Annotated in this window: 356 protein-coding genes, 5 tRNA genes, 3 rRNA genes, 1 other RNA gene, 2 pseudogenes and 2 riboswitches; of the genes and pseudogenes, 135 read left to right on the top strand and 232 right to left on the bottom strand. The window is 70.7% G+C overall.

The window, feature by feature from the left end; genetic code table 11:
* Positions 1–2,905: EAL domain-containing protein (locus QFW81_RS12790; RefSeq protein ID WP_280579255.1), on the bottom strand; the 2,905-nt coding region annotated here is incomplete at its 3' end.
* Positions 2,906–2,993: 88 nt separating this feature from the next.
* On the opposite strand from QFW81_RS12790, the gene QFW81_RS12785 reads away from it, so the two are divergent.
* From QFW81_RS12785 to QFW81_RS12770, 4 genes are read left to right on the top strand one after another with little or no spacing between them, the layout of a single operon-like run.
* Positions 2,994–3,674: an RNA polymerase sigma factor gene (locus tag QFW81_RS12785; RefSeq protein ID WP_280579254.1), complete on the top strand. Its 681-nt coding sequence runs from the start codon at positions 2,994–2,996 to the stop codon at positions 3,672–3,674.
* Positions 3,671–4,717, top strand: a complete 1,047-nt coding sequence (locus tag QFW81_RS12780; RefSeq protein ID WP_280579253.1) for a hypothetical protein — start codon at positions 3,671–3,673, stop codon at positions 4,715–4,717. The genes QFW81_RS12785 and QFW81_RS12780 overlap by 4 nt, the downstream gene beginning before the upstream one ends.
* Entirely contained in the window at positions 4,714–5,304 is a 591-nt protein-coding gene (locus tag QFW81_RS12775; RefSeq protein WP_280579252.1) for an IMPACT family protein, read from the top strand. Before QFW81_RS12780 ends, QFW81_RS12775 begins: the two co-directional genes overlap by 4 nt.
* Entirely contained in the window at positions 5,304–7,103 is a 1,800-nt protein-coding gene (locus tag QFW81_RS12770) for an ABC transporter transmembrane domain-containing protein (RefSeq protein ID WP_280579251.1), read from the top strand. The genes QFW81_RS12775 and QFW81_RS12770 overlap by 1 nt, the downstream gene beginning before the upstream one ends.
* A 9-nt stretch (positions 7,104–7,112) precedes the next feature.
* Here QFW81_RS12770 and QFW81_RS12765 read toward each other — a convergent pair whose 3' ends face one another.
* Positions 7,113–7,946: an AraC family transcriptional regulator gene (locus QFW81_RS12765; protein ID WP_280579250.1), complete on the bottom strand. Its 834-nt coding sequence runs from the start codon at positions 7,944–7,946 to the stop codon at positions 7,113–7,115.
* 116 nt (positions 7,947–8,062) lie between these two features.
* Here QFW81_RS12765 and QFW81_RS12760 point away from each other — a divergent pair, with 116 nt between their 5' ends.
* Positions 8,063–9,019 carry an alpha/beta fold hydrolase gene (locus QFW81_RS12760; RefSeq protein WP_280579249.1) on the top strand — a complete coding sequence of 319 codons (957 nt, stop codon included), beginning with the start codon at positions 8,063–8,065 and terminating at the stop codon, positions 9,017–9,019.
* Positions 9,020–9,108: 89 nt separating this feature from the next.
* Here QFW81_RS12760 and QFW81_RS12755 read toward each other — a convergent pair whose 3' ends face one another.
* A complete protein-coding gene (locus tag QFW81_RS12755; protein WP_280579247.1) occupies positions 9,109–9,939 on the bottom strand; it encodes a helix-turn-helix domain-containing protein in 831 nt (276 codons plus the stop codon).
* Between the two features lie 137 nt (positions 9,940–10,076).
* Between QFW81_RS12755 and QFW81_RS12750 the strand changes: the two genes are divergently transcribed.
* Positions 10,077–10,853, top strand: a complete 777-nt coding sequence (locus tag QFW81_RS12750) for an isocitrate lyase/PEP mutase family protein (RefSeq protein ID WP_280579245.1) — start codon at positions 10,077–10,079, stop codon at positions 10,851–10,853.
* Positions 10,854–10,857: 4 nt separating this feature from the next.
* Here QFW81_RS12750 and QFW81_RS12745 read toward each other — a convergent pair.
* A pseudogene (locus QFW81_RS12745) lies at positions 10,858–11,115 on the bottom strand (LysR substrate-binding domain-containing protein); the annotation flags it as partial.
* A gap of 95 nt (positions 11,116–11,210) precedes the next feature.
* On the opposite strand from QFW81_RS12745, the gene QFW81_RS12740 reads away from it, so the two are divergent.
* Positions 11,211–11,360, top strand: coding sequence for a hypothetical protein (locus QFW81_RS12740; protein WP_280579244.1), 150 nt, complete (start codon positions 11,211–11,213; stop codon positions 11,358–11,360).
* 24 nt (positions 11,361–11,384) lie between these two features.
* On the opposite strand, the gene QFW81_RS12735 is transcribed toward QFW81_RS12740, so the two are convergent.
* The 10 genes from QFW81_RS12735 to QFW81_RS12690 form a co-directional block, all read right to left on the bottom strand.
* Positions 11,385–13,010: an acyl-CoA dehydrogenase family protein gene (locus tag QFW81_RS12735; protein WP_280579243.1), complete on the bottom strand. Its 1,626-nt coding sequence runs from the start codon at positions 13,008–13,010 to the stop codon at positions 11,385–11,387.
* Positions 13,007–14,260, bottom strand: coding sequence for an FAD-dependent oxidoreductase (locus QFW81_RS12730; RefSeq protein ID WP_280579240.1), 1,254 nt, complete (start codon positions 14,258–14,260; stop codon positions 13,007–13,009). The genes QFW81_RS12735 and QFW81_RS12730 overlap by 4 nt, the downstream gene beginning before the upstream one ends.
* Before the next feature lie 69 nt (positions 14,261–14,329).
* The gene (locus QFW81_RS12725; protein ID WP_280579239.1) at positions 14,330–14,536 is read right to left on the bottom strand and encodes a cold-shock protein; all 207 of its coding nucleotides are present in this window, start codon (positions 14,534–14,536) and stop codon (positions 14,330–14,332) included.
* 98 nt (positions 14,537–14,634) lie between these two features.
* Positions 14,635–15,393, bottom strand: coding sequence for an S-methyl-5'-thioinosine phosphorylase (locus QFW81_RS12720; RefSeq protein WP_280579237.1), 759 nt, complete (start codon positions 15,391–15,393; stop codon positions 14,635–14,637).
* 63 nt (positions 15,394–15,456) lie between these two features.
* Positions 15,457–16,017 carry a hypoxanthine-guanine phosphoribosyltransferase gene (locus QFW81_RS12715; RefSeq protein ID WP_280579236.1) on the bottom strand — a complete coding sequence of 187 codons (561 nt, stop codon included), beginning with the start codon at positions 16,015–16,017 and terminating at the stop codon, positions 15,457–15,459.
* Entirely contained in the window at positions 16,014–17,021 is a 1,008-nt protein-coding gene (nagZ, locus tag QFW81_RS12710) for a beta-N-acetylhexosaminidase (RefSeq protein ID WP_280579235.1), read from the bottom strand. The genes QFW81_RS12715 and nagZ overlap by 4 nt, the downstream gene beginning before the upstream one ends.
* Positions 17,022–17,220: 199 nt before the next feature.
* Positions 17,221–17,724 (bottom strand): CYTH domain-containing protein, encoded by a 504-nt coding sequence (locus tag QFW81_RS12705; protein ID WP_280579233.1) that lies wholly within the window; start codon positions 17,722–17,724, stop codon positions 17,221–17,223.
* 198 nt (positions 17,725–17,922) lie between these two features.
* Positions 17,923–19,254 (bottom strand): 23S rRNA (uracil(1939)-C(5))-methyltransferase RlmD, encoded by a 1,332-nt coding sequence (gene rlmD / locus QFW81_RS12700; RefSeq protein WP_280579232.1) that lies wholly within the window; start codon positions 19,252–19,254, stop codon positions 17,923–17,925.
* 250 nt (positions 19,255–19,504) lie between these two features.
* Positions 19,505–20,110 carry a YdbL family probable chaperone protein gene (locus tag QFW81_RS12695; protein WP_280579230.1) on the bottom strand — a complete coding sequence of 202 codons (606 nt, stop codon included), beginning with the start codon at positions 20,108–20,110 and terminating at the stop codon, positions 19,505–19,507.
* Positions 20,111–20,166: 56 nt separating this feature from the next.
* Complete coding sequence (locus QFW81_RS12690; RefSeq protein WP_280579229.1) at positions 20,167–22,182, bottom strand: hypothetical protein; 2,016 nt, start codon at positions 22,180–22,182, stop codon at positions 20,167–20,169.
* A 34-nt stretch (positions 22,183–22,216) separates the two neighbouring features.
* On the opposite strand from QFW81_RS12690, the gene QFW81_RS12685 reads away from it, so the two are divergent.
* Entirely contained in the window at positions 22,217–22,933 is a 717-nt protein-coding gene (locus tag QFW81_RS12685; RefSeq protein ID WP_280579228.1) for a response regulator, read from the top strand.
* On the opposite strand, the gene recO is transcribed toward QFW81_RS12685, so the two are convergent.
* From recO to rpoE, 10 genes are all read right to left on the bottom strand, one after another.
* Positions 22,909–23,667, bottom strand: a complete 759-nt coding sequence (recO, locus tag QFW81_RS12680; protein WP_280579226.1) for a DNA repair protein RecO — start codon at positions 23,665–23,667, stop codon at positions 22,909–22,911. The genes QFW81_RS12685 and recO overlap by 25 nt on opposite strands.
* Position 23,668: 1 nt before the next feature.
* Entirely contained in the window at positions 23,669–24,100 is a 432-nt protein-coding gene (locus QFW81_RS12675) for a GFA family protein (RefSeq protein WP_280579224.1), read from the bottom strand.
* A gap of 25 nt (positions 24,101–24,125) precedes the next feature.
* The gene (era, locus tag QFW81_RS12670; protein ID WP_280579222.1) at positions 24,126–25,049 is read right to left on the bottom strand and encodes a GTPase Era; all 924 of its coding nucleotides are present in this window, start codon (positions 25,047–25,049) and stop codon (positions 24,126–24,128) included.
* 47 nt (positions 25,050–25,096) lie between these two features.
* Entirely contained in the window at positions 25,097–25,774 is a 678-nt protein-coding gene (gene rnc / locus QFW81_RS12665) for a ribonuclease III (protein ID WP_280579220.1), read from the bottom strand.
* Complete coding sequence (locus tag QFW81_RS12660) at positions 25,758–26,147, bottom strand: DUF4845 domain-containing protein (RefSeq protein WP_280579219.1); 390 nt, start codon at positions 26,145–26,147, stop codon at positions 25,758–25,760. Before QFW81_RS12660 ends, rnc begins: the two co-directional genes overlap by 17 nt.
* 63 nt (positions 26,148–26,210) lie before the next feature.
* Complete coding sequence (lepB, locus tag QFW81_RS12655) at positions 26,211–27,005, bottom strand: signal peptidase I (RefSeq protein ID WP_280579443.1); 795 nt, start codon at positions 27,003–27,005, stop codon at positions 26,211–26,213.
* 16 nt (positions 27,006–27,021) lie between these two features.
* Positions 27,022–28,815 carry a translation elongation factor 4 gene (lepA, locus tag QFW81_RS12650; protein WP_280579441.1) on the bottom strand — a complete coding sequence of 598 codons (1,794 nt, stop codon included), beginning with the start codon at positions 28,813–28,815 and terminating at the stop codon, positions 27,022–27,024.
* A 212-nt stretch (positions 28,816–29,027) separates the two neighbouring features.
* On the bottom strand, positions 29,028–30,575 hold the full coding sequence (locus QFW81_RS12645) for a Do family serine endopeptidase (RefSeq protein ID WP_425604037.1): 1,548 nt from the start codon (positions 30,573–30,575) through the stop codon (positions 29,028–29,030).
* Positions 30,576–30,693: 118 nt separating this feature from the next.
* Positions 30,694–31,674 (bottom strand): RseA family anti-sigma factor, encoded by a 981-nt coding sequence (locus QFW81_RS12640; RefSeq protein ID WP_280579218.1) that lies wholly within the window; start codon positions 31,672–31,674, stop codon positions 30,694–30,696.
* Positions 31,671–32,285: an RNA polymerase sigma factor RpoE gene (gene rpoE, locus QFW81_RS12635; protein WP_280579217.1), complete on the bottom strand. Its 615-nt coding sequence runs from the start codon at positions 32,283–32,285 to the stop codon at positions 31,671–31,673. Before rpoE ends, QFW81_RS12640 begins: the two co-directional genes overlap by 4 nt.
* Positions 32,286–32,512: 227 nt before the next feature.
* Here rpoE and QFW81_RS12630 point away from each other — a divergent pair, with 227 nt between their 5' ends.
* Positions 32,513–34,588, top strand: a complete 2,076-nt coding sequence (locus tag QFW81_RS12630; RefSeq protein WP_280579216.1) for a 3-hydroxyacyl-CoA dehydrogenase NAD-binding domain-containing protein — start codon at positions 32,513–32,515, stop codon at positions 34,586–34,588.
* A 52-nt stretch (positions 34,589–34,640) separates the two neighbouring features.
* On the opposite strand, the gene QFW81_RS12625 is transcribed toward QFW81_RS12630, so the two are convergent.
* The 14 genes from QFW81_RS12625 to QFW81_RS12560 form a co-directional block, all read right to left on the bottom strand.
* Positions 34,641–36,341: a tetratricopeptide repeat protein gene (locus QFW81_RS12625; RefSeq protein ID WP_280579213.1), complete on the bottom strand. Its 1,701-nt coding sequence runs from the start codon at positions 36,339–36,341 to the stop codon at positions 34,641–34,643.
* A gap of 336 nt (positions 36,342–36,677) precedes the next feature.
* A complete protein-coding gene (locus QFW81_RS12620; RefSeq protein ID WP_280579210.1) occupies positions 36,678–37,742 on the bottom strand; it encodes a DUF4380 domain-containing protein in 1,065 nt (354 codons plus the stop codon).
* Positions 37,742–38,101, bottom strand: coding sequence for a PilZ domain-containing protein (locus QFW81_RS12615; protein ID WP_280579209.1), 360 nt, complete (start codon positions 38,099–38,101; stop codon positions 37,742–37,744). The genes QFW81_RS12620 and QFW81_RS12615 overlap by 1 nt, the downstream gene beginning before the upstream one ends.
* Positions 38,098–39,048, bottom strand: coding sequence for a DNA polymerase III subunit delta' (locus tag QFW81_RS12610; protein WP_280579207.1), 951 nt, complete (start codon positions 39,046–39,048; stop codon positions 38,098–38,100). Before QFW81_RS12610 ends, QFW81_RS12615 begins: the two co-directional genes overlap by 4 nt.
* Positions 39,045–39,752 carry a dTMP kinase gene (gene tmk / locus QFW81_RS12605; protein WP_280579205.1) on the bottom strand — a complete coding sequence of 236 codons (708 nt, stop codon included), beginning with the start codon at positions 39,750–39,752 and terminating at the stop codon, positions 39,045–39,047. The genes QFW81_RS12610 and tmk overlap by 4 nt, the downstream gene beginning before the upstream one ends.
* Positions 39,749–40,804: an endolytic transglycosylase MltG gene (gene mltG / locus QFW81_RS12600; protein ID WP_280579203.1), complete on the bottom strand. Its 1,056-nt coding sequence runs from the start codon at positions 40,802–40,804 to the stop codon at positions 39,749–39,751. Before mltG ends, tmk begins: the two co-directional genes overlap by 4 nt.
* 63 nt (positions 40,805–40,867) lie before the next feature.
* Complete coding sequence (locus QFW81_RS12595; RefSeq protein ID WP_280579201.1) at positions 40,868–42,217, bottom strand: aminodeoxychorismate synthase component I; 1,350 nt, start codon at positions 42,215–42,217, stop codon at positions 40,868–40,870.
* A 198-nt stretch (positions 42,218–42,415) separates the two neighbouring features.
* Positions 42,416–43,654, bottom strand: a complete 1,239-nt coding sequence (gene fabF / locus QFW81_RS12590) for a beta-ketoacyl-ACP synthase II (RefSeq protein WP_280579199.1) — start codon at positions 43,652–43,654, stop codon at positions 42,416–42,418.
* 179 nt (positions 43,655–43,833) lie between these two features.
* Complete coding sequence (gene acpP, locus QFW81_RS12585) at positions 43,834–44,073, bottom strand: acyl carrier protein (protein ID WP_146387575.1); 240 nt, start codon at positions 44,071–44,073, stop codon at positions 43,834–43,836.
* A 189-nt stretch (positions 44,074–44,262) separates the two neighbouring features.
* Complete coding sequence (fabG, locus tag QFW81_RS12580; protein ID WP_280579197.1) at positions 44,263–45,006, bottom strand: 3-oxoacyl-ACP reductase FabG; 744 nt, start codon at positions 45,004–45,006, stop codon at positions 44,263–44,265.
* A 40-nt stretch (positions 45,007–45,046) separates the two neighbouring features.
* Positions 45,047–45,994 (bottom strand): ACP S-malonyltransferase, encoded by a 948-nt coding sequence (gene fabD, locus QFW81_RS12575; protein ID WP_280579196.1) that lies wholly within the window; start codon positions 45,992–45,994, stop codon positions 45,047–45,049.
* Between the two features lie 115 nt (positions 45,995–46,109).
* Positions 46,110–47,093, bottom strand: coding sequence for a beta-ketoacyl-ACP synthase III (locus QFW81_RS12570; protein ID WP_280579195.1), 984 nt, complete (start codon positions 47,091–47,093; stop codon positions 46,110–46,112).
* Positions 47,094–47,206: 113 nt separating this feature from the next.
* Positions 47,207–47,401 (bottom strand): 50S ribosomal protein L32, encoded by a 195-nt coding sequence (gene rpmF / locus QFW81_RS12565; RefSeq protein WP_149102163.1) that lies wholly within the window; start codon positions 47,399–47,401, stop codon positions 47,207–47,209.
* A 76-nt stretch (positions 47,402–47,477) separates the two neighbouring features.
* Positions 47,478–47,987 carry a YceD family protein gene (locus tag QFW81_RS12560; RefSeq protein WP_280579192.1) on the bottom strand — a complete coding sequence of 170 codons (510 nt, stop codon included), beginning with the start codon at positions 47,985–47,987 and terminating at the stop codon, positions 47,478–47,480.
* Between the two features lie 134 nt (positions 47,988–48,121).
* Between QFW81_RS12560 and QFW81_RS12555 the strand changes: the two genes are divergently transcribed.
* Complete coding sequence (locus tag QFW81_RS12555) at positions 48,122–48,481, top strand: death domain-containing protein (RefSeq protein ID WP_280579190.1); 360 nt, start codon at positions 48,122–48,124, stop codon at positions 48,479–48,481.
* 14 nt (positions 48,482–48,495) lie between these two features.
* A complete protein-coding gene (locus tag QFW81_RS12550) occupies positions 48,496–49,071 on the top strand; it encodes a Maf family protein (RefSeq protein WP_280579438.1) in 576 nt (191 codons plus the stop codon).
* Here the strand turns inward: QFW81_RS12550 and QFW81_RS12545 are convergent.
* Positions 49,061–50,941: a glycosyltransferase family 39 protein gene (locus QFW81_RS12545; protein ID WP_280579189.1), complete on the bottom strand. Its 1,881-nt coding sequence runs from the start codon at positions 50,939–50,941 to the stop codon at positions 49,061–49,063. The two genes, QFW81_RS12550 and QFW81_RS12545, sit on opposite strands and share 11 nt — an antisense overlap.
* A 76-nt stretch (positions 50,942–51,017) precedes the next feature.
* Between QFW81_RS12545 and QFW81_RS12540 the strand changes: the two genes are divergently transcribed.
* From QFW81_RS12540 to QFW81_RS12525, 4 genes are all read left to right on the top strand, one after another.
* Positions 51,018–51,944: an AAA family ATPase gene (locus QFW81_RS12540; RefSeq protein ID WP_280579437.1), complete on the top strand. Its 927-nt coding sequence runs from the start codon at positions 51,018–51,020 to the stop codon at positions 51,942–51,944.
* 111 nt (positions 51,945–52,055) lie between these two features.
* Positions 52,056–53,033, top strand: a complete 978-nt coding sequence (locus QFW81_RS12535; RefSeq protein WP_425604036.1) for a DUF58 domain-containing protein — start codon at positions 52,056–52,058, stop codon at positions 53,031–53,033.
* Complete coding sequence (locus QFW81_RS12530; protein WP_280579187.1) at positions 53,020–54,993, top strand: transglutaminase TgpA family protein; 1,974 nt, start codon at positions 53,020–53,022, stop codon at positions 54,991–54,993. Before QFW81_RS12535 ends, QFW81_RS12530 begins: the two co-directional genes overlap by 14 nt.
* Positions 54,990–55,475, top strand: coding sequence for a Slp family lipoprotein (locus QFW81_RS12525; RefSeq protein ID WP_280579185.1), 486 nt, complete (start codon positions 54,990–54,992; stop codon positions 55,473–55,475). Before QFW81_RS12530 ends, QFW81_RS12525 begins: the two co-directional genes overlap by 4 nt.
* A gap of 138 nt (positions 55,476–55,613) precedes the next feature.
* Here the strand turns inward: QFW81_RS12525 and QFW81_RS12520 are convergent, their stop codons facing one another.
* From QFW81_RS12520 to dnaX, 4 genes are all read right to left on the bottom strand, one after another.
* Complete coding sequence (locus tag QFW81_RS12520) at positions 55,614–55,964, bottom strand: histidine triad nucleotide-binding protein (RefSeq protein WP_280579183.1); 351 nt, start codon at positions 55,962–55,964, stop codon at positions 55,614–55,616.
* Positions 55,965–56,100: 136 nt separating this feature from the next.
* Positions 56,101–56,694, bottom strand: a complete 594-nt coding sequence (gene recR, locus QFW81_RS12515; RefSeq protein WP_280579181.1) for a recombination mediator RecR — start codon at positions 56,692–56,694, stop codon at positions 56,101–56,103.
* Between the two features lie 91 nt (positions 56,695–56,785).
* On the bottom strand, positions 56,786–57,106 hold the full coding sequence (locus QFW81_RS12510) for a YbaB/EbfC family nucleoid-associated protein (RefSeq protein WP_280579180.1): 321 nt from the start codon (positions 57,104–57,106) through the stop codon (positions 56,786–56,788).
* 6 nt (positions 57,107–57,112) lie between these two features.
* Positions 57,113–58,915: a DNA polymerase III subunit gamma/tau gene (gene dnaX, locus QFW81_RS12505; protein WP_280579178.1), complete on the bottom strand. Its 1,803-nt coding sequence runs from the start codon at positions 58,913–58,915 to the stop codon at positions 57,113–57,115.
* A gap of 162 nt (positions 58,916–59,077) precedes the next feature.
* On the opposite strand from dnaX, the gene QFW81_RS12500 reads away from it, so the two are divergent.
* Together QFW81_RS12500 and ffs are read left to right on the top strand one after the other, a co-directional pair.
* Positions 59,078–59,170: transfer RNA gene (locus QFW81_RS12500), tRNA-Ser, on the top strand.
* Positions 59,171–59,223: 53 nt separating this feature from the next.
* Positions 59,224–59,320, top strand: an RNA gene (ffs, locus tag QFW81_RS12495) — signal recognition particle sRNA small type.
* 119 nt (positions 59,321–59,439) lie between these two features.
* Here the strand turns inward: ffs and QFW81_RS12490 are convergent.
* From QFW81_RS12490 to QFW81_RS12450, 9 genes are all read right to left on the bottom strand, one after another.
* Entirely contained in the window at positions 59,440–60,000 is a 561-nt protein-coding gene (locus QFW81_RS12490) for a hypothetical protein (protein ID WP_280579177.1), read from the bottom strand.
* 31 nt (positions 60,001–60,031) lie between these two features.
* The gene (locus tag QFW81_RS12485; RefSeq protein WP_280579176.1) at positions 60,032–61,039 is read right to left on the bottom strand and encodes a Vgb family protein; all 1,008 of its coding nucleotides are present in this window, start codon (positions 61,037–61,039) and stop codon (positions 60,032–60,034) included.
* Between the two features lie 96 nt (positions 61,040–61,135).
* A complete protein-coding gene (locus QFW81_RS12480) occupies positions 61,136–61,612 on the bottom strand; it encodes a molybdenum cofactor biosynthesis protein MoaE (RefSeq protein ID WP_280579175.1) in 477 nt (158 codons plus the stop codon).
* Positions 61,609–61,854, bottom strand: coding sequence for a MoaD/ThiS family protein (locus QFW81_RS12475; RefSeq protein ID WP_280579435.1), 246 nt, complete (start codon positions 61,852–61,854; stop codon positions 61,609–61,611). The genes QFW81_RS12480 and QFW81_RS12475 overlap by 4 nt, the downstream gene beginning before the upstream one ends.
* A complete protein-coding gene (gene moaC / locus QFW81_RS12470) occupies positions 61,851–62,339 on the bottom strand; it encodes a cyclic pyranopterin monophosphate synthase MoaC (RefSeq protein WP_280579174.1) in 489 nt (162 codons plus the stop codon). The genes QFW81_RS12475 and moaC overlap by 4 nt, the downstream gene beginning before the upstream one ends.
* Entirely contained in the window at positions 62,336–62,722 is a 387-nt protein-coding gene (locus QFW81_RS12465) for a nuclear transport factor 2 family protein (protein ID WP_280579172.1), read from the bottom strand. Before QFW81_RS12465 ends, moaC begins: the two co-directional genes overlap by 4 nt.
* A gap of 10 nt (positions 62,723–62,732) precedes the next feature.
* Entirely contained in the window at positions 62,733–63,755 is a 1,023-nt protein-coding gene (gene moaA / locus QFW81_RS12460) for a GTP 3',8-cyclase MoaA (protein ID WP_280579171.1), read from the bottom strand.
* On the bottom strand, positions 63,752–64,510 hold the full coding sequence (locus QFW81_RS12455; RefSeq protein ID WP_280579170.1) for an MBL fold metallo-hydrolase: 759 nt from the start codon (positions 64,508–64,510) through the stop codon (positions 63,752–63,754). Before QFW81_RS12455 ends, moaA begins: the two co-directional genes overlap by 4 nt.
* 62 nt (positions 64,511–64,572) lie before the next feature.
* On the bottom strand, positions 64,573–65,331 hold the full coding sequence (locus QFW81_RS12450; RefSeq protein WP_280579169.1) for a 3-deoxy-D-manno-octulosonic acid kinase: 759 nt from the start codon (positions 65,329–65,331) through the stop codon (positions 64,573–64,575).
* 19 nt (positions 65,332–65,350) lie between these two features.
* Here QFW81_RS12450 and QFW81_RS12445 point away from each other — a divergent pair, with 19 nt between their 5' ends.
* Entirely contained in the window at positions 65,351–66,403 is a 1,053-nt protein-coding gene (locus tag QFW81_RS12445) for a glycosyltransferase family 9 protein (RefSeq protein ID WP_280579167.1), read from the top strand.
* A gap of 30 nt (positions 66,404–66,433) precedes the next feature.
* Here the strand turns inward: QFW81_RS12445 and QFW81_RS12440 are convergent, their stop codons facing one another.
* Positions 66,434–66,841 carry a DUF6165 family protein gene (locus QFW81_RS12440; RefSeq protein WP_280579166.1) on the bottom strand — a complete coding sequence of 136 codons (408 nt, stop codon included), beginning with the start codon at positions 66,839–66,841 and terminating at the stop codon, positions 66,434–66,436.
* 123 nt (positions 66,842–66,964) lie between these two features.
* Between QFW81_RS12440 and QFW81_RS12435 the strand changes: the two genes are divergently transcribed.
* Positions 66,965–67,055 (top strand) — tRNA-Ser (locus QFW81_RS12435).
* A 260-nt stretch (positions 67,056–67,315) separates the two neighbouring features.
* On the opposite strand, the gene QFW81_RS12430 is transcribed toward QFW81_RS12435, so the two are convergent.
* The 4 genes from QFW81_RS12430 to xerD form a co-directional block, all read right to left on the bottom strand.
* Positions 67,316–68,743: a PQQ-dependent sugar dehydrogenase gene (locus QFW81_RS12430; protein ID WP_280579165.1), complete on the bottom strand. Its 1,428-nt coding sequence runs from the start codon at positions 68,741–68,743 to the stop codon at positions 67,316–67,318.
* Positions 68,740–69,165: a DUF2231 domain-containing protein gene (locus QFW81_RS12425; protein WP_280579164.1), complete on the bottom strand. Its 426-nt coding sequence runs from the start codon at positions 69,163–69,165 to the stop codon at positions 68,740–68,742. Before QFW81_RS12425 ends, QFW81_RS12430 begins: the two co-directional genes overlap by 4 nt.
* Before the next feature lie 521 nt (positions 69,166–69,686).
* Positions 69,687–72,125, bottom strand: a complete 2,439-nt coding sequence (locus QFW81_RS12420) for a glycoside hydrolase family 9 protein (protein ID WP_280579162.1) — start codon at positions 72,123–72,125, stop codon at positions 69,687–69,689.
* 248 nt (positions 72,126–72,373) lie between these two features.
* Positions 72,374–73,327, bottom strand: a complete 954-nt coding sequence (gene xerD, locus QFW81_RS12415) for a site-specific tyrosine recombinase XerD (protein ID WP_280579160.1) — start codon at positions 73,325–73,327, stop codon at positions 72,374–72,376.
* Between the two features lie 43 nt (positions 73,328–73,370).
* Here xerD and QFW81_RS12410 point away from each other — a divergent pair, with 43 nt between their 5' ends.
* Positions 73,371–73,856, top strand: coding sequence for an RDD family protein (locus QFW81_RS12410; RefSeq protein WP_280579158.1), 486 nt, complete (start codon positions 73,371–73,373; stop codon positions 73,854–73,856).
* 554 nt (positions 73,857–74,410) lie between these two features.
* On the opposite strand, the gene lptG is transcribed toward QFW81_RS12410, so the two are convergent.
* Both lptG and lptF read right to left on the bottom strand, forming a co-directional pair.
* On the bottom strand, positions 74,411–75,520 hold the full coding sequence (gene lptG / locus QFW81_RS12405) for an LPS export ABC transporter permease LptG (RefSeq protein WP_280579156.1): 1,110 nt from the start codon (positions 75,518–75,520) through the stop codon (positions 74,411–74,413).
* A gap of 13 nt (positions 75,521–75,533) precedes the next feature.
* Entirely contained in the window at positions 75,534–76,616 is a 1,083-nt protein-coding gene (gene lptF, locus QFW81_RS12400) for an LPS export ABC transporter permease LptF (protein WP_280579154.1), read from the bottom strand.
* A 137-nt stretch (positions 76,617–76,753) separates the two neighbouring features.
* Here lptF and QFW81_RS12395 point away from each other — a divergent pair, with 137 nt between their 5' ends.
* From QFW81_RS12395 to QFW81_RS12385, 3 genes are all read left to right on the top strand, one after another.
* Entirely contained in the window at positions 76,754–78,241 is a 1,488-nt protein-coding gene (locus QFW81_RS12395; RefSeq protein WP_280579152.1) for a leucyl aminopeptidase, read from the top strand.
* Positions 78,242–78,302: 61 nt separating this feature from the next.
* Positions 78,303–78,728, top strand: a complete 426-nt coding sequence (locus QFW81_RS12390; protein WP_280579149.1) for a DNA polymerase III subunit chi — start codon at positions 78,303–78,305, stop codon at positions 78,726–78,728.
* A gap of 153 nt (positions 78,729–78,881) precedes the next feature.
* Positions 78,882–81,869 (top strand): valine--tRNA ligase, encoded by a 2,988-nt coding sequence (locus QFW81_RS12385; RefSeq protein ID WP_280579146.1) that lies wholly within the window; start codon positions 78,882–78,884, stop codon positions 81,867–81,869.
* A 93-nt stretch (positions 81,870–81,962) separates the two neighbouring features.
* Here the strand turns inward: QFW81_RS12385 and rimI are convergent, their stop codons facing one another.
* The 3 genes from rimI to pssA are packed head-to-tail and all read right to left on the bottom strand — an operon-like array spanning position 81,963 to position 83,550.
* Positions 81,963–82,466 (bottom strand): ribosomal protein S18-alanine N-acetyltransferase, encoded by a 504-nt coding sequence (gene rimI, locus QFW81_RS12380; protein WP_425604035.1) that lies wholly within the window; start codon positions 82,464–82,466, stop codon positions 81,963–81,965.
* On the bottom strand, positions 82,463–82,780 hold the full coding sequence (locus tag QFW81_RS12375; RefSeq protein WP_280579144.1) for a hypothetical protein: 318 nt from the start codon (positions 82,778–82,780) through the stop codon (positions 82,463–82,465). Before QFW81_RS12375 ends, rimI begins: the two co-directional genes overlap by 4 nt.
* Positions 82,777–83,550 (bottom strand): CDP-diacylglycerol--serine O-phosphatidyltransferase, encoded by a 774-nt coding sequence (pssA, locus tag QFW81_RS12370; RefSeq protein WP_280579142.1) that lies wholly within the window; start codon positions 83,548–83,550, stop codon positions 82,777–82,779. The genes QFW81_RS12375 and pssA overlap by 4 nt, the downstream gene beginning before the upstream one ends.
* Before the next feature lie 156 nt (positions 83,551–83,706).
* Between pssA and QFW81_RS12365 the strand changes: the two genes are divergently transcribed.
* The 4 genes from QFW81_RS12365 (at position 83,707) to QFW81_RS12350 (ending at position 86,699) form a co-directional block, all read left to right on the top strand.
* On the top strand, positions 83,707–84,096 hold the full coding sequence (locus QFW81_RS12365) for a DUF4124 domain-containing protein (protein ID WP_280579140.1): 390 nt from the start codon (positions 83,707–83,709) through the stop codon (positions 84,094–84,096).
* Positions 84,097–84,103: 7 nt separating this feature from the next.
* Positions 84,104–84,406 carry a DUF4124 domain-containing protein gene (locus tag QFW81_RS12360; RefSeq protein ID WP_280579137.1) on the top strand — a complete coding sequence of 101 codons (303 nt, stop codon included), beginning with the start codon at positions 84,104–84,106 and terminating at the stop codon, positions 84,404–84,406.
* 64 nt (positions 84,407–84,470) lie between these two features.
* Positions 84,471–86,174: a proline--tRNA ligase gene (locus QFW81_RS12355; RefSeq protein WP_280579135.1), complete on the top strand. Its 1,704-nt coding sequence runs from the start codon at positions 84,471–84,473 to the stop codon at positions 86,172–86,174.
* 150 nt (positions 86,175–86,324) lie between these two features.
* Entirely contained in the window at positions 86,325–86,699 is a 375-nt protein-coding gene (locus tag QFW81_RS12350; protein WP_280579134.1) for an H-NS histone family protein, read from the top strand.
* A gap of 177 nt (positions 86,700–86,876) precedes the next feature.
* On the opposite strand, the gene QFW81_RS12345 is transcribed toward QFW81_RS12350, so the two are convergent.
* Entirely contained in the window at positions 86,877–88,136 is a 1,260-nt protein-coding gene (locus QFW81_RS12345; RefSeq protein WP_280579133.1) for a threonine/serine exporter family protein, read from the bottom strand.
* A gap of 80 nt (positions 88,137–88,216) precedes the next feature.
* Here QFW81_RS12345 and QFW81_RS12340 point away from each other — a divergent pair, with 80 nt between their 5' ends.
* The 4 genes from QFW81_RS12340 to QFW81_RS12325 all read left to right on the top strand — a co-directional run bounded on the left by QFW81_RS12340 (position 88,217) and on the right by QFW81_RS12325 (position 91,849).
* On the top strand, positions 88,217–89,335 hold the full coding sequence (locus tag QFW81_RS12340; protein ID WP_280579132.1) for an ABC transporter permease: 1,119 nt from the start codon (positions 88,217–88,219) through the stop codon (positions 89,333–89,335).
* Between the two features lie 139 nt (positions 89,336–89,474).
* A complete protein-coding gene (locus QFW81_RS12335) occupies positions 89,475–90,248 on the top strand; it encodes an ABC transporter ATP-binding protein (protein ID WP_280579430.1) in 774 nt (257 codons plus the stop codon).
* Between the two features lie 3 nt (positions 90,249–90,251).
* Entirely contained in the window at positions 90,252–91,175 is a 924-nt protein-coding gene (locus QFW81_RS12330) for an MlaD family protein (protein ID WP_280579130.1), read from the top strand.
* Positions 91,172–91,849 (top strand): ABC-type transport auxiliary lipoprotein family protein, encoded by a 678-nt coding sequence (locus QFW81_RS12325; RefSeq protein ID WP_280579129.1) that lies wholly within the window; start codon positions 91,172–91,174, stop codon positions 91,847–91,849. Before QFW81_RS12330 ends, QFW81_RS12325 begins: the two co-directional genes overlap by 4 nt.
* Positions 91,850–92,008: 159 nt before the next feature.
* On the opposite strand, the gene QFW81_RS12320 is transcribed toward QFW81_RS12325, so the two are convergent.
* The 3 genes from QFW81_RS12320 to QFW81_RS12310 form a co-directional block, all read right to left on the bottom strand.
* A complete protein-coding gene (locus QFW81_RS12320) occupies positions 92,009–92,596 on the bottom strand; it encodes an alpha-ketoglutarate-dependent dioxygenase AlkB family protein (RefSeq protein ID WP_280579128.1) in 588 nt (195 codons plus the stop codon).
* Positions 92,597–92,614: 18 nt separating this feature from the next.
* Positions 92,615–93,745, bottom strand: coding sequence for a PilT/PilU family type 4a pilus ATPase (locus QFW81_RS12315; protein ID WP_280579127.1), 1,131 nt, complete (start codon positions 93,743–93,745; stop codon positions 92,615–92,617).
* 149 nt (positions 93,746–93,894) lie between these two features.
* Positions 93,895–94,932: a type IV pilus twitching motility protein PilT gene (locus QFW81_RS12310; protein WP_280579125.1), complete on the bottom strand. Its 1,038-nt coding sequence runs from the start codon at positions 94,930–94,932 to the stop codon at positions 93,895–93,897.
* A gap of 385 nt (positions 94,933–95,317) precedes the next feature.
* Here QFW81_RS12310 and proC point away from each other — a divergent pair, with 385 nt between their 5' ends.
* Both proC and QFW81_RS12300 read left to right on the top strand, forming a co-directional pair.
* Complete coding sequence (gene proC, locus QFW81_RS12305) at positions 95,318–96,163, top strand: pyrroline-5-carboxylate reductase (protein WP_280579124.1); 846 nt, start codon at positions 95,318–95,320, stop codon at positions 96,161–96,163.
* On the top strand, positions 96,156–96,668 hold the full coding sequence (locus tag QFW81_RS12300) for a DUF4426 domain-containing protein (RefSeq protein ID WP_280579122.1): 513 nt from the start codon (positions 96,156–96,158) through the stop codon (positions 96,666–96,668). Before proC ends, QFW81_RS12300 begins: the two co-directional genes overlap by 8 nt.
* Here the strand turns inward: QFW81_RS12300 and QFW81_RS12295 are convergent.
* Genes QFW81_RS12295 through pdxH form a run of 3 tightly spaced genes read right to left on the bottom strand, consistent with a single transcriptional unit; the run spans position 96,634 to position 98,500 of the window.
* Positions 96,634–97,437 carry a cobalamin-binding protein gene (locus tag QFW81_RS12295; RefSeq protein ID WP_280579121.1) on the bottom strand — a complete coding sequence of 268 codons (804 nt, stop codon included), beginning with the start codon at positions 97,435–97,437 and terminating at the stop codon, positions 96,634–96,636. The two genes, QFW81_RS12300 and QFW81_RS12295, sit on opposite strands and share 35 nt — an antisense overlap.
* Entirely contained in the window at positions 97,434–97,880 is a 447-nt protein-coding gene (locus tag QFW81_RS12290; RefSeq protein ID WP_280579428.1) for a GNAT family N-acetyltransferase, read from the bottom strand. The genes QFW81_RS12295 and QFW81_RS12290 overlap by 4 nt, the downstream gene beginning before the upstream one ends.
* Positions 97,881–97,897: 17 nt before the next feature.
* Positions 97,898–98,500, bottom strand: a complete 603-nt coding sequence (gene pdxH / locus QFW81_RS12285) for a pyridoxamine 5'-phosphate oxidase (protein ID WP_280579120.1) — start codon at positions 98,498–98,500, stop codon at positions 97,898–97,900.
* Between the two features lie 17 nt (positions 98,501–98,517).
* Here pdxH and QFW81_RS12280 point away from each other — a divergent pair, with 17 nt between their 5' ends.
* Positions 98,518–99,345 carry a kinase gene (locus QFW81_RS12280; RefSeq protein WP_280579119.1) on the top strand — a complete coding sequence of 276 codons (828 nt, stop codon included), beginning with the start codon at positions 98,518–98,520 and terminating at the stop codon, positions 99,343–99,345.
* A 54-nt stretch (positions 99,346–99,399) separates the two neighbouring features.
* On the opposite strand, the gene QFW81_RS12275 is transcribed toward QFW81_RS12280, so the two are convergent.
* Positions 99,400–99,603 carry a dodecin family protein gene (locus tag QFW81_RS12275; RefSeq protein ID WP_280579117.1) on the bottom strand — a complete coding sequence of 68 codons (204 nt, stop codon included), beginning with the start codon at positions 99,601–99,603 and terminating at the stop codon, positions 99,400–99,402.
* Between the two features lie 103 nt (positions 99,604–99,706).
* Here QFW81_RS12275 and QFW81_RS12270 point away from each other — a divergent pair, with 103 nt between their 5' ends.
* The 4 genes from QFW81_RS12270 (at position 99,707) to hemE (ending at position 102,931) form a co-directional block, all read left to right on the top strand.
* Positions 99,707–100,264 carry a shikimate kinase gene (locus tag QFW81_RS12270; RefSeq protein ID WP_280579113.1) on the top strand — a complete coding sequence of 186 codons (558 nt, stop codon included), beginning with the start codon at positions 99,707–99,709 and terminating at the stop codon, positions 100,262–100,264.
* A complete protein-coding gene (gene aroB / locus QFW81_RS12265; protein ID WP_280579111.1) occupies positions 100,261–101,349 on the top strand; it encodes a 3-dehydroquinate synthase in 1,089 nt (362 codons plus the stop codon). Before QFW81_RS12270 ends, aroB begins: the two co-directional genes overlap by 4 nt.
* 69 nt (positions 101,350–101,418) lie before the next feature.
* A complete protein-coding gene (locus QFW81_RS12260; protein ID WP_280579110.1) occupies positions 101,419–101,673 on the top strand; it encodes a WGR domain-containing protein in 255 nt (84 codons plus the stop codon).
* 160 nt (positions 101,674–101,833) lie between these two features.
* Positions 101,834–102,931, top strand: a complete 1,098-nt coding sequence (gene hemE / locus QFW81_RS12255; RefSeq protein WP_280579108.1) for a uroporphyrinogen decarboxylase — start codon at positions 101,834–101,836, stop codon at positions 102,929–102,931.
* A 63-nt stretch (positions 102,932–102,994) separates the two neighbouring features.
* On the opposite strand, the gene QFW81_RS12250 is transcribed toward hemE, so the two are convergent.
* Entirely contained in the window at positions 102,995–106,579 is a 3,585-nt protein-coding gene (locus QFW81_RS12250) for a sensor histidine kinase (RefSeq protein ID WP_280579107.1), read from the bottom strand.
* Positions 106,580–106,707: 128 nt separating this feature from the next.
* On the opposite strand from QFW81_RS12250, the gene QFW81_RS12245 reads away from it, so the two are divergent.
* From QFW81_RS12245 to QFW81_RS12235, 3 genes are read left to right on the top strand one after another with little or no spacing between them, the layout of a single operon-like run.
* Entirely contained in the window at positions 106,708–107,505 is a 798-nt protein-coding gene (locus tag QFW81_RS12245) for a YceI family protein (RefSeq protein ID WP_425604034.1), read from the top strand.
* Positions 107,502–108,092, top strand: coding sequence for a cytochrome b (locus QFW81_RS12240; protein WP_280579105.1), 591 nt, complete (start codon positions 107,502–107,504; stop codon positions 108,090–108,092). The genes QFW81_RS12245 and QFW81_RS12240 overlap by 4 nt, the downstream gene beginning before the upstream one ends.
* Entirely contained in the window at positions 108,082–108,654 is a 573-nt protein-coding gene (locus tag QFW81_RS12235; protein ID WP_280579103.1) for a YceI family protein, read from the top strand. Before QFW81_RS12240 ends, QFW81_RS12235 begins: the two co-directional genes overlap by 11 nt.
* Positions 108,655–108,813: 159 nt before the next feature.
* On the opposite strand, the gene QFW81_RS12230 is transcribed toward QFW81_RS12235, so the two are convergent.
* Together QFW81_RS12230 and QFW81_RS12225 are read right to left on the bottom strand one after the other, a co-directional pair.
* Positions 108,814–109,257: a hypothetical protein gene (locus QFW81_RS12230; RefSeq protein WP_280579099.1), complete on the bottom strand. Its 444-nt coding sequence runs from the start codon at positions 109,255–109,257 to the stop codon at positions 108,814–108,816.
* 44 nt (positions 109,258–109,301) lie between these two features.
* Positions 109,302–109,529 carry a glutaredoxin family protein gene (locus tag QFW81_RS12225; RefSeq protein WP_280579098.1) on the bottom strand — a complete coding sequence of 76 codons (228 nt, stop codon included), beginning with the start codon at positions 109,527–109,529 and terminating at the stop codon, positions 109,302–109,304.
* 137 nt (positions 109,530–109,666) lie between these two features.
* On the opposite strand from QFW81_RS12225, the gene QFW81_RS12220 reads away from it, so the two are divergent.
* Positions 109,667–111,049, top strand: a complete 1,383-nt coding sequence (locus tag QFW81_RS12220; RefSeq protein WP_280579096.1) for an L-serine ammonia-lyase — start codon at positions 109,667–109,669, stop codon at positions 111,047–111,049.
* Positions 111,050–111,178: 129 nt separating this feature from the next.
* Positions 111,179–112,186, top strand: a complete 1,008-nt coding sequence (locus QFW81_RS12215; RefSeq protein ID WP_280579095.1) for an alpha/beta fold hydrolase — start codon at positions 111,179–111,181, stop codon at positions 112,184–112,186.
* Between the two features lie 48 nt (positions 112,187–112,234).
* On the opposite strand, the gene QFW81_RS12210 is transcribed toward QFW81_RS12215, so the two are convergent.
* The 3 genes from QFW81_RS12210 to metX are packed head-to-tail and all read right to left on the bottom strand — an operon-like array spanning position 112,235 to position 115,601.
* Complete coding sequence (locus QFW81_RS12210; protein ID WP_280579093.1) at positions 112,235–113,320, bottom strand: homoserine dehydrogenase; 1,086 nt, start codon at positions 113,318–113,320, stop codon at positions 112,235–112,237.
* Positions 113,317–114,558, bottom strand: a complete 1,242-nt coding sequence (locus QFW81_RS12205; protein ID WP_280579092.1) for an O-succinylhomoserine (thiol)-lyase — start codon at positions 114,556–114,558, stop codon at positions 113,317–113,319. The genes QFW81_RS12210 and QFW81_RS12205 overlap by 4 nt, the downstream gene beginning before the upstream one ends.
* Positions 114,555–115,601, bottom strand: coding sequence for a homoserine O-succinyltransferase MetX (gene metX / locus QFW81_RS12200; RefSeq protein WP_280579091.1), 1,047 nt, complete (start codon positions 115,599–115,601; stop codon positions 114,555–114,557). Before metX ends, QFW81_RS12205 begins: the two co-directional genes overlap by 4 nt.
* Before the next feature lie 98 nt (positions 115,602–115,699).
* Positions 115,700–115,827: riboswitch (SAM riboswitch) on the bottom strand.
* Positions 115,828–115,935: 108 nt separating this feature from the next.
* On the opposite strand from metX, the gene QFW81_RS12195 reads away from it, so the two are divergent.
* From QFW81_RS12195 to QFW81_RS12175, 5 genes are all read left to right on the top strand, one after another.
* The gene (locus QFW81_RS12195) at positions 115,936–117,033 is read left to right on the top strand and encodes a phytase (RefSeq protein WP_280579090.1); all 1,098 of its coding nucleotides are present in this window, start codon (positions 115,936–115,938) and stop codon (positions 117,031–117,033) included.
* On the top strand, positions 117,030–117,938 hold the full coding sequence (locus QFW81_RS12190) for a peptidoglycan DD-metalloendopeptidase family protein (protein WP_280579089.1): 909 nt from the start codon (positions 117,030–117,032) through the stop codon (positions 117,936–117,938). Before QFW81_RS12195 ends, QFW81_RS12190 begins: the two co-directional genes overlap by 4 nt.
* Positions 117,939–118,023: 85 nt before the next feature.
* Complete coding sequence (locus QFW81_RS12185) at positions 118,024–119,628, top strand: peptide chain release factor 3 (protein WP_280579088.1); 1,605 nt, start codon at positions 118,024–118,026, stop codon at positions 119,626–119,628.
* A 97-nt stretch (positions 119,629–119,725) separates the two neighbouring features.
* Positions 119,726–120,367, top strand: a complete 642-nt coding sequence (trhA, locus tag QFW81_RS12180; protein ID WP_280579425.1) for a PAQR family membrane homeostasis protein TrhA — start codon at positions 119,726–119,728, stop codon at positions 120,365–120,367.
* A gap of 80 nt (positions 120,368–120,447) precedes the next feature.
* Entirely contained in the window at positions 120,448–122,412 is a 1,965-nt protein-coding gene (locus QFW81_RS12175; protein ID WP_425604033.1) for an AsmA family protein, read from the top strand.
* Positions 122,413–122,558: 146 nt separating this feature from the next.
* Here QFW81_RS12175 and QFW81_RS12170 read toward each other — a convergent pair whose 3' ends face one another.
* The 3 genes from QFW81_RS12170 to mtgA all read right to left on the bottom strand — a co-directional run bounded on the left by QFW81_RS12170 (position 122,559) and on the right by mtgA (position 124,878).
* Positions 122,559–122,987, bottom strand: coding sequence for a CBS domain-containing protein (locus tag QFW81_RS12170; RefSeq protein WP_280579086.1), 429 nt, complete (start codon positions 122,985–122,987; stop codon positions 122,559–122,561).
* Positions 122,947–123,975: a glycosyltransferase family 2 protein gene (locus QFW81_RS12165; protein ID WP_280579084.1), complete on the bottom strand. Its 1,029-nt coding sequence runs from the start codon at positions 123,973–123,975 to the stop codon at positions 122,947–122,949. Before QFW81_RS12165 ends, QFW81_RS12170 begins: the two co-directional genes overlap by 41 nt.
* 138 nt (positions 123,976–124,113) lie before the next feature.
* On the bottom strand, positions 124,114–124,878 hold the full coding sequence (gene mtgA, locus QFW81_RS12160; protein ID WP_280579082.1) for a monofunctional biosynthetic peptidoglycan transglycosylase: 765 nt from the start codon (positions 124,876–124,878) through the stop codon (positions 124,114–124,116).
* Between the two features lie 82 nt (positions 124,879–124,960).
* On the opposite strand from mtgA, the gene hslO reads away from it, so the two are divergent.
* From hslO to QFW81_RS12145, 3 genes are all read left to right on the top strand, one after another.
* Positions 124,961–125,872, top strand: a complete 912-nt coding sequence (hslO, locus tag QFW81_RS12155; protein ID WP_425604032.1) for an Hsp33 family molecular chaperone HslO — start codon at positions 124,961–124,963, stop codon at positions 125,870–125,872.
* 145 nt (positions 125,873–126,017) lie between these two features.
* Entirely contained in the window at positions 126,018–126,836 is an 819-nt protein-coding gene (locus tag QFW81_RS12150; protein ID WP_425604041.1) for an XOO1806 family protein, read from the top strand.
* 185 nt (positions 126,837–127,021) lie between these two features.
* The gene (locus tag QFW81_RS12145; protein ID WP_280579077.1) at positions 127,022–129,889 is read left to right on the top strand and encodes a TonB-dependent receptor domain-containing protein; all 2,868 of its coding nucleotides are present in this window, start codon (positions 127,022–127,024) and stop codon (positions 129,887–129,889) included.
* Positions 129,890–130,147: 258 nt separating this feature from the next.
* On the opposite strand, the gene QFW81_RS12140 is transcribed toward QFW81_RS12145, so the two are convergent.
* The 3 genes from QFW81_RS12140 to QFW81_RS12130 all read right to left on the bottom strand — a co-directional run bounded on the left by QFW81_RS12140 (position 130,148) and on the right by QFW81_RS12130 (position 133,349).
* On the bottom strand, positions 130,148–131,611 hold the full coding sequence (locus QFW81_RS12140; protein WP_280579073.1) for a 2OG-Fe(II) oxygenase: 1,464 nt from the start codon (positions 131,609–131,611) through the stop codon (positions 130,148–130,150).
* Positions 131,612–131,869: 258 nt separating this feature from the next.
* Positions 131,870–132,607, bottom strand: a complete 738-nt coding sequence (locus QFW81_RS12135; protein ID WP_280579070.1) for a helix-turn-helix domain-containing protein — start codon at positions 132,605–132,607, stop codon at positions 131,870–131,872.
* A 100-nt stretch (positions 132,608–132,707) separates the two neighbouring features.
* Entirely contained in the window at positions 132,708–133,349 is a 642-nt protein-coding gene (locus QFW81_RS12130; protein WP_280579067.1) for a TetR/AcrR family transcriptional regulator, read from the bottom strand.
* A 159-nt stretch (positions 133,350–133,508) separates the two neighbouring features.
* Here QFW81_RS12130 and QFW81_RS12125 point away from each other — a divergent pair, with 159 nt between their 5' ends.
* The 3 genes from QFW81_RS12125 to QFW81_RS12115 all read left to right on the top strand — a co-directional run bounded on the left by QFW81_RS12125 (position 133,509) and on the right by QFW81_RS12115 (position 136,973).
* A complete protein-coding gene (locus QFW81_RS12125) occupies positions 133,509–135,986 on the top strand; it encodes an acyl-CoA dehydrogenase (RefSeq protein WP_280579062.1) in 2,478 nt (825 codons plus the stop codon).
* A gap of 76 nt (positions 135,987–136,062) precedes the next feature.
* On the top strand, positions 136,063–136,539 hold the full coding sequence (locus QFW81_RS12120; RefSeq protein WP_280579059.1) for a hotdog fold domain-containing protein: 477 nt from the start codon (positions 136,063–136,065) through the stop codon (positions 136,537–136,539).
* A 56-nt stretch (positions 136,540–136,595) separates the two neighbouring features.
* Entirely contained in the window at positions 136,596–136,973 is a 378-nt protein-coding gene (locus QFW81_RS12115; protein WP_280579056.1) for a hypothetical protein, read from the top strand.
* 172 nt (positions 136,974–137,145) lie between these two features.
* Here the strand turns inward: QFW81_RS12115 and QFW81_RS12110 are convergent, their stop codons facing one another.
* Together QFW81_RS12110 and QFW81_RS12105 are read right to left on the bottom strand one after the other, a co-directional pair.
* On the bottom strand, positions 137,146–138,525 hold the full coding sequence (locus QFW81_RS12110; protein ID WP_280579053.1) for an NTP/NDP exchange transporter: 1,380 nt from the start codon (positions 138,523–138,525) through the stop codon (positions 137,146–137,148).
* A 279-nt stretch (positions 138,526–138,804) separates the two neighbouring features.
* A complete protein-coding gene (locus QFW81_RS12105) occupies positions 138,805–139,695 on the bottom strand; it encodes a DMT family transporter (RefSeq protein WP_280579052.1) in 891 nt (296 codons plus the stop codon).
* Between the two features lie 402 nt (positions 139,696–140,097).
* On the opposite strand from QFW81_RS12105, the gene QFW81_RS12100 reads away from it, so the two are divergent.
* The gene (locus tag QFW81_RS12100; RefSeq protein WP_425604031.1) at positions 140,098–148,833 is read left to right on the top strand and encodes a GH36-type glycosyl hydrolase domain-containing protein; all 8,736 of its coding nucleotides are present in this window, start codon (positions 140,098–140,100) and stop codon (positions 148,831–148,833) included.
* A gap of 155 nt (positions 148,834–148,988) precedes the next feature.
* Here QFW81_RS12100 and QFW81_RS12095 read toward each other — a convergent pair whose 3' ends face one another.
* Together QFW81_RS12095 and QFW81_RS12090 are read right to left on the bottom strand one after the other, a co-directional pair.
* Positions 148,989–150,878, bottom strand: a complete 1,890-nt coding sequence (locus tag QFW81_RS12095) for a M48 family metallopeptidase (protein ID WP_280579051.1) — start codon at positions 150,876–150,878, stop codon at positions 148,989–148,991.
* Positions 150,879–151,057: 179 nt separating this feature from the next.
* Positions 151,058–151,660: a LemA family protein gene (locus QFW81_RS12090; protein ID WP_280579050.1), complete on the bottom strand. Its 603-nt coding sequence runs from the start codon at positions 151,658–151,660 to the stop codon at positions 151,058–151,060.
* 85 nt (positions 151,661–151,745) lie between these two features.
* On the opposite strand from QFW81_RS12090, the gene QFW81_RS12085 reads away from it, so the two are divergent.
* The gene (locus QFW81_RS12085; RefSeq protein WP_331488082.1) at positions 151,746–153,140 is read left to right on the top strand and encodes a serine hydrolase domain-containing protein; all 1,395 of its coding nucleotides are present in this window, start codon (positions 151,746–151,748) and stop codon (positions 153,138–153,140) included.
* A 239-nt stretch (positions 153,141–153,379) separates the two neighbouring features.
* Here QFW81_RS12085 and QFW81_RS12080 read toward each other — a convergent pair whose 3' ends face one another.
* The 6 genes from QFW81_RS12080 to QFW81_RS12055 form a co-directional block, all read right to left on the bottom strand.
* Positions 153,380–153,838, bottom strand: a complete 459-nt coding sequence (locus QFW81_RS12080; RefSeq protein WP_280579449.1) for a hypothetical protein — start codon at positions 153,836–153,838, stop codon at positions 153,380–153,382.
* Positions 153,839–154,717: 879 nt separating this feature from the next.
* Complete coding sequence (gene gcvH / locus QFW81_RS12075) at positions 154,718–155,113, bottom strand: glycine cleavage system protein GcvH (RefSeq protein WP_280579048.1); 396 nt, start codon at positions 155,111–155,113, stop codon at positions 154,718–154,720.
* A gap of 95 nt (positions 155,114–155,208) precedes the next feature.
* Positions 155,209–156,303, bottom strand: coding sequence for a glycine cleavage system aminomethyltransferase GcvT (gene gcvT / locus QFW81_RS12070; protein ID WP_280579046.1), 1,095 nt, complete (start codon positions 156,301–156,303; stop codon positions 155,209–155,211).
* A 70-nt stretch (positions 156,304–156,373) separates the two neighbouring features.
* On the bottom strand, positions 156,374–157,315 hold the full coding sequence (locus QFW81_RS12065; protein ID WP_280579045.1) for a cation diffusion facilitator family transporter: 942 nt from the start codon (positions 157,313–157,315) through the stop codon (positions 156,374–156,376).
* 148 nt (positions 157,316–157,463) lie between these two features.
* Positions 157,464–157,904, bottom strand: coding sequence for an NfeD family protein (locus QFW81_RS12060; protein WP_280579422.1), 441 nt, complete (start codon positions 157,902–157,904; stop codon positions 157,464–157,466).
* Positions 157,905–157,913: 9 nt separating this feature from the next.
* Positions 157,914–158,894 (bottom strand): SPFH domain-containing protein, encoded by a 981-nt coding sequence (locus tag QFW81_RS12055; protein WP_280579044.1) that lies wholly within the window; start codon positions 158,892–158,894, stop codon positions 157,914–157,916.
* 111 nt (positions 158,895–159,005) lie between these two features.
* On the opposite strand from QFW81_RS12055, the gene QFW81_RS12050 reads away from it, so the two are divergent.
* The 3 genes from QFW81_RS12050 to QFW81_RS12040 are packed head-to-tail and all read left to right on the top strand — an operon-like array spanning position 159,006 to position 161,455.
* Entirely contained in the window at positions 159,006–159,599 is a 594-nt protein-coding gene (locus QFW81_RS12050) for an RNA polymerase sigma factor (protein WP_280579043.1), read from the top strand.
* Entirely contained in the window at positions 159,592–160,182 is a 591-nt protein-coding gene (locus tag QFW81_RS12045) for a hypothetical protein (RefSeq protein WP_280579041.1), read from the top strand. Before QFW81_RS12050 ends, QFW81_RS12045 begins: the two co-directional genes overlap by 8 nt.
* Before the next feature lie 25 nt (positions 160,183–160,207).
* Complete coding sequence (locus QFW81_RS12040; RefSeq protein WP_280579040.1) at positions 160,208–161,455, top strand: PDZ domain-containing protein; 1,248 nt, start codon at positions 160,208–160,210, stop codon at positions 161,453–161,455.
* Between the two features lie 19 nt (positions 161,456–161,474).
* On the opposite strand, the gene QFW81_RS12035 is transcribed toward QFW81_RS12040, so the two are convergent.
* The 5 genes from QFW81_RS12035 to QFW81_RS12015 form a co-directional block, all read right to left on the bottom strand.
* Positions 161,475–162,419, bottom strand: coding sequence for a DUF6607 family protein (locus QFW81_RS12035; protein WP_280579038.1), 945 nt, complete (start codon positions 162,417–162,419; stop codon positions 161,475–161,477).
* Positions 162,416–163,075, bottom strand: a complete 660-nt coding sequence (locus tag QFW81_RS12030) for a Hemin transport protein (protein ID WP_280579036.1) — start codon at positions 163,073–163,075, stop codon at positions 162,416–162,418. The genes QFW81_RS12035 and QFW81_RS12030 overlap by 4 nt, the downstream gene beginning before the upstream one ends.
* Positions 163,076–163,079: 4 nt before the next feature.
* A complete protein-coding gene (locus tag QFW81_RS12025; RefSeq protein ID WP_280579032.1) occupies positions 163,080–165,320 on the bottom strand; it encodes a TonB-dependent hemoglobin/transferrin/lactoferrin family receptor in 2,241 nt (746 codons plus the stop codon).
* A 126-nt stretch (positions 165,321–165,446) separates the two neighbouring features.
* Positions 165,447–165,644, bottom strand: coding sequence for a hemin uptake protein HemP (locus QFW81_RS12020; protein WP_280579421.1), 198 nt, complete (start codon positions 165,642–165,644; stop codon positions 165,447–165,449).
* A gap of 91 nt (positions 165,645–165,735) precedes the next feature.
* Complete coding sequence (locus QFW81_RS12015; RefSeq protein WP_280579030.1) at positions 165,736–166,698, bottom strand: aldo/keto reductase; 963 nt, start codon at positions 166,696–166,698, stop codon at positions 165,736–165,738.
* Positions 166,699–166,805: 107 nt separating this feature from the next.
* Between QFW81_RS12015 and QFW81_RS12010 the strand changes: the two genes are divergently transcribed.
* From QFW81_RS12010 to QFW81_RS11975, 8 genes are all read left to right on the top strand, one after another.
* Positions 166,806–167,933 carry a GGDEF domain-containing protein gene (locus tag QFW81_RS12010; RefSeq protein WP_280579028.1) on the top strand — a complete coding sequence of 376 codons (1,128 nt, stop codon included), beginning with the start codon at positions 166,806–166,808 and terminating at the stop codon, positions 167,931–167,933.
* Between the two features lie 117 nt (positions 167,934–168,050).
* Positions 168,051–169,349 carry a NupC/NupG family nucleoside CNT transporter gene (locus tag QFW81_RS12005; protein WP_280579026.1) on the top strand — a complete coding sequence of 433 codons (1,299 nt, stop codon included), beginning with the start codon at positions 168,051–168,053 and terminating at the stop codon, positions 169,347–169,349.
* A gap of 15 nt (positions 169,350–169,364) precedes the next feature.
* Positions 169,365–170,372, top strand: a complete 1,008-nt coding sequence (locus QFW81_RS12000; RefSeq protein WP_280579024.1) for a ribokinase — start codon at positions 169,365–169,367, stop codon at positions 170,370–170,372.
* A gap of 102 nt (positions 170,373–170,474) precedes the next feature.
* A complete protein-coding gene (locus tag QFW81_RS11995; RefSeq protein ID WP_280579021.1) occupies positions 170,475–171,188 on the top strand; it encodes a DUF4893 domain-containing protein in 714 nt (237 codons plus the stop codon).
* Positions 171,189–171,235: 47 nt separating this feature from the next.
* Positions 171,236–172,234 (top strand): tRNA dihydrouridine synthase DusB, encoded by a 999-nt coding sequence (dusB, locus tag QFW81_RS11990; RefSeq protein WP_280579019.1) that lies wholly within the window; start codon positions 171,236–171,238, stop codon positions 172,232–172,234.
* Between the two features lie 91 nt (positions 172,235–172,325).
* The gene (locus QFW81_RS11985; RefSeq protein WP_280579018.1) at positions 172,326–172,964 is read left to right on the top strand and encodes a CDP-alcohol phosphatidyltransferase family protein; all 639 of its coding nucleotides are present in this window, start codon (positions 172,326–172,328) and stop codon (positions 172,962–172,964) included.
* Positions 172,961–173,572, top strand: coding sequence for a lysophospholipid acyltransferase family protein (locus tag QFW81_RS11980; protein WP_280579017.1), 612 nt, complete (start codon positions 172,961–172,963; stop codon positions 173,570–173,572). The genes QFW81_RS11985 and QFW81_RS11980 overlap by 4 nt, the downstream gene beginning before the upstream one ends.
* On the top strand, positions 173,569–174,510 hold the full coding sequence (locus QFW81_RS11975; protein WP_280579016.1) for a phosphatidate cytidylyltransferase: 942 nt from the start codon (positions 173,569–173,571) through the stop codon (positions 174,508–174,510). The genes QFW81_RS11980 and QFW81_RS11975 overlap by 4 nt, the downstream gene beginning before the upstream one ends.
* 151 nt (positions 174,511–174,661) lie before the next feature.
* Here the strand turns inward: QFW81_RS11975 and QFW81_RS11970 are convergent, their stop codons facing one another.
* The 3 genes from QFW81_RS11970 to olsF form a co-directional block, all read right to left on the bottom strand.
* Positions 174,662–175,696, bottom strand: coding sequence for a metal-dependent hydrolase (locus tag QFW81_RS11970; protein WP_280579014.1), 1,035 nt, complete (start codon positions 175,694–175,696; stop codon positions 174,662–174,664).
* A 341-nt stretch (positions 175,697–176,037) separates the two neighbouring features.
* Positions 176,038–176,850 carry a UDP-2,3-diacylglucosamine diphosphatase gene (locus QFW81_RS11965; protein WP_280579013.1) on the bottom strand — a complete coding sequence of 271 codons (813 nt, stop codon included), beginning with the start codon at positions 176,848–176,850 and terminating at the stop codon, positions 176,038–176,040.
* The gene (gene olsF, locus QFW81_RS11960; RefSeq protein WP_280579010.1) at positions 176,847–178,553 is read right to left on the bottom strand and encodes a bifunctional ornithine lipid synthase OlsF; all 1,707 of its coding nucleotides are present in this window, start codon (positions 178,551–178,553) and stop codon (positions 176,847–176,849) included. The genes QFW81_RS11965 and olsF overlap by 4 nt, the downstream gene beginning before the upstream one ends.
* Positions 178,554–178,860: 307 nt before the next feature.
* Between olsF and metK the strand changes: the two genes are divergently transcribed.
* On the top strand, positions 178,861–180,072 hold the full coding sequence (gene metK, locus QFW81_RS11955) for a methionine adenosyltransferase (RefSeq protein WP_280579008.1): 1,212 nt from the start codon (positions 178,861–178,863) through the stop codon (positions 180,070–180,072).
* 214 nt (positions 180,073–180,286) lie between these two features.
* On the opposite strand, the gene QFW81_RS11950 is transcribed toward metK, so the two are convergent.
* The 7 genes from QFW81_RS11950 to QFW81_RS11920 form a co-directional block, all read right to left on the bottom strand.
* Positions 180,287–181,078, bottom strand: a complete 792-nt coding sequence (locus QFW81_RS11950) for an SDR family NAD(P)-dependent oxidoreductase (RefSeq protein ID WP_280579007.1) — start codon at positions 181,076–181,078, stop codon at positions 180,287–180,289.
* Positions 181,079–181,249: 171 nt separating this feature from the next.
* Positions 181,250–182,146: an SDR family NAD(P)-dependent oxidoreductase gene (locus tag QFW81_RS11945; RefSeq protein ID WP_280579005.1), complete on the bottom strand. Its 897-nt coding sequence runs from the start codon at positions 182,144–182,146 to the stop codon at positions 181,250–181,252.
* 51 nt (positions 182,147–182,197) lie between these two features.
* Entirely contained in the window at positions 182,198–182,833 is a 636-nt protein-coding gene (locus QFW81_RS11940) for a TetR/AcrR family transcriptional regulator (RefSeq protein WP_280579004.1), read from the bottom strand.
* A gap of 159 nt (positions 182,834–182,992) precedes the next feature.
* Positions 182,993–184,603, bottom strand: coding sequence for an AMP-binding protein (locus tag QFW81_RS11935; RefSeq protein ID WP_280579003.1), 1,611 nt, complete (start codon positions 184,601–184,603; stop codon positions 182,993–182,995).
* Positions 184,594–186,228, bottom strand: coding sequence for a carboxylesterase/lipase family protein (locus tag QFW81_RS11930; protein WP_280579002.1), 1,635 nt, complete (start codon positions 186,226–186,228; stop codon positions 184,594–184,596). The genes QFW81_RS11935 and QFW81_RS11930 overlap by 10 nt, the downstream gene beginning before the upstream one ends.
* Positions 186,225–187,553 (bottom strand): spinster family MFS transporter, encoded by a 1,329-nt coding sequence (locus tag QFW81_RS11925; RefSeq protein ID WP_280579001.1) that lies wholly within the window; start codon positions 187,551–187,553, stop codon positions 186,225–186,227. The genes QFW81_RS11930 and QFW81_RS11925 overlap by 4 nt, the downstream gene beginning before the upstream one ends.
* The gene (locus QFW81_RS11920) at positions 187,553–189,847 is read right to left on the bottom strand and encodes a TonB-dependent receptor (RefSeq protein ID WP_280578999.1); all 2,295 of its coding nucleotides are present in this window, start codon (positions 189,845–189,847) and stop codon (positions 187,553–187,555) included. Before QFW81_RS11920 ends, QFW81_RS11925 begins: the two co-directional genes overlap by 1 nt.
* A 478-nt stretch (positions 189,848–190,325) precedes the next feature.
* Here QFW81_RS11920 and QFW81_RS11915 point away from each other — a divergent pair, with 478 nt between their 5' ends.
* From QFW81_RS11915 to QFW81_RS11895, 5 genes are all read left to right on the top strand, one after another.
* Complete coding sequence (locus QFW81_RS11915; protein WP_280578998.1) at positions 190,326–191,738, top strand: circularly permuted type 2 ATP-grasp protein; 1,413 nt, start codon at positions 190,326–190,328, stop codon at positions 191,736–191,738.
* Positions 191,738–192,724 (top strand): alpha-E domain-containing protein, encoded by a 987-nt coding sequence (locus QFW81_RS11910; RefSeq protein ID WP_280578996.1) that lies wholly within the window; start codon positions 191,738–191,740, stop codon positions 192,722–192,724. The genes QFW81_RS11915 and QFW81_RS11910 overlap by 1 nt, the downstream gene beginning before the upstream one ends.
* Positions 192,725–192,898: 174 nt before the next feature.
* A riboswitch (S-adenosyl-L-homocysteine riboswitch) is annotated at positions 192,899–192,976 on the top strand.
* A 27-nt stretch (positions 192,977–193,003) separates the two neighbouring features.
* Positions 193,004–194,464 (top strand): adenosylhomocysteinase, encoded by a 1,461-nt coding sequence (ahcY, locus tag QFW81_RS11905; protein WP_280578992.1) that lies wholly within the window; start codon positions 193,004–193,006, stop codon positions 194,462–194,464.
* 130 nt (positions 194,465–194,594) lie between these two features.
* The gene (locus tag QFW81_RS11900; RefSeq protein ID WP_280578990.1) at positions 194,595–195,206 is read left to right on the top strand and encodes a DNA-3-methyladenine glycosylase I; all 612 of its coding nucleotides are present in this window, start codon (positions 194,595–194,597) and stop codon (positions 195,204–195,206) included.
* 218 nt (positions 195,207–195,424) lie between these two features.
* Complete coding sequence (locus QFW81_RS11895) at positions 195,425–196,408, top strand: alpha/beta hydrolase (RefSeq protein WP_280578988.1); 984 nt, start codon at positions 195,425–195,427, stop codon at positions 196,406–196,408.
* Between the two features lie 112 nt (positions 196,409–196,520).
* On the opposite strand, the gene QFW81_RS11890 is transcribed toward QFW81_RS11895, so the two are convergent.
* From QFW81_RS11890 to QFW81_RS11875, 4 genes are all read right to left on the bottom strand, one after another.
* Positions 196,521–196,832 carry an NrsF family protein gene (locus QFW81_RS11890; protein WP_280578987.1) on the bottom strand — a complete coding sequence of 104 codons (312 nt, stop codon included), beginning with the start codon at positions 196,830–196,832 and terminating at the stop codon, positions 196,521–196,523.
* Positions 196,832–197,149: an NrsF family protein gene (locus QFW81_RS11885; protein ID WP_280578986.1), complete on the bottom strand. Its 318-nt coding sequence runs from the start codon at positions 197,147–197,149 to the stop codon at positions 196,832–196,834. Before QFW81_RS11885 ends, QFW81_RS11890 begins: the two co-directional genes overlap by 1 nt.
* 15 nt (positions 197,150–197,164) lie before the next feature.
* On the bottom strand, positions 197,165–197,638 hold the full coding sequence (locus QFW81_RS11880) for a DoxX family protein (RefSeq protein WP_280578985.1): 474 nt from the start codon (positions 197,636–197,638) through the stop codon (positions 197,165–197,167).
* Positions 197,639–197,664: 26 nt separating this feature from the next.
* Positions 197,665–197,946 carry a BufA1 family periplasmic bufferin-type metallophore gene (locus QFW81_RS11875; RefSeq protein ID WP_280578984.1) on the bottom strand — a complete coding sequence of 94 codons (282 nt, stop codon included), beginning with the start codon at positions 197,944–197,946 and terminating at the stop codon, positions 197,665–197,667.
* A 190-nt stretch (positions 197,947–198,136) separates the two neighbouring features.
* Here QFW81_RS11875 and bufA2 point away from each other — a divergent pair, with 190 nt between their 5' ends.
* The 4 genes from bufA2 (at position 198,137) to QFW81_RS11855 (ending at position 200,812) form a co-directional block, all read left to right on the top strand.
* Positions 198,137–198,424 (top strand): BufA2 family periplasmic bufferin-type metallophore, encoded by a 288-nt coding sequence (gene bufA2, locus QFW81_RS11870; protein WP_280578983.1) that lies wholly within the window; start codon positions 198,137–198,139, stop codon positions 198,422–198,424.
* A 101-nt stretch (positions 198,425–198,525) separates the two neighbouring features.
* Positions 198,526–199,326 carry an MNIO family bufferin maturase gene (gene bufB, locus QFW81_RS11865; RefSeq protein WP_486624488.1) on the top strand — a complete coding sequence of 267 codons (801 nt, stop codon included), beginning with the start codon at positions 198,526–198,528 and terminating at the stop codon, positions 199,324–199,326.
* Positions 199,323–200,123: a DNA-binding domain-containing protein gene (locus QFW81_RS11860; RefSeq protein WP_280578982.1), complete on the top strand. Its 801-nt coding sequence runs from the start codon at positions 199,323–199,325 to the stop codon at positions 200,121–200,123. The genes bufB and QFW81_RS11860 overlap by 4 nt, the downstream gene beginning before the upstream one ends.
* A 164-nt stretch (positions 200,124–200,287) precedes the next feature.
* Positions 200,288–200,812 carry a sigma-70 family RNA polymerase sigma factor gene (locus tag QFW81_RS11855; RefSeq protein ID WP_280578981.1) on the top strand — a complete coding sequence of 175 codons (525 nt, stop codon included), beginning with the start codon at positions 200,288–200,290 and terminating at the stop codon, positions 200,810–200,812.
* Positions 200,813–200,836: 24 nt separating this feature from the next.
* On the opposite strand, the gene QFW81_RS11850 is transcribed toward QFW81_RS11855, so the two are convergent.
* A complete protein-coding gene (locus QFW81_RS11850; protein WP_280578980.1) occupies positions 200,837–201,394 on the bottom strand; it encodes a DUF3228 family protein in 558 nt (185 codons plus the stop codon).
* Between the two features lie 262 nt (positions 201,395–201,656).
* Here QFW81_RS11850 and metF point away from each other — a divergent pair, with 262 nt between their 5' ends.
* The gene (metF, locus tag QFW81_RS11845; protein ID WP_280578979.1) at positions 201,657–202,481 is read left to right on the top strand and encodes a methylenetetrahydrofolate reductase [NAD(P)H]; all 825 of its coding nucleotides are present in this window, start codon (positions 201,657–201,659) and stop codon (positions 202,479–202,481) included.
* A gap of 76 nt (positions 202,482–202,557) precedes the next feature.
* Here metF and QFW81_RS11840 read toward each other — a convergent pair whose 3' ends face one another.
* Positions 202,558–203,673 carry a GGDEF domain-containing protein gene (locus tag QFW81_RS11840; protein WP_280578978.1) on the bottom strand — a complete coding sequence of 372 codons (1,116 nt, stop codon included), beginning with the start codon at positions 203,671–203,673 and terminating at the stop codon, positions 202,558–202,560.
* A gap of 178 nt (positions 203,674–203,851) precedes the next feature.
* Here QFW81_RS11840 and QFW81_RS11835 point away from each other — a divergent pair, with 178 nt between their 5' ends.
* Both QFW81_RS11835 and QFW81_RS11830 read left to right on the top strand, forming a co-directional pair.
* Positions 203,852–204,523 carry a hypothetical protein gene (locus QFW81_RS11835; RefSeq protein ID WP_280578977.1) on the top strand — a complete coding sequence of 224 codons (672 nt, stop codon included), beginning with the start codon at positions 203,852–203,854 and terminating at the stop codon, positions 204,521–204,523.
* Between the two features lie 96 nt (positions 204,524–204,619).
* Entirely contained in the window at positions 204,620–205,531 is a 912-nt protein-coding gene (locus tag QFW81_RS11830; RefSeq protein WP_280578976.1) for a branched-chain amino acid transaminase, read from the top strand.
* 22 nt (positions 205,532–205,553) lie between these two features.
* On the opposite strand, the gene QFW81_RS11825 is transcribed toward QFW81_RS11830, so the two are convergent.
* The 6 genes from QFW81_RS11825 to QFW81_RS11800 form a co-directional block, all read right to left on the bottom strand.
* The gene (locus tag QFW81_RS11825) at positions 205,554–206,321 is read right to left on the bottom strand and encodes a protein-L-isoaspartate(D-aspartate) O-methyltransferase (protein ID WP_280578975.1); all 768 of its coding nucleotides are present in this window, start codon (positions 206,319–206,321) and stop codon (positions 205,554–205,556) included.
* A 367-nt stretch (positions 206,322–206,688) separates the two neighbouring features.
* Positions 206,689–208,038 (bottom strand): sensor histidine kinase, encoded by a 1,350-nt coding sequence (locus QFW81_RS11820; protein ID WP_280578974.1) that lies wholly within the window; start codon positions 208,036–208,038, stop codon positions 206,689–206,691.
* Positions 208,025–208,708: a response regulator transcription factor gene (locus tag QFW81_RS11815; protein WP_280578973.1), complete on the bottom strand. Its 684-nt coding sequence runs from the start codon at positions 208,706–208,708 to the stop codon at positions 208,025–208,027. The genes QFW81_RS11820 and QFW81_RS11815 overlap by 14 nt, the downstream gene beginning before the upstream one ends.
* A gap of 248 nt (positions 208,709–208,956) precedes the next feature.
* Complete coding sequence (rimK, locus tag QFW81_RS11810; RefSeq protein ID WP_280578972.1) at positions 208,957–209,913, bottom strand: 30S ribosomal protein S6--L-glutamate ligase; 957 nt, start codon at positions 209,911–209,913, stop codon at positions 208,957–208,959.
* Between the two features lie 60 nt (positions 209,914–209,973).
* A tRNA-Gly gene (locus tag QFW81_RS11805) sits at positions 209,974–210,047 on the bottom strand.
* A gap of 88 nt (positions 210,048–210,135) precedes the next feature.
* Entirely contained in the window at positions 210,136–211,983 is a 1,848-nt protein-coding gene (locus QFW81_RS11800) for an autotransporter domain-containing protein (RefSeq protein ID WP_280578971.1), read from the bottom strand.
* A gap of 154 nt (positions 211,984–212,137) precedes the next feature.
* Here QFW81_RS11800 and thiS point away from each other — a divergent pair, with 154 nt between their 5' ends.
* The 4 genes from thiS (at position 212,138) to QFW81_RS11780 (ending at position 216,167) form a co-directional block, all read left to right on the top strand.
* Positions 212,138–212,338 carry a sulfur carrier protein ThiS gene (thiS, locus tag QFW81_RS11795; RefSeq protein ID WP_280578970.1) on the top strand — a complete coding sequence of 67 codons (201 nt, stop codon included), beginning with the start codon at positions 212,138–212,140 and terminating at the stop codon, positions 212,336–212,338.
* A 205-nt stretch (positions 212,339–212,543) separates the two neighbouring features.
* Positions 212,544–213,341, top strand: a complete 798-nt coding sequence (locus QFW81_RS11790; RefSeq protein WP_280578969.1) for a thiazole synthase — start codon at positions 212,544–212,546, stop codon at positions 213,339–213,341.
* Positions 213,342–213,466: 125 nt separating this feature from the next.
* A complete protein-coding gene (trmB, locus tag QFW81_RS11785; protein WP_280578968.1) occupies positions 213,467–214,222 on the top strand; it encodes a tRNA (guanosine(46)-N7)-methyltransferase TrmB in 756 nt (251 codons plus the stop codon).
* 106 nt (positions 214,223–214,328) lie between these two features.
* Positions 214,329–216,167 (top strand): SLC13 family permease, encoded by a 1,839-nt coding sequence (locus QFW81_RS11780; RefSeq protein WP_280578967.1) that lies wholly within the window; start codon positions 214,329–214,331, stop codon positions 216,165–216,167.
* Positions 216,168–216,199: 32 nt separating this feature from the next.
* On the opposite strand, the gene QFW81_RS11775 is transcribed toward QFW81_RS11780, so the two are convergent.
* A complete protein-coding gene (locus tag QFW81_RS11775) occupies positions 216,200–216,544 on the bottom strand; it encodes a Rieske (2Fe-2S) protein (protein WP_280578966.1) in 345 nt (114 codons plus the stop codon).
* Between the two features lie 83 nt (positions 216,545–216,627).
* Between QFW81_RS11775 and QFW81_RS11770 the strand changes: the two genes are divergently transcribed.
* The 5 genes from QFW81_RS11770 to QFW81_RS11750 all read left to right on the top strand — a co-directional run bounded on the left by QFW81_RS11770 (position 216,628) and on the right by QFW81_RS11750 (position 221,860).
* Positions 216,628–216,921: a hypothetical protein gene (locus tag QFW81_RS11770; protein WP_280578965.1), complete on the top strand. Its 294-nt coding sequence runs from the start codon at positions 216,628–216,630 to the stop codon at positions 216,919–216,921.
* A 6-nt stretch (positions 216,922–216,927) separates the two neighbouring features.
* On the top strand, positions 216,928–217,644 hold the full coding sequence (locus tag QFW81_RS11765) for a fumarylacetoacetate hydrolase family protein (RefSeq protein WP_280578964.1): 717 nt from the start codon (positions 216,928–216,930) through the stop codon (positions 217,642–217,644).
* A 48-nt stretch (positions 217,645–217,692) separates the two neighbouring features.
* A complete protein-coding gene (mscL, locus tag QFW81_RS11760; RefSeq protein ID WP_280578963.1) occupies positions 217,693–218,106 on the top strand; it encodes a large-conductance mechanosensitive channel protein MscL in 414 nt (137 codons plus the stop codon).
* A 76-nt stretch (positions 218,107–218,182) separates the two neighbouring features.
* Positions 218,183–219,583, top strand: coding sequence for a M28 family peptidase (locus QFW81_RS11755; protein ID WP_280578962.1), 1,401 nt, complete (start codon positions 218,183–218,185; stop codon positions 219,581–219,583).
* 285 nt (positions 219,584–219,868) lie between these two features.
* Complete coding sequence (locus tag QFW81_RS11750; RefSeq protein ID WP_280578961.1) at positions 219,869–221,860, top strand: glycoside hydrolase family 97 protein; 1,992 nt, start codon at positions 219,869–219,871, stop codon at positions 221,858–221,860.
* Between the two features lie 45 nt (positions 221,861–221,905).
* Here QFW81_RS11750 and QFW81_RS11745 read toward each other — a convergent pair whose 3' ends face one another.
* From QFW81_RS11745 to pyk, 7 genes are all read right to left on the bottom strand, one after another.
* Positions 221,906–222,760, bottom strand: coding sequence for a TrmH family RNA methyltransferase (locus tag QFW81_RS11745; RefSeq protein ID WP_331488081.1), 855 nt, complete (start codon positions 222,758–222,760; stop codon positions 221,906–221,908).
* Position 222,761: 1 nt separating this feature from the next.
* Entirely contained in the window at positions 222,762–224,195 is a 1,434-nt protein-coding gene (locus tag QFW81_RS11740) for an alanine/glycine:cation symporter family protein (RefSeq protein WP_280578960.1), read from the bottom strand.
* Positions 224,196–224,365: 170 nt separating this feature from the next.
* Positions 224,366–224,923 (bottom strand): GNAT family N-acetyltransferase, encoded by a 558-nt coding sequence (locus tag QFW81_RS11735; RefSeq protein ID WP_280578959.1) that lies wholly within the window; start codon positions 224,921–224,923, stop codon positions 224,366–224,368.
* Positions 224,924–224,993: 70 nt separating this feature from the next.
* Positions 224,994–228,128 carry an efflux RND transporter permease subunit gene (locus tag QFW81_RS11730; protein ID WP_280578958.1) on the bottom strand — a complete coding sequence of 1,045 codons (3,135 nt, stop codon included), beginning with the start codon at positions 228,126–228,128 and terminating at the stop codon, positions 224,994–224,996.
* A 6-nt stretch (positions 228,129–228,134) separates the two neighbouring features.
* Positions 228,135–229,280, bottom strand: a complete 1,146-nt coding sequence (locus tag QFW81_RS11725; RefSeq protein ID WP_280578957.1) for an efflux RND transporter periplasmic adaptor subunit — start codon at positions 229,278–229,280, stop codon at positions 228,135–228,137.
* A 271-nt stretch (positions 229,281–229,551) separates the two neighbouring features.
* Positions 229,552–230,562, bottom strand: coding sequence for a class I fructose-bisphosphate aldolase (locus QFW81_RS11720; protein ID WP_280578956.1), 1,011 nt, complete (start codon positions 230,560–230,562; stop codon positions 229,552–229,554).
* A gap of 127 nt (positions 230,563–230,689) precedes the next feature.
* Complete coding sequence (gene pyk, locus QFW81_RS11715; RefSeq protein WP_280578955.1) at positions 230,690–232,156, bottom strand: pyruvate kinase; 1,467 nt, start codon at positions 232,154–232,156, stop codon at positions 230,690–230,692.
* Between the two features lie 89 nt (positions 232,157–232,245).
* Here pyk and QFW81_RS11710 point away from each other — a divergent pair, with 89 nt between their 5' ends.
* Positions 232,246–232,833, top strand: a complete 588-nt coding sequence (locus QFW81_RS11710; protein WP_280578954.1) for a GNAT family N-acetyltransferase — start codon at positions 232,246–232,248, stop codon at positions 232,831–232,833.
* Between the two features lie 28 nt (positions 232,834–232,861).
* Here the strand turns inward: QFW81_RS11710 and QFW81_RS11705 are convergent, their stop codons facing one another.
* From QFW81_RS11705 to gap, 6 genes are all read right to left on the bottom strand, one after another.
* Positions 232,862–235,144, bottom strand: coding sequence for a tetratricopeptide repeat protein (locus tag QFW81_RS11705; RefSeq protein WP_280578953.1), 2,283 nt, complete (start codon positions 235,142–235,144; stop codon positions 232,862–232,864).
* Positions 235,141–237,174, bottom strand: a complete 2,034-nt coding sequence (locus QFW81_RS11700; RefSeq protein ID WP_280578952.1) for a DUF3857 domain-containing transglutaminase family protein — start codon at positions 237,172–237,174, stop codon at positions 235,141–235,143. Before QFW81_RS11700 ends, QFW81_RS11705 begins: the two co-directional genes overlap by 4 nt.
* Before the next feature lie 82 nt (positions 237,175–237,256).
* Positions 237,257–238,429, bottom strand: coding sequence for a phosphoglycerate kinase (locus tag QFW81_RS11695; protein WP_280578951.1), 1,173 nt, complete (start codon positions 238,427–238,429; stop codon positions 237,257–237,259).
* Positions 238,430–238,514: 85 nt separating this feature from the next.
* A complete protein-coding gene (locus tag QFW81_RS11690; RefSeq protein ID WP_280578950.1) occupies positions 238,515–239,858 on the bottom strand; it encodes a DUF3999 domain-containing protein in 1,344 nt (447 codons plus the stop codon).
* On the bottom strand, positions 239,855–242,665 hold the full coding sequence (locus QFW81_RS11685; protein WP_280578949.1) for a DUF2339 domain-containing protein: 2,811 nt from the start codon (positions 242,663–242,665) through the stop codon (positions 239,855–239,857). The genes QFW81_RS11690 and QFW81_RS11685 overlap by 4 nt, the downstream gene beginning before the upstream one ends.
* Positions 242,666–242,785: 120 nt before the next feature.
* Positions 242,786–243,787: a type I glyceraldehyde-3-phosphate dehydrogenase gene (gap, locus tag QFW81_RS11680; protein ID WP_280578948.1), complete on the bottom strand. Its 1,002-nt coding sequence runs from the start codon at positions 243,785–243,787 to the stop codon at positions 242,786–242,788.
* Positions 243,788–243,961: 174 nt separating this feature from the next.
* Between gap and QFW81_RS11675 the strand changes: the two genes are divergently transcribed.
* Positions 243,962–244,600 (top strand): OmpW/AlkL family protein, encoded by a 639-nt coding sequence (locus QFW81_RS11675; protein WP_280578947.1) that lies wholly within the window; start codon positions 243,962–243,964, stop codon positions 244,598–244,600.
* A gap of 565 nt (positions 244,601–245,165) precedes the next feature.
* The gene (locus QFW81_RS11670) at positions 245,166–246,011 is read left to right on the top strand and encodes a S1/P1 nuclease (RefSeq protein ID WP_280578946.1); all 846 of its coding nucleotides are present in this window, start codon (positions 245,166–245,168) and stop codon (positions 246,009–246,011) included.
* Positions 246,012–246,313: 302 nt separating this feature from the next.
* Here QFW81_RS11670 and QFW81_RS11665 read toward each other — a convergent pair whose 3' ends face one another.
* The 11 genes from QFW81_RS11665 to QFW81_RS11615 form a co-directional block, all read right to left on the bottom strand.
* Complete coding sequence (locus QFW81_RS11665) at positions 246,314–247,309, bottom strand: TrbL/VirB6 family protein (protein WP_280578945.1); 996 nt, start codon at positions 247,307–247,309, stop codon at positions 246,314–246,316.
* A 61-nt stretch (positions 247,310–247,370) separates the two neighbouring features.
* On the bottom strand, positions 247,371–248,159 hold the full coding sequence (locus QFW81_RS11660; RefSeq protein ID WP_280578944.1) for a hypothetical protein: 789 nt from the start codon (positions 248,157–248,159) through the stop codon (positions 247,371–247,373).
* Between the two features lie 56 nt (positions 248,160–248,215).
* Positions 248,216–250,750 carry a VirB4 family type IV secretion/conjugal transfer ATPase gene (locus QFW81_RS11655; RefSeq protein ID WP_280579418.1) on the bottom strand — a complete coding sequence of 845 codons (2,535 nt, stop codon included), beginning with the start codon at positions 250,748–250,750 and terminating at the stop codon, positions 248,216–248,218.
* A 7-nt stretch (positions 250,751–250,757) separates the two neighbouring features.
* Complete coding sequence (locus tag QFW81_RS11650) at positions 250,758–251,072, bottom strand: VirB3 family type IV secretion system protein (RefSeq protein WP_280578943.1); 315 nt, start codon at positions 251,070–251,072, stop codon at positions 250,758–250,760.
* Positions 251,065–251,460 (bottom strand): TrbC/VirB2 family protein, encoded by a 396-nt coding sequence (locus tag QFW81_RS11645; RefSeq protein WP_280578942.1) that lies wholly within the window; start codon positions 251,458–251,460, stop codon positions 251,065–251,067. Before QFW81_RS11645 ends, QFW81_RS11650 begins: the two co-directional genes overlap by 8 nt.
* A 59-nt stretch (positions 251,461–251,519) precedes the next feature.
* Positions 251,520–252,371 (bottom strand): lytic transglycosylase domain-containing protein, encoded by an 852-nt coding sequence (locus tag QFW81_RS11640; RefSeq protein WP_331488083.1) that lies wholly within the window; start codon positions 252,369–252,371, stop codon positions 251,520–251,522.
* Positions 252,372–252,444: 73 nt separating this feature from the next.
* Complete coding sequence (virB11, locus tag QFW81_RS11635) at positions 252,445–253,488, bottom strand: P-type DNA transfer ATPase VirB11 (RefSeq protein ID WP_280578941.1); 1,044 nt, start codon at positions 253,486–253,488, stop codon at positions 252,445–252,447.
* Between the two features lie 14 nt (positions 253,489–253,502).
* Positions 253,503–254,525 carry a TrbI/VirB10 family protein gene (locus QFW81_RS11630; protein ID WP_280578940.1) on the bottom strand — a complete coding sequence of 341 codons (1,023 nt, stop codon included), beginning with the start codon at positions 254,523–254,525 and terminating at the stop codon, positions 253,503–253,505.
* Positions 254,526–254,710: 185 nt separating this feature from the next.
* A complete protein-coding gene (locus QFW81_RS11625) occupies positions 254,711–255,478 on the bottom strand; it encodes a TrbG/VirB9 family P-type conjugative transfer protein (RefSeq protein ID WP_425604029.1) in 768 nt (255 codons plus the stop codon).
* Entirely contained in the window at positions 255,475–256,362 is an 888-nt protein-coding gene (locus tag QFW81_RS11620; RefSeq protein ID WP_280578939.1) for a VirB8 family type IV secretion system protein, read from the bottom strand. Before QFW81_RS11620 ends, QFW81_RS11625 begins: the two co-directional genes overlap by 4 nt.
* Before the next feature lie 30 nt (positions 256,363–256,392).
* Positions 256,393–256,800, bottom strand: coding sequence for a hypothetical protein (locus QFW81_RS11615; RefSeq protein WP_280578938.1), 408 nt, complete (start codon positions 256,798–256,800; stop codon positions 256,393–256,395).
* Positions 256,801–257,464: 664 nt separating this feature from the next.
* Here QFW81_RS11615 and QFW81_RS11610 point away from each other — a divergent pair.
* On the top strand, positions 257,465–259,519 hold the full coding sequence (locus QFW81_RS11610) for a sodium-translocating pyrophosphatase (protein ID WP_280578937.1): 2,055 nt from the start codon (positions 257,465–257,467) through the stop codon (positions 259,517–259,519).
* A 147-nt stretch (positions 259,520–259,666) separates the two neighbouring features.
* Positions 259,667–260,383: a murein L,D-transpeptidase catalytic domain family protein gene (locus QFW81_RS11605; RefSeq protein WP_280578936.1), complete on the top strand. Its 717-nt coding sequence runs from the start codon at positions 259,667–259,669 to the stop codon at positions 260,381–260,383.
* Positions 260,384–260,403: 20 nt separating this feature from the next.
* Here the strand turns inward: QFW81_RS11605 and QFW81_RS11600 are convergent, their stop codons facing one another.
* Both QFW81_RS11600 and QFW81_RS11595 read right to left on the bottom strand, forming a co-directional pair.
* Positions 260,404–260,949 carry a hypothetical protein gene (locus tag QFW81_RS11600; protein WP_280578935.1) on the bottom strand — a complete coding sequence of 182 codons (546 nt, stop codon included), beginning with the start codon at positions 260,947–260,949 and terminating at the stop codon, positions 260,404–260,406.
* 290 nt (positions 260,950–261,239) lie between these two features.
* Positions 261,240–262,820: a M91 family zinc metallopeptidase gene (locus QFW81_RS11595; protein ID WP_280578934.1), complete on the bottom strand. Its 1,581-nt coding sequence runs from the start codon at positions 262,818–262,820 to the stop codon at positions 261,240–261,242.
* A 190-nt stretch (positions 262,821–263,010) separates the two neighbouring features.
* Here QFW81_RS11595 and ppa point away from each other — a divergent pair, with 190 nt between their 5' ends.
* Positions 263,011–263,553 (top strand): inorganic diphosphatase, encoded by a 543-nt coding sequence (ppa, locus tag QFW81_RS11590; protein WP_280578933.1) that lies wholly within the window; start codon positions 263,011–263,013, stop codon positions 263,551–263,553.
* A 61-nt stretch (positions 263,554–263,614) separates the two neighbouring features.
* Here ppa and QFW81_RS11585 read toward each other — a convergent pair whose 3' ends face one another.
* The 13 genes from QFW81_RS11585 to QFW81_RS11525 all read right to left on the bottom strand — a co-directional run bounded on the left by QFW81_RS11585 (position 263,615) and on the right by QFW81_RS11525 (position 279,122).
* A complete protein-coding gene (locus tag QFW81_RS11585) occupies positions 263,615–265,801 on the bottom strand; it encodes a carboxy terminal-processing peptidase (protein ID WP_280578932.1) in 2,187 nt (728 codons plus the stop codon).
* Between the two features lie 209 nt (positions 265,802–266,010).
* Positions 266,011–267,018, bottom strand: coding sequence for a lipoyl synthase (gene lipA, locus QFW81_RS11580; protein ID WP_280578931.1), 1,008 nt, complete (start codon positions 267,016–267,018; stop codon positions 266,011–266,013).
* Positions 267,019–267,024: 6 nt separating this feature from the next.
* Positions 267,025–267,756, bottom strand: a complete 732-nt coding sequence (lipB, locus tag QFW81_RS11575) for a lipoyl(octanoyl) transferase LipB (protein ID WP_425604028.1) — start codon at positions 267,754–267,756, stop codon at positions 267,025–267,027.
* 28 nt (positions 267,757–267,784) lie between these two features.
* Positions 267,785–268,063, bottom strand: a complete 279-nt coding sequence (locus QFW81_RS11570) for a DUF493 family protein (RefSeq protein ID WP_280578929.1) — start codon at positions 268,061–268,063, stop codon at positions 267,785–267,787.
* Positions 268,064–268,169: 106 nt separating this feature from the next.
* A complete protein-coding gene (locus tag QFW81_RS11565; protein ID WP_280578928.1) occupies positions 268,170–269,132 on the bottom strand; it encodes a CsgG/HfaB family protein in 963 nt (320 codons plus the stop codon).
* Between the two features lie 146 nt (positions 269,133–269,278).
* A complete protein-coding gene (locus QFW81_RS11560; RefSeq protein WP_280578927.1) occupies positions 269,279–270,505 on the bottom strand; it encodes a D-alanyl-D-alanine carboxypeptidase family protein in 1,227 nt (408 codons plus the stop codon).
* Positions 270,506–270,594: 89 nt separating this feature from the next.
* Positions 270,595–271,902, bottom strand: coding sequence for a septal ring lytic transglycosylase RlpA family protein (locus QFW81_RS11555; RefSeq protein ID WP_280578926.1), 1,308 nt, complete (start codon positions 271,900–271,902; stop codon positions 270,595–270,597).
* A complete protein-coding gene (gene mltB / locus QFW81_RS11550) occupies positions 271,899–273,035 on the bottom strand; it encodes a lytic murein transglycosylase B (RefSeq protein ID WP_280578925.1) in 1,137 nt (378 codons plus the stop codon). The genes QFW81_RS11555 and mltB overlap by 4 nt, the downstream gene beginning before the upstream one ends.
* Positions 273,036–273,131: 96 nt before the next feature.
* Positions 273,132–274,262 (bottom strand): rod shape-determining protein RodA, encoded by a 1,131-nt coding sequence (gene rodA / locus QFW81_RS11545; RefSeq protein ID WP_280578924.1) that lies wholly within the window; start codon positions 274,260–274,262, stop codon positions 273,132–273,134.
* Positions 274,259–276,331 carry a penicillin-binding protein 2 gene (gene mrdA, locus QFW81_RS11540; protein ID WP_425604027.1) on the bottom strand — a complete coding sequence of 691 codons (2,073 nt, stop codon included), beginning with the start codon at positions 276,329–276,331 and terminating at the stop codon, positions 274,259–274,261. The genes rodA and mrdA overlap by 4 nt, the downstream gene beginning before the upstream one ends.
* Positions 276,331–276,813: a rod shape-determining protein MreD gene (gene mreD, locus QFW81_RS11535; RefSeq protein ID WP_280578923.1), complete on the bottom strand. Its 483-nt coding sequence runs from the start codon at positions 276,811–276,813 to the stop codon at positions 276,331–276,333. Before mreD ends, mrdA begins: the two co-directional genes overlap by 1 nt.
* The gene (gene mreC, locus QFW81_RS11530) at positions 276,810–277,850 is read right to left on the bottom strand and encodes a rod shape-determining protein MreC (protein ID WP_280578922.1); all 1,041 of its coding nucleotides are present in this window, start codon (positions 277,848–277,850) and stop codon (positions 276,810–276,812) included. Before mreC ends, mreD begins: the two co-directional genes overlap by 4 nt.
* Positions 277,851–278,078: 228 nt before the next feature.
* The gene (locus tag QFW81_RS11525) at positions 278,079–279,122 is read right to left on the bottom strand and encodes a rod shape-determining protein (RefSeq protein WP_280578921.1); all 1,044 of its coding nucleotides are present in this window, start codon (positions 279,120–279,122) and stop codon (positions 278,079–278,081) included.
* A 199-nt stretch (positions 279,123–279,321) separates the two neighbouring features.
* On the opposite strand from QFW81_RS11525, the gene QFW81_RS11520 reads away from it, so the two are divergent.
* Complete coding sequence (locus QFW81_RS11520; RefSeq protein ID WP_280578920.1) at positions 279,322–280,254, top strand: carbohydrate kinase family protein; 933 nt, start codon at positions 279,322–279,324, stop codon at positions 280,252–280,254.
* Positions 280,255–280,363: 109 nt separating this feature from the next.
* On the opposite strand, the gene QFW81_RS11515 is transcribed toward QFW81_RS11520, so the two are convergent.
* The 5 genes from QFW81_RS11515 to QFW81_RS11495 form a co-directional block, all read right to left on the bottom strand.
* Positions 280,364–281,095, bottom strand: a complete 732-nt coding sequence (locus tag QFW81_RS11515; protein ID WP_280579415.1) for a hypothetical protein — start codon at positions 281,093–281,095, stop codon at positions 280,364–280,366.
* Positions 281,096–281,410: 315 nt separating this feature from the next.
* Positions 281,411–282,391 (bottom strand): peptidoglycan-binding protein, encoded by a 981-nt coding sequence (locus tag QFW81_RS11510; RefSeq protein ID WP_280578919.1) that lies wholly within the window; start codon positions 282,389–282,391, stop codon positions 281,411–281,413.
* A gap of 390 nt (positions 282,392–282,781) precedes the next feature.
* Positions 282,782–284,845, bottom strand: a complete 2,064-nt coding sequence (locus QFW81_RS11505; RefSeq protein ID WP_425604026.1) for a M1 family metallopeptidase — start codon at positions 284,843–284,845, stop codon at positions 282,782–282,784.
* Positions 284,846–284,918: 73 nt separating this feature from the next.
* The gene (gene ubiE, locus QFW81_RS11500; RefSeq protein ID WP_280578918.1) at positions 284,919–285,677 is read right to left on the bottom strand and encodes a bifunctional demethylmenaquinone methyltransferase/2-methoxy-6-polyprenyl-1,4-benzoquinol methylase UbiE; all 759 of its coding nucleotides are present in this window, start codon (positions 285,675–285,677) and stop codon (positions 284,919–284,921) included.
* Between the two features lie 151 nt (positions 285,678–285,828).
* Complete coding sequence (locus tag QFW81_RS11495) at positions 285,829–287,277, bottom strand: metallopeptidase domain-containing protein (protein WP_280578917.1); 1,449 nt, start codon at positions 287,275–287,277, stop codon at positions 285,829–285,831.
* Positions 287,278–287,415: 138 nt separating this feature from the next.
* Between QFW81_RS11495 and QFW81_RS11490 the strand changes: the two genes are divergently transcribed.
* Together QFW81_RS11490 and QFW81_RS11485 are read left to right on the top strand one after the other, a co-directional pair.
* Complete coding sequence (locus QFW81_RS11490) at positions 287,416–287,868, top strand: nucleoside deaminase (RefSeq protein WP_280578916.1); 453 nt, start codon at positions 287,416–287,418, stop codon at positions 287,866–287,868.
* Between the two features lie 10 nt (positions 287,869–287,878).
* Entirely contained in the window at positions 287,879–288,706 is an 828-nt protein-coding gene (locus tag QFW81_RS11485; protein WP_280578915.1) for a D-hexose-6-phosphate mutarotase, read from the top strand.
* A 94-nt stretch (positions 288,707–288,800) separates the two neighbouring features.
* On the opposite strand, the gene QFW81_RS11480 is transcribed toward QFW81_RS11485, so the two are convergent.
* The 16 genes from QFW81_RS11480 to QFW81_RS11405 all read right to left on the bottom strand — a co-directional run bounded on the left by QFW81_RS11480 (position 288,801) and on the right by QFW81_RS11405 (position 305,362).
* Positions 288,801–289,238, bottom strand: coding sequence for a hypothetical protein (locus QFW81_RS11480; protein ID WP_280578914.1), 438 nt, complete (start codon positions 289,236–289,238; stop codon positions 288,801–288,803).
* 206 nt (positions 289,239–289,444) lie between these two features.
* Positions 289,445–290,803, bottom strand: coding sequence for an ATP-dependent protease ATPase subunit HslU (gene hslU / locus QFW81_RS11475; RefSeq protein ID WP_280579412.1), 1,359 nt, complete (start codon positions 290,801–290,803; stop codon positions 289,445–289,447).
* 162 nt (positions 290,804–290,965) lie between these two features.
* Positions 290,966–291,517, bottom strand: a complete 552-nt coding sequence (gene hslV, locus QFW81_RS11470; RefSeq protein ID WP_280578913.1) for an ATP-dependent protease subunit HslV — start codon at positions 291,515–291,517, stop codon at positions 290,966–290,968.
* Between the two features lie 71 nt (positions 291,518–291,588).
* On the bottom strand, positions 291,589–292,056 hold the full coding sequence (locus tag QFW81_RS11465) for a DUF1203 domain-containing protein (RefSeq protein WP_280578912.1): 468 nt from the start codon (positions 292,054–292,056) through the stop codon (positions 291,589–291,591).
* Between the two features lie 117 nt (positions 292,057–292,173).
* A complete protein-coding gene (gene xerC / locus QFW81_RS11460) occupies positions 292,174–293,049 on the bottom strand; it encodes a tyrosine recombinase XerC (protein WP_280578911.1) in 876 nt (291 codons plus the stop codon).
* Between the two features lie 85 nt (positions 293,050–293,134).
* The gene (locus QFW81_RS11455) at positions 293,135–293,815 is read right to left on the bottom strand and encodes a DUF484 family protein (RefSeq protein WP_280578910.1); all 681 of its coding nucleotides are present in this window, start codon (positions 293,813–293,815) and stop codon (positions 293,135–293,137) included.
* Positions 293,803–294,618 carry a diaminopimelate epimerase gene (gene dapF / locus QFW81_RS11450; RefSeq protein WP_280579411.1) on the bottom strand — a complete coding sequence of 272 codons (816 nt, stop codon included), beginning with the start codon at positions 294,616–294,618 and terminating at the stop codon, positions 293,803–293,805. Before dapF ends, QFW81_RS11455 begins: the two co-directional genes overlap by 13 nt.
* A gap of 70 nt (positions 294,619–294,688) precedes the next feature.
* The gene (gene lptM / locus QFW81_RS11445; RefSeq protein WP_280578909.1) at positions 294,689–295,018 is read right to left on the bottom strand and encodes an LPS translocon maturation chaperone LptM; all 330 of its coding nucleotides are present in this window, start codon (positions 295,016–295,018) and stop codon (positions 294,689–294,691) included.
* A gap of 54 nt (positions 295,019–295,072) precedes the next feature.
* The gene (locus tag QFW81_RS11440; RefSeq protein WP_280578908.1) at positions 295,073–295,489 is read right to left on the bottom strand and encodes a YbaN family protein; all 417 of its coding nucleotides are present in this window, start codon (positions 295,487–295,489) and stop codon (positions 295,073–295,075) included.
* Positions 295,490–295,651: 162 nt separating this feature from the next.
* Complete coding sequence (locus QFW81_RS11435; protein ID WP_280578907.1) at positions 295,652–297,811, bottom strand: S9 family peptidase; 2,160 nt, start codon at positions 297,809–297,811, stop codon at positions 295,652–295,654.
* Between the two features lie 45 nt (positions 297,812–297,856).
* Positions 297,857–299,989: a prolyl oligopeptidase family serine peptidase gene (locus QFW81_RS11430; protein ID WP_425604025.1), complete on the bottom strand. Its 2,133-nt coding sequence runs from the start codon at positions 299,987–299,989 to the stop codon at positions 297,857–297,859.
* Positions 299,990–300,226: 237 nt separating this feature from the next.
* Positions 300,227–300,339, bottom strand: a 5S ribosomal RNA gene (rrf, locus tag QFW81_RS11425).
* A 146-nt stretch (positions 300,340–300,485) separates the two neighbouring features.
* Positions 300,486–303,349: ribosomal RNA gene (locus QFW81_RS11420) — 23S ribosomal RNA — on the bottom strand.
* Positions 303,350–303,585: 236 nt separating this feature from the next.
* Positions 303,586–303,661: transfer RNA gene (locus tag QFW81_RS11415), tRNA-Ala, on the bottom strand.
* Between the two features lie 3 nt (positions 303,662–303,664).
* Positions 303,665–303,741, bottom strand: a tRNA-Ile gene (locus QFW81_RS11410).
* Between the two features lie 76 nt (positions 303,742–303,817).
* A 16S ribosomal RNA gene (locus QFW81_RS11405) occupies positions 303,818–305,362 on the bottom strand.
* The 16S, 23S and 5S rRNA genes sit together here with 2 tRNA genes alongside, the layout of an rRNA operon.
* A gap of 561 nt (positions 305,363–305,923) precedes the next feature.
* Between QFW81_RS11405 and QFW81_RS11400 the strand changes: the two genes are divergently transcribed.
* On the top strand, positions 305,924–306,376 hold the full coding sequence (locus QFW81_RS11400; protein ID WP_280578905.1) for a DUF192 domain-containing protein: 453 nt from the start codon (positions 305,924–305,926) through the stop codon (positions 306,374–306,376).
* 16 nt (positions 306,377–306,392) lie between these two features.
* Positions 306,393–307,274, top strand: a complete 882-nt coding sequence (locus QFW81_RS11395; protein ID WP_425604040.1) for a SirB1 family protein — start codon at positions 306,393–306,395, stop codon at positions 307,272–307,274.
* A 25-nt stretch (positions 307,275–307,299) separates the two neighbouring features.
* Here QFW81_RS11395 and QFW81_RS11390 read toward each other — a convergent pair whose 3' ends face one another.
* Positions 307,300–307,518, bottom strand: coding sequence for a rubredoxin (locus tag QFW81_RS11390; protein ID WP_280578904.1), 219 nt, complete (start codon positions 307,516–307,518; stop codon positions 307,300–307,302).
* Between QFW81_RS11390 and thiE the strand changes: the two genes are divergently transcribed.
* From thiE to QFW81_RS11375, 3 genes are all read left to right on the top strand, one after another.
* On the top strand, positions 307,512–308,195 hold the full coding sequence (thiE, locus tag QFW81_RS11385) for a thiamine phosphate synthase (RefSeq protein ID WP_280578903.1): 684 nt from the start codon (positions 307,512–307,514) through the stop codon (positions 308,193–308,195). The two genes, QFW81_RS11390 and thiE, sit on opposite strands and share 7 nt — an antisense overlap.
* 73 nt (positions 308,196–308,268) lie before the next feature.
* Positions 308,269–309,573: a glutamate-1-semialdehyde 2,1-aminomutase gene (gene hemL / locus QFW81_RS11380; RefSeq protein WP_280578902.1), complete on the top strand. Its 1,305-nt coding sequence runs from the start codon at positions 308,269–308,271 to the stop codon at positions 309,571–309,573.
* Positions 309,557–310,447 carry an ion transporter gene (locus QFW81_RS11375; RefSeq protein WP_280578901.1) on the top strand — a complete coding sequence of 297 codons (891 nt, stop codon included), beginning with the start codon at positions 309,557–309,559 and terminating at the stop codon, positions 310,445–310,447. The genes hemL and QFW81_RS11375 overlap by 17 nt, the downstream gene beginning before the upstream one ends.
* Positions 310,448–310,480: 33 nt before the next feature.
* Here the strand turns inward: QFW81_RS11375 and QFW81_RS11370 are convergent, their stop codons facing one another.
* From QFW81_RS11370 to QFW81_RS11355, 4 genes are all read right to left on the bottom strand, one after another.
* On the bottom strand, positions 310,481–311,698 hold the full coding sequence (locus QFW81_RS11370) for an acetylornithine transaminase (protein ID WP_280578900.1): 1,218 nt from the start codon (positions 311,696–311,698) through the stop codon (positions 310,481–310,483).
* 76 nt (positions 311,699–311,774) lie between these two features.
* Positions 311,775–312,212, bottom strand: coding sequence for a VOC family protein (locus tag QFW81_RS11365; protein WP_280578899.1), 438 nt, complete (start codon positions 312,210–312,212; stop codon positions 311,775–311,777).
* Between the two features lie 168 nt (positions 312,213–312,380).
* Entirely contained in the window at positions 312,381–313,199 is an 819-nt protein-coding gene (locus QFW81_RS11360) for an SDR family oxidoreductase (RefSeq protein ID WP_280578898.1), read from the bottom strand.
* Positions 313,200–313,295: 96 nt separating this feature from the next.
* Positions 313,296–313,955, bottom strand: a complete 660-nt coding sequence (locus tag QFW81_RS11355) for a protein kinase family protein (RefSeq protein WP_280578897.1) — start codon at positions 313,953–313,955, stop codon at positions 313,296–313,298.
* A gap of 47 nt (positions 313,956–314,002) precedes the next feature.
* On the opposite strand from QFW81_RS11355, the gene QFW81_RS11350 reads away from it, so the two are divergent.
* On the top strand, positions 314,003–316,012 hold the full coding sequence (locus tag QFW81_RS11350; RefSeq protein ID WP_280578896.1) for a bifunctional DedA family/phosphatase PAP2 family protein: 2,010 nt from the start codon (positions 314,003–314,005) through the stop codon (positions 316,010–316,012).
* Here QFW81_RS11350 and QFW81_RS11345 read toward each other — a convergent pair.
* The 3 genes from QFW81_RS11345 to QFW81_RS11335 all read right to left on the bottom strand — a co-directional run bounded on the left by QFW81_RS11345 (position 315,995) and on the right by QFW81_RS11335 (position 318,851).
* The gene (locus QFW81_RS11345) at positions 315,995–316,567 is read right to left on the bottom strand and encodes an LON peptidase substrate-binding domain-containing protein (protein WP_280578895.1); all 573 of its coding nucleotides are present in this window, start codon (positions 316,565–316,567) and stop codon (positions 315,995–315,997) included. The two genes, QFW81_RS11350 and QFW81_RS11345, sit on opposite strands and share 18 nt — an antisense overlap.
* Positions 316,568–316,772: 205 nt before the next feature.
* Positions 316,773–318,167: a UDP-N-acetylmuramate:L-alanyl-gamma-D-glutamyl-meso-diaminopimelate ligase gene (gene mpl, locus QFW81_RS11340; protein ID WP_425604039.1), complete on the bottom strand. Its 1,395-nt coding sequence runs from the start codon at positions 318,165–318,167 to the stop codon at positions 316,773–316,775.
* Positions 318,168–318,272: 105 nt separating this feature from the next.
* A complete protein-coding gene (locus tag QFW81_RS11335) occupies positions 318,273–318,851 on the bottom strand; it encodes an adenylate kinase (protein ID WP_280578893.1) in 579 nt (192 codons plus the stop codon).
* A 127-nt stretch (positions 318,852–318,978) separates the two neighbouring features.
* On the opposite strand from QFW81_RS11335, the gene QFW81_RS11330 reads away from it, so the two are divergent.
* On the top strand, positions 318,979–320,235 hold the full coding sequence (locus QFW81_RS11330) for a 6-phosphofructokinase (protein ID WP_280578892.1): 1,257 nt from the start codon (positions 318,979–318,981) through the stop codon (positions 320,233–320,235).
* Positions 320,236–320,498: 263 nt separating this feature from the next.
* Here the strand turns inward: QFW81_RS11330 and ilvD are convergent, their stop codons facing one another.
* Entirely contained in the window at positions 320,499–322,340 is a 1,842-nt protein-coding gene (gene ilvD, locus QFW81_RS11325) for a dihydroxy-acid dehydratase (RefSeq protein ID WP_280578891.1), read from the bottom strand.
* A 360-nt stretch (positions 322,341–322,700) separates the two neighbouring features.
* On the opposite strand from ilvD, the gene ilvC reads away from it, so the two are divergent.
* From ilvC to leuB, 7 genes are all read left to right on the top strand, one after another.
* Complete coding sequence (gene ilvC / locus QFW81_RS11320) at positions 322,701–323,693, top strand: ketol-acid reductoisomerase (protein ID WP_280578890.1); 993 nt, start codon at positions 322,701–322,703, stop codon at positions 323,691–323,693.
* A complete protein-coding gene (gene ilvG / locus QFW81_RS11315; RefSeq protein ID WP_280578889.1) occupies positions 323,693–325,462 on the top strand; it encodes an acetolactate synthase 2 catalytic subunit in 1,770 nt (589 codons plus the stop codon). The genes ilvC and ilvG overlap by 1 nt, the downstream gene beginning before the upstream one ends.
* The gene (locus tag QFW81_RS11310; RefSeq protein ID WP_280578888.1) at positions 325,446–325,682 is read left to right on the top strand and encodes an ACT domain-containing protein; all 237 of its coding nucleotides are present in this window, start codon (positions 325,446–325,448) and stop codon (positions 325,680–325,682) included. Before ilvG ends, QFW81_RS11310 begins: the two co-directional genes overlap by 17 nt.
* A 56-nt stretch (positions 325,683–325,738) precedes the next feature.
* Entirely contained in the window at positions 325,739–326,683 is a 945-nt protein-coding gene (locus tag QFW81_RS11305; RefSeq protein ID WP_280578887.1) for an aminotransferase class IV, read from the top strand.
* On the top strand, positions 326,683–327,798 hold the full coding sequence (locus QFW81_RS11300) for a threonine dehydratase (protein ID WP_280578886.1): 1,116 nt from the start codon (positions 326,683–326,685) through the stop codon (positions 327,796–327,798). Before QFW81_RS11305 ends, QFW81_RS11300 begins: the two co-directional genes overlap by 1 nt.
* Positions 327,795–329,345 (top strand): 2-isopropylmalate synthase, encoded by a 1,551-nt coding sequence (locus QFW81_RS11295; protein ID WP_280578885.1) that lies wholly within the window; start codon positions 327,795–327,797, stop codon positions 329,343–329,345. Before QFW81_RS11300 ends, QFW81_RS11295 begins: the two co-directional genes overlap by 4 nt.
* Before the next feature lie 117 nt (positions 329,346–329,462).
* Positions 329,463–330,521 (top strand): 3-isopropylmalate dehydrogenase, encoded by a 1,059-nt coding sequence (leuB, locus tag QFW81_RS11290; RefSeq protein ID WP_280578884.1) that lies wholly within the window; start codon positions 329,463–329,465, stop codon positions 330,519–330,521.
* Between the two features lie 114 nt (positions 330,522–330,635).
* Here leuB and leuD read toward each other — a convergent pair whose 3' ends face one another.
* Positions 330,636–331,283, bottom strand: a complete 648-nt coding sequence (gene leuD / locus QFW81_RS11285; protein ID WP_280578883.1) for a 3-isopropylmalate dehydratase small subunit — start codon at positions 331,281–331,283, stop codon at positions 330,636–330,638.
* A gap of 13 nt (positions 331,284–331,296) precedes the next feature.
* Complete coding sequence (gene leuC / locus QFW81_RS11280) at positions 331,297–332,724, bottom strand: 3-isopropylmalate dehydratase large subunit (protein ID WP_280578882.1); 1,428 nt, start codon at positions 332,722–332,724, stop codon at positions 331,297–331,299.
* A gap of 128 nt (positions 332,725–332,852) precedes the next feature.
* Between leuC and QFW81_RS11275 the strand changes: the two genes are divergently transcribed.
* Positions 332,853–333,722, top strand: a complete 870-nt coding sequence (locus tag QFW81_RS11275) for a LysR family transcriptional regulator (protein ID WP_280578881.1) — start codon at positions 332,853–332,855, stop codon at positions 333,720–333,722.
* Between the two features lie 12 nt (positions 333,723–333,734).
* On the opposite strand, the gene QFW81_RS11270 is transcribed toward QFW81_RS11275, so the two are convergent.
* Positions 333,735–337,013: an efflux RND transporter permease subunit gene (locus QFW81_RS11270; protein ID WP_280578880.1), complete on the bottom strand. Its 3,279-nt coding sequence runs from the start codon at positions 337,011–337,013 to the stop codon at positions 333,735–333,737.
* 56 nt (positions 337,014–337,069) lie between these two features.
* A complete protein-coding gene (locus QFW81_RS11265; RefSeq protein WP_280578879.1) occupies positions 337,070–338,188 on the bottom strand; it encodes an efflux RND transporter periplasmic adaptor subunit in 1,119 nt (372 codons plus the stop codon).
* A gap of 90 nt (positions 338,189–338,278) precedes the next feature.
* Between QFW81_RS11265 and QFW81_RS11260 the strand changes: the two genes are divergently transcribed.
* The 3 genes from QFW81_RS11260 (at position 338,279) to QFW81_RS11250 (ending at position 341,113) form a co-directional block, all read left to right on the top strand.
* Positions 338,279–338,956 carry a TetR/AcrR family transcriptional regulator gene (locus QFW81_RS11260; RefSeq protein ID WP_280578878.1) on the top strand — a complete coding sequence of 226 codons (678 nt, stop codon included), beginning with the start codon at positions 338,279–338,281 and terminating at the stop codon, positions 338,954–338,956.
* Between the two features lie 136 nt (positions 338,957–339,092).
* Positions 339,093–339,746, top strand: a complete 654-nt coding sequence (locus tag QFW81_RS11255; protein ID WP_280578877.1) for a protein-L-isoaspartate O-methyltransferase family protein — start codon at positions 339,093–339,095, stop codon at positions 339,744–339,746.
* Between the two features lie 32 nt (positions 339,747–339,778).
* The gene (locus QFW81_RS11250; RefSeq protein ID WP_280578876.1) at positions 339,779–341,113 is read left to right on the top strand and encodes a TolC family outer membrane protein; all 1,335 of its coding nucleotides are present in this window, start codon (positions 339,779–339,781) and stop codon (positions 341,111–341,113) included.
* A gap of 30 nt (positions 341,114–341,143) precedes the next feature.
* Here QFW81_RS11250 and waaA read toward each other — a convergent pair whose 3' ends face one another.
* Positions 341,144–342,445, bottom strand: a complete 1,302-nt coding sequence (gene waaA / locus QFW81_RS11245; protein ID WP_280578875.1) for a lipid IV(A) 3-deoxy-D-manno-octulosonic acid transferase — start codon at positions 342,443–342,445, stop codon at positions 341,144–341,146.
* An 83-nt stretch (positions 342,446–342,528) separates the two neighbouring features.
* On the opposite strand from waaA, the gene lpxL reads away from it, so the two are divergent.
* Positions 342,529–343,452 (top strand): LpxL/LpxP family Kdo(2)-lipid IV(A) lauroyl/palmitoleoyl acyltransferase, encoded by a 924-nt coding sequence (lpxL, locus tag QFW81_RS11240; RefSeq protein ID WP_280578874.1) that lies wholly within the window; start codon positions 342,529–342,531, stop codon positions 343,450–343,452.
* 119 nt (positions 343,453–343,571) lie between these two features.
* Here the strand turns inward: lpxL and QFW81_RS11235 are convergent, their stop codons facing one another.
* The 6 genes from QFW81_RS11235 to QFW81_RS11210 form a co-directional block, all read right to left on the bottom strand.
* Positions 343,572–344,927 carry an O-antigen ligase family protein gene (locus QFW81_RS11235; RefSeq protein WP_280578873.1) on the bottom strand — a complete coding sequence of 452 codons (1,356 nt, stop codon included), beginning with the start codon at positions 344,925–344,927 and terminating at the stop codon, positions 343,572–343,574.
* The gene (locus QFW81_RS11230) at positions 344,890–346,023 is read right to left on the bottom strand and encodes a glycosyltransferase (protein WP_280578872.1); all 1,134 of its coding nucleotides are present in this window, start codon (positions 346,021–346,023) and stop codon (positions 344,890–344,892) included. Before QFW81_RS11230 ends, QFW81_RS11235 begins: the two co-directional genes overlap by 38 nt.
* 18 nt (positions 346,024–346,041) lie before the next feature.
* The gene (locus QFW81_RS11225) at positions 346,042–346,242 is read right to left on the bottom strand and encodes a zinc-finger domain-containing protein (RefSeq protein WP_280578871.1); all 201 of its coding nucleotides are present in this window, start codon (positions 346,240–346,242) and stop codon (positions 346,042–346,044) included.
* Positions 346,243–346,311: 69 nt separating this feature from the next.
* Positions 346,312–347,022 carry a pirin family protein gene (locus QFW81_RS11220; protein ID WP_280578870.1) on the bottom strand — a complete coding sequence of 237 codons (711 nt, stop codon included), beginning with the start codon at positions 347,020–347,022 and terminating at the stop codon, positions 346,312–346,314.
* A gap of 9 nt (positions 347,023–347,031) precedes the next feature.
* A complete protein-coding gene (locus tag QFW81_RS11215; protein WP_280578869.1) occupies positions 347,032–347,751 on the bottom strand; it encodes a YceI family protein in 720 nt (239 codons plus the stop codon).
* Between the two features lie 213 nt (positions 347,752–347,964).
* Positions 347,965–348,555, bottom strand: a complete 591-nt coding sequence (locus QFW81_RS11210; RefSeq protein ID WP_280578868.1) for a malonic semialdehyde reductase — start codon at positions 348,553–348,555, stop codon at positions 347,965–347,967.
* 93 nt (positions 348,556–348,648) lie between these two features.
* Between QFW81_RS11210 and QFW81_RS11205 the strand changes: the two genes are divergently transcribed.
* Positions 348,649–349,626 carry a mitochondrial fission ELM1 family protein gene (locus QFW81_RS11205; RefSeq protein ID WP_280578867.1) on the top strand — a complete coding sequence of 326 codons (978 nt, stop codon included), beginning with the start codon at positions 348,649–348,651 and terminating at the stop codon, positions 349,624–349,626.
* Between the two features lie 234 nt (positions 349,627–349,860).
* On the opposite strand, the gene QFW81_RS11200 is transcribed toward QFW81_RS11205, so the two are convergent.
* Positions 349,861–350,190 (bottom strand): EF-hand domain-containing protein, encoded by a 330-nt coding sequence (locus tag QFW81_RS11200; protein ID WP_280578866.1) that lies wholly within the window; start codon positions 350,188–350,190, stop codon positions 349,861–349,863.
* A 327-nt stretch (positions 350,191–350,517) separates the two neighbouring features.
* Complete coding sequence (locus QFW81_RS11195) at positions 350,518–351,726, bottom strand: DesA family fatty acid desaturase (protein WP_280578865.1); 1,209 nt, start codon at positions 351,724–351,726, stop codon at positions 350,518–350,520.
* Positions 351,727–351,835: 109 nt separating this feature from the next.
* Here QFW81_RS11195 and QFW81_RS11190 point away from each other — a divergent pair, with 109 nt between their 5' ends.
* From QFW81_RS11190 to QFW81_RS11175, 4 genes are all read left to right on the top strand, one after another.
* A complete protein-coding gene (locus tag QFW81_RS11190) occupies positions 351,836–352,669 on the top strand; it encodes an ABC transporter ATP-binding protein (protein WP_280578864.1) in 834 nt (277 codons plus the stop codon).
* Complete coding sequence (gene mutM / locus QFW81_RS11185; RefSeq protein WP_280578863.1) at positions 352,662–353,489, top strand: bifunctional DNA-formamidopyrimidine glycosylase/DNA-(apurinic or apyrimidinic site) lyase; 828 nt, start codon at positions 352,662–352,664, stop codon at positions 353,487–353,489. The genes QFW81_RS11190 and mutM overlap by 8 nt, the downstream gene beginning before the upstream one ends.
* Positions 353,490–353,577: 88 nt before the next feature.
* On the top strand, positions 353,578–354,141 hold the full coding sequence (locus tag QFW81_RS11180) for an ECF-type sigma factor (protein WP_280578862.1): 564 nt from the start codon (positions 353,578–353,580) through the stop codon (positions 354,139–354,141).
* Positions 354,142–354,346: 205 nt separating this feature from the next.
* The gene (locus QFW81_RS11175; RefSeq protein WP_280578861.1) at positions 354,347–357,226 is read left to right on the top strand and encodes a serine/threonine-protein kinase; all 2,880 of its coding nucleotides are present in this window, start codon (positions 354,347–354,349) and stop codon (positions 357,224–357,226) included.
* Here QFW81_RS11175 and QFW81_RS11170 read toward each other — a convergent pair.
* Positions 357,162–357,785 carry a thymidine kinase gene (locus tag QFW81_RS11170; protein WP_280578860.1) on the bottom strand — a complete coding sequence of 208 codons (624 nt, stop codon included), beginning with the start codon at positions 357,783–357,785 and terminating at the stop codon, positions 357,162–357,164. The two genes, QFW81_RS11175 and QFW81_RS11170, sit on opposite strands and share 65 nt — an antisense overlap.
* A 91-nt stretch (positions 357,786–357,876) precedes the next feature.
* Between QFW81_RS11170 and QFW81_RS11165 the strand changes: the two genes are divergently transcribed.
* Positions 357,877–359,850: a UvrD-helicase domain-containing protein gene (locus QFW81_RS11165; protein ID WP_280578859.1), complete on the top strand. Its 1,974-nt coding sequence runs from the start codon at positions 357,877–357,879 to the stop codon at positions 359,848–359,850.
* 27 nt (positions 359,851–359,877) lie between these two features.
* Here QFW81_RS11165 and QFW81_RS11160 read toward each other — a convergent pair whose 3' ends face one another.
* On the bottom strand, positions 359,878–360,531 hold the full coding sequence (locus QFW81_RS11160) for a YceH family protein (protein WP_280578858.1): 654 nt from the start codon (positions 360,529–360,531) through the stop codon (positions 359,878–359,880).
* Positions 360,532–360,646: 115 nt separating this feature from the next.
* Between QFW81_RS11160 and QFW81_RS11155 the strand changes: the two genes are divergently transcribed.
* Together QFW81_RS11155 and QFW81_RS11150 are read left to right on the top strand one after the other, a co-directional pair.
* On the top strand, positions 360,647–361,570 hold the full coding sequence (locus tag QFW81_RS11155; RefSeq protein ID WP_280578857.1) for a 5'-nucleotidase, lipoprotein e(P4) family: 924 nt from the start codon (positions 360,647–360,649) through the stop codon (positions 361,568–361,570).
* A gap of 239 nt (positions 361,571–361,809) precedes the next feature.
* The gene (locus tag QFW81_RS11150) at positions 361,810–363,402 is read left to right on the top strand and encodes a hypothetical protein (protein ID WP_280578856.1); all 1,593 of its coding nucleotides are present in this window, start codon (positions 361,810–361,812) and stop codon (positions 363,400–363,402) included.
* A 28-nt stretch (positions 363,403–363,430) separates the two neighbouring features.
* On the opposite strand, the gene QFW81_RS11145 is transcribed toward QFW81_RS11150, so the two are convergent.
* From QFW81_RS11145 to QFW81_RS11065, 17 genes are all read right to left on the bottom strand, one after another.
* A complete protein-coding gene (locus QFW81_RS11145) occupies positions 363,431–363,922 on the bottom strand; it encodes a hypothetical protein (protein ID WP_280578855.1) in 492 nt (163 codons plus the stop codon).
* A 110-nt stretch (positions 363,923–364,032) separates the two neighbouring features.
* Positions 364,033–364,392 carry a hypothetical protein gene (locus tag QFW81_RS11140; RefSeq protein ID WP_280578854.1) on the bottom strand — a complete coding sequence of 120 codons (360 nt, stop codon included), beginning with the start codon at positions 364,390–364,392 and terminating at the stop codon, positions 364,033–364,035.
* A 76-nt stretch (positions 364,393–364,468) separates the two neighbouring features.
* Positions 364,469–364,810, bottom strand: coding sequence for a hypothetical protein (locus tag QFW81_RS11135; RefSeq protein ID WP_280578853.1), 342 nt, complete (start codon positions 364,808–364,810; stop codon positions 364,469–364,471).
* A gap of 63 nt (positions 364,811–364,873) precedes the next feature.
* Entirely contained in the window at positions 364,874–365,443 is a 570-nt protein-coding gene (locus QFW81_RS11130; RefSeq protein WP_280578852.1) for a hypothetical protein, read from the bottom strand.
* 145 nt (positions 365,444–365,588) lie between these two features.
* A complete protein-coding gene (locus tag QFW81_RS11125; RefSeq protein WP_280578851.1) occupies positions 365,589–366,035 on the bottom strand; it encodes a hypothetical protein in 447 nt (148 codons plus the stop codon).
* 89 nt (positions 366,036–366,124) lie between these two features.
* A complete protein-coding gene (locus QFW81_RS11120; RefSeq protein ID WP_280578850.1) occupies positions 366,125–366,334 on the bottom strand; it encodes a hypothetical protein in 210 nt (69 codons plus the stop codon).
* A 128-nt stretch (positions 366,335–366,462) separates the two neighbouring features.
* Entirely contained in the window at positions 366,463–367,182 is a 720-nt protein-coding gene (locus QFW81_RS11115) for a hypothetical protein (RefSeq protein ID WP_280578849.1), read from the bottom strand.
* 1 nt (position 367,183) lies between these two features.
* Positions 367,184–367,696 (bottom strand): hypothetical protein, encoded by a 513-nt coding sequence (locus QFW81_RS11110; protein WP_280578848.1) that lies wholly within the window; start codon positions 367,694–367,696, stop codon positions 367,184–367,186.
* The gene (locus QFW81_RS11105) at positions 367,693–369,051 is read right to left on the bottom strand and encodes a FliI/YscN family ATPase (RefSeq protein ID WP_280578847.1); all 1,359 of its coding nucleotides are present in this window, start codon (positions 369,049–369,051) and stop codon (positions 367,693–367,695) included. The genes QFW81_RS11110 and QFW81_RS11105 overlap by 4 nt, the downstream gene beginning before the upstream one ends.
* Positions 369,048–369,734 carry a FliH/SctL family protein gene (locus QFW81_RS11100; RefSeq protein ID WP_280578846.1) on the bottom strand — a complete coding sequence of 229 codons (687 nt, stop codon included), beginning with the start codon at positions 369,732–369,734 and terminating at the stop codon, positions 369,048–369,050. Before QFW81_RS11100 ends, QFW81_RS11105 begins: the two co-directional genes overlap by 4 nt.
* On the bottom strand, positions 369,724–370,359 hold the full coding sequence (locus QFW81_RS11095; protein WP_280578845.1) for a hypothetical protein: 636 nt from the start codon (positions 370,357–370,359) through the stop codon (positions 369,724–369,726). Before QFW81_RS11095 ends, QFW81_RS11100 begins: the two co-directional genes overlap by 11 nt.
* 4 nt (positions 370,360–370,363) lie before the next feature.
* Complete coding sequence (gene sctJ / locus QFW81_RS11090) at positions 370,364–371,164, bottom strand: type III secretion system inner membrane ring lipoprotein SctJ (protein ID WP_280578844.1); 801 nt, start codon at positions 371,162–371,164, stop codon at positions 370,364–370,366.
* Positions 371,165–371,184: 20 nt separating this feature from the next.
* Positions 371,185–371,598 (bottom strand): hypothetical protein, encoded by a 414-nt coding sequence (locus tag QFW81_RS11085; RefSeq protein WP_280578843.1) that lies wholly within the window; start codon positions 371,596–371,598, stop codon positions 371,185–371,187.
* A 97-nt stretch (positions 371,599–371,695) separates the two neighbouring features.
* Positions 371,696–372,031, bottom strand: coding sequence for a hypothetical protein (locus QFW81_RS11080; protein WP_280578842.1), 336 nt, complete (start codon positions 372,029–372,031; stop codon positions 371,696–371,698).
* 133 nt (positions 372,032–372,164) lie between these two features.
* The gene (locus QFW81_RS11075) at positions 372,165–373,439 is read right to left on the bottom strand and encodes an FHA domain-containing protein (protein ID WP_280578841.1); all 1,275 of its coding nucleotides are present in this window, start codon (positions 373,437–373,439) and stop codon (positions 372,165–372,167) included.
* 65 nt (positions 373,440–373,504) lie between these two features.
* The gene (locus QFW81_RS11070; protein ID WP_280578840.1) at positions 373,505–375,562 is read right to left on the bottom strand and encodes an FHIPEP family type III secretion protein; all 2,058 of its coding nucleotides are present in this window, start codon (positions 375,560–375,562) and stop codon (positions 373,505–373,507) included.
* Positions 375,563–375,747: 185 nt separating this feature from the next.
* Positions 375,748–376,236: a flagellar biosynthetic protein FliO gene (locus tag QFW81_RS11065; RefSeq protein WP_280578839.1), complete on the bottom strand. Its 489-nt coding sequence runs from the start codon at positions 376,234–376,236 to the stop codon at positions 375,748–375,750.
* An 84-nt stretch (positions 376,237–376,320) separates the two neighbouring features.
* On the opposite strand from QFW81_RS11065, the gene QFW81_RS11060 reads away from it, so the two are divergent.
* Genes QFW81_RS11060 through sctT form a run of 6 tightly spaced genes read left to right on the top strand, consistent with a single transcriptional unit; the run spans position 376,321 to position 381,239 of the window.
* Positions 376,321–377,400: a sensor histidine kinase gene (locus tag QFW81_RS11060; RefSeq protein WP_280578838.1), complete on the top strand. Its 1,080-nt coding sequence runs from the start codon at positions 376,321–376,323 to the stop codon at positions 377,398–377,400.
* A gap of 3 nt (positions 377,401–377,403) precedes the next feature.
* Positions 377,404–378,000, top strand: coding sequence for a response regulator transcription factor (locus QFW81_RS11055; protein ID WP_280578837.1), 597 nt, complete (start codon positions 377,404–377,406; stop codon positions 377,998–378,000).
* Positions 377,993–379,117 carry a type III secretion system cytoplasmic ring protein SctQ gene (gene sctQ, locus QFW81_RS11050; RefSeq protein ID WP_280578836.1) on the top strand — a complete coding sequence of 375 codons (1,125 nt, stop codon included), beginning with the start codon at positions 377,993–377,995 and terminating at the stop codon, positions 379,115–379,117. Before QFW81_RS11055 ends, sctQ begins: the two co-directional genes overlap by 8 nt.
* Before the next feature lie 46 nt (positions 379,118–379,163).
* Positions 379,164–380,183: an EscR/YscR/HrcR family type III secretion system export apparatus protein gene (locus tag QFW81_RS11045; protein ID WP_280578835.1), complete on the top strand. Its 1,020-nt coding sequence runs from the start codon at positions 379,164–379,166 to the stop codon at positions 380,181–380,183.
* Position 380,184: 1 nt separating this feature from the next.
* Positions 380,185–380,451 (top strand): type III secretion system export apparatus subunit SctS, encoded by a 267-nt coding sequence (gene sctS, locus QFW81_RS11040; RefSeq protein ID WP_280578834.1) that lies wholly within the window; start codon positions 380,185–380,187, stop codon positions 380,449–380,451.
* Entirely contained in the window at positions 380,451–381,239 is a 789-nt protein-coding gene (gene sctT, locus QFW81_RS11035; protein ID WP_280578833.1) for a type III secretion system export apparatus subunit SctT, read from the top strand. Before sctS ends, sctT begins: the two co-directional genes overlap by 1 nt.
* 109 nt (positions 381,240–381,348) lie before the next feature.
* On the opposite strand, the gene mdoH is transcribed toward sctT, so the two are convergent.
* The 10 genes from mdoH to QFW81_RS10985 form a co-directional block, all read right to left on the bottom strand.
* Positions 381,349–383,280, bottom strand: coding sequence for a glucans biosynthesis glucosyltransferase MdoH (mdoH, locus tag QFW81_RS11030; RefSeq protein ID WP_425604024.1), 1,932 nt, complete (start codon positions 383,278–383,280; stop codon positions 381,349–381,351).
* A complete protein-coding gene (locus QFW81_RS11025) occupies positions 383,268–384,770 on the bottom strand; it encodes an OpgD/OpgG family glucan biosynthesis protein (RefSeq protein WP_280578831.1) in 1,503 nt (500 codons plus the stop codon). Before QFW81_RS11025 ends, mdoH begins: the two co-directional genes overlap by 13 nt.
* 117 nt (positions 384,771–384,887) lie before the next feature.
* The gene (locus tag QFW81_RS11020; RefSeq protein ID WP_280578830.1) at positions 384,888–386,930 is read right to left on the bottom strand and encodes a M3 family metallopeptidase; all 2,043 of its coding nucleotides are present in this window, start codon (positions 386,928–386,930) and stop codon (positions 384,888–384,890) included.
* A gap of 132 nt (positions 386,931–387,062) precedes the next feature.
* Entirely contained in the window at positions 387,063–388,658 is a 1,596-nt protein-coding gene (locus QFW81_RS11015; protein WP_280578829.1) for a serine hydrolase, read from the bottom strand.
* A gap of 19 nt (positions 388,659–388,677) precedes the next feature.
* Positions 388,678–389,793: a YkvI family membrane protein gene (locus QFW81_RS11010; protein WP_280578828.1), complete on the bottom strand. Its 1,116-nt coding sequence runs from the start codon at positions 389,791–389,793 to the stop codon at positions 388,678–388,680.
* Between the two features lie 18 nt (positions 389,794–389,811).
* Positions 389,812–390,852, bottom strand: coding sequence for an N-acetyltransferase DgcN family protein (locus QFW81_RS11005; RefSeq protein WP_280578827.1), 1,041 nt, complete (start codon positions 390,850–390,852; stop codon positions 389,812–389,814).
* Positions 390,853–390,907: 55 nt separating this feature from the next.
* Positions 390,908–393,241 (bottom strand): TonB-dependent receptor, encoded by a 2,334-nt coding sequence (locus QFW81_RS11000; RefSeq protein ID WP_280578826.1) that lies wholly within the window; start codon positions 393,239–393,241, stop codon positions 390,908–390,910.
* Positions 393,242–393,397: 156 nt separating this feature from the next.
* The gene (locus tag QFW81_RS10995; protein ID WP_280578825.1) at positions 393,398–394,546 is read right to left on the bottom strand and encodes a DUF819 family protein; all 1,149 of its coding nucleotides are present in this window, start codon (positions 394,544–394,546) and stop codon (positions 393,398–393,400) included.
* Entirely contained in the window at positions 394,543–395,559 is a 1,017-nt protein-coding gene (locus QFW81_RS10990; RefSeq protein ID WP_280578824.1) for a dipeptide epimerase, read from the bottom strand. The genes QFW81_RS10995 and QFW81_RS10990 overlap by 4 nt, the downstream gene beginning before the upstream one ends.
* A 70-nt stretch (positions 395,560–395,629) precedes the next feature.
* Positions 395,630–397,642, bottom strand: a complete 2,013-nt coding sequence (locus QFW81_RS10985) for a serine hydrolase (RefSeq protein WP_280578823.1) — start codon at positions 397,640–397,642, stop codon at positions 395,630–395,632.
* Positions 397,643–397,916: 274 nt separating this feature from the next.
* Between QFW81_RS10985 and QFW81_RS10980 the strand changes: the two genes are divergently transcribed.
* The 4 genes and pseudogenes from QFW81_RS10980 to QFW81_RS10965 all read left to right on the top strand — a co-directional run.
* A complete protein-coding gene (locus tag QFW81_RS10980; protein ID WP_280578822.1) occupies positions 397,917–398,654 on the top strand; it encodes a helix-turn-helix domain-containing protein in 738 nt (245 codons plus the stop codon).
* A gap of 108 nt (positions 398,655–398,762) precedes the next feature.
* On the top strand, positions 398,763–399,926 hold the full coding sequence (locus QFW81_RS10975) for a zinc-dependent alcohol dehydrogenase (protein WP_280578821.1): 1,164 nt from the start codon (positions 398,763–398,765) through the stop codon (positions 399,924–399,926).
* A gap of 118 nt (positions 399,927–400,044) precedes the next feature.
* Positions 400,045–400,806, top strand: coding sequence for a DUF72 domain-containing protein (locus QFW81_RS10970; protein WP_280578820.1), 762 nt, complete (start codon positions 400,045–400,047; stop codon positions 400,804–400,806).
* Positions 400,799–401,350: pseudogene (locus QFW81_RS10965) on the top strand (DNA-formamidopyrimidine glycosylase family protein); the annotation flags it as partial. The gene QFW81_RS10970 and the pseudogene QFW81_RS10965, both read left to right, overlap by 8 nt.
* A gap of 29 nt (positions 401,351–401,379) precedes the next feature.
* Here QFW81_RS10965 and QFW81_RS10960 read toward each other — a convergent pair.
* Positions 401,380–401,961: IS3 family transposase (locus tag QFW81_RS10960; RefSeq protein WP_280578603.1), on the bottom strand; the 582-nt coding region annotated here is incomplete at its 5' end.

Raw genomic sequence — 401,961 nt, 5'->3', positions numbered from 1 at the left:
GGGCGGGACTGCGCGCGGCCTTGCCGCGCGCTTCCTTCGGCGGCGCAGGACGTCCGAACAGGTATCCCTGGCCGTAGGCGCAGCCGAGCTCGGTCAGCAGCTGGCGCTGGTGTTCGGTTTCGACCCCCTCGCCGATGGTGTCGATGCCGAGGGTGACGGCCAGGGCGAGGATGGCGCGCACCAGCGCCAGGCTCTCGGCATGGGTCTCGCCGGACAGGCCGGCGATGAAGCTCTGGTCGATCTTCAGCGCCTGGATCGGGAACCGGTGCAGGTACGACAGCGCCGAGAAGCCGGTACCGAAGTCGTCGAGCAGCGCGAGCACGCCCTCGGCCCGCAGCGTGCCCAGGATGCGCGCGGCGCGTGGGGCGTCGTCGAGCAGGGCGCCTTCCGTGATCTCGATCCGCAGCCGGTGCGGGTCCACCCGCGACTCGCCGATGATGCGCAGCAGCCGCTCGGCGAAATCGTCGGCATGGAAGTGCCGGGGCGAGACGTTGATCGACACGTAGCCTTCCGGGTGCCGTCCCATCCACGCCACCACGCGCTGGTACAGCAGCCAGTCGACCTGTTCGATCAGGCCGCTGTCCTCGCACACGCGCAGGAACTCCGACGGCGGCAGCGCGCCGTGCAGTTCGTGCTTCCAGCGCAGCAGCGCCTCGTGTCCAACCACGACGCCGTCGGACAGGCGCACGATCGGCTGGAAATGCGGCTCGAAGGCCTCGCGCTGGATCGCGCGGCGCAGGTCGGCCTCGAGGTCGAGTAGCCGCATCGCCTCGGCGCGCATCTCCTCGTCGAAACGCTCGCTGCGGTCGCGTCCGCGCGCCTTGGCGCGGTACATGGCCGCGTCGGCGTCGCGCAGGAGTTCGTCGGCGTGGCGGTAGCGCGGCTGCCACAGCGCGATGCCGATGCTGGCAGAGGGGAACAGTTCGCGGCCGGCCACCCACATCGAGCGGCCGAGTTTCTTGAGGATCCGCGTCGCCGTGGCCTCGGCCGCGTCGGCATCGTCGACCGATTCGAGCACGATCGCGAACTCGTCGCCGCCCAGCCGCGCGACCATGTCCTCCATCGCGATCGCGCCGCGGATGCGGCGGCCGACCTCGATCAGCATCGCGTCGCCCGCCGCGTGACCCATCGAATCGTTGATCAGCTTGAAGCGATCCAGGTCGAGGAACAGCACCGCGAACGGCAGTCGCCCGGGCTCGTACATCTGCAGCATCATGCTGTCGAGGCGGTCGAGCAGGAATACGCGGTTGGGCAGGCCGGTGAGGTGGTCGTGGCGCGCCTGGTGGGTCAGGCGCTGCTGCGCACGCACGCGTTCGCCGATCTGCGCGCGCAGTTCGCGGTTGGCCTGCTCCAGCTCGCGCGTGCGCGCCTCGACCCGGAACTCGAGTTCCGCATGCGTGGCCTTGAGCGATTCCTGCGCGCGCTTGCGCGCCAGTGCGCCGTCGACGTGGTGGCCGACGAAGGTCAGCAGTTCCTGGTCTGACGGCGTGAAACCGATGTCGGCGCTGTAGCTCTGCACCGCGATCACGCCGATCGGCGTGCCTTCGCGCGACAGCGGCACGCCCAGCCAGCAGTGCGCGAGCGAACCGTGGCCGCGCATCTGGCCCGCGTTCTCCAGCTGCGCCATGCCGTAGCGGTCCACCAGCAGTGCCTGGCCGGTGCGGATCACATACTCGGTGAGCCCGCGGCCGAGCCGGCGCGGGCGCCGCACCGGGTCGCGCTCGTCCACCGAGTACGGGAACTCGAGCCGGATGCCGTCGTCGCTGAGCAGTGCGATGTAGAAGTTGCGGGCGTCCAGCAATTCGTCGATCACGCCGTGGACCTCGGCGTAGAAGCGCTCGATGCTGCCGGCGGTGATCGACAGCTCGCTGATGCGGAACAGGGCGCGCTGCAGGCGTTCGGCACGCTCGCGCTCGACGATCTCCGCCTCCAGCACCCAGTTGGCGTGCTGCAGTTCGCGCGTGCGTTCGTCCACCCGGCGTTCCAGGTCTTCCTGCGCGCTCTTGCGGTCGAGCGCGGTGAGGATGTGCTGGGCCACGAATTCCAGCAGCGCGCGGTCCTCGTGGGTGTAGCGCTGCGGCCGGTCGTAGCTCTGGACCACGATCGCGCCGCTGACGTAACCGTCGCGGCGCATCGGCACGCCCAGCCAGTCGGCGCTGTCGGGGCCGTGCGCCGGATCCTTGTCGACACCGAGCGAGCGGCGGATCTGCGCCGACGGCCCGAGCATCGGCTGGCCGTGGCGCAGCATCGCCACGGTCAGGCTGTTGGGCATGTCCGCCAGCGGGATCTCCTCGTCCGGATCGGCACGCCAGGGATCGCGCTCGTCGACGAAGTACAGGAAGCGCACCGTTTCGCGCACGTCGTCGTAGCGCACGATGTAGAAATTCTCGGCCGGCATCAGGGTGCCGACGATCGCGTGGATGCGCGCCAGCATCTCCTGCATGTCGAGGCTGGCGCCGGACAGGTCAGCGATCTCGTACAGCGCCTGGCGCAGCCGCTCGGACTTGCGCAGCCCCTCGATCCGCGTTTGCGCACGGGCGCTGGCGAAGGTGGCGTCGATGGTGCTGCGCGCCAGCGTGAGCCAGCCCTTGCGCAGGGCCGCGGGCAAGGCGCGGCCGGGCTGCGCGACCAGCGCGACGCGGGTGGCATCCACCGTCCATGTGTCGCGCATGTCGGTGGCACCCGCGGCCGGGGACTCACCCGCGAGCAGTGTGTCGACGGCGGCAGCATGGGCGGCGGTGGCGGTGGCGCTGCGGGAACGGCCGGGGCCCAGCAGCGGATCGCTCCAGCCCACGGCCACGCTGGCGCCTGCCGGCAGCGTGCGCGCCAACAGCGTCGCCAGCTCCGCCAGCCCTGCATGCGCTTCGGGACCGGGCGCGCTCGCCTCGACGGCAGGGACATTCACGGGTGCGACACCTCCAATGAGGAAGCATAACGGGAGAAGGCGGCCGCACCGGCAACCCCACTCGCGCCTGCCGACCGTTCGAGCCCACATGTCGACCGCGATCGCCCGCTGGCCGGCCGACAGCACGCCCTGGCGCGCCGCCGGCTCCGGCTTCACTCCGTCCGGGGCAGGGCTTACCCTGCTGCCGGTGAACGAGGCCGCCCCCGCCATCGCCCCGGACCCCGCCGACGAAACCCTGATGCTGGCCTGGGCGGGCGGCGACGTGGCCGCGTTCGAGATCCTCTACGCACGCCACCGCCTGCGCCTGTACCGCTACCTGGTGCGCCAGCTGCGCGATGGCGCACTGGCCGACGAGCTGTTCCAGGACGTGTGGCAGAAGGTGATCGCCGCGCGCGCGGGCTGGACGCCGGACGCGACCTTCGCCACCTGGCTGTACCGGATCGCGCACAACCGCCTGGCCGACCATTGGCGCGCGCTGCAGCATCGCCCCCCGGCGCCGGCAGACGCGGACGAGCGCACCGCGCGGATGCCGGACCCGGAGACGCCGGAGCGGCAGCTGTCGGACTTCGAACAGCGCCGCCAGCTGCAGCTGGCGCTGGACGAACTGCCGCCCGAGCAGCGCGAGGTGATCGCGCTGCGGCTGGAGCAGGAACTGACGCTGGAGGAAATCGGCGAGGTGACCGGAGTCGGCCGCGAGACGGTGAAATCGCGCCTGCGCTACGCGATGGACAAGCTGCGATCCCGCCTGGGGCCGGAGATGGCGCCATGAGCAGGCACGGACCGGACCCGCTGGACGCGCAGGAGCGCGCGCTGGCCCGGCGCCTGGCGCAGCTGGACGCGAACGCCGCGCCCTCGCCCGCCCTGGACCAGGCGATCCTGGCCGCTGCGCGTGCCGAAGATGGCGCTGCGCGCGGGGACGCGCGCCGCCGCCCGGTGGCGCCGAGGCGCCGCCCGCGCGGCTGGCCGATGGGCCTGGGCATCGCCGCTTCGCTGGCGGTGGCGGTCGGGGTGGCGTGGCAACTGAGGCCGCAGCCCGATACGCAGGTCCTCACCACGGCATCGGAGTCCGCGCCGGTGCCGGCGGCGATCCTGTCCGAACCCCGCGCACGGCGCGCCGAGAGCGCGCCCGCAGCGCCCGTGGACAGTTCATCCGACCTCGAACCCGCGACCGAGGCCGCGACCGAAGTGGCGCCGGCCGCCGATCCGCCGCCGACGGCGACGACGCCGGATCCCGACGCCAGCGCCGAACTCGTCTCCGCGGCCGCAGCCACCGATGCCCTTGCCGCCGAGGCCGAACGCGAGCAGGCCGAGTTCCAGCAGGCGGCACGCGAACGGCGTGCCCGGCAGGCCGCTGCGGCGGCCGCCGAGGAGGCGGGCGCCGGCATGATGCTCGACAGGATCCCGCCGCCCCCGCCGCCGCCTGCACCGACCGCCCCGGCGCCCGCGGAACGGGGATTCGTGCCCGCACCACCGCAGGCCGCCGCCGCGCAGCGTGCGGAGTCCGATCCGCGGCCGCTCACGCAGCAGCAGCGTGCCGCGCGCGCGTCCGCCGAGCGCCTGGACGAGATCGTGGTGACCGGATCGCGGGTGGGTCCGCCGTCCGCCGTCGACGCGCATGCCGACCAGCCGCTGGACGACCGGCCGCCGGCGTCGGCCGATTCTCCGGCCGTGCGCGAGGCCTGGCTGCAGCGCGTGCGCGAACTGCGCGACGCCGGGGAGGTCGATGCCGCGCGCGCCAGCCTGCGCGAATTCGTGCGCCGGCATCCGCAGACGGCCGTACCCGACGACCTGCGCGCACTGCTCGAGGGATGAGCCTGGACACGCTGGCAACGCCGGCACGCCACGCGATCGAGATCAGGCACAGCCGGTTCCTGGCCCAGGCCGCCCCGGTGGACTCCGTGGACGAGGCGGCCCGGTTCCTGGGCGAGGCGTCGCTGGCCGACGCCAGCCACAACTGCTGGGCCTGGCGCCTGGGCGACGAGTACCGCAGCGGCGACGACGGCGAACCGGCCGGCACTGCCGGGCGCCCGATCCTGGCAGCGATCGACGGCCAGGGCTTCGACCGCATCGCGGTGGTGGTCACGCGCTGGTTCGGCGGCATCAAGCTCGGCGCCGGCGGCCTGGTGCGCGCCTACGGCGGCGCCGCGGCCGAATGCCTGCGGCTGGCGCCGAGACGAGCGCTGGTCGAGACCGTGCGGGCGCGGGTGCGGCTGGACTTCGCCGACGTGGCGGTCCTGCACCAGCTGCTGCCGGCGTTCTCGGCCCACAAGCTGGACGAAGCCTTCGACGCCGACGGGGCGCGGATCGCGCTGGAACTGCCCGCCGACCACCTCGACGCCTTGAAAACCCGGCTGCGCGACGCCACCCGGAACCGGGCACGTTTCGAAGACCAGGACTGATGGCGTTTTCCCGAACCCGGCGCGGCGGCGCCCGCGACACCGGCGACGGCACGCCCGAAGGCGCCAGGGTCCCGATCGGTTCGCTGCGTACGCTGTGGCCATTCGTGCTGCGGCACCGCGGCCTGTTCGCGGCCTGGCTGGTGTCGCTGGCCGCCTCTTCGGCCGCCACCCTGAGCCTGCCGGTGGCGGTGCGGCACGTGATCGACCGCGGCTTCACCAGCGGCAGCAACATCGACGCCACCTTCGCCCTGCTGCTGCTGGTCTCGCTGGCGCTGGCGTTCGCCACCGCCGCGCGCTTCTTCTTCGTCTCGCTGCTGGGCGAGCGCGTGGTCGCCGACCTGCGCACGCGCCTGTACGGCCACCTGGTGGGACTCGACCAGGCGTTCTTCGAACGCAGCCGCAGCGGCGAACTGGTCTCGCGCCTGAGCGCGGATACCGAACTGCTGCGCAGCGTGGTCGGTTCGACCATCTCGGTCGCGCTGCGCAGCGTGGTGATGGTGCTCGGCAGCGTGGTGATGCTGGTGGTGACCAGTCCGACGCTGGCGGCCTGGACGCTGGTGGGCATCCCGCTGTTCGTGCTGCCGCTGGTGGTGGGCGGGCGGCGGCTGCAGACCGTCTCGCGCGCCAGCCAGGACCGGGTGGCGGACGCCAACATGCTCGCGGCCGAGACCCTCGGTGCGATCCGCACCGTGCAGGCCCATGCGCGCGAGCCCTACGAGCGCGGCCGCTTCGGCGATGCGGTGGCGCAGACCGTGGCCACTGCGCGCCGCCGCATCGGCCTGCAGGCGCTGGTGACCGCGGTCGCGATCTCTCTGGTGTTCGGCGCGATCGTGCTGGTGCTGTGGTCGGGTGCGCACGACGTGATCGGGGGCGAGATGAGTGCCGGCACGCTGGGCCAGTTCGTGCTGTACGCGCTGTTCGGCGGCGGCTCGGTGGGCGCGCTGGCCGAAGTCTGGAACGAGCTGCAGAAGGCCGCCGGCGGCATGGGCCGGATCAGCGAGCTGCTCGAGCAGCGGCCCGGGATCGCCGCACCGGCGAAGCCGGCCCCGCTGCCGGCACGGGTGTGCGGCGAACTGCGCTTCGACGACGTGCACTTCCACTATCCCGGCCGCGACGACGCGCCCGCGCTCGAAGGCTTCAGCCTGCAGGTGGCACCGGGCGAGACGGTGGCGCTGGTGGGCCCGTCGGGTGCAGGCAAGAGCACCGTGTTCGCGATGCTGCTGCGCTTCCACGACCCGCAGTCGGGACGGATCCTGGTCGACGGGCTGGACATCGCCACGCTCGACCCCGCCGCGCTGCGCGGCGAGATCGCGCTGGTGCCGCAGCAGCCGAACATCTTTGCCGCCAGCGCGCGCGAGAACATCCGCTACGGCCGGCTCGAGGCCGACGATGCGGCGATCGAGGCGGCGGCCGCCTCGGCCGAGGCGCACGAGTTCATCGCCGCCCTGCCCCACGGCTACGACGAGCAGCTGGGCGAACGCGGCGCCCGCCTGTCTGGCGGACAGCAGCAGCGCATCGCGATCGCGCGCGCGCTGCTGCGCGACGCACCGATCCTGCTGCTCGACGAAGCCACCTCCGCGCTCGACGCGCAGAGCGAACGCGCGGTGCAGACCGCACTCGAACACCTCATGCACGGGCGCACCACCCTGGTGATCGCACACCGCCTCGCCACGATCCTCAAGGCCGACCGGATCGTGGTGATGGACCGCGGGCGCATCGTCGCCCAGGGCACCCACGCGCAACTGCTGGCGCAGGACGGCCTCTACGCCGAACTGGCGCGGCTGCAGTTCATCGACTGACGCCCCCGCTCAGGCGGCCGCAGCCTCCGCGTGCTTGCGCCACTCGCGCGGCGAACGACCGGTCTGGGCCTTGAACGCGCGCGACAGCGCCGCCTCGCTGCCATAGCCGACTTCGGTTGCGATCACCTTCAGCGGCCGCCCACGCCGCAGCGCCTGCTGCGCAAGGCCGATCCGCCAGGCCTGCAGGTACTGACCCGGGGTGCTGCCGACCGTCTCGCGGAACGCGGCGGCGAACACGCTGCGCGACATGCCCGCCTCGCCCGCCAGTGCATCCAGGGTCCAGTCGCGCGCCGGCGACTCGTGCATCGCCACGAGGGCTTCGCGCACGTGCGGGTGCGACAGCCCGGACAGCATGCCGCCACGGATCCCGCCGCTCTCCATCAGCTGGCGCAGGACCTGGATCATCACCACTTCGAACAGCCGCTCCACCAGCGCCACCCGCCCGCAGCGCTGTTCGAACGCCTCCTCGAACAGCAGCGCCAGCACCGGGGCAGCGCCGCCCACCGCGCTCAGCGGCAGGCACACCAGCGGTGGCAGCGACGCCGCGAGCGGATTGCCGGCGCCGCCCTCGAACGCGACATGGGCGCAGACCATGTCGGCCCCGCGCACGGGATCGGTGACGAAGCTGTGCGCCAGCGGGCGCGGAAACAGCAGCAGGCTCGGCTCGGCCACCTGCACCGACTCGCGGCCGTGGCGCACTTCGAGCGTGCCCTCGCGCACCAGGTGCAGCTGACCGCGGCCGGCGTCGTCGTCCACGTGGTTGAGCCCGCACAGCGCACCGGCGTTGAACACCTGCGCCGTGACCGGGAAATGCGCCATGAGCGCGGCCAGCCGATCGGCCATCGAATACTCCGGATCAAGTTTTCCGCACTATATGTCATCAAATGTCCCCGTCGGAGGCGCACATTGAGCGTCGCCGGGGCGGCGCCCCGGTTCCCCTTCCGACCCGGAGACCGCTCATGAACACCCTCACCCGCACCCTCGGCACCAGCGTGCTGGCCGCCTCCCTCGCCGCCGGCACCGCGCAGGCCGCACCGCGCGCCGACAACACGCCACAAGCGAGCGCTGCAGCCGCCACCGTGGACGGCAGCCATGTCGTCACCGCCGATGGCGTGCGCCTGTACGTCAAGGACTGGGGCCCGAAGGACGGCCCGGTCGTCACCTTCAGCCACGGCTGGCCGCTCAACTCCGACAGCTGGGAGGCGCAGATGCTGTTCCTGGCAGAGAACGGCTACCGCGTGGTCGCGCACGACCGCCGCGGCCATGGCCGCTCCAGCCAGCCCTGGGACGGCAACGACATGGATCACTACGCCGACGACCTGGCCGCGGTGATCGAGGCGCTCGACCTGCGCGACGTCACCGTGGTCGGCTTTTCCACCGGCGGCGGCGAAGTGGCGCGCTACATCGGCCGCCACGGCACCGCGCGGGTGAAGAAGGCGGCCCTGGTGAGCGCGGTCACGCCCTTCATGCTGCGCACCGACGACAACCCCGAGGGCATTCCGCTCGAGGTGTTCGACGGCTTCCGCAAGGCCGCGCAGGACAACCGCTCGCAGCAGTACCTGGACATCGCCTCGGGTCCGTTCTTCGGCTTCAACCGTCCCGGTGCGACCGCCAGTCAGGGTCTGATCCAGGGCTTCTGGGCCGCGGGCATGCAGGCCGGCCACAAGAACACGTTCGATTCGATCGCCGCGTTCTCCGCATCCGACTTCCGCCCCGACCTGGCGAAGTTCGACGTGCCGACCCTGGTGATCCACGGCGCCGACGACCAGATCGTGCCGGTCGCGCTGTCGGCCCAGGCGGTGCCGCGCTACGTGGAGCATGCGCAGGTGATCATCTACCCCGGCGCGCCGCACGGCATCACCGACACCCACAAGGACCGCCTCAACCAGGACCTGCTGGACTTCGTGCGCGAGTGAAGCGCCCGCCGGCAAGCGGCAGGCCACCGGACAGGACGCATGCCCCGCATGCGTCCTGTCCTTTTCCAGCCACGCAACGCCGCGGATGCTCAGCCCGCGCGCGCCAGCGCCCGGCAATGCGCGGCGGTGTCCTCGTCCACCGGGAAGCAGCACTCGATGTGCAGTTCGTCGAGGGTGACGTCGCGCGGCATCGCGAACGTGGTGATGGTGGAAAAGAAGCGCAACATGCCGTCGCCGCAACGCAACTGCGTGGTCAGCAGCGGCGACGGCGCACGCGACAGGTCGCGCAGGCGCCAGCGCGCCGGGACGCCCGGATAGGCCAGCATCTCGTCGAGCAGCGCACGCGCGGCGCCATCGGTGGGCGCGGCGGCGACGCGATCGTGCAGGTGATGCACCAGTTCACCGGCCACCTCCTCCCAGTTGGCGATCGCCGAGCGCAGGTCGGCCGGGTCGAAGAACTGCCGCATGATGTTGCGGTGGGCGCTGTCGCGGCCACCGAGCACGGCGCGGTTCACGCGCGTGGCGGCGGCGTTCTGGCGCAGCACGTCCCACTGCCGGTTGATCAGGAACGCGGGGTACGGTTCCTGTTGCGCGAGGATCGCGTCGATCGCCTGGTCGATCCGTGCCAGCGAATCCGCCTGCAAGGCGCTCTCCGGATACGCCGGTGCGTAGCCCGCGGCCAGCAGCAGGGCGTTGCGTTCGCGCAGCGGCATGTCCAGCGCGTCGGCCAGGCGCGACAGCAGCTCGCGGCGCGGCTGCGCCTTGCCGGTCTCGATGCAGCTCAGGTGGCGGGTGGAGATGCCCGCGGACAGCGCGAGGTCGAGCTGGCTGGCGCGGCGCGCGGCGCGCCATTCGCGCAGCAGCGCGCCCACCGGCGCGACGGCTGCGGGATCGGAACGGCGCGCGCGGGTGCTTTCCACGCGCCGAGGATAAGCCGCAGGTCTTCCGCTACGCCATGACCTGTGGGGTCATGCCGGCATGACCGTGCGCGTCATTGCCGTCATGCGCGTCGATCGAACAGGCTTGCGTCCGACCTCCACTTCCCCGGGAGCCCTCCATGGGCACGCAAGTCGACAAGGCCGGTCTGTTCCGTTCGCTGCACGCGGGCGCGCAGCCACTGGTGCTGTACAACGCCTGGGATCCGGGCAGCGCGCGCGCCGTCGCGGAGGCAGGCGCGCGCGCGATCGCCACCGGCAGCTGGTCGGTGGCCGCGGCCCACGGCTACGCCGACGGCGAGCGGATGCCGCTGGCGCTGGCGCTCGACAACCTCGCGCGGATGGTCGTGGCGACCCCGCTGCCGGTCACGGTCGACCTCGAGGGCGGCTATGGCGCAACGGCCGCGGAGGTGGGCGCTACCGTCGCCGGCGCGATCGAAGCCGGCGCGGTGGGCTGCAACCTCGAGGACAGCGAGCCCGCCGCCGGCGGCCTGCGTGCGATCGCCGACCAGGCCGCGCGCCTGGTGCAGGCGCGCGCGGCAGCCACGGCCGCAGGCGTCCCGCTGTTCGTCAATGCGCGCACCGACGTGTTCCTGCAGTCGCCGCCGCAGGCGCACGACGCGGCGCTGGTCGAACTCGCGCTCGAACGCGGCCGCGCGTACGCGGCGGCGGGCGCCGATGGCCTGTTCGTCCCCGGGCTGGCCGACGAGGCCCTGATCGCGACGCTGGTGCGCGGCTCGCCATTGCCGGTCAACGTCATGGTGGGGCCCGGCGCGCCATCGCTGCAACGCCTGGCGGCGCTGGGGGTGGCACGCGTCAGCCATGGCCCCGGTCCGTATCTCGCTGCCATGCGCGATCTGAGGCAGGCCACCATGCAGGCGATGGCGATCGAGCCCTGAGGGCTCAATCACCGCCCGCGTGCGCCACCAGGTGGTCGAGTACCGCACGTACCGCCGGCAGCATCCCGCGCCGGTGGGGCATCACCACGGTGGTGGTCACTTCGCCCGCCTGCCAGTCGTGCAGCACGCGCCGCAAGGCACCGGACGCGATCGCCTCGCGGCACATCGAACCCGGCAGGGGCGCGATGCCCGATCCACGTGAGGCAGCGGACAACACGACCACCGACTCGTTCGCCGTCATCCTCGGTTGCGGCGCGACCCGTGCACAGCGACCCCTGCCGTCGCCCCGTGTCCATTACCGCGCATGGGCGCCGACCAGCACGCCCTCGTGCGACTCGACCGCCGCGATTACCGCGCGTGCAGCGCCTGCTCGACAGGCTGCAGGCCGATCCCGCGGTGGTCTTCGCCCACGCCATCGAGCGCGGCGAGGCGGCAACCGGCGAAGGAGGCTTGCTGGGCCACGTGATGCTGGTACAGGCCCTGGAAGAGCTGCGCTTCGAGGCGTGAGCGTCGCGATGGCCGGGTCGCGATTCAGCCCGGCCAGGCGCGGGCGATCAGGTCCGCGGTCGGCACGTCGCCCGGCAGCATGCCGAATACCCAGGCGCGCCCGCCGTCGAGCCGGCTGCGGCAGAACGGGGCCGCCGCCGGCGAGCCTGCGCGCAGCAGCACCGCCGCCTGCAGCAGCAGCGCGATGTCCGCCACCCGCCGGCGCGCATCCGCCTCGGCGGGCGGCGTCGCCAGGTCCGCGCGCACCGCGGCGAGCGAAGCGTCGAAGCCCGGGTCCATGCCCGACGCCAGGTCCAGGCGGGCCAGCAGCGCCTCGCCCGTCGCCGGCTCGCGCGCAAGCGCACGCAGCACGTCCAGGCACTGGATGTTGCCGCTGCCTTCCCAGATCGAGTTCAGCGGCGCCTGCCGGTACAGGCGCGGCAGCAACGATTCCTCGACATAGCCGGCACCGCCCAGGCATTCCTGCGCCTCGTTGACGAAGGCCGGCGCGCGCTTGCAGATCCAGAACTTGCCGATCGCGGTGGCGATGCGTGCGAACGCGGCCTGCGCCGGATCGCGTGGCGCCTCGTCCACCGCGCGCGCCACGTGCAGTGCGAGCGCGGTCGCGGCCTCGGACTCGATCGCGAGGTCGGCCAGCACGTTGCGCATCAACGGCTGGTCGATCAATGCCTTGCCGAAGGCCCGTCGGTGGCGGCAGTGGTGCAGTGCCTGCGCCAGCGCCATCCGCATCAGCCCGGCCGAGCCGAGCATGCAGTCGAGCCGGGTCAGCATCACCATCTCGAGGATGGTGGCCACGCCGCGCCCCTCGTCGCCGACGCGTTGCGTGCGCGCGGCATCGAACTCGATCTCGGACGAGGCATTGCTCCAGTCGCCGAGCTTGTCCTTGAGCCGCATCAGGCGGAAGCCGTTGAGCTCCCCGCCCGGCAGGCGCCGCGGCAGCAGGAAGCAGGTCAGCCCGCCCGGCGCCTGCGCCAGCACCAGGAAACCGTCGCTCATCGGCGCGGAGAAGAACCACTTGTGGCCGCGCAGCAGGTAGGCGTCGCCGCCGGGCAACGGCGTCGCGGTCGTGGTGTTGGCGCGCACGTCGCTGCCACCCTGCTTCTCGGTCATGCCCATGCCGAGGGTGACGCCGACCTTGTCCGCCATCGGCACGTCGCGCGCGTCGTAGCGGCAGGCGGCCACCTTCCCGACCCAGTCGTGCAGCGCCGGCTCGCGCGCCAGCACGGGCACCGCGGCGTGGGTCATCGTCAGCGGACAGCTGCTGCCGGGTTCGGCCTGGTAGTGCAGGTAACTCAGCGCAGCGCGGGCGACGTGCGCACCGGGGGCAGGATCGGCCCAGGACAGGCCCGCCACGCCGCCGGCGACGGCCGCGTCCATGATCCGGTGATAGTGCGGGTGGAACTCCACCGTATCGATCCGGTACCCGCCCGGATCGTGCGTGCGCAGGCGGGGCCGGTCGCGATGCGCGTCGTGCGACAACGCCAGCAGCTCGCCCCCGGCGAGGCCGCCATACGCAGCGAGACGCGCTTGTGCGTGCGCCCCGCCTTCGCGCGCCACCGCTTCGCGCAGTGCCGGATCGTCGCGCCACAGGTCGTGTGCGCCGAACGCGGGCGGCTGGTTGTCGACGGGATGGGTGTCGGATCCGGTCACGGCGCGCTCCTGGTGTCGACGCGGCGCTGCAGGCCAGCGGCCAGCGCGTCGACGAAGGCCTCTTCGAGCGCGATCCGGCCGAACAGGCCCTGCTGGGTGCCGCTCAGCACCCGCAGCATATGCGTTCTACCCGGCGGCAGCCGGCCAGCCGGCAGCAGGGCAAGATCGCGCAGGCGTGCGACGAGGTCGCGTTCGGACTGGAACATCGGCGTCAGCCAGCGGCTCCACTGCTGGTAGATCGCCACGTGCCGGCGGCGCTCGCGCTGGTAGCGGTCCAGCGCCGCCTCGATCGCGCCCCCGGTGCGCAGCGCCTCGCACAGCGCCAGTGCATCCATCAGTGCCATGTTCACGCCTTGCCCGAGCTGCGGGCTCATCGCGTGCGCGGCGTCGCCGATCAGCACCGCGTGGCCGCGATGCCAGTGTGCCACCACGCTGTCGCGATAGCGCGCGCGGGCCAGGTGCGCCGGATCGGAGACCGCGTCGAGCAACGGCACGATCTCCGGCCACAGCGCATGCAGCTCCTCCTTCCACGGCGGCAGGCCTGCGGTCTGCCACGCGTCGAAGGACGTGGTCGGCAGGCTCCAGAAAAAACTCAGCCGCGGAATGTCGTCGTCCGGACGGGTGCCGACCGGCAGCAGGCCGATCATCTTGCGCGCCGACACGTAGCGCTGGCGCAGTTCGCGCAGGTGCGGCCAGTCCCGGGCGGGCAACAGGCACCACAGCGCGCCCCACGGGTAGGGCTGGTCCAACCGCACGCGCCCCACCTGCTCGCGCAGCAGCGAGCCCGCGCCGTCGGCCACCACCACCAGGTCGAAGCCGCCGTGACGCGTGCCGTCCGCATCGACGAGCGTGCGTCCCGCGTCCTCGATTCCCGCGATGCAGGCCCCGGCGCGCACGTCCGCGTGGCCATCGAACGCCGAGGCCAGGATCGAGAACAGCGCACCACGCTGCAGGCCGATTCCGGTCAGGCGTGGATCGAGCCCGGCATAGCGCATGTCCATCACCGCGCGGCCGCAGGGCGTGTCGCCGAACAGTCGCCCGACCGGCGCACCATGCTGCAGCACCGCATCGAGCAGGCCCATCCGCCACAGCACCTGCAGCCCGCTTGGCTGGAGCAGGAAACCGGCGCCGACCGGCCCGGGCCGCGACACGCGTTCGAACACCTCCACCGCGTGCCCGTCGCGCGCCAGCAGCACCGCCGCGCACTGGCCCGCGCTGCCGTAGCCGACGATGGCGATGCGCCTGCGCATCACGAACACCGGCGCCGCGCAGAAAAAAGCCCCGCCGGGGCGGGGCCACAAAATCTCGTCGCCGTCATCTCAGACGACCGGCTGAACCCCTGCCGCCTGCGCACCCTTCGGACCCTGGGTGACTTCGTACTGGACACGCTGGCCTTCCTGCAGGCTGCGGAAGCCCTTGGCGTCGATGGCCGAGTAATGGACGAACACATCGGCGCTGCCGTCTTCCGGCGCGATGAACCCGAACCCCTTGGCGTCGTTGAACCACTTCACTGTGCCGTATTGCATGACTCGTCGAACCTCATGATGGCTGGTGGCGCCCGGCCGGCCGTGCAAGGCGCCAGGCCGGACAGGCCGAGTATGCAAAGCCCGCCGAACCGATGCAATCACCCGTCCAGCAGCGCCGACACCAGCGCCGGGATCCCCGACGACGCCGCGGCGACGTTGGCCAGCACGTCGTCGAGCGTGATCTGTTCGTCCGGATCGGGCCCGGCGCCGGCAGCCCAGTTGGCGACGATCGCCAGGCAGGCGTACTCCAGCCCGAGCTCGCGCGCGAGCCCGGCCTCGGGCATGCCGGTCATGCCGACCAGGTCGCAGCCGTCGCGGCGCATGCGCACGATCTCGGCCTTCGTTTCGAGCCGCGGCCCCTGGGTGGCCCCGTAGCAGCCGCCGTCGACGAGGTCGATGCCGCGCGCGGCCGCCGCGGCCAGCACCCGCCTGCGCAATGCGGGCGCATACGGATCGCCGAAGTCCACGTGCAGTACCTCGGTGCCCGGTTCCTCGCACAGGGTGGAGATGCGCCCCCAGGTGTAGTCGATCAGCTGGTCCGGGCATGCGAGCACGCGCGGGCCGAACCGCGCGCCGATGCCGCCGACGGTATTGAGCGCGAGCACGCGGCGCACGCCCAGCGACGCGAGCGCAGCCAGGTTGGCCCGGTAGTTCACCTTGTGCGGCGGGACCGAATGGCCCTCGCCATGGCGCGCGAGGAAGGCGACGCGGCGGCCGTCGAGCGTGCCGACACGCACGGGGCCGGACGGTGCGCCGTAGGGCGTGTCCGGCTGGTGGGCCTGGATGTCCTGCAGTTCGGCCAGCGCATACAGGCCGGTACCGCCGATGACGGCGAGGTCGATGGAATCGGAAATCATGCGGATCGCGGCACGGGGCGTGGCCGGCAAGCATAGCGCCGCACGCAGCGGCGCTGCGCGGGACTACTCGCCCAGCGCGTAGATGCCGGGCAGGTTGCGGCCCTGCTCGTGGAAATCCATGCCGTAGCCGAACACGTAGCGGTCGGGCACCTGCACGCCCACGTAGTCGGCGCAGATGCCGTCGACGCAGCGGTCGTGGTCCTTGGTCGCCAGCACCGCCACGCGTACGTCGATCGCGCCCTGGTCCTCGCACCAGTACTTCACCGCCTTCAGGGTGTGCCCTTCATCGAGGATGTCGTCGGCGAGCAGTACGCGCCGGCCGCGCATCGGCGTCGCCGGCCGGTGCAGCCACGCCAGGCCGGAACCGGTGGTGTTGCCGCGGTAGCGGGTCGCGTGCAGGTAGTCGAACTCGAGATCGAGTCCGCGCTCGCCCAGGGCGAACGCGAGCTGCGCGGCGAACGGCAGGCCGCCATGCAGCACGGTGATGAACAGCGGCGGCAGCTCGTCGTCCGCATATTCCGGACAGATGGCATCGGCCATCTCCTCGATCGCATCCTCCAGCACGTCGCGATCGTGGATCAGCTCGGCGCTGTCGAGCACGTCGGCCAGGCGTGGCGCGTTCATGCCGTCTGCCCCAGGCGCGCGGCCAGCTGATCGCGCGTGCCGTCGTAGCGGGCATCCGCGAGCAGCCCGTCCCAGCCCAGTCCGCCGCGCCCGAGCAGGCCGACCAGGGCCATGGTGTTGAGCGCGCGGTGCTTCACCGCGGCCAGCGATTCCTCGACCAGTTCCGGATGACAGACCAGCACCACGTCGCAGCCGGCGTCCAGGTGGGCGTCGACGCGCGCCTTGATGCCGCCGGCGGAGAACGCCGCGGCCATGCCGATGTCGTCGGAGAAGACGACCCCGCGGAAGTCCATCTCTCCACGCAGGATGTCGTTGATCCATATCGGAGAATAGCCGGCCGGTTCAGGAGCGACCTGCGGATAGACCACGTGCGCGAGCATGACCGCGTCGGCCCCCGCCTCGATGCCGGCGACGAAGGGCACCAGGTCGTGGTCGCGGATCGCGTCCAGCGGGCGGTCGTCGACCGCGTTGTCGAAGTGCGTGTCCTCGCGCACGGTGCCGTGCCCCGGGAAATGCTTGAGCGTGGCGGCCATGCCCACAGCGTGCATGCCGCGCACGTAGGCGCGCGTGAACTCCGCCACGATCGCCGGCTCGTCGGAAAACGCGCGGTCGCCGATCGCGAGATTGTCGTGGCCGACGTCGACCACCGGCGCGAAGCTCAGGTCCACGCCGGTGGCGCGGATCTCGCTGGCCATCAGCCAGGCGTGGGCCTCGGCCAGTTCCAGCGCGGCCTGTGGATCACGCGCGTACAGCCGCCCGAAGCCGTCGAGCGAAGGCAGTTCGGTGAAGCCGTCGCGGAACCGCTGGACGCGCCCGCCTTCCTGGTCGACGCAGATCAGCACCGGCCGCGGCGTGGCGTCGCGGATCTCGGCGCACAGCTCCATCACCTGCGCCCGCGAGGTGAAGTTGCGCTTGAACAGGATCACGCCGGCACAGGCGTCGTTCTGCAGCCAGTCGCGCTCCTGCGCGGCGAGTTGTGTTCCGGCAACGCCGATCACCAGCATCCCGTGGGCTCCTGTATGCGCGGATGCGCGGCGGGCATTGTCGCAGAGGGCACGGCGCGCGGGCCAGCGGCGGAACCGTGCCCGCGGGGCCGGACTCAGAGGCGTTCATGCGGCACGCCCGGGCCGCGCCGGGCGCGCCTCCACCTCCTGCCGGTCGGGCGCCGGCCGCGCGGCCTCGCGATTGCGCGAACCTGCGGTCTCAGCTCCGTTCCGCCTCGGTCCACGCGGAATAGGGGCGCGAGGCCAGGGCGAGGTTGTAGTAGCGCACGTCGTCGGTGACTTCCCGACCCGCCCACGGCGGCAGCACGAAGGACTCGTCGGGATGGCCGAGCTCGATCTCCGCGACCACCAGGCCGGCGTTGTTCCCAAGGAACTCGTCCACCTCCCACAGCTTGCCGGCGTGGTGCACGAGGTGGCGACGCTTGTCGATCACACCGCCGACGCACAGCGCCAGCAGCGCACGCGCGTCCTCGACCGGGACCGGATACTCGAACTCCTGCCGGCTGTGGCCGCGTTCGCCCGACTTGAGGTTGAGGAACGCCGCCTCGTCCTGGATGCGCACCCGCACCGACGCCTTCTGCGCGCCCGCGTCGAGTGCGGCGAGATCGTTGAGGTAGCCCTGCGCCATCGGCACCACCGCATGCCCCGCCTCGCGCCAGCCGGAGCCGCTCACCAGGAACTTGCGTTCGATCTCGATGGCCATCGCGCCGCGCTCGCAGGTCTGGGGATGCGAATGTTAGCCGCAGACCGCGTGGCGGGCGATCAGCGACGCTCGAACAGCGCGATGCTCTCGACGTGCGCCGTCTGCGGGAACATGTCCGCGCCGCCGCGACACAAGGGCGCCGTGCAGCCGGACGCGTCGCCACGCGCCCCGGACCGAACGCAGTTGCGCGTCCCCGCGCTATCCGCGCTCGAACAGCGCGATGCTCTCGACGTGCGCCGTCTGCGGGAACATGTCCATCACCCCAGCGCTCACCAATCGCCACCCGCGCTCGTTGACCAGATATCCCGCATCGCGCGCCAGCGATGCCGGGTGGCAGCTCACGTAGACGATGCGGCCGAAGGCGTCCAGCGGCAGCTGTCGCAGCACGTCGATCGCGCCCGAGCGCGGCGGGTCGAGCAGCAGCTTGTCGAAGCCCTGTCGCATCCATGCGGCGCCGCGCTGGTCCTGGGTCAGGTCGGCGGCGTGGAAGGTGGCGTTCGACAGACCGTTGCGCGCGGCGTTCTCCCTTGCCCGTGCCACCAGCCCGGCATCGCCCTCCACCCCGACCACCGCGGCCACGCGACGCGCCATCGGCAGGGTGAAGTTGCCCAGGCCGCAGAACAGGTCGAGCACGCGGTCCTCACTGCGCAGGTCGAGCAGCTCGAACGCGCGCGCGATCATCAGCGCATTGATCGGCGCGTTGACCTGGATGAAATCGAGCGGCCGGAAGGCGAGCGACACGTCCCCGTCCTCGAGCCGGAACGACAGCGAGGGCGCCGCGGGCGTCAGCGGATGCACGGAATCCACGCCGCCGGGCTGCAGGAACACCGCCACCCGGTGGCGTGGTGCAAAGGCGCGCAGCGCCTCGAGATCGCGTTCGCCCAGCGGCTGCAGGTGCCGGAACACCAGCGCGACGCCGTCGAACGTCGGCGTCGCGTCGCCGACGATGAACTCGATCTGCGGAATCTCCCGCCGCGCCTCCAGCCCGTCCACCAGCTGCGACAGCACCGGAATCAGGGCGCCGACCGCCGGCACCACGGTGTGGCACTCATGCAATTCGGCGACGAAGCGCGGGTCGCGCTCGCGGAAACCGACCAGGGTGCGGTCCTTCTTCTCCACCCGCCGCACCGAGAAGCGGCCCTTGCGCCGGTAATGCCAGGCGCCGCCGGTGAGCGGCGGCAGCACCGCGTCCGGCGAGACGTGGCCGATGCGCTCGAAGTTCTCCAGCAGCACGCGCTGCTTGGCGAGGATCTGCACCGCTTCGTCGAGGTGCTGCAGCGCGCAGCCGCCGCAGGTGCCGAAGTGCGGGCAACGCGGCGCGACCCGGTCGGGCGAGGCGCGCAGCACGTCCAGCGCCATCGCTTCGTCGAAATGGCGCGAGCGCGACGTCTGGCGCGCCAGCACCCGCTCACCGGGCAAGGCGCCGGCGACGAATACGGTCTTGCCGCCCTCACGGCGGGCGACGCCGCGGCCGTCGTGGCTCAGGTCGAGGATGTCGAGTTCGAACGGGGTCTGGTCGATCCGGGCCACGTGGCATCAGGCGGCATGCATGGCCGCGCATTGTCGCAGACCCGCGCCGCGGGTCGCACGCCCTGCACGCCCTGCACGCCCTGCACGCCCTGCACGCCCTGCACGCACGCCGCCAGCCGTGCGCCCGCGGGATGCACCCGTCGCTGCGAGGGCGGCGGACGCGTCATGTTCCAGTCTCCAGCCTGCCGGCGCGGGCGCCGCCGGCTCCGCGCCGCGACACGGCGGCCAAGTGGCCCGCCGCGGTCAGGCGCTACTTCTGCTTCCAGGTACCGCCCTGCTGGTACCACCAGCCCGGACGCGCACTGGAGATCCACTGCCGGGCGAACACGTCGCGGATCTGCGATTCCCACTCGGGATGACCGTTGGCGACGGCGATCTCGCGATAGACCGCATTGCGGTCGCGGTTGTCGTCGGCGACCGCGGCATTGACCGCGACCCGGTCCTTGATCGCGAGCTTCGAGGCATCGCGCACCACGATCGTGCCGTCGCCGCCGAAACCCAGCGCGCCCGAATCGAAATGCGGGCGCAGGGCGCTGCTGAAGCGCGACTCCATGCGCGAGCGGATCGCCTGGATCGCCGGGGTGCGGATCGTGATATCGGGCGAGGACTGCGCCTGCGCGCTGCCGATACCGACCAGGACCCAGGGATCGAAACGCGGCATGCGCAGGGCCATGCCGCCGTCCGGAGGCGGGGTCTCGGAGACCGGCGGCGGCGTCTGGCCCTCCTCGCCGATCACGTTCTCGACGAATTCGCGCGCCGCCTCGCGCGCTTCGGCGGCCGGGAAGTAGACATTGATGGTGACGCACGCGCACAGCGCGAGCGCGAGCAGGATCGGCATTCCGAGCAGGCGACGCATGTCAGGCTCCCGTTGCGTTGCGGCCGCGCGTGCGCGGGGCCGGTTGAAACACGCGATCACTCAACCACCGGCGCGACATCCCCGGCGGCCACGGCGGCCAGGCGTTCCACCAGCGTGGGCCAGTCGACGTTGCGATTGAACCCGACCACCTGCAGCTTCGGCACGCCAGCGCCTTCGACGATAGTAAAGCCATCGCCCGCTGAATGCAGGCCCGACATCCGGCACACCTCGTTCGCCAGACGGCAGCCGATGCCGATGCGGCGGTAGCCGAAGTCGTCGAACAGTGCGATCAGGCGCCCCTGCAGGCTGCTCACGAGCGAGGCATCGCCGACGCTGGAGATGTCCTGCACCGCACGCTGGCTGATGCGCTGGCGCACGCCGCGCGCCGGTTCGGTGTGCAGTTCGGCGTCGAACGCGGTGGCGGTCCAGTCCACCAGCCGAAGTCCGTCGACGCGCCCGTGCAGGCGGCCGGTGATGCTGCCGAAATCGAACGCGCCGGTGATGCCGAGCAGGTCGAGATCGCGCAGTGCGAGGTCGGCCGACAGCGTGGGCGCGACGCCGAACGGGCGCTCCATCGACAGCGCACCGACGTCGACCCGGCCTCCGAAGACCTCCACCGCCAGGCCGCCCTCGAAGTCCAGCCGCTCGTCGGCGTAGCGTGCGCTCGGGATACGGCCCGAGAGCGTGCCTGCGAACGCCGGCCAGCCCAGTGCCGTGGTCAGCTGGCCCAGGTCCAGCGCGTCGAGCTCCAGCCCGAAGTCCACGCGCATGCCCGCGTCCGGCGCGGGTGGCTGCAGGGTGAACTCCGGCAGCCGTACCTGGCCACCCAGCATCGCCAGCGACGCGGGCTCGCGCAGCCGCAGTGCGGCATCCGCACTGCGCATGGGCAGGCGGATCGCACCGAACGCCAGGTCGTACAGGGCGCCGCCACGCCAGCGCAACTCGCTGTCCGCCACGCCATCGGTGGCCAGGCGCAGGTCGCCGGCGAGCCCATCGATGCGGAAGCGCCCGGCTGCGTCGACAAGATCGACCCCATCCAGCGCTGCATCGAGCGTGTGCAGCGCTCCCTGCGCGAACTCGACCCGGACCGTCGCGGCCCCGGACAGCGCCAGCTCGCCCAGGCCGGCCAGGCCGAGCCATCCCGAGAGATAGCGGGCCGGCAGCGCATCCAGCATGGTGCTGCGCGCCTCCAGCGCGAGCTCGCGCACTCCGCCATCGGCGGCCAGCGCTGCGCTGCCATCCATGGCCAATGTGGGGCCGTCGCGCCACTGCAGGCGCGGAATGGCCCAGCCTCCGCCTTCCGCCTGGCGGGCGTCCAGCGCGAACTGCAGCGGCCGGCCCTCGAGCGCGAGATAGGTGCTGCCGAACAGGATCTCGCCATCGCGCAGTTCGCCGTCGACGGACACCTGCGTGGCGCCGGTGTCCGGCACCTGCGCAGCGAAGCCGATGCGGCCGTCGAGATCGCCGACGGCGATGCTGGCATCGGCCGACTCCAGCGACATCGCGCGGATGGCGAGATCGCCGTCCACGCGCACGGGGCGGTCGCGCGGCGTGTGCAAGGTCACCCGGCCATCGGCCTCGCCCGTTCCCAGGCGACCGCCGGACCAGGCGCTCGAGAGCAGCGCCTGCGCCCACGCCACCGGCACCCGGGTCAGCTGCAGGCGCGTGGCATCGGGCGAGGCCGCGGTGCGTTGCAGCGAGATGCGCGCGTCGCCTCTCGCGAGCGTGCCGTCCGTCCGTACACTCGACAGGTCCACCGCCAGCTGCATGTCGCCGGCACCGGCGGCGCGCAATGGACCGCTGCAGCTCCAGCGCGCCGACTCGGCGGAGGCCAAGGGACAGGTCCAGCGGACGTCGCGGAACCGGTACCCCAACGCATCCGCCTCGATGCGTGCCGCCTCGATCCGCAGCGTCCCCCGCGCGGCCCCGGCGGGCCAGTCCAGGTGCACGGTGACGCCGTGCAGCTCCGCGCCCGAAGCGCGGATGGTGTCGATGCGCGCGGTGGCGGTGCGTGCCTGGGCCGGCCATGCGCAGAGCATCAGCAGCAACAGCGTTAAGATGCGCGCAGGCATCGGCCGAGCATATCCGGTCCGCAAGGAGGCGACGATGAACCCGAGGATCCTGCTGGTCGAGGACGATCCCACCAGCCGCGCGTTCCTGCTCGCGGCCACCCGGGCGCTGCCGGCCGAGGTCGACGTGGCGTCGGACATGGCGCAGGCGATCGCGCTGGCCACCACGCACCGCCACGCGCTGTGGCTGTTCGATGCCAACCTGCCCGACGGCAGCGGCAGCGCCCTGCTGCAATCGTTGCGCGCGCGCGGGCTGGCGACGCCGGCCGTGGCGCACACCGCGTCCCACGATCCGGGCGAACATGCGGCGCTGCGCGCGGCCGGGTTCGTGGTGACCCTGGCCAAGCCGCTGCCCGCCGTGTCCTGGGCCACGGCCCTGCGCAAGGCACTGGGCGTCAGCGAAGGCCCGAGCGGCACCGCGGAAGAGGTCGCCGTCTACGACGATTCCGCACCACCGGTGTGGAACGAGGCGCAGGCGCTGGCGGCACTCGGCGGCAATGCGGCCAACGTCGCCGCACTGCGTGGCCTGTTCATCGACGAACTGCCGGCAAGCCGCGATGCCATCGCACAGGCGGCCGCCCGCGGCGACGGGGACACCCTGCGCGCCGCCCTGCATCGGCTGCGCGCGAGCTGCGGCTTCGTGGGCGCGACGCGGCTGCTGGAAGCGTCCGGGCGTCTGCATGCCGAACCTGGATCGGGCGCGGCGCTGCGCACCTTCCTGGCCGCCGCTCAGGCGACGCTGTCGTCGCCCTGAGCCGGCGCCCGGCCCGACAGGCGGCCCAGGTCGGCCGCCAGCTGCCAACTCTTGAGCCCGCGCGACCCCAGGTGCTGCGCGATCACGTCGCGCATCGCATGGCGCAGGCTCTCCAGGTCCGCAGGTTCGGGACGCGTGTCCTGGCCCAGCGCCAGCAGTGCGCGGCCGGTCGCGTAGCGACCGCGCGACTCGCCCACGCGTTCGCCGCGGACACGTCGCGGCCCGTGCTCGGCCTCGAGCCGGTAGCGCGCCGCCGGATCGATGGCGACACCGTCGCCATCGACGCGCAGATCGAAGCCCACGCCCAGCGCGTCGAGCAGGTCGCGTTCGAAGCGGCGCAGCGCCCACGCCAGCCCGGCTGCGTCGCCCAGCCGCGCGCGCACCTGGCCGTACAGCGCGTACAGCCCGGAATGCGGATCCTGCCGCGGCGCCAGGCGCAACAGCAGTTCGTTGATGTAGAACGCCGCGAGGCTGGCGCGCCCGGTGAGCAGCGGCGGCGCATCGAGCGCCTCCACCGAGGACAGGTAGGCCAGTTCCCCGCGCTGCACCGCGTCGATGCGCACGTGCTGCAGCGGCTGCAGGGCGGCGAACTGCGCCTGCTTGCGCGGCCCGCGCACGCCACGCGCGATCACCCCGAGACGGCCGTGGGACTCGCTCAGCAGGTCGACCAGCAGGCCGGTCTCTCGCCACGGGCGCGCGTGCAGCACGTAGCCCGCCTCCCCCGCATGGCGCATGTCAGCCGGTCGAGAACGCGGCGATGACCTCGGCCTCGGTCATCTTCCGGGTCTGGTTGGCGAAGGCGTACCAGCCCGGCTTGCGGTCGATGAAGATCTCGCTCTCCAGACGGAGTCCTTCGACTTCGCCGAACAGGCCGGCCGACACGTAATACGTGCCCTGTGCACGCAGCCGGTAGAACAGGTGGCTGCCGCAGTGCGCGCAGAAACCGCGCTGGCCCCATTCGGAGGAATCGAACAGCGCGACCGCGTCCTCGCCTCGTTCGAAGTGCAGCTGCGTGCCGCAGCCCAGCGACAGGAAGGCCCCCCCGCCCCAGCGCCGGCACATGCCGCAGTGGCAGGCGTCGGCATGCAGCGCCTCGGGCTGCACCTGCAGCCGCACCTTGCCGCACAGGCAGTGGCCGTGCAGGGTCGTATTCGCGTCATCGTGCATGGACAGCGCTCCGTTGGTGGCAGGGTCAGTCGCCGTAGCCCAGGGTGCGCAGCGCCGACTCGTCGTCGGACCAGCCCTCGCGCACGCGCACCCAGGTCTGCAGGAACACCTTGGCGTCGAACAGCTGCTCCATGCGCTCGCGCGCGCGCTTGCCGATGTCGCGCAGGCGGGTGCCGCCCTTGCCGATGACGATCGCCTTCTGGCCCTCGCGTTCGACCCAGATCACGGCGCCGATCCGGTACATCACCCCGGCCTTGGGCGAGGGCTCCTCGCTGAAGGATTCGATCTCGACCGTGGTCGCATACGGCAGTTCCGCGCCGAGCTGGCGCATCAGCTGCTCGCGCACCAGTTCCCCGGCGAGGAAACGCTGGCTGCGGTCGGTCAGTTCGTCCTCGCCATACAGCGGCGGCTGCACGGGCAGCAGCGCGAGCAGCGAGGCCACCAGCGGCTCCAGCCCCTGGCGCTTGAGCGCCGAGACCGGATGCACGGCCGCGAACGTGCGGCCCTCGCTGGCCCGCTGCAGGTACGGCAGCAGGCTGGCCTTGTCGGCGATGCGGTCGACCTGATTCACCACCAGCACCACCGGCAACCCGCTCTCGCGCAGGGCGTCGTAGGCCAGGGTGTCCTCGTCGTCCCAGCGGCCGGCCTCGACCACCAGCGCGGCCGCGTCCACGCCCTCCAGTGCGCCGCGTGCCGCACGGTTGAGCACGCGGTTGAGCGCGGTCGAGGCGCGCTTCCCGCCTTCGCGATGCAGCCCCGGCGTGTCCACCAGCACCAGCTGGCCGCCCGGCACGGTGGCGATGCCGAGCAGACGATGGCGGGTGGTCTGCGGCCGGTTGGAGACGATGCTCAGCTTGGCCCCCACCAGCGCGTTGACCAGGGTGGACTTGCCGACGTTGGGCCGGCCGATGACGGCCACGTGGCCGGCGTGGTGGGTGTGGGGATTCATGCGCTGATTGTCCGCGCGCGGACGGGCCGAGGGCAAATCGCGGGCCGTCAGGCCCCGGGCAGCTGCCCGAGGACGGCCTCGGCCGCGACCTGCTCGGCCGCACGCCGCGAGCCGCCCTCGCCTTCGCCGGCGAGTGGCGGGTCGGACAGCACGCAGCGGACCACGAAGATCCGGGCGTGCTCCTCGCCCGACTCCTGCTGCAGCACGTACTGCGGCAGCGGCTTCTGGCGCCCCTGCAGCCACTCCTGGAGACGGGTCTTGGCGTCCTTGCCGACCTTGCTCGCCGGCACCGCGGACACGGCGGCCTCGAACCAGGGCAGCACGACCCGCCGGCAGGCCTCGAAACCGGCATCGAGGTAGATCGCGCCGATGATCGCCTCCAGCGCATCCGACAGGATCGAATCGCGCCGGTGGCCGCCGGACTTCATCTCGCCCGGGCCCAGCACCAGGCGAGGTCCGATCTCCAGCCGGCGCGCCACGGCGGCCAACGCGGATTCGCGCACGAGTTCGGCGCGCGCGCGGGTCAGGGATCCTTCGTCGGCCTTCGGCCAGCGCGCGTACAGCGCCTCGGCCACGATCATGCCGAGCACGGCGTCGCCGAGGAACTCCAGCCGTTCGTTGTGCGGCGCCCCGGCGCTACGATGGGTCAGCGCTTGGGCGAGCAGCGCGGGCGTGGCGAAGGCGTGGCCCGCGAAGGCGGTCGCCTGATCAGTTCGGGTCTGCACCGCTACCGGACAGCAGCTGGGTGGCGTGGAACCGGCCGACCGCATCGAGGTTCGCGACCAGCGGCTCACGCACCTCGTACGTCACGTCCATCTGCCATGCCTCGCCCACGCGCTGGATCTTGACGTGTTCCTTCTTCACATGGGACGAGTAGCTGATGTTGAGGCGGCGAAAAAACAGTTCCTGGATCCGCCCCGGCGGGTAATTGCCCACGCCCGGCTCGGCCGCCAGACCCTTGAGCGCGGATTTCACCGAGTAGTACTCGGAATACATCGGAAACAGCTTGATGCCGATGAAGACGAAAAACCCGGCCACGCCTGCGACGATGATGAACCCCAGCAGCGTGATGCCGCCCTGCTTGCGACGCGTGTTCATGCCTCGATTCCCCCGGTTGATCCCGTTGCCGCCGGTCGCGCCGGCGCCCCAATTCTGACCGGCCTACGGAATGCTGCCGCCGATCCGGCTCCAGTCGACCCAGCCAGGCGCGCTCGAGTCGAGGTTCATCCAGACCAGGAACGCCTTGCCCCGCAGCTGGCTCTCCGGCAGCGTACCCCAAAACCGGCTGTCGTCGCTGCGATCGCGGTTGTCGCCCATCACGAAATACTCGCCCTCGGGCACGCGCCATTCGCCTTCGCCCGGGTCGAACCCGCCCGGCCGCACCGTCTCCAGGACGAGGTGGCTTCGGCCCGGCATCGTTTCCTGGACCAGCTCCGCGCCGGTCATGTCGCGGCCGCGGCCGGCGCCCTCGTAGGCAATGGCACGGCCGTACTCGAACGGCTCGCCATTGACGTAGACGGTGTTGTCCCGATAGGCGACCACGTCACCGGGCAGGCCGACCACGCGCTTGATCCAGTCCTGGTCGGGATGGTGCGGCGGCCGGAACACCACCACGTCGCCCCGCTCGGGCTCGCCCAGCGCGATCACCTTGCGGTTGTTGATCGGCAGGCGGATGCCGTAGGTGAACTTGTTGACCAGGATGAAGTCGCCGATCAGCAGGGTCGGCATCATCGAGCTGGACGGGATCCGGAACGGCTCGGCGATGAAGCTGCGCAGGATCAGCACGAAGAACAGCACCGGGAAGAAGGCGCGCGCGTAGTCGACGACTACCGGCTCCTTCTCGTCGATCAGTCCGGCGCGTGCGGCGCGGCGCCTGGCGAACAGCAGCCTGTCGAGCAGCCAGGTGATGCCCGTGGCGAAGGTCAGGACGACCAGCGCGACCTCGAACCATTTCATCATGTCACGCCATCCCCTACTTGTTGTCCACCTGCAGCACCGCCAGGAACGCTTCCTGCGGGATCTCCACCCGGCCGACCTGCTTCATCCGCTTCTTGCCTTCCTTCTGCTTTTCCAGGAGCTTCTTCTTGCGGCTGATGTCGCCGCCGTAGCACTTGGCCAGCACGTTCTTGCGCAGCGCCTTGACCGTGGTGCGGGCGATGACCTGGGAACCGATGGCGGCCTGGATCGCGACGTCGAACTGCTGGCGCGGGATCAGCTCCTTCATTTTCTCGGTCAGCTCGCGGCCGCGGCGGTCGGCGTGGCTGCGGTGCACGATGATCGACAGTGCGTCGACCTTGTCGCCGTTGATCAGCGTGTCCACGCGCACGAACGGACCGGCGTCGAAGCGCAGGAACTGGTAGTCGAGCGAGGCGTAGCCGCGGCTGACGGACTTGAGCTTGTCGAAGAAGTCCAGCACCACCTCGGCCATCGGCAGCTCGTAGCTGATCTGCACCTGGCTGGCGAGGTACTGGATGCCGATCTGCACGCCGCGCTTGTCCTCGCACAGCTTGATGATCGCGCCGATGTAGGCCTCGGGCGTGAGGATGTTGGCGCGGATGATTGGCTCGCGCACTTCCTGGATCTGGTTCGCCGGGGGCAGCTTGGCCGGGTTGTCCAGCGGCATCACCTCGCCGTCGGTGCGCAGCACCTCGTACACCACGGTCGGCGCCGTGGAGATCAGGTCGAGGTCGTACTCGCGCTCCAACCGCTCCTGCACGATCTCCATGTGCAGCATGCCGAGGAAGCCGCAGCGGAAGCCGAAGCCCATCGCCTCGGAGCTCTCCGGCTCGAAGCGCAGCGCGGCATCGTTGAGACGCAGCTTGTCCAGCGCCTCGCGCAGGTCGGGATAGTCCTCGGCATTGACCGGGAACAGCCCCGCGAACACGCGCGGCTGCATCTCCTGGAAGCCCGGAAGCGGTTTCGCCGCGGGGTCTGCAGCCAGGGTCAGCGTGTCGCCCACCGGGGCGCCGTGCACGTCCTTGATCGAGGCGGTGATCCAGCCCACCTCGCCCGCGCCGAGCTTCTTCAGCTCCTTGCGCTTGGGCGTGAACACGCCGACCTTGTCGACCTCGTGGGTGCGCCCGGTCGACATCACCAGGATCTTGGTCTTGGGCCCGATCTCGCCCTGCATCACGCGCACCAGCGACACCACGCCCAGGTAGTTGTCGAACCACGAATCGATGATCAGGGCCTGCAGCTTGTCGGTGTCGCGCGGCCGGGGCGGCGGGATGCGATGCACGATCGCCTCCAGCACCTGCTCGACGTTGAGGCCGGTCTTGGCGCTGACCGCGATGGCGTCCTCGGCATCGATGCCGATCACCGCCTCGATCTCGGCCTTGGCCTTGTCGATGTCCGCGGTGGGCAGGTCGATCTTGTTGAGCACCGGCACCACTTCCAGGCCCTGCTCGACCGCGGTGTAGCAGTTGGCGACCGACTGCGCCTCGACGCCCTGGGCGGCATCGACCACCAGCAGCGCGCCCTCGCACGCGGCCAGCGAGCGCGAGACCTCGTAACTGAAGTCGACGTGCCCGGGCGTGTCGATGAAGTTGAGCTGGTAGGTCTGGCCGTCGGCGGCCGTGTACGGCAACGACACCGACTGCGCCTTGATCGTGATTCCGCGCTCGCGCTCGATCGGATTCGAATCGAGCACCTGCGCCTCCATCTCGCGCGCCTGGAGCCCGCCGCAGATCTGGATGATGCGGTCGGCCAGGGTCGACTTGCCGTGGTCGACGTGGGCGATGATGGAGAAGTTGCGGATCAGCCGCATCGGGTCGGACATGGGGAGGCGGCGGCCACGCCGTCAGCAGGACAACGCGGGATTATCGCATAGCGCGCCGTCGCTCCCGCGACCGCCGCCGCCCCGATCAGGGCCGAACGCCGGTTCGGACGCTGTCCGCCACGCGGCTGTCCGAAGCGCCGGGCATGCGGCCTTGAAGCGGCCGCGCGGGAAGCGCGGCCGCCGGACGGCGAAATCGGAGGTTACTCGTCCCCGCCGGGGGTGATGGCGACGAAGCGGCTGCCGCCGGCGCGGCTGCGCACCAGCAGCATCACCGTCTCGCCGGCCTCCACGCCACGCAGTTCGCGCTCGAGCGCGGCGGCACTGCCCACGGGCGTGCGACCGACGCGCAGCACCACGTCACCCGGCGCCAGGCCGGCCTCGCGCGCGGCCAGGCCCTCCACCCGTGCGATGCCGACGCCTTCCCGCGCATCCAGCCCCAGCTGGCGGCGCTGGGCCTCGGTCAGGTCCTGGGTCACCAGACCCAAGACGTTGGCGCCCGCGCCGCCGTCGGGGGCCGGTGCGCCGGGACGCGGTGCAGGGCCACCGGCCACCGTGCTGTCGTCGAGCTCGCTCAGGGTCACGTCGAACGTGCGCTCGCGGCCTTCGCGGAACACGCCGATCGTCATCTTCGTGCCGGGCACCTTGTTGCCGACGATCGGCGGCAGGTCGCTCGGCTGGCGGATCGCGACGCCGTCGGCGCTGCGGATCACGTCGCCCGGCTCGATGCCGGCCTTTTCCGCCGGGCTGCCCGGCACGACCTCGCTGACCAGCGCCCCGAGCGTGTCGGGCAGGCCGAAGCCACGCGCCTGCTCGGAGGTGATGCCGGTGGCCTGGAACTGCACGCCGAGCTGTCCGCGCTGCACGCGTCCGGTGTCCTTCAGCTGCCCGACCACGTTCATGGCCACGTCGATCGGGATCGCGAAGCTCACGCCCATGTAGCCGCCGGAGTTGCTGAAGATCTGCGAATTGATTCCGATCACCTCGCCGGCGGTGTTGAGCAGCGGACCGCCGGAATTGCCCTGGTTGATCGCGACGTCGGTCTGGATGAAGGGCACGTACTGCTGGTTCGCGTACGGATTGCTGCGGCCGACCGCACTCACGATGCCCGCGGTCACGGACTGCTCCAGCCCGAACGGCGACCCGATCGCCACCGCCCACTGCCCGGGCTTGACCGCCGAACCGTTGGCCGTACGCAGCACCGGCAGGCCCTTGCCCTCGATCTTCAGCAGCGCCACGTCCGAGCGCTCGTCGCTCCCGACCACCTTCGCGGTGAACTCGCGCAGGTCGCTGAGCGTGACCTTCACCTCGTCGGCGCTGTCGATCACGTGATGGTTGGTCAGGACATACCCGTCGTCGGAGATCAGGAAGCCGGTGCCCATCGCGCGACCGCGCGGTACCGGGCCCTGTCCGCCCGGCCCGGGCATCTGGAAGCCGGGACCGAAGAAGCGGCGGAAGATCTCGGGAATCTGATCATCGCCGGGGAAGGCATCGTCGGGCGACTGCGCGCCACGCGCGGCCCGGCGGGCGCCCATCGTGGTGTCGATCTTGACCACCGCCGGACCCACCTGTTCGACCAGGCGGGTGAAATCGGGCAGTCCGCTGACCAGCGGCTGCGCCGGCACCGCGGTCGCCTGGCCGGCGAGCGGCGTGGCGGCCACGCCGTCGCCCGCGGGTCGCGCGGTCGCGATGGGCAGCACCACCGCTGTGGTGGCGGCGGACGCGAGCAGGATGAGGACGAAGGCGGACACCGGGGTTTTCATCGGGACGGACTCTCGACTCGATCGACAGGAAGGCGGGCCTGCGCGGCGGCGCCACGGGCCCCCGCGCATCGCCAGCGCAGCGGCACGATGGCCCGAGGCGGATGGATCAGGGTTGCGGTGGCGGCGCCGCGTCCGGCGCCTGGCTGGCGACCTCGGACACCGGCCACGGCGAGGCCGCGGCGGAGGCAGGCCGGAACGGTTCGAACGCAGGCTCGCGCGGCGCCAGTCCACCGCCCGCCACGGTATAGGCACCGGCAGCCGGCAGCAGCGAGCGGGGCCAGGGCCGCGCCGTGGCGGCTGGCGGCATCGCGAACGGGTCGCGGTCGACCGCCACCGCATCGGGCCGCTCGAGCACGATGGGAGATGCATTCACGGCCACCGCCGGTGGCGCATCGGCGACAAGCGCAGGCGCTGCCTGGGGCCGCGCCTGCCGCACGCGTGCCACCGCAGGGGACTGCGCGCGGGTGCGCCGCTCGGCGGCCCGGCGGGGCGTCTCCGCCACCGCCAACGCAGCCGCCGCGAGCGCGGTCGCAGCTTCGGGCGCACCGCCGCGCTCCTCCGCCTGCGCCACGCGCGCTTCGTTGCTGGCCGACACGTTGGGGACCGACGCGAGCGGCGCCGCGGGCGTGGAGCCGGCTTCCGCCACCAGCGGCGCACGGTCTGCCGGCTGCGGAACGGCGCCGGGCTCGGGCAGCTGGCGACTGGCGAAGACCGCGAGCAGCGCGACCGAGGCCGCAAGCGCCGCACCACCACCCCAGCGCGCGATGCGCGGACGGCTGCTGCGCGCCGGGGTGCCGGGTTCAGTGCCGGACACGGACCCACCCGCCAGCGACAGCGCGATGCGCTCGGCGAAATCCCGCGGCAGCAGGTCGTTGTGCTGGCCGCGCATGACGTCTCCGCACACCTGCCAGCGCTCCCAGCAGGAGGCCAGCGTGGTGTCGTGCTGCAGGCGCCGCAGCATGAAGCGGGCCTCGTCCGGCGACAGCTCGCCGTCGAGCATCGCCGACAGTTGCTGGCGGTGATACACGAACAGCTTGTCCGGGTCCGGTCCGATCTGCAGGGGCTCGTTGTCGTCGACGTGGGTCATCGTGCCGCGCGCTCCGCTCTGGTGTCGCTGTCCAACAGGGGTTTCATCTCTTGATCGATCGCCTCGCGCGCCCGGAAGATGCGCGAGCGCACCGTTCCGATCGGGCAATCCATGCGCTGGGCGATCTCTTCGTAGCTCAGGCCGTCGACCTCGCGCAGCGTGATCGCCAGCCGCAATTCCTCGGGCAGGGCTTCGACCGCGCGCATGACGGTTTGTTCCAGCTGCTGCCGCATCAGTTCACGTTCCGGGGTATCGCCGTCGCGCAGGCGGATGCCGGCGTCGAACTGTTCGGCGTCGTCGACGTCGATGTCCGCGCCAGGCGGGCGCCGATTGCCGGCAACGAGATGATTCTTGGCGGTGTTCACGGCGATCCGGTGCAGCCAGGTGTAGAACTGGGCGTCGCCGCGGAAATTCCCGATCGCGCGATAGGCACGGATGAAGGTCTCCTGGGCGACGTCCTGCACCTCGCTCCAGTCGTGCACGTAGCGCCCGATCAGCGCCGCGATCCGGTGCTGGTACTTGCGCACCAGCAGGTCGAAGGCCGCGCTGTCGCCGCGCTGCACGCGCCTGACCAGTTCGAGGTCCAGTTGTTGGGTGTCGATCTCGGCCATCGGGCCTGGCGCTCCTGACTCGCCCGGCCTTCCGACCGGCAGCTGTGACCTCGGGCAGGAGCGGAAGTTCCGCCCCCGGATTCCACGGGATCTGGGGATGCCCGCCGCCGCGCGCAAGCGACGACCGCGAACCCCCGCGTCCCGGGCCCGCGCGGCGCCGATTTGACTGCGGCGAAACATCCTCTGGATCATAAGGGGACTTCCCATACCCTAACGGATGGTCCCGCATGATCGCTGGCCTCGATGGACTGCGCTTCAGCCACTGGCAGGTCGAGCTGCGCCCGGACGGCGTGCTGGTGCTGTCCTTCGACCGCGCAGGCGAGTCGGTCAACACCTTCGGCCAGGACGTGCTGATCGAACTCGAGGCGCTGCTGGAGCGCCTTGCGCTGGATCCACCCAAGGCGCTGGTGCTGCGCTCGGCCAAGCAGAAGGGGTTCATCGCCGGCGCCGACATCCGCGAATTCGCCGAGTTCGACCGCAAGGGCACGATCGGCGATTCGATCCGGCGCGGACAGCAGGCGTTCCAGCGCCTGGCCGAGCTGCCCTGCCCCACGGTCTCGGCGATCCACGGCTTCTGCATGGGCGGCGGCACCGAGATCTCGCTGGCCTGCGACTACCGCGTGGCCAGCAGCGACCCGTCGACCCGGATCGGCCTGCCCGAGGTGAAGCTGGGCATCTATCCCGGCTGGGGCGGCAGCGTGCGCCTGCCGCGCCTGGTCGGTGCGCCGGCAGCGATGGACGTGATGCTCACCGGGCGCACGCTCTCGGCCTCGTCCGCGCGCGCGATGGGGCTGGTCGACAAGGTGGTCGAGCCGGCGCTGCTGGTCGACGAGGCCGCGAAGCTCGCGCTCGAGGGCCGCGAACGCCCGTTCAGGCAGCGCTTCCTGGGCTGGATCACCAACACCTGGCCGGCGCGCCAGGTGCTGGCACCGATGCTGGTCAAGCAGGTCACGCGCAAGGCGCGCAAGGAGCACTACCCCGCGCCGTATGCGTTGATCGAAACCTGGCGCCGCAGTGGCGGCGGGATCCAGGCGCGGCTGGCGGCCGAACGCAAGTCGGTGGTCAAGCTGGCCGGCACGCCGACCGCGCGCAACCTGATGCGCGTGTTCTTCCTGCAGGAACGGCTCAAAGGGCTGGGCGGGAAAGCGCCGCACGGGATCGGGCACGTGCACGTGGTCGGTGCCGGCGTGATGGGTGGCGACATCGCCGCGTGGTCGGCATACAAGGGGTTCCAGGTCACCCTGCAGGACCGCGAGCAACCCTACATCGACAAGGCGGTCTTGCGCGCGCAGGAGCTGTTCGCGAAGAAGGTCAAGGACGAGGCGAAGCGGCCCGAGGTCGCGGCGCGCCTGCTTTCCGACCTCGCTGGCGAGGGCGTGGCCGATGCCGACCTGGTGATCGAGGCGATCATCGAGGATGCCGATGCCAAGCGCGACCTGTACGTCGGCGTCGAGCCGCGCCTGAAGCCGGGCGCGCTGCTGGCCACCAACACCTCGTCGATTCCGCTCGACGAACTGCGCGGGCAGCTCGCGCGGCCGGCGCAGTTCGGCGGCCTGCACTACTTCAATCCGGTGGCGCTGATGCCGCTGGTGGAGATCGTGCGCCACGCCGCGATGGACCCGGCCACGGAGCAGCGCCTCGCCGCCTTCTGCAAGGCGATCGACAAGCTGCCGGTGTCGGTCGCCGGGACGCCCGGCTTCCTGGTCAACCGCCTGCTGTTCCCGTACATGCTCGAGGCCGCGCTGGCCTATTCCGAAGGCATCCCGGGCGCGGTGATCGACAAGGCGGCGGTGAAGTACGGCATGCCGATGGGACCGATCGAACTGATCGATACCGTGGGCCTGGACGTCGCCTATGGCGTGGGCCAGGAACTGGCGCCGTTCCTCGGTCTGCAGATCCCGCCGGCGCTGTCGCAGCCGCCGGAAAGCGGCAAGCGCGGCAAGAAAGACGGCCAGGGACTCTATGCGTGGGAGGACGGCAAGGCGAAGAAGCCCGAGGTGCCGAAGGACTACGCCGCGCCGGAAGACCTGGAGGACCGCCTGATCCTGCCGCTGCTCAACGAAGCGGTGGCGGCGCTCCACGACGGCGTGGTCGAGGATCCGGACCTGCTCGATGCCGGCGTGATCTTCGGCACCGGCTACGCGCCGTTCCGCGGCGGCCCGATCCAGACCATCCGCGAAACCGGTGCCGACGCATTGCTCGAGCGCCTCAGGGCGCTGCAGGCGCGCTACGGCGATCGCTTCGCGCCGCGTGCGGGCTGGGACAGCCCGCTGCTGCGGCAGTCGGCCGACGTGCCGCAGTAAGCGGTCGCGGCGCGTCGGGCCTGGCGCCCGGCGCGCCACCCGCGGCGGATCCCTACAGGCGCGACGCGGTCAGCGCGATGTCGGACTCGCGCCACGCGACCTCGAAGGCGCGCGACGTCTCCGCCGCCTCCGATCGTTTGCCCTGCGCCTCCAGGCTGCGAGCCAGGCCAAGCAGCGACCAGCCGTTGCCCGGATTACGCTGCAGCTCCTCGCGATAGGTGGCTTCCGCCTCCGCGGCGCGGCCGTCCTCGATCAGGATCGCCCCGAGCGTCTGCCGCACCGGCGCGTGCCAGCCCGGCGGTTCGTCATAGGGAATGCCGTCCTCGATCGCCACCGCCTCGCGCAGCGCCGCCACGGCCGCATCGACGTCGCCGCGCGCGGTCGCGAGTTCGGCCGTGACCGTGCGTTCCGCGATGCGCGTGGCGAACGACAGCGGGTAGCGGTCCCACACCATCCGTTGCGCCATCGCCGGATCGGCGGCGAGCGTGCCCAGTGCGGCGAGGTGCGTGTCCGCCGCGTCCAGGCGTCCCTGGCGGATCGCCGCCATCGCCTGCGCGTAATGCCAGATCGCGGTGACGTACGGCAGGTCGGGCGCCGGATTCTCGACCCCGGCGATCTCGTCCCAGCGCCCGAACCGCACGCGGTCGAACCAGGGCGTCATCCAGTAATGCTGCAGTCCCTCGAAACCGGGCGTGCGCATCAGTTCGGGCAGATGGGTGCGTTCCGCGGTCGCCAGCGCCGCCGCCCGCGCCACTGCGGCGTTGCCCTCCATGCTCGCGGCGAACCACAGGAAATGGTGGTTGTGCGGCACGTAACCCAGCGGATACACCCCCTGCGTGTTGCCGCGGCACAGCGCGAGGTAGGCATCGTCGGCCTCGATCGCGCGCTGGTTGGCGATCACCGCATCGTGCCAGCGACCCACGCGTGCGTAGATGTGCGCCGGCATGTGCACGAGGTGCCCGGAGCCCGGCACCAGATCCCGCAGCCGGTCGGCGGCGGCGGCGCCGCGCTGCGGATCGGCCGAGGCCTCGACCGCATGCACGTACAGGTGCAGCGCGCCGGCATGGTCCGGGTCGCGCGCCATCACCGATTCCAGCGTGCGTACGACCTCGGCCGTGTGGCCCTTGGGCTGCAGTTGCGCGTCGTAGTAGTCCCAGGGCTGCAGGTCCATCATCGCCTCGGCCAGCATGACTGCCGCGTCGAGGTCGTCGGGGCGGTCCCGCACCAGCGCGCGCATGGCCTCGGCATAGGCCTCGTCGAGCGGGCGGCGGTCGTCCGGTGGTTGCGCGGCATAGCGGGCGGACAGCGCCTCGATGAAGGCCCGCTCGCGCACGCCGGCGCGGGGTGCGAGTTCGCGCGCGCGCTGCAGGCGGGCCCACGCGTCGGCGTTGTCGGCCGGATCCATCGCGGCGTTCACATGCGGGCCCAGCACCAGCGCCGCGCCCCACCAGCACATGGCGCAGTCAGGATCGAGTTCGGTCGCCTTGAGGAACGAGCGCTCGGCGGCGTCGTGGTTGAAGCCGTAAGTCAGCATCAAGCCCTGGTCGAACCAGCGCTGGACCTCGGGATGGGAACTGGTCACCTCGAAGTGGTAGTCGCCCAGGCCGTCGAGCAGGTGCGCGCCGACCATCGCAAGTTCCGGAGGCGAGACCGCGGGCGCCGCTTCGGCGGCCGTCACGGCGCCGCGGTGATCGCACGCGGCGAACGAGAGCGCGCCCAGCGCGCAGGCCAGGACCAGGGGACGCAGTTGCATGGGAACCTCCACGGCAGGTGCAGGCGCATCGCGCGGGCCCGCCTGGTTCGGCGAAGCCGCCCGCCCCGTGCCGCGCCTGGATGACATCCCGCGCCTTCGCCGGCGGCACGGGAACCACCGGCACGGGAGAATGGGTCGGGCCGCCGGCTGGCGGCCGTCCATCGGCAGGCCCGATCGCAGGTCCGGGCCGACCCGCGTTCCGGTCGGGAGGGCCTCAGCGAGCGCGTATCGGGCTCCGATTCACTTCACGACGCGGGATGGCGCAGGAATCGGCCACCGTGCGGACGGGGGCCGGCACACCTGCAGCGGGATCCGGCGCCGGCGCCGGCGGGAGCGTCAGTGCCCCAGACCCAGGGCGCGCAAAGCGGCGACCAAGGCATCGCGCTGGGCTTCCAGGGTGTCCGGCCCGTCGTAGGGGAACACCGTCCAGGTCTCGCCCGACCGCATCGTCTCGCCGGGCGCCAGGCTGCGCATCGGGGCGTGGACCTCGAGTTCCAGCAGGCCCGCGTCGGGATCGTCGGCGTGCCACTGCTGGTACAGCTCGACCTGCCCGTGCTCGGGATCGATCGCCGTGTCCGGCTGCCGCTCGAAGCGGATCAGCAGCAGTTGGCCGGCATTGAAGCCCGCGATCCAGCCGGCGGACGGCGCGATGAAGATCTTGCCGCGGCGCCCGTCCTTGCCGGGTGGCGGCGGCGCGAGCTGCAGCGAATACAGCCCGTCCCGCCACCAGGCCACCGGCCCGGCGAACGACGCGTCCTCGTCGGCACGCAGGCGCGCGTCGGCCTCGCGGGCGACCGGCACGAACACCCGGCTGCCGGCCGGCAGCCGGGTGTTGAACCACAGGTTGCGGCGCACCTCGCGCTCGCGGATGTTGACCGCTTCCGCGCCCAGCGCGAGCGTGGCCGGGGTCTGGCCGGAGAGCCGGAACGACTGGCTCGCGCGCAGGCCACTGACGGGGCTGTCCACGCCTTCGAGCACCAGCGCCAGGGGCGAGCGCTCGACGATCCGGTTGCGGCCGTAGGCCAGGAACGGATCGGGCGGCCACACCGCGGCGGCGGCGCGGCGCTCCGCGTTCACGTCCTGGTCGAGCCACCAGCGCGACTGGGCGCCGGTCCACAGCTCGTGGCCCATGTAGGGAATGTTCTCGCCGTCGGCCGAGGGCACAGGCGGCGGTATGTTCGCGACCGCGTCGCCGACCTTGAGCAGGTTCGACCTGCCCGGCAGCGACAGGTGGACGATGCGCCCGCCCAGCCCGGGTGCGATCTCGACCTGCAGGTGGCCATCGTCCAGGCGCACGCGTTCGGTGGCATGGACCGCGGGCAGCGCCAGCAGCGTGACCGCGGACAGTGCGCACAGCCGACGGAACCGGCGCATCATGCGGCCCAGCACGATGCGGACCATCACATCGTGTTCGTCGGCTTCTCGGCGGACAGCGATCCGGCGAGCAGGGTCTCGATCCGGTTCTTCACCGTCTCGCCCTCGGGCGTATCGGCGAACTGCACGCCCACGCCCGCCACCCGTGCGCCCTGGGCGCCGGTCGGCGTCACCCAGACCACCTTGCCCGCCACCGGCAGGCGGTCGCTGGACTCGGGCAGGGTCAGCAGCAGGAACACCTCGTCACCGAGGAAATAGCGCTTGGGCGTCGGGACGAAGATGCCGCCGTACTTGAGGTACGGCATGTACGCGCCGTAGAGCGTCGCCTTGTCCTTCAGTGCCAGCGACAGGATGCCCTGCCGTGCGCCGCCCGCGGTGCTGCTCATCGGTGTGTCCTCGATCCTGTCCCGGTGCGCGGCGCGTCGGCGCCGCGCCATGCCAGCAGCAGTTCCGCGACCGCGAGGTCCGCGCGCACCGTGGTGCGCAGCAGGTCGCGGGTGCGGTTGGCCGCGTCGAACCACCGCGCCAGCTTCCGGATTCGCGCCGGATCGGTCAACCCCGTGGCTTCGGCCACGGCCAGGTCGGCGGCGTGGCTCAGTCGCAGCCTGCCGTGATCGTCGGCGACCCAGCGCTGCGCGGTCTCGATCGGTGCCGCGTCGCCGCGCGCGAGCCGCGCGAGGTCGTCGGCCACCTCGCGACGCAGCTGCAGCCCGCCATCGCGCAGCCAGGCGTCGGCAAGGCCGGGATGGCCACGCGCCGCCGCCAGCGCTTCGTGCGCGGCGGCCGCATCGTGGCCCTGGGCGAGCAGCCAGGCCAGCGCTTCTTCGCGCGGCGGCAGGCGCAGCTCCAGGCGCTGGCAGCGGCTGCGGATCGTCGCCGGCAGTCGCGCCGGATTCGACGCCAGCAGCCACAGATAGCGCCCGGGCTGCGGCTCCTCCAGCGTCTTGAGCAGTGCGTTGGCGGCCGAGACGTTGATCGCATCGGCCGGATCGACGATCGCCACCTGGGCGGCCCCGTACTGCGGCGTCAGCGAGAGCTTCTCCGACAATGCGCGGATCTGCTCGATCACGATCTCGGTACGCAGCCGCGTGCCTTCGCGGTTGGGCTGCAGCGTGACGATGTGGAAATCCGGATGCGTCCCGGCCTCGATCAGGTGCGCTGCGCGCGCCTCGTGCGCGCCCAGCAGGTGCGTGGCCAGGCGTTCGGCCACCGCGCGCTTGCCCAGTCGCGCAGGGCCGCACACCAGCAGCGCATGGCCCAGGCGCCCGTCGGCCAGGTTCGCCGCCGCCTGGTCGTAGGCGCGCTGCTGCCAGGGTGCTAGCGGCGGCGTCATGCGCCGTCCCGCCATTCGCGCAGCAGTCGGACGGCCTCGGCCGCGACCACGCCGGCGGGCCGCGCGGCGTCGATCACACGGATGCGCGCCGGATCGGCCGTAGCGCGCGCACGATAGGCGGCGCGCACGCGTTCGAAGAATTCGTCGCGCTCCGACTCGATCCGGTCGGGCACCAGGTCGCGGCCGCGGGTGCGTTCGCGGCCCCGGGCGACGTCCAGGTCGAGCAGCAGCGTCAGGCCCGGGCGCAACCCGACCACGCGTCGCTCGAGTTCGGCGATCCAGTCCGCGTCGATGCCACGGCCGCCGCCCTGGTAGGCGAAGCTGGAGTCGGTGAAGCGGTCGCACAGCACCCACCCGCCCCGGTCCAGCGCGGGGCGGATCGTCTCGTGCACATGCTGTGCGCGGGCGGCGAACATCAACAGCAGTTCGGCGTTGGCGCAGGGCGATTCGTGCGCGGGGTCGAGCAGCAGCGCGCGGATGCGCTCGGCCAGCGGCGTCCCGCCCGGTTCCCGGGTGGCCACCACCTCGTCGCCGCCTTCGCGCAGCGCCTCTCGCAAGGCATTGAGCACCGTGGTCTTGCCCGCGCCCTCGCCGCCTTCCAGCGAGACGAAGCGCGGATGCCCGCGAACGGCATCGCGCTTTCCGCGCGCCGCCTCGTCAGCCGCATCGATGATCGCGCCCGGGCGCGTGGGCGAACCGCTCATTGCGGCGAGAACCGCTCGCGGTAGCGGCGCACGTATTCGCGCACCGCGGCGTTGTGTTCGTCGAGCGTGCGCGAGAACACGTGCCGCCCGCTGCCGTCTCCGACGGCGACGAAATACAGCGCGTCGCCGTCCGCCGGGTTCGTCGCGGCGCGGATCGCCTCGACCCCCGCCATCGCGATCGGCGTCGGCGGCAGACCGTCGCGGGTGTAGGTGTTGTAGGGCGTGTCGGCCAGCAGGTCGGCGCGACGGATGTTGCCATCGTAGGTGCTGCCCATGCCGTAGATCACGGTGGGATCGGTCTGCAGGCGCATCCCTGCGCGCAGGCGGCGCGTGAACACGCCACCGATCTGCGCGCGCTCCGAGGCGATCCCGGTCTCCTTTTCGATGATCGAGGCCAGCACCAGTGCCTGGTCGGCGTCCTCCAGCGGCAGGTCGTGTGCGCGCGATTCCCACGCTCCCTGCAGCGCCTGCTCCAGCGCGCGGTTGGCCCGGCGCAGCAGGTCCAGGTCCGTGTCGCCGCGGGTATAGGCGTAGGTTTCCGGCAGGAAGCGGCCCTCCGGGTGCACGCCGGGCCGGTCCAACGCGGCCATCAGCGCCGCATCGTCCATCGCGCCCAGCGTCTGTTCGAGCGGCATGGCCTTCGCCAGCGCCGCGCGCAGCTCGCGGATGTTCCAGCCTTCGACGATGGTGAAGCGGTAGGACACCACCTGGCCGTCGCGCATCTGCTCCAGCAGCCGGCGCGGCGTGGTCGCCGGATCGAGCGCGTATTCGCCGACCTGGATGCGGGCATCCGCGCCCAGCTGGCGTGCCAGCAGGCGCCATTCCAACTCGTGGCCGGCGTCGATCCCGGCCTCGCGCAGCCGCCCGAGCACGCGTACGAACGAATCGCCGCGCTCCACGCGCAGCGTCTGGCCCTGTTCGATGCCCTGCAGGGGTGCATCGGCGAACCCGGTGTAGCGGTCGTACAGCCAGACCGCGGCCGCGCCGGCCAGCAACGCGGAGACCACGAACAGCAGGCCCAGGCCGCGCCGGCGCCCGCCTTCAGCGGCCACGTGCCGGCGCCTCGGAGATGGATCGAATCGTCATCGGCTCAGGATACCTTGGCGCGCGGATGACTACGGCACCAGCGCGCGCAGCATGCCGCGCGCCTTGGCCCGGGTCTCGTCCAGCTCCCGCGCCGGATCGGAGTCGGCCACGATCCCGGCACCGGTGCGGAACCGCGCCAGGTCTCCCTCCAGCTCCGCGCTGCGGATCAGGATGTTCAGGTCGAGGTCGCCGTCGCGGTTGAGCCAGCCCATCGCACCGGTGTAGGCGCCGCGTCCGGTGCGTTCGAGTTCGGCGATCACCTGCATGCAGCGCACCTTCGGGCAACCGGTGATCGTGCCGCCGGGGAAGGTGGCGGCGATCACCGCGCCCGGCGTGGTGCCGGCACGCAGCCGGCCGCGCACGTTGCTGACGATGTGGTGCACGTGGGCATAGCTTTCGATCGTCATCAGTTCGTCGACCTCCACGCTGCCCGGCGCGCAGACGCGGCCCAGGTCGTTGCGCTCCAGGTCCACCAGCATCACGTGTTCGGCGCGTTCCTTGGGGTGGCCGGCGAGTTCGCGCACGCGGGCCGCATCGTCGTCGCCCGGCACGCGCGGTCGGGTCCCGGCGATCGGGCGGGTCTCGACCGTGTCGCCGCGCACCGTCACCAGGCGTTCGGGCGAAGCGCTCACCACCGCCCAGTCCACGCCGGCATACAGGCCGGCGAACGGGGCCGGGTTCGCCTCGCGCAGGCGCGCGTACAGCGCGGCCGGATCGGGCTTCATGTCGAATCGCGCGCGCCACCCGCGCGACAGGTTGGCCTGGAACACGTCGCCGGCCGCGAGATAGCGCAGGATGCGCGCCACGCCATCGAGGAACTCCTGCGGCGGATCCTCGTCCAGCTGCGCGGGCGGTCGCCATGGAGGCGGTGCCGCCTGCGTGGACGCGGCGGCGAGGTCGCGCTCGATGGTCTCCAGCAGTGCGGCGGCACCGGCTTCGGACACGGCCATGCATTCGCCGCTGGCATGATCGTGCAGCAGCGCAGCCGGGCAGCGCAGCGCCTGCGCGACCGGCAGGCCACCGGCCGCGCGCGGCAGCCGCAGCACGGGTTCCACCTGTGCGGCCAGTTCGTAGCCGAGCAGCAGCGCCCAGCCGCCGCGGAAGGGCCAGCGCGGCTCCTCGCGCGGCTGGCGCAAGGACTGCCACGCGGCGTCGAGGGCGCCCAGGAAGCTGCCTTCGACCTGCCTGCCTGCCTGGTCGCGGGTGATGCCGTCCGCGTCCAGCGTCAGCGACCCGCCATCGGTCGCCAGCAGCAGGTCCCAGCGCGACTGCGCGGTGCCGTGCGCCACCGACTGCAGCAGCACCGGGTAGCGCGCCGGATCGACCCGGTGCAGCGCGAGCAGGTCGGTATCGGACGCAAGCGGCCTGCTGATCAGCACGGGGGTCCCGCCGCCACAGTCGATGGGCGTGCGACAGACCGCACCGCGGCACGCGTGCCCGGGCTGCGCAGCGAACGCGTCCACGCACCTCGCTTCCACCGGGTCATGCCGCCATACACTCCATCGTCGCCACCTCCGCGCGCCGCCCGGATCCGGGCCACGACCTCCGCGCCCCTGGCCACGCCGGCGGCGGGGCGGTCACACCCGCTTGAACACCAGGGTGCCGTTGGTACCGCCAAAGCCGAACGAGTTCGACAGTGCGATATCCACACGCGCTTCGCGCGCGGTGTGCGCGACATAGTCCAGGTCGCAGCCCTCGGAAGGATGGTCGAGGTTGATGGTCGGCGGGACGATGCCCGCATGCAGCGCCATCGCCGAGAACACCGCCTCCACGCCGCCGGCGGCGCCGAGCAGATGGCCGGTCATCGACTTGGTCGAACTGACCATCAGCTTCGCCGCATGCGCACCGAACACGCTCTTGATGCCCATCGTCTCGGCCAGGTCGCCCTGCGGGGTCGAGGTGCCGTGGGCGTTGACGTAGCCGACCGCGGACGGATCGATCCCGGCATCGCGCAGCGCCGCCACCATGCAGCGCGCGCCGCCCTCGCCGTTCTCGCTCGGGGCGGTCATGTGGTGCGCGTCGCCGCTCATGCCGAAGCCGGCGAGTTCGGCGTAGATGCGTGCGCCGCGCGCCTTCGCGCGTTCGTATTCCTCCAGCACCAGCACGCCGGCGCCGTCACCCATGACGAAGCCGTCGCGGTCCCTGTCCCAGGGACGCGAGGCCTTCTGCGGCTCGTCGTTGCGGGTGGACAGCGCCTTCATCGAACAGAAGCCGCCGACCGACGTCGGCGTGGTGGCGAACTCGGCGCCGCCGGCGATCATCGCGTCGGCATCGCCGTACTGGATCATGCGCGCGGCCAGGCCGATGTTGTGGGTGGCCGTGGTGCACGCGGTGACTGCGGCGATGTTCGGGCCCTTGGCACCGGTCATGATCGAAACCTGGCCGGAGATCATGTTGATGATCGTGCTGGGCACGTAGAACGGCGAGATCTTGCGCGGGCCGCCTTCGTGGTACTTGATCGAGGTTTCCTCGATGCCCTTGAGGCCGCCGATCCCTGCGCCGATCGCCACGCCGATGCGCTCGGCCGCCTCGCCGGAGATCTCCAGGCCTGCATCGCGGATCGACATCAGCGCCGCGGCGACGCCGTAGTGCACGAAGGGATCCATCTTCTTGATGTCCTTCGCCGGGATCCACTGCGCGGCGTCGAATCCCTTCACTTCGCCGGCGATGCGGGTGGCGAACGCGGAGGCGTCGAAATGGGTGATCGGGCCGATGCCCGACCGGCCGTTGACGATGCCGTCCCAGCTCGAGGCGAGGTCGTTGCCGAGCGGCGACAGAATGCCGATGCCGGTAATGGCGACGCGGCGCTTGGACATGGTCGGCTCTCCTCAGACTTGCGGTGTGCGTCGCGCGCGCCGGCAGGGCGCACCGCAAAACGCACGAGGCCGCAATGCGGCCCCGGGGTTGTGTTCGACCCGGCCGCACGGCGGCCGGGGGGATCGCATCGGCTGCACGGCCACGCCCGGCCGCTGGCCAGGCGTGGCGCCGACGGGCGTCACGCCTTGACGTGGGCCTTGATGTAGTCGATCGCCTGCTGCACCGAGGTGATCTTCTCGGCTTCCTCGTCCGGGATCTCGCACTCGAACTCTTCCTCGAGCGCCATGACCAGCTCGACGGTATCGAGCGAATCCGCGCCGAGGTCGTCGACGAAGGACGCGCTTGCGCTGACTTCCTCTTCCTTCACGCCCAGTTGTTCGACCACGATCTTCTTGACGCGTTCTTCGATGCTGCTCATTGGCTGTAGGCTCCGCGGAGGCTGTTACGGTGGCAAGTGTAAGGGCTGGACCGGGGCGAGGATAGCGCGTTGCCGCGGCGCTGCCCCGGGGCGGATCCGCGAACCGGACAACCCGGCCGCGCAATCCTTTTCAAATCGGCAACTTAGGCCCCTGCGCGAGGACAGCGTGCAGGGGCCCGAACGCGATCCTCACGGCATGTACATGCCGCCATTGACGTGCAGGGTCTCGCCGGTGATGTAGCCCGCGCCGGGCCCGGCGAGGAAGGCGACCGCGTTGGCGATGTCCGCGGCCTGGCCGAGCCGCCCGAGGGCGATCTGGCCGAGCAGCGCAGTGCGCGCGTCTTCCGGCAGCGCCGCGGTCATGTCGGTCTCGATGAAGCCCGGCGCGACCACGTTCACGGTCACGCCGCGCGAGCCGATCTCCTTGGCCAGCGACTTGCTGAAGGCGATGATGCCGGCCTTGGCCGCGGCGTAATTGGTCTGGCCCGCGTTGCCGGTGACGCCGATCACCGAGGCGATGCTGATGATGCGGCCCTTGCGCGCCTTCATCATCCCGCGCATCACCGCCTTTGACGCGCGGTAGACGCTGGTCAGGTTGGTGTCGAGGATGGCCTGCCAGTCCTCGTCCTTCATCCGCATCAGCAGGTTGTCGCGGGTGATGCCGGCGTTGTTGACCAGGATCGAGAGCGCGCCCACGTCCTTGCCGATCGCGTCCACGAGCGCCTCGATCCCGCCCGGTTGCGACACGTCCAGCACGCGGCCATGGCCGCCGTGGGCCGCGAGCCACTCGCCGATCGCGGCAGCGCCGGCTTCCGAGGTCGCGGTGCCCACCACGGTCGCGCCCTGCGCGGCCAGCAGGTCGGCGATGGCGGCACCGATACCGCGGCTGGCGCCGGTGACGAGCGCGATCTCGCCGTCGAGGGGTCGGGTCATGTGGTCTCCCAGGTGTTCACAGGAAAAAGCGGCATGGCACTCAGGCGGCGGACCAGTCGACGCGCGCCGACTCGAAGTCGCCGACGGCGCCGATGGCGCGCGCGTCCAGCCCCTTGTCGATGCGCCTGGCGAGGCCGGCGAGCACCTTGCCCGGGCCGCACTCGGCGATGCGCGTCGCGCCCCCGGCGGCCAGCGCCTGCACGCAAGCGGTCCAGCGCACGGGCAGGTACAGCTGGCGCACCAGAGCGTCACGGATCGCATGCACGCCGGCGTGCACTTCCGCGTCCACGTTCTGCACCACCGGAAGCGCGGGCTCGCGCCAGTCCAGGCCGCCCATGGTCTCGGACAGGCGGTTCGCCGCCTCGCGCATCAGCGGCGTGTGCGAAGGCACGCTGACGGCCAGCTTCACCGCCTTGCGCACGCCCCGGTCCTGCAGCAGCGCGAGCGCGCGGTCGACGGCGGCGGCGTCGCCGCCGATCACGATCTGGCCGGGCGAATTGTAGTTCGCCGGCACCACCACGCCGCTGTGCGAGGCCTCGCGGCACACCGCTTCCACCAGTGCGTCGTCGGCACCGATCACCGCCGCCATCGCGCCGGTGCCGGCCGGGGCCGCTTCCTGCATCAGCTGCCCGCGGATGCGCACCAGGTGCGCGCCATCCCTGAGCGACAGCGCGCCGGCGGCGACCAGCGCGGCGTACTCGCCGAGACTGTGGCCCGCGAGTCGTGTCGGCTGCGTCCCGCCGGCAGCCTGCCAGGCGCGCCACACGGCGACGCCAGCGGCGAGCAGCGCGGGCTGCGTGTACTCGGTGCGGTTGAGCTGTTCTTCGGGCCCGCCCTGCGACAGCGCCCACAGGTCGACGCCGGCGCCTTCGGACGCTTCGTCGAAGGTCGCGCGGATCTGCGGATGTAGTTCCGACAGTTCCGCGAGCATGGCCACCGACTGCGAGCCCTGACCGGGGAACACGAACGCGAGGTGCGGATCGGTCACGCGTGAATCCGTGGGAAAAACAGGGCGCGATGATACGGGCAAACGGCGGGGCGCGTCTGTACCGGGGCGTATGCGCGCATGCGTGCGCGACGGCTTCCCACGCGCACGCGATCGTTCAGTAGCGCAGCAGCGCCGAGCCCCAGGTGAAGCCGCCGCCGAACGCTTCCAGCAGCAGCAACTGGCCGCGCTGCACGCGGCCCGACCGCACCGCCTCGTCCAGCGCCAGCGGCACCGACCCCGAAGAGGTATTGCCGTGCTTGTCGACGGTGACGACCACGCGCGCCATCGGCATGTCCAGCCGCTTCGCCGTCGCCTCGATGATGCGCAGGTTGGCCTGGTGCGGGATCAGCCAGTCGATGTCGTGGCGATCCAGGCCGTTGGCCTCGAGCGTTTCCTCGACCACCGAATCGAGTGCCTTGACCGCGTACTTGAACACGTCGCTGCCGGACATGCGGATGCGCACGCCGGCGTTCTTGGCGTGTTCGTCGAACCCGACCGAAACGCCGACCGGGTTCCACAGCAGCTCCTTCTTGGCGCCGTCGGCGTGCAGGTGAGTGCTGAGGATGCCGGTCTCGGCATCGGCCCTGAGCACCACCGCGCCGGCGCCGTCGCCGAACAGCACGCAGGTCTCGCGCTCGGTCCAGTCGACCATGCGGGTCAGGGTCTCGGAGCCGACCACCAGCACCGTCTTCGCATCGCCACAGCGGACGAACTTGTCGGCCACCGACAGCGCGTACAGGAACCCCGAGCACGCGGCGTTGACGTCGAACGCACCGCAGCCGGCGATGCCCAGGCGCTGCTGCAGCAGGCACGCCGAGGACGGGAAGATCAGGTCCGGCGTGGTGGTGCCGAAGACGATCAGGTCGATCTCGTCGGCGGCCACCCCGGCAGCCTCCAGCGCGCGCTGCGAAGCATGCAGCGCCAGGTCGACCGTGGTCTCGCCCTCGGCGGCGATGTGGCGCTCACGGATGCCGGTGCGCGAAGCGATCCATTCGTCGCTGGTGTCGACGATCTTCGACAGGTCGTCGTTGGTCAGCACCTTGGAAGGCAGGTAGCTGCCGGTACCGGCAATGCGGGAATAGATGCGCTCGTTGCTCATCGCTGGGGATCGCCCTCGGGTCGTTGCGGGCGACGTGCGCGCCGCGGAAACGCCGCAGGCGCGGGCGCCATGGGCGTGCCGGTGTCGCGGGTCCGCGCGCGGACCGCGACGGGTCAGTCTTCCTCGACGACCTTGACCTTGGGCTGGATCACCTGCTTGCCGCGGTAGTAGCCGTCGGCGGTGATGTGGTGGCGCAGGTGGGTCTCGCCCGAGGTCGGGTCGGTGGCGAGCTGCTTCGCCGTCAGCGCGTCATGGGAACGACGCATGCCACGACGGGACGGGGTGACGCGGGACTTCTGCACAGCCATGGGATTGCTCCGGAAACGATTCTGTTGTTGCGGCTACTTCGGGGAACGCCATGACGGCGCGGGACACTTCAAACCTTCAGTTCTGCTTCTTCAACGCGGCCAGCCCGGCGAAGGGATTGGCGCGGACCTCTTCCTCGGCCGAGACCGGCCAGTCGCGCTCCACCGACTCCGAACCCGGCTTCACCGGAACCACCGGAACGGCCAGGATCAGCTCGTCCTCCACCAGGTCCAGCAGCCGCAGCGCGCCGTCCTCCGGCACCAGCAGCGGCTCGTAACCCGGCGGCAGCCCGGCCTCGTCCGCTTCCTCGCGGATCAGGCCGAGCCGTTGCACCGTGTGCACCGGGAACAGGAACCGCTGCAGCGTGCGCTGGCATTGCAGCGGCAGCTCCGCATCGAGCTTCAGTTCCAGGTACGGGACCCGCATGGCATCGCGATCGAATCCGAGCGCGAACTCCACCTCGCCCTCGGCATCGACCAGCGCGCCCTGCAGCCGTGGCAGCGCGGACAACGCGACCCGCCCGGCGAACTCCCGCCGCGCGGTGACCATGCGCCAGGCGTCCAGGATTTCGGGCAATTCCGCGGACATAAGCGGCGGAATATTAAGGATGCCGTGCCCCCGTGTCAAACCCGGTCGCTTGGGCCAACCCGCTGTCGCGACAGGGAATTTGCCGGGGGGCAGCCACCACCGTCAGACTGCAGCCCCGCCCCGGAAGCGCCATTGTGACCGTGTTTGCCCTTTGCCTGCTGCTGGTCGTCGCCGCGTTCGCGCTGTCGCTCTGGTGGCGCCGCCGCGGCGAACGCCGCCACCGGGCGATGGCGCGGCTGCTGGATTCGGCCGACGCGCTGGAGGACCGGCTGCGCACCGCGCGCTCGGAGATCGAGGCGATCGCGGGCGATGAACAGAACCCCGTACGCGAGGCGATGCAGGAGATGCTGCGCCAGCGACTGTGGCTGCAGCAGCACGGCCAGGAGGCGTCGCTGGAGCAGCTCGACACCGTCCGTGCCTCGATCGACGCGGCCCGCGGCAACATCGAACGCCAGTTACTGCAGATCGAGCGCGCCCGCGCCTCGCTGCATTGAGCGCGCGCGTGCCCGTGCCACGGCTGATCCTGGCCTCGACTTCGCGCTACCGCGCCGAGCTGCTGGCGCGGCTGCGGCTGCCGTTCGAGACCGCGCGCCCGGAGGTGGACGAACAGCCGCGTTCCGGCGAATCGCCCGCGTCGCTGGCGCTGCGGCTGGCGACCGCCAAGGCCGCCGCCGTCGCAGCCACCCGCCCGGGTGCGCTGGTGCTGGGATCCGACCAGGTGGCCAGCTGCGAAGGCCGGATCCTGGGCAAGCCCGGCACCCGCCCGAACGCCATCGCCCAGCTGCAGGCGATGTCCGGGCGCGAGGTGGTGTTCCTGACCGCGCTGGCGGTGGTCGAGGCCGACGATCCGGGCGAGCAGGCGCTCGACACCACCACGGTCCGCTTCCGCAGCCTGTCGGACGACGAGATCGCGCGTTACGTGGACGCCGAGTCGCCGCTCGACTGCGCCGGCAGCTTCAAGTGCGAGGGTCTCGGCATCGCGCTGTTCGATGCGATCGAATCGCGCGATCCCACGGCTCTGGTCGGCCTGCCGCTGATCGCCACCGCGCGGCTGCTGCGCGCGCGCGGCCTGGTCATTCCCTGAGCGCATCCGTGCGCGGCGCGGGCGCCACCCGGATCGGGGTTTCGATCCAGTCCTCGACGCTGCCGTCGCGCCCATGCAGGCGCAGCCCCAACCACCGACGCCCCGGCGCAAGTGCCGCGCCGTCGACCTGCGCCCGGAAGCCGACGTCCGGGTGCCCGGGATCGTTGGAAATGCGCCAGAACTGGGCCGTCCCCGGACTCGGCAGCCCGTAGCGCGCCTCGCCGACCACGCGCCCGTCGACCAGGATCTCGACCCGCGACAGGCCGACGCCATCCTTGAACGCCCACCCGGCGACTTCGAACCCGCCCGCGACGCGGCCGCCGGTTTCGGGTGTGTCGATCCAGGCCATGGCCGGGGTCCGGCAGCTGTCCTCGCCCGGGTCCGCCGCCACTCCCTGCGGCCACGCCAGCAGGACGAACCGCTGGCGTCCATGGTCGATGTTGAGCACCCGTGGCGCCGGCAGCGGACCCAGCAGTTCGCACAGCGCGTGGTAGCGCTGCAGCAGTTCGCGGTACGGCACGTCGCTGGCGCCCACCACCAGCAGCAACGGCGCCCCGGCGAGCGCTTCGCGCGAGACGACCTCCAGGCCCCACAGCTTCAGCTGCGGTGCGCGTCCATGCGCGCGGTTGAGCGGATGGTCGAGCACGGGAATATCGGTTTCCCCGAGTGCGAAGCCGAGTTCCGCGCCGATCTTGAAGTTGTCGGCGACCAGACGGGTACCGGGCGGCAGGGTGGCGCGCAGTCGGTCGACTTCGCCCGCAAGCCGGTCCCAGCCGGCGAAGTTCGACGGATACCATTTGAACTCCGCCAGTTGCGCACGCACCTGCGGCGTGGACACGGCGACGTAATACCCCAGCACCGCGACCAGGCCGCAGCCGGCCAGCGCCCAGGTCGCGATCCGGAGCCAGCGCGCCCAGCCCGCCAGCACTGCCGGCAGCAACGGCAGCAACGCGACATACCCCGGCAGCGGCCAGTGGAAACTCACCCGTTCGGTATCGGCGAAGAAACCGAGCACGAAGAAGCCCGCGACGACGATGCCGCCGCTGAGCGCGAGCAGGCGCAGCGCGGGGCGCTCGTTGCGCCGGAATCGCCACGCTGCGACCAGCAGCGCCACGAACAACAGTGGCGTCACCAGCACCGCCTGGATGCCGAGGAAGGTGATGCCTTCCAGGTGCAGCGACCAGGGATGGCGGTCGACCAGCTGGAACCGGAGTCCGGCTTCGGCGTTCTCGACGTTCCAGGCCAGCAGCGGCATCCAGGCCGCGGCCCCGAACGTGAGCGCGATGATGACGCGCGGATCGCGCAGCAGCGCGCGCCCCTGCGGCATCAGCAGCAGTGCGAGGAAGCCGGCGCCCAGCGCGGCGATGAAGCGGTAATGGCTCAGTGCGCCGATCGCGAGCGCCAGCGCCAGCTGCGCCGCATTGGCATGAGAGACTCGTCGCAGCATCTTCGCCAGCGCATCCAGTGCCAGCAGCGTCGCCAGCGCCAGCAGCACGTCCGGCAGCGCCATCACCCCGAGCATCGCGAACAGCGGCAGCACGAGCGCCCCGCAGCCGGCGACCCAGCCCGCGTGCGCGTCGCATTCACGCCGGGTGAGCGCGACCACGATCCACGGCAGCATCACCGAGACCAGCAGGAACAGCGCGCGCGCGGCGAGCACGCCATCGCCGAACAGTTCGCCGCCCAGGCGGATGGTCCAGGCGGTCAGGCCGGGCAGGTCGGAATAGGCCCACGCCAGATGGCGGCCCTCCTGCCAGTAGAACGCCTCGTCGACGAACAGCGGCAGTCGCGCGGCCACCGCCAGCTTGACCAGCACGGTCACCGTCCAGAGCGTGACGAATGCCGCACGCGCCCGATTGTGTTCCCGCATTGCGCCGCGACCCCGCTACACTCGATGACGATTCGATGAGGAGAGCGCCGTGTCCGTCGCCACCCAGGAACCGGCCATGCTAACCGAGCGGGATCAAGACGCGTTGACAGTCGCCCAGGCGCAGGTGAACCGCCTGGTGCTGGGCAAGGCGCACGAGGTGCGGCTGGCGTTCGTCGCCCTGCTCTCGGATGGCCACCTGCTGATCGAGGACCTGCCCGGACTGGGCAAGACGACCCTGGCGCATGCGCTGGCCGCGACGCTCGGGCTCGGCTTCCAGCGCGTGCAGTTCACGTCCGACCTGCTGCCGACGGACATCGTCGGCGTCTCGATCTTCGACGCGCAGGCGCGCCGTTTCGAGTTCCATCCCGGGCCGGTGTTCGCCAACGTGCTGCTGGCCGACGAGATCAACCGCGCGCCCCCACGCACCCAGAGCGCGCTGCTCGAGGCGATGGCCGAACACCAGGTCACCGTCGACGGCACCACCCACCGCCTGCCCGAGCCGTTCTTCGTGATCGCCACGCAGAATCCGGTCGACCTCTCCGGCACCTATCCGCTCCCCGATTCGCAACTCGACCGGTTCCTGCTGCGCCTGACCCTGGGCTATCCGCACGAAGACGCCGAGCGCGCCCTGCTCGCCGGACAGGACCGGCGCGAACTGATCGCCCAGGCGATGCCCGCGCTGGGCACGGACGACGTGCAGCGGCTTCGGCGCGCCGTGGCCGGGATCCACGCCGGGGAGCCGCTGGTGTCGTACGTGCAGGCGCTGCTCGGCCGCAGCCGGCACGCACCCGGCGTGCGCGTGGGGCTCTCGCCGCGCGCCGGCATCGCGCTGCTGCGGGCATCGCGCGCCTACGCCATGCTGCAGGGCCGCGACCACGTGCTGCCAGACGACGTGCAGGCGCTGTTCGCGCCGGTCGCTGCGCATCGTCTCGTGCCCGAAAGTGATGCGGGGGACGGCGGCGCGCTCGCCGACGCGATCCTGCGTGCAGTGCCCGTCGATTAAGCCGGCGATGCGGCCACGTCCCGAAGCGATGTCCATGACCGCCGACGTGCACGCGGGCGATCCGGCGGCGGCAGGCACGCCGCATCCGCCAGTGGCGTCAGCGCTCGCGCGATGACCGGAGTGGCCGGTGTGCGACGACGCGCGGACGCGCGCTTCGAGCGCTGGGTGCGGCGACGCTCACCCGCGTCGCTCCCGGTGCGGTTCGACCGCCACCGCATCTATGTGCTGCCCACCGCGTTCGGGATGTTCTTCGCCGTGCTGCTGCTCACCATGGGTATTGGCGCGCTGAACTACAACAACAACCCGGCCCTGCTGCTGTGCCTGATGCTGGCGGGGGCCGCGGTGGCCAGCCTGCTCCAGTCGCAGCTGCAGCTCGGCGGCCTGGAAGTGCACGCCGTCGGCGCCGAGCCCGTTCCTGCAGGCATGCCGCTGCACCTGCGCGTGCACGTGCGCGCCGAACCCGGGCGCGCCCGGCGCGGGCTGCGGGTGGAATGCGCGGGCGCAGCGACGACCCTGTCGCTGCAGGACGGCGCCGGAGAGGCGGTGCTGGTGGTGCCCACCGCACGTCGCGGCTGGATGGATCCCGGCCGCATCCGCCTGTCCACGACGCGGCCCCTCGGGCTCGCACGCGCCTGGGCCTATGCCTGGGCCGATGCGCCGCTGCTGGTGTATCCGGCGCCCGAAGTCGCGGGCCCACCGCTGCCGCAGGGCATCGGCGAGAGCCCGCAATCGCGCCTGCATCCGGCCGGCGACGACGTTCACCACCTGCGCGACTGGCGCCGCGGGGACAGCCGGCGCGCGGTCGCCTGGAAGGCCTCGGCGCGACGCGATGCGCTGCTGGTGCGCGAGTTCGAGCAGCCGCTCGGGGCGGCGATCGTACTCGACTGGCGTGCGCTCGCCGGCCTGCGCCATGAGGACCGCATCCGGCGGCTGGCACGGTGGGTCGACGAGGCCGAACGCGAGTCGCGTCGCTACAGCCTGTGGTTGCCGGGCCAGCCGGCGATCGGCCCGGGCGCCGGGAGCGTGCATCGCCACGCCTGCCTGCGCGCACTGGCGCTGCTGCCGGGGACCGGCGATGGCACGCGCTGATTCGCCGCGGCTCTCCGCTGCGAGCCGCGCATGGACGCTGGCCGCGGGCGCGGCGTGCCTGCTGCCGCTGCTGCCGCAGTTGCCGCCCGCCATCGCGGCGACGGCCGTGGCCACCGGGCTGGCGGTGACCGCGCTGTCGCGACGTCGGCCGCTGCCCAACTGGGTGCGCGTGGTGCTGGCCCTCGCGCTGGTCGGCGGCGTGCTGGGGAGCTACCGCTTCGCGCTGGGCCGCGACGTGGCCTGCGCGCTGCTGGCCGTGATGCTGGCCCTGAAGCCGGGCGAGCTGGCCAGCCTGCGCGACGCCCGCAGCCTGATCGGCTTCGCCCTGTTCGCACCGTTCTCCACCTTCCTGCTCGACCAGGGGCCGCTGTCGCTGCTGCTCGGGCTGGCCGGCGCCAGCTGCGCCCTGGTCGCCCTGCTGCAACTGTCGGCGCAGGAATCGGGCGATCGTGCCGCCTCCACGCCGTGGCAGCGGATCGCCACCGTCGCGCGGCTGGTCGCGATCGGACTGCCGCTGGCGCTGGTCGCGTTCTGGCTGTTCCCGCGGATCGCATCGCCGCTGTGGGGGGTGCCCGACCGGATCCTGTCGCGCCCCGGTCTGTCGGACGAGATGGCGCCCGGCGAATGGCTGGACATGATGAACGACGAACGTCCCGCCCTGCGCGTCACCTTCCTGGGCGCCGCGCCGCCGACGTCGCAGATGTACTGGCGCGGCCCGGTCCTGATGGATTACGACGGCCGCACGTGGCGGCGCGCGCCCGCGATGGACGGGCGCCCCGTGCCGGATACGAGCGCAGGACCGACCGTCTGGGACTACCGGATGGACGTGGAACCCACCGAGCGCCGCACGCTGGTCGCGCTTGAGCTCACGAGCGTCGTTCCTCCAGGTACGCGCCAGAACTGGGACTACACCCTCCACAGCGACCGGCCGCTCACATCGGTCACCCGATGGCGCATGGCGGCGGTCGCACCACGAGGCTTCGAACCGCAACTGGCGCCGGAGGTGCGCACACGTGCGCTCGCGCTGCCGGCAGGCTTCAACCCGCGCACGCTGGCCCTGGCCCGCCAGTGGCGACGCGAGCACGGACAGGACGGCGACGTGGCCATCGTCGAGCGCGCCCTGCAGATGGTGCGCGACGAATTCGGCTACACCCTGTCCACGCCCTTGCCGGGGCGTCACGCGGCCGACGAATTCCTGTTCGACTGGAAGCGCGGGTTCTGCGAACACTTCAGCTCCGCGTTCGTGGTGCTGATGCGCGCCGCCGGCATCCCCTCGCGGGTGGTGACGGGCTACGCGGGCGGGCGACGCAATCCGATCGGCGATTACTGGATCGTGCGCAACGAGGACGCGCATGCCTGGGCCGAGGTCTGGCTGCAGGGGCGCGGATGGGTGCGGGTGGATCCGACGGCGGCGGTCGCGCCGGAACGCATCTACGACACCATCGACGATCGCGCAGGCAGTGGGTTCGGTGCGTTGCCGGGCATGACCCCGATGCTCGACCTCGGCGACTGGCTGCGGCGCGGCTGGAACGATCTGGTGCTCGGGTTCGACGCCGCTCGGCAGCTCGCGATGCTGCGCCCCCTCGGGCTGGAAGGCACGGGCGCACGCGGCCTGGTCGCACTGTTCGCCGCCTGCGCCGGCCTGGCGCTGGCATGGATGCTGTGGCTGACCTCGCGTGCACAGCGCAGCGGCGATCCGGTGCTGCGTGCCTGGCACCGCCTAGGCCGGCGATACGCGCGCCTGGGGCTCGCACGCCAGGCGCACGAGCCGGCGCTGGCCTGGGCGGCGCGGGTGGCCGCTGCGCGACCTCACGACGGGCAAGCCCTGCGCGCGTTGAGTGCGCGTTTCGCACGATGGCGCTACGCTCCGGGTTCCAGCGCGGGCGATCCGCGCCGCCTGATCCGGGACCTGCGCAGGCACCGCCCCGCACGCCCCAACCGACCGGACACATCGCCATGAACGCCCGTGCCATCGCTTCCATCGCCGCCGGCCTGCTGCTGACCGCCTGCGCCTCGCAGCCCAGGCCGCTGCAGGGGACATTCGTGGAAACACCGCCGCACGCGGTGCTGGAGTCCGACGCCAGCGGAACCCCGGTGCGCTGGGGCGGGCGCATCGTGCAGGTGGAGCCGCGCGCGGACGAGACCTGCTTCGAGATGATCTCCACCCGCCTGACCGCCACCGGCCGGCCATACTGGGCGAGCGACGACAGCAACGGCCGCTTCATCGCCTGCCGCACCGGCTTCTACGACCCGGCGGTGTTCGAGATCAATCGCGAAGTGACCTTCACCGGGCGCATCGACGGCTACGAGACGCGCCGCATCGGCGAGTACGACTACCGCTTTCCGCGCATCGATGCCGACGTGGTCTACCTGTGGCCGCGCCGCGAAGCGGCCAACGTGATCACGCGTCCCGAACCATGGCCGTGGTGGGGCTGGTGGTGAGCGCTGGCTCGGCGCCGGCCAGGCGCTGAGCCGTACGTAGAGCATCGACGCGACGCCTTGCGTTTATCGACGCGACGCCTTGCGTTTTCTGTGGCGCGCGTGGAACCGGTTCGCGTCGCGCATGCGGCGTCCCGACGGTCAGCCGGCCGCCACGCCGAAGCGTCCGAGCGGCGCGCCGGCAAGCAGGTGCAGGTGCAGCTGGAACACGGTCTGGCCGCCATCGCCGTTGCAGTTCACGACGATGCGGTAGCCGTCCTCGCCGAAGCCCTGTTCGCGCGCATAACGCGCCGCGGCGACCGCCAGGCGCCCGACGACCTCGGGGCGGTCCGCGGGCACGTCGTTGAGGGTGGCGTAGGTGTCCTTCGGCACGAAGAGTACGTGTACCGGCGCCTGCGGCGCGATGTCGCGGAAGGCGATGACGTGCTCGTCCTCGAACACGATGTCGGCGGGGATTTCGCGGCGGATGATCTTGTGGAAGATGGTCGGCATGAGGTGCTTTCCCTGGTGCGTGCCGAGAGCATACCGCCCCCACCGATCGCGAACCGGCGTATCGCGCGGATGACGGGCCTGCGTCACCGGGCGGGGGGCGTGGCCGGCCCATCCCACCACGCGCCGCACCCGGCCCTCACATCATTTCGCTGCGCGACCCGAAGGCGTGCGAGAGCGTGCCGCGGTCGACGTACTCGAGTTCGCCGCCGAGCGGCACCCCGTGGGCGAGCCGGCTCGGGCGCGTCCCGTGTTGCCGCGCGAGCTGGGCGAGGTATTGCGCCGTCGCTTCGCCCTCCACGGTGGGATTGGTGGCGATGATCAATTCCTGCACCTCCCCCTCGCCGAGCCGCTCGGCCAGGCGGTCGAGGCCGATCTCGCGCGGTCCGATGCCGTCGAGCGGACTGAGCCTGCCCTGCAGCACGTAGTACAGCCCACGAAAGCCGGTGGCCTGCTCGATCGCGAGGCGATCGGCGGGCGATTCGACCACGCACAGCTGGTGTGCGTCGCGCGCCGCACTGGCGCAGGTGGCGCAGACCTCGGTCTCGCTGAAATCGCGGCAGCGCGCGCAGTGGCCCACGCGCTCGACCGCGTCCGCCAGCGCCGTCGCCAGGCGCCGGCCGCCCTCGCGTTCGCGTTCGAGCACGTGGTAGGCCATTCGCTGCGCGGTCTTCTGGCCGACGCCGGGCAGGATCCGGAAGGCCTCGATCAGTTGTTCGAGCAGCGATGACATCGGCGGCAGATTCCTGCGCGGGTGAAGACGGTCCGGAGGGCGACGCGGGCGCGACGAGCGGCAACGGCTCGCCGAGCGTCAGGCACGGCCCTCAGAACGGCAGCTTCACCCCCGGCGGCAGCGGCATGCCCGCCGTGGCACCGGCCATCTTCTCGCGGGAGGCGGCGTCGATCCTGTTGGAGGCGTCGTTGAACGCCGCCGCGATCAGGTCCTCGGCCATTTCGGGATCGGCCAGCACGCTCGGATCGATCCGCACCTTGCGGCACTCCTTGGTGCCCGACAGGGTCACGTTCACCATACCGCCGCCGGCGGTGCCGGTGACCTCGAGCGCGGCGATCTCCTCCTGCACCCGCTGCATGTTCTCCTGCATCTTCTGCGCCTGCTGCATCAGCTGGCCAATGTTTCCACGCATGGTCGTCTAGCCCTCGTCGTAGGGTCGGATGGAATCGGGAACCAGTCGGGCGCCCTGCTGCTGCATCAGCCGCTGCACCTGCGGGTCGGCCAGGAACGCCTGCTCGGCCGCGGCCTGCCGTGCGTCGCGCTGCCGTGCGTTGCGTGCATGCAGGGTCTCGCCTGCGGACGCGACCGCATCCTCGAAGCGGATCTGCGGCTCGGCGCCGAGCGTCGGTGCCAGCGCCTGCGCCAGCTGGGACACCAGGAATGGCGCCTTGAGGTGATCGTCCGCGGCGGGCAGCGATAGCCGGAGGATGCCCTCGCGCCAACTCACGAATGCGGCGTGCGCGGCGAGTTCGCGCACCGGTCCGCGCAGGGCGAGACCCCCGACCAGATCCAGCCACCCGCCCGCATCGAGCGATGCGCCGAGTGTGGATGCTGGCGCGGCGGGCGCCGCCGGGAATCCGGTCGCGCCGGTCTCCGGCATCGCGGCAGCCACGACAGGCGCAGGGGCCGCGTCCGGCGCCGGTACGCGTCGCGGCGCCGGCAGGTCGGCGGGCGGAGCGGGCGACCGGCGTTCGGGCGCGCTCGCCTGTATGGGCGCGGCAGCGCGCGAAGGCCCGGCCATATCCGCGTCCAGGGCCGCGCGCGCGGCGGCGGCGGCCGAGCCGCGCCCGGCGGACGACGGGGCCCTTGCTGTCGAAGGTTCGGGCCCACCGGCCTGCCCCGCCCCTTCCACCGGCCGGAACGCCAGCATGCGCAGCAGGCTCATCTCGAAGCCGGCGCGGGGGCTCGGCGCCAGCGGCAGGTCGCGGCGCCCGCCCAGCGCCATCTGGTACCAGAGTTGCACCAGTTCCGGGCGCAGCGCGGCGGCCAGCGGCGCGATGTCCAGGGCGTCGTCCGCCTCGGCGATGCCCGGCACCAGCTGCCGCAGCTGGATCCGGTGCAGGGCCGCGGCCATCGCGTCGAGCACGCCCGACCAGTCGGGCGAGACCTCCGCGAGCGCGTCGATCTCCGCCATCAGCCGCGCCCCGTCGCCTGCGGCGAGTGCCTCGAGCAGCGCACCGATGCGGGTGCGGTCGACGGTACCCAGCATCCGCGCCACCGCCTCGTCCGCCAGGGTGCCCGCGCCGGCGGCCGCGCCGGTGTAGGCGATCGCCTGGTCGAGCAGCGACAGGCCGTCGCGCAGGCTGCCGTCGGCGGCCCTGGCCAGCTGCGTGATCGCGCCGGGTTCGGCGGCGATCCCTTCGGCCCCGAGGATCTTCGTGATCTGGCCGCCGATCTGGGCCTCGTCCAGGCGCTTGAGGTTGAACTGCAGGCAGCGCGACAGCACCGTGACCAGGAGTTTCTCCGGGTCGGTGGTCGCGAACAGGAACTTCACGTGCCCTGGCGGTTCCTCCAGCGTCTTGAGCAGCGCGTTGAACGCCGGCTTGGACAGCATGTGGACTTCGTCGATCAGGTAGACCTTGTAGCGGCCGCGCGAGGGCATGTACTGCGCGTTGTCGATCAGGTCGCGGACGTTGTCGACGCCGGTGTTGGACGCGGCGTCGATCTCCAGCAGGTCGATGTAGCGGCCGGCGTCGATCGCCTGGCAGGTCTCGCAGACCCCGCAGGGATCGGCGCCGGTACCCTGCTCGCAGTTCAGGCTCTTGGCGAAGATGCGCGCGATGGTGGTCTTGCCTACCCCGCGGGTGCCGGTGAACAGGTAGGCGTGGTGCACGCGGCCGGAATCGAGCGCGTTGGACAGCGCCCGGACCACGTGTTCCTGGCCCACCAGCTCGGCGAACCGCTTGGGGCGCCACTTGCGGGCGAGAACGAGATACGACATGGGTCCATTGTGCCGCGCCGCGCCCGGTTTTGCCCGCCCTGCCCGCAGCCGCCACGGTGCTCCGCCGTGCCCCGGCCCGGTCGCGTTCGGTTGTGGTACAGGCCGCCCGCCGCTAGACTTTGCGCCCCTGCGTGCGGCCGGACGCCGCCTGCCGGGACCTGTGGAGAGGTGTCCGAGTGGTTGAAGGAGCACGCCTGGAAAGTGTGTAAGCGTCTAAACCGCGCTTCGGGGGTTCGAATCCCCCTCTCTCCGCCAGATACGTGAAACGCCCCGAAAGGGGCGTTTCTCTGCAAGTTTCCATGGTGGCCCCGTCGGCCCCTCGCGACGCTAGATCGAAAACTCCGCCAGGGCCGGAAGGCAGCAACGGTATCGATCGACGCGGGTGCCGAGGCAAGCTGGCGGGGCCATCGCCATGTCGGACCGCCGCGACTGACTGGTCGGTCCGGTGGCGACCGCGCGGCTCGGCAGCAGCGGACCCGACGCACAGCGTGAAAGTGCCCGGATGGGCGGGTTTGCGCACTGGCTCACTCCCCGCCCTGTCGCGCTCCCGAGGCCAGTTCCACCCTCGGCTTGCCGTCCTGCTGGCTGAACACGAACGCATACGACAGGCGCAGCGCGACCGGCGTGTCGATCGCATCCGGTTCTGCGCAGGCATCCGCCACGGCGCGGCCGTCGGACGTGCGGCAGACCAGGGCCGGGTCGTACGTCCACAGGCGCACCGCCTGCTCGACCGCGTCGGCGAAGCGCGCCACGTGCGGTCCATCCGCGCCGGCACAGGCCTCGTCGCGGCGGGGGGACACGGCACCGACACGCCCGTCGGCGCCGATGTCGACCGCCACGCAGGTCTCGGCCGGCGCCAGGCGCAAGGCGAGCAGGTCGGGCGGATACGCCGGCAGCGCCGACTCCAGCAACTGCGGGAACACGAAGGCCTGGCTTGGATCGAGCTGGATGCGCGCGGCGCCGGAGGGCGGAGGCACGAGTGCGGCTTCCACGTTCGCCACCGGCGCGGGGCGATCGATCGGCGGCGGCGTCCGGCAGCCGGTCGTGCCGGCGGCGGCGAGGCACACCATCAGGCAGATACGCATGCGTGTCTCCATCCTTGGGGAGCGGGTCAGCCTACTCGGGCACGATGCCCAGCGCATCGGGCTGGCGGCCTGTGGTCCAGTAGTCCAGCACGCGCCAGTCGGTCGCATCGACCACCGCGATGCGGTCGGCGCCGCTGATCGCGACATAGACCCGCGGCCGCGCCGGATCGGCGATCACGCCGATGGGCATCGGTCCCTGGCCGAGCATGCTCTGGCCGGACTCCGCGCCCTCCGGACGCAACGCGACCGTGGCGACCTGGCGATGGCTGGCGGCGTCGAACACGCCCAGGGTGCCGGCCCTGGCGTTGGTCACCAGCGCATGGCGGCCGTCGGGCGTGAACACCACGCGGATCGGGAACCCGGGGCTGGACAGCGTGGCGAGCGTGGCGAGGGTGTCGGGATCGTGCACGGTCACCGTGTCGTCATCGCGGTTGGTCACCCAGAGGCGGCCGTCGGCCGCCACCTCGATGCCCTCCGCGCCCTTCCCCGCCGGCACCTCACCGGTCTTCCGTCCCTGTGCGAGGTCGATCCGCGACACGGTGCCGGACGCGATCTTGCTCACGTAGGCGACCGCGCCATCGCGCGAGAGCGCCACCATGTGGCCGACGCCGTCGCCGACGTCGATCGCCTGCTCCACCCGGCCGGCGTCGAGGTCCACCCGCAGCAATGCGTGGCTGTGTTCGGTGGTCACCAGCGCGTCGCCATCGGGCAGCAGCCGGATGCCGTGCGGGCGCCCGTGTTCGCCCAGGTCGATCGACCGCGGCCCGGTCCCGGCCTGGAGCGCCAGCACGGTCAGCGAACGGCCGGGCTGCTGCTGGCCGTAATCGGTCACGACCGCATGGCGCCCATCGGCGGACACGGCGATCTCGTGCGGCCCGGCGCCGGTGGGCATCTCGCCGAGGCGGCGACCGTCTTCCAGCGACAGCCGCCACACGGAGTCGTCGCTCTTGTTACCGACCAGCAGCGTGCCCTGGGCGGAGGCGGCCGCGCAGGACAGCATGAGGACGAGTCCGGACAGCACGGGAGCGAATCGGGTCATGGTGATCTCCTTTGCGGCGTGCCCGCGCGTGCGGGATACGCGAGACGCCCGGGTGCGCCAGCAGGCTGCTTGGGCTTGTCGCCCGTGGCGACGGTGTCAGCGGCCGGGAGCGGTGGGATCGGCGGGGCGCGGATGCAGCCAGTCGGCATCGCCGTCGGCATAGCGCTCGTGCTTCCAGATCGGCACGTGCGCCTTCACCTCGTCGATGATCCAGCGGCAGGCGTCGAAGGCCGCGTCCCGGTGCGCGGCGCTGACGCCGACCCAGACCGCGAGCTCGCCGATCGCCAGTTCGCCCACGCGATGCACGCAGCAGGCGTCGATCGCGCCGAAGCGGTCCAGCGCAGCGCGCACGATGCGCCGGCCTTCCGCCTCGGCCAGTTCGACGTAGGCGTCGTAGCGCAGGCCGAGCACCGCACGCCCGTCGTTGTGGTCGCGCACCCAGCCCTCGAACGCGGCGAACGCGCCGGCGCGCTCGTGCAGCAAGGGTGCACGCAGCGGGGCGATGTCGAACGGCTGCGGCGCGATCGCGAACAGTCGCGCGTCGCCCTCGCCCGATGCCGGCGCGCCGCTCATCCGCCCGACACCGGCGGAATGAACGCGATCTCGGCGCCGTCGCGCGGCGCGGCGTCCCAGCCGGCGAAGGCGCCATCGACCGCGACCCGCATGCGCTCGCGCGGCAATGCGAAACCGTGGCGGACGCGCACCTGCTCGTACAGGCCGGCGCAGTCGGCCGCGTCGGTGTCGAGGGTTTCCGAGCCCGTGCCCGCGGCGTCGCGCAGGCTGGCGAAGTACAGCAGCGTGACCCGCGCCATCAGCCGATCTTCCCGATGTCGCGCTTGCCGCCGCGCTTGCCCACCAGCTTCGCCGGGCCGAGCACGATCGCGTGCGACAGTGCCTTGCACATGTCGTAGATGGTCAGCGCGGCGATGGTGGCGCCGGTCAATGCCTCCATCTCCACGCCGGTGCGATGCACGGTCTTGACCAGGCATTCGATGCGCAACTCGCGCTCGCCCTGCCAGTCGATGGCAATGCGCACGCCGTCGATCGGCAGCGGATGGCAGAACGGGATCAGTTCGTGCGTGCGCTTGACCGCCATCGTGCCGGCGATCACCGCGGTCTCGACGATCCCGCCCTTGGCGCTGCGCAGTCCGGAGGCGCGCAGCTGCGCCGCGACCGCCGCGGGAAACCGCACCCGGCACTCGGCGAGGGCCTGGCGCGGACCCACCGCCTTGCCCGACACGTCGACCATCGCCGGGCGCCCGGCGGCATCGAGGTGGGTGAGCGTCTTCGCGGGCGTCATGGGTCCATGGTACCGATGCCGGTGTCCGGCGTCCCCTGGTGGAAGACCATCCGCCAGCCGCCGTCGGCGCTGCGCCGCCACCAGGAGCTGCGCAGCGAATGGCGTTCGTCCGCGCCCTGCGTCCGCGTGGCCCGATAGGTGACACAGACCACATCGTCCGTCACCGGGCGCGTCCGCATCGACCGGGCCGAGAACGCGACACCACGCTCGTCCGGCACGCGAGCCAACGCCCCCCGTTTGCCGAAGACCGCGCCCGAGGCACCGATCTCCATGAACTCCTCCGCCAGCAGCGCGTCGACGCGCTCCCGATCTGCACGCACGACCGGATCGAGCAGGGCGCGCTCCAGCGCTTCGACCTGCCGGCATTCCGCTTCCGTCAGCACGTGACCACGCTCATCCGCCGATCAGGAACATCTCGACGTGCCGGCGCGAGGCCTGCGCACTACCCCGCACCTCGCTGTAACGGTCGGACCGGGCGCGCCACAGGTCGGCCAGACGTTCGGCGGCGGCCAGTTCGCCCAGGGCGAGCGCGGGCCGCAGGTCGACGCCCTCGCCCGAGAACAGGCAGGTATAGAGCCGGCCGTCGGCCGACACCCGGGCGCGATGGCAATCGCCGCAGAACGGCGCGGTGACCGAACTGACGAACCCGACCTCACCGCCGCCGTCGACGAAGGCATGCCGCTCGGCCACCTCGCCCCGGTACTGCGCGTCGAGTGCGCGCAGCGGCCAGCGCGCATGGACCCGCGCGCGCAGTTCGGCCGACGGCACCACGCGCTCGCGCTGCCAGCCGTTGCAGGTGCCCACGTCCATGTACTCGATGAAGCGCACCACGTGGCCGCTGCCGCGGAAGCGCTCGACCAGTGCGAGCGTCTGGTCGTCGTTGACGCCGCGCTGCACGACGCAGTTGATCTTGAGCGCATCGAAACCGACGGCTTCGGCGGCGGCGATTCCCGCCAGCACGTCGGCCACCTCGCCGCGGCCTCCGGACAGCGTCCGGAACAGCGCCGGGTCGAGCGCATCCAGGCTCACGGTCAGCCGGCGCAGCCCCGCCTCGCGCAGTGCACGCGCGTGCGGCGCGAGCAGGGCGCCGTTGGTGGTCATGGCCAGGTCGTCGATGCCGTCGATGCGCGCCAGCCGCGCCACCAGTGCCGGCAGCCCCTTGCGCAGCAGCGGCTCGCCGCCGGTGATGCGCAGCTTGGACACGCCCAGGCGCGCCGCGCCCCGCACCAGCGCCTCGATCTCGTCGAACGACAGACGCCCGGCCGCGTCCAGCCCGTAGTCGTCGGGAACCCGGTCGGCCGGCATGCAGTAGCCGCAGCGGAAGTTGCAGGCCTCGATGACAGACAGGCGCAGGTCGCGCAGCGGCCGGCCGAGCCGGTCCAGCGGCGAGAGCACCGGGTCCGGCTGCGCACTCACGCGACGCCCGCCTGTTCCGTGCGCGGCAGTGGCAGTGCGAACGCCTCGCCCGGCCGCGCCACCCGGTGCCCGCGCGCGGTCAGCGCATCGCCATCCGCGGCCGAGGCGTAGTGGTACAGCACGCAGCGCGCCAGCAGTTCCGGCGGATACTCGCGTTCGAGATCGTCGATGCCGCTGTGCGAGGGGTTCCCGTGCAGGCCGCAGTCGTGCGCGACCAGTTCGCCGGCATCGGCCCGCTGGCGCAGCTGTTCGGGAATCGGCCGGGTATCGCCAGTGAACACCAGGCTGCCGCGCAGGCGCAGGCCGAAGGCGGTGTCCGGCCAGTGGTGGCGCACCGGGAACACCTCCAGGCGCACGCCGTCGTGCCAGAACGCGTCGCCCACCGGCACCACCCGGAACGCGTCCCAGAAGTTCGCCCCGCCTTCGGCCAGCACGTTCGGATAGTCGCCCACCCGCCGGTGCAGCAGCGGCACGACGGCAGCCGGCACATAGAGCGGCATCCGTCCGCGACGCGCGGGATCGAAATACTCGGAGACGAACAGGCGCTCCAGCCCGCCGACGTGGTCGAGATGGGTATGGGTGATGAACAGTGCGCGCGGCGGCGCGCCGTAGTGCGCCAGGCAGGCGGTCAGACCTTCGCTGCCGCAGTCGATGGTGAGCCAGGGCGCGCCGTCGCGCTCGATCGTGGCCATCGGCGACCCCAGTTCGGTGGCCGAGGCATTGCCGACGCCGTGGAAACGCAGCGCCCACGTCATCGCGGCGCCCGCACGGCGGCGGCCTCCGGGAGGGACGACAGGCGTGCACGCGCGGCCACGGCCTAGTTGCCCTTCGCCCAGCGCGCGTCGTAGGCCGCGCGCAGCCGGCCGAAGCCGGCCTCCACCGCCTCGCGCCGCGCGTCGCCGGCCACCTTGTGCAGTGAACGCAGCAGCCGCTGCAGGTTGCGTTCGCGCCAGGCGGTGGCGGGAATGTGCAGGCGGCTGCGGTCGAAATCGATCATCCAGCCCTTGCCGGCCGGGTCGAACAGCACGTTGTGGGCGTTGAGGTCGGCGTGGTCGAGGCCTTCCCGGTGGAAGCGTGCGACCAGGCGCCCGCTCGCCTCCCAGGGCGCCTCCTCCGGCTCGGCCTCCACCAGCGAAGCCAGCGAGCGCACGCCCTCCAGCCGCTCGACGATGATCCACGCCCGGTAGCTGACGCGCCCGCGCAGGTAGCAGGCCGCCACCGGCTGCGGCACCGGGCACTTGCGCCGCAGCAGCTCGCGCAGCAGCCGGAACTCGGCGAAGCTGCGGGTGTGGTTGGCGCCGCGCCACAGGTAGCGTTCGCGGCTGAACTTCGCGGCCAGTCCACCGCGCAGATACTGGCGCAGCACCAGCGCCCCGTGGCTGGCGTCGATGAACCAGGCGCCGCCGCGCCCGCTGCCGCCGACCTGCTGCGCGCGCGATCCCCATCCGTGTGGATCGAACCAGCGCGGGTCGACTTGCCGCAGCTGCGTCATGTCGAACAGAATCGCGCCATACTCCCCGCTGCCACGATCGTCGTGGAAGGGCGTCAGGCTTTCAGTGGCGTCGAACGCGGCCATCCAGCGAGTCTAACAAGCCGTGACGCCCGTTCCCGCAGCGCCCCGTTCGATCTGCCTGCTGCGCCTGTCGGCGCTGGGCGACGTGACCCATGTGCTGCCCCTCGTGCACACGCTGCGCGCCGCCTGGCCGGAGGTCGCGCTGACCTGGGTGATCGGGAAGGGCGAACGGCGGCTGCTGGACGGACTGCCCGGGGTGGAGTTCCTGGTCTACGACAAGGCCAGCGGCCTGTCCGGCATGCGCGCCCTGCGCCGCGAGCTGGAGGGTCGCCGCTTCGACGCGCTGCTGCAGATGCAGGTGGCCGCGCGCGCGAACCTGCTGTCGGCCTTCGTGCCGGCGCGGCGCCGGATCGGCTACGACCGCGCGCGCTCGAAGGACCTGCACGGCCTGTTCGTCAACGAACGCATTCCCCACCGCCCCGGCATCCACGTGCTCGACGCCATCGGCAGCTTCAGCGAACCGCTGGGACTGCGCCAGGACACGGTGCGCTGGGACCTGCCGGTGCCCGACGACGCGCGCGCCTGGGCCCGGGCGCAGTGGCCCGACGACGGCGCGCCGACACTGCTGGTCTCGCCATGCTCCAGCCACGTGCGCCGCAACTGGTTCCCCGACCGCCATGCCGCGCTGGCCGACCACGCCGCGGGCCAGGGCTGGCGGGTCGTGCTGTGCGGTGGGCGCAGCGCGCTCGAGCGAGAGACCGCCGACGCCATCCTCGCGGCGATGCGCGCACCGGCGCTCGACCTCGTCGGCAAGGACACGCTCCAGCAGCTGCCCGCCCTGCTCGAACGCGCGGCGCTCGTGGTCACCCCGGATTCGGGCCCGATGCACATCGCCAACGCGATGGGCACGAAAGTGCTGGGCCTGCACGCGGCCAGCAACCCGGCCCGCAGCGGGCCCTATTCGGACCGCCGCTACTGCGTCGACCGCTACGACGACGCGGCCCGCCGCCATCTGCGCAGGCCGGCGGTCGAGCTCGCCTGGGGGACCAAGATCGAGTTCGACGGGGTAATGGACCTGGTGACCGTCGACGACGCGATCGCCGCGTTCGAGCGCTACCGCGCCGACCACGGCTGAGCCGACGCGGGCGCCCCACGCGCGCGTCTTTCAGGCGCCGGAGCCGGCGCCGTAGTCCTGGTAGGACTTTTCCTCGACGTAGGACGAACCCAGCGCGAGGTTGATGTCCTTCTTGATCCGGGCGCGGGTGTCGTTCTCGAAGTACACGGCGCGCGCCAGGCGCACGAAGTCCTCGTCGAAGGCCTGCGCCTTCTCCTTGAGCCGGATGTCGTCCTCGATCACCCACAGCCGCTCGTTGACCGCCTTCAGGTCGGCGCGCAGGCGGGCGATGTCGTGGCCGGCGGCCGGATGCGCCATCCAGGTGCGCTCCAGCGCGTCGAGTTCGTTGCGGACATTGGCCAGCTTGGCCTCGTCGGTCATGCGCTCGGACTTGATCTGCAGGATCGCGATCTTGTCGAGCAGCTCGCCGAACGACACGGGCACGGAGATCTCGGACATCGGGGCCTTCCGCCGGAAACAGGGCCGCACAGTCTAGCCCGCGCCTTGTTTGGGGGCACCCCGCCCCGTATGATTGCGCCCCCGGCGTTCAGCGCCGGGACCGCGCGACACCCGCGAATTCACGGGGAGGTGGCAGAGCGGTTGAATGTACCTGACTCGAAATCAGGCAGGCGTTTATAGCGCCTCGGGGGTTCGAATCCCCCCCTCCCCGCCAGTGTCAGCGAACGGCCCCCATCGGGGGCTTTTTGCTGTCCGCCGCCTGCAGGCCGCGCGCGACTCGCGACATCCCGGCGCGCAATCACATCCTGCGGCAGCCATGCCATCCGCTGGCCACCCCCGGGCGCCGCAGGGAGTTGCCGGTTCCTGCCAGCGCATGTGCGGCGGTCGCGTTTCGCAATCGCGTTCCCGCGCGTGTCGGGAGGACGCCCCTGACCGCTCCCGGCGTCGCCTTCCCGCCGACCGGCCGCTGCTTGCCTACCGCTGCGTGGACGGCGGTGGCGCAGGCGGCGGTGGCGTCTGCCCGGGGTCGCCGGCAGCCGCCGGAGGCGCCTCTCCGGCGGCGGGCACAGCCGGATCCGCAGGCGCGGGCGTCGCGGGCGTCGCGGGCGCCGCGCCCACCCGGCTCACCCGCCAGACCGTGTTCGACAGGTCATCGGCCACGATCAGCGCGCCGCGCGGGTCCACCGTCACGCCCACCGGGCGACCGCGGGTGGTGCCGTCCTCGTCGCGAAAACCGGTGACGAAGTCGATCGGATCGCCCGCGGGCCGGCCGTTGCGGAACGGAACGAACACGACCTTGTAGCCCACCGGCTCGGAGCGGTTCCAGCTGCCGTGCATGCCGACGAATGCACCATCGGCGAACTGCGGGCCCATCACCTGGCTGGAGAAGTCCACGCCCAGGGCGGCCACGTGCGCCCCCAGGCTGTAGTCGGGCGTGATCGAGGCCGCCACCTTCTCCGGGTTCTCCGGCTTCACCCGGGTGTCCACGTGCTGGCCCCAGTACGCCCAGGGCCAACCGTAGAAACCGCCCTCGCGCACCGAGGTGAGGTAGTCGGGCACCAGGTCGGGCCCGATCTCGTCGCGCTCGTTCACCACCGCCCACAGCTGGCCGCTGCCCGGCTGGATCGCCAGCGCGGTGGGGTTGCGCAGGCCGGTGGCGTAGGGACGATGCAGGCCGCTTTGCGCGTCGATCTCCCAGACCATGGCGCGGTCCTGCTCGGCCATCATGCCGCGCTCGGTGATGTTGCTGTTCGAACCGATCCCCACGTACAGGAAGCGGCCGTCGGCGCTGGCCGTCATCGCCTTGGTCCAGTGGTGGTTGATCTCCGACGGCAGCTCGGTGAGCGTCTCGGGCGTGGCGGCGCGCGCCTGGGTCTGGCCGGGCTGGTAGTCGAAGCGCACCACCGCGTCCTGGTTGGCGACGTAGAGATCGTTGCCGATCAGGGCCAGGCCATAGGGCGCGTCGAGGTTCTCGGCGAACACCGTCTGCACCTCGTAATCGCCGTCGCCATCGGCGTCGCGCAGCAGGGTCAGGCGGTTGCCGCTCTCGACCTGGGTGGTGCCCGCAGCCTTGATCGGCCCGGCGATCACGTCCTTGGGCTTGAGCGGCGGCGCATTGCCGCCGCGTCCCTCGGCGACCAGGATGTCGCCATTGGGCAGGACCAGGGTCTGGCGCGGGATCAGCAGATCGATGGCGATGGCGCGCACCTCGAAGCCGTCCGGCACGGTGGGCAGGCGATCCCCCCAACCGGCGGGATCGGCGATCTTCATCGCCGGCAGCAGGCCGCGACGCGGCTCGGGCAACTCCGGCTGGGCGCCGTACTGCGGCGACGCGGGCTCGGGATTGCAGCCACCCAGGACGACGGCCAGGACAAGTGCGGCGGGCAGGGCGAGGCGCTTCATGACAGTGCTCCCGGCCGCACGGCGCGGCAAGCGAACCAGATGGCCACGACCATCAGCACGACCACCACCACCGACAGCACCAGGCTGGCGGGCATGGCATCCCATGCATCGCGGGCGTGGGTCAGCGCGGCGAGCAGCGCGGCGATCCAGGCGGCCAGCACCAGGGCTGCGTGCAGCAGGCTGTCGCGGGTGCGCCGCGACGGCGCCAGCCCGAACAGCGCGCAGGCGAACGCGGCTGTCGACACCACCAGGCCGCCGACGTTCAGCCAGGCCGCGAAATTGATCCACTGGATCTGGTAGCTGCGCGCATAGGCGATGTCGGCGGACAGTGCGCCGAGGAACAGCGCGAGCGCGCCGCCGAGCAGCAGCAGGTGGACGGGATGGAAGACGTGAGCGCGCGGGCGCTCGATGATCGCTGTCATGGATGCTTCTCCGGGACGGCACCTGGCGCGATGCCCTGATCGGCCCCCGAGGCTAGACCAGCCCGGTTGACGGGAATGTGCACGCATCTGGGCCCGGATCGGGATGCTCCACCCGTGTGGCATGCATCCAGGGCGCGGGCGGATGCGTGGCATGCGGCGCGTGCGTCGCGCCGGGATGTGACGCGTCACCCGCGCGCGGACTGCCCGGTTCCGTCACTTCCGGCCCGCAGGAGTGCGCACTGCATCGCGGTTCGGCCGGGCACGCTTCCTGCTTGTCATCCGGGTGGCCCGCGGGGACAGGCGGGCGAAACGGCACCCATCGACATGCGCGTATCCGACTTCCACTTCCGCAAGCTGGGCGAGCACGCCGGCATCGCGCTGCTGCGCGCGGCCCTGCTGCTGGCCGTGGCGTTCGCGCTGATGGACTCCATCCGAGGCTGAGCGCCCCGTCGCCGGAGCATCTCCGGNGCCGCCATCGCCCACCCGCGGCCATCCGGCCGCGGGCGGTCGCTGGGAGCGCCCTATTGCCGCGACAGCAGGTCCTGCGCGGCGTGCACCAGGTAGATGTAGCTGGCGCCGAGGTTGATCACGTACTCGTTCTGGCCCCAGAAGAACGGCCAGTCCTCCTTGTTCTCCGGGAAGTCGGGCTTGAGCACCAGCACGCCGGGGACGATGCCGCCGGCGATGAAGCTGAAATCCGCCCGGTTCATGCCGTAGGCGACCTGCTTGGACTTCGCGCCGACGGCCGAGACGAACGAGATGTTCGAATCGGGATGGGTGCCGTAGAGGTAGTTCAGCCCCTGCAGCGTCGGCTCGATGTCGAACAGGTCCGGATACGCCCGGTGCAGGCGGTAGTTGGTGGTCGCCATGCCGATCACCGCGCCGTTGCCGGCCCAGCCGCCGCGGGTGATCAGCACCCCGTACGGGTTCTCGGCGACCATCTGCGCGCGTTCGGCCTTGAACGCTTCGGCCCGTGCGCGCATCCGCGCCTGGAAGTCCGGGGCCATCCGCTCCAGCACCGGCAGCACCACCGCGGCATTGAAGCCGAAGCGCGCGTCGATCGTCGGCCAGAGTTCTGCGATTCGCGCGGCGTACGCCGGCTCGCCGGTGGTGAGGAGCAGCTGCGCGGCCGCCCGCAGTTCCTCGTCCTGCGGATCGCCGCCGGTGGTGTTGCCGACCCGGAACAGGTTGGGCTCGCGCGAATGCTCGAACGCCCACACCTTCTTCGCCGTGGCCAGGCACTCCTCGGCCAGCGCGTCGTTGTGGCCGCGCAGCGCGCGGCTGGCCGCCGCCAGCGCCGCCGCCGAGCCGTAGTTGAGTGCGGTGGTGTTGGTGGTGAAGGCGAGGCGGTCGTCGTTGGGTGACTCGGGGTCGTTCGGATCGTCGACCTTGCCGTCGGTCTTGCTGACCGCGTCGCCCAGGTGGGTGTACTGGCCGAGGTCGGGTTCCACGATGCCCGGAATGGCATGCCCGAACACCCGATGCTGGGCGATCAGCGCCAGGGTGCCGTGCTCGATCTGCTGTACCAGGTCGGGCACGCCGTCGGGGCGATGGAGCTCCACGTGCTGCTTCTTCTGGTCGATCGTGGTCTCGTCGCGCTCCGGGCGGAACTGTTCCCAGGTCTCCACCAGCGACATCACGGTGGCGTAGTGGGTCTGGGTGCGGATGTCGAAGTCGCCGGCATCGAACCAGCCGCCGTAGTTCAGCCCCGGGATGTGCTCGCCGGGCTGGAACGGCGAATCCAGGTCCGGGCCCTGCCCGAACAGGTCGAAGTGCTCCTTGCCCGGCTCGACCTGGCGCGCATCATCCATGTGCGAGCGGCCGTGCCAGACGCGGTAGGCCTCGTTGACGAACATGTGGTCCATCTGCACCGGGAAGAACACGTCCAGGGTCGGGTGCCAGGCGGTGGCGTAGGCGTCGTCGGCGATGCGGAAGGCATTGCTGCGCTGGCCGGCCGCCTCGATCACGTACAGGCCGGGTTCGCGCACGTCGGAGAAGTCGAAGGTGTAGTACTCGTAGCGCAGGTACCGGCCCCAGTGCGCCGCCTGCGCCGCGTGCGCCTGCTGTTCGCGCCCGTCCGCGCCGATGCGCAGCAGCCGGGTGCGGCCCGGGGCGGCGGCGTTGCGGTCGGCTTCCAGCACCGCGACCTTGCGCTGCGCCGGGTGGTAACCGACCTGGGAATGCCCGATCACCGTCCCGCGCGTCCAGCCGGGGACGGTGTTGCCCTCCAGCGTCCACTCCAGCACGGTGCCGGTGCGCCCGGCCGGCAGCAGGCTTCGGACCACGTACCAGCCGTTCTGCGCCTGGTTGCGGCCGTCGAACAGGCCCAGCTCGCCCTCGCGCGCACGGATGGTCACGCGGCGCTGCGGATCCTCCGGCGCCAGGGTCAGGCTGGGCCCGCGCGCCATCGGCAGGCGGACCGGCTTGCCCTGCGCATCGCGGGTGGTGGGGCCGGCCGGGTACAGCGGCAGCTGGCCGCTGCCCTGCCCGGTCGCCCAGCTCTTGCCCCAGTAGGCCGAGGGCAGGAATTCGAGGTTGAACCCGGCCTGGCCCTCGAGCGCCGCCGGCAACGGCTGGTCGAACACCACTTCGATCTTCACGCCCTCGCCCGCGGGCGAGACGCGGATGTCGTATTCGAACCCGTGCGCGGCGTAGCCCAGCCGCGTGGTCACGGTGCTGGTCGCGCGATCGACCTTGCGGTCGACCATCAATGCGACCGGGTCCCACTGCTCCGGGGTGGGACTCAGGCGGACGTCGCCGTTGGTCGCGGTGCGCACGCCGTGGTGGATCAGTTCGACCCCGGCATGCTTGGAATCGCTGAACAGGCCGTCGTAGTAGTTGCTGAAGGCCAGCACGTCGAGGCCGCGCTTGTGGAAGTACTCCAGTTCGTTGAGCTCCGGCGGGGCGGACCAGGCGGCCAGCGGCGAAGCAAGCGCGGCGGCGAGGACGGACGCGAGCACGCGGCGCGGCGCCCTCGTGACGAGACGGCGGTTCGGATCTGTCATGGGGTTCCCCCGGAATGGAATGTTAACGCTAACATCCGCGGCGCGCCGTGACTTGCGGCGCTGCAGCACGGATTGCGCACGAGGGAAGTTCCCGGCATCGAGGGCGATGGCCCGCGGCGCTCGTGCGCCTCCGGACGGGCGGGCCGTGGAACTGCGATTCGATCCACCGTTGGGGCGCATCCCGCATGCGAAGTGACGCCCGCTCAGCCGCGCGGATGGTGTCTGGCGTGCAGCTGGCGCAGTTTTTCGCGCGCCACCAGGGTGTAGATCTGGGTGGTCGACAGCGAGCTGTGGCCGAGCAGCATCTGCAGCGCGCGCAGGTCCGCCCCGTGGTTGAGCAGGTGGGTGGCGAAACTGTGCCGCAGCCCGTGCGGACTGACCCGGGCCGGGTCGATGCCCGCCGCCGCGGCGGAGCGTTTCACCGTGGCCCAGAACTGCTGCCGGCTGGGCGGCTCGCCCGAGGCGGTGAGGAACAGGGCAGGCACCGTGCGCCTGCCGGCCAGCAGTGGCCGCGCCTGCGCGAGGTAGCGCTCGAGCCAGTGCTGGGCCTCCTCGCCCAGCGGCACCAGGCGATCGCGCCCGCCCTTGCCGGTCACGCGCAGCACGCCCTGGCGCAGGTTCACGGCGGTGGCCGGCAGGTTCACCAGTTCGCTCACCCGCAACCCGCAGGCGTACATCAGTTCCAGCATGGCCCGGTCGCGCAGGCCTTCGGGGGTCTCGACGTCGGGCGTGGCCAGCAGCGTGGCCACCTGCTCCTCGCCGAGGGCCTTGGGCAGCGACCGCGGCAGACGCGGCGGCTCGACCAGGGCGACCGGATCGTCCTCGCGTACGCCCTGCCGGCGCAGGTGGCCGAAGAACGCGCGCAGTGCCGTGAGCAGGCGCGCATTGCTGCGCGGCGAGTAGCCCTCGCGGGCGCGCAGGGACAGATAGTCGAACAGTGCGCCGCGATCGAGCGCGGCCAGTCCGCCATGCGCGCCGTCGCGCCAGCGCGCGATCCCTTCGAGGTCGCGCCGGTAGCCGTCGAGGGTGTTGCGCGCGGCTCCGGTCTCGGCCCACAGGGCATCGAGGAACCCGTGGATCGCGCCGGCATCGGCGTCGCGCAACGGCGGCAGTGCGTGCATGCGCTGGCGGCGCTCGGCGGGGGTGGTGCTGGACATCGATCCAGCTTAGCCGAGCGCGGCAGCCGGTATCCTTGTGCACATGCCGTCCTCTCCTGACGAACGTGCCGCGACACGCGGGTCCGCCCTGGTCGGGCGACGGCTCGTGTCGCTGCTGTACGACCTGTTTCCGGTGCTCGCATTGTGGTTCCTGCTCTCGGCCCTGTTCACCGCGGGATACACCTATCTGGGCGGCCACGACCCGCACGAGAACATCGCGCCACTGAGTGCGCTGCAGTGGCTGCTGTGGCTGGCCTGCTGGGGCATCGGCGGCGTCTATGCGACCACCAGCTGGCGCCGCGGCGGGCAGACGCTGGGCATGCGGCCCTGGCGGATCCGGATCGTGGCGCCGGACGGCTCGGCGCCGACCCGCGCCGCGCTGTGGACGCGCTATGCCACGGGTACGGTGTCGCTGCTGGCCGCCGGCGCGGGCTTCTGGTGGGCGTGGATCGACCGCGACCGGCTCGCCTGGCACGACCGCCTCAGCGGAACGCGGGTGGTGCGGGTGGAGCGCCGGTCCACGGCGTAGGGCGGTCGCGCGCAGGCGGTCGAGAGCGACCATCGACCTGCACGACAGCGACTGCGAGTTCGCCTCATCTTGCCCCGCGCAGCACGGGGCGTCGCGGGTGGCGCGAGGCAGTGCCCCGCAACGAGGCACCTCATCCTGCCCGGCGCAGCGCGCCCGGGCGATCGGCTGGCCTGCGCGGCAATGCCGCGCGAGAGAGGACTGCTCATCCGGCCCCGCGCAGCGCGCGGGGGCGTTCGGAAAGGGCGCGAGGCGGTGTCTCGCAAATGTGATTCCTGATCCGGCCCGGCGCAGCGCGCCGGGCGTTCGAAAGGGCGCGAGGCAGTGCCTCGCAAACGTGATTCCTCATCCGGCCCGGCGCAGCGCGTGGGGCGTTCGCAGGGAGCGCGAGGCAGTGCCTCGCAAACGTGATTCCTCATCCGGCCCCGCGCAGCGCGCGGGGCGTTCGCAGGGAGCGCGAGGCAGTGCCTCGCGACCAGGTTCTGCTCATCCGGCCCGGCGCAGCGCGCCGGGCGTTCGGCATGCCCGCGCGGCAGTGCCGCGCAAGCGGGCATGCCTCACCCACTCCGTCGTCGGAAGAGGAGCCAGGAGACGGTGAGCATGACCAGGGGCGGCACGACGTAGGCGATGCGGTAGTCGAAGGTGTAGACCGCGGCCAGCTTCACCACCTGCGTCTGCAGCAGCCAGAAGCCCAGCGCGAACACCACGCCGATGAACAGGCGCCGTCCCAGGCCGCCGCTGCGCAGGCTGCCGAAGGCGAACGGGATCGCCGCCAGGCACAGCGCCAGCACGTTGAGCGGATAGAACCAGTGGCCCCAGTAGTACTCCTCGAACTCGCTGGCATCGAGCTGGTTGCGCTTGCGATAGTCGATGCCCTCCTTCAGCTCGGCCGACGACATGTAGCGCGGCCGCCAGATATTGCTGGCATTGGCCGCCAGCGCGGCGGCGTCCAGGCTGGATTCCCAGCGTTCCTCGTCGACGTCCGCCTGGGCGACGGAACGTGCGTCGAAATAGGTGCGGCGCACGTCGCGCAGCAGCCAGCCGCTGGCGCGGTGCTCGGCGATCTTCGCGTGCGCGACCGACGCCAGGCGGCCGTCGCCGTCGAACTCGAACAGGCGCACGTCGTTGAGTTCGAGCCAGGTGTCGCCGTCCTCGCTGCGCTCGCGCCCGGCCTGGGCGTTGAGGAAGGTCTCGCCCTCGCGCGCCCAGAGCCCGGAATACTGGGCGACGATCATGTCGTTCGAACGCGCCGCGGACTTCATCATGTCGGCGCTGCGCTGCGCCCACGGACCGAGCGTCTCGGCATTGACCATCATCAGGCCGGTCAGGAGCAGCAGCGGCAGCGCCACCGACAGGCTCAAGCGCTTGCGCGACACGCCCAGTGCGCGCAGCGCGGTGAGTTCGGAACTCGCGGCGAGCTGGCCCAGGCCCATCAGCGAACCGATCACCGCCGCGGTCGGGAACATCATGTAGGCACGGCGCGGGAGCGTGTGCGCCACGTACGTGATCGCATCGAACACGCGGTAGCTGCCCTGCCCCACGCTGCGCAGCTCGTCGACCATCGCCAGCACGAGGTCGAGTCCGGTCAGTACCGCCCACGTCAGCAGCACCGTGCCGACCACCACGCGCGCGACCAGCAGGTCGTGCAGCTTCGGAAACGGCCTCATCGCGCGCGCTCCCTCATGCCGCCGCCCGCCGCGACGCGCGCATGCGTCCGTCGCCGAAATACATCCACAGGCCCAGCGCCAGCAGCGGCAGCAGCAGCCACCACAGTCCCAGCGCCACCGGCAAGCGGCCACCCGCCAGTGCGTTGGTGCCCACCAGCATGAGGTTGACGCCGAACACGTACGCGAGCAGGCCGAGGATGATCCTGCCCCAGCGCGCCTGCCGCGGCGGGCTGCGCGCGAGCGGCACGGCCAGCAGCGCGAACGCCAGCGCCAGCAGCGGCGGCGCGATCCGGAAATGCAGCTGCGCGCGGGCCTCGGCGCGGCCGTCCGGCAGCAGCGACAGCGTCGACATGAGTTCGGGGTCGTCGCCGATGTCGCGCGACTCCGCGTCCGGCAGCCGCACTTCATTGGCGGCGTAGCGCATCAGCCGGAAATCCTTGCCGCCATCCATCGGACCTTCGACGCGGAATCCTTCGTCGAGCGTCAGGTAGCGCGTATTGCCTTCCACCGTGAGCGTGCCGGTGCGGGCCGAGGTGACGTCCATCCGCCCTTCGTCCTGCCGGTAGATGAAGACCCGGCCCAGCCGCGTGCCGTCGTTCGACATCGCGTTCGCGTACACCACACCGCCGCCGCCCGGCAGTTCCACGAAGCGCCCGGCCTCGAGCCCGGCCACCAGCAGGCTGCGCTGGCCCACCTCGATCATCTGCTGCGAATACTGCCGCGCCCACGGCCCCAGCCACAGCGAGCACGCGCCGATCATCAGCACGAACGGCACCACCAGCATCATCAGCGGGCGCAGCATGCGCCGCGGGCCCACGCCGACCGAGGTCAGCACCGGCATCTCGCTGTCGCGGTACAGCCGGCCCACCGACAGCAGCAGGCCCAGCATCAGCCCCAGCGGCAGGATCAGCGGCAGGTAGTTGAGCACCTGCAGGCCGAGCTGGGCCAGCATCATGCCCGCCGGCACGCGCCCGCGCACGATGTCGCCCAGCACGTCGGCGAACACCGCGCCGAGGCTCACGATCATCAGCACCACCAGGGCCGCGAACGTGGTCTGCGCGAATTCGCGGAACAGGTAGCTGTCGAGCTTCGGCATCAGGCGGGGGCTTGGATTAGACTAGGGCGTTGCGTCCGGGCCGCAGCGACGCCCGCAACGGCGTAGCAGGCGCGATCCCGCGGCCTGCAGGCCGCGTCCGGGCGCCGATTGTACGGAAGTCACCTGGAATCTGATTGATGACCCTCGAATTCACCCTGAACCACGCCGCCCCCGCCGCCGCCGGAACCGACTGCATCGTGGTAGGCGCCTTTTCCGACGGCACGCTCACGCCCGCCGCGCAGGCGCTGGACGCCGAAGGCCGTCTGGCCGCGCTGGCCACGCGCGGCGACGTCTCCGGCGCCACCGGCCGCAGCCTGCTGCTGCACGACCTGCCCGGCGTCGCCGCGCCGCGGGTGCTGGTGATCGGCCTGGGAGATCGCGCCAAGTTCGGTGTGCCGCAGTACCTCAAGGCTGTCGCCGACACGGTGCGTGCGCTGCGCACCGGCCCGGTGAAGCAGGCGCTGTTCACGCTGTCCGAACTCGAGGTCTCCGGGCGTGACGCGGCCTGGGCGGTCCGCCAGGCCGTGGTGGCCGCCGACCACGCCGCCTACCGCTACCTCGCCACGCTCGGCCCGAAGAACAAGAAGCGCAACGAGACCGGGCTGGCCGCGCTCGCCATCCAGGGCGACGACGAACAGGCGCTGGCGCAGGGCAAGGCGATCGCGGCGGGCGTCAAGTTCGCGCGCGAACTTGGCAACCTGCCGCCCAACATCTGCAACCCCGCCTACGTCGCGGAGCAGGCGCAGGCGTTCGCCGCGCGCTTCGAGGGCGCCGAAGCCGAGATCCTGGACGAGACCCAGATGGAAGCGCTGGGCATGGGCGCGCTGCTGGCAGTGGCGCGCGGCTCGGCCAACCGCCCGCGGCTGGTGGTGCTGAAGTGGAACGGCGGCGGCGACGCGCGCCCGTTCGTGCTGGTCGGCAAGGGCATCACCTTCGATACCGGTGGCGTCAACCTCAAGACCCAGGGCGGCATCGAGGAGATGAAGTTCGACATGTGCGGCGCGGCCGCCGTGCTCGGCACCTTCGTGTCCGCGGTCGGCCTGCAGCTGCCGATCAACCTGGTGGCGATCGTGCCGGCGGTCGAGAACGCGATCGACGGCAATGCGTATCGGCCCTCGGACGTGATCACCAGCATGTCCGGCCGCACCATCGAGGTCGGCAACACCGACGCCGAAGGCCGCCTGATCCTGTGCGATGCGCTCACCTATGCCGAGCGCTTCAAGCCGCAGGCGCTGGTCGACGTGGCCACGCTCACCGGTGCCTGCATGGTCGCGCTCGGGCGCTACGCGTCCGGCCTGATGAGCAAGCACGACGACCTGGCCGACGAACTGCTGGCCGCGGGCGAAGGCGTGTTCGACCGCGCGTGGCGCCTGCCGCTGTGGGACGAATATCAGACCCTGCTGGAGTCCAATTTCGCCGACGTCTACAACATCGGCGGCCGCTGGGGCGGCGCGATCACCGCCGGCTGTTTCCTCGCGCGTTTCGTCGAAGGCCAGCGCTGGGCGCACCTGGACATCGCCGGCAGCGCCAGCGGCGACGGCAAGATGGGCATGGCCACCGGCCGTCCGGTCGGCCTGCTGAGCCAGTGGCTGATGGACCGCGCCGCGGGCGCGCCCGCGTCCTGAGCATCTGGACCGGGACGGCCGGCGCTCTGGCCACCGTCCCGTTCCTGCCGCGCCCCGCCCGATGCCCCGCGCCGACTTCTACCTGATCGCCAAGCCGCGCTTCCGCGAGCAGCCGCTGCGGCTGGCCTGCGAGCTGGTGCGCAAGGCCTACGAGGCGGAGCTCTGGACGCTGGTGCTGGCGCGCGACACCGCCCAGGCCGAGGAACTCGACGACCTGCTGTGGGACATGGGCGAGGACGCGTACATCCCGCACCAGATCGCCGGGCGCGACGACGAGGACGAGCTCACGCCGGTGCTGATCGCCGATCCGCAGACCGATGCGCCGATGCGCGCGCTGGTGGTGAACCTGCGCGACGCACCGGTCGAGGGCGGATTCGACCGGGTACTGGAAGTGGTGCCGGCCGACGAATCCGCGCGTGGTCCGCTGCGCGAGCGCTGGAAGCACTACAAGGCGCTCGGCCTGGAACTCAACAAGTACGACATGTAATCGCGCCGTCGCCCGTGCGTGGGCGCTTCTGCTCCCCTTCTGCGGGGAAGGTGCCCGAAGGGCGGATGGGGCCAACCACGGCCGAGGCCCCGATCCCAGCCCTCTCCCGCGCACGGGGGAGGTGGCCGATCCAGCCTGCTGCACTGACCGACCATGACCGAACCACTCGCTTCCAGCTACGATCCCGGCCACTTCGAGTCCCGCCTCTACGCAGAGTGGGAGGCGGCCGGCGTGTTCGCACCGCGCGGCGACGGCCCGGCCTACACCATCCTGCTGCCGCCGCCGAACGTCACCGGGACCCTGCACATGGGCCACGCGTTCCAGCACACGCTGCAGGATGCGTTGATCCGCTACCACCGGATGCTGGGCCACCGCACGCTGTGGCAGATGGGCAGCGACCATGCGGGCATCGCCACCGAGATGGTGGTCGGTCGCAACCTCGCCCTCGAAGGCAAGGGCGAGACCCGCGACTCGCTCGGGCGCGAAGGGTTCATCGCCAAGGTCTGGGAGTGGAAGCAGCGCTCGGGCGACACCATCGAGCGGCAGATGCGCCGCCTCGGCACGTCCGGCGACTGGTCGCGCAGCGTGTTCACGATGGACCCGATGCCGTCGAAGGCGGTGATCGAGGCCTTCGTGCGCCTGCATGAGCAGGGCCTGATCTACCGCGGCAAGCGGTTGGTGAACTGGGACCCGGTGCTGAACACCGCGATATCGGACCTCGAGGTCGAGAACCGCGAAGTGCCCGGCCACATGTGGCACTTCAGGTATCCGCTGGCCGGTGGCGAGACCTACGAATACGTCGAGCGCGACAGCGAGGGCAACGTCACCCTGCGCGAGACCCGCGACTACATCTCGATCGCCACCACCCGCCCGGAAACCATGCTCGGCGACGGTGCGGTGGCGGTGCACCCGGACGACGCGCGCTACGCGCCCATCGTGGGCAAGCTGTGCGAGATCCCGGTCGGGCCGAAGCAGCACCGGCGCCTGGTGCCGATCATCACCGACGCGTACCCGGACCCGGACTTCGGATCGGGCGCGGTGAAGATCACCGGCGCGCACGATTTCAACGACTATGCCGTGGCCACGCGCAACGGCATCCCGCTGTATGCGCTGATGGATGCGCACGCGCGCATGCGCAGCGACGGCCTGTCGTACGAGGAGAGCGCGCGGATCGCGGGCGAGATCGCGCGCGGCGAGCGTGCACCCGACGACGTCGGCGCGGTGAACCTGGTGCCCGACGACCTGCGCGGCCTGGACCGCTACGAGGCGCGGACCCGCGTCGTGGCCGCGATCACCGCCGAGGGCCTGGCCGTCACCGGCCCGGACGGCGAGCCGCTGGTCGAATCCAAGCCGATCATGCAGCCCTTCGGCGACCGCTCCGGTTCGGTGATCGAGCCGTACCTGACCGACCAGTGGTTCGTGCGCATGGACACGATGGGCCGGCGCGGCATGGAACTGGTCGAAAGCGGCGCGGTGAAGTTCGTGCCGCCGAACTGGATCAGCACCTACCGCCACTGGATGGAGAACATCCAGGACTGGACCATCAGCCGCCAGCTCTGGTGGGGCCACCGCATCCCGGCCTGGTTCGACGATTCCGGCAACGCCTACGTGGGCCGCGACGAGGCCGATGCGCGCGCCCGCGCCGGTATCGGCAGCGAGGTCGCGCTGCGCCAGGACGAGGACGTGCTGGAAACCTGGTTCTCCTCTGCGCTCTGGCCGTTCAGCACGCTCGGCTGGCCGGACGAGACGGCGATGCGCGAGCGCGGCTTCGACACGTTCCTGCCCACCAGCGTGCTCGTCACCGGCTTCGACATCATCTTCTTCTGGGTCGCGCGCATGGTCATGATGACCGACGCGCTGACCGGCAAGGTCGCCTTCGACGATGTCTACATCACCGGCCTGGTGCGCGACAAGGACGGCCAGAAGATGTCGAAGTCGAAAGGCAACATCCTCGACCCGATCGACATCATCGACGGCATCAGCGCCGACGCGCTGGTGGCCAAGCGCACCACCGGGCTGATGAAGCCCACCGATGCGCCGAAGATCGAGAAGGCCACGCGCAGGGAGTTCCCCGACGGCATCGCCGCGCACGGCGCCGATCCGCTGCGCTTCACTATGGCCGCGCTCGCCGGGCCGGGACGCGACATCAAGTTCGACCTCGGCCGCGCCGAGGGCTACAAGAACTTCTGCAACAAGCTGTGGAACGCCACGCGCTTCGTGCTGATGAACACGGAGGGGTTTTCCGCCGCCCCGCATGCGGGGGAAGGTGTCCACAGGGCGGGTGCCGTCGACCAGGCCTGGCCCGCCACCGATGCCGAACGCTGGATCCTCTCGCGCCTGGCTGCCGCCACCGCGCAGGCGCACGCGCATTTCGCCAGCTACCGCTTCGACCTGCTGGCCCAGGCGCTGTACGAATTCGCCTGGAACGAGTACTGCGACTGGTTCGTGGAACTGGCCAAGCCGGCGCTGCAGGGCCACGATGCCGCGGCCGCGGACAGCACCCGGCGCACCCTGCTGACGGTGCTCGAGGCCCTGCTGCGGCTGCTGCATCCGCTGGTCCCGTTCGTCACCGAACAGCTGTGGCGGCAGGTCGCGCCGCGCCTGGGGATCGATGGCGACACCATCTCGCTGCAGCGCTACCCGCAGGCGGCGGACGTCGCCGGCGACGGCTTCGCGCGCGCGGAGGCGGACGTGGAATGGCTGCGGCAGATGGTCACCGCACTGCGGCGCATCCGCAGTGAGCTGGGCGTCTCACCGATGAAGCAGGTGCCGATGCTGGTGCAGGCCGGCACCACCGACGACCGCGCGCGCCTGGCGCGCTTCGACGCGCAGCTGCGCTTCCTCAACCGGCTCTCGGCGATCGACGCGCTCGACGGCGAACCGCCGCCATCCGCCGCCGGGCTGGTGGGGGAACTGCGCCTGTTCGTGCCGCTCGAAGGCCTGGTCGACCTGGATGCCGAACGCGCGCGCCTGGACAAGGAGCTGGTGCGGGTGGCGGCGGAGCAGGCGAAGAGCCAGGCCAAGCTGGCGAAGTTCAGCGACAAGGTGCCCGCAGCGGTGGTCGAGCAGGAACGCCAGCGCCTGGCCGACTGGACGGCGCAGCACGAGGCCCTGGCGACGCAGCGCGCGCGCCTTGCCTGAGGGCAGGCGTCCGCGACGCACGTCGCGCCTCGTAGGGGTGTGCCGTCCTCCCGGCTATCCGTCCCCGAGTACCGCCATGCGCCCGGACGCCGGCTACCCCGGCATCCGCGGCGGATCGGACTCGGCCATCAGCTCCTTCGCCATCACGATCGCGTCCTCGCGCCCGGCGTGCGCGGGGTAGTAGCGCGGGCGGCGGCCGATCTCGTTGAAGCCCTCGTCGTGGTAGAGCGCGATCGCGGCCGGGTTGGACGGACGCACTTCGAGGAACACGCGCTGCGCGCCCTGCCCGCGCGCCGCGCGTTCCAGGCCGCGCAGCAGGCGCCGGCCATGCCCACGGCCCTGCTCGCCCGGCTCGATGCACACATTGAGCAGGTGCGCCTCGCCGACGGCCACGCTCAGCACGCCGTAGCCGATGATGCGCGCGTCGGCCTGCAATACCCAGGACGGATAGCCGGCGCGCAGGCAGTCGCGGAAGATGCCGACCGTCCACGGGAACGGATACGCGCGCACCTCGATCGCCATCACCTCGTCGAGGTCGTCCTCGCGCATCGGCCGCAGCGCGGGCTGCGGCTGGCGGTAGGCGGCCACCGCGTTCATCGCGCGGGCCGCGCCCGCAGTGCGCGCAGCCGCGGCCAGAGCGCCCGACGCGCGCGCGCATCGCGCAGGCCATCGGGCGGCACCAGGCGCCGGCACAGCGCGAGCGCGTCGGCATCGCGCACGTCACGGCCGGCGGCGCGCAGCAGCGCTCGCAGCAGCGCGTCCGGACCGGCAGCCTCCGGATCCCCGCGCGCGGCACCGGCGACGGGCGCCGCCGACGGTTCCGCCGCGTCGTCCGCGGATGGACTGCGCACCGCATACACGGTGTAGCCCATCTCGGCCAGGATCTCGCGCTGCAGCGGATCGACGCTCATGACGCCTCCGCGCGGGCGACCTCGCGCCGGCGCCAGAACCACAGTACCGGCCCCGACAGCGCGTACAGCGTCGCCGCCGCCAGCAGCGTCTTGGGCGGATCGACCCACAGCGCGATCAGGATGCCGAGCGCGATCAGCAGCGCGACGAACGGAACCCGCTCGGCCCTGGGTCCCGTGCCGCTGCCCTTGAAACTGTTGTAGCGCAGCCGGCTGACCATCAGCAGCGCGGCCACCACGGTCACGGCGAGCGCGCCGTAGCGCAGATCCTCGCCGGCCAGTCCGAGCTCGTGGCAGGTCCACACGAAGCTCGCCATCAGTCCGGCCGCGGCCGGGCTCGCCAGGCCGATGAACCAGCGCTTGTCCACCGTCGCCACCTGGCTGTTGAAGCGCGCCAGCCGCAGCGCGGCGCAGGCGGCATACAGGAACGCGGCCAGCCAGCCGATCTTGCCCAGGGTCACGCCGTCGAGCTTCATCGACATCAGCGCCCAGTGGTACATCACCAGCGCCGGGGCCATGCCGAAGCTGATCAGGTCGGCCAGCGAGTCGTACTGCACGCCGAACTCGCTCTGGGTATTGGTCAGCCGCGCCACGCGGCCGTCGATGCCGTCGAGGATCCCGGCCACGAAGATCGCGATGCAGGCTGCCCCGTAGCGCCCCTGGGACGCCGCGATGATCGCGAAGAACCCCGCGAACAGGCCGCCGGTGGTGAACAGGTTGGGCAGCAGGTAGATGCCGCGGCCGCGCGGCGGCGCTGTGGTCTGGGGCTCCATCGCGGCAGTGTAGCGCCTGCCGGCGCGCACACGCCGGCGGCCGTCCGGAGGGGCGGGGCGCCGCAGGCCGGTCACGTTTCCGCGCTGCCGCGCTTGCGTCGCGGGCACGGCAATGCTGGAATCGCGCCACGCCCCCGCTCCTGCAGGAGTTCCGCGATGTCCCGCCTTGCCTTCCTGGCGCTCGTCGCCGGCCTGTCCGCCGTTGCCTGCGTGTCCGCCGCCGAGGTCTACCAGTGGAAGGACGCCAACGGCGTCACCCACTATTCGCAGACCCCGCCGCCCAAGGGCAGCTACCAGCAGCGCCAGATCACCAGCAGCGGCGCCGGCACGGCACAGGCGACCGCCCCGCAGGCCGCGGCCGCAGTCGAAAACCCGAATTGCGCCACCGCGCGCGCGAACGTCGCCGCACTCAGCGGCGAGCGTCCGGTGCACGAAGCCGGCGCCGAAGGCCAGCCGGGGCGCGCACTGAACGATGCCGAGCGCGCCAGCCAGCTCGAACTGGCGAACGCGGCGGTGAAGGCCTACTGCGACAGCCCCGCCGGCTGATCCGGCGATGCGCCTGGCCTGGGCGGTCGTGGCGGGGGCCCTGGGCGCCGGCGCGCTCGCCTGGTGGTTGACGCGGGATCCTGCTGCGCCCGCGGCGCCCGCGCTCGCGACAACGACGCCGACGTCCGCGGCCACCGGCGCGCCATCGGCGTCGAAGGGCCCCGCGCTGTATCGCTGGCGCGACGACGCCGGCGTGGTCCAGGTCACCGACATCCCGCCCCCGGGACGCGACTACACGCTGGTGGACGTGGCCGCGCTGGAGCGGCGCAACACCATCCAGGCCAACCCCGCGATCGAGGCCTCGCGCTGACCGGTCCTCCGGGCACGCATGGGGCGCATGGCAGAATGCGCGTCCCGCCGCTCCGAGCCCGACGATGCGCCTGTCGCAGTTCCATCTCCGCACCGAAAAGGAAACGCCCGCAGAGGCCGAGATCGCCAGCCACAAGCTGATGCTCAAGGCCGGCATGGTCCGCAGGCTGGCCGCCGGGCTCTACACCTGGTCGCCGCTGGGCCTGCGCGTGCTGCGCAAGGTGGAGGCGGTGGTGCGCGAGGAAATGGATGCCGCCGGCGCGATCGAGATGGCGATGCCTTCGGTGCAGCCGCGCGAGCTGTGGGAGGAAACCGGCCGCTGGCAGAAGTTCGGTCCGCAGTTGCTCAAGATCCGCGACCGCAAGGAGCAGGAATACTGCTTCACCCCCACGGCCGAGGAAGCGGTGACCGACTTCTTCCGCCACGAGTGCGCGAGCTACCGGCAGCTGCCGGTCAACTTCTACCAGGTCACCACCAAGTTCCGCGACGAGATCCGGCCCCGCTTCGGCGTGATGCGCGCGCGCGAATTCGTGATGAAGGACGCCTACTCTTTCCACGTCAGCGACGAGGACCTGATCCAACGCGGCTACAACGTGATGTACGCCGCCTACGAGCGCATCTTCACCCGCCTGGGCCTGGCGTTCCGCGCCGTGGCCGCGGATACCGGCGCGATCGGCGGCAGCGCCTCGCACGAGTTCCACGTGCTGGCCGAATCGGGCGAGGACGCGCTGGCGTTCTCGCAGTCCTCCGCTTACGCCGCCAACGTCGAGCTGGCCGAAGCGGTCTCGCCCGGCGAGCGTGCGGCACCCGCCGAAACGCTGCGCGAGGTCGCCACACCGGTACAGAAGACCTGCGAGGACGTCGCCGCGCTGCTCGGCATCCCGCTCGCGCGTACGGTGAAGTCGGTCGCGGCGATGGGCGCGGACGGCTTCGTGCTGGCGCTGGTGCGCGGCGATCACGTGGTCAACGAGATCAAGCTGTCCAAGCTGCCGGGCATGGCCGAGTACCGGCTGGCGACCGAGGCCGAGATCGTCGAACACCTGGGCTGCGAACCCGGGTTCCTCGGCCCGCGCGGGCCGCGCAGGCCGATCCGGGTGGTGGCCGACCGCAGCGTCGCGGCGATGGCCGATTTCGTCGTCGGCGCCAATGCACCGGGCGCGCACCTGGCCGGCGTGAACTGGGGCCGCGACCTGCCCGAGCCGGACGTGGTGGCCGACATCCGCAACGTGGTCGCCGGCGATCCCTCGCCCGATGGCCAGGGGGTACTCGGGCTGGCGCGCGGGATCGAGGTCGGCCACGTGTTCGCCCTGGGACGTCGCTATTCCGAAGCCATGGGCTGCACCGTGCTCGACGAGCACGGCAAGGCGGTGCATCCGGCGATGGGCTGCTACGGCATCGGCGTATCGCGCATCGTCGCCGCGGCGATCGAGCAGAACCACGACGAGTCTGGCATCCGCTGGCCCGAGGCGATGGCGCCCTGGCGCGCGGTGGTGTGCGTGATCAATCCCAAGGGCAACGCCGAGGTCGCCGCGGCCGCGGAGGCGCTGTATCGCGAGCTGGCCGAGGCGGGCGTGGACACCGCCCTCGACGACCGCGGGCTGCGCCCGGGCTCGATGTTCGCGGATATCGAACTGATCGGCATCCCGCACCGGATCGTGGTGTCCGAACGCGGGCTGGCGGCGGGCACGTTCGAATATCGCGCCCGCACCGCTGCCGAAGCCGAACAGCTCGACCGCGCCACCCTGCTCGAGCGCCTGTCGGGCGGATGAAAATCGCACCTGATAATCGCGCCTGATAATCCGGCCCTGATCCCGCGCGAGCGGAACGCAGGGCCACGCGCGGCGTCGTCACGCGCATTCGATTATCATGCACGCGGCCCACGGACGGGACATTCCTTTTCCGATCCGGAGTTTGTCTGCATGGCAATCGATTTGAATGCACTGTCGCCGAAACAGCTCGACGCCCTGATTTCCGAAGCCAAGGCCCGCAAGACCGCCCTCAGGAAGCGCAAGCCGATCGCTGCGATCCGCAAGCGGATCTTCGATTTCGCCGCCGCCGAGGGCTATACGATCCAGGAACTGTTCGGCGGCCGCGCCGGCGCGACGGCCAAGGCCCCTGCCGCGAAGAAGGCCACGAAGAAGGCCGCGGGCCGCAAGCTGGGCAAGGTGGCGCCCAAGTACCGCAACCCCGCCGTGCCCGCGGAAACCTGGACCGGGCGCGGCAAGCAGCCGCGCTGGATGGCGGCACTGGTCAAGAAGGGCCGCAAGCCCGAGGAATTCCTGATCAAGAAGTGATTGCGCGTCCCGCATGGGACGTCGATCGCGCAGACGCCGGCCTCGCGCCGGCGTCCTTGTTTCCGTAGCCGGCGGTGCCGACCTTCGGGATTGGCCGCTCGCGGGGACACACGCGCACCGATGCGCACCGGACACCCGCCGCCGTCCCGACAGCGCGAGTCCGCCTGCGCGGGCCCGCTACAGGTTGCGCCGCGCAGGCAGCAGCAGGTTGCCGATCAGCAGGCCGGCGATCAGCGCCAGCAGCACGTTGAGCACCGTGATCGCGGCCTCCTGGCCGGCGGCGACGTCCTGCTGCTGCACCGCCACCAGCAGGCTGCGCAGGCTGGTGCTGCCGGGCACCAGCATGATGATGCCCGGCACCCGGATCAGCGCGCCCGGGCGCCGCATCCAGCGTGCGTAGCCGTTGCCGGCCACCGTGATCACCAGCGCCGAGAGGAACACGCCGATCGGGCTGCCCAGCCACTGGCCGACCAGGCGCGAGATCGCATAGCCGACGATGGCCGCCATCATCACCAGCGCGATGTCGCGCCGCGCGGCGCGGAACAGCGCGGCGAACGCCCAGGCCGCGGTCACCACCGCACCCCACTCCACCCATCCCGGCTGCGGGCGCCAGGCGCGCACCTGCGGCTCCAGGCCCGCCAGCTGCACCACCGTCAGCGCGATCATCGTGCCGACGGTGAGCTTGAGCAGTGTGGTCAGCGCGCCGAAGAAGCGCGCGGTGCCGGACATCAGGTGCTGGCTGGTGAGCTCGCTGAAGGCGTTGGTCAGCGCCATGCCGGGCATCAGCACGATCATCGAGGCGATCACCACCGTATTGAGGTTGAGCGGCGCGACGAAGGTCGCGACCAGCGCGGCGAGGCCGCCGGCGAGGATGCCCGCGATCGCATCGTCGGCCTCCTTCATCTGCGGCCGGCTGCGGCTGGCCAGACCGATCAGCCCGACCAGGGTGCCGATCACGCCGGCGGTGGCGATGTCCAGCCAGGGCAGACGCAACATGCCCGCCACGCTCGCCGCGGCCAGGCCGAAGCCCGCGACCTGCTGGACATGGCCGCGCCAGTCCGCGCCCCGGTCCAGCGCGCGCAACGCCGCGTGGCCCTCGCTGATGTCGAGCCGCCCGGCCATCACCTCTTCGGCGATCCGGTCGGCCTCGCACAGCCTGTACAGACTGGTCTCGCCAGGCGGCAGCCGGATCACGCGCGTGGTGTCGCTTTCGCCGGGCGGCCGCTGCGGATCGCTGAAGGTCAGGATCAGTCCGGTCGGGTTGCTCCACGGCTCGCAGTCCAGTCCGAGCTGCCGCGCCACGGAGACGATCGCGCCTTCCAGGCGCTGCGACGTGGTGCCGTAGCGGTGCAGGTGGCCGGCCAGCTCGACGATGAACGCGATGCGCGTGGCGTAAGCGGCGGCCGTGGCCGGCGTGGGCATCGTCGTCGGGGACATCACCACAGGATCGCACGAGCGGCGACGGGCGGCACCCGCGGCATGCTGCGTGCACGGGCTTGGCTGTATCCTCGCGTGCGATGACAGCGACCGCCCCCCCGCCCCCCACCGCAGGCACCGATCCCGGCGACCCGACGGTGCTGCGGCTGGAAGGACGCTGGACGCTGGACCATGCCCGCGAGATCGGAAGCGTCCTGCGCGAAACGCCCGACGCGGTCGAGACGATCGACGCCACGGCCGTGGAGCGCCTGGATTCGGTCGGCGTGCTGCAGCTGCTGCGCTATGCCGAACGCCGCCAGCTGGACTACGCCCGGTTCCGCTTCCGCGACGACCACTGCACGCTGGTGGCCGCGATCGAGGACGTGCACGACGACCGGCCCAAGCGCAAGCGCGAGTACGGCTTCGCGGCGGCGCTGGGGCGCCTGGGCCACGCGGTCCAGGACAACACGCAGGAAGTGGTGGCCCTGGTCAGCTTCCTCGGCGAGACCCTGGTCAAGCTCGGCCGCGCCGTCCTCAATCCGCGCCGCTTCCGGCTGACCTCGACCGTCCACCACATGGAGCAGGTCGGGCTCGACGCGGTGCCGCTGGTGGCGCTGCTGTCGTTCCTGGTCGGCGCGGTGATCGCCTTCCTCGGCGCGCAGATCCTGGCCGATTTCGGCGCCACGATCTTCGTCGTCGAGCTGGTCTCGATCGCGTTCCTGCGCGAGTTCGGCGTGCTGCTGACCGCGATCCTGCTCGCCGGCCGCACCGCCAGCGCGTTCACCGCGCAGATCGGGGCGATGGTCAGCCGCGAGGAAGTCGACGCCATCCGCACCCTGGGCCTGGACCCGATCGACCTGCTGGTGATCCCGCGCGTGGTCGCGCTGCTGCTGATGCTTCCGCTGCTGACCTTCATCGCCGTGGTCGCGGGCCTGCTCGGCGGCCTGTCGGTGGGCGCGTTCAGCCTCGACATCCCGCCGCAGGCCTACCTGGCGCGCATGCAGGAGCAGATGGAGTTGCGCCACTTCCTGATCGGGATGTCGAAGGCGCCGCTGTTCGCCCTGGTGATCGGCCTGATCGGCTGCCTCGAGGGGCTGCAGGTGCAGGGCACGGCGCAGTCGGTCGGCGAACGCACCACCTCGAGCGTGGTGCAGACCATCTCGCTGGTGATCGTGTTCGACGCGCTGGCGGCGATCTGGTTCATGTACATGGATTGGTAGGAGACGAGCGGGTGGCCACCAGGTGAACGGTGATTCGAAGGAGCAGGCACGCGCAGGCGGCCCCGCCACGGGGGACGAGGCCGCTGCGGCCGGCCGCGCGCCGGGTTCCGCCCACGACGGCGACGCCGGCGCTTCGCCCATCATCCGCGTGCGCGGGCTGGTCAACCGCTTCGGTACGCAGACCGTGCACGAGGATCTCGACCTCGACGTGCGCCCAGGCGAGATCATCGGTGTGGTCGGCGGTTCGGGATCGGGCAAGTCGGTGCTGATGCGCTCGCTGATCGGGCTGCGCCGGCCCGACGATGGCGAGATCGAAGTACTCGGCGTCGACCCGCGCTCGGACGATCCCGCCGACCGCCTGCACCTGGAGCGCAGCACCGGGGTGCTGTTCCAGGACGGCGCGCTGTTCTCCTCGCTGACCGTCGGCGAGAACGTCCAGGTGCCGCTGAAGGAGCACCACCCCGACCTGCCCGAGTCGCTGCGCTACGAACTGGCGCTGCTCAAGGTGCGCCTGGCCGGACTGCCGGCCGATGCGCTGGACAAGCTGCCCTCGCAGCTCTCGGGTGGCATGCGCAAGCGCGCCGCACTCGCCCGCGCGCTGGCGCTGGACCCGCCGCTGCTGTTCCTCGACGAGCCCACCGCGGGCCTGGACCCGATCGGCGCGGCGGCCTTCGATCGCCTGATCCGCACCCTGCAGGAAGCGCTCGGCCTGACCGTGTTCCTGATCACCCACGACCTCGACACGCTGTATGCGATCTGCGACCGTGTCGCCGTGCTGGCCGACCGCAAGGTGGTCGCCGCGGCGCCGCTGGACGAGATCGAGCGGCTCGACCACCCCTGGATCCGCGACTATTTCCACGGCCCGCGCGGACGCGCCGCGCACGCGGCCGCGGCCACCGCTGAGGACACCTGACGCATGGAAACCAAGGCCAACTACGTGCTGATCGGCGCGTTCACCATCGCGGTGACGCTGTTCCTGCTGCTGTTCGCGCTGTGGGCGGCGAAGTACTCCTCCGAGCGCGACTGGCAGGAATACCGGGTGGTGTTCAGCGAACCGGTGACCGGCCTGACCGAGGGCAGCAGCGTGCAGTACAACGGCATCGCGGTGGGCACGGTGGACGACCTGATGCTGGCGCCGGACGACCCGCGCCAGGTGATCGCCCTGCTGCGGCTGCAGGCCAATGCGCCGGTGAAGGTGGACACGCGCGCGAAGCTGTCGATGACCAGCCTCACCGGCCCGCCGATCATCCAGCTCACCGGCGGCAGCCCTGGCGCGCCCGCGCTGGAGCCGGGCCCCGACGGCCGGCCGCCGGTGATCGAGACGTCCGCCTCGGCGCTGCAGAACATCGCCGATACCGCCAACCGGCTGGTCGAGCGGCTCGACCAGGTGATGAGCGAGGAGAACGTCAGGCGCATCACCGCCACGCTCGACAACATCGAGACCATGACCGGCGCGATCGCCGAGCAGCGCGAGGACATGCGGCAGATCCTGATCAATGCCCGCACCGCGAGCGAACGGCTGACCGTGACCATGTCCTCGGCCAACCGCACCCTCGACACCGTCGACCGCGAACTGGTGCAGAACCTGCCGCGCCTGATCGACAAGATCGACGGCACCCTGAGCAAGCTCGACTCGGCCGCACGCGGCGCGGACACGATCCTCAACGAGAACCGCGCCGCCATCAACAGCTTCGCCAACGACGGCCTGTCGCAGCTCGGCCCCACCCTGGGCGAACTGCGCAGCCTGATCCGCGACCTGCGCCGGATCAGCGACCGCCTCGACGCCAACCCGACGCGCTACCTGCTGGGACGCGACGCACCCAAGGAGTTCGAACCGTGAGCCGACCGGCTGTGACACCCTCCGGCACGCGCCGCGCCGCCGCCCTGCTCGCCCCCCTGCTGCTGGTCGCGCTCGGCGGCTGCTCGCTCCTGGGCGGCGGCGGGGAGCGCGAGCGCTCGACCATCTACGCCCCCGACCCGCGGGTGGAGATCGATCCCTCCGCGCCCGCGGCCAGCTGGCAGCTCTCGCTCAGCCCGCCCTCCGGCGCGCGCTCGATCGACAGCTTCCGCATCGCGGTGCGCCCCACCCCCGACGAACTGCAGGTGTACAGCGGCGCGGCCTGGGCCAAGACCCCGACCGACATGCTGCAGGACGCGCTGCTGCGCGCGCTGGAGGATTCCGGCAAGCTGCCCTCGGTCGCGCGCCAGGGCGCGGGCATCGCGGCCGACTACAAGCTGGCGATCGACCTGCGCCGTTTCGAGGCCGACTACGCCGGCAACGCGGTTCCGGCCGCGACCATCGAGATCAACGCCAAACTGATCCACACCGTCGACCAGGGCATCGTCGATGCGCGCACCTTCAGCGCAGCCGAGCCGGCCGCCGGCACCGACGTCGCGCTGGTGGTGGACGCGTTCTCGCGCAGCCTGTCGCAGGTGACCGGCGATCTCGCGCACTGGGTACTCGCCACCGGCGACCGTCACGAGCGCGAGGAACATCCCGCCACCGGACGCTGAGACACCGGACGTAGCCCGGATAAGCGAAGCGCACCCGGGGCCGATTGCCTTCCGGGGCCCGTGCGCGGTCCGTGCTGCCCAATCGCCCGTAGCCCGGATAAGCGAAGCGCATCCGGGGCCATGCCCCGCAACGTACCAACGCGTCAACGCCCCGACGCTTCAACGCCGCCCGATCACCCTGCGGAAGGTGAGGTTGATGCGCGGCCCCAGCGCTCGCGCGGTCCGCGGCAGGGCGTGGCGCCAGTCGCGCTGGGTCTCGCCACGCATCAGCAGCAGACTGCCGTGCGCCAGCTCGAACGCCACTTTGCGCGTGGGCTCGCGCCGGTGACGCAGCACGAAGCGACGGGTGGCGCCCAGGCTGACCGAGGCGATCACCGGACGCGGGCCGAACTCGGGTTCGTCGTCGCTGTGCCAGCCCATGCAGTCGCGCCCGTCGCGATACAGGTTGGCCAGCACACTGTTGAACGCGACCCCGGTCTCGTGCGCCAGCCGGGCACGCACCGCGGCGAGCGCGCCGGGCCAGGGCTCGGGAACGTGGGTGGTTCCGGAGTAGCGATAGTGCGCATTGGAATCACCGATCCAGCAGCTCAGCCGGGGTGCGTCGATCTCGCGTCCGAACATTCGCACGCGGTGGACCCGCCATGGCAATTCGCGGTGCAGGGACGCGAACAGCGCATCGGCCTGGCCGGGCGCGATCCAGCCAGGCGAGAGCGCCACGTCGGGCGACGCATCGCCGTTCGCCGCCACTGCCTGCGCGGACCCGGCTCAGCGGACCTCCGCGACCTCCACCCCATCCAGCCCTTGCGAGAGGGTGCGCGCGTCGCCGCCCTGGGCGAGCTTGATCTTCAGCCGCACCTCGTTCTGCGAGTCGGCGTAGCGCAGGGCATCCTCGTAGGAGATCTCGCCGGCCTGGTACAGCTCGAACAGGGCCTGGTCGAAGGTCTTCATGCCGAGGTTGGTGGATTCCTTCATCACCTCTTTCAGCTTGTGGATCTCGCCGTCGCGGATGTAGTCCTGCACCAGCGGCGTGCCGAGCAGGATCTCCATCGCCACCCGGCGCGCCTTGCCGTCGGGCGTCGGGATCAGCTGCTGCGCGACCACGCCCTTGAGGTTGAGCGAGAGGTCCATCAGCAGCTGGTTGCGGCGGTCCTCGGGGAAGAAGTTGATGATCCGGTCCATCGCCTGGTTGGCGTTGTTCGCATGCAGGGTGCACAGCACCAGATGGCCGGTCTCGGCGAAGGCGATGGCGTGGTCCATGCCCTCGCGGGTACGCACCTCGCCGATCATGATCACGTCCGGCGCCTGGCGCAGGGTGTTCTTCAGCGCGTTGTCCCAGCTGTCGGTGTCGATGCCCACCTCGCGCTGGGTGATGATGCAGCCCTCGTGCTTGTGCACGAACTCGATCGGGTCCTCGATGGTGATGATGTGCCCGGTCGAGTTCTGGTTGCGGTAGCCGATCATCGCCGCCAGCGAGGTCGACTTGCCGGTGCCGGTGGCGCCGACGAAGATGATGATCCCGCGCTTGGTCATCGCCAGGGTCTTGATGATCGGCGGCAGGTTGAGCTCCTCCACCGTCGGGATCTTGGTCTCGATCCGGCGCAGCACCATGCCCACCTGGTTGCGCTGGTAGAAGCACGAGACGCGGAAGCGTCCCACGCCGGACACGCCGATCGCGAAGTTGCACTCGTGCGTCTTCTCGAACTCCTCGCGCTGCGGCGGCGACATCACGTTGAGCACCAGGTCGCGCGACTGCTGCGGCGTGAGCGGGTTCTGGGTGATCGGCGAGATCTTGCCGTGGACCTTCATCGACGGCGGCATGCCCGCGGTGATGAACAGGTCCGACGCCTTCTGGTGCGCCATCAGCTTGAGGAACGAGGTGAAATCGATGCTGCTCATGTGTGGCTCCTGCGGAGCCGCGATCCGTGACGGGTGGCTGGCGATCGAAGCGGCGACGCGCGCTGCTTCTTGCCTCTACCAGAACACCACTCCAGAACCCCGGCTTGTCGAATCACGAATCCCGAATTGCCCGTCGCGCGCCTGCCCGATCACTCGAACAGCCGCTTCTCCTTCGCGTATTCCTTCGCCTGCTGGCGCGTGATCATGCCGCGCTTGACCAGGTCCTGCAGGTGCTGGTCGAGCGTCATCATGCCGTGCTGCTGGCCGGTCTGGATCGCCGAATACATCTGCGCCACCTTGTCCTCGCGGATCAGGTTGCGGATCGCCGGGATGCCGACCATGATCTCCCACGCCGCGGTACGACCGCCGCCGACCTTCTTCAGCAGCGCCTGCGAGATCACCGCGCGCAGCGATTCGGACAGCATCGAGCGCACCATCGGCTTCTCGCCGGCGGGGAACACGTCGATGATGCGGTCGATGGTCTTGGCCGCCGAGCTGGTGTGCAGGGTGCCGAACACCAGGTGGCCGGTCTCGGCCGCGGTCAGCGCCAGGCGGATGGTCTCCAGGTCGCGCAGTTCGCCGACCAGGATGATGTCCGGATCCTCGCGCAGCGCCGAGCGCAATGCCTCGCTGAAGCCGTGGGTGTCGCGATGCACCTCGCGCTGGTTGATCAGGCACTTCTGCGAGGTGTGCACGAACTCGATCGGATCCTCGACCGAGAGGATGTGCGCGTACTCGTTCTTGTTGATGTGGTCGAGCATCGCCGCCAGCGTGGTCGACTTGCCCGAACCGGTCGGGCCGGTCACCAGGATCAGGCCCTGCGGCTGCTGGATCAGTTCGCGGAAGATCGGCGGGCAGCCGAGGTCCTCGAGCGTCAGCACTTCCGAGGGAATGGTGCGGAACACCGCGCCGGCGCCGCGGTTCTGGTTGAACGCGTTGACGCGGAAACGCGCCAGCCCCGGAATCTCGAACGAGAAGTCGGTCTCGAGGAATTCCTCGAAGTCGCGCCGCTGCTTGTCCGACATGATGTCGTAGACCAGCGCGTGCACCTGCTTGTGCTCCAGCGCCGGGATGTTGATCCGCCGCACGTCGCCATCGACCCGGATCATCGGCGGCAGGCCGGCCGAGAGATGGAGGTCGGAGGCCTTGTTCTTGACCGAGAACGCCAACAGTTCGGCGATATCCATGCATGCTCCCCTGGCACTGCAATCTGACGTGATGCGGCCGCGCGCCACGCACCGCTGGCGAGAAGCCTATCCCCGGGCGGCAGTATAGCCCTGTACGCGGATCACAATTCCAGCCTGTCCGCCTGCCGGTTCAAGCGGATATCCGGACTTGCGCGACCGCCGCCTGCAGGCATTCGCGCAAGGGATTGAAACGTGGAACGCCACGCGACCGGGACAGGGTGCGAGTGCTCGGTTCAAGGATCCGGCGCGCCTGCCGCCCCATCTGCGGACGGCGAGGCGCGGCATCGCGCCGCCCGGCGTCGGCAGGCGATGGCCCGGGCGGGTTGGCAGGCGCGCCCGGCGACGCGGTAGGGTGGCGGCTGCCTTCGAGCCGGAGCTCCCCGCCATGCCAGCCGCGCATCCGCAGCCCCCCGATTCCTCGCCGATCGCCTTCATCGGCGGAGGCAACATGGCCCGCAGCCTGGTCGGCGGGCTGGTGGCGGGCGGGCGGGACCCGGACACGATCCACGTGGCCGACCCCGTCGCCAGCGCGCGCGAGGCCCTGTCGGCGGACCTGGGCGTGCGGGTGTTCGCGACGGCGGCGGAGGCGGTCGAGGGCGCCGGGACCTGGGTGTTCGCGGTCAAGCCTCAGGTGATGCGCGAGGTGTGCCTGGGGCTGGCCGATGCCGCGCGGACGGCACGCCCGCTGGTGGTCTCGATCGCCGCCGGGATCACCGGCGCCCAGCTCGAGCGCTGGCTCGGCGGCGAAACCGCGGTGGTGCGGACCATGCCCAACACCCCTGCCCTGCTCGGCGCGGGCGTGACCGGGCTGCACGCCAACCCCCGCGTCGACAGCGCCGGGCGCGCCGCCGCCGAACGCCTGCTCGCCAGTGCCGGCACCACGGTGTGGATCGAGGACGAAGCGCTGATGGACGCCGTCACCGGCGTCTCGGGCAGTGGCCCGGCCTACGTGTTCCTGCTGGCCGAGGCGATGGAGGACGCGGCCCTGGCCGAAGGCCTGCCGCCGGCGGCCGCGCGCACGCTCGCGCTGCAGACCATCCTGGGCGCGGCGCGCATGCTCACCGAGTCGGGCGAGGCGCCTGCCGAACTGCGTCGGCGCGTCACCTCGCCCGGCGGCACGACCCAGGCGGCGATCGAGGTCCTGGAGACGGGCGGGTTGCGCACGCTGGTGGCGCAGGCCATCCGCGCCGCGACCCGACGCGGCGGCGAACTGTCGCAGGCCCATGACTGAGCGCCTTCACCGCCTGATGCGGCCCGCCTGCGGATGGCTGCTGGCAGCGGCGGTCGCGGGCTGCGGCGTCGAGCCGTCCTCGCGCGCGGATCTGTCCGCGCAGGCCGAGGCCGCGCGCCAGCCGGCCGAGCTGCAGCAGGCCGACCTGCGCATCCACGCGAGCCTGGCGCCCACCGCGGCCCTGAACGCGACGGTCGCCGCACGCTACGGGGTCGAACCCGGGCGCGACGTGCACCTGCTGCTGGTCGGGGTGCGCCGCGGCGCGGCGGCCGACGAGGCGTCGGTGCCGGCCCGGGTGCAGGCGCGCGCGCGCGACCTGCGCGGCGTCTGGCAGGACATCGACCTGCACGAGGTGCGCAGCGAGGGCTTCATCGATTACGTCGGCACGCTGCGGGTCGCCCCGCCCGATACGCTGGCATTCGAGGTGCGCGTGCACGCCGAGGGTGCACCGGCGCCCGCGATCCTGCGCTTCAGCCGCGACGTGTTTGCGCCCAGCGGCGGATGATCGTGGCGATCGCCTGCACGCCGTCGGTCAGCGCCGCCGGCCCGGGCTGCAGGATCAGCGGAGAGCGGATCTCGTGCAGTTCGCCGTCACGCACCGCCGGGATCGCGTCCCAGCCGGGGCGCGCGGCGACGGCCTCCGGGCGGAACTTCTTGCCGCACCACGAGCCGAGGATGATGTCGGGCGCGCGGGCGATCACCGGCGCGCCGTCGGCGAGGATGCGGGCCCTGGCCAGCGGTTCGGCGGAGAGTTCGGGGAAGACGTCGTCGCCGCCGGCGATGCGCACCAGTTCGGCGACCCAGGCGATGCCGGTGATCAGCGGCTCGTCCCATTCCTCGAAGTACACGCGGGGGCGTGCGGGCAGCATCGCCGCCGCGCGTTCGACCGCGTCCAGCCCCTGCTGCAGGCTGTCGGCGTAGGCGTCGGCGCGCGGCGCCGCGCCCACCAGCGCGCCGAGCCGGCGCACGTAGTCAAGGATGCCGTCGACACTGCGGTGGTTGGCGATCCACACCTCCACGCCGTGCCGCACCAGCGTGGCGGCGATGTCGGCCTGGATGTCGGAGAAGCCCACGACGAAATCGGGCCGCAGTTCAAGGATGCGTTCGATCTTCGCGCTGGTGAAGGCGCTGACCTTCGGCTTCTCGCGTCGCGCCTGTGGCGGCCTCACGGTGAAGCCGCTGATGCCGACGATGCGGTCCTGCTCGCCCAGCGCGTACAGGACTTCGGTCGGTTCCTCGGTCAGGCAGACGATTCGGCGGGGGCCGTGGCTCATGGTTCGAGGCGCTTGAGGAAGTACACCACGCGCCCGGTCTCGACGAACCCGCACCCCAGGTGCGCGGCGTGCGCGGGCATGTTCCTGAGCAATGCATCGGACGCCAGTTCGCTGCAGCCGCGCCCGCGCGCCCACGCTTCGACACCGGCGACGAGCATGCGCCCCACGCCCCGGCCCCGCCATTGCGGAACCACGTACCAGGCTTCGAGGAAACCGACCGGCGAGGTGGTGGCCCCGTTGACGTATTCCCTGCGACGCCGCGCCTCGGCGAACCCGATCGTCCCGTCGTGCGGCGCGACCGCGAGCAGGACGCAGGTGTCGATTCCGGGCGACAGCGCCTCGTGCAGGTCGTCGTCGCCATTAACGCCTGCCTCGTCGGGCCACAGCGCTGCACGGAGCCGACCCCAGTCGGCCGCGTCGCGCCGCGGATCGACCGCACGCACGCGGACGCCCGCGACGGTCACGGATACAGCATCCGCTTGCGGCACTGACCGGTCACGTCGAACTCGTACAGCCAGCGCTCGTGCAGTCGGAACTGCGCGCCGTACCAGAACTCGATCCGGTCCGCGCGCACGCGCAGGCCGGTCCAGCGCGGCGGGCGCGGAATGTCGCGCCGCTCGAACTCGAGCTCGAGTTCGGCCACCCGCCGGTCGAAGGTCTCGCGCGATTCCAGCGTCTCGGACTGTTTCGACGCCCAGGCGCCGAGCTGGCTGCCGCGCGGGCGCGAGGCGAAGTACGCATCCGCCTCGTCGTCGGGCACGGTCGCGACCTCGCCTTCGATCCTGACCTGCACCCCGCTGCGCACGCGCGGCCAGTGGAACAGCAGCGCGGCGTGCGGATTGGCCTGCAGTTCCAGCCCCTTGCGTCCGTCGAGGTGGGTGTAGAACACGAACCCGCGCGCGTCGTGGTGCTTGAGCAGCACGGTGCGCGCCGAAGGCCGGCCCTCGCGCGATGCGGTGGCGACGGTCATCGCGGTGCGGTCCGGCTCCCCGGCGGCCAGCGCCTCGGCGAACAGGCTGTCGAACGTGGCCAGGGCTTCGGCCTGGAGGTCTGCGCAGTCCATTGGGCTATTGTGGCGCGATGCCTTCCGCCGCGCATCCGGTCCCGGCCGCCGGTTTCCCGCAGCCCTTCGTGTCCGCCGTGCTGGACGACGCGCTCGCTGCGGGCGCGCGGGTGTACGGCCTGTCCGGGCTGCAGGGCACGGGCAAGTCGACGCTGGCCGCGCAGCTGGTGGCCACGGCCGCCGGACGCGGGCTGCGTGCGGTCGCGCTGTCGCTCGACGACGTCTACCTGGACCGGCCGGAACGCGAACGCCTGGCGCGTGCGGTGCATCCCCTGCTCGCCACGCGCGGCCCGCCGGGCACCCACGACCTTCCGCTGGCCCTCGAGACCCTCGACGCCCTGCTTGCCGGTGTCACGGTGCGGCTGCCCGTTTTCGACAAGCGGACCGACCGGCGACGGCCGCGGGATGTGTGGCCTCGGGTGGACCCAGTCGACCTGGTGGTATTCGAAGGCTGGTGCCTGGGCGCGACGGCGCAGGACGAGGCGTCGCTGGAGAGACCGGTCAACGCCCTCGAACGCGACGCGGATCCGGGAGGGCAATGGCGTCGCCACTGCAACGCGGCGCTGGCGCTCGCCTATCCCGCGCTCTGGCAGCGCATCGACCGGCTGCTGTTCCTGCAGCCACCCGGATTCGAGGTCGTCCCCGGCTGGCGCTGGCAGCAGGAGTCCATGTCGTACACCGCACCGGCACCGGAACCGGGCATGACCCTGGCAGAGGTCGAGCGCTTCGTGCAGCATTTCGAGCGCGTCAGCCGGCACCTGCTGCAGGCACTGCCCTCGCGTGCCGACGCGATCGCCACCCTGGATGCCGCCCGCGTTCCGCAGGAGCTGCGCGTCCTGCGCTAGCGCGTCCTGCCAACGCGTCTGGCACGAACGCGGGCGCGTGCGCAGGACGCCTGCTCAGTCGACCACGAACGTGACCCGCATGTTGACCCGCCACTCGGTGATGTTGCCACCCGGGTCGGTGACTACCTTGGTCTCGTTGATCCACGCGCCCTGGATGTTCTTGATCGACTCGGCGGCCTTCTTCAGCCCGGTGCGCACGGCATCCTCGACGCTGGTTTTCGATGAGGAATTGAGTTCGATGATCTTGGCGACGGCCATCGGCCTGCTCCGGTTGCGCGACGAAACAGTCGCGATTGCAACAGACTGCGCGCGAGGGTGTTAACGCAGCGGCCAGGGCTCGTTCGCTGCTACGATCCGCGCGATGAATCCCGCCCCCAACCTCGTGCTGGTCGGTCCGATGGGCGCCGGCAAGTCGTCGATCGGCCGGCGCCTGGCCGGGCGCTTCGGGCTGGACTTCATCGATGTCGATCGCGAGATCGAGGCGCGCACCGGCGCGGACATCCCCACCATCTTCGAGTGCGAGGGCGAATCGGGCTTCCGTGCGCGCGAGGCCGCGGCGCTGGCCGACCTGTTGCAGCGCGACGGCCTGGTGATCGCCACCGGCGGCGGCGCGGTGCTGGATGCCGGCAATCGCGGGCGCATGCGCGCGCGCGGCTTCGTTGTCCACCTGCAGGTGAGCCTGGCGCGGCAGCTCGAACGGCTGGCGCGCGATCGCAGTCGCCCGCTGCTGGCTGGCGACGACCGGGAACAGGTGCTGCACCGCCTGTCGCAGCAGCGCGCTCCGCTGTATGCCGAGGTCGCCGACCTGGGCTTCGACACCGACACCCTGTTTCCGCCGCAGGCGGCGGCCCAGCTCACCCGACTGCTCGAGGCCCAGTGGACGCGCACCCGGGCCGATCTCCAGGAACGTTCCGCATGAGCCAGCCCCGCAGCGTCGCCGTCGGCGGCGACCACCCCTACACGATCACCATCGGCCCCGGACTGCTCGACGACGGTGCGCTGCTGGCCGGCACCCTGCGCGGGGACGCGTTCGTGATCAGCGACGACGGCGTCGCCCCGCTGTATCTGCAGCGTGTGACCGACGCCCTGTCGCGTGAACGCCCCGGCCGGCGCGTCGCCCACTGGACACTGCCTGCGGGCGAAGCGTCGAAATCGCTGGCCACCTTCGGCGAGGCGATTGCCGCGATCGCCGATGCCGGGCTGCGCCGCGACGCCACCGTCTACGCGCTCGGTGGCGGCGTGGTCGGCGACCTGGCCGGCTTCGCCGCCGCGGCATGGATGCGCGGGATCGACTGCGTGCAGCTGCCGACCACGCTGCTGGCGATGGTCGATTCCTCGGTGGGCGGCAAGACCGCGCTCGACCTGCCCCAGGGCAAGAACCTGGTCGGCGCGTTCCATCCGCCGCGCGCCGTGCTGGCCGACACCGCCGTGCTGCGCTCACTGCCGGTGCGCGAACTGCGCGCGGGCCTGGCCGAGGTGGTCAAGTACGGCGCGATCGTCGACGCAGCCTTCCTCGACTGGCTGGAGGCACACGCCGACGCGCTGCTGGCCGGGGACGATGCGGCCCTGGCCGAGGCGATCGCGCGCAGCTGCGCGCACAAGGCCGCGATCGTCGAGCGCGATCCGTTCGAACACGGCGACCGCGCCCTGCTCAACTTCGGCCACACCTTCGGCCACGCGATCGAGACCGAACAGGGCTATGGCGGGCTGATCCACGGCGAGGCGGTGGCGGTGGGCATGGTCCAGGCCGCGCGGCTGTCCGAACGGCTGGGGCTGGCGCCGGCCTCGGATACGGCGCGCCTGCGGACGCTGCTGGAGCGGTTCGGGCTGCCGGTATGCGCTCCGCCCGGACTCGACAGCGATGCCCTGCTGGGCCACATGCGACTGGACAAGAAGGCGCAGTCCGGGGGCCTGCGCTTCATCGTCTGGGATGGCGCGGGGCGCGCACGCGTGCTGCCGGGGGTGGCCGAGTCCGAGGTCCGAGCGGTACTGGCCGAGGGCTGAAGGCCGGGCAGAGCGTGCGCCGGGTCCGCGGGCGGCCGGTGCGTCCACGCACCGTACAATGCACGCCCCATGCGCCTGCTCCTGCAACAACGCCCCGATGGACGCGAAGCCCCGCGCTTCGTGCAGCTGACCCTGCAGCCCGACCTGCTCGGCGGCTGGGCGCTGCTGCGCGAGAGTGGCCAGACCGGTGGCCGCAGCACCCTGCGACGGGAGCAGTTCCTCGACCAGGCCAGCGCGCTGGCCGCGCTCGAACACGCCCGCGACGCGCAGCTCAAGCGCGGCTTCCAGCTGATGTACGCCGAAGGCACGGGCGCGCCGAAGTGAGCCTGGCCGCCATCGCCACCGGCCACGTGCCGGCGTTCGCCTTCGCCTTCGCCTCCAGTGCGGCCGCAACGCGCGTCCCGCGCGCCTTGGTCGCACCGCATCGCCACACCCGGCACCACCCGCCTCGCTCTTCCGGCGCCGTCGCCGGCTCCGGATCCCCATGACCACTCCGCTCCAGAACGACCGCTTCCTGCGTGCCCTGCGCCGCGAACCCGTGGACCGCACGCCGGTCTGGCTGATGCGCCAGGCCGGCCGCTACCTGCCGGAGTACCGCGCCACGCGCAAGCAGGCCGGCAGCTTCCTCGCCATGGCCAAGAACCCCGACCTCGCCTGCGAGGTCACGCTGCAGCCGCTGCGCCGGTTCGAGCTGGACGCGGCGATCCTGTTCTCCGACATCCTCACCATCCCCGATGCCATGGGCCTGGGCCTGTACTTCGTCGAGGGCGAAGGTCCGAAGTTCGAGCGCACCGTGCGCAGCGCAGATGATGCCGTCCGGCTCGCCGTGCCGGACATGGAGACCGAGCTGCGCTACGTGATGGATGCGGTGCGCGTCATCCGCCGCGAGCTGGACGGCAAGGTGCCGCTGATCGGGTTCTCCGGCAGCCCGTGGACGCTGGCCTGCTACATGGTCGAAGGCGGCGGCAGCAAGGACTTCGCGCGCATCAAGGCGATGGCGCTCAACGATCCGGACACCCTGCACCGCCTGCTGTCGGTCAACGCCGACGCGGTGGTGGCCTACCTGTCGGCGCAGCGCGACGCCGGCGCCCAGGCGCTGCAGGTGTTCGACACCTGGGGTGGCGTACTGTCGCCGGCGATGTACCGCGAGTTCTCGCTGCCCTACCTGCAGCGGATCGCCGACGCGCTCGGCCGCGACGGAGCCGCGGCGACACCCGCGGGCACGGAAGGCGGGCGCGTGCCGCTGATCCTGTTCGGCAAGGGCACCGCCGCCTACCTCGAGGCGCTCGCTGCCACCGGCGCCGATGCCATCGGCGTCGACTGGCTGGTCGAACTCGGCGAGGCCGCACGCCGTACCCAGGGCCGGGTCGCGCTGCAGGGCAACCTCGACCCCGCCACGCTGTACGGAGCGCCCGACGCAATCCGCCGCGAAGTGCGTCGTGCGCTGGACAGCTACCGCGAGGGCAACGGCGGTTCGCGCGAGGGCCACGTGTTCAACCTCGGCCACGGCATGTCGCCCGACATGGATCCCGACCATGTCGCCGTCCTGGTCGACGAGGTGCACGCGTACAGCGCGCGCTGACGCACCCAGCTCGACAAGGCACCGATCGACGGGACCGTACGGTCGACCGCACGCTTCGCGCGGTCACCCCGTGGACGAGGACGGCACCACCGACGCCAGCACTCCGGCCAGCATCGCGCCGGTCACGGGCTTGCGCAGGAAGGCATCAAACCCGGCCTGCTCGGTGGCGGCCTCGGCCTCGCCGTCGGCGCGCGCGGTGACCGCGATCAGCGGCGCGGCGAAGCCCTTGTCGCGCATCAGTTGCGCCAGGGTCAGGCCGTCGATGCCGGGCAGGTCGAGATCGAGCAGGGCGGCGTCGAAGGACTGCGTCGCGATCTCCGACAGCGCGGCCAGCCCGTGCGCCACCCGCGAGACGCGATGTCCCTGGCCTTCCAGCAGGCCGGTGATGACCTGGGCGATGGTGGCGTCGTCCTCCACCAGCAGCAGCGAGAGCCGGCCGGCGGGTGTCGCCCCGCGCGGGGCATCCGCGCCCGCGCCGGCCGGCGCGTCGGTGGCCTGCAGCGGCAGTTCGACCAGGAAGCTGGTGCCGCTGCCCGGCGTGCTGTCGATGTCGATGCGTCCGCCCATCGCCGCCGCGAGTTCCTGCGAGATCGCCAGGCCCAGGCCGCTGCCGCCGTAACGGGTCGTGGTGCGAGCGCCCTCGGCCTGCTCGAAGCGCCGGAACAGGCGCTGCTTCTGTTCGTCGTTGAGGCCGGGCCCGGTATCGCGCACGGTCAGGCAGACACCGGACGGCCGCCGTGCCTGCGCGGTCAGGGTCACGCTGCCGCGCTCGGTGAACTTGACCGCGTTGCCGAGCAGGTTGAGCAGGATCTGGCGCACGCGACCGGCGTCGCCCAGCACCCAGCGCGGCACGCCGTCCTCGATGGTGCCGCGGAACGCGAGACCGCGCTGCTGCGCCAGCGGGGCATTGAAAGCGACGGTCTCGCGGATCAGGGCGTGCAGGTCGAACGGCTGCAGGTCCAGCTCCAGCCGGTCGGCCTCGATCTTCGCCAGGTCGAGCGCATCGTTGACCAGGCGCAGCAGGTGCTCACCGGCGCGGCGGATCGATTCGACGTGGCCACGCTGGCGCGCATCGAGGTCGGTGCTGGCGAGCAGCTCGCTCATGCCCAGCACGCCGGTCATCGGCGTGCGCACCTCGTGCCCCAGGGTGGCGAGGAAGCGGGTCTTGGCCAGCGACGCCTGTTCGGCGAGGTCGCGTTTCTGCTCGGCCAGCAGCCAGTCGTGTCGGCGCCTGAGCCGCGCGCGGTACTGGGCGGCCAGCAGCGCCAGCAGCAGCAGCGCGCCCAGCACCCACCCCACCTTCGCCCAGGGCGTGCGCCACCAGGGCTCCTGCACGTCGAACCGCAGTTCGAGCGAGGGCGTCCAGTCCTCGTCGGCGGTGCGGGCCTGCACGTCCAGCACGTAGTGGCCGTGGCGCAGGCTGGGGAACAGGCGTTCGCCCACCGCATCCACCTCCACCCAGTCAGGGTCGTAGCCCGCGAGCCGGAAGCGGTAGCGGTGCGCGTGCGCATCGGTGAACGAGAGCAGGCGCGCGGCCACGCGCAGGTCGCGGTCGTCGTGGCGCAGCACGTTGGCGTCGGTGGTCGACAGTTCCACCCGCTGCTCGCCGCGGCGCACGCTCACCGACTCGATCGACAGCGTCGGCGCGCGCGCGCCCATGCCCACCTGCACATGGCGGGGGTGGAACAGCAGCAGTCCGTCGGCGGTGCCCGCGCCGATGTAGCCACGCGCCGAGGGCTCGAACTGGAAATCGCTGAACTGCTGGCTCGGCAGGCCATCGAGCACGCTGTACAGGCGCAACCGGTCGCGCCCGGGGTCGTAGCGCACCAGTCCGCGCGGCGTGGTCATCCACACCACGCCGAGCTCGTCGGGCACCAGGGCGCCGGGCGCCACCGCGGGCAGGCCCTGGCGCGCGTCCACCGTGCGCTCGGCCACGAGTTCGACGCCGGTCCAGCGGTAGGACATGAGCACGCCGTTGCCGCCGACCCACACCGTGTCGTCGGGCGCGAAACCGAATGCGAACACCTGCCAGTCGGGGCCGCCGGGCACCGGCTGGAAGCGTCGCTCGCCGGCGTTCCACATCAGCAGGCCGGTGCTCGTGGCCAGCCACAGCGCGCCATCGGGCCCATGCGACATCTGCTGCAGGGCGTTGTTGATCGGAAACCCTTCCGGCCCGCCGGCCCGCACCACGCGCCGCACGCGACCATCGGGTTCGCGCAACTGCAGCAGCTCGGTCGAACCGAGCCAGACTGCGCCATCGGGCTCTTCGGCCAGTTCGGTCACCGCCAACGCCGTGGTCGGGTCCACCGGGTCGCCGTGCCGCCAGCGCCGGATCTCGCCCGTGGCCGGAACGAACCGCGTGACCGCGGCCGGACAGCCCATCCACACGCTGCGGTCGCGCATCTCGCGCACCACGTACGGCAGCAGGTCGCCGCACACGCCGGACAGCCGGTGTTCGACCCGGGCGGTCTGCGGGTCGAGCCAGTCGAGCACGCCGCCGGTGCCGACCAGCCACAGCCCGCCGTCGACAGCGGGCGCGGCGCTGTAGACGAAGGCGTTGCCGGGCGAGGCCGGATCGTCCAGGTCCCGCCGCAGCACGGTGAAGTTGCGCCAGTTGGCCGGCAGGTGCCACAGGCCGGTCTCGGAGCTGGCGAACCACAGCCCGCCCTCGCGGTCCTCCAGGGCGGCCGACCAGGACGGCCGCACGAGGCCGCGGCTGGTGTTGCTGTACAGCGGCACGTCCTGGACCACGCCGTCGCGTTCGATCGCCAGGCCGCTGCGCGTGTCGAGCCAGTGCGCGCCCTGGCGATCCTGGACCAGCATCGCCAGCGCCGGCTGGCCCTGCACCGGGTCGCGCCAGGGGGCAGGGTCGATCCGTCCGCTCGCGGCGCGATGGACGTAGGCCGCACTGGAGGTCGCGATCCACAGGTCGCCGGCATCGTCGAACACCAGCCCGTTGACCGCGGGACTGGGACGCACCTCCTGCAGCATCCGGTCGAAACCATCGCCGCTCCAGCGCGCCACGCCCTGGTAGGTGCCCACCCACAGGCGGTCGTCGTCATCCACCCGCAGCCAGGTCACCGCCGGCGACGGCAGGCTGCGCGGATCGGCGGCGTCCGGAGCGAAGCGGGTGACGGTGCCGGCAGCGTCCAGCCGGTGCAGGCCGCCATCGGAGGTGCCGAACCAGATCGCGCCGTCGCCCGTCTGCGCCAGCGACCAGACGTCGTTGCTCGCGATCCGGGGATGCGAGGTGCGGTCGAAGTGGGTGAACCCGCGCCGCTGCGCGTCGAGCATCGACAGGCCGGCGTTCTGGGTGCCCACCCAGACCCGGTCCTGGGCGTCCACGAACACCGTCCAGATGTGGTTGTCGCGCAGCCCGTCGCCGACCCGCCAGACGCGGAACCCCACGCCGTCGTAGCGTGCCAGGCCGTCGCGGGTCGCGATCCACAGGTAGCCCTGGCGATCCTCGGCCAGCGCGTTGATGCGATTGGACGGCAGGCCGTCGTAGACGCTGAGCTGGCGCGGCATCGGCAGCTGCGGCGCGGCGAGCGTCGACGCCGCATCCGCGGGCGCGGCGGGAGCCTGGGCGTACACGGCCATCGCCGCGAGCAGGCACCACGCGCATGCTGTCCAGACGATCGCCCGCACCCGGCCTCCCCGGTTCCGTCGTGCCCCTGTCCCTGGCGTCCCCCGGCACGTGCCCGGGCATCCTCGCAACGCAACGTTGCCGGCGCAACCCCGGCCCATCCGCACCAAGCGCCTAGAATGCGGCGTTGATGGATCCGTCCGCCACGGCCACGCCGATGTCCCGCCTGCGCCCACTGCTGCCCATGCTGCCCTGGCTGCTGCTCGCGCTGGCTGCGCCGGTGCGCGCCGGGGTCGACACCTATGCGATCGATCCGGTCCACACGCGGGTGCTGGTCGCGGTCGACCACGCCGGGTTCTCCAGCGCGCTGGGCACGGTGTCGGGCGCTCGCGGCACGCTGTGGTTCGATCCGGAGGACTGGAGCAGCGCTCGGGTGGAGGTCGAGATCCCGCTCGAACGCCTGGATTTCGGCGATGCCGACTGGAACCGCGCCACGCTCGCGCGCGGGCTGCTCGACGCACAGGCGCATCCGGTGGCGCATTTCGTCTCGACCCGGATCGAGCCGATCGATGAACAACATGCGCGCGTGTACGGCCGGCTGCGCCTGCGCGGGGTCGAACGCGAGGTGGCGATGGAGGTGCGGCTGAATGCGGCCAGGCGGCACCCCATGCCGCCATTCCGCAGGACGGTCGGATTTTCCGCGACCGCGACGCTGAGCCGCGCCGGATTCGGAATCGACGCCTGGCCGTCGATGATCGGCGACGCGGTCGAGCTGCGGATCGAGGCCGAGGCGACGCGCACGCGCAACGTCGCGCCCGACGCGGCGGCCGGGGTCGCCGACACCGGTGCGGACGCGCCGGAACCCGAAGTCGAGCCCGCGTCAGACGACCTGTTCGATGCCGCCGACGCGGCCGCGCGCGAGGCTGCGCAGGATCCCGCACCGCCCCCCGTCCCCCCGACCCCGCCCGACCCGGAACCCGTGCCATGAACCCGAGGAACACCCCTGAGCGCTGGGGCGCCGTCAGCCAGTCCTTCCACTGGCTGATCGTGCTGCTGATCCTGGGGCTGGCCATCGTCGGCCTGACCATGGGCGACCTGCCGCGCACGCCGAAGTACTTCTGGGTCTACACCGCGCACAAGTCGATGGGCATCACGGTGCTGGCGCTGATGTTGCTGCGGCTGGGATGGCGTCTCTACGCCGGTGCGCCGGCGCCGGTCGCGGGCACGCCGCGCTGGCAGGCGGCGATCGCCTCGGGCACCCACTGGGCGCTGTACGCGCTGGCGCTGGCCATGCCGCTGTCGGGCTGGCTGTACGACTCGTCCAGCGGGCTGCGCCCGTTCCGGTTCTTCGGCCTGTTCGACATGCCCAAGCTCACCGGCCCCGATGAATGGCTGGCCGAGCGCGCGCGCGATGCGCACGAACTCCTGTTCTGGGTGCTGGTCCTACTCGTGGCCGTGCATGCCGGCGCGGCGTTCTACCACCACCTGTTCCGCCGCGACGAGACCCTCGTGCGCATGCTGCCCGCGCGCCGCGCGCGTCCCCTTCCCCGCCAGGATCCCGACCATGTCGCCTAAGCTCACCTCCCCCGCCGCCGTCGCCGCCATGCTGGTGGCGATGATGGGCGCCCCCGCTTCCGCCACCGCCACCGACTACGTGCAGGCGCCGGGCTCCTCGCTGGTGTTCGCGACCAAGTACGACGGCGAGGTGTTCACCGGCCGCTTCGGCGATTTCGCCACCCGGCTCAGCTTCGATCCAGCCGACCTCGGTGCGGCCCGCCTCGACGTGACCATCCAGCTGGCCGGCACCGCGACCGGCAACGCCGACCGCGATTCGACCCTGTCCGGCGGCGATTTCTTCGATGTGGCGCAGTTCGCCCAGGCGCGCTACGTGGCGGAGCGTTTCCGCGCGCTGGGCGGCGACCGGTACGCCGCCGACGGCACCCTCACCCTGCGTGGCGTGAGCAAGCCGGTCACGCTGACCTTCACCTGGACCCCGGGCGCACCGGCGACGCTGGCTGGCCGGGCGACGGTCCAGCGCCTGGCGTTCGGCGTCGGCGGCGGCGACTGGGCCGACACCGCGACCATCCCCGACGAAGTGGCGATCAGCACCCGCGTGTTCCTGCAGCCCGCGCCCTGACGGCAGGGCGCAGCGGCGGTCTCGCGACGCTCAGCGGGCGCCTCGGGCCGCCACGGGTGGAACGGCGCTGTTCCGCGTCATACGAACCTGCTTCGATCGCGCCGGGGCACGGGTGGTCCCGGCGGCCGACGCACGCACACCGTCAACCGTTTCGTGCGCTCATCGCCGCGGGTCCGCCCCGCCGCTCAGCGACGGCTCCGTGGGCGGCGAGCCAGCGGGCCCCGGCGGCTCGCGGCGGATCAGGTCGAAGCAGCCGCGCGCGCCGTCGTCGGCCAGCAGGCAGGCGCGACGCTCGCCGCCGTCGACGTCGATCTCCAGTTCCATCAGGCGTCCCGACCGCAGCAGCAGGACCGCATGCCAGGTGCCCTGGCGCACGCGCCATGGCGCGAAGACCTCGTCGCGCGGCTGCAGCGGCACGTGCGCGTGCTCGGCGATCGTGCGGCGCACGTTCGCCAGGTCCAGGTCCGGCGGCGCGCTGGTGACCGCACGCAGCAGGATCACGCGCTCGACCAGGGCCGCGTCGAGCACCTCGCCCACGGTGAGTCCCCGCCACCGGGGCGGATCGTCAGGGCCGGGCTTGGCCAGGTTCACGTCCGCCGCCATCGCGCCTCCCGCGAGCATCATTCCAAGGGCGAGGCACCAGCGCCTCATCGCAGCTGCGCCCGCAGTGCCGCCGGATCGAAGGGCCAGTCGAGTTCGGCCCCGCTGTCGACCAGCCGCAGGACCGGCACCCGCGCGCCGTAGCGCGCCTCGAGCGCCGGATCGTCGTCGATGAATACGCTCTCCGGCTCGGGCAGGCGCGCCCGCGCGAGCAGGTCGATGGCCTGGTCGCACAGGTGGCAGTCGTCGCGCTGGTAGAGGATGTAGCGGGCCATCGGTGGTCAGGGCTGAGGACTGGAATCTGGCACACGGTATACCGCCGCCGCCCCGCGCCGCGCGTCACGTCGGTTTCTGGCGCAACCAATACAATGGCGGAACTTCGCACCTCAACCCCAGCGCCCGGGCGCTCCGCATGGCCGTCAGCACGTTCGACCTCTACAAGATCGGGATCGGGCCCAGTTCGTCCCACACCGTCGGGCCGATGCGCGCGGCGGCACGCTTCGTCGAGCGCTGGCTGGACGCGCCCGGACGGCTGCCCGACGTGGCGCGCATGCGCGCGGAGGTGTTCGGATCGCTCGCCCTTACCGGGCGCGGCCACGGCACCGACAAGGCGCTGCTGATGGGCCTGGAGGGCCACTACCCGAACGCCATCGACCCGGACATCATCCCTGCGGCCCTGGAGCGCATCCGCCGCGACCGCCGCATCCGCCTGCAGGGACGCCACGAGATCGCCTTCGACGAGAAGCGCGACCTGGTACTGAACAAGCGCCAGAAGCTGCCGCACCACACCAACGGCATGCGCTTCACCGCCTACGACGCCGATGGCAACGAGATCGCCACGCGCGACTACTACTCGGTCGGCGGCGGGTTCGTGGTCAACGCCGACGAGGCCGCCGAGGACCGCATCGTCGCCGACACCACGCCGGTGCCGCATCCGTTCTCCAGCGGCGACGAACTGCTGCAGCGCGCGCGCGAGGCCGGGATCTCCATCGCCCAGCTGATGCTGGAGAACGAGCAGAGCTGGCGCAGCGAGCAGGACATCTTCGACGGGCTGCGCGAGATCTGGACCGCGATGCAGGCCTGCGTGGCGCGCGGCATCCGCCAGGAAGGCACCCTGCCCGGCGGGCTGCACGTCTCGCGCCGCGCGCCGTCGCTGCACAAGGAACTGTCGCATCGCCCGGAGGCGGCGATGCGCGACCCGCTCACCGTGCTCGACTGGGTGAACCTGTATGCGCTGGCGGTGAACGAGGAGAATGCCGCGGGCGGGCGCGTGGTCACCGCGCCGACCAACGGCGCGGCCGGCATCCTGCCGGCGGTGCTGCATTACTACGACCGCTTCTGCCCGGCGTCGAACGAGCGTGGCGTGTTCGACTTCCTGCTTACCGCGGCCGCGGTCGGCATCCTCTACAAGGAAAACGCCAGCATCTCCGGCGCCGAGGTCGGCTGCCAGGGCGAGGTGGGCGTGGCGTGTTCGATGGCCGCGGCCGGCCTGACCGCCGCGCTCGGCGGCACCCCCGGCCAGGTCGAGAATGCCGCCGAGATCGGCATGGAGCACAACCTCGGCCTGACCTGCGACCCGATCGGCGGCCTGGTGCAGATTCCCTGCATCGAGCGCAACGCCATGGGCGCGGTGAAGGCGATCAACGCCAGCCGCATGGCGCTGCGCGGCGACGGCAAGCACAAGGTCAGCCTGGACAAGGTGATCAGGACCATGCGCGACACCGGCCGCGACATGCAGGACAAGTACAAGGAAACCTCGCGCGGCGGGCTCGCGGTCAACGTCATCGAGTGCTGAGGCGCCGGCGCGCGTCGCCGCGCGCGCGGCCGCGCCGGGGAGCATCGGGGCGGGGCGTCGGCGACGGATTGTCGCGATCGACACGCCGCCCCGCGTAGTCTGGGGCCAGACCCGCACGCCACTCCGTCCATGACCCGCATCCGCCTCGCGCCGTTCGCCCTCGCCCTTGCCGTATGTGCCTGGCTGCCGCCGCCAGCGCAGGCGGAGTCCCGCTTCGGGCCGCGACTGGAAGGGTTCGACTATCCGCATCCGGTGTCGATGTTCGCGTTCGACTCCCAGCGCCAGCCGCTGGAAATGGCATACCTCGACATCTCGCCGGCCATGCCGGCCAACGGCCGCACCGTGGTGCTGCTGCACGGCAAGAATTTCTGCGCGGCCACCTGGGAATCGGCGATCGCCGCGCTCTCGGCCGCCGGCTACCGCGTCATCGCGCCGGACCAAGTCGGCTTCTGCAAGTCGGACAAGCCGGTGCGCTACCAGTATTCGTTCGCTCAGCTGGCGGCCAACACGCACGCCCTGCTCGCCTCGCTCGGCATCGAACGCGCGACGATCGTGGGGCATTCGATGGGCGGCATGCTGGCGGCGCGCTTCGCGCTGCAATACCCTGCCCGGACCCAGCGCCTGGTGCTGGTGAACCCGATCGGCCTGGAGGACTGGAAGGCCGAAGGCGTGCCGTGGCGCAGCATCGACGCCTGGTATGCGCGCGAACTGCAGACCAGCGCAGACAGCATCCGCGACTACCAGCGGCAGGTGTATTACGGCGGCGACTGGACGCCCGCCTACGAGCGCTGGGTGGACATGCTCGCCGGCATGTACGCCGGCCCCGGGCGCGAGGCGGTGGCGTGGAGCCAGGCGCTGACATCGGACATGGTGTTCAACCAGCCGGTGGTGCACGAGTTCGGCGACATCCGCGTGCCGACCACCTTGTTCATCGGCCAGCGCGACCGCACCGCGATCGGCAAGGACCTCGCGCCGAAGGCGGTCGCCGCGCGCCTGGGCGACTACCCCGCGCTGGGCCAGCGGGCGGCCGCGACCATCCCCGACGCGGAACTGGTCGCCTTCGACGACCTCGGCCACTCGCCGCAGGTCGAAGCGCCGGAACGCTTCAACGCCGCGCTGCTCGAGGCGCTGCGTTGACCTGCGCCATCCTGCGCGGCCAGTGCGATCGCGCGACGCCAGACAGTGTCAGCCTGCCTGGCGCGCGATCCGCAGCACGTCGTCGAGCAGCGCCGCGGCGGTGACTCCGGCGCCGGCGCCGGGGCCCTGGATCACCAGCGGGCGGTCGGGGTAGCGGTCGCTGAAGATCGCGGCGCGGTTTTCGGTGCCGTGGCCGCTGGCCAGCGGGTGCGACAGCGGCAGCGCGCGCAGGCCCACGCTGGCGCCGCGCTCGGCATCGAAGCGGCCGACGAAGCACAGCCGCGCATCGCTGCGGTAGGCGGTGACGAAGCGTTCGCGCAGCGGCTTGTCGAGGGTGTTGAGCTGGGCATCGACCGCGTCGGGCGCGGCGTCGCGCAGCGCGTCGGGCACCAGCGAGGACACGCGGATGTCGCGCGCCTCCAGCGGCAGGCCGGCCGCGCGCGCCAGGATCAGCAGCTTGCGCCGCACGTCCTCGCCGGACAGGTCCTGGCGCGGATCGGGTTCGGCGTAGCCGGCATCGCGCGCCTCGCGCACCAGGTCGGAGAACGGGCGGGTGTCGTCGAAGCGCGACAGCAGCCACGCCAGCGAACCCGACAGCACGCCCTCCACGGCGTGGATGCGGTCGCCGCCGGCCACCAGCTCGCGGATCAGGCGCAGCGCCGGCAGTCCTGCACCCACCGTGGCCGAATCGCCGTAGCGCGCGCCTTCGCGCTGCGCGTCGACGATCGCCTGCGCGCGGGCCAGGTCGCCGCCATTGCCGAGCTTGTTGGCGGTGACCACGTGGATCCCGCGCAGCAGCCATTCGGCATGCCAGCCGGCCACGGTGTCGCTGGCGGTGGCGTCGATGACGATGTCGCCTCGCGCGAGCGCCTCGCCCTCGGCCCACGGCGGCACGCCGCCGTGCTGGCGCGGCGCCGCATGCGCGCGCGCGATCGCATCCTCCAGCGATCCCTCGTTGGCCACCTGCGCGCGCGAGTTGCTCAGCCAGGCGAACGGCGGCAGCGGCACGCCGCGTTCGACCAGTTGCCGGTAGCGCGCGACCACCGCGCTGCCGACCACCCCGGTGCCCAGCAGCGCGATGCGCCCGCCGCGCGCGCCGCCGGTGGCGCTGCGGATCCGGGTGACCGAGCTCATGCGTCCACCCGCTTCAGGTCGGTGCCGCGGGCTTCGATCACGCGTTGCGCGCGCTCGAGCGCCGCGGCCAGGTCGGCCTGCAGGTCGGCCTGGGCCTCGATCCCGACCGACAGCCGCAACAGCCCATCGGGAATGCCGGCCGCCGCGCGCGCCTGCGGCGTCATCGCCGCGTGGGTCATCGACGCCGGGTGCGCCACCAGGCTCTCGACCCCGCCCAGCGACTCGGCCAGGGTGAAGTACTGCAGGCCCTCGACGAACGCGCGCACGGCCTCGACGCCCCCGTCGAGCTCGAGCGACAGCATCGCGCCGAAGCCGGTCTGCTGGCGCGCCGCCAGCGCATGCCCCGGATGCGAGGCCAGCCCCGGATAGTGCACCTTCGCCACCGCCGCATGCGCCTCGAGCTGCTGCGCGATCGCCTGCGCGTTCTCCTGGTGCACGCGCAGGCGCGCGTCCAGCGTGCGCAGTCCGCGCAGGGTCAGGAACGCGTCGAACGGCGCGCCGGTGATCCCAAGCGCGTTCGCCCACCACGCCAGGCGTTCGTGCAGGTCGGTCGTGGCTGCGACCACCGCGCCGCCGACCACGTCGCTGTGGCCGTTGATGTACTTGGTGGTCGAATGCACAACCACGTCGGCGCCGAACGCGATCGGGGTCTGCAGCGCCGGAGACAGGAAGGTGTTGTCGACCACGGTGAGCGCGCCGGCGCGGTGCGCGGCCTCGATCACGAAGCGCAGGTCGGTCACGCGCAGCAGCGGATTGGACGGGGTTTCGATCAGCACCAGCTTCGGCGACTGCGCCAGCGCGTCGGCCAGCGAGCGCGGATCGGTCAGGTCGGCGGTGACCAGGTTGAAATGGCCCTTGGCGGCGAGCGCGTTGAACAGGCGCCAGCTGCCGCCGTAGGCGTCGTGCGGCACCACCAGGGTGTCGCCGGTCTCCAGCAGCGCGTTGAGCACCAGGGTGATCGCGCCCATGCCGGTCGCGGTGACCACGCCGCCGGCGCCGCCCTCGAGTTCGGCCAGCGCCTCGCCCAGCAGGTCGCGCGTCGGGTTGCCGCTGCGGGTGTAGTCGTAGGCGCGCTTGTTGCCGAAGCCGTCGAAGCTGAAGTTGCTCGACAGCACGATCGGCGGCGTGACCGCGCCGTACGCCGCGTCGCGATCGATGCCGGCGCGCACCGCGCGGGTGGCGGGCTGGCGACAATCGGTGCCGGCGACGGCGGCGGCATTGGGGGGCGTGGCGGTCATGCGGGGTCTCCGGGTTGGCGCAGTGCGCCGGCGAGGATGCCGTCGATGCGGTCGGTTTCTTTCAGGAAGGCGTCGTGGCCATAGGGGGAGCGCAGGACCCGCAGCTGGCCGTGGGGTCCCAGGCCCTCGACCAGGGCCACCGAATCGGACAGCGGCACCAGGCGGTCGCCTTCGACCGCCACCACCAGGGTGGGCACCTGCACCTGCGCGGGATCGATGCGGTGCAGGTCGATCGACTCGGACAGCCGCAGCCAGGCGTTGACCGGCGTGCGCGCCACGAAACGCGCGCCGGCGGCGTCGAGATAGTCCTCGGCGGCCACGCGCACGCGGCCGTTGCTGACCTCGGGGGGCGCATCGAAGCGCTCCTCGAACTCTTCCGGCGTGCGGTAACTGAGCATGGCGAACTGGCGCGCCAGCGACAGTCCCTGCACGTCGGCGCACTGCAGCTGGCCGAGCGCCACCGCCTTGCGCTGCAGCGCGCGCCAGGCGGCGGCGTAGGGATGGGCGCGATGCGCGCCGCTGACCGCGACCAGCTGCGCCACCCGCGCCGGATGCCGGACCGCGAACTGCAGCCCGACCAGCGCACCGTAGGAATAGCCGACGAAGGCCTGCAGCCGCGCGATGCCGAGAAGGTCGAGCAGCACGGCCACCGCATCGGCCTGGTCGGCGGTATCGATCGGCACGTCGACCCGCCCGTCAGCGCCGACATAGTCGAAACCGAGCACGCGGGTGTGCGCCGGGTCCAGGGTGCGTCCGCCGCCCACCAGGTCGCCGGCCCAGCCGGCCTCGGGGAATTGCGCGTTCGCGGCCACGTGCCGGTGTGCGGAGATGCCGCCGGCGACCAGCGCCACCGGCGCGCCCGCCGGCCCCGCGAGTTCCCAGGCGATCCGCACCGTCTGCAGGCCGCCGTGGCGCAGCGTCAGCGTGGCGTCGAATGTGCCGCGTCGGGCCTCGACCGTGGCGGTCGGCGCGACATGCGGCGACGCCACGACGACGGCGTCGTGCGGCGGCAGGCTGCGGGCGGGCAAGTCGACGAAGCTCATGGCGCGATCCGGGGCGGGGACGGCCATCGAGCGCTTGCGGGGATCGGAAGGTGCCGGGGTCGCCGGCCAGATGCACGTCCACCCTTCGCGGCGTCGCGCAACCATCTTCCGGTGGACGCTCAGGTCCCCGCAGGACTTGGCACCGCGACGGGTCCGGCCTTGCGGTCGGTCCCATCAGGTTGCCCCGGCGTCTTCGGGCCTGTCCCTCAGCCGGTCTCGATGGATGGCAGCCAGCTTGCCCGGGCGATCGCGGTTTGTCAATCGCTTCATGCCGATGAAGCGATACAAGTCTGGAGGCGATGTTCCGGTACGTGATCCGGGGATAATGGCCGGCATGCGCCTTGCCCTCCCCCTCCTGGCCGCCCTGTGGCTGGCCGCCTGCGCGACCCCGCGCGTCGAATCGCCCGCCTCCACCGCCGCCCGTCCGGTCGCGGTATCGGCCGGGACCGTCACCGTTCCCGAGCGCTACGTCACGCCCGAGAATCCCGAGGACGAGCTCGATTCGCTCGCCACCTGGCCGACCGAGGACGGGGCGATCTGGCTGATCGCCACCGCCAAGAACACCCACGAGCTGGTGGTGTTCGACGCCGACAGCGGCGAGCAGCTGCGCAGCGTGGGGCGTCGCGGCCCCGGGGACGGCGAATTCCTGCGTCCCAATGGCGTGTTCGTGCACGGCGATCTGCTGTTCGTGTCCGAGCGCGACAACCGCCGGGTGCAGATGCTCGCGTTGCCGGGATTCGATCCGCTGGGAACGTTCGGCCAGGACGTGCTGCGCAGCCCCTACGGCCTGTGGGCACACGAGCCGGCCCCGGGCACCCTGGAGCTCTACGTCACCGACAGCTTCATGGACGGCGACCGCTTCGACGTGGTGCCGCCGCTGCAGACGCTCGACCGGCGCCTGCGCCGCTTCCAGGTGCGCGTCGACGTCGCGGGACGTCCCCACGTCGACGCGGGCATCGCGTTCGGCGACACCCGTCCGGCGCTGGCGCTGCACGTGGTCGAATCGCTGGTCGGGGATCCCGTCCACGACCGGCTGCTGGTCGCCGACGAACATCGCGAACGGCGGGCATTGCGCGAATACACGCTCGCCGGCCGCGCCACCACCGGCGGCATCGCACCGGGCGTGTTCCAGGGCGAGCCGGAAGGCCTGGCGCTGTGGGCGTGCACGCCGGACACCGGCTACTGGATCGCGGCCGACCAGTTGCTGCCCCTGACCGTGTTCCGGGTCTTCGACCGCGCCACGCTGGCGCCGCGCGGCACGTTTTCGGGTCAGGTCACGGCATGGACCGATGGCGTCGCCCTGCATGCCAGCCCTACGCCACGCTTTCCCGCCGGCGCCCTGTTCGCGGTCCACCACGACCGTTCGGTCGCCGCGTTCGACCTCGGCGACATCGTGCAGGCACTGGGACTCGACCCGGCCTGCGCACGGTGAAGCACGCACGCTGGCCGCTGCTGCCCGCCCTGGCGTTGCTGGCGGCCACGACCGCGCAGGCCTCGCAGGTCTACCGCTGGACCGACCCGCAGGGCCGCGCGCACTACGCCGACCGGGTCGACGGAACTGCGACGGGCGACGTCTCGCGGATCGCGCTGCCCGCAGGACCGACCGTGGTCGCGCGGCTGCGCGTGGAGGCCGACGCCCATGGCGTGCTGGCATGGGTCGACAACCTGCTCGCCGGACCGATCGAGGTGATGCTGCACGCTGAGGGCGACGACGTCTCCAGCGATCCGCCCCTGCCGGCACGCGGCACCGTGCCGGCGCTGTCGGCAGGCCTGCTGGCACGGGTCGGCGCCGGCAATCCGCGCCTGCGCGTGATCGCCGTCCCCGGCACGCCGAACGCCCGCCCGCGCGACGTCGAATACGGCTGGCCGCTGCAGACCGCCAGCGTGCGCATCCAGCAGGCCTGGAACGGCAGCTTCAGCCATGCCGACGGGGAGAACCGCCATGCGGTGGACTTCGCCGCACCTTCCGGGACCGCCGTCCTGGCCGCGCGCGACGGCGTGGTGATGCAGTCCGAGGCCGGTTTCGCCGAAGCTTCACCCGGCGAGGACGAGGACGAACTGGTCGCGCGCGCCAACTTCATCCGCATCCTGCACGACGACGGCACCATGGCGCTCTACGCCCACCTCCAGACCGGCGGCGTGCTGGTGCGCCTGGGCCAGCACGTGCGCCGCGGCCAGGTGATCGGCCTGTCCGGCAACACCGGCCGCAGCACCGCGCCGCATCTGCATTTCGTGGTCCAGGCCAATCGCGGCATGCGGCTGGCGTCGGTGCCGTTCCGGATGTTCGGTCCGCAGGGCATCCTGCGGTTCGGCACGATGCAGGACGGCGGCGGCTGACGGCGCCGGTCGTTGCCGCGCCGCCTCGCCTATAATTCCCGCCCTCCCCGAACCGACCGTCGCGCACGTCCGTGCGCGCCTCGCCATGTCCGACGTTCCGACCGAAGCCGCCCGGCGCCGTACCTTCGCGATCATCTCGCACCCCGACGCCGGCAAGACCACCCTGACCGAGAAGCTGCTGCTGTTCGGCGGCGCGATCCAGATGGCCGGCAGCGTCAAGGGTCGCAAGGCGGCGCGCCACGCGACCTCCGACTGGATGGCGCTGGAGAAGGAGCGCGGCATCTCCGTCACCAGCTCGGTGATGCAGTTCCCCTACGAGGGCCGCATCGTCAATCTGCTGGACACGCCCGGCCACGCCGACTTCGGCGAGGACACCTACCGCGTGCTCACCGCGGTCGACAGTGCGCTCATGGTCATCGACGTGGCCAAGGGCGTGGAGGAGCGCACGATCAAGCTGATGGAGGTGTGCCGCATGCGCGCCACGCCGATCATGACCTTCATCAACAAGCTCGACCGCGAGGGCAAGGATCCGATCGACCTGCTCGACGAGGTCGAATCGGTGCTCGGCATCCAGTGCGCGCCGGTCACCTGGCCGATCGGGATGGGCCAGCGGCTCAAGGGCGTGGTCCACCTGGTCACCGGCGAGGTGCACCTGTACGAACCGGGGCGAAACTTCACCCGGCAGGATTCGACCATCTTTCCCTCGCTCGACGCGCCCGGGCTGGAAGCGAAGATCGGCGCCGACATGCTGGCCCAGCTGCGCGACGAACTCGAACTGGTGCAGGGCGCCAGCCATGCCTTCGACAAGCAGGCCTACCTGGAGGGGCGGCAGACGCCGGTGTTCTTCGGCTCGGGCGTGAACAATTTCGGCGTCCAGCCGCTGCTGGATTTCTTCGTCGCGCATGCACCGCCGCCGAAGCCGCGCGAGACCACCACGCGCGACGTACGTCCGGACGAAGACAGGCTCACCGGCTTCGTGTTCAAGATCCAGGCCAACATGGATCCGCAGCACCGCGACCGGGTCGCGTTCATGCGCGTGTGCTCGGGCCGGTTCAGCGCCGGGATGAAGGTGTTCCACCCGCGCACCGGCAAGGACATGAAGCTGGCCAATGCCCTGACCTTCATGGCCAGCGACCGCGAGATCGCGGCTGAGGCCTGGCCCGGTGACGTGATCGGCATCCACAACCACGGCACGATCTCGATCGGCGACACCTTCACCGAGGGCGAGTCGCTGGCCTTCACCGGCATCCCCAACTTCGCACCGGAACTGTTCCGCCGCGCGCGGCTGCGCGATCCGCTCAAGCTCAAGCAGTTGCAGAAGGGACTGGCGCAGCTGTCCGAGGAAGGCGCGACCCAGTTCTTCCGCCCGCTGATGAGCAACGACCTGATCCTGGGCGCAGTCGGCGTACTGCAGTTCGACGTCGTGGCCTACCGGCTCAAGGACGAATACGGGGTGGACGCCGCGTTCGAACCGGTCCAGGTCGCGACCGCGCGCTGGGTGAAGTGCGAGGACGCGAAGACGCTGGAGGAGTTCCGCGACAAGCACGCGATGAACCTCGCGCTCGACGCCGCCGGCCAGCTGGTCTATCTCGCCCCCACCCGGATCAACCTGCAACTGGCGGAGGAACGCGCGCCGAAGGTCCGTTTCATGGCGACCCGCGAGCACGCGCACGCGGTGGCGGTGGACTAGACAGGGGCTCGAACCCGGTCGTCCCCGGGGCCTGGCGATGCGGTAACGTATCGTCGTGAGCCGCCCCCTCTCCCGATTCGGCACGCTGCGCGCGCGCGTGCGCGCGCACCGCGCGCTCGACCTGCGCGACGAACTCGCCAGTGCGCTGACCCACGGGGTCGGCGCGGCCGCGGCGCTGGCCGGCGGCGCGGTGCTTGTGACGCTGGCGGCCATCCATGGCGACGCCTGGCAGCTGACGGCGGCGATCGTGTTCGGCATCAGCCTGCTGATGCTCTACCTGGCCTCGACGCTCTACCACGCGGTCCGGCATCCGGTCGCCCGGGGCCGGCTCAAGGTCTTCGACCACTGCGCGATCTACCTGCTCATCGCCGGCACCTATACCCCGTTCACCCTGGTCGGATTGCGCGGGTCGTGGGGCTGGGGCCTGTTCGCCGCGATCTGGACCCTGGCGCTGGCCGGGGTGGTGTTCAAGCTGTTCTATACCGGCCGCTTCAAGCGCCTGTCCACGCTGATCTACATCGCCATGGGCTGGCTGGTGATCGTGGCGATCAAGCCGGTGATGGAGGCGCTGGACGGCTGGACGCTCGGCTGGCTGCTCGCGGGCGGCCTGTTCTACACCCTCGGCACCTACTTCTACCATCGTGAATCGGTGCGCTACTCGCACGCGATCTGGCACCTGTTCTGCATCGCCGGCAGCCTGTGCCACTACGTGGCGGTGATGGCCCAGGTGATCGGCTGAGGCCGCGGGCCGTCGGCCAAACTGAACAGTGACCGCGCGACTTTCGCGCGGTCGCAACGCGCGGCGCGAATACTGCGTCCATGCACAGCCCACCCCACCGCCCGCAGGGCCCTCGCGCCACCTGGCGGCGCCACTGGCCACCCTCACGACGTCTCGCGATGTGGGTCGCGATCCCGGTGGTGGCGCTCGTCGTGCTCGTGCTGCTGTGGGACTGGAACTGGTTCAAGGGCCCGGTCGAGCGAATCGTCGAGGCGCGCACCGGGCGCACGTTCGAGATCGCCGGCGATCTCGACGTCGACCTCGGCCGCGTCACCACCGTCACCGCCGGGCAGCTGCGGCTGGGCAACGCGGCGTGGTCGGATCACCGCGACATGGCAACCGCCCAGCACCTGGCGCTGCAGGTCGAAGTGTGGCCGCTGCTGCTGGGGCGGGTGCGCCTGCCGGAGCTGCGGCTCCAGACCCCGGACGTGCGCCTGGAAACCGACCCGGATGGCGGGCCCGGCAACTGGGATCTCGGTTTCGAGGACGACGGCGGAGAACCGCTGCAGCTGCGACGGCTGTGGATCGACAGCGGCCGCCTGCGCTTCGATGACGCACCCAGCGATACCGGCATTGACGTACGCGTCGGCAGCCGCGAATCACGTAGCGCCGACGCGGCGCCGCCGGTCGTCCTCGAGGGCGATGGCCGCTGGCGCGGCAGCCCCTTCAGCCTCGAGGGCACCGCCGAGTCGCCGCTGGAGCTGCAGGACAGCGACAGTCCGTTTCGCATCGATCTGCGCGCCCGTGGCGGCGCAACCCGTGCACATGCCCGCGGCAGCCTGACCGCACCCTTCCAGCTTCGCGGCATCGACCTGCAGTTCGCACTCGAGGGCCGGAACCTGGGCGACCTCTATCGCCTGATCGACGTCGCCATGCCCGACACTCCGCCGTACTCGGTCGACGGCCGGCTGACCCGCGACGGCGATACCTGGCACTACACCGACTTCGCCGGGAAGGTCGGACAGAGCGACCTCGCCGGCTCGGCGTCGATCACCACCGGCGGCGAGAGACCCCTGTTCAAGGGCGACCTGGTGTCGAAGCGGCTCGATCTCGACGATCTGGCCGGCTTCCTCGGCGCCACCCCCGACGCGGAGGGAGAGGCGCTCGATCCGGCGCTCGCCGAACAGGCCGCGCGCCAGCGGGCGCGCGGCAAGGTGCTGCCGTCCACGCCCTACGACCTGGCCAAACTGCGGGCGATGGACGCGGATGTCCGCCTGCGCGCACAGCGCATCAACGCTCCGGGCCTGCCGATCGACGACATGGACGCTCGCCTGCGTCTGGACAACGGGCTGGCGCTGCTGGAGCCGCTGAACTTCGGCGTGGCCGGCGGCGACATCCGTTCCGACATCCGCATGGATGCGCGCACCGACGCCATCACCACCCGGCTCAATGCCCAGGTACGGCGGGTGGAACTGGCGCGCCTGTTCCCCGATGTGGAGCTCACCCGCGACGCCGCCGGTCGCGTGGCCGGCAGTGTCAACCTGGCCGGGTCCGGCAATTCGATCGCCGCGATGCTGGCGACGGCCGACGGAGACGTGGCGGTCGGCATGGGGCGTGGCGAGATCAGCAACCTGCTGATCGAACTGGCCGGCATCGACATCTACGAATCGCTCAAGTTCCTTCTGGGCAAGGACCGGAAGGTCGCGGTGCGCTGCGCGTTCGCCGATTTCGGCGTCAAGCGCGGGGTGATGGACTCCCGCGCGCTGGCGTTCGATACCAGCGACACGATCATCGTCGGCCAGGGACAGGTGAACCTGCGCGAGGAGTCGCTCGACATCGAGCTTCGGCCCCGGCCGAAGGACCGCAGCATTCTCGCGCTGCGCTCGCCGCTGCACATCGGCGGCAGCTTCGCCGATCCCAGTTTCCGTCCCGACTTCGCCCGCCTCGGGCTGCGCGGCGCGATAGCGCTGGCCCTGGGCAGCATCGCCCCGCCCGCGGCCCTGCTCGCCACCCTCGAACTGGGTCCGGGAGAGGACAGCGGCTGCGGCGGCGACTACGCGAAGTGATGCCGGCCCCGCGCCGCTCCCGCTCACCACGCGAGTGCCCCGGCGCCGGCCAGTAGAACGCCACGCCCGGCGGGCAACTCGGGCATCGCCGTCACCGGCCCGGCCCTGGTTGCCCTCCCCACGACACCATCGACCGGCGACCGGGGTCAGCCGGCGATATAGCGCTGGAGCTGCTCGAGTTCGTGCTGCTGGTCCTCGATGACCGCCGCCACCAGGTCGCCGATCGAGATCATCCCCACCACCGCGTCGTTCTCCATCACGGGCAGATGGCGGATGCGGTGGCGGGTGACCAGCTGCATGCACGCAGGTACCACATGGTCGGGCCCGACCGTGACCACCTCGGCGGTCATGATCTCGCTGACGGCCGTGTCCTTCGAAGAGCGCCCCTCGAGCACGATCTTGCGCGCGTAATCGCGCTCGGACAGGATCCCGGCCAGGCGTGCACCGTCCATCACCAGCACCGCGCCGATGCCCTTGAGGGCCATCAGCCGGATCGCGTCGATCACCGGCGCATCCGGCGCCACCGCGAAGACTTCAGGCGCCTTGGCGCCCAGCAACTGCCGAACCGTGCGCATGGTGTCCTCCTTCCGCAGCCTCGGACAATGCCGAGGATACTCCGCCCGCCGACGGGCGCCAGTCGTCGACCAGATACAGGGGCCGCTGCTTGGACTCCTCGTACAGCCGGCCCAGGTATTCGCCGATCATGCCCAGCGCCACCAGCTGCACGCCGCCGAGGAACAGGATCACCACCATCATCGTCGGCCAGCCGGCCACGCGGTCGCCGTACAACAATGCCTTGGCGACGATCCACACCGCATACAGGAACGCCACCAGCGCGGCGCCGAGCCCGATGTAGGTGGCCAGCCGCAGCGGTGCGGTCGAAAAGCTGGTGATGCCTTCGAGGGCGAAATTCCACAGCTTCCACAGGTTGAACTTGGTCCGGCCCGCCACCCGCGGCTCGCGCCGGTACGGCACGGCGACGCGGTTGTAGCCGATCCAGCCGAACAGGCCCTTCATGAACCGGTGTCGCTCGCGCAGTTGCCGCAGCGCGGCCAGGGCGCGCGGCGACAGCAGCCGGAAGTCGCCGGTATCGGTCGGAATCGGGGTCCGCGACAGGCGCTGGATCACGCGGTAGAACGCGTGCGCGGTGACCCGCTTGAACCAGCTTTCTCCGGCGCGCTCCTCGCGCATGCCGTAGACGTCGTCGAAGCCCTCGCGCCATTTGTCGACGAATTGCGGGATCAGCTCGGGCGGATCCTGGCCGTCGGCGTCGATCAGCACCACGGCGCCGTGCTCGACGTGATCGAGCCCGGCGGTCAGGGCCGCCTCCTTGCCGAAGTTGCGCGACAGCCGCAGCAGGCCGACCCGGCGATCGCCGCTGGCCAGCCCGCGCATCACCTGCCAGGTACCGTCGCTGCTGCCATCGTCGACGTACAGCACGCGGCCGTCGACGCCGTCCGCGCGCAGCGTGTCGAGCACGGGCGCCAGCCGCGCGTGCAGCAGCGGCAGGGCATCGGCTTCGTCGCGTGCGGCGACGACCACGGTCAGCAGGTCACGGGTCATCGGCGCATCGTATTCGTTTTCCCCGGGGTCGGCAGCCGGCGACTTCGCGACGATGCCTTCCACCGCCGCACGGCCCGGGTGTCGTTCGCATGCACGGAAGACGGACGTCCCGCGACGGCAGGCGGCAGCGCGTGCCGGTCAGTCCAGCCTGTCGAGATAGGCGGTGCCGCCGATCTGGCGCATGTTGCGTTCGATCGTCCGCGTCCGGCGCTGCACGTATGGGCCGGGCCGCGCGGCGCTGTAGCGTTTCGGACTCGGCAGCACCGCCGCCAGTCGCGCGCACTGTGCCTGCGTCAGACCGGACGCGTCGCGACCGAAGAAGCTGCGCGCGGCGGCCTGGGCGCCGTAGATGCCGTCGCCGAACTCGGCGACGTTGGCGTATACCTCGATGATCCGGCGCTTCGGCCAAAGCAGTTCCACCAGCGCCGTATACCAGGTCTCCAGCCCCTTGCGGACCCAGCGCGACGCCGCGCCCGAGCCCTGCCACAGGAACAGGTTCTTCGCCACCTGCTGGCTGATCGTGCTGCCTCCACGCAGGCGTCCGCCGCGCGCATTGCGTTCGCGCGCCTGTTCGATCGCCTCGAGGTCGAATCCCGAGTGGGTGGCGAAGTTCTGGTCCTCGGCGGCGATCAGGGCCACCGGCAGCGAAGCCGCCATCGCGTCGAGATCGCGCCAGTCGTAGGCGATGCGGAAGTCCATCTCGCCTGCCCGCCAGGCATCGGCCTGCCGGATCGCCATGAACGACGAGAATGGCGGATCGACGAAGCGCAGCACCGCCACCTGCGCCACCGTCAGCAGCAGCAGCCACAGCGGCAGCAGCAACCAGCGACGCCATCTGCGCCGCGCCTTGCGACCCGCCGACGTGGCCGAGGGTGAGCCGGGCTGGACTTGCGGCTGCGTCATCACGTCCCCATGTCGATCCGCGCGCAAGGATGGCGCGCACCCCTATTCGACCATGCCGCGTGCCAGCGCGCGAACGCCGATCATGCCCGTGCCCCATACCCCGCCCGACAGCGACCAGCTGACCCGCTTCCTGCTTCCTGTCCCGGGCGTGCGCGGCGTGCGGGTGCACCTGCACGAGACCTGGCGGCAGATCCGTTCGACCGAAGACTATCCCGTCGCGGTCGCCGAACTCCTCGGCGAAGCCGCGGCGGCCGCAGCCCTGTTCACCGGCCATGCCAAGGTGGACGGGCGGCTGTCGGTGCAGTTGCGCGGCCAGGGAGCGCTGCGCACCCTGTTCGCCGAATGCACCGCCGCCGGCACGCTGCGAGGGATCGCCCGGATGGCCGAGGCCGAACCTGGGCTGGCCACCCGCGACCTGGGCCAGCTCGGTGCGGGCGCGGTGCTGGCGATCACCATCGAGAATCCGGGCCTGAGCGGACGCGAGCCCAGCCGCTACCAGGGCCTCGTCCCGCTGGAGGCAGACTCCCTGGCGGGTGCGTTCGAGGATTACTTCCGCCAGTCCGAACAGTTGCCCACGCGGCTGCTGCTGGCCGCGGACCAGGACCACGCCGCGGGGCTGATGCTGCAGAAACTGCCGGGCGACCCCGGCGATGCCGACGGCTGGACCCGCGCCACCGCCCTGTTCGACACCCTGTCGGCCGACGAACTGCTGTCGCTGCCGGCGACGGCCCTGCTCCGCCGCCTGTTCCACGAGGAGGGCGTCGAAGCGCTGGGATCGCGTCCCCTAGCGTTCGGCTGCTCCTGCTCGCGCGAGCGGGTGGCCGGGATGCTGCGCTCGCTCGGGCCCGCGGAAGCACGGGCAGCGGTCATCGACGGAGCGGCGAGGATCCGGTGCGAGTTCTGCGGGGAGCGCTATGTCTTCGACCCCGACGAGGTCGAAGTCATCCTCGCCGCCGCGGCCATTGACATGCCCGCACCCGAACGTGTTCAGTAGCGGTGCAGGGCGGGTGTGTTCCGGGATTGTTAAATAAACATAAATGATTTAGAATCGTCAGGCCCTGAGGGAGGGAACTCCGGCCACATCCGCCGGTCCATTGCTCGCCATGCCACGCCATCTCGCACGACTGACGACCGCCCTGCTGCTTGCCTTCGGCATTGCGGCCGGCGCGCATGCGCAGGTCCGGCGTGCGGACCAGACCGTCCTGCCGGTGGTCGACCACAGCAGCGGCCGGGTCCAGGGCTATCTGCTGCTGGAGCCAACCACGGAAGGCACCCGCGCCGGCGCCCGCTGGCGCGCCGGCGACTCCTCGCTCGATGCCACGTTCGGCCTGGAAGCGGGCGACTCGCTGGCTCTGCTGTGCAACCAGCGCAGCGGCGTATTCAGCGCCGTCAGCAGCCTGGCCAACAATTGCCAGCTTGCCTCGCTGGGCGATCGCGACGGCAGCCGCCGGGCAAGCGCCACTGCATCGCTCAGCCGCCCCGGCGGCGGCTTCGGCGTCACCCTGGGCCAGGGCAAGGACAGCCTGCCGACCTGGTTGACCCGCGAAGGCTCGCCGCAGGGCCGCGACGTGGACCTCAACGACCTGACCGTGTTCGCGCAGAAGAACCTGGGCGATGCCGCCTACGTGACCATCGCCGGCACCGTGGCCAAGGCCACCCTGATCCCGTTCTCCGAGGCCCCCTCGGACATCAGCGACCGCTGGAGCAGCAAGAGCCTGGCGGTGGGCGGTGGCTATGGCGCCTTCAGCGCCAATGTGATCGGCCGCGTGATCGAAACGCCGGGTCAGCCCCGTTTCGAAGGCCTGGGCCTCGGCGTGACCTGGCGCACCCCCTGGAGCGGCCAGCTCACCGTGGGCGCGGAGAACGTGGTCACCCGAGGCAAGAATCCGTTCTCGCCAAACAGTGAGACCAACGACGAGGGTGCCGTGCCCTACGTCCGGTACGAGCAGGACCTCTAGCTCGCACGCGGGCTTGCAGCCCGTTTCCGCCTCGCATCACACAATGCAGGCGATTTGTTAACGACACTTTAATTTCTCTCCATGGCCGGGTAGTATCGGCCGCAACCTTGCCGGGCTTGGTGTCTTCCTTGACTCCACCGGTGGGGTTCCCATGGGACACAACCAAGACTCACTTGGAGAGAGAGATGACCTTGAAGACCACCAAGCTCCGCGACGCGATCACCTTCGCGCTCGTTGCGGGTACGACGACGCTCGCCGGCACCGGCGCCGCGTTCGCTCAGGCCGCACCTGCAACGTCGATGGACAATCCGACGCAGCTGGACCGCATCGAAGTCACCGGCTCGCGCATCCGTTCCGTTGACGCGGAAACGTCGCAGCCCGTGCTTGTCCTGGATCGCGACTACATCGAACGTACTGGCCTGACGTCGGTCGCGGAAGTGCTCCAGCGCATTTCTGCAAACGGCGCCGCGATCAACCGCACGTTCAACAACGGCGGTGACGGTTCGTCCGAGATCGCCCTCCGCAACCTGGGGTCCTCGCGCACGCTGGTGCTGGTGGACGGCCGTCGCTGGGTCTCCACCCTCACCGGGTCGGTCGATCTCAACACGATCCCCGCCGCGGTCATCGAGCGCATCGAAGTGCTGAAGGACGGCGCGTCGTCCATCTACGGCTCGGATGCGATCGCCGGCGTGGTCAACATCATCACCCGCAACGACTTCGACGGCTTCGAGGCGCGTACCCACCTTGGCCAGTACGGCGAAGGCGATGGCGAGCGCAACACCATCGAAGCGACGATGGGCTCGACCACTGACCGCAGCAACGTCGTGTTCAGTCTCTCCCGAGTCGAGGAAAAGGCCGTCATGGCGGGCGACCGCACGATCTCCGAGGACCCGATCATCGGTCTCGGCAGCTCGCAGTACAGCGGTTACTCCAACAATGGCCGCATCTGGAACGGCGATGGCGGCTCGCTCATCGTCCCGCCGGGAGCCCCGCCGTCCGGCCTCGCCGGCAACCCGCGCTACGCGCTCGAGGATACGGTGCCCTTCGGGCCCCAGTACGCCTACAACTATGCGAAGGACAACTACCTTCTGACGCCGCAGACGCGTACCGCGCTGTATGCGAAGGGCCGGTTCGACATCTCCGACAACCTGACCTTCCGTGCCGACGCCCTGTACAACGAGCGTCGCTCGGAACAGCAGCTGGCCGGCTTCCCGCTCAACGGTGGCGTCAGCAACGACTTCACCATGAGCGGCGACAGCTACTACAACCCGTACAACCCGCTGTACGGTGGCGACGGGCGCGAGGTGATTTGGAGCCATCGCCTCACCGAGCAGGCGCGCGTCTACCAGCAGAACGTGAAGACGATCCATACCTACGTCGGTCTCGAGGGCTCGTTCGAAGTGGGCAGCCGCTACTTCGACTGGGACGTCGGCTACAACTTCAACAAGTCCGACCAGGAAGACGCCCAGATCGGCGATGCGAACATGCTGAACGTGGCCGCTGGCGTGGGCCCGTCGGAAGTCCGCAATGGCGAGGTGGTCTGTGTGACCGCCCCGGGTGGAGACATCATCGAAGGCTGCGTTCCGTTCAACCCGCTGTCGCCCGCCGGTGGCGTGACCCAGGAGATGCTCGATTACATCCTGTTCACGGCGCAAGACGCGTTCCAGAACCGCAGCGAGTCGTTCACGGCCAACCTCAGCGGCGAGATCACCGAGCTGCCGGGCGGCATGCTGGCTTTCGCTGCCGGCGTCGAGTCGCGCAAGGAAAGCGGCTTCGATCGTCCCGACGCCTTCGTCGCCGCGGGTTTCACCTCCGGCAATTCGCGTCAGCCGACCGAAGGTGCCTATGATCTGGACGAGGTGTACGCGGAACTCCTGATTCCGCTGCTGTCCGACGTCACCGGCGCCCAGCTGCTCGAGTTCTCGCTCGCGTCGCGCTACTCCGACTACAGCAACTTCGGCGACACCGTGAACAGCAAGTTCGGTTTCAAGTGGAAGCCGATCGAGTCGCTGCTGGTCCGCGGTAACTGGTCGGAAGGCTTCCGCGCTCCGCCGATCACCACGCTGTTCCGTGGCCGCGCCGACACCTTCACCCAGTTCGGCGACATCTGCTCCGAGGACTTCGGCGGTCGCAACGACACCATCGCGGCGAACTGCGCAGCGGCTGGCGTGCCCGACGGGTTCATCCAGCGCACCAACCAGGGCGAGGGGTATTTCGGCCAGACCATCTATCCGTTCTCGCTGGGCGGCAATGCCAACGCGGGTCCGGAAACCTCGGTCAGCAAGACGCTCGGCCTGGTTTACAGCCCGGACTTCGTGCAGGGCCTGGACATCTCGCTCGACTGGTGGAGCATCGACATCGAGAATGCGCTGTCCACGCCGACGGCCGCCTACATCCTCGACCAGTGCTACGCCGAAGGCCTGCAGGAATGGTGCAGCCTGATCACCCGCCAGGCCGATGGCCAGATCTTCGACATGCAGCTGGTGCCGCAGAACCTCAGCGTGATCGAGGTCGAAGGCTACGACATGAACGTGCGTTACCGCATGCCCGACACGGCGTACGGCGGCTTCACCTTCGTGCTGGATACGTCCTACATGTCGAAGTGGGACTCGGCCTTCACGGCTGGCGACGAGCTGGAGAGCGCGGTCGGCAACTACTACCAGAACGATCCGAACTGGCGCCTGCGCGCCAATGCGTCCGTCGACTGGTCGCTGGGTGACTTCGGCATGTCCTGGACCGCCCGCTACAACTCCGGCCTGAACGAAGCCTGCCCGTTCATCAGTGACGACCCGAGCGATCCGTTCGGCCTGTGCTCGGACGAGTTCCGCCGTACCGAGGATGGGGCGGATGGCCGCAACCGCCTGGGCGCCACGACGTACCACGACGTGCAGTTCCGCTACAACGTGCCGTGGAACGCCACCGTCAAGCTGGGTGCGAACAACGTGTTCAAGAAGGAGCCGCCGATCGCCTACAACGCGTTCGCGAACAACTTCGACCCGCAGTACGACGTCCCGGGGCGCTACCTGTACATGGAGTACGTGCAGCGCTTCTGATCCAGAAGTTCCATTGCTTCAGAACGGCCCCGGAAACGGGGCCGTTTTTTTTTCGGCGCTGGTCTGCGTGTCGACGCGCCGACGGCCAGCGGCTGCGCCACGTGTTTCGTTGGCCGGATCCGTGAGATCGCTACGAGGTTTCATGCTTGCGCAACCCGACGCGGCTGGACGCCACCGCTCTTGGCGTCAGCCATCTCTCGTTCCAATCCGGTTGCGCTGTAGCGGCGCGGGCTTTGCGGTCGTCGGGGATGCAGGCGACTACGCCGGCGGCTTGTACAGGGAGTTCTTGCGCAGCGTGGAACGCCACAGCCATTTCTCTCCCTGCACGATGGGGAGGCCCGCATGAAGCGAGTCCAGATCCTGCCGGCCATCCTGATCGACGTTGTAGTGGATGACCGCCATACCGTCCTCTCCAGCGACATCCACTCCTGCAGCGGGGTACTTGGTGCTCCCGCCGGCCTGCGGTGCCCTCAGATAGAGCAGGAACGTGGCGATCCGCTGGCCGCCGTAGTCCCGTTTCGCGCGCGCATTGAGTTCAATCTGCTCGTCACTGAAGAAGTCGGTATGCGGCTTGTATTCTTCGCCGGGTACGTAGCAGATGATCGAACACGGCTCCAGATTCTCGATCGGGCAGCCCGTGAACGTCGACACTCGCGATTCGAGGATCCGCGTCACCGCGTCGGTCTCGAGTGCGCCCATGGGGTGTACACGTCCGTTGAAGCTCGCCAGTTCCGCATCCTCGTTCTCACTGTTGCCGCGACGGTACCCGGCCGCGGCACGCATCCCGGGTGACGCCTTGTTGATGAGATGCGCGCACTCCTCCGTGGTAGCGAACGCCGGACCGGTTGCGACTCTCGGTCGCTGACACAGCCAGGTCCATGTGCAGCCCTCCGCTACGCTCTCGGCGCCCCCTGGCACCACACGCGCGCGCCCCGTCGGATCGAGCTCAAACGCAGGATGCCCGATCGAGACCAGGTGTTGCTCAAGTGCGGCAAGCCCGGGGTGCACGATCTGTCGCTGGTTTGGTCGACCAGGCACGAGTGCCGAAAGACTTGGGTGCGCGGCATGCAGATTCGCCTTCAACCGGTCGTACCACTTCTCCCGTCCGTCCGCACGGACGGGGACCCGCGCTGCCAACTCCATAGCGCCCTGGTATCCCCCATCAGCGGCACGGCGCAACAAGGCGTGTCCCAGACCGGAATCTGGTTCAACTCCATTTCCGGTCAGGAACCTCAAGCCGAGCGAGAAGTACGCGGGAACATGACCCAACGCGCACGCGCGAAGATAGGCGCTGGCCGCGGTCAGTCCCTCAGATGGACCCACGACTCCAATGAGGTACGCCGCTTCCCACGCCGCTCTTCTGAAGCCCTGATCGGCAAGCCGAAGCTGGAGATCGAGACCGGCCGTGAGCGATTGTTCACCGCCGAGACCTGAAAGGTACAGATCGGCGAGCCGGTCCATCGCCTCGGGCGTCCCCTCATCCGCTGCCAGCCGAAGCCAGTACAGCGCCTGCTCGTGGGCGCGTGGACGCGAGCACACCTGGAGAAAATAGGCACCCAGCAACCAGCGTGCATGACCGCCGGCCTCATGCTCCGCGATGGATTGCAGCAGGGATAGGCCACGTTCGTGCTCGGACGTGCCGGGACGATGCTGCACCATCAGTCGGTTGCTGGTCGCGACCTGCTCGGAGAACGGTCGAAGTGGTTGAGGTCGCTCGGGCATGCCAGATCCCCAGTGCAGTTACAACACGCGTGCGCCAACTTTGCCTCGAGCTTACACACTCCTCGGGCTTGTGGGCGCCGTGTGCGACCGTCTTCGCCTGCCCCATCCCCTGCACCAGCCATGGGTTCTCAGTCCTCGTGACAGCGGGCGATCGCCTTCACGCGCCTGACCGTCGCTCGGTCCCACCCGCGTTCGGCGGGCGCCGGGGCCCAAAACGGGAAACCAATGCCCCGAAAGTGGATACGGCTGAACCCGCCGCTAGAGTTGCCTCCGATACGGCTCGAACAACCGCAGCAGCCACGGCTTCTGGGCCAGCACCAGGCTGACGCCGGTGCGCTCGGCCGCAGGCAGGGAGGCGTCGCGGGCGAGCAGGCCATCGAATTCGCGGGCGACGTCGTCCAGGCGCTGCTGTATCTGGGCCACGCCGTCGGGACTGAGGCTGCCGCTGAGCAGCAGCAGGCGGTCCTGTTCGCCATCGAACGGATCGGCGAAGTAGTCGCCCAGCAGGGTCGTGCGGAAGTGGCGTTCCATCGGGCCATCGGTCAGCCAGCGGAAATTGCGCGCCGTGAGCGGCCGCACCCGGTTACCGGGCTGCAGTTCGATCATCCCCAGGCGATCGAGCCTGGCCAGCAGCCCGGTCCACTGCGGAAGGGTGAAAGCGAAGTGCGCCATCACGTCCTCCTGTCGCCAGCGATTGATGCTCAGGAACATCGCCAGCATCAGCGCGGGGTCGTCCACCAGCGCCTGCTCCTGCGCCCGTTCCAGGCGCGCCATCGGTTCGCGCCCGCGACCGGCCTCGGCGCCGAGTTCGGCCAGGCCAAGCCCGAGCACTTCGCAGATCTGCTCTACTCGCAGCAGGCTCATCGCGCGACGGGAGAACATGCGCTTGACCGCGGCCTCCGACAGCCGCATGCGCTGCGCGAGTTCGCGGTAGGTCAGACCCTGCGCGCGCAGGCTGCGCTTGAGCGCGTTGACCAGATCGATGGAGACGCTCATCCGGGCCTGTCTCCCCGCTGCGCAGGCGGCTCCCGCTGCCTGCCGGACATGGTGCATGCGTGGGGCGCCGGCATCGGGCCGCCTCTGCCCCGCGACCTGTTCAGGCCGGTACCAGCGTCTTCGCCAGATGTTCGACGTAGGCCTCGAATTCTTCCTGCGGCATGCGCGCCTGGTGCAGCTGCAGGTTGAGCTGGAGGAAGCCCACGTACGCCGCGTAGGTCAGCCGCGCACGATGCAGCGCCTCCTCGCGCGGGAGCCCGGCCTGGCGGAAGGAGGCGGCGAGATAGTCCAGCCGCCGCTTGGACACGCGATCGATCACCGGCTGCACCGCCGGATGGTCGAGCGCCTTGAGCAGGGCGCTGTAGATCACGTGCGACTGGTACTCGTGCGCGACCATCTGGAACAGCGCGCGCAGGCGTTCGCGCGGATCGGGTACCCGCTCCAGGGTGCCGAAGACCGCCTCCTGCTCGACGTTCTCCCAGCGCTCCAGCGCCGCCTGCAGCAGCGCCTCGCGCGAGGGGAAATGCCAGTAGAAACTCCCCTTTGTCACGCCGAGCCGACGCGCCAGGGGTTCCACTGCCACGGCGGCCACGCCCTGTTCGGCGATGAGGTCGAGCGCGGCCTGGGCCCAGTCCTCGGCACTCAGGCGCCCGCTGCGTTCCGGCTTGCCCGCCGCGCCTGCGGTCGCGGGCGCACCGTCTGCGGCGCTGGCGGCCGGGGGTGTGGCGGCGGATCTGGCCATGTCGATCGTTGTCCATACGCTGGCGTTGGGAAAAGTATCGTCGCGCATGCGTACCCACGTTGACAACCCTGCAGCCGGATTCCATACTCGACCGTACGGTCAAGGCTCGTCGCGACCCGTTCCCGGGCGTGGGGCCACCATCGAGCTGGAGACATCGTGATGAGCGTCGTGATTCCCTTCCTCGCCGTGCTGCTCGCCGGTGCGTTCGCCGCCTACCACCGGCTGCGCCTGGCCGTCTGGGTGGCGATCAGCGCCACCCTTTTGGTGGCCTGCTGGTTCCTGGGCGCCAGCCCGGTCGCCACGATCGTCGCGGCGGTGCTCGTGGCCGCGATCGCGGCCACGCTGCTGCTGCCCTTCGTGCGCAAGCCGCTGGTGACCACGCCACTGCTGAAGTTCTTCCGCAAGGTGCTGCCGCCGCTGTCGCAGACCGAGCGCATCGCGCTGGAAACCGGGTCGGTCGGCTTCGAAGGCGAACTGTTTACCGGCGACCCGGACTGGAACACCCTGCTGGCATACCCCAGGCCGCAGCTCACGGCCGAAGAGCAGGCCTTCCTCGACGGGCCGGTCGAGGAACTGTGCACGATGGTGGACGAGTGGCAGATCAACCACGTCCACGCCGACCTGCCGCCGGAACTGTGGGACTTCATCAAGCGCAACCGCTTCTTCGGCATGATCATCCCGAAGGAGTACGGCGGGCTGGGTTTCAGCGCGCTGGCGCACCACAAGGTGATCCAGAAGCTGTCCTCGGCCAGCAGCGTGGTCAGCTCGACGGTCGGCGTACCGAATTCGCTCGGTCCGGGCGAACTGCTGATGCACTACGGCACCCCGGAACAGAAGGACTACTACCTGCCGCGCCTGGCGGCCGGCGAGGAAGTGCCCTGCTTCGGCCTGACCGGTCCGTTCGCCGGCTCCGACGCCACGTCGATCCCCGACTACGGCATCGTCTGCAAGGGCGAATGGAACGGCGCCAACGTGCTCGGCGTGCGCCTGACGTTCAACAAGCGCTACATCACCCTGGCGCCGGTGGCCTCGCTGATCGGCCTGGCCTTCCGCATGTACGACCCGGAGGGGCTGATCGGCGAGAAGCGCGACATAGGCATCACCCTGGCGCTGCTGCCGCGCGATACCGAAGGCGTCGAGATCGGTCGCCGCCATTTCCCGCTGAACTCGCCGTTCCAGAATGGTCCGATCCGCGGCGAGGGCGTGTTCATTCCGCTCAGCCAGCTGATCGGTGGCGTGGAAAAGGCCGGCCTGGGCTGGAACATGCTCAACGAATGCCTCGCGGTGGGCCGCTCGATCACCCTGCCCTCCACCGCCAGCGGCGGCGCCAAGTTCGCCGCCGTGGTCGTGGGCGCTTACGCGCGCATCCGCAAGCAGTTCGGTCTGTCGGTCGGCCGTTTCGAGGGCGTGGAGGAAGCGCTCGCGCGCATCGGCGGCAAGGCCTACGCGGCCAGCGCGCTGTCGCAGGCGACGGCGGCGGCGGTCGATCGCGGCGACGTGCCGTCGGTGCCCTCGGCGATCGCCAAGTACCACTGCACGGAGATGGGCCGGCAGGTGGCCAGCGACTTCATGGACGTGGTCGGCGGCAAGGGCATCATCCTCGGGCCGCGCAACATCGGCGGCCGCGCATGGCAGGCCTCGCCGATCGCGATCACGGTCGAAGGCGCCAACATCATGACCCGCAGCCTGCTGATCTTCGGCCAGGGCGCGATCCTCTGCCATCCGTGGGTGATGAAGGAGATGAAGGCGGCGCAGAACCCCGACCTGGCCGCGGCGGTGAATGAGTTCGACCGCAACCTGTTCGGCCACATCGGCTTCGCGATCTCCAATGCGGTGCGCTCGCTGTGGTTCGGCCTGACCGGCGCGCGCATCGGCGCGGCGCCGGGCGACGACTACACCCGCCGCTATTTCCGCAAGCTCGACCGCTACTCGGCCAACCTGGCGCTGATGGCCGACGTGTCGATGCTGATGCTCGGCGGCAAGCTCAAGTTCAAGGAGTCGCTGTCGGGACGCCTGGGCGATGTGCTCAGCCACCTGTACATGACCAGCGCGATGCTCAAGCGCTACCACGACGAGGGCGCGCCGCAGGCCGACCAGCCGCTGCTGGCCTGGGCCTTCCACGACAGCGTGCACAGGATCGAGGTGGCGCTGTCGGCGGCGCTGCGGAATTTCCCGATCCGGCCCGTGGGCTGGCTGATGTGGGTACTGGTGTTTCCATGGGGCCGCCGCGCGGTGCCGCCGGGCGACCGCCTGAGCCATCGCGTGGCCGCGCTGCTGATGGCGCCCAACGAGGCCCGCGACCGGCTGGCGCAGGGCGTGTTCCTGACGCCGACCGCCAACAACCCGGGTGGCCGCATCGACAGCTACCTGGCCAGGGCGATTGCCGCCGAGCCGGTGGAGCGCAAGTTCCTCAAGGCGCTGAAGAACAGCAGCATCGAGGCACTCGACTTCAAGTCGCAGCTCGACGAGGGCGTGCGCGAGGGCTGGATCACCGCCGACGAACGCGCCCAGCTCGAGGAGCTCCGCGAAATGACGCTGGATGCGATCACCGTCGACGATTTCGATGCCGACGCCCTGCGCTCGGCCGGCTATCGCGACCTGCCGGACACGGCGGGCGCACGGCGCGAAGCGGCCTGATCCACGCCATGTGCGCCGGCCGCGGATCGCTGGCGACGCGGTGCCCGCACCGTATCGCCGGCATCGGCGGCGCCTGATGGCCTCGCGCGTGCTCGGACTCTACCGGCGGCTGGAATCCAGGCCCTTCGGCCGCTGGCTGTTCGCGACCCTGGTCTGCTGGAAGGCGCCCTACTTCACGGGCATCGCGCCCCGCATCGTCGAGCTGGGTCCGGGGCGCGGCGTGGCCACGATCGCCCACCGTCGCCGCGTGACCAACCACCTCGGCACGGTGCACGCCATCGCGCTGTGCAACCTGGCCGAATTCATCGGCGGCCTGACCACCGACGCAAGCCTGCCCGACGGCATGCGCTGGATCCCGCGCGCGATGCAGGTCGAGTACCTGAAGAAGGCGGTCGGCACCATGCGCGCCGTGGCCACGCCGGACTTTGCGCCGCACGTGGCCGAGGCAGGCTACGAGCTGCCGGTGGCGGTGGAGATCACCGATCCGTCCGGCACGCCGGTCCTGCGTGCCCGCATCGCGATGTGGATTTCGCCGGTCACGCCCCGCGCCTAGGCGCGGAGGCCGCGGCCACGGGCCAAACGTGGCGTCGCCCGCCGGAGAGAACTTCGATGCATGCCGACACCCTGCTCCTGCTCTGCGCGCTGCACAGCTTCGCCTTTGCCGCCTTCCATCTCGCGTTCTGGCGGTTGTTCGGCTGGCCGCGCACGCTGGCGTCGACCACGGTCGCGAATCGGGCGATCCTGCCGATCGCCAACGTGCAGCTGATCTGGGTCTTCCTCGGCGCGGGCCTGCTGTGCCTGTCCTACCCGGACGAACTGGCCGGCACTGCGCTCGGACGGGCGCTGCTGGCGGGGATGTCCGGGTTCTGGATCCTGCGCACGCTGACCCAATTGGTGTGGCTGCGGGTGAACCGCCCGCTGGTCCATGTCCTGACCGCGCTGTTCGTGCTCGGGGCGATCTTGTTCGCCGCACCTTTGCTGCGTTGAGGCGCTGACGCCTTCCGGCGGTCGGCCCCGGATGCGGCCTGCGGCCTTATCCGGGCTACGGTGGGCGCAGACGCCTTGTGGCATGCCGCTCCCGCTTCCGGTGGACGTGATCGGCATCGGGTACGCAGATTGCTACACGGGCGTGCCGCGCCCGGCGCGGACACCCGCGGATTCAGGGCGCCGATGGGCGCTTCGAGGGCATTGGCTTTTGGGTCCGCTCGGACGGCAGCTTCGCTTCCTCGCGCAGCAGCCGCCAGGCGCTGAACGTCATCGCCGAGGCGATGGCGAGGCCGGCGCCGAAGACCACGTTCGAACCGAACGCCGACAGCGCCTTGTGCACCCAGACGAAGGTCAGGTCGCCGCCGCGGTAGATCACCGTGTCGATCGCCGCGCCGGCCTTGTAGCGCCACTCGCGGCCGACCCGGGTGTAGATGGTTTCGCGCGCGGGCTTGGCCAGCGAGAACTCGCTGGCGCGCGTGACCACCTGCACGATCGCGATCAGGATCGGCAGCGGCGAGGCGGACAGGACCGAGAAGCCGAGGATGATCGCCGCGCCCGGGATCAGCAGCGCCGGCGCGATGCCGAACCGCGACATCAGCGCGCGCGTGACCAGCAGCTGCACCACCAGGGTCAGCGTGTTGACCGCGAGGTCGATCCGCGAGAAGTACGCGGTGCGCTGCTCGGCGGTCTGGAACGCGGCGCGCGCGATCGCGATCTGCTCGTTGTACAGCAGGGTGCCCACCCCGACGCCCAGCACCACCATCAGCGCCAGCCAGCGCAGCAGGGGCTCGCGGGCCACCAGCTTCAGGCCCGCCAGCACCTCTCCGCCCATGGGCACCTCGCCGCTGCGCTGGCCCTGGGCCTGCTCGCGCAGCACCGCGTGCGGCCGCAGGCGCAGGATGCACACCACGCACACCGCCAGCAGCGCGCACGAGACCAGCATCATGTTCGGGATCCCCACCCGCTGCACCAGCAGCCCGGTGAGCGCCGGCCCCAGGAAGGCCCCGATCGTCCCCGCCGCGCCGATATAGCCGTAGTAGCGGCGCGCCTGCGCGTTGGTGTACACGTCGGCCATGAAGCTCCAGAACACGGCCACCGCGAACAGGTTGAACACCGTCAGCCACAGCACGAACGCCAGTCCGCGCCCGGCCACGCCGCTGTCGAACATCGCGTGGAACGCGAGCAGGGTGGCGATGAAGAACCCGTAGATCACCGGCAGGAACACGCGCCGCGGGAACCGGCTCACCAGCCACCCGTAGACCGGCTGCAGCAGCAGCATGATCACGAACACCGCGGTGAAGATGAACTGCGGGACGAATTCGCCCAGCGCGATCCCGCGCCGGTCGAAGGCCGCCACCAGCGCCTGCGGGAACACCGCGGCGATGTCGCTGGAGGCGACCATCGCCTCGCGCACCGGCCGCAGCACGTAGTAGCCGCTGAGCAGGCAGAAGAAGTAGAGGAACGACCACAGCAGCGGCGGCGACTCGGCGAGCGCGGCGCGCAGCCGGGCGGCCCGTCCCGCGGAGTCGTGTGGCTCGGGTGCGTCGCTCATGGCGGGTCCAGGCGGGGGCCGCGCAAACGGTAGCCGAACGTCGCGCCGCCCGCTACCGCCCGGGCATCTGCACGCACCCGGTGCCTGTCGCACGCCGATGTCTTGCGCCAATGCCCGTGCACCCGGTTCGCCCACGCGATCCGCAGCTGCGCGTGCGTGGCATGGAGGGCCTGCGCGTGGTCGCTCTTCGGCCACTACTCCCTGCCACGCGGCAACACCAACGCGTCTACGATCAGAATCGCCGAGCGCGCGGCGGACCCGGTCCGCCGCGGCCCATGATCAAGCCGGCACGCGCGCCTGTCGCGTCGCCAGCCACACGCCCAGCGCGGCCAACGCGAACCCGGCGGCCTTCAGCGCGGTGAAATGCTCGCCGAGGATCCAGACGGCGAACACCGCGGTCACCGGCGGCATCAGGAAGAACAGGGCGGCGACGCCGGTCGCGGCACCGCGCCGGATGAGCACGAACAGCAGCGCGAAGCCGCCCAGCGAGTTGACCACGACCGTCCACAACATCGGCAGGTAGAACTCCGCCGCGTGTGCGTAGCGCAGGCCTTCCAGCCACCAGGCCCCGGGCAGCAGCAGCAGCGTCGCCGCGGCGTTCTGCAGCGCGAGCCCGGCGCGCAGGTCGATCCGCGAGGCGTGCCGCTTCTGGTACAGCGTGCCGACGCTGATGCCGACCAGGCCGGCCAGCAGCGCCAGCCAGGCCGGCCAGGGGGTGTGTCCATCGATCCGGTCGGCGACCACCAGGGCCACGCCCGCCAGGCCGAGCGCCATTCCGGCCCATTGCGATGCGCGCAGGCGCTCGTCGCCGCCGGCCACCGCCAGCGCCGCGACCAGCAACGGCATGGTGCCGATCACCAGCGCCGCCACGCCCGCGCCCGCGCCCCACGCGAAGGCGAGGTAGACCCCGCCGAACTGCAGGGCCAGCATCAGCACGCCGGTGATCGCGCTGTGCACGCGTGCCGGACCATCGCCCCACTCCGCACGCGCCAGGGTCGCGAGCACGCCGAAGGCCAGCGCCGCCAGCCCGAAGCGCCAGACCAGGGCCGTCAGCGGCGCGGCATGCGCGACCATCAGCGTGCCGGCGATGTAGCCCGTGCACCAGACGAGCACGAAGGCCACGCCGGTCGTGGCCAGCGATGCGCGCGGGCGGGGTTCGGGATCGGGCATGGCAGCGGGGGAGTGGCCGGAGCGCCGATGATCGGGGATCGGCCCGGCGACGTCACTGCGACCTTCGCCATGGCTGGCGAGGCGTGGCGATCACGTCGTTCCAAGCTCGCATCCCGGCCTCGAGCGCACCGCGCGCAGGCGCGCTCGCGCAGCGCCGGCAGCGGACCCGACAGCACGCCACAGGTCGCGCGGCAGTTCCGCCTCGCCCTGCGGGACCCGGTCATCGGGCGAGTCCGCCCGGTGACCGCCTCCGCCGCCAGGTTCGTGGCCCGCAAATCGGGCGAGTCGGACGCAGCGCGTTCCATCCGGACCACCCGGTCGGGACGGGGGTGCTTTCACGGCTGTCGCGCAGCCGTGCACTACCATGCTGCGATGCGCAACGACTCCCAGGTGGACTGACCGATGCGCTGGCTTCGTACGAACAGACGACGGCTCCGGAGGCTTGGGCACCGCCTGGCCTCGCGCCCCCGCGCCCCGGTGCCCGAGCCCCCGCTGCGGGCGCAACTGTTCAGCGCCGAGCAGATGGAAACGCACGGGCGCGCACTGGCGAAATCCCACGCGCTCAAGCCCAAGCCGGGCCCGGAACTGCTGCTGGCGCGGCTCAGCGACAACCAGAAGGTGCTCGACCAGGCCTGCACCCTGCTGACCGAGGCGGTCCACGCCGGGCGCGCGCTGACCCCCGCGGGCGAGTGGCTGCTGGACAACATCTACCTGGTCGAGGAACAGATCGCGCTCGCCCGCCGCCACCTGCCCAAAGGCTACAGCCGGGAACTGCCGCAACTCGAGCACGGATCCTCCGCCGGCCTGCCGCGCGTCTACGACATCGCGCTCAATGCCATCTCGCACGGCGACGGACGGGTCGATGCCGAGGGCCTGAGCCGTTTCGTCAGCGCCTACCAGGCGGTCACCCCGCTCAAGCTCGGCGAGCTGTGGGCGATCCCGATCATGCTGCGCCTGGCGCTGATCGAGAACCTGCGCCGCATCGGCACCCGCATCATCGACGACCGCATCGACCGCAACCAGGCCGACGCCTGGGCCGACGGGCTGATCGAAACCGCCGAATCCGACCCCAAGCACCTGGTGCTGGTGATCGCGGACATGGTGCGCTCCAAGCCGCCGGCGAGCAGTTCCTTCGTCGCCGAGTTCGCCCGGCGACTGCAGGGCAGGAGCTCCGCGCTCGCGCTGCCGCTGACCTGGGTGGAACAGTGGCTGGCCGATGCCGGGCAGAACATCGAACAGATGGTCCAGGCCGAGAACCAGCAGCAGGCCTCGGCCCAGGTCTCGATCAGCAACAGCATCGGCAGCCTCCGGTTCCTGGCGATGATGGACTGGCGCGAGTTCGTCGAGACCATGAGCATGGTCGACACCCTCCTGCGGCAGGACCCGTCCGGCACCTACGGCAGCATGGATTTCGCCACCCGCGACAACTACCGCCAGACCGTGGAGATCATCGCCCGCCGCGGCGGCCTGGCCGAGATCGAGGTCGCCACCCGGGTGCTGCAGCTGGCGCAGGCGCATGCCGGCAGCGACGCGCTGCCCGCGCATGTCGGCTATTACCTGATCGACGACGGACGTCGCGAGCTGGAAGATGCGCTGTCGCTGCGCGGGGTGACCCGGACCGTGCGCAAGACCGCGCGACGCGTGCCCTTGCTGGCCTATACGGCGCCGGGCGCGCTGGTGGTGGCGCTGTTCACGTGGGCGACCCTGCACGAGGCCCTGCCGGCAGACCGGCCCGGATGGCTGTGGCTGGCGCTCGCGCTGTGCGTGATCGCCTTCAGCGAGCTCGGCGTGGCGCTGGTGAACCGGGCCGCGACCTTCCTCATGCGGCCCGACGCACTTCCGCGCCTGGACTACGCCGAAGGCGTGCCGACCGACATGCGCACGCTGGTGGTGGTGCCGACCATGTTCGGCAGCGACCATGGCATCGCCGCGCTGGTGGAAGGCCTGGAAGTGCGTTTCCTGGCCAACCGCGACCCCAACGTGCATTTCGCGCTGCTCACTGACTTCTTCGATGCCGCCGAGGCGCAGCTGCCGGGCGACGAGGCGCTGCTGGACCGGGCCCAGCGCGAGATCGACGTGCTCAATGCCCGCTATGCGCCCGAGCACGGCGACCGGTTCTTCCTGTTCCACCGTCCGCGCACCTGGAATCCGCGCGAGCGGGTGTGGATGGGATTCGAGCGCAAGCGCGGCAAGCTCACCGCGCTGAACGCGTTCCTGCGGGGCGGCGCGCGCGATGCCTTCCTCCGCATCGCGGGCAATACCGCGGCGCTGGCGCGCGTGCGCTACGTGATCACGCTCGACACCGATACCCAGCTGCCGCGCGACGCCGCGCGCGAGCTGATCGGCACCCTTGCCCATCCGATCAACCGCGCGCGATTCGACCCGCGGCGCCGGATCGTCACCCGTGGCTACGGCGTGCTGCAGCCGCGGGTGGGCATCAGCATGAGCGGACAGCGCCGCTCGCGCTATGCCAGCCTGTACGGCAGCGAGCCGGGCATCGATCCCTACACGCGCGCGGTGTCGGACGTGTACCAGGATCTGTTCGGCGAGGGCTCGTTCGTCGGCAAGGGCATCTACGACGTCGATGCCTTCGAACACGCCCTCGCCGGCCGGATGCCGGAGAACCGCATCCTCAGCCACGACCTGCTCGAAGGCTGCTATGCCCGCGCCGGACTGGTCAGCGACGTGCAGCTGTACGAGGACTATCCGGCGCGCTACGCGCTGGACGTCAAGCGCCGGCATCGCTGGATCCGCGGCGACTGGCAGCTGCTGCCCTGGCTGCTGCCGCGCGTGCCCGTGCAACCTGCCGCAGCCGGCGCGCCGCGCGCGAAGACGCGCGAGCGCAACCCGCTGTCGATGCTCTCGCGCGGCAAGCTGCTCGACAACCTGCGACGCAGCCTGTTTCCCGCGTCGCTCACCGCCCTGCTGGTCCTGGGCTGGACGCGTGCGGCCGATCCCGTGGGCTGGACATTGTGGCTGCTGACGATCGTGTTCCTGCCGCCGCTGGTGGCCTCGCTGGTGGACCTGTTCAACCGTCCGGCGGACCTGCCGCTCGCGGCGCACCTGCGCCAGGCGAGTGTCTCGACCGGACGCAACTTCGCGCACGCGCCGCTGACCCTGGCGTGCCTGCCCTACGAGGCCTGGTTCAGCCTCGACGCGATCGCGCGCACGCTGTGGCGCATGGTCATCAGCCGGCGACGGCTGCTGCAGTGGAGTCCGTCGAGCGAGGTCGAGCGCACGCTGGGCGACTCCCTGGCCGGCGCACTGCGCACGATGTGGTTCGCGCCTGCGCTGGCGTTCGCCACCACCGTGCTGCTGCTGCGCATGCAGCCCGCGGCACTGTGGGTGGCGGCGCCGTTGCTGCTGCTCTGGGCCGCCTCACCGGCGCTGATGTGGTGGCTGGGCAGGCCGCGGCCGCGGCAGCGTTCCAACCTCGACGAATCGCAGGTCCGGTTCCTCGGACGCCTGGCGCGACGCACCTGGGCGTTCTTCGAAGCCCACGTCACCGCCGACGACCACTGGCTGCCGCCGGACAACGTGCAGGAACACCCGACCCTCGTGGTCGCCCGGCGCACCTCGCCGACCAACATCGGCCTGTCGCTGCTGGCCGACCTGGCGGCCTACGATTTCGGCTACCTGCCGATGGGCGGCATGATCGAGCGCACCGCCAACGCCCTGCGCACGCTGGAAACGCTGCCGCGCCATCGCGGACACTTCTACAACTGGTACGACACGCAGACGCTCGAACCGCTGCCGCCGCACTACATCTCCGCGGTCGACAGCGGCAATCTCGCCGGGCACCTGCTGACCTTGCGCCAGGGGTTGCTGGGCCTGCGCGACGCGCCGATCCTGTCTCCCTGCACGTTCCGCGGCCTGTCGGACACGTTCGGCCTGGTGGTGGAAGCCGCGCAGCCGGATCCGGCCAGCGATGCGATGCGGGCCATCGCAATCGCGCTACCGGCCGCGTGCAACGAGCCACCGCGGACCCTTGAAGACGCCTGGCGCGTGCTCGCCGACCTCGAAACCCAGGCGGCCGACCTGGCGGCCGGGCACGACGCGGAATCGGGCGAGACCGCGCACTGGGCGCATGCCTTCGCCGCACAATGCGTCGCCGCGCGCGAGGAACTGCAGCGCTTCGCGTCGCGGTCCCCGGTGTCGGCCTCCCACGCACCCGACCGTGTCGCGTCCGTCCGCATTCCAACGCTGCGCGAGGTGGCCTCGGGCCCACCACCTGCGGATCCGAAAGATTCCTCCGCACGCGACGCGGCACGCGCACGCATCAAGGAGCTCGAGCACCTGGCCCATATCGCCGGCCAGTGCGCGATGATGGACCATCGCTTCCTCTACGACCGCGCACGTCGCCTGCTGTCGATCGGGTACAGCGTCGACGAGCAGCGCCTCGACGCCGGCTACTACGATCTGCTGGCCTCGGAGGCGCGACTGGCGAACTTCGTCGCCATCGCCCAAGGCCAGCTGCCGCAGGAAAGCTGGTTCGCGCTCGGCCGGCTGCTGACCGAAGTCGACGGCGCGCCGACGCTGCTGTCGTGGAGCGGCTCGATGTTCGAGTACCTCATGCCGCAGCTGGTGATGCCCAGCTACGAGGGCACCCTGCTCGACCAGACCGCGAAGCATTCGGTGGAACGCCAGATCGAGTACGGCCGCCAGCGCAACGTGCCCTGGGGCATCTCCGAATCCGGCTACAACGTCGTCGACGCGCGGATGAACTACCAGTACCGCGCGTTCGGCGTGCCCGGCCTCGGCCTCAAGCGCGGGCTGGCGCAGGACCTGGTGATCGCGCCCTACGCCAGCATGATGGCGCTGATGGTCGCGCCCGAGGCCGCGTGCCGGAACCTGGAACGGTTGTCGCAGGCCGGCTTCGGCGGACGGTTCGGACTGTACGAGGCGATCGACTACACCCCGGCGCGCCTGCCACGCGGCCAGAACCACGCGGTGATCCGCTCGTTCATGGTCCACCACCAGGGCATGGGGCTGCTGGCGCTGGGTTACCTGCTGCGCGACCAGCCGATGCAGCGGCGCTTCGTCGAGGATCCGGAGTTCCAGGCCACCCTGCTGCTGCTGCAGGAACGCATCCCGCGCACCGGCGTGTTCCACCCGCACTCGGCCGAGGTGGCCGCGGCAGCGCCGGTGGGCGACGTGGAAGGCGCGCAGCTGCGCGTGTTCCGCACCCCCGACACCGCGCGCCCGGCGATCCAGATGCTGTCCAACGGCCGCTACCACGTGATGCTGACCGGTGCCGGCGGTGGCTACAGCCGCTACGGCGACATGGCGGTGACGCGCTGGCGCGAGGACGGCACCCGCGACCACTGGGGCCAGTTCTGCTTCCTGCGCGACGTGGAGAGCGGCGGGTTCTGGTCGACCGCCTACCAGCCCACGACGACCCCGGTCGGCGGCTACGAGGCGATCTTCTCCGACGCAAAGGCCGAGTTCCGCGGGCGCAAGCACGGCTTCGAGACCCACACCGAGATCGCGGTCTCGCCCGAGGACGACATCGAGCTGCGGCGGCTGCGCATCACCAACCGCGGCCGCGCCGCGCGGACGATCGAGGTCACCACCTACGCCGAGGTGGTGCTGGCGCCGGCGATTTCCGACGAACTGCATCCTGCCTTCAGCAACCTGTTCGTGCAGACCGAGCTGGTGCAGGCGAAGCAGGCGATCGTCTGCACCCGCCGTCCCCGCGGGCACGACGAGGTGCCGCCGTGGATGTTCCACCTGCTGGCGGTGCACGAGGCCGATGTCGAGGCGCTCTCGTACGAGACCGACCGTGCGCGCTTCGTGGGCCGCGGCAACACCCTGCTCGCCCCGCAGGCGCTGACCCGGGACGAGGCGCTGTCGAACGCCTCTGGCTCGGTACTCGATCCGGTGGTCGCGATCCGGTGCCGGATCACCCTGCCGCCGGGACGCAGCGCGACCATCGACATGGTCACCGGCGTGGGCACCGAACGCGGCGCCTGCGACGCGCTGATCGACAAGTATCGCGATCGCCGCCTCGCCGACCGCGTGTTCGACCTGGCCTGGACCCACAGCCAGGTGGTGCGTCGCCAGATCAATGCCAGCGAGGCCGATGCGCAGCTGTACGAACAGCTGGCGGGGTTGATGGTCTTCGCCCATCCGGCCCTGCGCGCCGACCATGCCGTGCTGCTGCAGAACCGTCGCGGCCAATCCGGGCTGTGGGGCCAGGCGATCTCGGGCGACCATCCGATCGCCCTGGTGCGGATCGCCGACGCCGCCAACATCGAACTGGTGCGGCAGATGGTGCAGGCGCACGCGTACTGGCGCCTCAAGGGGCTCGCGGTCGACCTGGTGATCTGGAACGAGGACCAGGCCGGCTATCGCCAGCAGCTGCAGGACCAGATCATGGGCCTGGTGGCCGCCGGCGTGGAGGCGAACGTGATCGATCGCCCCGGCGGCATCTTCGTGCGACCGGCGCAGCAGCTTTCGCACGAGGACCGGATCCTGCTGCAGTCGGTCGCGCGGGTGATCGTCACCGACGCCAATGGACCGCTGGCGGAGCAGGTCGGGCGCAAGACCACGGCGGCGCCGCCGGTTCCCCTCTTCGTCCCCACTCCGCTGCAGCAGGAGGCCGCCATCGTCGAGGCCGATCCGGATACGCCGCCGCCCCCATCGGACGAGGTCGATCCCTGGCCGTTCGATGCCGTGTCGGACGAGCGCATCCTCGACAACGGCATGGGCGCGTTCTCCGCCGACGGGCGCGAGTACATCATCGACCTCGTCCCCGGCCAGGTGACGCCCGCGCCGTGGTCGAACGTGCTGGCCAATGCCGGGTTCGGCTGCGTGGTCAGCGACAGCACGCCCGGCTACACCTGGGCCGAGAACGCGCACGAGTTCCGGCTCACGCCCTGGCACAACGATCCGGTGGGCGATGCCAGCGGCGAGGCGTTCTACCTGCGCGACGAGGACACCGGCAAGGTCTGGTCGCCGATGCCGCTGCCGGTGCGCGGCGAAGGCAGCTACCGCACGCGGCACGGCTTCGGCTACAGCGTGTTCGAACACGTCGAGGACGGCATCGCCAGCGAGCTGTGGGTCTACGTCGACCTCGAGGCCGCGGTGAAGTACAGCGTGCTGCGCCTGCGCAACCGCTCCGGCCGCCCGCGCCGGCTGTCGGCCACCGGTTACGTCGAGTGGATCCTGGGCGACCTGCGCGCCAAGAGCCAGATGCACGTGATCAGCGAGGTCGATGGCGACAGCGGCGTGCTCACCGCCCGCAACACGTACAACACCGAATTCGCGCACCGGGTCGCGTTCTTCGATGCCGACACGCCCGGCGGTGGCGACGACCGCCGCAGCTTCACCGCCGACCGGACCGAATTCCTCGGCCGCAACGGCAGCCTGCAGGCGCCGGCCGCCCTGCTGCGCGAACGCCTGTCCGGCAAGCTCGGTGCGGGACTGGATCCGTGCGCGGCGATCCAGGTGCCGGTCGTGCTTGATCGCGGCGAGGAGACCGAGACCGTGTTCCGGCTCGGCATGGGCGCGAACTGGGGCGAGGCCGTCGCGCTGGCCCGGCGCACGCGCGGCTCCGGGGCTGCGCACGATGCGCTCGACGCCTTGCGCATCCACTGGCTGCGCACGCTGGGTGCGGTCCGCGTGGAGACGCCGGATCCGGCCGTGGACGTGCTGGCCAACGGCTGGCTGCTGTACCAGACCATCGCCTGCCGCTACCTCGCGCGCAGCGGCTACTACCAGTCCGGCGGTGCGTTCGGGTTCCGCGACCAGCTGCAGGACACCATGGCGATGCTGCATGCGCAGCCGGACCGGGCGCGGACCCACCTGCTGCGCAGCGCGGCGCACCAGTTCCCGGAAGGCGACGTGCTGCACTGGTGGCATCCGCCGCTCGACCGCGGCGTGCGCACCCGCTGCTCCGACGACTACCTGTGGCTGCCGGTGGCGGCGGCGCGCTACGTCGAGGTCACCGGCGACGCCGGCGTACTCGACGAGCGGGTGCCGTATATCGAGGGTCGGCAGGTCAACCCCGACGAGGAGTCGTACTACGATCTGCCCACGCGTTCGGGGCTGAGCGAGAACCTGTACCGGCATTGCGTGCGTTCGCTGCAGCGTGGGCTGCGCCTGCTGGGCGAACGCGGCCTGCCGCTGATCGCCACCGGCGACTGGAACGACGGCATGAACCGGGTCGGCGAACGCGGCCAGGGCGAGAGCGTGTGGCTGGGCTTCTTCCTGTACGACGCGCTCGGGCGGTTCAGCCCGCTCGCGCGTGCGCGCAACGACCATGCCTTCGCCGAACTCTGCCTGGAGGCCGCGGAGCGCCTGCGCCAGAACCTCGAGACCCATGCCTGGGACGGCGCCTGGTACCGGCGCGCCTGGTTCGACAACGGCGCGCCGCTGGGGTCGACCGAGAGCGACGAGTGCAACATCGACTCGATCGCGCAGAGCTGGTCGGTGCTCTCGGGCGCGGGCGCGCCCGACCGCACGCGACAGGCGCTGGCCTCGCTGGACAAACACCTGGTGCGCCGCGACGCCCGGCTGATCCAGCTGCTCGACCCGCCGTTCGACACCACCGCGCAGGATCCCGGCTACATCCGCGGCTACGTGCCCGGCGTGCGCGAGAACGGGGGCCAGTACACCCACGCCGCGATCTGGGCGACGATGGCCTTCGCCCACCAGGGCGACAGCGCGAAGGCCTGGGAACTGCTGGGCATGATCAACCCGGTGAACCATGCGCGCGATGCCGGGGCGGTCGCTGTGTACAAGGTCGAGCCCTACGTGGTCGCCGCCGACGTCTACGCGGTGGCGCCACACGTGGGTCGCGGCGGATGGAGCTGGTACACCGGATCGGCCGGGTGGATGTACCGCCTGATCGTCGAGTCCCTGCTCGGCCTGCAGCGTCGGGGCGACACGTTGCGGATCGCGCCCTGCATTCCCGCAGGCTGGCCGGAATACGCCCTGCGCTACCGCTACGGCGACACGGTGTACCGCATCCGCGTCCTGCAGCAGCCGTCAGGCAGTCGGCCCCGCGGACTGGTGGTGGACGGCGTCGAGCAGGAAGGCTTCGTCATCGCGCTGAAGGACGACCATGCCGCACACGTGGTGGAGATCGTCTACAGCCCTGGCAAGGTCGACGCGACCCAGACCGGCGTCGACTGACGCGCGGGACACTCCGCCGGCGGCAAGCCGGCGTGCGCCCAACGCGGTCGTCCACGTCGAAGCCGCGTCAACGTGATAGGCGCGGAACGCAGCGGCGCGGGCGTGCCGTCCGCTGCCTTCGCCACGCTGCAGCCGCACGCGGGACCTGGCGGACCTCAGCCGCGCTCCAGCATCGGCGGCAGCGGGCAGTGCAGCACCCCGCAGATCGTACGCAGCAGTTCGGCCTCGGCCACCGACACGCGGCCATCGTGCGAGACCGCGTCGGTGATCGCCTCCACCGCCAGTTCCTTGGCCAGCGGATCGAGCGCATCGAGCGGTTCCCACACCGCATCGAGCGCCAGCACGCCTTCGGCAGGCGGGGCATAGGGCAGGTGGTCGCGCGGCAGCACGCGCTGCATGCCGGCCAGGTAGGCGCGGCGCGCCTGGTCCGGATCGGACGGATTGCCGCAATGTGCGACCACCGCCAGCAGGGTCGCGAATTCCTGGCGCACGTTGCCCGGCTTGCGGCGCCCGAAACGCGCATAGCGGGCCGGATCCAGGGTTTCGCGCAGCTGCACTTCCAGCAGCCGCCCCAGACAGTATTCGAACAGCGAAACCTGGCCGTCGGCATGCACCACCGCGTGCACGGTGTCGAGGAAGGTCGCCAGCTCCGGTCGCGGCCGCAGGCGCAGGGCCGGGAACGCCAGCCCCGCCAGCGGCAGGCGCAGCATTGGGTGCAGGCCGCGCAGGGCCTCGTCGCGCAGGCGACGCGCTTCGACCGCGGCGGGCAGGCCCATGCGCGCGATGATCTCGCTGCGCTGGCGATCGGCCACGACATCGTCGTCGGTCAGCAGCAGCGCCAGCAGCAGCGGCGCGGCGCCGTCGCGGCGCGACGCGAGCGTGCGCAGTTCCTGCGGGAGCGTGGCCACGATCGTATCCGCGCGGCGGTAGTCGTCTTCCTTCGGATCGCCGACCTGGGACGCGACCATCGGTGCGGTCACGTCGATCCGCATCGACGTGTCGGGCAGCGCCGCGTGGCCGGCGGACGCAAGCCCCAGCTGCAGGTCCTCGTCGAGTCCGCTCGGCGGCGCAGCCAGCCATTGCGCCTTCAGGCGCTCCAGCCCCTCCGCCCTGAAGCCCGGCTCCAGCGCCTGGATCCGCTTGAGCAGCGGCGGGTGGGTCGCGAACAGTCCGCTGAGTCCGGTCCCGTCGCCGAACAGCATGTGGCTCACTTCCTCGGCCTCGGCGCGTTCGCCCAGGCGCGAGCCGTCGTGCAGGCCGCCGATCTTCTTCAGCGCGCCCGCCAGGCCCGCGGTCTGGCGCGTGAACTGCACCGCGGAGGCATCGGCGAGCACCTCGCGGCTGCGGCTGACGCTGGCCTTGATCATGCGTCCGAAGAACAGGCCGATGTAGCCCACCGCCAGCGCGAGCAGCGCGCCGAGCAGCACCGGCATCGCGTCGCGGCCGCGCACGGCGCCGCCGTGCTGCAGGATCTTGCGCCCGATCAGCCCGAGCATGAGGATCCCGAACAGCACTCCGATCAGGCGGATGTTCAGCCGCATGTCGCCGTTGAGAATGTGGCTGTACTCGTGCGCGACCACGCCCTGCAGTTCGTCGCGGTTGAGCCGGTCCAGCGCGCCACGGGTCACGGCGATCACCGCGTCGGAGGGCGAATAGCCCGCGGCGAAGGCATTGATGCCAGGTTCGTGTTCGAGCACGTAGATCCTGGGCACCGGAACGCCCGAGGCGATCGACATCTCCTCGACCACGTTGCGCAGCCGGCGCAGGTGCAGGTCGGTGGTGTCCTCCGGCACCGGCACGCCGCCGAGCTGCTGCGCCACCGGTTCGCCGCCGCCGCGCAGCGAGGCGGTCCGGTACAGCGAGCCGATCCCGATCACGCCCAGCGCGAGCAGGGTCGAGGCCACCAGCAGTGCCGGATCGCCGCCGAACACCAGCAGTACGCCGAGGTCGATCGCCACCACGATGCCGGCCACCGCCAGCGCGAACAGCACCACCAGCCGGGTGGTGTTGCGCTTCGCCCGAGCCTGGCGTTCGAAGAAGTTCATCGGACCGTCGCGTCGTGCGGTTGTGCTGACGTGGGTGCGTGACACGGGTGCGGTGCGCGGGTGCGCCGCTCGGCCCGCCCCCCGGGTGCGGCCGGACCGCGACCGCGGCGGCCCCTTCGAGCCGGCAGCCCCGCGCGGGTCACGACCGCCGCAGGCCGGTCATCGCGAACCACGGCGCCTCAGAACTGCACCTTCGGCGCTTCGCGCACTTCCGGCGTGTCGGCCGGGATCTCCAGCAGCGCGGCCGGGGCGAAGTTGAACATGCCGGCGACCACGCTCGAGGGGAACACCTCGCGCTTGTTGTTGTAGGTCATCACCGAGTCGTTGTAGGCCTGGCGCGCGAACGCGACCTTGTTCTCGGTGCTGGTCAGCTCTTCGGTGAGCTGCATCATGTTCTGGTTGGCCTTGAGGTCGGGGTAGGCCTCGACCACCACCATCAGCCGTCCCAGCGCGCCATTGAGCGCGCCCTGCGCCTGCGACAGTTCGGCCATCGCCGCCGGGTCGCCCGGGCTGGCCTTGGCCGCCGCGAGCCCCGACTGGGCGGCGGTCCGGGCCGCGGTCACCGCCTCCAGCGTGCCGCGCTCGTGCGAGAGGTAGCCCTTGGCGGTCTCGACCAGGTTCGGAATCAGGTCGAAACGTCGCTGCAGCTGCACGTCGATCTGCGCGAAGGCGTTCTTGAACGCGTTGCGGGCGGTCACCAGACCGTTGTAGATGCCGATCGCCCAGCCGCCGAGCAGCACGACGATGCCGATCACGATCACCAGCAGAATCAATCCACTCACCGTGATTCCTCCCCTTGTTCATGCAATTCAAGAAGCAGGCGCCTATGATCGCCTGCAGCGAGAGCATACGCAGGGGGCAGTCCCGATGAAAGCGAACCTCCATCGACCCCGCCGCCCACGCCTCGGGCGCGCATTGCTGGTCGGGATGCTGTCCGCGATCACGCTGTCGAGTACTGCCCAGACTCCGTTGGCCTGGAACCGGGACGCCGCCGCCGCGGCGGATGTGACACCCGTACCGATCATCCCGGCGACGCCGTCCGACCGCCCCGTCCCGCTGCCGGCCGAGATTCCGCGCATGCCGCTGGCCGAGGGCTTCGACGTGCGCGTGTTCGAGGCGATGGCCCAGGACCTGGTCGCCAACCAGCGCGTGCCGGGCCTGGCGATGGCGATCGTGCACGACGGCAAGGTGCTCAGCGCGCGCGGCTACGGCATCACCGACGTCTCGCATGCCGAACCGGTCGACGCCCACACCGTGTTCCGCCTGGCTTCGCTCTCGAAATCCTTCGCCGGCACCCTGACCGGGATGCTGGTGTCCGAAGGCGCGCTGCGCTGGGACAGCCGGGTGGCCGACTTCATGCCGAGCCTGAGCTTCGCCGATCCCGCGGCGGCGCAGCGCCTGACCGTCGCCGACGTACTCAGCCACCGCGTGGGGCTGCGCCACCATACCTACGACCGCGACATCGAGGCCAATGCCGAGTACCACAGCCTGGTGCAGCGCTTCGCGGCCGCGCCGATGGCGTGCGCGCCCGGCCAGTGCTACGGCTACCAGAACGTGGCTTTCAGCCTGGTCGGCGACGTGGTGTTCGCCGCCAGCGGTCAGTTCTACAGCGAAGCGGTGACGCGGCGCATCTTCAAGCCGCTGGGCATGAACGACGCCAGCCTCGGCCTCGACGGCATCACCGCCAGCGCCCGCTGGGCCAGGCCGCACGTGCGAGCCGGCGGCGGCTGGAAGTCGGTGATGCCCAAGCCCACCTACTATCGCCTGGCGCCGGCGGCGGGTGTCAACGCCAGCATCAGCGACATGGCGCAGTGGCTGCTCGCGCAGGGCGGCCGTCGTCCGGACGTGCTCCCGGCGCCGCTGCTGGCGACGCTGCAGTCGCCGATCGTGGGCACGCCCGGCGAGATCCGTGGCGCCTCCTGGCGGCGCCAGCGCCTCAACGCCGCCGGCTACGGCCTGGGCTGGCGCATCTACGACTATTCGGGGCACCGCCTGGTCTTCCACGGCGGCGCCGTACAGGGCTATCGCGGCCTGATGGCGATGCTGCCCGAGCGCGACCTCGGCGTGGTGGTGCTGTGGAACAGCAACAGTTCGCTGCCGTCGGGCATGCTGCCGACGATCCTCGATCGGGCGATCGGGTTGCCGTCGCACCAGTGGCTGGACGTCGACCCGAACCTCGAGAGCCTCTACGCGTCCGACGACGCTGCTTCGCCGTCGACCGGCGGACCGCAGTCCGGCGAAGCCGACGCGCAACCGCAGTAGGCGGCGAGCATCATCCGGCAGTCCTGCCCCGCGCCGACGACACGCGCGCGATGGCATCGGTCCTGCGGTCCTGCTGTCCTGAACCAGTGACCTGATGCGCGCGCCCGGCCCCGGATGCCGGAAGGGACGCGTCGGCGGTCGCCGCGCCACCGCGCCGGGCCCGCGGGCCCCATAAAAAAACTCCCTCTCCGCCTGGGCGTGCGGAGAAGGAGCCTCGGTTTACGGCGAATCGGGTTGTCTTAGATGAGCGGCGTCGGCATCGGCGGCATCGCCACGGCCGAACCCCGCTTGCTGGCCTTCTTGGCCTTCTTCTTGGTTGCCTTGCGCGCCGGCTTCTTGGTGGCCGACTTCTTCGCGGTCTTCTTGGTCGCCTTCTTGGCGGACTTCTTCGCGGCCTTCTTCGCAGGACGCTTGGCAGTCTTCTTGGCGACCTTCTTCTTCGCGACCTTCTTCTTGGCAGCCTTCTTGGTGGTCTTCTTGGCAGCCTTCTTCGCGACCTTCTTCTTCGCGGCCTTCTTCGCAGGACGCTTGGCGGTCTTCTTGGTCGCCTTCTTCGCGGTCTTCCTGGCGGCAGCCTTCTTGGCTACCTTCTTCTTGGCGACCTTCTTCTTGGCGACCTTCTTGGTGGCGGCCTTCTTCGCAGGTTTCCTGGTCGCCTTCTTGGCGACCTTCTTCTTCGCAGCTTTCTTCGCGGCCATGGGATGGCTCTCCTCGTCAGTGGACTTGCTCTACAACTGCCCAGTTCAAGCAGCGCGCGGGTATCGGACCCGCACACAACCGCCGGCGCGCGACGCGCGCTGGAACGGATTCGGCAGGGACGACGCGATCGGGGATTCGCGGTCCCGGTGATACGAAAACACCTGCGGCCCGGAGCGTCGCAGGTGTCGGATCTGGAGGTCTGTGGTTTTCGCAGCGGAGACGGTGCCTGCATCCACCTTGTAGAAGTCCGGGGCGGAGGTCTTTTGTTTGCTGCGCGTTTTCGTCGTGTGCTGACTCACTCGATTCTGTGGCAACCGTCTGTTGGGGCGAAACCTAATCACGGTTTTTTCAACTGTCAACACCCGCCGCGAAAAAATTTGCGGGCCGGCGTCGACGTCCCGACCCGAACGCAACGCGAGAGTTGCCGCGCGCGGCGCATCGCTGCGCACCGCGTGCGTCCGGTGCCGTCGCGTCGCGTTCGATCAAAGCGCGGAAAACAAGCGTGTTTTGAAAATCAATCGCACGCGCGCATCGTCGACGGCGCCTCGAGGACACCGTGTCGGCATGCCCGCGCGACGCGTGCGCGGACCTCGTTTCCGGTCGTCACCCGGGCTTGACGCCAGGCCGCTTTCGCGCGCCGCACAAACCCGATTGCGCGGAAAGTGCGCAAACTTTTCCGCCCGCGCGCATGCCGCGGACGTGCCCGCACGAGGCATCGAAGCAGGTCGTCGACGCTGCACGCGGACGTGTTCGGCACGCGTCGGCGGAGGTGGAATCGAAGCTGGGGAGTCGCGCCGGCAGGATGCGGGCGGAGGTCGTGGACGGGCGTCGCGCCATCCACGACAGGCGGCGGACGCATCGCGTCCGCCGCAGGCGGATCAGTGCTCGTCTTCCTCGAGCAGGTCGGCGTAGTCGTCCGGATCGAGCAGCTCGTTGAGCTGGTCCGGCTCGCTGGTCTCGACCACGAACAGCCAGCCCTCGCCGTAGGCGTCCTCGTTGATCGTCTCGGGCTTGTCGGCGAGCGCGGCGTTGACCGAGGTGACGGTGCCCGAAACCGGGGCGTACACGTCGGACGCGGCCTTGACCGACTCCACCACCGCACAGGCGTTGCCCGCCTCGATGCTGTCGCCGACGGCGGGCAGTTCGACGTAGACCAGGTCGCCGAGCAGCCCCTGGGCGTGGTCGGAAATGCCGATGGTGACCTTGCCGTCGCCTTCGACGCGGGCCCATTCGTGTGACTTCATGAACTTCAGGTCGCCAGGGATCTCGCTCATGCTGGTCTCCGGATCGTGCGGGTTCTGGGGAAGGTGCGGCTAGTGTAGCGAAGCACGGGCGGCGCGCCGCAAGCGCCCGCGAAAGGATCGCGCGGTCAGGCAGGCTTGCCGTCGCGGACGAAGGGGAACTTCACCACCCGGACCGGAACCTCGCGCCCGCGGATGTCCACGCGCACCCCGTCCGACAGGTCGCCGGCCGGCACCCGCGCGAAGGCGATCGCCTTGCCGAGCGTGGGCGAGAACGTGCCCGAGAGGATCTCGCCGTCGCCGGGCGTGGTGCGCACCGGCTGGCCGTGACGGAGCACGCCCTTGTCCTCCATCACCAGGCCGATCATCTGTCGCGGCGCACCATCGCGCTGCTGCGCCTCCAGCACCTCGCGTCCGTTGAACGCGCGGTCCGCGTCGAGCGAGACGGTCCAGCCCAGTGCGGCCTCGTAGGGCGTGACGGTCTCGTCCATGTCCTGGCCGTACAGGGCCATCCCCGCTTCCAGGCGCAGGGTGTCGCGCGCGCCGAGGCCGGCGGGCTTCACCCCCGCGCGCAGCAGCGCGTCCCACAGCGCGACCGCGCCGGACTCGGACGCGACCAGTTCGAAGCCGTCCTCGCCGGTGTAGCCGGTACGGGCGACGAACAGGTCGCCGAACGGCATGCCCGCCAGTTCGACCGCGGCGAACTTGCCCACGCCGGCGACCTTCGCCGCGTCCCCCTCGTCGAGCAGGCCCAGCACCCGCTCGCGCGCGGCCGGCCCCTGGACCGCGATCATCGACAGCTCGGGGCGCTCGCGCACCTCGACCGCGAATGGCGTGGCCTGTTCCGTGATCCAGGCCAGGTCCTTCTCGCGGGTGGCGGCGTTGACCACCAGGCGGTACGCCTCGTCGCCGCGGAAGTAGACGATCAGATCGTCGATCACCCCGCCGCGCTCGTTCAGCATGCAGGTGTAGAGCGCCTTGCCCGGGCGCTTGAGCCTGTCGACCGAGTTCGCCAGCAGCCGGCGCAGGAAGTCGCGCGCCTGCGCGCCCTGCAGGTCGACCACGGTCATGTGGCTGACGTCGAACATGCCCGCGTCGCGCCGCACCTGGTGATGCTCCTCGATCTGCGAACCGTAGTGGATCGGCATGTCCCAGCCGCCGAAGTCGACCATGCGCGCGCCGAGCGCGCGATGGCTGTCGTTGAGGATGGTCTTGCGGGTCATGGCGCAGGTCCGTCAGGGCGATGCGCGGATTATCCCAGATCACCCCACGCGACGATTCCGCGCGCCGCGCTCAGTGGTGGTGCGCCCCCGCCTGCAGCCGTCCCGCACCGCAGTCGGGGCCATGGCAGCCCTGGCCCTCCACCTGCAGGGTGGCGTGGCCGATGCCGAAGCGGTGGGCCAGGACTTCGCCGGCGACATGACGCAGCGCGCGCGCGTCGACGCTTCCGTCGACCACCAGATGCGCGCTCATCGCGGCCTGGCGCGAGGCCAGCGACCACACGTGCAGGTCGTGCACATCGTCCACGCCCGGCAGTTCGGCGAGTGCGGCGCGCACCTGCGTCAGTTCGATCCCGTCGGGCACCCCCATCATCAGCACGTTGCCGGCCTGGCGCACGAGCGCGATCGCGCGCGGCAGCACCCACAGCCCGAGCGCGACCGCGATCAGGGGATCGACCAGGCGCCAGCCGGTGACCTGGATCACCAGCGCGCCGACGATCACACCGACCGAACCGAGCATGTCCGCCCAGACCTCGAGGTAGGCGCCCTTGACGTTCAGGCTCTCGTCGCTGCCGGCCTTGAGCAGCTGCATCGCGACCAGGTTCACCAGCAGCCCCGCCACGCCCACCACCAGCATGCCCAGCGACGCCACCGCGGGCGGCTGCAGGAACCGGTGCACCGCTTCCCACAGGATGTAGCCCGACAGCACCAGCAGCAGCAGGCCGTTGAGCAGTGCGCCCATCGCCTCGGCGCGCACGTAGCCGAAACTGCGCCGCGCATCGGGCGGGCGCCGGCCGAGCCGCACCGCAACGAGGGCCACGCCGAGCGCGAACGCATCGGTGACCATGTGCACCGCGTCCGACAGCAGCGCCAGGCTGTTGGTGGCGAAGGCGGCCACCACCTCGACGCCCGCGAACGCGGCGATCAGCGCCAGCGCCCACCACAGCGGCTTCTCGTGGCGGATGCTCGCGGCGCTGGCGTGTTCGTGCGCGTGGCCGTGGTGGTCGTGTCCCATGCGGGCAACGCTAGCGACCGCGGCGCCTGTTACACAATCGCGGACCGGTGCCGCGCGGGTGTCGGCCAGGCACGATCACGCTGGCCATCACCGGGTCGTCGTGCGACCGCGCTCAACGCCTGCAGCCAGCGCCCAGGCACGGACGCGATCAGGCCGCGCCCTCGACCTGGAGCACGATCCCGTCGGTGCCGACCACGCGCACCGGTGTGCCGGTGGGCAGGTCCGGGCCCTGCACCACCCAGAAGGCATCGCCGATCTTGACCCGGCCACGACCGGCGACGATGCCCTGCTCCAGCGCCACCACCCGGCCCACGTGCTGGAACGCGCGCCGGTTGAGGTGGGGGTGGTCGCTCTCGCGTTCGCGCCCGCTGCCGCGCACGAACTTGCGGTAGACCTGGATCGACACGAAGCTGAGCACGATGAAGGCCGTCACCTGCGCCAGCAGCGGAATCCCGGGAACCAGCAGCACGCCGAGGAACACGACCACGGCGGCGAAACCCATCCACAGCATGAAGGCGCCTGGGACCAGTGCCTCGGCCGCGAACAGCAGCAGCGCGACCGCACCCCATGCCACCACGTCCCAGCGCAGGTCCATGGCTCAGCCTCCGGTCGGGAAGCTGGCGCGTGACGGCGGCGGCGGATTGCCGTCGCGCGCCGCCGGTTGCGGGTTGCCCAGCGCCTGCCGCGCCAGCTCGGCAATGCCACCGATCGAGCCGATCAGGCCGCTGGCCTCCATCGGCATCAGCACGAATTTCTGGTTCGGCGCCGTGGCCAGCTTCTCGAACGCCTCGACGTACTTCTGCGCGACGAAGTAGTTGATCGCCTGCACGTCGCCCTGCGCGATCGCGTCGGACACCATCTGGGTCGCCTTGGCCTCCGCTTCGGCCAGGCGTTCGCGCGCCTCCGCCTCGCGGAACGCGGCTTCCTTCTCGCCTTCGGCCTCCAGGATCGCGGCCTGCTTCTCGCCTTCCGCGCGCAGGATCGCCGACTGGCGATGGCCTTCTGCCTCCAGGATCACCGCGCGCCGTTCGCGCTCGGCCTTCATCTGCCGCGCCATCGAGTCGACCAGGTCGCGCGGCGGCTGGATGTCGCGGATCTCGATCCGGGTGACCTTGATGCCCCAGGGGTTGGTCGCCTGGTCGACCACGTTGAGCAACTGCGCGTTGATCGTCTCGCGGTTGGACAGCGACTCGTCCAGGTCCATCGAACCGATCACGGTCCGGATGTTGGTCTGCACCAGCGCGATCGAGGCCACCTCGAGGTTCGACACCTCGTACGCCGCCTTGGCCGCATCCAGCACCTGGAAGAACACCACGCCATCGACCTTCACCACCGCGTTGTCCTTGGTGATGACTTCCTGGCTGGGCACGTCCAGCACCTGCTCCATCATGTTGACCTTGCGTCCCACCCCGTAGACCACCGGAACCAGGAAGTGCAGGCCCGGCCCCATGGTGTGCGTGTACTTGCCGAAGCGCTCGACCGTCCACTCGTAGCCCTGCGGGACCATGCGCACGGTCTTGAACAGGATGATGATGCCCGCCACCAGCAGTACCGCGGTCAGGAACATGCCTCCGCCCATGGGAACCCCCTCCTTCAGATGTGGATCCGAGTATAGGTCCCGGACCCGGCGCGGAGGCCGGATGTGACCTGGCTGCGACCATCCGCCCCGCCCCCGCATCCACACTTGGGAATGCCGCCAGAACCCCGGCCATCGTCGAGCTTCGCCATCGAGGTGCCCCGGGCGCTGCTGGACCGCGCGCGCGCCGGCGAGCGGGCGGCGTTCGAACAGGTCTACCGCTGGTTCGAGCGGCCGGTGTACACGCTGGCGCTGCGGATCTGCGGCGACCGCGAGGAGGCGTCCGAAGTGCTGCAGGACACGATGCTCAAGGTGATCGACCGGATCGGCCATTTCCGCGGCGACAGCCCGTTCTGGGGCTGGCTGCGGCAGATCGCGGTCAACGAGGCGCTGATGCGGCTGCGCAAGGCGAAGCAGCAGCCCGAGGCCCACGACCCGTTGCTGGACGAGCGCGAGGACGACCGCGCCCCGCCGCCGCCCGCCGCGGCCGACGCCGCCGCGCTGCAGCGTGCGCTGGCGGTCCTGCACCCCACCACCCGCAGCGTGCTGTGGCTGTACCACGCCGAGGGCTACACCCACGAGGAGATCGCGGCACTGATGGAACGCACCACGAGTTTCTCGAAATCCCAGCTCGCACGCGGCACCCGCCGCCTGCGCGCCCTGCTCGAACCCGATCCCAGGCTGATGGAGGAATCCGCCCATGCCTGAACGTCCTTCCGATCCGCATCCCGTGCGCGACTGGGCGCAGGCCTTCGCCGCGTTGCCGCCCGAGGCGCCGCCGCCCGGCGGCTGGCAGGCGGTGACGGCGCGACTCGACGCCCGCCGACGGCCACGCTGGCCGCTGTGGCTGGCGAGCGCCGCGGTCCTGATGCTGGCCATCGCCCTGCCCTGGCGACTGCAGCCGCCCGGCCGCGAGGCGACCCCGCCGTCGCCTGCGTCCCCGGCAAGCGCCGATCGCAGCGCCGACCGCATCGCCCCGAACGCGCAGCCCGCCGACGACGCACTCGCGCAGCTCCAGGCCGAGTCCGCGCGCCTGGAATCGCTGCTGGCGTTCGCGCGCGACGAGCGCGTGTCCAGCGCCACCGCGGCCGTGCTGGCCGGGCAGATGGACGACGAACTGGCCGCGATCGATGCCGCACTGGTGCAGCCCGGGCTGTCGCTCGACGCCCAGCGCGCCCTGTGGCAGCAGCGCGTCGATGGCCTGCGCGCGATGACCGGCTTCGAGAGCAACCGTCGCTGGCTCGCCGCGCAGGGCACCCGTTACGACGCGGCGCTGGTCGCCGTCGACTGAACCCGCTCCACCACGAGGGATTCCCATGACACGCAAGACGCCCATCCTGCTGACCGCCGCGCTCGCCGCGCTGCTGGCCGGCCCCCTGCCCGCCTACGGCGCGCAGCCCGCGTCCGCGCCTGCCGCGACACCGACACCGACACCGACACCGACTCACGATGCCGCCGCCGCGCGCGAACTGGCGCAGGCGCGCGAGGAACTGCGACGTGCTGCCGCGCGGGTCGCGGAACTCGCGCGCGAGCAGGGGAGCGAGGCGATGGTGGCCGCCCGCCACGCCGGCAGGGCGCACGCGCGTCCCGTGCTGGGCGTGCTGCTGGACGGTGACGACGGCAGCGGCGTGCGCATCACCGGGGTCACGCCCGATGGTGCTGCCGCACGGGCCGGGCTGCGGGCCGGCGACAGGCTGCTGTCGGTCGACGGCGTGGCGATCCTCGGCAGCACCGGCGAACTGCGCCTGGCCAATGTGCGCAAGCTGCTCGCCGATGCACGCACCGATCGCGCCTTCACCCTTGGCTACGAACGCGACGGCCGCAAAGCAAGTGTCAAGGCCACCCCACGCGCCAACTCGCGCGCGTTCGCGTTCGCCACCGGTGACGGTGGCCGGTTCGAATGGATCGACCAGGCAGAACTCGAGCGCTCGCTGTCCTCGGCGATGGAAGGGCTCGATGCGGGGCTGCTGGCGCTGGAGTCGGTGCCCGGCATCGCGCCCGACGTGCGCCGCGAAATCATCCGCATCAGCCGCGACGGTGCCGGCTGCAAGGGGACCGACTGCAACGCGCCCCGACTGGCGTCCGCATTCCGCTGGCACGGGTTGAACCTGGCGGCGGTCGATCCGCAGCTCGGACGCTACTTCGGCACCGATCGCGGTGTGCTGGTGCTGTCGACCGGCGAACTGGACGGACTGCAGACCGGCGACGTGATCCGGCGCGTCGACGGCCAGGACGTGGCCACGCCGCGCGAGGTGATGGCGCGGCTGCGCGGGCGCAAGGCCGGGGAGCGCGTGGCGATCGACTACCTGCGCGAGCGCACGCCCGGCCAGGCGCGCATCTCGGTGCCGCGATCGGCATGGCCGGCGCCACCCGCACCGCCCGCGCCCCCTGCCCCTCCGTCCCCGCCCACGTCGCGCGCGCCCGCTCCGCCTGCAGCGCCCCCCGCACCGCCACGTCCACCGGCACCGCCCGCGGTGGCCGGCGTCGATGCCGGCACGGCCTTCATGGTCGAGGACGTGGTCGCGGTCGCGCAGCGCCGCGGCCGGCCGGGCGCAGTGTCGTGACCGTCGCGGCCCCGCGCGATCAGGGCGAGGCCGCCGGCTCCACCCACTCGGCGAAGACGGCGTCGATCCGGGCGTCGTCGACCGGCTGTCCGTCCTGCACCTCGCCTGCCTGGGTGAACAGCGGGACGATCATCGCCATCCCGTCCACGTCGGTCTTCAGCCGCAGCCCGTCGGGATGTCCCAGCGCCGCGTCCCAGCGCGCGCGCACGCGCGCCCAGTAGTCGCGCGTCGCATTCCAGTAGTCGTAGGCGGGCTGGAAGTCCAGCGCCCCGGTGCGCACGTAGTCGTTGAAGCCGGTTTCGCGCGCGACGGTGCGCTCGGTGCTTCCGTCTGCACGGCGCACGGCCTTGGTGTTGTCCTGCTCGTGGGTCCAGCCGCCGGGAACGATGGTGTGGCGGTTCTCCACGTTCATCGCGTTGTAGTCGTCGCGTTTGGTGTACTCGCGCCTCGGCAGCGGGCGCCAGGTGCGGTCGGACGTCCACGTGGCCACGCCGTAGCGGTGGTTCCAGCGGCCGGTGCCGCAGTAGCGCGGCGCGTCGCTGACCTCGTACACGCACTGGGTCCAGGCCCCGGTGGTGAGTTCGGCGGGAAGCTCGCGCATGCGCCAGGTCTGGTCGGCGACGAACTCCCAGCGCCGGGGCGCCTCGAAGGTCCAGTCCTGGCGCCAGTGCTTGGTGACGTGGCCGCTCTTCTGCTCGACCAGGATGTGCTGGAGCACGATCCTGTGCGGGGTGTCCTCCACCACGATCACGACCTCGTCGCCGCCGCTGCGCTGCGCCGGGGCGCGTTCGTAACCCGGCGCCAGCAGTACCGTCTCGTCGAACGCGAAGTCGATCGTGTACTCGCCCTGCATCGCGAGGATCGCCTTGCGGTCGGCGTCGAGGTCGACGGGCGGGCGCGCCTGCTGCGCGGGCGCGGCGGTGGTGGCGATGGCGAGCAGCAGCAGGGTGGCGTGCAGGGTCATGCGTGCGTCCTGGGTCGGGAAGGAGAGAAGGACGGGTGGCGCACCGGGCGCGTCGCGCGGTCCGACGCGGCGGGGGCGACACGGGCAGCGAGCCCGGCGGTACGCAGGCAGCAGCAGTCGTCGACCAGCGCCGTGGCATCGGCGCCGGCGCGGCGGGCGATCGCGCGCGCGGCCGCTGCGCCGGTCGGCGACACCGGCGCCAGGGTCGCCGCGAGCACGTGCGGCGCAGCACTACCGCCCACGGCCAGCGCATGCAGGCGCAGTACGCTGCCCTGCCAGCCACCGCTGCGCAGCCGGCCGGCCAGCCGCTGCAGCAGCCGCTCGCCGATGCCCGCGGCAGGATCGACCTCGGCCCGTGCCTGCGTCGGCAGCCGCGACACCAGTCGCTCCCAGGCGAGGAAATCGCTGTCGGGCAGCAGACACAGCTTCCAGCAGCAGTCGCCGGCACTGTCCTGGAAGACGAGGCATTCCTCCGGGCCGTCGCTGTGCAACGACACGCCGACCTCGGCGCGCTGCGCCCGCAACCATCCGCCGAGTTCGCCGCCCGCTCCGGAGGGATACAGGCACAGCACGGTGCCCAGCCGCGCGAGCTGGGCCGGCGTCGGCAGGCGCATCGCACCGGCTGCCGCGTCCGCGATGGCGTCCGGAGGGCTCATCGCCTCACCAGGACACCGACAGACTCGCGCCCACGTGGCGACCCGGCGCGGTGTAGCGATCGAGGGTGGCGCTGTCGGCGCCCACCAGGGCGATGCCACCGGCGGGCCAGTACATGCGGTCGGTGAGGTTGAATACGCCGGCGTTGAAGCTTGCGCCGGACGCGAAATTCCAGTGCGCGAACAGGTCGAGCACGCCATGGCCGGGGCTTTCGAAATATTCGGCGCTTGCTTCCGGCGCCGGCGGCAGGCGATCGCGGCGACCGGCGAAGCGGCCGGCGAGCTCCATGCCCCAGTCGTGCGCGTCGAATGCGATGCCGAAGCTCGCGGTCAGCGGGTCGACCGATTCCAGCGGCACGCCGGCGCTGCGGTCGTCGCCGCGCGACCACGCCGCCGCGGCCCGCAGCGACCATCCGTCCCAGTCCTGCGACAGCGCGCCGAGGTCCACGCCGCCCTTGAATTCGACGCCCTGGATTCGCGCGCGGGCGACGTTGACCGACTGGAACACCATCAGGTCGCCGGGATTCGTCCCGACGAACGAAAACGACTCGATGAAGTCCTCGTAGCGGTTGTGATACGCCGCGAGGCTGGCGTACGCGATGTCGGTGGAGAACCGCACGCCCAGCTCGAGCCCGTCGCTGGTCTCGGGCCGGAGACCTGGATTGGCGATGGCGGTGTAACCGAACATCACGTTGGTGAAACCGATGTTGACGTCGGCATAGGGCGGCGCGCGGAAGCCGCGCGCGTAACCGCCGAACAGCGACCACGCATCGCCCAGGTGCCGGACCATGCCGAGCTTCGGCGACACACTGGTCTCGGTCAGATCGACGACCGCCACGCCCGGATTGTCGCCGGCGAAGATCGGGTCGAGTTCCGGCTGCAGCCGGTAGTGGTCGACGCGCAATCCGGGCACCAGGCGGAAGCGGCCATCGGCGAAGGCGATCTCGTCCTGCACGTACATCGCCGCGCTGGTGGTCTCGCTGAGCGGGAAATCGCGCACCGGGAAATCGTCCGGCGGCATGCTCGGGGTCGAACTACCGGTGAGGGGAAAGCTGCGCAGGCCGTCGCGCCGCTGCGCGGTATCGGTGCGCGACAGGTCGACGCCCCAGGCGAGTTCGTGTCGCGCGCGGCCGGCGTCCAACGCCTTGCGCATGTTCGCCTGCAGGCCGACCACCCGCTGCTCGAACTCGAAGCTGCGTTCGCGGATGTCGCGCAGCGTGGGCGCGGGCAGCGTGCGCTCCTCGATCGTGTACTGCGTGGTACGGCTGTCCTGCACGTAGGCCTGCCAGTCGAACGCATCGGCGAAGCCGCCACCGGCGTCGTCCACCTCGTGGGTCAGCGCGACGCGCGTGCGACTCTGATGGTCGCGGGCGGCCACGCGGGTATTGTCCGCGCCGGTGAGGGCCTGGACGCCCCGGGCGGTCAGCAGGTCGGTGTCGGCATCGTCCTCGTTGCCTTCGACCGTCAGCCGGACCCGCTGCCGCGCGTCCGGCGCGTACAGCAGCTTGGCCAGCACGCTGCGACCGTCGCGCTGCTGCGGGTTCGGCCGCGTGCGCGCGCTGCCGGTGCCGCCAACCTCGCCCATGTTCTCCGTCTCCTGGCCCTGGCGATGATGTACCGCCACCAGGCCCGACCAGCGCTCGCCAGCGGACGCGGCGGTCGCGCCGCCGGACAGCCCGTTCCAGTCGCCCTCGATGCCGAGCTTGAACCCCAGGTGCGTGTCCGCGCCGTCGGCCAGGAGGTCGCCGGGATCGCGGGTGATGAACGAGACCGTGCCGCCCAGCGCGTCCGATCCGTAGAGCGAGCTGGTGGGCCCGCGCACGACCTCCACCGCCTTGAGCGTGTCGAGGTCGACGAAGTTGCGGTTGGCGTTGGAGAAGCTGCCGATCGAGAACGCGTCCGGCACCGCGATGCCGTCGGTCTGGATCCGCACGCGGTTGCCGCCCAGTCCGCGCACGCGGATGTCGCCGATGCCGAAGCGGCCGAAGCCCTCGGTCACGGTGATGCCGGGCTCATAGCGGAACAGATCCTTCAGGTCGCGCACCAGCAACGCGTCCATGCGCGCGCGGTCGATGCGGTCGACCGTGTTCGGAACATCGGTGATCGCGCGCTCGGTGCGGGTCGCGGTCACCACCACCCGGTCCAGGTCGGCAGGCTCGGGCGCCGCAGCGGCGGCGGTGTCCGGATTGGCCAGGGCCAGGCGCGGCAGTGCCAGGGCCAGGGCAGCGGCAAGCAGGGTGGGACGCATGGTCGGTCTCGCGATCGGAAACGGGATCGGAGGCGGAGCTGGCGTCAGGGCAAGCGGACTTGCCTCGGGCTTGCGGGGCCTGGTGGGCGGTGCGGCGCGCGAACGGACGCGCGCCGACGGACGGCGCTACTTGGTGAGGATCAGCTTGTCGTTACGCGTATGGCGCAGCCGGTAGGTCTCGTTGCCGTGGCGGATGCGCAGCTCGCGCTGGCCCTGCAACAGGCCCAGGCTGTCGATTTCCAGCGACGGGGTGTGCGGGTGCGCCGGCCCTGACAGGGTGGAATCGGAAGTGGGGCTCGGGAAGGTCTGTGTGGCCGGACTCATCAGCATGGCAGCGCTCCTCGCCAATCGGGAATAACAATGCTAATGATTCTCATTTGTCTGTCAAGCCTGGGCCCTCTGCGATCGTCGCCGCTTATCGGGTGGCCGCTTCGAGCCGTCGCCAGACCTGCTCGTCGAACCGCTCGGACAGCGCGAGCGCACCCAGGTTTTCAAGCAGTTGCGCGGGGCGCGTCGCGCCCAGCACCACGCTCGAGACATGCGGATTGCTCAGGCACCAGGCGATCGCCAGCGGGGCCGGTGGTACCCCCAGTTCGGCGGCGATGGCGCTGAAGCGGCGCGCCCGCTCCAGCCGCGCGCGTCCTTCGGGCCCCTCCAGCGACACCCCCGCACCGGGTTGCGCCAGGCGGCCGTCGGCCGGCACGCCGGCATCGTACTTGCCGCTCAGCAGGCCCGAGGCCAGCGGCGACCAGATGGTGGTCCCGAGGCCATGTTCGGCATACAGCGGCGCATATTCGAGTTCGACCCGGTCGCGGTGCAGCAGGTTGTACTGCGGCTGCTCCATCGTCGGCGGCTGCAGGTGCTGCGCGCGCGCGACGTGGATCGCTTCGCGGATCAGCGCCGCGGGCCATTCGGAGGTACCCCAGTACAGCACCTTGCCCTGGCGGACCAGATCGTCCATCGCGCGGACGGTCTCCTCCACCGGCGTGTCCGGGTCGGGGCGATGGCAGAAGAACAGGTCGAGGTAGTCCACCCGCAGGCGCCGCAGCGCGGCGTCGCAGCCATCGCGCACGTGCTTGCGCGACAGGCCGGCCTGGGTCGGGCGCGGATCGGGAACCGAGCCGAAGCGGACCTTGCTCGAGACGCAGATTCCGTCGCGCGGCAGGCGCAGGTCGGCGATCACGTCGCCGATCACGCGCTCGGCCTCGCCGTGGGCGTAATTCTCCGCGTTGTCGAAGAAATTGATGCCGTGGTCCCAGGCCAGCGCCACCAGCTCACGCGCCTCGCCGCGACCCAGACGCGACCCCGCGGTCAACCAGGCGCCGTACGACAGCGCCGACAGCTGCAGGCCGGAGGCTCCGAGGCGGCGATAGCGCATGGTCGTCTCCGGTGTCTGGGGCGCGCACAGTCTATGCGACCGCGACACGCGCCATTCCCGGACGGGCGGCGGAGTATCCTCGCCCCACCCCTCCGGCCGATGACCGCATGCAGGAACACACCTCCCTCAGGCGCATGTTCGCCACCCTGTTCGGGCGTCCGGACGAGGTGATGCTCGAACTCGGCGCCAGCGGCGAACTGCTGGTGGCGAAGGTGCGCGCGCTGCTGTCGCTGCTGACGCTGGCACTGCCGCTGGCTGCGGGGCTCGGTGCCGAGGACACCACGCGCACGCTGCTGGGACTCGGGGTGGCGGTGTTCGTCAACCTGATGGCGCAGATCTGGCTGGCGCTGGCGCGCAACCATCGTCGCCACCACTGGCTGCCCTACGCCACCGGCAGCTACGACGTGACCGTGATCAGCGGCGTGCTGGCGCTGCTGGCGCTGCACGACCCGGCGGCCAGCCTCAACAGCGTCGGGACGTGGTGCTTCTACCTGTTCGCGATCGCCCTCACCGCGATGCGCAACGACGGCCGTCTGACGCTGTACGTGGGCAGCCTGGCCATCGTGCAGTACACGCTGCTGGTGGCCGCGGTGATGGCGCTGGCGCCGGCACCGCTGCTGTCGATCGACCACGGCGTGGTGACGGCGGCCGCGCAGGGGAAGCGGCTGGTGCTGCTGGCGCTGATGACCCTGCTCACCAGCGCCCTGGTCTACCGCATGCAGCGCCTGATCGAGATGTCCGGCCGCGACGGCCTCACCGGCGTGCCCAACCGCGCCTGGCTGCTGCAGCGGCTGCCGCGCATGTTCGAGGCCGCGCGGCGCGACGGCCGCACCGTCAGCCTGGGCCTGGTCGACATCGATCACTTCAAGCGCGTGTACGAGGAGATCGGACAGCTCGGCGGCGACCGCGCGATCCGGCACGTTGCGGGCCACCTGCGCGAGATGCTGGGCGAGGACGAACACCTGGCGCGGATCGGCGGGCAGGAGTTCGTGCTGGTGCTGCTGTGCCCGATCGGCAGCGCATGGGAGCGGATCGACCGCTACCGGCGCAGCCTCGCCGAACGTCCGTTCACGTCCGACCGCGGCAACGAGCCGGTCGGCCTGACCTTCAGCGCGGGCCTGGCGGCCTTTCCGCAGGACGGCGGCAGCGCCTCGGCCCTGCTCGGCGCTGCCGACCGCCGCCTGCAGGACGCCAAGCGCAGCGGGCGAAACCGTGTGATCGCGCGCGATACCTGAGCTTGGCGCGCCCTCGCGCGCCACCGCGGGTGCGCCGCGCGCCGGCCGCGGCACGGTTGCCGCAGGCAGCGCCCTGCACTAGGCTGCCGCGTCAGTCAGCCGCCGGAACGGGATCAGATGGAAGCAGTGGCGCGGATCGGGTTCGGCGCGTTCGGCCTTGCGGTGCTGATCGGCCTGACCTGGCTGTGTTCCACCCACAGGTCGCGCGTGGACTGGCGGCTGGTGGGCATCGGCCTGGCGCTGCAGCTGGCGATCGCGGCCTTCGTGCTGCTCACGCCGTGGGGCGCGGGCGTGTTCGACACCCTCTCCAGCGGCTTCGTCAAGCTGCTCGGCTTCACCACCGAGGGCGCGCGCTTCATCTTCGGCGACTTCAGCGATCCGTCCAAATTCGGCTTCGTGTTCGCCTTCCAGGTGCTGCCGACGATCATCTTCTTCGCCAGCTTCATGAGCGTACTCTACCACCTCGGCGCGATGCAGAAGATCGTGCAGGGCATGGCCTGGGTGATCACCAAGCTGATGCGCGTGTCGGGCGCGGAGACGCTGTCGGTGTGCGCCAACGCCTTCATCGGCCAGACCGAGGCACCGCTGGTGGTGCGGCCCTACATCGCCGGGATGACGCCGTCGGAGCTTCTGACGCTGATGGTCGGCGGCATGGCCACGATCGCCGGCGGTGTGCTCGGCGCCTACGTGCTGCTGCTGGGCGGCGACGATCCGGTGCAGCAGGCGGTCTACGCCAAGCACCTGATCACCGCCAGCATCATGGCCGCGCCGGCCACGATCGTGATCGCCAAGATCCTGGTCCCCGAGACCGGTGAGCCCCAGACCCTTGGCAGCGTGCGGGTGAACGTGGAGAAGACCACGGCCAATGTGATCGACGCCGCCGCCGCCGGCGCCGCCGACGGCCTCAAGCTCGCGCTCAACGTCGGCGCGATGCTGCTTGCCTTCATCGCCCTGATCGCGCTGATCAATGCGCCGCTGGCCTGGCTGGGGGAGATCACCGGCCTGGAGGCCGCGCTCGGCCAGCCGACGACGCTGTCCACCCTGCTGGGCTACGTGCTGGCGCCGCTGGCCTGGCTGATCGGCGTGCCGTGGCAGGACGCCGGCACGGTCGGCGGGCTGATCGGCACCAAGGTGGTGCTCAACGAATTCGTGGCCTACGTGCAGCTGGGCGAGATCCTGCGCGGCAACGTCGAGGGGGTGTCGCTCACGCCCCAGGGCACCCTGATCGCGACCTACGCGCTGTGCGGCTTCGCCAACTTCAGCTCGATCGCGATCCAGATCGGCGGCATCGGCGGCATCGCTCCGGAGCGGCGGCAGGACCTGGCGCGCTTCGGCCTGCGCGCGGTACTCGGCGGTTCGATCGCGACCATGATGACGGCGACCATTGCCGGCGTCCTCACCTGGCTCGGCGCCTGATCGCCGCGTAGCGCCGTGCCGAACGCCACTGCCCCGCGCGTCGTCGTCGTCGGTTCGTTCAACGTCGACCATGTCTGGCATTGCGACAGCCTGCCGCGCGCGGGCGAGACCCGGACCGGCCACTACCGCACCGGCCCCGGCGGCAAGGGCTTCAACCAGGCCACCGCCTGCGTCCGCAGCGGCGCGGCCACCGTGTTCGTGTGCGCACTCGGGGACGACGAGGGGGGCGCACTCGCCCGCCGGCTGGCCGCGGCCGACGGCATCGACCTGCGCGCCCAGGCCAGCGAGGCTCCCACCGGCACCGCCGGCATCCACGTCGACGCCCAGGGCAGCAACAGCATCGTGATCGGGCCGGGCGCGAACGGCACCCTGTCCGGCGAGTTCGTCGCCCGCCAGGCGCAGGCGGTGACCGGCGCGCGGATCATGCTGGCGCAGCTGGAGTCGCCCGCCGACAGCGTGCTCGAAGCCATGCGCCTGGCGCGCGCGTCGGGCGTTCGCACGATCCTCAACCCGGCGCCCGCGAACGCCGACAGCACGCGCGAGCTGCTGGCGGTCGCCGATGTCCTCACGCCGAACGAGAGCGAGTTCGCGGCGCTGCTCGCGCGCCACAGCAGCGAGCGCATCGACGCCGGCGAGGTCGCCAGCGCCGACGACGAGCGCCTCCACCACCTGTGCCGCACCCTGTTGCCGCGCGGCACCGTGGTGGTGACGCTGGGAGCGGCCGGCGCCTTCGTGTCGCACCGCGAGGACAAGTGCCGCGGCGACGAGGCCGCGCACTACCGCGTGCCGGCCTACGAGGCCACCGTCGTCGACACCACCGGCGCCGGCGATGCCTTCAACGGCGCGCTGGCGACATCGCTGGCACTGTCGGTCGAGCGCGTGTTCGCCGACCACGTGAGGTTCGCGGCGCACTACGCGGCGCGCTCGACCGAACACGAAGGAGCGGCGGCGGCGATGCCGCTCCTGGCCGCGCCGGGCGCCGTGGCATCTTCGCGTCCAGCGCAGGATGCGTCGCCGGGCTGATCGTTCCGGGCGGGCGCGCGCACGCACGCACCTCCGGTCTTTTCACGGACGGCTCAGTGCCGGTGGGGGATGGTGCACGCGTCCTTCCAAGGAGCGTTGCGGATGCACACCACCCCTGCCCTGCTGCTTGTCGCGCTGCTCGCGGCCTGTTCGTCGCCCGCGCCGTCCGTGCCCGCCGCGCCGTCGCCTGCGCGCGATGCGGGGCAGGACAGCCCGCCTTCGGCGCCGGACGCGGCCGGCAGCGTGGCCGCCACCCCGGAGCCCACGCCGGAGGCCGGCCCGGACGACGCCGGCGACCCCTGCGACTGGGCCCGGCTCGCCCTGCCACGGCATCGCGCGATGGTGGACGCGACCCCGCAGGCGCTGCTCGACGCGGTCGCCGACGCCCGGGGCGACGTCGCGCCGCTGCGCACGCTGCTGCAGCGGCCGGCGCTCGCTCTCGGCGAGATCGATGGCACCTGGCGGGTACGGTCGCTGCAGTCCAACGCAGGCACGGTGTATGCCTATCCCTGGTTCCAGGCGCGCATCTCGCCCACGGCCTGCGGGCATGCCTTCGCCAAGACCACCGGGTCGCAGCGCCGCAGCGGCCAGCTGTATCCGATGGCCGGCGACGACACCCGGCTCGCATTCCTCGGCGCCTCCACCGTCAACGACGATCCGCCGCGCGCCTACGAGCCGGAGCGATCGCCGCAGTCCCAGCGCTTCGGCGAGGAGAACAGCGCCGGCGTGCTGTACCGCATCGGCCCGGACGAGCTGCTGATGCTGCTCGATGCCGACGGGGGCGAGCGCTTCGAGGTCTACCACCTGCGCCGCTGACCGCGATGCTCGCGCGCCGGCGCCTCGGCTGCGACAATGCGCGCGCCATGCGCATCGGCCCCTATTCCATCGAACCGGGCGTGATCCTCGCCCCGATGGCGGGGGTCACCGACAAGCCGTTCCGGCTGCTGTGCAAGCGACTGGGCGCGGGCCTGGCGGTGTCGGAGATGACCACCAGCGATCCGCGCTTCTGGAACACCCGCAAGTCGCGCCACCGCATGGACCATGACGGGGAACCCGAGCCCGTCAGCGTGCAGATCGCCGGCACCGTGCCGTCCGTGATGGCCGAGGCGGCACGCCACAACGCCGGCGAGGGCGCGCAGCTGATCGACATCAACATGGGCTGCCCGGCGAAGAAAGTGTGCAACGCCTGGGCCGGCTCGGCGCTGATGCAGGACGAGGCGCTGGTCGGACGGATCCTCGAGTCGGTGGTCGCCGCGGTGGACGTGCCGGTCACGCTCAAGATCCGCACCGGCTGGAGCCCGCAACATCGCAATGCGCCCACGATCGCCCGCATCGCGCAGGACAGCGGCATCGCCGCGCTGGCCGTGCACGGGCGCACTCGCGACCAGCACTACACCGGACGGGCCGAGTACGACACCATCGCCGCGATCAAGGGCGACCTGCGGATCCCGGTGATCGCCAACGGCGACATCGATTCGCCGCACCGGGCGCGCGAGGTGCTGCGCCACACCGGCGCCGACGCGGTGATGGTCGGCCGCGCCGCGCAGGGACGGCCCTGGATCTTCCGCGAGATCGCGCACTTCCTCGCCACCGGCGAGCAGCTGCCCGGCCCCTCGCTGGCCGAGATCCGCGACATCCTGCTGGGCCACCTGCAGGCACTGCACGCGTTCTATGGCGAACAGGCCGGGGTGCGGATCGCGCGCAAGCACCTGGGCTGGTACGCGAAGGACCGGCCCGAGAACCGCGCCTTCCTGACCGTGGTCAACCGTGCCGACGGCGCCGACGCGCAACTGCGGCTGACCCGCGACTACTTCGACGCGCTGGCCGCGGGCGTGGCGCCGGAGATCGCCGTCGCCGCCTGAGCACGCGGGCTTGCCAGCGCGGTCCGGCCTGACGATCATGCGTGCGCATGGGGAACGCCCCACCGGTGGCGGCCCGACGGGGAAAATCGCGATGGACCAGCACGACCCGGGCACGGACGCATCGCGCCGGCCGATCAAGGCGCGCGGCAACGCCCTCGTCCGCCGCATCGCCTCCGCGCTCGTGCGCTCGCCGCTGACGCCCAACGCGATCTCGGTGCTGAGCATCGCCTTCGCCGCCGCCGGCGCCGTGGCGCTGCTGTGGCTGCCGCCGTGGGGCGCATGGCTGTGCGCGGTCGGCATCCAGCTGCGGCTGCTGTGCAACCTGTTCGACGGCATGGTGGCGGTCGAAGGGGGCCAGTCCACGCCGACCGGTGCGCTCTACAACGAAGTACCCGACCGGATCGCCGACAGCCTGCTGCTGGTCGCGCTCGGATACGGCGCGGGCATGCCCTGGGCCGGATGGGCCGCGGCGCTGCTGGCGGCGCTGACCGCCTACATCCGCACGCTCGGCGGCGCGCTCGGGCTGGCGCAGGACTTCCGCGGGCCCATGGCCAAGCAGCACCGCATGGCGCTGATGACGCTGGCCTGCCTGGTGGCGCCGCTGGAAGCGATGTTCGCGGGATCGCGCCATGCGCTGGTCGCGGCCGTGCTGGTCATCGCCGCGGGTTCGCTGCTCACCTGCGCGACGCGCCTGCGCGCGGTCGCGCGCCAGCTGGAGGCCACGCGATGATCGCCCGCCTCGGCGGCGCGGCCCTGGTCGGATTCACCCGCACCCTGGTCGGCGCACGCGCGCAGTGGCGGGTGGCGCCGCCGGGCGGGCAGTGCATCTACTTCGCCAATCACACCAGCCACCTCGACACGGTCGCGATCTGGTCGGCGCTCACGCCGCAGCAGCGCGCGCGGGTGCGGCCGGTGGCCGCCCGCGACTACTGGGACAAACCGGGCCTGCGCGGCTGGCTGTCGGGCGCGGTGCTGCGCGCGATCCTGATCGACCGCAACCGCGAGACGACCGATGCCGACCCGCTGGCGCCCGTGCGCGAAGCGCTGGACCAGGGCGATTCGCTGATCCTGTTCCCGGAAGGCACGCGCAGCAACGAACGGCTGCCGCAGGCGTTCAAGGGCGGGCTGTTCCGGCTGGCGACAGAGTGTCCGCACGTGGAACTGGTCCCCGTGTACCTCGACACCTTGCACCGCAGCCTGCCCAAGGGCGCGCTGCTGCCACTGCCGCTGCCGCTGTACTGCAACGTGAACTTCGGCGCGCCCCTCGCGCGCATCGGGGACGAACCGCGCGAGACGTTCCTCGAACGCGCTCGCGCGGCGGTGGAGGCGATGGCATGAGCCCGCAGACCAAGACCATCCTGGTGTTCTCCGGCATCGTCGGCCTGCTGCTGATCGCTTCGCTGGTGGGCTGGTGGCTGTCGCGCCGTGGCCCCGACGGCGGAGGCGCGACGGTGCGCAACCTCAATGCCCGCGTTCGCGCCTGGTGGGGAATGGTCGCCGTGCTGGCGGCGTGCTTCGCGATCGGCCCGGTGGCGACCCTGGTGGTGTTCGCCTTCATCTCGTTCTTCGCGCTGCGCGAGTTCATCACCCTCACCCCGACCCGCGCCGGCGACCACCTGCCGCTGGTGGCCGCGTTCTACCTGCTGATCCCGCTGCAGTACTGGCTGATCTTCGACCAGTGGTACGGGCTGTTCGCGATCTTCATCCCGGTCTACGCGTTCCTCGCGCTTCCGGTGCTGGCGGTGTTCGGCGGCGACACCACCGATTTCCTCGAGCGCAGCACCAAGATCCAGTGGGGGGTGATGGTCGCGATCTACTGCATCAGCCACGCGCCGGCACTGATGATCCTGCATCCGGATGCGCCGCCCGGGACCGGCCAGCTGCTGCTGCTCTACCTGATGCTGGTGGTGCAGATCAGCGACGTGATGCAGTACGTGTTCGGCAAGCTGTTCGGCCGCCGCAAGCTGGCGCCGCTGGTGAGTCCTTCGAAGACGGTCGAAGGCCTGGTCGGCGGCGGGCTCGCAGCGGTCGGCATCGGCACCGCGCTGTGGTGGATGACGCCGTTCACGCCGCTGCAGGCCGCGGGCATGTCGGGCGTGATCGTGATCGCGGGCGTGTGCGGCGGGCTGGCGCTGTCGGCGGTCAAGCGCAGCCTCGGCGCCAAGGACTGGGGCCGCATGATCGAAGGCCACGGCGGGATGATGGACCGGATGGATTCGGTGGTGTTCGCCGCGCCGGTGTTCTTCCACTTCACCCGCTACTGGTTCCCCGCGTAGCCCGTCCCGTAGCCCGGATAAGCGCAGCGCATCCGGGACCCCGCACCCCCCGCGGCGGCCTGCGGCCTTGGCCGGGCTACCGGTAGCCCGGATAAGCGAAGCGCATCCGGGGCGCCCCGACCGTTTCCGGCCCCCGCAAGGAAGTATCGCCTCAGTGCCCGCCCGGTTGCGTCGACGCGGCCGCCGGCTCCTCCCAGATGCGATCCCACATCTGCGCCAGGCGCCGGCGCGCCTCCCACGGCCATTCCAGCTGCTGCGGCGGCATGGCGCGCCAGCCGGCCCCGTCGCGTTCGGCGACCGCGAAATTGAAGCTGTAGTCCGGCTCGGCGCCCATGCGCAGGTCGCTCAGCACCAGGCGGTCGTCGCGCACCTGTGCCTTCATGAAGCCGTGGTTGAACCATGCCAGCCGCGACACCGCCGGATAACCGGCCACCTGCGCCAGCGCGTCGACATCGGAGGCATGCCGACGGAACGAGATCGGCCGGCGATCGGCCACCAGCGAGTGTTCGCCCTCGACGAAGCCGTCCGGCGTCATCGCCACCACCCGCCACAGCAGCGTGTTGAACGGCATCGGCACCGAGAAGCGGCGCGCGTCCTCCAGCCCCAGCGCGGCCAGCGAGCGCTCCGCCTCCCGTTCCACCATCGACTTGGCCACCAGCGACCAGCCCAGGTAGCCGCAGCTCAGCACCAGGCCCGCCACCAGGGCCTGTCGGGCGAGCGGCTTGTGCCCGGCGAACAGCGCGACCACCACGCCCAGCAGCAACCACAGCGTGTAGCCCGGATCGATGATGAACACGCTCGACCACATCACCGGCGGCGCCGCGAGCGGCCACAGCAGCTGTGTCCCGTAGACGGTGAACGCGTCCAGCAGCGGGTGTGTCACCAGCGCCAGCTGGATCGCCCGGAACCATGGCCATGGCGCCTGCGCCACGCGACCGCCGCGGCGCCGGAACAGCGCCCAGATCGCCCACGCCACCAGCGGCAGCACGAACAGCGAGTGGCTGAGGCCACGATGCAGCGTCATCAGCGCGACCGGATCGTCGGTGAACAGCGCGATCGGGAACGAGTCGAGATCCGGCAGCGTGCCGAGCGCGGCGCCGGCAAGCATCGCCGCGCGCCGGTGGGCCGCAGGCACCACCGCGCCCGCGACCGCGGCACCGAGCAGGAGCTGGCTGATCGAATCCATCGGCGGATGCTAGCAGCGGGTGGCGACAGGGCACGTCGCGCAATGCCGATCCACCCGGGGGCCCGGCCCGTTCGTTCATCCGACAGCGATGCGACCCGCGAGGACCCGCAACCGCGCCGACAGCTTCGGCATGTGCCACACGCCGGGCGCCATGATTGCCGGTACCGGCGTGCGCGACCACAAGACATGGAGCCGTGTGAACGAGCGGCGCTTCCATGGGATGCAAGCCGGCCGCCACCACTGCCTGGCACGCGGACGGTGGCGGCATGCAGGCCAACGACCCGCCTCGCTGGCTTCCGCGGAGCCTGAGCCCGACCGAATCGCGTCCCGGCGCGCCGGACTCAGGCCGCGCGCGCCACTGCAGTCCGGGCCAGGAGACGCAGTCTCGGCGCGAGTTCGATCAGCGTTTCGCCGCGATGCGACATGAGCCGCAATGTGCCGTCGTGGTCTTCCGCGAGCGCGGTCAGGCTTTCGACCCAGTCGCCGTCGTTGGCGTACACCAGGCCGTCGCGCGCGTGCAGCGCGGCGCGATGGATATGGCCGCAGACGATGCCGTCGAGCCCGCGCCGGCGCGCATCGTCCAGCCCCGCCTGCACGAACCGGGCGATGTAGCGCTCGGCAGCGCCGCTGCGGGACTTGAGGAATTCCGACAGCGACCAGTAGCGCAGGCCAAGCCGCCGACGCGACGCGTTGAGCCAGCGGTTGCCGGTGAGGATGCGTTCGTACAGCCAGTCGCCGAAACGCTCCTGCAGGCCGCCGAAGTGGGTGATGCTGTCGTAGTCGTCGCCGTGCACCACCAGCAGCCGGCGGCCGTCGGCGGTGACGTGGATCGCGCGCCGGCGCACCTGCATCGCGGGCAGCATCAGGCCGCAGAAGCGACGGATCGCACGGTCATGGTTGCCGGGCACGTAGACCAGTTCCGTGCCCTGGCGCGACAGCGCATGCAGGGCTTCGACCACGCGGTTGTGGGCCGACCCCCACGCCGCGCGCCGCTTCGCCATCCACCACAGGTCGACGATGTCGCCGACCAGGTACAGGCGCTCGCACTGCAGGCGTTCGAGGAACCCGGACAGTTCCGCCGCATGGCAGTGGCGCGACCCCAGGTGTACGTCGGACACGAACACCGTGCGGCACGGCGGCAGCGCGGCGTTCACGCGGCCATCTCCGGCAGCGGACGCGGCCCCAGGTAGCGCGCGCCCTTGGCCAGTCGCAGCCGCTGCAGGTCCACCTCCACCAGGCCGTCGATCGAATCGCAGAAATCCGGATCCACACCGAAGGCCAGAAAGCGCACCCCGCCCGGCTCGCACAGCGCGGTGTACTGGCGGTAGAGCACCGGCACCACGACCCCCATCGCCGCAAGGTCGCGCTGCAGGCGCGCGAACGAGGCTGCCGCGTCCTCGCCCGGGCATGCTGGCGGTGCGGCCCCGCACCACGGCCTGCGCGCGATCGCCAGCACCTCCGCGCCGGTCCCATGGTGGCGGCGGTAGTGGTCGACGATGCGCACGGTCGCCTGCGGCGGCAATGCGGCGCTGATCGAGACCGCGCCATACAGGTAGCGCAGCTCCGGGTGGCGCCGGACATAGGCGCCGATCCCCTGCCACAGCAGGTCCAGGCTGCGGCCGCCACGGTAATCGGGGTCGACGAAACTGCGGCCCAGCTCGACGCCCCGGGCCAACCGCGGATGCATCGCATCCGCATAGTCGAACAGGGTGGCGGTGTAGAGCCCCCCGACTCCGCGACGCGCGAGGACCTGGGTGCAGCGGGCGATGCGGTAGGCCCCCGCGATGCGGCCCGCAGCCGCGTCCCACGCCAGCAGGTGTTCGTAGTCGGGATCGTGGCGATCGATGTCGCGCGCGCGGCCCGTGCCCTCGCCCACCGAACGGAACGCGCGCTCGCGCAGGCGGCCGATTTCGAGCAGCAGCGGCGAACCCGGCGTGCACCGGGCCAGGCGGAGCTGGCGCCCCTCGGAGGTGGTGCCGATCGACTCGGTCGCCGCGATCGCCAGCCGCAGCCGCGGCGTCGGCAGGGGGGCGGGGAGTGGCGCCATGCGCACGCGTGGCGCCGCCTCGCCGAGACGGTACAGGGCGCGCCGCACCTCGCGCAGCTGCTGCCGTGCGTCGCCGCTGGCGGGCAGGCGTATCGGCTGGCCGACGTGCAGCTGGACCGGATGGCCGCGGCGGGCGAACATCTCGCGCACCAGCAGCGCCGTTCCTGCCGGGCGGAACAGCGCGGACGCACCGTAGAACAGCGCGGAATTGCGCGCGACCACCCGCACCGGCAGCACCGGCGCGCCGGTGCGCCGCGCGAAATGCAGGCAGCCACGGCGCCAGTGGCCGTCGCGCACGCCGCGCAGGGACCATCGGGAGACCTCGCCGGAAGGAAACACGATCACGCACTGCTCGCGCTGCAGCGCGGCCTCGATCGCCTGCAGGCTGTCGGCGCGCGCGCGGCCGCCGAACACGCGCACGGGCAGCAGCAGCCCGGACAGCGGTTCGATCGCGGCGAGCACGTCGTTGGCCACGATCCGCACGTCGCTGCGCACCCGTCCCACCGCGTCCAGCAGCGCCAGTGCATCCAGCGCCCCGGACGGATGGTTGGCGACGATCACCAGCCGGCCACGGGCGGGGATGCGGGCGAGATCATCGGGTGCGATGTGGCTTCCGGTACCGAGGAAGCGCAGCGCGGCCGTGACGAAGTCGAGCCCGCGCAGATGGACATGCGCCTCCATGAAGGCATCGATCGCGTCGAGCCGGGACCAGCGCACCATGCCGCGCAGCAGCGGCCGCGCCATCGCGCCGCGGCGCCCCCGGAACCAGTGCGGCCAGCGCTGCTGCAGGCGGTGTTCGATCGGTGGCATGGCGGTCTTCGGGTCGGCCCGGTTGGCCGGCAGCCTGCGCCCGGGGCGCGACAGCGACGTTGCGCTTTTCCTGCGCCGGCGTGACAGACCGCACCCGGCCCGGCGCCCGTGGCCCGGACGAGCGCAGCGCATCCGGGATCGGGACCACCGGGCCCGCTCCCCACCGGATTGCGGCGACCCCGTCGCGCACCATCAACCTCCACCGCATCGGCTAACCTGAAGCCGCGGCGCGCACCGGGTGCGCGCCAGGTCGCGCCCGTGTATCATCCGCACCCATCTTTTCATCCGAATTGAAGGATATAAGCCGATGTCCAGCTATCTGTTCACTTCCGAATCGGTCTCGGAAGGCCATCCGGACAAGATCGCCGACCAGATTTCCGATGCGGTGCTGGACGCGATCCTGGCCCAGGACAAGCGCGCGCGCGTGGCCTGCGAGACGATGGTCAAGACCGGTGCGGCGATCGTGGCCGGCGAGGTCACCACCTCGGCCTGGGTCGATATCGAAGGTCTGGCGCGCAAGGTCATCAACGACATCGGCTACGACAATTCCGACGTCGGCTTCGACGGCCACACCTGCGCGATCATCAACATGCTCGGCAAGCAGTCGCCCGACATCAACCAGGGCGTGGACCGCAAGCGCCCCGAGGAACAGGGCGCCGGCGACCAGGGCCTGATGTTCGGCTACGCCTGCAACGAGGCGCCCGAATACATGCCGGCGCCGCTGTACTACAGCCACCGCCTGGTCGAGCAGCAGGCCAGGGTGCGCAAGAACGGCAAGCTCAAGTGGCTGCGGCCCGATGCGAAGAGCCAGGTCACGCTGCGCTACGACGGCAACGCGATCCTCGGCCTGGATGCGGTGGTGCTGTCGACCCAGCACGATGCCGACGTCAAGCAGAAGGACCTGGTCGAGGCCGTGCGCGAGCACATCCTCAAGCCGGTACTGCCGAAGAAGTGGCTCGAGGCGCTGGCGAAGAACAAGGTGCACATCAACCCGACCGGCAAGTTCGTGATCGGCGGTCCGGTGGGCGACTGCGGCCTGACCGGCCGCAAGATCATCGTCGACACCTACGGCGGCATGGCCCGCCACGGCGGCGGCGCGTTCTCGGGCAAGGACCCGTCGAAGGTCGACCGTTCGGCCGCCTACGCCGCGCGCTACGTGGCCAAGAACATCGTCGCCGCCGGTCTCGCCGACAAGTGCGAAGTGCAGGTGTCGTACGCGATCGGCGTGGCCGAGCCGACCTCGATCTCGGTCACCACCTTCGGCACCGGCAAGGTCGGTGACGACGTGATCGAGAAGCTGATCCGCAAGCACTTCGACCTGCGCCCGTACGGCATCACGAAGATGCTGGACCTGGAGCACCCGATCTACCAGTCCACCGCCGCGTACGGCCACTTCGGCCGCAAGCCGAAGGACATCACCTACGTCGACGGCGCCGGCAAGAAGCACACCGCCACCGCGTTCTCGTGGGAGCGGACCGACAAGGCCGACGAGCTGCGCAAGGCGGCGAAGCTGAAGTAGGGCTTGCCGACAGCCGGCGTCCACGCGGGCCGCCTTGTGCGGCCCGCGTTGTTTCCGGTCCGGCGGTGGATGGCGGGCGCTGCGACAACCGCCCTCTTTCCGCGCAGTTGGGGGAAGCTGGGAGGGGGGATGACCCGTGCAGCCATCCCGGCCCCCCAAGCTCCGCCGCGGACGTTGCCCACGGCCGCTCCGCCGGACCGACCTCGCCCGGCGATCAGTACATGCGCGTGGCGCTGCCGCCGTCTACGGAGAGCACCGCGCCGTTGACGTAGCTGGCCTCGGCCGAGCACAGCCAGACGATGGCGCGCGCCGCTTCCTCCGCCTCGCCAAGCCGGTTCAGGGCGCAGTGGCGCGCCACCATCCGTCCGTAGTGTTCGGCCCCGCCCGGCCGCCGCGGATCGACCATCTCCGAGCGCGTGAAGCCCGGCGCCACGGCGTTGATGCGCAAGCTCATCTGTCCGTAGTCGGTTGCCGCGGAGCGGCTCAGGCCCACGACCCCGTGCTTGCTGGTCGCATACGGCCCGTGGCCCACGTCGCTGGGCTTGAGTCCGTAGATCGAGGCCACGTTGACAATCGCGCCGCCACCGCTGACCAGCATCGCCGGGATCTCGTGCTTCATGCACAGCCACACGCCTTTCAGGTTCACCCCCATCACCGCATCCCACTGCGCCTCGTCCACGTCGGCCAGCGGCGTGCGCATCGGGCCCGCGACGCCGGCGTTGTTGACTGCGCAGTCCAGCCGGCCGAAGCGACGCAGCGTGGCCGCGACCATGGCCTCGACATCGGCCGCGCGCGCGACGTCGGCGCGCACATGCAGCGCCTCGCCACCGGCGGCCACGATCCGGCTAGCCAGCGCCTCGCACCGGTCCTCGCGCCGGGCGGCCAGCACCACGGCCGCACCCCGTCGCGCGAACTCCAGCGCGGTGGCTTCGCCGAGTCCCGAACTCGCCCCCGTCACCAGTGCGACCCTGCCGGCGAAGGGGCCGGTTACGGATGTCGTCGCCATCATTCGCTCCGTCTTTCCACTGCTGCCCCCGCCGGGGGAAAGAACCGCGTGCGCGCGCCGGGGCTTCTGCCGCGCTCGCGACGGCGACCCTCGTCGAACGGCATGGGAGGGCCGGAACAGTCCGTGCCGGATCGATCCCGGGATGGATGTCGCGCGCGTGCGCCGCGTCAGTCAGGCGGTTTCGACGGCGCCGGCCTGCGCATGCGCAAGCGCGCTGGCCACCTCGCGCTCGGCCTGGACGAACCCGTAGCCGGGCACCAGCTGGCCCTCCGGATCCGATACCGCGTCCCACGCCTGCAGCAGGCGCTCGCCGGCATCCTGTCCACCGCCCATGTGGCGCCCGTGGGTGAGGGTCACGCAGGCGCGTGCGAAGTGCCCGGCGCCTGCGCAGACGATGGCGCGCGTCGGCGCATCGTCCAGGACCAGCGGCAGCAGCGCGGGGCTCACCAGCGCCGGATCCAGCGCGCGCAGGCTCTCCTCGGGCAACACGCCTGCAGTCATGCCGGTGGACGCAGTGGGTGCCAGGCAGTTGACGCGGATGTCGTACTTCGCGCCCTCGATCGCCAGGGTCTGCATCAGCCCGACCAGGGCCATCTTGGCCGCGCCATAGTTGGCCTGGCCGAAGTTGCCCCACAGGCCGGAGGACGAGGTGGTCATCACGATGCGGCCTCGCGCCTGCATGCGCATCGGTTCCCACACCGCCTTGCAGCAGATCGCCGCGCCCATCACGTGCACGTCGAGTACCTGCCGGAACTCGTCCAGGCCCATCTTGGCGAAGCTGCGGTCGCGCAGGATGCCGGCGTTGTTCACCAGGATGTCGACGCGGCCCCAGGCATCGAGCGTGCGAGCGACCATCGCCGCAACCGCGGCCTCGTCGCAGACCGAACCGGCGCAGGCGATGGCCTCCCCGCCCGCGGCGCGGATCTCGCAGGCCACCGCCTCGGCCTGCGCCGCATCCACGTCGTTGACGACCACCCGCGCGCTCTTGCGGGCCAGGTAGTGCGCGTGCTGGCGGCCCAGCCCACCGCCGGCCCCGGTAATGATCGCGATACGTCCCTCAAGCGGCATGCGTGGAGTCTCCGTCCGGGTCGATGAAGGCGGACGGGATGCTGCCCGGGTTCAGCGCGGCTTCGCGCCTCCCCGCCGCTTGCAGATGGAGCGGAAGCCCGCGGCCATGAAGGTGGCCATGCGCGCCTTCACCGACTCGTAGTCGTCCGAACGGCACAGCCCGCCGGAAAGCCGGTCGATGCGGCCGGTACGCGCAAGGGTGAGCATCAGCGCGCCGGTGACGAAGTGGTAGCCCCAGAAGATGTCTTCTTCGGCGCAGTCGGGCATCGCCTTCTTCAGCAGCCCGATCAGGCGCAGCACCACCGGGTCGAAGTGCTCGTCCATCAGTTCGGCGCCATAGGGCGTGGTCGAAGCCAGCGCGCTGAGCGCGCCGTAGTTCTTCCAGTTCTCCCCGCCCTGCAGGTACAGGTCCAGGTCGGTGTCGAGGAAGGCATGCAGCGCGCCCTCCAGCGTCGGCTTGCCGCCGCAGCCGGCCTCGTAGTCGTCCAGCGCCTGCATGCGCAGTCCGCTGGTCACTGGCGCGCGACGCGCCATCACGGCGTCGAACAGTGTCTTCTTGTCGGTGAAGTAGTAGTTGAGCAGGGTGTGGTGCACGCCCACCCGGCTGGCCACATCCTTGAGCGTGACGCCGTACAGGCCGTGCCGGGAAAACAGCAGCTCGGCCGCGTCGAGGATCTGCTCGGTCATCTCGGCCCGCTGCTCGGCCTTGGTCGGGCGCCTGGCCTTGGCCGGACGCTTGGCCGTCGCCGCAGCTTGTTTCGTTGCACCCGGACGACGCGAACGGGATGTCGTCTCTGTGGCCACCCTGCCTCCAATGCAATGCGGGGCGCGGGTTGCGACGGGACATCACGTCCGCGCCTCCACCGGCGTACCGCCGAACTCAGCCCTGAGTCGCATTCTGTCAATTTTCCCGGTCGCTGCCAAAGGCATGCGCGGCACGCGGATCACCGCGTCCGGCAACCACCAGGAGGCCACGCGCCCGCGCAACGCCTCCATCACCGCGTCGTCACTGGGCCCACCGTCGTCGCCCCGCGCTTCCAGCAGCAGGACCGGGCGCTCGCCCCACTTGGGATCTTCGCGCCCGATGACCGCGGCCAGCGAGACATCTGGCAGGCTGCCGACGATCTCCTCGATCTCGGCCGGGTTGATCCACTCGCCGCCGGACTTGATCAGGTCCTTGGCCCGTCCGGTGATGACCAGGTTGCCGTCGGTGTCGATGCGCGCCAGGTCGCCGGTGTCGAACCAGCCCTGCGCATCGACCGCCGGCTGTGCATCGCCGAAGTAGCGCTGCACCGTGCTGGCGCCGCGCACGCGCAGATGGCCTTCGGTGTCGCGCTGGCGTGGCAGCGCCACGCCATCGGCGTCGGTGAGCAACAGGTCCACGCCGATCGACGGCCGGCCCGACTGGTGTGCGGCGCGGTGCATGTCGCCGGGCGGCGCCACGGTGCCGGTCGGCGAGAGTTCGGTCATGCCCCAGCTGGTCTGCACGCTCGCGCCGAGCCGCTGCTCGATGCGTTGCATCAGCGCCGGCGCAATGGGCGCGCCGCCGACGATCACTCGCGTCAGCGACGGCGTCTGCCCGCCGGTCGCTTCCAGGTGCTCGACCAGGGATAGCCACACGGTGGCCACGCCGATCGCCACAGTGACTTCTTCCGCGTTGATCAACGCCGCTAGGCTGGCGCCGTCGAGATACCTGCCGGGCAGGACCAGTCGCGCGCCGACCGCGGGCGCGGCGAACGGCACGCCCCAGCCATTGGCGTGGAACATGGGAACGGCCAGCAGCACGCGCTCGCGCATCGACAGCGCCATGCCGTCGGCCTGCAGGGTGCGCAGGGTGTGCAGGAACATGCCGCGGTGGGTGTAGGTCACGCCCTTGGGCGCGCCGGTGGTACCCGAGGTGAAGCACAGGCCGCAGGGCGCGTTTTCGTCGAACTCGCCCCAGGCCACCTCGCCCTTCGCCGCGGCGATCATCGGCTCGAGCGCTTCGACCAGGATCACGCCGTCGTCGCCCTGGACCTCGCCATCGAGCGACCACACCCGCTCCAGCGCATCGGCCTTCGCGGCGAGCCGCCGCGCCAGTGGCGCCAGGTCGGCGGAGACCACCAGCGCGCGCGCGCGCGACTGCGCCAGCATCGAGGCCAGGTGCGCCTCGCCCAGGCGCGGGTTGAGCGTGTGGCAGACCGCGCCCATGCCCATCAGCGCGAACCAGGTTTCCAGATGTCCCTGTGTATTCCAGGCCAAGGTCGCGACGATGTCGCCGGCGCCGATGCCCAGCCCGGAGAACGTGGCCGACAGCCGGCGGCTGCGATCATGCAGCCCGGCGTAGCCGATCCGGTCGACCTGACCCCCTTCGCGCGCCGTGACTACCTCGGCCTGCGGATGCCACTTCGCGCCGTGGGCCAGGAGCCGGTCCAGGGTCAGCGCGTAGGGCTGCATCTGTCCGTGGATCACGGGCATCCGTCCACCCCGTCGGGCAGTGGCGGCGAGATGATGCCGACGTTCCAGTGCCAGGGCAGGCGGCCGTGCGCGCGACGGCGGCAGACCACTGTCTCGACCAGTTCGAACATGCCGGGCATCAGGTGCACGCCCGGCTTCGGTGCGCCGTCGAACGCCATGTAGGCGCGCGCCTCGCCGTAGGCCGGCCAGTCCGGCGCGCCGTCCGCCACGGGCGTGCCGGATCGGGCGAACGCGGTCCAGTAGCCCTGCATGGCGGCGGCCAGTGCGCGCTCGTCACCGGTGTCGGGGGGCACCGGCCAGTTCGGCGGGGTGCCCGCGCCGGTCCCCAGCGCATAGGGAATCTCGGCGGCGTGGAAGGCATGCAGCCCGGCAGCGTCGGCGGCAGGGTAGCCGTGGTCGAAGTAGTACAGGTACGACGGCTGGCCGAGCGCGCTCTGGCTGCGCACCAGGCGCTCGGCGGTCCAGCCGTACATGGCATCGCGCGTGGAGGCGAGCATCGCCTCATCGAGGTCGGCCGATGGATAGCGACGCAGCATCTCGTCGGCCAGTTCGCCGTAGGCGGCCCGGATGGTGGCCTCGTAAGTGGCCGCATCGGCCGGGGGCGGCGGCAGCAGGAAGCGCAGCGAGCGGATCTCGCCGTCGTTGAAGCCGGCCAGGATCGGCACCGGTGCCTGCTGGCCGCGATCGAACACCTCCACCAGCTGCGCCGGCAGCACCTTCCCGTCGACCACGCCCAGCGGGAAATAGCCCGCCAGCGCAGCCTGCACGGTGAGCGCCTGCGCATCCATGGCGCGCAGGCGCGGCAGTCCGCGCACCTCGAGCTTGCGCGACAGCTCCACGCCGGCCTCCTCGGCCGACGGCGTGCCGTGCACGGACTCGCGCAGCGCGGGCGTGGAGATCATGTACGCGCTCTGGGCGATGGCGCGGTGGAACAGTCCGCGCGCCGGTGGCGCCGCCAGCAGGTACATCACGCTCAGCGCGCCGGCCGACTCGCCGGCGATCGTGACGTTGCCCGGATCGCCCCCGAACGCAGTGATGTTGCGCTGGATCCAGCGCAGCGCCTCGACCTGGTCGAGCAGGCCGTAGTTGCCGGACACGCCGTCCCCCGATTCCGCGCTCAGGTCCGGATGCGCCAGCCAGCCGAGCACGCCCAGCCGGTAGTTGATGGTCACCATCACCACGCCCTGCCGGGCCAGCGCCTCACCGTCGTACATCGGCTCGCGACCGCTGCCGGCGACCAGCGAGCCGCCGTGGATCCACACGAACACCGGCGCGCCCTGCGCATCGGCCGGCGCCCAGACGTTGAGCGACAGGCAGTCCTCGCTGGTCGGCAGCGCTTCGGCCGGCGAGTAGATGCTCCCCGGCCGCGGCGGCGGCTGGTGGCAGGCGGGCCCGAAGCGGGTGGCATCGCGCACGCCGTCCCAGCGCGCGGCGACCACGGGCGGACGCCAGCGCTGCGGCCCGACCGGCGGCTGCGCGTAGGGAACGCCGCGAAAGGCGTTGACGCCATCAAGCGCCTCGCCGCGCAGCGCGCCGGCGGGCGCGTCGACCAGGGGAGCATCGGCGGCGAACGCGTGCGCCGCGCACAGCAGGGCGGCCGCGACGAGGATGCGGAAACGGATCACGGGGTGGTCTCCTGCGCGAGCTGGCGGCGGATGCTGCGCGCGAGCAGCAGGAACAGGCCGATCGCCAGCAGGTAGAACGGAACCAGGGTGTAGAACGCCATCTGCAGCGAGTTGTGCGGATGGCTGGCGCGGAAGAAGTCGCTCGCCATGCCGAGGTAGGTCGGGCCGAAGCCGAGGCCGATCAGGTTCATCACCAGCAGCAGCAGCGCGCCCGACAGCACGCGCTGGTCCGGCCGAACCTCTTCCTGCACCAGAGTCACCGCCGGCGAGAGGTAGAAGTAGTTCAGGCCGGTGGGCAGGAACAGGAAGACAAGGGCCAGCTCCCAGCGGCCGGCGGCGACGAAGGCGATGAAGAACGGGATGGCCAGCACCAGGCCTGTCGCGGGCAGGTAGGCGTAGGCGGTCCTGGAGCGCCGCGCCAGCCGGTCGATCAGCCGCCCGGACAGGAACATGCCCAGCGCGCTGCCGAGGCCGAACACCAGCGCGTACCACACCGCCACTTCCTCCAAGGTCATGCCCTTTTCGCGCATCAGCATCAGCACGGTGAAATTGAGCATGGCGTAGGTGACGAACTGGGTCGCGCCACAGGCCAGCGCCATGTAGCGCAGGACCGGATTGGCGAAGAAGCCACGGCAGGTCTCCGAGAAGCCCGGCGACGCCACCGGCGCTCTCCCGGCGGAAAGGGGCTCGGGCGCCGCGTCGAGGCCGCCCTTGCGCGGTTCGCGGATGAAGTACCACACCCCGGCCGCGGTGATCACGCCCACCACGCCCACCCAGATGAAGGCCATGCGCCACGAGTACGCCGCCGCCACCGACGCGCCGAAGGCCACGCCCAGCGCCGCGCCGATCGGCGGACCGAGGTTGAACAGCCCAAGCGCAGTGCCGCGCGTGCCGGGCGGGAAGTAGTCGGAGATGATCGCGTACGAGGGCGGTACGCCGCCGGCCTCGCCGATGCCTACCGTCATGCGCGCCAGCGCCAGCTGCGGATAGCTCGAGGCCATGCCGCAGGCGGCGGTGGCCGCGCTCCAGAGGCCACAGGAGAACGCGAGCACGCGCACCCGGTTGGTGCGGTCGGCCAGCCAGCCCACCGGGATCGCGAGGATGCAGTAGAACATCGCGAAGTACAGCCCGCCGATCAGGCCGAGCTGACTGTCGCTCACGCCGAGCTCGTCCTGGATCGGCTTGGCAAGGATCGACAGCAGCTGCCGGTCCAGGAAGTTGAGCACGTAGACGAAGCACAGCACCGCGAGCACGATCCAGGCGCGGGCGCCCGCGCGCGCGGCCTGCGCACCCGGGATCGCCGCGGCGGCCGGCGCACCGGCCATCAGAACCGGACCCCCACGCGCACGCCGACGGTGCGTGGCGGCACCCGGGCGTAGCGCCCGTCGAGGAAGGCCTCTGGATGCACGTAGGTGACCGAGCGGTCGTCGAAGATGTTCTCGACGTAGGCCCCCACCGTGACGCGCTCGAAGTCGAAGGCCAGGTTGGCGTTGGCGATCGTGTACGACTCGGTGTAGTCGAACATCGGGCTGACCGTGCCGGGCTGGCCGGGAACGTTGGGGAACATGCCCGGATAGTCGCCTACGTGCGCCAGCGAGACCGAGGCATTGCCGACGGCGTCGCCGAAGGCGTCGAAGCCGTAGTCGACCACCATCGAGCCCTGGAATCGCGGCGCCGACAGCCGCGCGCCCAGTACCGCGCCCGAGATCGCCGCTTCCTCCGGCGTCAGGCTGTCGACTTCGGTGCGGTTGAACGAACCGTTGAGCGAGAACGCCCAGTTCGCGCTGGGCCGCGCCATCAGTTCGAATTCCAGGCCCTGGCTGATCGCGCCGCCGATGTTGGTGGCGAACTGCACCGAGTCCGAGACCCGGTTGGCCTGCACCTGGATGTCGTTCCAGTCGATGTGGTACAGCGCCAGGTTCGCGGCTAGGCGGCCGTCCAGCCAGCGCCCTTTGAGGCCGAGCTCATAGTTGATCAGCTCGTCGGAGTCGGCGCCGAAGGGAATGATGATGTCCTCGGCATTGACCAGGCTCGGCGCGCCGGCGCGCGCGTTGACGATCGGTGCGCGGAAGCCGGTGGCCACGGCGGCATACGTGGTGATCGCCGGCACCGGCCGCCACGACAGGCTCAGCCGGTACGAGGGTCCCTTCTCCTTGGCCACCAGGCCGACGATTTCCTCGACCGGGAACACCACCAGCGGGCCGGTCGCCCCGGTCAGCGCGGCGGTGAGGTAGTTGCTGTTGTAGCCACCGGCCTGCTGGGTGGCCTGGGCTTCGGTGCTGCCGTAGCGCAGGCCGCCGGTGGCCCACAGGTCGTCGTTGAAGCGGAAGGTAAGCTCGCCGAACAGCGCGCGCTCGCGCTGGTCGATGGTGTTGCGGAAGCGCAGGTAGTACGGGCTGATCGGCAGGTTGGTCATGCCGCGCGACTCGAGGAAAGCCTGCGAGGAGCGGTAGAAGTAGTCGCCGGTGCGCGTCTGCTCGTACCAGAAGCCGCCCACCACCCAGTCCACGCGCCCGCCACTGTCGGACACCAGCCGGACTTCCTGCACGAAGCGGTCGTCGTGGTACGGCACCTCCAGCCCGAACGGGATGAGATGGCCGAAGGTCGCCGCCAGGTCGACGTCGAAGTGTGCATCGTAGTCCGACCAGGTCGAGGAGCTCGTCAGCCGGGCGCCGTCGAACTGGTAGCCGATGGTGGCGTTGTAGTTCGTCATCGTGCCGGCGAAGCGGTCGGGCTGGTCGGAATAGCGGACATCCTCGCCCAGGTCGGGGTTGGTGAGGCCGGAATCCTCCGGCGTGCTCTCTTCGCGCGAGGCGCGCAGCTGGACCGAGAGGCGGTCGCCGGGCTCCCACAGCAGGGTGGCGCGGCCGCCCCAGGTGTCCATCACGTTGGCATCGTCGACGCCGGTGCCGATGTTGTCGACATAGCCTTCCTCGTGGCGTTTGAAGGCAACCACGCGCAGTGCCAGCGTGTCCTCTGCCAGGGGGACATTCAGCATGGCGTTGTAGCGCTGCCGCAGCGAGCCCGAGCCGCGGATGCCGAGGTCGCCGAGGAACGAGCCCTCGAATACGTTCGGATCCGGTGCGCGGGTGAGGATGCGCAGCGCGCCGGCCAGCGAGCCGGAGCCGAACAGCGTGCCCTGTGGCCCGCGCAGGAACTCCACCCGCTCCACGTCGTACAGGCTCGGATCGAGGATGGTGGAATTGCCGTTCGAGGAAATCGGCAGTTCGTCGATATAGATCGCCACCGTGCTCTGCAGGTTGGCGTTGTAGCCGTTGGTGGCGATGCCGCGCGCGGTGAAGTTGTTGAAGTTGGCGGTGGGCCGATTGAGCACCACGCCGGGCGTCTCGTAGGCCAGGCCCTCGTACCCGACGATGCCCTTGGCGTCGAGCTGGTCCTGCGCCAGCACGGTGACGCTGAGCGGTACGTCCTTCAGCGGCTGGCTGCGCCGCGTGGCGGTGACGATGATCCGGTCGAGGTCCTGGGCGTCGGCGGGCGCCTGTACTTCGGCATCGCGTTGCTCCGATGTCAGCGCTTCGGCCGTAGCCTGGGCCAGTGCGGAGACGGGTACAGCAAACAGCGCGGCCATCGAGGCGCACGCGAACAGACGACTTCCCATTGCAGATCCCTCCCACAGGACGCTGGTTGAGCAAGACGTTACGAGCCCGATACTGGGCTCGGTCCCGGGCGGTTGTCAATACTCACTCACACGCTTGTGAACGTTTATTTGCGATCTGGGTCGCCTGGCCCTCACGCCGGAGGCAAGGTGTTGAGCGCGTGGCCGACTCGGATGACGCAGCGTCGGGAACTTGCCGGGCCGCATCGCGATCACCGGGTCGGCAGGGCGTGTCCTCGCGGGAAAGGAAAGCCCATGCCCCCGCTCGCGTGCAGCGTGGGACGTGCGGAACGCAATAGGAGCGCCGGTGCAGCCTTGCGCGTGGCTGGATCCTGCTTCCGAACTGCACGGGAACTTCCGCCAGCTCCGGGCGACGCGTGCTTCTCCGCGGGCCGCGGCATGATGGCGTGCGGGCGCTGGCGTGCTCCGGCGGCGCGTGCTATGTCTAGCGCCACGCCCTCCCCCGGGACCCGGACCGCCGATGTCGCAAGGCTACGACGAGATGCACGATGCGCAAGGCCAGGTCCGCGCGCATTACGCCGCGTTCGACGACTGGCTGCGCGACACCCCCGAAAGCGAGATCGAACGCAAGCGCCGCGAGGCCGAAGTCTCGTTCCATCGCGTCGGCATCACCTTCTCCGTCTATGGCGAGGAAGCCGGCAACGAGCGCCTGATCCCCTTCGACCTGGCGCCGCGGATCCTGCCGGCCGGTGAGTGGCGCATGCTCGAGGCGGGGCTGCGCCAGCGCGTGCTCGCGCTGAACCTGTTCCTGGCCGACGTGTACGGCGAGCGGCGGATCCTGCAGGAGGGACGCATTCCCGCCGAGCTGGTGCTCGACAACAGCGAGTACCTGGCGCAAATGATCGGCGTGCAGGTGCCGGGCGGCGTGTACTCGCACATCTCCGGGATCGACCTGGTGCGCGCCGGCGACGGGCTGTACTACGTGCTCGAGGACAACCTGCGGGTGCCCTCGGGCGTGTCGTACATGCTCGAGAACCGGCGCATGATGGCGCGCCTGGTGCCAGAGCTGTTCGCGCGCCAGCAGATCGCGCCGGTGGAGCGCTATCCCGATGCGCTGCTGGAGATCCTGCGCGAGGCCGCCCCCGACGGCATCGACGGCCCGACCGTCGCGGTACTCACCCCGGGCGCGCACAATTCCGCGTATTTCGAGCACGCCTTCCTCGCCCAGCAGATGGGCGTGGAGCTGGTCGAGGGACAGGATCTGTTCGTGCGCGACGACATGGTCTACATGCGCACCACCCGCGGCCCGCAGCGGGTGCACGTCATCTACCGGCGCATCAACGACGACTACCTGGACCCGAGCGTGTTCCGCGCCGATTCCATGCTCGGCGTGCCCGGCATCTTCGACGCCTACAAGGCCGGACGCGTGACCCTGGCCAATGCGCCCGGCGCCGGCGTGGGCGACGACAAGTCGGTGTATCCGTACGTGCCGGAGATGATCCGCTTCTACCTGTCGGAAGAGCCGATCCTGCTCAACGTGCCGACCTGGATGCTGCGCAACCCGGACGATCTGCGCTACACGCTCGAACACCTCCCCGAACTGGTGGTCAAGGAAGTCCATGGCGCCGGCGGCTACGGCATGCTGGTCGGCCCGGCGGCGACGCGGCAGGAGATCGAGGAATTCCGCCAGCGCATCCTCGCCAACCCGGACAACTACATCGCCCAGCCGACGCTCTCGCTGTCCACCTGCCCGACCTTCGTCGAGAGCGGGCTGGCGCCGCGGCACATCGACCTGCGGCCCTACATCCTGAGCGGCAAGCGCATCCACGTGATGCCCGGCGGCCTGACCCGGGTGGCGCTGCGCGAGGGCTCGCTGGTGGTGAACTCGTCGCAGGGCGGCGGCACCAAGGACACGTGGGTGCTGGAAAGCTGATGCTGTGCAGGACCGCCAACGACCTGTACTGGGTCTCGCGCCACATGGAGCGCGCGGAGAACACCGCGCGCCTGATCGACCTGGCGCTGCGCATCTCGATGCTCCCGGAGCGCTACGACCGCGGCAAGGCACAGGCCGGGCCGTGGCGACGCGCGCTCGATGCGCTCGGCGCCAGCGGCCGCTATGCGGACCTGTACGGCACCATCGAGCCCGAGGGCGTGCTGCGCCACCTGCTGCTGGCGCCCGACAACCCGTTCTCTATCCAGAGCTGCCTGCGCGAGGCGCGCGAGAACGCGCGCGCGCAGCGGGGCGCGATCACGGCCGAGATGTACGAGGACCTCAACACCTCGTGGCTGGAAATCCGCAGCCGCAGCTGGGACGGCGTCCGCAGCAACGGCATCAGCAACATCGTCGAATGGGTGAAGTCGCGCTCGGCCTCGTTCCGCGGCGTCACCATCGGCACCCTGGGGCGCGGCGAGGCGTACCAGTTCCTGCAGCTGGGCGCCTTCGTCGAACGCTCGAACTGGGCGATCCGGCTGCTCGACGTGGTCGGCAGCGAGGGCGAGATAGACGAATCCGGCGAGGCGCGCGACGCGGCCGACTATTTCCAGTGGAGCGCACTGCTTCAGTCGCAGTCCGCGTTCGAAACCTATCGCCGCCTGTACCGCGAATCGGTGACGCCGCGCAGCGTCACCGACCTGATGCTGCTCCGCGACGTGAACCCGCGTTCGCTGCAGACGTGCCTGAACACGCTGCACGAGGTGCTGCGGTCGATGACCGGTGGGGAGTCGCACGAGGTCGTGCGGCTGGCCGGCGCGCTGTCGGCGCAGACGCGCTACGCGCGCATCGACGACATCATCGCCCGCGGCCTGGAGCCGCACCTGCAGGCGACGATGGGCTTGCTGGTGGAGCTGGGCGAAGCGATCCACGCCCAGTTCATGGTCTCGCTCGAAGCGGGACAGACGCAGTCCCAGCAGCAGGGCTAGGGCCGCCGGCGATCGGGACGCGGTCGGGCATGGCCGCCCGGGCACGTTGCACGCGGCCGTGGAATGAACGATCCGACGCGCGCGGGGCCTCTCCCGCCCATTGCCGGAACCGCCCCGATCCCACATTCAAGACCCGTACGCCTTCCCCGGCCCCTGCGGGGCTATAATTGCCGGCCCGTCGAGGGGCGCTGCGACCGTGACCACACGGCCAGGCTCGACGGTTGCACCACGCGACAACGGCGCCCGTGACCGCAATCCATTGCACTCACGGAGTTCCGCATGAACGCACAGGTGAAGCCCGCCTCTATCAGGCAATTCTCCCAGGAAGGCGACTACAAGGTCGCCGACATCTCGCTGGCCGACTGGGGCCGCAAGGAAATCGACATCGCCGAGCACGAGATGCCCGGCCTGATGTCGATCCGCCGCAAGCACGCCGCCGCCCTGCCGCTGAAGGGCGTGCGCGTGACCGGCTCGCTGCACATGACCATCCAGACCGCGGTGCTGATCGAGACGCTCAAGGACATCGGCGCCGACGTGCGCTGGGCCTCGTGCAACATCTTCAGCACCCAGGACCACGCCGCCGCGGCGATCGCCGCCACCGGCACCCCGGTGTTCGCCTGGAAGGGCGAGTCGCTGGAAGAGTACTGGGACTGCACGCTCGATGCGCTTAGCTTCCCGGACGGCAAGGGCGGCTTCCTCGGCCCGCAGCTGGTCGTGGACGACGGCGGCGACGTCACCCTGCTGATCCACAAGGGCTTCGAACTCGAACAGGGCGACGAGTCCTGGGTGAAGTCGGCGTCCGGCAGCCACGAGGAGCAGGTGATCAAGAACCTGCTCAAGCGCGTGGCGAAAGAGCGTCCGGGCTACTGGACCAAGGTCGTCGCCGACTGGAAGGGCGTGTCCGAGGAAACCACCACCGGCGTGCACCGCCTCTACCAGCTGGCCGAACAGGGCAAGCTGCTGGTGCCGGCGATCAACGTCAACGATTCGGTCACCAAGTCGAAGTTCGACAACCTCTACGGCTGCCGCGAGTCGCTGGCCGACGGCCTCAAGCGCGCGCTCGACGTGATGCTCGCCGGCAAGGTGGCGGTGGTCTGCGGCTACGGCGACGTCGGCAAGGGCTCGGCCGCGTCGCTGCGCGCCTACGGCGCCCGCGTGATCGTGACCGAGATCGACCCGATCTGCGCGCTGCAGGCGGCGATGGAGGGCTTCGAGGTCACCACGCTCGAGGACACGCTCGGCCGCGCCGACATCTACGTCACCACCACCGGCAACAAGGACGTCATCACCCTGCAGCACATGCAGGCGATGAAGGACCAGGCGATCGTCTGCAACATCGGTCATTTCGACAACGAGATCCAGGTCGATGCGCTGTACGCCTCGGGCGCGGTGAAGACCAACATCAAGCCGCAGGTGGACAAGTTCACGTTCTCCAACGGCAACGCGATCTTCCTGCTGGCCGAAGGCCGCCTGGTGAACCTCGGCTGCGCCACCGGCCATCCGAGCTTCGTGATGTCGAACTCGTTCTCCAACCAGACGCTCGCCCAGATCGACCTGTGGGCGAACAAGGACGGCTACGAGTCGAAGGTCTACATCCTGCCGAAGCAGCTGGACGAGGAAGTCGCGCGCCTGCACCTGGAGAAGATCGGGGTGAAGCTGACGAAACTCACCAAGGACCAGGCCGACTACCTCGGCGTGGCGGTGGAAGGGCCGTACAAGCCGGAGCACTACCGCTACTGAGCGGTCGACCGGCCGCGCGGCAACACGACGGGCGCCTTCGGGCGCCCGTTCCGTTTCCGGCGTGCCAGCGCTTGTCGTCGACACGCGCCGGTCCTACGCTGCGGCGCACCGCCCGCATGGATCCGACCCGATGACCGACCCGACCATCCCCGGACCCGATGGCCGCCCGCGCTGCCGCTGGTGCGCGGCGGCGCCCGAGTTCTTCGACTATCACGATCGCGAGTGGGGCTTTCCGGTCGGCGACGACCGCCGCCTGTTCGAGAAGCTGTGCCTGGAAAGTTTCCAGTCGGGCCTGAGCTGGCGCACCATCCTGGCCAAGCGCGAGAACTTCCGCGCCGCGTTCGCAGGTTTCGATTTCGATGCGGTGGCGCGCTTCGGCCCGCGCGATGTCGAGCGCCTGCTCGGCGATGCCGGCATCGTCCGCCATCGCGGCAAGATCGAGGCGGTGGTGAACAACGCCGCGCGCGCGCAGGAACTGGTCGCCGCCGAGGGTTCGCTCGCCGCCTTCGTCTGGCGCTACGAGCCCGCGCGGGAGACGGACGCGGACCCGCTCACGGCCTCGACATCGCCCGAATCGATCGCGCTGTCGAAGGAGCTCAAGCGCCGCGGCTGGGCCTTCGTCGGCCCGACGACCGTGTACGCCTTCATGCAGGCGATGGGGCTGGTGAACGACCACGCGCACGCCTGCGTGATTCGCGCCCAGGTCGATGCGGCGCGCGCGGCGTTCGACCGGCCGCGGTAGACGATGCCGCCTGCGCGGCGGAGCCGGCGGGCAACACGTGCCGCGATGCTTCCGGTGACAGAACGCTCGCACGGTCCTGCGGCGTTCGCACGACAGCGCCCGTCGATCCGCGTGCGGCCGGCCGGCCGCACATGCCTGGGCGCGCCGCCGGGCAGCTGGAGCTTGCCGCGACAACGCAGGTTCGTGAGAATCGGTCGATCCCGAAGCGCGGTGCCGTGATGGTCCGGAATGCGTGGCTCCCGTTCCTCCCGGCGCTGTGCGCACTGGCCTGCGCCGCCGCGCCAGCGCAGGCGGCACCGCCGATGCCGCCGGATACCGCGCACGCAGGAGGCGTGCCGGATGATCGCCCCACCCCCCGCGTTCCGCTCGAGCACCTGCCGGCGCTGGCCGGCGACTACTTCCGCATCGATTCCGCTTACACCGGTCGCCCCCATCACGTCTACGTGCGCCTGCCGGAAGGCTACGCCGCCGACCCGGACCGGCGCTGGCCGGTGGTCTACCTGCTCGATGGCGACAGCCTGTTTCCGCTGCTGGCGCCCACGCACCTGTTCCTGCACTACGACGAGCAGTTGCCCGAGGCGATCGTCGTCGGCATCGCCTACGGCAGCTTCGATCCCGCGATCAACCGGCGCCATGTCGACTTCAGCGCGCCCGGCCCCGACACGCCCGACGGCGAAGGGGGCGCCCCCGCATTCCTGGCGTTCCTGGAGCGCGAACTGCTCCCGATGGTCGAGGGGCGCCATCGTGCCGATCCCGGCCGACGCGTGCTGGTCGGCCAGTCGCGTTCCGGCTACTTCGTGCTCTGGTCCGCGCTGCGCCGACCGGACCTGTTCCTCGGCCGCGTCGCCAGCAACCCCGCGTTCTCGCGCACCCGGGCGGACCTGTTCGCCGAGGCGGCCGCGCACACGCGCGACGATCTCGCCGTGGTCGTCGCCAGCGGCGCCCGCGACCAGGCCTTCCGCATGGACGATGCGCGGGCGTGGATGGACGCCTGGCGCGCACACGGGGACCGTCCCTGGGCGCTGCACCACGAGATCCTCGCCGACGGGACGCATGCGGCCAGCATCGGCGAGGCCTACCGTCGCGCGATGCTCGTGCTGTTCCGCGACGGGATCACCGCGGCCAAGGCGCAAACCCGGGCGAAGGACGCCGCGAGCCCCGCCGCGCCGTCACGCCAGGCCCCGGTACGGCCCGCGCCATGACCACGGCCGCGTCGGCGCGCTCCGCGGCGTCAACGCAGCATTGTTTCGTCGGACGCCTCGCGCGCCGCCCGCCACGCCTGCGCGATTACCCTCACCAGCGCAGCCACCGCGCTCACCAGCGCAGCCACCGCGGCAGCAGGACGCGCCCCGCCAGCGCGCACGCCAGCACCGGTACGAAATGCCACAACGCCCAGTGCTGGAAATCCCCCAGCGGGCAGGACAGGCCGTAGACCGCGCTTCCCAGCGCACCGCTGGCGATGCCGGCGTACAGTCCGGCGCGTGCCGGGAACGCCGGCGCGCCGCGCCGCAACCAGTGCACCAGCACCCCCGCCACCAGCGCGGCGCTGGCCGTGCCCAGTGCGGCGCACTGCCAGTGCCCGTCCACCCCGCCCGCCGCGGCGGGGTGCGCACCCGGGATCGCCATCAACGCGAGCGCCGACNCGCCGCCAGGCAGACCACCCAGAACGCCGCCGGCCTGCCGGAACGCTGCGGCCACGCCATGCGGATCGCGGCGGACGCCGCGGCGAGGCCGAGTGCGGCCAGCAGCAGTTCTCCCACCACGAACCACCGCCCGGCCGAGCGCAGGATCGTGACCGGCTGCAGCCCGAACAGCAGGTGCACGACGACCGCGGTGGCGGACACGGCCAGCGCCATCGCCATCCATCCGGTGCGCGCCCGCTGCGGGCGTACCGGCTGCAGCTCCGCGGCGAGTCGTGCGATCAGCGGATTGTCGTGGTCCATGGCGTCATCCCTTCATCAGGTACGCGCGACGCCCTGCGGCATCCGGATCCGGTCGGCGAGCGGGCGCAACATCGCATCGAGCGAGAACATCCCGCCGCCGCGCGAGAGCAGCACCAGCGCGAGCGCCGACCAGAGCAGATGCGTGGGCCACGCCGCAGGATAGACGAAGACCTGGATCACCAGGGTCATCGCCAGGATGCCCGCGGCCGCCACCGGGGTCGCGAGCCCGCAGAGCAGCAGCAGCGGCAGCGCGAATTCGCCCCAGGTCGCCAGCGTGGCCGCGAGGTCGGCCGGCAGCGGCACGCCGGCATACTCTTCGGCGAACAGGAAGCGGGTCGAGTCGCTGACCTGCAGCCAGCTGCCCTCCACGACCTTGGTGCGCCCGGAGCGCCAGAACACCACCGCCAGTCCGATCCGGGCGGCCAGCAGGCCGAGGCTTTCGCCCACCGGGCCCGCCAGCGCGGCGCGGACCCGGTCGCATGCATGCATTGCGGCGCCGAGTGTGGTGCGCGCGCTCAACGCTGCACCGGCTCGAGCGAGCCCGCCCCCTTGGGCGTACGGATCTTCTCGCAGGTGCCCGCGTCCACCAGCGTCCAGGCATCGCCCTGGTAATCGCGGGTGGAGGTGCCGGCGCAACTCGTGCCGGGTCCGGCGGCGCAGTCGTTCTGCCCGGCCTTGGCGACGCCGTAGCACTTTTCCTTCTGAGGCTTGGCTTCCTGCGCGACCGCGGTGCCGGCCAGCGCAAGGGCGACGCCTGCCGCCAGGACCAGGCCGGGAATTCGGGTGGGGGTCTGCATCGGTGGATTCCTCTTGTCGGGTGGTGCGACCACGCACGATGCGGGTCGCGTCTCCACGGGTTCGCGGCAGGGGGCGATCCGGTTACAGCCCGGTTCTTTTTTTTCCACCTGTAACCCGACGCCCCCGTTCACCGAACCCCCGGTGTCGACCGGATGCCGGCGGCGCCTTCCCAACGAACCAGGACACCTGATGAACACTTCCGCATCACGCCTCTCCGCGATCGCCGCCGCCGCGGCCACCCTCGTCCTCACCGGGGCGGCCATCGCCGCCGACGCCCCCACCGGCAGCAAGGGCCGCGCGCTCGACAGCGACGACACCGTGCACTGCTACGGCATCCACGCGTGCAAGGGCCAATCCGACTGCTCCACCACCGAGCACGCATGCAAGGGCCAGAACGGGTGCAAGGGCCACGGGTTCAAGGCGCTCGCGGCCGGCGAATGCCTGTCGCGGGGCGGCACCATCGGCGACCTCGGGTGAGCGAGCGACACCGGCCCCGCCTTCCCGCCGGGCGGGCGGGGCCACCGCCGCACGCAGCCACCCGGTCGGCGATCGCCCCGTTCGCGGGCTTCGGCCTGGGCATGCGCCGCGAGCATTACCCGGCGTTCCTCGCGGGCGAAGCGAACGTGGATTTCGCGGAGGTGATCTCCGAGAACTTCATGGTCGAGGGCGGCCGCCCGCTGGACACGTTGCGGCGCGTGCGCGCGCACTATCCGGTGGTGCTGCACGGCGTCTCGCTGTCGATCGGCTCGGCGCACGGCGTCGACGACGCCTACCTGGCCCGGCTGCGACGGCTCGCCGACCGGATCGAACCACTGTGGGTGTCCGACCACCTGTGCTGGACCCGCACCCATGCCCACAACAGCCACGACCTGCTGCCGCTGCCCTACACCGAAGACAGCCTGGAGGCGGTCTGCGCCAACATCCATCGCGCGCAGGACGCGCTGGCACGTCCGATGCTGTTCGAGAATCCGTCGAGCTACTGCCGCTTTCCGCACGACACCCTGGCCGAATGGGAGTTCATCGCCGCGATGGTCGCGCGCACCGGCTGCCAGCTCCTGCTCGACGTCAACAACGTATACGTCAGCGCGCGCAACCACGGCTGGGACGCGCGCGCGTATCTCGACGGCCTGCCGCTGCAGCAGGTGCGCCAGATCCACCTCGCCGGGCACACGCCCGGAGAGCTACTGGTCGACACCCACGACCGTGCGGTCTGCGACGAGGTGTGGGCGCTGTACGCGCACGCCGTGGCGCGCTGCGGGCCGGTGGCGACGATGATCGAGCGCGACGGCGACATCCCCTCGCTGGACGTGCTGGAGGCCGAACTCGACCATGCGCGCACCCTGGCCGCCCGTGCCTGTCCGGCGGAGCGGGCGGCATGAACCTGGCCCAGGTCCAGGACCGGTTCCTCGCCGGCATCCTCGATGAGGCGGCGGAGTGGCCGGCGCAGTGGGACGCGAGGATGGCGCGCGGACTGGCGGTCTACCGCGAGAACCATCGCCACGCCCTGATGGAGGCGATGCAGTCCACGTTCGAGCGCACGCGGCGCTGGGTGGGGGACGCGGCGTTCGCCGCGGCCGCCGCGCACCACCTGATCCTGCGTCCACCCACCGGCTGGACCCTCGATGCGATCGGCGACGGATTCCCCGCGACCGCCGCCGCGCTGTTCCCGCGCGACCCGGAGGTCGGCGACCTCGCAGCGCTCGAGTGGGCGATGCACTGCGCGTTCACGGCCGCCGACGGCGGTTGCCTGGACCTGGACGCGTGGCGCGCGGCCACCTGCGGGTTCACCGCCGACGACTGGGCCGGGATGCGCCTGCGCCCCGGGCCCGCACTGGTCGTCCTCGACGTGGACAGCGATTGCGTCGGCCTGTGGCGTGCGCTGGCCGACGATGGCGCCTCGCCCCCACCGCCGCCGACCGGACGCGCGGCCTGCGCCATCGTATGGCGCGAGGGTTGGCAGCCGGTGTGCTGCCTGGCCACGCGCGTGGAAGGCGAGGCCCTGCGGCGGATCGCGGCGGGCATGCCATATGGCGCGCTGTGCGAATGGCTGCTCGGGCAGGCCGCCACGCCGGAGGAGGCCGCGCGCGAGGCGGGCAGGATGCTGGCCTGGTGGCTGCAGTCGGGCCTGCTGGCGGAGGTGTCGTCGCCCTCCGCCGGCGACCACGGGCCCCCATGACGCCGCTGCATTCGCGCGCGCCGGGCGGGGGATCGCAGGCCACCGCCGTCCGGCACCCCGCCTCCTGCCGCAGAATGGATCCCCCGCCAGGCGGAAGGACCAGGTTGACGGACGCTTCGACACGAACCGCCGAGACCGCCTTGCGCGAGGATCGGGAGGCCCTCATGCGGGCCGCACTCGACGGCGACCAGGCCGCGTACGCCACCCTGCTGCACGGACTGGACGGGTGGCTGCGCAGCTACTTCCGATCCCGCCTGCCCGCGGCCGCAGTGGACGACGCGGTGCAGGAAGCGCTGATCGCGGTGCACGAGAAGCGCCACACCTACCGCCCCGGCCTGCCCGTGCTGCCCTGGGTGGCGGCGATCGCGCGCTACAAGTGGATCGACTGGCTGCGCGCCCTGCCGCGAAACGAGGATCCCCTGCTCGACGAACTCGCCGACATCCCGCGCGATGCGCCGGCGCAGGCGGTGGTGGACCTCGAAGCGCTGCTCGCCCGGCTGAAGCCGGCGCAGGCCCGCGTGATCCGCCTGGTCAAGCTGCAGGGATTCAGCGTCGCCGAAGCCAGCCGCAGGACCGGGCAGTCCGAATCCCTGGTCAAGGTCAACATCCACCGCGGCCTGGCGCTCCTGTCGCGGCAGGTCCGCGATGCCGCGCCCGACACCGGCGCATGCGGGACCGGCCCGGGCTGATCCCGCTGGGCGGTGCCGCGGTCGCTAGGGCCGCCAGTTCGCGTTGCGCTCCCAGAACCCGACGCTGCGCCGGTAGGCCTCGCGGTCCAGCGGCATGCCCGAGCCGCCCTCCTCCACGCCCAGGGCATTGCGCATCATGGTGACCGGCGCCATCGGGATCTCCTCCGGCTCGGCGGTGTACAGGCAGCCGACCACTCCCCAGTCGCCATCGATCGGTGCGTCCTCCTTCGCCAGCTGCTCGGCGCTGTAGAGAATCGCGACCAGATATTCCGCCACCGGCGGCTCGACCCCCTCGAACCAGCGCACCAGGACCGGAAGCTCGTCGCGCGTGCGGGCTTCGTAGGCCGAATGCAGCAGGTGCCGGTTGCCATCGGTGACCGGCACCGTGAGGCAGCGGGTCGAGGTCCAGTTGCGGTGCACGTGCAGCTTGCAGAACGGCGCGTAGCCGTCGAGGACCCGCATCGGGGCGTGCTCATTGAGGTGCCGCTCGAACTGCGCCGGCGTGCAGTCCTGGATGGTGTTGCCGCGCGGTTGCCGCGGGAACAGGCGCGTGCGCGCGAACGGGGTGAGGATGATGCGCATCGATACATGATGCCGCAGGCAGTCCGCGGATCGTCTCCGCGACGCGTCGCCGCAGGACAGCGGGGCGGCACACGCGCCCACGACGCTCTTCCAGCGTGCCTTTTCGATGCACGGCCTACGCCGGCGGACGTGGCTGTGCAACTGGGGGCGCCGTTCGGTCGCGGCCTGGACGTGCGACGTCGCGCAAGGGCTCCCGAGAAACTCTTATCATCCATCGCGATATAGAGATATAATCCTGCCGACTCCGCCCCGGCCGCCGTCGATGATCCCCGTCAGCTTCGAGTTCTATCCGCCCAAGACCGACGAACAGCGCGTGCAGCTCGACCGCACCGTGTCGCGCCTGAAGGGCCATGCGCCCGAATACGTCTCGTGCACCTTCGGCGCGGGCGGCTCGACCCTGAGCTACACCGCCGACACCGTGCGCCGGCTGCTGCAGGACCATGGTCTCGATGCAGCGCCGCACCTGTCGTGCGTGGGCGGCACGCGGGACGAGATCGCCGCGCTGCTCGACCAGTACCGCACGCTCGGCTGCCGCCGCATCGTCGCCCTGCGCGGCGACCTGCCCTCCGGCATGGGCCATCCGGGCGACCTGCGCTACGCCGCGGACCTGATCGCCTTCATCCGCGCGCGTCACGGGACGCACTTCCACATCGAGGTCGGCGCCTACCCGGAAATGCATCCGCAGGCCGAGGACGCGCTGGCGGACCTGCGTCATTTCAAGGCCAAGGTCGACGCCGGGGCCGATGCCGCGATCACGCAGTACTTCTACAACGCCGACGCCTACTTCCATTTCGTCGACGCGGTGCGCGCACTCGGGGTCGGGGTGCCGATCGTACCGGGGATCATGCCGATCTCGAATTTCGCCCAGCTGCGCCGCTTCTCCGAGCAGTGCGGCGCCGAGATCCCGCGCTGGATCGCGAAGAAGATGCAGGCCATGGGCGACGACGCCGACGCGATCCGGGAGTTCGGCGCCGACATCGTGGCGCGCCTGTGCCGGCGGCTGGTCGACGGCGGCGCGCCGGCGCTGCACTTCTACACCCTCAACCTGGCGAAGCCGACGCAGGCGGTGCTGGCGAGGATCGCCTGACCGGCACGCCGGTCGCGTCCACGCGTGCGTCGGGACCGGGCCGGGTTCGTCGACGCAGTGCCCCGGGCGACCTGCGTCAGGCGTGCTCGGTACGGTTGCGGCCGGCCAGCTTGGCGCGATACAGGGCGGCATCCACGTCGCCGTAGAAGGCATCCGCGTCTTCGTGGCGAGCCGGATCGAATTGCCCGCAGCCGATGCTGACGGTCACCGCGACCTCGCGGTCGAGCGCCTGCACGGGCTGCGCGGCCAGTGCCTCGCGAAACCGTTCCGCACGCTGCGAGGCCTGCGGACGATCGGCCTGGATCACCACCCCGAACTCCTCGCCGCCGAGCCGCACCGGCAGGTCGCCCGGTTCGCGGAAATGTTCGCGCAACCGCTCCGCCAGCGCGACCAGGCAGGCGTCTCCTGCGCGATGGCCGAGGCTGTCGTTGATGCGCTTGAAATGGTCGACGTCGATGATCAGCAGCGAGACGGCCCGACCCGGGGCGGCGCCATCCACCGCCCGCACCAGCGCGGCGCCGAATTCGCGCCGGTTCGCGATGCCGGTCAGGCCATCCACCTGGCTCTGGCGCTCGAACAGGTCGCGCTGCTGGCGCAGGTCCTCTTCCAGTTCCAGCCGCGCCCGGTATTCGCGATGGCTGCGCCGCAGCACCATCAGCATGTACAGCATGTACACGCCCCACATGATCGCCACCCATTGCGACGCGCCCTGCCACAACACCCACTGGCTGGGCACCATCACGCACAGGATGGCCAGCACCGCCGGCGTGGTGCGCATGCACATCGTGTGCGCCAGCGCCATCCCGAACGCGCCCGAGAACAGCAGCGCCACCAGCGGCGCCGGCTCCGTCAGCGCGGCGAAGGTCCAGGCGCTGAACGCGCCCCAGAGGATCGTCGATCCGAGCACCACCGCCCACAGCAGCCGCAGCTTGCGGCGGGCTTCCCCGATATCGGGCGCCGCGGACGGGCCGATCAGGCAGCGCGCGATCGCCAGCGCCAGCAGGCCACCCACCACCGCGACCGCCTGCCAGCGCCACGCCCCCGCGCCCGCGGCGAAGAACGCCAGCAGCGCCGCGACCGGATAGAAGAAGCCTCCCAGGCGCGCGCGCTCGCAGCTCTCGCGCAGTTCCTGCAGCAGCAGGTTGCGACCGCGCTGCCCCGCGCGCTGCTCGATGAATTCGTCCTGCGGCATGTGTTGCGTCGTCACCGCGCCTGCGCGCGGTCCCTCCCCCTCGACCCGGCCCTAGCGTACCCCCGCGCCACCCGGCTGCCCATGGGTCCAACATGAACGGCACGGCGGCGCGGCGAGCGCCTGAACGCACCGCGATGCCGGACTTCCCGCGCGCCGGGCGCGGCGATAGGCTGCGGCCATGCCGCACCCGGTCCTTCTCCGCGCCCTCGCCCTGCTGCTCCTGCTCCCGCTGGTGGCGCCGGCGTCCCCGGCCCACGCCCAGATCCGCCGCTGCGTCACCGACGACGGCAGCCATGTGTACACCGACCGCGCCTGCAAGGACCTGGGCGCCACCGAGCGCGTCCCGCGCCAGGGCGTGGCGGAGCCGGGAGGGCGCCACATCCGCCGCGACTGCAGCCGCAACCTGCGCGACCTGGTGTTCGAGCTCACCTCCGCGATCGACGGACGCGACGTCAATCGCCTGGCCGGGATCTACCACTGGCCCGGAACCTCGTCGCGCACGGCGTACGCGATCATGGGGCGGCTGGACGCGATCGTGAACCGGCCCCTGGTCGACATCAGCCCGCTGCAGCCGCCGCCACCGCCGACTCCGGTCGCGGCGGCCCCCTCCGGCAGCCTCACCTGGCGCAGCCCCGGGGGCCCCGGGATGCGCGTCGCGACGAACAACCCGACCCGCGACGCGGACGCCGCCCTGCCCGATTCGGTCCGCGCCGCCGTCGAACGCGGGCAGCAGGCGCGACGGGCCCCGACCGGGCTGGTGGTCGACCAGACGGTGGCCAACCGCATCACGCCGCTGCAGACGGTGTTCTCCCTGCGCCGGCACCTCGGGTGCTGGTGGGTCAGCCTGTAGCGGACGGGGCACGCCTGCCGCGGGCGTCGCGGCACACGGCGCGTTCCACGCCTTGCGATCGGGCAAAATGACGCTTTCGAACCTCGAGGGCGGCGCATGCAGTACCCGGACTGGATCTGGCACAACGGCGCGATCAAGCCGTGGGCCGAAGGCACCACCCACGTCATGTCGCACGCGCTGCACTACGGCTCGTCCGTGTTCGAGGGCATCCGCTGCTACGACACCGCGCAGGGGCCGGCGATCTTCCGCCTGACCGACCACAACCGGCGCCTGTACCTGTCGGCCAAGATCCACGAGATCGACATCCCCTACGCGCTGGACCAGATCAACGCCGCCTGCCGCGAGGTGATCGCCGCCAACGGCAACACCACGGACTACCTGCGCCCGGTGGCCTACCGCGGCCTGGGCGGCTTCGGGCTGTCGGCCGAGACGCCGGTCGACGTGGCGGTGGCGACCTGGAAGATGGGCAAGTACCTGGGCGACGAGGCACTGTCGAACGGGATCGACGCCTGCGTGTCGAGCTGGCAGCGGTTCGCGCCCAACACCCTCCCGGCCGGCGCCAAGGCCGGCGGCAACTACCTGTCCGGCACCCTGGTGGCGCGCGAGGCGCGGCGGCTGGGATTCGGCGAAGGCATCGCACTGGCCTCGACCGGCCTGCTCAGCGAGGGCGCGGGCGAGAACCTGTTCCTGGTGTTCGACGGCGCCCTGCACACCACGCCGGTGAGCGCCGCGCTGCTCAACGGCATCACCCGCAACTCGATCATCACCCTGGCGCGCGATGCGGGCCTGACCGTGGTCGAGCGCGACCTGCCGCGCGAATACCTCTACCTGTGCGACGAGCTGTTCATGTGCGGCACGGCGGCGGAGATCACGCCGATCCGCTCGGTCGACGGCCGCCAGGTCGGCACCGGCAAGGCCGGTCCGGTGACGCGTCGGATCCAGGACCTGTTCTTCGGGCTGTTCGACGGCCGCACGCAGGACAGGTACGGCTGGCTGGAGGCGGTGTAGCCCGGGCGCGCGACACAGGCGCCTAGCGTTCGCCGCGGTCCCGCTCGGCCGCATCGCCGGTCAGCGGGACGAACCGCACCGCGGCCACCACACGTTCGTGCAGGCTGCCGTCCTCGCGTTTTTCCACCACCCGCAGTTCCTGGGTAGCGTGCAATGGGCCGACCGGGATCACCAGCCGACCGCCGGGCCTGAGCTGCTCGAGCAGCGGCGCGGGGATGCGCTCGGGCGCGGCGGTCACCACGATCGCATCGAACGGGGCGTGCTCCGGCCAGCCGGCGTAACCGTCGCCGCTGCGCACCGCGAAGTTGCTGTAGCCCAGTTGCCGAAGCGTCAGCGCCGCCCGCGTCGCCAGCGGGGTCACGATCTCGATGCTGGACACGTCGGCCGCCAGCTCGGCCAGCACCGCCGCCTGGTAGCCCGAGCCGATGCCGATCTCGAGCACGCGGTCGCCCGGCGCGGGGCGCGCGAGCTGGGTCATCAGCGCGACGATGTAGGGCTGGGAAATGGTCTGGTCGTGCCCGATCGGCAACGGCTGGTCGAGGTAGGCCTGGTCGGCGAGCGCTTCGGGCACGAAGCGGTGGCGCGGCACCTTGCCCATCGCGGCGAGCACGCGCGCGTCCTCGATGCCGCGTGCGACGAGCTGCTGTTCGACCATCGCCTGGCGCGCCGCGGCCATGTCGTCGCCACCGCCACCGGGTTGCGATTGCGCGCAGGCCGCGACCGGCACGCAGCACAGGCCCAGCAGCCAGCGCCACAGGCGGAGTCTCGATTTCGAGGGTGTCGCGGACATCGCCGTCTCCGTGGGCCAGCTGGCGATGGCCCCGATCATCGCATGCCCGCGATCGTCATCGCGATCGTTGCCCGGCGTCGCCCCGATGTGGGAAAGCCTCCCCCGGCGACGCGGTCCGAGCCGGTTGTGCGTTACACGCAGGCATCTGCGCCTGCCTCACCCCGGGTGCGCTTGCTTACCCGGGCTACGCGGACGCTCAAATTTCCACGCTCCCTCCGCTCGAGTCACGACGTAGCCCGGATAAGGCCGCAGGCCGCATCCGGGGCCAGCGCTGCCAACCGGGCCCGCCTCAACCGGGTGCGCTGCGCTTGCCCGGGCGACACGGTACGCGCGGAGAGACAGTCGCCGCGGCACCCGAGGCCCGCATTCAATCCGGTGCGGGGGCGAAGGTCAGGGTGGCGATCACGCCCTGGGTCTGGCCCGGCACCACCCGCACGCTCCAGCCGTAGAGCGCGCACAGCCGGCGCACGATCGACAGGCCGATGCCGCCGCCCTGCGAATGCTCGGCATGGGTGCCGCGATAGCCACGCTCGAACAGGCGCGCCGCGTCCTCGGCGCTGAGGCCCGGGCCGGAGTCGATCACCTCGACCGCATTGTCCAGCAGGCGCACCACCACTTCGCCCTGGCGGGTGTACTTGACCGCATTGCCGACCAGGTTGCCGAGTGCCACGGTGACGGCCGATTCGGGCGCATCGACCACCACCTGCCCAGGGCTGCCGTCGAGCCGCAGCGCCAGCGGCTTGCTGCCGAGCTGGCCGCGGTGGGCGTCGAACAGCTGCTCCGCCACCCGGGCCACGTCGGTCGCCCCATGCCCGCGTTCGTTGCGCGAGAGCAGCAGCAGGGCGCTGATCAGGTCGGTGCACTGCTGCTCGGCGCGCTGGATGCGCAGCAGGCGCGCGCGCGTCTTCTCGTCGATCTCGGGGCGCGAAAGCAGCAACTCGACCGCACCACGGATCACCGCCAGCGGCGTGCGCAGCTCGTGGCTGACGTCGGCGTTGAACTCGCGGTCGCGCTGGACCACCTCGGTCAGGCGCGCGGCGTAGTCGTCGAGCGCCTTGGCCAGCTCGCCGACCTCGTCGTCGGGAAAGTGCGGGGCCAGCGGATCGGGGGCGGTGCTGCCGCCGGACTGTCCCAGCCGCGCCGCCAGCTCCGATACCGGGCTCATCACCCGCGACGCCGACCACCAGCCCAGCAGCAGCGACAGCAGCGAGAACAGCAGCACCGAGCCCAGGATCGCGCGGCGGAACTTGTCCTCGCCCTGGCGGACCTGGGTCATGTCATAGGCGAGGAAGAACCAGGCCTCGGGCGTCTTGCGCACGGCGAGCAGGTAATTCGTCTCCTGGCCCAACTCGTCGATATCGCTGAAATTGTGGATGCCGTCCTGGAGTCCGGCCCACTCGGGCCGGTTGGCGCGCACCGTGTCGAAGCGGTCGGCGGGAAACACCCAGGCCCGCATCTGCGCCACCGGTGCGACCGGCTGCTCCGGATTGAGCGCGTACTCGTGCGCGGCCGCATCGATGTTGCGGTTGAGCACGTCCTCCACCAGGTCGTTCTCGACCCGGTTGCGGGTCCAGTTGGTGGCGAAGGCGAACAGGACCATCAGGCCCACGCCCAGCAGGAAGAACGTCAGGATGATGCGGCTGCGCAGGCGCCGGCGGTAGCGCCGTGCGGCGCGGGCACGCGCCGGGGTGGGCCGCTCCGCCTCAGCCTGCGCCATCGGGCGCGGCGATCCGGTAGCCGATGCCGTGGCGGGTCTGGATCAGCGGAACCTCGAAGGGCTTGTCGATCACCGCGCGCAGGCCGTGGATGTGCACGCGCAGCGAATCCGAATCGGGCAGTTCCTCGCCCCAGACCCGGGTTTCCAGATCCTGACGGGTCACCACCGCCGGCGAGGCTTCCATCAGCGCCTGCAGGATCTTCAGCGCGGTCGGATTGAGCTGCACCAGCTTGCCCTGGCGGCGGACTTCCAGGGTGTCGAGGTTGTACTCGAGGTCGTGCACGTCCAGCACCCGGGTCTGCACGCCCTTGCCGCGGCGCGAGAGTGCATTGAGCCGCACCTCCACTTCCTGCAGCGCGAAAGGCTTGACCAGGTAGTCGTCGGCACCCGAGTCGAACCCGGCGAGCTTGTTGTCGAGGCTGTCGCGCGCGGTCAGCATCAGCACCGGTGTCTGCTTGCGGGCCTCGTTGCGCAGCTTGCGGCACACCTCGAGCCCGTCGATGCCGGGCAGGTTGAGGTCGAGCACGATCGCGTCGAAGTCGTGGACCACCGCCAGATGCAGGCCGGTCACCCCGTCCGCGGCGAAGTCGACGGTATGCCCGCGGTCCTCGAGGTAGTCGCCGAGATTGGCGGCGATGTCCTGGTTGTCTTCGATGACGAGGATGCGCATGTACGGATTCCGTGGGAGCGGCCTGTTGGACCGCGGGACGAGGTTGCGGTTCCGCCGGCGCGGGAGGCGGATTCTGTCACACGCGCCGGTCGCGGCCGCGTCGACACCCACTCACAAAAGAGCCCAGACGATGCCATCGCCTGGGCCCAAAAGGACTGCCCCGATTACCGTAGATCCGTTGCCGACCCTTGGACAAGGAAACAGGAGAGAGCGCGGAATCCGGTGGCGACACGTTAGTCCCGGATCGATTAAACCTTCGTTAAATCCGGCCGGACCGGGATGTTGATCCGTCCGCCACCCCGGCGCTTCCGGCGCGGCACTGAAGTGGCCACTTGCACGACGGATACCGCATTTTCGACGATCTTACCGGCGATATCGACACCTGTCGCCTCCTCGATCCCTTCCAGTCCGGGGGATGCATTGACCTCCAGCACCAGCGGCCCGCGGCGCGACCGGATCAGGTCCACGCCGGCGATCCCGAGCCCCACCGCCCGGGCGGCCCGGACCGCCACGTCGCGCTCCTCGGGCGTGGTGTCGATGGCGGTCGCGGTGCCGCCACGATGCAGGTTGGAACGGAAGTCGCCCGACGGCGCCTGGCGCTGCATCGCCGCCACCACCTGGTCGCCGACGACGAAGCAGCGCAGGTCCGCGCCTTCGGCCTCGGCGACGAACTCCTGCACCAGGAAGTTCGCGTACAGGCCGCGCAGCGCTTCCACCACCCCGCGCGAGGCCGACAGTTTCTCGGTCAGCATCACGCCCGCGCCCTGAGTGCCCTCGTTGAGCTTGACCACGTGCGGCGGCGGCCCGAGCAGGGCGAGCAGGTCCGCGGTGTCGTCGGGGTTGTCGCCGAACACCGTCGCCGGCAGGCCGATGCCGTGCGCGGCCAGCAGCTGGTGGCAACCGAGCTTGTCGCGCGCGCGCGCGATCGCCGCGGACGGATTGGGCGTGTGGCTGCCCATGAGTTCGAACTGGCGCAGCACCGCGCAGCCGTAGCGCGTGATCGACGCACCGATGCGCGGGATGACCGCACCGTAGCCATCGATCGCGCGGCCCTTGTAGCGCATCGCGAAGCCATGGTCGTCGATGCGCATGTAGCAGCGCAGCGGATCGAGCACGCGCACGCTGTGGCCGGCCGCGCGCGCGGCCTCCACCAGCCGCCGGGTGGAGTAGAGCTTGGCGTTGCGGGAGAGGATCGCGAGCTTCATGCGGGGGCTGCGCCAGCGAAAAACGGCGGCACCACCGTTCGATGATGCCGCCGCTGAAATTGGAGCGGGTGATGGGAATCGAACCCACGCTAGCAGCTTGGGAAGCTGCAGTTCTACCATTGAACTACACCCGCACAGGCGAGCAGTCTATGCCCGCCCCGCGCGACTTTGCAACGCGTATAGCCACCCCGGAGCAGCTGCACGGCAGTCGCTCCGCAGGGATCAGAAGCCGCCGTTCACGGTCGCGAACGCGGTGGTCTGCTTGCCGCCCTTCTCCCCGGCATTGAGGCTGACCCCGAGCTCGGCGTCGAGGCCGAACAACGTCGTGCGCGCACCCACGCTCAGTGCGGCAAAGGTGCCGTCGTAGGCCTGCGTCGGGACGGAATACCCCAACCCGGTGCTCTGCGACTGCGCGAACGCTTCCTCCGGCTCGTCCCCGAATTCGCGCTCCACCACGACGCGTGCGTAGGGCGCGAGATGCGGATTGATCCGGTAACTGACCTGCCAGCCCGCGCTGGCGGCCAGCGAGTCGAGATCCTGGCCGGGAAACGCGAGTGAACTCGAAGAAGCCGGCTCGCTTTCGCCGTAGCCGTCGACCTCGATCCACTGCGCCACGATCCCGAGCACGGGCCCGTGCCGCAGCGCGCCTTCACCGAAGGTCCAGCCACCCTGCAGCCCGGCGGTCAGGTTGCTGCCGTCGGTGGAGCCACGATGCGTGCGCAGCGCCGGACCGATCGGGACCTGGCGGTGGATGTCGAAGTCGAGGCTGGTGTAGCTCAGCTGCCCACCGACCCACGCGCCAGCCTCCGAAGACCAGCCGGCGAAGCCGCCGATCGTCGCCTCGGTCTGGTCCCAGTCGCCACGGCGCTGGCCCCAGTCGTTGGCCATCCGGCCGTAGCCGGCGAAGCCGCCGAACACGAACTCGCCGCGGCCCCAGCCGACGCCCGCGGTCAGCGCCGGTCCGGCGCCATCGTAGTTGTCGCCGTGGCCATAGCGCTGGAAGTCGCCGCGCAGGTCCACCCACCAGCGCCGGCCGTCCTCGATCGGCTCCGAGGCCTGCGCGGAGACGCGCTCGGCCCTCGCCCGCCCGGTCATCGCCGAGGAATGCGGCAGCACCGCGATCTGGCGCGGCCCCTCGATCATGCCCAGCGCCAGGTCTGCGATCGCGCGGTGCGCGGCGGAAGACGGATGCACGCCGTCGGCGAACAGGTAGGTCTGGTCCGCGCCGGGGCTCACGTACGTGCCCGGGTTGCAGGTGATCGACTGCGCCGTGATCTGCGGCTGGCACGCGGTGCCGGTGACGTTGGCGAAACCGTAGGTGGCAGGGTCGTCCACCACTTCGCGCAGGAAGGTAAACGTGTCCAGCGGGATCACGCGCAGGCCGCCGGCCGCGAGTCCGCCGTACAGCGCGTCGTTGTACGCGGCCGAGATCGCGGTGCCCTGCGCCGCGGCGGCGGCGCCCTGGGCGCGGAAGCTCGGGGTGATGCCGAGGTCGGGAATGTTCGGCACCAGCACGTAGCGGGCGCCGGCGCCCTGCAGGCTGCCGACGATGCCGACCTGGGCGGTGACCGCGGCGCCGATGATCTGCTGCGCCTGGGCCGGGTTGGCCGCGATCGAGAACAGGTCGTTGGCGCCACCCCACACGGTGTAGAGCGCGTCGGGATCGGCGCGGCCCCCGTTGGCCGACAGGTAGGCGGAGGCCTGGGTGGCCAAAGATGGCGTGAGGCCGAACGGCGGGCCGAGGCGGTCGGTCGCCACCATCGCACCGCCGGCGGCGTAGTTGTCGCCGGACTGGCCGTTGCCGTTCGGCGTGGCGTCGGTGCCGTAGTAATCGGCCACCCACTCGGCCCAGACCAGGCCCGGATTGGTGGTGAAGCGGCCGAGGATCGCGGCAGCCGGATCCTGCTGCACCAGCAGCGGGCGGAAGTAGCCGGCGTCGGTCAGGCTGTCGCCGAAGAAGACGGTGCGCGAAAAGGTGTCGTCGGCCAGGGCCGGGGCGGACGCGGCCAGGGCGAGCGCGGCGGCGAGCAGGCCGGCAACGGGACGGGAACGGTGGGTGCGAGGGGGCATGGCGCAGCTCCGTGAATGCAGGGGACGGCCGTCCCAATACGGGACCGCACGGTGCGCAAGTCTCCACGAACCCGCCGCCGCGCTCACGCCGCACTGCCGCAAGCACGGGACCACACGGGTGCAGGCGCGCGCGCATCGCGCGACAATCGGCACCATGGAGATCGAACTCAATGGCGACACCTTGGCCATCGCCGATGGCGCCACCGTGCAGGCCCTGCTCGAAACCCAGGGCCTGGGCGCGCGCCGGGTCGCGGTCGAGGTCAATGGCGAGATCGTGCCGCGGGGTCGCCACGCGACGCACGCGCTGCAGTCCGGCGACCGGGTCGAGATCGTGCACGCGCTGGGCGGCGGCTGAGCCGACGCGGCCGCGGCAGCGTTGCCACGGCATCCCGGCAGGAACGCGAGAGCGTCGCCCGGCGCGTCCGGTCGTGCCGATGCCGCGACGACCGCAGCGGCATGCGCCCGACGCGACGTTGACGTGAACCGTCCCGCCCTGGCGATCGGACTTCCCACCGCACGCGAACCGCGCGCCTGCGCCGCGCCTTTGCGATAATCGGGCGATGACCACGCACCCGCATCACGATGACGGCCTCGTCATCGCCGGCAAGTCCTATCGCTCGCGCCTGCTCACCGGCACCGGCAAGTTCCGCGACCTCGACGAAACCCGCCGCGCCACCGAGGCCGCGGGCGCGCAGATCGTCACCGTCGCCATCCGCCGCACCAACATCGGCCAGACACCGGGCGAGCCGAACCTGCTCGACGTGCTGCCGCCCGATCGCTACACCATCCTGCCCAACACCGCCGGCTGCTACAGCGCCGAGGACGCGGTGCGCACCTGCCGGCTCGCGCGCGAGCTGCTCGACGGCCACCCGCTGACCAAGCTCGAAGTGCTGGGCGACGAGCGCACCCTGTTCCCGGACGTGGTGCAGACCCTCAAGGCGGCCGAGCAGCTCGTCGCCGACGGCTTCGAGGTCATGGTCTACACCAGCGACGACCCGATCCTGGCCCGCAGGCTGGAGGAGATCGGCTGCGTGGCGGTGATGCCGCTGGCTGCACCGATCGGTTCGGGCCTGGGCATCCAGAACCGCTACAACCTGATGGAGATCATCGAGAACGCGAAGGTGCCGATCATCGTCGATGCCGGCGTGGGCACCGCGTCCGATGCGGCGATCGCGATGGAACTCGGCTGCGATGGCGTCCTGATGAACACCGCGATCGCCGGCGCGAAGGATCCGGTGCGCATGGCGCGGGCGATGCGGCTCGCGGTCGAGGCCGGGCGCGACGCCTTCCTCGCCGGACGCATCCCCCGCAAGCGCTTCGCCTCGGCCTCTTCGCCGGTCGACGGGCTGATCGGGTGAGCCGGTGCTGCTCGCGCGGCACTGCCGCGCGCACCGGCGAATGCCCGGCCCTGGGTGGCCGGGCCGGGCGGTCCGAAGCCGGGGTCGTGGCGCCATGGACGGCAGCGTGACTGCCCGGGGAACGTATGCCTGATCCCCTGCAGAACAAGCCCTATACCGCCGATCCCGGCCATCGCGCGATCCGCAGTTTCGTGCTGCGCCAGGGCCGCTTCACCGAAGCGCAGCAGCGGGCTTTCGAAGCGCTCTGGCCGCGCTACGGGCTGGACTACGCCGCAGGGCCGCGCGATTTCGACGCGGTGTTCGGGCGGCGCGCGCCGCGCGTGCTCGAGATCGGCTTCGGCAACGGAGAGGCGCTGCGCTTCGCCGCCGCGCACGATCCCGCGCGCGACCTGATCGGCATCGAAGTGCACGCGCCGGGCGTCGGCCGCCTGCTCAACGCACTCGCCAGCGATGGCGCGGACCACGTGCGCGTGTACCACCACGACGCGGTCGAGGTACTGACCCACGAGATCGCCAATGCGAGCCTCGACGAGATCCGCATCTATTTCCCCGACCCGTGGCACAAGAAGCGGCACAAGAAGCGGCGCCTGGTGCAGCCCGCATTCGCGGCGCTGCTGGTGCGCAAGCTCGCGCCGGGCGGGCGCTTGCACCTCGCCACCGATTGGCAGGACTATGCCGAGCAGATGTGGGACGTGCTCGACGCCACCCCGGGACTGCGCAACCGCGCCGGCGCGCGCGGATGCGTGCCGCGCCCCGACTGGCGTCCGCAGACGCACTTCGAGACCCGCGGCCAGCGCCTGGGACACGGCGTGTGGGACCTGCTGTACGACCGCGAAGCCGGTGCGGCGGAGTCGCCACGCGCCGAACCGGGCCCGACGTGATGACCGCTCCCGACCGGCCGCAGGCGATGCCTGAGCCCGCACGGCCCGTCGGCGCGCATCGGCGCGGGGTCGCGGTCGACGCACCATGCGGGGTCGGTCCGGCCTGATGGATACCCAGCTCGCCCTCACCACGGACATGAAGATCGTGCTCGGGCTGGTGGGCCTGACCATGGTGCTGTTCCTGTTCCAGCGCGTGCGCGCCGACCTGGTCGCGCTGGTGGTGCTGGTGATGCTCGGACTGACCGGGCTGGTGCAGCCGGAGGACCTGTTCAACGGCTTTTCCTCGAACGCGGTGATCAGCGTCATCGCGACCATGATCCTGGGCATGGGGCTGGACCGCACCGGCGCGCTCAACCGCCTGGCGGGCTGGCTGCTGCGGCGCGCGCGGGGGGTCGAGCAGCGGCTGCTGCTGCTGGTCTCGAGCATCGCCGGCCTCAACTCCTCGGTGATGCAGAACCCCGCGGTGATGGCGCTGTACCTGCCCGTGATCTCGCGACTATCCTCGCGCACCGGCATCAGCCTCTCGCGCCTGCTGCTGCCGGTGGCGGTGGCGATCGTGATGGGCGGCTCGCTGACCATGGTCGGTACCTCGCCGCTGATCCTGCTCAACGACTTGCTGGTGGCCGCGAACGCGAACCTGCCCTCGGGTGCGGCGACGCTCGAGCCGCTGAACATGTTCGCGCCGATGCCGATCGGCCTGTCGCTGCTGGCCGCGGGCCTGCTGTACTTCCAGTTCGTCGGCGACCGCAAGCTGCGTGGCGAAGGCGACAGCAACGTCACCCCGGCGCGCACCGAGAGCTATTTCTCGCGCACCTACGGGATCGAGGGCGAGGTCCACGAGCTGACGGTCACCGCCGACAGCCCGCTGGTCGGCATGACCTTCGGCGAAGCCGAGGCGCTGCACAACGCGCCGCTGCTGCTCGCGCTGCAGACCGGCAACGAGTCGCGGCTGGCGCCGCCGGGCGATGCCCGCATCTGGGTGGGCAGCGTGCTCGGGGCGATGGGCCAGCGCCAGCAGGTGGCCGACTTCGCGCAGAACCAGTTCCTGCGCATGAACTCGCGCCTGCGCAACTTCGCCGACCTGTTCAACCCGAGCCGCGCGGGTATCTCCGAAGCGGTGATCCCGCCCACGTCCAAGTTCATCGGCAAGACCGCCGCCGACCTGCAGTTGCGCCGCCAGTACGGCATCAGCCTGCTGGCGATCAACCGCGACAAGACCGTGATCCGCGACGACGTGCGCAACACGCCGCTGCGCGCCGGGGACATGCTGGTGCTGCACAGCATCTGGCACGACCTGGGCCAGGCCTCGTCCAAGCGCGACTTCGTGATCGTCACCGACTACCCCAAAGGCGAGCAGCGTCCGCACAAGTTCCGCATCGCGATGACGATCTTCGCCGTCACCATGCTGATCGCGGTGTCCGGGCGGGTACCGACGTCGATCGCGCTGATGACCGGCGTCGCCGGCATGCTGGTGTTCGGCGTGCTGAAGATGGACGAGGCCTACTCGGCGATCAGCTGGAAGACGGTGTTCCTGATGGCCTGCCTGATTCCGCTGGGCTGGGCGATGGACGGCAGCGGCGCCGCGGCCTGGGTGGCCGGGCACACCATCGAGCGGCTGCCGACCGGTCTGCCGATCTGGGTGATCGAATTCGCCGTGGCCCTGCTCACCGCCGCGTTCTCGATGGTGATCAGCCACGTCGGCGCGACGATCGTCGTCGTGCCGCTGGCGATCAACCTGGCGCTGGCCGCCGGCGGCAACCCGACCGCGTTCGCGCTGATCGTGGCGCTGTCGGCCTCGAACAACTTCGTCACCCAGTCCAACCCGGTGATGTCGATGATCACCGGCCCCGGCGGCTACCGCCCGCGCGAACTGTGGAAGATCGGCGTGCCGCTGTCGCTGGTGTACACGCTGATCGTGGTGCTGGTGGTGAACCTGATGTTCTGAGGCGCGCACGCCTGCCGCGGTGCGGTCGGTCCCTACGCGAGCGAAACGGTCCCGTCCGCGACCCGGACCGCGACCGCCCGCAGCGACTCGCCGCGACACGGGCCGGCCACGCATTCGCCGCTGCCGGGTTCGAACGTGGCCCCGTGCGCCGCGCACACCAGCAGCCCGTCCTTCGTCTTCAGGAACTGCCCCGGCGCCCAGTCGAGGCGGCGCCCGGCGTGCGGACAGACGTTCAGCCACGCATGGACGCGGTTGCCCGCGCGGTACAGCACCAGCGACTCCGGCCCGCCGTCGAGCACCGCCTCGACCTCGGCAAAACCGCCGTCGGGGATGCGGTCGAGATCGATCAGGGCGGAGGTCGGGTCGGGGATGTTCATCACAGCGATTTAACGAACTTGTTACACGTGGATGGCAGTCGCACCCGATACTGAGCGCCTCGCAATTGTCTCATCTCCCGCCGATGTCCTCCGTCCTGTTCCGTACCCTGCACGCCCGCTTCGATGCCTCCGCACTTCGCGGCCTGCTGACGCCGCGCAAGCCGCGCAACCCGCTGCTGAAGCTTGCACTCGGGCTGGTGGGCGTTGCGATCCTCGCCGTGCTCCTGGTGGTGGGCCTGTTCGTCGGCGCGGCGATGGTGTCGTTCGGCCTGATGCGTGGGGCGCTGCGTGCACGCAAGGCCGCCTCCGTCCGCAGCGACGTGCTCGACGCCGAGTACCGCATCGTCACCAGGCCCGGCCAGCCCGCGCTGCGCTGACCGCGGATGCATCTGGACGTCGTACCCGCGGCGCCCGTGCCGCGCATTCCCGTGCGTGGCGGCGGCACCTTTCCGGTGCGCCGCATCTACTGCGTGGGGCGCAACTTCGCCGACCATGCGCGCGAAATGGGCGCCACCGCGCCAGCCTCGAAGGCCGAGCGCGGTACGCCGGTGTTCTTCCACAAGCCTGCCGATGCGATCGTGACCGGCGATGTGGTGGACTACCCACCCGCCACGCGTGACCTGCACCACGAGGTTGAACTGGTGGTGGCGCTCGGCGGAGACGCGCCCGCAGGCGAACTGGCCGTGGAGGCCGCGCAGGCGCTGGTGTTCGGCTACGGCATCGGGCTCGACCTCACCCGCCGCGACCTGCAGGCCGCGGCCAAGGCCAAGGGCCTGCCCTGGGACATCGCCAAGGGCTTCGACCAGTCGGCGCCGGTCAGCGAACTGGTGCCAGCCACCGAGCTCGGACCACTGGCCCCGCGCGTCCTGTCGCTCGAGGTCAACGGCGAACGCCGCCAGCAGTCCAGCCTCGACCAGCTGATCTGGGACGTGCCGGAGATCCTGCACGAGCTGTCGAAGCTGTATGCGCTGCGCGCAGGCGACCTGGTGTTCATGGGCACGCCCGCGGGCGTGGCCGCGCTGCAGCCCGGCGACGACTGCGTGGCGCGCCTGGACGAGGTGCTGGAGCTGCGTTGCCACGTCCGCGCCGCGGGGGCATAGTGGCCGCGGCCGGCGACGGCCATCCCGATCCGCACGAAGGAGTCCGCGATGGGCATGCTCACCGAGTTCCGTGAATTCGCGATGCGCGGCAACGTCATCGACCTCGCCGTGGGCGTGGTGATCGGCGCCGCGTTCGGCAAGATCGTCACCTCGCTGGTCGAGAACGTGATCATGCCGCCGATCGGACTGCTGCTGGGCGGCGTCGATTTCGCCGACCTGGGCGTGACCCTGCGCGAGGCGACGGTGAACGCGGCCGGGGAAGAGGTGCCCGCGGTCGTGCTCGGGTACGGCGCGTTCATCAACACGCTCATCCAGTTCGTCATCATCGCCTTCGCGATCTTCCTGCTGGTGCGCACGATCAACCGCTTCCACCGCAAGAAGCCGGCGGAACCGGAGGCCCCGGCCGCACCGCCGGAGGACGTGGTGCTGCTGCGCGAGATCCGCGACCTGCTGCGTCGCTGACACGCGACTTCCCGCACATCCCCGCGACGCCGCCGGCCTGTAGGCTGGCGGCTTCGTCGTGTCCGGAATTCGATCCATGCGCCTTGCGTCCCTCGTCCTCGCCTGCCTGCTGCCCGCCGCCGCGTCCGCTGCCGACACCACGCGCATCCCCTATGCCGCGTTCGAGACGGCGGACACGCTGCGCGAGCGCGCGCTCGCGGACGACACCGCGTGGACCCTGGTCGAGTCGCTCACCACCGAGATCGGCCCGCGCCTGCCGGGCAGCGAAGCCGACGCGCGCGCGGTGGCCTGGGCGCAGGCGAAGCTGCGCGAGCTGGGCTACGACCGGGTGTGGACCGAGCCGGTGCGTTTTCCCACCTGGGAGCGCCGCAGCGAACGCGCCGAAGTCCTGGGCGACCACGCCCAGCCGCTGCTGGTGACCGCACTGGGCGGCAGTCCGGGCGGCACGGTGGACGCGGAGATCGTGCGCTTCGACAGCATCGAGGCGCTGCAGGCCGCGCCCGCCGGTTCGCTCGACGGCAGGATCGCGTTCGTCGACTACGACATGGAGCGCACGCGCGACGGCAGCGGCTACGGCAAGGCCGGCGCGGTCCGCAGCCGGGGCCCGTCCGAAGCGATCCGCAAGGGCGCGATCGGCTACCTGATGCGTTCGATCGGCACCAGCCCGCACCGGGTGGCGAACACCGGCATCACCCGCTTCGACGAAGGGCTCGAACCGATCCCGTCCGCCGCGCTGTCGCTGATGGATGCCGACCAGCTGACACGCCTGCTTCGGCGCGGCCCGGTGCGCGTGCGCCTCGCGCTGGACTGCGGCTGGACCGGCGCCGAATACACCTCGCACAACGTGATCGGCGAGATCACCGGACGCGAGGCACCGGACGAGGTCGTGCTGATCGCCGGCCACCTCGATTCGTGGGACCTGGGCACCGGCGCCATCGACGATGCCTCGGGCGTCGGCATCACCATGGCCGCCGGCCACCTGATCGGCCAGCTGCCGCAGCGGCCGCGGCGCACCATCCGGGTAGTGGCCTTCGCCAACGAGGAACAAGGCCTGATCGGCGCGCGCGAGTATGCGCGCCGGCATGCGGAGGCGGTGTCGGACCACGTGCTCGCCGCGGAGAGCGACTTCGGCGCCGGCCGCATCTACGGCTTCAGCACCGGCGCGCCCGCGCACGCGCAGGCGGCGTCGCAGCGCATCGCCGAAGCGCTCGCGCCGCTGGGGATCGAGCACCTGCCCGGCAAGGGCGGGCCCGGCCCGGACATCTCGCCGCTGGCGGCGATCGGTGGCACCTGGGCCTGGCTGGGCCAGGACGGCAGCGGGTACTTCGACCTGCACCACAACGCCGACGACACCCTCGACAAGATCGATCCCGACGCGCTGGCCCAGAACGTCGCCGCCTACGCGGTGTTCGCGTGGCTGGCGGCCGAAGCCGAGGGTGATTTCGGCAGCGCGCCGAAGCCGGCGGCGGCGCCGTGACGCAACCCGGCATGACAGCGCTGCGGTGAGGTCGTCGCGCCGCTGATGTCAGGGTGAGGTGCTGCTGCGTACGGGCGCGGTGACACGCGTTCGCGCTGCGTCGCGCACATGTCTCCCGCAGGGCCCCACCCGCACGCCGACGTGCCGCACGCCGGCGCGGGCGGACCGCGTCGCTTCGGGCGCACGTGCCCGCCCCCGGGCGATGCGAAATCATGTTCGACCTATTCCAGACACCTCGCGCACGGGCCGGTACGCTCGCCCTGTCCACGGGGAAGAGGATTCGCCATGCGCGGCCATGTCACGTCACTCCTGCTCTCGCTGCTGGCCGTGGCCGGCCTCGCACACGCGGAGGCTGCCGCGCCACTGGAGTTGCATTCGCCTGCCGGCACGGCCTCGGCCTCGCTGACGCTGGACGACGCTGGCCAGCCGCGGCTTTCGGTGTCCTGGCGTGATGAACCGGTGCTGCTGCCCTCGCCGCTCGGCGTGCAGTTCTCCGACGACCGCCTCGAACGCGACCTGCGCATCACCGGCCGCCGGACGCGAGAGCACGACGCGCGCTACGCGTTCGTCGCCGGCAAGGCGAGCGAGGGGCGTGACCACTACCGCGAACTTGAGGTCGACATGGCCGACGCGCAGGGGCGCACGCTCGGCCTGGTGCTGCGCGCCTACGACGACGGCATCGCCTTCCGTTACCGGCTGCCGCTGCCGCCGCGGGGCGACCTGCTGGTCCGGCAGGACCTCACCGGCTACCTGTTCCCGCGCGACTATCGCTGCTGGTCGTTCAACGTCGGTCGTTTCAACACGCCGCACGAGGGCGAGTTCGATCCGATCCAGGCCTCGAAGATCCGGCCGATGCACCTGATCGACCTCCCATTGGTGTGCGGGACCGGACGCGGGCAGGCGACGTTCGCCATCGCCGAGGCCGACCTCGACCGGTACGCGGCGTTCTACCTGTCCGGCCGTGGCGATGGCCGGCTGGGACTCGATACCCGCCTCTCGCCACGACACGACACACCCGAGTTCGCGGTGCGCATCCCGCGCGCCGAGGTCGCCGCAGGCGGCCACCTCACGCCGTGGCGCGTGGTGATGCTCGGCGACTCGCCCGGCGCGCTGGTGGAATCCAACCTGATCGCGCACCTCAATCCGCCGACTCCGATCGAGGACACGTCGTGGATCGTTCCCGGCAAGAGCGCGTGGGACTGGTGGTCAGGCAGCGTGGCGCCGGACGTGCCCGAGCCGGGCATGAACACCGCGACCATGCGCCGCTACATCGACCATGCCGCCGACATGGGGCTGGAGTACATGCTGATCGATGCGGGCTGGTATCCCGGCAGCAGCGGCGGAGACCTGTGGGAACCCTCGGCCGACGCCAGCCGCCCGATTCCCGAGCTCGACCTGCCCGCGCTGCTCGCGCATGCGCGCGAACGCGGCGTGGGCATCTGGCTGTGGGTGCACTTCAAGGCGCTCGACACCCGCATGGACGAGCTGTTCGCGCTGTACCGCGACTGGGGCGTGAAGGGCGTCAAGATCGACTACATGGACCGCAACGACCAGCAGATGGTCGCCTTCTTCCACCGCATGATGCGCAGCGCCGCCGAGCACCGGCTGATGCTCGACCTGCACGGTGCCTATCGCCCGACCGGCCTCAACCGGACGTGGCCGCATTTCCTCACCCAGGAAGGCGTGCTCGGCGCCGAATACAACAAGTGGAGCCGGCGGGTGACGCCGACCCACAACGTGACCATCCCGTTCACGCGCATGCTCGTCGGCCCGATCGACTACACGCCGGGCGGCTTCCGCAACGTGGCGCCCGAAGACTTCGGGATCGCGTTCACCCGGCCGCAGGTGATGGGTACGCGTGCACACCAGCTGGCGATGTTCGTGGTCTACGACAGCCCGCTGCAGATGGTCGCCGACAGCCCGGACGTCTATGTCGACGCGCCCGGCGCGGATTTCCTGGGCCTGGTGCCCACGACCTGGGACGAGACCCGCGTGCTCTCCGGCGCGATCGGCGAGCACGTCGCGATCGCGCGGCGCAGCGGGCACGACTGGTACGTCGGCGCGATGACCAATGAGTCGCCGCGCACGCTCGAGCTCGACCTGGCGTTCCTCGGCGACGGCCGCTTCCGGGCGACCCTGTGGGAGGACGGCGACGTGCCTACGGACGTGCAGCGAAGCGAGCGCGAGGTGCGCGCGGGCCAGGCGCTGGCGCTGCGGCTCGCGGCGGGCGGTGGCGCGGCGCTGAAGCTGTCGCCGGCGGCGTCGCGCGGGGAGTGACGGGATTGTCCGTCGCAGGGGAATGCCAGGCGCGCGGCGCGGCCGCTATCGCGTTCCGGCGTGCCCGTCGCGGTCGCGCGCCCACTCGGCCAGCAGCACCGCGGTCGCCGCGGCGACGTTGAGGCTCTCGACCGCGCCGGTGCCGGGAATCGACAGTCGCAGGTCGCAGGCCCGGGCGAGCGCTGCATCCATGCCATCGGCCTCGGCACCGAGCACATAGACCACTCGCGCCGGCAGCGCGGTGGCGAACACGTCCTCGCCACCATGCACCAGCGTGGCGGCGAGCGTGAACCCGGCGGAGTGCAGCGATGCCAGCGCATCGTGCTGCACCGGCAGGCGCACCAGCGGCACTGCCTCCGCGCCGCCTTCGGCCACGCGCGCAGCCGCGCCCGAGAGCGCCAGCGTCGCGTCGGACGGCAGCAGCAGGCCGGCCACGCCGAAATGCGCGCAGGCGCGCAGGATCGCGCCGAGGTTGTGCGGGTTGCCGACGCCGTCCAGCCACAGCGCGCAGCACGGACCTTGCGGCAGCGCGGCCAGCCAGGCGTCGAGCGCCTGCGGCGTCTCGCGCACCACATCCGCGACCACGCCTTCGTGGTGCGTGCTCGCGGCCAGCCGCCGCAGCTCGTCGAGCTCCTCGACCACGCGATAGCCGATCCGCTGCGTGGCGCACCACTTCAGCAGCGGCTGCAGCCGCGGGATGCGGTCCGCCGCCAGGTACAGCTTGCGGATCGCCTGCGGACGACGTGCGAACACCGCCTCCACCGCGTTCAGCCCGTACAGGCGCAGTTCCGCGGTGCGATCGGCCGGCGCCTCCTCGCGCGCGGGCGCGGGCATGCCGCGCGCGCGCGCGCCCCAGGGCGCATCGCGCCCCGGGCCGGGTGGCGTACGCCTGGCGGCCATGTCAGTCGCGCTTGCGCCAGAAGGCGGCGTTTCGGATCCCCAGCGCCTCCGGGTCGAAGGTCGGATCCAGGCCCGCCTTCTTCTGCGCCTCGTAGTCGCGCAGGGCCACCAGTGCAGGCCTCTGCAGGATCAGGATCGCGATGATGTTGAGCCAGGCCATCAGCCCCACGCCGATGTCGCCCAGCGACCAGGCCATCTCCGCGCTGCGCAGCGTTCCGAACGTGACCGCGGCGAGCAGCGCCAGGCGCAGCAAGAAGATCGTCCACGGCCGGTGGATCCTGCGGTTGATGTAGGCGATGTTGGTCTCGGCCATGTAGTAGTAGGCCAGGATGGTGGTGAAGGCGAAGAACAGCAGCGCCAGCGCCACGAACGGCGCACCGTAGCCGGGCAGGATGCTCTCCACCGCGTTCTGCGCGAAGCCCGGGCCGACTTCCACGCCCGGCAGCGCCTGATACAGCATCGCGCCGTCCGGCCCGGTGACGTTGTACATGCCGGTCGACAGGATCATGAAGGCGGTCGCGCTGCACACCAGCAGCGTGTCCACGTACACCGAGAACGCCTGCACGTAGCCCTGCTTGGCCGGATGCGAGACCTCCGCCGCGGCCGCCGCATGCGGGCCGGTGCCCTGCCCGGCCTCGTTGGAGTAGATGCCGCGCTTGACGCCCCATTCGATCGCAAGTCCCAGCACCGCGCCGAACGCCGCCTCCATGCCGAACGCACTGCGGAACACCAGCAGGAACATCTCCGGGATCTGCGCGTAGTTGATGAACATGATCACCAGCGCGACCAGGATATAGGCCAGTGCCATGAACGGCACCACCACCTGCGCGAACGCGGCGATCCGCTTCACGCCACCGAAGATGATGAAGCCCAGCGCCACCACCAGCAGGGTCGCGGTCGCGGTCGGCGGGATGTCCCAGGCGTTGGTCATGCTGGCCGCGATGCCGTTGGCCTGCACGCCGGGCAACAGGACGCCCGTCGCCACGACCGTCACCAGCGCGAACAGCCACGCGTACCAGCGCTGGCCCATCGCCTTCTCGATGTAGTACGCCGGGCCACCGCGGTACTGGCCCTTGTCGTCGGTTTCCTTGTAGATCTGGCCCAGCGTGGATTCGACGTACGCGGTCGAAGCCCCGAGGAATGCCACCACCCACATCCAGAACACCGCGCCCGGCCCGCCGAAATAGATCGCGGTCGCGACGCCGGCGATGTTGCCGATGCCCACCCGGCCCGACAGCGACAGCGCCAGCGCCTGGAACGGCGACACACCGGCCGGCGATTTCTCGCCCGACAGCATCAGCCGGATCATCTCGGGCACGCCGCGCACCTGCAGGAATCGCGTACGGATGGTGAAGTACAGGCCGGCGCCGAGGCACAGCCAGATCAGCGGCGGGCTCCAGATCCAGCTGTTGAGGGTGTTGACGATCTGCTCCACGGACGCTCCCCAGGGTTCGGACGGGATGCCGCGCGGCCGGCGCGCGGCGGCGGACCGGTCGATTCTGACCGATCGGGGATGCAAACGCGAAGCCGCCACGTCAGTCGGTATCGAACGGCCTGGCCATGGAGCGCGAAGCCTCGCATGCGCGCGGGGACGGGGTCGGGACGTCAACGCCCCGGCGCGCGATCCTCTGCGATCCGCGCGAACAGGCGCAGGTCGTGGATCTCCCCACGCTTGAGGACCGCACTGCGCAGCACGCCTTCCTGCGTGAATCCGTTGCGCAGCAATACCCGTGCAGAGGCGTGATTGAACTCCAGCACGGTCGCCTGCAGGCGGCGCAGGCCCAGTGCGGCCATCGCCCACGGCACGTAGGTGGCCACGATGCGGCTCATGTGGCCCTTGCCCCAGCGGGCGCGCCCCAGCCAGTAGCCCAGTTCCGCGCCGATCGCGCGCTCGCCCTGCAACCGCCGGATACCGATCCCGCCGCAGGCCTCGCCGTCGATCTCGATCGCGAACACGGGCCCGGACAGATCGATGACCCGGCCGGCCAGGAACGCCTCGCCGTCGGCCCGGGTGTACGGGAACGGGAAGCGATCGCTGGTCCCGCGCGACACCTGCGGATCGTCGGCGTGGCGGACGAGCGCGTCGAGATCGTCCGCGCGCCAGCGGCGCAGGCGCACACGACCGACCGGGTCCGGGACCGGGATCGACTCAGGCCACTGCATCGACAGCGCTCGTGACACGGGTGTCCAGCCTACCGTCGCATCGGCGGCATGCGAACCCCGCAGGCACGGATCAGGCGTGCCCGCTCACCGGCGCGACCTCGGACTCCAGCTGTTCGAGCTTCTTCGCCAGCGCATCGGGCGAGCGGGTGAACGGCGCCAGCAGTGCGTAGAACGCCGGCACCACGAACAGCGACAGCAGGGTGGCGAACGCGACGCCGAAGATGATCACCACGCCGATGGTGGCGCGGCTGGCCGAACCGGGGCCGCCGGCCACCACCAGCGGCACCGCGCCCATGATGGTCGCCGCCGAGGTCATCAGGATCGGACGCAGGCGCACGGCGGACGATTCGGCGATCGCCTCGCGCACGCCCTGCCCTTCGTCGCGCAGCTGGTTGGCGAACTCGACGATCAGGATGCCGTTCTTGGCCGCCAGCCCCACCAGCATCACGATGCCGATCTGGCTGAACAGGTTGAGCGTGCCGCCGGTGACCCACAGGCCGATCAGCGCCCCGAGCACCGCCAGCGGCACGGTGAGCATGATCACCAGCGGATGGATGAAACTCTCGAACTGCGCTGCCAGCACCAGGTAGACGATGAGCAGCGCCATGGTGAAGGTCAGCAGCACCGCACCACCGGCGCGCTGGTACTCGCGGGTTTCGCCCTTCCAGTCGATCTGCGCGTAGTCCGGCAGTTCCTCCTCGATGACCTGCCGGGTCCACTCGAGCGCCTCGCCCATGCTGTAGTCCGGGGCCAGGCCGGCACTGATGGTGATCGCGCGCAGCCGGTTGAAGCGGTTGAAGCTGCCGGGCTCGGCGATCTCGCCCAGCGTCACCAGGTTCGACATCGGGATCATGGTCCCGTCGCGGCCGCGCACGTAGGTGTTGGCCAGGTCGGACGGCGTCATCCTAGTTTCGCGGCCGGCCTGCAGCATCACCTCGTACTCCTCGCCGTCGTCGACGAAGGTGGTCACGCGTCGCGATCCCATCATCGTCTCCAGCGTGCGTCCGATCTCGGTGACCGACACACCCAGGTCGGCGGCGCGGGCACGGTCGATCTCCACCCGCATCTGCGGCCGGGTCTCCTTGTAATCCGAGTCGGGATCCATGATCCCCTGGTTGTCGGCCATGCGCGCCAGCACGCGGTCGCGCCATTCGGCCAGCTCGGCGTAGTCCGGCCCGCCGAGCACCAGCTGGTAGCGTTGGCCGCGGCTGCCGACCAGGCCGCCGGGCACGTTGGCGCGCACCTGCACGCCGGGCAGCGCGGCGAACTTGCCGCGCAGGTCGGCCACCACCGCGTCGGTGGTCTCCTCGCGCGTGCCCCAGTCCTCCAGGAACACGATCAACTGCCCGGTGTGCATCTCCTCGCTGCCGCCCCAGCCGCGCGGCACGCGCGAATTGGCGCGCTGGATCGGCTTGCCCTCGCCGACCTGGCCGAGCACGATGCGCTCGACCTGCTGCATCTGCGCCACGGTGTAGTCGAAGCCCGCGCCTTCCGGGCCGTCCATCATCACGAAGAAGCGGCCGCGATCCTCGGCCGGTGCGAGCTCGCTGGGGACGCGCAGGAACAGCAGCACGGCCACGGCGGCGCAGGCCGCCATCACCGCCAGTACCACCAGCAACAGGCGCGTGTTGGACAGGGCCACCAGGCGCGTCACCCGGCGCCCGTAGCCCGCGCTCAGGCGCTCGAGCTGGCGGTTGCGCCAGGCGTTGAAGCCGCGCTCGCGCCCGTGCGGACGCAGCAGCTTCGAACACATCATCGGCGTGAGCGACAGCGCGATGAACGCCGACAGCGCGACCGCGCCCGCCAGCGCCACCGACAGCTCGCGGAACAGGCGCCCGGTGTTGCCCTCCATGAAGCCGACCGGCAGGAACACCGACACCAGCACCGCGGTGGTGGCGATCACCGCGAAGGCGACCTGCGCGGTGCCGCGCCGGGCCGCGACCAGTGGCGGTTCACCGAGGTCGACACGGCGCTGCGCGTTCTCCAGCACGATGATCGCGTCGTCCACCACCAGGCCGATGCACAGCACCAGCGCCAGCAGCGTCAGCAGGTTGATCGAGAAACCGAAGGCGTACAGTGCGATGAACGCCGCGACCAGGCACACGGGCACCGTCACCGCCGGGATCAGCGCCGCGCGCAGGCTGCCCAGGAACAGCCAGATCACCAGGAACACCAGCACCATCGCCTCGAACAGCGTCCAGTACACGCGCTTGATCGAGGCGTCGATGAAGGTGGTGCCGTCGTAGGCGATGAAGATGTCGGTGCCTTCGGGCAGCGTCTTCTGGATCACCTCGGCTTCCGCGCGCGCGGCGCGGGCCACGTCCAGCGCGTTGGCGGTCGAGGTGCGCACGATGCCCAGGCCCACGTTCGGCACGCCGTTGCTGCGCAGGTAGGCGCGACGTTCCTCCGGCCCGAGTTCGACTTCCGCCACGTCGCCCAGCCGGACCACGTAGCCGTCGTCGCCCTTGCGCAGGGGGATCTGCGCGAACTGCGCCGGTTCGCGGTAGCCGCGCTCCACGCGCAGGGTGAAGTCGCGGTCCTGCGATTCGATCCGGCCGGCAGGCAGTTCGACGTTCTCGCTGAGCAGCGCGCCCTCGATGTCCGACGCGGTGATGCCGCGCGCGGCCATGGCGTCGCGGTCGAGCCAGATGCGCATCGCGTAGCGCTGGCCGCCGCCCAGCTGCACCCGCGCCACGCCGTCGAGCGCGGACAGGCGGTCGACGATGTAGCGGTCGGCGTAATCGGTCAGCTCCATCGTGTCCATCGCGGTGGAGCGCATGTTCAGCCACACGATCACATCCGCGTCGGCTTCGACCTTGGAGATCTCCGGGGGGTCGGCCTCGTCGGGCATGCGGTCCATCACCCGGCTGATGCGGTCGCGCACGTCGTTGGCGGCGGCCTCGATGTCGCGGGTGAGGTTGAATTCGATGGTGACGTCGGCGCGGCCATTGCGGCTCTGCGACTCGATCGTGTTGATGCCCTCGATGCCCGAGAGCGCGTCTTCCAGGATCTGCGTGACCCGGGTCTCGACCACCGCCGCCGACGCACCCGGATAGGTCACCTCGACCGACACGATCGGCGGATCGATGTTTGGCAGCTCGCGCAGCGTCAGGCGCGTGAACGACATCAGCCCCAGCACCACCAGCAGCAGGCTGATGACGATGGCGAAGACGGGCCGCTTGATCGAGACGTCGGAGAGCTTCATCGCAGATCAGCCCCCGCTGGCGTCACGGGCGGGCGGCGCGTCGCTCGCGGCGGGCGCGCCTGCGCCTGATTCCCGATCCGTCTCCGCGGCGGGCACGGGCGCGGCCTCTTCCACCGCCATGCCCGGGCGCAGCTTGCCGGTGCCCTCGACCACGATGCGGTCGCCTGCGGCCAGCCCCTTGACCACCTCGACGCTGCCGGCGCGGCGTTCGCCGACGACGATGTTGGCGGTCTCGACCGTGCCGTCGCCGCGCATCCGCCACACGAACGTGTCGCGGCCCACCTGCACCACGGCGATCTCCGGCACCACCAGCGCCTCGCGCGAGGCCTGGCCGAGCTGCACCTGCATCAGCATGCCCGGGCGCAGCCGCCGGTCGGGATTGGGAAAATCTCCGCGGACCGTCACCGCGCGTGTGGCCGGGTCCACGCGCGTGTCGATGCTCGACACCTCGCCGTCGAATCCGGCACCCGGCCACGCCACGCTGGTACCCGTCAGGGACTGGCCCTGCTGCAGCTGCGCGAGGTGCACTTCCGGGACCGGGAAATCGACGTGGACGCGCGCAAGATCGTCGAGCGTGGCGACCACCGTGCCCGGCGTGACCAGCGCGCCGGGACTGACCTGGCGGATGCCGAGCATGCCCGCGAATGGCGCGCGGATGCGGCGGTCGCCGATGTCGGCCCGCATCTGGGTGACCCGCGCGCGCGCAGCATCGAGCGTCGCGCGCTGGGTATCGACCTGCGATCGTGCGATCAGCTGTTGTCCGACCAGCTCGCTGCCGCGCCGGAACTGCTGCTCGGCCTCCTTCGCCGCGGCCTCCGCCGCCTGCAGTGCGGCCTGCTGCTGGTTGCCCGAGAGCGTGATCAGCGTGGCGCCGGCCTCGACTTCGTCGCCGCTGTCGAAGTGCACCCGGTCGACCGTCTCGCTGACCTTGGCGGTGATGGTGACCGACTCGCGCGCCTTCACCGTGCCCAGTGCCGAGATCGTGTCGCGCCACGGCGCCATCGTCACTTCGGCCGTGGTCACCACCGCGGCCGACGCGCCCTCGCCGGGTCCGGGCGACGCGGCTTCGCCGCCGCAGGCGGACAACAGGAGACAGGCGGCAGCGGCGGCAGTCAGGAGGCGGGCTGCCGGGGCGCGGGATTCGGAAGGCATCAGCGATGTGGGTGGGGGAAACCGCCCGATTCTAGCGATGCGGGGTGAAGGCCGGCGCATGCCATCAGGTGGGTCGGATCGGGGGCGATCCGTGTCAACCGCGTCGACGTTCGAGCGTTACGTGCGCGCAGGAGACCTGCGCCGGGGCGGCTGGCTCGAACGAGCGGATCGGCCAGGCGATCAACCGCGGCCTGGCATCAGGGGTCGACGCGGTGACGCGGCGAGGTTCCGGTTCCATCCATCCTGGCGGCGTGGCGTGCTCGCGGGATCGTCAGGCTCCGCGACTCCACTGCCCCTGCGCCGCCAGCGCGTTCGCCCGTGCGCGCGACAGCACGGTGTCCTGCGCCTTGCCGATGTTGCCGGCCAGGTCCTGGGACCAGAGCTTCATCGCCGCCGACTGCATGGCCCGGCCGTACGAGAACGACAGCGGCCAGGGATGCGGACCCATGCGGTTCATCGCATCCAGGTGCGCGGTGGCAGCCTCGTCGTCCTGGCCGCCGGAGAGGAACACGATGCCCGGCAGGATCGCCGGAACGGTCGACTTCAGGCACATGAGGGTCGACTCGGCCACCTCGTCGATGCTGGCGACATCGTCGCTGCCGCTGCCCGGCACCACCATCGAGGCCTTGAGGATCGTGCCCTCGAGCGCGATGCTGTGCTGGTACAGCGCATCGAACAGCGAACGCAGTACGACCTCGTGCACCTCGTAGCTGGTCTCGATGTCGTGCTCGCCGTCCATCAGCACCTCGGGCTCGACCATCGGCACCAGGCCCTGTTCCTGGCACAGCGCGGCGTAGCGCGCCAGCGCGTGGCTGTTGGCGTCGATGCAGGTGCCCGACGGGATGTCATCGCCGATGCGGATCACCGCACGCCATTTGGCGAAGCGCGCGCCGAGCTTGTAGTACTCCTCCAGCCGCGCGCGCAGGCCGTCCAGACCCTCGGTCACCACCTCGCCCGGGCAGCCGGCGAGCGGCTGGGTGCCCTTGTCGACCTTGATCCCCGGGAGGATGCCGGAGTCGGCGAGCACGCGCGCGAACGGGACCCCGTCGCGGGTCGACTGGCGGATGGTCTCGTCGTACAGGATCGCGCCGCTGATGTGCTCGCCCAGCTGTGGCGTGGTGATCAGCAGTTCGCGGTAGGCGCGGCGGTTGGCCTCGCTGTTGGGAATGCCCACGTCGGCGAAGCGCCGCGCCAGCGTGGCGCTGGACTCGTCGATCGCGAGGATGCCCTTGCCGGCGGCGACCATCGCCTGCGCGGTCTCGGCGAGCGTTTCGATGCTCATGTCGGGGGAATTGGCCGGTGGGGAACCGCGGGAGTATAGCCCGCGGCCCTCCACGGCCCCGCTTGCCGCTGCGGCAGTTGACGCGCGCAGGGCGCGGGCGGCAGGGCCCGCCTGGCGCGATGCGCGGCTACAGCTCGCCCAGGCCCTCGGCGCGGCCATCCTCGCCGATCTGCAGCAGGCGCAGGGTGTTGGTCGCTCCGTGGGTTTCCATGTGTTCGCCGCTGGTGAACACCACCCGGTCGCCGGTCTCGAGCAGGCCCGCCTTGGCGAGCAGGCGGACGCTGCCGCGCGCGGCCTCGCGCGGCGTCTGGCCACGGCTGTCGTAGTCGATCGGGAACACGTCGCGCATCAGCGCCATGCGCCGGCGCGCGCCGCCGTGGCGCGAGAACGCGTAGATCGGCGCGCCGGAGCGGAAGCGCGACAGGTAGCGCGCGGTGCCGCCGGACTCGGTCATGGCCACGATCGCGCCCACGCCGATGTGCTCGCTCAGGAACATCGCCGCCATCGCGATCGCATGGTCGGCACGCTCGAGGTTGCGCTGCGCCTTCTCGAAATCGGTATCGACCGCGAACTGCCGCTCGGCCCCGGTGCAGATGCGGGCCATGGCCTCCACCGCGCGCACCGGGAAGGTGCCGGCGGCGGTCTCGGCCGAGAGCATCACCGCATCGGTGCCGTCGATCACCGCGTTGGCCACGTCGAGCACCTCGGCACGGGTCGGGATCGGCGATTCGACCATCGACTGCAGCATCTGGGTCGCGGTGATCACCACCTTGTTGCGCGCCAGCGACTCGCGGATGATCTTCTTCTGCAGGCCCGGCAGCTCGGCGTCGCCGATCTCCACGCCCAGGTCGCCGCGGGCGACCATCACCACGTCGCTGGCGTCGATCACTTCGGCCAGGTTCTCGATCGCCTCGGCGCGTTCGACCTTCGACACCAGCGCGGCATCGCAGCCGTGCGAGCGCGCGATCGAGCGTGCTTCCTCCATGTCGGCGGCGTTGCGGCAGAACGAGACGGCGATGAAGTCGACGCCGATCTGCGCGGCCACGCCGATCAGCTCCTTGTCGCGCTCGGTCAGCGCGCCCAGCGACAGGCCGCCACCGAGCTTGTTCAGGCCCTTGCGGTCGGACAGCACGCTGTCGTTGAGCACCGTGTTGACGATGCGCTGGCCCTCGATGCGCTCGACCTTGAGCTGGACCATGCCGTCGTCGAGCATCAGCACGTCGCCGGCCGACAGGTCGCCCGGCAGGCCGAGGTAGCTCACGCCCACCTCGTGCTGCGTGCCCGGAGGCGCGTCCTCGCTGGCCACCAGGTCGAAGCGGTCGCCGGTCTTGAGCGAGACCTTGCCCTCGGCGAAGCGCTCCACCCGGATCTTCGGCCCCGGCAGGTCGGCCAGGATGCCGACTTCCACCCCGACCCGCGCCGCGGCCTCGCGCACGGCCTGGGCGCGCGCCACCTGGCCGGCGGGATCGCCGTGCGAGAAGTTCAGGCGCACCACGTTCACGCCGGCGCGCAGGATGGCATCGAGTACCCCCGGCGGATCGGTGGCCGGGCCGAGGGTGGCGAGGATGCGGGTGCGGCGGCGGTGTTCGGACATTGGACGGGAACCGGTTGCAGACGTAAGGATCGCGGCGGCGGCGCCGCGCGAGGCCGCTATCCTAGCCCAGCCCGTCGGCGATATCGCACATGCCTGGCGACATCCATGCCCGTCTAGCCGCCCTGCCGGCGTTTCCCGCGCTGACGGGCGCGCGCGTGCGCCTGCGCGAACCACGCAGCGACGATGCGGATGCCGTGTTCGCGCTGTTCGCCGACCCCGCGGTGATGCGCTACTGGGGCAGCGCGCCCATGCGCTCGCGTATGCAGGCCGAAGGCAAACTGGAGGAGATGCGCGAGGCATTTGCGCGGCGCGAGGCGCTGGACTGGATCGTCGCCGATCGCCGCAGCGGCGCTGCACTCGGCACGTGCACCCTGTTCCGCTTCGACGCGCGCCACCGCCGCGCCGAGGTCGGCTACGCGCTGCACGCCTCGCGCTGGGGCCAGGGGCTCGCGACGGAGGCGGTCGCGCTGGCGCTGGACTGGAGCCTGCGCACGCTCGGCCTGCACCGGGTGGAGGCGGACATCGATCCGCGCAACGAAGCCTCGCGCCGGCTACTGCTGCGCCTGGGCTTTCGCAGCGAAGGCCTGCTGCGCCAACGCTTCTTCATCGGCGAAGACGCGACCGATTCGGAACTGTTCGGCCTGCTCGCGCAGGAGTGGCGCGGACGCGACCGCTGACGCACTGCGAGGCGTGACCGAGTCGGGCCTATCGGGGATCCGCGCGCGCGCGATGTGGCTCGATGTACCGTTTGCCCTCCCGATACAGCGCCAGCCGCGCGTGGAAACCGTCCGCGCCCGATTCATCACCGGCGGACTGGCCCGGGAGGGACTCGATGGCCTCCTGCTGCAGCTCAACGGCCCGGTCGTACTCTCCGACCGCAGCATGGCAGGCGGCCACGGTGTCGACCCATGTCGCCCGGTTGCCGTCTTCCAGCAGCGGCATCGCAATCTCACGTCCGCGCGCAGCGTCGAACAGCTCGGCCTCGGGCGCCGTGCACAACCCCCAGGCGAAGTTGTTGCGGGCCGTCGGATCGCCCGCCTCCGCGCCCTCGCGCCAGAGCTCCAGCCCACGCCGCCGGCTGTCGAGCGCGTTGTCGTGGCTGTAGAAATACCAGCCCCCGTATGCGACGTACGCGGCAGCGTAGGATCGTTCGATGGCATGCTCCAGCCATCGCTTGCCCTCGCTTTCGTTGCGGACGCCCAGTTCGCCCGTGAGCAGGGCATAACCCAGGCGCGCAGCCGAGGCGTCGTCTCCCTTTTCCGCATCAACTCTCAGCCAGGCATCGGCGCGGACCAGGTCCTTGTCCATCCCGCGGCCGGCGATCGCCATTTCCGCAAGTCGACGACGCGCCTCGGCGCTGTCCCCATGATCCGACAGGGCAACGTAGGTCTCCATGGCCTGCTGCACAGTGCCGTGCACACCGGGGCGCGCCTGCTCGTAGAGGCTGGCCAGCGCCAGAATCGAATCGACGTCTCCCGCCTGTGCAGCGCCCAGGAGCCAGCCTTCGGCCTGCGCCCATTGCCCGGCCATCAGGCTCTGGTGAGCGCGGTTGCGTGCCGCGAACGCACTTCCACCATGCGCACCGAGTTCGATCAACGCCATCGCCTCACGACGCTGTGTTTCCGTCGTGGCAGCCGCCAGAAGGGTCGAACCGACCGCGGCCTGCGCATTCGGGTCACCCGCATCGGAGGCCGACTTCATCCAGCCGTTCGCCGCCAGGGTTTCGCCCCGGCGGTGGTGGTAGTTCACCAGCAGGGCGTACCCTTTGCCGACCCCGTTGTTCGCCGGATCGGCCAGGGCCCGCAACTGCGCCGGCGCCAACTGCGGCGCGCCTTCTTCCGCCAGCGCCCACGCGGCGCCGATGACCGGAACGACGGGATCGCCTGTTTCCTGCGCTGCCTGCATTCTCCGAACCAGGAAGTCTGGCGGCGACTCGCGTGCCGCCAGTTGGGTCCACATCCCGGCCACCATCACGGTGCCCCCGCGGCCATGCCAGCGTCGGTCCGCGACGTCCAGCAGCGCCTCCGCCGACCGGGGATCGCGCTCGACCCCGACACCCAGGGCATAGGCGAGCGCCAGCAGCGCGGTATGCGCCGCATGTTCCTGTTCGGCATGGGGTAGCAGCGCATCCACCAGCCCGTCCGCACAGCCGTCCGCCGGCTGGAGCGCACACGTCAGGAGCCAGGTACTCGCGGACTGGATGCCGCCGGCGTCTGCGCCGGGCTTCAGTCGGTCGACGACGGCGGACGTCGCGCCGGCGAGGCGGAACGCCAAGACCGCCTGCATGTCGCGCGCCGATGCGTCATCGCCTTCCGCCAGGGATTCGACGAAGCCGTGGGCCAACTGCCGACGCTGGACCGGATAGCCGGAGAACGGATCTCCGCGGACGACACTGTTGGCCGTGTCGATGTAGTCGAACCAGAGATGACGCTCCACGCCCTTCGCGTCGTCCCAGACCGCGACGACGAGTGGATAGTGGCGCTGGGGCTCGACACTGGCGAAGTACTCGTAGCGGAACTCCAGGCCGGCGGATGCCAGCAACGCATAGACGTCGGCCGGTCCCAGCACGCGCGCAGGTTCGGGGCCGAAGCCTTCCCTGCTGGTGGACAGCGCCAGACGCGAAAGTGCGCCCGTCGCCAGCATCGCCTCTTCGGCGGAGGCATCGTCGCCCAGCGCCTCGGCGCACAACATGCGCGCCCGATGCAGCGCGATGCTGACCGGCGCCCGAAGGATGGCCGCCGCCAGGGCAACCTCATGCTGCCGGCACCCATCGGGATCCACGCCGGCTTGGCTGTACCCGACCGCACCAAGCGCATCGTAGGCGTCGTACGCGTCGGCATAGGCGGGATCGGACAGGAACCTGTTCCAGGCCGCCTCGGGCGCCGCGATCACGTCGCGCGCCTCCAGCGGTCGTTCGTCGGCCGTCGCCGGCCAGGCGCATGCCAGCAGCGACAGGAAGGCGGCGATGCGGATCATGCCGGTGCTCATTGTTCGGTCTCCCCGTCGACGGCATTGCGCAGGAGCTGCTGCAGGCGCCGTTGCCGATCGTCGGCGGCCGTGGCCGCAGGCACGCGGAAACGAAGCGTTGCGGACAGCTCGTCCTGCAGCTTCCTCAACTCTCCCAGATGCGCCGCGGCAGCGGCCCCCTCCACCTCTTGCTGTTTGACCAGCAGCGTGTAGTCGACGCGCGCCCGGCTGCCGGCGATATCCACGTTGCGCGTGTAATCGAACGACGGAACCGAGGCCTGCCGCTGCTCCTTGCCGAAGGTCGCCCTCCATCCCTCGGGAACCTCCACTTCGATCTCATGGCGGTACCGGCCGGGCACCGCATAATCAAGCGGCGAGGTGCGCGCCATCGAAGCGGGGAGCTGGGCCAGTTCGTGCAGCGTCTCGGCGTAGACGTCGAGCGCCTTCACCGCGCCTGGCTCCGTGTCGAACGGCTGCGTGAGCAGGTATTCCTCCGTGACGCGGAGCTCGTTGGCGTGGCGATCGTCGCGGAGGACCGGCAACGACACCACCTCCACCTCCCCGAGACGGCGCCGGTAGTAATCCGAATAGCGGCGCGCCAGATCCTCGGGCCGTTCGCTGGCCAGGGTGCGGCGACGGGAGTCGGCGTGGTGTCCCCGGTAGACCGTGTCGATCGCGAAGCCCACCTGGCGGCCATCGGGACCGGTTGTGTAGCGTTCGACGACCGAGACCCCGTTACGCGCGGCGACGCCCTCGGGCGGCAGGATCGGCTCAATCCGGGCGGGCCCCTGCGCCACCGGCAGCGCGACGCCGTACGGACTCAGGTCGTAGTCGCCCGCCCGACCTCCCTGCAGGGTGATGGTGGGGTCCAGCCACAACACCTCGCCACCGTCCTCGACCCGTGCGATCACGTGGTCGAACACGGACGCGGACGGAGCGAAACCGGTCACCGCCCTGCCGCGATCGGTACTCACCAGCGCAGGCACGGCCCGGACGCCGAGTTCCGAGAGCAGGCTCACCAGCAGGTATACCTTGTCCTTGCAATCTCCGTAGCGACGCCGCCAGGTTTCTCCCGGAGGCGTCGGACGGTGGGTGTTCTCTCCCATCTCGACGCCGAAATACCGGATGTCGTCCTGCACCAGCCGCAACGCCGCCGTGATGCGCGCGCGCGTGTCCGGCAAGCGCCGCCATTCGGCCAGCATCTGCTCGAGATCGGCAGGCAGCCGATCCACGCGCGGATACAGCGGAATCGCCCATGCCACCACGTCTTCCCACGAACGGGCCCGGCTGACCTGCGCCAACGGGTATGGCTGGTACCACGCCGGGTACTGGCCGTCATCCACCACCAGCGGCAGTGCGTTCGCCTCGAGACGTATCTCGACCGCGTCCGCGCGCTCCCGGATCACCGCCTCGGGCGCGCCATTCTCGCGATGGATCCGCGGCGTGGCGCCTGGGTCCATCAGGACACGCAGGCTCGCGCGCAACATCGGATGCTGCCAGCCGAACCTGATCCAGTCCGAGCCCTGCCCGGCCAGTACCGGGTTGCTGCCGGCGATGCTGTAGGCGATCCGCACCATGTCCCGCGGGCGCACGTCGTCCAGGACGATGAGTGCGGTGACCGCGCCGTCCGCCAGATCCTGCTCGAAGCCATCCTCGCGCCGGGCCAACGAGATTCGCTCGGGCGACAGGCGGTCGAGCCATCCGCCATCGCGCCGCAACCTGACCTCATGGATCGTCAGCTGCTGGTAGCCGGGATTGAAGCTGACCTGGAAGCGGCCAGCGTCACCGACCAGGGACGCACCCCGCACTTCGTACGCGTAGTCGATGAACAACCGGTCGCGGCCCGCGCGCCGGTCCGCCTGTACGTCGTAGAGCCAGTAGCGCCATCGTTCGTCTTCCGACCCCGGCGCATCCGCGGGCCACTGCGGCGGCGGTGTCGCACGCTCCACGAACTCCGGCACCGGCCCGGTGCCGAAACTGTACTCGCCGCGTTCGTGTTCGACCACGGTCCCCTGCGCCGTTCCTGCCAGCAGGAACAGCACCCACACCATCGTCCGCATCCCCATTGTCGCCCCACCGGTGTCCCCACCGGGAAAGGTACACCAGCGGGGCGGGTGAGGTGCAGCCCTCGGATCAGCCGCGCGCTTCGAGCGCCGACACCGCCGGCAGGGTCTTGCCTTCGAGGAACTCGAGGAACGCGCCGCCACCGGTGGAGATGTACGACACGTCGCCGGCGATGCCGTACTTGTCCACCGCCGCCAGGGTGTCTCCGCCTCCCGCAATCGAGAAGGCGGCCGAGCCGGCGATCGCGCGCGCCAGCGTTTCGGTGCCCTTGCCGAAGGCGTCGAACTCGAACACGCCCACCGGGCCGTTCCAGACCACCGTGCCCGCCTGGCCGATCATGGCCGCGTAGCGGGCGGCGGTGTCGGGGCCGATGTCGAGGATCAGGTCGTCGTCGGCGACGTCCGCCACCGCCTTCACCGTGGCCTCGGCGTCGGGATGGAACTGCGTGGCCACCACCACGTCGGTCGGGACCGGGATGTCGGCGCCGCGCGCCTTCGCATCGGCCATGATCTGCTTCGCGGTGTCGAGCAGGTCGGGCTCGTGCAGCGACTTGCCCACCGGCAGGCCCTGGGCGGCGATGAAGGTGTTGGCGATGCCGCCGCCGACGATCAGCTGGTCGACCTTGCCCACCAGGTTCGACAGCAGTTCGAGCTTGGTCGAGACCTTGCTGCCGGCCACGATCGCCAGCAGCGGACGGGCGGGCTTGTCGAGCGCCTTGGCGAGTGCGTCGAGCTCGGCCATCAGCAGCGGGCCGCCTGCAGCCTGCTTCGCGAACCGGATCACGCCGTGGGTCGAGGCCTGCGCGCGGTGCGCGGTACCGAAGGCGTCCATCACGAACACGTCGCACAGCGCGGCGTACTTCTTCGCCAGGTCCTCGCTGTCCTTGCCCTCGCCCGGGTTCATGCGGCAGTTCTCGAGCAGCACGATGCCGCCGCGTTCGAGCTCCACGCCGTCGACCCAGTCGCGCACCAGCGGCACCTCGCGTCCGAGCAGTTCGCCCAGGCGCCCCGCCACCGGTGCCAGCGAGTTCTCCTCGCTCCACTCGCCTTCCTTCGGCCGGCCCAGGTGCGACATCACCATGACCGTCGCGCCACGCTCGAGCGCGAGGCGAAGCGTCGGCAGCGACGCGGTGATGCGCTGTTCGGACGTGATCCTGCCGTCTTCGATCGGCACGTTGAGATCCTGGCGGATCAGCACGCGCTGGCCGGACAGGTCGAGGTCGGTCATGCGGAGGATGGTCATGGGCACGGTTCGCAGGCGGGACGTCGGCGTTCATTGTCGGCGCGCCGCGCGCGACAGGCAAACGTTGCGCCTGCCACCATCACCCTCATGTGCGCGGTGTTCGCAACAGGCTGGCGGAGAACCAGGCGACCAGCAGCGCGCCCGCGACCAGCAGGCTCCACAGCAGCCACGCGCGCCAGTCGCGCGCCGGCCGCAACGCCGCCTCGCCCGCGAGCGGTGCCGGCGGGCCGAGTGTCGCCCGCGGTGGCTGCCAGTCCTCGCCGCGGGTGGTGCGGATGGCGGCCAGCGACTGCGCCACCGGCGAGCCTGCGCGCGAGGTCCGCGCACTGCCCGCGACCAGCCGATAGGGCGGCGCGTCACCGGCGACGAACACCAGCATTTCCGGGTGCCAGCCAAGACGCAGTACCGGCGCGGCGGCCTGCGTGTCGGCGGCCACGAGCCTCCAGTGGCGGTCGCGTACCGCCGCGGCGAGCCGCTGCGGCGGCGAACGCTGGTCGCGGCCGATGGAATAGGCCACCCAGGGCCCGGCGCGGCGCACCCACGCCGCATCGCTCGACTCGCGGCTGTAGAGCGTCCACTCGCCGGTGCCGCTGCCAGGAAGCGCGAGATCCACATGATCGACCGGAAACCGCCCGTCGAGCAGATAGACGAATTCCGTCCGGGCCGTCCCTCCGCTGGGCTGGGCGTCCAGTTCACGCCATTGCGGCGCAGGCGACGGTGCGGAACCGACTGCCAGTTCCGCCTCCACCCGCGTCAGGACCAGGCCTTCCGCACCGGTCAGCGGTACCAGGCGCAGGTAACGCGCCGAGGCCTCGACCGGCACGCGCGGCTGGCGCAGGCGCTGCCCGCCACGCGCCAGGTCGAGCAGCACGACGCGTGGCTGCAGCACGCGCCACTCGCGCAGATCGTCGCTGCCCTCGATCCGGTAGGCCGCCTCGAACGGGTCGCGCGCTCCGGTCCAGTCGACGACGAGGGCCGCGATGGATGCTTCGACCGCGCTGGCGTCCACCAGCCAGCCAGTGGCGACGGGCGCAGCGGCCGTCGCGGCGGATGCCTGCGCCTGGACCCGCAGGACGCTGCCATCGCCAGCCCGTTCCACGGCCAGCGCCAGATCGGCCGGCGCGCCGACCGTGGCGGCAGGAAGCGCGAACCAGGGCGCCGGCACCCGCTCCGGCGCCGCGGCCCCGGGGCGCTCGGGCGCGAACAGCTGCGCGGCCACCGGCTGCCCGCGCGCATCCACGATGTCGACATCGTCCAGCCACGGCGAGCGCGCCGTGGCGTAGACACCCGCATCGAGCGACACGCGGTACATGCCCGCATTGCCGTCCGGGACCGCGAGCGGCCACTGGGTCTGGTAATCGGCACCCGCTGACGCGAACGCGACCCCCGCCAGCACCACCAGGCCCAGCCATCCCGGCGCGCGCCTCATGCCGCCGCTCCCTGCGGCGCGCTCACCGCGCGCGGCGGGGCCGGCGCGAAGTAACCCACCAGCGTGCAGAGCAGGCCGTAGGCGATGAACGAGCCGATGCCGAGCAGGTCGCCCAGGTGCTGGCGATCGATCAACACCAGTTTGGCCAGCACCACACCCATCAGCACCGCGCCCGCCAGCCACAGCATGCGCTGGCCGCGCCGCGAACCGGCGATCCAGCCGATCACGCCCAGCAGGCTCCAGACCACGGTCAGGCTGGTCTGGGCCAGCGTGTCGTCCATCATGCCGGCGTCCCAAGGCACGCCGCCCCAGTGATGCACGGCGCGCAGCGTGACCTGGGTGATCCACGCGAAGCCCGCCATCGACAGCAGCGGCACGCGCAGCAATGCCAGCGCACGCGGCGCCATGTGCGACCACAGCCAGCGCACCAGCAGCACCAGCACCAGCAGCTGTCCCATCTCCAGCGGATTGAACAGCGGCAGCCACGGCAGCGGCGCGGCATCGCCCGCGGCGAACTGGGTGCCCAACCACCACAGCGCGAGCAGCGCGAACACCACCAGTTGCAGCGGCAGGCGCAAGGCATCGAACGATTCGCCACGCGGCGTGCGCAGCGCCGGCCAGCGCCACATCGAGGCCGCCACCAGCGCCACCCACGGCAACGCCACCGCCGTCAGCCCCCAGCCCGCGGCCAGATCGACGACTCCGGCCAGCCAGCCGGCGAACAGCGCGAGCACGGTGGGCCAGACCAGCCACCAGACGAACTGGGTCCAGTCGCCGATCCGGTCCGTGTCGCCGCGCAGGCACAGCAGGCTGCGCACGCCGCACACCGCGAACGCGAGCCAGGCCCACAGACCCGTGCCTTCGAACGGATGCGCATGCACCGCGGTCTGCGCCAGCGCGAACGGGATCGCCGAAGCCAGTGCCAGCAGCGCAGTCGCGGCCAGCGCGCGCGCCCGGCGCAGGCGATGCACCTCGGCCGCGAGCCAGCCGGTCAGTGCGCTGGCCGCCAGCATGGCGTCGACCTGTGCCGGCCCGGCCACGAACCCCACGATTTCCTGGTGCAGGTTGCCGCACCACCACAACAGGCCCCACAGGTAGTACGCCATTGCGATGCGCATGTTCCCCGCATCGCGATAGCTCCACGCGCTCGCGAACCCGGCGAGCGCGATCAGCAGCGCCCCCATGAAGACCGGGTTGGCGAGTGCCTGCACGTCCGCTGCCGGCGCTGCCGACATGCCGATCGCGTACGCGCCCGCGGCCGCCAGCTGCAGTCCGAGGCCGGCCAGTTGCGGCAGGAGCCGTCCCTGCCGCAGGCCGAGCCACGCCAGGGCGGCCCCTTCCAGCGCGAACACGCTGGCGGTCGCGTTCGCCGACAGCGCCAGCGGCACCGACAGCGTGGCGAAGCCGATCGCCAGCAGTGCGTGCGCCTGCGCCAGCAGCGCGTAGCCGTCGCGCCGCCGCAGGGTCCACGCCAGCGCCGCATACACCGCTGCCAACGCCAGCGCGCACAGCGCCAGCGGCATGCGCGCGCCCTCGAGCAGCGCCGCCTGCAGCGAGAACGCCACCAGTGGCGTCCCGAACAGCAGGCAGCCGTCGATGAGGTCGCGGCGGCTGGCCGGGCGGCGCCGCGCGTACAGGATCGGCAGCAGCAGGTAGAACACGAAGAACAGCACCAGGAACGGCTGCGTGCTGGCCTGCTTGTCCGGCGTGTAGGCGAGCACGCCCCAGGCGACGCCGATGCCCCAGGTGAAGGCGAAGCCGAGCAGGTTGAGCACCCGCCACGACTTCATCCAGGCGATGGCGAAGATCGCCGCGTTGAGCAGCGCGTAGTACGAGAACAGCGCCACGTGATTGCCGCTGCCGGTCGACAGCCAGATCGGCGCCAGAAAGCCGGCGAGGATGCCCAGCACCGCCAGCGTGCGCGAGTCCTGCAACACCGCGAGCACGCCCAGCCCGGCCACGAGCACGACGCTGAGCGCGAACGCCACTGCGGCGGGCAGCAGCCCGTAGAGCTTGAACGCGGCGAACACCACCAGCAGCAGCACCCCGATCGCCCCGCCCTGCAGGGCCAGCGCGAACGCCGGCTTGTCGATGCGCTTGCGCCAGCCGAACACCAGCCCGGCCACTGCCGCCGCCGACACGCCGGCCAGCCGCAGCTCGATCGGCAGCTGCAGCCATCCCTGGTCGTTGGCGTACTTGAGCAGCGCGCCGACGCCCGCCAGCAGCACCAGCATGCCGACCTTCACCGGCACGTTGCCGACGGTGAACCAGCGCTGCACCGCGCGGACGAATGCGCCCGCGAAGTCGCGCGGCGGGGGAGTGCGCGGCGGCGGCGGCGAAAGCGGCCCGGACCCCGCGGCGTCGCGCGAGGGCAGCGGGGGCGGTAGCGGCGTGGACGGACGCTGTCCCCGCGCGCCGGCGGGCGCGGCATCGGCCAGCCTCGCTTCGCCCGCGCCAGCTTGGACGCCTGTGTCCGGCCCCTGGACCTCCGACGACGCGACCTGCGGCGCGGCGGCGCCAGTCGCGCCGACCACCGGCTCCGGGGGGCCGCCCGGTATCGCCGTGTCCGCCGCGACCGCAGACGGCCGGTCCGATACCGGTGCCGGCTGCATCCAGGGTTCGGTCACCGATGCCTCGCGCACCTCGCGCGCGGCGGGGGACGGCGCAACGCCGGTGCGCAGTTGCCCGACCGCGTCCTCCAGCTCGGCCACGCGGCGCTTGAGCCCGCCGATCGACACCAGCGCCACCACCACCAGCACCGGGAGGGCCAGCACCGCCAGCCCCAGCAGGACCAGGAATCCTTCCATCGCGTCATCCCCTTCGGCGCCCGAGCGGACGCATTGCCGGCCACCTTAGCCGGGCGGCCCCCGAAAACAAGAAGCCCCGCACGGGCGGGGCTTCGGGTATCGCGGATGGCTACCGCCGGCTTACTTGCCGGCGACCACGCGCACCATTTCCAGGCACTTGTTCGAATAGCCCCACTCGTTGTCGTACCAGGCCACCAGCTTGACGAAGGTGGGGTCGAGCGCGATGCCGGCATCGGCGTCGAACACCGAGGTGCAGGTTTCGCCGACGAAGTCGGTGGCCACCACCTTGTCCTCGGTGTAGCCGAGGATGCCCTTGAGCGCGCCTTCGCTCTGGGCCTTCATCTCGGCCTTGATCTCGTCGTAGCTGGCCGGGTTCTCGAGTTCCGCGGTCAGGTCGACCACCGACACGTCCGAGGTCGGCACGCGGAAGCTCATGCCGGTGAGCTTCTTGTTGAGTTCGGGAATCACCACGCCGACGGCCTTGGCCGCACCGGTGCTGGACGGAATGATGTTCTCGAGGATGCCGCGGCCGCCGCGCCAGTCCTTGTTGCTCGGGCCGTCGACCGTCTTCTGGGTGGCGGTGGCCGCGTGCACGGTCGTCATCAGGCCGCGCTTGATGCCCCACTTGTCGTTGAGCACCTTGGCCAGCGGCGCCAGGCAGTTGGTGGTGCACGAGGCGTTGGAGATGATCGCCTCGCCCTTGTAGGTCTTGTCGTTCACGCCGAAGACGAACATCGGCGTGTCGTCCTTCGACGGCGCGGACAGGATGACCTTCTTCGCGCCGGCATCGAGGTGCTTCTGCGCGGTGGTCTTGTCGAGAAACAGGCCGGTGGACTCGATCACCACCTCGGCGCCCACTTCGTCCCACTTGAGGTTGGCCGGGTCGCGCTCCTGGGTCAGGCGGATGCGGTTGCCGTTGACCACCAGGGTGCCGCCGTCGATCGAGACCTCGCCCTTGAAGCGGCCGTGCACCGAGTCGTAGCGCAGCATGTAGGCCAGGTATTCGGGTTCGAGCAGGTCGTTGATGGCGACGATCTGGATGTCGTCGAAGTTCTGGACCGCCGAACGCAGCACGTTGCGGCCGATGCGGCCGAACCCGTTGATGCCTACCTTGATCGCCATGGTGCGCGGACTCCCGGACAGGGTTGGAAAGAGCGTCGATTCTAGCAGCACCCGCATGACCGACCCGTGCCACCGCTGGCACGCTGCGGTGGTTGCGATTGCAATGATCCGGATCAAGGAGGCGCCGCCGCGCGGGTTCCAGACTGCGTGCAGACCCCACACGGAACCCGTGCCATGACCCGCACCCCCGCGCTCCTGCTCGCGGCCCTCGCCGCCGCCCTCGCCCTGCCCGCCGCCGCCCAGTCCCGCGGCGACTGGACCCTCGGCATCGGTGCCCACAACGTGGCCCCGAAGTCCGACAACGGCCGCCTCGACGCCACCGCCCTGGGCCTGGGCCCGCTGCCGCCGACCGAGGTGGGCAGCAGCGTGCGCCCGACCATCACCGCGGAGTACTTCGTCCGCGACAACCTCGGCATCGAGGTGCTCGCCTCGCTGCCGTTCCAGCACGACATCGACATCCGCGGCGTGGGCCGCGTGGGCAGCGCGAAACACCTGCCGCCCACCGTCTCGCTGCAATACCACTTCGCCAATGCCAGCCGGGCCACGCCGTTCCTGGGCGTGGGCCTGAACTACACCACCTTCTTCAGCGAGGAGACCACCGGCCCGCTCGCCGGCACCGACCTGTCGCTGGACGCCTCCTGGGGCCTGGCCGCGCACGCCGGCATCGACTTCGCCGTGGGCGCGCGCAGCGCGATCCGCCTGGACGCGCGCTGGATCGACATCGATGCCGACGTGGAGGTGAACGGCGTCGACGTGGGCACGGCCGAGATCGACCCGCTGGTCTACGGCGCGGCGTGGGTGGTGAAGTTCTGAGCGAGACGCGGCGTGAGGCACGACCGGCGCCGTAGTGCGCCGTGCGTGACAAACGCTCAATGTCCCAAGGTCGATATCCCGAGGTCCGGGTTCCAAGGTCTCATGGTCCTGACGTCACAAGGTCACAAGATCTCGAAACGCCACAGGGCCATCAGGCGATCGAGTGGCAAGTCGGCGGGATGACGCAGTGACGCACCTGCCGAAGACGTTCCTTCCCCCGCTTGGCGGGGCATTGCGCCCGTCACGGGTGGAAGGTGCCGAAGGCGGATGGGGGCGAGGCGAGCGCCATGCGAGCGGATCGCCAGGCGAGCGCCGCCGACACATCCGACCGGACCATCCTGACGCACCACCGCTCCCGGTTTCCCCCGCCCATGGCGGCGAAGCCGCATCCAGGCGACGCGCTTCCTGAGCCGACCGCGCTCGGCGGTAAAGGCTCCGAAGGCGGTTCGTGGCAACACGGGCGCGACATACCCCGCCCGGCCAACGCCGCGAGTGGCGCGCCCCGGCGCCCGCGTCTCACACCCATGTCGCCTGGCGAACGCAGTGCTTCGGTAGACTGCCCGCCATGCAACGTTTCCCTGCCGCACTCGTTCTCGCGCTCCTGATCGCCTGCGCCCCTGCCGCCCACGCCTGGGGCCCGCTCGGCCACCGCCTGGTGGCGCGCCTGGCCGAACCGCAACTCACCCCCGCCGCGCACGCCGAGGTGCAGCGCCTGCTGGCCACCGAAGGGCTGCACTCGCTGGCCGACGTGGCCAACTGGGCCGACGACGTGCGCGCCAACGACCCCGACCTGGGCAAACGCTCGGCCAAGTGGCACTACGTGAACCTCGGCGAGCTGGGCTGCCGCTACGACGCCCCGGCCGCCTGCCCCAGGGGCGACTGCGCGGTGGAGGCGATCCGCGCCCAGGCTGCGATCCTGGCCGACCGCAGCCGCAGCGATGCCGAGCGCCTGCAGGCGCTGAAGTTCCTGGTCCATTTCGTGGGCGACATCCACCAGCCCATGCACGCCGGCAACGCCCGCGACCGCGGCGGCAACACGGTGCAGGTACAGCTCCACGGCAAGGGCACCAACCTGCACCGGGTGTGGGACGGCGAACTGCTCAAGTCCGCGGGGTTGGACGAAGAGGGCTACGTACGCAAGCTGGCCGCCACGCCTGTAAAGCGCCCGGTGGGCGGGCCCGCCGTGACCGCGGCGGACGCGGATCATTGGGCCGAAGCGTCCTGCCGGATCGCCATGGCGCCGGGCGTGGTGCCACCGCGCGCGAAGCTCGACGCGCGCTATCTCGCCACGCATACGCCGACGGCGGAAGCGCAGGTGCGGCTGGCTGGGGCGCGGTTGGCGGTACTGATCGATGACGCATTGGTCCCCGCGCGCGGGGCCCCTCACGCTGGATCGAAGCAGGATCGTTAGTCCGTCCGGTCGGCGACGTCGCGAGGAACCGCTCCCGAATCCGGTTCTACCGCGACCTTCGCTCCAGATCGGCGGCAATCCCCTGTCAGGGTCTCGTCATCCATGCGTTCACTCCAGGAGCGCCCCGGGTGCAGGACGAAGCATGGCCCGCGAGCACCTCGGAGAGGGTCCGTTGCGGCGGCGCCATCCCGCAACGCCAGGCTCTGCCGGCTCCGGTCGTCACTCGTGCCCGGGCCGCGGCGAGACCGGCGCTGACGTGAGCCCCGCGTTGCGAAGCAGCAGCGTCTTCCCAAGGACCCGGATCAGCGCGCTGACGTCAGGGTCCCGCCCGGATTGCCGGGAGAGCCTGGCGCCGGCTGCGGCTGGAATGCGCTGTAGGGGCTGAACTGACCGAGCGTTCCCTGGAACAGCATCGCGGCGATCGGCGGCGTGCTGACGATCAGCGTGGTCAGGATGAGTCCGAGCCCCCCTTGCTGCATCGCCATGCTCGTCAGGCTTTCACCATCCCCACCGACGCCCAGTACGCCACCGATCCAGAAGGCGGTTCCCACCGCGATCACCATGTCCAGCGCCAGGGTCACCGTGACGCTGAGCACCGCCATCGAGAAGACGGCGCCGACGCCGTAGAGGAGCCATTTGTGGAACAGCGGCCTGGTCTGTTCGAACAGCAGGCACAGGATGAACAGCGGCCCGAGCGCGAGCACCAGACCGATCGCGAACTTGTTCAGCATGATTGCGGCGGCCGCGGTGATAGCGGGCAGGCCCAGGCCGGCGGTGATCATGGCGAGCGTGCGGTCCTTGCGCTCGCGCGTTTCCTCGTCGTGCGACGTATCCACCGAGTCCACAACGGTAAGCGCTGCCTGCATGATGGCCAGCGTGCGGTCGATGTCGGCATAGGCACCTTCGCCGTCGGGATCGCCGGTCATCGTCTCGTTGACGACCCGCGACAGCCCGTCGGTCACCGTGCCATAGATCGGTCCGAACGAGGCGCCCAGGCCAAGCGCGATCCCGACGATGAACGTTGCACGCAGGGCGTTCACCACCAGGGCCATCATCGACTCGCGCGACTGACCGGTGACGATGCGATACCCCTGGATCATGATCCACAGCGTCAGCAGCAGTACGCCGATCCCACCGAGCACGCGGATCACCCGCTCGCCGAGATTGGGCAGATACTCGTGGATCAGCTCATCATCGATGAAGGCGTTGATCTCGTGAAAGAAAACAAAGTTGGGCATGCCCGCCCGCGCCGGAATCAGGTCCAGCAGCGTGCTTGCCAGTGTCAACATGCCGTCCATTGCGTCCCCGCGATCCTGGCTTCGATCCCTGCTGTTGAACCACCCGTCACGTCAACCGCGTTCAGCGGTCCCGTGACCGGGCGACCTGCAGTGCAGCCTTGAGCGTGCCGTACTCCACCGCGTGGTCGAGCAGGCTGCGCTTGTTGCTGAAGGCGGCCTGCCCCGACCATGCCATCTCGTTGGAGAACGCCTCGATCTGATGCGCGTAGTACTGCAGTTGACGCTGCGCGTTCTCCATCTCCGCGCTCTGGGCCGCCTGCAGTTGCTGGATCGCGTTGGAGTTGCGCTCCAGGCGGCCACGTTCGTTGCCGCCGGTACTCGCGCTTTCCGCCTGCAGTTTCGCGATCTCCGCATCCTGGCCCTGCACTTTCCGGATCACGTCCACCAGGAAGTTGTGGCGCTGGTTATCGAGCTGAACCACCGCGGCGCACGCCTCGTATTGCCGTTCCCTGGCACGCGACACGCGCCGAGGTGCCGTCATGCCACTCAACATCGCCCGAAGCCCGTCGGCTTCCAGTGGGCCGCAGCGCTCGTCCAGGAACGCGCTGTCGTTGCGCCGCTTCAGGTTGGTATCACGCGGGCCGTGGTCGGACAGGAACTTGAGGCCATTCACCTGCTGCTCCTGCAGGTCCTGGATCTGGGTCCTGATCTGCTCGATCTGATTCTGGATCTGTCTCGCCTGATTGATCTCGTCGGAATACATCTGCCGGTACTGGGCGATCCAGGCAAACTTGTTGGTCTGGATATGCACGGGATCCGCCACCACAAGTTGTGCCCGTGCAGCGGGCGCCAGACAAGCACCCGAGAGCGCAAGAAGCAGCATCGACGTCATTCGAATATTGATGTTCATGGAAGCTCCGACCTCGAGTTGGTACTGCATGGATCAATGATCTGCCTGCGCGAGCCTCATGCCCTGTATCTGGTTCCAACGTCAGCTGCCGCCGCCCTCGGTCCTGAGACAGAGCGGCGCTGGCCCTTATCAGCGACCTCGCTGCCACCCTGCCCTGACAATACTGGTTGAGCATTCCTGCCAGACCCCTTGCGCTCCTCGAAGAATCTTGGAAGCCAACTCCCGGGGGCAAGATCTTCAACTGCCACCCCCGTCCGGCACGACTCTTCTTCGATGATCCGATGCATGATCTCGATGTTGTCCGTGCTGGCCGACACCACCGCCAGCGCATCGTCCAGGCCGCGCAAATTCAACTGGCACACGGTCGAACCGTGCCCCTGCTTGACCAGGAACGTGCGCGAGCGTTCGTCGAGCCCCTTGACGACCTGGAACTCCGCTTCGCTCAGCTTCAGGCCCTCGATGTAGTCCTCGCGCGACGCATTGGGATTGGGCAGCAGGATCAAGGTGGCCGTCTGTTCGATCAGGGCCGCGGAGATGTCGCTGGCGAGCGCGTCCTCGGGGCTCTGGGTGGCGAAGATCCCCAGGCCATTCTGCTTGCGGATCGTCTTCTGCTTGTTCTTGGCGAACTCCTTCAGTCCGCCAGAGCCGTCGAGGATCTTCCAGAACTCGTCCATCACGTAGATCAGCCGGCGCCCGTCGATCAGCCCCTCGAGGCGGTGCAGCAGATAGGCGATCACGGGCACCCGGACTTCCGGATTGTCGATCACGTCCGTGTAGTCGAAGCCGATGATGCTGGCGCGCTCGAGGTCGACGGTGTCCACCGGATTGTCGAACACCCAGCCGAGCGCATTGCCCGCGGTCCATTTGCGCAGCCGCGCGTAGAGCCCGTCGTCTCCCATGTTGGGAAGACTCTTCTGAAGGTTCGTCATCGAGCGCAGATGCAGCGGCATGTCGAGCATGCCTTCCACGGCGCGATGGATGTCCTCGTCCTCGCGGGCGGTGTACTGCGACTTGCCGGCAAGCTCCTTGACCAGCCCCGAGAGGAACTGCACGTTCGCCTCCGTGCGCTCGCACTGCAGCGGGTTGAACCCGGTCGGCGCTCCGTTCTCCAGGGCCAGGTAGTTGCCGCCGCACGCCCGCACGAAGATCTCGGCACCCCGGTCCTTGTCGAAGAAGAAGATCGTGGGGCAGGGATCGAGCTTCTGCACCTGGCTGAGCAGGAAGTTGATCAGCGCGGTCTTGCCGGTGCCCGACTTGCCGATCACCATCGTATTGGCGATCGCCTTCTCGCCACGGGAGTCCTCGGCCGGGTGAGTGGCGTGGAAATTGAAGTAGTAGGGCTGTCCGTTCGTGGTCTGGAGAACCGTCACGCACTCGCCCCAGGGATTGAGGTCGCGCTTGCCGGTGGCGAAGTTGTGCAGCGGCGACAAGCCCAGAAAGTTGAGGGAGCTCACGTTCGCCAGCCGGGTACGGAAGCGCCAGTTCCCCGGCAGCTGGGAGTAGAACGACGAGCAGACGGCGAGATCTTCCTTCGCGGATACGAATCCCGCGTTCGACAGCTCCGCGCGCGCCGTGGCGATGTTCTGCGCCAGCTGCTCCTGGGTGTCGGCGTAGAGCGCCATGATGAAGTGGTACTCGCCGAGCACGAAATGTCCCGACGCGACCTGGTCCATCGCCTGGTCCAGCTCGACGATCTGGCTCACGGCCTTGTCCCCGGACGAGATCATCATACCTTTGGTCCGGTCGAGGACGCGCAGCGCGTCCTGGCGGCCCATTGGGCTGAAGGAATGGGTGATGACGTATTCGAAGTCCAGGTATTTCAGGCCGTTGAGGATCCCGGGCCAGGTCGAATCGGAATACTCCTTGATGTTGAGGATCGCTCCGAAGACGTTGCCGCCCGACGGGGTCCGGACCACGAAATCACCCGTCTTGGACGAGAACATGTGCCGGCTGACGGCCAGGTAGTCGTGCACCGGCGCATTCAGCACGGGGACCGGCTCGTCGATCCGGTTGAGCAGGAAGCCGAGGTGTTCCAGGGTCTCCGAGAACACGACGCTGTTGTCCGCCTCGTACATGCCGAGTCGCACCGGAGCGTAGTCCTTCAGCACCGCCTCGACGTTGCCTGCCAGCTCCATCAGCTTGGACACCGCCTGGTCCTGCTGTGCCTGCAGGACATCGCGGTTGCCGGAGCGCTCGACCAGCCGCTTGCCGACCACGATTGGCCGGTACAGCATGGTCAGATAAAGTTCGTTGCGCATGATGCGCTGCGACGACAGCAGCTCGTGGTAATCGTCTGAGAGCTGCTGGTTGAATGGCTGCGCGAAGTGCCCATGCGCGTCGATTCGGCCGCGCCGGCGCAGATCGTGCACCCAGAACGCCACGTTGACGAAGTCGGGCGCGCGCAATGTCTGCAGCATGCGATTGAGGGTGTTGTGCCGATGCTCGAGGTCCCACTCCTCGCGTCCGACGAAGGGAAGGCCGTCCAGCCGCCAGCACAGGAGGAAGTCGCCGCCGGTCGTCTTCACCACGTGCGGCGACACGTGTGACGATAGCGGGATGAACCCGGCGATGGAATGGTCGGGCGCGAGCACCGCCATGTCAGTCCCCCTCCCAGGCCTGGAGCACGGGGCGATAGCTGTTGGGTGAGTACACCCACATCCCCTGGTGCCGTCGCAGGTTCCGGGCCTTGATCCGGAACTGGAACCGCAGCCCGAGCAGGCGGAAGATCATCTCGTCCCGTCTGGCCATCTGGCGCATGATCACGATGACCGCCGGCAACAGCAGCAGGCAGAACATGTCGACGTAGAACGTCAACAGCAGGCAGCTGCCGGCCGCGATCGTGAACGGCACGTACGGCACGCCCATGAACATGGGCGGCCGCGTGCATCCCTTGAACAGGATGTTCCTATGCATGTCGGGCCACGAGATCCACCAGCGCCAGCGCCATGCCACCGCCGATTGCCCCGAGTTCCGTGTCCGGCAGCAGCATCTTGGCGATCTGGGCGGCGGCGCCGATCAGGAACCCGCCGATCAGCACCGGTGCCACGTCCCCGATGCGCTTGTGGTTGAAGGCGATCTGGTAGCCGGCGAAGATGATCGCGATCGTCACGATCGCGATCGAGGCGATGTTGAGCAGGCCGTTGATGTTGGTGAAGAAGGTGGTGACGCGTCCTGCCGCCTCCGCGCCCGGCGCGGCGAGGGCGAGCGAAGGAGCGAGCAGCATCGCGGACAGCGCGATGGGTGCCAACGTGGCCCGGATGCGGGCGCTGCGATTGGTAGGAGCGTGGGCGACTTGTTTCATGGTGGACTCCGGTCCTTGGTGGGTGGTGCGGTGGATGTGCCGGTCGCTCGGTACGCCGGCTAGAACACGAAGGCGGCATCCGTCGCATCCGACGGCTTTGCGGGTGGTGCCGGATGGGGTGAAGCGTTCATCGACCCAAGGGCCGGCAAAGCACCAGGTGCGACGCGCTGCGAGAGGCCCGGTGCGGACACGGGGGGCGATGTGCCCAGCGGCGGCGCGCCATGGGGCTGGAGCATCACGGGTGTGCGAACCGGCGATTCCGCGGGCGCGGGCGCGGGACCGGGAGCCGGGTCCGTGTCCGTCTCGGGCTCAGCCTGCGGGGGGAGCCGGACCGCCACCCGCGAGGCGTCGCGGATGCGACGCTCGAGCAGCGAGCCGGGGCGTGGGATTGACGCGGCAGCCTGTCGACGCGCAGGACGCGCGCCATCATCCGCCAGCGGAATCGCACTCCCGGCGCCGGCGCCCCCCGGCCTGCCCGCGGATCGCCACGAAGCGAAGACCTTCTGCACGTAGCCGTGGCGGAAGCCGGTCGAGAAGTTGCCCGAGTAGTAGCAGCTGAACGCCTTGCCCCAATCGCCGCCGGCGCGCGCATGGCAGTCGGCGAGGATCCGCGATCCTGCCTGCAGGTTCGGGCAGGTCTCGAAGGCGCGCTCGTAGTTCTCCAGCCCGTGGCTGGCCAGGTTGTATCGGTTGACCTGGGCGATGCCCAACGAGAAGTTGAAGCCCCTGGCCTCGAGCATCCGGGCAGTCGAGACCGCTTCGGCCTGGTTTCGCGGCTGCCTGGCGAGTCGTCCGCCCACCACCCCGATCGCGTAGGGGTTGAAGGACGACTCCACGCGCACGACGTGCTGCATCACGTCCGCCGGCACGGCGAGCTCGCCACAGGCCATCAATTCAAGACCGGGCAGCATGGAGCGCCTCCGTGGCGGATAGATGGCGTGTCGCGGGCATGGCGGCGATCGATCGCATCGTCGGGCGTCCTGTTCAATGCGCGGCAAGCGCCCGCCCGGGATCGAAGTCGATCCCGGTGATATAGCGCCTGCCTGCGTGCGCCTTGATGTGGACGACGATGTCGATGGTCATCCGCAACAGGCGCTTGATGACCGGGAACTCCAGCCCAGACCCCTCCGCAGAGGCCTTGACCATCAGCGCGAGCTGGTCCCAGGTCTGCTCGGGACTTCCGGCGTGGCAGCTGGTGATCGAACCGGGGTGCCCGGAGGCGCAGTTGCGGATGAAGTAGAACGCTTCGTCGCCGCGCAGCTCGGCCAGGATGATCCGGTCGGGCTTCATGCGCAGGCAGGCTTCCATGCAGGTCTTGGCGGTGACGTTGCCGGTGCTCTGCCCGCCCTTCGAGTACAACAGGTGCACGACGTTCGGCTGCGGGATGAACAGTTCCCGCGCGTCCTCGATCGTCACCAGGCGTTCCCGAGCGTCGATGTGGTTGACGAGCGATTTCATGAACGTGGTCTTGCCGCTGCCGGTGGCACCGGACACCACCAGGTTCTTGTGGTACCGGACCGCCTTGCCGAAGAACTCGCGGTAGTTGCCCTGGCTGCGCAGGTCCAGCAGTTCCCGGTCGTGGTCGCTCAGCTGGGCCCCGTCCTCGAGGATCTGCGAGAAGAATCCGTCTTCCTCGTACTGCGCCAGCGTCTTGCTGAACCTGGCCGGCAGCCGGATCGTGATCGAGATCCGGTTCGCGTCGCACGCAGGTGGAATCACGAACTGGGCGCGCTGCCCCGTCGGAAAGGTCAGCGACACCATTGGATCGGCATCGGTGATCCGCTGGCCGGTATTGCTTTCGTTGACGACCGAAGTGCAGAACTGGCGCGCGCGTTCAAACGTCAGCGTCGGCACGTCCACCCGCTGCCAACCGTTGCGCGCCGTCTCCAGGTACAGCTCGCCGGGGCGATTGATGCAGATTTCGGTGACGTCGGCGGACTGCAGGTACTCGCCGATGCCGAGCACCTGGTACTGGTAGTCCAGGAACTCGCTGGACACCCTGGCCACCGGAGAGTTGTCGGCATCCATGCCTGTCCCCTTCCTCAGCGCAACACGGCGGCAAAATCCACGTCATGCGCGACGTAGACGTTGAGGATCGTGCCCTGGTTGATGGTGACCGTGGGCGGTCGCGCCATGCTGCGCTCCAGCGCCATGTTCGCCAGTCGCTCCATGGTCCGGGCGGTGTTGCTCTCGTACGGGTTCTGGATCGCCACGCCGCCTTCGAAGCTCGTCGACGGCGGGCCGTTCTTGGCGCCGACGTACTTGAACGCATCGCTCAGCAGGCTGATCATCAGTGCGGACGAGATGCGCTGGCCCCAGTGCGCGCTGTAGTGCCCTTCGTTGCCGGCCGACCCGAGCATGTCCACGCCGGGACTGCTCATGTTGACGTCCAGCCCGTTCGGCGTCGTGATCCGGTCCCAGACGATGGCCGCGCGCTCGCCGATGATGGCGTCTGACTGGTAGCGACCCATCACCTTCGAGCCCCGCGGCAGCAGCAGCTTGCGGCCGTTCACCGAGTACACCGGTTCGGTGACGATGCAGGAGGTGAAGCCCGGCACGTCCGTAATGATCCGGGACTCCAGCACGCAGCGGATGTAGGTTCCGCGCAGCAACAGCGTGTTGGGGTTGTACAGCGGTTGCGCCGAGGAACGTCCGCGGCTGGCAGTGGCGGGCGCAAGGCTGTCGGGACCCGCACCCGTCTGGCCCGAAATCATTCGCGCGTATTCGTCGGGTGACAGGCTGCCAGGGGAGCCAGCCGGGCCCTGACTGCCCGCATGGATCCCGGCCGAATCACGCATCCGGCGCTCCAGCAGGGACGGAACATCGGGGTCGGAAATCGACGGCAGTCCACGCACCGCAGGCGCGGGCGCCTGATCCTCGATCACGGGCAAGGGAGGCAGCTCGGCGGAGTCGTCGACCGGCATGGGCGCAGGCGGCGGCAGGTCAGGCAGATCCGGCGCCTCGGGGATGACCAGCGGCTGCTGGTTGCCGGCGCGCGATGTCGATTCGTCCTTCCCGGACATGGCGCTGCCGAAGATCAGGAAGGCCGCCACGAGCAGCAACACCACCAGACCGGACAGGAACAGCAGTGCCTTCCGGTTCAGCCGCTGGACTTCGGTCGATTCGAAGCGGGGAGCGCCGGCATCGAGGTCCGGTTCGGCGAACGCGTCGTGTCGGGCCTGGTAGGGGTTCGACGCGGGAGCGGTGCCGTCCGCCGCTACCGGCTGGTGCTGCTCGGGAGGTCGATTCATCACTCCGGACTCCTGCGCAGCCCAATGACATTGTCGCCATGCCTCAGGACGAGGTACGGGTACGTTCCGTGGACGACGATCGTGTCGCCTTCCACCGTCGTGTTGACGATGAATTCGTCGCCGTCCTCTTCCTGCCGGCCGAATACCGCGGGGAAGTTTCCGCTCGGGAAGCGCGTGCGGTCTCCCATGCGGATGTAGGTGAACTGCCGGTCGTCGTAGACCGTGGCGGGGATCAGCCACGCCGGATGGCGCTTGCGATAGGCCACGTCGTAGCCGAAGTGGTACTGGCGGCCCGAACGCTGCGCGGTGCTGAGTTCGTGGACCTCTTCGACAGGGTCGCTCGCGGCGGCGAAGGCGGTGTCGCCGGGATAGGTGAAGCGGATCCGGTACTGGACGCCCGCCGCCTTCGCCTGCTCCAGCGCCCGCCAGTCGGTGGCCACCACCTTGAGTTCCAGGATGTAGGCGTGGACCGCGGTGCGGATCAGCAGATTGGTGTCGACATCCACGTCGCGGGGCTTGAGATAGAACACGTTGTCGCGACGGTTGAGGTCCCAGCCCCCGCTGAAGCCGGTGCTGTAGTCGAGGATTTCCTCGTGCGGACTGAGTTCGATCTGGGTGGTGATTCCAAGCCCGGTCCGAACCTGGTAGATCCTGTCGGCTTCGTAGACGTACTCGTCCAGCGCCTGTCCCCAGGCGGGCAGGCCAACCGTGGCGCAGAGCAGCAGCCCGAGCGCATATCGCGCCATCACCGAGGATTCCCTGGTCATGGTCCCTCCCCGGCGATCCCGCCGCGGGTTGCGTCCGCACCGAGCGACGGCGCCGCGTGATCCGTCCGCGCATCGACCTGTCCGTCGACGGCGGCGGGATCGTCGGGCCCAGCGATGGGCTCTGCGGACATGGCCGGGAATGCGGGCTCGTCCGCAGGCGGCATCCCGTAGTCGTTGTCGACGCGGTACTCGGACACGCGGAAGCCGAGTGGATTGAGCAGGCGGTCGCGTTCGTCGAACCTCAGTTCGGGGTCATAGGCGAACTGCAGGGTCGCGATCTTCCCGTCCATGACCTGCGAATTCCCGGTCTGCTTGCTGTAGAGGCTGCGCTGGAATCGCACCGTGGCGCCGCGCGGCGGCTGGCCCTCGGCCGCCGGCACGAGCGAAATGCTGAGAATGCGCACGCGCACGGCGCGGCTGGTGCCGTACTGGTTGTAGGGACGGTTGGGGTTGCTGGCCGCGTGCAGCGCGCGGAAGGCAGGCGCCACGTGCGGACCGGCCATGGTCAGCGTCTGGCGCCAGTTCTGCTGGCCGATGAGTCCGGTGTCGTAGGACTCTCGCGCCATCACGAACTGCGCGACGTTGCTCTTGTTGATCGCTTCCTGGGTGGTGATGGTGGGATCCTGGAAATTGCCGACCAGGCGCGCGACCGTGGCGGTGCCGGTGTACGGGTCCGCCATGACCAGGTACGGCACCTTTTCCTTGAGCGGCAGGAAGTAGAAGTAGCCGCCGGCCAGGATCAGCGACATCGCCAGCGCGCACGCCGCGACCCACCAGGCGCGTCGCTCGCTGCGCCGCGCGCGGTCCGCGAGCGAAACCTCGTAGTTCACGCCGCGGCCGACGGCCTGCTCCACCGCTGGCGTTGTGTCTCTTCGTCTGAACATCCGTGTTCCCGATCAATGTGCTCGTGCGCGTCAGTCCGATGGCGCGTCTGGATTCGATGGCCCGATTGTGGCGCTGCGTGCGTCCGCCACCCGGAGCCGGCTGCCATCCACGTCCACGCGTACGCCTTCGCCTGCATAGGCCGAAGTCAGTTCCGCGGCGGCCGTTCGAATGTCGTGGGCGCGGATGCGCGCGACCTGCGCGTGCAGCGTGTAGTCGTTCGGATGCTGGTAGGCGAGTTCCAGCTTCGAATCCCGCGCCCAGCGATCCAGCATGTGCTTCAGCGTGCCGTCGACCGGCGTCGCCTGGTAGACGTAACCCTGGCGCAACGGGATGGCCCGCGGCGTGTCCGCGAACTGGTTGAGCGGCGTCCAGCGCCCGCGGAAATCTCGCGCGTCCGGCGTCGCGCATCCCGCCAGCGCGATCGCGACCGCGCACATGCCCGATATCCTCGCAACGACAGCCTTGTCATGTGGCACGCCACTCTCCCCGGGAGTCGCCGACAACACATGTCCTGCCGTCGCGCCCGAGGCGCGTTGCGTACGCGATCACGCCAGGCGAAGCCCGGGCGCTCACGAATGGATCGATGCAGGATTGGGGGTCACGACGCCCCCGACACGTATTGGACTATCCCAACTCCTTTTGTTGTCTGACCAGGTTCCGTCCTGAGTCCCCTCGGGCGCCATCGCCGCCAGCGGCGGTAACGTCACATGCCCGTACCACGACACGCGTCCGCGTGTGGATTCGAAGTTAGCCGCTCCGCTGGCGTGCGTCAAGCATTCGATTGCGACGTGGCGCGTGACCTCTGACCCAGCCCATACCGGCCGCCGGACGCAGGCCGGCCGCGCAGCGCAGGAGAGCTGCGGCCGCGCCGCCTGCCGCGGGGAAGGATGTCACTTGGATGACGCTTGAGGCGGCACATCCCCTTTGCGACAAGCGGCCGCGCTCCTCCCCAGCAGGCCAGAAGAGGCGGTGTCGCACTGCACAATGGTCCGGACGCGAACGGTAGTCAGAATCAGGGCCACCCCGGATTGGTCGGCCCTCGGGCCTGTGCCATAGTCCGGGGACGATTTTCCGTCTGGTTCCGTTTCCCGGGGAGGGTTCATGCTCGAGCAGCACGGATTGACGCTGGCACTGGTGTGCGCGGCGGTGGCGATCATCTACGGCATCATCTCGGCGCGCTGGATCAACCGCCAGCCCGCGGGCAACGCCCGCATGCAGGAGATCGCGGGCGCGATCCAGGAAGGCGCGCGCGCCTATCTCAACCGGCAGTACCTGACGATCTCGGTCGCGGGCGCGGTGCTGTTCGTGCTGATCGGCCTGTTCCTGGACTGGTACACGGGCGTCGGCTTCCTGCTGGGCGCGGTGCTCTCGGGCGCGGCCGGCTACATCGGCATGAACGTCTCGGTGCGCGCCAACGTGCGCACCGCCGAGGCCGCGCGCAGCGGCATCGGCCCGGCCATGGACGTGGCCTTCCGCGGCGGCGCGATCACCGGGATGCTGGTGGTGGGCCTGGGCCTGCTGGGCGTGGCCGGCTACTGGGGGGTGCTGAACCTGTACTTCCAGCTGCCCACCGGCGAGGTGCTGCACGCGCTGGTCGGCGTGGCGTTCGGCTCGTCGCTGATCTCGATCTTCGCGCGCCTGGGCGGCGGCATCTTCACCAAGGGCGCCGACGTCGGCGCGGACCTGGTGGGCAAGGTGGAAGCCGGCATCCCCGAGGACGACCCGCGCAACCCGGCGGTGATCGCCGACAACGTGGGCGACAACGTCGGCGACTGCGCCGGCATGGCGGCCGACCTGTTCGAGACCTACGCGGTCACGGTGATCGCGACCATGCTGCTGGGCTACCTGATGGTCACCGAGGTGGGCAGCAACGGCGTGCTGTATCCGCTGGTGCTGGGCGGCGTGTCGATCATCGCCTCGATCATCGGCGCGATGTTCGTCAAGGTGAAGACCGGCGGCTCGATCATGGGCGCGCTGTACAAGGGCGTGATCGTCTCGGGTGTGCTGGCGGCCATCGCCTACTACCCGATCACCACCCAGCTGATGGATACCAACGCCCACGGCGCGATGAACATCTACTGGTGCGCGCTGATCGGCCTGGCGCTGACCGGCGCGATCGTGTGGATCACCGAGTACTACACCGGCACCCAGTACGCGCCGGTCCGGCACGTGGCGCAGGCGTCCACCACCGGCCACGGCACCAACATCATCGCCGGGCTCGGCGTGTCGATGAAGTCCACGGCGCTGCCGGTGATCTCGGTGTGCCTGGCGATCTGGGCCTGCTTCACGCTCGGCGGCCTGTACGGCATCGCGATCGCGGCCACGGCGATGCTGTCGATGGCGGGGATGATCGTGGCGCTCGACGCCTACGGCCCGATCACCGACAACGCCGGCGGCATCGCCGAGATGGCCGAACTGCCGCCCGAGGTGCGCAACATCACCGATCCGCTGGACGCGGTCGGCAACACCACCAAGGCGGTGACCAAGGGCTACGCGATCGGCTCGGCGGCGCTTGCCGCACTCGTCCTGTTCGCCGACTTCACCCACAACCTGGAAGCGAACAACCCGGGCGTGGTCTTCAGCTTCGAGCTGTCGGACCCGGCGGTGATCATCGGCCTGTTCATCGGTGGCCTGATCCCCTACCTGTTCGGTGCGATGGCGATGGAGGCCGTGGGCCGCGCCGCCGGCAGCGTGGTGGAGGAGGTGCGGCGCCAGTTCCGCGAAATCCCCGGGATCATGGAAGGCACCGGCAAGCCGGATTACAGCCGCGCCGTCGACATGCTGACGAAGTCGGCGATCAAGGAGATGATCGTCCCCTCGCTGCTGCCGGTGCTGGTACCGGTGGTGGTGGCGTTCGGCATGAACTGGCTGATGGGCCCGGGCGCTGGCATCAGGGCGCTGGGCGGCCTGCTGATCGGCACCATCGTCACCGGCCTGTTCGTCGCGATCTCGATGACCACCGGCGGCGGCGCGTGGGACAACGCCAAGAAGTACATCGAGGACGGCAACTTCGGCGGTAAGGGTTCGGAGGCGCACAAGGCCTCGGTGACCGGCGACACCGTCGGCGATCCCTACAAGGACACCGCCGGCCCGGCGATCAACCCACTGATCAAGATCATCAACATCGTCGCCCTGTTGCTGGTGCCGCTGCTCTAGCGTCGGCGCAAACGCTGCATCGACGGGCGGCCACGGGCCGCCCGTCTTCGTTTTGTTCCGTGGCGAACGTGTACCGTCCCGCGGCTGTGCGGCGCGCGGCGGCCGCGTTCAGGCCGGCCCTGGCCCCGCTGCTATCCTGCCGCGACCATGTCCCTGCCCCGTTGCCTGCCCCTGGTCCTCGCGCTGGTTGCCGCGCTGGCGCTGGCCTCAGTGCCTGCCGCGCGCGCCGCGGCGCCCAGCGTCGAGCGCCTGGCGCGCGCCGCCCCCACGCTCGACCGCGAGGTGCTCTCGCTCGCCACCCGCGCGCTGGCGTGCGCGATGCAAGATCCGGACGCGAGCCGCCCGGCGACCCTGAGCGTGATCGATTACTCGCTGCCGTCGACCGAGCCCCGCTTGTGGGTGTTCGACCTGGAACGGGAACGCCTGCTCTACCGCGAGCTGGTCGCGCATGGCCGCGGGACCGGCGACAACCTGTCCACCCGCTTCTCGAACCGCTCGGGCAGCCACATGTCGAGCCTGGGCGTGTTCCGCACCGGCGAATCCTACGTGGGCATCAACGGCTACTCGCTGCGCCTGGACGGGCTCGAGCCCGGCTTCAACGACCTGGCACGCGAGCGCGCGATCGTGATCCACGGCGCGCCCTACGTCGACGACGGGATCGCGCGCGCGCAGGGCCGGCTCGGGCGCAGCCTCGGCTGTCCGGCGGTGCGCCCGGCGGTGGCGCGCGAACTGATCGACCGCATCCGCGGCGGCTCCCTGGTCTTCGCCTACTACCCCGATCCCGCCTGGCTGCAGCGCTCACGGCTGCTGGCGGACGACTGCGCGGCGGGCGCGGCCGCGGACACGGCTGCCGGCACGCCCTGAGCGCGCGCGACAGGGCCGGGTCAGCGGTCTTCGAACCGCGCCGTCGAGACCTCGAACCACGGCGTGCACAGCAGGCGCTGGCGGGCCACCGCAGCGGCGCCTGCGCGCCACAGACCGGCCGACTCGCCATCGGGCAGCAGACCGTCCTCATCGGCCAACGGCGCGACCCCCAGGCACCAGCGCAGCCGTCGCGGCGACGCTCCCGGAATCTGGAACCGGAACGTCCCCTCTAGCGCGTCGCCCGCATCCAGTCGCCGCGCGAGCGGAGTCGCGGGCAGGGTCGGGCCGGTGGGCGAGTCGGGCAGCGAACGCGCCGCATGCCGGAGGGTGACGTCGCCATCGCCCGCGTGCTCGAACGTCGGCGTACCGATTGCGCCGGCGGCCTGCCGTCCGGTGAGCACGGCGCGGCGGTCGCCACGATCGAACACCAGCAGCGGGACGGCGCCGTCGTTGTGCAGCCGGTAGCGGATCTCGACGGTGTCGGCAGCCAACAGCGTCAGCTGGACCGACAGGCGCGCGCCCTCGTCATCGACCTGCGTGGCCGCCGTTGCGTCGCGATGGGACATGGATGCAGCCTCCGGGGCAGGTCTGGACGGCGCGCGCGTATTGTCGGCGAGCGCCGGCGCGCACATCGCGACGCACAGGGCGGCCAGCACCGCGAAACGTCCGGTTCCCGGCAGCGCGCGTGCGACCGTGGCATGCGCCACGTCCGGGGTCTGCACGGCATAGGTCAAGAATCGGCGGGAGGTGCGATTGCCGACGGCCGGGCTGGCCATAAAAGACGGGCAGCCCGCGCCAAGCGCGAACTGCCCGTCACTCCATCCGTGGAGCGTGTGGCCGCGGCTCCCTGCCCCGGTCACAAGGCGTAGCTGGGTCGATCCGGCAGGCCGAGTTCGCCGCGCAGGCCGTTCTCGGTCAGGTGGTCGGGATTGGCGGTGGTGGGCGGCGTGGCGGGATCGCCATCGAAGTCGAAGGGCGCGGCGGTGGTCTCCAGACCCACGGCCTGTCGCTCGGAATTGGAAATGCCGCGGTCGACGACATCCGGACCGTTGTAGTTGCCCGGCTGCAGGGTGCCGTTGGCGAAGTTGTAGGCGTGCGACATCTCGTGATACAGCACGACCACCGGCGCCGGGAACGCGTCCATGTGGAACGACGGGTTGTAGCGGATGTCGGTCTCCACGCCCGGACCGGCGCGGCCGTTGGTGATCTGCACGTCGGCCCAGGTCACGCCGTCCTCGGCGGGCATGGCGAATCCGTTGTGTTCGTTCGACAGCTCCTTGATCGTCACCGAGTTGCCGCGGGCCTCGGCGGTCTGGTCGAACTCGGCCAGCATCCGCTGGCCGTTCGGCGAGCCGCGCAGGAACTCGATGTCGGCCTGCACGCGCTGCACGAACGCATCCGAGCCCTCGACCGTGACGCTGCTGCCCACCTGCGGATCGATCTCGACGTTGATCACGGTCGGACGCGCGCCGGTCGCGGCGTTCACCACGTCGACCGCCTGCGCGTACACGGTGGTGGCGTTGCCTGCACCTTCGATGGTGTCGCGGCCGGCCCCGGCGTAGATCGCGCTGGCGCCGGGTGCGGCGTGCAGGGTGTCGTCGCCGAGACCGCCGGACACCATGTCGCCGGTGCCGCGGCTGCGGATGGTGTCGGCACCCGCACCGCCCTCGAGGTAGTTGCGGCCAGCGCCGCCGTCGATGCGGTCGTCGCCGTCGCCGCCGTAGATCACGTCGACGCCGCTGCCGCCCTGGATCTCGTCCGCGCCATTGCCACCGAACACGTCGTTGCGGCCGCTGCCCGACAGGGTGATGGTGTCGTCGCCATCACCGCCGTCGATACGGTTGTCGCCGCTGCCGGCGATGTCGATCGTGTCCTCGCCCTCGCCGCCTTCGGCGACGATATTGACGGTCACGTTCGAGGCCACCTCGATCACGTCGTCGCCGGCGCCGGTGCGGATGGTCAGCTCCTGGCCGTCGGCGACGCGCAGGGCGTAGGACTGGCCGTTGACCTGCACGTCGAGGGTGCCGTCGTCGCGCTGGCTCACGCCGATGCGGTCGCTGGCGCCGCCGGTGCTGAGCACCAGCTGATCGGAACTGACATAGGTCTGGCCGAGCCCGGCCTCCGCCAGCGTGCGTTCGCGGGCGATCGACACGGTCTGGTCCCGGTGCAGCGGATCTACCTGGATGTCCTTGCCGTCCGGCGTCTGTCCGACGGTGCGCCCGTCGGGGTTGCTCTGGTTGCCGTCGATCTCCGTGACCGCCAGGCGCGGCAGCAGGGAGACCACCGGCGGGGCGTCGACCGTGTCGGGGGCGACCGGGTTGCGGTCGAGGTCGGCGGCCGAGGCCAGGCGGCTCTCCGCCGCGGGATCGTCCCAGTAGCCGTCGGTGCGGACAGGAGTGGCATCGGAAAGGCGGCCGGCATCGGTCTGGATCGACATCGCAAGGATCCCGTGGAAGCGAGGTGGGACATGTATACGATGGCGTATGGAGGTCAGGAAGCTGGGGCGTACCCTGCCTGGGGCAAACCCTGGGGCGGCTGGGCGCGCGTTCTGCAATGCAGCATTGGCTCGCGTAGAATGCCGCTCCCTGATCTGCGGGCCCTGCCCGCGCCGCCGGAGTTCTCGCCACATGGGTCTCGACCACGTCTCCACCGGGAAGAATCCGCCCGACGAAATCAACGTCATCATCGAGATCCCGAAGGACGCCGAGCCGGTCAAGTACGAGGTCGACAAGGAGAGCGGCGCGATCTTCGTCGACCGCGTGCTGTCCACGCCGATGCGCTACCCCTGCAACTACGGCTACGTGCCGCACACGCTGTGCGGCGACGGCGATCCGGCCGACGTACTGGTGGTGCTGCCGCTGCCGCTGGTGCCCGGGTCGGTGATCCGCTGCCGCCCGGTCGGCGTGCTGAAGATGACCGACGAGGCCGGCAGCGACGAGAAGCTGCTGGCGGTGCCGGTGACCAAGGTGTTCCAGGGCTATGCCCACGTCGAGAACATCGACCAGGTGAGCACCCACTGGCTCGAGCGCATCGGCCACTTCTTCGAGCACTACAAGGATCTCGAGAAGGGCAAGTGGGTCAAGCTGGAGGGCTGGGGCAACGCCGAAGAGGCGAAGAAGATCCTGGTCTACGCGATCGAGCGCCACAACGCGCAGAAGGCCCAGGGCTGACGCGCGCGACGCCTGGCATCAGTCCAGGCGCCGCTTCCGCCGGGCCGGCCTCGGCCCGTCACTACTGCGCCCACACTCCCGGCACCGTCGACTCCGGCAACACCTGGGCCGACAGCTGGCGGTCGCTGTTGAGCAGGCGCACGGCGTCGGCGAGGATGGCCGCCGACTCTCGCAGCAGCGGATCGGGGCGCTTCTCGGCGGCCTTTTCGCGCGCGGCGTCTTCGGCGATGTTGCGCTCGCTGGCCTGCAGGCCGTCGTCCTTGGTATCGGCCAGCGGGTCCAGCGCCAAGCCAAGCGCCTTGCGCTGCTCCTGACGACGCTCACGCTTGGCGGCATCGCGGTCGCGCTCGGCGCGGCGCTCGGCCTCGTTGAGCGAAACGTAGCTCTTCTCGCGCTCGGCGCGGAACTCGGCCACGTCGGCCGTCCACCACTGGAACTCCTTGTCCTGCTTCACGCGCGCGGCGTGCAGGGCTTCGAGCCGGGGCAGCAGGGGCGAGAAATCGCCATAGCGCTGGTGCGGAACGGCCGCGATCTGGCGCCACTCGAGCGCGTTGTCGTAGGTGCTCTCGCCGAACTCGCTCGCATCCACCGTCACCGGGAACGCGATGTCGGGGACGACGCCCTTGTTCTGGGTGCTGCTGCCGCCGGGCAGGAAGAACTGGGCGATGGTGAGCTTGACGTGGCCGTAGCGGTCGCCTTCGTTGGCGGGCCAGCGGTCCAGCGGCACGATGTTCTGCACCGTGCCCTTGCCGAACGAGGTCTCGCCGATGACCAGGCCGCGGCCGTAGTCCTGGATGGCGCCGGCGAAGATCTCCGAGGCCGAGGCCGAACTGCGGTTGATCAGCACCGCCAGCGGGCCGTCCCAGCTCACGCCGGGGGTGCGGTCGCCTTCCACGCTCACGCGCCCGCCAGACTCGCGCACCTGCACCACCGGACCCTTGTCGATGAACAGGCCGGTGAGTTCGATCGCCTCGTTGAGCGAGCCGCCGCCGTTGTTGCGCAGGTCCAGCACCACGCCGTCGACGCCGTCGGTGCGGAACTGCTCCAGCAGGCGGGACACGTCGCGGGTGGCTGACGTGTATTCGCCGTTGCGGGTACGACGGCCTTCGAAATCCTGGTAGAACGCCGGCAGCTTGATCACGCCGATGCGCTTGTCGGCTCCGCCGCTGGCCGGCGCCGGCAGGGTGATGATCTCGGACTTCGCAGCCTGCTCCTCCAGCTTCACCCGCGCGCGCGTCAACACGATGCGCACCGGCTTGCTGTCGAGCGTCGCTTCGCCGGGCACCACGTCCAGGCGCACCTGGGTGTCCTTCGGACCCTTGATCTTCTCGACCACGTCGTCCAGCCGCCAGCCGACCACGTCCTCCATGGCACCACTGGCACCCTGGCCGACGCCGACGATGCGATCGCCGGGCTTGAACTTGCCGCTGATCGCGGCCGGCCCGCCCGCGATCAGTTCGCGGATCACCACCACGTCGTCCTGCTTCTGCAGCTGTGCACCGATGCCTTCCAGCGACAGCGACATGCTCTGGGTGAACAGCTTGGCCGTCCGCGGATTCATGTAGTCGGTGTGCGGATCGACGGTCGACGTATAGGCGTTGAGGAAGGACTGGAACGCATCCTCCTGGTCCAGCGCCGCCACGCTGTTGGCGAGGTTGAGGTAGCGGCGGTCGAGGGTCTTGCGGATCTCGTCGGGCTGCTTGCCGGCGAGCTTGAGACGCAGCCAGTCGTTGCGCACCGACTGCTTCCACAGCGCATCCAGCGCGGCGGCATCGGCGGCCCACGCGGCGTCCTCGCGGTCGTACTCCCAGCGGTCGTCGCCGGTGAAATCGAACATGTCCTGCTCGAGCAGCCCGCGTGCGTAGGCGACGCGATCCGCGACGCGCTGCTTGTAGAGCGCGAAGATGGTGTACGCCGGTTCGAGGTTGCCGCTGCGCACCGACTCGCCCATGCCCTTCTCGTAGGCGCGGAAGCGGTCGACGTCGCCGGCGGTGAAGAACAGCTTGCCGCCATCGAGCGCCTCGAGGTAGTGGTCGAAGATCTCGCTCGACATCGTCGCGTCGAGCGGCCGGGGCCGGTAGGCGTAGCGGCTGTCGGACAGCAGGCCATACACCAGCTTCGAGGTGGTGACCTGCTCGGCGCTGGGCGCACCCGGCAATGCGTCGCCGTCGGCCTGGGCCATCAGGCCCAGCGGCACGGTCAGCGCCAGGGCGATCAGCGGCACGGCGACGAGGCGGGTGAATTTCATCGGAAACGATCCTGGAGAACGGCCAAGGGAGCGACGCATCCACTGTGCCGCCGGGGTTCGACCCCGCACCAGTGCTTAAAGTTGCAGGGTCCGCCCCACTCTAGCGAGGCGCGGGGCAGGTGGTGTGAACGCCGTGCGACCGGTCGCTGCCCGCGCAGATCCGCCGATCCGCGCCCTGCCCCGCACGGCCGGGGCAGCAGGCGCGCGGTTCAGGCGGCGACGCCCGCTTCCATGGCCTGGCGGTCGGCATGGTAGGACGAGCGCACCAGCGGGCCCGAGGCGACATGGCTGAAGCCCAGGGACATGCCGTAGTCCTCCAGCGCCTTGAACTCGTCCGGCGTCCAGTAGCGCAGCACCGGGTGGTGATGGGCGCTGGGCTGCAGGTATTGCCCGATGGTGACCATCTCGACGTCGTGCGCCCGCAGGTCCCGCAGCGTGCCCTGCACCTGCTCCATGGTCTCGCCCAGGCCGAGCATGATCCCGGACTTGGTCGGCACGCCAGGATGCTGCGCCTTGAACTTCTGCAGCAGGGTCAGCGACCACTGGTAGTCCGCGCCGGGACGCACGTTGCGGTACAGCTCGGGCACGGTTTCGACGTTGTGGTTGAACACGTCCGGCGGATCGGCGGCGAGGATCTCCAGCGCGCGCTCCATCCGGCCGCGGCCGCGGAAGTCGGGGGTCAGGATCTCGATCCGGATGCCGGGCGCATGCGCGCGTACCTCGCGGATGCAGTCGACGAAGTGCTGGGCGCCGCCGTCGCGCAGGTCGTCGCGGTCGACCGAGGTGATCACCACGTACTTGAGCCCCATGTCCGCGATCGTCTGCGCCAGGTGCAGCGGCTCGGACGCGTCCGGCGGCTTGGGCCGGCCGTGGGCCACGTCGCAGAAACTGCAACGGCGGGTGCAGACCTCGCCGAGGATCATGAAGGTCGCGGTGCCGTGGCCGAAACATTCGTGGATGTTCGGGCAGCTGGCCTCCTCGCACACGGTGACCAGGCGGTTCGCGCGGAGCTTGGATTTGAGCGCCGCCACGGCGCCGTTGGAGGGGATCCGCACCCGGATCCAGGACGGCTTGCGCAGCACCGGCGCGTCGACGAACTCGACCGGCGAACGCGCGATCTTGTCGCCCGCCAGCTGCTTGGCGCCGGTCTCCAGCGACGCCTGGGCGCCGGCCTGGACGACCTGCAGCGGGATGGAACGCGGGCTGGATTCGGACATGGGGTCTCAGGCGGCTTGCGGCGCGGAGGGAGGGACGGCGGCCAGCCCGGGCGGCGGCGCCGGCTGCAGGGCCAGCCCGAACTGGCGGGCCAGCGCGTCCAGCAGCACGGGCTTCACCGCGTCGGGGCCGGACGGACCACCCAAGTCTAGCATCGACACCACCTGCAGCCCGGCGTAGCCGCAGGGATTGATGCGCCGGAACGGCCGGGTGTCCATGGCGATGTTGAACGCCAGCCCGTGGAAGGTGCGCCCGTGGCGGACGCGGATGCCGAGCGCGGCGATCTTCGCCTCGCCCACGTAAACCCCGGGGGCCCCGACGCGGCGTGCGCCGACGATGTTCCACTCCGCGAGCGTGTCGATCACCGCCTGCTCGATGCGGCAGACATAGTCGCGCACGCCCAGCTTCAGGCGCTTGATGTCGAGCAGCGGGTACACCACCAGCTGTCCCGGCCCGTGGTAGGTCACCTGGCCGCCCCGGTCGACGTGCAGCACCGGGATGTCGCCGGGCATCAGCACGTGCTCCGGCTTGCCGGCCTGGCCGAGCGTGAACACGGGATCGTGCTCGACCACCCACAACTCGTCGAGTGTGTCGTCGCCACGCCCGTCGGTGAAGCGCTGCATGGCGCGCCAGACCGGTTCGTAGGGCTGGCGCCCGAGGTCGCGGACCAAACCGTGCGGGTGCACGGTCGCGACGGGCCGATCCGCCGACCTGTCGCACCCGGCCGCGAGCCCGCTCATCACCGGCTCGCCCGGTACAGCGGACGTCCTACAGCGTCCACTTCACTTCCGGGTGCCCGCGCAGGGCGGTGTGCGCGGCCTCGTACTGGGCGCGGTCCTCGGCACGGAAACTCAGCTTCACCGAGACGTAGCGGCCACCGGTGGACTCGCGCCAGGCAATGCTCTCTTCCAGCACCGTAAGGCCGGCCTCGGTGAGCAGGCGCGGGATCTCGCTCTCGAGGCCGATGTTGGCGGCCCCCATCGCGGTGATCTCGAACGTGCCCGGGAACTGGAAGCCGTGATCTGGGTTGTCGGACTTGATTTCCATGAGACCGATTATGGGGCTGCGGGCGCGGAACCCAAACCACCGCCGGCGGAACGCAAAAGGCCGCCCGTGGGCGGCCTTCGCGACGTTCGGGCACCTGTCGCAGGACTCAGCGCGACAGTTCCAGCAGGGTCGAGGACACCCAGCCCTTGTTCCCGAGCTCGTCTTCGACCTCCCACATCATTCCTTCCTTCGCTCCCGTGGGGTAGAGCATCATCCCCACGTCCAGCGAGCGCACCACGCCCTTGCCGTCCGGCCCCGTGAACAGGCGCGCCGGCTTGGTCACGGTGACCGCCTGCTGCGCGTTCGCGGCCGAGGCGTTGTCCGGCAGGCCGCCCAGCTGCGCGACCAAGTCGGTATAGGCCTGCAGGTAGGCCAGCGTGATCACCTGGCCCAGTTCGGTATTGGCATAGCCGCCCACGCCCGCGGCGCCGAGGCCGCTGCCGCCGAACAGCCCACCGCCGGCACCCCAGCCGATGTCGGTCTTCTTGGCGTGGCCTTCGGCCATCGCCAGCTGCTCGGACGAGCGCACGTCGGTGACCGTGAGCACGACGTCGGCGGTCTTGCTCTTGAAGTTCAGTCCGCCCACGAGCGCGCCCGCGCGGCCGCCGATCAGGCCACCCAGCAGCCCGCCCACGGCATTGCCGCCGGAGTTGTTGTTGGCGCCGATCAGGTCCGGGACCATCACGTAGTCGGCCGCCTTGATCTGACCCTTGCCCACGTTCGAGCGCACCCGCAGCTCGCCGTCGGCGCCGAGGTCGCGTTCGCGCATCGCCGCGTCCAGGCCGGCGCCGCGGTCGACCAGGGTGAAGCAGCGCGACTTGTTCACGAACACCTTGATCAGCCGCGACGGCGCGGGCAACTGCTGCCCCGTCCACCAGTGCACGCCGTCCTCGGGTTCGAGCACCGAGATCGCGCCCAGCGGCTGGGCGCAGGTGGGAATCTGCGCCACCTGTTCCTGGCGCCGCTCCTGCGCGCTCTGGCGCTGGGCCAGCGCCGGTGTTGCGGCAGCGACCATCGTGACCGCCGAGAGCGCGAGCATGAGCGCGCGCCTGCCAGTGGATCCGGACATGTAGTACCCCTCGATTCTTCCTGAAAATGGATATGCCGGGCGCGTTGCGCGCCCACCCCCTAGCCGGCCGTGACGCACTCCCGCGTCGCGGCCGCACGGCGGATCCTAGCAAAAACGCGATCGGGACGAGGGCCCGGCCAACGTCCTCAGTCGGCGTTCCACCACATCAGGAATTCGTGCCACAGGCGCTTGAAGAAGCCCGCTTCCTCGACCGCCTGCAATGCCACCAGCGGCCGCTCGGCCACCACCTTGCCGTCGAGGGTGATGCGCACCTTGCCGATCGCCTGGCCCTTGGTGATCGGCGCGACCAGCGTCTCGGGCACGTCCATCGAGGGCTTGAGCTGGTCGTACTTGCCGCGGGGCAGGCTCACCAGTACCGGCGCGGCGACGCCGAGCTGCACTTCATCGGCCCGGCCCTTCCACACCTTCTGGGTCGAGATCGCCTTGCCCGCGTCGTACACGCGGTGGGTCTCGTGGAAGCGGAAACCCCAGTTGAGCAGCGCCAGCGAATCGGTCGCGCGCTGCGCTTCGCCGGTCGAGCCCATCACCACCGAGATCAGGCGCTGGTCGCCACGCCTGGCCGAGGCCATCAGGCAGTAGCCGGCGCCGGAATGGTGGCCGGTCTTGATGCCGTCGACGCTCGGGTCGCGCCACAGCAGCAGGTTGCGGTTGCGCTGGGTGATCGGGCCGACGGTGAATTCCCTGATCTTGTTGTACGCGTACTCCTCGGGGAAGTCGCGCACCATCGCGCGGCCCAGCAGGGCCAGGTCGCGCGGGGTGGAATAGTGCTCGGGCTCGGACAGGCCGTGTGCGTTGACGAAGTTGGAGTTCTTCATCCCGATACGCTGGGCATAGGCATTCATCAATGCGGCGAAGGCCTCCTCGCTGCCGGCGACGTGCTCGGCCAGGGCGATCGCGGCATCGTTGCCCGACTGCACCACCATGCCTTTCTCCATCTCCAGCAGCGGCGCGGTCTGGTTGACCGGGAACCCGCTGTAGCTGCCGTCGGTGCCCGCCCCGCCCTTGCGCCAGGCGTTCTCGGTCATCATCACCTGGTCGTCGACCTTGACCTTGCCGGCCTTCAGCTCGGCCGCGATCACGTAGCTGGTCAGCACCTTGGTGATGCTCGCCGGCTCCACCCGCTCGTCGATATTCTCCCCGGCCAGGACCTGGCCGCTCGCGTAATCCATCAGCAGCCACGCCGAGCCGGTCACCGAAGGCGGCGGCGGCGTGGGCAGGTTGTCGCTCAGCGCGGCGGCGGGCGCCGCCTGCGCGGGCGCGGGGCGCGGCGCGTCCTGCGCGAGCGCGAACCCGACGGCGAAGGTGGCAAGCGCGGCCACGGCGAGGCGGCGGAAGACTGCAACGGATTTCATCGAACACGGTACTCCGGTGGTCCGGTCATCCCTGGCCGGGCGAAACATGGTCGCCGCGCCGGATGGCGGCGCGGGCGGAATGAAAAAGTCTACTCGCGTACGAACTGCGGCATGCCCAGGCCCAGGCCCGAGACCCGCGCGGCCAGCTCGGCCGCCCCGGCATCGGCGACCGGCCCCACGCGCACCCGCCACAGCGTGCGGCCGGCCCTGGCCACGTCCTGCATCGTCGCCGTCGCGATGCCGGCCCCGCGCAGCGTGGCGAGCGCGCGCTCGGCGTTGTCGCGCACCGAGAACACGCCGACCTGCAGGGTCACTGCGTCGCTGCTCCCTGCGGCGGCGGATGCGGATGCGGCAACCCGGGTCGGCGCCGGTTGCGCAGGCGCCGGCGAAGGCGTGGCGCCGGGAGATGTGGCGGGAGTCGCGGCGGCGCTTGCAATGGGGGCGCCCGCCGCGGCATCCAGTCGCGCCTGACGCGCGCGCATCCAGGCGTCGAATTCGTCGGCGCTCCTGATCCGGCCATCGGCGGCGACCAGGCGGAAGCGGTCCTCCTCGCGGCCGTACCCCGGATGGTCGGCGAGCCTCGCGGGACCTTCGGCGGGTGTCGTCGCGGAACGCACGGGGGCGGGCACCGGCGCGGCTGTGGCCGATGCCGCGCCGGCCGGCAAGCGCCCGACCAGGGCGTCCATCGCGCTGGGCACCGCGGGCGCCGGGGCAACGGCGGCCTGCAGGGTGTCGGTCTCGCCCGGGCGCAATGCCCGCACTTCGACCCGGCCCGTGCCGCGACGCTGGATGTCGAGCTTCACCGCGGCGGCGTAGCTCAGGTCGATCACGCGCCCGTCGTGGAACGGCCCACGGTCGTTCACCCGCACCACCACCGAGCGTCCGTTGTCGAGGTTGGTCACGCGCGCGTAGCTGGGCAGCGGCAGCGACTTGTGCGCGGCGGTGAAGGCGTACATGTCGTACACCTCGTGGTTGGAGGTGCGGCGGCCGTGGAACTTGTTGCCGTAGTAGGAGGCCAGCCCGGTCTCGACGAACCCGTCGGTCGACTCCATCACCCTGTACGACTTGCCGAGCACCTGGTACGGCGAGCGGTTGCCGTAGGCCGATCGCGGCTCGTGCACCACCACCGGTTCCGGGATGCAGGCGACGTTGGGCAGGTAGTCGGGCGTGCTGTCGCGCACGCCGGGCTTGTAGAGACCGCCTCCGACGTAATCGCCGCGGGTGGACGGATCCTCCTGCGCGCGCGGATAGGGTTTGAAGCCGGTGCAGTCCGGCGCTGGCCCGGTCGCAACCGGCGGCGCGACGCGGCCCGCGCCTCCCGTGGTGGAAGGTTTCTTCGCCGTACCGGCGCAACCCGCCAGCAGGGCCAGGACCAGCAGCGGCAGCAGCCGCCTCATCGCCCGGATCCGACCCCGGTCCGGATCGCCTGCGCCAGCTGGTGCACCGACAGCGAGTACATCGGGGAGCGGTTGTAGCGCGTGATCACGTAGAAGTTGCGGTACGCCAGCCAGTACTCCTTACCCGCGACGCCATCGAGCGTCAGCAGGGTGGCGCCCTCCGCCACCGGCTGGCCCGGCTGCGGCCGGTAGCCGCGCGCGGCGAGGTCGGCCAGCGGATACACCGGCTCCCAGTTCTCCGGCACGAAATCGGCCGCGCCCGCGTCGCGGGCGGCGCGCGCGACCACGGGCCCATCGCGCTCCCAGCCGTGGACCACGAAGTAGTTCGCGATCGAGGCGAACACGTCGGGCAGATGGGTCAGCAGGTCGCGGCGGCCATCGCCGTCGCCATCCTTCGCCCACAGCCGGTAGCTCGAGGGCATGAATTGCCCAAGACCCATCGCGCCGGCGTAGCTGCCCTTGAGCGCCAGCAGGTCGAGCTGGGGCTCTTCCTTCTTCAGCGCGAACAGCTGCGCCAGTTCGCCGGCGAAGAACGGGGCGCGCTTGGGAAAGTCGAAGGCCAGGGTGTAGAGCGCGTCGACCACGCGGTAGTTGCCGGTCACGCGCCCGTAGCTGGTTTCCACGCCGATGATCGCCACGATCATCTCCGCCGGCACGCCGGTCTGCGCCGACACGCGTTCGAGCGCGTCGCGGTGCTGGCGGTAGAACGCGATGCCGCCGTCGACGCGCGCGTCGTTGATGAAGATGGGCCGGTATTCATGCCACTTGCGCACGGCCTCGGCCGGGCGGTTCATGGCGTCGACGATGGGCTGCTTCGTCTGCGCCTGGGCGAGCACCGCGCGCACCTGCGCCGCATCGACGCCGTAGGTCTGCACGGTGTAGTCGACGAATGCGTCGATGCGCTGCGCACGCGGCAGCGCCGGATCGGTGACCGATGGCGGCGCCACGGGACGCTCGGGCGGCTGCGGCACCCTGGGCAGCAGCGCGGGCGCTGCGGGCGCCTCTGCGGCGGAAGCCGGTGCGGGCGCAACGGGCGCGGAACCTGCCGGAGGCGGCGGGGCCGGCGTCGCGCATGCGGACAGCGCGAACGACAGCAGGGGGACGGAGAGCGCGGCTGCGGGGCGTCGGATCATCGGCGGCGAGGTTAGCACGCAGGCCACGCGCGAAGGCTGCGCCGACGATGAACGCAGCGCAACTCGCTCGACGATCGCTTCGCCTGCGCGCTCGCGTCAGCGCTTCTTGCCCTGCGCGTGCGCGCCGACCGACATCACCACGCCCAGCCCCGCCAGCAGCGACACCGCCGCCGTGCCGCCGAAGCTCAGCAGCGGCATCGGCACGCCCACCACCGGCAGCAGGCCGGAAATCATCCCGCCGTTCACCAGCACGTACACGAACAGCGCCAGGCCGAGGCTGCCGGCGAGGATGCGCGCATAGGCATCGCGCGCCTCGGCCGCGATCCACAGGCAGCGACCGATGACGAACGCGTACAGCGCCAGCACCGTGGCCACGCCGATCCAGCCGAATTCCTCGGCCAGCACGGCGAAGATGAAGTCGGTGGTGTGTTCGGGCACGTAGTCCAGGTGCGACTGGGTGCCCTCGCCCCAGCCCTGGCCGGTCATGCCGCCCGAGCCGATCGCGATCTTGGACTGGATGATGTTCCAGCCCGCACCGAGTGGATCGTTCTCCGGATCGCGGAAGGTCAGGATGCGGTCCTGCTGGTACGGACGCAGGAACGAGAACCACGCAATCGGTGCGAACAGCGCCAGGCCTGCCGCCCCCGCCGCGCCCACGCCGGCGGCGATGAACCAGCCCCAGGACAGGCCCGAAAGGTACAGTGCGAACACGCCGCTGGCCGCGACCAGCATCGCGGTGCCGAAATCGGGCTGCAGCAGGATCAGCCCGGTGGGCACGGCGACGATCGCGGCCGCCCCCAGCACCGTGGCGAAACGCGGCGGCAAGGGCGCCCGGCTCAGCGCCCAGGCCGCCATCATCGGCAGGCTCAGCTTCATCAGCTCGGCCGGCTGGAAATAGAACACGCCCAGGTCGATCCAGTGCGCGCCGCTGCGGCCGGTCCCGATGAACAGCACCGCCAGCAGCGGCAGCAGCGACAGGCCGTAGACCACCGGGGTGGCGCGCCGCAGCGGCGGCGGCGGAATCCGCGACAGCAGCCACATCGCGCCCAGCCCGACCACGTAGCGCGCGCCCTGCGACTGCACCAGCGCGACATTCTGCCCGCCGGCGCTGTGCAACACGGCCAGACCGATGCCCATCAGCGCCAGCAGCGCGGCCAGCAGCGGCCAGTCGAGCGTGCGTGTGAAGCGCGCGAACAGGTCGAACAGCCAGCGCAGGATGGTGTTCATGGCATGCGTCCTCCGGAGCCCCGGCCTGCAGGGGCCGGCGGGTCCGGGCGCGCCGGGGCCGATGTCCCGGCGCCTGCGTCGCCGACAGGACGCGCCTGCGCGGGCACGTTGCCGGGACCGGCCGGGACAAGCGGCCCGACGTCGGCCTGGGCCGCCGGCGTGTGTGGACCGGAGCCCGTGACGACGTTGCCGAAATCGGGTGGCGCCACACCGTCCTGCCCCTCCGGCACCGGCATCTTGCCCAGCAGCCAGGCGTCGAAGATCTTGCGCGCGATCGGTGCGGCCGCGCTGCCGCCGTAGCCACCCCCCTCGACCGCGATCGCCACCGCGATGGTCGGCGCCTCCACCGGCGCGAAGCCGATGAACAGCGCGCGGTGGCGCAGGTGCATGGGCAGGCTGCGCGGATCGACCGCAGCCGTGCCGCGCCGGCTGATGACTTGGGCCGTGCCGGTCTTGCCGGCCATCGTGTACGGCGCCCCGACCGCGACGCGCCAGCCGGTGCCGCCGGGCTGCATGGTGTCGGCCATGCCCAGCCGGACCACGTCGACGTTGGCCGGATTCGGACTGACCGGGACCGGCGCGGGCTGGGGCAGGGCGGCCCAGGGCGCCTCGAACCCCGAACGCGTCTGCGCCACCAGGTGCGGCCGCCGCAGCGAGCCCTCCGCCAGGCCGGCGGTCGCGCGCACCAGCTGCAGCGCGGTCACCTTCCAGTCGCCCTGGCCGATGGCCACGTTGACCGTGTCGCCCGGGTACCAGCGCTCGCTGCGCGCGGCCAGCTTGGTCGCCGGGGACGGCAGGATGCCGCCGATCTCCCCGGCCAGATCGATCCCGGTCGGCGATCCGAAGCCGTAGTGCGCCATGTACTGGTCGAAGCGCTCGATGCCCAGGTCGAGCGCGAGCCGGTAGTAGTAGGTGTTGACCGAGGCCGAGATCGACTTGCGCAGGTCGGTCCAGCCGTGGCCACCGCGGCTGGCATCGCCCCAGCCGCGGCGCGTGCCCGGCAGGTAGAACATGCCGGTGGACAGCACGCGGTCCTCCGGCGTGCGCAGGCCGCTGTCGAGGCCCGCGAGCGCGATCAGCGGCTTGAGCGTGGAGCCCGGCGCCACGCCGCCGAGCACCAGCCGGTTGAACAGCGGCCGCGACGGGTCGTCCATCAGCCGCCGGTAGTCCGCACTCGAGATGCCGTTGACGAACAGGTTCGCGTCGAAGCTGGGCAGGCTGACCATCGCCAGGATCTCGCCGCTGCCCGGGTCCATCGCGATCGCCGACCCGGTCTGCTCGCCGAACGCCATCACCATCGCCCGCTGCAGTTCCAGGTCGATCCCCAGCCGCAGGTCGGTGCCGGCCTGCGCGGGCACCATGCCGATGCTGCGCAGGGCGCGGCCCTCGACGTTGGTCTCCACCTGCTCGTAGCCGATGCGTCCGCGCAGCTGGACGTCGTAGTAGCGCTCGATGCCGGTGCGGCCGGTGTGCGGAAACAGCACCTGGTCCGGCCCGTAGCGCTCGACGTCGCTCTCGTCGGTGCGCCCGACGTAGCCGATGACGTGCGCGAGCAGGTCGCCATGCAGGTAACGGCGGTTGAGGTAGGCCACGACCTCGACCCCCGGGAAGCGCCAGCGGTCGACCGCGAACCGGGCCACCTCCTCGTCGCTCAGGCGCTGCTTGAGCGTGATCGCGCGGAAACTGCGCGTGGCCTTGCGCGTGGCCTCGAAGCGCGCGATCTCCTCCGGCGACAGCGCCACCACCTGCGACAGCGCCGCGAGCATCCGCGGGATGTCGCCCGCGTCCTCGGGCGTCACGTCGATGCGGTAGGCCGGCACGTTGTCGGCCAGCAGCCGGCCCTTGCGGTCGTAGATCAGGCCCCGCGCCGGCACCACCGGTCGCGGCTTGATGCGGTTGGCCTCGGACTGGCGCGCGTACTCGTCGTGCTCGAGAACCTGCAGCCGGAAGTACCAGGCCGACAGCCCTGCGAGCGCGAGCGCGACCAGCACGAAACCCACGAAGGCACGCAGGCGGAACTGGGCGGCTTCGGCTGAGGCGTTGCGGATCCGCTGGCGACGCGCGCGCATCAGCGCGACCTCCGCCCCTGCCGGAACGCGTCGAACAGCAGGAACAGCGGTGCCCACAGCAGCATGCCCAGCAGCGGCGCCAGCCAGTACGGCCAGGGCAGCTGCGGCAGGCCGAGCAGCAGGTGGATGGCGGCGGCGACCACGCGGTCGTTGAGCAGCAGGCCGCCGATCGCGAGCGCCTGCTGCGCCAGCGGGAAGAACCGCAGCTGGGCGCGGAACCGCTGCAGGATGAAGGCCATGACCACCAGCCGCAGCGCCTGCTCGCCGAGCAGCGCGCCGGACACGAGGTCGGCGAGCAGCCCCGCCAGGAAGGCGAAACCGAGTCCGGCCCGGTCGGGCTCCTCGATCACCCAGTACGCCACCACCAGCGCCAGCCAGTATGGCCGCAGGCCCTGCACCGCCGGGGGCAGCGGCAGCAGGCCGAGCAGCAGCGCGACCAGCACGCTGACCGGCAGCAGCCAGAGCCGGCCGCGGCGGTTCATGGCGCGCGCTCCGGCGCGGGACGGGCCGTGGCCGATGCGGGCGGCGCGGTGGCCGCGGGCGCCTGCGTCGCAGGCCCCTCCCCGGCGGGGACAGCTCCCGCCGACGCACCCGGTCCTGCCGCATGTTCCGGCGTGGCGCCGTCTCCGGTTCCCGCTGCGCGGACGGAGTCCGCGGCGGACGGGAGGGGCAGCGCTGCCCGCGGCTGTTCGTGCAGCAGCAGCACGTCGCGGCCACGGTCGAGCTGGGCCGAGGGCGCCAGCTCCCCGATCAGGAAGGCATGGCTGTCGTCGGGCCGCAGCGCCACGACCCGCCCGACGGGGAACCCGGGCGGGAAACGCCCGCCGAGGCCCGAGGTCACCAGCACGTCGCCGATCTCCACGTCGCTGGAGGTCGGGATGTTGCGCAGCTCGAGCCGGTCGCTGCGGCCGATGCCGTAGGCGACCAGGCGCACGCCGGTGCGGGAGATCGAGACCGGGACCGCGTGGTCGAGGTCGGTGAGCAGCAGCACGGTCGCGGTGCCGGGGGTGACGGCGATGATCTGCCCGAGCAGGCCGCCGGCATCGATCACGCTCTGGCCCTGGCGCACGCCGTCGCGCGCGCCGGCGTTGAGCAGCAGCCGCTGGCGCGCGGGGTCGAGGTCGACGTCGAGGATCGGCGCGAGCCGGACATCCAGCCCGCCGCGCGCGGCGGCGCCGAGCAGCCCGCGCAGGCGTGCGTTCTCGTCCGCCTCCACCTGCAGCCGCGCCTGGCGCGCGCCCATCACCAGCAGCTCGTTGCGCAGCCGGCGGTTGTCGTCGGCGAGCATCGAACGGGTCACCGCGTCCTCACGCATGGTCTGCCCCAGCCGCGCGGGCAGGCCGGCGACCTGCCACAGCGGCTGCGCCGCGATGCTGGCGGTCGCGCGCGCCTGCCTGAGCCATCCGCCGCGGTGGTCGAGCACCATCAGCACCACCGACAGCGCCAGATACGCCAGCAGCCGCAGCGTTCCGGCGACGTCGCCGGGGCGGGGGGCGGCTGGATTGGCGAAAGAGGACACGTCAGCAGCCGGGCATCGAGGGTCGGGGGTCGGGATCCGGCGCGAAGGTCGCTACCGCGCGGGCGCCGGTGCCATCGCGCATGCAGGCGGGAACGCGGCGGGCGCCAGTGCCGGCCGCTCCGGAGGTGGGCGTCGCCGCGCGACCGCACCGCAGCGACCCGCCGCTGGCCGGCCCTGCCGCGACATGCCGCCCGGTCGCCGTCGCGCCGTGCCTGCCTGCGCGCGCCATCACTCGGACGCGAAGAATTCGTTCCCGTGCAGGTCCAGCAGCTCCAGCGCGCGCCCGCCGCCGCGCGCCACGCAGGTCAGCGGGTCCTCGGCGACCTGCACGTGCAGGCCGGTTTCCTCGCTCAGCAGGCGGTCCAGGTCGCGCAGCAGCGCGCCGCCGCCGGTGAGCACGATGCCGCGCTCGGCGACGTCGGCGCACAGCTCCGGCGGGGTCTGCTCCAGCGCCTGGCGCACGGCGGCGACGATGCCCGACAGCGGCTCGCGCAGGGCGTCGAGCACTTCGCTGGAGGTGATGGTGACCATCTTCGGCACGCCCTCGGCCAGGTGGCGGCCGGAGATCTCCATCGACAGCGGCTTTTCCTGCGGGTAGGCGCAGCCCAGCTCGATCTTGATCCGCTCGGCGGTGGTCTCGCCGATCAGCATGCCGTGGTTGCGGCGCACGTAGTTGATGATCGACTCGTCGAAGCGGTCGCCGCCGATGCGCGCCGACTGCGAATAGACGATGCCGTTGAGCGCGATCACCGCCACTTCGGTGGTGCCGCCGCCGATGTCCACCACCATCGAACCGCGCGCCTCGGTGACCGGCATGCCGGCGCCGATCGCCGCCGCCATCGGCTCCTCGATCAGCGAGACGTCGCGCGCGCCGGCCTCCAGGGCCGAATCCTTGATCGCGCGCTTCTCCACCTGGGTCGAGCCGCAGGGGACGCAGATCAGCACCCGCGGGCTGGGCCGCAGGAAGCGGCTCTTGTGCACCTTGCGGATGAAGTGCTTGAGCATCTCCTCGGTGTAGGTGAAGTCGGCGATCACGCCGTCCTTCATCGGCCGGTGGGTGGTGATGTTGCCCGGGGTGCGGCCGAGCATCATCTTGGCCTCGCTGCCCACCGCCGCCACCGCCTTCTGCCCGCCGCTGCGATCCTGGCGCACTGCCACCACCGACGGCTCGTTCAGCACGATTCCCTGCCCGCGGACGAAGATGAGGGTATTGGCCGTGCCCAGGTCGATGGACAGGTCGTTGGAGAACATGCCGCGGAACTTCTTGAACATCGGGGGCCGGGGTCCATCGGGGGAGCGCGTACGCGAAGCGACTAGCCTAGCAAAAAAGCGCATTCGGGCGGCCCGCCGGGTGCCCGGACCGGGCCCATCGGCACGCTCAGGTGGATCGCCTCGGCGACGCCCGCCGCCGCTGGCCTCCCGGGGGCCTCCCGGCTACCCTAGCCGGCCTTTTCCGTTGCCGAGACGCCCGATGTCCGCCCTGATCTGCGGTTCCCTGGCCTACGACACCATCATGGTGTTCCCCGACCAGTTCAAGAACCACATCCTCCCGGACAAGGTGCACATCCTCAACGTCTCGTTCCTGGTGCCCAGGATGCGCCGCGAGTTCGGCGGATGCGCCGGCAACATCGCCTACAACCTCAAGCTGCTGGGCGGCGACCCGATCCCGATGGCCACTGTCGGCCAGGACTTCGGCCCCTACCGCGAGTGGTTCGAGGAACACGGGATCACGCTCGACCGGGTCAAGGTGATCGACGAGCTGTTCACCCCGCAGGCCTTCATCACCACCGACCACGACAACAACCAGATCACCGCCTTCCATCCGGGCGCGATGATGCGCAGCTACGAGAACCACGTGCGCGACGTCCCGGGCGTCACCATCGGCATCGTCAGCCCCGACGGCTACGAGGGCATGCTGCAGAACGCGACGGAATTCGCCGAAGGCGGCATCCCCTTCATCTTCGATCCCGGCCAGGCGATGCCGCTGTTCAACGGCGCCGAGCTGCGCGCCTTCATCGAGCAGGCCGACTACGTGACGGTCAACGACTACGAATCCAACCTGCTGCAGGAGCGCACCGGCTGGAGCGAGGCCGACATCGTGCAGCGGGTCAAGGCCTACATCACCACCCAGGGCCCGAAGGGTGCGCTGATCCACACGCCCGGCAAGACCTACACCGTGCCGCCGGCGCACGAGCGCCGCATCACCGATCCCACCGGCTGCGGCGACGCGTTCCGCGCCGGCCTGATCTTCGGCATCGAGAAGGGCTGCGACTGGATGACCATCGGCCGCATCGGCAACCTGATGGGCGCACTGAAGGTGGAGCACCCGGGCACGCAGAACCAGCGCTTCGACTACGCCGAATTCAGCGAACAGTTCCGGCAGCAGTTCGGCTACGCGCTGTAGGCGGTTACCGCCCCGCAGGAAACCTCCACGCCCTGGGCAGCGTCATGCCCAACGCGTCCCGACAACACGCAACACGCCGACGCGATGGGCCGTGGAATCGTCCGCTCGATCAATCCCAGCCCGGCATCTTCGCGCGGTCCAGGCCGGCGACCTCGAACTCGACCGTCTTCTCGCCCACGTCGCGGGTCGGGAACGCGATGCGGATACTGTCCGCGTCGCGGGTCAGGCGCCACAGCGCCTTCTCGTCGTCGATGAACATGGCGATGGCCTCGTCGGTGTCCGGCCGGTTGGCGGCCATCTGCTTCGGCGGCTGGTCGTCCACGGTCACGGTGACGCGGCAGCTGCCGTAGCAACGCCTGGCGAAATCGCCGCCGGGCAGCACCAGGTAGGCGCTGCGGCCCCAATCGGGGTGGTCGCGGAAGATCAGGCGCACCGGCTTGGCGCCGCTGCCATCGACGTCCACCGGCTCGCGCCCGTAGATCGCCGCCGACACCTGGTTGCCGCCTTTCACCGGCTGGGTCTGGTAGGTCCACAGTGCCGCGACCCGGCGCGCGTTGTTCTCGGCTTCGCCCTTGGATTTCGCCTCGTCGTAGCGGGGGCGCACGCGGTCGGCCGCCTCGGTGCCGGGCCACTTCGCGAACAGGATGTCGCCCTGCGCCTTGGCCAGCGCCCAGTTGCCGTCGGCCACGGCGGCGTCGAACGCGCGCTCGGCTTCGGCCGCGGCCTGTTCGTTGGCGGCCGCGAGCGCCTCGGCCTGCGCCGCCGCCTCGGCTTCGCGGTCCTTGCAGCCGGACAGGAGGACGAGGACACAGGTCAGTGCGACGGCGGCGAGTGGGCGCAGGGTCATGGCGGAATCCAGGGTCATGGCGGAATCCTTGTTTCGGGCCCGCGCGGTGCGCGCGATGGCGATGCCCGAAGTGTGGTCCGCGCGGCGGTTCTGCCGCAACCCTGCAGGACCCGGCGCACGGCGGCGAATTCCGCCTTTCGACAGATGCAGCCAGCTTCCTTAGAGATACCGGGATGGCGGGAGCATGAGAGCCGCAGCTTCGCAAGCGTCTGGTGCATTACCAGGCCGCGCGACCGCGGGCCGCCTCACGCGCCGTTCCATGCGCACCGCAGCGTGGACGGCCCATACGTCCGCAGCCCCGCCCCTGCCTCAATCGAGATTGACGAATCCGTCGGCGCGCATGTCGCCGCCGTTGACGCGTTCACGCAGCTGGCCGGTGGTCATGCCCGTGTCGAGCTGGAAATGCGGCCGATCCACCAGGCCAGTCCAGCGCCCGCCCCATTCCAGGCCCATCGATTCGCCGACACGGCCAATGGCCTCCCAGTCCGTTTCCCACGTTACCGCCCCGCTCGGCCGCAGCTCGGCCACATCGAAGGCGACGCCGTAGTTGTGGTAGCTCTGCCCGCCACGGGCGTTGGTGACGATCTGGCCCGGATTGCCGTTGCGCCCCTGCGCGTACAGCGCATCCTGTTCGGCGAAGGTGCGCATCCCGTCGGTGACGCGCAGCTGGATGCCCAGCTCCTGCTCGACGCGGGCGACGAACTGCGAGGCGACCGCACGCATGTCCGGATGCAGCCCGGCGATGCGGCGATCGCTGACGGCATCACCCGTGGGAACCACGTCGCCGCCGACGACCGGCACCGTGGGCTGCGTCGGTTCGGCGGCAGCGCTGCGGCCGAGCGCGCCCCAGGTCTCGCGCCCGACGATGCCGTCCACCTCGAGGTCGCGCGAGGCCTGGAAGCCGCGCACCGCCTGATCGGTGAGCGGGCCGAAGATGCCGTCCACCGTCCCCGGCGAGAAGCCCGCGGCCGCCAGGCCATCCTGCAGCTGCGACACCACAGGTCCACGGTCCCGGAGTTCAAGCGTGGGCGTCGGCCCGGCCGGGTCCACGAACGCGCCCGGCGGCGGTACCGCACCCGCCGGCAGATTCAGTTGCTGGCCGACGTGGATGACGTCCGGGTTGAGCACCTGGGGATTGGCCTCGCGCATCGCCTGCAGCGTGACCTGGTGGTCGCGCGCGATGGTGGACAGGGTCTGGTCCTGACGCACCGTCCAGGTGTCGCGGGATTCCGGCGGCGGGGTGTTCGACAGGCCGGGGCTGGTGTCGTTGGACACGCTGCTCAGCGTCATGCGGGACTCCTTGTCAGGCGACGGCGGTTCGTGCGCCTAGGGTTCCCGCAAACGCCGTCGATGCCCACCCCGGTACGACCCGGGCTGGGGTCGACCCGAGTGTGCAGCGGTCACATGGGCAATACGCCCGGCGCATCGGCGTCCGCGAATGCGCGCCGACAGCGCTCGCGCAACAGCCTGTCTGCGACGCGCGTCACCGCGTGCGGGGCCGGCTGCAACGCCGGTGACCTGCCTTCTGCGCGCCGGGATCCCGCGATCGGGTGGATGCGCGGTGCGCGGCTCCCTGACCAGCGTGACGGCAACAACGCGCCGACTGCGCCCGCAATGACCGGTCGTCGCGACGGGACGCTGCATGCGCGCCGGTGCAGGCCGGATCCGCGGCGACCCGGGTCAGCCGGCCGGTGGCGACGCCGGATCCGTGGGCATCGTCGGGGCGTCGCCTGTGGCGCTGTCCGCCGCGTCCCCGGGCGCCGGTTCCGCATCCGGCGCAGTGGCCGGTGCAGGTGCCGACTTCGCCTCGGCGATCACCTTCTCCACCGAGGCGGTGGTGATCGGGTGGTACCCCGGGCGCGCCCGCTCGAAGCTGGCACGCGCCAGCGCCAGCCCCGGCTCGGTGGTCACGAGCGCCTCGTAGACCGGAATGATCAGCTTGCGCCGCCCGATGCGCTCGATGAAGGCGGCCGCGGCCTCCATCGCCGGCGTGTAGCCGCTGCGGATCGCCAGCGGATACCAGCGCATCGCGATCTCGCCGTTGGCGGTGCCGGTGAAGGCATAGGCGGTGTCGAGCTGCGCGAGGTCTTCGACCGGCAGCGTCTCCGGCATGCCTTCGAGGAAGTGCAGCCACTCCTGCGTGGTCCATGGGCCGGTGATCGAGGTCGGCGGCAGCTGCTTGCTGCCGCGCCAGCCCAGGCGCGCCGAATCGACGATGCCCAGCCGCGGCGACAGCACCTGCGGCGCGTCGGCCGGGATGCCCGCGCCGTAGATCCACTGTTCGATCTCGGCATCGGTGACCTTGCCGGGATTCGGATCGAACAGGTGCTCCTTCGCGTAGGCCAGGAAGGTCTCGGTGGGGATGCTCTGGAACGCGAAATGGTCGAAATAGCCGCGCAGGAACGGATCGAACACCTCGCGTCCGAAGCGCTCCTCGAGGAACTGCAGGAACCACGCGCCCTTGTCGTACGAGACCTGGCTGAGCGCATCGTCGGCGTCGACCGGGGTCCCGGGCCGGATCGCCAGCGCCTGGGTGGCCTCGGGCATGTCGACGATGTCGCGCTTCAGCGCATCGCGCGCGATCACCCATTCCATGTCGCTGAACTCCTCGCCGTACAGCGACTCGACGATGCGGTTCTCGACGTAGCTGGTCATGCCCTCGTTGAGCCAGCCGTGGCGGGCGCTGGAGAAGGTCACCAGGTTGCCCGACCAGCTGTGCGCCAGTTCGTGCGCGATCAGCGAGACCAGCGACTTGTCGCCCACGATCACGGTCGGGGTGATGAACGACAGGCGCGGATTCTCCATGCCGCCGAACGGGAACGACGGGGGCAGCACCAGCAGGTCGTAGCGCTCCCAGCGATAGGGACCGTACAGCGCTTCGGTGGCGGCGATCATCTTCTCGGTGTCGGCGAACTCGGCCACCGCGCGGTCCACCATCGACGGCTCGGCCCACACGCCCGAGCGCGCGGAGATCGGCTTGAACACCAGGTCGCCGGCGGCGATGGCCATCAGGTAGGACGGGATGCGCTGCGGCATCGAGAACGCGTAGTCGCCGTCGCGCGCGGCCTGCGGATCATTGTCGGCGCTCATCAGCACCATCACGTCGGGGCGCGTGCGCACGCGAGCGCTGTAGGTGTAGCGCACCTGCGGCGTGTCCTGCAGCGGCACCCAGCTGCGCGCGTGGATCTGCTGCGACTGGCTGAACATGAAGGGCAGTTGCTTGCCTTCGGTCATCTCCGGCGTCAGCCACTGCAGGCCGGAGGCGCCGGGCGCGGTGCGATAGGTGACGCGCACCTTCGCGTTGCGCTGCGGGGTTTCGATGACGAGCTTGCGGCCCAGCACCGGGTCCGCTTCGGCCAGCGAGAACTCGAGCGGCTGCCAGGCGTCCCCGGCCTGGCCCTCGACGCGCTCGACGGTCAGCTCGCGCGTGTCCAGCACCAGCCGGGTGGCGGCATCGTCCTTCCACTGCAGCGTGTAGGTCGCGGTGCCCGCCAGCGTGCGGGCGTCGAAGTCCAGCGCCAGGTCCAGTGCCAGGTCATCGATCGCGACCTTGCCCGGCTGCGCGAAGGAATGTTCGTCGGCATCGACCATGGCGGCGGGCTCCGGCGCGGGCCTGGGGGCGGCGGTGGGTTCACCGCTCTCGCGCGCGCAGCCGGCGACGGCGATCACGCCGGTGAGAAGCACGAGGGCGAAGGAACGGGCGGCGGACAACGGGCGCGACGCGCGCGTGGTGCGGTCTGGCATGGCCGGGGGCAGCCTGTGCGGGAACGGGACCGCGATTGTACCGCCTGCAACCGTCGACTCCGGCGCGCGCGGATCAGGCCTTCCAACCGTCGTGGATCGCGACGATGCCGCCCGACAGGTTGCGGTAGCGGGCGCGCGCGAAGCCGGCCGCCTCCATCATCGTCCGCAGTTCGTCCTGCGCCGGATGGCGCCGGATCGACTCGGCCAGATAGCGGTAGCTGTCGGCGTCGCCGGCAAACAGCCGGCCCAGCCGCGGCAGCACGTTGAACGAATGGAAGTCGTACAGCGGCTTGAACCAGTCGGCCCTGACCTCGGAAAACTCCAGCACCCGCGCCTGCCCGCCCACCTTGAGCACGCGCAGCATCTCGCGCAGCGCCGCGTCCTTGTCGGTGACGTTGCGCAGGCCGAACCCGATCGTGACCAGATCGAAGCTGGCATCGGGGAACGGGAGCGTCTCGGCGTTGCACTGCACGTAGCGGAAGCCGCGCACCTGGCCGCGGTCGGTCATGCGGTCGCGGCCCACGCGCAGCATCTGCCCGTTGATGTCGCCCAGCACCAGTTCGCCCGATTCGCCGACCCGGTCACGCAGCAGCGCGGCGATGTCCCCGGTGCCACCGGCGAGGTCGAGCACCCGGTCGCCTCGCTTCACCTGCGCGGTGGCGACGAAATAGCGCTTCCAGACCCGATGGATGCCCAGGCTCATCAGGTCGTTCATCAGGTCGTAGCGGCCGGCGACCGAGGAGAACACCTCGCCCACCAGCTTCTGCTTCTGGCCACGCGGCACTTCGCGGTAGCCGAAGTGGGTGGTGCCGGACTCGTCGGATGCGCTCATGGCGCGATTATCGCACCGGCACGCGTGCCGGGGGCGTCAGCGCAGCGACGCCGTGGCAGCCCGCCGGAGACAGCGATCCCTCGTGGGCGCGGCGGCCCGGAACGGTCCGCGTGGGGCGCGCTCGCCAGCCATGCCGAGGGGCATGCAGGGCTCAGCGGCGACGTCGCACGCCCCGGCCGCCGGTCAACCGTTGCTTGGGGTCAACCACCACGACGAACCCGGTCGCGGTCTTCGATTCCACGTAGACGGTGAACAGCCCGTCGGGCGAGATCCATACCTCGCCGACCTTGAACATCGAGCCTTCGTTGTTGGCCGTGTTCGCCGGCGGCACGTCCGCGTCCTGGCTCTCGGCCTCCTGACTGTAGTTGGGGCCCACGCGGTGCACGATCACCGCCTCGCCCGCCAGCGCGCCTTCGTAGTCGCCCACCGGCCGCCGCGCCTCGAGCGTGTACCAGGTGCCGCGGTACGGGTCTGGCGAGGCCGGCGTCTGCAGCAGGAGCAGCTGCACGTTGCCGGCGCCCGACAGGCTGGCGTAGTCGAGCGTGACCCGCGTGCGCGCCGAGCCGCTGGCGATCGTGCGCTTGCGCGGGGCATCGATCCAGCCCAGGCGGTCGCGCTGCACGATGTTGATGTGCTTGGGCCGGCTGCCATAGGTGCCGTCGCGCACCGCGTTGGACCAGCTGTCGCTCATCACGTCCCAGGGATTGTCGTAGGTGTCGTCGTCGCCGTCGGAGTTGTCGGAATGCGGCAGGCCGTAGCCATGTCCCATCTCGTGCGCGAGCGGGGCCAGGTTGTTGAACGACCACGGCGGGTTCCAGGTGGTCGACCAGCAGCGATTGGCGCCGTCGAGCGTGGCGCAGCGCCCGCCGCCCCAGGCGAATCCGTCCAGGTCGCCGTTGAACATCAGGTTGATGCCCAAGACCTGACTGAAATCGACGTCCGCATCCGCGGCGGCGGTGCAGTCGTTGAACAGCGCCGTCAGGTCGGCCTTCTCGTCGTCCTCCGGGCCGGTGACGTAGTGCGAGCGCGGCTGCGGCAGCGCATACCAGCCCTTCGCGTCGCTGCCGGCCAGATCGATCTTGCCGTACGAGACCTCGCGCCAGTAGTGTCCCAGTTCGCCGGCGGCTTCGCCGTACTGGCTGCGGAAGAACGCGAGCGGCTTCTGCTCCTCGGCGATGTCGCCGAAACGGCAGGCCACGGTGATCCAGCGCGTGGAGCCGAGCGTCGCCTTGGCCACGCCATCGGCCTTGCCGGCCAGTCCGTGCGCCCGCATGGGCGCAGGGTCGTCGGCGGGAACGATGGCCTCGATCATGCGTCGCCCACCCGCGGACTTGGCGGCGGAGAACTGCACCGCGACGCGCCGGTTGGCCAGCGCGTACAGGTCGCCCGCACCGCGTCGCGCCTGGTCGGGATCCAGTGCCAGGCGCGCGCCACCGTCGAGCACCAGCGCCGCCTCGAACTTCGACGCGGGCTTCCGCTGCGCCGGCGCCGGATCGCCCCAGCGCAGTTCGAGTCCGCCCTGCACCACCTGCGCCTGCACGTTCGCGCCGGCCAGCAGCGCGGCCAACGCCACGATCGCGCGTCCGGTCCGGTTTCGCATGTCGTTTCCCCGGCGCACGGCGCGCCTCGCCTGATTCTGGGCGGGCGCCGACCGGGCGGCAAGCCTGGCGCCGCGATCGCGGCCTGGTCGGACGCAAACCGCGATAAGGTGCACGGTTTCGGACAGGAGCCCCTCGCGATGACGACACCCGACTATCGCGCCATGCTGGGCACCGCCGTGGCCGAGGCCCGGCAGGGCCTGGGCGAAGGCGGGATTCCGATCGGCGCGGCGCTGTTCCGCAACGACGGCACCCTGCTCGGACGCGGCCGCAACCGCCGCGTGCAGGAAGGCGACCCGTCCGTCCACGGCGAGACCGACGCCTTCCGCAAGGCCGGCCGCCAGCGCCGCTACCGCGACACGATCATGGTCACCACGCTCTCGCCCTGCTGGTACTGCAGCGGGCTGGTGCGCCAGTTCGGCATCGGCACGGTGGTGATGGGCGAGGCGGTGAATTTCCAGGGCGGCCACGACTGGCTGCGCGCGCATGGCGTCCACGTGATCGACCTGCAGGACCAGGAGTGCATCACGATGCTCGGCGACTGGATCGCCGCCCATCCCGAGGTCTGGCACGAAGACATCGGCGAGGATTGAGGCCCGCCCCATGTCGTCGATCCGGATCGATCCCGTCGAATTCCGCGGCCTCGCCTGCCTGCGCCTCGCCGCCGGCGGCGCGAACGCGCTGGTGTCGCTGCACGGCGCACAGGTGCTGTCCTGGATTCCGGCCGACGGCCACGAGCGGCTGTTCCTCGCCGACGCAGCCGAGACCGCGCCCGGCCGCGCGATCCGCGGCGGAATCCCGGTGATCTTCCCGCAGTTCGGCGATCGCGGCCCGCTGCGCAAGCACGGCTTCGCGCGGCTGCTGGACTGGTCGTTCGCGGGCAGCGACGGCGCATTGGCGCAGTTCGAACTGCGCGACAGCGCCGCGACCGCCGAGTGGCCGCACGCCTTCGCCTGCCGGCTGTCGGTCGCATTGTCCGCCACGCGGCTGGAGGTGTCGCTCGCGATCGCCAACACCGGCGAGGCCGCGTTCGATGTCACCGCCGCGCTGCACACCTATCTGCGCGTCGACGACGCCACCGGCGCCACGATCGAAGGCCTGCACGGCTGCGATTTCGAGGACAGCGCCGCCGGCGGCACCCTGCATCGCCAGCACGAGGCGCTGGTCGGTTTCGATGGCGAGACCGACCGCATCTACGGCGACGTGGTCGCACCGCTGGCGCTGGTCGACGGCGATCGCCGCGTGGCGATCGAGCACGACGGCTTTGCCGATGCCGTGGTCTGGAACCCCGGCGAGCGGCTCGCTTCCGGCATCGCCGATCTCGCACCCGGCGAGTGGCGGACCTTCGTCTGCGTGGAGGCGGCGCAGGTGCTGCAGCCGCTGCGGCTGGCGCCGGGCGATCGCTGGCGCGGGACGCAGCGCCTGGGCTGAACGCACCGCGTGCAGCCACGTGGCGGGCCGCCGTGGTGACCTTCGCGCCTTGGCCGCGGCTTCGCCCGCAGGCCGAGATCCCGGCGGCGGGCGCTCAGCGGGCCTCGATCGTGAACCCGCCGAAGGCCACGCCCAGGTCCCAGCCATCGCCGGTGCCCGCGAGCGCGAGCGACACGTCGCCCTTGGTCATCACCTGGGCCTTGCTCGACCTCACCGCGCCGGCGTGGGCTTCGGCGGCCATGTAGGTGCCGAGCGCCTCGGCGATCCCGCGCACGCCGGAGAACTCGCCGCGGCCGCCGCGGATCTCCGACTTGCCCACGCTCAGCCCACCGCCGCGGGCCTCGATCCGCACCACCATCGCCTGGCCGTTGTCGCAGCTGATCCGGCCGGTGCCCGACGCGGTCTTGTACAGCACCGACCAGCCGGCCATGTCGAAATCCAGGCGGCAAGAGACGTCGCGCGCCGCGGCCGGTGCGATGGCGGACAGGGACAGGACGGCCGCGGACGCGGCGGCAAGGAGCGATCGGCACATGGCGGCTCATCGGAAACGGGACCGGCGCCAGCATAGGTGCCGCCGCGGCGCCCGGGATAAGCACTGCCGCGATCGTTCATCGACGGTATCGGCGCGCGGCCGCTGCACTACGCCGTCGGCTGCCCGCCGTCGCGGCGCAGGGCCCCGTTGAGTGCCGGCGGCAACCGAGCCGCATGCCCGACACGCGCGTACCGCGCGCGAGCGCTTCAGAGGATGTAGCGGCTCAGGTCCGGATCCTGCACCAGCTCGCCCAGATGCGCGTCGACGTAGGCGCGGTCGATCGCGACGCGGCTGCCGTCCTTGTCCGGCGCCTCGTAGCTGAGCGTGTCGAGCAGGCGCTCGAGCACGGTGTGCAGCCGGCGAGCGCCGATGTTCTCCTGGCGTTCGTTGACCTGCGCGGCGATCTCCGCCAGCCGCTCGATCGCCTCGTCCGCGAACGACAGCTCCACGCCTTCGGTCCGCAGCAGTTCGACGTACTGGCGGGTCAGCGCGGCCTTCGGTTCAGTCAGGATGCGCACGAAATCGTCCTTGCTCAACGCCGACAGTTCCACCCGGATCGGGAACCGTCCCTGCATCTCCGGGATCAGGTCGCTGGGCTTGGCCAGATGGAACGCACCCGAGGCGATGAACAGGATGTGGTCGGTGCGCACCGGGCCGTAGCGGGTGTTGACAGTGGAGCCTTCCACCAGCGGCAGCAGATCGCGCTGCACGCCCTCGCGGCTGACGTCGGCACCCATGCCCTCGCTGCGCTTGGCGACCTTGTCGATCTCGTCGATGAACACGATGCCGTGCTGCTCGCAGGCCTCGATCGCCGCTTCGCGCACGTCCTCCTCGTTGACCAGGCGCGCGGCTTCCTCCTCGACCAGTTGCGGCCGTGCGGCCCGGATCGCCAGCTTGCGCGCCTGGGTCTTGCCACCGCCGAGGTTGGCGAACATCTGCCGCAGCTGCTGGCCCATCTCCTCCATGCCGGGCGGAGTCATGATGTCGACGTGGCCGGGGTTGGCGGAGAGTTCGAGCTCGATCTCGCGTTCGTCGAGCTCGCCGGCGCGCAACTGCCGCCGCAGCTTCTGCCGCGTTTCCGATTCCTTCGACGACGGCTCGGCGCCGATGTCGACCGTGGCCTGCGTGCCGAAGCCGAACGCCGGTGGCGACGCCTCGCGCCGCGGCAGCAGCGCATCGAGGATGCGGTCTTCGGCGCGCTCCTCGGCCTGGGTACGCACCTTGCGCTTGGCCTGTTCGCGATGCTGCTTGACCGCGGTGTCGGCGAGGTCGCGGATGATCTGCTCCACGTCCTTGCCGACATAGCCGACCTCGGTGAAGCGCGTGGCCTCGACCTTGACGAACGGCGCGTTGGCCAGCGTCGCCAGGCGGCGCGCGATCTCGGTCTTGCCCACGCCGGTGGGGCCGATCATCAGGATGTTCTTGGGCATCACCTCGTTGCGCAGCTCGTCCGCCAGCTGCGCTCGGCGCCAGCGATTGCGCAGCGCGATCGCCACCGCGCGCTTGGCCGACTGCTGGCCGACGATGTGGCGGTCGAGCTCCTGCACGATCTCGCGCGGGGTCATGGTGGAGGAGGACTGGCTGGGACTGCTGGGCATGGATCGCTTCCTGGATGGGCCTGGCCTGTTCCGCGCGTGGCGGATCGAGGCTCGTGGCGGCGAAGACGGTGGCGGCGCGGCCGTGTGCCGACGGGGGTGTGACCGCGCGCGGTTGCGGCGCGTCCGCGGTCAGAGTTCTTCGACCACCACGTTGCGGTTGGTGTAGATGCAGATGTCGCCGGCGATGTTCAGCGCCTCGGTCGCGATCGTGCGTGCGTCGAGCGTGGTGTGCGCGAGCAGCGCGCGCGCCGCGGACAGCGCGTAGGATCCGCCCGAGCCGATCGCGATGATGCCGTCCTCGGGCTCGATCACGTCGCCCGTACCGCTGATCACCAGCGAGGTGTCCCGGTCGGCGACGGCCAGCAGGGCTTCGAGCTTGCCGAAGCGGCGTTCGGTGCGCCAGTCCTTGGCCATCTCCACCGCGGCGCGCTGCAGCTGGCCGTGCTTCTCGAGCTTGGATTCGAACAGCTCGAACAGGGTGAACGCATCAGCGGCCGCGCCGGCGAAGCCGGCCAGCACCTGGCCGTCCTTGCCCAGGCGCCGCACCTTGCGCGCGTTGCCCTTCATCACCGTGTGGCCGAGCGTCACCTGGCCGTCGCCGGCCACGGCGACCTTGCCGTCGCGGCGCACCGACAGGATCGTGGTGGCGTGGAACACGTGGGGATTCTGGCTGGGGTCCATGCGGCCTCCTGGGCGGGAAACCACGAGATGCGGCCATCCCGGCCGCGATCAACCCCCGTCTCCGGCCACGGTCAGGCGCGGTGCGCCACGCAGGAAAAGCAGCCGCGCCGGGCGTTGTGGAGGTGGACGTAGGCGACCGTCGCGTCGCCGAACATCCGTGCCAGTTCGCGCGCCACGTCGCCGCCTTCGCAGACCTCCGCGTCCACCATCCAGTGGCGGTCGGAATAGGCGCGCAGCGACATCAGCCGGCGGGCGACGTACGGCGGCACCACCTCCTGTGGCAGCTCGCTTCGCTGGACGCCGCGACGGATGAAGACCGGCCCGCTGGCGCGGTACGGCGTGTGCGCCGGCTGGTGCTCGTAGGGCAGCAGGAGCAGCTCCTCGCCCACGCGCGCGTCCTCCAGGCTGATGCGGCAGGGAAAGCCGCTGTCGCGATCGGCCCGGCAGCGCTGAACGCCGCGTTGCGCGAGTGCGTCGTCGTCCAGCGCGAACAGTGCGGCGAACGGTGCCGGATCGATGCCGGACAGTCGGAAGGGCATGGTGTGGCTCCGGTGTGGAAAGCCGCAGCTTGCGCGCGCCGGCGCCCCCGCGCTCGCCGGTTCCGGACATCGCATTCATCGATGGACGACAGGCCGACCGACGACGCCGCCGGCGTCCTAGTCGCCGCTGCGCCGCTTCGCGCGCGGATGCGCGGCGTCGTACACCTTCGCCAGGTGCTGGAAGTCGAGATGGGTGTAGATCTGGGTGGTGGCGATGTCGGCGTGGCCGAGCAGTTCCTGGACGCCGCGCAGGTCGCCGGAGGATTCGAGCACGTGGCTGGCGAACGAGTGCCGCAACAGGTGCGGATGCACGCGCTTGAACAGGCCCTGCCGCTGCGCCAACTGGCGCATCCGCATCTGCACCGCGCGTGGTCCGATCGGGCCGCCGCCGCGGCCGGGGAACACCGGGGCGTCCTGGCCACCGCCGCGCTCGGCGCGCCATGCACTCAAGGCATTGCGCGCATGCGAGCCGACCGGCACGATCCGCTGCCGCGCGCCCTTGCCGAGCACGGTGACCAGGCCCTCGTCGAGCTGCAGGTCGCGCCAGCGCAGGGCGCACAGTTCGGCCAGGCGCAGGCCGGAGGAATAGAACAGTTCCAGCATCGCGCGGTCGCGCAGGCCCAGCGGCGCTGCGGTGTCGACCTCGACCAGGGCCTTGGCCTCGTCGGGATCGAGCACCTGCGGCAGCTTGCGCGGCGCCTTCGGCGCGCGGATGCTCGCGGCCGGATTCGCCGGCACGTGTCCATGCCGCAACAGCCAGTGGTAGAAGCCGCGGACCGCCGACAGCCGTCGCTGCAGGCTTTTGGGCGACAGGCCGCGGCGATGTTCCGCGGCCACGAACGCGCGGATGTCGGGCTCTCCCAGGGCCACGGAATCGCGTGCCGCATGCGTGCAGAATGCCGCGAGCGCATCGAGATCGCGGCGGTAGCCGTCGAGCGTGTGCGGCGACACGCGCCGCTCGACCTGCAGGTGGGCCAGGTAGTCGGCGATCATCGCCCCGCCCCCGTCGCCCGGGCCGCCCGCCGGCACGGCGCACGCCGTGGACGGGCGCGCATCGGATGCCGCACGGCGGCGAGGTTCAGCCATCGAACCGTCGCAGCGCGACGTCGAACGCCTCGCCCATCATGCGCAGGAACAACGTGCCCATGCCGGGATAGAAGCGGTTGGCATCGCCGCTGCCCACGGCCACCAGGCCGGTGCCCTCGATCGCCAGCAGCGCGCTGGACTGCACCTCGTCCACGCGCGCGCCGTAGAGCAGCGCCTGCTTGTCCGGATGCAGCCGGCCGCACAGCGGCTCGCCGCCCTTGAGCGCATCCGCGAACGGCGACAGCACCGGATCGTCGCGCTCGATCACCTGCAGCCAGGGTTCGCCGCCGAGCCCGTCCACCGGATGGAACAGCACGATGCGCACCAGGTCGCCGGCGAAATCCTCTTCCAGCGTCGCCGCCATCGCCCGCACCACGCCGGCGCGATCGGGCTGGCGCATGAGCGCCAGCGTCAGCTGGTGGGTGCGCACCGCCAGGCGCTCGTTCTCCTGCGAGATCGCGAACAGGTCGTGCAGGCGGCGCGAGAGCTCACGGTTCTTGTCGCGCAGCACTTCGAGCTGGTAGCTCGCCAGCGAGGCCGCGGGACCGTCCTCGCGCGGCACCACCAGGCTCAGCGCCAGGTCCGGGAACTGCTGCAGGAACTTCGGCTGGCGTCGCAGCCAGGCCGCCACTTCATGGGCGCCGAGGCGCTCGGGATTGCTCATCCGGTCCATTCCCCTTCGAATACGAAAGCCGTCGGCCCCGCCATCGCGACCTGCGCGGCGTCGTCGGGCCAGGCGATGTGCAATTCGCCGCCGGGCAGCGACACCGCGACCTCGCGATCCACGCGCCCGCGCCGCACCAGCACCGCCACCGCGGCGCATGCGCCGCTGCCGCAGGCCAGGGTCTCGCCCGCGCCGCGCTCGTACACGCGCAGGCGGATGCGGCTGCGATCGATCACCTGGGCGAAGCCGACATTCGCCGACTGCGGGAACAGGCCGCTGTCCTGCAGCGCCGGGCCCAGTACGCCGACCGGCGCGACATCGGCGTCGTCCACCTCGATCACCGCATGCGGGTTGCCCATCGACACCGCGCCGAAGCGAATCAGGCCGACGTGCGCGAGTGCGAACGCGTAGTCGTCCCGCTCCGCTCCCTCCACGGCGAGCGGCACCTGCGCCGGCGCGAAGCGCGGCACGCCCATCGCCACGCGGAAGTGGCCGTCACCAAGCACGTCCACCGCATGCGAGCCGGCGGGACTGTCGAGCACGAAACGCGCGTCCGAGGCCGCACCATCCCGCACCAGCCAGGCCGCGACGCAGCGCGCGCCGTTGCCGCACTGGGCGGAGGCCGAGCCGTCCGCATTCCAGATCCCATAGCCGGCCAGCGACCCCGGAGTGCGCGCGGGCTCGATGGTCAGGATCTGGTCGCAGCCGACGCCGGCATGCCGGTCGGCCAATGCGCGGCACAGGTCCGGCGAGGGCGGCGGCGCTCCGTCGCGCAGGTCGAGGATCACGAAATCATTGCCGGCGCCGTGCATCTTGCTGAAGCGCAGGCGCGCCTGCGGGTGCTCGCGTCGGATCGGGTACGAAGCGCTCACGGCCACGCGGTCAGCCGTTGCCGTCATCCGCCGCGGGCACCGGCTCCGGATCACCCTCGCCCTCCTGCCCGGCATCGCCATCGTCGTCGCCATCGGCATCGTAGTCGGAGTCGGTATCGATCACGGGATCGGCGCCCTCGTCGGCGCCATCCACCGGATCCACGGCCGGCGGCACCGGCTCGAGCGCCGGATCCACCGATCCCTCGGCAGGACCGTCGTCGAACTCGACGTCCGCATCGTCCGCGGGAGGACGCACCAGCGGCCCCTTGTTGCCGCAGGCGGCGAGGTTGACGACCAGGATCAGCGCCAGCGGCGCGAGCAGGAGCGGGAGTCTGCGCATGGGCGGCAGTGTAGCCCGGGCAACCCGCGAGGAGGAGCCCGGCTGGCGGCCGGCTCAGTCGGCTTTCACCCGTTCCACCGGCGACTGCGGTTCGGGCCGTCGCCACAGCCAGGTGCCGACCGCGGCCATGCAGCCGACCGGCAACGCGATCATCCACCAGCGATGGCCGCCGCTGAACGCCATCGCCCCCACCAGGATCGTCGCGGACAGCAGCATCATCGCGGTCGCCATCCATTTCGCGCGCCGGCTGACCGCACCGTGCGCCTCCCAGTCGCGGATCGCGGGCCCGAATCGCGCATGCGCATGCAGGCGTCGGTGCAGGCGCTCCGATCCGCGCGCCGCCGCCCACGCGGCGATGAGCACGAACACCGTGGTCGGCATCACCGGCAGGAAGGCGCCGATGATGCCCAGGCCGAGGCTGACGTAGGCCAGCAGCCACCAGGCCCAGCGATGGCGGGGGGTCGGACGCATCGGCGCATCATATCGGCGGCGTGTCGTGACGCCGTGCGTGCGGGGACCTGCGCGCCCGACGGGTCGGCAGCGGGAGTGCCGTCGGGGCGCACCGCCATCGCGCGCCCCGGATGCGCTCCTCTCTCGCATCGAGGCCGACAGCCCCGGCGCGCGACGCCCGGCCTACTTCGCGCCGAGCTGGTCGAGCATGAAGGCGTACATCTCGGCCTGCTCGCGGAAGCGGCGGAACCGGCCCGACTTGCCGCCGTGCCCGGCCTCCATGTTGGTGCGGAACACCAGCGGGCCGCCGCCGGTATCGACGTCGCGCAGCCGCGCCACGTACTTGGCCGGTTCCCAGTACTGCACCTGCGAGTCCCACAGACCCGTGCCGACGAACATCGCCGGGTAGGCCTGGGCCTTGAGGTTGTCGTAGGGCGAGTAGGTCAGCATGTAGTCGTAGTACTGGCGCTGCTCCGGGTTGCCCCACTCGTCGTACTCGTTGGTGGTCAGCGGGATGCTGGCATCGAGCATGGTGGTCACCACGTCGACGAACGGCACCTGCGACAGGATCACCCGGTAGCGGTCCGGCGCCATGTTCGACACCGCGCCCATCAGCAGCCCGCCGGCGCTGCCGCCGGCCGCAGCCACCCGATCCTTCGCCGCGTAACCCTGGGCGACGAGATGGTCGGTGACGTCGATGAAGTCGGTGAAGGTGTTGACCTTGTTGAGCAGCTTGCCGGCGTCGTACCAGCGGCGCCCCATCTCCTGCCCGCCGCGGATGTGCGCCAGGGCGTACACCACGCCGCGGTCGAGCAGGCTGACCGTGGTGATGCTGAAGCCCGGGTCCATCGACATGCCGTAGCTGCCGTAGGCGTACTGCAGCATCGCGGCGGTGCCGTCGCGCTTGAACCCCTTGCGGTAGACCAGCGACACGGGAATGCGCTCTCCGTCGCGGGCGGTCGCCCACACGCGCTCGGTGACGTACTGCGTCGGGTCGTAGCCGAGTACCGGCTGCTGTTTGAGCAGCACGCGCTCGCCGGTGGCGGTGTCGAGTTCATAGGTGGTCGCCGGCGTGGTCAGCGAGGTGTAGGTGTAGCGCAGCTTCGTGGTGTCGGGCTCGGTGTTGGCCGACAGGCCCATCGAATACGCGGGCTCGTCGGCTGCGACGTGTTCGTCCTCGCGCCCGGGCCGCAGGATGCGCACGCGCTCGAGCGCATCGGAACGCTCGCCCAGCGCGATGAAGCCGTCGAACAGCTCGAACGTCTCCAGCAGCACGTCCTCGTCATGGGCGACGACGTCGGTCCACGCCTTGCGGGAGGCGGAGCCGCTCGGCGCTTCGACCAGTTTGAAGTTCTTCGCGCCGTCGGCATTGGTCAGGATCACCCAGCGGTCGCCGAGGTGGTCGGCCTGGTACTCCAGGTCGCGCTCGCGCGGCGCGAGCACGGTGAACGCCTGCGGATCGGCCGCCGGTGCATACCGCAGCTCGTCGGACACGGTGCTGCTGACGCCGATGACGATGTAGCGGTCGTCCCGCGTGCGGTCGATGCCCATGTAGAAGCTGTCGTCCACTTCCTCGTAGACCACGGCGTCCTGTGCAGGATCGGTGCCGATCACGTGCCGCTTCACGCGCTTGGTCAGCAGCGTCTCCGGATCGTTCTCGATATAGAACACGGTCCGGTTGTCGTCGGCGAACACGAGATCGCCGGAGGTGCCGCGCAGTTCCTCCGGATACGGCTGGCCAGTGGCCAGGTCGCGGAAGCGGACGGTGTACTGGCGGCGGCCGTTGGTGTCGTCGGCCCAGGCCAGCATGGTGTTGTCCTGGCTGACCTCGTAGGCGCCCACCGCGTAGTAATCCTTGCCGTCGGCCAGCGCATTGACGTCGAGCAGCACCTGTTCGCCTTCGAAATCGCCACGCTCGTTGGCCTGCTGGATCGACAGCGCATCCACGCCCGGGCCGTCCTTGCGGCGGGCGTGGATCGGGTAGTCCTTTCCGGTCTCGTAGCGGGCGTAGTACCACCACCCGCGTTCGCGCGCGGGAATCGAACTGTCGTCCTGCTTGATGCGACCGACGATCTCCTCGTACAGCGCGTTCTCCAGCGGCTCCAGCGGCGCCATCAACCGGTCGGCGTAGGCATTCTCGGCCTCCAGGTAGGCGAGGACCGCCTTGTCCTCGCGCTCGTCGTCGCGCAGCCAGTAGTACTCGTCGTCGCGTTCGGCACCGTGCGGGGCCCTGACCACGTGCGGGCGCTTGTCCGCGTCCGGTGGGGTTGCGACTGCGGCGGTGGCGGAGGAAGTCGAAAGCGTCATCAGGATCGTCGTCGCGAAGAGGAGTGCCGTGTTCATGGGTGGTCCCGGCGTTTAGGGAAGGACAGGCCCGGCGATGAGGTATCAGGGCGCGGGCGCACCCTGCTCCCCGGCCAGTTGCTGCCAGAGGAAGGTGAGGTAAAGCGCGTCCATGTGCGCCGCCTGGCGGTTGTCCGCCGCGCCTCCGTGTCCGCCCTCGATGTTCTCGTAATAGCGCACGTCCTGCCCTGATTCGAGCATCTTCGACATCATCTTGCGGGCGTGGCCGGGATGCACACGGTCGTCGCGGGTCGAGGTCAGCAGGATCGTCGGTGGATACTTGTTCGCCGGATCGAACAGGTGGTACGGCGAGAAGGTGCGGATGTAGTCCCACTCCTCCGGTACGTCCGGATTGCCGTACTCGGCCATCCACGACGCGCCGGCGAGCAGCTTGTTGTAGCGCCGCATGTCGAGCAGCGGCACCTGGATCACCACCGCGCCGAACAGCTCCGGATACTGCACCAGCATGTTGCCGGTGAGCAGGCCGCCATTGCTGCCGCCGCGGATGCCGAGGTGCGCGGGCGAGGTGATCCTGCGGTCGATCAGGTCCTGCGCGACCGCGGCGAAGTCCTCGTAGGCCTTGTGCCGGTTCTGCTTCAGCGCGGCCTGATGCCAGCGCGGTCCGTACTCGCCGCCGCCGCGGATGTTCGCGACCGCATACGTTCCGCCCTTTTCCAGCCAGCCCTTGCCGACGCCGCCGGAATAGCCGGGCGTGAGCGAGATCTCGAAGCCGCCGTAGCCGTAGAGCAGGGTCGGGTTGCGGCCGTCCGGCTTCGCCTCCTTCGGGCGCACCAGGAAATACGGGACGCGGGTGCCGTCCTTCGAGGTGGCGAAATGCTGCTCGACCACGTGCTTCGAGGCATCGAAGAACGTCGGCATGGTCTTGAGGACCTCGGGCGCCGGGGCGTCCGGGCCTGCATCGCCAAGCATCAGCGTGGTCGGGGTCAGGTAATCGGTGACGGTCAGCCACAAGGCATCCGACTCTTCGTCGTCAACCGCCGAGGCGCTGACGGTGCCGAACTCGGGCAGCCCGGCCAGCGGCCGCCGCGCCCAGCCATCGTCGCCCGGCGTGAGTACCCACAGTTTGCTCTTCACATCCTCGAGGACGTTGAGAACGAGATGGTTGCGGGTCCACGACGACCCCGCCAGCGAGGTGGTGTCGGTCGGCTCGAACAGCACCTCGAACTCGCGCGCTCCGGCCATGAATGCGTCGAAGTTCGCCGCCAGCAGCGAGCCGGCGGGGTAGGTCGTGCCGCCCACCTCCCAGGGTTCGCGCAGTTCCAGCGTCAACCATTGCCGGTGCACGCCCTTGTTCGCCGAGTTCGGGGCGTCGACCTTCGCCAGCGCGCCGTCGGCCCCGACCAGGTACAGCTCATCGTTGTAGAAGGCGAGCGTGCGGCTGACGAAGTCGCGTTCGAAGCCAGGCGTGTGATCGTGCATCGCCGCGATGTACATGTCGTCCGGCTTGCCTTCGTACACGGGCGTCGCCGACGTCAGCGGTGTGCCACGCCGCCATCGCTTCACCACGCGCGGATAGCCCGACTCGGTCAGCGACCCGGGCCCGAAGTCGCTGTAGACATAGACCGTGTCGGCATCGATCCACGACAACGCGCCCTTGGCCTCCTCGCGGAAGAATCCGCCTTCGACCCAGGTCTTGTTCTCCAGATCGAACTCGCGGGTGACGTCGGCATCGGCGCCGCCGCGCGACAGCGCGACCAGGCAGCGGCGGTAGTCGGGGCGCAGGCAGTCGGCACCGTGCCAGACCCAGTTCTCGTCTTCCGCCTGGTTGAGCGCATCGAGATCGATCAGCACCTCCCACTGCGGTCTGGGCTTGCGATACTCCTCGAGCGTGGTGCGGCGCCACAGGCCACGCGGATTCTGCTTGTCCTTCCAGAAGTTGTAGTACCACTCGCCCTGCTTGTAGACGCCCGGGATCTTGTCGTCGGAGTCGTAGATCGCGAGCAACTCGGACTCGAGCGTCCTGAACGCGGGCGTGGCGGCGAGTTCGGCCTCGGCCCTGGCGTTCTGCGCCTTCACCCATGCGAGGGCCTTCTCGTCCTCGACGCCTTCCAGCCACTGGTGCGGATCGGACACCTGGTTCTCCTCGTTGCCGTGGGCCACGCCTGCAGACAGGCCGAACGCGAGCGCAAGCGCCGCGGCGGAAATGCATTTCGACATGCGGGACATCCGTCTGAAAAAGTGCCGGAACGCTAACACACGCGATGCACGGCTCCGGAGTGCCGGAAGTCGAGCCGGCAGCAGGTACCTTCGGGCAACCGCGATGCCAGCTGGAGCTGGCTGCGCCGTGGCGTCGGGGCGGGTCCAGCCACCGCACGTGTCGTCGCGCCTGCCGCCGGGGATAACCAGACGCGCAAAGAAAAACCCCCAGCCGAAGCTGGGGGTTTTGGGTAAAGACCCTGGCGATGACCTACTCTCGCATGCGGATGCACACTACCATCGGCGCGTAAGCGTTTCACTTCCGAGTTCGGAATGGGATCGGGTGGTTCCACTCAGCTATTGTCACCAGGGAGACCGTGGAGGGTCGCAAGTCTCATCGGCGGACGAATCCGCACGGATGAGCAGCGCTCACGCTCTCATTGGGTAGGGAAGTAGCGAACTGGTTTGGTCCGAACGTCCGCGACGTATCGCAGAGTCCAAGGCCACTTGAGGTTATATGGTCAAGCCGCACGGATCATTAGTACTGGTTAGCTCAACGCATTACTGCGCTTACACACCCAGCCTATCAACCACCTGGTCTTGATGGTTCCTTTAGGGGACTTGTGTCCCGGGAGATCTCATCTTGAGGCGCGCTTCCCGCTTAGATGCTTTCAGCGGTTATCGCTTCCGAACATAGCTACCCGGCAATGCCACTGGCGTGACAACCGGAACACCAGAGGTTCGTCCACTCCGGTCCTCTCGTACTAGGAGCAGCCCCTCTCAAATCTCCAACGCCCATGGCAGATAGGGACCGAACTGTCTCACGACGTTCTGAACCCAGCTCGCGTACCACTTTAAATGGCGAACAGCCATACCCTTGGGACCGACTACAGCCCCAGGATGTGATGAGCCGACATCGAGGTGCCAAACACCGCCGTCGCTATGGACGCTTGGGCGGTATCAGCCTGTTATCCCCGGAGTACCTTTTATCCGTTGAGCGATGGCCCTTCCATACAGAACCACCGGATCACTAAGTCCTACTTTCGTACCTGCTTGATCCGTCGATCTTGCAGTCAAGCACGCTTATGCCTTTGCACACAGTGCGCGATGTCCGACCGCGCTGAGCGTACCTTCGAGCTCCTCCGTTACTCTTTGGGAGGAGACCGCCCCAGTCAAACTACCCACCATACACGGTCCCCGACCCGGATTACGGGCCCAGGTTAGAACGTCAAGCACGACAGGGTGGTATTTCAAGGATGGCTCCATGCCAGCTAGCGCTAGCACTTCACAGCCTCCCACCTATCCTACACAGACGAACTCAACGTTCAGTGTAAAGCTATAGTAAAGGTTCACGGGGTCTTTCCGTCTTGCCACGGGAACGCTGCATCTTCACAGCGATTTCAATTTCACTGAGTCTCGGGTGGAGACAGCGCCGCTGTCGTTACGCCATTCGTGCAGGTCGGAACTTACCCGACAAGGAATTTCGCTACCTTAGGACCGTTATAGTTACGGCCGCCGTTTACCGGGGCTTCGATCAAGAGCTTCGCCTTGCGGCTGACCCCATCAATTAACCTTCCGGCACCGGGCAGGCGTCACACCCTATACGTCCACTTTCGTGTTTGCAGAGTGCTGTGTTTTTGATAAACAGTCGCAGCGGCCTGGTCACTTCGGCCTCCCCCAGCTATTCACCAGAAGAGGCGCACCTTCTCCCGAAGTTACGGTGCTATTTTGCCTAGTTCCTTCACCCGAGTTCTCTCAAGCGCCTGAGAATTCTCATCCTACCCACCTGTGTCGGTTTACGGTACGGTCTGCGTAAGCTGAAGCTTAGGAGCTTTTCCTGGAAGCGTGATATCAGCAGCTTCGTCCTAATGGACTCGTCCTTAGTCTCAACGTTGCGCCCCCGGATTTGCCTAAGGGCACCGCCTCAACTCTCTCACCGGGACAACCAACGCCCGGCCTGCCTAACCTTCTCCGTCCCTCCATCGCACTTACGCGAGGTGCTGGAATATTAACCAGCTTCCCATCGACTACGCATTTCTGCCTCGCCTTAGGGGCCGACTCACCCTGCGTCGATTAACGTTGCGCAAGGAAACCTTGGGCTTTCGGCGTGCGGGCTTTTCACCCGCATTATCGTTACTCATGTCAGCATTCGCACTTCCGATACCTCCACGGGACTTCTCAATCCCGCTTCGCAGGCTTACGGAACGCTCCTCTACCGCGCATAACAAGTTATGCACCCCAAGCTTCGGTTCTGTGCTTAGCCCCGTTAAATCTTCCGCGCAGACCGACTCGACCAGTGAGCTATTACGCTTTCTTTAAAGGGTGGCTGCTTCTAAGCCAACCTCCTGGCTGTCTGTGCCTTTCCACATCGTTTCCCACTTAGCACAAAATTTGGGACCTTAGCTGTGGGTCTGGGTTGTTTCCCTTTTCACGACGGACGTTAGCACCCGCCGTGTGTCTCCCATGCAGTCCGTCTCGGTATTCGGAGTTTGCAATGGTTTGGTAAGTCGCAATGACCCCCTAGCCATGACAGTGCTCTACCCCCGAGAGGATTCACATGAGGCGCTACCTAAATAGCTTTCGAGGAGAACCAGCTATCTCCGGGTTCGATTAGCTTTTCACTCCTAATCACACCTCATCCCCTACCTTTGCAACGGGAGTGGGTTCGGGCCTCCAGTACCTGTTACGGTACCTTCACCCTGGGCATGACTAGATCACCCGGTTTCGGGTCTATTGCCTGCGACTATGCGCCCTTATCAGACTCGGTTTCCCTTCGCCTCCCCTATACGGTTAAGCTCGCCACAGACAATAAGTCGCTGACCCATTATACAAAAGGTACGCAGTCACCCCGAAGGGCTCCTACTGCTTGTACGCACACGGTTTCAGGGTCTATTTCACTCCCTTCACCAGGGTTCTTTTCGCCTTTCCCTCACGGTACTGGTTCACTATCGGTCGGTCAGGAGTATTTAGCCTTGGAGGATGGTCCCCCCATGTTCAGACAGGGTTTCTCGTGCCCCGCCCTACTCAATTTCATCGAAATGGCCCTTTCGCATACTGGGCTGTCACCATCTATGGCAGGCCTTTCCAGGCCTTTTTGCTAGAACCAAATCGACTTTTGGGCTAATCCCCGTTCGCTCGTCACTACTAAGGGAATCTCGGTTGATTTCTTTTCCTACGGTTACTTAGATATTTCAGTTCACCGCGTTCGCCTCGTACAGCTATGTATTCACTGCACGATACCCCTTGCGGGGTGGGTTTCCCCATTCGGACATTGCCGGATCAAAGCTTGTTGCCAGCTCCCCGACACTTTTCGCAGGCTGCCACGTCCTTCATCGCCTCTGACCGCCAAGGCATCCACCGTGTGCGCTTATTCGCTTGACCATATAACCCCAAGTCGCCTCGGGGTTGCAGTGCCCGTGGTTACAAGCCACGGACGCGAATATTGCAACGACTCAAATAAGGAATCTCTCGATTCCCGCCTTAGCCTCATACGACACGTCTGGACGGATTCGTCTCAAACGCTCGCTACTTCCCTATTTTTCAAAGAACATGCACCGACTTCAACGTCGATGCATTTCTGATCTTTAGTGTGCGCGCAATCCAGGCGAAACAGAGGCTGGTGGAGCCTGTCGGGATCGAACCGACGACCCCCTGCTTGCAAAGCAGGTGCTCTCCCAGCTGAGCTAAGGCCCCAAGTGGTGGGTCTGGGAGGACTCGAACCACCGGCCTCACCCTTATCAGGGGTGCGCTCTAACCACCTGAGCTACAGACCCAGTCTGTTTCTGTTGTGCGGATTGTGCAGGTTACTTGTGCGGACGTCCGACAGGCAATTAGCTGTCTTTAGTCTCAAAAGGAGGTGATCCAGCCGCACCTTCCGATACGGCTACCTTGTTACGACTTCACCCCAGTCATCGGCCACACCGTGGCAAGCGCCCTCCTTGCGGTTAGGCTACCTGCTTCTGGTGCAACAAACTCCCATGGTGTGACGGGCGGTGTGTACAAGGCCCGGGAACGTATTCACCGCAGCAATGCTGATCTGCGATTACTAGCGATTCCGACTTCACGGAGTCGAGTTGCAGACTCCGATCCGGACTGAGAGAAGGTTTCTGGGATTGGCTTGCCCTCGCGGGTTTGCAGCCCTCTGTCCTTCCCATTGTAGTACGTGTGTAGCCCTGGCCGTAAGGGCCATGATGACTTGACGTCATCCCCACCTTCCTCCGGTTTGTCACCGGCGGTCTCCTTAGAGTTCCCACCATTACGTGCTGGCAACTAAGGACAAGGGTTGCGCTCGTTGCGGGACTTAACCCAACATCTCACGACACGAGCTGACGACAGCCATGCAGCACCTGTCTCACGGTTCCCGAAGGCACCAATCCATCTCTGGAAAGTTCCGTGGATGTCAAGGCCAGGTAAGGTTCTTCGCGTTGCATCGAATTAAACCACATACTCCACCGCTTGTGCGGGCCCCCGTCAATTCCTTTGAGTTTCAGTCTTGCGACCGTACTCCCCAGGCGGCGAACTTAACGCGTTAGCTTCGATACTGAGTTCCTAGTTGAACCCAACATCCAGTTCGCATCGTTTAGGGCGTGGACTACCAGGGTATCTAATCCTGTTTGCTCCCCACGCTTTCGTGCCTCAGTGTCAGTACTGGTCCAGGTAGTCGCCTTCGCCACGGATGTTCCTCCTGATCTCTACGCATTTCACTGCTACACCAGGAATTCCACTACCCTCTACCGTACTCTAGCCCGCCAGTATCCAATGCAATTCCCAGGTTGAGCCCAGGGCTTTCACATCAGACTTAACGAACCACCTACGCACGCTTTACGCCCAGTAATTCCGAGTAACGCTTGCACCCTTCGTATTACCGCGGCTGCTGGCACGAAGTTAGCCGGTGCTTATTCTTTGGGTACCGTCATCCTCTCCGGTTATTAACCGGAAAGATTTCTTTCCCAACAAAAGGGCTTTACAACCCGAAGGCCTTCTTCACCCACGCGGCATGGCTGGATCAGGCTTGCGCCCATTGTCCAATATTCCCCACTGCTGCCTCCCGTAGGAGTCTGGACCGTGTCTCAGTTCCAGTGTGGCTGATCATCCTCTCAGACCAGCTACGGATCGTCGCCTTGGTGGGCCTTTACCCCGCCAACTAGCTAATCCGACGTCGGCTCATCTATCTGCGTGAGGCCTTGCGGTCCCCCACTTTCACCCGAAGGTCGTATGCGGTATTAGCGTAAGTTTCCCTACGTTATCCCCCACAAAAAGGCAGATTCCGACGTATTCCTCACCCGTCCGCCACTCGCCACCCAGGGAGCAAGCTCCCCTGTGCTGCCGTTCGACTTGCATGTGTTAGGCCTGCCGCCAGCGTTCACTCTGAGCCAGGATCAAACTCTTCACTTAAAGTTTTCTGGACTTGCGTCCAAATATTTCGAGTGCAGTCGTCGTCCCGAGCTCCAAATTACTCGCTTGCATTACTGCATTTGAATTGACTTGTTGCTCTGTTACGAACGTCTGCAAGATGGACAGTCATCCACCTGCCAGACGCCCGCACAAGTCACCTGCGCACACTGTCAAAGATCGTTGGAAACAGGCCTCAGCGCCTCGCTTCCGTACCCTTCGGCGTTTCGCCTCAGGGAGCCGCACATGATAGCGCGGTTTTTGCTTTCGTCAACACCCCGTGAAGGGGTTTTTGACTTCCCTTCAGCTTGGCGCCCGGCTGGGCGTTTCGTCGAAGGGAGCCGCACATTCTAGCCCGTTTTTCCGGTCCGTCAACACCCTGCGAGAGGGAATTTTCCGGCCCGGAGGGCCTTGCGGCGTTGCCGCTGCGTGGCCCCGGTGATGCGGGGCGCGCATTCTGCACAATCGCAATCGGCTTGCATAGCCCCCTTCCGCATCTTCACGCCTTGACGCGTCCCGGGGCACTGTCCGATGTTGCGGTCTGACGCCACGAAGGATGCCGACATGTCCCTGATTCGACGCTTCGCCGCGCTTGCGCTGACGCTTGGTCTGTCCGCCTGCGCCAGCGCCGATCCCAACTGGGTCGAGCTGGGCGGAAAGCGGTATGCGGTGGAGGTGGCGGACGACGATGCCGAACGCGCGCGCGGCCTGATGTTCCGCGACACGCTCGCGGAGGGCACCGGCATGCTGTTCGTGCACGAGCGCGAAGAGCCTCTGGCCTACTGGATGAAGAACACGCGCATCGCGCTCGACATCCTGTACTTCGACGCCGGCCTGACGCTGGTCTCGCAGCGGCGCGACGTGCCACCGTGCTCCGCGGGCAACGCGTGTCCGACGTACCCGAGCGACGCCCCTGCGCGCTATGTGCTGGAGCTCAACGCCGGTGAGGCGGCGCGATTGCAGTTGAGCGACGGCACGCGCATGCGGCTTTCGCGCGCGCTGCAGCCCACGCCCTGATGCGTCGCCCGTGAGCTTGCGCCCCGTGCCCGGCCAGCGCAGTCTTGCAGGCATGGACGCGAACAACCCCCTGCCCCGCTGGGACGCGCTGGCCGGGCTCGACGACGATGCGCTGCCGCTGCTGGGCGTGGCCCTGCTGATCGCACGCGACGAGTATCCGGAGCTCGAGCCGCGCCGCTACGCGCTGCAGGTACAGGGCCATGCCTCGCACATCCGCGGTGTGATCGACCGCGAATCGCACCCGGCCCTGAAGATGCGCGCGATCAACCGGTACCTGTTCGAGGAGGTCGGCTACGCGGGCAATCACGACGAGTACTACGACCCGCGCAACAGCTATCTCAACCAGGTGTTCGAGCGCCGGCTGGGCAATCCGATCTCGCTGGCGCTGGTGCAGATGGCGGTGGCGCGCGAGGTCGGACTGCCGCTGGACGGGGTGTCGTTTCCCGGGCATTTCCTGGTGCGGTTGCCGGTGGACGACGGCGTGCTGGTGATGGATCCGTTCAACCGCGGGCGCCCGCTCGACGTCGACGAGCTGCGCCAGCGGGCGCGCACGCATCTGGGCGGGGAGGTGCCGGACGACGACGCGCTCTCGCAGATCCTGTACCCGGCGTCGAACCGCGCGATCCTGGTGCGGGTGCTGCGCAACCTGCACGGGGTCTACCAGGAGCGTGGCGACTGGGAACGCGCGACGCGCAGCGCGGATCGCGTACTGCGGCTGCTGCCCGACAACCCCGAGGGCCTGCGCGACCGCGGCCTGGGATACCTCGAACTCGGTCACCTGGCCGGCGCGCGCGAGGACCTGCACCGTTATCTGCTGCGGCAGCCGCGCGCGGACGACGCGTCGCAGGTCCGCATGCGGCTGATCGAGGCGGGGTCGCGCACCGGCCGCCTGCACTGACGCGCCGCGGCGGAGGATCGCCGCGCTACAGGGCGACCATCTCGAAATCATCCTTGGTGACGCCGCAATCCGGGCATGTCCAGGTCTCGGGCACGTCTTCCCAGCGCGTACCGGGCGCGATGCCGTCGTCCGGCAGGCCCGCCGCCTCGTCGTAGACGAAGCCGCAGACCACGCACATCCAGCTGCGGTAGGGCGTGTCGTTCATCGGATAATGCGCTCGAAGGCTCAGGAGGATGCATGCCATTGTCCCATTCCCCGCGTGAGGGCGAAACGACCGGGGACGCCGCAGCCCGCGTGCGCGGGCTGTATCCGGTGACACCCGATGTCGACGACACCGGTGCCCTTCTGGCGCTGGTCGTGCACGTGCTGCCGCATGCCACCTGGCTGCAGTACCGGCACAAGACAGCCACGCCCGCACTGCGTCGTACCCAGGTCGCGGCGCTGCTGCCCGCGTGCCGCGCCGCCGGCGTCCCGCTGATCGTGAACGACGACTGGCGACTCGCGGCCGAGAGCGGCGCCGACGGCGCGCATCTGGGCGAGGACGACGGCGACCTGCAAGCCGCGCGCGCGGCCCTGGGGCGCGGCGCCATCCTCGGCGCGTCCTGCTACGACGCGCTCGAACGCGCGCGCCGCGCGGTCGACGCGGGCGCCAGCTACGTGGCGTTCGGCGCCTTCTTCCCGACCGCGACCAAGGCCACCACCCGTCGCGCCAGCCCCGACCTCCTGCGCGCGGCGGCCGGCCTGGGCGTGCCGCGGGTGGCGATCGGCGGCATCACGGTCGACAATGCACCCGGCCTGGTCGCGGCCGGCGCCGACCTGCTGGCCGTGGTCAACGGGGTGTTCGGTGCTTCCGATCCCAGGGCCGCGGCGCAGGCGTACCTGCAAGCGTTCGCGCAGCCGCGCGACACGTGCCGGCGCTGAACACCGTCGTTCCGTCCCCGCCGGCCGTCCAACCGCTCTTCCTCCCGCCTCCCCGACAGATGCCCCGCACACGATGAACCACGATCACTCGCACGCCCTGTTCCAGCGCGCGCGCGCGCGCCTGCCCGGCGGCGTCAATTCGCCCGTGCGGGCATTCAAGTCGGTCGGCGGCGAACCGTTCTTCGTCGCCCGCGCGGATGGCCCGTACCTGTACGACGTCGACGGCAACCGCTATGTCGACTACGTCGGCTCGTGGGGCCCGATGATCGTCGGCCACAACCATCCGCACGTCCGCGAGGCGGTGCAGCGCGCGATCGGCGACGGCCTCTCGTTCGGCGCGCCATGCGCTGCCGAGGTGACCATGGCCGAAACCCTCGCCAGGCTGGTGCCCTCGTGCGAGATGGTGCGCATGGTCAATTCCGGCACCGAGGCGACGCTGTCGGCGATCCGCCTCGCGCGCGGCGCCACCGGGCGCAGCCGGATCGTGAAGTTCGAAGGCTGCTACCACGGCCATGGCGATTCTTTCCTGGTCAAGGCCGGCAGTGGCGCGCTGACCTTTGGCGTTCCGACCTCGCCAGGCGTGCCCAAGGCGCTGGCCGACCTGACCCTCACCCTGCCCTACAACGACTTCGACGCCGCCTCGGCGCTGTTCGACACCGCCGGCGGCGACATCGCCGCACTGATCATCGAACCGGTGGTCGGCAACGCCAACTGCCTGCCGCCGCGCGACGGCTACCTTCGGCACCTGCGCGAGCTGTGCACGCGCCATGGCACGCTGCTGATCTTCGACGAGGTGATGACCGGCTTCCGGGTTGCGCTCGGCGGCGCGCAGGCGCGCTATGGCGTGACGCCCGACCTGAGCACGTTCGGCAAGATCATCGGTGGCGGCATGCCGGTGGGCGCCTACGGCGGCCGGCGTGAACTGATGGAACAGGTCGCGCCGTCCGGACCGGTGTACCAGGCCGGCACGCTCAGCGGCAATCCGGTGGCCATGGCCGCGGGCCTGGCGATGCTCGAACTGGTGTCCGAGCCCGGCTTCCACGCCCGCCTCGAGGCGACCACGCACGCCTTGTGCGACGGCCTGGAGGCGGCCGCGCGCGAAGCGGGGATGGCCTTCACGACCACCCGGGTCGGCGCGATGTTCGGCCTGTTCTTCACCACCGAGACCATCGTGGATACCTATGCGCAGGCGGTGGCCTGCGATACGGCCGCATTCAACCGCTTCTTCCACGCGATGCTGGCGCGCGGCGTGTTCCTCGCGCCATCGGCGTTCGAGGCCGGCTTCGTGTCGAGCGCGCATGACGAGGGCGTGGTGGACGCGACCCTGGCGGCCGCGCGCGAGGCATTCCGGAGCCTGGCCGATGACCATACCGGCTGAATCCGGCACCGCGGCACCGGCTGCAGGCGGGAGCCTGTTCGAGAAGGAGTACCTGCCCGCCTCGACCGAAGGCGCGCGCTACCGCTGGTTCCGGCGCATCTTCCACCACGACGCACCGGACGAGCGCAACTTCGACCTGGTGCTGATCGCGGTGATCCTCGCCAGCGTAGCGGTCGTGCTGCTCGACAGCGTGCCCGCGATCAAGCAGCGCTGGCACCTGTGGCTGTACGCGGCCGAGTGGGTGTTCACGCTGGCCTTCACCGTCGAGTACGCGGTGCGGCTGTGGGTGGTGAAGCGACCCTGGCGCTATGCGCGCAGTTTCTATGGGGTGATCGATCTGCTCGCGATCCTGCCCACCTTCCTGTCGCTGCTGTTCCCGGCCAGCACCTCGTTCGCGGTGATCCGCGCGCTGCGGCTGCTGCGCGTGTTCCGGGTGCTGAAGCTGGTGCAGTACTCCAGCGAGGCCGGGGTGCTGCTCGACGCGCTGCAGCGCAGCCGGCGCAAGATCTTCGTGTTCATCGCCACCCTGGTGACCATCGTCGTCATCTTCGGTGCACTGATGTACGTGGTGGAAGGGCCGGAGCACGGCTTCACCAGCATCCCGACCGGCATGTACTGGGCGATCGTGACCGTCGGCACGGTGGGCTTCGGCGACATCGCACCGGGCACGCCGTTCGGGCGATTCGTGACCTCGGTGCTGATCGTGATCGGCTACAGCATCATCGCCGTGCCTACCGGCATCTACACCGCCGAACTGGCGCGCTCGCTGCAGCCGCGGCGACGCCAGGTGCGCTGCACCGAGTGCGGGCTGCCCGACCACGAGGCCGACGCCTGGCACTGCCGCAAGTGCGGCCGCACCCTGCCGCACGACTGAGTCCGGGGCGGGCGAACGACGGGCCGTCGCGGCTCAGCGCAAGGCCGCGCCCAGGCGCTGCAGGCCGTCGTGCAGCGCGGCGTCGTCGATGTTCAGCGGCGGCACGAAGCGCAACACGTCCGGGCCCGCCTGGAGCAGCAGCAGGCCCTGCGCCGCGGCGCGGTCGAGCAGTTCGCCGGCGCGGCCCGCATGCGCCGGCGCCAGGACGGCGCCGAGCATCAGGCCACGTCCGCGCACCTCCGAGAACAGGCCCAGTTCGCGGTTCAGTTCCTCCAGGCCCGTGCGCAGGGCAGTGGACTGGCGCGAGACATTGGCCATGATCCCGGGCGAGGCGAGCTTGCGCAGGGCCACGCGCGCCACGGCCGCCGCCAGCGGATTGCCGCCGAAGGTGGTGCCGTGGTCGCCGAACTGCATCGCCCGGGCGACCTTCGGCCCGGCCAGCAGCGCGCCGACCGGGAACCCGCCGCCCAGCGCCTTGGCCAGGGTCACGATGTCCGGCACCACCTCGTCCTGCCAGTGCGCGAACAGGGTCCCGGTGCGACCCATGCCGCACTGGATCTCGTCCAGCACCAGAAGCGCGCGGTGGTGATCGCACAGTTCGCGCACACCGCGCAGGAAGCCGGGCGCGGCGGGCATCACCCCACCCTCGCCCTGCACCGGTTCGACCAGCACTGCGGCGACGTCGCCGGCGGCCATGGCGACTTCCAGCGCGGTGGCGTCGTTGAAGTCGACGTAGCGGAAGCCGCCGGGCAGTGGCTCGTAGCCGGCCTGGTACTTGGGCTGCGCCGTAGCGGTGACCGCCGCCAGCGTGCGGCCGTGGAAACTGCCGCGGAAACTGACGATCACCCGGCGCGCCGGCTCGCGCCCCTGCGCGGTGGCCCACTTGCGCACCAGTTTGATTGCCGCCTCGTTGGCCTCGGCGCCGGAGTTGCACAGGAACACGCGCTCGGCGAAGCGCGAGGCCTCCGCCAGTTCCGCCGCCAGGCGCAGCGGCGGCTCGCTGTGGAAGACGTTGCTGGTGTGCCACAGCCGCCCGGCTTGCTCGGTCAGCGCGGCGACGAGGTCGGGATCGGCATGGCCGAGGCTGCAGACCGCGATGCCGGCGGCGAAGTCGACGTAGTCGCGGCCGTCGACATCCCAGAGCCGCGCGCCCTGGCCGCGATCGAGCACCATCGCCCGCTGCCGGTAGACCGGCAGGTAGCGCTGCTGCCCGAGGGCGACGAGGTCGGCGGTCTGGCTGGACGGGATCATGCGCGTGGGGGGCTGCGGACGGGGCCGGTCATTGTGCCGCGTCCGACGCGGCCACGCGCGGGCCGCGGCACGCGGGCTACCAGCTGCCGGTGTTGGGCATCGACGCCCAGGGTTCGGCCGGCGCCAGCGCCGCGCCCTTCTGCAGCAGTTCGATCGAGATCAGGTCCGGCGTGCGCACGAATGCCATGCGGCCGTCGCGCGGCGGGCGCAGGATGGTCACGCCCTGCGACTGCAGGTGCGCGCACAGCGCGTAGATGTCGTCGACGGCGAAGGCGAGGTGGCCGAAATTGCGCGCGCTGCCGTAGTCCTCGGGCGGTGAGCCGTCGGCGGGCGGCCAGTTGTATGTCAGCTCGATCTCGGCCTCCGGGTTCTCCGGCGCGCCGAAGTAGACCAGCGTGAAGCGGCCGGCCTCGTTGTCCATGCGCCGGGTCTGGCGCAGGCCGAGGCCATCGGTGAAGAAGCGGCTGGTGGCGTCCAGGTCGTGGACGCGGATCATCGCGTGCAGGTATTTCATGGTGGGCAGCTCGTGGGGTTGGCGGCGAAGCGGTCGAAGCCCGGGCGACGCGGCGCGAGGCGTCCCTGTCATCGGGACCCGGACGGTGGCACGGCAGTCAAGATCGCGCCGACTGCCCCGGATCGCAAGAAGATCATGGCCGCATGCGGACGGTCTTGGACGGCGAACTCAATCGAGGAACAGGTCCGGCAGCAACGGCTGCGCGGGATCGACCGCGTAGCCCGACAGGTCGGTGACGCCCGCCTCGCGCAGCACTTCGTCGTCGATCAGGAAGCGGCCCGTGAATCCGGCAGACGGGCGCGAGAGCACCGCATGCGCGGCATCGGCCATGATCGCCGGCGCGCGTCCATTGCCGGGCACCACGCCCGGGATCATCGCCAGCGCGTCGGTGGCAATCAGCGTGCGCGGCCAGAGCCCGTTGATGGCGATGCCGCGGTCGGCGAACTCGGCCGCCAGCCCCAGCGTGACGAAGCTCATGCCCATCTTGGCCAGGGTGTAGCCGGTATGCGGCGCCCACCACTTCGGATCCAGCGACGGCGGGGGGCACAGGGTGAGGATGTGCGGGTCGGCCGCCTGCAGCAGGTGCGGCAGGCACGCCTGCGCACAGAGGAAGGTGCCGCGGGCATTGACCTGCTGCATCAGGTCGAAGCGCTTCATCGGCGTGTCGAGCGTGCCGCGCAGCCAGATCGCGCTGGCATTGTTGACCAGGATGTCGAGTCCGCCGAAGGCCTCGACGGTACGCGCCACCGCCTCGCGCACCTGCGCCTCCTCGCGGATGTCGCAGCGCAGCGCCAGCGCGCGTCCGCCCGCCTCCTCGACCGCGCGCGCGGCGCTGTGGATGGTGCCGGGCAGCCTGGGGTTGGGCACGGCGGATTTCGCAGCGATCGCCACGTTGGCGCCGTCGCGCGCGGCGCGCAGCGCGATCGCCAGGCCGATGCCGCGCGAGGCGCCGGTGATGAACAGGGTCTTTCCGGTCAGCGCGGGCATGGCGATGCGGCCTCGGGATGTCGGAGCCCGAGCCTACGCCATCCCCGTCCCGCCGGCTGTCCTCTTCGCTTTCGACACCCGTCCTGCAGCGTGCGCTCACGGCTTCGGACCCTGCCCCTCGTTGTCTTCCCACTTGAGGATCCGCCTCGTCACGAAGCGGTAGACCGGCTTTCCGGTGCGGAACCACAGGTCGCGCACCCAGGAGTTGCGCCTGAGCACCCGGCGCTCGACCGGCGTGAGCGATTCCCGGCAGTACATGCGCTTGTGCTTGAGCAGGTGGCGCAGGTCCTCGCGGAACAGCAGCCGCATCCAGCGCGAACGCGGATCGCCGAGCGTGGCGAGCTGGAAGTCGATCAGGGCCGGCCGCCCGTCCTCGAGCACCAGCCAGTTCGCTTCCTTGGCCAGGTCGTTGTGGGCGACGCCGCGACGGTGCAGCGCCTGCAGCAGCCTGCGCGCGCGCCGGAAGTAGTCGAGATCGCCGCGCGGTGGACGCTGGTACATCGCGTCACCGGCCATGAAGCTGCGATCGAGCCGTCGCCCGTCCCAGTCCAGCAGCCGGGGTACGTCGGCCATGCCCGCCACGCGCTGCAGCGCGCGCGCCTCGCGCCGGGCCAGCCACCACGCGGGCAGGCGCAGCCACCAGGGAACATGGGCCAGGTCGCGGCGCACGAAGGCGCCGCCGGCACCGCGCATGAGCGAGATCCGGCCGAAGCTGTCGGCCTTCAGTGCCCGGGACTCGGTGGCGTGGCGATCCATCGCCACAGTGTAGGCGGACAGTCAGGGGCGGCTGTCATAATTCGTCGATGGACTCCGGCTGGTTCGACGCCACGCTCGCCTGGATCAGCGCGCACCCGGTCGCGGCCGGCGGTCTGATCTTTCTGATCGCCTTCTGCGATGCAGTCGTCGTGCTCGGCATCCTGGTGCCCGCGCTGCCGCTGCTGTTCGCGATCGGGGCGTTGATCGGGCTGGGGCATATCGACGGCACCTATGCGGTCACCTGCGCGGCGCTGGGCGCCTTCGCAGGCGACGGCATCGGTTACTGGGTCGGCCATCGCTGGGGGCCGCAGCTGCGCGAGCACTGGCCGTTCCGCCGCTATCCCCAGCTGCTCGACCGCGGCGAACTGGTGTTCCGCCGCCACGGCATCAAGGGCATCCTGATCGCGCGCTTCGTCGGCGCGATCCGAGCGTTCGTGCCGGCGATCGCCGGCATGCTGCACATGCCGCTGCGGCGCTACGTACCGATGAGCCTGGTCGCGTGCTTCCTGTGGGCCGCCAGCTTCCTCGCGCCCGGGTGGATCTTCGGCGCCTCCTACGATGCGGTGGCCGCGGTCGCCGACCGTCTGGTGCTGGTGCTGGGCGGACTGCTGCTGGTGCTCGCCCTGGCCTGGGCGGGCGTGCTCTACACCTACCGCTGGTTCGACCGCCACGCCAACGACCTGCTCGCGCGCGCGCTGCGCTGGACCCGCGCGCATCCGCGCCTGGGCCGCTATGCGGCGGCGCTGATCGATCCCAACCGGCCCGAATCGGCGTCGCTGGCGGTGCTGGCGGCCTGCCTGCTGGCGATCGGCTGGGCCTGGTTCGCCCTGCTGGGCACGGTGTGGATGCGCGGCGAGCCGCTGGCGCTGGACCTGACCGTGTTCGGCGCGATGTACGAACTGCGCAACCCGCTGGCCGACCGGCTGATGGCGGGGCTGGCCTCGATCGGCGACTGGGAGGTGCTGCTGCCGGCGGCCACGCTCGCGCTGGGCTGGCTGCTGTGGCGGCGACGCTGGATCGCCGCGGCGCACTGGGTCGCCGCGCTGACCTTCGGGCTGGTGCTGACCACGGGCCTGGCGAAGCTGATCGACATGCCGCTGCCGCCGACCGCGCACAGCGGCTTCGGCTTCCCGTCGGTGTCGGTGACGATGACCACGATCGCATTCGGCTTCTTCGCGGTGCTGATCGCGCGTGAACTGCCCGGCCGCAGCCGGGTGTGGCCGTACATGCTCGCCGGGCTGGTCGGCGCGCTGCTCGGCTTCGCGCGGCTGTACCTGGGCGCGCACTGGCTCAGCGACGTGGTCGGCGGGATGCTGCTGGGCATCGTCTGGCTGCTGGTGCTGGGCATCGCCTACCGGCGCCATGTGGCGCGTTCGTTCTGGATGCGGCCGCTGGCCGCGATCTTCTACCTGAGCTTCGCCGTCGCGGCGCTGTGGCACGCGCCCAAGGCGGTCGACCCGCTGCTGGCGCGCTTCACCGTGCCCGAACCGGCCCGCGTGCTGGAACGCGACGCCTGGTGGAACCGCGACTGGGTACAGCTGCCCGCCCAGCGTCGGGAGCGCGATGCCAGCCGGCGCTGGGCGCTCGACGTGCAGGTGGCCGGCCCGCTGGAGCCGCTACGCGGGCATCTGCGCAGCCTGGGCTGGCGCGCGCAGCCGCAGGCGGACTGGACCGCGACCCTGGGCCTGCTCGACGACGACGCACCGCCCGGCCTGCAGCCGGTGCTGCCGGCCACGCTCGGCTCCGAGGCCGAGGCGCTGCTGCTGCGGCGTCCCGCCGGCGACGGCCGGTTGCAGACGCTGAGGCTGTGGCGCGCGCCGGCGCGGCTGGCGGACGGCACCCCGCTGTGGATCGGCGTGACCCAGACCCTGGAATACCAGCGGCCGCTGTCGGGCCTGTTCGGGATCTGGCTCCCGGTGGTCGACGACGATGCCGCCTATGTCGCCCTGCGGCGCTCGGTCACCGGGTTCCCGGTGCGCGAATCGGTCCATCCGCACAGCGGGGCGCCGGTACTGCGGCTGCGCACCGACGCAGTCGGGTCAGGACAGGAGCCGTAGCAGCTCGTCCAGGCGCAGGTCGGGATCGTCTTCCTGCAGCAGCTGCTGGCGCTGGGGCAGGGTCAACGGCAGCAGCTCGGCCAGACGCCAGCCGACCCAGGCCGCATCGTCGAAGCGCGGCTCGGGAATGTGCACACCGGCTTCGCCAAGGCGGTCGAAGATGCGCCGCAGGACCTCGCCCAGCAGCGCGTGCTGCGGCTGCAGTTCGGCCACCGGATCGGGCGCGCGCCAGTCCACGTCCGCCACCACCAGTCCGCTGTCCCGCACCCGGGTGCGGGCGACGTGGAAGCGGCGGCCGCCACGCAGGCGCAGGTGCAGCAGTCCATCCGGGCCGGTGTCGAAATCCTCGATCCGGGCCTCGGTGCCCCAGGCCATCGGCATCGCGGCCGCGCCGGTCTCCTCGCCCCCGGCGATCAGGCAGACCCCGAAGCCGGTGCCATTGCGGCCGCAATCGCGCACCAGGTCGAGGTAGCGCGGCTCGAACACGCGCAGGCCGAGCGCGGCGCCCGGCACCAGGACGGCATGCAGTGGAAACAGCGGGAGCGGTTCGGCCATGTCACCAGTCTAGGCGCAGCGCAGGGGCCGCCGCAGCGGTAGGCGTCCCCCGGCGGCGGCTCCGGTGCCGGACTGCGGGACGACAGCCCGGATCATCGTCGCGCCCTGTCGCCGACGTGCGCGCCCGCGGTGTGCGGCCCTGCCGTCGCAGGGTCATGCGCACGCGCCGTCCAGAGACGATAGGCGTGCCGCCGCGGATCGCGCCTCAGACCGCCTGCAGCTGCGCCAGGAACCGGCGCGGAGCCGCGTCGAAGCCGCCGTTGGACATGAACACCACGTGGTCGCCGTCGCGCGCCAGCGTGCCCAGCGCCTCCAGCAGCGCATCGACGTCGGCCACCGCGCGCGCGTCGCCCCGCACCGCCACCACCACCGCCGCGGCATCCCACGGCAGTTCCGGCCGCGCCAGGAACACCACCGCGTCCGCATCGCGCAGCGACGGCGCCAGCGCCTGCGCGTGCGCGCCCAGCCGCATCGAGTTGCTGCGCGGCTCCATCACCACCACGATCCTGGACTCGCCCACCTTCGCACGCAGCCCCGCGAGCGTGGTCGCGATCGCGGTCGGATGATGGGCGAAATCGTCGTACACGGTGATCCCGCGCGCCTGCCCCAGCCGCTCCATGCGCCGTTTGACGCTGTGGAACCGCGCCAGGGTGGGCAGCACCGCGGCCACGTCGACGCCGACCGCGGCGCAGGCGGCGAGCGCCGCCAGGCCATTGAGCACGTTGTGGTCGCCGAGCAGCGGCCATTCGACCGTTCCCACCGCGTGGCCCGCGCGCGCCACTTCGAACGCGCTGCCGTCCTCGCGCAGCTTGCGCGCGCTCCATTCGAAGCCCGGATCGAAGCCGAAGCGCTCCACCGGGGTCCAGCAGCCCATGTCCAGCACTTCGCGCAGCCGCGCGTCGTGGCCGTTGACGATCAGCCGGCCGCGCCCCGGCACCGTGCGCACCAGATGGTGGAACTGGCGCTGGATCGCGGCCACGTCGGGAAAGATGTCGGCGTGGTCGTACTCGAGGTTGTTGAGGATCGCGACCCGCGGCCGGTAGTGCAAGAACTTGCTGCGCTTGTCGAAGAACGCGGTGTCGTACTCGTCGGCCTCGACCACGAACAGCGGGCGCTCGTCAGGGGCCGCCCGCGCAGCATGGTCGTGCCCGCTGGACGTCGTGTCCGAAGCCGGCACCTGCGGCCCGCCGAGACGCGCCGAGACCCCGAAATCCTCCGCCACCCCGCCGATCAGGAACCCCGGCTCGCGCCCCGCCGCCTGCAGTGCGAAGGCCAGGATCGTAGTGGTCGTGGTCTTGCCATGGGTGCCGGCGACGGCGAGCACGTCGCGCCCTGGCAGCACGTGCTCGCGCAGCCACTCGGCACCGGAGGTGTAGGCGCGGCCGCTGTCGAGCACCGCTTCCACCGCCGGATTGCCGCGCGAGAGCGCGTTGCCGACCACCACGGTGTCGCAGTCGGCCGAGATGTGCGCCGGGTCGTAGCCCCGGGACAGCGCGATGCCGAGCGTTTCGAGCTGGGTCGACATCGGCGGGTACACCGCCTGGTCGCTGCCCTCGACCGCGTGTCCGAGCTCGCGCGCGAGCGCGGCGACCCCGCCCATGAACGTACCGGCGATGCCGAGGATGTGCAGTTTCAAGGCGGACCCGCGTGCGTCGTGACAGCCGCGCACTTTACCCAAACGCGCCGGCGTGGACGGAACGACGGTTCAGCCGACTGCCTTCTCCGGCGCGATCGCCTCGACGATGCGGTTGAACACCGCCTCCAGCGTGCCCACGCCGTCGACCACGGTCAGCTGGCCGTGCTGGCGGTAGAACTCGATCACCGGCGCGGTCTGCTGGTCGTACACCTGCAGGCGCTTGCGCACGGAGTCGGGGGCGTCGTCCGCGCGCCCTTCGGCCTTGGCCCGGCCGGCCAGGCGCTCGACGATCTGCTCGTTGTCGACAGTCAGCTGAACCGCGGCGTCGAACTTCTGGCCGAGGCTGGCCAGCAGTTCGTCCAGCGCAGCGGCCTGGGCCAGGTTGCGCGGATAGCCATCGAGGATGAAGCCTGCCCGCGTGTCCTCCCGCGAGAACCGGTCGCGCAGCATGCCCAGCAGGATCTCGTCGCTGACCAGGTCGCCGCGGGCCATCACTTCCTTGGCCTGCAGCCCCAGCGGGCTGCCGGCCGCGACCTCGGCGCGCAGCAGGTCGCCGGTCGAGATGTGGGGTACCTGCAGGTACTCCTTCAGCCTGGCCGCCTGCGTGCCCTTGCCCGAGCCGGGCGCTCCCAACAACACCAATCGCATCGAGGACTCCCCACCAGATCGAAACCGGAGGCGGTCGCGGGCGGTTGCTACACTCCGGCCGGACCGCGGATTCAGCCGCCAGCTTAACCCATCGACCCGATCCACCGACCTCATCCCAAGGGCGCATATGGCTTCCGGAACCCTGCTCTACTCCCAGTCCGGCGGTGTCACCGCCGTCATCAACGCCACCGCCTCGGGGGTGATCTCCGAAGCCCGCGCGCGCAAGGTGAAGGTGCTGGCGGCGCGCAACGGCATCCTCGGCGCGCTGCGCGAGGAGCTGGTGGACACCTCGAAGGAAACCGCGGCCACCGTGCGCGGGCTGGCCCACACCCCCGGCGGCGCATTCGGCTCGTGCCGCTACAAGCTCAAGTCGGTCGAGGCCGACCGGGCGAAGTACGAACGCCTGCTGCAGGTGTTCAAGGCCCACGACGTGCGCTGGTTCCTCTACAACGGCGGCAACGATTCGGCCGACACCGCCAACAAGGTGTCGAAGCTGGCCGCCGAGTTCGGCTATCCGCTGACCTGCATCGGCGTGCCGAAGACGATCGACAACGACCTGGCCGTCACCGACTGCTGCCCCGGCTTCGGCTCGGCCGCCAAGTACACCGCCGTATCGGTGCGCGAGGCCGCGCTGGACGTCGCCGCGATGGCCGACACGTCGACCAAGGTGTTCGTGTACGAGGCGATGGGCCGGCACGCCGGCTGGCTGGCCGCCGCTGCCGGTCTGGCCGGCAAGGGGCCGGACGAGGCGCCGCACCTGATCCTGTTCCCGGAACGCCCGTACGACGAGGGCGACTTCCTGAAGCAGGTGAAGAAGGTGGTCGCGCGCGTGGGCTATTGCGTGGTCGTGGCCAGCGAGGGCATCCAGACCGCCGACGGCCGCTTCGTCGCCGATTCGGGCGGCGGCACCGACTCGTTCGGCCACACCCAGCTCGGCGGCGTGGCCTCGTACCTGGCCGGCAAGGTCAAGGACCAGCTCGGCTTCAAGGTCCACTGGACCCTGCCGGACTACCTGCAGCGCTCCGCCCGCCACCTCGCCTCGAAGACCGACCTCGACCAGGCGGTCGCGGTCGGCAAGGCCGCGGTGCAGTTCGCGCTGAAGGGGCAGAACGCGACCATGCCGGTGATCGTGCGCAGCTCGGATTCGCCGTATCGCTGGAAGATCGGCAGCGCGCCGCTCGACAAGGTCGCCAACCACGAGAAGAAGTTCCCCGCCGGCTTCATCCGGCGCGACGGCTACGGGATCACCGACAAGGCCCGCGCGTACCTCGAGCCGCTGATCCGCGGCGAAGCGCCGCCGCCCTACGGCAAGGACGGGATCCCGGCGTACGTGGCGCTGAAGAACGTGGCGGTGAAGAAGAAGCTGCCGAAGTGGGAGGGATGAGCCGGTCCGCCCGGCGTCGGGGCGGGGCGTGGCCGGCCCCTGCGGGCGATGGCCCGAGCCTGCACCGGTCTGTGCGGACCGAAGCGTCGGCCTCGGTCGCGCGGGCCGGGTTGTAGAGGTACATCGCGAAGGACGGGCTCAACGCCTGCGGTGGCTCCGTAGCCCGGGTAAGCGCACCCGGGGTTGTTTCGGTATGTTCTCCCGGGTGCGCTCCGCTTACCCGGGCTACGCGTCCGCGGCACAGGCCGGTCGCAAGCGGACGATCAGTCCGCTTCCAGCAGCGCCAGGTTGCGCACCGCGCCCTTGTCGGCGCTGGTGGCCAGCAGCGCATAGGCCTTCAACGCAGCGCTGACCTTGCGGGGGCGCGGCTGCAAGGGTTTCCAGCCCTTCGCATCCTGCTCGGCGCGGCGCGCGGCGAGTTCCTCGTCCGACACCAGCAGTGCGATCGTGCGCACCGGGATGTCGATGCGGATGCGGTCGCCGTCGCGGACCAGGCCGATGCTGCCCCCGGCCGCCGCTTCCGGTGACACGTGGCCAATGGAGAGTCCAGAGGTGCCGCCGGAAAATCGTCCGTCGGTCAACAGCGCGCACTGCTTGCCCAGGCCTTTCGACTTGAGGTAGCTGGTGGGGTACAGCATCTCCTGCATGCCGGGACCGCCCTTCGGGCCTTCGTAACGGATCACCACGATGTCGCCGGGCTTCACCTCGTCGCCGAGGATGCCCTGCACCGCCGCGTCCTGGCTCTCGTAGACGCGCGCGCTGCCTTCGAAGACGTGGATCGACTCGTCGACGCCGGCGGTCTTCACCACGCATCCGTCGACGGCGATGTTGCCGTGGAGCACGGCCAGCCCGCCCTCCTGCGAATAAGCGTGTTCGACGCTGCGGATGCAGCCTTCGCTGCGATCGGTATCCAGCGTCGCCCAGCGCGTGGCCTGGCTGAAGGCGACCTGGGTCGGGATGCCGCCGGGCCCGGCGCGGTAGAACGTGGCCACGGCCTCGTCCTCGACCGTGGCGACATCCCACTTCGCGATCGCCTCGCCCAGGCTCGCGGCATGCACAGTCGGGACATGGGTGTGCAGCAGCCCGCCACGCGCGAGCTCGCCGAGGATCGCCATGATCCCGCCGGCGCGGTGCACGTCCTCGATGTGGTACTTCTGGGTGTTCGGCGCCACCTTGCACAGCTGCGGCACGCGCCGCGACAGGCGGTCGATGTCGTGCAGCGTGAAGGGCACCCCGCCCTCCTGCGCCGCGGCCAGCAGGTGCAGGATGGTGTTGGTCGAGCCGCCCATCGCGATGTCGAGCGTCATCGCGTTCTCGAACGCCTCGAAGGTCGCGATCCCGCGCGGCAGCGCGCCGGGATCCTCCGCGCCGTACCAGCGATGGCACAGTTCCACCGCGGTGCGGCCGGCGCGCAGGAACAGCTGTTCGCGATCCGCATGCGTCGCCAGGACCGTGCCGTTGCCCGGCAGCGACAGCCCCAGCGCCTCGGTCAGGCAGTTCATCGAATTGGCGGTGAACATGCCGCTGCACGATCCGCAGGTCGGGCAGGCGCTGCGCTCGACCGCGGCCACCTGCTCGTCCGAGGCCTCGGGATCGGCCGCCATCACCATCGCGTCGACCAGGTCGAGCTTGTGGTCGGCCAGCGCGGTCTTGCCCGCCTCCATCGGCCCGCCGGACACGAACACCGTAGGCACGTTGAGCCGGAGCGCGGCCATCAGCATGCCGGGCGTGATCTTGTCGCAGTTGGAGATGCACACCAGCGCATCGGCGCAGTGAGCGTTGACCATGTACTCGACCGCGTCGGCGATCACCTCGCGGCTGGGCAGCGAATACAGCATGCCGTCGTGGCCCATCGCGATGCCGTCGTCGACCGCGATGGTGCTGAATTCCTTGGCCACGCCGCCGACGCGCTCGATCTCGCGCGCGACCAGCTGGCCGAGGTCCTTCAGGTGCACGTGGCCGGGCACGAACTGGGTGAACGAGTTCGCGATCGCGACGATGGGCTTGTGGAAGTCGTCGTCGCGCATGCCGGTGGCGCGCCACAGCGCGCGCGCGCCGGCCATGTTGCGGCCGTGGGTGGAGGTTCTGGAGCGGTATTCGGGCATGGAGCTTCGCGGGGGAAATGACGCAATGCGTCAAAGCGGCATTCTGGGGAGTTTTCGCCGTTACAGTTGCAACGATTTCCGCGGCAACGGATTAAGTCGCGACAGCGCTTGACAAGCCGTGAAAGCGCGGTTTAGTTTGCGTCAATGCTGCAACGCCACACCCCTGCCACGAATGCCCACGACGCCAGCGCGTCGTCCATTCTCGTACTCGTGCTTATTACCTCGCCAACAGGGGCGGGACGATCGGGCGCGTAAGCAGGAAGCGCCGAATCGCAAAACCCCGCACCGCAAGGGCGGGGTTTTTTGTTGCCCACCGTGGCCGTTTTCCAACCAACACCGTCACCGCAGAGACCACAAGACATGACCCAGTCCTCCCTTCCCAAGCCCAGCATCGCCATCGTCGGCTACGGCAGCCAGGGGCGCGCGCATGCGCTCAACCTGCGCGATTCGGGCTTCGACGTGACCGTCGGGCTGCGCCCGGGCGGCCCCACCGAGGCCAAGGCCAAGGCCGACGGCTTCAGTGTGAAGGCGCCCGCCGAGGCGGTGAGGGAGGCCGATCTGGTCGCCGTGCTCACGCCCGACATGGTGCAGCGGCAGGTCTACGCCGAGGCGCTGGCGCCGAACATGAAGCCCGGCGCCTGCCTGCTGTTCGCGCACGGGCTGAACGTGCACTTCGGCATGATCGAACCGCGCGACGACCTCGACGTGATCCTGGTCGCGCCCAAGGGCCCGGGCGCGCTGGTGCGCCGTGAATACGAGATCGGCCGCGGCGTCCCCTGCATCTGGGCCGTGCACCAGGATCCCACCGGCAAGGCGAAGCAGCTGGCGCTGGCCTACGCCGACGGCCTCGGTGGCGCGCGCGCCAACCTGATCGAGACCACCTTCAAGGAAGAGACCGAAACCGACCTGTTCGGCGAGCAGGCAGTGCTGTGCGGCGGGGCCTCGTCGCTGGTGCAGGCGGGCTTCGAGGTGCTGGTGGAAGCCGGCTACCAGCCGGAGATCGCCTACTACGAAGTGCTGCACGAGCTGAAGCTGATCGTCGACCTGTTCTACGAGGGCGGCATCACCCGCATGCTCGAGTTCGTCTCCGAGACCGCGCAGTACGGCGACTACGTCAGCGGCCCGCGAGTGATCGACGCCGGCACCAAGGAGCGCATGCGCGAAGTGCTCAGGGACATCCAGGACGGTACGTTCACGAAGAACTGGGTGGCCGAGCACGAAGCCGGGCTGCCGAACTACAACCGGTACAAGCAGGCCGACCTCGACCATCCGATCGAAGTGGTCGGCAAGCAGCTGCGCGCGAAGATGGTGTGGCTGGACAATTCCCCGAAGGAACAGAAAGAGGCCGCGTGATGAACGGTGCGCACTGGCTGGTGCAGGCCCTGGAAGCCGAAGGCGTCGACACGCTGTTCGGCTATCCCGGCGGAACGATCATGCCGTTCTACGACGCGCTGCACGGCGCGTCGCTGAAGCACGTACTGGTCCGGCACGAGCAGGGCGCGGCGTTCGCCGCCAACGGCTATGCCCGCGCCAGCGGACGCGTCGGCGTGTGCGTGGCCACGTCCGGCCCGGGCGCATCCAACCTCGTCACCGGCATCGCCGACGCGATGTTCGACTCGGTGCCGATGGTGGTCCTCACCGGCCAGGTGCCCACCTTCCTGATGGGCACGGACGCGTTCCAGGAACTGGACGTGTTCGGCATGACCCTGCCGATCGTCAAGCACAGCTTCCTGCCCCGCAGCGTCGACGAGCTGCCGCGGGTGTTCGCCGAAGCGTTCCGCATCGCCCGCAGCGGGCGCCCGGGGCCGGTGCTGATCGACCTGCCCAAGGACGTGCAGATGGCCGATGCCTCGCATCTGCCGGTGCATTCGCCGCTGCCGGTCGAACCGGTGCCGGGTCCGCCCGACGCCGCGCTGCACGAGGCCGCGGCGCTGGTCTCCCAATGCCGCAAACCCGTGGTCTACGCCGGCGGCGGCGTGGTGCTGGGCGATGCGGTGGAGGCGTTCCGCGAGTTCGTCGACCTCACCGGCCTGCCGACGGTGCTCACGCTCAAGGGCCTGGGCGCCCTGCCCGCCGGGCATCCGTCGAACCTCGGCATGCTCGGCATGCACGGCAGCCGAGCGGCGAACATGGCGGTGCAGGAATGCGACCTGCTGTTCGTGGTGGGTGCGCGCTTCGACGACCGCGCCACCGGCAAGCTGGCCGAGTTCGCGCCGCACGCGCGGGTGGTGCACCTGGACGGCGACGGCTGCGAGATCAGCAAGCTGCGCGCGGCCGACGTGTCGGTGCCCGGCGACCTGGCGCAGAGCCTCTCGCGCCTGGCCGCACCGCTCGCGGCGCAGATGGAAGGCCGCCACGCCGCCGCGCGCAAGGTCTGGCGCGACACCTGCCTGGAGCGCCGCTCGCGCCATGCCGCCCGCTACGACGCGCCCGGCGACAAGGTCTACGCGCCGGCGCTGCTCAAGCGCCTGAGCGAACTGGCGCCGAACGCGGTGGTCTCGTGCGACGTCGGCCAGCACCAGATGTGGGTGGCGCAGCACTGGCGCTTCAGCCACCCGCGCCAGCATCTGACCAGCGGTTCGCTCGGCGCGATGGGCTTCGGCCTGCCGGCGGCGATGGGCGCGCAGATGCAGGATCCGAACGCGCAGGTGGTGTGCGTCAGCGGCGACGGCTCGTTCATGATGAACATCCAGGAGCTGGCGACCATCCGCCGCTACCGGCTGCCGGTGAAGATCGTGCTGCTGGACAACTCCGCGCTGGGCATGGTGCGGCAGTGGCAGGAACTGTTCTTCGAGAAGCGCTATTCGGAGATCGACCTGTCCGACAACCCCGACTTCGCCGAGGTCGCGCGCGCGTTCGGCATCCAGGCGCTGCACGTCGACCAGGCCGCGAACGTGGACGACGCCCTGCGGGCGCTGCTCGCCGCCGATGGCCCCACCCTGCTGCACGTGGCCATCGACACCGCCGCCAATGTCTGGCCGCTGGTCCCGCCCAACCACAACAACGCGCAGATGATGGATCCCGACGACGCCGGCACGCTCGATACCGGCGAACCGGACCCGGTGCAGCCCCCGTCCGCCTCGTCCGCCTCCGAGGAGCCGAACAATGCGCTACCAGCTTGACCTCACCTTGCGCAGCGCCGAAGGCGTGCTGGCGCGCGTGATCGGCGCCACCGAGCGGCGCGGCTTCCGGCCGCTGGCGCTCGACGGCCAGGCCCAGCCCGGGGGGGATCGCTGGCAGCTGCGGGTGACGGTGGAAGGCGACCGCCCGGACGCCTCGCTGCAGCAGCAACTGGCGAAGATGTACGACTGCCTGTCGGTATCGGTACAGCCCTGCCCGTGACGCGGCTCCGCCGCACGACGCCAGACCGCTGACCCCACTTTCCGGATACCGATCCCATGAGCGCCACCGTCACCCCCATCGCCGACGCCCACGCCCGCCACGCCGCGACCGAGAGCGCGCGCCCGGCAACCGACGCCACCACCGTCCCGCTCGCCTGGTTCGATGGCGCGCTGGTGCCCGGCGATGCCATGCAGGCCGGCCTGACCACGCACGCGATGCATTACGGCAGCGGCGTGTTCGAGGGCGTCCGCGCCTACGCCACCGACGACGGCGCAGCCGTGTTCCGTCTGCCCGAACACCTGGAGCGCATGCGCCTCGGCGCGGAGATGTTCGCGCTGCCGTTCAATCCCGCGCAGGCCGCGGAGGCGGTGCTCGCGACCCTGCGCGCCAACCGCCACCGCGACGCCTACATCCGTCCCCTGGCGTGGTTCGGCGAGGGCAGCTTCGGGCTCGACGTGGAAGGCCACGTGCCGCACATGATGGTGGCCTCCACCGCCACCCACGTGCATCTCAACGGCACCCGCGCGCGCTTGGGGGTGTCGCGCTGGCGCCGCAATCCTGCCGATTCGCTGCCGCCGCTGAAGCTGTGCGGCGGGTACGTCAATTCGATCCTGGCCAAGCGCGAGGCCAAGGCGCGCGGCTTCGACGAGGCGCTGTTCACCGACCGCGAGGGCCGCGTGGTGGAATGCACCGGCGCCAACGTGTTCATGGTGCGCGATGGCGAGCTCACGGCCGTGGCCCATCCCGATGCGCTGGACGGCATCACCCGCGACACGCTGCTGCAGCTGACCGGCGCGCAGGCACGCGCGGTGTCGCTGGAGGAACTGCTGCAGGCCGACGAAGTGTTCGCCTGCGGCACCGCGGCCGAGGTCGCGCCGGTGGCGCAGATCGAGGACCGCCACTACGGCGACAACCCGGTCACGCGCGAACTGCAGGCGCTGTACGGTCGCGTCGTGCGCGGCCGGGAACCGGCCTGGCGCCACTGGCTGACGACGGTCTGATGGACCCGGCCGTAGCCAGCACCATCGAAGTGACCGCCAGCGACGTGCTGGCGGCCCAGGCACGGCTGCGCAAGTACCTCGACGTCACCCCCACCCATTACGCCGAACGCTTCGGCACCTGGCTCAAGCTGGAGAACCTGCAGCGCACCGGGTCGTACAAGGTGCGCGGCGCGCTCAACGCGCTGCTGGCCGCGCGCGAGCGCGGCGACGACCGCTACGTGATCACCGCCTCGGCCGGCAACCATGCACAGGGCATGGCCTGGGCTGCGTACCGGCTCGGCATCCCGGCGATCACGGTGATGCCGAAGACCGCGCCGGACACCAAGGTCGCCGGCGTCGCCCACTGGGGCGCGACCGTACGCCTGCACGGCGAGACCTACGACGAGGCCAAGGCCTTCGCGAAGGAACTCGCGGCCCAGAACGGCTTCCGCCTGCTGTCGGCCTTCGACGATCCGGACGTGATCGCGGGACAGGGAACCGTGGGGCTGGAGATCGCGGCGGCCATGAACCCGGACGTGGTGCTGGTGCCGATCGGCGGCGGCGGGCTGGCCTCGGGTGTGGCGCTGGCGCTCAAGTCCCAGGGCGTGCGCATCGTGGGCGCCCAGGTCGAGGGCGTGGACGCGATGTGCCGCGCGCTCAGGGGCGACCGGACACTGGTCGATCCCTGCGCGACCCTGGCCGACGGCGTGCGGGTGAAGGAGCCGGGCTACCTGACCGAACGGCTGCTGCGCGAGCTGCTCGACGACGTGGTGATCGTGCGCGAGGCCGAGCTGCGCGAGACCCTGGTGCGGCTGGCGCTCGAGGAACACGTGATCGCCGAGGGCGCCGGCGCGCTGGCGCTCGCGGCCGGCAAGCGCGTGGCCGGCAAGCGCAAGTGCGCGGTGGTCTCGGGCGGCAACGTCGACGCCGCGGTGCTGGCGACCCTGCTATCGGAGGTGCGGCCGCGGCCGCCACGCAAGCCGCGGCGCCGGGCCCGGGAGCGACTTCCGCAGCCGGCGGCCGAGCGGACACCGCTCCCCGCCGGCCTGCTCCCGGCCCGTGATGCAACGCACCCGCGGCCGAAGGCCGCAACGGGTACCATCGACAGCGATCTTCCCGAGGAACTCCTCGCATGAACACCACCCCCGGATTCGTACGCATCTTCGACACCACCCTGCGCGACGGCGAGCAGTCCCCGGGCTGCAGCATGACCCCGCAGCAGAAGGTGGTGATGGCGCGCGCGCTCGCCGAACTGGGCGTGGACATCATCGAGACCGGCTTCCCCGCCAGCTCCCAGTCCGATCGCGAGGCCACCGCGCAGATCGCGCGCGAACTGCGCAACACCACCCTGGCCGTGCTCTCGCGCTGCCTGCCCGGCGACATCGAGGCCTCGGCGCGCGCCCTGGAAGGCGCCGCGAAGCCGCGCATCCACGTGTTCCTGTCCACCAGTCCGCTGCACCGCGAGCACAAGCTGCGCATGGACAAGGCCCAGGTGCTCGAATCGATCGGCACCCACGTGGCGATGGCGAAGCGCTTCGTCGACGACATCGAGTTCTCGCCCGAGGACGGCACCCGCACCGAAGAGGACTTCCTGCACGATGCGGTCGCGGTCGCGATCCAGGCCGGCGCCACCACCATCAACGTGCCCGACACCCTGGGCTACACCACGCCCGAGGAGATCCGCGGCCTGTTCGAGCGCATGATCGCGAACATCCCCGGCGCGAAGGACGTGGTCTTCAGCGCCCACTGCCACAACGACCTCGGCCTGGCCGTGGCCAATTCGCTGGCGGCGATGGAGGGCGGCGCGCGCCAGATCGAGTGCACCATCAACGGCATCGGCGAGCGCGCCGGCAATGCTGCGCTGGAGGAGCTGGTGATGGCACTGAAGGTGCGCAACGCCTTCTACAACATCGACAGCCGCATCGACACCCGCCGCCTGGTGCCGACCTCGCAGCTGCTGCAGCGCCTGATCGGCATGCCGGTGCAGCGCAACAAGGCGATCGTGGGCCAGAACGCGTTCGCCCACGAGTCGGGCATCCACCAGCACGGCATGCTGCGCAACCGCAGCACCTACGAGATCATGAACCCTTCCGACGTGGGCTGGCCCGACACCAAGATGGTGCTCGGCCGCCACAGCGGCCGCGCCGCCGTCGGCCACCGCCTGCGCGCGCTCGGCTACACCATGGAGGACGAGCAGCTCGACCAGGTATTCGTACAGTTCAAGGCGTTGTGCGAACAGCAGCGCGTGGTCGAGGACGACGACCTGGAGCGCCTGATCGACGGCGGCGTGGTCGGCCAGGGCTACCGGCTCTCGTCGATGACCATCAGCGACCGCGGCCAGCGCGCCAGCGCGCAGGTGGAGCTGTCCAACCCGGAGGGCCGCAAGGTCAGCGAGAGCGCGCTGGGCGACGGCCCGGTGGACGCGCTGTTCGCCGCGCTGTCCAACGCCACCGGGGTCAAGCTGTCGCTGGAAAGCTACAGCGTGCACAGCGTCGGCCTGGGCACGGACGCGCAGGGCGAGGCGGCGCTGAGCGTCCACCACGAAGGCGTCGAGTACCAGGGCAGCGGCACCAGCCGCGACATCATCGAAGCCAGCGCCCTGGCCTGGCTCGACGTCGCCAACCGCATCCTGCGCCGCAGCCCGACCGGCACCCCGAGCCTCGACGCGCGCGCCAGCGCCTGAGCACGGCCCTCGCCCGGCACGGCCAGGCCGCGCGCGAGCGCGCCCGCCGGTTCCACATTCCATCCGGGGCGGCCGCCGCGCCGCCCCGCCCGTTTTCCACGCACCAGTCCGGACTCCATGCACGCTGACATCGTCGTACTGCCCGGGGACGGCATCGGTCCCGAGATCGTCGCCGCCACCCTGCCCGTCCTCCAGGCCGTCGCCGCGCGCCACGGCCACGAGTTCCGCTTCACCGAGCACGACATCGGCGGCATCGCCATCGACCGCCATGGCGTGCCGCTGCCGGACGCGACGCTCGCCGCCGCACGCACTGCCGACGCGGTGCTGCTGGGCGCGGTCGGCGGCCCGAAGTGGTCGGATCCGAAGGCGAAGGTGCGCCCGGAACAGGGCCTGCTGGCGATCCGCAAGGCATTGGGCCTGTTCGCCAACCTGCGCCCGGTCAAGCCGCATGCGGCGGCGCTGGACGCCTCTCCGATCAAGCCGGAACTGCTGCAGGACGTGGACATCGTGGTGGTGCGCGAACTCACAGGCGGCATCTACTTCGGCGACAAGACCCGCAGCGACACCGACGCCACCGACCTGTGCCGCTACAGCGTGGCCGAGGTCGAGCGCGTGGTGCGCCGCGCCGCCACGCTCGCCCGGACCCGCCGGGGCCACCTGACCTCGGTCGACAAGGCCAACGTGCTGGAAACCTCGCGCCTGTGGCGCGACGTCACCACGCGCGTGATGCGCGACGAGTTCGCGGACGTGACGCTCGAGCACCAGCTGGTCGACTCGATGGCGATGCACCTGCTGTCGAAGCCGCGCGCCTACGACGTGATCGTGACCGAGAACATGTTCGGCGACATCCTCACCGACGAGGCCTCGATGCTGGCCGGTTCGCTCGGCCTGCTGGCCTCGGCCTCGCTGGGCGAAGGCAAGGTCGGGATCTACGAGCCGATCCACGGCTCGGCGCCCGACATCGCCGGCCGCGGCATCGCCAACCCCTACGCCACGATCCTCAGCGCAGCGATGCTGCTGCGCCACTCGCTGGGGCTGGAGGCCGAAGCGGCGTCGATCGAAGCGGCGGTCTCGGCCGCGCTCGACGCCCGGGTGTTCACCGCCGACCTGGCGCCGGCCGGTCAGGCGGTCGACACCACGCAGGCGGCGCAGGCGGTCATCGACCGGTTGCGCTGAGCGGCTGCGCCACGAGGTCGCGTCCGGTACACGCCTGCCGTCGACGATCGCGCACGCGAAGACGCCGCCCCCGGGCGGCGTCTTCGTCTGGACCGGAACGGGTCGGTCTGCGCGTCAGGCGCCGGCGCCGAACAGCCACGGTTGCGCCGCGCGGTGGCGCGCCTCGAACGTGGCGATCGCCGCGTGCTCCTGCAGGGTCAGGCCGATGTCGTCCAGGCCGTTGAGCAGGCAATGCTTGCGGAAGGCGTCGATCTCGAACCCGTGGCGCTCGCCGTCGGGCGTGGTCACCGCCTGGGCGGCCAGGTCGACGGTCAGCGCGTAGCCCTCGGTCGCCTCGCACTGCGCGAACAGCGTATCGACCACCGCATCGGGCAGCACGATCGGCAGCAGGCCGTTCTTGAAGCTGTTGTTGTAGAAGATGTCGGCGAAGCTCGGGGCGATGATGGCGCGGAAGCCGTACTCCTCCAGCGCCCAGGGCGCGTGCTCGCGCGAGGAACCGCAGCCGAAGTTCTCGCGCGCCAGCAGCACGCTGGCGCCGCGGTAGCGCGGGAAGTTCAGCACGAAGTCCGGCTTCAGCGGCCGGTTGGAGCTGTCCTGGCCGGGCTCCCCGACGTCGAGGTAGCGCCATTCGTCGAACAGGTTCGGGCCGAAACCGGTGCGCCGGATCGACTTCAGGAACTGCTTGGGGATGATCTGGTCGGTGTCGACATTGGCGCGGTCCAGCGGCGCGACCAGGCCGGTATGGGTGGTGAAGGGGTTCATCGTGGGGCTCCGATCAGGCTGGCGACAGTTCACGCACGTCGACGAAATGGCCGGCCACCGCGGCGGCCGCGGCCATCGCCGGGCTGACGAGATGGGTGCGCCCGCCCGCGCCCTGGCGACCCTCGAAATTGCGGTTGGACGTCGAGGCGCAGTGTTCGCCGCTACCGAGCTTGTCGGGGTTCATCGCCAGGCACATCGAACAGCCCGGTTCGCGCCATTCGAAGCCGGCCTCGAGGAAGATCCGGTCCAGCCCTTCGGCTTCCGCCTGCGCCTTGACCAGGCCCGAGCCCGGCACGACCAGCGCCTGTTTCACCGTCGCGGCGACCTTGCGCCCCTTCGCCACCTCGGCCGCGGCGCGCAGGTCCTCGATGCGCGAATTGGTGCACGAGCCGATGAACACGCGGTCGAGCCGGATCGAGGTGATCGGCTGGTTCGGCTGCAGGCCCATGTACTTCAGCGCGCGCCGGATCGAATCCTGCTTCACCGGATCGGCCTCGCGCTCGGGATCCGGCACGGCCTGGTCCACCGCCAGCACCATCTCCGGCGAGGTGCCCCAGCTGACCTGCGGCTTGATGTCCTCGGCGCGCAGTTCCACCACGCTGTCGAAATGCGCGTCCGGGTCGGAGACCAGGCCCTCCCAGACCGCGACCGCGGCGTCCCAGTCGGCGCCCTTCGGCGCGAACGGGCGACCCTTCACGTAGGCGATGGTCTTCCCGTCCACCGCGACCATGCCCACGCGCGCGCCGGCCTCGATCGCCATGTTGCAGATCGTCATGCGCCCTTCCATCGACAGCGCGCGGATGGCGCTGCCGGCGAACTCCAGCGCATGGCCGTTGCCGCCGGCGGTGCCGATCCGGCCGATGATCGCCAGCACGATGTCCTTGGCGGTCACCCCGGGACCAGGCGTGCCCTCCACGCGCACCTGCATGTTCTTCATCTTCTTCGCCACCAGACACTGGGTGGCCAGTACGTGTTCGACCTCGGAGGTGCCGATGCCGTGCGCCAGCGCGCCGAAGGCGCCGTGGGTGGAGGTGTGCGAGTCGCCGCAGACCACGGTCATGCCCGGCAGCGTGGCGCCCTGCTCGGGGCCGACCACGTGGACGATGCCCTGGCGCACGTCATCCATCCTGAATTCCAGGATGCCGAAGTCGTCGCAGTTCTCGTCCAGCGTCTGCACCTGCACGCGCGAGACCGGATCGGCGATCGCCATCAGGCCGCCGGCGCGCTCGGCGCGCGTGGTCGGCACGTTGTGGTCGGGGGTGGCGAGGTTGGCGTCCACCCGCCACGGCCGGCGGCCGGCCAGGCGCAGGCCCTCGAAGGCCTGCGGCGAGGTGACCTCGTGCAGGATGTGGCGGTCGATGTAGATCAGCGAGGAGCCGTCGTCGCGGCGCTTGACCTCGTGCATCTCCCAGAGCTTGTCGTACAGCGTCTTGCCTGCCATCGGCGGGTCCCGCGTCGGTGGGTGGAGCGCCGGTCCGCACGCGGCGGTGGGCGTGGATCGATCCTAGGCCCTTGCCTTCGATAACTCAAATTCATATTTTTCATCCATCGGATAACCGGAGCGACTCGATGGATCTGGCCAGCCTGGACGCCTTCCTCGCCATCGCCGACAGCGGCAGCTTCTCCGGCGCCGGTGCGCGCCTGCATCTCACCCAGCCGGCCGTGAGCAAGCGCATCGCCGCGCTCGAAGCACAGCTCGGGCGACGGCTGTTCGACCGCATCGGGCGCGAGGTCGCGTTGACCGAAGCCGGGCATGCGCTGCTGCCGCGCGCCCGCCGGATCCTGGCCGAACTGGACGACACCCGGCGCGCACTGGACAACCTGGATGCCCGCATCGGCGGCCGCCTGAGCCTGGCCACCAGCCACCATATCGGCCTGCACCGCCTGCCGCCGCTGCTGCGCGCCTTCAGCCGCGCGCACCCCGGGGCGGCGCTGGACCTGCGCTTCGTCGATTCCGAGCAGGCCTGGGCACAGGTGCTGCACGGCCAGGCCGAGCTGGCGCTGACCACGCTCGGCCCCGCCGCGGCGCCGCTGCGCACGGTGCCGGTGTGGGACGACCCGCTCGAGTTCGTGGTCGCGCCGGACCATCCGCTGGCCGGACGCGGCGAGGTCGGTCTCGACGAACTCGCGCGGCATCCGGCGGTGCTGCCCGATGCGGGCACCTTCACCCATCGCATCGTCGCCGGCCACTTCGCCGCGGCGGGCCTGGCGCCGACCTTGCGCATGACCACCAACGCCATGGAAACGCTGAAAATGCTCGCCAGCGTGGGCCTGGCGTGGACCGTGCTGCCGCACACCATGCTCGATGCCCAGACCACGGTGCTGCGCGTGCCCGGCGTGCGCCTGTCGCGCCAGCTGGGCCATGTCACCCATGCCGGCCGCACGCTGTCGAACGCGGCGCGTGCGTTCCTGACGGTGCTGGACGGCGCCCCGGCGTAGGCGCGCCGCCCGCTACGCCTGCGCGGGCGCGGCGCCGGTGGCGTCGGGACCGGGGCGTCCGGGCTCGTCACGCCGCACCTTGAACCAGGCCGCGTACAGCGCCGGCAGGAACACCAGGGTCAACACGGTCGCAATGGTGAGACCGCCCATGATCGCCACCGCCATCGGCCCGAAGAACACCGAGCGCGACAGCGGGATCATGGCCAGGATCGCCGCCAGCGCGGTCAGCACGATCGGGCGGAACCGGCGCACCGTGGCATCGACCACCGCATCCCAGCGCGCGTGCCCGGCGGCAATGTCATGTTCGATCTGGTCCACCAGGATCACCGAGTTGCGCATGATCATGCCTGCCAGCGCGATGGTGCCGAGCATGGCGACGAAGCCGAACGGCACCCGGAACACCAGCAGGAACAGGGTCACGCCCACCAGCCCGAGCGGCGCGGTCAGGAGCACCAGCGCGGTGCGCGAGAGGCTGCGCAGCTGCAGCATGAGCAGGGTCACCACCACGAACAGGAACAGCGGCAGCCCGGCCCTGATCGAGTCCTGCCCGCGCGCCGAATCCTCCACCGTGCCGCCGGTCTCGAGCCGGTAGCCGGGCGGCAATGCGTCGCGGATCGCGTCGAGCGTGGGCAGGATCTGCGCGACCACGCTCGGCGGCGTGGTCGCGTCGCGGATGTCCGCGCGTACGGTCACCGTCGGCAGGCGGTCGCGATGCCAGATGATGCCGTCCTCGAACACGTATTCGAGCGTGGCCACCTGCGACAGCGGGACCGGCGGCCCGTCGCCCCCGGGGATCGCGAGGCTGCCGAGCAGGTCCAGGCGGGTGCGCTCCTCTTCGGGTCCGCGCAGCAGGATGCCGATCAATTCGTTGTCCTCGCGGTACGTGCTCACCTGCAGCCCGCTCAGCGAGCCCGACAGGAACTGCGCCACCTGCTGCGAACTGATCCCGAGCGCACGCGCGCGGTCCTGGTCGATCACCAGCCGGACCACCTTGCTCGGCTCGCTCCAGTCCAGGTTGACGTTGACGACGTGCGGATTGGTGCGCACCTGCGCCGCCACGTCGCCGGCGATCGCGCGCACGTGCTCGACGTGCTCGCCGGAGACGCGGAACTGCACCGGGTAGCCGACCGGCGGCCCGTTCTCCAGCCGGGTCACGCGCAGCTGCAGGTCGGGGAAGCGCGGCGCGACCTCGTCCACCAGCCAGGTGCGCAGCGTCTCGCGGGCGTCCAGGTCGCCGGCGCGCACCACGAACTGGGCGAAGTTGGCCTGCGGCAGCTGCTGGTCCAGCGGCAGGTAGAAGCGGGGCGAGCCGGTGCCGATGTAGGCCACGTGGTTGTCGATGTCCGCGCGCGTGGCGAGCATCGCCTCCAGCCGCCGCGCCTGGGCCTCGGTGGCGCGCAGCGAGCTGCCTTCGGCAAGTTCCATGTCCACCATCAGTTCCGGGCGGACGGAATCGGGGAAGAACTGCTGCGGCACGAACCGGAACAGCATCAGCGACAGCACGAACGCCGCCGCGGTCGCGCCGATGACCAGCCAGCGATGCACCAGGGTCCAGTCGAGCAGGCGCCGGAAGCGCTGGTAGAAGCGGGTCTGGTAGGGATCGTGCGCCGGGTGTCGCGCCTGCGGCGATGCACCCTCAGGCGGCACGCCGCCATCCGCCTGCCGCCGCTCTGCATCGACCTGCATGGTCGCCGCGTCCCGCCCGCGCGCCTCGTCGGCCGGAGCCGCAGGGAGGGCGCCGCGGCCGCGCCGGCGCGGGAGCCGCGCGACCAGGCGCTGCAGCAGCGGCGATGGCGCCTCGCGCCCGTGCATGTCCGGCAGCATCCGCTCCCCGAGCCAGGGAATGAACAGCACCGCGGCGATCCACGACACCAGCAGCGCGATCGTCACCACCTGGAACAGCGAGCGGGTGTACTCGCCCGTGCTGGAGGCCGCGGTCGCGATCGGGAGGAAGCCTGCCGCGGTCACCAGGGTGCCGGTGAGCATCGGGAAGGCGGTATTGGTCCAGGCGAAGCCGGCGGCGCGGAAGCGGTCGTAACCCTGCTCCATCTTGATCGCCATCATCTCCACCGCGATGATCGCGTCGTCGACCATCAGTCCCAGCGCCAGCACCAGCGCGCCGAGCGAGATCTTGTGCAGGCCGACCCCGAACCAGTCCATCGCGATGAACGTCATCGCCAGCACCAGTGGGATCGAGACCGCCACCACCAGGCCGGTGCGGAAGCCGAGCGAGAAGAAGCTCACCAGCAGCACGATCGCCACCGCCTCGCCCAGCACGCGCACGAACTCGCCGATCGACTCGTCCACCGCGGCCGGCTGGTCGGCGACCTTGCGCAGCGACATGCCGACGGGCAGCGTGTCCTGGAGGCGCGCAAACCCGCGCTCCAGCGTGCGCCCCAGGCGCAGGATGTCGCCGCCTTCGTGCATCGACACGCCGATGCCGATCGCGTCCTCGCCCATGAACCGCATCTTCGGCGCGGCCGGATCGGCGAATCCGCGAACGACGTTGGCGATGTCGCCCAGGCGGATGGTGCGGTCGCCGGCGCGGATCGGGAAGTCGCGGACCTGACCGACCGATTCGAAGGCACCATCGACGCGGATCTGCACCCGGTCGGTCGGGGTCTCGAAGAACCCGGCCGGCACCACCGCGTTCTGCTGCGCCAGCGCCTCGCGCACCGCCTGCAGCGGGATGCCGAGCGTGGCCAGGCGGGTGTTGTCGACCTCGATCCAGATTTTCTCGTCCTGCAGGCCGATCAGTTCGACCTTGCCCACGTCGTCCATCCGCTGCAGCTCGAGCTGGATGCGGTCGGCATAGTCCTTGAGCACGGCGTAGTCGAAGCCCTCGCCGGTGAGCGCGTAGATGTTGCCGAAGGTGTCGCCGAACTCGTCGTTGAAGAACGGCCCGACCACGTCCTCCGGCAGGGTCGCGCGGATGTCGCCGATCTTCTTGCGTACCTGGTACCAGAGTTCCGGGATCTCCTGCGAACGCATCGAATCGCGCGCGGCGAAGATCACCTGCGATTCCCCCGGCCGCGAGTACGCGCGGATGTACTCGTAGTCGCCGGTTTCCATCAGCGTCTTCTCGATCCGCTCGGTGACCTGGCGCGCGACTTCCTCCGCGGTCGCGCCGGGCCACAGCGTGCGCACCACCATCGCCTTGAAGGTGAACGGCGGGTCCTCCGAGCGGCCGAGCTGCAGGTACGAGAACGCGCCCGCCAGCGCGACCACGATCATCGCGTACAGCACCAGGCTGCGGTTGCGCAGCGCCCACTCGGACAGGTTGAAGCGCATCGCTCAGCCCCCTGCCGCGCGACGGCCCGGCCGGACCCTGGATCGATCGGCGCCCCTCACCGTGCTCGCTCCGGCGTCCGGTCCGTCGGCGCGACCGGGCGGTTGTCGCGATCCACCGGACTCACTTTCTCGCCCGCGCGCAGCAGGTGTCCGCCGGCCGCGACCACCCGGTCGTCCGGCTGCAGGCCCGCGACCACCGCGACCCGGCGCTCGCCGTACGCACCCAGGCGCACCGGCACCAGGCGCAGCGTGGATGTGCCCGGATCGACCACCCAGACCGCATGTCCGCCGTCGGGGCCCGGCTGCAGCGCGGCCACCGGCACGCTCAGGGAGTCGCCGGCGTCGGCGTTGCGGACGTACACCCGCGCGCTCTGGCCGAGTTCCACCCGGTCCGCATCCCCGGCGCGCAGCGCGACACGCGCGGCGTAGGTGCGTGCCTGCGGGTCGGCGGCCGCGGCGATCTCGCGCAACGTGCCGGACAGCCGCCGTCCGGGGGCGTTCCACAATTCCACTTCGGCCGCCTGGCCGATGGCGAAGTCGCGGATGCGCGATTCGGGCAGCGCGATCGCGACCTCGCGGCCGTCATCGCCGGCCAGGGTGAACACCGCCTGGCCTGCGGCCACCACCTGGCCCGCCTCGGCCTGGCGGCTGGCGATCACGCCGTCGCGCGGGGCGCGGAGCTGCGAATACCCGGCCTGGTTGCGCGCGACCTCCAGCTGCGCGCGGGCGGCCCTGGCCTGTTCGTCGGCAGCCTTCCACGCGGCGTCCTGTGCGTCCATGGCCGAGGCACTCACCAGCCGGTCGCGCGCCAGGGTGGCGTAGCGCGCGCGGTCGGCACGGGCACGGCCCAGTTCGGCCTCGGCGGCCGCCAGCTGCGCCTGCGCGGCCCGCGCCTGCAGCCGCTGGTCGCCCGGGTCGAGTTCCGCCAGGACCTGCCCCTGGCGCACGGTGTCGCCGGCATCGACGTGACGCCGCACGAGGTTGCCACCGATGCGGAAGGCGAGTGGGCTCTCTTCGCGCGCGCGCACCTCGCCGGGGAAGGCCGAGACCGACGCGTCCTCGCCGGCCGCCGCGCGCTCGACCAGGACCGGGCGCGGATCGGGCTGGCGCCCGGGCTCCGGCCCGCAGGCGGACAGCAGGGCGGCGAGTGCCAGCGCCTGCAGCCACCGTCCCACCCCGTGTCGCCTGCCGTGCATCGTGCGCGTCCGATTAATGAACCGGTGCGTATAGTATAAATAGAGAACCGATTAGTCTAGTATTAGCCGATGCCTTCCAAGCCCCTGCCCAGTTCCGCGGCGACCCCTCCGCGTACCACGCCCGGACCCGGCCGCCCCAAGGACCTGGCCAAGCGCGCCGCGATCCTCGATGCCGCCGCGCGCATGTTCACCCAGCACGGATTCGAGGGCGCGAGCATGGACCAGATCGCCGCCGAGGCCGGCGTGTCCAAGCTCACCGTCTACAGCCACTTCGGCGACAAGGAAGCGCTGTTCGGCGAGGCGGTACGCGTGGTCTGCGCCTCGCTGATGCCCGACGACCTGTTCGTGCCGGATACGGGCGCGCCACTGCGGCTGCAGCTGACAGGCATCGCGCGCGCCTTCTTCGCCATGATCACCAGCGATGAAGCCCTGGCCACGCATCGCATGATGATGAGTCCCGGCGGCGACGAACGCGTGCGCCAGATGTTCTGGCAGGCCGGGCCGGAGCGCACCCAGCGCGCATTCGCCGCGTTCCTGGAGGCGCGCTGCGCACTGGGCGAACTCGACCTGCCGGACGTGCCGCGCGCGGCGCGCCAGTTCTTCGCCCTGCTCAAGGGCGACCTGCACACGCGCATGGCCTGCGGTCTGTGCGACCACCCGGGCGACGCCGCGGTGGAGGCGCATATCGAAGCCACCGTCGACATGTTCCTGCGCGCCTACGCGCGCCCTGCGACGCCCGCCGGGTGAGCGCGCGGTGCGCCATCGGTCGCGGTGACTTCCGGCACTCAGCCCGGCGGGGCCCGCTGGCGATCATGGCCCCGGGAAATCGGCCGATCCGGCCAGTAGAATCGCGTTCCTTCCCTCTTCCGATCCGGACCGCACGATGAGTTTCGATTACGCCAAGGCCCGCGAGACCATGGTCGAGCAGCAGATCCGCCCCTGGGAGGTGCTGGATCCGCGCGTGCTCGAGGTACTGGCGCGCCTGCCGCGCGAGGCCTTCGTCGCCGAACGCCACCGCGCGCTCGCCTACGCCGACCTCGAGCTGCCGCTGGGCCATGGCGAGACCATGCTCAAGCCGGTGCTCGAGGGCCGCGCCCTGCAGGCGCTGGCGCTGGACGGGGGCGAATCGGTGCTGGAAATCGGCACCGGCAGCGGCTTCCTGACCGCCTGCCTGGCCGCCCTGTCGCGCGAGGTGACCAGTCTCGAGCGCCACGCCGATCTGGCCGAGGCCGCGTATGGCCGGCTGCAGGCGCAGGGCACCGGCAATGTCGAAGTCGTGGCCGCCGATGCGTTCGTGTGGGAACCGGGGCGCCAGTTCGACGCGATCTGCGTGACCGGTGCGGTCGATGCGGTGCCGTCACGTTTCGTCGGCTGGCTGCGTCCCGGTGGCCGGATGTTCGTCGTCCACGGTCGGTTGCCGGCGATGGAGGCGGCACTGCTGCGCAACGACGTCAACGGCCACCGTATCGAATCGTTGTTCGAGACCGAACTGCCCTACCTCGCCGGCGCCGAACCGCGCCCCGAATTCAAGTTCTGATACACCCCGGTTTTTTTCGCCAAGGATTCCCGATGCTCCGCCGCCCCCTGGTTCTTTCCCTCGCCCTCGCGCTGTCGTCCGCTCCGGTGTTCGCCGAAGACCTGATGCAGACCTACGAGCTGGCGCGGACCAACGACCCGCAGCTGTCGATCGCCGAATCCAGTCGCCTGTCCAACCGCGAGAATGCGGTGCAGGCGCGTGCCGCGCTGCTGCCGCAGATCAATGGACAGGCGACGCTGGACCGCGTGCACGAGGCCGGCGAAACCGGCACTGCGCGCAGCCGCAACTACCGCGCCACGCTCGGCCAGGCCATCGTCGACCTCGGCGCGATCTCGAACCTGCGTGCCGAGCGCGACTACAGCACCGCGGCCGACTACGACTTCGAAGCCGCCGGCGACGAACTGATCTCGCGCACCGCCAATGCCTATTTCGACGTGCTCGTGGCGCTTGAGACCCTGGCGGCGGCCGAAGCCGCGGAGGAAGCGTTCCAGAAGCAGTTCGACTACGCGGACAAGCGCCTCGAGGTCGGCCTGGCGCCGATCACCGACGTGCACGAGGCACGCGCGCAATACGATGCCGCGCGCGCCAACACCATCGTCGTGCGCAATCTGCTGGCAGATGCCTACCAGGCGCTGGCGGAGATCACCGGGACCCCGATCAACCTCCTCAAGGCATTGCCGGAGGACTTCCGGCCGGAGCTGCCGCCGGGCGGCGATGCGGAGTCGTGGGTGCAGCGCGCGGCCGACGGCAACCCGAGCCTGCAGGCCGCGCGTTACTCGGTGCAGGGCGCCGAGCACAATGTCTCGACCGCGCGTGCCGGCCACCTGCCGACCCTCGACCTCGGCGTGACCTACAGCAACGGCGCGAGCTGGTATTCGCCGACGCCGGGCAGCGTGTCGGTCAACGACGAGGGCCACAGCATCGGCCTCACGCTGACCGTCCCCATTTTCGCCGGCGGCGCCACCCAGTCGCGCGTGCGCCAGGCCATCGCCGGCCGCGACATCGCGCAGGACCAGCTGGAACAGGGGCGTCGCGCGGTCGAGCGGAATACGCGGCGCGCCTACCAGGCGCTCGAGGCGGGCATCAGCGAGGTCGAGGCCCGCCGGCTGGCGCTGGTGTCGGCGCAGAGCGCCTACGACGCCTCCCAGGTCGGCCTGGAAGTCGGCACCCGCACGGTCATCGACGTGCTGATCAACCAGCAGAACCTGTTCCAGGCGCGCGAGGCGTACGCCATCACCAAGTACCGCTACCTGCGCAACCGGCTGTTGCTGGAACAGGCAGCCGGCACGCTCGACGCGAGCACCGTGCAGGACATCAACCGCCTGCTGACCGTCGACGCCACCGCGCCTGCCGACGTCCGGCAGTGATCCGCGGCTGAGCCCCTGCGCCCGCGCCGCTCACGCGGCGTGCGGCGGCAGGTCCGGGTCGATCAGCGCCAACGTGCGCTGCACCGCGCCGCGGCCATCGCGCACCAGCGCCAGGCCGGCCTCGCGCATGGCCGAACGCCCGGCTTCGTCCCCGAGCAGCGCGGCCAGTGCCTGCTCGACCTGGGTCGCATCGCTGCCCACGCGCATCGCGCCGGCCTGCTGCATGCGGCGCGCGATGTCGGCGAAGTTGTGCAGGTGCGGCCCGGTGACCACCGGCGTGCCCACCGCGGCCGGCTCGAGCAGGTTGTGCCCGCCGATGTCCTGCAGGCTGCCGCCGACGAAGGCGACATCGGCGCAGGCGTAGAACTGCTGCAGCTCGCCCAGGGTGTCGAGCACGAACACCGCGTCGTCCGGGTCGGGCAGCCGCGTGAGCCTGCGCGTGGCCACGCGCCAGCCGGCGTCCAGCGCCTGCTGCGCCACGCTGCGGAAGCGTTCCGGATGCCGTGGCGCCCACAGCAGCAGAAGATCCGGCCATCGCGCACGCAATTGCCGGTGGATGGCGAGCACCGCCGGTTCCTCCTCGGGATGCGTGCTGGCGGCGATCCACACCGGCCGGGTGCCGGTGCGTTCGCGGAAACCACGGGCCGCCTGCGCGATCGCCTGCATGTCGATGTCGATGTCGTACTTGAGGTTGCCGGTGACGGTGATCACCGCTTCCGGCGCGCCGAGCGCGGCGAAGCGGCGCGCGTCATCGGCGGACTGCGCCGCGACCCGGCGCAGGGTGGCCAGCACGCGCGCGAGCAGTGGCCGCAACACCCGGTAGCCGCGCAGCGAGCGCTCCGAAAGCCGCGCGTTCACGAGATAGGCGGGGATGCCCGTATCGCGGCAGCACAGCAGCAGGTTCGGCCACAGTTCGGTCTCGACCACCAATGCGATCCGCGGCCGGAACTGCGCCAGGAACCGGCGCACCGCGCCCGACAGGTCGTAGGGCAGGTAGACGTGCTCGACCCGGTCGCCCCATAGCGCGCGCACGCGCGCCGAGCCGGTCGGGGTGATGGTGGTGACCAGCAGGCGCTCGCCGGGGCGCGCGTCGAGCAGCGCCTGCACCAGCGGCGCGACCGCATTGACCTCGCCCACCGAGACCGCGTGCACCCAGACCGGCGTCGGCGGCGCCGGGTCGGCGTAGCGCGCGTAGCGCTCGCTCCAGCGTTCGAAATAGGCCTCCTGGCGGAAGCCGCGCCAGATCAGGTGATACACGGTCACCGGCACCAGCAGATACAGCGCCGCCGAATACAGGCCGCGCAGCAGGCGTTCGGTGATGTCGGCGGGCATCGGCACAGGATAGCCGGGGAATCGTGGCGCGGGTGCCGCCGCCGTCACCGGCTGCGGTCCGGACCACCGACTACAATCGCCGCATGGCTTCCGCGCAACCACCGCTGCCTCCGCCGCCGCTGTCGCCGCGCCACTGGCCCACCTGGCTCGGCATCGGCGCGATGGCGCTGGCGGCGCGACTGCCCTGGATGTGGCAGCGCGCGATCGGACGCGGCATCGGCACGCTGCTGCGCGTGGCGCTGCGCGAACGGCGCGAGGTGGCGGCGCGCAATCTCGCCCTGTGCTTCCCGGAGCGCGAACCCGACGCGCGCGAGCGCCTGCTGCGGGAGCACTTCGACGCGCTCGGCATCGGCCTGTTCGAGTTCGCGCGCGCGTGGTGGGGTTCGGTGGCGCCGATGCGCCGCGGCCTCGTGGTCGAAGGCCTGGAACACCTGGAAGCCGCGCGTGCGGGCGGGCGCGGCGTGATCGTGGTTTCGGGCCACTTCAGCACGCTGGAGATGTGCGGCCGGCTGATGTGCGACCACGCGCCGCTGGCCGGCATGTATCGCCCGCACGCGCAGCCGGCGATGGAATGGGCGGTGCGGCGCGGCCGCGCGCGCTACGCGGCGGCGATGTTCCCGAAGCAGGACGTGCGCGGCGCGGTGCGGCACCTGAAGAAGGGCGGGCTGCTGTGGTACGCACCCGACCAGGACCCGAGCCGCGGCGACGCGGTGTACGTGCCCTTCTTCGGCCAGCCGGCGCACAGCCTGACCTCGACCCATTCGCTCGCGCGCCTGTCCGGCGCGGCGGTCGTGCTGTACCAGCACCGCCGGCGCGCCGACGGCGGCTACACCCTGACCCTGTGGCCGGCGCTGGACCACTACCCCTCGGACGATCCCGTGGCGGACACCGCGCGCGTGATCGCCGGCATCGAAACCATGGTGCGCGCCGCGCCGGATCAGTACCTGTGGATCCACCGCCGCTTCAAGCGGCAACCCGACGGCAGCTCGCCCTACGCTAACCTCTGAGCGGCTGCCTGCGTCCACGGGTTGGACGCGTCGAGCCGACCGCGCGCCGTCGCCGCCGCCCACGCTGCACGTGCTGTCGCCGAGCGTCGCGCCCACACTGACAACGCGACGCCTCGCCGCTAGGCGGTCGCTGGCGTCGTGGCTTCCCCGGGCGGTGCCGGCGTGCGACCGGCCAGCAGACTGCCGGCGTAGAGCGCGGCGAGCAGCAGCGTCAGCCCGCCCCAGAACGTGGAGTAGAACGCGAGGTGCGTATTGAACGGGAACACCGTGACTGCGAGCGCGAGCATCGCCGGACGCGCCCGCATGCGCGCCTGCGCATCCGCGTAGCGCCACGCGCGCCACGCCAGCGCGGCGCCGGCCAGCCACAGCAGCAGGCCGATGCCGCCGGTCTCGCTGAGGATCTCGAGCACGATCTGGTGGGCGTGGAATGCCGGGCCCTCGCCCCAGGCCGCGAGCTCGCCCGGCGCCGGATCGCAGGCGGGAAACGCCTGCCGGAAGCCGCGTGCGCCCACGCCGTTGACCGGATGCTCGCGCGCCATGCACATCGCCGCGCCCCAGATCCGCGCGCGACCGGACAGGGCGGTGTCGACGCCGTCGTCGCCTTCCGCCGTCCAGGCCTGAGCGGTGCGCAGCACGCGCTCCTGTACCTGCGGCGAGAAATAGGTCAACGCGGCCAGCGACAGTGCGCCCGCCGCGAACACGCCCAGCAGCTTCTTCCAGCCCAGCAGGCTCCAGCCGCTGAACAGCAGGACCAGGGCGAAGGTGATCCACGAGGCCCGCGAGCCGGCGAACAGCACCACCACGCCGATCAGCAGCGCAGCCGCGATCCAGCCGGCGCTGCCCAGGCGCCGGCCTGCGGCATACAGCGCGAACGGCGACAGGCTCGCCAGCACCACGCCGAGCTTGAGGTTGCACGGACCGAGCACGCCACCCAGGCGGTCGGCCAGCACCAGTTGCTCGGCCGTGCACATCGGCCGCCCGCTGATCGCCTGCTTGAGCGCGTCGATGCTCCAGAACAGCGGACTGGTGCCCGACACCACCTGCACCAGCGCATCCACCGTCCACACCGCGACGATCACCGCGAGCCCGCCGAACGTGATCCTGCGCCCGCGCGGCGTCGCGACCGCGGAGGCGGCCAGCCACAGGAACGGCAGGTAGCGCAGGTCGACCAGCGATTCGCGCAGCGCGCGGCCCTGGTCGACCGCATCGAAGGACGACACCAGCTGCGGCAGCCAGTAGGCGCAGAACAGCACGCTGGTCAGCGCCCAGGCCTGCAGGCTGAGCAGGCGCATGCCGCCGCGGAAACGGCCGACCAGCAGGTGCACGATCGCCGCCAGCGCCCCGAGCACCATCACCGCTTCCGCATAGCCCGGCGCCGGCCACAGCGCCACGAACGCCAGCACCCAATGCGGCGCCCAGCGCCAGCCGGCGCGCGGCTCAGCGGGCGGCGTCGTGAGGGTCGCGGAGTTCGTCATAGACCGACAGCGTGGCGTCCTGCATCGCCTGCAAGGTAAACGGAATCGTAGCGGGAAGCGATGGTGGCTGCGCGAGCAGCGCGCGCGCCGTGTGCAGCAACGCCGCGGCGTCGAACGGGGTCACCGCACCGGTCGGCTGCAGCATGTGCAGCAGTTCGCCTACGCCGCCGTGGTCCCAGCCGAGCACCGGCCGCCCAACCGACAGCGCTTCGACCACCGTGCGACCGAACGACTCGGGCTTGCGCGAGAGTTGCAGTACCAGGTCGCTGGCGGCGTAGGCCTCCGCGATCGCGTCGGTGGCAGGACCCAGTTCGAGCGCCTGTTCGACTCCGGAGGTGCGCGCGGTGGCATGCAGTTCGTCGAGGTAGGCCTCGCGCCCGTCCTGGACCGCGCCGGGCATCCACAGTCGCGCATCCATGCCGCCGGCACGCAGTGCGGCCAGCAGGCCGATGGCGTCGGCATGGCCCTTCAGCCGCGTCCCGCGCCCCGGCAGCAGCAGCAACGGCCCGTCTCCGTCCAGCGACGGATGGCGCGCAGCGACGCGCGCACGCGCCGCGCGGTCCGGATGCGGCGCACGCGGGAAGTCCGCCGGGTCCACACCGCGGGGAATCACGCGCAGGCGCGCCGGATCCATCGCGGGATAATGGCGCAGCACATGGTCGCGTACCGTCTGCGAGACGCAGACCACGCGCTCCCCGCGCGCCATGATCGCGCTGTAGCGCGAAGGCGAGTTCAGGCCGTGCACGGTGGTGACGAAGCGTGGACGTGTCGCGACCCGCATGCCGCGCAGCGCGCGCCAGCCCAGCCAGGCCGGCAGGCGCGAGCGCGCATGCACGATGTCGACCCGCTCGCGCGCGAACAGCCGCCGCAGCACGGGCACGTGCCGCAGCACCAGCAGCGACTTGCGCCCAATGTCGAGGGTGACGTGCTCCGCGCCCATGGCCAGCAGCCGCGGCACCAGACGCCCGCCGGCGGAGACCACGATCGCGCGATGCCCGCCGCGCACCAGCGCCTGTGCGATCTCGAGGGTGGAGCGTTCGACGCCCCCGGACTCGAGCGCCGGGAGCAGCTGCACCACGGTCAGTGGGCGCGGCACGGCCGGGCCGCCGCCGCGTCAGTCGACCAGGACGAAGTGCGCGCCGCAGTACGGGCAGTCGGCCTGGCCGCCGTCGGCCTCGATCGGCAGGTAGACGCGCGGATGCGAGTTCCACAGCGCCATCGACGGCAGCGGGCAGCTCAGCGGCAGGTCGGCGCGTCGCACTTCGTACTGGCGCTGCGCGTTGGCTTGCGTGGGCTGGGGCTGGATGGCGGTCATGGCGGCGGCAGGGAAGTCGGAAAGCCGCGGCATTCTACCGCGGAAGCGGCGCCGGCCCGGCGGTCCGGACTATGGCGGCAGGTCGAACAGCAGCAGGTCGGCCGGTTCGCCCGGCCGGCCCGCCAACTGCAGTTCTCCGCCCTCGCCGGTCAGGCCGATGGCATCGCCCGCCGCCAGCGCCTGCCCGTCCACCACCGCACCGCCCTGCGCCACGTGCAGCCAGTACAGGCGCGCGGGATCGAGCGCGTGCACGACCCGCTCGCCGTCGCCGAGCCGCACGCCGCGCAGCCAGGCCTGCTGGCGGATCGCCAGGCTGCCCAGTTCGCCATCGGGCGAGGCCAGCGTCGCCCATCGACCCTGGCGTCTGGCCGGATCGAACGCACGCTGGGCGTAGGCCGGCGGCAGGTCGCCGCGGTCGGGCATGATCCAGATCTGCAGGAAGTGCACCGGCTCGGCGTCCGAGCCGTTGTACTCGCTGTGCTCGATGCCGCTGCCGGCGCTCATCCACTGCAGCTCGCCCGGGCGCAGCACGCCGCTGCTGCCGGTGCTGTCGCGGTGCGCGAGCGCGCCGCTGATCACGTAGCTGAGGATCTCCATGTTCGCGTGCCGGTGCGGCGGAAAGCCGCCACCCGGCGCCACCCGGTCCTCGTTGATCACGCGCAGTGGCCCGAAGCCCATCCACGCCGGATCGTGGTAGTGACCGAAGGAGAACGTGTGCCGGCTGTCGAGCCAGCCGGCATCCACGTGCCCGCGATCGGCCGAGCGTCGGACGATGCGCATCGCCGTGCCTCAGCCTTCCGCGGCGTCGGCGCCTTCCGGCGCCGCGACCATGGCTTCGGTGGTGATGCGCAACTCGACCTCGTCGCTCACGTTCGGCGCGTAGGCGCCCACGCCGAAGTCGCTGCGCTTGAGGGTGGTGGTGGCGTCGAACCCGGCAGCCGGGCGCTTGGCCATCGGGTGCTCGGCGAAGCGGTTGATCGTGGCGTCCAGCACCACCGGCTTCGTGATGTCCTTCACCGTGAGGTCGCCCGTGATCCTGAGGCGGTTGCCGCCCGCAGGCTCGACCGACGTGCTCCTGAAGGTGATCGCCGGGAACTTCTCCGCGTCGAAGAAATCGGCGCTGCGCAGATGCTCGTCGAAATCGTCCGAGAACGAGTCCAGCCCGGCCAGCGGCAGCGTAACCTCGACCGACGAGGCGGCGACGTTGTCGGCGTCGTACACGATTGCGCCCTCGGCCTGGCCGAAGTTGGCGACCGGGTTTGAGAAGCCGAAATGGCTCCACTGCGCGACCACGTTGGTGTGGTTCGGATCGATCACGTAGGTGCCCGAGACGCCTTCGACCGGCGCGGCATCGGAGGCGGCCGGTTCCGCGACAGGCGCGGCGGCGGCATCCGCCGCGGGGGTCGGCGTGGCCGCGGAATCGGCAGCGGCGGGCGGCTCCGCAGGCGAGCACGCGGCGATGGCCAGGGTCAGGGCGAGCGGGAGCAGCAGCTGGATGGGACGTTGCATGGAAGTGACCTCGGAACGGGTGGGTGGATGGCACGGCCCGGGCGGACGGCTGCCAGGCCTGCACGGCGGGTGCTGCGGGTACGGCGGATCATGCGGGACTGCACTGTCTGGCCGGGCGCCGAGCGCGCCCTGGCAGAACGTCTGCCGCCGCGCGCCATCGATCCGCTCCGGCGCCGGGCGGCGGCCTAGCGGTATCGCAGGGCGCAGGATGCCTCATTCGATCCGCGCCGCCTCGTCGAACGACAGCCGCGGCGAGCGTGGGTACAGCGCGGCGGGATCGCCGCGGCCCAGGTTGACCAGGATGTTGGAGCGCACCGGCGTGCCGGCGAAGAACGCGGCATCGACCTTGGCATTGTCGAAGCCGGTCATCGGCCCGGTGTCGAGCCCCAGCGCGCGCGCCGCCAGGATCAGATAGGCCGTCTGCATGCTCGACCCGCGCAGCGCCACGCGCTGCAGCCGTTCCTCGGGCGAGCCTTCGAACCAGGACTTCGCATCCACGTGCGGGAATAGCACCGGCAGCTTGTCGTAGAAGCGCAGATCGTGGCCCACGATCACGGTGACCGGGGCGGCCATCGTCTTGGCGTAGTTGCCCTCGCTCAACGCGGGCCCGAGCTTCTCCTTCGCCTCGCGCGAGCGCACGAACACGAACCGCGCCGGGCAGGTATTGGCTTCGGTCGGCCCCAGCTTCGCCAGGTCATGGAGCCGGCGCAGGATGGCGTCGTCGATCTCGCCGGTGAACGCGTTGTGGGTGCGGGCGGTGCGGAACAGCTGGTCGAGCGCGGCATCGGGCAGCGTGTCGGTCATCGGGCGTCCTGCGGGAGCGGTCTGGAGTGGACTGCAGTGTAGAGTTCCACGCATGACGTTCAGCCGCGGTCATCGGAACGGATGATTACAGAAATGGAACGAGCCGCCGCCGCGGGCGCGCATTCACCGCAAATCTGGTCTCTCAGCGACGGGCGTGCCGGCAATGCCCGGCAAGCCGATGCGCTGGCCGATGCGCTGGGGGGCGGGGCGCGCCGGCTCGTCCTCGCGCCGCGCGCGCCCTGGCGCTGGGCGGCGCCGCACCGATGGCCCGCCGCACGGTACGCGTTCGGACCCGCGTTCGCCGAGGCCCTTGCCGCGCCTCCCGCGCTCGCCATCGGCTGCGGCCGCCAGGCTGCGCTCGCCACGCGCCTGCTCGGCGCGCGCGGCGCCCGGACGGTGCAGATCCTCGACCCGCGCATCGATACCCGCCACTGGGACCTGCTGGTCGTGCCGGAACACGACGACCGCCACGGTGACAGGATCATTTCCCTGCTCGGCAGCCTGCATCCGGTCGACGACGCCTGGCTGGCCGACGCCCGCCAGACCTTCGCCGCCCTGGCCGACCTGCCGGCGCCTCGCACGGTCCTGCTCGTCGGCGGCCCCACGGCGCATGCGCCTTACGACCGCGGGCGGCTCGACGCCCTGTGCGGCCATCTGGTCGATCGGGCCACCCGCGAGGGCGGCAGCGTGCTCGGTACCGTGTCGCGGCGCACGCCCGCCGACATGGGCGAGGCCCTCCAGCGCGCGCTCGCCGGCACCCACGGCGTGCTCTGGCACGGCGCCGGCGACGGTCCCAATCCCTACCCGGGCCTGCTGGCCTGGGCAGACCGCATCGTCTGCTCGCCCGACTCGGTGAACATGGTGAGTGAAGCCTGCGCCACCCGGGTGCCCGTCCATGTATTCGACGCCGACCGCACGGATGGACGACCGCGGCGGTTCCTCGAGGCGCTGCGCGCACGCGGACGCATCGGCGCGTTCGACGTGGCCCCCGGCCCGCGCCCGGAGCTCGCGCCGCTACGGGAAACCGGCCGGGTGGCGGAGGTGGTGCGGCAGCGGCTGGGATGGGGGTGAGCGGGGACGTTGTGCCATGGGAGGTCCGCGGCAACTTTTCCCCGGGTGCGCTGCGCTTACGCGGGCTACGCCGGGACCGGATCGTGGGAGACCGGTGCGTCGGCTTTCCGTAGCCCGGATAAGGCCGCAGGCCGCATCCGGGACCTCGCGGATATCCCAACACGTCGCGACCCGGGTGCGCTTCGCTTACCCGGGCTACGCGGATGTGGGCTTGGCGTCGTCGCGGGGCTGCGGCTACTGCGGCGGCGCCGCCAGTTCGCGGGCGTCGAGGAATCCGTCGCGGTTCGCGTCCTGGCGGCGGAAGCGCTCGGCCAGACGGCTGCGGTGCTGGTCCCGGGCCAGGGGCTTGCCCTTGCCGCCGGGCTGCTCGGCGGGTGAGAGGACACCGTCGCCGTCGCGATCCATGCCGTCGAAGGCGTAGCTCATCCAGTCCTGGTATTCGGACAGCGACACCCGGCCATCGCCGTCGGCATCCATCTTCGCGAGGTAGTCGCCGGTGCGCGTGACCTGGGCCGACAGGGCACCGGAGAGCAACACGAGGGCGAAGGCGATGAGGGCGCGCATGGGCGTGGAGTGTAGCGGCTGGGCGGCCCTGTCCCGCAGGCGGAAGACCCGGCGAACGTGGCATCCCGGCATCCGCGCTCGATGGCGGCGCAGGCGGTGCGCGGCGTCGCCCTCACCCGGCGCGCGCCCCGATCCCTCTCCCGCCACGCGGCGGATCCGTGCCGAGTGAGACTGTGCGCCGAATGCTCCCGCAAGGCGCGGAGCGGCGCGCCGTCGATGCTCTCCACCGACCCTCTTCCGAGGGGCAGGAAAGCGGCGTGCGCTGTCGTGATATCTACGCCGGACCTCTCTCCGGGGGCGGAAGAGGCGTGTCCGGTGGCTCCCGCGTCAGGCGCGGACCGACTGCAGCGAATAGCCCTTGAGCCGCGCCGAATAGTCCTGCAGCACGCGGATGCCGCTGGCTTCGGCCTCGCGGCACCAGTCCTGCAGGGCATGCAGCGCGTCGCTGGCGTTGCTGCTGCGCGCCTCGAGCACGGCGGCCAGGCGGCGGCGGTACTCGACCAGGGTGTGGATGCGCGGACGCTGCGAGATCCACTGCTGCATCTGCTCGCGCGCTTCCGGCTTGAGCCAGCGGCCGTCGTCGACCAGCGCCTTGCGCTGCTGCCGCGGCAACAGCGAGCGCAGCTTGCCGCCGGCGATGGCCGCCTCCTCGCGCAGCGCCGGCATCAGCACGTTGCGCTGGTAGTCGGTCATCGCCTGGAAGCGGTGCGCGAGCAGTGCGCGCATGGTGTCGGTGTCGGGCACCTGGATGTTCGGGCGCACGTCGAGCGCCGGTGCCACGCGCAGCACCTTGGCCAGCTTCACCGTTTCCAGGCCCCTGATCACGGCCCAGCCGATATCGAACTCCCACTTGCGCAGCGCGAACTTGGCCGAACTGGGGAAGGCATGGTGGTTGTTGTGCAGCTCCTCGCCGCCGATCCACAGGCCCCACGGGGTGAGGTTGGTGGCGGTGTCGGTGGTCTCGAAGTTGCGGTAGCCCCACCAGTGGCCGAGGCCGTTGACCACGCCCGCGGCCCAGAACGGGATCCACGCCATCTGGATCGCCCAGATCGCGATGCCGGCGAAACCGAACAGGGCGAAGCTGAGGAACAGCAGCAGGGTCGGGCCGAGGGTGGCATACGGGGTATACAGATGGCGCTCGATCCAGTCGCTGGGCGCGCCCTTGCCGTACTGCTCGATGTCGGCGCGCATGCCGCGCGCTTCGCGATAGAGCTCGACGCCCTGCCAGAACACCGTCTTGATGCCCTTGTGCATCGGGCTGTGCGGATCTTCCTCGGTCTCGCACTTGGCGTGGTGCTTGCGGTGGATCGCGACCCACTCGCGGGTGATCATCGAGGTGGTGAGCCAGGTCCAGAAGCGGAACACGTGCGCGAGCACCGGATGGAAATCCACGCCGCGATGCGCCTGGCTGCGATGCAGGTAGAGCGTGACCGACAGGATGGTCAGCTGGGTGGCAGCCAGGAAGTAGGCGGCGAGCGGCCAGAAGCTCCACTGCAGCAGGCCACCGGCGAGGAAATCGATCAGGGACGCGGGCATGACGTATTCGGAAAGTGCGGGACCCCTGCATGATGGGGCCGCCACCGGGACATGGCCAGCCCTGCGCCGACGTATGGTGTTCAGTCCGATTCATCCCCACGTCCCGCAGATGCCCGCCGACCCCAGCCGTTCCACCGATCCGCTGATCGAGCTCGACGACGCCCGCGTGCTGCGCGACGGGCGCGCGGCGCTCGATGGCCTCAGCCTGCGCCTGCCGCAGGGACGGCACACCGCCATCCTCGGCCCGAACGGCTGCGGCAAGTCAACGTTCATCCAGGTGATCACGCGCCAGCTGTATCCGCTGGCGCATGCCGACGGGCGCGCGCCCGTGCGCATCCTGGGACAGTCGCGCTGGGACGTGCGTGCACTGCGCGCGCAGCTGGGCATCGTGACCGGGGCGCTGCACGAAGACCTGCTGTCGGTACCGGAACTGACCGTGCGCGACGTGGTGCTGGGCGCCTTCGAGGCCCGGCTCGCGCCGCAGGACGCCGACCCGGCGCCTGCCGACCGGCAGGACCGGGCCGCGGCGGCGCTGGCTCGGGTCGAGGCCGCGCATCTGGACGCACGCCCCTATGCCGCGCTGTCCACCGGCGAGGCCCGGCGCGTGCTGCTGGCGCGTGCCCTGGTGCACGCGCCCCGGGCGCTGCTGCTGGACGAACCGGCGGCGGGACTGGATGTCGTCGCCCATGCCCGCATGCTGCGCACGCTGCGCCGCCTGGCGCGCGACGGCGTGACCCTGGTGCTGGTGACCCACCATGCCGAAGAGCTGATTCCCGAGATCGGACACGTGGTGCTGCTGCGCGCGGGCCGGATCGTCGCGGACGGTCCCCGTGCAGACGTGCTGACACCCGCCCTGCTCGCGCGCACTTTCGGCGCGCCGCTGCGCCTGCACGACGGCCCGCGACCGCGCTTCGAACTCGAGGGGGACGACGCGGATGCCTGAACTGCCCGAGGTCGAGACCACCCGCCTCGGCCTGGCCCCGCACGTGGAGGGCCGGCGGGTGCACGCCGTGGTGCTGCGCCGCCCCGACCTGCGCTGGCCGATCCCGCCGGAGGTCCCGGACCTGCTCCCTGGCCAGCGCATCGAGGCCGTGCGCCGCCGCGCCAAGTACCTGCTGCTCGACACCGTCGCCGGCAGCGCCCTGCTCCACCTGGGCATGTCCGGGAGCCTGCGGGTGCTGCCCGCGGCCACTCCGGTGCGCGAGCACGACCACGTCGACCTGGTGCTCGGCGAGACCCGCGCCGACCCGGCACAGGTCCTGCGCTTCAACGATCCGCGCCGCTTCGGCTGCCTGCTGTGGCAGCCGCCGGGCGAGGTCCATCCGCTGCTGCGCGGACTGGGGCCGGAGCCGCTGTCGGACGACTTCGACGGCGACTACCTGTTCGCGCGCAGCGGCGGCCGACGCGCCCCGGTGAAGGCCTTCCTGATGGACCAGCGGATCGTGGTCGGGGTGGGCAACATCTACGCCGCCGAGGCATTGCATGCGGCCGGCATCTCGCCGCTGCGCGCGGCCGGGCGGATCTCGCGCGAGCGCTACCGGGTGCTGGCCGACGAAGTGCGGCGGATCCTCGACCACGCCATCCGCCGCGGCGGCACCACCCTGCGCGATTTCCTCGCCCCCGACGGCGCCCCGGGCTATTTCGAGCAGGAACTGTCGGCCTATGGCCGCGGCGGCGCGCCCTGCCCGCGCTGCGGGCGGCCGCTGCGCCAGGCGTCGATCGGCCAGCGCACCACGGTCTGGTGCGGGCACTGCCAGCGCTGACGCTCCGAGCGCCGACGCCCATTGACCGGGCCACGGCTGGCGCGCCTTCGCGGTATAGTCCCGGCGCTGAACGGGACTTCTCGCGCGCATGGCCGATACCGCTGACATCACCCTCTGGCTGGACGCCGCGCGCGGCGGCGACCGCGGCGCGCTCGACCGGGTGCTGGCGACGCTCTACCAGGAACTGCACACCATGGCGCGGCGCCAGCTGTCGGGCCAGATGGGCCAGACCCTGGACGCCACCGCGCTGGTGCACGAGGCCTACCTCAAGCTGATCGGGCGCAAGGAAATCCAGTTCGACGATCGCGCCCACTTCTTCGCCTATGCGGCTTCGGCCATGCGCAGCGTGGTGGTCGACTACGCGCGCCAGCGCCTGGCGCAGAAGCGCGGCGGCGACCTGCACCGCGTCACCGACCTGCCGCACGACATCGAGGGCGGCCTGCGCATCGACGAGGACATGCTGGCCCTGGACGTGGCGCTCAACCGCCTGGCCGGCGTCGATGCCAAGCTCGCGCACGTGGTGGAGCTGCGCTATTTCGGTGGGCTGTCGGAAGCCGAGATCGCCACCCTGCTGGGCCGCTCCGACCGCAGCATCCGCCGCGACTGGCAGAAGGCGCGGATGTTCCTGCTGGCCTCGCTGCAGGATTCGTGACCGGGGAATACGGCGACATGGGGGGCATGGGCCGACGCAGGAATTCCCGGGAGTCCGGGTTTCGGCGGGGGGATGCAGCCGTTGCCCCCGCGCTTCTTCCCGCTTTTCCTTCCCCCGCTCGCGGGGGAAGGTGCCGAAGGCGGATGGGGGCGCACCGGAGCCGCGGACCATCGCCCGGTCCGCGTCGCGCGACCACTTCGTCCTGATGGATGCCGAACGCTGGCAACGCCTCTCGCCCCTGCTCGACGCCCTGCTCGAGCTGGACGAGGTCGCGCGCGCCAGCAGCCTGGCCTCGCTGCGCGACGACGATCCGCAGCTGGCCGACGACCTCGAGGAGCTGATCGCGCTCGAGGCCGGCGGCGACGACTTCCTCAACGAACCGCTGATCGGTGTCCACCCGGGCGTGCAGTCCGGCGCCAGCGTGGGGCCGTACGAACTCCAGCGCATGCTCGGCGAAGGCGGCATGGGCCAGGTGTGGCTGGCGCGCCGCGCCGACGGCCTGTACCAGCGCCGCGTCGCGCTGAAGCTGCTGCGGCCGGGCCTGGCCGATCCCAACCTGCGCCTGCGCTTCACCCGCGAGCGCCAGATCCTGGCCCGGCTCGAACATCCGCACATCGCGCGCCTGCTCGATGCCGGCATCAGCAGCGACAACCAGCCCTATCTGGCGCTCGAGTACGTCGAGGGCGAGCCGATCACCGACTGGTGCCGCGCGCGCGATCCCGGCGTGGTGGCGCGGGTGCAGCTGTTCATGCAGGTCTGCGAGGCGGTCAGCCATGCGCACACCAACCTGATCGTCCACCGCGACTTGAAGCCGTCGAACATCCTGGTCACGCCGCTGGACGACGTGCGGCTGCTCGATTTCGGCATCGCCAAGCTGCTCGATACCCCCGAGCAGGCGCTCGACCACACCCGTACCGGCCTGCGCACCTTCACCCTGCACTACGCCGCGCCCGAACAGATCCGCGGCGAACCGGTCACCACCATGACCGACGTGTATTCGCTGGGCGTGGTGCTGTACGAGCTGCTCGCCGACCGCAAGCCCTACCAGCTCAAGCGCCCGAGCGACGCGCAGTGGGAGGACGCGATCCTCAACGTCGACCCGCAGCGCCCCTCGCAGGTGCTGCAGCGCGCGGCCGGGGATGACGGCGCGCCGGATCCGCGTGCGCGGCGCCGCGCCCGCGAGATCACCGGCGACCTCGACAACATCGTGCTCAAGGCACTGTCCAAGAAGCCCGAGCAACGCTACCCCTCGGTCGAGGCGCTGGCGCTGGACCTGCAGCGCTGGCTGGACGGCAAGCCGGTGCATGCGCGCGCGCAGAGCGTGTCCTACCGCCTGCGCAAGTACGTGCGCCGGCACAGATGGGCGCTGTCGACCGCTGCGGCGGTGTCGCTGGTGCTGGTGAGCGCGCTGGGCATCGTCGCCTGGCAGGCGCGCCAGGCGCTGGAGGAATCGGCGCGGGCGCAGGCGATGCAGAACTTCGTCGTCGGGCTGTTCGAGACGGCCGGCGACGTGCCCTCGGACGCGTCGGTCGACGTGCGCCAGCTGATCGAGAACGGCGAACGCCGGATCGAGCGCGAGCTGGCGCGACAGCCGCTCGCGCGCGCCGAGCTGCTGGGGGTGGTCGCGCGGCTGCGCGCCGGCCTCGGCGACTACGACCAGGCGCTGGACGTGCTGCTGCGCCAGGCCGCGCTGATCGACGCACTGGACGACAGTCCGGCCAGCCTGCGCCTGCAGTCGGCCACCGATCTGGGACGGGTGCTGCGGCTCAAGGGCGACATCTCCGGGTGCATGGAGCGGATGCAGCCGCAGACGCCGCTGGCGCGACGCAGCGAACGCCGCCTGCCGGTCCCGGTCTCGGGCTTCTATTCGCAGCTCGGCCGCTGCCATGCCGCGGCCAGGCGCATTCCCGAGGCCCGCGTGCTCTACCTGCGATCGCTCGGGCTGCGGCGCGATCCGCTCGGCGACGAAGCCGGGATCGTCGAGAACCTCGCCGACCTGGCCAGCCTGCACGCCGCCACCGGCGACACGCCGCGCGCGCTGGGCGAGATGCGCGCCGCGCTGACCCTGCTGCGCAGCAGCGCCGGCGCGCGCCATCCACTCGCCATCGACCTGCTGCGTTCGCTGTGCTCGCTCGAGCGGGAATCGAGCAACGTGCTGGCCGCCGAGCGCGACTGCAGCCAGGCACTGGCGCTGGCGCTGGAACTGCGCGGCGCCAACCACCACGCCACCATCGATGCGCGCCGGCAGCTGGCGGCCCTGCACGTCGACCAGGGCCGGTTCGCCGATGCCGAGCGCGAGTTCCGAGACACCCTGGCGTGGGTCACCGATCGGCTCGGGGCGCGCCACGTGGACGTCGCGCGCATCCGCAACAGCCTCGCCATCGTGGCCTGGGAACGCGGCGAGCTGGACGCTGCGCTGCGCGAGATCGGGCTCGCGGTCGACATCTGGCGCGAACGCGGCAGCGAGCCGCTGCTGGCCTCCGGATTGTTCAACCAGGCGCTGGTGCTGCACAGCGCCGGACGCGACACCGATGCCCTGCCCCCGCTGCGCGAATCGCTTGCGCTGCGTCGCGCCGCCTTCGGTCCCCGGCACGGACTGGTCGGGGACACCCTGCGGCTGATCGGCGAGGTCGAGGCCGCGCTCGGCCGCGATTCGGCGCTGGAGGCGCTGCGTCAGGCGCAGACCCTGACCCGCGGCGACTATGGCGCGCGCCATTCCCACACGCGCCGTGCCGAGATCTCGCTCGCCCGACAACAGGCGCTGGAGGGCGACACGGTCGCTATCACCCAGCTCGATGCGCTGGCCGAACTGCCGCAGGACGACGCCGAACTGCGCAAGGCCGCGTGGCTGGCGCGCGCCTACGCCGCCGATGCGCGGTGCCGGCTTCCCGGCGAGCGCGACCTGGCGCTGGCCAGCCTGCAGGCGCTGGCGCTCGTGGTGGCGCAGGCGCAGCCGGAAGGGGGCGCGGTGCCGCGCGAGATCGCCCGCCTGCGCACGAAGTGCGTCGACGGCCGCGCGCTCACTCCAGCGGAAGCGGCGGCTGCAGGGGGTCGATCCGTCCCTCGCCGCGCGAGATCCGCTTGAACTCGGCGCGGCTCACCGACACGTAGCGCTCGTTGCCGCCGATCTCCACCTGCGGCCCTTCGCTCACCGCGAACCCCTGTTCGTCCACGCGCACGGTCATCGTGGCCTTGCTGCCGCTGTGGCAGATGGTCTTGATCTCGCTGATCTCGTCAGCCCAGGCGAGCAGGTACTGGCTCCCCTCGAACAGCTCGCCGCGGAAGTCGGTGCGCAGCCCGTAGCACAGCACCGGCACCCGCAGCGCATCGACCACCTCGCCCAGCTGCCACACCTGCGACCGAGCCAGGAACTGGGCCTCGTCCACCAGCACGCAGTGCAGTCGCCCGTGCGCGGCGATGTCGCGTTCCACCAGTGCCTGCAGGTCGTGTTCGCGGTCGAAGGCGACGCCCTCGGCCTGCAGCCCGATGCGCGAGGCCACCTGGCCACTGCCGGCGCGGTCGTCAAGCCGCGGCGTAAGGATCAGCGTGCGCATCCCGCGTTCGCGGTAGTTGTGCGCCGACTGCAGCAGGTTGGTGGTCTTCCCCGCGTTCATCGCCGAGTAGTAGAAATAGAGCTTGGCCATGGGGCGGAGTCTAAACCGCGACCGCAGGCCTGGCCTCCCGCGGCAGCGCGGTGGCGCGGTAAAATGGGTCCGCTTCCCGTCGTTGACCCGCATGTCCCTCAACCCCCAGCAACGCGCCGCGGTCGAGCACTGCGACGGCCCCGTGCTCGTGCTCGCCGGCGCCGGCAGCGGCAAGACGCGGGTGATCGTGGAGAAGATCGCGCACCTGGTCGCCACCGGGCGCTATCCGGCCAAACGCATCGCCGCGATCACCTTCACCAACAAGGCGGCGAAGGAGATGCGCGAGCGCGTTGGCAAGCGCATCCGCGGCGAGGCCGGCGAGGGGCTGACGATCTCGACCTTCCACGCGCTCGGACTGCGCATCCTGCAGGCCGACGCCGCGAAGGCCGGCCTGCGCCGCGGGTTCTCGGTGTTCGACAGCGACGATGCCCAATCGCAGATCAAGGACCTGATGCCGGGCGCCAAGCCCGACGCGGTGCAGGCGATGCAGTCGCTGGTGTCCGGGATCAAGAACTTGGGGCTGTCGCCGGACCAGGCGGCCGGGGTCGCGCGCAGCGCGCGCGAGCACGAGGCGGCTTCGCTGTACGCGCGCTACCAGGCCCGGCTGACGGCCTTCAACGCGGTCGATTTCGACGACCTGATCCGGCTGCCGGTGCAGTTGCTGGAAACCGACGCGGACGCCGTCGCCGGCTGGCGCGAGCGCATCGGCTACCTGCTGGTCGACGAATGCCAGGACACCAACGACGCCCAGTACCGCCTGCTCAAGGCGCTCGCGGGCGCCAAGGCGAACTTCACCTGCGTGGGCGACGACGACCAGAGCATCTACGCCTGGCGCGGCGCCAACCCGGAAAACCTCACACAGCTGGGCACGGATTATCCGAACCTGGTGGTGGTGAAGCTGGAGCAGAACTACCGCTGCTCCAACCGCGTGCTGCGCGCGGCCAACGCGCTGATCGCCCACAACCCGCACGAACATCCCAAGACGCTGTGGAGTGCGCAGGCCGACGGCGAGCGGATCCGGGTGTGGGAGTGCCGCGACGCGGCCCACGAGGCCGAGCGCGTGGCCGGCGAGATCCATTTCCTCGGCACCGCGCGCAAGGCCGAATGGGGCGACTGCTGCGTGCTGTTCCGCGGCAACCACCAGTCGCGCGCGCTGGAGAAGGCGATGCAGCTGCTGCGCATCCCCTATCACCTGTCCGGCGGCACGGCGTTCCTCGACCGGGGCGAAGTCAAGGACGCGCTGGCCTGGCTACGCCTGGTCGCCAACCCGGAAGACGATGCCGCGTTCCTGCGCGCGGTGCAGTCGCCGAGCCGGGGCATCGGCGCGACGTCGCTGGCGAAACTGGCGGAAATGGCGCAGCACGCGCAACTGCCGTTCTCGCGCGCGGCCGAGTCGATGACCCTGCTCAAGCAGCTGCAGCCGCGCGTGGCCAATGCGCTGGGCGCCTTCACCGACATCCTGCGCGGGCTGCGCGCCGACGCCGCGCGCCTGCCGCCGACCGACCTGGTGCGCCAGCTCACCGAGCGCTCCGGGCTGCTGGCCGCGCTGCGCGAGCAGTGCCGCACTGACGAACTCTTCCGCATCCGCCGCGGCAATCTCGACGAGCTCGCGGACTGGTTCGAGGGCGCGCGTGCGGCCGGCCCGGGCGAACTCGCGGCGCAACTCGCCCTGCTCTCGCACGCCGACAAGGGCGAACCCGGCAACCAGGTGCGGCTGATGAGCCTGCACGCGGCCAAGGGGCTGGAGTTCCGCTACGTGTTCATCGTCGGCATGGACGACAACACGCTGCCGCACGAGGCCAGCCTCGACGAGGGCCGGCTGGACGAGGAACGCCGCCTGCTCTACGTCGGCATCACCCGCGCCAAGGAGCAGCTGTGGCTGTCCTACAGCCTCGAGTCGCAGCGCTGGGGCGCGAAGCTGCGGCTGGCGCCGAGCCGCTTCTTCGAGGAACTGCCCGCCGCCGAACTGCAGCGCGACGGCGCCGACCCGGTGGCGGATGCGGCGCGCAGGCAGGAGCGTGCGAGCGCCGGTTTCGCCTCGATCAAGGCGCTGCTGGACGGCTGACCGGCGCACTTGCCGGCGGCGCGGCCGTCAGCGGCCCGCGGCCTGCACCTGCGCCAGCTGTGCGCGCAGGTCCTCCAGCGCGGCTTCGAGGGCGTCGACCCGCGCCTCGAGTCCGGCATCTGCCGCGGATGTGGCCGGCAGCCGCGGTGCACGCTCGGCCAGCGCGGCCACGTCCACCGCGCCGCACAACTGGTGGACGTAGCGCTCTTCGCGCTGCCCGGCTCCACGCGGCAGCACGGCCACCAATGCGTGCGGATGCTGCGCCAGGCGCTCAAGGTGATGGCGCACGTCGTCCGCGTCAGCGAAGCCATGCAGGCGTTCGCTGCGCACGAGCAGTTCGTGCAGCGTCTGCGGCCCGCGCAGCAGCAGCAGTCCGACCAGCGCCACCTGCGCCCGCGGCAGACTGAAACATGCGTCGGCGCGGTGCTCATAGCGTTCCGCGCGCGAGGAGAACACCTGCCGCGCCAGCCCTTTGCGATCGAGCTGGCGCAGGGCGTGGTGCACGGTGCCGGCGTCGAGCGAGAGCACCGGATCGCGCGCGGTCTTCTGGTTGGCCGCGGACTGGGCGGCGTTGACCGTCAGCGGGTACTGGTCCGGTGTGGTGGCCTGCTTCTCGATCAGGCAGCCCAGCACGCGCGCCTCGGCCCCGGTCAGCGGCAATGCGGTGGTGTCGGTATCCATCGGCGTCGTGTCCTGTTCGGTCTGCTGCGCGCGACAGCATAGCCGCGCGGGCAGCGAACACCGGCCATGTGGCTTGGTTACACTCGGCGGCCCACGCATCGATGGAGCACGCCGCATGCGCGCATCCGCAACTGCCGCGAGCCTGCTCGCCACCGCATTCATCCTCGCTGCCTGCAAGGTGACCGCCCCGTTGCCGACCGGAGACCCCGTGAAGCCGGCTCCGTCGGACGCCACGGCCGACGCGCAGCGGCAGGGCGCGGGCGCCGACGACAACCTCAACGCGGTGCTGTGGGTGCAACGCTCGGCCGAATACCAGGCCAACGCGATCTCGATCTTCCGCGCCGCCGCGGACCACCTCGACGCCGCCCTCGCCGAACCGGAGTGGGACGCGCTGGTGCCGGCCGAACGCGAACAGGCCGCGCCAGCCAGGGGCCTCGCGCCCGCGGTGATCATGGACATCGACGAGACCGTGCTCGACAACTCGCCCTACCAGGCGCGCCTGGTCGCCAACGGCCTGGAATACGACGAGGTGACCTGGGACCAGTGGGTCGCCGAGAAGAAGGCCCGCCCGGTGCCGGGCGTGCTGGAGTTCGCGAAGGCGGCCGAGTCCAGGGGCGTGACCCTGCTGTACCTGTCCAACCGGGCGGTCCACCTGAAAGACGCCACGCTGGCGAACCTGCGCGCGGCCGGCCTGCCGGTGAAGGACGACAGCGTGTTTCTCGGGCTCGGTACGCACGTCGACGGCTGCGAGCAGCACGGATCGGAGAAGCTCTGCCGGCGCCGGCTCGCCGGCCGCGAGTACCGCGTGCTGATGCAGTTCGGCGACCAGCTCGGGGACTTCGTCGAGATCACCGCCAACACCCCCGGGAGTCGGGCGGACCTGCTGGCCGAGTACGACGACTGGTTCGGCGAACGCTGGTGGATGCTCGCCAACCCCACCTATGGATCCTGGGAGCCGGCGGTGTTCAACAACGCCTGGGGCGAGTCGCGTGACGTCCGCCGCACGATGAAGCGCGACGCACTACGGCCAGAAATTTAACAAATTCAAATATTTGCAATGGGCTAATTAAGGTATTGCATCAGGTTCGCGTGGGCGGTAGGCTGGCGCCCGCCACAACACGAGTCCTCCGGCCATGCCGGATTCGACGGGAAACCCACGGTTTCCCGTTTTTTTTTCGCCTGGTCCTAGGGTCCACCCCAGATACCGGCCTGCGCCGCGGCGACGTAGCGTGCGGTGATGACAGGCGTGTGTCGCGCCGGAACCGGGGAGGCATGCCCGTGACGTCGATTCCGTCCCCGTTCGACGCCCTGCGCTCGCTGCTGCCCCTGCCGGGCCGGGGCGGTCCGGACGGGAACCCGTTCGGTCCCCTGGCAGACCTGCCCGATTCCGACGATGGTCCGCCGCGCGGCCCCGGCCATCATGCGCGGCACGGTGACGGTCCCGCTGCGCCGGCAGGCGGCGCGTTGCGCGCGGACGGCCAAGCCCCGCTGAGCCTGCCCGAGGCCCATCAGATCGCAGACGTGCTGTCGGGCGCGATGCGCCAGAATCCGTCGCATCCGCTGTTCCGTGACCTCCCGCAGGCCTCGCCGGAGGTGTTCCGGCAATGGGTCGTCGACGTCCTGACGTCGCCGCAGAGCCTCATGCACGAACTGCCGGCCAATACCGTGGCATCGCTGGCCCAGGCCTCCTCGGCGGCGGCGGCCCTGCTGCGCGACCCCGGGCCGTCTGCGTCGATGGCGCAGGCACGGGCCGAAGGCGACGCGATGCGCGCCACCATCCAGGCGCAGGGCCAAGCCCAGTCACCAGGCCAGGCGCAGGCGCAGCAAGGCCCACATGCGGCAATGGACCGTGCGCAGGGCCTCGCCCGCGCCGACGAGGCGCGATTGCCCGCCGCACTGGCGCAGGGTCCGGGCGACGCCCGGGGGCCGTCCGACCCCCGTTCGATGGCCGGGTTGGCGCAGGCGCTGGCGACGTCCCCGCGCGCAGAAGGCGCAATCCCCCCGGGGGCGCCGGGCGCGTTGCCGCTGACCGCCGCGACCACCGCATCCACCGGCGCACCCGCGCAGTCGCCGTCAACGCCGGCGCCCCAGGGCCACGTGGCGGCGACGACCGCCGATGCTGCGCGACCGAACGCCGAACAGCCGGTACCGCTGCTGCAGGCGCGGGCACCGGAGGCGGCGCTGCCCGCGCGCGCCGAACGCGCCGGGGACGTCATGCCAGCGGGCGGGCTGCCAAGCCTGGTCGGCGCCGCCGGCGTGACGCTCGCCGCGGTGGCGCAACCGGCGGGGACCACCTTCGCCCACGCACCGCAGGAGGCGGTCCGCGCCCGTACGCCCGGTGAGCGGCGGCGCGCACGCGACGAAGCCGGGCGGGAAGAGGCGGCACGGGAAACGGCCGTCGGTGAGCGCGACGGAGATCACGATCGCGAACGCCGAGACCGGGGCGAGAATCCAACGGGGCGCTCCGCGGCGGCAGAGCACTCGCCAAGCAGCGCAGCGCGCCACGGGTCCACGGCCCAGCCTGCGAGCGCAACCGCCGCCGCTGCCGGGCATACCGCCCTGGCGGGCGCGCGGCTGCCGGCCTATGGCACTGACGAGGACGACGAGGACGCCCGCCCGGCCGGACACGTCGCGGCTGGCGAAGACGATGCCGCTGCCGAAGACACGCCGGCCGCGCCCCGCCAGTGGCTCTACTGGTCCCTGATCGCGGTCACCTACGGCTGCCTCGCAAGCGCACTCGGGCTCATGACGCCGTTGGGCGCGACCTTGCCGATCGCAGGCGACGCGCTTCCGATGTGGCGCAATGGCCTGACTTCGGTGGGGCTGGCCAGCGGCGTCTGGGCATGGGTCCTCGCGCGTCGCATGCGCTGACGCAGCGTCACGCGAGGTGACTCCGGGCTTACCGCGCCGGCACGCACTCGGTGACCATGATCATCTGCATGGGCCCGCCCGAGACGCTCGGGACGTTGCGCTGGCGCGTCACCATCCGCGCACAGGCGGGATCCGTGCCCTTGCCCTTGCCGTCGCGAACGGGCGCTGTGCCCTGGGCCGGTTGACGGGGGGCGTCCGCAGCCACCGGGGCCGCATAAGCACCTGACGCATGCCTGCGGCGCACGCGCTCGCCGTCCTCGCGCCCCAGACGTTCCGCGGTCGCACGCAGCCACGCGTCCGCGTTCGCCCTGCCCTCGGTGCGGACCCGTCGCTGGTACTCCGGCAGCAACTCGCGCCGCCGCTGGTCGATCGCGCGCTGCATGTCCTGCCGCAGTGCCTGCTCGTCGATGGCGGCCTGTCCGCGATCCTGCGCCTGACCGGTGGCCGGATACGCCAGCAGGGCGCCGGACAGCGCGATGGCGCACCCGAGCATCAGCGAACGTGGCGTCGACAGGAACATGGGCTCCGTCCTCGGTCTCTCGCGCTCGATGTGCGCACGACGGACGCTACCGACGCGGGCATTAATCGGGCGCAAATATTGCGTTCGCGCGAGCGCAGGTGTGGCGTGGATCACTTCTTCGCCGGCACGCACTCGGTGACCATGATCATCTGCATCGGCCCGCCCGATACGCTTGCGACGCTGCGGGTGCGCGTCTCGATCCGCGCACAGTCGGGATCGCCCCGCCGATGGCGCTGGTCGGCGCTGGCCTCGTCCGGCCCGCCCTCGCCGGTCCGGGACGACAGTCGCGAGGCGTCGCCCCGGATGCGAGCGTCCGACTCCCCGCCTGCCGCGACCTCTTCGCCGGCGACCTTGCCTGCGAGCGGCACCCGCTCGGCCGACTCACCGCGGTCACCGCGGTCGCCGCAGCCCGGCAGCGCGAGCAGCAGCATGAGAAGGACGATGGGTGGGATGGCGCGCATCGAATCCATGTTCCTCGTTTGCAAAAAACAAGAACGCCCCCCGCGACACGCGGGAGGCGCCTTGCGACACGACACGCCGCCGGGATCAGCCCGACTTGCGCGCGATCTGGGTGTTGCCCTCGCCCAGGCTCTTGATGATGTTGCTCGTGGCCTGCATGAACATGTTCATGGTCTGGCTGTAGGCGTTCATCTTGGCGTTGAGCTCGGTCAGCTGCGAATTCTCGCCGCCGTCGGACACGCGCTGCTGCTCGGTGTCGATGGCCTGCGCCATCTTCACCAGGTTCTCGCCCATCTTGTCGGCGATCTTGCCCAGGATCATCGCGAGCACGACGAGCCAGCTGCCGCCCTTGGCGAGCTTGGCCTCGACGGCCAGCTGGTCCACGCTCATCTGCGAATAATCGTTCATGGTGGGACGGACATCGGTCATGGCTGCTTCTCCATCAATTTGTCGATTGCGATCGGATTCTTCACGTGTGTCATCTCTGCGAATCTAGCGACCACTGCGCGGCGGCGGACCCCTCACGCGCCGCGCCCTTGACCTTGTGGCATCCGTGGCCACGACCGGCGCGGGCTCGCCGATGCCGATCGACATGGCGGCCTGAGCCGCGTCCGCCGATCCGTCGCCCAGCAACGCCTCACGGTTCTGCCGCAGCCATTCCAGGGCCGCATCCTCGCCGTCGCGCGCCATCCGCTGGCTGAACTCGAGCGCGAACTTCGATTCCTTGCGCTCGAATGCCGCCAGCGCGCCATCCAGCTGACGCACCAGCGCATTGGCGTCTTCGTCAGAGACCGCACCCGCCGTCTGCAGGGCCTTGGCCGCATCCATCCAGACCTGGCGATCGGGCGCCTCGAACATCGGATCCACGGCCTCGACCGCGTCCAGCGCGGCCGTCAGTTCCTTGCGGATCTGCTCGCGGGCCTCGAGATCGAGCGAAGGATCCTCACCCAGCAGTTCGAAGAACTGCTGCAGGAGTTCGTCCTTCTCGGCCTCCACCGCCGCTGCCATTCCATCGTCCGGATCCCGTTGCGTCCGCTCCTGCGCGCCGCCCGCGTCGCCCAATGCACCGGCCACCACCTCGAAACGGCGGTCGGTGGTGCTTGCGGGTCGGCGGATCTGGCGGCGTGCCATGGGGAGTCGGTGTGCCCGGTCGAGAGGATGGATTGAATCTAGTGGAGGCGGATCGGCAATTCAGCTGGGGCGAACCCTAGGCACTTGTGCCGGGAGACAGGCCGGGGATCGTCTGCACCAATTGGCGCATCTGTTCGCCCTGCCGCCGACCCAGCGCTTCGGCGGCATCGGCCAGCCAGGCATTGGTGTCGTCCTGGCCGTCACGCGCCAGACGCTCGCGGAACTCGGCTTCGAGCTTCGCCTTCTCCGCGCGCAGTTCGATCACGAGTGCATCGTACTTGCGCAGGATCGCGGCCTCGTCGGCCACGTCCAGGCCGCCCTGCTGGCGCAGGTCGTCGAGCAGTTCCACCAGTTCGCTGCGGCTGGTCGCCACCGGCGGCGGTCCATCGACCTGCTCGGACGCCCCTGGCTCGCCCGCAGACGCATCGGACACGGGTTCCGGATCGAACTGGGCGGCGGACAGTCGTCCGTCGGCCGCTGGCTGGCTGCGGTGGACGGATCGTTGGGGTGGGCGTCTGGACATGGATCACCTGGCTCGGGAGAAGAGCATCACCGCGGGGAAGCGGATGTCCGGACCGTCGCCGGCCCGGACGTCGCCCACCCCCTGCTGCGTCAGCTGCCGAGGCCGTTCAGGAAACCGCTGCCGAAGGCATTGTTGAAGACCGCATCGAAACCGGAATCGCCGGTCCCGCCGGACTCACCGAGCATCGACCCGACCAGCCCGCCGGCCAGCTGGCCGAGCATGGGATTGCCGGTGTACGCGGTGACTGCAAGATTGATGACGCTGGAAACGATGTCGCCAAGGCCGCTGAGGAAGCTCATGGTGTGGACTCCTGTCTACGTTGATGTCGGGGGTCGGAACATCACGCGCCGGGGGCGCCATCGAAGTGTGCTTCTGGAGCCGGGTCGCCCCAAGCTGGGGCGTTCCCCACCTGGGGCCAACCCTGGCCTCAGCCGTTGAAGTGCGGGTCGACCCGGAGCTCGCCGAGGTTGTGTTCCGAGAAGCGGCGCGCCAGCGCGGGAGCCGCCTCGCGGATCGCGTCGAAGCTGTCGCGCGATCGCACATCCGCGCGCAGCAGCCAGCCGTCGGCGGTCTTGCTCAGCAGCAGGTCGGTCCCCGGCAGGGTCGCGTCCGACATGCGCAGCAACACGTGGCCGTCGGCATCGGCGGAGGCGGCGCCATCGACCGCCAGCTGGCGCACGTGGCGCTCCAGCATCTCGGCAAGCGCCTTGCCGCTGGCCATCGGCGGCGCGGGCGCGGCCGCCTGCGGCGACACGCCGGCGTCCCGCAGGGCGGACTGCGCCTGCATCATCGCCAGCAGGTCGGCACCATCGATCGAGTTCGCGCCGAAGCCGTTGTTGTCGACGCTCTCCTGCTGGCCCGGCTGACCACCCTGGCCCTGCACGGGTGCGTGCGCATCGCCCTGGCGGGCGGCCGCATGGGCGGCCTGTCGACCCGCGTCGAGCGGTGAACGCGGCAACTCGTCGCGCTCCTGGCCGGCCCGGCCCTCGTGGCGACCGTGCTGCATCAGCTGGCGGAAGCGGTCCACTTCTTCCTTCGCAGGCGCTTCCCGCGGACGTTCGGCCGGACGGTCGTTGTCGGTGCCACGCGCCTCACCGGCAGGACGGTTGGACAGGGACGACGTGCTGCTGCCTTGGTCGATGCTCATCTCACGCTCCTTGGATTCGGGTGCGGGCGCAATGCGCGGCCTGCACGAGGTCGGCGGCGGCGTCTTCCTCCTGACGGGCTTCGAACGCCACCACTTCGCCGCGCCACAGTGCCTTGCGTTTCTCCAGCGCGTCCTCGCGCGCCTTGGCGCGGAAGTACGCCTGCATCGCTTCGGCCAACGCCTGCTCGGCCAGCTGCAGCGCTTCACGTGCCTGCTGCAGCCGCTGCTGCGCCGCCTGCTGCTGCTCGCCCAGCCAGTCGATGTGCGCCTCGCGCTGTTCGAGCGCGAGCGGGAACGGAATTCCCGGCGGCGGGGGTTCGAGCATGCGCAATCGCTGCCCCGCGCGTTCCTGGCGAAGGGATTCGATTTCGACTTCGATCTTCTCGCAGGCCTCGCGCCGCTCGCGCACCGTGCGCTGGCGCTCGACCACCAGCTGCCGCGCCTTCCCGGTGCGATGCGCGCGCAACTGCAGCAGCTGCTGCAGCGGATAGCGGCGGCGCGAGGGACCGGTCATGCGAACAGCTTCCTCAAGGTGTCGGACGACTGCGTGAACGGCACCAGTTCGCCCGACCCCTGCTGCAGCAGCTTGCGGATCGCGCCGATGCGCTCGATCGCGAAGTCCGCGTCCGGGTCGCTGCCGCGCTTGTATTCGCCCAGCTGCAGCAGCAGCTCGACATCCTGGTACTTCGCCAGCGCCTTGCGCAGCTGGCCGGCGGCGCGCAGGTGCGCGGCGTCGACGACCCGCGGCATGGTGCGGCTCAGGCTGGTGAGCACGTCGATCGCCGGATAGTGGTAGGCCGCGGCGAGCTTGCGCGAGAGCACGATGTGGCCGTCGAGGATCGAGCGCACCTCCTCGACGATCGGATCGCCGCCATCCTCGTCCTCGGCGAGCACGGTGTAGAACGCGGTGATGCTGCCGGTCTCGTTGTTGCCGGCGCGCTCGAACAGACGCGGCAGTGCGCTGAACACCGACGGCGGGAAGCCGCGCCGCGCCGGGGGTTCGCCGATCGCCAGGCCGACGTCGCGCAGCGCGCGCGCGAACCGGGTGACCGAGTCGAGCAGCAGCAGCACCCGCTTGCCGCGATCGCGGAAATGCTCGGCGATCGCGGTGCCCACCCAGGCCGCGCGACTGCGTTCGAGCGCCGGCCGGTCGGAGGTGGCGACCACGATCACCGATTTCGCCAGACCGGCATCGCCCAGGTTGTCGTGGATGAACTCGTTGACCTCGCGGCCGCGCTCGCCCACCAGCACGATCACGTTGACGTCGGCGTCCCCGCCGCGCGCGAGCATCCCCAGCAGCGTGCTCTTGCCGCCGCCGGCAACGGCGAAGATGCCGACGCGCTGGCCTTCGCCCGCGGTCATGGTGGCGTCGATCGCGCGCACGCCGGTGGAGAACGGGCGCTCGATCAGGTTGCGCGCCAGCGGGTTCGGCGAGGCGGCGTAGATCGGCATGTCCACGCCCTTGCCGACCGGCCCCTTGTCGTCGATCGGCTCGCCGTGCGCATCGAGGATGCGGCCGAGCAGGCCGTCTCCCGCGCGCACGGTGGCCTGGCGACCGCTGGCGACGATCTGGGTGGTGGCCGAAATGCCGTCGAGCGCGCCCAGCGGCGTGAGCAGGGTGTGCTGCCGCGAGACGCCCACTACTTCGGCCGCGAGGTTGAACGTCTGGTCGCCCTCCCCGGGCGCGTTGCGCAGGTGGCACAGTTCGCCGATCGCGGCCTTGAGGCCGGTGGCGCGGATCAGGGTGCCATAGGCCTCGACCACGCGGCCGACGCGCTGGATCGACTTGACCCCTGCCAGCGCATCGAGCAGCGGATCGATGGCCCCGTCGGCAGGCGCGGAGGCGAGCGGCAGGCCCGGCAGGTTCATGCGCCCGCCCCCGCCTGGCTGGCGCCGGCCAGTGCCACGCGGATCGCCTCGATCTGCTGGGCCACGCCCGCGCGTACCTCGCCCGCCTCGGAGACCACGACGCAACTGAGCGGATCCAGACTCTCGTCGTCCACCAGCTCGATCACGCCCACGGCCGGATGCGCCTGGCGCACGGCGCCCAGTCCCGCCTGCACCGAGGCGCGTGCGCCGGGGTGGACGCGGATCAGCAGGAACTGTTCGGCCTGCGCGGCCTCCACCGCCTGCATCACCAGGGGCGGCACGACGCTGGCGGCGTCGAACCCGGGCGCCACGCGCGCCACGATCGCGCAGGCCAGTTCGGTGATGCGGCCGGCCGCATCGGCCAGCACGCGTGCGCGGCGCTCGTTGAGGGCCGTCAGCTGTTCGGTCATCTGCAGCTGTGCGCGCCTGATGCCTTCGGCAAAGCCTTCCGCCTGCCCGAGTTCGCGGGCGCGCGCGACTTCGCCCTCGACTTCGGCGCTGAGCGCGTTGACGCGTTCGAGCAGCCCATCGAGTTCCTCGAGCCTGGCCCAGTGCTGCGCCGGCACCACGCGCGCCGCCAGCGCGCGTCCGAACTCGCGGCGCTCGAACACCGCGACACCCGCGGGCGCCGGATCGCGCGATGCGGCTGCGGTCGTCGCCTGCGGTTGTGGACTAGTCGGCATCGCGATCCTCGTGGTGGGATGCGACCACCAGCACGGCCTTCTCGGGCACGTGCGCGGGTCGCGGCGCGGCAGGCGGGTGCAACAGGCGTGACCAGTCGGCCAGTGCGCGGTTGCGCCGGGCCGCCCACGCCTGCAGTTCTGCAAGTCCCTGGCGGTCGAGCAGGTCGCTCAGCGGCGCGGGGTCGGACAGGAAGGCGGGGTTGGCCAGCAGGGTCTCCCAGTCGGCGGACAAACGCGCGCGGGTGGCGGCATCGACGCGACCGTCCCAGACGGTCCGGTCGAGCGCCAGCAGATAGCTGTTGCCGAGCGTCGCCCGGAGCCAGCGCACCGGTTCACGGCGGACCTCGGCACGGATCAGCGGCGCATAGGCGAGGACGCCGAGGTCGCGCACCAGGGCACGCACGCGTGCACGTGGCCATCGCCTCGGCGTCGCGACCCAGCCCGGCTCGCCGGGGCGCGGCGCCAGCAGTCCGTCGAGCAGATCCTGCGGCATCGCACGCACCAGCAGGCGGCGCCCGAGCGCGCTGTCGCGCGCGCGCGCGATCAGCGCTTCGTCGAAGACATGCCCGGACCGATCCGCGTACCACGCCGGATGGACGTCGGCGAGCAGCGCGTGCAGCGACATGCGCTCAACCGTTCCAGATCCTGCCGCCATCGACCGGCTGCGGCGAACGGCGCTGGCGCAGGCGACCCCATGCCGCCCAGACCAGGGCCAGCAGGGCGAGCACGCCAAGGCCGATGCCGATCGACATCGCATTGGCTGCCGACAGTGCGGCGGGAACCGCGGCTGCGCGCTGCGGCGCGGCGTCGACCGGCACGCCCGGCATCGGCACGAACTCGACCGACACCTTGTTGATGTCGCTCAGCCCCTCGATGCCGTCCTTGACCACGGTCTTGATCCGGGTCTGCATGTTTTCGAGGTTGGCACCGGGCTGCTGGAAGATCACCACCGCTGCCGACGAGTCGCCCGCCTCTCCGCCCAGCGGATCGCGCTGCGCCATGGCGATGTGCACGCGCGCCTCGACAACGCCCGGATAGCTCGCGAGCGTCCGCGCGAGCTCCTGCTGCCGGCTGCACAGATAGCGGGCGTTTTCCTCGACCGAGGACGAGGCGATGCCTTCCTTCTTGAACACGTCGCACATGGACACGTACTGCTGGCGCGGCAATCCGCGCGACTGCAGCACCTGCATGGCCTGGGAGAATTCGCTCTTGTCGACCCGGATCTCCCAGCCGGTCTTGCTGATCGACGTGCGCTTCTCGGCGTTGACGCCCGAACCCAGCAGCGCGGCGTAGACCTCGTTCGCCTGACGCTCCTCGAGGTCGCCATACAGCGTGACCCTCGAGCACGCCGCCAGCAGCAGGCAGGCCAGCACCAGTGCCGCGGTACGCATCGCGCCAGGCAGCGCGGATCGATCGTCGGTGGACGTCATGGTTCCGGTTCCGGCCGGCGTCAGGACTGCTGGCGGAACAGCTGCTGCACGCCATCGGACGTGCGGTTGGCCACGTTCGAGGTCAGCTGCGACTGGAACAGGAACTGGTGGCACTGCATCGTCATCTCGAGCATCTGCCCCGGCGTCATCTCGGTGGCGCTGGCCGACATGGCCCGCGACAGCGACTCGATGTTCTTGGCGGTGCCGTTGAGGCTGTCGAAGGCGTCGACCATCATCTTCGCGCTCGCGGACTCGCCCGCGGGTGCGGCGGGTGCGGCGGCATCGGCGCTGGCCGTCTTCGATGGCGCGCCGGTGCGTTCGAGCGCCTGGGCGAATTCGCGAACATCCACCGCGGCGGCCTGTGGCTGCAGCGCCGGTGCCGCGGCGGGATTGGCGGCCGCGTCGAGTGCGGCGACCTGGATAGCATCGATCATGTGATTCGCTCCCTGCTGCCGGCGCCATGAAGGCGCCACCGGATCCGGCGCGGCGACCTGCGGCCGCGCGCGCCACGATCCACCGACCGCCCGCTGCTTACTGCTTGCGTGCGACCGCGTTCAACGACTCGGCCACGCTGTTCTGCGAGGTCGCGGCGTTGTTGGACATGAACTGCATCTTGAGGCTGGCGGCGGTCAGGGCCACCATCTGCGAGGGCTGGTCGGACCCGGCACCGATCTGGTCGGACAGCTGGGTGATCTCCGAGGCCTGGGAATCGAGCGTCTGGCCCCAGGCGCGCGACATGGCTTCGTACCAGCTGCTGCCGCCGCTCGCGCCTCCGCCACTGCGGACGCCGTTGGTCCCGGGACCGTTGTTGAACGTGGCCGCGCCGATGTACTGGTTGATGAGGTTGCCGTCGGTTGGAATCGTCATCGCAGTGCTCCTTGTGCGTGCGGAGGAACCGGACCGGATGGATCAAGGCGGATGGGCCCGGGACTGTCTCGCCTGAACTCTAACGGATAAATGTTGCCGCGAACCGTGACCTAGGGTTTACCGCAGGCGATGTTCACGGCGTGTCGGAATCGAGCGCGCCTGCGCTCAGGCCTGCACCGGTTTCAGGTTGCTGAACGCGCCGCACGGGACCGGCATTCGCGGCGCCCGGCTGCGCGCCACCCGCCGGTGGCGCGGAGGCAGCGGCGTCGGGCGCGTCCTCGACCGGCGGCGGTGCGGGCGACGGCTTGAGCTTGGCGAGCGCGCCATCGGGGCGCAGCACGTGCGCATGGGCGCCGATCGAGATCAGTTCGCCCCAGCCCGGAATCGCGTCGCCCACCTGGTAGCGCTCGCCGTCCGCGGTCTCGACATACGGGGCGTCGCCGCGCACCACCGATACGATGTGGGCCTGGGTCTGCGGGATCGCGCCGGCATCGGCAGAGGCGTCGGCGACGGCCTCGTCGAGGTCCACCGGTTCGACCATGTTGACGCCGGTTTCGACCATGGCGCGCGAACGGATGAATTCGCGTACGGCCTCTCCATCGCCGCCCAGCCGGCCGGTGACGCGCACGTTGTTGTCGCCCAAGTATTCGGCCTCGACGCTGTAGCCGCCGGTGCGCATCACCTCGGCCACGTCGACGGCCAGATCCTGTCCGCTGCGCAGTGCGACGCTGGCGGGCAGCGCCTCGCTGGCGATGCGCGCGTCCAGGCGGTCCGCAGTGGCGCCGTCGTCCACCGTCCCCGACAGCACGGCACGGCCGTTGACGTCGCGGGTGATGCTCACATCGCTGACGCGGTGCTCGCGCGCCAGCTCGCGCAGGCGGTGTTCGACATCGACCGGCGGCGGCGCCGCGGGCATCCAGGCGGCGAAGATCGCAAGGCCGGCCAGCGCCAGCACCGCGACCCCCGCGATCATCGGCAGGCGGCTGGTGAACGCCGGGCGCCGCCGTGGCTGGGGTTCGACCCCGAAGTCCGGGGCCAGCGCCACCCATTCGGGGGCGTCGGCACGACCGAACGCGATCGCGGCCTCGCCGATGCCGATGCGTTGGACCTGTGACACCTCCACCGGATCGCCGGGGTGCAGGGTGCGACCGGGCAGTTCGAGCGGTGCGTCGAGCGCGCGCAGGTGGAAGCGGCCGTCGACCACGTTCACCAGCGCGTGGTGCGCGGCCACGCCGGCATCGGCCAACACCACGTCGCAATCGTCGCCGCTGCCGACGAGCACCATCTCGCGCCGCGACAGCGGGCGGCTGGCGCCGGCGTGCAGTCCGGCGACGATGCGCAGCAGCGCGGCGTTCTGGTCAGGCGCGGCCTGGTCGTGGTGCGGGTCTGTGTCGGGGGAACTGGACATCGGGATTGGCTCCTGCGGGCGGGGGACCCCACGGGATGGATGGTTCGGGCGGTGGCGCGGTCGGGTCAGGCATTGATCTGTCCGGCCTGCACGATCCGCAGGTCCGGCGCGAGTTCCTGGTAGGAGAGCACCGGCAGGTCGAAGAAGTCCACCTCCAGCAGCTTGCGCAGATGGCGGCGCACGTCGAGCGAGCACAGCAGCACCGGGCGCACGCCCGGAGCCTGGCGGCCCAGGTGTGCGCGTACTTCCGCACCCAGGCGCGCGGCCAGCTCCGGCGAGATCGCCAGCTGGCTCGCGCCGCCGGCCACGCGCACCGACTGGCGCAGCTTGTCCTCGAGTTCGGGATGGATCAGCAGCACGTGCAGCTGGCGATCGCCATCGGACCAGCGCTCGGCGATCTCGCGCTTGAGCGCCACGCGCACGTATTCGGTCAGCAGCACCACGTCCTTCTCGCGGCTGCCCACGTCGGTGATCGCCTCGAAGGCGTCGCGCAGGTTGCGGATCGGCACGCCCTCCTCGGCCAGGCGGCGCAGCACGTCGGCCACGCGCTGCGGCGCGACCACGCGCAGCATCTCCTTGACCAGGTCCGGGTAGTCGCGCTGCATCTTGCCGAACAGGTTCGAGGTCTCCTGGATCCCGAGGAAACTGCCGAGCCGGCGCCGCAGGGCGGCGTCGACATGCATCACCAGCACATCCAGCGGCGACAGCGCGCCCTCGGCCGCGGGGCCGTCGCGCCACTGGCCCGACAGCGGCGGGAACCAGCCCGGCTGCGGCGCAACGCCCGGAGTCTGCGGCTCGAACGCGCCCTCGCGCGGCAGGCGCCCGGATGCGACGCGCGCACCGTGCGCACTGAGGCGGAACTCGCCCTCGGTCAGCGCCGGCGACACCCGCACCACCGGGGTCGGCAGCGGCACCCCGAACTCGTCGCGCACCTGGCGCGTCGCGGAGGAGACGCGTGCGCGCACGGGCTCCTGGCCGATCACGGCCGCCAATGCGGGAGACAGTTCCACCAGCAGCGGAGGCGGCGGCGCGAAGTCGTCGGTCTCCACCGGCACCTGCGAGGCCGCGACCTCCTCGTCGCTGACCTTGAACAGCTTGCGCAGGGTCTCGAACTGCAGCCGGTAGCGCCACGCGCTGAAGCCGAGCAGGCCCAGCCCCAGCACCAGGAACACCGGCCACGGAAAGCCCGGCACCAGCGTCATCAGCATCGCCAGCAGGCCGGTGATCAGGGCCACCCGCGGCTGCGCGCCGACCTGGCGGCTGATGGCGTCGCCCAGGTGCCGGTCCTCGACCTCGCCGGCGGTGCGCGTCACCACCAGGCCCGCGGCCATGGTCGCCAGGATGGCGGGGATCTGCGACACCAGCCCGTCGCCGATGGTGAGGATGCTGTAGGTGTGGGTGGCCTGCGCCAGCGACATGTCCTTCTGCAGCACGCCGATGGCCAGGCCGCCGAGCAGGTTCACCAGGATGATCACGATGCCGCAGATGGCGTCGCCCTTGACGAACTTCATCGCGCCGTCGAGCGAGCCGTGCAGCTGGCTCTCGGTCTCCAGCAGGCGGCGCTTGCGGCGCGCCTCGTCCTTGTCGATCAGCCCCGAGCGCAGGTCCGAATCGATCGACAGCTGCTTGCCCGGCATGGCGTCGAGGGTGAAGCGCGCGGCGACCTCCGCCACGCGCTCGGCACCCTTGGCGATCACGATGAACTGGACCACGGTGATGATCAGGAACACCACCAGGCCGACCACCAGGTTGTTGCCCGCGACCAGGGTGCCGAAGGTCTCGACGATGTGGCCGCCCTCGGCATGCAGCAGGATCGACTTGGTGATCGCGATCGAGATCGCCAGCCGGAACAGGGTGGTCAGCAGCAGGACGCTCGGGAAACTGGAGAACGCGACCGGGTTGGGGATGTAGATGCCGAGCAGCAGCAGGCCGAAGCCGATCGAGATGTTGATCGCGACCAGGGTGTCGAGCGCCACCATCGGCAATGGCAGGATCATCACGCTGATGATCAGCACCGCGCCGAAGGCCAGGATCACGTCGCTGTAGCCGCCGCGCTTGCGCGGCGCGGTTCCCTCGGGGGCGGCGAGCAGTGAGGTCAGCCAGCTGCGTACGTTCGTCGTCATCCGTGGCCCTTGGGGAATCGATGCTCGGGGGAATCGATGCGGGAACCGGCCGCGATTCCTGCGCCCGACCTCGCGCTATGCGTCAGCGACACGGGGCGACCATATCCCGCCCCGATGTTATATGTCCGTCAACGGGATGTTTCGTTCATCTGTCACGCAATGTCTACGCAAAGACAAGACGCGCATCACGATCGTTTAACCTTGAACCGCTGTAATAAGCCCGGCATCCCACGCACAGGTCCGGTGTCCTGCCGCATGATGGTGTCGAGCGCGACGGGACCGAGGTCGTCGTCGTCCAGCGTGGAAACCAGGGTCACCGCGTTCGCGCTCACGCCGACGGCGAAGGCACGACCGGCGCGCGAGCGCAGCACCACGATGCGTTCGCGGGGACCCACCGGCAGTACCTGCACGACGGACAGCGGCGCGTCCGGGCCGGCCAGGCCGAAGCGCCGTCGCAACATGCGGAGCAGCACCAGCAGGAAGACGATGATGAACGCAAGCGGCAGCAGGATCGCGAGCAGCTCCCCGACATACGACCCGCCGTCGCCGGTGGCGGCGACCGGCGTCGCCATGGCGTGCGGCGGCAGGCTCGCAAGCAGCGTGAGCGGAAGCAGGCGGGGGCTCGGCGTCATCGTCGGACTTCTTCGCGCGGAGACGCCGGGCGTGGCCGGCATCGGGGCCGCATACCCTAGCAGGCCGCCGCGGCACGCGCGCGTCGACGGCCCAGCGCGCGATCGCGGCGGCAGGAGACCGGCCGCGTGAGTCCGCGTGCCGCGCGCCCCGGCCCATCCGCAGGCGCGGCGCCGGCCGGACTCGACGCGATCCTCGACGCGATCCCCTTTGCCTGCGCGGCGTTCGCACGCCCGGGTGGCGCCCTGGTCGCGGGCAACCGCGGATTCGACGAGGCGTTCGCCGCCCTGCCCGGCCATCGCGACCGGCAGCAGCTGGCCAGCGCGCTGGGCGTGGCCCCGGCCGCCGACGGCGCCGAGGCACGCGCCCCGCACAGCGGCCACTGGTACGCCCTGCACTGGCGGCCGCTCTTGCTGGACGGCCGGACGCTCGACCTGCTGACCGCGGTCGACATCAGCGCCCGGCTCGAGGCGCTGGACACGCACAAGCACCAGCAGGAGAAGCTGCTGTTCACCTCGCGGCTGATGTCGGTGGGCGAGATGGCCGCGACGCTGGCGCACGAGCTCAACCAGCCGCTGGCGGCGATCGTGAACTACCTCAACGGCAGCCTGCGCCTGGTCGGGCAGGCCGGCGGACCGGCGCAGGTGGAGCGGGCGCTGGTCGCCGCGCGCACCCAGGCCGAGCACGCCAGCGCGATCATCTCGCGCGTGCGCGAATTCGTGCGCGCGCGCGAACCGCGGCGCGATGCGCAGGACGTGGCCGTGATCGCGCACACCGTGCTCGAACTGCTGCGGCTTGAGGCCGAGCGCCAGCAGTTGCGCATCGACCTGGCCCTGTCGGCGTCGCTGCCGGCGGTCTACGCCGACCGGGTGATGGTGGAACAGGTGCTGCTGAACCTTGTGAAGAACGCGATCGAGGCGATGCGCGAGGTCCCGGCGGCGCAGCGCGAGCTGCGGATCGAAGGCCGCGTCAATCTGGACGACGAGATCGAGGTGCGGGTGCTCGACCGCGGCGGCGGGCTCGGCCCGGCCGAGAGCGAGCAGCTGTTCTCGCCCTTCTTCACCACCAAGTCCGACGGCCTGGGCATCGGCCTGGCCATCTGCCGCTCGATCATCGAATACCATGAAGGCCGATTGTTCTTCGAACCCAGGACCGGCGGCGGCAGCGTATTCGCGTTCACGCTGCCGCGCGCGGAAGGGAGGCTCTAGGGAATGGCATCCGCGCGCATCTACCTGGTCGACGACAACGACGCCTTCCGCGAGTCCACCGCGTGGCTGCTGGAGACGGCGGGCTTCGAGCCGCGGCCGTTCCCGTCGGGCGCCGCGTTCCTGGCCGCCTACGAGGCCGACCGCCACGGCGCGCGCGACGAATGCCTGGTGTCGGACATCCGCATGCCGCAGATGAGCGGACTGCAGCTGCAGGACGAGATGCTCCGGCGCGGGATCCGCCTGCCGCTGGTGTTCGTGACCGCGCACGGCGACGTGCCGCTGGCGGTGGAGGCGATGCGCAAGGGTGCGTCGAACTTCCTCGAAAAGCCCTTTACCGACGACGGCCTGCTGCACGCCATCCAGGCCGCGTTCGCCAGCCGCCGGCTGCCGGCGCAGATGCGCAACGAGGCGCTGGAAAAGCTGAGCCCGCGCGAGCGCCAGGTGCTCGACCTGGTGGTGGCGAGCAAGCCGAACAAGATCATCGCCGACATCCTCGGCATCAGCATCAAGACCGTCGAACTGCACCGCGCGAACATGATGTCCAAACTGGGCGTGCGCTCGCTGCCCGAACTGATGAAGGTGGCACTCGGCCATGGCTGACCGTTCCGGCAAGACGACCCGCAAGACCCCCGCCCGCAGCGCGCCGCAGGCGCCTGGGCAGCCGGATCCGCGCCAGGTGCGCGCCGTCGCCGACCGGCTGCCGACGCTCTCGCCGGCGCAGGCCGCCGCGCTGCGCGGCCTGTTCGCCGCGCCGCAGACCTGGACCCTGCCGGGCAACGGCGTGCTCCAGTTCATGCCGGGCCGGCCGGCCTCGCCCGCGCAGGCGTTCGAACTCGACGCAGAGGGCACGCGCATCGGCCTGGGCCTGCAGGCCCCGGCGCCCGACGCCCCGGTGCACTGGAACGACTACAGCGGCCGCTCGCGCGTGCTGGCATGGAGCCTCGCGCACGAGGCGCCGCTGGTGCGGCTGAGCGACGCCTTCGGTGTGGTGCTCACGCCGCAGGTGGATGCGGTCGCCGACGCCGGCCACACCGACGAGGCGCTGTGGCTGGATTTCATCGTCGACGAGGACCCGGCGGACGATGGCGCCTCGCGCATGCCCGCGCTGCAGGGCGCGCTGCGCGTGCCGCCGGCCTGGACCGACCGCCTGCTCGAACGTGCCGACCCACCCTACGACGACCCCACGCCACTGCCGGCGCGCTGGCGCGAGCTGGGCACCACGGTCGCCGTGCTGTGGCGCATCGCGCCGCTGCCCTGGGCCGAATGGTCGCGGCTGCGTCCGGGCGACGTGCTCGTCGCCGGCCGCCAGAGCCGTCCGCCGCGGGCGCAGGCCTGCGCCGCCGGGCTGGCCTGGCCGATCACCCCCGAATCCGGCGGCTGGCGCATCGACGGCCCGCCCGCTCCCCTACCCAGCGCTGTGCAGGAGGCTTCCCCCATGAGCGACACCCCCCAGGACGACGGCAATGCGTCGACCGCATCCGGCACCGATGCAGACGCGCTCGCGCGCCGGCTGCCGGTCGACATCGCCTTCGAGCTCGGACGCAGCGAATTGCGCATCGGCGAGCTGTCGGCCCTGCAGCCGGGTTACGTGTTCCCGCTGGCCGCGCCGGTGGAAGGCATGAACGTGACCATCCGCGCCAACGGCCAGCCGGTCGGCCAGGGTGAACTGGTGGCGGTCGGCGACACGCTCGGCGTGCGCCTGCTGTCGTGGACCTGAGCGGCGACCGCCGCCCCTTGCGCCACGCCCGCGCACCGGAGCCTGCATGGACCTGAGCAGCTATTCCCCCGCCCTCGTACTGGTCGTCATCGTCGCGCTGGCGCTCGCGCCCTTCGTCGCGGTGATGGTGACCTCGTTCACCAAGATCGTGGTCGTGCTGAGCCTGCTGCGCAATGCGCTCGGGCTGCAGCAGGTGCCCCCAAACGTCGTCATCAACGGGCTGGCGATCGTGCTGTCGATCTACGTGATGTATCCGGTGATCCTGCAGACCTACGAGGCGGTGACCGCCCACCAGCAGGGCCGGCCGGTCCCCGCGGAGGTACAGGCGCAGGTGGACCGGCGCGAGCGCGAGCAGGCCGCGCGCATGCGGGCGCAGGCCGAGCGCGCCGCGCAGCGCGCGCAGCCATCCGGCGCGCCCGGGGCGCCGGCCGCGCCGGCCGGACCTCTGGCGCAGGACGCGGAACCGCCGCCGGCGAGCCCGGCCGCGGCCGACGCGCTGCAGGCCGAATCCGAGGCCGAAACCGCGCGCGCGGCGTCCGAACCCGGCCCGCTGTTCCGCAACGTCACCACGGACGCATCTGCGGCGGGCGCCGCCGACGGGGCGCAGGCCGAGATCGTGGTCCCGGCGCCGGCGCAGTCGACGCCCGCGGTCGCCGCCGGCACCGACGGCGCACGCCTGCTGGCGATGTTCGAGGCCGGCAAGGAGCCGCTGCGCACCTTCCTGATCCAGCATTCGAACGACGCCGAACGCGGCTTCTTCCTGCGCAGTGCGCGCAGCCTGCTGCCGGAATCGCGCCGCAACGACCTGAGCGTGGACGACTTCATCGTGGTGGTGCCGGCGTTCACCGTGAGCGAGCTCACCGCCGCGTTCCAGATCGGTTTCCTGATCTTCCTGCCGTTCCTGATCATCGACCTGGTGGTGGCCAACATCCTGCTGGCGCTGGGCATGATGATGATGTCGCCCACCACGGTGTCGCTGCCGTTCAAGCTGCTGCTGTTCGTACTGATCGACGGCTGGGCCAAGCTGGTGCACGGGCTCGTGCTCACCTACACGCCCGGGGGCTGACATGGGCGAGACGCTCGAACTCACCCGCCAGGCGCTGTGGCTGGTGCTGATGCTCTCCGGGCCGCCGATCGCGGCCGCGGCGATCGTCGGCCTGGTGGTCGCGTTCCTGCAGGCCGCGACCCAGATCCAGGAGCAGACCTTCGCCTATGCGCTGAAGTTCGTCGCGATCGTGCTGGCGCTGTTCGTCACCGGGGCGATGATCGGCGGCACGCTGTACACCTATTCGAACCGGATCTTCATCGAGTTCCCGTCGCTGATCCGCCGCTGATGGAGATCTTCTCGTCCGCGGAAACCGCGCTGCTGGCGCTGGGACTGACACTGCCGCGGATCGTCGGCGCCTTCATCATGCTGCCGCTGATCAGCCCGCAGAACATGCCGGCGATGGTGCGCAACAGCTTCCTGGTCAGCCTGGCGATCGTGGCCCTGCCGATCGTGGTGACCACCGCACCGCCGGGCACGATGAGCACGCTCTCCTGGCCGGCGCTGGTGGTCAAGGAACTCTTCATCGGCATCGCGATCGGCTTCTGCTTCGGCATCGTGTTCTGGGCGATCGCCGCGGCGGGCAACGTCATCGACACCCAGGTGGGCATGTCGATGGCGGTGGTGTTCGATCCGATCCAGGGCCACCAGACCTCGCTGCACAGCGAGTTCCTGTCGCATTTCGCGGCCTGGGTGTTCATGGCCAGCGGCGCGTTCCTGATCTTCCTCGACCTGCTGCTGTCGAGCTACGCGATCTGGCCGCCGACCTCGTTCTTCCCGAACCTGCCGGCCTCGGGCATGAACCTGTTCGTCGGCCACTTCAGCTACTTCATGACCACGATGCTGGTGCTGGCCGCGCCGGTGATGGTGATCCTGCTGATCGTCGACCTGTCGTTCGGACTGGTGAACCGCTATGCCCCCCAGCTCAACGTGTTCGCGCTGACCCTGCCGCTCAAGGCCTGGGCGGCGACCGGCATCATCCTGCTGCTGCTGGGCGTGTACGTCGAAGTGCTGGTGCGGCGGCTGGGCGACAGCGAAGGACTGGTCGAGATGCTGAGGCGCACGTTCGGCGGATAGCCACCCGACGGAAGACGCATCGGCGCGGCCGACGCGTGACATTCGCGATTGCGACGGCGTTGCGCTGCCGGACGACGCCCCCCGCGCAGAACGCGCGCCGGGCGCCCCGCTACGCCGCTTCGGGCCGCTCCACGGCGTCAGGGTGCCGGTACGCATCCGCGCGCAACAGGATCTCCGGCGGCGCGGTCTCCTCGGGCGTGGCGAACACCCCGGTCCGCCGCAGCCAGGCGCCCGGCGCGCGCGCCGAGGTCAGCGCCACCACCGGGATCGACAGCACCAGACCCGCGATCACCGGCGACATCCACGCCGCCAAGCCGGGCGACACCAGGTAGGCGACCACGCCGGCGCCGATGCCGAACAGGGTCAGCCCGCCGTAGCGCGCGACCAGCGCCGACAGCGGCAGGCTGCCGTCGTCGCGCCGCTGCGCGTCCCAGCCCGAATCCTTGCCCGCCAGCACTTCCGCGACGCCGCGCGACTGCAGGTACATGGTGACGGGCGCCATCAGCGCGGCGAGCACGGTTTCCATCAGTGCGCCGGCGAGCAGGCGCAGCGTGCCGCCGCAGGCGCGCCGGGCGGCGCGGTCGAGCAGCGTGGCCAGCAGCCCCAGCAGTTTGGGGGCGAACAGCAGGCCCATGGTCAGCGCGAACACCCACAGGAAACGCTCGGGATCGGATTCGCGCCAGTAGGCCAGCGGCGAGTAGCGCCCGCCGCCGTCGGCTTCGGCGTTCGCGGCCTCGAGCGGGATCGCCAGGCCGACCAGCATCAGCATCGCCCACATCGGCGCCGTGAAGTAGTGGCCGATGCCGATCATCAGGTGGGTGCGGCTGATCCAGTGCAGGCCGCGGGCGGGCAGCACCATCGCGTGCTGCAGGTTGCCCTGGCACCAGCGGCGGTCGCGCACCAGCATGTCGGTCAGCGACGGCGGCCCTTCCTCGTAGCTGCCGTCCAGCCCGGGCTCCATGTGCAGCGCCCAGCCGCCGCGGCGCATCAGGGCGGCTTCCACGAAATCGTGGCTCAGCACCGTGCCGCCGAACGGCTCGTGTCCCCGCAGCTCGGGAAGCCCCGCGCATTCGGCGAACGCGCGGGTGCGGATCATCGCGTTGTGGCCCCAGTAGTTGCTCTCCGCGCCGTGCCACCACGCCACGCCGTGCGCGATCACCGGGCCGTACACGCGTCCGGAAAACTGCTGCATGCGCGCGAAGATGGTGCTGCCGTTGACGACCACCGGCAGGGTCTGGACCAGGGCCACGTCGGCGTTGCGCTCCATCGCGCCGGCGAGGCGGACGATGGTCGCACCGCTCATCAGGCTGTCGGCGTCGAGGATCAGCATGTGCGCGTAGGCGCCGCCGAAGCGGCGCACCCAGCCGGCGATGTTGCCGGCCTTGCGCTCGCGGTTGTCGTCGCGGCGGCGGTAGTACACGTCGACCCGGCCGTCGAGCTGGGCGCGCAGGGCGTGGAAGGCCTGTAGCTCGGCCGCGGCGATGTCGGCCTTGCGCGTGTCGCTGAGGATGAAGCAGTCGAACCGCTCGCCCTGCCCCGTGGCCACCACCGAATCGAGGATCGCCCGCACGCCGGCGAAGGTCCGCTGCGGATCCTCGTTGTACACCGGCACCAGCAGCGCGGTCCGGGTGGCCAGCACCGGCAGCGCACCCTCCGACGACAGCCCGAGCCGCAACGGACGCCGCGCGACCACGCGCGCGAACCCCGCGAGCGCGCCCATGAACGACATCGCGATCCACGCGAACAGCAGCACGAACAGCACCAGCAGCACGCCCTCCAGCACCCGCACCTCGCCGCTGCGCATCAGCCACCACATCTGGTAGGCGGCGAGCAGGGTCAGCACCGCGGTGCCGCCGAAGACGAACAGCCGGCGCCAGCCGATCGCCGGCGGCGTGCTGGGCAGGCGCCGGTTGGCGAGCCGGCCGGCGTCCAGCGCCTGCACCGGCATCTCCAGCGGCGTATCGGGCGGCAGCCAGGGGGATGCCGGCGCCGCCACTGGCGGGACGGTGCCCGCCACACCGGTGTGGTTCACGCCGGCCATCGCGACAGCCAGGTTTCCGACAGCGGCGCGCCGCCGGCGTCGAGCAGCCGCGCCCGCAGTTCGACCACGCCCGCCGTGCCCGGCAGCAGCTCGAAGCTCATGCGCCAGCGGCCGTTCGCCGCCAGCCGGTAGGCGACCGGGTTGCGCAGTTCGCCGGCCGAGGCGCTGGCCTCGACCCGCACCTGCGCATCCGCCGGCAGCGACGCCAGCGCGTCGCCCTCGAGGTCGATCACGAACTGGCGCGGCCGCACGCCGTCGCCATCGCCCTCGCCGATGCGCGTCGCCGCCACCCGCGCCAGCTGCGGCAGCCAGGCATGGTCGCGGCACCAGTGCAGGCGGTAGCCGAAACGGTGTTCGCGGCCCGCCGCCAGCGCGTCGCGCGGACGCCAGAACGCGACGATGTTGTCGGCGAACTCGTTGCCGGTCGGCAGTTCCACCAGGTGCACCTCGCCCGCGCCCCAGTCGCCCAGCGGTTCGACCCAGGCACTGGGCCGCTTCTCGTACGAGGCCTCGGCGTCCTGGAACTCCGCGAAGTCGCGCTTGCGCTGCATCAGGCCCCAGCCGCGCGGATCCGTGTCCTGGAAACCGCTGTGGTCGACCTGCGCCGGATTGCGCAGCGGACGCCAGGCCTGCTCGCCCTGGCCGTTGAACAGCGCCAGGCCGTCGGAGTCGTGCACCGCGGGGCGGAAGTCGTCGACCCCGACGCGGTCGCCGGCATCGAACTCGAACATGCTGGTCAGCGGCGCGATGCCCGCGTTGCGCAGCGCCACCCGCGGGTACAGGCGCGCGTCGACCTCCATCACCGTCTCCTCGCCCGTGGGCCGCACGACGATGCGGTAGGCGCCGGCCACGCTCGGCCCGTCGAGCAGCGCGTGTACGACGGCATGGTCCGCCCCCGGCGCCGGGCGCTCGAGCCAGAACGCGCGGAACAGCGGGAACTCCTCCGGTCCCGGATCGCCGCTGCCCAGCGCCAGCCCGCGCGCCGACAGGCCGTAGACCAGGCCGCGCGCGACCGCGCGGAAATAGCTGGCGCCGAGGAACACGCACAGTTCGTCGAAGTACTCGGTACTGTTGACCGGCGCATGCAGCCGGAAGCCGGCGTGTCCGAGCTGCGGATCGTCCGGAGGCGGCAACTGCGGGCCGAAGTCGAAGCGCTCGCGGCGATAGGGCAGCGGCACCGCGCGCCCATCCTCGACCACGTGCAGGTCGACCCGGTCCTTGAAGATGAAGCCGCGGTGGAACAGCTGCGCCTGGAACGGTGCGCCCGTGTCGCGCCACAGCGCATGGTCGCCGCGGAAGCGGTAGTCGCGGAACTGGTCGTAGTCGATCGCGTCCAGCGCCGCCGGCAGCGTGCGCGACGGCGGCACGTAGGCGCGCGCGGCGAGCGTGCGCGCCAGCGCGGGGACGGTGTCGTCGTCGAACGGCGTGGGTGCGTCGCCCGTGGCCGCGCGCACGGCCTCGAGGCCGGGCAGCGCGAACATCAACGGCATGGACGCGCCGGCCGCGATCAGGTCTCGGCGTCGCAAGGCAACCTCGGGTGGCAGGAGAAGGTGGGAAAAGCGGCGCCCATTAGACGGGCGGCCGCTTAACCGCACGTCAAGGCGGCGTCAGGATAGCGCGGCCGCCATTCCCGAGTGACGCAGCAGCGCGTCGATCCGCGGCGCGCGGCCGCGGAAGGCGAGGAAGTTCTCCGCCGCCGGCCGGCTGCCCCCGCGCGCCAGCACCTCGCGCAGGAAGCGCGCACCGGTCTGCGCCACCTGGTCGGGTGCTTCCTCGAACGCGGCATAGGCATCGGCGCTCAGCACCTCGGCCCACTTGTAGCTGTAGTACCCGGCCGCATACCCGCCGGCGAAGACATGGGTGAACTGGTGCTGGAACCGGTTCCAGGCAGGCGGCAGGTTGACCGCCACCTCGGCGCGCACCCGGTCGAGCAGCGCCTGTACCGGCTCGCGCTGGCCGTCGTCGCCGTGCTGGTGAAGCGCCATGTCGAACAGGGCGAACTCCAGCTGGCGCACGGTGACCATGCCGCTCTGGAAGTGCTTCGCCGCCACCATCGCGTCGAACAGGGCGCGCGGCAGCGGCTCACCGGTCTCCACGTGCGCGGTCATCGCCTCCGCCCGCGGCCACTCCCAGCAGAAGTTCTCCATGAACTGGCTCGGCAGCTCCACCGCGTCCCATTCCACGCCGTCGATCCCGGCCACGCCCGGCTCGCCGACGCGCGTGAGCAGCTGGTGCAGGCCGTGGCCCATCTCGTGGAACAGCGTGGTGACGTCGCCATGGGTGAAGGTGGCCGGCCGCCCGTCGACGCCCTTGCCGAAGTTGCACACCAGATGCACCACCGGCGTCTGCACCCGGCCGCCGCGATCGCGCCGGTTGCGGCAATCGTCCATCCAGGCGCCGCCGCGCTTGCCCTCGCGCGCATACAGGTCGAGGTAGAACTGGCCAACCAGCGCGCCCCCGCCGTCGACGATCCGGTAGAAGCGCACGTCCTCATGCCACACCGGGGCCTGGTCGGCTTCGACCCGCAGCCCGTAGAGATCGTGGATCAGGCCGAACAGGCCGTCCAGCACCTTCGGCTCGGTGAAGTACCGCTTCACTTCCTGGGTGGAGAAGCTGTAGCGCGCCTGCCGCAGCTTGTCGCTGGCGTAGCCCACGTCCCAGGCCTCGAGCGCATCGATGCCCAGCGATTCCTTCGCGAACGCCTCCAGCTCGGCGCGGTCCTGCTGCGCGTGCGGTTTCGCGCGCGCGGCCAGGTCGCGCAGGAAGGCGAGCACCTCGTCGGGCGTGTCGGCCATCTTGGTGGCCAGCGAATAATCCGCGTAGCCGGGGAAGCCCAGCAGCGCGGCGAGCTCGGCGCGCAACGCGAGGATGCGGTCGATCAGCGCGCTGTTGTCGAGCGCGGGGTCGTCACCGAGTTCGGACGCGCGTACCGCGCTGGCGCGGTAGAGCGTGGCGCGCAGCTCGCGGTCGTCGGCGTAGGCCTGCACCGGCAGGTACACCGGCGCCTGCAGCCCCAGCTTCCAGCCGTGCCGGCCATCGCGCTCGGCAGCCGTGCGGCAGGCGGCGACGACATCGGACGGCAGGCCGGCCAGGCGCGATTCGTCCTCGACGTACAGCGCCCAGGCATCGGTGGCATCGAGCACGTTCTGCGAATACTTCGCCGCCAGCGCCGAGAGTTCCTCGCGGATCGCGGCATGGCGCGCCTTGTCCGCCTCCGCGAGCTCGGCGCCGCCGAGGCGGAAGTCGCGCAGCGCGTTCTCCACCACCTTGCGCCGGGCGGCGTCGTAGCCGCCGAACTCCGCCGAATCGGCCAGCCGCCGGTACTGGGCGAACAGGGCCTGGTTCTGGCCCAGCGCGCTCCAGAAGCGCGTGACCGCCGGCAGGGTCTCGTTGTAGGCCGCGCGCAGCGCGGGCGTGCTGGCGACCGCCTCCAGGTGTGCCACCTGCGCCCAGGCGCGCCCGAGCCGGCTGGTGGCCTCGTCCAGCGGCAGCACGAAGCCGTCCCAGGACACCGGCGCGACCGCTTCAGCCTCGCGCACCGCCTTTTCCGCGGACTCCAGCAACTGCGCGATCGCCGGCGCGACGTGGTCGGGGCGGATCGCGTCGAAGCGCGGCAGTCCGGAGAAGTCGAGCAGCGGGTTGTCGGTCATCGGTGCGGGATCACGGGGGCGGAGCGACTGAGGTGGGTGCATCCGGCAGTGGATCAAGCCCGCCGGACCGGCGCGACCACCCACGGTCCGCCGCGCCGCCCTCCCCGGCGGCGCGGCGGACACTCCCCCGACTCACTCGGCGCCAGCCTGCGGCACGAACAGCAGGTCGTGGTAGTCGTAGCTGAAGTCCGCCAGCGGCGAGACCGCCTTCATCGTGATCCGCGCCACCCCGCCGTCGGCATCGAGCGCGAAGGTGACGAAGGCCGGCTCGATCGACGCGTCGTCCCAGTCCGCGCGGAAGGTGTCGTACTGCCAGTGGGTCAGCGTGCCGGTCATGCCGGGCGTGCGGGTGAAGTCGATCCGCAGGTCGCGGCCGCGGGCGGCGATCGTCATCGGGCCGTACCAGGCGTCGGCATAGCGGCCGGCGTAGCCAGCAGGCGGCAGCGACGGGCGCGAGGAGGCGTTGCGCTTCGCATCGCCCGCGGACTCCAGCGCGGCCAGGCCGCCCTGCAGCCGCGCCTGGTTCCATTCGCCGAACGCGGCCACCCAGTCCTTGTGTTCGAAGCCCAGGTAGTGGTCCAGCAGTTCCTGGCCCAGGCCGCGGATCACGTCGACGTCCTCGGCATTGATCTGCAGCGCGATGCCGAGGTTGCGCTCGGGCACCAGCACCACGAACGCGAGCACGCCGAACACCGCGCCACCGTGCTGCACGGTGCGCACGCCGCGGTAGTCCTGCACGTTCCAGCCCAGTGCGTAGCTGGAGAACTGCGGGGTGAGCGCGTCGATCGGCGCCGGGTACCGGCGCACCGGCACCGGCACCTGCGGCGTCCACATCTCGCGCGCGGTCGCCTCGCTCCACAGCCGCTCCTCGCCATCCGGGCGCGCGCCGAGCGCGAGCTGCACCTGCAGCCAGTGGGCGAAATCGTTCGCGCTCCACGACAGCCCGCCCGCCGGCGCGCCGACCTGGCCCAGCCCCTCGCGCTCGGGCAGCACCTGCTGCTCGCCCAGTCCGCGCAGCTGCGGGTGCAGCCGCGCATGCGGCTGCGCGCGGTTGGGATTGGCGAAGCGGTCGTCCTCGTGGCTGGTGGCGGTTTCCATGTCCAGCGGCGCGAAGATGCGCTGTTCGACGAACGACTCCCACGACTGTCCGCTCACCGCCGCCACCAGTTCGCCGGCGACGATGTACAGGATGTTGTCGTAGGCGTAGCCGCTGCGGAAGCTGGTGGCCGGTTCGATGTGGCGCAGCGCGCGCACGATGTCCGCGCGGCTGCGCGAGGTGCGCGGGATGAACAGCAGGTCGCCGGCGCCCAGCCCCAGCCCGCTGCGATGCACCAGCAGGTCGCGCACGGTCATCTCGCGCGTGACCCAGGCATCGTGCATGCGGAACTCGGGGAGGTGGTCGATCACCCGGTCGTCCCAGCCGAGCTTGCCGTCGTCGACCAGGATCGCGAGCGCGGCCGCGGTCACCGCCTTGCCGGTGGAACCGGTGGGGAAGATGGTGTCGGCGTCGACCCGCTCGCTGCCGCCCAGCCGACGCACGCCGTAGCCCCTGGCGTGCACGATGCGGCCGTCCTCGACGATCGCGATCGCCATGCCGGGCACGTCGCGCCCGCGCATCGCGGCCTCGACCCGGGCATCGAACCCGTCGGGCGGCGCGGCGGACGCGGATACGGCGAGGTTCGCCAGCGTCAGTGCCAGCAGGCAGGTGGCCAGTACGTGGATGCGCATCTTCATCTCCTCCGACGGTTCAGGCGGGCGCGACGCGTGCTGCGCGACGGCGCCACAGCTGCCAGCTGCCGAACGTCAGCAGCGGCAGCACGTAGACGAACAGGAACAGCCAGGCCAGCGCGCGATAGCCGTGCGCGATCAGCGCCACCAGGCCGAAGCGTTCGGCGACGAAGATCGAGCCGACCAGCAGCACCCCGGCCACGGCAAGCCGCGCGCCGCGTGAAAGCTCGCCGCGCCCGCGCTGCCGCCACGCGCCCGCGATGCGCTCGTTGACCGCGTGCACCGCGCCGACGCCGCTTTCCAGCAGCGCCAGGAAGATCATCGCCTGGAAGCCCACGTGCAGCAGCGGCTGCTGCATGCGCCGCAGCATGTAGTCCGACGGCAACGCCTCGCTGGCGATCCCGGGCGCCCAGGCCAGCATGCAGGCGAAGAACGCGATCGCCGGCGCGATCGCCAGCGGCCCGGCCAGCAGCCCTGCGGCCACCGCGTCGCGGCGGCGGGTGAAGTGGCGCAGCATCGGCAGGATCGCCACCGCGCCCACGATGTTGTAGCAGGCATAGGTGAGCCCGCCCGCGGCCCAGCCGTCGACCGGCTGCGGGATGGCCAGCGACTGCACGATGCGGTCGCCGAACGTGGTGAACGCGAACACCAGGAACAGCGCGTACATCGCGTACAGGAACACCGAGCCCCAGCCGAACAGGCGTTCCACCGAGCGGTTGCCGAAGGCGACCACCGCGCCGATCGCCAGCATCAGCGCCAGCGTGCCCGCCAGCGGCGGCCAGCCCGTCAGCGCGGCCACCACCGCCCCCGCGGCGGCACCGAACACGGCCAGGATCAGCACCATGAACACCACGTAGGCCAGTTCGAACACCACCCACCCCGGGCCCACCAGCCTGGCGAAGAAGCTGCGGTAGTCGTAGCTGCCGGTGGCGAACGCGAACACGAACGTCAGCGCGCACACCACGCTCCAGACCACCATCGCCAGCGACAGGCCCAGCAGGCCGCCCTGCGCGCCGCTGGGCAGGAAGTACTCGGCCAGCTCGCGCCCGGTGGCGTAGCCGCCGCCGATCACGAAGCCCTTGAAGGCCAGTCCCGGCAGCAGGAAGCGCTGGAAGCGCGAGGGCACGGAGGTCATCGCCGCGTGCCCGTCCGGTCACGCCAGGCAGGCATCGACCAGGCGTTCGAACGCCTCGCCGCCGCGCATCGGATCGGCCACCGGCAGGCCCACGCGATCGGCGGTGCCGGCGATCGCCCGTCGCGCATCCGCATCGTCGAGCCCGGCGGTGTTGAGGCTCACCCCGGCGCAGCGGATCGACGGGTTGGTGCGCGCGCCCAGGCGCAGCGCCAGGTCGATCGTCTCCTCCAGCGACGGCAGGAGGTAGTGCGGATGCCCGAGCACCCGTTCGCGGCCGTGCGCATGGCAGACCACGATCACGTCCGGCTGGCTGCCGTGCAGCAGCGACAGCGAGACCCCGGCATAGGCCGGATGCGAGAGCGAGCCCTGACCTTCGATCACGTCCCAGTGTGCGGGATCGGCGTCGGGCGAGAGCGTCTCCGCGGCGCCGGCGGCGAAATCGGCCACCACCGCGTCCATCGGCACGCCGGCCCCGGCGATCAGGATCCCGGTCTGGCCGCTGGCGCGGAAGTCGGCATCCACGCCACGCGCGTTGAACGCGCGCGCCAGCGACAGCGCGGTGTACTTCTTGCCCAGCGCGCAGTCGGTGCCGATGGTGAGCAGCCGCCGTCCCGACCGCTTGCGGCCGCTGGCCACCGGCAGGCCGGGCGGCGGTTCGCGCACGTCGATCAGGCGCCGGCCGTGCACCACCGCGGCATTGCGCAGCGGCTCGATGTCGGCCAGTCGCGCATGCATGCCGCCGATCAGGTCCAGCCCGGCCTGCAGCGCCTCGAGCAGCGGCGCGATCCAGGTCGAGGGGATCCGCCCTCCGGGGTTGGCCACGCCGATCACCATCGACCGTGCGCCGAGCATGCGCGCCTGCGCCGGCGAGAGGAACGGCAGGCCGGTGCTCACCGTTGCGCCGGTGCAGGCGTATTCGCCCACGCAGCGATCGCCGGCCCAGTCGCGCAGCCCGAACGCGGTCTTGGCATAGCCGGGCTCGGCGACGTCGCCCAGGAACAGCAGATACGGCTGCGGCAGCGCTTCGGTCTCGCGCAGCGCGGGAACGGCGTTGGGCATGCGGCGTGGACCCCGGTCCGATGGGTGCTGGGCCGCCCGCGCGGGGCGGCGCGGGTCAGAAGCGGAAATCGATCTCGAGGCCGAACGTGCGCGGCTGCAGCGGCACCCCCGCCAGATGAGATCGGGTGCCGGTGAGGGCGCCGTCCATGGGCGCCATCGTCAGGTAGGCGTCCTCGCCGGTCACGTTGTTGATGTAGGCCCGCACCTCCCAGCTGTCCTTGCCGATGCCGGCGTACAGGTCCAGCGAACGGTAGCTGGCGAGTTCCAGCGGCGCGGTGATCTCGTCGGGCACGAGGATCGTGGACGGATCGCCCGGCGCGGTGACCCGCTGCCGTTCGGTGGTCTCGTTGAGCCGGTCGCCCACGAAGCGCAGTGCCGCGCCCACCTGTCCGCCCAGGCCGCCGGCGGTCATGAACGCGTACTCGGCGGTGGCCGCCCACGACAGCTTCGGCGAATACGGCATGCGGTCGCCGGCCAGGCCGGTCCACAGGATCACGTCGAAGTCTCCCTGGGGGATCACCGTGGGCGTGAAGTCGTTCTTGATGCTGGCGTCGGTATACGCCGCATTGAGCCCGAGCTGGAGCGCATCGGTGGCGCGGAACAGCGCCGACAGCTCCAGGCCCTCGCTGGTGGCTTCGCCGCCGTTGACCAGGCCGCCGATGCCGTTGAACGAGGACGCCACCTGGATGTCTTCCCAGTCGATCCGGAATGCGGCCACGTCCAGCGTGACGCGGCGGTCGGCGAACTGCGATTTCAGGCCGATCTCGTAGCTGTCGAGCATCGACGAATCCACGCTCGGCGGGATACCGGGCAACGCGACGTTCGGGCCGCCGGGCTGGTAGCCGGTGGCGACGCGCGCGTACAGCATCGCGTCCTCGGTGAGCTTGAACTGCGGGCTCACGCTCCAGGTGAACACGTCCTCGCTGGATTCGCCGGGGGTGTCGGCGATCGGCGCGAGGATGCCGGCGGGCACGTTCTGGCTGAACCACTGGTCGTTGCGCGCCTGGCGCAGGCCGGCGTCGATCTTGAAGCGCTCGCCGATGCGCCAGGAGCCGTTGGCGAACAGCGCGACCTCCTTGTAGGTGCTCGGCAGGTTGATGATCGCCAGGGTGCTGAAATCGGCCAGCGCGTCGGGCAGCGGCGAGCCGTCGCGCAGGCCCAGCCAGGCGAACTGGCTCTGCAGCGCGTCCTCGCGGGTATAGAACGCGCCGACCATCCACTCGAACGGCCCGCCCGTGCTCGACGTGAGCCGGAATTCCTGCGTCACCTTGTCCATGTCGTAGCTGTAGCGGACGAACGAGCTGCCCGGTTCGGGCAGGCCCAGCAACTGGTCGGCCACTTCGCCGAACTGGATCGTGGAGTCGATCTGGTCCAGCGCATTGCTTTCCGACCAGCCGGTCGCGGAGATGAAGTTGCCCCAGCCCAGGTCCCAGTCGAGATCGAACGAGACCAGGGTCAGGTCCTTGGCGAACGGGCGCGGCTGCCAGGCCAGGTCGTCGTCCTCGCCGAACAGCGGGGCCTGGGTGACGGGATCGAGGGCGACGCCGGCGCGGTCGTCGCTGCGGATGCGCTGGTGCAGCACCGACAGGCCCGCGTCCACCACATCGCCCTCCCAGGACAGCGCGGCGCGCGCACCGATCTGCTCGCCGCCGTTGATGTCCTCGCGCCCGTCGACGGCATTGTCGGTGTAGCCCGGCAGGCCGTTGCGCGCGAAGCTCACGCGCAGGCCCAGGCGCTCGTCCTGCAGCGGCAGGGTCACGCCGAAGCGCGCGTTCCAGTCCTGGTCGCCGCCGCGCACCGAACGCAGGCCGAACCCGAGCCGGGTTTCCTCGCCGAACGCATCCGGCGCGCGCGTCACGTACTTGAGCAGGCCACCGATCGCGCCGGCGCCGTACAGCGTGCCCTGCGGCCCGCGCAGCACCTCGATGCGGCTGATGTCGTAGGGCAGCAGGTCGAGCATCAGCGTGCTCGCGCCCTGGTAGATGCCGCTCGAGCCGACCGGCACCTCGTCGATGTAGGTCGCCACGGTCGCGCCCGACGACAAGGCGGCGATGCCGCGCAGCGACACCCGGGTCAGGCCCGGGCTGCCGTCGTTCTGCACCTGCAGGCCCGGGATGAACGCCGCGTAGACGGACAGCGACACCGCGCCGATGTTCTCCAGCTGGCGCTCGTTGAGCACCGTGATCGCGGCGCCGACTTCGCGCACGTTCTCCACCCGCTTGTTGGCGGTGACCAGCACGGTGTCGAGCTCGACCGCCTCGTCCGGCGCTGCGGCGTCGTCCGGCGTCTGCTGGGCGAGGACGGGTGCGGCGGCGCAGGCGAGGGTCGCGGCGATCGCGAGCGACAACGGGGAGCGGTACCACGGGCGGTCGGACTGGGACGCGTTCATCGGTGTTCTCTCCCCGGAGACAGGACTGGACGGTTGGAACCCGGCGGGCGGCCCGCGCGGGCGGCGGCCGGATATCCTGATCAGGGATCATGATCCTAATCAGAGAATTGTCAACACGGGTGGAAAACCCCGACAGTCGCGCCGGACGGCGCTTCCTCAGCCGCCCGTCAACCGGAACACGCCGATGCCGACGAAGTTGCCCAGGGCGTAGCCCAGCACGCCGGTCGCCACCGCCGGCACCGCCAGGCGCCGCCAGCCGAACAGGACCGCGAACGCGACCGCGATCGGCGGTCCGCCGATGCAGGCGGTCGACGCCACGATGATCTCGGCATGGTTGAGCCGCAGCAGCCGCGCGCCGGCGAGGATGAAGACCAGGTGCACCGCGAAGATCACCAGCACGTAGGCGAACAGCGCCGGCGCGGCCCCCAGCATCGCGCTCAGGTCGGCGCCGGCGCCGAGCACCGCGAAGAACAGGTACATCAGCAGGGTCGCGGCCAGCTCCGGCCCCGCGATCTCCTTCAGCCAGCGGCGACCCAGGGTGGCGATGGCCACCATCAGCGCCGTCGTGTACAGGATCGCGTAATGCGCATGTCCCATGGCGGCGGCGATCGCGGCGCCCGCGGCGCAGGCGAGCGCGGCCAGCGCCAGCGCCAGCGCGAGGTCGAACACCGTCGGCACGCGCTGCGTGGGCCCCGCGGGATCGCCCGCCTCCGCCAGATGCTCCGATCGCCACCCGAAGTGGCGCTGGAACAGCGGCCAGGAGGCGGACGCGCCCACGGCCAGCAGGTAGCCCAGGCCGACCACGTTGTCGATCGCGACGCCCGCCGCCAGGGCCGTGGGCTCGCGGAAGCCGATGGCCTCGGCGACCGCGGCGAAGTTGATCGAGCCGCCGACGTAGGTGGCGCTGAACACGGCGGCGTATTGCGCCTCGAACGCCCCCAGGTCGAGCCAGGCCGCACCCAGCCAGGCACCCGCGACCACCCCCGCCGCGCCGAACGCGAACGCCGCCAGCGTGCGTCCGCCTTCGACCAGGATTCCCAGCAGGTCGGCGCGGATCAGGTACAGCGCGATCGCCAGCGGCACCAGGTAGGTCCAGATCGCGCCGTACACCGGCGCCGTGGCGGGAATCACGCGCAGCTGCGCCAGCACGATCGCCAGCACGATCACCAGCATCACGCCCGACACGCGCTTGCCGACCCGGGTGCGCTCCAGGCCCGCGCCGATCGCCGCGATCGCGAAGAACACCGCCAGCAGCGCGAACGCGTTGTCGGCCGGGATCAGCGCGCTGGCGGCCGCGGGCGTCATGCCGCGGCGTCGGCGCGGGTCGCGTGCAGGCCCCAGACCGTGTCCGGGCAGTGGATGAAACCGTCGTCGTAGACCACGCCGGGGCTGCGGTCGCGGCGCAGGAACACCGGGCCGTCGAGGTCGACGATGTCGCACAGCTGGCCCAGCACGAACGCCGGCGCCGCCGCCAGGCTGGTGCCGCACATGTTGCCGACCATCACCTGCTTGCCGAGCGCACGCGCGCGCCGCGCCATCATCAGGCCTTCGGTGAGCCCGCCGCACTTGTCGAGCTTGATGTTGATGACGTCGAAGCGGTGGTGGCGGGCCTCGAGTTCGGCCAGGTCGAGGATGCTCTCGTCGGCGGCGAACGGCGGGACGTGCACGATCCCGTCGAGTTCGTACTCGCGGCCGCGTACGCAGGGCTGCTCCAGCAGTGCCACGCGCGATTCCACCAGCGCCGGCAGCAGCGCCGGTAGCGAGTCGCCGCCGTAGCCCTGGTTGGCATCGACGCCGATCCACGGCGCCGGGCAACGCGCACGCACCGCGCGCACGCGCGCGGCGTCGAGGACGGCCTCGCCGGTGAGCTTGAGCTTGAGCGCGCGCGCACCGGTGAAGGCGGCCGCGCGCTCGGCCATCACCTCGGGGGCGTCGGCGCCGACAGTGAAGGTGGTCAGCAGCGGGCGCACCCCGTCGAGGCCGGCCAGTTGCCACACCGGCACGCCCGCGCGCCTGGATTCGAGTTCCCACAGCGCGCAGTCGAGCGCGTTGCGGGCGCCGCCTGCCGGCAGGACCTTGCGCAGCGTGGCGCGGTCGAGACCGGCTTCGATCCTCGGGCGCAGCGACTCCAGCGTAGCGCGCATGGCCTCGGGCGCGTCGTCGTTGTAGTACACGCCGGCGGCCTCGCCGCGGCCGACGTGCGCGCCCTCGCGCAGCGTGACCACGAGCGCCGGCATCGCCTCGAACACGTGGCCGGCGATGCGGAAGGGTTCCGCCAGCGGCAGCGGTTCGATGTGCAGTTCGAGTTCGACCGGCACGGCGCGGGCCTCCGGGTGGACGGATCGTGGAGAGATCGCGCCGGCGGCGACGCCGCCGGCGCGGCGTGGCTCAGTAGTTGGCGCCGAAGCCGATCACGTGCTGGACGATGCCGGTCCACAGCACGAACACGCAGGCCAGCGCCAGCAGCACCGCCCACAGCTTGGCCAGCAGACGGCGCTTGCCGCGCAGCACATGCCAGGCGTTCCAGAGCGCGACCGCGGCGCCCAGCGGCAGCACGATCGTGGCGAACAGCCGCAGTGCGATGATCAGGCCGTCGTTGGACGGGCTGGTCATCTCCAGCTGGCTGAGCATCGCCACCACCAGCCCCAGCACCGCGCCCATGGCCACCAGCACCAGCAGCGCGGCGATGCGCACCAGCCGGTGCATGCGCGCATCCGCGCCCTGCAGCCGGTACGGCGCGCGGTAGTAGCGGCGCACCAGGGCCGACACCGGCCAGGCCAGCACCGTCAGCAGCAGGATCACCAGGCTGGCGACCAGCAGCGGCAGGGCCATCGCCTGCCAGGCCGAGAGGCGCTGGAACACCATGATCGGCGCGTACGGTTCCATGCTGAAGCGCGTGACTTCGCCATCGACGACATCGGCCGCCAGGCGATCGGTGCTGGTGGTGTCCTGCCACAGGTACGGCGCGACCTCGCGCCACGTCTTGGGCGCGCCACCGGGGCCCAGCGCGAGCGTCACGTTGATCGTGCCGTCCTCGTTGGCCACCACCTTGACCGGACCGAGCAGGTTGGCCAGCGACAGCACGTTGCTGTCCGGCCGGCGGCTGCTGGTGTAGGTGCCCGCGATCTGCTGCGCATGCGCGCGCGCCTGGTCCTCGGGGACGCCCGGACCCGCGGACGCACCGTCGCCGGGCAGGTAGCGGTCGGCGAAGCCGCGCGCCAGCGCGTTGCGGATATGCCCGGTGGCGCCGTCGCGACCGGAGCTGTTCATCGACACGAACACGCCGACGCCGTCGTCCGGGAACAGCTGCAGGTCGCTGTGGAACCACTGCGTGTCGCCGCCGTGCGCGATCGCGCGATGGCCGTTCACCGAGGTCTCGTAGAAGCCGAGCATCATCCGGTTGAGCGGGCCGACCGATGCCTGCCCGGTGGTATGCATCCGCTCGGCCGTCGCCGCGTCGAGGATGCGCGCATCGCCGTAGGCGCCGCGCTGCAGGTGCGCGATCATGAAGCGCGCCATGTCCGCGCCGGTCGAGGCGAGGCTGCCCGCGGGTGCGAGGCTGATGAACTCGTAGTCCTTGGCCTCGCCTTCGGACGCACGCGCGTAACCCTTCGACATGCCGTCCAGCAGCGCCTGCGGCAGCGGCTGGCGGAAGCTGGATCGGGCCATGCCCAGCGGCTCGAAGATGTGGCGATCGACGTAGTCGTCGAACGACTCGCCCGACACCCGCTCGACGATGTAGCCCGCGAGCGCGGTGGCGTAATTCGAATACGCCGGCGTGGTGCCGGGCGCATGAATGCGCTCGGGAATCCAGTGCTTGAGCGCGTCGCCCAGCGGCACGATCTCGTCCTGCTGCGCGGTGATCAGTCCGCGGATCTGCTCTTCGAACCCCGCCGTGTGGGTCATGATCTGGCGCAGGGTGACCGGGGTGCCTTCGTAGGCGGGCATCTCGAAATCGAGGTACTGGTTGACGTCCGCGTCGAGGTCGAGCCTGCCCTGCTCCACCAGCTGCATCACCGCGGTCCAGGTGAACAGTTTCGACACCGACCCGGGACGGAACAGCGTGGCGTCCGGATCCACCGGCGCGCGCGTGGCCAGGTCCGAATAGCCGTAGCCCTTCTGCACCAGCACCTGGCCGTCCTTGACCACCACCACCACCGCGCCGGCGATGTCGCCGGCGGCGAGCGCGTAGGGCATGAAGCCGTCCAGCCAGGCTTCGACGTCGGCGCGCACCAGCGTGCCCGGGCCCGCGTCGGGCAGCGGCAGCGGCGCGGCGTCGGCGTCGGCGGTGTCCGGCAGCACCGTGGGCGCGACCGCGTCCGGCGCGACCGCGGCTTCCTGCGCGGCGGCGAGGCCGGCGGCCAGCAGCCAGCCGCTCAGGATCAGGGGAATCACGCGCATCGGACGGTCTCCGGTCTGGGACTTGGCGGGCGCAGGAACGGCCGGGACGCGGGGTGACCGCAGCCGGTTATCCTGATTTGGCGATAATGATCCCAATCAGAGAATTGTCAACCAGTGCCGGAAGTCCCCATGTACAGCGGCGGCGGCCTGCAGGCGCAGCCTCACGTGACCCCACGCGGCCGCGCCCTTCCCACGCATCGCCCGCTGCGGCGATGATGATCCTCCACAGGACATTCCATTCGCCAGCGGGCGCTGCCCGGGAGCTTCGGCAAGGATGACATCGCACCACCCCACCATCGGCGGACTGCTGCGCTCGCTGCGGGCGCGCAAGGGCTGGACGCTCAAGCAGATGAGCGAGCATTCCGGCATCCCGCTCTCGACCCTGTCCAAGGTCGAGCACGACCGCCTGACCCTGACCTACGACAAGCTGCTGCAGCTCAGCCAGCGGCTCAACCTGCGCATGTCCGAACTGTTCGCCGAGCAGGCCGAGGCGCCGGAGCCGCCGGTGACGGCGCGCCGCAGCATCGGCCGGATCGAGGACGCGATCCGCGTCAACACGCCCAACTACGACTACTACTACCTGTGCCCGGAGCTGCGCCGCAAGCGCATGATCCCGGTGCTCACCCGCGTGCGCGCCAAGACCATCGAGGAGTTCGGCGAACTGGTGCGCCACTCGGGCGAGGAATACATCCACGTGCTGGAAGGACGCATGGAGGTGCACACCGAGTTCTACGACCCGATGGTGCTCGAGACCGGCGAGTCGGTGTACATCGATTCGAACATGGGCCACGCCTACATCGCCGCCGAAGGCTGCGACGAGGTGCTGCTGCTGGGCGTGTGCTCGAGCGCGGACGAGCAGCTGCTGGAGTCGTTGATGACCCTGCACGGCGAGGAAGGCGCGGCGCGCAAGGCGGCGCCGGCACGGATCCGGCCGCCGGCCGGCGGCACGCATGCAGCCGCGCCCCCGAGCGGGAGCACGGGCGCGGCAAAAAAGAAGACCGCGCGCCGCTGAACACGCTGAACGCGATGCAGCTGGCGCGCGCGACACGCTGCGAATCGATCACGGCGTATTGATCGCCGCTGGTCCAGCCTCGGACCTCCCGAGCGCAGCGAGCACGCCATGAAGGCATTGACCTATCAGGGATCGAAGGACGTCCGCGTCGAGACCGTCCCCGATCCGATCCTCGTTGAATCCGACGACATCATCGTCCGCGTTACCGCCACCGCGATCTGCGGATCCGATCTGCACATCTACCGCGGCAAGATCCCCGGCATGGAGGATGGCGACATCCTCGGCCACGAGTTCATGGGCATCGTCGAGGAGGCGGGTCCCGACGTGACCAAAGTGAAGGCCGGCGACCGCGTGGTGATCCCGTTCGTGATCGCCTGCGGCCGCTGCTTCCACTGCCTGCTCGACGAGTTCGCGGCCTGCGAGACCACCAATACCGGCCCCGGCGCGGCGATGAACCGCAAGTCGATGAAGCCGCCGGCCGCGCTGTTCGGCTACAGCGCGCTGTACGGTGGCGTGCCGGGCGGACAGGCGGAACTGGTGCGCGTGCCCAAGGCCAACGTCGGCCCGCTGCCGGTGCCCGATGCGCTGTCGGACGACCAGGTGCTGTTCCTGTCCGACATCCTGCCGACCGGCTACCAGGCCGTGGTCAATGCCGGCATCAAACCGGGCTCGAGCGTGGCGATCTTCGGCGCAGGTCCGGTCGGCTACATGTCGGCGGCATGCGCACGCATGCTCGGCGCCGAGACGATCTACATGATCGACCACAACCCCTACCGTCTCGAGTTCGCGCGCCAGGCCTACGGCGTGCTGCCGATCAACTTCGACGACGAGGACGATCCCGCGCAGACCATCGTCGATGCCACCGGCGGTCGCGGCGTGGATGCCAGCATCGAGGCGGTCGGGTTCGAGGCCAAGGGCAGCGCCACCGAAACCGTGCTGACCACGCTCAAGCTCGAGGGCTCCAGCGGCAAGGCCCTGCGCCAGTGCATCGCCGCGACACGCCGCGGCGGCACCGTCAGCGTACCGGGCGTGTACACCGGCTTCATCCACGGCTTCCTGTTCGGCGATGCCTTCGACAAGGGCCTGACGTTCAAGATGGGGCAGACCCACGTGCAGGGGCTGATGCCGGAACTGCTCGAGGCGATCGGCGAAGGCAAGCTGTCGCCGGAGGTGATCATTTCGCACCGGATGCCGCTGGCCGATGCGGCGAAGGGCTACCAGATCTTCAACGACCGCGAGGACGAATGCCGCAAGGTCGTGCTCACACCGTAGCCGCAGGCGCGTCGGTGCGCGCGGTGATCCGTCGTCGACGGACGCGGGATGCCGCAGCGACGGTGGTGCGCGCGGACGTGCGGCTTCCGCATCCCGCAAGCGGCGGGACGCCAGCGGTATGAGCCGGATCCGGGTGGGCTGTGCGGGCTGGTCGATCCCCGGCCGCCACCGCGACCTGTTCGATCCCGGAGCCAGCCAGCTGGCGCGCTACGCCACGCGCTTCGATGCGGTCGAGATCAACTCCTCGTTCTACCGTCCGCACCGGCGCGAGACCTACCGGCGCTGGGCCGCGTCGGTGCCGCGCGGTTTCCGTTTCTCGGTGAAGCTGCCGCGCACGGTCTCGCACGAACTCAGGCTGCGCGGCACGGGACCGGCGCTGGACCGCTTCCTGGCCGAAGTCGACGGCCTCGGCAGTCGGCTCGGCGCACTGCTGCTGCAACTCCCGCCGAGCCTGGCATTCGACGCGCGCCAGGTCTCGGCGTTCCTGCGCATGTTCCGTCGCCGCAGCGACGCACCGCTCGCGTGCGAACCCCGGCATGCCAGCTGGTTCACCCCGCGGGTGGACGACCTGCTCTCCACACACGCGGTGACGCGCGTGGCCGCGGACCCGGCACGCGTGCCGGACGCCGCGCGGCCCGGCGGCGACACCCGCTGGACCTACTGGCGCTGGCATGGCGCGCCGCGCATGTATTACAGCGCGTATCCGGACGACGCGCTGCGTGCACTCGCCGAGCAGGTGCGTGCCGCGCGCGGACGTGGCGCAGCGTGGGTGATCCTCGACAACACCGCGCACGGGCACGCGGTCGCGGACGCGGCCCGGCTGCAGTCCATGCTCGGGGGCGGGACCATGCCTACCGCCCGGAACCGGCGCGATGCCTGAGGGCCCTTCCCTTGTCCTCCTGCGCGAGGCGGCCACGAAGTTCTGCCGCAGGACGGTGCGCGGCGTCTCCGGCGACAGCACGCTCGATCTGCAGCGCATGCAGGGCCGCCGGGTGGTCGCGGTGCGCACCTGGGGCAAGCATTTCCTGCTCGAGTTCGGCAGCTTCAGCCTGCGCGTGCACATGCTGATGTTCGGCTCGTACCGGATCGACGACCCCAAGCCGAAGTCCCCGCGCCTCGCGCTCGGGTTCGACAACGGCACGCTCTACTTCTATGCCTCGTCGCTGAAATACGTCGAAGGCGACCTGGACGACACCTACGACTGGCGCGTGGACGTCCTGTCGCCCGACTGGGACCCCGCGCTGGCGCGCCGGACGCTCCAACGCCAGCCCGATACGCTCGTCTGCGACGCCCTGCTCGACCAGGACGTGTTCGCCGGCGTCGGCAACATCATCAAGAACGAAGTGTTGTTCCGCATCCGCGTGCACCCCGAAACCCGCGTGGGCGAACTGCCGCCGCGCAAGCTCGGGCAGCTGATCGCGCAGGTGTAATGACCCAGCGGTTCCTGCACAGGTCAGGCCGCTAAGGCATAGGCCTCGGCGGGGGTTTTCATGCCCAGCGCCTGGTGCGGGCGCCGGTGGTTGTAGAACTGGATCCAGTCACCGATCACGCGCATGGCGTGCTGCTGGGTCTCGAAGCGGTGCCGGTGTGCGCACTGCTCCTTCAACGTGCGGATGACGCGCTCGACCATCCCGTTCTGCTGCGGGCAGTGCGGGGTGATGAACTCCTGCTTGAGCCCGTAGCCTCGCACCAGCCTCGTGTAGTGCCGACTGGTGAACACCAGGCCATTGTCGGAGCGCAGCAGGAACGGCACGGGCACGCGTCCCAGCGTGCCGTAGCGGATGATCAACGCCTGCTCCAGCGCGGCCGCCGCCGTGCTGGCCTTGCCACTGCGCGACAGCTGCCAGCCCAGCAACTGCCGGGTGTGGCAGTCGATCACCAGGGCCAGGGTCAGCCAGCCATCACGACCGCCCCAGATGCGGCACAGGTCGGTTGCCCAGCGCTGGTCGGGAGACGTGGCCACCGACGGCAGCGCCTGGATCCGGGGACGGTGGCCGATCGCGCGCTTGCGCACCTGCCAGCCCTTGAGCTGGAA

This window comes from Luteimonas kalidii (assembly GCF_029887935.1).
GTDB lineage: Bacteria > Pseudomonadota > Gammaproteobacteria > Xanthomonadales > Xanthomonadaceae > Luteimonas > Luteimonas kalidii.
This window is presented reverse-complemented; position numbering and strand designations above follow the sequence as displayed.

What these genes read in the sequence shown, in the direction of transcription:
- QFW81_RS12785 (WP_280579254.1), top strand. Translation starts at nt 2,994, where the DNA reads ATGTCGACCGCGATCGCCCGCTGGCCGGCCGACAGCACGCCCTGGCGC.
- QFW81_RS12780 (WP_280579253.1), top strand. Translation starts at nt 3,671, where the DNA reads ATGAGCAGGCACGGACCGGACCCGCTGGACGCGCAGGAGCGCGCGCTG.
- QFW81_RS12775 (WP_280579252.1), top strand. Translation starts at nt 4,714, where the DNA reads ATGAGCCTGGACACGCTGGCAACGCCGGCACGCCACGCGATCGAGATC.
- QFW81_RS12770 (WP_280579251.1), top strand. Translation starts at nt 5,304, where the DNA reads ATGGCGTTTTCCCGAACCCGGCGCGGCGGCGCCCGCGACACCGGCGAC.
- QFW81_RS12765 (WP_280579250.1), bottom strand. Translation starts at nt 7,946, where the DNA reads ATGGCCGATCGGCTGGCCGCGCTCATGGCGCATTTCCCGGTCACGGCG.
- QFW81_RS12760 (WP_280579249.1), top strand. Translation starts at nt 8,063, where the DNA reads ATGAACACCCTCACCCGCACCCTCGGCACCAGCGTGCTGGCCGCCTCC.
- QFW81_RS12750 (WP_280579245.1), top strand. Translation starts at nt 10,077, where the DNA reads ATGGGCACGCAAGTCGACAAGGCCGGTCTGTTCCGTTCGCTGCACGCG.
- QFW81_RS12730 (WP_280579240.1), bottom strand. Translation starts at nt 14,260, where the DNA reads ATGCGCAGGCGCATCGCCATCGTCGGCTACGGCAGCGCGGGCCAGTGC.
- QFW81_RS12725 (WP_280579239.1), bottom strand. Translation starts at nt 14,536, where the DNA reads ATGCAATACGGCACAGTGAAGTGGTTCAACGACGCCAAGGGGTTCGGG.
- QFW81_RS12720 (WP_280579237.1), bottom strand. Translation starts at nt 15,393, where the DNA reads ATGATTTCCGATTCCATCGACCTCGCCGTCATCGGCGGTACCGGCCTG.
- QFW81_RS12715 (WP_280579236.1), bottom strand. Translation starts at nt 16,017, where the DNA reads ATGAACGCGCCACGCCTGGCCGACGTGCTCGACAGCGCCGAGCTGATC.
- nagZ (WP_280579235.1), bottom strand. Translation starts at nt 17,021, where the DNA reads ATGCTGGTGATCGGCGTTGCCGGAACACAACTCGCCGCGCAGGAGCGC.
- QFW81_RS12705 (WP_280579233.1), bottom strand. Translation starts at nt 17,724, where the DNA reads ATGGCCATCGAGATCGAACGCAAGTTCCTGGTGAGCGGCTCCGGCTGG.
- QFW81_RS12695 (WP_280579230.1), bottom strand. Translation starts at nt 20,110, where the DNA reads ATGCGTCGCCTGCTCGGAATGCCGATCCTGCTCGCGCTCGCGCTGTGC.
- QFW81_RS12690 (WP_280579229.1), bottom strand. Translation starts at nt 22,182, where the DNA reads ATGCCTGCGCGCATCTTAACGCTGTTGCTGCTGATGCTCTGCGCATGG.
- QFW81_RS12685 (WP_280579228.1), top strand. Translation starts at nt 22,217, where the DNA reads ATGAACCCGAGGATCCTGCTGGTCGAGGACGATCCCACCAGCCGCGCG.
- recO (WP_280579226.1), bottom strand. Translation starts at nt 23,667, where the DNA reads ATGCGCCATGCGGGGGAGGCGGGCTACGTGCTGCACGCGCGCCCGTGG.
- QFW81_RS12675 (WP_280579224.1), bottom strand. Translation starts at nt 24,100, where the DNA reads ATGCACGATGACGCGAATACGACCCTGCACGGCCACTGCCTGTGCGGC.
- era (WP_280579222.1), bottom strand. Translation starts at nt 25,049, where the DNA reads ATGAATCCCCACACCCACCACGCCGGCCACGTGGCCGTCATCGGCCGG.
- QFW81_RS12660 (WP_280579219.1), bottom strand. Translation starts at nt 26,147, where the DNA reads ATGAACACGCGTCGCAAGCAGGGCGGCATCACGCTGCTGGGGTTCATC.
- lepB (WP_280579443.1), bottom strand. Translation starts at nt 27,005, where the DNA reads ATGAAATGGTTCGAGGTCGCGCTGGTCGTCCTGACCTTCGCCACGGGC.
- lepA (WP_280579441.1), bottom strand. Translation starts at nt 28,815, where the DNA reads ATGCGGCTGATCCGCAACTTCTCCATCATCGCCCACGTCGACCACGGC.
- QFW81_RS12640 (WP_280579218.1), bottom strand. Translation starts at nt 31,674, where the DNA reads ATGACCCACGTCGACGACAACGAGCCCCTGCAGATCGGACCGGACCCG.
- rpoE (WP_280579217.1), bottom strand. Translation starts at nt 32,285, where the DNA reads ATGGCCGAGATCGACACCCAACAACTGGACCTCGAACTGGTCAGGCGC.
- QFW81_RS12630 (WP_280579216.1), top strand. Translation starts at nt 32,513, where the DNA reads ATGATCGCTGGCCTCGATGGACTGCGCTTCAGCCACTGGCAGGTCGAG.
- QFW81_RS12625 (WP_280579213.1), bottom strand. Translation starts at nt 36,341, where the DNA reads ATGCAACTGCGTCCCCTGGTCCTGGCCTGCGCGCTGGGCGCGCTCTCG.
- QFW81_RS12620 (WP_280579210.1), bottom strand. Translation starts at nt 37,742, where the DNA reads ATGGTCCGCATCGTGCTGGGCCGCATGATGCGCCGGTTCCGTCGGCTG.
- QFW81_RS12615 (WP_280579209.1), bottom strand. Translation starts at nt 38,101, where the DNA reads ATGAGCAGCACCGCGGGCGGCGCACGGCAGGGCATCCTGTCGCTGGCA.
- QFW81_RS12610 (WP_280579207.1), bottom strand. Translation starts at nt 39,048, where the DNA reads ATGACGCCGCCGCTAGCACCCTGGCAGCAGCGCGCCTACGACCAGGCG.
- tmk (WP_280579205.1), bottom strand. Translation starts at nt 39,752, where the DNA reads ATGAGCGGTTCGCCCACGCGCCCGGGCGCGATCATCGATGCGGCTGAC.
- fabF (WP_280579199.1), bottom strand. Translation starts at nt 43,654, where the DNA reads ATGTCCAAGCGCCGCGTCGCCATTACCGGCATCGGCATTCTGTCGCCG.
- acpP (WP_146387575.1), bottom strand. Translation starts at nt 44,073, where the DNA reads ATGAGCAGCATCGAAGAACGCGTCAAGAAGATCGTGGTCGAACAACTG.
- fabG (WP_280579197.1), bottom strand. Translation starts at nt 45,006, where the DNA reads ATGACCCGACCCCTCGACGGCGAGATCGCGCTCGTCACCGGCGCCAGC.
- QFW81_RS12570 (WP_280579195.1), bottom strand. Translation starts at nt 47,093, where the DNA reads ATGAGCAACGAGCGCATCTATTCCCGCATTGCCGGTACCGGCAGCTAC.
- rpmF (WP_149102163.1), bottom strand. Translation starts at nt 47,401, where the DNA reads ATGGCTGTGCAGAAGTCCCGCGTCACCCCGTCCCGTCGTGGCATGCGT.
- QFW81_RS12560 (WP_280579192.1), bottom strand. Translation starts at nt 47,987, where the DNA reads ATGTCCGCGGAATTGCCCGAAATCCTGGACGCCTGGCGCATGGTCACC.
- QFW81_RS12545 (WP_280579189.1), bottom strand. Translation starts at nt 50,941, where the DNA reads ATGCGGGAACACAATCGGGCGCGTGCGGCATTCGTCACGCTCTGGACG.
- QFW81_RS12540 (WP_280579437.1), top strand. Translation starts at nt 51,018, where the DNA reads ATGCTAACCGAGCGGGATCAAGACGCGTTGACAGTCGCCCAGGCGCAG.
- QFW81_RS12535 (WP_425604036.1), top strand. Translation starts at nt 52,056, where the DNA reads ATGACCGGAGTGGCCGGTGTGCGACGACGCGCGGACGCGCGCTTCGAG.
- QFW81_RS12530 (WP_280579187.1), top strand. Translation starts at nt 53,020, where the DNA reads ATGGCACGCGCTGATTCGCCGCGGCTCTCCGCTGCGAGCCGCGCATGG.
- QFW81_RS12525 (WP_280579185.1), top strand. Translation starts at nt 54,990, where the DNA reads ATGAACGCCCGTGCCATCGCTTCCATCGCCGCCGGCCTGCTGCTGACC.
- QFW81_RS12520 (WP_280579183.1), bottom strand. Translation starts at nt 55,964, where the DNA reads ATGCCGACCATCTTCCACAAGATCATCCGCCGCGAAATCCCCGCCGAC.
- recR (WP_280579181.1), bottom strand. Translation starts at nt 56,694, where the DNA reads ATGTCATCGCTGCTCGAACAACTGATCGAGGCCTTCCGGATCCTGCCC.
- QFW81_RS12510 (WP_280579180.1), bottom strand. Translation starts at nt 57,106, where the DNA reads ATGCGTGGAAACATTGGCCAGCTGATGCAGCAGGCGCAGAAGATGCAG.
- dnaX (WP_280579178.1), bottom strand. Translation starts at nt 58,915, where the DNA reads ATGTCGTATCTCGTTCTCGCCCGCAAGTGGCGCCCCAAGCGGTTCGCC.
- QFW81_RS12490 (WP_280579177.1), bottom strand. Translation starts at nt 60,000, where the DNA reads ATGCGTATCTGCCTGATGGTGTGCCTCGCCGCCGCCGGCACGACCGGC.
- QFW81_RS12485 (WP_280579176.1), bottom strand. Translation starts at nt 61,039, where the DNA reads ATGACCCGATTCGCTCCCGTGCTGTCCGGACTCGTCCTCATGCTGTCC.
- QFW81_RS12480 (WP_280579175.1), bottom strand. Translation starts at nt 61,612, where the DNA reads ATGAGCGGCGCGCCGGCATCGGGCGAGGGCGACGCGCGACTGTTCGCG.
- moaC (WP_280579174.1), bottom strand. Translation starts at nt 62,339, where the DNA reads ATGACGCCCGCGAAGACGCTCACCCACCTCGATGCCGCCGGGCGCCCG.
- QFW81_RS12455 (WP_280579170.1), bottom strand. Translation starts at nt 64,510, where the DNA reads ATGACGTGGGCGCTGCGTTTCCACGGCGTCGGCAATGCCTCGGCCACC.
- QFW81_RS12450 (WP_280579169.1), bottom strand. Translation starts at nt 65,331, where the DNA reads ATGGCCGCGTTCGACGCCACTGAAAGCCTGACGCCCTTCCACGACGAT.
- QFW81_RS12440 (WP_280579166.1), bottom strand. Translation starts at nt 66,841, where the DNA reads ATGTCCGAGATCTCCGTGCCCGTGTCGTTCGGCGAGCTGCTCGACAAG.
- QFW81_RS12430 (WP_280579165.1), bottom strand. Translation starts at nt 68,743, where the DNA reads ATGAAGCGCCTCGCCCTGCCCGCCGCACTTGTCCTGGCCGTCGTCCTG.
- QFW81_RS12425 (WP_280579164.1), bottom strand. Translation starts at nt 69,165, where the DNA reads ATGACAGCGATCATCGAGCGCCCGCGCGCTCACGTCTTCCATCCCGTC.
- xerD (WP_280579160.1), bottom strand. Translation starts at nt 73,327, where the DNA reads ATGTCCAGCACCACCCCCGCCGAGCGCCGCCAGCGCATGCACGCACTG.
- QFW81_RS12410 (WP_280579158.1), top strand. Translation starts at nt 73,371, where the DNA reads ATGCCGTCCTCTCCTGACGAACGTGCCGCGACACGCGGGTCCGCCCTG.
- lptG (WP_280579156.1), bottom strand. Translation starts at nt 75,520, where the DNA reads ATGAGGCCGTTTCCGAAGCTGCACGACCTGCTGGTCGCGCGCGTGGTG.
- lptF (WP_280579154.1), bottom strand. Translation starts at nt 76,616, where the DNA reads ATGCCGAAGCTCGACAGCTACCTGTTCCGCGAATTCGCGCAGACCACG.
- QFW81_RS12395 (WP_280579152.1), top strand. Translation starts at nt 76,754, where the DNA reads ATGACCCTCGAATTCACCCTGAACCACGCCGCCCCCGCCGCCGCCGGA.
- QFW81_RS12390 (WP_280579149.1), top strand. Translation starts at nt 78,303, where the DNA reads ATGCCCCGCGCCGACTTCTACCTGATCGCCAAGCCGCGCTTCCGCGAG.
- QFW81_RS12385 (WP_280579146.1), top strand. Translation starts at nt 78,882, where the DNA reads ATGACCGAACCACTCGCTTCCAGCTACGATCCCGGCCACTTCGAGTCC.
- rimI (WP_425604035.1), bottom strand. Translation starts at nt 82,466, where the DNA reads ATGAACGCGGTGGCCGCCTACCGCCAGCCGCAGCCCGCGCTGCGGCCG.
- QFW81_RS12375 (WP_280579144.1), bottom strand. Translation starts at nt 82,780, where the DNA reads ATGAGCGTCGATCCGCTGCAGCGCGAGATCCTGGCCGAGATGGGCTAC.
- pssA (WP_280579142.1), bottom strand. Translation starts at nt 83,550, where the DNA reads ATGGAGCCCCAGACCACAGCGCCGCCGCGCGGCCGCGGCATCTACCTG.
- QFW81_RS12365 (WP_280579140.1), top strand. Translation starts at nt 83,707, where the DNA reads ATGTCCCGCCTTGCCTTCCTGGCGCTCGTCGCCGGCCTGTCCGCCGTT.
- QFW81_RS12360 (WP_280579137.1), top strand. Translation starts at nt 84,104, where the DNA reads ATGCGCCTGGCCTGGGCGGTCGTGGCGGGGGCCCTGGGCGCCGGCGCG.
- QFW81_RS12355 (WP_280579135.1), top strand. Translation starts at nt 84,471, where the DNA reads ATGCGCCTGTCGCAGTTCCATCTCCGCACCGAAAAGGAAACGCCCGCA.
- QFW81_RS12350 (WP_280579134.1), top strand. Translation starts at nt 86,325, where the DNA reads ATGGCAATCGATTTGAATGCACTGTCGCCGAAACAGCTCGACGCCCTG.
- QFW81_RS12345 (WP_280579133.1), bottom strand. Translation starts at nt 88,136, where the DNA reads ATGTCCCCGACGACGATGCCCACGCCGGCCACGGCCGCCGCTTACGCC.
- QFW81_RS12340 (WP_280579132.1), top strand. Translation starts at nt 88,217, where the DNA reads ATGACAGCGACCGCCCCCCCGCCCCCCACCGCAGGCACCGATCCCGGC.
- QFW81_RS12330 (WP_280579130.1), top strand. Translation starts at nt 90,252, where the DNA reads ATGGAAACCAAGGCCAACTACGTGCTGATCGGCGCGTTCACCATCGCG.
- QFW81_RS12315 (WP_280579127.1), bottom strand. Translation starts at nt 93,745, where the DNA reads ATGAGCAGCATCGATTTCACCTCGTTCCTCAAGCTGATGGCGCACCAG.
- QFW81_RS12310 (WP_280579125.1), bottom strand. Translation starts at nt 94,932, where the DNA reads ATGGATATCGCCGAACTGTTGGCGTTCTCGGTCAAGAACAAGGCCTCC.
- proC (WP_280579124.1), top strand. Translation starts at nt 95,318, where the DNA reads ATGCCAGCCGCGCATCCGCAGCCCCCCGATTCCTCGCCGATCGCCTTC.
- QFW81_RS12300 (WP_280579122.1), top strand. Translation starts at nt 96,156, where the DNA reads ATGACTGAGCGCCTTCACCGCCTGATGCGGCCCGCCTGCGGATGGCTG.
- QFW81_RS12295 (WP_280579121.1), bottom strand. Translation starts at nt 97,437, where the DNA reads ATGAGCCACGGCCCCCGCCGAATCGTCTGCCTGACCGAGGAACCGACC.
- pdxH (WP_280579120.1), bottom strand. Translation starts at nt 98,500, where the DNA reads ATGGACTGCGCAGACCTCCAGGCCGAAGCCCTGGCCACGTTCGACAGC.
- QFW81_RS12280 (WP_280579119.1), top strand. Translation starts at nt 98,518, where the DNA reads ATGCCTTCCGCCGCGCATCCGGTCCCGGCCGCCGGTTTCCCGCAGCCC.
- QFW81_RS12275 (WP_280579117.1), bottom strand. Translation starts at nt 99,603, where the DNA reads ATGGCCGTCGCCAAGATCATCGAACTCAATTCCTCATCGAAAACCAGC.
- QFW81_RS12270 (WP_280579113.1), top strand. Translation starts at nt 99,707, where the DNA reads ATGAATCCCGCCCCCAACCTCGTGCTGGTCGGTCCGATGGGCGCCGGC.
- aroB (WP_280579111.1), top strand. Translation starts at nt 100,261, where the DNA reads ATGAGCCAGCCCCGCAGCGTCGCCGTCGGCGGCGACCACCCCTACACG.
- QFW81_RS12260 (WP_280579110.1), top strand. Translation starts at nt 101,419, where the DNA reads ATGCGCCTGCTCCTGCAACAACGCCCCGATGGACGCGAAGCCCCGCGC.
- hemE (WP_280579108.1), top strand. Translation starts at nt 101,834, where the DNA reads ATGACCACTCCGCTCCAGAACGACCGCTTCCTGCGTGCCCTGCGCCGC.
- QFW81_RS12245 (WP_425604034.1), top strand. Translation starts at nt 106,708, where the DNA reads ATGGATCCGTCCGCCACGGCCACGCCGATGTCCCGCCTGCGCCCACTG.
- QFW81_RS12240 (WP_280579105.1), top strand. Translation starts at nt 107,502, where the DNA reads ATGAACCCGAGGAACACCCCTGAGCGCTGGGGCGCCGTCAGCCAGTCC.
- QFW81_RS12235 (WP_280579103.1), top strand. Translation starts at nt 108,082, where the DNA reads ATGTCGCCTAAGCTCACCTCCCCCGCCGCCGTCGCCGCCATGCTGGTG.
- QFW81_RS12230 (WP_280579099.1), bottom strand. Translation starts at nt 109,257, where the DNA reads ATGGCGGCGGACGTGAACCTGGCCAAGCCCGGCCCTGACGATCCGCCC.
- QFW81_RS12225 (WP_280579098.1), bottom strand. Translation starts at nt 109,529, where the DNA reads ATGGCCCGCTACATCCTCTACCAGCGCGACGACTGCCACCTGTGCGAC.
- QFW81_RS12220 (WP_280579096.1), top strand. Translation starts at nt 109,667, where the DNA reads ATGGCCGTCAGCACGTTCGACCTCTACAAGATCGGGATCGGGCCCAGT.
- QFW81_RS12215 (WP_280579095.1), top strand. Translation starts at nt 111,179, where the DNA reads ATGACCCGCATCCGCCTCGCGCCGTTCGCCCTCGCCCTTGCCGTATGT.
- QFW81_RS12210 (WP_280579093.1), bottom strand. Translation starts at nt 113,320, where the DNA reads ATGAGCTCGGTCACCCGGATCCGCAGCGCCACCGGCGGCGCGCGCGGC.
- QFW81_RS12205 (WP_280579092.1), bottom strand. Translation starts at nt 114,558, where the DNA reads ATGACCGCCACGCCCCCCAATGCCGCCGCCGTCGCCGGCACCGATTGT.
- metX (WP_280579091.1), bottom strand. Translation starts at nt 115,601, where the DNA reads ATGAGCTTCGTCGACTTGCCCGCCCGCAGCCTGCCGCCGCACGACGCC.
- QFW81_RS12195 (WP_280579090.1), top strand. Translation starts at nt 115,936, where the DNA reads ATGCGCCTTGCCCTCCCCCTCCTGGCCGCCCTGTGGCTGGCCGCCTGC.
- QFW81_RS12185 (WP_280579088.1), top strand. Translation starts at nt 118,024, where the DNA reads ATGTCCGACGTTCCGACCGAAGCCGCCCGGCGCCGTACCTTCGCGATC.
- QFW81_RS12175 (WP_425604033.1), top strand. Translation starts at nt 120,448, where the DNA reads ATGCACAGCCCACCCCACCGCCCGCAGGGCCCTCGCGCCACCTGGCGG.
- QFW81_RS12170 (WP_280579086.1), bottom strand. Translation starts at nt 122,987, where the DNA reads ATGCGCACGGTTCGGCAGTTGCTGGGCGCCAAGGCGCCTGAAGTCTTC.
- QFW81_RS12165 (WP_280579084.1), bottom strand. Translation starts at nt 123,975, where the DNA reads ATGACCCGTGACCTGCTGACCGTGGTCGTCGCCGCACGCGACGAAGCC.
- mtgA (WP_280579082.1), bottom strand. Translation starts at nt 124,878, where the DNA reads ATGACGCAGCCGCAAGTCCAGCCCGGCTCACCCTCGGCCACGTCGGCG.
- hslO (WP_425604032.1), top strand. Translation starts at nt 124,961, where the DNA reads ATGCCCGTGCCCCATACCCCGCCCGACAGCGACCAGCTGACCCGCTTC.
- QFW81_RS12145 (WP_280579077.1), top strand. Translation starts at nt 127,022, where the DNA reads ATGACCTTGAAGACCACCAAGCTCCGCGACGCGATCACCTTCGCGCTC.
- QFW81_RS12140 (WP_280579073.1), bottom strand. Translation starts at nt 131,611, where the DNA reads ATGCCCGAGCGACCTCAACCACTTCGACCGTTCTCCGAGCAGGTCGCG.
- QFW81_RS12135 (WP_280579070.1), bottom strand. Translation starts at nt 132,607, where the DNA reads ATGAGCGTCTCCATCGATCTGGTCAACGCGCTCAAGCGCAGCCTGCGC.
- QFW81_RS12130 (WP_280579067.1), bottom strand. Translation starts at nt 133,349, where the DNA reads ATGGCCAGATCCGCCGCCACACCCCCGGCCGCCAGCGCCGCAGACGGT.
- QFW81_RS12125 (WP_280579062.1), top strand. Translation starts at nt 133,509, where the DNA reads ATGAGCGTCGTGATTCCCTTCCTCGCCGTGCTGCTCGCCGGTGCGTTC.
- QFW81_RS12120 (WP_280579059.1), top strand. Translation starts at nt 136,063, where the DNA reads ATGGCCTCGCGCGTGCTCGGACTCTACCGGCGGCTGGAATCCAGGCCC.
- QFW81_RS12115 (WP_280579056.1), top strand. Translation starts at nt 136,596, where the DNA reads ATGCATGCCGACACCCTGCTCCTGCTCTGCGCGCTGCACAGCTTCGCC.
- QFW81_RS12110 (WP_280579053.1), bottom strand. Translation starts at nt 138,525, where the DNA reads ATGAGCGACGCACCCGAGCCACACGACTCCGCGGGACGGGCCGCCCGG.
- QFW81_RS12105 (WP_280579052.1), bottom strand. Translation starts at nt 139,695, where the DNA reads ATGCCCGATCCCGAACCCCGCCCGCGCGCATCGCTGGCCACGACCGGC.
- QFW81_RS12100 (WP_425604031.1), top strand. Translation starts at nt 140,098, where the DNA reads ATGCGCTGGCTTCGTACGAACAGACGACGGCTCCGGAGGCTTGGGCAC.
- QFW81_RS12095 (WP_280579051.1), bottom strand. Translation starts at nt 150,878, where the DNA reads ATGAACTTCTTCGAACGCCAGGCTCGGGCGAAGCGCAACACCACCCGG.
- QFW81_RS12085 (WP_331488082.1), top strand. Translation starts at nt 151,746, where the DNA reads ATGAAAGCGAACCTCCATCGACCCCGCCGCCCACGCCTCGGGCGCGCA.
- QFW81_RS12080 (WP_280579449.1), bottom strand. Translation starts at nt 153,838, where the DNA reads ATGGCCGCGAAGAAAGCTGCGAAGAAGAAGGTCGCCAAGAAGGCGACC.
- gcvH (WP_280579048.1), bottom strand. Translation starts at nt 155,113, where the DNA reads ATGAGCGAGATCCCTGGCGACCTGAAGTTCATGAAGTCACACGAATGG.
- gcvT (WP_280579046.1), bottom strand. Translation starts at nt 156,303, where the DNA reads ATGACCCGCAAGACCATCCTCAACGACAGCCATCGCGCGCTCGGCGCG.
- QFW81_RS12065 (WP_280579045.1), bottom strand. Translation starts at nt 157,315, where the DNA reads ATGGGACACGACCACCACGGCCACGCGCACGAACACGCCAGCGCCGCG.
- QFW81_RS12055 (WP_280579044.1), bottom strand. Translation starts at nt 158,894, where the DNA reads ATGGGCGGAGGCATGTTCCTGACCGCGGTACTGCTGGTGGCGGGCATC.
- QFW81_RS12050 (WP_280579043.1), top strand. Translation starts at nt 159,006, where the DNA reads ATGCCGCCAGAACCCCGGCCATCGTCGAGCTTCGCCATCGAGGTGCCC.
- QFW81_RS12045 (WP_280579041.1), top strand. Translation starts at nt 159,592, where the DNA reads ATGCCTGAACGTCCTTCCGATCCGCATCCCGTGCGCGACTGGGCGCAG.
- QFW81_RS12040 (WP_280579040.1), top strand. Translation starts at nt 160,208, where the DNA reads ATGACACGCAAGACGCCCATCCTGCTGACCGCCGCGCTCGCCGCGCTG.
- QFW81_RS12035 (WP_280579038.1), bottom strand. Translation starts at nt 162,419, where the DNA reads ATGACCCTGCACGCCACCCTGCTGCTGCTCGCCATCGCCACCACCGCC.
- QFW81_RS12030 (WP_280579036.1), bottom strand. Translation starts at nt 163,075, where the DNA reads ATGAGCCCTCCGGACGCCATCGCGGACGCGGCAGCCGGTGCGATGCGC.
- QFW81_RS12025 (WP_280579032.1), bottom strand. Translation starts at nt 165,320, where the DNA reads ATGCGTCCCACCCTGCTTGCCGCTGCCCTGGCCCTGGCACTGCCGCGC.
- QFW81_RS12020 (WP_280579421.1), bottom strand. Translation starts at nt 165,644, where the DNA reads ATGAGTCCGGCCACACAGACCTTCCCGAGCCCCACTTCCGATTCCACC.
- QFW81_RS12015 (WP_280579030.1), bottom strand. Translation starts at nt 166,698, where the DNA reads ATGCGCTATCGCCGCCTCGGAGCCTCCGGCCTGCAGCTGTCGGCGCTG.
- QFW81_RS12010 (WP_280579028.1), top strand. Translation starts at nt 166,806, where the DNA reads ATGCAGGAACACACCTCCCTCAGGCGCATGTTCGCCACCCTGTTCGGG.
- QFW81_RS12005 (WP_280579026.1), top strand. Translation starts at nt 168,051, where the DNA reads ATGGAAGCAGTGGCGCGGATCGGGTTCGGCGCGTTCGGCCTTGCGGTG.
- QFW81_RS11995 (WP_280579021.1), top strand. Translation starts at nt 170,475, where the DNA reads ATGCACACCACCCCTGCCCTGCTGCTTGTCGCGCTGCTCGCGGCCTGT.
- dusB (WP_280579019.1), top strand. Translation starts at nt 171,236, where the DNA reads ATGCGCATCGGCCCCTATTCCATCGAACCGGGCGTGATCCTCGCCCCG.
- QFW81_RS11985 (WP_280579018.1), top strand. Translation starts at nt 172,326, where the DNA reads ATGGACCAGCACGACCCGGGCACGGACGCATCGCGCCGGCCGATCAAG.
- QFW81_RS11980 (WP_280579017.1), top strand. Translation starts at nt 172,961, where the DNA reads ATGATCGCCCGCCTCGGCGGCGCGGCCCTGGTCGGATTCACCCGCACC.
- QFW81_RS11975 (WP_280579016.1), top strand. Translation starts at nt 173,569, where the DNA reads ATGAGCCCGCAGACCAAGACCATCCTGGTGTTCTCCGGCATCGTCGGC.
- QFW81_RS11970 (WP_280579014.1), bottom strand. Translation starts at nt 175,696, where the DNA reads ATGGATTCGATCAGCCAGCTCCTGCTCGGTGCCGCGGTCGCGGGCGCG.
- olsF (WP_280579010.1), bottom strand. Translation starts at nt 178,553, where the DNA reads ATGCCACCGATCGAACACCGCCTGCAGCAGCGCTGGCCGCACTGGTTC.
- metK (WP_280579008.1), top strand. Translation starts at nt 178,861, where the DNA reads ATGTCCAGCTATCTGTTCACTTCCGAATCGGTCTCGGAAGGCCATCCG.
- QFW81_RS11950 (WP_280579007.1), bottom strand. Translation starts at nt 181,078, where the DNA reads ATGGCGACGACATCCGTAACCGGCCCCTTCGCCGGCAGGGTCGCACTG.
- QFW81_RS11945 (WP_280579005.1), bottom strand. Translation starts at nt 182,146, where the DNA reads ATGCCGCTTGAGGGACGTATCGCGATCATTACCGGGGCCGGCGGTGGG.
- QFW81_RS11940 (WP_280579004.1), bottom strand. Translation starts at nt 182,833, where the DNA reads ATGACCGAGCAGATCCTCGACGCGGCCGAGCTGCTGTTTTCCCGGCAC.
- QFW81_RS11935 (WP_280579003.1), bottom strand. Translation starts at nt 184,603, where the DNA reads ATGCCCGTGATCCACGGACAGATGCAGCCCTACGCGCTGACCCTGGAC.
- QFW81_RS11925 (WP_280579001.1), bottom strand. Translation starts at nt 187,553, where the DNA reads ATGGCCGGTGCGCCGGCCGCCGCGGCGATCCCGGGTGCGCAGGCCGCG.
- QFW81_RS11920 (WP_280578999.1), bottom strand. Translation starts at nt 189,847, where the DNA reads ATGGGAAGTCGTCTGTTCGCGTGCGCCTCGATGGCCGCGCTGTTTGCT.
- QFW81_RS11915 (WP_280578998.1), top strand. Translation starts at nt 190,326, where the DNA reads ATGTCGCAAGGCTACGACGAGATGCACGATGCGCAAGGCCAGGTCCGC.
- QFW81_RS11910 (WP_280578996.1), top strand. Translation starts at nt 191,738, where the DNA reads ATGCTGTGCAGGACCGCCAACGACCTGTACTGGGTCTCGCGCCACATG.
- ahcY (WP_280578992.1), top strand. Translation starts at nt 193,004, where the DNA reads ATGAACGCACAGGTGAAGCCCGCCTCTATCAGGCAATTCTCCCAGGAA.
- QFW81_RS11900 (WP_280578990.1), top strand. Translation starts at nt 194,595, where the DNA reads ATGACCGACCCGACCATCCCCGGACCCGATGGCCGCCCGCGCTGCCGC.
- QFW81_RS11895 (WP_280578988.1), top strand. Translation starts at nt 195,425, where the DNA reads ATGGTCCGGAATGCGTGGCTCCCGTTCCTCCCGGCGCTGTGCGCACTG.
- QFW81_RS11890 (WP_280578987.1), bottom strand. Translation starts at nt 196,832, where the DNA reads ATGGCGATCCCGGGTGCGCACCCCGCCGCGGCGGGCGGGGTGGACGGG.
- QFW81_RS11880 (WP_280578985.1), bottom strand. Translation starts at nt 197,638, where the DNA reads ATGCATGCATGCGACCGGGTCCGCGCCGCGCTGGCGGGCCCGGTGGGC.
- QFW81_RS11875 (WP_280578984.1), bottom strand. Translation starts at nt 197,946, where the DNA reads ATGCAGACCCCCACCCGAATTCCCGGCCTGGTCCTGGCGGCAGGCGTC.
- bufA2 (WP_280578983.1), top strand. Translation starts at nt 198,137, where the DNA reads ATGAACACTTCCGCATCACGCCTCTCCGCGATCGCCGCCGCCGCGGCC.
- bufB (WP_486624488.1), top strand. Translation starts at nt 198,526, where the DNA reads ATGCGCCGCGAGCATTACCCGGCGTTCCTCGCGGGCGAAGCGAACGTG.
- QFW81_RS11860 (WP_280578982.1), top strand. Translation starts at nt 199,323, where the DNA reads ATGAACCTGGCCCAGGTCCAGGACCGGTTCCTCGCCGGCATCCTCGAT.
- QFW81_RS11855 (WP_280578981.1), top strand. Translation starts at nt 200,288, where the DNA reads ATGCGGGCCGCACTCGACGGCGACCAGGCCGCGTACGCCACCCTGCTG.
- QFW81_RS11850 (WP_280578980.1), bottom strand. Translation starts at nt 201,394, where the DNA reads ATGCGCATCATCCTCACCCCGTTCGCGCGCACGCGCCTGTTCCCGCGG.
- metF (WP_280578979.1), top strand. Translation starts at nt 201,657, where the DNA reads ATGATCCCCGTCAGCTTCGAGTTCTATCCGCCCAAGACCGACGAACAG.
- QFW81_RS11840 (WP_280578978.1), bottom strand. Translation starts at nt 203,673, where the DNA reads ATGCCGCAGGACGAATTCATCGAGCAGCGCGCGGGGCAGCGCGGTCGC.
- QFW81_RS11835 (WP_280578977.1), top strand. Translation starts at nt 203,852, where the DNA reads ATGCCGCACCCGGTCCTTCTCCGCGCCCTCGCCCTGCTGCTCCTGCTC.
- QFW81_RS11830 (WP_280578976.1), top strand. Translation starts at nt 204,620, where the DNA reads ATGCAGTACCCGGACTGGATCTGGCACAACGGCGCGATCAAGCCGTGG.
- QFW81_RS11825 (WP_280578975.1), bottom strand. Translation starts at nt 206,321, where the DNA reads ATGTCCGCGACACCCTCGAAATCGAGACTCCGCCTGTGGCGCTGGCTG.
- QFW81_RS11820 (WP_280578974.1), bottom strand. Translation starts at nt 208,038, where the DNA reads ATGGCGCAGGCTGAGGCGGAGCGGCCCACCCCGGCGCGTGCCCGCGCC.
- QFW81_RS11815 (WP_280578973.1), bottom strand. Translation starts at nt 208,708, where the DNA reads ATGCGCATCCTCGTCATCGAAGACAACCAGGACATCGCCGCCAATCTC.
- rimK (WP_280578972.1), bottom strand. Translation starts at nt 209,913, where the DNA reads ATGAAGCTCGCGATCCTCTCCCGCAACGCCAAGCTCTACTCCACCCGG.
- QFW81_RS11800 (WP_280578971.1), bottom strand. Translation starts at nt 211,983, where the DNA reads ATGCCCCCTCGCACCCACCGTTCCCGTCCCGTTGCCGGCCTGCTCGCC.
- thiS (WP_280578970.1), top strand. Translation starts at nt 212,138, where the DNA reads ATGGAGATCGAACTCAATGGCGACACCTTGGCCATCGCCGATGGCGCC.
- QFW81_RS11790 (WP_280578969.1), top strand. Translation starts at nt 212,544, where the DNA reads ATGACCACGCACCCGCATCACGATGACGGCCTCGTCATCGCCGGCAAG.
- trmB (WP_280578968.1), top strand. Translation starts at nt 213,467, where the DNA reads ATGCCTGATCCCCTGCAGAACAAGCCCTATACCGCCGATCCCGGCCAT.
- QFW81_RS11780 (WP_280578967.1), top strand. Translation starts at nt 214,329, where the DNA reads ATGGATACCCAGCTCGCCCTCACCACGGACATGAAGATCGTGCTCGGG.
- QFW81_RS11775 (WP_280578966.1), bottom strand. Translation starts at nt 216,544, where the DNA reads ATGAACATCCCCGACCCGACCTCCGCCCTGATCGATCTCGACCGCATC.
- QFW81_RS11770 (WP_280578965.1), top strand. Translation starts at nt 216,628, where the DNA reads ATGTCCTCCGTCCTGTTCCGTACCCTGCACGCCCGCTTCGATGCCTCC.
- QFW81_RS11765 (WP_280578964.1), top strand. Translation starts at nt 216,928, where the DNA reads ATGCATCTGGACGTCGTACCCGCGGCGCCCGTGCCGCGCATTCCCGTG.
- mscL (WP_280578963.1), top strand. Translation starts at nt 217,693, where the DNA reads ATGGGCATGCTCACCGAGTTCCGTGAATTCGCGATGCGCGGCAACGTC.
- QFW81_RS11755 (WP_280578962.1), top strand. Translation starts at nt 218,183, where the DNA reads ATGCGCCTTGCGTCCCTCGTCCTCGCCTGCCTGCTGCCCGCCGCCGCG.
- QFW81_RS11750 (WP_280578961.1), top strand. Translation starts at nt 219,869, where the DNA reads ATGCGCGGCCATGTCACGTCACTCCTGCTCTCGCTGCTGGCCGTGGCC.
- QFW81_RS11745 (WP_331488081.1), bottom strand. Translation starts at nt 222,760, where the DNA reads ATGGCCGCCAGGCGTACGCCACCCGGCCCGGGGCGCGATGCGCCCTGG.
- QFW81_RS11735 (WP_280578959.1), bottom strand. Translation starts at nt 224,923, where the DNA reads ATGCAGTGGCCTGAGTCGATCCCGGTCCCGGACCCGGTCGGTCGTGTG.
- QFW81_RS11730 (WP_280578958.1), bottom strand. Translation starts at nt 228,128, where the DNA reads ATGAAGCTCTCCGACGTCTCGATCAAGCGGCCCGTCTTCGCCATCGTC.
- QFW81_RS11725 (WP_280578957.1), bottom strand. Translation starts at nt 229,280, where the DNA reads ATGCCTTCCGAATCCCGCGCCCCGGCAGCCCGCCTCCTGACTGCCGCC.
- QFW81_RS11720 (WP_280578956.1), bottom strand. Translation starts at nt 230,562, where the DNA reads ATGAGCATCGAAACGCTCGCCGAGACCGCGCAGGCGATGGTCGCCGCC.
- pyk (WP_280578955.1), bottom strand. Translation starts at nt 232,156, where the DNA reads ATGTCCGAACACCGCCGCCGCACCCGCATCCTCGCCACCCTCGGCCCG.
- QFW81_RS11710 (WP_280578954.1), top strand. Translation starts at nt 232,246, where the DNA reads ATGCCTGGCGACATCCATGCCCGTCTAGCCGCCCTGCCGGCGTTTCCC.
- QFW81_RS11705 (WP_280578953.1), bottom strand. Translation starts at nt 235,144, where the DNA reads ATGAGCACCGGCATGATCCGCATCGCCGCCTTCCTGTCGCTGCTGGCA.
- QFW81_RS11700 (WP_280578952.1), bottom strand. Translation starts at nt 237,174, where the DNA reads ATGGTGTGGGTGCTGTTCCTGCTGGCAGGAACGGCGCAGGGGACCGTG.
- QFW81_RS11695 (WP_280578951.1), bottom strand. Translation starts at nt 238,429, where the DNA reads ATGACCATCCTCCGCATGACCGACCTCGACCTGTCCGGCCAGCGCGTG.
- QFW81_RS11690 (WP_280578950.1), bottom strand. Translation starts at nt 239,858, where the DNA reads ATGAGGCGCGCGCCGGGATGGCTGGGCCTGGTGGTGCTGGCGGGGGTC.
- QFW81_RS11685 (WP_280578949.1), bottom strand. Translation starts at nt 242,665, where the DNA reads ATGGAAGGATTCCTGGTCCTGCTGGGGCTGGCGGTGCTGGCCCTCCCG.
- gap (WP_280578948.1), bottom strand. Translation starts at nt 243,787, where the DNA reads ATGGCGATCAAGGTAGGCATCAACGGGTTCGGCCGCATCGGCCGCAAC.
- QFW81_RS11675 (WP_280578947.1), top strand. Translation starts at nt 243,962, where the DNA reads ATGACCCGCACCCCCGCGCTCCTGCTCGCGGCCCTCGCCGCCGCCCTC.
- QFW81_RS11670 (WP_280578946.1), top strand. Translation starts at nt 245,166, where the DNA reads ATGCAACGTTTCCCTGCCGCACTCGTTCTCGCGCTCCTGATCGCCTGC.
- QFW81_RS11665 (WP_280578945.1), bottom strand. Translation starts at nt 247,309, where the DNA reads ATGGACGGCATGTTGACACTGGCAAGCACGCTGCTGGACCTGATTCCG.
- QFW81_RS11660 (WP_280578944.1), bottom strand. Translation starts at nt 248,159, where the DNA reads ATGAACATCAATATTCGAATGACGTCGATGCTGCTTCTTGCGCTCTCG.
- QFW81_RS11650 (WP_280578943.1), bottom strand. Translation starts at nt 251,072, where the DNA reads ATGCATAGGAACATCCTGTTCAAGGGATGCACGCGGCCGCCCATGTTC.
- QFW81_RS11645 (WP_280578942.1), bottom strand. Translation starts at nt 251,460, where the DNA reads ATGAAACAAGTCGCCCACGCTCCTACCAATCGCAGCGCCCGCATCCGG.
- QFW81_RS11640 (WP_331488083.1), bottom strand. Translation starts at nt 252,371, where the DNA reads ATGCTGCCCGGTCTTGAATTGATGGCCTGTGGCGAGCTCGCCGTGCCG.
- virB11 (WP_280578941.1), bottom strand. Translation starts at nt 253,488, where the DNA reads ATGGATGCCGACAACTCTCCGGTGGCCAGGGTGTCCAGCGAGTTCCTG.
- QFW81_RS11625 (WP_425604029.1), bottom strand. Translation starts at nt 255,478, where the DNA reads ATGACCAGGGAATCCTCGGTGATGGCGCGATATGCGCTCGGGCTGCTG.
- QFW81_RS11620 (WP_280578939.1), bottom strand. Translation starts at nt 256,362, where the DNA reads ATGTTCAGACGAAGAGACACAACGCCAGCGGTGGAGCAGGCCGTCGGC.
- QFW81_RS11615 (WP_280578938.1), bottom strand. Translation starts at nt 256,800, where the DNA reads ATGTGCGCGGTCGCGATCGCGCTGGCGGGATGCGCGACGCCGGACGCG.
- QFW81_RS11610 (WP_280578937.1), top strand. Translation starts at nt 257,465, where the DNA reads ATGCTCGAGCAGCACGGATTGACGCTGGCACTGGTGTGCGCGGCGGTG.
- QFW81_RS11605 (WP_280578936.1), top strand. Translation starts at nt 259,667, where the DNA reads ATGTCCCTGCCCCGTTGCCTGCCCCTGGTCCTCGCGCTGGTTGCCGCG.
- QFW81_RS11600 (WP_280578935.1), bottom strand. Translation starts at nt 260,949, where the DNA reads ATGTCCCATCGCGACGCAACGGCGGCCACGCAGGTCGATGACGAGGGC.
- QFW81_RS11595 (WP_280578934.1), bottom strand. Translation starts at nt 262,820, where the DNA reads ATGTCGATCCAGACCGATGCCGGCCGCCTTTCCGATGCCACTCCTGTC.
- ppa (WP_280578933.1), top strand. Translation starts at nt 263,011, where the DNA reads ATGGGTCTCGACCACGTCTCCACCGGGAAGAATCCGCCCGACGAAATC.
- QFW81_RS11585 (WP_280578932.1), bottom strand. Translation starts at nt 265,801, where the DNA reads ATGAAATTCACCCGCCTCGTCGCCGTGCCGCTGATCGCCCTGGCGCTG.
- lipA (WP_280578931.1), bottom strand. Translation starts at nt 267,018, where the DNA reads ATGTCCGAATCCAGCCCGCGTTCCATCCCGCTGCAGGTCGTCCAGGCC.
- lipB (WP_425604028.1), bottom strand. Translation starts at nt 267,756, where the DNA reads ATGAGCGGGCTCGCGGCCGGGTGCGACAGGTCGGCGGATCGGCCCGTC.
- QFW81_RS11570 (WP_280578929.1), bottom strand. Translation starts at nt 268,063, where the DNA reads ATGGAAATCAAGTCCGACAACCCAGATCACGGCTTCCAGTTCCCGGGC.
- QFW81_RS11565 (WP_280578928.1), bottom strand. Translation starts at nt 269,132, where the DNA reads ATGTCCGGATCCACTGGCAGGCGCGCGCTCATGCTCGCGCTCTCGGCG.
- QFW81_RS11560 (WP_280578927.1), bottom strand. Translation starts at nt 270,505, where the DNA reads ATGAAATCCGTTGCAGTCTTCCGCCGCCTCGCCGTGGCCGCGCTTGCC.
- QFW81_RS11555 (WP_280578926.1), bottom strand. Translation starts at nt 271,902, where the DNA reads ATGAGGCGGCTGCTGCCGCTGCTGGTCCTGGCCCTGCTGGCGGGTTGC.
- mltB (WP_280578925.1), bottom strand. Translation starts at nt 273,035, where the DNA reads ATGATCCGACGCCCCGCAGCCGCGCTCTCCGTCCCCCTGCTGTCGTTC.
- rodA (WP_280578924.1), bottom strand. Translation starts at nt 274,262, where the DNA reads ATGAACACCATCCTGCGCTGGCTGTTCGACCTGTTCGCGCGCTTCACA.
- mrdA (WP_425604027.1), bottom strand. Translation starts at nt 276,331, where the DNA reads ATGCGCGCGCGTCGCCAGCGGATCCGCAACGCCTCAGCCGAAGCCGCC.
- mreD (WP_280578923.1), bottom strand. Translation starts at nt 276,813, where the DNA reads ATGAACCGCCGCGGCCGGCTCTGGCTGCTGCCGGTCAGCGTGCTGGTC.
- QFW81_RS11525 (WP_280578921.1), bottom strand. Translation starts at nt 279,122, where the DNA reads ATGTTCAAGAAGTTCCGCGGCATGTTCTCCAACGACCTGTCCATCGAC.
- QFW81_RS11520 (WP_280578920.1), top strand. Translation starts at nt 279,322, where the DNA reads ATGTCCGCCCTGATCTGCGGTTCCCTGGCCTACGACACCATCATGGTG.
- QFW81_RS11510 (WP_280578919.1), bottom strand. Translation starts at nt 282,391, where the DNA reads ATGACGCTGAGCAGCGTGTCCAACGACACCAGCCCCGGCCTGTCGAAC.
- QFW81_RS11505 (WP_425604026.1), bottom strand. Translation starts at nt 284,845, where the DNA reads ATGCCAGACCGCACCACGCGCGCGTCGCGCCCGTTGTCCGCCGCCCGT.
- ubiE (WP_280578918.1), bottom strand. Translation starts at nt 285,677, where the DNA reads ATGAGCGCATCCGACGAGTCCGGCACCACCCACTTCGGCTACCGCGAA.
- QFW81_RS11495 (WP_280578917.1), bottom strand. Translation starts at nt 287,277, where the DNA reads ATGCGAAACCGGACCGGACGCGCGATCGTGGCGTTGGCCGCGCTGCTG.
- QFW81_RS11490 (WP_280578916.1), top strand. Translation starts at nt 287,416, where the DNA reads ATGACGACACCCGACTATCGCGCCATGCTGGGCACCGCCGTGGCCGAG.
- QFW81_RS11485 (WP_280578915.1), top strand. Translation starts at nt 287,879, where the DNA reads ATGTCGTCGATCCGGATCGATCCCGTCGAATTCCGCGGCCTCGCCTGC.
- QFW81_RS11480 (WP_280578914.1), bottom strand. Translation starts at nt 289,238, where the DNA reads ATGTGCCGATCGCTCCTTGCCGCCGCGTCCGCGGCCGTCCTGTCCCTG.
- hslU (WP_280579412.1), bottom strand. Translation starts at nt 290,803, where the DNA reads ATGACCCCGCGCGAGATCGTGCAGGAGCTCGACCGCCACATCGTCGGC.
- hslV (WP_280578913.1), bottom strand. Translation starts at nt 291,517, where the DNA reads ATGGACCCCAGCCAGAATCCCCACGTGTTCCACGCCACCACGATCCTG.
- QFW81_RS11465 (WP_280578912.1), bottom strand. Translation starts at nt 292,056, where the DNA reads ATGCCCTTCCGACTGTCCGGCATCGATCCGGCACCGTTCGCCGCACTG.
- xerC (WP_280578911.1), bottom strand. Translation starts at nt 293,049, where the DNA reads ATGATCGCCGACTACCTGGCCCACCTGCAGGTCGAGCGGCGCGTGTCG.
- QFW81_RS11455 (WP_280578910.1), bottom strand. Translation starts at nt 293,815, where the DNA reads ATGGACCGGATGAGCAATCCCGAGCGCCTCGGCGCCCATGAAGTGGCG.
- dapF (WP_280579411.1), bottom strand. Translation starts at nt 294,618, where the DNA reads ATGCACGGCGCCGGCAATGATTTCGTGATCCTCGACCTGCGCGACGGA.
- lptM (WP_280578909.1), bottom strand. Translation starts at nt 295,018, where the DNA reads ATGCGCAGACTCCCGCTCCTGCTCGCGCCGCTGGCGCTGATCCTGGTC.
- QFW81_RS11440 (WP_280578908.1), bottom strand. Translation starts at nt 295,489, where the DNA reads ATGCGTCCGACCCCCCGCCATCGCTGGGCCTGGTGGCTGCTGGCCTAC.
- QFW81_RS11435 (WP_280578907.1), bottom strand. Translation starts at nt 297,811, where the DNA reads ATGAACACGGCACTCCTCTTCGCGACGACGATCCTGATGACGCTTTCG.
- QFW81_RS11430 (WP_425604025.1), bottom strand. Translation starts at nt 299,989, where the DNA reads ATGTCGAAATGCATTTCCGCCGCGGCGCTTGCGCTCGCGTTCGGCCTG.
- QFW81_RS11400 (WP_280578905.1), top strand. Translation starts at nt 305,924, where the DNA reads ATGTCCCTGATTCGACGCTTCGCCGCGCTTGCGCTGACGCTTGGTCTG.
- thiE (WP_280578903.1), top strand. Translation starts at nt 307,512, where the DNA reads ATGCCATTGTCCCATTCCCCGCGTGAGGGCGAAACGACCGGGGACGCC.
- QFW81_RS11390 (WP_280578904.1), bottom strand. Translation starts at nt 307,518, where the DNA reads ATGGCATGCATCCTCCTGAGCCTTCGAGCGCATTATCCGATGAACGAC.
- hemL (WP_280578902.1), top strand. Translation starts at nt 308,269, where the DNA reads ATGAACCACGATCACTCGCACGCCCTGTTCCAGCGCGCGCGCGCGCGC.
- QFW81_RS11375 (WP_280578901.1), top strand. Translation starts at nt 309,557, where the DNA reads ATGACCATACCGGCTGAATCCGGCACCGCGGCACCGGCTGCAGGCGGG.
- QFW81_RS11370 (WP_280578900.1), bottom strand. Translation starts at nt 311,698, where the DNA reads ATGATCCCGTCCAGCCAGACCGCCGACCTCGTCGCCCTCGGGCAGCAG.
- QFW81_RS11365 (WP_280578899.1), bottom strand. Translation starts at nt 312,212, where the DNA reads ATGAAATACCTGCACGCGATGATCCGCGTCCACGACCTGGACGCCACC.
- QFW81_RS11360 (WP_280578898.1), bottom strand. Translation starts at nt 313,199, where the DNA reads ATGCCCGCGCTGACCGGAAAGACCCTGTTCATCACCGGCGCCTCGCGC.
- QFW81_RS11355 (WP_280578897.1), bottom strand. Translation starts at nt 313,955, where the DNA reads ATGGATCGCCACGCCACCGAGTCCCGGGCACTGAAGGCCGACAGCTTC.
- QFW81_RS11350 (WP_280578896.1), top strand. Translation starts at nt 314,003, where the DNA reads ATGGACTCCGGCTGGTTCGACGCCACGCTCGCCTGGATCAGCGCGCAC.
- QFW81_RS11345 (WP_280578895.1), bottom strand. Translation starts at nt 316,567, where the DNA reads ATGGCCGAACCGCTCCCGCTGTTTCCACTGCATGCCGTCCTGGTGCCG.
- mpl (WP_425604039.1), bottom strand. Translation starts at nt 318,167, where the DNA reads ATGGGCGGGGTCGCCGCGCTCGCGCGCGAGCTCGGACACGCGGTCGAG.
- QFW81_RS11335 (WP_280578893.1), bottom strand. Translation starts at nt 318,851, where the DNA reads ATGCGATTGGTGTTGTTGGGAGCGCCCGGCTCGGGCAAGGGCACGCAG.
- QFW81_RS11330 (WP_280578892.1), top strand. Translation starts at nt 318,979, where the DNA reads ATGGCTTCCGGAACCCTGCTCTACTCCCAGTCCGGCGGTGTCACCGCC.
- ilvD (WP_280578891.1), bottom strand. Translation starts at nt 322,340, where the DNA reads ATGCCCGAATACCGCTCCAGAACCTCCACCCACGGCCGCAACATGGCC.
- ilvC (WP_280578890.1), top strand. Translation starts at nt 322,701, where the DNA reads ATGACCCAGTCCTCCCTTCCCAAGCCCAGCATCGCCATCGTCGGCTAC.
- ilvG (WP_280578889.1), top strand. Translation starts at nt 323,693, where the DNA reads ATGAACGGTGCGCACTGGCTGGTGCAGGCCCTGGAAGCCGAAGGCGTC.
- QFW81_RS11310 (WP_280578888.1), top strand. Translation starts at nt 325,446, where the DNA reads ATGCGCTACCAGCTTGACCTCACCTTGCGCAGCGCCGAAGGCGTGCTG.
- QFW81_RS11305 (WP_280578887.1), top strand. Translation starts at nt 325,739, where the DNA reads ATGAGCGCCACCGTCACCCCCATCGCCGACGCCCACGCCCGCCACGCC.
- QFW81_RS11300 (WP_280578886.1), top strand. Translation starts at nt 326,683, where the DNA reads ATGGACCCGGCCGTAGCCAGCACCATCGAAGTGACCGCCAGCGACGTG.
- QFW81_RS11295 (WP_280578885.1), top strand. Translation starts at nt 327,795, where the DNA reads ATGAACACCACCCCCGGATTCGTACGCATCTTCGACACCACCCTGCGC.
- leuB (WP_280578884.1), top strand. Translation starts at nt 329,463, where the DNA reads ATGCACGCTGACATCGTCGTACTGCCCGGGGACGGCATCGGTCCCGAG.
- leuD (WP_280578883.1), bottom strand. Translation starts at nt 331,283, where the DNA reads ATGAACCCCTTCACCACCCATACCGGCCTGGTCGCGCCGCTGGACCGC.
- leuC (WP_280578882.1), bottom strand. Translation starts at nt 332,724, where the DNA reads ATGGCAGGCAAGACGCTGTACGACAAGCTCTGGGAGATGCACGAGGTC.
- QFW81_RS11275 (WP_280578881.1), top strand. Translation starts at nt 332,853, where the DNA reads ATGGATCTGGCCAGCCTGGACGCCTTCCTCGCCATCGCCGACAGCGGC.
- QFW81_RS11270 (WP_280578880.1), bottom strand. Translation starts at nt 337,013, where the DNA reads ATGCGCTTCAACCTGTCCGAGTGGGCGCTGCGCAACCGCAGCCTGGTG.
- QFW81_RS11260 (WP_280578878.1), top strand. Translation starts at nt 338,279, where the DNA reads ATGCCTTCCAAGCCCCTGCCCAGTTCCGCGGCGACCCCTCCGCGTACC.
- QFW81_RS11255 (WP_280578877.1), top strand. Translation starts at nt 339,093, where the DNA reads ATGAGTTTCGATTACGCCAAGGCCCGCGAGACCATGGTCGAGCAGCAG.
- QFW81_RS11250 (WP_280578876.1), top strand. Translation starts at nt 339,779, where the DNA reads ATGCTCCGCCGCCCCCTGGTTCTTTCCCTCGCCCTCGCGCTGTCGTCC.
- waaA (WP_280578875.1), bottom strand. Translation starts at nt 342,445, where the DNA reads ATGCCCGCCGACATCACCGAACGCCTGCTGCGCGGCCTGTATTCGGCG.
- lpxL (WP_280578874.1), top strand. Translation starts at nt 342,529, where the DNA reads ATGGCTTCCGCGCAACCACCGCTGCCTCCGCCGCCGCTGTCGCCGCGC.
- QFW81_RS11235 (WP_280578873.1), bottom strand. Translation starts at nt 344,927, where the DNA reads ATGACGAACTCCGCGACCCTCACGACGCCGCCCGCTGAGCCGCGCGCC.
- QFW81_RS11225 (WP_280578871.1), bottom strand. Translation starts at nt 346,242, where the DNA reads ATGACCGCCATCCAGCCCCAGCCCACGCAAGCCAACGCGCAGCGCCAG.
- QFW81_RS11220 (WP_280578870.1), bottom strand. Translation starts at nt 347,022, where the DNA reads ATGCGCATCGTCCGACGCTCGGCCGATCGCGGGCACGTGGATGCCGGC.
- QFW81_RS11215 (WP_280578869.1), bottom strand. Translation starts at nt 347,751, where the DNA reads ATGCAACGTCCCATCCAGCTGCTGCTCCCGCTCGCCCTGACCCTGGCC.
- QFW81_RS11210 (WP_280578868.1), bottom strand. Translation starts at nt 348,555, where the DNA reads ATGACCGACACGCTGCCCGATGCCGCGCTCGACCAGCTGTTCCGCACC.
- QFW81_RS11205 (WP_280578867.1), top strand. Translation starts at nt 348,649, where the DNA reads ATGGAACGAGCCGCCGCCGCGGGCGCGCATTCACCGCAAATCTGGTCT.
- QFW81_RS11200 (WP_280578866.1), bottom strand. Translation starts at nt 350,190, where the DNA reads ATGCGCGCCCTCATCGCCTTCGCCCTCGTGTTGCTCTCCGGTGCCCTG.
- QFW81_RS11195 (WP_280578865.1), bottom strand. Translation starts at nt 351,726, where the DNA reads ATGCCCGCGTCCCTGATCGATTTCCTCGCCGGTGGCCTGCTGCAGTGG.
- QFW81_RS11190 (WP_280578864.1), top strand. Translation starts at nt 351,836, where the DNA reads ATGCCCGCCGACCCCAGCCGTTCCACCGATCCGCTGATCGAGCTCGAC.
- mutM (WP_280578863.1), top strand. Translation starts at nt 352,662, where the DNA reads ATGCCTGAACTGCCCGAGGTCGAGACCACCCGCCTCGGCCTGGCCCCG.
- QFW81_RS11180 (WP_280578862.1), top strand. Translation starts at nt 353,578, where the DNA reads ATGGCCGATACCGCTGACATCACCCTCTGGCTGGACGCCGCGCGCGGC.
- QFW81_RS11175 (WP_280578861.1), top strand. Translation starts at nt 354,347, where the DNA reads ATGGATGCCGAACGCTGGCAACGCCTCTCGCCCCTGCTCGACGCCCTG.
- QFW81_RS11170 (WP_280578860.1), bottom strand. Translation starts at nt 357,785, where the DNA reads ATGGCCAAGCTCTATTTCTACTACTCGGCGATGAACGCGGGGAAGACC.
- QFW81_RS11165 (WP_280578859.1), top strand. Translation starts at nt 357,877, where the DNA reads ATGTCCCTCAACCCCCAGCAACGCGCCGCGGTCGAGCACTGCGACGGC.
- QFW81_RS11160 (WP_280578858.1), bottom strand. Translation starts at nt 360,531, where the DNA reads ATGGATACCGACACCACCGCATTGCCGCTGACCGGGGCCGAGGCGCGC.
- QFW81_RS11155 (WP_280578857.1), top strand. Translation starts at nt 360,647, where the DNA reads ATGCGCGCATCCGCAACTGCCGCGAGCCTGCTCGCCACCGCATTCATC.
- QFW81_RS11145 (WP_280578855.1), bottom strand. Translation starts at nt 363,922, where the DNA reads ATGTTCCTGTCGACGCCACGTTCGCTGATGCTCGGGTGCGCCATCGCG.
- QFW81_RS11140 (WP_280578854.1), bottom strand. Translation starts at nt 364,392, where the DNA reads ATGGATTCGATGCGCGCCATCCCACCCATCGTCCTTCTCATGCTGCTG.
- QFW81_RS11135 (WP_280578853.1), bottom strand. Translation starts at nt 364,810, where the DNA reads ATGACCGATGTCCGTCCCACCATGAACGATTATTCGCAGATGAGCGTG.
- QFW81_RS11125 (WP_280578851.1), bottom strand. Translation starts at nt 366,035, where the DNA reads ATGTCCAGACGCCCACCCCAACGATCCGTCCACCGCAGCCAGCCAGCG.
- QFW81_RS11120 (WP_280578850.1), bottom strand. Translation starts at nt 366,334, where the DNA reads ATGAGCTTCCTCAGCGGCCTTGGCGACATCGTTTCCAGCGTCATCAAT.
- QFW81_RS11115 (WP_280578849.1), bottom strand. Translation starts at nt 367,182, where the DNA reads ATGAGCATCGACCAAGGCAGCAGCACGTCGTCCCTGTCCAACCGTCCT.
- QFW81_RS11110 (WP_280578848.1), bottom strand. Translation starts at nt 367,696, where the DNA reads ATGACCGGTCCCTCGCGCCGCCGCTATCCGCTGCAGCAGCTGCTGCAG.
- QFW81_RS11105 (WP_280578847.1), bottom strand. Translation starts at nt 369,051, where the DNA reads ATGAACCTGCCGGGCCTGCCGCTCGCCTCCGCGCCTGCCGACGGGGCC.
- QFW81_RS11100 (WP_280578846.1), bottom strand. Translation starts at nt 369,734, where the DNA reads ATGCCGACTAGTCCACAACCGCAGGCGACGACCGCAGCCGCATCGCGC.
- QFW81_RS11095 (WP_280578845.1), bottom strand. Translation starts at nt 370,359, where the DNA reads ATGTCGCTGCACGCGCTGCTCGCCGACGTCCATCCGGCGTGGTACGCG.
- sctJ (WP_280578844.1), bottom strand. Translation starts at nt 371,164, where the DNA reads ATGACGTCCACCGACGATCGATCCGCGCTGCCTGGCGCGATGCGTACC.
- QFW81_RS11085 (WP_280578843.1), bottom strand. Translation starts at nt 371,598, where the DNA reads ATGATCGATGCTATCCAGGTCGCCGCACTCGACGCGGCCGCCAATCCC.
- QFW81_RS11080 (WP_280578842.1), bottom strand. Translation starts at nt 372,031, where the DNA reads ATGACGATTCCAACCGACGGCAACCTCATCAACCAGTACATCGGCGCG.
- QFW81_RS11075 (WP_280578841.1), bottom strand. Translation starts at nt 373,439, where the DNA reads ATGTCCAGTTCCCCCGACACAGACCCGCACCACGACCAGGCCGCGCCT.
- QFW81_RS11070 (WP_280578840.1), bottom strand. Translation starts at nt 375,562, where the DNA reads ATGACGACGAACGTACGCAGCTGGCTGACCTCACTGCTCGCCGCCCCC.
- QFW81_RS11065 (WP_280578839.1), bottom strand. Translation starts at nt 376,236, where the DNA reads ATGCCGGCCACGCCCGGCGTCTCCGCGCGAAGAAGTCCGACGATGACG.
- QFW81_RS11055 (WP_280578837.1), top strand. Translation starts at nt 377,404, where the DNA reads ATGGCATCCGCGCGCATCTACCTGGTCGACGACAACGACGCCTTCCGC.
- sctQ (WP_280578836.1), top strand. Translation starts at nt 377,993, where the DNA reads ATGGCTGACCGTTCCGGCAAGACGACCCGCAAGACCCCCGCCCGCAGC.
- QFW81_RS11045 (WP_280578835.1), top strand. Translation starts at nt 379,164, where the DNA reads ATGGACCTGAGCAGCTATTCCCCCGCCCTCGTACTGGTCGTCATCGTC.
- sctS (WP_280578834.1), top strand. Translation starts at nt 380,185, where the DNA reads ATGGGCGAGACGCTCGAACTCACCCGCCAGGCGCTGTGGCTGGTGCTG.
- sctT (WP_280578833.1), top strand. Translation starts at nt 380,451, where the DNA reads ATGGAGATCTTCTCGTCCGCGGAAACCGCGCTGCTGGCGCTGGGACTG.
- mdoH (WP_425604024.1), bottom strand. Translation starts at nt 383,280, where the DNA reads ATGGCCGGCGTGAACCACACCGGTGTGGCGGGCACCGTCCCGCCAGTG.
- QFW81_RS11025 (WP_280578831.1), bottom strand. Translation starts at nt 384,770, where the DNA reads ATGCCGTTGATGTTCGCGCTGCCCGGCCTCGAGGCCGTGCGCGCGGCC.
- QFW81_RS11020 (WP_280578830.1), bottom strand. Translation starts at nt 386,930, where the DNA reads ATGACCGACAACCCGCTGCTCGACTTCTCCGGACTGCCGCGCTTCGAC.
- QFW81_RS11015 (WP_280578829.1), bottom strand. Translation starts at nt 388,658, where the DNA reads ATGCGCATCCACGTACTGGCCACCTGCCTGCTGGCACTGACGCTGGCG.
- QFW81_RS11010 (WP_280578828.1), bottom strand. Translation starts at nt 389,793, where the DNA reads ATGACCTCCGTGCCCTCGCGCTTCCAGCGCTTCCTGCTGCCGGGACTG.
- QFW81_RS11005 (WP_280578827.1), bottom strand. Translation starts at nt 390,852, where the DNA reads ATGCCCAACGCCGTTCCCGCGCTGCGCGAGACCGAAGCGCTGCCGCAG.
- QFW81_RS11000 (WP_280578826.1), bottom strand. Translation starts at nt 393,241, where the DNA reads ATGAACGCGTCCCAGTCCGACCGCCCGTGGTACCGCTCCCCGTTGTCG.
- QFW81_RS10995 (WP_280578825.1), bottom strand. Translation starts at nt 394,546, where the DNA reads ATGACGCCCGCGGCCGCCAGCGCGCTGATCCCGGCCGACAACGCGTTC.
- QFW81_RS10985 (WP_280578823.1), bottom strand. Translation starts at nt 397,642, where the DNA reads ATGCGCGTGATTCCCCTGATCCTGAGCGGCTGGCTGCTGGCCGCCGGC.
- QFW81_RS10980 (WP_280578822.1), top strand. Translation starts at nt 397,917, where the DNA reads ATGACATCGCACCACCCCACCATCGGCGGACTGCTGCGCTCGCTGCGG.
- QFW81_RS10975 (WP_280578821.1), top strand. Translation starts at nt 398,763, where the DNA reads ATGAAGGCATTGACCTATCAGGGATCGAAGGACGTCCGCGTCGAGACC.
- QFW81_RS10970 (WP_280578820.1), top strand. Translation starts at nt 400,045, where the DNA reads ATGAGCCGGATCCGGGTGGGCTGTGCGGGCTGGTCGATCCCCGGCCGC.